This is a genomic window from Bradyrhizobium sp. ISRA436, assembly GCF_029910015.1.
Classification (GTDB): Bacteria; Pseudomonadota; Alphaproteobacteria; order Rhizobiales; family Xanthobacteraceae; genus Bradyrhizobium.
Genome location: NZ_CP094519.1, coordinates 6,091,693 through 6,553,065, shown reverse-complemented (window position 1 = coordinate 6,553,065; position 461,373 = coordinate 6,091,693). Strand labels below are relative to the sequence as shown.

The 461,373-nt window shown below is 62.7% G+C and carries 412 protein-coding genes, 1 tRNA gene, 17 pseudogenes and 1 riboswitch (2 of these 431 cut by a window edge); of the genes and pseudogenes, 264 read left to right on the top strand and 166 right to left on the bottom strand.

Annotation, left to right across the window (positions count from 1 at the left end; genetic code table 11):
* The 3 genes in view from MTX23_RS30485 to MTX23_RS30475 are tightly spaced (each overlapping or abutting the next) and all read left to right on the top strand, a layout consistent with a single transcriptional unit that may run on beyond the window.
* Positions 1-1,029 carry the 3' portion of an FUSC family protein gene (locus MTX23_RS30485; protein WP_280973812.1) on the top strand. The gene continues 1,023 nt to the left of window position 1, outside the view, so the window shows 1,029 of its 2,052 coding nt (coding positions 1,024-2,052); its start codon lies beyond the left edge, outside the window; the stop codon is at positions 1,027-1,029.
* The gene (locus tag MTX23_RS30480) at positions 1,026-1,232 is read left to right on the top strand and encodes a DUF1656 domain-containing protein (protein WP_280973811.1); all 207 of its coding nucleotides are present in this window, start codon (positions 1,026-1,028) and stop codon (positions 1,230-1,232) included. The genes MTX23_RS30485 and MTX23_RS30480 overlap by 4 nt, the downstream gene beginning before the upstream one ends.
* A complete protein-coding gene (locus MTX23_RS30475; protein WP_280973809.1) occupies positions 1,229-2,095 on the top strand; it encodes an HlyD family secretion protein in 867 nt (288 codons plus the stop codon). Before MTX23_RS30480 ends, MTX23_RS30475 begins: the two co-directional genes overlap by 4 nt.
* Before the next feature lie 48 nt (positions 2,096-2,143).
* Here the strand turns inward: MTX23_RS30475 and MTX23_RS30470 are convergent, their stop codons facing one another.
* Entirely contained in the window at positions 2,144-3,709 is a 1,566-nt protein-coding gene (locus tag MTX23_RS30470; protein WP_280973808.1) for a hypothetical protein, read from the bottom strand.
* A complete protein-coding gene (locus tag MTX23_RS30465) occupies positions 3,706-4,923 on the bottom strand; it encodes a glycosyltransferase family 4 protein (RefSeq protein ID WP_280978264.1) in 1,218 nt (405 codons plus the stop codon). The genes MTX23_RS30470 and MTX23_RS30465 overlap by 4 nt, the downstream gene beginning before the upstream one ends.
* Positions 4,924-5,226: 303 nt before the next feature.
* Between MTX23_RS30465 and MTX23_RS30460 the strand changes: the two genes are divergently transcribed.
* Positions 5,227-7,308 carry an exopolysaccharide transport family protein gene (locus MTX23_RS30460; protein WP_280978263.1) on the top strand — a complete coding sequence of 694 codons (2,082 nt, stop codon included), beginning with the start codon at positions 5,227-5,229 and terminating at the stop codon, positions 7,306-7,308.
* 31 nt (positions 7,309-7,339) lie between these two features.
* Here the strand turns inward: MTX23_RS30460 and MTX23_RS30455 are convergent, their stop codons facing one another.
* Entirely contained in the window at positions 7,340-8,686 is a 1,347-nt protein-coding gene (locus tag MTX23_RS30455; RefSeq protein WP_280973807.1) for a polysaccharide biosynthesis C-terminal domain-containing protein, read from the bottom strand.
* A gap of 532 nt (positions 8,687-9,218) precedes the next feature.
* Here MTX23_RS30455 and MTX23_RS30450 point away from each other — a divergent pair.
* A complete protein-coding gene (locus tag MTX23_RS30450; protein WP_280973806.1) occupies positions 9,219-10,439 on the top strand; it encodes an NAD(P)/FAD-dependent oxidoreductase in 1,221 nt (406 codons plus the stop codon).
* Positions 10,440-10,468: 29 nt separating this feature from the next.
* On the opposite strand, the gene MTX23_RS30445 is transcribed toward MTX23_RS30450, so the two are convergent.
* Complete coding sequence (locus tag MTX23_RS30445) at positions 10,469-11,605, bottom strand: GNAT family N-acetyltransferase (RefSeq protein ID WP_280973805.1); 1,137 nt, start codon at positions 11,603-11,605, stop codon at positions 10,469-10,471.
* Between the two features lie 551 nt (positions 11,606-12,156).
* On the opposite strand from MTX23_RS30445, the gene MTX23_RS30440 reads away from it, so the two are divergent.
* The 3 genes from MTX23_RS30440 to MTX23_RS30430 all read left to right on the top strand — a co-directional run bounded on the left by MTX23_RS30440 (position 12,157) and on the right by MTX23_RS30430 (position 15,400).
* A complete protein-coding gene (locus tag MTX23_RS30440; protein ID WP_280978262.1) occupies positions 12,157-12,993 on the top strand; it encodes a WecB/TagA/CpsF family glycosyltransferase in 837 nt (278 codons plus the stop codon).
* A gap of 92 nt (positions 12,994-13,085) precedes the next feature.
* The gene (locus MTX23_RS30435; protein WP_280973804.1) at positions 13,086-14,381 is read left to right on the top strand and encodes an O-antigen ligase family protein; all 1,296 of its coding nucleotides are present in this window, start codon (positions 13,086-13,088) and stop codon (positions 14,379-14,381) included.
* A gap of 11 nt (positions 14,382-14,392) precedes the next feature.
* Positions 14,393-15,400, top strand: coding sequence for a cellulase family glycosylhydrolase (locus tag MTX23_RS30430; RefSeq protein WP_280973803.1), 1,008 nt, complete (start codon positions 14,393-14,395; stop codon positions 15,398-15,400).
* A gap of 35 nt (positions 15,401-15,435) precedes the next feature.
* Here the strand turns inward: MTX23_RS30430 and MTX23_RS30425 are convergent.
* Together MTX23_RS30425 and MTX23_RS30420 are read right to left on the bottom strand one after the other, a co-directional pair.
* Positions 15,436-16,247: pseudogene (locus MTX23_RS30425) on the bottom strand (aldolase).
* A gap of 275 nt (positions 16,248-16,522) precedes the next feature.
* Positions 16,523-16,867: pseudogene (locus tag MTX23_RS30420) on the bottom strand (amidohydrolase family protein); the annotation flags it as partial.
* A gap of 192 nt (positions 16,868-17,059) precedes the next feature.
* Between MTX23_RS30420 and MTX23_RS30415 the strand changes: the two are divergent.
* Positions 17,060-18,280 carry an MFS transporter gene (locus tag MTX23_RS30415; protein ID WP_280973802.1) on the top strand — a complete coding sequence of 407 codons (1,221 nt, stop codon included), beginning with the start codon at positions 17,060-17,062 and terminating at the stop codon, positions 18,278-18,280.
* A gap of 116 nt (positions 18,281-18,396) precedes the next feature.
* Positions 18,397-19,038: an SGNH/GDSL hydrolase family protein gene (locus MTX23_RS30410; RefSeq protein ID WP_280973801.1), complete on the top strand. Its 642-nt coding sequence runs from the start codon at positions 18,397-18,399 to the stop codon at positions 19,036-19,038.
* Between the two features lie 69 nt (positions 19,039-19,107).
* Here MTX23_RS30410 and MTX23_RS30405 read toward each other — a convergent pair whose 3' ends face one another.
* The 4 genes and pseudogenes from MTX23_RS30405 to clpB all read right to left on the bottom strand — a co-directional run bounded on the left by MTX23_RS30405 (position 19,108) and on the right by clpB (position 24,091).
* Positions 19,108-19,302: a hypothetical protein gene (locus MTX23_RS30405; protein ID WP_280973799.1), complete on the bottom strand. Its 195-nt coding sequence runs from the start codon at positions 19,300-19,302 to the stop codon at positions 19,108-19,110.
* 85 nt (positions 19,303-19,387) lie between these two features.
* Complete coding sequence (locus MTX23_RS30400; protein ID WP_280973798.1) at positions 19,388-20,206, bottom strand: family 1 encapsulin nanocompartment shell protein; 819 nt, start codon at positions 20,204-20,206, stop codon at positions 19,388-19,390.
* Positions 20,199-21,257, bottom strand: a pseudogene (locus MTX23_RS30395) (Dyp-type peroxidase). The gene MTX23_RS30400 and the pseudogene MTX23_RS30395 overlap by 8 nt, the downstream one beginning before the upstream one ends.
* A gap of 221 nt (positions 21,258-21,478) precedes the next feature.
* Positions 21,479-24,091 carry an ATP-dependent chaperone ClpB gene (gene clpB / locus MTX23_RS30390; protein WP_280973797.1) on the bottom strand — a complete coding sequence of 871 codons (2,613 nt, stop codon included), beginning with the start codon at positions 24,089-24,091 and terminating at the stop codon, positions 21,479-21,481.
* Positions 24,092-25,002: 911 nt separating this feature from the next.
* Between clpB and MTX23_RS30385 the strand changes: the two genes are divergently transcribed.
* From MTX23_RS30385 to MTX23_RS30290, 20 genes are all read left to right on the top strand, one after another.
* Entirely contained in the window at positions 25,003-25,185 is a 183-nt protein-coding gene (locus MTX23_RS30385) for a hypothetical protein (protein ID WP_280973796.1), read from the top strand.
* Positions 25,186-25,392: 207 nt separating this feature from the next.
* Entirely contained in the window at positions 25,393-26,295 is a 903-nt protein-coding gene (locus MTX23_RS30380; protein ID WP_280973795.1) for a J domain-containing protein, read from the top strand.
* Positions 26,292-26,573 (top strand): chaperone modulator CbpM, encoded by a 282-nt coding sequence (locus MTX23_RS30375; RefSeq protein ID WP_348637536.1) that lies wholly within the window; start codon positions 26,292-26,294, stop codon positions 26,571-26,573. Before MTX23_RS30380 ends, MTX23_RS30375 begins: the two co-directional genes overlap by 4 nt.
* A gap of 55 nt (positions 26,574-26,628) precedes the next feature.
* Complete coding sequence (locus MTX23_RS30370) at positions 26,629-26,862, top strand: hypothetical protein (protein ID WP_280973794.1); 234 nt, start codon at positions 26,629-26,631, stop codon at positions 26,860-26,862.
* Between the two features lie 62 nt (positions 26,863-26,924).
* The gene (locus MTX23_RS30365; RefSeq protein WP_280973793.1) at positions 26,925-27,335 is read left to right on the top strand and encodes a thioesterase family protein; all 411 of its coding nucleotides are present in this window, start codon (positions 26,925-26,927) and stop codon (positions 27,333-27,335) included.
* Positions 27,336-27,434: 99 nt separating this feature from the next.
* On the top strand, positions 27,435-28,100 hold the full coding sequence (locus MTX23_RS30360) for an HAD family hydrolase (RefSeq protein ID WP_280973792.1): 666 nt from the start codon (positions 27,435-27,437) through the stop codon (positions 28,098-28,100).
* Between the two features lie 6 nt (positions 28,101-28,106).
* Entirely contained in the window at positions 28,107-29,060 is a 954-nt protein-coding gene (locus MTX23_RS30355) for a sugar-binding transcriptional regulator (protein WP_280973791.1), read from the top strand.
* 155 nt (positions 29,061-29,215) lie between these two features.
* Positions 29,216-30,529 carry a sugar ABC transporter substrate-binding protein gene (locus tag MTX23_RS30350; RefSeq protein WP_280973790.1) on the top strand — a complete coding sequence of 438 codons (1,314 nt, stop codon included), beginning with the start codon at positions 29,216-29,218 and terminating at the stop codon, positions 30,527-30,529.
* Positions 30,530-30,713: 184 nt separating this feature from the next.
* Positions 30,714-31,586: a sugar ABC transporter permease gene (locus MTX23_RS30345; RefSeq protein ID WP_280973789.1), complete on the top strand. Its 873-nt coding sequence runs from the start codon at positions 30,714-30,716 to the stop codon at positions 31,584-31,586.
* 4 nt (positions 31,587-31,590) lie between these two features.
* A complete protein-coding gene (locus MTX23_RS30340) occupies positions 31,591-32,421 on the top strand; it encodes a carbohydrate ABC transporter permease (RefSeq protein WP_280973788.1) in 831 nt (276 codons plus the stop codon).
* A 16-nt stretch (positions 32,422-32,437) separates the two neighbouring features.
* Positions 32,438-33,442, top strand: coding sequence for an ABC transporter ATP-binding protein (locus MTX23_RS30335; RefSeq protein WP_280973787.1), 1,005 nt, complete (start codon positions 32,438-32,440; stop codon positions 33,440-33,442).
* 85 nt (positions 33,443-33,527) lie between these two features.
* Complete coding sequence (locus MTX23_RS30330; RefSeq protein ID WP_280973786.1) at positions 33,528-34,301, top strand: SDR family oxidoreductase; 774 nt, start codon at positions 33,528-33,530, stop codon at positions 34,299-34,301.
* A 110-nt stretch (positions 34,302-34,411) separates the two neighbouring features.
* On the top strand, positions 34,412-36,067 hold the full coding sequence (locus tag MTX23_RS30325; RefSeq protein WP_280973785.1) for an FGGY-family carbohydrate kinase: 1,656 nt from the start codon (positions 34,412-34,414) through the stop codon (positions 36,065-36,067).
* A gap of 13 nt (positions 36,068-36,080) precedes the next feature.
* Entirely contained in the window at positions 36,081-37,019 is a 939-nt protein-coding gene (locus tag MTX23_RS30320; RefSeq protein ID WP_280973784.1) for a carbohydrate kinase, read from the top strand.
* A 118-nt stretch (positions 37,020-37,137) separates the two neighbouring features.
* Entirely contained in the window at positions 37,138-38,559 is a 1,422-nt protein-coding gene (locus MTX23_RS30315; protein WP_280973783.1) for an amidase, read from the top strand.
* Positions 38,560-38,847: 288 nt separating this feature from the next.
* Positions 38,848-39,798: an ABC transporter permease gene (locus MTX23_RS30310; protein WP_280973782.1), complete on the top strand. Its 951-nt coding sequence runs from the start codon at positions 38,848-38,850 to the stop codon at positions 39,796-39,798.
* Complete coding sequence (locus MTX23_RS30305) at positions 39,795-40,691, top strand: ABC transporter permease (protein ID WP_280973781.1); 897 nt, start codon at positions 39,795-39,797, stop codon at positions 40,689-40,691. Before MTX23_RS30310 ends, MTX23_RS30305 begins: the two co-directional genes overlap by 4 nt.
* A gap of 2 nt (positions 40,692-40,693) precedes the next feature.
* Positions 40,694-41,704, top strand: a complete 1,011-nt coding sequence (locus MTX23_RS30300) for an ABC transporter ATP-binding protein (protein WP_280973780.1) — start codon at positions 40,694-40,696, stop codon at positions 41,702-41,704.
* A gap of 2 nt (positions 41,705-41,706) precedes the next feature.
* Positions 41,707-42,741, top strand: a complete 1,035-nt coding sequence (locus tag MTX23_RS30295; RefSeq protein WP_280978260.1) for an oligopeptide/dipeptide ABC transporter ATP-binding protein — start codon at positions 41,707-41,709, stop codon at positions 42,739-42,741.
* 56 nt (positions 42,742-42,797) lie between these two features.
* Complete coding sequence (locus MTX23_RS30290; protein WP_280973779.1) at positions 42,798-44,288, top strand: ABC transporter substrate-binding protein; 1,491 nt, start codon at positions 42,798-42,800, stop codon at positions 44,286-44,288.
* A 166-nt stretch (positions 44,289-44,454) separates the two neighbouring features.
* Here the strand turns inward: MTX23_RS30290 and bla are convergent, their stop codons facing one another.
* Positions 44,455-45,354, bottom strand: coding sequence for a class A beta-lactamase (gene bla, locus MTX23_RS30285; protein ID WP_280973778.1), 900 nt, complete (start codon positions 45,352-45,354; stop codon positions 44,455-44,457).
* A gap of 99 nt (positions 45,355-45,453) precedes the next feature.
* On the opposite strand from bla, the gene MTX23_RS30280 reads away from it, so the two are divergent.
* Positions 45,454-46,437 (top strand): LysR family transcriptional regulator, encoded by a 984-nt coding sequence (locus MTX23_RS30280; RefSeq protein WP_280973777.1) that lies wholly within the window; start codon positions 45,454-45,456, stop codon positions 46,435-46,437.
* A 220-nt stretch (positions 46,438-46,657) separates the two neighbouring features.
* Here MTX23_RS30280 and MTX23_RS30275 read toward each other — a convergent pair whose 3' ends face one another.
* The 7 genes from MTX23_RS30275 to MTX23_RS30245 all read right to left on the bottom strand — a co-directional run bounded on the left by MTX23_RS30275 (position 46,658) and on the right by MTX23_RS30245 (position 55,537).
* The gene (locus tag MTX23_RS30275; RefSeq protein WP_280973776.1) at positions 46,658-47,626 is read right to left on the bottom strand and encodes a dipeptide ABC transporter ATP-binding protein; all 969 of its coding nucleotides are present in this window, start codon (positions 47,624-47,626) and stop codon (positions 46,658-46,660) included.
* Positions 47,623-48,603: an ABC transporter ATP-binding protein gene (locus tag MTX23_RS30270; RefSeq protein WP_280978259.1), complete on the bottom strand. Its 981-nt coding sequence runs from the start codon at positions 48,601-48,603 to the stop codon at positions 47,623-47,625. Before MTX23_RS30270 ends, MTX23_RS30275 begins: the two co-directional genes overlap by 4 nt.
* On the bottom strand, positions 48,600-49,517 hold the full coding sequence (locus MTX23_RS30265; RefSeq protein ID WP_280973775.1) for an ABC transporter permease: 918 nt from the start codon (positions 49,515-49,517) through the stop codon (positions 48,600-48,602). The genes MTX23_RS30270 and MTX23_RS30265 overlap by 4 nt, the downstream gene beginning before the upstream one ends.
* A complete protein-coding gene (locus tag MTX23_RS30260) occupies positions 49,483-50,439 on the bottom strand; it encodes an ABC transporter permease (RefSeq protein WP_280973774.1) in 957 nt (318 codons plus the stop codon). The genes MTX23_RS30265 and MTX23_RS30260 overlap by 35 nt, the downstream gene beginning before the upstream one ends.
* A gap of 229 nt (positions 50,440-50,668) precedes the next feature.
* Complete coding sequence (locus MTX23_RS30255) at positions 50,669-52,459, bottom strand: peptide ABC transporter substrate-binding protein (RefSeq protein ID WP_280973773.1); 1,791 nt, start codon at positions 52,457-52,459, stop codon at positions 50,669-50,671.
* Positions 52,460-52,819: 360 nt separating this feature from the next.
* Positions 52,820-54,238: a M20 family metallopeptidase gene (locus MTX23_RS30250; RefSeq protein WP_280973772.1), complete on the bottom strand. Its 1,419-nt coding sequence runs from the start codon at positions 54,236-54,238 to the stop codon at positions 52,820-52,822.
* Between the two features lie 207 nt (positions 54,239-54,445).
* Positions 54,446-55,537 (bottom strand): mandelate racemase/muconate lactonizing enzyme family protein, encoded by a 1,092-nt coding sequence (locus tag MTX23_RS30245; protein WP_280973771.1) that lies wholly within the window; start codon positions 55,535-55,537, stop codon positions 54,446-54,448.
* A 338-nt stretch (positions 55,538-55,875) separates the two neighbouring features.
* Between MTX23_RS30245 and MTX23_RS30240 the strand changes: the two genes are divergently transcribed.
* From MTX23_RS30240 to MTX23_RS30230, 3 genes are all read left to right on the top strand, one after another.
* Positions 55,876-57,870: an NADPH-dependent 2,4-dienoyl-CoA reductase gene (locus tag MTX23_RS30240; RefSeq protein ID WP_280973770.1), complete on the top strand. Its 1,995-nt coding sequence runs from the start codon at positions 55,876-55,878 to the stop codon at positions 57,868-57,870.
* Positions 57,871-57,980: 110 nt separating this feature from the next.
* On the top strand, positions 57,981-58,748 hold the full coding sequence (locus MTX23_RS30235; protein WP_280973769.1) for a glucose 1-dehydrogenase: 768 nt from the start codon (positions 57,981-57,983) through the stop codon (positions 58,746-58,748).
* A gap of 144 nt (positions 58,749-58,892) precedes the next feature.
* Positions 58,893-59,468 carry a MarR family transcriptional regulator gene (locus MTX23_RS30230; RefSeq protein ID WP_280973768.1) on the top strand — a complete coding sequence of 192 codons (576 nt, stop codon included), beginning with the start codon at positions 58,893-58,895 and terminating at the stop codon, positions 59,466-59,468.
* A gap of 949 nt (positions 59,469-60,417) precedes the next feature.
* Here MTX23_RS30230 and MTX23_RS30225 read toward each other — a convergent pair.
* Positions 60,418-60,557: pseudogene (locus tag MTX23_RS30225) on the bottom strand (short-chain dehydrogenase); the annotation flags it as partial.
* 206 nt (positions 60,558-60,763) lie between these two features.
* On the opposite strand from MTX23_RS30225, the gene MTX23_RS30220 reads away from it, so the two are divergent.
* Both MTX23_RS30220 and MTX23_RS36485 read left to right on the top strand, forming a co-directional pair.
* A complete protein-coding gene (locus MTX23_RS30220; protein ID WP_348637535.1) occupies positions 60,764-61,642 on the top strand; it encodes a hypothetical protein in 879 nt (292 codons plus the stop codon).
* Positions 61,642-61,944, top strand: coding sequence for a hypothetical protein (locus tag MTX23_RS36485; RefSeq protein WP_348637534.1), 303 nt, complete (start codon positions 61,642-61,644; stop codon positions 61,942-61,944). Before MTX23_RS30220 ends, MTX23_RS36485 begins: the two co-directional genes overlap by 1 nt.
* Positions 61,945-62,393: 449 nt before the next feature.
* Here the strand turns inward: MTX23_RS36485 and MTX23_RS30215 are convergent, their stop codons facing one another.
* From MTX23_RS30215 to MTX23_RS30195, 5 genes are all read right to left on the bottom strand, one after another.
* Positions 62,394-62,903, bottom strand: a complete 510-nt coding sequence (locus MTX23_RS30215) for a hypothetical protein (protein ID WP_280973767.1) — start codon at positions 62,901-62,903, stop codon at positions 62,394-62,396.
* Between the two features lie 359 nt (positions 62,904-63,262).
* Complete coding sequence (locus MTX23_RS30210; RefSeq protein ID WP_280973766.1) at positions 63,263-63,568, bottom strand: GlsB/YeaQ/YmgE family stress response membrane protein; 306 nt, start codon at positions 63,566-63,568, stop codon at positions 63,263-63,265.
* Positions 63,569-64,144: 576 nt separating this feature from the next.
* On the bottom strand, positions 64,145-65,179 hold the full coding sequence (locus MTX23_RS30205) for an ATP-grasp domain-containing protein (protein ID WP_348637533.1): 1,035 nt from the start codon (positions 65,177-65,179) through the stop codon (positions 64,145-64,147).
* Entirely contained in the window at positions 65,176-66,159 is a 984-nt protein-coding gene (locus MTX23_RS30200; RefSeq protein ID WP_280973764.1) for a putative zinc-binding metallopeptidase, read from the bottom strand. The genes MTX23_RS30205 and MTX23_RS30200 overlap by 4 nt, the downstream gene beginning before the upstream one ends.
* Positions 66,160-66,460: 301 nt before the next feature.
* Positions 66,461-66,742, bottom strand: coding sequence for a hypothetical protein (locus MTX23_RS30195; protein WP_280973763.1), 282 nt, complete (start codon positions 66,740-66,742; stop codon positions 66,461-66,463).
* A 307-nt stretch (positions 66,743-67,049) separates the two neighbouring features.
* Between MTX23_RS30195 and MTX23_RS30190 the strand changes: the two genes are divergently transcribed.
* Positions 67,050-67,409, top strand: coding sequence for a YciI family protein (locus MTX23_RS30190; RefSeq protein WP_280973762.1), 360 nt, complete (start codon positions 67,050-67,052; stop codon positions 67,407-67,409).
* A 263-nt stretch (positions 67,410-67,672) separates the two neighbouring features.
* Here the strand turns inward: MTX23_RS30190 and MTX23_RS30185 are convergent, their stop codons facing one another.
* From MTX23_RS30185 to MTX23_RS30170, 4 genes are all read right to left on the bottom strand, one after another.
* Entirely contained in the window at positions 67,673-67,855 is a 183-nt protein-coding gene (locus tag MTX23_RS30185) for a DUF3551 domain-containing protein (protein WP_348637584.1), read from the bottom strand.
* A gap of 436 nt (positions 67,856-68,291) precedes the next feature.
* Complete coding sequence (locus MTX23_RS30180) at positions 68,292-68,645, bottom strand: hypothetical protein (RefSeq protein ID WP_280973761.1); 354 nt, start codon at positions 68,643-68,645, stop codon at positions 68,292-68,294.
* A gap of 252 nt (positions 68,646-68,897) precedes the next feature.
* Complete coding sequence (locus tag MTX23_RS30175) at positions 68,898-69,575, bottom strand: HAD hydrolase-like protein (protein ID WP_280973760.1); 678 nt, start codon at positions 69,573-69,575, stop codon at positions 68,898-68,900.
* 154 nt (positions 69,576-69,729) lie between these two features.
* Positions 69,730-71,133: an MFS transporter gene (locus MTX23_RS30170; protein WP_280973759.1), complete on the bottom strand. Its 1,404-nt coding sequence runs from the start codon at positions 71,131-71,133 to the stop codon at positions 69,730-69,732.
* A 201-nt stretch (positions 71,134-71,334) separates the two neighbouring features.
* Here MTX23_RS30170 and MTX23_RS30165 point away from each other — a divergent pair, with 201 nt between their 5' ends.
* Positions 71,335-72,024, top strand: coding sequence for a CoA transferase (locus tag MTX23_RS30165; protein WP_280973758.1), 690 nt, complete (start codon positions 71,335-71,337; stop codon positions 72,022-72,024).
* Here MTX23_RS30165 and MTX23_RS30160 read toward each other — a convergent pair.
* From MTX23_RS30160 to MTX23_RS30150, 3 genes are all read right to left on the bottom strand, one after another.
* The gene (locus MTX23_RS30160; RefSeq protein ID WP_280973757.1) at positions 71,972-72,235 is read right to left on the bottom strand and encodes a hypothetical protein; all 264 of its coding nucleotides are present in this window, start codon (positions 72,233-72,235) and stop codon (positions 71,972-71,974) included. The two genes, MTX23_RS30165 and MTX23_RS30160, sit on opposite strands and share 53 nt — an antisense overlap.
* 54 nt (positions 72,236-72,289) lie before the next feature.
* Positions 72,290-73,633 (bottom strand): S41 family peptidase, encoded by a 1,344-nt coding sequence (locus MTX23_RS30155; RefSeq protein ID WP_280973756.1) that lies wholly within the window; start codon positions 73,631-73,633, stop codon positions 72,290-72,292.
* A gap of 205 nt (positions 73,634-73,838) precedes the next feature.
* A complete protein-coding gene (locus MTX23_RS30150; RefSeq protein WP_280973755.1) occupies positions 73,839-75,374 on the bottom strand; it encodes a Do family serine endopeptidase in 1,536 nt (511 codons plus the stop codon).
* Positions 75,375-76,108: 734 nt separating this feature from the next.
* On the opposite strand from MTX23_RS30150, the gene MTX23_RS30145 reads away from it, so the two are divergent.
* The 4 genes from MTX23_RS30145 (at position 76,109) to MTX23_RS30130 (ending at position 77,798) form a co-directional block, all read left to right on the top strand.
* Positions 76,109-76,291: a Flp family type IVb pilin gene (locus MTX23_RS30145; RefSeq protein ID WP_280973754.1), complete on the top strand. Its 183-nt coding sequence runs from the start codon at positions 76,109-76,111 to the stop codon at positions 76,289-76,291.
* A gap of 209 nt (positions 76,292-76,500) precedes the next feature.
* The gene (locus MTX23_RS30140; protein WP_280973753.1) at positions 76,501-76,929 is read left to right on the top strand and encodes a hypothetical protein; all 429 of its coding nucleotides are present in this window, start codon (positions 76,501-76,503) and stop codon (positions 76,927-76,929) included.
* Positions 76,930-76,956: 27 nt separating this feature from the next.
* Positions 76,957-77,565 (top strand): hypothetical protein, encoded by a 609-nt coding sequence (locus tag MTX23_RS30135; protein ID WP_280973752.1) that lies wholly within the window; start codon positions 76,957-76,959, stop codon positions 77,563-77,565.
* 29 nt (positions 77,566-77,594) lie between these two features.
* Complete coding sequence (locus tag MTX23_RS30130; RefSeq protein ID WP_280973751.1) at positions 77,595-77,798, top strand: SDR family oxidoreductase; 204 nt, start codon at positions 77,595-77,597, stop codon at positions 77,796-77,798.
* A gap of 37 nt (positions 77,799-77,835) precedes the next feature.
* On the opposite strand, the gene MTX23_RS30125 is transcribed toward MTX23_RS30130, so the two are convergent.
* From MTX23_RS30125 to MTX23_RS30115, 3 genes are all read right to left on the bottom strand, one after another.
* Complete coding sequence (locus MTX23_RS30125) at positions 77,836-78,510, bottom strand: RraA family protein (RefSeq protein ID WP_280973750.1); 675 nt, start codon at positions 78,508-78,510, stop codon at positions 77,836-77,838.
* A gap of 236 nt (positions 78,511-78,746) precedes the next feature.
* A complete protein-coding gene (locus tag MTX23_RS30120; protein WP_280973749.1) occupies positions 78,747-79,775 on the bottom strand; it encodes an amidohydrolase family protein in 1,029 nt (342 codons plus the stop codon).
* A gap of 16 nt (positions 79,776-79,791) precedes the next feature.
* Entirely contained in the window at positions 79,792-81,120 is a 1,329-nt protein-coding gene (locus tag MTX23_RS30115) for an MFS transporter (RefSeq protein WP_280973748.1), read from the bottom strand.
* Between the two features lie 245 nt (positions 81,121-81,365).
* Here MTX23_RS30115 and MTX23_RS30110 point away from each other — a divergent pair, with 245 nt between their 5' ends.
* From MTX23_RS30110 to MTX23_RS30100, 3 genes are all read left to right on the top strand, one after another.
* Positions 81,366-82,304: a LysR substrate-binding domain-containing protein gene (locus MTX23_RS30110; RefSeq protein ID WP_280973747.1), complete on the top strand. Its 939-nt coding sequence runs from the start codon at positions 81,366-81,368 to the stop codon at positions 82,302-82,304.
* 337 nt (positions 82,305-82,641) lie between these two features.
* Positions 82,642-84,618 carry a BamA/TamA family outer membrane protein gene (locus MTX23_RS30105; protein WP_280973746.1) on the top strand — a complete coding sequence of 659 codons (1,977 nt, stop codon included), beginning with the start codon at positions 82,642-82,644 and terminating at the stop codon, positions 84,616-84,618.
* The gene (locus MTX23_RS30100) at positions 84,618-88,961 is read left to right on the top strand and encodes a translocation/assembly module TamB domain-containing protein (protein ID WP_280973745.1); all 4,344 of its coding nucleotides are present in this window, start codon (positions 84,618-84,620) and stop codon (positions 88,959-88,961) included. The genes MTX23_RS30105 and MTX23_RS30100 overlap by 1 nt, the downstream gene beginning before the upstream one ends.
* Positions 88,962-89,000: 39 nt before the next feature.
* Here MTX23_RS30100 and MTX23_RS30095 read toward each other — a convergent pair whose 3' ends face one another.
* The 4 genes and pseudogenes from MTX23_RS30095 to MTX23_RS30080 all read right to left on the bottom strand — a co-directional run bounded on the left by MTX23_RS30095 (position 89,001) and on the right by MTX23_RS30080 (position 94,135).
* Positions 89,001-90,323 (bottom strand): nitrate/sulfonate/bicarbonate ABC transporter ATP-binding protein, encoded by a 1,323-nt coding sequence (locus MTX23_RS30095; RefSeq protein WP_280973744.1) that lies wholly within the window; start codon positions 90,321-90,323, stop codon positions 89,001-89,003.
* A gap of 15 nt (positions 90,324-90,338) precedes the next feature.
* Complete coding sequence (locus tag MTX23_RS30090) at positions 90,339-92,075, bottom strand: ABC transporter permease subunit (RefSeq protein ID WP_280973743.1); 1,737 nt, start codon at positions 92,073-92,075, stop codon at positions 90,339-90,341.
* Between the two features lie 300 nt (positions 92,076-92,375).
* Positions 92,376-93,089, bottom strand: a pseudogene (locus MTX23_RS30085) (gamma-glutamyl-gamma-aminobutyrate hydrolase family protein).
* An 86-nt stretch (positions 93,090-93,175) separates the two neighbouring features.
* Complete coding sequence (locus MTX23_RS30080) at positions 93,176-94,135, bottom strand: hypothetical protein (RefSeq protein ID WP_280973742.1); 960 nt, start codon at positions 94,133-94,135, stop codon at positions 93,176-93,178.
* A gap of 339 nt (positions 94,136-94,474) precedes the next feature.
* On the opposite strand from MTX23_RS30080, the gene MTX23_RS36480 reads away from it, so the two are divergent.
* A complete protein-coding gene (locus MTX23_RS36480) occupies positions 94,475-94,753 on the top strand; it encodes a cytochrome b/b6 domain-containing protein (RefSeq protein WP_348637583.1) in 279 nt (92 codons plus the stop codon).
* Between the two features lie 12 nt (positions 94,754-94,765).
* On the opposite strand, the gene MTX23_RS30070 is transcribed toward MTX23_RS36480, so the two are convergent.
* A complete protein-coding gene (locus tag MTX23_RS30070) occupies positions 94,766-95,239 on the bottom strand; it encodes an Lrp/AsnC family transcriptional regulator (protein WP_280973741.1) in 474 nt (157 codons plus the stop codon).
* Positions 95,240-95,379: 140 nt separating this feature from the next.
* On the opposite strand from MTX23_RS30070, the gene ald (MTX23_RS30065) reads away from it, so the two are divergent.
* The 4 genes from ald (MTX23_RS30065) (at position 95,380) to leuB (ending at position 99,998) form a co-directional block, all read left to right on the top strand.
* Positions 95,380-96,495, top strand: a complete 1,116-nt coding sequence (gene ald / locus MTX23_RS30065; RefSeq protein WP_280973740.1) for an alanine dehydrogenase — start codon at positions 95,380-95,382, stop codon at positions 96,493-96,495.
* Between the two features lie 346 nt (positions 96,496-96,841).
* Complete coding sequence (leuC, locus tag MTX23_RS30060; protein WP_280978256.1) at positions 96,842-98,230, top strand: 3-isopropylmalate dehydratase large subunit; 1,389 nt, start codon at positions 96,842-96,844, stop codon at positions 98,228-98,230.
* Positions 98,231-98,232: 2 nt separating this feature from the next.
* Positions 98,233-98,868, top strand: a complete 636-nt coding sequence (leuD, locus tag MTX23_RS30055; RefSeq protein WP_280973739.1) for a 3-isopropylmalate dehydratase small subunit — start codon at positions 98,233-98,235, stop codon at positions 98,866-98,868.
* Complete coding sequence (gene leuB, locus MTX23_RS30050; protein WP_280973738.1) at positions 98,865-99,998, top strand: 3-isopropylmalate dehydrogenase; 1,134 nt, start codon at positions 98,865-98,867, stop codon at positions 99,996-99,998. Before leuD ends, leuB begins: the two co-directional genes overlap by 4 nt.
* A 51-nt stretch (positions 99,999-100,049) precedes the next feature.
* Here leuB and MTX23_RS30045 read toward each other — a convergent pair whose 3' ends face one another.
* Complete coding sequence (locus tag MTX23_RS30045; RefSeq protein WP_280973737.1) at positions 100,050-100,265, bottom strand: hypothetical protein; 216 nt, start codon at positions 100,263-100,265, stop codon at positions 100,050-100,052.
* A 437-nt stretch (positions 100,266-100,702) separates the two neighbouring features.
* On the opposite strand from MTX23_RS30045, the gene MTX23_RS30040 reads away from it, so the two are divergent.
* Positions 100,703-102,208 carry a CYTH and CHAD domain-containing protein gene (locus MTX23_RS30040; protein ID WP_280973736.1) on the top strand — a complete coding sequence of 502 codons (1,506 nt, stop codon included), beginning with the start codon at positions 100,703-100,705 and terminating at the stop codon, positions 102,206-102,208.
* Positions 102,209-102,365: 157 nt separating this feature from the next.
* Here MTX23_RS30040 and garD read toward each other — a convergent pair whose 3' ends face one another.
* The 6 genes from garD to MTX23_RS30010 form a co-directional block, all read right to left on the bottom strand.
* Positions 102,366-103,907, bottom strand: coding sequence for a galactarate dehydratase (gene garD, locus MTX23_RS30035; protein ID WP_280973735.1), 1,542 nt, complete (start codon positions 103,905-103,907; stop codon positions 102,366-102,368).
* Between the two features lie 196 nt (positions 103,908-104,103).
* Positions 104,104-105,552 carry an aldehyde dehydrogenase family protein gene (locus MTX23_RS30030; protein ID WP_280973734.1) on the bottom strand — a complete coding sequence of 483 codons (1,449 nt, stop codon included), beginning with the start codon at positions 105,550-105,552 and terminating at the stop codon, positions 104,104-104,106.
* A 22-nt stretch (positions 105,553-105,574) separates the two neighbouring features.
* The gene (gene gudD / locus MTX23_RS30025) at positions 105,575-106,930 is read right to left on the bottom strand and encodes a glucarate dehydratase (RefSeq protein WP_280973733.1); all 1,356 of its coding nucleotides are present in this window, start codon (positions 106,928-106,930) and stop codon (positions 105,575-105,577) included.
* Positions 106,931-106,955: 25 nt separating this feature from the next.
* Entirely contained in the window at positions 106,956-107,897 is a 942-nt protein-coding gene (kdgD, locus tag MTX23_RS30020; protein ID WP_280973732.1) for a 5-dehydro-4-deoxyglucarate dehydratase, read from the bottom strand.
* 122 nt (positions 107,898-108,019) lie between these two features.
* The gene (locus tag MTX23_RS30015) at positions 108,020-108,925 is read right to left on the bottom strand and encodes a LysR substrate-binding domain-containing protein (protein ID WP_280978255.1); all 906 of its coding nucleotides are present in this window, start codon (positions 108,923-108,925) and stop codon (positions 108,020-108,022) included.
* A 129-nt stretch (positions 108,926-109,054) separates the two neighbouring features.
* On the bottom strand, positions 109,055-110,392 hold the full coding sequence (locus tag MTX23_RS30010; protein ID WP_280973731.1) for an MFS transporter: 1,338 nt from the start codon (positions 110,390-110,392) through the stop codon (positions 109,055-109,057).
* Positions 110,393-110,604: 212 nt separating this feature from the next.
* Between MTX23_RS30010 and MTX23_RS30005 the strand changes: the two genes are divergently transcribed.
* Positions 110,605-111,636: an alpha/beta fold hydrolase gene (locus MTX23_RS30005; RefSeq protein WP_280973730.1), complete on the top strand. Its 1,032-nt coding sequence runs from the start codon at positions 110,605-110,607 to the stop codon at positions 111,634-111,636.
* Positions 111,637-111,650: 14 nt separating this feature from the next.
* Positions 111,651-112,601 (top strand): fatty acid desaturase, encoded by a 951-nt coding sequence (locus MTX23_RS30000; RefSeq protein WP_280973729.1) that lies wholly within the window; start codon positions 111,651-111,653, stop codon positions 112,599-112,601.
* Between the two features lie 5 nt (positions 112,602-112,606).
* On the opposite strand, the gene MTX23_RS29995 is transcribed toward MTX23_RS30000, so the two are convergent.
* Positions 112,607-113,218, bottom strand: coding sequence for a TetR/AcrR family transcriptional regulator (locus MTX23_RS29995; protein WP_280973728.1), 612 nt, complete (start codon positions 113,216-113,218; stop codon positions 112,607-112,609).
* 180 nt (positions 113,219-113,398) lie between these two features.
* Between MTX23_RS29995 and MTX23_RS29990 the strand changes: the two genes are divergently transcribed.
* The 7 genes from MTX23_RS29990 (at position 113,399) to MTX23_RS29960 (ending at position 120,154) form a co-directional block, all read left to right on the top strand.
* Positions 113,399-114,424: a histone deacetylase family protein gene (locus MTX23_RS29990; protein WP_280973727.1), complete on the top strand. Its 1,026-nt coding sequence runs from the start codon at positions 113,399-113,401 to the stop codon at positions 114,422-114,424.
* A gap of 261 nt (positions 114,425-114,685) precedes the next feature.
* Positions 114,686-115,756: an aldose epimerase family protein gene (locus MTX23_RS29985; RefSeq protein WP_280973726.1), complete on the top strand. Its 1,071-nt coding sequence runs from the start codon at positions 114,686-114,688 to the stop codon at positions 115,754-115,756.
* A 35-nt stretch (positions 115,757-115,791) separates the two neighbouring features.
* Positions 115,792-116,670: an SMP-30/gluconolactonase/LRE family protein gene (locus MTX23_RS29980; RefSeq protein WP_280978254.1), complete on the top strand. Its 879-nt coding sequence runs from the start codon at positions 115,792-115,794 to the stop codon at positions 116,668-116,670.
* A 79-nt stretch (positions 116,671-116,749) separates the two neighbouring features.
* A complete protein-coding gene (locus MTX23_RS29975; protein WP_280973725.1) occupies positions 116,750-117,478 on the top strand; it encodes a TetR/AcrR family transcriptional regulator in 729 nt (242 codons plus the stop codon).
* An 18-nt stretch (positions 117,479-117,496) separates the two neighbouring features.
* Positions 117,497-118,366 carry a hypothetical protein gene (locus MTX23_RS29970; protein WP_280973724.1) on the top strand — a complete coding sequence of 290 codons (870 nt, stop codon included), beginning with the start codon at positions 117,497-117,499 and terminating at the stop codon, positions 118,364-118,366.
* Positions 118,366-119,289 carry a DUF1932 domain-containing protein gene (locus MTX23_RS29965; RefSeq protein WP_280973723.1) on the top strand — a complete coding sequence of 308 codons (924 nt, stop codon included), beginning with the start codon at positions 118,366-118,368 and terminating at the stop codon, positions 119,287-119,289. Before MTX23_RS29970 ends, MTX23_RS29965 begins: the two co-directional genes overlap by 1 nt.
* Before the next feature lie 91 nt (positions 119,290-119,380).
* Positions 119,381-120,154, top strand: a complete 774-nt coding sequence (locus MTX23_RS29960) for an SDR family oxidoreductase (protein ID WP_280973722.1) — start codon at positions 119,381-119,383, stop codon at positions 120,152-120,154.
* An 85-nt stretch (positions 120,155-120,239) separates the two neighbouring features.
* Here the strand turns inward: MTX23_RS29960 and MTX23_RS29955 are convergent, their stop codons facing one another.
* Positions 120,240-121,052 carry an enoyl-CoA hydratase gene (locus MTX23_RS29955; protein ID WP_280973721.1) on the bottom strand — a complete coding sequence of 271 codons (813 nt, stop codon included), beginning with the start codon at positions 121,050-121,052 and terminating at the stop codon, positions 120,240-120,242.
* Between the two features lie 441 nt (positions 121,053-121,493).
* Here MTX23_RS29955 and MTX23_RS29950 point away from each other — a divergent pair, with 441 nt between their 5' ends.
* Positions 121,494-122,147, top strand: coding sequence for a PilZ domain-containing protein (locus tag MTX23_RS29950; protein WP_280973720.1), 654 nt, complete (start codon positions 121,494-121,496; stop codon positions 122,145-122,147).
* A gap of 67 nt (positions 122,148-122,214) precedes the next feature.
* Complete coding sequence (locus tag MTX23_RS29945; RefSeq protein WP_280973719.1) at positions 122,215-122,478, top strand: PilZ domain-containing protein; 264 nt, start codon at positions 122,215-122,217, stop codon at positions 122,476-122,478.
* Positions 122,479-122,521: 43 nt separating this feature from the next.
* Here MTX23_RS29945 and MTX23_RS29940 read toward each other — a convergent pair whose 3' ends face one another.
* Positions 122,522-123,211 carry a hypothetical protein gene (locus tag MTX23_RS29940; RefSeq protein WP_280973718.1) on the bottom strand — a complete coding sequence of 230 codons (690 nt, stop codon included), beginning with the start codon at positions 123,209-123,211 and terminating at the stop codon, positions 122,522-122,524.
* A gap of 165 nt (positions 123,212-123,376) precedes the next feature.
* On the opposite strand from MTX23_RS29940, the gene MTX23_RS29935 reads away from it, so the two are divergent.
* The 6 genes from MTX23_RS29935 (at position 123,377) to MTX23_RS29910 (ending at position 129,010) form a co-directional block, all read left to right on the top strand.
* Entirely contained in the window at positions 123,377-123,997 is a 621-nt protein-coding gene (locus MTX23_RS29935) for a class I SAM-dependent methyltransferase (protein ID WP_280973717.1), read from the top strand.
* Between the two features lie 113 nt (positions 123,998-124,110).
* Complete coding sequence (locus tag MTX23_RS29930; RefSeq protein WP_280973716.1) at positions 124,111-124,521, top strand: DOPA 4,5-dioxygenase family protein; 411 nt, start codon at positions 124,111-124,113, stop codon at positions 124,519-124,521.
* 435 nt (positions 124,522-124,956) lie between these two features.
* On the top strand, positions 124,957-125,949 hold the full coding sequence (locus tag MTX23_RS29925; protein WP_280973715.1) for a DUF2778 domain-containing protein: 993 nt from the start codon (positions 124,957-124,959) through the stop codon (positions 125,947-125,949).
* A 248-nt stretch (positions 125,950-126,197) separates the two neighbouring features.
* Entirely contained in the window at positions 126,198-127,247 is a 1,050-nt protein-coding gene (locus tag MTX23_RS29920) for an aromatic ring-hydroxylating dioxygenase subunit alpha (protein WP_280973714.1), read from the top strand.
* Between the two features lie 14 nt (positions 127,248-127,261).
* The gene (locus MTX23_RS29915) at positions 127,262-128,017 is read left to right on the top strand and encodes a GntR family transcriptional regulator (RefSeq protein WP_280973713.1); all 756 of its coding nucleotides are present in this window, start codon (positions 127,262-127,264) and stop codon (positions 128,015-128,017) included.
* Between the two features lie 12 nt (positions 128,018-128,029).
* The gene (locus MTX23_RS29910) at positions 128,030-129,010 is read left to right on the top strand and encodes a PDR/VanB family oxidoreductase (protein ID WP_280973712.1); all 981 of its coding nucleotides are present in this window, start codon (positions 128,030-128,032) and stop codon (positions 129,008-129,010) included.
* Positions 129,011-129,136: 126 nt separating this feature from the next.
* Here the strand turns inward: MTX23_RS29910 and MTX23_RS29905 are convergent, their stop codons facing one another.
* Positions 129,137-131,098, bottom strand: coding sequence for an EAL domain-containing protein (locus MTX23_RS29905; protein ID WP_280973711.1), 1,962 nt, complete (start codon positions 131,096-131,098; stop codon positions 129,137-129,139).
* A 267-nt stretch (positions 131,099-131,365) separates the two neighbouring features.
* Here MTX23_RS29905 and MTX23_RS29900 point away from each other — a divergent pair, with 267 nt between their 5' ends.
* Both MTX23_RS29900 and MTX23_RS29895 read left to right on the top strand, forming a co-directional pair.
* Positions 131,366-132,067, top strand: coding sequence for a VOC family protein (locus MTX23_RS29900; protein ID WP_280973710.1), 702 nt, complete (start codon positions 131,366-131,368; stop codon positions 132,065-132,067).
* Between the two features lie 175 nt (positions 132,068-132,242).
* Positions 132,243-133,874: a choline dehydrogenase gene (locus MTX23_RS29895; protein WP_280973709.1), complete on the top strand. Its 1,632-nt coding sequence runs from the start codon at positions 132,243-132,245 to the stop codon at positions 133,872-133,874.
* Between the two features lie 96 nt (positions 133,875-133,970).
* On the opposite strand, the gene hemE is transcribed toward MTX23_RS29895, so the two are convergent.
* Positions 133,971-135,035 carry a uroporphyrinogen decarboxylase gene (gene hemE, locus MTX23_RS29890; RefSeq protein ID WP_280973708.1) on the bottom strand — a complete coding sequence of 355 codons (1,065 nt, stop codon included), beginning with the start codon at positions 135,033-135,035 and terminating at the stop codon, positions 133,971-133,973.
* Between the two features lie 105 nt (positions 135,036-135,140).
* Here hemE and MTX23_RS29885 point away from each other — a divergent pair, with 105 nt between their 5' ends.
* Positions 135,141-135,326: a hypothetical protein gene (locus MTX23_RS29885; RefSeq protein ID WP_280973707.1), complete on the top strand. Its 186-nt coding sequence runs from the start codon at positions 135,141-135,143 to the stop codon at positions 135,324-135,326.
* Positions 135,327-135,344: 18 nt separating this feature from the next.
* Positions 135,345-135,491, top strand: a complete 147-nt coding sequence (locus MTX23_RS29880; RefSeq protein WP_280973706.1) for a hypothetical protein — start codon at positions 135,345-135,347, stop codon at positions 135,489-135,491.
* Positions 135,492-135,864: 373 nt separating this feature from the next.
* Here MTX23_RS29880 and MTX23_RS29875 read toward each other — a convergent pair whose 3' ends face one another.
* The gene (locus tag MTX23_RS29875) at positions 135,865-137,523 is read right to left on the bottom strand and encodes a pilus assembly protein TadG-related protein (RefSeq protein WP_280973704.1); all 1,659 of its coding nucleotides are present in this window, start codon (positions 137,521-137,523) and stop codon (positions 135,865-135,867) included.
* A 1-nt stretch (position 137,524) separates the two neighbouring features.
* Positions 137,525-137,938 (bottom strand): TadE/TadG family type IV pilus assembly protein, encoded by a 414-nt coding sequence (locus tag MTX23_RS29870; RefSeq protein ID WP_280973703.1) that lies wholly within the window; start codon positions 137,936-137,938, stop codon positions 137,525-137,527.
* A gap of 364 nt (positions 137,939-138,302) precedes the next feature.
* Between MTX23_RS29870 and MTX23_RS29865 the strand changes: the two genes are divergently transcribed.
* A complete protein-coding gene (locus MTX23_RS29865) occupies positions 138,303-139,190 on the top strand; it encodes a LysR family transcriptional regulator (RefSeq protein WP_280973702.1) in 888 nt (295 codons plus the stop codon).
* A 34-nt stretch (positions 139,191-139,224) separates the two neighbouring features.
* Here the strand turns inward: MTX23_RS29865 and MTX23_RS29860 are convergent, their stop codons facing one another.
* Together MTX23_RS29860 and MTX23_RS29855 are read right to left on the bottom strand one after the other, a co-directional pair.
* Entirely contained in the window at positions 139,225-139,440 is a 216-nt protein-coding gene (locus tag MTX23_RS29860) for a SlyX family protein (RefSeq protein ID WP_280973701.1), read from the bottom strand.
* Entirely contained in the window at positions 139,433-140,185 is a 753-nt protein-coding gene (locus tag MTX23_RS29855) for a rhodanese-related sulfurtransferase (protein WP_280973700.1), read from the bottom strand. Before MTX23_RS29855 ends, MTX23_RS29860 begins: the two co-directional genes overlap by 8 nt.
* Positions 140,186-140,354: 169 nt before the next feature.
* Between MTX23_RS29855 and ggt the strand changes: the two genes are divergently transcribed.
* On the top strand, positions 140,355-141,941 hold the full coding sequence (gene ggt, locus MTX23_RS29850) for a gamma-glutamyltransferase (RefSeq protein WP_280973699.1): 1,587 nt from the start codon (positions 140,355-140,357) through the stop codon (positions 141,939-141,941).
* Positions 141,942-141,951: 10 nt separating this feature from the next.
* On the opposite strand, the gene MTX23_RS29845 is transcribed toward ggt, so the two are convergent.
* On the bottom strand, positions 141,952-142,095 hold the full coding sequence (locus tag MTX23_RS29845; protein WP_280978364.1) for a hypothetical protein: 144 nt from the start codon (positions 142,093-142,095) through the stop codon (positions 141,952-141,954).
* On the opposite strand from MTX23_RS29845, the gene MTX23_RS29840 reads away from it, so the two are divergent.
* The 4 genes from MTX23_RS29840 to MTX23_RS29825 all read left to right on the top strand — a co-directional run bounded on the left by MTX23_RS29840 (position 142,034) and on the right by MTX23_RS29825 (position 144,910).
* The gene (locus tag MTX23_RS29840) at positions 142,034-142,435 is read left to right on the top strand and encodes an FKBP-type peptidyl-prolyl cis-trans isomerase (protein WP_280978253.1); all 402 of its coding nucleotides are present in this window, start codon (positions 142,034-142,036) and stop codon (positions 142,433-142,435) included. The two genes, MTX23_RS29845 and MTX23_RS29840, sit on opposite strands and share 62 nt — an antisense overlap.
* A 28-nt stretch (positions 142,436-142,463) precedes the next feature.
* A complete protein-coding gene (locus tag MTX23_RS29835; protein ID WP_280973698.1) occupies positions 142,464-143,453 on the top strand; it encodes a D-2-hydroxyacid dehydrogenase family protein in 990 nt (329 codons plus the stop codon).
* A 152-nt stretch (positions 143,454-143,605) separates the two neighbouring features.
* Positions 143,606-144,124 carry a cupin domain-containing protein gene (locus tag MTX23_RS29830; RefSeq protein WP_280973697.1) on the top strand — a complete coding sequence of 173 codons (519 nt, stop codon included), beginning with the start codon at positions 143,606-143,608 and terminating at the stop codon, positions 144,122-144,124.
* A gap of 48 nt (positions 144,125-144,172) precedes the next feature.
* Entirely contained in the window at positions 144,173-144,910 is a 738-nt protein-coding gene (locus tag MTX23_RS29825) for an enoyl-CoA hydratase-related protein (protein WP_280973696.1), read from the top strand.
* Positions 144,911-145,009: 99 nt separating this feature from the next.
* Here the strand turns inward: MTX23_RS29825 and MTX23_RS29820 are convergent, their stop codons facing one another.
* Positions 145,010-146,536, bottom strand: coding sequence for an amidohydrolase family protein (locus tag MTX23_RS29820; RefSeq protein ID WP_280973695.1), 1,527 nt, complete (start codon positions 146,534-146,536; stop codon positions 145,010-145,012).
* Between the two features lie 228 nt (positions 146,537-146,764).
* On the opposite strand from MTX23_RS29820, the gene MTX23_RS29815 reads away from it, so the two are divergent.
* From MTX23_RS29815 to MTX23_RS29805, 3 genes are all read left to right on the top strand, one after another.
* Positions 146,765-147,781 carry an alpha/beta fold hydrolase gene (locus MTX23_RS29815; RefSeq protein ID WP_280973694.1) on the top strand — a complete coding sequence of 339 codons (1,017 nt, stop codon included), beginning with the start codon at positions 146,765-146,767 and terminating at the stop codon, positions 147,779-147,781.
* A 104-nt stretch (positions 147,782-147,885) separates the two neighbouring features.
* Positions 147,886-148,317: a VOC family protein gene (locus tag MTX23_RS29810; protein ID WP_280973693.1), complete on the top strand. Its 432-nt coding sequence runs from the start codon at positions 147,886-147,888 to the stop codon at positions 148,315-148,317.
* Positions 148,318-148,343: 26 nt separating this feature from the next.
* On the top strand, positions 148,344-148,832 hold the full coding sequence (locus MTX23_RS29805) for a VOC family protein (RefSeq protein ID WP_280973692.1): 489 nt from the start codon (positions 148,344-148,346) through the stop codon (positions 148,830-148,832).
* Positions 148,833-149,051: 219 nt separating this feature from the next.
* Here the strand turns inward: MTX23_RS29805 and MTX23_RS29800 are convergent, their stop codons facing one another.
* Both MTX23_RS29800 and MTX23_RS29795 read right to left on the bottom strand, forming a co-directional pair.
* Positions 149,052-150,218, bottom strand: coding sequence for a hypothetical protein (locus MTX23_RS29800; RefSeq protein WP_280973691.1), 1,167 nt, complete (start codon positions 150,216-150,218; stop codon positions 149,052-149,054).
* Between the two features lie 2 nt (positions 150,219-150,220).
* Positions 150,221-150,934 (bottom strand): FecR family protein, encoded by a 714-nt coding sequence (locus MTX23_RS29795; protein ID WP_280990709.1) that lies wholly within the window; start codon positions 150,932-150,934, stop codon positions 150,221-150,223.
* 238 nt (positions 150,935-151,172) lie between these two features.
* On the opposite strand from MTX23_RS29795, the gene MTX23_RS29790 reads away from it, so the two are divergent.
* A complete protein-coding gene (locus tag MTX23_RS29790; protein ID WP_280973689.1) occupies positions 151,173-152,477 on the top strand; it encodes a phospholipid carrier-dependent glycosyltransferase in 1,305 nt (434 codons plus the stop codon).
* Between the two features lie 90 nt (positions 152,478-152,567).
* Here the strand turns inward: MTX23_RS29790 and MTX23_RS29785 are convergent, their stop codons facing one another.
* Positions 152,568-153,197 carry an OmpA family protein gene (locus tag MTX23_RS29785; protein ID WP_280973688.1) on the bottom strand — a complete coding sequence of 210 codons (630 nt, stop codon included), beginning with the start codon at positions 153,195-153,197 and terminating at the stop codon, positions 152,568-152,570.
* Between the two features lie 283 nt (positions 153,198-153,480).
* Between MTX23_RS29785 and MTX23_RS29780 the strand changes: the two genes are divergently transcribed.
* The 22 genes and pseudogenes from MTX23_RS29780 to MTX23_RS29675 all read left to right on the top strand — a co-directional run bounded on the left by MTX23_RS29780 (position 153,481) and on the right by MTX23_RS29675 (position 180,046).
* On the top strand, positions 153,481-154,644 hold the full coding sequence (locus MTX23_RS29780; RefSeq protein ID WP_280973687.1) for a crosslink repair DNA glycosylase YcaQ family protein: 1,164 nt from the start codon (positions 153,481-153,483) through the stop codon (positions 154,642-154,644).
* 324 nt (positions 154,645-154,968) lie between these two features.
* Positions 154,969-156,294 carry an MFS transporter gene (locus tag MTX23_RS29775; protein WP_280973686.1) on the top strand — a complete coding sequence of 442 codons (1,326 nt, stop codon included), beginning with the start codon at positions 154,969-154,971 and terminating at the stop codon, positions 156,292-156,294.
* Positions 156,295-156,630: 336 nt separating this feature from the next.
* Positions 156,631-157,737, top strand: a complete 1,107-nt coding sequence (locus MTX23_RS29770; RefSeq protein ID WP_280973685.1) for an efflux RND transporter periplasmic adaptor subunit — start codon at positions 156,631-156,633, stop codon at positions 157,735-157,737.
* A 46-nt stretch (positions 157,738-157,783) separates the two neighbouring features.
* Positions 157,784-160,924 (top strand): efflux RND transporter permease subunit, encoded by a 3,141-nt coding sequence (locus MTX23_RS29765; RefSeq protein WP_280973684.1) that lies wholly within the window; start codon positions 157,784-157,786, stop codon positions 160,922-160,924.
* Between the two features lie 21 nt (positions 160,925-160,945).
* Complete coding sequence (locus tag MTX23_RS29760) at positions 160,946-161,554, top strand: TetR/AcrR family transcriptional regulator (protein ID WP_280978252.1); 609 nt, start codon at positions 160,946-160,948, stop codon at positions 161,552-161,554.
* A gap of 167 nt (positions 161,555-161,721) precedes the next feature.
* The gene (locus MTX23_RS29755) at positions 161,722-162,345 is read left to right on the top strand and encodes a flavin reductase family protein (RefSeq protein WP_280973683.1); all 624 of its coding nucleotides are present in this window, start codon (positions 161,722-161,724) and stop codon (positions 162,343-162,345) included.
* 134 nt (positions 162,346-162,479) lie between these two features.
* Positions 162,480-162,834 (top strand): annotated as a pseudogene (locus MTX23_RS29750) (SMP-30/gluconolactonase/LRE family protein); the annotation flags it as partial.
* A gap of 302 nt (positions 162,835-163,136) precedes the next feature.
* Positions 163,137-165,404 (top strand): acyl-CoA dehydrogenase, encoded by a 2,268-nt coding sequence (locus tag MTX23_RS29745; RefSeq protein WP_280973682.1) that lies wholly within the window; start codon positions 163,137-163,139, stop codon positions 165,402-165,404.
* Positions 165,404-166,687 carry an acetyl-CoA C-acetyltransferase gene (locus tag MTX23_RS29740; RefSeq protein WP_280973681.1) on the top strand — a complete coding sequence of 428 codons (1,284 nt, stop codon included), beginning with the start codon at positions 165,404-165,406 and terminating at the stop codon, positions 166,685-166,687. The genes MTX23_RS29745 and MTX23_RS29740 overlap by 1 nt, the downstream gene beginning before the upstream one ends.
* Before the next feature lie 2 nt (positions 166,688-166,689).
* Entirely contained in the window at positions 166,690-168,786 is a 2,097-nt protein-coding gene (locus MTX23_RS29735; RefSeq protein WP_280973680.1) for a 3-hydroxyacyl-CoA dehydrogenase NAD-binding domain-containing protein, read from the top strand.
* On the top strand, positions 168,783-169,214 hold the full coding sequence (locus MTX23_RS29730; RefSeq protein WP_280973679.1) for an acyl-CoA thioesterase: 432 nt from the start codon (positions 168,783-168,785) through the stop codon (positions 169,212-169,214). Before MTX23_RS29735 ends, MTX23_RS29730 begins: the two co-directional genes overlap by 4 nt.
* Positions 169,215-169,392: 178 nt before the next feature.
* Positions 169,393-169,587, top strand: a complete 195-nt coding sequence (locus MTX23_RS29725; RefSeq protein ID WP_280973678.1) for a hypothetical protein — start codon at positions 169,393-169,395, stop codon at positions 169,585-169,587.
* 269 nt (positions 169,588-169,856) lie between these two features.
* Positions 169,857-170,687 carry a DeoR/GlpR family DNA-binding transcription regulator gene (locus MTX23_RS29720; protein ID WP_280973677.1) on the top strand — a complete coding sequence of 277 codons (831 nt, stop codon included), beginning with the start codon at positions 169,857-169,859 and terminating at the stop codon, positions 170,685-170,687.
* A gap of 235 nt (positions 170,688-170,922) precedes the next feature.
* The gene (locus MTX23_RS29715) at positions 170,923-171,213 is read left to right on the top strand and encodes a hypothetical protein (protein WP_280978363.1); all 291 of its coding nucleotides are present in this window, start codon (positions 170,923-170,925) and stop codon (positions 171,211-171,213) included.
* Positions 171,108-172,652: a glycerol-3-phosphate dehydrogenase gene (gene glpD, locus MTX23_RS29710; RefSeq protein ID WP_280973676.1), complete on the top strand. Its 1,545-nt coding sequence runs from the start codon at positions 171,108-171,110 to the stop codon at positions 172,650-172,652. The genes MTX23_RS29715 and glpD overlap by 106 nt, the downstream gene beginning before the upstream one ends.
* Positions 172,649-173,788 (top strand): ABC transporter ATP-binding protein, encoded by a 1,140-nt coding sequence (locus MTX23_RS29705; RefSeq protein ID WP_280973675.1) that lies wholly within the window; start codon positions 172,649-172,651, stop codon positions 173,786-173,788. The genes glpD and MTX23_RS29705 overlap by 4 nt, the downstream gene beginning before the upstream one ends.
* Positions 173,789-173,800: 12 nt before the next feature.
* On the top strand, positions 173,801-174,886 hold the full coding sequence (locus MTX23_RS29700) for an ABC transporter ATP-binding protein (RefSeq protein WP_280973674.1): 1,086 nt from the start codon (positions 173,801-173,803) through the stop codon (positions 174,884-174,886).
* Positions 174,886-175,788 (top strand): sugar ABC transporter permease, encoded by a 903-nt coding sequence (locus MTX23_RS29695; RefSeq protein ID WP_280973673.1) that lies wholly within the window; start codon positions 174,886-174,888, stop codon positions 175,786-175,788. The genes MTX23_RS29700 and MTX23_RS29695 overlap by 1 nt, the downstream gene beginning before the upstream one ends.
* Positions 175,788-176,594, top strand: coding sequence for a carbohydrate ABC transporter permease (locus MTX23_RS29690; RefSeq protein ID WP_280973672.1), 807 nt, complete (start codon positions 175,788-175,790; stop codon positions 176,592-176,594). Before MTX23_RS29695 ends, MTX23_RS29690 begins: the two co-directional genes overlap by 1 nt.
* Before the next feature lie 191 nt (positions 176,595-176,785).
* Positions 176,786-177,112 (top strand): DUF2160 domain-containing protein, encoded by a 327-nt coding sequence (locus MTX23_RS29685; protein WP_280973671.1) that lies wholly within the window; start codon positions 176,786-176,788, stop codon positions 177,110-177,112.
* Between the two features lie 117 nt (positions 177,113-177,229).
* Positions 177,230-178,972 carry an ABC transporter substrate-binding protein gene (locus tag MTX23_RS29680; protein ID WP_280978251.1) on the top strand — a complete coding sequence of 581 codons (1,743 nt, stop codon included), beginning with the start codon at positions 177,230-177,232 and terminating at the stop codon, positions 178,970-178,972.
* Between the two features lie 363 nt (positions 178,973-179,335).
* On the top strand, positions 179,336-180,046 hold the full coding sequence (locus tag MTX23_RS29675; RefSeq protein WP_280973670.1) for a hypothetical protein: 711 nt from the start codon (positions 179,336-179,338) through the stop codon (positions 180,044-180,046).
* A 201-nt stretch (positions 180,047-180,247) separates the two neighbouring features.
* Here the strand turns inward: MTX23_RS29675 and MTX23_RS29670 are convergent, their stop codons facing one another.
* The 5 genes and pseudogenes from MTX23_RS29670 to MTX23_RS29650 form a co-directional block, all read right to left on the bottom strand.
* A complete protein-coding gene (locus MTX23_RS29670; protein WP_280973669.1) occupies positions 180,248-181,078 on the bottom strand; it encodes a tetratricopeptide repeat protein in 831 nt (276 codons plus the stop codon).
* 181 nt (positions 181,079-181,259) lie between these two features.
* Positions 181,260-182,363 (bottom strand): alkene reductase, encoded by a 1,104-nt coding sequence (locus MTX23_RS29665; RefSeq protein ID WP_280973668.1) that lies wholly within the window; start codon positions 182,361-182,363, stop codon positions 181,260-181,262.
* A gap of 87 nt (positions 182,364-182,450) precedes the next feature.
* Positions 182,451-183,136, bottom strand: a pseudogene (locus MTX23_RS29660) (SDR family oxidoreductase).
* Positions 183,137-183,522: 386 nt separating this feature from the next.
* Positions 183,523-184,026, bottom strand: a complete 504-nt coding sequence (locus MTX23_RS29655) for a DUF1993 domain-containing protein (RefSeq protein WP_280973667.1) — start codon at positions 184,024-184,026, stop codon at positions 183,523-183,525.
* Positions 184,027-184,229: 203 nt separating this feature from the next.
* Entirely contained in the window at positions 184,230-185,579 is a 1,350-nt protein-coding gene (locus MTX23_RS29650; protein ID WP_280973666.1) for a lytic murein transglycosylase, read from the bottom strand.
* Between the two features lie 172 nt (positions 185,580-185,751).
* Between MTX23_RS29650 and MTX23_RS29645 the strand changes: the two genes are divergently transcribed.
* Together MTX23_RS29645 and htpX are read left to right on the top strand one after the other, a co-directional pair.
* Positions 185,752-187,419 (top strand): ATP-binding protein, encoded by a 1,668-nt coding sequence (locus MTX23_RS29645; protein WP_280973665.1) that lies wholly within the window; start codon positions 185,752-185,754, stop codon positions 187,417-187,419.
* A 153-nt stretch (positions 187,420-187,572) separates the two neighbouring features.
* Positions 187,573-188,505 (top strand): zinc metalloprotease HtpX, encoded by a 933-nt coding sequence (gene htpX / locus MTX23_RS29640; protein WP_280973664.1) that lies wholly within the window; start codon positions 187,573-187,575, stop codon positions 188,503-188,505.
* A 218-nt stretch (positions 188,506-188,723) separates the two neighbouring features.
* On the opposite strand, the gene MTX23_RS29635 is transcribed toward htpX, so the two are convergent.
* The 5 genes and pseudogenes from MTX23_RS29635 to MTX23_RS29615 form a co-directional block, all read right to left on the bottom strand.
* The gene (locus MTX23_RS29635) at positions 188,724-189,674 is read right to left on the bottom strand and encodes an aldo/keto reductase (RefSeq protein WP_280973663.1); all 951 of its coding nucleotides are present in this window, start codon (positions 189,672-189,674) and stop codon (positions 188,724-188,726) included.
* A 122-nt stretch (positions 189,675-189,796) separates the two neighbouring features.
* A pseudogene (locus tag MTX23_RS29630) lies at positions 189,797-190,551 on the bottom strand (IS5 family transposase).
* A gap of 569 nt (positions 190,552-191,120) precedes the next feature.
* Positions 191,121-191,507, bottom strand: coding sequence for an EF-hand domain-containing protein (locus tag MTX23_RS29625; RefSeq protein ID WP_280973661.1), 387 nt, complete (start codon positions 191,505-191,507; stop codon positions 191,121-191,123).
* A 274-nt stretch (positions 191,508-191,781) separates the two neighbouring features.
* Positions 191,782-192,003, bottom strand: coding sequence for a hypothetical protein (locus MTX23_RS29620; protein WP_280973660.1), 222 nt, complete (start codon positions 192,001-192,003; stop codon positions 191,782-191,784).
* Between the two features lie 623 nt (positions 192,004-192,626).
* On the bottom strand, positions 192,627-192,935 hold the full coding sequence (locus tag MTX23_RS29615; protein ID WP_348637532.1) for a hypothetical protein: 309 nt from the start codon (positions 192,933-192,935) through the stop codon (positions 192,627-192,629).
* Positions 192,936-193,358: 423 nt separating this feature from the next.
* On the opposite strand from MTX23_RS29615, the gene MTX23_RS29610 reads away from it, so the two are divergent.
* Positions 193,359-193,643, top strand: coding sequence for a hypothetical protein (locus tag MTX23_RS29610; RefSeq protein WP_280973659.1), 285 nt, complete (start codon positions 193,359-193,361; stop codon positions 193,641-193,643).
* Positions 193,644-193,649: 6 nt separating this feature from the next.
* Here the strand turns inward: MTX23_RS29610 and MTX23_RS29605 are convergent, their stop codons facing one another.
* Positions 193,650-194,444, bottom strand: coding sequence for a DUF2927 domain-containing protein (locus tag MTX23_RS29605; protein ID WP_280978249.1), 795 nt, complete (start codon positions 194,442-194,444; stop codon positions 193,650-193,652).
* Between the two features lie 93 nt (positions 194,445-194,537).
* A complete protein-coding gene (locus MTX23_RS29600) occupies positions 194,538-195,107 on the bottom strand; it encodes a L,D-transpeptidase (RefSeq protein ID WP_280973658.1) in 570 nt (189 codons plus the stop codon).
* A gap of 222 nt (positions 195,108-195,329) precedes the next feature.
* Between MTX23_RS29600 and MTX23_RS29595 the strand changes: the two genes are divergently transcribed.
* The 3 genes from MTX23_RS29595 to MTX23_RS29585 all read left to right on the top strand — a co-directional run bounded on the left by MTX23_RS29595 (position 195,330) and on the right by MTX23_RS29585 (position 198,073).
* On the top strand, positions 195,330-196,877 hold the full coding sequence (locus MTX23_RS29595) for an acetolactate synthase large subunit (protein ID WP_280973657.1): 1,548 nt from the start codon (positions 195,330-195,332) through the stop codon (positions 196,875-196,877).
* 50 nt (positions 196,878-196,927) lie between these two features.
* Positions 196,928-197,464, top strand: coding sequence for a hypothetical protein (locus MTX23_RS29590; protein ID WP_280973656.1), 537 nt, complete (start codon positions 196,928-196,930; stop codon positions 197,462-197,464).
* A 468-nt stretch (positions 197,465-197,932) separates the two neighbouring features.
* Entirely contained in the window at positions 197,933-198,073 is a 141-nt protein-coding gene (locus tag MTX23_RS29585; RefSeq protein ID WP_280973655.1) for a hypothetical protein, read from the top strand.
* Positions 198,074-198,188: 115 nt separating this feature from the next.
* On the opposite strand, the gene MTX23_RS29580 is transcribed toward MTX23_RS29585, so the two are convergent.
* The 4 genes from MTX23_RS29580 to MTX23_RS29565 all read right to left on the bottom strand — a co-directional run bounded on the left by MTX23_RS29580 (position 198,189) and on the right by MTX23_RS29565 (position 201,394).
* A complete protein-coding gene (locus tag MTX23_RS29580; protein WP_280973654.1) occupies positions 198,189-198,560 on the bottom strand; it encodes a DUF4118 domain-containing protein in 372 nt (123 codons plus the stop codon).
* A 612-nt stretch (positions 198,561-199,172) separates the two neighbouring features.
* Positions 199,173-199,247, bottom strand: a tRNA-Val gene (locus tag MTX23_RS29575).
* A gap of 110 nt (positions 199,248-199,357) precedes the next feature.
* Positions 199,358-200,653, bottom strand: a complete 1,296-nt coding sequence (locus tag MTX23_RS29570; RefSeq protein WP_280973653.1) for a hypothetical protein — start codon at positions 200,651-200,653, stop codon at positions 199,358-199,360.
* 135 nt (positions 200,654-200,788) lie between these two features.
* Positions 200,789-201,394: a DUF1134 domain-containing protein gene (locus MTX23_RS29565; RefSeq protein WP_280973652.1), complete on the bottom strand. Its 606-nt coding sequence runs from the start codon at positions 201,392-201,394 to the stop codon at positions 200,789-200,791.
* Between the two features lie 92 nt (positions 201,395-201,486).
* Between MTX23_RS29565 and MTX23_RS29560 the strand changes: the two genes are divergently transcribed.
* Positions 201,487-202,011, top strand: coding sequence for a YHS domain-containing (seleno)protein (locus MTX23_RS29560; protein WP_280973651.1), 525 nt, complete (start codon positions 201,487-201,489; stop codon positions 202,009-202,011).
* A gap of 1 nt (position 202,012) precedes the next feature.
* Here MTX23_RS29560 and cysQ read toward each other — a convergent pair whose 3' ends face one another.
* Positions 202,013-202,840 carry a 3'(2'),5'-bisphosphate nucleotidase CysQ gene (cysQ, locus tag MTX23_RS29555; protein WP_280973650.1) on the bottom strand — a complete coding sequence of 276 codons (828 nt, stop codon included), beginning with the start codon at positions 202,838-202,840 and terminating at the stop codon, positions 202,013-202,015.
* A gap of 140 nt (positions 202,841-202,980) precedes the next feature.
* On the opposite strand from cysQ, the gene MTX23_RS29550 reads away from it, so the two are divergent.
* From MTX23_RS29550 to MTX23_RS29525, 6 genes are all read left to right on the top strand, one after another.
* A complete protein-coding gene (locus MTX23_RS29550; RefSeq protein WP_280973649.1) occupies positions 202,981-203,628 on the top strand; it encodes a histidine phosphotransferase family protein in 648 nt (215 codons plus the stop codon).
* Positions 203,629-203,820: 192 nt separating this feature from the next.
* Positions 203,821-206,526: a hybrid sensor histidine kinase/response regulator gene (locus MTX23_RS29545; RefSeq protein WP_280973648.1), complete on the top strand. Its 2,706-nt coding sequence runs from the start codon at positions 203,821-203,823 to the stop codon at positions 206,524-206,526.
* Between the two features lie 23 nt (positions 206,527-206,549).
* On the top strand, positions 206,550-207,020 hold the full coding sequence (locus MTX23_RS29540; RefSeq protein ID WP_280973647.1) for a chemotaxis protein CheW: 471 nt from the start codon (positions 206,550-206,552) through the stop codon (positions 207,018-207,020).
* 75 nt (positions 207,021-207,095) lie between these two features.
* Positions 207,096-207,461, top strand: coding sequence for a response regulator (locus MTX23_RS29535; RefSeq protein WP_280973646.1), 366 nt, complete (start codon positions 207,096-207,098; stop codon positions 207,459-207,461).
* A 76-nt stretch (positions 207,462-207,537) separates the two neighbouring features.
* A complete protein-coding gene (locus MTX23_RS29530; protein WP_280973645.1) occupies positions 207,538-208,713 on the top strand; it encodes a chemotaxis response regulator protein-glutamate methylesterase in 1,176 nt (391 codons plus the stop codon).
* Positions 208,710-209,579: a protein-glutamate O-methyltransferase CheR gene (locus MTX23_RS29525; protein WP_280973644.1), complete on the top strand. Its 870-nt coding sequence runs from the start codon at positions 208,710-208,712 to the stop codon at positions 209,577-209,579. The genes MTX23_RS29530 and MTX23_RS29525 overlap by 4 nt, the downstream gene beginning before the upstream one ends.
* Positions 209,580-209,694: 115 nt before the next feature.
* On the opposite strand, the gene MTX23_RS29520 is transcribed toward MTX23_RS29525, so the two are convergent.
* From MTX23_RS29520 to MTX23_RS29505, 4 genes are all read right to left on the bottom strand, one after another.
* Entirely contained in the window at positions 209,695-210,852 is a 1,158-nt protein-coding gene (locus MTX23_RS29520; RefSeq protein ID WP_280973643.1) for a glutathionylspermidine synthase family protein, read from the bottom strand.
* A gap of 68 nt (positions 210,853-210,920) precedes the next feature.
* On the bottom strand, positions 210,921-211,328 hold the full coding sequence (locus tag MTX23_RS29515) for a hypothetical protein (protein ID WP_280973642.1): 408 nt from the start codon (positions 211,326-211,328) through the stop codon (positions 210,921-210,923).
* Positions 211,329-211,330: 2 nt separating this feature from the next.
* Positions 211,331-211,735, bottom strand: a complete 405-nt coding sequence (locus MTX23_RS29510; RefSeq protein WP_280973641.1) for a DUF350 domain-containing protein — start codon at positions 211,733-211,735, stop codon at positions 211,331-211,333.
* A gap of 170 nt (positions 211,736-211,905) precedes the next feature.
* Positions 211,906-212,607 carry a response regulator transcription factor CtrA gene (locus MTX23_RS29505; protein ID WP_016848562.1) on the bottom strand — a complete coding sequence of 234 codons (702 nt, stop codon included), beginning with the start codon at positions 212,605-212,607 and terminating at the stop codon, positions 211,906-211,908.
* 367 nt (positions 212,608-212,974) lie between these two features.
* On the opposite strand from MTX23_RS29505, the gene fliI reads away from it, so the two are divergent.
* The 4 genes from fliI to MTX23_RS29485 all read left to right on the top strand — a co-directional run bounded on the left by fliI (position 212,975) and on the right by MTX23_RS29485 (position 216,591).
* Positions 212,975-214,300, top strand: a complete 1,326-nt coding sequence (fliI, locus tag MTX23_RS29500; protein ID WP_280973640.1) for a flagellar protein export ATPase FliI — start codon at positions 212,975-212,977, stop codon at positions 214,298-214,300.
* A 109-nt stretch (positions 214,301-214,409) separates the two neighbouring features.
* Complete coding sequence (fliJ, locus tag MTX23_RS29495) at positions 214,410-214,829, top strand: flagellar export protein FliJ (protein ID WP_280973638.1); 420 nt, start codon at positions 214,410-214,412, stop codon at positions 214,827-214,829.
* A gap of 231 nt (positions 214,830-215,060) precedes the next feature.
* Positions 215,061-215,606, top strand: a complete 546-nt coding sequence (locus tag MTX23_RS29490; RefSeq protein WP_280973637.1) for a sigma-70 family RNA polymerase sigma factor — start codon at positions 215,061-215,063, stop codon at positions 215,604-215,606.
* A gap of 82 nt (positions 215,607-215,688) precedes the next feature.
* On the top strand, positions 215,689-216,591 hold the full coding sequence (locus tag MTX23_RS29485) for an anti-sigma factor (RefSeq protein WP_280978248.1): 903 nt from the start codon (positions 215,689-215,691) through the stop codon (positions 216,589-216,591).
* A 154-nt stretch (positions 216,592-216,745) separates the two neighbouring features.
* Here MTX23_RS29485 and MTX23_RS29480 read toward each other — a convergent pair whose 3' ends face one another.
* From MTX23_RS29480 to MTX23_RS29465, 4 genes are all read right to left on the bottom strand, one after another.
* A complete protein-coding gene (locus MTX23_RS29480; protein ID WP_280973636.1) occupies positions 216,746-216,946 on the bottom strand; it encodes a hypothetical protein in 201 nt (66 codons plus the stop codon).
* 318 nt (positions 216,947-217,264) lie between these two features.
* The gene (gene flhA, locus MTX23_RS29475; protein ID WP_280973635.1) at positions 217,265-219,397 is read right to left on the bottom strand and encodes a flagellar biosynthesis protein FlhA; all 2,133 of its coding nucleotides are present in this window, start codon (positions 219,395-219,397) and stop codon (positions 217,265-217,267) included.
* A 299-nt stretch (positions 219,398-219,696) separates the two neighbouring features.
* Positions 219,697-219,993 carry a hypothetical protein gene (locus tag MTX23_RS29470; protein ID WP_280973634.1) on the bottom strand — a complete coding sequence of 99 codons (297 nt, stop codon included), beginning with the start codon at positions 219,991-219,993 and terminating at the stop codon, positions 219,697-219,699.
* Between the two features lie 193 nt (positions 219,994-220,186).
* Positions 220,187-220,714 (bottom strand): hypothetical protein, encoded by a 528-nt coding sequence (locus tag MTX23_RS29465; RefSeq protein WP_280973633.1) that lies wholly within the window; start codon positions 220,712-220,714, stop codon positions 220,187-220,189.
* Positions 220,715-220,725: 11 nt separating this feature from the next.
* Here MTX23_RS29465 and MTX23_RS29460 point away from each other — a divergent pair, with 11 nt between their 5' ends.
* Both MTX23_RS29460 and MTX23_RS29455 read left to right on the top strand, forming a co-directional pair.
* On the top strand, positions 220,726-221,172 hold the full coding sequence (locus MTX23_RS29460; RefSeq protein WP_280973632.1) for a hypothetical protein: 447 nt from the start codon (positions 220,726-220,728) through the stop codon (positions 221,170-221,172).
* Positions 221,173-221,295: 123 nt separating this feature from the next.
* Positions 221,296-222,531 carry an MFS transporter gene (locus MTX23_RS29455; protein ID WP_280973631.1) on the top strand — a complete coding sequence of 412 codons (1,236 nt, stop codon included), beginning with the start codon at positions 221,296-221,298 and terminating at the stop codon, positions 222,529-222,531.
* A 98-nt stretch (positions 222,532-222,629) separates the two neighbouring features.
* Here the strand turns inward: MTX23_RS29455 and MTX23_RS29450 are convergent, their stop codons facing one another.
* Positions 222,630-223,178 (bottom strand): cupin domain-containing protein, encoded by a 549-nt coding sequence (locus MTX23_RS29450; protein ID WP_280973630.1) that lies wholly within the window; start codon positions 223,176-223,178, stop codon positions 222,630-222,632.
* A 149-nt stretch (positions 223,179-223,327) separates the two neighbouring features.
* Here MTX23_RS29450 and MTX23_RS29445 point away from each other — a divergent pair, with 149 nt between their 5' ends.
* A complete protein-coding gene (locus MTX23_RS29445) occupies positions 223,328-224,656 on the top strand; it encodes an aspartate aminotransferase family protein (protein WP_280973629.1) in 1,329 nt (442 codons plus the stop codon).
* 200 nt (positions 224,657-224,856) lie between these two features.
* Entirely contained in the window at positions 224,857-226,122 is a 1,266-nt protein-coding gene (locus tag MTX23_RS29440) for a D-amino acid dehydrogenase (RefSeq protein ID WP_280973628.1), read from the top strand.
* 38 nt (positions 226,123-226,160) lie between these two features.
* Here the strand turns inward: MTX23_RS29440 and MTX23_RS29435 are convergent, their stop codons facing one another.
* From MTX23_RS29435 to MTX23_RS29425, 3 genes are all read right to left on the bottom strand, one after another.
* Complete coding sequence (locus tag MTX23_RS29435; RefSeq protein ID WP_280973627.1) at positions 226,161-226,364, bottom strand: hypothetical protein; 204 nt, start codon at positions 226,362-226,364, stop codon at positions 226,161-226,163.
* 160 nt (positions 226,365-226,524) lie between these two features.
* Positions 226,525-227,541, bottom strand: a complete 1,017-nt coding sequence (locus MTX23_RS29430) for a methyltransferase (RefSeq protein ID WP_280973626.1) — start codon at positions 227,539-227,541, stop codon at positions 226,525-226,527.
* A gap of 21 nt (positions 227,542-227,562) precedes the next feature.
* A complete protein-coding gene (locus tag MTX23_RS29425; protein ID WP_280973625.1) occupies positions 227,563-228,549 on the bottom strand; it encodes a tripartite tricarboxylate transporter substrate binding protein in 987 nt (328 codons plus the stop codon).
* Positions 228,550-228,716: 167 nt separating this feature from the next.
* Here MTX23_RS29425 and MTX23_RS29420 point away from each other — a divergent pair, with 167 nt between their 5' ends.
* Positions 228,717-230,186 carry a winged helix-turn-helix domain-containing protein gene (locus tag MTX23_RS29420; RefSeq protein WP_280973624.1) on the top strand — a complete coding sequence of 490 codons (1,470 nt, stop codon included), beginning with the start codon at positions 228,717-228,719 and terminating at the stop codon, positions 230,184-230,186.
* Between the two features lie 126 nt (positions 230,187-230,312).
* Here MTX23_RS29420 and MTX23_RS29415 read toward each other — a convergent pair whose 3' ends face one another.
* Complete coding sequence (locus MTX23_RS29415; RefSeq protein ID WP_280973623.1) at positions 230,313-230,963, bottom strand: TetR/AcrR family transcriptional regulator; 651 nt, start codon at positions 230,961-230,963, stop codon at positions 230,313-230,315.
* 152 nt (positions 230,964-231,115) lie between these two features.
* Here MTX23_RS29415 and MTX23_RS29410 point away from each other — a divergent pair, with 152 nt between their 5' ends.
* The 3 genes from MTX23_RS29410 to MTX23_RS29400 are packed head-to-tail and all read left to right on the top strand — an operon-like array spanning position 231,116 to position 234,930.
* Positions 231,116-231,613, top strand: coding sequence for a (2Fe-2S)-binding protein (locus MTX23_RS29410; RefSeq protein ID WP_280973622.1), 498 nt, complete (start codon positions 231,116-231,118; stop codon positions 231,611-231,613).
* Positions 231,610-232,656 carry a xanthine dehydrogenase family protein subunit M gene (locus MTX23_RS29405; RefSeq protein WP_280973621.1) on the top strand — a complete coding sequence of 349 codons (1,047 nt, stop codon included), beginning with the start codon at positions 231,610-231,612 and terminating at the stop codon, positions 232,654-232,656. Before MTX23_RS29410 ends, MTX23_RS29405 begins: the two co-directional genes overlap by 4 nt.
* A gap of 3 nt (positions 232,657-232,659) precedes the next feature.
* Positions 232,660-234,930 carry a xanthine dehydrogenase family protein molybdopterin-binding subunit gene (locus MTX23_RS29400; RefSeq protein WP_280973620.1) on the top strand — a complete coding sequence of 757 codons (2,271 nt, stop codon included), beginning with the start codon at positions 232,660-232,662 and terminating at the stop codon, positions 234,928-234,930.
* A 136-nt stretch (positions 234,931-235,066) separates the two neighbouring features.
* On the opposite strand, the gene MTX23_RS29395 is transcribed toward MTX23_RS29400, so the two are convergent.
* On the bottom strand, positions 235,067-235,723 hold the full coding sequence (locus MTX23_RS29395; protein ID WP_280978247.1) for a cupin domain-containing protein: 657 nt from the start codon (positions 235,721-235,723) through the stop codon (positions 235,067-235,069).
* Positions 235,724-235,886: 163 nt separating this feature from the next.
* On the opposite strand from MTX23_RS29395, the gene MTX23_RS29390 reads away from it, so the two are divergent.
* From MTX23_RS29390 to MTX23_RS29375, 4 genes are all read left to right on the top strand, one after another.
* Complete coding sequence (locus tag MTX23_RS29390; RefSeq protein ID WP_280973619.1) at positions 235,887-236,654, top strand: ABC transporter substrate-binding protein; 768 nt, start codon at positions 235,887-235,889, stop codon at positions 236,652-236,654.
* A gap of 36 nt (positions 236,655-236,690) precedes the next feature.
* Complete coding sequence (locus tag MTX23_RS29385) at positions 236,691-237,344, top strand: amino acid ABC transporter permease (RefSeq protein WP_280973618.1); 654 nt, start codon at positions 236,691-236,693, stop codon at positions 237,342-237,344.
* Complete coding sequence (locus MTX23_RS29380) at positions 237,341-238,072, top strand: amino acid ABC transporter ATP-binding protein (RefSeq protein WP_280973617.1); 732 nt, start codon at positions 237,341-237,343, stop codon at positions 238,070-238,072. Before MTX23_RS29385 ends, MTX23_RS29380 begins: the two co-directional genes overlap by 4 nt.
* 195 nt (positions 238,073-238,267) lie before the next feature.
* A complete protein-coding gene (locus MTX23_RS29375; protein WP_280973616.1) occupies positions 238,268-239,560 on the top strand; it encodes an FAD-binding oxidoreductase in 1,293 nt (430 codons plus the stop codon).
* 26 nt (positions 239,561-239,586) lie between these two features.
* Here the strand turns inward: MTX23_RS29375 and MTX23_RS29370 are convergent, their stop codons facing one another.
* Both MTX23_RS29370 and MTX23_RS29365 read right to left on the bottom strand, forming a co-directional pair.
* Positions 239,587-239,730 carry a hypothetical protein gene (locus tag MTX23_RS29370; protein WP_280973615.1) on the bottom strand — a complete coding sequence of 48 codons (144 nt, stop codon included), beginning with the start codon at positions 239,728-239,730 and terminating at the stop codon, positions 239,587-239,589.
* A gap of 43 nt (positions 239,731-239,773) precedes the next feature.
* Positions 239,774-241,369 carry a gamma-glutamyltransferase gene (locus tag MTX23_RS29365; RefSeq protein ID WP_280973614.1) on the bottom strand — a complete coding sequence of 532 codons (1,596 nt, stop codon included), beginning with the start codon at positions 241,367-241,369 and terminating at the stop codon, positions 239,774-239,776.
* A 249-nt stretch (positions 241,370-241,618) separates the two neighbouring features.
* Between MTX23_RS29365 and MTX23_RS29360 the strand changes: the two genes are divergently transcribed.
* Entirely contained in the window at positions 241,619-244,153 is a 2,535-nt protein-coding gene (locus tag MTX23_RS29360; protein ID WP_280973613.1) for a hypothetical protein, read from the top strand.
* Between the two features lie 116 nt (positions 244,154-244,269).
* Positions 244,270-245,043, top strand: a complete 774-nt coding sequence (locus tag MTX23_RS29355) for an enoyl-CoA hydratase-related protein (RefSeq protein WP_280973612.1) — start codon at positions 244,270-244,272, stop codon at positions 245,041-245,043.
* A 27-nt stretch (positions 245,044-245,070) separates the two neighbouring features.
* Here the strand turns inward: MTX23_RS29355 and MTX23_RS29350 are convergent, their stop codons facing one another.
* Positions 245,071-246,084: an NAD(P)-dependent alcohol dehydrogenase gene (locus MTX23_RS29350; RefSeq protein WP_280973611.1), complete on the bottom strand. Its 1,014-nt coding sequence runs from the start codon at positions 246,082-246,084 to the stop codon at positions 245,071-245,073.
* Positions 246,085-246,283: 199 nt separating this feature from the next.
* On the opposite strand from MTX23_RS29350, the gene MTX23_RS29345 reads away from it, so the two are divergent.
* The 4 genes from MTX23_RS29345 to MTX23_RS29330 all read left to right on the top strand — a co-directional run bounded on the left by MTX23_RS29345 (position 246,284) and on the right by MTX23_RS29330 (position 251,446).
* The gene (locus tag MTX23_RS29345) at positions 246,284-247,162 is read left to right on the top strand and encodes a DUF2066 domain-containing protein (protein ID WP_280973610.1); all 879 of its coding nucleotides are present in this window, start codon (positions 246,284-246,286) and stop codon (positions 247,160-247,162) included.
* A gap of 525 nt (positions 247,163-247,687) precedes the next feature.
* A complete protein-coding gene (locus MTX23_RS29340; RefSeq protein WP_280973609.1) occupies positions 247,688-248,752 on the top strand; it encodes a phosphotransferase in 1,065 nt (354 codons plus the stop codon).
* Between the two features lie 4 nt (positions 248,753-248,756).
* Positions 248,757-250,073, top strand: coding sequence for an aspartate aminotransferase family protein (locus MTX23_RS29335; RefSeq protein ID WP_280973608.1), 1,317 nt, complete (start codon positions 248,757-248,759; stop codon positions 250,071-250,073).
* A 77-nt stretch (positions 250,074-250,150) separates the two neighbouring features.
* Positions 250,151-251,446: an ArgE/DapE family deacylase gene (locus tag MTX23_RS29330; protein WP_280973607.1), complete on the top strand. Its 1,296-nt coding sequence runs from the start codon at positions 250,151-250,153 to the stop codon at positions 251,444-251,446.
* A 95-nt stretch (positions 251,447-251,541) separates the two neighbouring features.
* On the opposite strand, the gene MTX23_RS29325 is transcribed toward MTX23_RS29330, so the two are convergent.
* The gene (locus MTX23_RS29325) at positions 251,542-252,048 is read right to left on the bottom strand and encodes a DUF417 family protein (RefSeq protein ID WP_280973606.1); all 507 of its coding nucleotides are present in this window, start codon (positions 252,046-252,048) and stop codon (positions 251,542-251,544) included.
* A gap of 39 nt (positions 252,049-252,087) precedes the next feature.
* Positions 252,088-252,624: a peroxidase-related enzyme gene (locus MTX23_RS29320; protein WP_280973605.1), complete on the bottom strand. Its 537-nt coding sequence runs from the start codon at positions 252,622-252,624 to the stop codon at positions 252,088-252,090.
* Between the two features lie 132 nt (positions 252,625-252,756).
* On the opposite strand from MTX23_RS29320, the gene MTX23_RS29315 reads away from it, so the two are divergent.
* Complete coding sequence (locus tag MTX23_RS29315) at positions 252,757-253,821, top strand: AraC family transcriptional regulator (protein ID WP_280973604.1); 1,065 nt, start codon at positions 252,757-252,759, stop codon at positions 253,819-253,821.
* A 116-nt stretch (positions 253,822-253,937) separates the two neighbouring features.
* On the opposite strand, the pseudogene MTX23_RS29310 reads toward MTX23_RS29315, so the two are convergent.
* A pseudogene (locus MTX23_RS29310) lies at positions 253,938-254,111 on the bottom strand (AhpC/TSA family protein); the annotation flags it as partial.
* 68 nt (positions 254,112-254,179) lie between these two features.
* Here MTX23_RS29310 and MTX23_RS29305 point away from each other — a divergent pair.
* Positions 254,180-255,379, top strand: coding sequence for an adenylate/guanylate cyclase domain-containing protein (locus MTX23_RS29305; RefSeq protein ID WP_280973603.1), 1,200 nt, complete (start codon positions 254,180-254,182; stop codon positions 255,377-255,379).
* Between the two features lie 123 nt (positions 255,380-255,502).
* Here the strand turns inward: MTX23_RS29305 and MTX23_RS29300 are convergent, their stop codons facing one another.
* The 6 genes from MTX23_RS29300 to MTX23_RS29275 all read right to left on the bottom strand — a co-directional run bounded on the left by MTX23_RS29300 (position 255,503) and on the right by MTX23_RS29275 (position 262,402).
* On the bottom strand, positions 255,503-256,756 hold the full coding sequence (locus MTX23_RS29300) for an arsenic transporter (protein WP_280973602.1): 1,254 nt from the start codon (positions 256,754-256,756) through the stop codon (positions 255,503-255,505).
* Between the two features lie 28 nt (positions 256,757-256,784).
* Positions 256,785-258,065 (bottom strand): MFS transporter, encoded by a 1,281-nt coding sequence (locus tag MTX23_RS29295; protein WP_280973601.1) that lies wholly within the window; start codon positions 258,063-258,065, stop codon positions 256,785-256,787.
* A 53-nt stretch (positions 258,066-258,118) separates the two neighbouring features.
* Positions 258,119-258,733: a hypothetical protein gene (locus tag MTX23_RS29290; RefSeq protein ID WP_280973600.1), complete on the bottom strand. Its 615-nt coding sequence runs from the start codon at positions 258,731-258,733 to the stop codon at positions 258,119-258,121.
* A gap of 47 nt (positions 258,734-258,780) precedes the next feature.
* Positions 258,781-259,479, bottom strand: a complete 699-nt coding sequence (locus MTX23_RS29285; protein ID WP_280978246.1) for a hypothetical protein — start codon at positions 259,477-259,479, stop codon at positions 258,781-258,783.
* A gap of 116 nt (positions 259,480-259,595) precedes the next feature.
* Positions 259,596-260,963 carry a sigma-54 dependent transcriptional regulator gene (locus MTX23_RS29280; protein WP_280973599.1) on the bottom strand — a complete coding sequence of 456 codons (1,368 nt, stop codon included), beginning with the start codon at positions 260,961-260,963 and terminating at the stop codon, positions 259,596-259,598.
* Complete coding sequence (locus MTX23_RS29275) at positions 260,948-262,402, bottom strand: HAMP domain-containing sensor histidine kinase (protein ID WP_280973598.1); 1,455 nt, start codon at positions 262,400-262,402, stop codon at positions 260,948-260,950. Before MTX23_RS29275 ends, MTX23_RS29280 begins: the two co-directional genes overlap by 16 nt.
* A 784-nt stretch (positions 262,403-263,186) precedes the next feature.
* On the opposite strand from MTX23_RS29275, the gene MTX23_RS29270 reads away from it, so the two are divergent.
* The 4 genes from MTX23_RS29270 (at position 263,187) to MTX23_RS29255 (ending at position 266,894) form a co-directional block, all read left to right on the top strand.
* The gene (locus MTX23_RS29270; protein WP_280973597.1) at positions 263,187-263,546 is read left to right on the top strand and encodes a hypothetical protein; all 360 of its coding nucleotides are present in this window, start codon (positions 263,187-263,189) and stop codon (positions 263,544-263,546) included.
* 200 nt (positions 263,547-263,746) lie between these two features.
* Positions 263,747-264,919, top strand: coding sequence for an efflux RND transporter periplasmic adaptor subunit (locus tag MTX23_RS29265; protein WP_348637531.1), 1,173 nt, complete (start codon positions 263,747-263,749; stop codon positions 264,917-264,919).
* A gap of 23 nt (positions 264,920-264,942) precedes the next feature.
* On the top strand, positions 264,943-265,638 hold the full coding sequence (locus MTX23_RS29260; RefSeq protein WP_280973596.1) for an ABC transporter ATP-binding protein: 696 nt from the start codon (positions 264,943-264,945) through the stop codon (positions 265,636-265,638).
* 23 nt (positions 265,639-265,661) lie between these two features.
* Positions 265,662-266,894, top strand: coding sequence for an ABC transporter permease (locus MTX23_RS29255; protein ID WP_280973595.1), 1,233 nt, complete (start codon positions 265,662-265,664; stop codon positions 266,892-266,894).
* A 616-nt stretch (positions 266,895-267,510) separates the two neighbouring features.
* Here the strand turns inward: MTX23_RS29255 and MTX23_RS29250 are convergent.
* The gene (locus MTX23_RS29250) at positions 267,511-268,134 is read right to left on the bottom strand and encodes a hypothetical protein (protein ID WP_280973594.1); all 624 of its coding nucleotides are present in this window, start codon (positions 268,132-268,134) and stop codon (positions 267,511-267,513) included.
* A gap of 996 nt (positions 268,135-269,130) precedes the next feature.
* Here MTX23_RS29250 and MTX23_RS29245 point away from each other — a divergent pair.
* The 4 genes from MTX23_RS29245 to MTX23_RS29230 all read left to right on the top strand — a co-directional run bounded on the left by MTX23_RS29245 (position 269,131) and on the right by MTX23_RS29230 (position 271,035).
* On the top strand, positions 269,131-269,919 hold the full coding sequence (locus MTX23_RS29245; RefSeq protein WP_280973593.1) for a hypothetical protein: 789 nt from the start codon (positions 269,131-269,133) through the stop codon (positions 269,917-269,919).
* Positions 269,919-270,104, top strand: a complete 186-nt coding sequence (locus MTX23_RS29240) for a hypothetical protein (RefSeq protein ID WP_280973592.1) — start codon at positions 269,919-269,921, stop codon at positions 270,102-270,104. Before MTX23_RS29245 ends, MTX23_RS29240 begins: the two co-directional genes overlap by 1 nt.
* Before the next feature lie 279 nt (positions 270,105-270,383).
* Complete coding sequence (locus MTX23_RS29235; RefSeq protein ID WP_280973591.1) at positions 270,384-270,665, top strand: AbrB/MazE/SpoVT family DNA-binding domain-containing protein; 282 nt, start codon at positions 270,384-270,386, stop codon at positions 270,663-270,665.
* Entirely contained in the window at positions 270,646-271,035 is a 390-nt protein-coding gene (locus MTX23_RS29230; RefSeq protein WP_280973590.1) for a type II toxin-antitoxin system VapC family toxin, read from the top strand. The genes MTX23_RS29235 and MTX23_RS29230 overlap by 20 nt, the downstream gene beginning before the upstream one ends.
* Positions 271,036-271,063: 28 nt before the next feature.
* On the opposite strand, the gene MTX23_RS29225 is transcribed toward MTX23_RS29230, so the two are convergent.
* The 3 genes from MTX23_RS29225 to MTX23_RS29215 are packed head-to-tail and all read right to left on the bottom strand — an operon-like array spanning position 271,064 to position 274,279.
* A complete protein-coding gene (locus MTX23_RS29225) occupies positions 271,064-271,864 on the bottom strand; it encodes an acyl-CoA thioesterase domain-containing protein (protein ID WP_280973589.1) in 801 nt (266 codons plus the stop codon).
* A 20-nt stretch (positions 271,865-271,884) separates the two neighbouring features.
* Entirely contained in the window at positions 271,885-273,000 is a 1,116-nt protein-coding gene (locus tag MTX23_RS29220; RefSeq protein WP_280973588.1) for a hypothetical protein, read from the bottom strand.
* 55 nt (positions 273,001-273,055) lie between these two features.
* Positions 273,056-274,279: an ABC transporter substrate-binding protein gene (locus tag MTX23_RS29215; RefSeq protein WP_280973587.1), complete on the bottom strand. Its 1,224-nt coding sequence runs from the start codon at positions 274,277-274,279 to the stop codon at positions 273,056-273,058.
* 203 nt (positions 274,280-274,482) lie between these two features.
* On the opposite strand from MTX23_RS29215, the gene MTX23_RS29210 reads away from it, so the two are divergent.
* From MTX23_RS29210 to MTX23_RS29170, 9 genes are all read left to right on the top strand, one after another.
* On the top strand, positions 274,483-276,036 hold the full coding sequence (locus tag MTX23_RS29210) for a long-chain fatty acid--CoA ligase (protein ID WP_280973586.1): 1,554 nt from the start codon (positions 274,483-274,485) through the stop codon (positions 276,034-276,036).
* Positions 276,036-277,094: a phosphotransferase family protein gene (locus tag MTX23_RS29205; RefSeq protein WP_280973585.1), complete on the top strand. Its 1,059-nt coding sequence runs from the start codon at positions 276,036-276,038 to the stop codon at positions 277,092-277,094. The genes MTX23_RS29210 and MTX23_RS29205 overlap by 1 nt, the downstream gene beginning before the upstream one ends.
* Positions 277,091-277,591, top strand: a complete 501-nt coding sequence (locus tag MTX23_RS29200) for a hypothetical protein (RefSeq protein ID WP_280973584.1) — start codon at positions 277,091-277,093, stop codon at positions 277,589-277,591. Before MTX23_RS29205 ends, MTX23_RS29200 begins: the two co-directional genes overlap by 4 nt.
* Before the next feature lie 187 nt (positions 277,592-277,778).
* Entirely contained in the window at positions 277,779-279,038 is a 1,260-nt protein-coding gene (locus MTX23_RS29195) for a Rieske 2Fe-2S domain-containing protein (RefSeq protein WP_280973583.1), read from the top strand.
* Positions 279,038-279,535 (top strand): aromatic-ring-hydroxylating dioxygenase subunit beta, encoded by a 498-nt coding sequence (locus MTX23_RS29190; RefSeq protein WP_280973582.1) that lies wholly within the window; start codon positions 279,038-279,040, stop codon positions 279,533-279,535. The genes MTX23_RS29195 and MTX23_RS29190 overlap by 1 nt, the downstream gene beginning before the upstream one ends.
* A 104-nt stretch (positions 279,536-279,639) precedes the next feature.
* Positions 279,640-280,434: an enoyl-CoA hydratase-related protein gene (locus tag MTX23_RS29185; protein ID WP_280973581.1), complete on the top strand. Its 795-nt coding sequence runs from the start codon at positions 279,640-279,642 to the stop codon at positions 280,432-280,434.
* Position 280,435: 1 nt separating this feature from the next.
* On the top strand, positions 280,436-281,185 hold the full coding sequence (locus MTX23_RS29180) for an SDR family oxidoreductase (RefSeq protein WP_280973580.1): 750 nt from the start codon (positions 280,436-280,438) through the stop codon (positions 281,183-281,185).
* Positions 281,186-282,121, top strand: coding sequence for an alpha/beta hydrolase (locus MTX23_RS29175; protein ID WP_280973579.1), 936 nt, complete (start codon positions 281,186-281,188; stop codon positions 282,119-282,121).
* Complete coding sequence (locus tag MTX23_RS29170) at positions 282,118-283,311, top strand: acyl-CoA dehydrogenase family protein (RefSeq protein ID WP_280973578.1); 1,194 nt, start codon at positions 282,118-282,120, stop codon at positions 283,309-283,311. Before MTX23_RS29175 ends, MTX23_RS29170 begins: the two co-directional genes overlap by 4 nt.
* 10 nt (positions 283,312-283,321) lie before the next feature.
* Here the strand turns inward: MTX23_RS29170 and MTX23_RS29165 are convergent, their stop codons facing one another.
* Genes MTX23_RS29165 through MTX23_RS29130 form a run of 8 tightly spaced genes read right to left on the bottom strand, consistent with a single transcriptional unit; the run spans position 283,322 to position 292,080 of the window.
* A complete protein-coding gene (locus MTX23_RS29165) occupies positions 283,322-284,068 on the bottom strand; it encodes an NAD(P)H-dependent oxidoreductase (protein ID WP_280973577.1) in 747 nt (248 codons plus the stop codon).
* Between the two features lie 2 nt (positions 284,069-284,070).
* Positions 284,071-285,231: an ABC transporter substrate-binding protein gene (locus MTX23_RS29160; RefSeq protein ID WP_280973576.1), complete on the bottom strand. Its 1,161-nt coding sequence runs from the start codon at positions 285,229-285,231 to the stop codon at positions 284,071-284,073.
* A gap of 34 nt (positions 285,232-285,265) precedes the next feature.
* A complete protein-coding gene (locus tag MTX23_RS29155) occupies positions 285,266-286,312 on the bottom strand; it encodes a branched-chain amino acid ABC transporter permease (RefSeq protein ID WP_280973575.1) in 1,047 nt (348 codons plus the stop codon).
* Positions 286,312-287,184, bottom strand: coding sequence for a branched-chain amino acid ABC transporter permease (locus MTX23_RS29150; RefSeq protein ID WP_280973574.1), 873 nt, complete (start codon positions 287,182-287,184; stop codon positions 286,312-286,314). Before MTX23_RS29150 ends, MTX23_RS29155 begins: the two co-directional genes overlap by 1 nt.
* Positions 287,185-289,119 carry an AMP-binding protein gene (locus tag MTX23_RS29145; RefSeq protein WP_280973573.1) on the bottom strand — a complete coding sequence of 645 codons (1,935 nt, stop codon included), beginning with the start codon at positions 289,117-289,119 and terminating at the stop codon, positions 287,185-287,187.
* The gene (locus MTX23_RS29140; protein ID WP_280973572.1) at positions 289,119-289,913 is read right to left on the bottom strand and encodes an ABC transporter ATP-binding protein; all 795 of its coding nucleotides are present in this window, start codon (positions 289,911-289,913) and stop codon (positions 289,119-289,121) included. Before MTX23_RS29140 ends, MTX23_RS29145 begins: the two co-directional genes overlap by 1 nt.
* Complete coding sequence (locus MTX23_RS29135; protein ID WP_280973571.1) at positions 289,910-290,764, bottom strand: ABC transporter ATP-binding protein; 855 nt, start codon at positions 290,762-290,764, stop codon at positions 289,910-289,912. The genes MTX23_RS29140 and MTX23_RS29135 overlap by 4 nt, the downstream gene beginning before the upstream one ends.
* 5 nt (positions 290,765-290,769) lie before the next feature.
* Positions 290,770-292,080 carry an FAD-dependent oxidoreductase gene (locus MTX23_RS29130; RefSeq protein WP_280973570.1) on the bottom strand — a complete coding sequence of 437 codons (1,311 nt, stop codon included), beginning with the start codon at positions 292,078-292,080 and terminating at the stop codon, positions 290,770-290,772.
* Between the two features lie 254 nt (positions 292,081-292,334).
* Between MTX23_RS29130 and MTX23_RS29125 the strand changes: the two genes are divergently transcribed.
* Positions 292,335-292,970: a TetR/AcrR family transcriptional regulator gene (locus MTX23_RS29125; RefSeq protein ID WP_280973569.1), complete on the top strand. Its 636-nt coding sequence runs from the start codon at positions 292,335-292,337 to the stop codon at positions 292,968-292,970.
* Between the two features lie 229 nt (positions 292,971-293,199).
* On the opposite strand, the gene MTX23_RS29120 is transcribed toward MTX23_RS29125, so the two are convergent.
* Complete coding sequence (locus MTX23_RS29120) at positions 293,200-293,490, bottom strand: hypothetical protein (RefSeq protein ID WP_280973568.1); 291 nt, start codon at positions 293,488-293,490, stop codon at positions 293,200-293,202.
* A gap of 415 nt (positions 293,491-293,905) precedes the next feature.
* Here MTX23_RS29120 and MTX23_RS29115 point away from each other — a divergent pair, with 415 nt between their 5' ends.
* The 6 genes from MTX23_RS29115 to MTX23_RS29090 all read left to right on the top strand — a co-directional run bounded on the left by MTX23_RS29115 (position 293,906) and on the right by MTX23_RS29090 (position 298,665).
* Entirely contained in the window at positions 293,906-295,084 is a 1,179-nt protein-coding gene (locus tag MTX23_RS29115; RefSeq protein ID WP_280973567.1) for an NnrS family protein, read from the top strand.
* A 39-nt stretch (positions 295,085-295,123) separates the two neighbouring features.
* Complete coding sequence (locus MTX23_RS29110; protein WP_280973566.1) at positions 295,124-295,297, top strand: hypothetical protein; 174 nt, start codon at positions 295,124-295,126, stop codon at positions 295,295-295,297.
* Positions 295,298-296,494: 1,197 nt separating this feature from the next.
* Positions 296,495-296,965 carry a GreA/GreB family elongation factor gene (locus MTX23_RS29105; protein WP_280973565.1) on the top strand — a complete coding sequence of 157 codons (471 nt, stop codon included), beginning with the start codon at positions 296,495-296,497 and terminating at the stop codon, positions 296,963-296,965.
* 147 nt (positions 296,966-297,112) lie between these two features.
* Complete coding sequence (locus MTX23_RS29100) at positions 297,113-297,598, top strand: PTS sugar transporter subunit IIA (RefSeq protein WP_280973564.1); 486 nt, start codon at positions 297,113-297,115, stop codon at positions 297,596-297,598.
* 32 nt (positions 297,599-297,630) lie between these two features.
* Positions 297,631-298,053, top strand: a complete 423-nt coding sequence (locus MTX23_RS29095) for a GreA/GreB family elongation factor (RefSeq protein ID WP_280973563.1) — start codon at positions 297,631-297,633, stop codon at positions 298,051-298,053.
* A 201-nt stretch (positions 298,054-298,254) separates the two neighbouring features.
* Positions 298,255-298,665: a GreA/GreB family elongation factor gene (locus tag MTX23_RS29090; protein ID WP_280973562.1), complete on the top strand. Its 411-nt coding sequence runs from the start codon at positions 298,255-298,257 to the stop codon at positions 298,663-298,665.
* A gap of 277 nt (positions 298,666-298,942) precedes the next feature.
* On the opposite strand, the pseudogene MTX23_RS29085 reads toward MTX23_RS29090, so the two are convergent.
* Positions 298,943-299,047, bottom strand: a pseudogene (locus MTX23_RS29085) (IS1595 family transposase); the annotation flags it as partial.
* A gap of 342 nt (positions 299,048-299,389) precedes the next feature.
* Between MTX23_RS29085 and MTX23_RS29080 the strand changes: the two are divergent.
* Positions 299,390-300,199, top strand: coding sequence for a substrate-binding domain-containing protein (locus MTX23_RS29080; RefSeq protein ID WP_280973561.1), 810 nt, complete (start codon positions 299,390-299,392; stop codon positions 300,197-300,199).
* Here the strand turns inward: MTX23_RS29080 and MTX23_RS29075 are convergent.
* From MTX23_RS29075 to MTX23_RS29055, 5 genes are all read right to left on the bottom strand, one after another.
* On the bottom strand, positions 300,173-300,871 hold the full coding sequence (locus MTX23_RS29075; protein ID WP_280973560.1) for an ABC transporter permease: 699 nt from the start codon (positions 300,869-300,871) through the stop codon (positions 300,173-300,175). The two genes, MTX23_RS29080 and MTX23_RS29075, sit on opposite strands and share 27 nt — an antisense overlap.
* A 508-nt stretch (positions 300,872-301,379) precedes the next feature.
* On the bottom strand, positions 301,380-302,987 hold the full coding sequence (ctaD, locus tag MTX23_RS29070; RefSeq protein WP_280973558.1) for a cytochrome c oxidase subunit I: 1,608 nt from the start codon (positions 302,985-302,987) through the stop codon (positions 301,380-301,382).
* A 334-nt stretch (positions 302,988-303,321) separates the two neighbouring features.
* On the bottom strand, positions 303,322-303,933 hold the full coding sequence (locus MTX23_RS29065) for a TIM44-like domain-containing protein (protein WP_280973557.1): 612 nt from the start codon (positions 303,931-303,933) through the stop codon (positions 303,322-303,324).
* A 182-nt stretch (positions 303,934-304,115) separates the two neighbouring features.
* Entirely contained in the window at positions 304,116-304,592 is a 477-nt protein-coding gene (locus MTX23_RS29060; protein WP_280973556.1) for a hypothetical protein, read from the bottom strand.
* An 87-nt stretch (positions 304,593-304,679) separates the two neighbouring features.
* Positions 304,680-305,156 (bottom strand): universal stress protein, encoded by a 477-nt coding sequence (locus MTX23_RS29055; RefSeq protein ID WP_280973555.1) that lies wholly within the window; start codon positions 305,154-305,156, stop codon positions 304,680-304,682.
* 340 nt (positions 305,157-305,496) lie between these two features.
* Between MTX23_RS29055 and MTX23_RS29050 the strand changes: the two genes are divergently transcribed.
* Positions 305,497-306,048 (top strand): hypothetical protein, encoded by a 552-nt coding sequence (locus tag MTX23_RS29050; protein WP_280973554.1) that lies wholly within the window; start codon positions 305,497-305,499, stop codon positions 306,046-306,048.
* A gap of 776 nt (positions 306,049-306,824) precedes the next feature.
* On the opposite strand, the gene MTX23_RS29045 is transcribed toward MTX23_RS29050, so the two are convergent.
* Positions 306,825-307,670, bottom strand: coding sequence for a LysR family transcriptional regulator (locus MTX23_RS29045; RefSeq protein WP_280973553.1), 846 nt, complete (start codon positions 307,668-307,670; stop codon positions 306,825-306,827).
* Between the two features lie 145 nt (positions 307,671-307,815).
* Here MTX23_RS29045 and MTX23_RS29040 point away from each other — a divergent pair, with 145 nt between their 5' ends.
* The 5 genes and pseudogenes from MTX23_RS29040 to MTX23_RS29020 all read left to right on the top strand — a co-directional run bounded on the left by MTX23_RS29040 (position 307,816) and on the right by MTX23_RS29020 (position 310,548).
* Entirely contained in the window at positions 307,816-308,400 is a 585-nt protein-coding gene (locus MTX23_RS29040; protein ID WP_280973552.1) for a GreA/GreB family elongation factor, read from the top strand.
* Positions 308,401-308,416: 16 nt separating this feature from the next.
* The gene (locus MTX23_RS29035; protein ID WP_280973551.1) at positions 308,417-308,689 is read left to right on the top strand and encodes a hypothetical protein; all 273 of its coding nucleotides are present in this window, start codon (positions 308,417-308,419) and stop codon (positions 308,687-308,689) included.
* Positions 308,650-308,784: pseudogene (locus MTX23_RS29030) on the top strand (Flp family type IVb pilin); the annotation flags it as partial. The gene MTX23_RS29035 and the pseudogene MTX23_RS29030, both read left to right, overlap by 40 nt.
* Positions 308,785-309,710: 926 nt before the next feature.
* The gene (locus MTX23_RS29025) at positions 309,711-310,235 is read left to right on the top strand and encodes a hypothetical protein (RefSeq protein ID WP_280973550.1); all 525 of its coding nucleotides are present in this window, start codon (positions 309,711-309,713) and stop codon (positions 310,233-310,235) included.
* Between the two features lie 103 nt (positions 310,236-310,338).
* The gene (locus tag MTX23_RS29020) at positions 310,339-310,548 is read left to right on the top strand and encodes a hypothetical protein (RefSeq protein ID WP_280973549.1); all 210 of its coding nucleotides are present in this window, start codon (positions 310,339-310,341) and stop codon (positions 310,546-310,548) included.
* A gap of 391 nt (positions 310,549-310,939) precedes the next feature.
* On the opposite strand, the gene MTX23_RS29015 is transcribed toward MTX23_RS29020, so the two are convergent.
* A complete protein-coding gene (locus tag MTX23_RS29015) occupies positions 310,940-311,470 on the bottom strand; it encodes a hypothetical protein (protein WP_280973548.1) in 531 nt (176 codons plus the stop codon).
* Positions 311,471-312,349: 879 nt separating this feature from the next.
* A pseudogene (locus tag MTX23_RS29010) lies at positions 312,350-312,556 on the bottom strand (ATP-binding protein); the annotation flags it as partial.
* 508 nt (positions 312,557-313,064) lie between these two features.
* On the opposite strand from MTX23_RS29010, the gene MTX23_RS29005 reads away from it, so the two are divergent.
* Positions 313,065-315,167: a recombinase family protein gene (locus MTX23_RS29005; RefSeq protein ID WP_280973198.1), complete on the top strand. Its 2,103-nt coding sequence runs from the start codon at positions 313,065-313,067 to the stop codon at positions 315,165-315,167.
* A 3-nt stretch (positions 315,168-315,170) separates the two neighbouring features.
* Here MTX23_RS29005 and istB read toward each other — a convergent pair.
* The 4 genes and pseudogenes from istB to MTX23_RS28985 form a co-directional block, all read right to left on the bottom strand.
* Positions 315,171-315,839: pseudogene (gene istB, locus MTX23_RS29000) on the bottom strand (IS21-like element helper ATPase IstB); the annotation flags it as partial.
* The gene (gene istA / locus MTX23_RS28995; RefSeq protein ID WP_280973547.1) at positions 315,839-317,149 is read right to left on the bottom strand and encodes an IS21 family transposase; all 1,311 of its coding nucleotides are present in this window, start codon (positions 317,147-317,149) and stop codon (positions 315,839-315,841) included. The pseudogene istB and the gene istA, both read right to left, overlap by 1 nt.
* A 354-nt stretch (positions 317,150-317,503) precedes the next feature.
* A pseudogene (locus MTX23_RS28990) lies at positions 317,504-317,581 on the bottom strand (HNH endonuclease); the annotation flags it as partial.
* 65 nt (positions 317,582-317,646) lie between these two features.
* Positions 317,647-317,916: a hypothetical protein gene (locus MTX23_RS28985; RefSeq protein ID WP_280973546.1), complete on the bottom strand. Its 270-nt coding sequence runs from the start codon at positions 317,914-317,916 to the stop codon at positions 317,647-317,649.
* Positions 317,917-318,418: 502 nt separating this feature from the next.
* Between MTX23_RS28985 and MTX23_RS28980 the strand changes: the two genes are divergently transcribed.
* The 3 genes from MTX23_RS28980 to MTX23_RS28970 all read left to right on the top strand — a co-directional run bounded on the left by MTX23_RS28980 (position 318,419) and on the right by MTX23_RS28970 (position 321,202).
* Entirely contained in the window at positions 318,419-319,318 is a 900-nt protein-coding gene (locus MTX23_RS28980; protein ID WP_280973544.1) for an NmrA family NAD(P)-binding protein, read from the top strand.
* A gap of 87 nt (positions 319,319-319,405) precedes the next feature.
* The gene (locus tag MTX23_RS28975; RefSeq protein ID WP_348637530.1) at positions 319,406-319,903 is read left to right on the top strand and encodes a DUF302 domain-containing protein; all 498 of its coding nucleotides are present in this window, start codon (positions 319,406-319,408) and stop codon (positions 319,901-319,903) included.
* A gap of 21 nt (positions 319,904-319,924) precedes the next feature.
* Positions 319,925-321,202, top strand: coding sequence for a beta-ketoacyl-ACP synthase (locus MTX23_RS28970; RefSeq protein WP_280973543.1), 1,278 nt, complete (start codon positions 319,925-319,927; stop codon positions 321,200-321,202).
* A 372-nt stretch (positions 321,203-321,574) separates the two neighbouring features.
* Here MTX23_RS28970 and MTX23_RS28965 read toward each other — a convergent pair whose 3' ends face one another.
* Entirely contained in the window at positions 321,575-322,372 is a 798-nt protein-coding gene (locus tag MTX23_RS28965) for an IclR family transcriptional regulator (protein ID WP_280973542.1), read from the bottom strand.
* A 201-nt stretch (positions 322,373-322,573) separates the two neighbouring features.
* Here MTX23_RS28965 and MTX23_RS28960 point away from each other — a divergent pair, with 201 nt between their 5' ends.
* From MTX23_RS28960 to MTX23_RS28935, 6 genes are all read left to right on the top strand, one after another.
* The gene (locus tag MTX23_RS28960; protein ID WP_280973541.1) at positions 322,574-323,734 is read left to right on the top strand and encodes an aminotransferase class V-fold PLP-dependent enzyme; all 1,161 of its coding nucleotides are present in this window, start codon (positions 322,574-322,576) and stop codon (positions 323,732-323,734) included.
* Positions 323,735-323,786: 52 nt separating this feature from the next.
* Entirely contained in the window at positions 323,787-324,578 is a 792-nt protein-coding gene (locus tag MTX23_RS28955; RefSeq protein ID WP_280973540.1) for an amino acid ABC transporter permease, read from the top strand.
* Positions 324,575-325,270 (top strand): amino acid ABC transporter permease, encoded by a 696-nt coding sequence (locus MTX23_RS28950; RefSeq protein ID WP_280973539.1) that lies wholly within the window; start codon positions 324,575-324,577, stop codon positions 325,268-325,270. The genes MTX23_RS28955 and MTX23_RS28950 overlap by 4 nt, the downstream gene beginning before the upstream one ends.
* Before the next feature lie 97 nt (positions 325,271-325,367).
* Positions 325,368-326,093, top strand: coding sequence for an amino acid ABC transporter ATP-binding protein (locus MTX23_RS28945; RefSeq protein WP_348637529.1), 726 nt, complete (start codon positions 325,368-325,370; stop codon positions 326,091-326,093).
* Positions 326,094-326,122: 29 nt separating this feature from the next.
* Entirely contained in the window at positions 326,123-327,016 is an 894-nt protein-coding gene (locus MTX23_RS28940) for an amino acid ABC transporter substrate-binding protein (RefSeq protein ID WP_280973537.1), read from the top strand.
* Positions 327,017-327,126: 110 nt separating this feature from the next.
* Positions 327,127-328,479, top strand: a complete 1,353-nt coding sequence (locus MTX23_RS28935; protein WP_280973536.1) for an amidohydrolase family protein — start codon at positions 327,127-327,129, stop codon at positions 328,477-328,479.
* Between the two features lie 669 nt (positions 328,480-329,148).
* On the opposite strand, the pseudogene MTX23_RS28930 reads toward MTX23_RS28935, so the two are convergent.
* From MTX23_RS28930 to MTX23_RS28920, 3 genes and pseudogenes are all read right to left on the bottom strand, one after another.
* Positions 329,149-329,771, bottom strand: a pseudogene (locus tag MTX23_RS28930) (TCP-1/cpn60 chaperonin family protein); the annotation flags it as partial.
* 89 nt (positions 329,772-329,860) lie between these two features.
* Positions 329,861-330,382, bottom strand: a complete 522-nt coding sequence (locus MTX23_RS28925) for a hypothetical protein (protein WP_280973535.1) — start codon at positions 330,380-330,382, stop codon at positions 329,861-329,863.
* Positions 330,383-330,583: 201 nt separating this feature from the next.
* Positions 330,584-331,762: a Fic family protein gene (locus MTX23_RS28920; protein ID WP_280973534.1), complete on the bottom strand. Its 1,179-nt coding sequence runs from the start codon at positions 331,760-331,762 to the stop codon at positions 330,584-330,586.
* A gap of 307 nt (positions 331,763-332,069) precedes the next feature.
* On the opposite strand from MTX23_RS28920, the gene MTX23_RS28915 reads away from it, so the two are divergent.
* On the top strand, positions 332,070-333,470 hold the full coding sequence (locus tag MTX23_RS28915; protein ID WP_280973533.1) for a DUF2130 domain-containing protein: 1,401 nt from the start codon (positions 332,070-332,072) through the stop codon (positions 333,468-333,470).
* A 188-nt stretch (positions 333,471-333,658) separates the two neighbouring features.
* Here the strand turns inward: MTX23_RS28915 and MTX23_RS28910 are convergent, their stop codons facing one another.
* From MTX23_RS28910 to MTX23_RS28900, 3 genes are read right to left on the bottom strand one after another with little or no spacing between them, the layout of a single operon-like run.
* Positions 333,659-333,868, bottom strand: a complete 210-nt coding sequence (locus MTX23_RS28910) for a KTSC domain-containing protein (protein WP_280973532.1) — start codon at positions 333,866-333,868, stop codon at positions 333,659-333,661.
* Positions 333,865-335,787: an ATP-binding protein gene (locus MTX23_RS28905; protein ID WP_280973531.1), complete on the bottom strand. Its 1,923-nt coding sequence runs from the start codon at positions 335,785-335,787 to the stop codon at positions 333,865-333,867. The genes MTX23_RS28910 and MTX23_RS28905 overlap by 4 nt, the downstream gene beginning before the upstream one ends.
* A gap of 6 nt (positions 335,788-335,793) precedes the next feature.
* Positions 335,794-337,005: an SIR2 family protein gene (locus MTX23_RS28900; RefSeq protein ID WP_280973530.1), complete on the bottom strand. Its 1,212-nt coding sequence runs from the start codon at positions 337,003-337,005 to the stop codon at positions 335,794-335,796.
* A 204-nt stretch (positions 337,006-337,209) separates the two neighbouring features.
* Between MTX23_RS28900 and MTX23_RS28895 the strand changes: the two genes are divergently transcribed.
* On the top strand, positions 337,210-337,710 hold the full coding sequence (locus MTX23_RS28895) for a hypothetical protein (RefSeq protein ID WP_280973529.1): 501 nt from the start codon (positions 337,210-337,212) through the stop codon (positions 337,708-337,710).
* 321 nt (positions 337,711-338,031) lie between these two features.
* A complete protein-coding gene (locus tag MTX23_RS28890) occupies positions 338,032-338,235 on the top strand; it encodes a DUF3768 domain-containing protein (protein ID WP_280973528.1) in 204 nt (67 codons plus the stop codon).
* 108 nt (positions 338,236-338,343) lie between these two features.
* Here the strand turns inward: MTX23_RS28890 and MTX23_RS28885 are convergent, their stop codons facing one another.
* Positions 338,344-338,724, bottom strand: coding sequence for a hypothetical protein (locus tag MTX23_RS28885; protein WP_280973527.1), 381 nt, complete (start codon positions 338,722-338,724; stop codon positions 338,344-338,346).
* A 15-nt stretch (positions 338,725-338,739) separates the two neighbouring features.
* On the opposite strand from MTX23_RS28885, the gene MTX23_RS28880 reads away from it, so the two are divergent.
* The 9 genes from MTX23_RS28880 (at position 338,740) to metE (ending at position 353,330) form a co-directional block, all read left to right on the top strand.
* A protein-coding gene (locus MTX23_RS28880) for an IS3 family transposase (protein ID WP_280973526.1) occupies positions 338,740-339,929 on the top strand; the annotation gives its coding sequence in 2 pieces (ribosomal slippage) (positions 338,740-338,989 and positions 338,989-339,929; 1,191 coding nt in all).
* A 1,137-nt stretch (positions 339,930-341,066) separates the two neighbouring features.
* Positions 341,067-342,167 carry a dimethylsulfone monooxygenase SfnG gene (sfnG, locus tag MTX23_RS28875; protein ID WP_280973525.1) on the top strand — a complete coding sequence of 367 codons (1,101 nt, stop codon included), beginning with the start codon at positions 341,067-341,069 and terminating at the stop codon, positions 342,165-342,167.
* A gap of 106 nt (positions 342,168-342,273) precedes the next feature.
* On the top strand, positions 342,274-342,558 hold the full coding sequence (locus MTX23_RS28870; protein WP_280973524.1) for a hypothetical protein: 285 nt from the start codon (positions 342,274-342,276) through the stop codon (positions 342,556-342,558).
* Between the two features lie 54 nt (positions 342,559-342,612).
* A complete protein-coding gene (locus tag MTX23_RS28865) occupies positions 342,613-343,809 on the top strand; it encodes an acyl-CoA dehydrogenase family protein (RefSeq protein WP_280973523.1) in 1,197 nt (398 codons plus the stop codon).
* A gap of 436 nt (positions 343,810-344,245) precedes the next feature.
* Positions 344,246-344,560, top strand: a complete 315-nt coding sequence (locus tag MTX23_RS28860; protein ID WP_280973522.1) for a co-chaperone GroES — start codon at positions 344,246-344,248, stop codon at positions 344,558-344,560.
* An 87-nt stretch (positions 344,561-344,647) separates the two neighbouring features.
* On the top strand, positions 344,648-346,297 hold the full coding sequence (groL, locus tag MTX23_RS28855; RefSeq protein ID WP_280973521.1) for a chaperonin GroEL: 1,650 nt from the start codon (positions 344,648-344,650) through the stop codon (positions 346,295-346,297).
* Between the two features lie 1,361 nt (positions 346,298-347,658).
* On the top strand, positions 347,659-348,504 hold the full coding sequence (locus tag MTX23_RS28850) for a nodulate formation efficiency C protein (protein ID WP_280973520.1): 846 nt from the start codon (positions 347,659-347,661) through the stop codon (positions 348,502-348,504).
* 339 nt (positions 348,505-348,843) lie between these two features.
* Positions 348,844-349,986: an MFS transporter gene (locus MTX23_RS28845; RefSeq protein WP_280973519.1), complete on the top strand. Its 1,143-nt coding sequence runs from the start codon at positions 348,844-348,846 to the stop codon at positions 349,984-349,986.
* Positions 349,987-350,694: 708 nt separating this feature from the next.
* A riboswitch (cobalamin riboswitch) is annotated at positions 350,695-350,895 on the top strand.
* 101 nt (positions 350,896-350,996) lie between these two features.
* On the top strand, positions 350,997-353,330 hold the full coding sequence (gene metE / locus MTX23_RS28840) for a 5-methyltetrahydropteroyltriglutamate--homocysteine S-methyltransferase (RefSeq protein WP_280973518.1): 2,334 nt from the start codon (positions 350,997-350,999) through the stop codon (positions 353,328-353,330).
* Positions 353,331-353,870: 540 nt separating this feature from the next.
* On the opposite strand, the gene MTX23_RS28835 is transcribed toward metE, so the two are convergent.
* Positions 353,871-354,827 (bottom strand): GDP-L-fucose synthase, encoded by a 957-nt coding sequence (locus MTX23_RS28835; RefSeq protein ID WP_280973517.1) that lies wholly within the window; start codon positions 354,825-354,827, stop codon positions 353,871-353,873.
* Complete coding sequence (gene gmd, locus MTX23_RS28830; RefSeq protein ID WP_280973516.1) at positions 354,808-355,893, bottom strand: GDP-mannose 4,6-dehydratase; 1,086 nt, start codon at positions 355,891-355,893, stop codon at positions 354,808-354,810. Before gmd ends, MTX23_RS28835 begins: the two co-directional genes overlap by 20 nt.
* Positions 355,894-356,940: 1,047 nt before the next feature.
* On the opposite strand from gmd, the gene MTX23_RS28825 reads away from it, so the two are divergent.
* The 3 genes from MTX23_RS28825 to MTX23_RS28815 all read left to right on the top strand — a co-directional run bounded on the left by MTX23_RS28825 (position 356,941) and on the right by MTX23_RS28815 (position 360,507).
* On the top strand, positions 356,941-357,171 hold the full coding sequence (locus MTX23_RS28825) for a hypothetical protein (RefSeq protein ID WP_280973515.1): 231 nt from the start codon (positions 356,941-356,943) through the stop codon (positions 357,169-357,171).
* 145 nt (positions 357,172-357,316) lie between these two features.
* Complete coding sequence (glmS, locus tag MTX23_RS28820) at positions 357,317-359,143, top strand: glutamine--fructose-6-phosphate transaminase (isomerizing) (protein WP_280978243.1); 1,827 nt, start codon at positions 357,317-357,319, stop codon at positions 359,141-359,143.
* 539 nt (positions 359,144-359,682) lie between these two features.
* Entirely contained in the window at positions 359,683-360,507 is an 825-nt protein-coding gene (locus tag MTX23_RS28815; protein ID WP_280973514.1) for an Effector protein NopP, read from the top strand.
* Positions 360,508-361,042: 535 nt separating this feature from the next.
* Here the strand turns inward: MTX23_RS28815 and MTX23_RS28810 are convergent.
* The 4 genes from MTX23_RS28810 to dctA form a co-directional block, all read right to left on the bottom strand.
* Positions 361,043-361,429, bottom strand: a complete 387-nt coding sequence (locus MTX23_RS28810; protein ID WP_280973513.1) for a response regulator — start codon at positions 361,427-361,429, stop codon at positions 361,043-361,045.
* Between the two features lie 92 nt (positions 361,430-361,521).
* Positions 361,522-362,199, bottom strand: a complete 678-nt coding sequence (locus MTX23_RS28805) for a response regulator transcription factor (protein ID WP_280973512.1) — start codon at positions 362,197-362,199, stop codon at positions 361,522-361,524.
* On the bottom strand, positions 362,196-364,868 hold the full coding sequence (locus tag MTX23_RS28800) for a PAS domain S-box protein (RefSeq protein WP_280973510.1): 2,673 nt from the start codon (positions 364,866-364,868) through the stop codon (positions 362,196-362,198). The genes MTX23_RS28805 and MTX23_RS28800 overlap by 4 nt, the downstream gene beginning before the upstream one ends.
* 770 nt (positions 364,869-365,638) lie before the next feature.
* On the bottom strand, positions 365,639-366,961 hold the full coding sequence (gene dctA / locus MTX23_RS28795; protein ID WP_280973509.1) for a C4-dicarboxylate transporter DctA: 1,323 nt from the start codon (positions 366,959-366,961) through the stop codon (positions 365,639-365,641).
* 1,952 nt (positions 366,962-368,913) lie between these two features.
* Here dctA and MTX23_RS28790 point away from each other — a divergent pair.
* The 5 genes from MTX23_RS28790 to MTX23_RS28770 all read left to right on the top strand — a co-directional run bounded on the left by MTX23_RS28790 (position 368,914) and on the right by MTX23_RS28770 (position 373,181).
* Positions 368,914-369,960 carry an aromatic ring-hydroxylating dioxygenase subunit alpha gene (locus tag MTX23_RS28790; protein ID WP_280973508.1) on the top strand — a complete coding sequence of 349 codons (1,047 nt, stop codon included), beginning with the start codon at positions 368,914-368,916 and terminating at the stop codon, positions 369,958-369,960.
* Positions 369,961-369,963: 3 nt separating this feature from the next.
* Entirely contained in the window at positions 369,964-370,716 is a 753-nt protein-coding gene (locus tag MTX23_RS28785; RefSeq protein ID WP_280973507.1) for a GntR family transcriptional regulator, read from the top strand.
* Between the two features lie 12 nt (positions 370,717-370,728).
* Positions 370,729-371,709: a PDR/VanB family oxidoreductase gene (locus MTX23_RS28780; protein WP_280973506.1), complete on the top strand. Its 981-nt coding sequence runs from the start codon at positions 370,729-370,731 to the stop codon at positions 371,707-371,709.
* Between the two features lie 542 nt (positions 371,710-372,251).
* Entirely contained in the window at positions 372,252-372,974 is a 723-nt protein-coding gene (locus MTX23_RS28775) for a CBS domain-containing protein (protein ID WP_280973505.1), read from the top strand.
* Positions 372,975-373,001: 27 nt separating this feature from the next.
* Positions 373,002-373,181, top strand: coding sequence for a hypothetical protein (locus tag MTX23_RS28770; protein ID WP_280973504.1), 180 nt, complete (start codon positions 373,002-373,004; stop codon positions 373,179-373,181).
* A 352-nt stretch (positions 373,182-373,533) separates the two neighbouring features.
* On the opposite strand, the gene MTX23_RS28765 is transcribed toward MTX23_RS28770, so the two are convergent.
* From MTX23_RS28765 to MTX23_RS28750, 4 genes are all read right to left on the bottom strand, one after another.
* Entirely contained in the window at positions 373,534-374,208 is a 675-nt protein-coding gene (locus MTX23_RS28765) for a helix-turn-helix domain-containing protein (RefSeq protein WP_280973503.1), read from the bottom strand.
* A 297-nt stretch (positions 374,209-374,505) separates the two neighbouring features.
* Entirely contained in the window at positions 374,506-374,778 is a 273-nt protein-coding gene (locus tag MTX23_RS28760) for a hypothetical protein (protein WP_280973502.1), read from the bottom strand.
* A gap of 8 nt (positions 374,779-374,786) precedes the next feature.
* Positions 374,787-376,184, bottom strand: coding sequence for a PAS domain S-box protein (locus MTX23_RS28755; protein ID WP_280973501.1), 1,398 nt, complete (start codon positions 376,182-376,184; stop codon positions 374,787-374,789).
* A gap of 176 nt (positions 376,185-376,360) precedes the next feature.
* Positions 376,361-376,492, bottom strand: a complete 132-nt coding sequence (locus tag MTX23_RS28750) for a hypothetical protein (protein ID WP_280973500.1) — start codon at positions 376,490-376,492, stop codon at positions 376,361-376,363.
* A 201-nt stretch (positions 376,493-376,693) separates the two neighbouring features.
* Here MTX23_RS28750 and MTX23_RS28745 point away from each other — a divergent pair, with 201 nt between their 5' ends.
* The gene (locus tag MTX23_RS28745; RefSeq protein ID WP_280973499.1) at positions 376,694-376,951 is read left to right on the top strand and encodes a hypothetical protein; all 258 of its coding nucleotides are present in this window, start codon (positions 376,694-376,696) and stop codon (positions 376,949-376,951) included.
* A 148-nt stretch (positions 376,952-377,099) separates the two neighbouring features.
* On the opposite strand, the gene ccoS is transcribed toward MTX23_RS28745, so the two are convergent.
* From ccoS to MTX23_RS28700, 9 genes are all read right to left on the bottom strand, one after another.
* The gene (gene ccoS / locus MTX23_RS28740; protein WP_280973498.1) at positions 377,100-377,276 is read right to left on the bottom strand and encodes a cbb3-type cytochrome oxidase assembly protein CcoS; all 177 of its coding nucleotides are present in this window, start codon (positions 377,274-377,276) and stop codon (positions 377,100-377,102) included.
* Positions 377,276-379,462: a heavy metal translocating P-type ATPase gene (locus MTX23_RS28735; protein WP_280973497.1), complete on the bottom strand. Its 2,187-nt coding sequence runs from the start codon at positions 379,460-379,462 to the stop codon at positions 377,276-377,278. The genes ccoS and MTX23_RS28735 overlap by 1 nt, the downstream gene beginning before the upstream one ends.
* A 10-nt stretch (positions 379,463-379,472) precedes the next feature.
* Complete coding sequence (locus tag MTX23_RS28730) at positions 379,473-379,973, bottom strand: FixH family protein (RefSeq protein ID WP_280973496.1); 501 nt, start codon at positions 379,971-379,973, stop codon at positions 379,473-379,475.
* Between the two features lie 23 nt (positions 379,974-379,996).
* The gene (ccoG, locus tag MTX23_RS28725; RefSeq protein ID WP_280973494.1) at positions 379,997-381,454 is read right to left on the bottom strand and encodes a cytochrome c oxidase accessory protein CcoG; all 1,458 of its coding nucleotides are present in this window, start codon (positions 381,452-381,454) and stop codon (positions 379,997-379,999) included.
* Between the two features lie 102 nt (positions 381,455-381,556).
* The gene (gene ccoP, locus MTX23_RS28720; RefSeq protein WP_280973492.1) at positions 381,557-382,429 is read right to left on the bottom strand and encodes a cytochrome-c oxidase, cbb3-type subunit III; all 873 of its coding nucleotides are present in this window, start codon (positions 382,427-382,429) and stop codon (positions 381,557-381,559) included.
* A 6-nt stretch (positions 382,430-382,435) separates the two neighbouring features.
* Entirely contained in the window at positions 382,436-382,600 is a 165-nt protein-coding gene (locus MTX23_RS28715) for a cbb3-type cytochrome c oxidase subunit 3 (RefSeq protein ID WP_280973491.1), read from the bottom strand.
* Positions 382,601-382,610: 10 nt separating this feature from the next.
* Entirely contained in the window at positions 382,611-383,345 is a 735-nt protein-coding gene (gene ccoO, locus MTX23_RS28710) for a cytochrome-c oxidase, cbb3-type subunit II (protein WP_280973490.1), read from the bottom strand.
* Between the two features lie 8 nt (positions 383,346-383,353).
* Positions 383,354-384,976, bottom strand: a complete 1,623-nt coding sequence (gene ccoN / locus MTX23_RS28705; RefSeq protein ID WP_280978242.1) for a cytochrome-c oxidase, cbb3-type subunit I — start codon at positions 384,974-384,976, stop codon at positions 383,354-383,356.
* Between the two features lie 1,000 nt (positions 384,977-385,976).
* Positions 385,977-386,204, bottom strand: coding sequence for a hypothetical protein (locus MTX23_RS28700; RefSeq protein ID WP_280973489.1), 228 nt, complete (start codon positions 386,202-386,204; stop codon positions 385,977-385,979).
* Positions 386,205-386,795: 591 nt separating this feature from the next.
* Here MTX23_RS28700 and fixJ point away from each other — a divergent pair.
* The 4 genes from fixJ (at position 386,796) to MTX23_RS28680 (ending at position 391,136) form a co-directional block, all read left to right on the top strand.
* Complete coding sequence (fixJ, locus tag MTX23_RS28695) at positions 386,796-387,401, top strand: response regulator FixJ (RefSeq protein WP_280973488.1); 606 nt, start codon at positions 386,796-386,798, stop codon at positions 387,399-387,401.
* Positions 387,402-387,772: 371 nt separating this feature from the next.
* Complete coding sequence (locus MTX23_RS28690; protein ID WP_280973487.1) at positions 387,773-388,114, top strand: hypothetical protein; 342 nt, start codon at positions 387,773-387,775, stop codon at positions 388,112-388,114.
* Positions 388,115-388,387: 273 nt separating this feature from the next.
* Positions 388,388-389,677, top strand: a complete 1,290-nt coding sequence (locus MTX23_RS28685) for a pitrilysin family protein (protein WP_280978241.1) — start codon at positions 388,388-388,390, stop codon at positions 389,675-389,677.
* A gap of 73 nt (positions 389,678-389,750) precedes the next feature.
* Positions 389,751-391,136, top strand: a complete 1,386-nt coding sequence (locus MTX23_RS28680; protein WP_280978240.1) for a pitrilysin family protein — start codon at positions 389,751-389,753, stop codon at positions 391,134-391,136.
* Between the two features lie 368 nt (positions 391,137-391,504).
* Here MTX23_RS28680 and MTX23_RS28675 read toward each other — a convergent pair whose 3' ends face one another.
* The gene (locus MTX23_RS28675; RefSeq protein ID WP_280973486.1) at positions 391,505-392,086 is read right to left on the bottom strand and encodes a hypothetical protein; all 582 of its coding nucleotides are present in this window, start codon (positions 392,084-392,086) and stop codon (positions 391,505-391,507) included.
* 664 nt (positions 392,087-392,750) lie between these two features.
* On the opposite strand from MTX23_RS28675, the gene MTX23_RS28670 reads away from it, so the two are divergent.
* The 17 genes from MTX23_RS28670 to ald (MTX23_RS28595) all read left to right on the top strand — a co-directional run bounded on the left by MTX23_RS28670 (position 392,751) and on the right by ald (MTX23_RS28595) (position 407,980).
* Positions 392,751-393,884, top strand: coding sequence for a hydrogenase small subunit (locus MTX23_RS28670; protein WP_280973485.1), 1,134 nt, complete (start codon positions 392,751-392,753; stop codon positions 393,882-393,884).
* Complete coding sequence (locus MTX23_RS28665) at positions 393,865-395,655, top strand: nickel-dependent hydrogenase large subunit (protein ID WP_280973484.1); 1,791 nt, start codon at positions 393,865-393,867, stop codon at positions 395,653-395,655. The genes MTX23_RS28670 and MTX23_RS28665 overlap by 20 nt, the downstream gene beginning before the upstream one ends.
* A gap of 6 nt (positions 395,656-395,661) precedes the next feature.
* Entirely contained in the window at positions 395,662-396,393 is a 732-nt protein-coding gene (gene cybH / locus MTX23_RS28660; protein ID WP_280973483.1) for a Ni/Fe-hydrogenase, b-type cytochrome subunit, read from the top strand.
* A gap of 5 nt (positions 396,394-396,398) precedes the next feature.
* A complete protein-coding gene (locus MTX23_RS28655) occupies positions 396,399-396,983 on the top strand; it encodes a HyaD/HybD family hydrogenase maturation endopeptidase (protein ID WP_280978239.1) in 585 nt (194 codons plus the stop codon).
* A gap of 14 nt (positions 396,984-396,997) precedes the next feature.
* Positions 396,998-397,288: a HypC/HybG/HupF family hydrogenase formation chaperone gene (locus tag MTX23_RS28650; protein ID WP_280973482.1), complete on the top strand. Its 291-nt coding sequence runs from the start codon at positions 396,998-397,000 to the stop codon at positions 397,286-397,288.
* Positions 397,289-397,476: 188 nt separating this feature from the next.
* Positions 397,477-397,842: a hypothetical protein gene (locus tag MTX23_RS28645; RefSeq protein ID WP_280973481.1), complete on the top strand. Its 366-nt coding sequence runs from the start codon at positions 397,477-397,479 to the stop codon at positions 397,840-397,842.
* A 58-nt stretch (positions 397,843-397,900) separates the two neighbouring features.
* A complete protein-coding gene (locus MTX23_RS28640) occupies positions 397,901-398,764 on the top strand; it encodes a hydrogenase expression/formation protein (protein ID WP_280973479.1) in 864 nt (287 codons plus the stop codon).
* A gap of 48 nt (positions 398,765-398,812) precedes the next feature.
* Entirely contained in the window at positions 398,813-398,974 is a 162-nt protein-coding gene (locus MTX23_RS28635) for a rubredoxin (RefSeq protein WP_280973478.1), read from the top strand.
* 225 nt (positions 398,975-399,199) lie between these two features.
* The gene (locus MTX23_RS28630; RefSeq protein WP_280973477.1) at positions 399,200-400,297 is read left to right on the top strand and encodes a nickel-dependent hydrogenase large subunit; all 1,098 of its coding nucleotides are present in this window, start codon (positions 399,200-399,202) and stop codon (positions 400,295-400,297) included.
* Complete coding sequence (gene hypA / locus MTX23_RS28625) at positions 400,290-400,631, top strand: hydrogenase maturation nickel metallochaperone HypA (RefSeq protein WP_280973476.1); 342 nt, start codon at positions 400,290-400,292, stop codon at positions 400,629-400,631. The genes MTX23_RS28630 and hypA overlap by 8 nt, the downstream gene beginning before the upstream one ends.
* Positions 400,632-400,754: 123 nt before the next feature.
* On the top strand, positions 400,755-400,889 hold the full coding sequence (locus tag MTX23_RS36475) for a hypothetical protein (protein ID WP_348637528.1): 135 nt from the start codon (positions 400,755-400,757) through the stop codon (positions 400,887-400,889).
* Positions 400,886-401,590, top strand: coding sequence for a hydrogenase nickel incorporation protein HypB (hypB, locus tag MTX23_RS28620; protein ID WP_348637527.1), 705 nt, complete (start codon positions 400,886-400,888; stop codon positions 401,588-401,590). The genes MTX23_RS36475 and hypB overlap by 4 nt, the downstream gene beginning before the upstream one ends.
* A complete protein-coding gene (hypF, locus tag MTX23_RS28615) occupies positions 401,587-403,845 on the top strand; it encodes a carbamoyltransferase HypF (RefSeq protein WP_280973473.1) in 2,259 nt (752 codons plus the stop codon). Before hypB ends, hypF begins: the two co-directional genes overlap by 4 nt.
* A gap of 1 nt (position 403,846) precedes the next feature.
* Positions 403,847-404,083, top strand: a complete 237-nt coding sequence (locus MTX23_RS28610; protein ID WP_280973472.1) for a HypC/HybG/HupF family hydrogenase formation chaperone — start codon at positions 403,847-403,849, stop codon at positions 404,081-404,083.
* Positions 404,080-405,228: a hydrogenase formation protein HypD gene (hypD, locus tag MTX23_RS28605; RefSeq protein ID WP_280973470.1), complete on the top strand. Its 1,149-nt coding sequence runs from the start codon at positions 404,080-404,082 to the stop codon at positions 405,226-405,228. Before MTX23_RS28610 ends, hypD begins: the two co-directional genes overlap by 4 nt.
* A complete protein-coding gene (gene hypE, locus MTX23_RS28600) occupies positions 405,225-406,265 on the top strand; it encodes a hydrogenase expression/formation protein HypE (RefSeq protein WP_280973468.1) in 1,041 nt (346 codons plus the stop codon). The genes hypD and hypE overlap by 4 nt, the downstream gene beginning before the upstream one ends.
* 602 nt (positions 406,266-406,867) lie before the next feature.
* Positions 406,868-407,980 carry an alanine dehydrogenase gene (gene ald, locus MTX23_RS28595; RefSeq protein ID WP_280973467.1) on the top strand — a complete coding sequence of 371 codons (1,113 nt, stop codon included), beginning with the start codon at positions 406,868-406,870 and terminating at the stop codon, positions 407,978-407,980.
* Between the two features lie 679 nt (positions 407,981-408,659).
* Here ald (MTX23_RS28595) and MTX23_RS28590 read toward each other — a convergent pair.
* The gene (locus tag MTX23_RS28590) at positions 408,660-410,849 is read right to left on the bottom strand and encodes a hypothetical protein (RefSeq protein WP_280973465.1); all 2,190 of its coding nucleotides are present in this window, start codon (positions 410,847-410,849) and stop codon (positions 408,660-408,662) included.
* Between the two features lie 822 nt (positions 410,850-411,671).
* On the opposite strand from MTX23_RS28590, the gene MTX23_RS28585 reads away from it, so the two are divergent.
* The 15 genes from MTX23_RS28585 (at position 411,672) to MTX23_RS28515 (ending at position 431,940) form a co-directional block, all read left to right on the top strand.
* On the top strand, positions 411,672-416,147 hold the full coding sequence (locus MTX23_RS28585) for a Ulp1 family isopeptidase (RefSeq protein ID WP_280973464.1): 4,476 nt from the start codon (positions 411,672-411,674) through the stop codon (positions 416,145-416,147).
* 788 nt (positions 416,148-416,935) lie between these two features.
* Positions 416,936-417,130 carry a 4Fe-4S binding protein gene (locus MTX23_RS28580; protein WP_280973463.1) on the top strand — a complete coding sequence of 65 codons (195 nt, stop codon included), beginning with the start codon at positions 416,936-416,938 and terminating at the stop codon, positions 417,128-417,130.
* Between the two features lie 189 nt (positions 417,131-417,319).
* The gene (gene sufB, locus MTX23_RS28575; protein WP_280973461.1) at positions 417,320-418,816 is read left to right on the top strand and encodes a Fe-S cluster assembly protein SufB; all 1,497 of its coding nucleotides are present in this window, start codon (positions 417,320-417,322) and stop codon (positions 418,814-418,816) included.
* Between the two features lie 68 nt (positions 418,817-418,884).
* Positions 418,885-419,637 carry a Fe-S cluster assembly ATPase SufC gene (gene sufC / locus MTX23_RS28570; protein ID WP_280973460.1) on the top strand — a complete coding sequence of 251 codons (753 nt, stop codon included), beginning with the start codon at positions 418,885-418,887 and terminating at the stop codon, positions 419,635-419,637.
* 19 nt (positions 419,638-419,656) lie between these two features.
* The gene (sufD, locus tag MTX23_RS28565) at positions 419,657-420,979 is read left to right on the top strand and encodes a Fe-S cluster assembly protein SufD (protein ID WP_280978238.1); all 1,323 of its coding nucleotides are present in this window, start codon (positions 419,657-419,659) and stop codon (positions 420,977-420,979) included.
* A 2-nt stretch (positions 420,980-420,981) separates the two neighbouring features.
* Positions 420,982-422,223, top strand: coding sequence for a cysteine desulfurase (locus tag MTX23_RS28560; protein WP_280978237.1), 1,242 nt, complete (start codon positions 420,982-420,984; stop codon positions 422,221-422,223).
* A 461-nt stretch (positions 422,224-422,684) separates the two neighbouring features.
* Entirely contained in the window at positions 422,685-424,187 is a 1,503-nt protein-coding gene (gene nifD / locus MTX23_RS28555; protein WP_280973459.1) for a nitrogenase molybdenum-iron protein alpha chain, read from the top strand.
* A gap of 70 nt (positions 424,188-424,257) precedes the next feature.
* On the top strand, positions 424,258-425,814 hold the full coding sequence (gene nifK, locus MTX23_RS28550) for a nitrogenase molybdenum-iron protein subunit beta (protein WP_280973458.1): 1,557 nt from the start codon (positions 424,258-424,260) through the stop codon (positions 425,812-425,814).
* A 92-nt stretch (positions 425,815-425,906) separates the two neighbouring features.
* A complete protein-coding gene (nifE, locus tag MTX23_RS28545) occupies positions 425,907-427,547 on the top strand; it encodes a nitrogenase iron-molybdenum cofactor biosynthesis protein NifE (protein ID WP_280978236.1) in 1,641 nt (546 codons plus the stop codon).
* A gap of 9 nt (positions 427,548-427,556) precedes the next feature.
* Positions 427,557-428,966: a nitrogenase iron-molybdenum cofactor biosynthesis protein NifN gene (nifN, locus tag MTX23_RS28540; RefSeq protein ID WP_280973457.1), complete on the top strand. Its 1,410-nt coding sequence runs from the start codon at positions 427,557-427,559 to the stop codon at positions 428,964-428,966.
* Positions 428,963-429,358 carry a nitrogen fixation protein NifX gene (nifX, locus tag MTX23_RS28535; RefSeq protein ID WP_280973456.1) on the top strand — a complete coding sequence of 132 codons (396 nt, stop codon included), beginning with the start codon at positions 428,963-428,965 and terminating at the stop codon, positions 429,356-429,358. Before nifN ends, nifX begins: the two co-directional genes overlap by 4 nt.
* Before the next feature lie 7 nt (positions 429,359-429,365).
* Positions 429,366-429,836, top strand: coding sequence for a NifX-associated nitrogen fixation protein (locus tag MTX23_RS28530; protein ID WP_280978235.1), 471 nt, complete (start codon positions 429,366-429,368; stop codon positions 429,834-429,836).
* A gap of 9 nt (positions 429,837-429,845) precedes the next feature.
* Positions 429,846-430,046 carry a CCE_0567 family metalloprotein gene (locus MTX23_RS28525; protein WP_280973455.1) on the top strand — a complete coding sequence of 67 codons (201 nt, stop codon included), beginning with the start codon at positions 429,846-429,848 and terminating at the stop codon, positions 430,044-430,046.
* A gap of 14 nt (positions 430,047-430,060) precedes the next feature.
* Positions 430,061-430,357: a ferredoxin III, nif-specific gene (fdxB, locus tag MTX23_RS28520; RefSeq protein WP_280973454.1), complete on the top strand. Its 297-nt coding sequence runs from the start codon at positions 430,061-430,063 to the stop codon at positions 430,355-430,357.
* A gap of 686 nt (positions 430,358-431,043) precedes the next feature.
* Positions 431,044-431,940, top strand: coding sequence for a host specificity protein (locus MTX23_RS28515; protein ID WP_280973453.1), 897 nt, complete (start codon positions 431,044-431,046; stop codon positions 431,938-431,940).
* A gap of 231 nt (positions 431,941-432,171) precedes the next feature.
* Here MTX23_RS28515 and MTX23_RS28510 read toward each other — a convergent pair.
* Together MTX23_RS28510 and MTX23_RS28505 are read right to left on the bottom strand one after the other, a co-directional pair.
* Positions 432,172-434,500, bottom strand: a pseudogene (locus tag MTX23_RS28510) (NADP-dependent malic enzyme).
* 713 nt (positions 434,501-435,213) lie between these two features.
* Positions 435,214-435,804 carry a hypothetical protein gene (locus MTX23_RS28505; RefSeq protein ID WP_280978234.1) on the bottom strand — a complete coding sequence of 197 codons (591 nt, stop codon included), beginning with the start codon at positions 435,802-435,804 and terminating at the stop codon, positions 435,214-435,216.
* Positions 435,805-436,082: 278 nt separating this feature from the next.
* Here MTX23_RS28505 and MTX23_RS28500 point away from each other — a divergent pair, with 278 nt between their 5' ends.
* The 17 genes and pseudogenes from MTX23_RS28500 to MTX23_RS28415 all read left to right on the top strand — a co-directional run bounded on the left by MTX23_RS28500 (position 436,083) and on the right by MTX23_RS28415 (position 448,389).
* Positions 436,083-436,403 (top strand): iron-sulfur cluster assembly accessory protein, encoded by a 321-nt coding sequence (locus MTX23_RS28500; protein ID WP_280973451.1) that lies wholly within the window; start codon positions 436,083-436,085, stop codon positions 436,401-436,403.
* A 21-nt stretch (positions 436,404-436,424) separates the two neighbouring features.
* Positions 436,425-436,715, top strand: a complete 291-nt coding sequence (locus tag MTX23_RS28495; RefSeq protein WP_280973450.1) for a NifU family protein — start codon at positions 436,425-436,427, stop codon at positions 436,713-436,715.
* The gene (gene nifS, locus MTX23_RS28490; protein WP_280973449.1) at positions 436,712-437,920 is read left to right on the top strand and encodes a cysteine desulfurase NifS; all 1,209 of its coding nucleotides are present in this window, start codon (positions 436,712-436,714) and stop codon (positions 437,918-437,920) included. Before MTX23_RS28495 ends, nifS begins: the two co-directional genes overlap by 4 nt.
* Complete coding sequence (nifT, locus tag MTX23_RS28485; protein WP_280973448.1) at positions 437,917-438,141, top strand: putative nitrogen fixation protein NifT; 225 nt, start codon at positions 437,917-437,919, stop codon at positions 438,139-438,141. The genes nifS and nifT overlap by 4 nt, the downstream gene beginning before the upstream one ends.
* Positions 438,138-438,998 (top strand): SIR2 family protein, encoded by an 861-nt coding sequence (locus MTX23_RS28480; RefSeq protein ID WP_280973447.1) that lies wholly within the window; start codon positions 438,138-438,140, stop codon positions 438,996-438,998. Before nifT ends, MTX23_RS28480 begins: the two co-directional genes overlap by 4 nt.
* Positions 438,999-439,482: 484 nt before the next feature.
* Positions 439,483-440,976: a nitrogenase cofactor biosynthesis protein NifB gene (gene nifB, locus MTX23_RS28475; protein ID WP_280978233.1), complete on the top strand. Its 1,494-nt coding sequence runs from the start codon at positions 439,483-439,485 to the stop codon at positions 440,974-440,976.
* A gap of 11 nt (positions 440,977-440,987) precedes the next feature.
* Positions 440,988-441,212, top strand: a complete 225-nt coding sequence (locus tag MTX23_RS28470) for a 4Fe-4S binding protein (protein ID WP_280973445.1) — start codon at positions 440,988-440,990, stop codon at positions 441,210-441,212.
* A gap of 408 nt (positions 441,213-441,620) precedes the next feature.
* Positions 441,621-442,052 (top strand): hypothetical protein, encoded by a 432-nt coding sequence (locus MTX23_RS28465; RefSeq protein WP_280973444.1) that lies wholly within the window; start codon positions 441,621-441,623, stop codon positions 442,050-442,052.
* Entirely contained in the window at positions 442,049-442,822 is a 774-nt protein-coding gene (locus MTX23_RS28460) for a 4Fe4S-binding leucine-rich repeat protein (protein WP_280973443.1), read from the top strand. Before MTX23_RS28465 ends, MTX23_RS28460 begins: the two co-directional genes overlap by 4 nt.
* Complete coding sequence (locus MTX23_RS28455) at positions 442,819-443,139, top strand: nitrogen fixation protein NifZ (RefSeq protein ID WP_280973442.1); 321 nt, start codon at positions 442,819-442,821, stop codon at positions 443,137-443,139. Before MTX23_RS28460 ends, MTX23_RS28455 begins: the two co-directional genes overlap by 4 nt.
* On the top strand, positions 443,136-443,375 hold the full coding sequence (locus MTX23_RS28450) for a nitrogen fixation protein NifZ (protein ID WP_280973441.1): 240 nt from the start codon (positions 443,136-443,138) through the stop codon (positions 443,373-443,375). The genes MTX23_RS28455 and MTX23_RS28450 overlap by 4 nt, the downstream gene beginning before the upstream one ends.
* A 15-nt stretch (positions 443,376-443,390) precedes the next feature.
* The gene (locus tag MTX23_RS28445) at positions 443,391-443,750 is read left to right on the top strand and encodes a DUF3024 domain-containing protein (protein ID WP_280973440.1); all 360 of its coding nucleotides are present in this window, start codon (positions 443,391-443,393) and stop codon (positions 443,748-443,750) included.
* Positions 443,751-443,781: 31 nt separating this feature from the next.
* Positions 443,782-444,051 carry a DUF6129 family protein gene (locus tag MTX23_RS28440; RefSeq protein ID WP_280973439.1) on the top strand — a complete coding sequence of 90 codons (270 nt, stop codon included), beginning with the start codon at positions 443,782-443,784 and terminating at the stop codon, positions 444,049-444,051.
* A gap of 50 nt (positions 444,052-444,101) precedes the next feature.
* Positions 444,102-445,250, top strand: coding sequence for a DegT/DnrJ/EryC1/StrS family aminotransferase (locus MTX23_RS28435; RefSeq protein ID WP_280978232.1), 1,149 nt, complete (start codon positions 444,102-444,104; stop codon positions 445,248-445,250).
* 589 nt (positions 445,251-445,839) lie between these two features.
* A pseudogene (locus tag MTX23_RS28425) lies at positions 445,840-446,288 on the top strand (Rieske 2Fe-2S domain-containing protein).
* A 137-nt stretch (positions 446,289-446,425) separates the two neighbouring features.
* Positions 446,426-446,674: a hypothetical protein gene (locus MTX23_RS28420; protein ID WP_280973437.1), complete on the top strand. Its 249-nt coding sequence runs from the start codon at positions 446,426-446,428 to the stop codon at positions 446,672-446,674.
* Between the two features lie 1,370 nt (positions 446,675-448,044).
* Complete coding sequence (locus tag MTX23_RS28415; RefSeq protein ID WP_280973436.1) at positions 448,045-448,389, top strand: (2Fe-2S) ferredoxin domain-containing protein; 345 nt, start codon at positions 448,045-448,047, stop codon at positions 448,387-448,389.
* Between the two features lie 501 nt (positions 448,390-448,890).
* On the opposite strand, the gene MTX23_RS28410 is transcribed toward MTX23_RS28415, so the two are convergent.
* Positions 448,891-449,619 (bottom strand): OmpW family outer membrane protein, encoded by a 729-nt coding sequence (locus MTX23_RS28410; RefSeq protein WP_280978231.1) that lies wholly within the window; start codon positions 449,617-449,619, stop codon positions 448,891-448,893.
* A 320-nt stretch (positions 449,620-449,939) separates the two neighbouring features.
* On the bottom strand, positions 449,940-450,419 hold the full coding sequence (locus MTX23_RS28405) for an ArsC/Spx/MgsR family protein (RefSeq protein ID WP_280973435.1): 480 nt from the start codon (positions 450,417-450,419) through the stop codon (positions 449,940-449,942).
* Between the two features lie 537 nt (positions 450,420-450,956).
* Between MTX23_RS28405 and nifH the strand changes: the two genes are divergently transcribed.
* The 8 genes from nifH to MTX23_RS28365 all read left to right on the top strand — a co-directional run bounded on the left by nifH (position 450,957) and on the right by MTX23_RS28365 (position 458,753).
* Positions 450,957-451,841, top strand: coding sequence for a nitrogenase iron protein (nifH, locus tag MTX23_RS28400; protein WP_280978230.1), 885 nt, complete (start codon positions 450,957-450,959; stop codon positions 451,839-451,841).
* A 148-nt stretch (positions 451,842-451,989) separates the two neighbouring features.
* The gene (locus MTX23_RS28395) at positions 451,990-452,679 is read left to right on the top strand and encodes a nitrogen fixation protein NifQ (RefSeq protein ID WP_280973434.1); all 690 of its coding nucleotides are present in this window, start codon (positions 451,990-451,992) and stop codon (positions 452,677-452,679) included.
* 279 nt (positions 452,680-452,958) lie between these two features.
* Positions 452,959-454,092, top strand: a complete 1,134-nt coding sequence (gene nifV, locus MTX23_RS28390) for a homocitrate synthase (protein ID WP_280978229.1) — start codon at positions 452,959-452,961, stop codon at positions 454,090-454,092.
* Positions 454,093-454,655: 563 nt separating this feature from the next.
* Positions 454,656-454,997 carry a nitrogenase stabilizing/protective protein NifW gene (gene nifW, locus MTX23_RS28385; RefSeq protein ID WP_280973433.1) on the top strand — a complete coding sequence of 114 codons (342 nt, stop codon included), beginning with the start codon at positions 454,656-454,658 and terminating at the stop codon, positions 454,995-454,997.
* Between the two features lie 297 nt (positions 454,998-455,294).
* The gene (locus MTX23_RS28380) at positions 455,295-455,456 is read left to right on the top strand and encodes a hypothetical protein (RefSeq protein WP_280973432.1); all 162 of its coding nucleotides are present in this window, start codon (positions 455,295-455,297) and stop codon (positions 455,454-455,456) included.
* Positions 455,457-455,991: 535 nt separating this feature from the next.
* Positions 455,992-457,101: an electron transfer flavoprotein subunit alpha/FixB family protein gene (locus tag MTX23_RS28375; RefSeq protein WP_280973431.1), complete on the top strand. Its 1,110-nt coding sequence runs from the start codon at positions 455,992-455,994 to the stop codon at positions 457,099-457,101.
* Between the two features lie 11 nt (positions 457,102-457,112).
* Positions 457,113-458,420, top strand: coding sequence for an FAD-dependent oxidoreductase (locus MTX23_RS28370; protein ID WP_280973430.1), 1,308 nt, complete (start codon positions 457,113-457,115; stop codon positions 458,418-458,420).
* A gap of 36 nt (positions 458,421-458,456) precedes the next feature.
* The gene (locus MTX23_RS28365; protein ID WP_280973429.1) at positions 458,457-458,753 is read left to right on the top strand and encodes a ferredoxin family protein; all 297 of its coding nucleotides are present in this window, start codon (positions 458,457-458,459) and stop codon (positions 458,751-458,753) included.
* 142 nt (positions 458,754-458,895) lie between these two features.
* Here the strand turns inward: MTX23_RS28365 and MTX23_RS28360 are convergent, their stop codons facing one another.
* The 4 genes from MTX23_RS28360 to modC form a co-directional block, all read right to left on the bottom strand.
* Positions 458,896-459,489: a carboxymuconolactone decarboxylase family protein gene (locus MTX23_RS28360; RefSeq protein ID WP_280973428.1), complete on the bottom strand. Its 594-nt coding sequence runs from the start codon at positions 459,487-459,489 to the stop codon at positions 458,896-458,898.
* Positions 459,490-459,495: 6 nt separating this feature from the next.
* Positions 459,496-460,050, bottom strand: coding sequence for a peroxiredoxin (locus tag MTX23_RS28355; RefSeq protein WP_280973427.1), 555 nt, complete (start codon positions 460,048-460,050; stop codon positions 459,496-459,498).
* 341 nt (positions 460,051-460,391) lie between these two features.
* Positions 460,392-461,069, bottom strand: coding sequence for a DUF2478 domain-containing protein (locus MTX23_RS28350; RefSeq protein ID WP_280973426.1), 678 nt, complete (start codon positions 461,067-461,069; stop codon positions 460,392-460,394).
* Positions 461,070-461,078: 9 nt separating this feature from the next.
* On the bottom strand, positions 461,079-461,373 hold the final stretch of the coding sequence (gene modC, locus MTX23_RS28345; RefSeq protein WP_280973425.1) for a molybdenum ABC transporter ATP-binding protein. The gene runs 842 nt beyond the window's last position; only the last 295 of its 1,137 coding nucleotides appear in the window; the start codon falls outside the window, past its right edge; its stop codon occupies positions 461,079-461,081.

Here is a 461,373-nt window from a genome sequence, read left to right as displayed (position 1 = left end):
AGGGATGTCTCCACCATTGCGCTGGCGTTCCGCCCCGAGTCGGGCGCTGCGCCGGTTCGTCATCGCGATCACGGCATGGCGCTGTGGTCGGCCGCAGGTGCGGCGGTCGCCATCCTGATCTGCTGCGGCCTGTGGATCGCGACCGGCTGGGCGGACGGAGCTTCCGCGCCTATGATGGCAGCCGTCGCCTGCTCGTTCTTCGCCGCGCATGACGAGCCCGCGCGCGGCATCCGGGCCTTCGGTCTGTGGTCGCTGGTCGCGATCGTCGTCGTCGCGATCTATCAATTCGCGTTGGTGCCTGGAATTTCCCATATCGAGGTCTTGATCGTCGCACTGGCGCCGACCTTCCTGCTGTACGGTTTTCTGATCGCGCGGCCCGCGACCGCGCCGTCCGGCATGGCGCTCGCCGCCAACACCGCGACGCTGCTCGCGCTGCAATCGACCTACAGTGCGGATTTTGCAACCTATGCCAATTCCGCCGTCGCCTTCTTCGTCGGCGTTGTTGTCGCCGAAGTCGTGACGCGGATTGCACGCGGCGTCGGCGCTGAGTGGGTCGCCAAGCGCCTGATGCTATCGAGCTGGCAGACGCTCGCGGTCGCCGCCGAGCGCCGCGGCCGAGGTGATCGCGCGCAGTTCGCTGGCCTGATGCTGCATCGGCTCGGATTGCTGGTGCAGCGCATTGCCTTCATCTCGGAGAGCGATCGCCGCGATGCCGACAGCCTGGTCCAGCTTCGCATCGGACTCAACATTATCGACCTGCGACGTGCCCGCTACGGCCTGGCCGCATCGACCGTGCGCGTTATCGACGACATGCTCGACGATCTCGCGGCCGTCTTTCGTCGTCATGCGGGGGGTGCAGTGCGTCTCGAACTATTGTCACGCATCGATGCTGCGCTGGCCGAGGTCGTGAAGGACCCCAATGACAGCGCGCGGGATGATGCATTGCTCGGCCTCGTCGGCATCCGTCGCGGCCTGTTTCCTAATGCGCCGGCGTACCAGCCGCGGCCCGAAGAGAGTTTTGCGGCATGAGATATGAGCTCGACATCTACGGCGTCCTGGTTCCGGCGCTGCTGCTTTGGCTGATCGTGGCCTATGCGCTGAGCGCTATCGTTAGCCGGATCATGCAGCGCTTCGGCCTTGACCGGCTGGTCTGGCACCGAGCGCTGTTCAATTTTGCCCTCTACGTCTGCCTGCTGGGCGTCGTCGTCTATCTTTCGGAGTTTTTGCCATGAAGGGGAATCTCGTCTGGCTTGGCCGCGTTGCGTTGACACTCATCGCCGTCGTCGCGGCCCTCGCCGTCGGCCGGGCGCTATGGGTCTACTACATGGAATCTCCATGGACGCGTGACGGCCGGGTTCGCGCCGACGTCATTCAGGTTGCACCCGACGTATCCGGCTTCGTCACCGACGTGCTGGTCAAGGACAATCAGAAAGTTCGTCGCGGCGACGTCCTGTTCCGGATCGATCGCGAACGCTTCGCGCTGGCGCTGCAGCAGGCCGATGCCGCGGTCGCCGGCCATCGCGCCACGCTGGATCAGGCGAACGCCGACCTGAAGCGCTACAGCGCGCTGACCACCGATGCTGTGTCGCAGCAGAAGCAGGAGCAGGTTCTGGCCGCTCAGCTCCAGGCGAAAGCAGCCTATGATCAGGCCGTCGCCGATCGCGCAGTGGCACAGCTCAACCTCGACCGCAGCGAGGTGCACGCGTCAGTGAACGGCACGATCTCCAACATGGATCTCAGGCCCGGTGCCTACGTCACCGCCGGCAAGGGCGTGATGGCGCTCGTCGACACAGATACGCTGCATGTGGAGGGCTATTTCGAGGAGACCAAGCTCGCGCGCATCCACGTCGGCGACAAGGCACGGATACGGCTGATGGGCGATCCGACCCGGCTGACCGGGCACGTCGAGAGCATCGCGGCGGGGATCGAGGATCGCGACCGGGCGGAAGGTGCGAACCTGCTGGCAAACGTCAATCCGACCTTCAGTTGGGTTCGGCTTGCGCAGCGCGTGCCGGTGCGCATCGTGCTGGACCACATTCCGGACAATGTTGCGTTGGTGTCCGGCCGTTCGGCGACAGTCGAGATCGGGAAATAGCCGTAAGCGCCTCGGAGCCCGATCTGCGACGAAAAGGTCGCAGGCGCGCTATTGGACCCGCCTTGCGACAGGTTTCGCTCCTGCCGCGCTATGCCATTTCGACAGGGACGTGCGGGCCGCGGACAGCAATCCGCTCAGCAAAACCGTGGTCTTCGGTTGAACCCGCGACCCGTCGATCACCTCGAGCTGGCCGCACCGGTTGAGCGTGTGCAGCTTTCGCCCGGTCCATGCCGGACCGGGCTTGAGCGAGTGACGAACGGCCTGCCTATAGGTCGTCGGCGACAGCTCGAGCACCTCCGCAAGACCGAGCGCCCCGCCATATCCGTTGGTGCAATCCTGCACCGGCCGCCACAGCCGGCCATTGATGTTCACGAAGTTTCCGGCCGGTCGGACACTCGCGCGATTCATCAAGACCGGATTGTTGGCGTGAGGCAACCAGGGGCCGAACAACTGCTCGGCATAGTAGATCGCCAATGTATCGGAATATCCGCCGGTGCCGTCGCGCCAAGCCCCGAACAGATAATAGAGGCCGTTGTGGCGCGTGATGGTCACATCGGCGAGCTCAAGCCCGGAGAGCAGCGTGCCGTGACGCTCCCACTTGTCGGGAAACCGAATGCACCTGTACAGCGGGACGTCCTGATGCTCGGTGCTTTCCGGGATCATCCATAGCTCGCCATTGTCTTCGATCAGGAACGGATAAGACAGATGCCATGGCTCTTCCAGCACTGGCACGACGTTTGCGACCGGCCCCTTGCCGTCGAACTCGACGGCGGAAATGATACCCTTGCCGACCCGGTGGTCGAGGTCTTCGAAGAAGACGAATGTTCGTCCCTGCCATTTGACCGGGAAAGGATCGGCGAAGAAGCGATGCCCGGGATCCCTCAGCACGTTCCAGGTCGGCCCGGATAGATCGCCGGTGTGCCAGACATCCGCGTTTTCGACGAAGCGCCAGCCGACATGCCAATGCGGCGCGTAGCAGCACAGGCGATAGATCTCCTTGGCAATCGAAGCAGCCAGGCCGCGTGCGACATAGGCGGTGGCATTTTGCGGCGTGCGTCCGCTGGTCGAAGCGGCCAGCTGCGGCACCAGCCGTGTGGCTCCGGACAGAATTGCCGTCAGCATCGTCAGGGTTCGTGCCATGACCGTTTCAAGCGCACCGCTCAAGCCGGTTGCGATTTCGCCGGAAGGATGGCCGCGGTCCATCACCGTACCGTCGAGCTCATTGACGATTTCGATCACCGGCAGATCACCGGCGAGCACGGCCGCGAGCGCGGCGTTCTCTCCCGCCACGCCGTTGAATCGCGGACGAAGATAGAGCCGGACAGAACAGTCCGGATTCCGTTTCGCAGTCGTGAAGTCGACCACCACGTCGGCCTTGCCCAATGAAGCGCGCGACTGTTCGGGTATTGCCTTCAATCTGTCGGCGCCGCCCGCCTTGCCCTTGCGCAACACCATGCGCTCGAGATCGAACAGCGCTTCCAGGCCGGCGGGCCGAGGCTGCGCCGTCGCGATCCACGCGATCTGCACCGGGACGTCCTGACCGTTGACGGGAAGCGCCTCGCGAGACATCCAGAGCCGTGCATGCTCCCTCTCGCAGCGAAACTCGATGATCATGTCCGGCCCACCTGATGTACGCCCGTTTCAATGGCTTCGTCGAGAATGTGGACGTATTCGTCGACCATGGTATCTAGCGAATAGCGCGACTTCAGGCCCTTGGCACATTGTCGCAGCTCTGCGCTCAGGGCGCTGTCCACCAGGATCCTGGAAACGGCGGCGGACAACTCGGCTTGGTGTCCAGCATCAACGAAAACGGCAGCAGGCTTGCCGTCGAACGATAGCACTTCGCGCAGAACAGGAAGGTCATTCACGACGCAAGGAATGCCCGCGCTCGCAGCCTCGACAGCGGCGAGCCCGAAGGTTTCGGCTTGCGACGGGAACACGAATACGTCGAGGCAGGCCAGAAAGTCCGCCATCTGCTGCGGCGGAATCTCGCCGATGAAGTGCAATCTGTCGCTGACTTTCAGCTCGTCGGCCAACGCCCTTAGCCGTTCCTCGTCCGCGCCTTGCCCGGCGAGCGCAAGGTGCCACGACGGTTCGCCGGCGAGCAGACGTATTGCCGCGTCAAGCCGCTTGTGCGGGTGCAGCCTGGCGGCGCACCCGAGCAGGATGCAATCCGGCGGCAGCTTGAACTGTTGCCGCGCAATCTTTCTTGGCAGACCGCGAGATTTGTCGCCGAAACCGTGCGGGACGTGTTTCATGCGCGACCGATAGGGAGCCGGATAGCGCGCGTACTCGCGCTCCATGTCCCGCGAGTTCAGCGTGATGCACGTGAAGAATCCGACGCTGCCCATGACGATGTCGGCGGCACGAACCGGCCAGCTCATCGACATTGCCGAGGACACCTGGTTGGCGATAACGGGGGCGCGGCTGACGAGGCGCGATACGCCTGCGCCGATGACGTTGCCGAAATGCTGGAAGGTCAGGACGACATCAGGCTTGATGGTTCTGATATGACCGGCGAGCGTCCACAGCATCCTGAGCAGCGCGGCTGGATTTCCCGGGCGGCTCGCAGCGCAGTAAAGCGTATTGGGCGGCTCGTCGAAGGAATCCGATTTGCGGAAGAAGAACAGATTGTAGACTTCATAGCCGCGCGCGGTCAGGCCGTTGCCAAGCAGTCTCGAGATCTCCTGAGCGCCGGCGTTCTCCGCCTGAGTCTGCATCAGGATGACGCGCTGCTTCGGCTGGATCGTGCTTGGCCGATCGCGTGATGCGGATGACGATTGGAGCCGCACCTCGCGCAGGTCTGGGCTTGGCTTAAAGTGGAGCACGGATTCCTCAGCCGTTGAGGGTATGGATTCGTCTCCCTCATTTTTATGCGCATCCTTATCACGCGAGACACGTTCGTACGTCGAGCAACGCGTGTTGAGGTTACTGCACATTTTACGGACTTGCTGGCGAAACGAGATTCCATTGTGTTGGCGGCAAGGTACAGGCAGCGCGTTAACTAATTGGTTACGGCCATGCATGGGTTACGGCCGTGCAACTAGAGGTAACTGTCGATTAACCATAGATATCTACTTAAGGCAGGCCGCTGAATAGTGAATGCCAGTGAACTTGAGTCAGAACCCATGATGTTCGGTAGCCGCCAAGGCCCGAGACGGTCCGATCCAACGGATCCCGCAGCGTCGTGGGAGACTGCTGCACCGGCGCGCAAGCCTGTGGGAGAAGCCCGCAAGGGTGTGCTGACGCTTGCAGGTACAATTTCCTTCCTGCGCGAAAACGGTCGACGCATATTGACGCTCGCGTCGGTTATCTTCGCGATCGGTATCATCCTCCTGCTGCTTATTCCGGCTCGCTATGCGGCAACTGCACTGGTTGTCGTCGACCCGCGTGAGCAGCGCGTGACCACCGATCAGGACGTGCTGCCGGGGATCGGCCAGGATGCCGCGGCGCTTCAGAGCTTGGTCGAGATTGCGAAATCCGACGGCTTCCTGCGGCCGCTGATCGAGCAGCTCAAGGTCGCGGACGACGAAGACATTGCCGGCGGCAAGACCGACCCCACCCGTCTGCTCGACAAGTTTCGCAGCCGGCTCGACATTTCCCGTCGTGGGCTCACTTACGTCATCGCCATCAAGTTCACGTCCAACAATGCGCAGCGCGCCGCATACTACGCCAACGCCGTGGCCGAGGCCTTCGTTGCCAATCAGCGCGGGACACGCGTCGTGGCCACCGACGAGGCGGCCGACTGGCTCAAGAGCCGGCTGAAGACGCTGAACGACCGCTTGAGGGCGTCGGAGGACGCCGTCGCCGCGTTCAAGCTCGAGCACCGGATCGTGAATGCCGGCAGGGATTCAACGACCCAGCAATTGCGCGTTACCGATCTCACGCAGCAGGTTGCCGCCGCACGTGCGCGCACCGAGGAGGCCAAGGCGCGCTACGAGCAGGCGCAGCGCGACCTGAAGGCGAATGTCGATGGGCCGGTCAAGCAGGACCTCCTGGCCGCGCTGCGGGCGCAGCGCTCGGCGCTCAACGATCAGATTGCGCAGAAGCGTGCGGTGCTCGGTGACCGTCACCCCGATCTCGTCATGTCGTACGGCCAGTTGAACGACCTCAACCGGCGGATCGAGATCGAGCGGAAGAAGAACATCGAGACTGCAAAGTCGGAATATGAGGCCCAGCGCGACCAGCAGAAGGGCCTTGAAGACCAGCTGAAAGCGGTAGAATCGCAGATCCTGGTCGACGGTCAGGCGCTCGTCAGGTTGCAGGAGTTGCAGCGTGACGCGGACGCCAACAAAAACATCTACGAGCAGTTCCTGTCGCGGTACAAGACGACCGACGAGCAGCGCCTGCTGCAGAACTCTCAGACCAAGATCGCTTCGCCTGCCACAGCGCCGGTGCGCTCGACGCTTCCGCCGCTGCCCCTGCTGATCGCCGCGCTCGCGATTGCCTCGCTGCTGATCGCGACGGCCATCGTCGCCGCGCCTGGCCTGAAGCTGCTCCCGGCGAAACCCGTTCCGGGAACCCGCGGTGCGGATGCTCCCTCGCTGCAAACCGAGTTGCCGCCGGAGCCGCCGGTTCTGGTCCGGATTCCCAACGTGTCGTCGCCGGGCTCCATCAAGAGCGTCTGGCAGACGCCGATCTCCACGACGGGCGAACCCGATCTCAGTCCGCATCTGCAACGCTTGATCGAGAACATCGAACAGCTTCCGGGGCCGCACGGCAAGGTCGCGCTTGTGATGTCCGCGGACGCCAGTGCCGGCGGCAGCACGGTGGCACGATCGCTCAACCGGTCTGCCATCGAGAACAGAACGCTGAGCGTCCTAATCGAGATGGAACCGAAGCCCACCGATGCGACGCCTGCGACGCAAGCATCCGGCATCGTCAAGTCGGACCTTCGCTCCGTCGAAGAACTCCTGAACGGCAGTGCGAAGAGCCGGCCGTTGCCGCCGGACGATATTCGTGCCGATTTCGGCCTCATCATCGTCGACGCGTCGTCTTTTGTCGCGCAGCCGGATGTGGCGGCGCTGGCTGCCTATGCCGACCTGGTCATCCTGGTGGTTCGCGACGGCGCGGCCAATGCAGCCGCCATGCGCAAGGCACAAGCTGACCTGTCAAAATTCGGCGGCGCGTCGATGGCGGTTGTCGTCAACCGTGTAGGCGCCAGCCCGACGGCCCGCGCCGCGCGAGCCGAGGCGCTGGGATTCGCGAGCTGAGCGCGGATTGCCGCGCGCCGACTGAACCGACCTAGTCGTTCGAGTCCGCCGTGCCGACCGCGTAGGTATCTGTCTTATCAGACGCGAAGTGGCAAAGTACCAGAATGGACGGGTCGAGGCCGGTTCGCTTGCGACAAAGCACGTTGAGCGCGGTGGTCGCGAGCGCCAGCGACACCGTGGCGGAAATCGCGGCACCGAGCACGCCGAGCCAGGGGATCAGGACAAGAAACCCGACGAGCCGCAACACGACGTTGGCAGCGACGACGGGGACATATTCGCGCTCATGGCCGGTCAATTGCAATATCGCCGCGGCCGGGCCGCCCGCCGCCTGAAATGCCGTCCCTATCGCGAGCACGATCAACACCCATTGCTGAGCGACGAAGTGCGGCCCGAACAGACCGAGAAGATAGGGCGCTCCGACCCAGACCAGCAATAGCCCGCTGAGCACGCAAAGCGCGGTCACCTCCGCCATGAGCTTTAAAGTGTGCTCAAGCTCATCGTGGTTCTTGCTGAAGTACAGCGAGGGGAGCCGGCGCGCGCCGAAGGTGTACAGTGCAGCCGAGAGCATGGCGAAGATGTTCGCCAAACGCGAGGCCGCAAAATAAACACCCGCTGTTGCAGGATCCAGCATCCAGTAAACGAGGATGACGTCGAAGTACTGGTTCGCCGCCTCAAGGATGGAGGAAAGCCAGAACCGAAACGCGCTCGTCCTCCAGCGGGACGTCTCGAAGCGGGCGGTCACGTCGCGCAGGTGAGAAATAACACGCACGATCGAAGCGATCTGCACCAGCAAGCCTGCGAGCATCGCCACCGTCATCGCGGTGAACAGCTCCGCGGGGGTGAGCTGCCGGTGACCGAACAAGGCTGCGATCAGAAGCAGGACGACGGCGACCCGCCAGAAGAATTCCCGATTGCCTTCTCCCATCAGAATGCTGACCAGGGATCGCGCGATCTGGCTGCCGAGCATCAGGCCGGCATTGACGGCCGTAAACGCCGAGACCGACAGGATCAGGAGCCACCATTCGCCGCGAATGCCTGCCACGGCCGCGATGGCCGAGATCGAGAGCAGCATGGCGATCGCCGAGCTCCTCAGGCTGGATAACAGCACCCCCTTGGTAAGATCGGCGCGGCCTCCGACGTCGTACTCGTTGAGGAAGCGAACCAGAAGCAGCTCCTGGCCGATCAGACCTACGACCGATGCGATCTGGGCAATCGACAGCCAGGTCGCAAAATCTCCAAACGCCTCGGGCGACATTGCCCGCGCCGCCAGTGAGAACAACGCGAACGCAAGCCCGCCGCTGCCCACCTTGAGGAGGATCGTCCCGGCGACGCCGCGTGTCACGTCACGCCGCATCAGTTGGAAAAGAGAGGCGAACATGAAAGCGAGGGACCCTTCTCCTTCCAAGAAACTGCGACGCCGTCGAGGCGAAACAATCGGTGAAGCGGGGAGTGTTAACGGTCGGTTGCTAAGATTCAGTTCCTCCTCGTAGCTCTCAACTCCCCGCTGGTGTGAACCGGGCGAACCGGCTGCATTGCTCCATTTCGAAACGCCGCACTCCTCGCTGTCTCCAAACGAGGCAGGCGCGAGTGGTTCGTCGCGGCAGGCGTAACCGCGTGAATGCAGCGGGGCGAGGCCGGATCTGCGCGTCATGGGCACGATATCGTAGCTCTCCGGGACTGGATTCGATCCATCGATCCGGCAGCAAACGACCGCGGACTCTGCTGCTGAGCCTCGGAAAAACAGGTTTTCATGACGCTCACCGTGCAAGGCGCGTGCCGAACCGCCGTCGCCCGGGGCTCATGTGTTGCCGTTAACCTCAATATCGCAACGGTCGGAGCGGTTCGGGGAAGGGTGTGCATCCGGCAGGGAAATTGCAGTCCCGGCGCCATCAGCCGTTGGAGTGGACAGCATGATCGCCGACCAGAGCACGACAAAGCCGATAGCAGCAGATGACACTGAGGTGATCGAAACCGATATTGCGATCATCGGCGCCGGGTTGAGCGGTTCGCTCGCCGGAGCCGTGCTGGCCCGCGCCGGATACCGCGTTGTCCTGATCGACAAGCGCACGGTCCCTCCGCACGAATTTCGCGTTGAAAAGATCGCCGGTACGCAGGTCGATATCTTTCGCCGGCTGGGCTTCCTCGGCGACATCGAGGCAGCCGCCGCTACCTTTGACCGGGTGGTCAACATCAGGGAGGGCAAGGTGGTCGATGTCAGCGTCCGCCGCGCGTACGGGATTCGCTATTCCGACCTCGTTGCCACGGCCCGACGCCTCTTGCCCGACCAGTCCAGCTTCATCCGTGACGAGGTCACCGCCATAAACTGCAGCGAAGACCTTCAACATTTGCTGTTGGCTTCTGGGAAACGCGTCACGTCGCGCCTCGTCGTTCTGGCGACCGGCATGGCGGGGGCGCTTGGGTACAATCTCGGAATGAAGCGGCGGGTGCTTGCCGCGCGCCATTCGGTTTCCTTCGGATTCTCGATTGCGGCTGCGGAGGACGCGCCGTTCGATTTCGAATCGCTGACTTGCTATGGGGAGCGGTCGACCGACGGCGTCGACTATCTCAACCTGTTTCCGGTCCCGGATGGCATGCGGGCAAACCTGTTCCTGTTTCGCGACTCGAACGATCCGATCATGCGCGAGCTGCGGCGGGAAACAAAGCCGACGCTACTTCGCTTGATGCCAGGATTGCAGCGTTATGTTGGCGATTTCCGTGTTATCGATCAGGTGCAAAACTGGGTGATGGACCTGTCCGTGATCGAAGGCCACGTGCAGCCCGGTGTCGTGGTGATCGGCGATGCGTTTCAGACCAACTGTCCTGCCGCCGGAACCGGCGTAAGTCGCCTGTTGGTGGATGTCGAACGTCTCTGCACGGAGTACGTCCCGCGCTGGCTGGAGACCGACGGCATGGGTATCGAGAAGATCTCGCAGTTCTATTCCGACCAGGACAAGGTCGCGGCCGACCAGCGTTCATTGCAAGTGGCGCACTTTCGCCAGGCCCTGGCGTCGAGCACGGACATCCGATGGAACGTGCAGCGAAGGCTGCATTTCCTGCGACGGAGTATCACTCACCGGGTGGACCGGATTCGGCCTGGTTGGGTCGCACGCGTTCGCAGTGCGCTCAGGTAGCCGGAAGACGGGCCGTTCGGGCGGCCTCGCTACTGTGTGTCGGTCGAGGTCCGGATCGGCTGAGCTCTGAAATCAGCCATTCTCTTGACCGCCTGCTTGATCCAGGGCGCTTGCTTCAATGCGAACATCGCAACGGCCCCGGCGGCGCTGCCCGCTTGCGTCACGCTTGATATCGGCGAAGGCCGACCTCCAAACAGCTTCTTGTACGGCTCGTCGCCGATGGTGAAGTCGAGGACGTGATCGCCACGGTCGATACAGGCCTTTGCGACCCGTTCGAAGGTCAGCGAGCCGATCGACTGGCTCTTGTATCCCGCGATGTCGAACGCTGTCATCAGGATGAGGAAGCTGTCACGATGAGACAGGCCGAGCACGGTTGCAATCACGTTGCCATCTATCTTCATGACATATAGCCGGACAAAGGAGCCTAAGCCGCGCAGCGCCACGTCGGAGTAGAAGTCGAAATACTCGGGGCGCTGCAGCAGGTCGCCGTCGCCTTGTGCCTGAAAGCGTGGGCCACGAAATTTCTTCATCGCTTCCATCGCCTCCATGATGGAAGCACTGTCGGTGCAGCACGAGAAGGTCAACGCACCCTTCTTCTGCAGCTGACGCCACTTCTTTGCGAGCTCTTTTCGATAAGAAGGGTTGAGTGCGTTGGCCTGCCATTGCTCGAATGGGGTCGTCAAAGCCGTTGCATACGAATTCGTGTTCGCGGCAACTCGGCGCGGCGCCGCCAGAAGACTCTCGATCAGCATTCTGGCATCGAGCAGTTTGGGAAGGCGCAACAGATCAAACGGCCTGATCAGTTGTCGAAGCTTTGCGCAGGCACTCTGATCCTGGAGCAGATCGGCGAATTTTTTGACGGTGCAAACAGGCGCCAGGTAGTCGGATACGCGCAGGTCCGCGAACTCGATGGTCCGCATAGGCCCGCGCCGCAGCCGCAGCAGGGGCAGCACCGCCGCCAGTGCGCCGGCTGCCCGATCGCGAACGACGACAATCAGCGGCTTCGCCGCCATGGCGGGCGCGAGCTTGCTGTAGAGAGCGCTCAGCCACAGCGGGTGCTGAAAGGCGGTGGCGTCTGAGTCCTTGAATAATTCCGCATATTCTTGAGACAAGAAATCGAATGCGTCGTCGATGCATACATCGAACGCGTCATTGTTCTTATTCATGTGAGACCAGACAACCGGTGGTTTCGAGGCGCCTGCCAAGCCAGCGCGGCGCCCTTATAGCAAAGGCCGAGTGGTTCGGGCAGCAGCGGAATGTGGTTTGTATTAACACGATGGCTTCGCCGATCTCGCGGTTTCATGGTTGGCGGAAGCGCATATGAGGCCCAACCATGCTGGCGCCGACAGCCGTCGTCCCCGGCCGCGCAAATGCCGTTTGCCACATCACCAGACGTACGGCCGCAGGCGTAGTCGCGATGCCGTCCGTCGTTATCGTTAACGAACCGTGGACAGCCCAGTCAATGACCTCGGCGCGGACGGGCGCACGAGCTGGACCGGATATTGCACTTGGGGGCGCGGAAGCATTGGAGTCTCCGGTGAACATGTTGAGTCATAGTCAGAAAGCTCGCGTTTCCTACGAAAATTCGTCGTCGCGGCACGACGGCGAACGCGCCCGGCGTATCAATTCCGATACGGTTGCCCCGCGTGTCCGGATTTGGAACATGGAGCGCGGCGCGCAGCCGAAGTCCCCGGCAGACGTCCCCGCGTCGACGGCGATGCCGAGCAAAGCACCCGGTACGCGTGAACGTCGCGCCAACCCCGTCGGCAGAGCCGCGACCGCAAATATTCCTCGGGAGACCGTCGGCGGGCTGCGGCTCGCCGTGGTCGATCTCGAGCAGACGGCGGACTTCATGATCGACGCGGTGTTTCCACGTCGGCGCATCGGCCGGCCGCTATATCTGACGTCGGCCAACGGCGAGGTGCTCTCGCGATGCTCGACCGAGCCGGTGACCGACCGGCTGTTCCGTTCCGCTGACCTGATCAATGCCGACGGGCAGCCGCTGGTCATGATGTCGAAGCTCCGGTCTCAACAGCCGCTGCCCGAACGCGTCGCCACGACGGACCTGTTCCACGTCGTTGCGCGCAAGGCCCAGGCACTCGGGCTGTCCTTCTACATGTTCGGCGCCAATGCGGCGGAGAACGAAGCGGCCGTCGCCAACGTCCGCAGCATGTATCCGAAGCTCAAGATCGTTGGTCATTCGCACGGCTATCTGCGCGGCGAAGCGCTGCGATCCAAGGTCGATGAGATCAACGCGCTGGAGCCCGACTTCCTCTGGGTCGCGCTTGGCGTGCCCTACGAGCAGGCGTTCGTCGAAGAGTTCATGCCGCAGCTTTCCAGTGTCGGCGTCATCAAGACCTCGGGCGGGCTGTTCAACTTCCTGTCGGGCAGCCGGCCGCGCGCGCCGCAATGGATGCAGAGTTCGGGTTTGGAATGGGCTTGGCGCCTCTGGCTTGAGCCGCGCCGGCTGTTCTGGCGTTACCTCACCACCAATCCGCGCGCTCTCTATCTTCTGTTCAACCACACCAGGGCCTCGCATCCCAAGGGGGATTGAAGCGTCGCGGCGACCAAGGATGGGAAGTGTACGCTCCGGCTCCGATTGGCCGGGGTAGCAAATGATTAACCATGCTTCATGAAGCTCGACTCATGACCAGAGCGCGAACCGAGGTGGATTGGGACGAGGCTGACAGCGGGCTCTGGCACGCGCCCAGCGTGGAGGCGGAAAACGTCGCGAAGACGGTCATCGGCTGGTCCATCACCGTCAACGTGGTCATGTCGATGGGGACCTTCAATTCAGGACTGCTGGCGCCGGAACATACCTATCTGCAGCAGTCGGTCGCCCTCTTGATGTGGAGTGTGCTGATCTACGCGAGTGCATTTGTACGCTCCCGTCTGCGACTGGCCGTCAATCTCGATACGATCGCGGTCGTCGCATTCTACGCGTTTGCCACGAGCTCGGTGCTCTGGACCAATCTGAGCCTGGCGGCCTTCATGAAGGCCGCGGCGCTCGCAATGACGACCTTCGGCGCGTTCTGTCTCATCACCCGCGTCGAGATCGATGGCATCATAAAGTCGACGGTCAGAGGGCTTTTTGTCCTGGCGGTAGCGTCGACTCTCTGTGCGGTGTACGTCCCGGATATCGGGATCGACCACACCTGGATGCACAACGGTCAGTGGCAAGGCGTGTTCGAGTCGAAACAGACCCTGGGATTCGTAGGCGCGTACCTGATGTTCTTTTCGGCTTATCGAAAGATGACCGGACAGGGGTGGCTGCCCTTCCTCGCCACATTCCTGCTCGCGTCGGTCTGTGTCCTCGCATCGGAATCACGCGGCGCCGGCGCCGTGGCACTCGCTGCCTGCGCTCTGGTCCTTACGTCCATGCGGTCGGTCGGGTGCATGAAGATCTATGCGGTGCTGCCGTGCGTCATGTGCGTAGCAGGAGGAATCCTGATCCTGTATTTCTACGTGACCGGATACGACGCCATTCACCTCTTCGACTCCACGATCAACTTCACCGAGCGAACCTTCATCTGGCACTACGCGATCAGTCATTTCGACGATGCGCCCTTGCTCGGTTTCGGGATCAATGGATTCTGGACCAATCTGGAGATCTATGACTATTTCAATCAGAACCACGGATGGGTGCTTGACGACTATCACAACGGCTACATTGCCGTTCTGATTGAAACGGGATTCCTGGGGTATCTTCTCTTCACCGCAAGCGTCTTCCTGTTCTCAAACAAGATGCTCTACCTGATTTCCGAGCGGGCAATCGACCGCCTCCATTGCGCTCTCATCATCGGATTTGTCGTTCTCAGTTACCAGACGAACTTCACGGAGACGACCTTTCTTCGTTCGACGATGTTTACATCGGTGCTTCTGGTTTCCTTCTTCCTCGCAATATGCAGGCCCGTCTACGCGGTAAGTTCGGAGCCGTCGTGAATCGGAGTGGAATGATGGCTGCTAGCGTTCGTTGGCCGGGAACCGTCAACCTGCTGCTGGTCTTTCTCCTGGCTGCGCTGGCCTGGCCCGCTGACGCGGCAGAATGCGGCCCCGCACTCGGGCGTGGCATCAATATCCTCGGATATGACGGCATCTGGGAGGGATACCAGAATGCGCCATTCCGTCTGGAAAACTTGTCCGCCATTCGCAAGGCGGGCTTCTCGCATGTCAGGATCAATTTCTTCGGGTTCAAGCACATGAATTCCGAGAACGTGCTGGACGAAGCTGTCCTGAGGCGGCTCGATTTCGTGATTGAACAGGTGCTTGCCCGAAAGCTGATACCCATCCTTGACGAGCACGATACTGACCTCTGCCAGCGCGCTGTCGCGACATGCGCGGAGAAACTCAAGGCGTTCTGGCGGCAGATCGCATCGCGCTATGCGGGACGATATCCCGCGCTGCTGTTCGATATCCTCAATGAACCCGGGGGGAACATGACCTCGGCCCAGTGGAATTCACTGCTTGGCGAATGTCTCCACATCATCCGGGCGGGAAGTCCCGATCGAGGTGTCATTGTCGCCGCGTTGAATACCGAGGAGGCGCCGATCGACGAGCTGGCCTTGCCGGCCGAGGACAGAAGACTGATCGTGACCTTTCACTATTACGCGCCCCTTCGGTTCACGCATCAGGGCGCGCCGTGGTCGCCGACGTTCTCGAAGATCGGACCTTTGAATTGGGGCAGCGCGGAGCACGAAGCGAAGATCATGGCGGATTTCGACAGGATCCGTCTCTGGGCGGAGAAGGAAAGACGTCCGATCTACCTTGGCGAATTCGGCGTCTACGAGCGGGCTCCCTCGGACAGCCGGACGAAATACCTGTCGTTCGTGGCGCGAACGGCCGAGCGATACGGCTGGGCGTGGGCCTATTGGCAGTTCGATCACGATTTTGCTGCGTTCGATGGCGCGCGTCAGGCATGGAATCGGGATATCTTGCGCGCGATCATTCCCTCCGCGCGCTGAAGTGCGCCGGCCGCGCTGCTGAGCCGATCGGGGGCTCAACTCCGATAGGACGGCTCCTCCCGATCGAGGATCCGCTTCAGGCTTTCGAGATGCTGCCGGGCCGAGGAGGCGTCGCCTTCCCGCATCTGCCTCGCCGTCGCCGCTGCGATATCGGTGGGAACCGGAACAAGCGGGCGTCCGGTCGACATCGCGATGCACTGCACCTCGCAGGCGCGCTCGAGATAATAGAGGTCATCCCAGGCTTCCGCGATGGAGTTGCCGAGCACCAGCACGCCATGATGCTTCATGAAGATCACGTCGGCATCGCCCACGGCTGCGGCGATGCGATCGCCTTCCGTGCCGGCGAGGGCCAGCCCGTTGTAGTTACGGTCGACCTGGTGCGGCCATAGAACTTCAGCGAAGTCTGGCCGGCAAATGCCAGCGGTTCACCGTCGATCATGCAAAGTGCGGTCGCGTGCGGCATGTGGGTATGGAAGGCGACCTTGGCCCGCGGCACCTTCAGATGCAGTCGCGCGTGGATGAAAAAGGCGGTCGCTTCCGGCAATCCCTGTCCGGACAGCACGTTGCCGTGAAAGTCGCAGATCAACAGCTGCGAGGCAGTGAGCTCGCTGAAGGCGTAGCCGTAGGGATTGACCAGGAAGAGATCGTCATAGCCCGGCACGACGGCGGAGAAGTGGTTGCAGATTCCTTCGTGCATGCCGAGGCGCGCGGAGAAGCGAAAGCAGGCGGCGAGATCGACGCGGGCGTTCCACACGGCTTCGCTGCCAAAATCCGGACGGTTCGGTGCAACCCGGCCGGTCTCGGCGGGCGGAGCTTGATCGGTATCGCGGTTCAGAGCGTGAGCCATGTCGCTTCCTTGTGTCGGCCGGATCGCCGTGAGGGAGTGGCCGACCACGAACTGATCTCGCGCTACGCGGCATGGCCGGTGCGAAGGGTCATAATGTGCAATCCAGGGTATGTCGAGGTCGTGGAATTTGCCCGAGGGCTCGGTCGCTTGCGCGAGTGACGTCGCGACGGCGGCTCCCGGGTCAGGCCTGGCCGGCATCCTTGATGATGCGATTATCGCGCGCCGTGAGCACTCCGCCCTTGTAGACAGAGCGACCCGCAGGCCGCGCGACAACGGCTTCCATGCCCGATACAGAGATCGAGCTGGTTCCGCGCGCGGACGTCCATGGGCGCGGCGACAGCAAGATTCTCGGCCTGAAACGCCACCCGCTCATGGACGTCGAAACCCTTCGTGCACGGTCTATGCGGCCGCCAAGTGTCGCCATAGAAGCTCGTGTCGAGGTGAATGTGACCTTCGACGAAGCTGGGAACGACCAGCGCATTGTCGAGGTCGACGACATCGACATCGGTCGGGTGATGCTCGGAACTCTCGACCGCAACGATACGGCCGCCGCGGACCAGCATGTTGCCGCGAGAGCCGTCGGCGAAGCGCGCATTGGCAAAGAGTCTGTCGGCCGGCACCAAGTCTCCATCCTTCTTGTTGATTGCGACCTGCGTGCAGGCCGCGTGGGTCTGCCGTGCCTTGCCTAACACAGCCGGGAGAATAATATCCCGACTGATCGAGAGCGCAAGGAACCGGGTTCGTTGCCGGATATTCAGGACAAGCAGGAGTTCGGCGTCCAGCGCGCAGCATTTGCCGCAACCATTGGCAACATGCTGGAGTTCTATGATTTCATCACCTACAGCTTCTTCGCGATCGAGATCGGCCACACCTTCTTTCCGGCGCATAGTGCATACGGCAGCCTGATGTTGTCGCTGGCGACCTTCGGCGCCGGCTTTCTGACGCGGCCAATCGGCGGCATTGTGCTCGGCATCTATTCCGACCGTGTCGGGCGGCGGCCGGCCATGTTGCTCAGCTTCGCGTTGATGGGAGCCGCGATCCTGACCATCGCGCTCACACCGTCTTACGACTCGATTGGTCTGGCCGCGCCGGTCATCGTGATCGCTGCGCGCATGATGCAGGGATTTGCGCTCGGTGGGGAGGTCGGGCCGACCACGGCCTATCTCGTCGAGATCGCTTCGCCGCAGCGTCGCGGCGTGGTGGTGGCGTGGCAGCCTGCCAGCCAGGAGATCGCGGCGACCACCGGCGCTTTGGTCGGCGTCATCCTGAGCAGCACGATGACGCCGGACATGATCCTGGCCTATGGATGGCGCATCGCATTCCTGATCGGGGCTGTCTGCCTGCCGTTCGGCCTGTGGATGCGCCGCACGCTGCCGGAAACGATTTCGCACGATGCCCGTGCCGCCGAGCGTGCCGAGAGCTCGAGCCATGTCGCGCTGGCGCGCCGGCATATCCGGGTGATCGTGCTGGCGGTGATGATCCTCGCCAGCGGTACGATCTCGACCTATGTGACCCAGTACATGACGACCTATGCCAAGAACACCCTGCATGTGTCGTCGTCCCTGGCGTTCGCCGTGTCGCTGGTAAGCAACGGTCTCCAGATCATCGGCGCGGTGTTCGGCGGATGGCTCGCGGACCGTTTTGGACGCAAGCCGATCATGGTCTGGCCGCAGCTGGTCGTGCTGGTGCTGACCTATCCGACTTTCCTCTGGATCGTGCAGGATCCCGGAATGTCGTCGCTGCTCATCGGCTTCGGTATCCTGTCATTCATCGGATCTTTGCCGTTCACGGCCTTCTATGCGAACTTCACGGAGGCATTGCCGCAGAACATTCGCGGCGGCGTCTTCGCCACCATCTATGCAGTCGCGATCGCGGCATTTGGCGGCACCGCGCAGCTCGTGGTCACCTGGCTGCTTCATGTTTCGGGCGATCCATTGGCGCCGTCCTGGTATCTGCTGCTCGCGGCGACCGTCGGCCTCATTGCAATGAGCCTGATGCCCGAGACCGCCCCCGTCAAAACCGGCGAGGCGTGAACCGTCGAAGCTCTGCTGCGCTGGTGGCAAATCGATCGTATCGTCGACGCGCTGATGATTCTGCTCGCCGTATTCTCCGACGACATGCACTCTCAACCTGACGGGGCAGGGTACCGTTGACGAAACGCATCATGTGCTTTGGCGATTCCCTGACCTGGGGCTGGATCGTGGCGCCGGAGACGTCGTCCACGCGCTTCCCGTATCACCAGCGATGGACCGGTGTCATGGCGGCCAGGCTCGGCGCCGGTTACGAGATCATCGAGGAGGGCCTGAATGGGCGCACGACATCGATCGACGATCCCGTCGATCCGGGGTTGAACGGTTCCGCCTATCTGCGGACCGCGCTGGCGAGCCACCGTCGGCTCGACCTCGTCATCATCTTGCTTGGCACCAACGACACCAAGAGCGACTACCGCCGCACACCGCACGACATCGCCATCGGGATGTCCGAGCTGGTAGCGCAGGTGTTAGCGTCCGGGACCGCCTATCCCGCGCCGAAGGTGCTGATCGTTGCGCCGCCTCCGTTGGCTGCCTTGCCCGATCCCTCACTCGAGAGCCTGTTCGAGGGAAGCCGCGAAAAGACGCTGGCGCTCGCATCGCACTACAACGCGCTCGCCAACTCCATGAAGGTCGATTTCTTCGACGCGGGAGGTGTGATTTCGACCGGCGGCGCCGACGGCATCCACTTCTCGGCCGAGAACAATGCGGATCTGGGAGCGGCCCTGGCCGAGAAGGTCGCCGCTATCCTTGCGTCCTGAGCGGAATGGATACCGCGTCAGACAGAATTCTGCGAGCCGGCCGACAGAATCGACGAGCGTGCCTGGGCCTCAATCCATGTCGCGAAAGGCGTGACCGTTGGCTTCGATTTCCTTGACCAGGGCCGGCGGCAGACTGGCCTGTGCGGCAGTGCCGTCGAACACCCAGTTCTTGGAGTCGGCGAGGTCGGGAAGACCCGCGCCCTTGCGGACGTAGAGGCCGATCGAGGCTTTCTGCGGATTGATGTAGAGATCGTATTCCTGCATCGAGGGCCTCCTCTCCGTTTCGCGTTGGACAATTCCCGGCGCGGGACGGTCCGAGGCCGCTCCGGCGATTTGATGTCGTCCGCCGTCAGGCGGACTTCTTCTTCGCTTCCGACGCCAGGGCTATCGACGCCTCGCTTGTCAGCATCAGGAAGGTGATGGTCTCCTGGAAGTAGAGTTGCACGGCGGTCGCCGAATGGCTGAGATAGCCGATCGACAGGTCCTGGCCGATCGAGAGCTGGAAGTCGCCGCCGCGCGTGGTCAGCACGACGCCGCCCTCGATCGCGGGCGCCCAGATGATCTTTCCATCGAGAAGACACTGGATGTGTAGAAGGACCGGATAGCCGTCGTCGGTCGCGCCGCCGATTGCCGTATACGGCTCGGTGCCGAGCAGCAGCGTATAGGGACCGTTGACGCCCGCCAGCCGCAATTGGCTTACCGCCTGTGCGACCACACCGGGATAGCCCCTGACGTTCGACGGCAGCGTCAGCACCGGGTTGCTGCTGCCCTGGCGGATGCCCTGAATACCCGCCGCGTCATATCCATCAAACACGGCGCGGTCCTCGGCGAAGGCGATCTTGCGCGCCGCGGCCTTCAGCGGATCCCAGTCGGAATCGTTGGAGCCGCGTTCGGCGTCGTCGATGGCCTGACGGCTGAGCTCGAAGGGGACGCGCAGCTCCACGAGTGCCCTGACATCGCGTTGCGTTGCCTCGACCCCATCGCCCGGCGTCGGAATCTTCCGGAGATGGCCGGTGCCGACCGCGGAGAAGTCCGTGCCCTTCGGACCGTCGACATCCACCACGCGGCGCGCCGCCAAATGGCGCTTCAGCGTGCGGGAGGCTTCCTCTTCGATCTGGGCCCATGCCGCGTCTGAGATGGGGGCGAGTCCCCGATGAAGGTTATTCATGTCCAGCCTCTCCTCAGTGAGCCGATACCGAGCGAGCCATCGGACGGCGGCATTTTCGGTGTAGGGGCATCGTCGGCCCGATCGTCGTCGAGCGACGGCTCTGCGGGCGAGGGAGCGGGGCCCGCGTTCGCGGCGTCTTCCAGGAACGTCACCGACGGAATGAAGTACAGCGTACCGGTCACGGCGCGGCTGAAGTCGAGCAGGCGATCGTAATTGCCCGGCGGCCGCCCGACGAACATGTTCTCCAGCATCTGCTCGATCCGATGCGGCGACTTTGCATAGCCGATGAAATAGGTGCCGAACTCGCCCTTGCTGATGTTGCCGAACGGCATGTTGTCGCGGACGATATCGAGCTCCTCGCGTTTTCCACGATCATGGTCAGGGCGTTGTGCGCGTAGCTCGGCTTCACCACATCGTCCAGCTCGATGTCGGACAATTTGGTTCGGCCGATGATCTTCTCCTGCATCTCGACCGGCAGCTCGTTCCACTTCTTCATGTCGTGGAGGTACTTCTGCACGATCACATAGCTGCCGCCGGCAAAGGCCGCATCCTCGTCACCGATGATGGTGGCGTCGACCGCAGCCTGGTCCTCCGGGTTCTCCGTCCCGTCGACAAAACCGAGCAGGTCGCGTTCGTCGAAATACTTGAAGCCGTGCACCTCGTCCGACGAGGCAACCGCATCGCCGAGCCGGGCCACGATCTGTGTCGCCAGCTCGAAGCACAGGTCCATCGGCACGGCGCGGATGTGAAACAGGAGGTCGCCCGGCGTCGCGACGGCATGATGCACGCCATGGATCTCGCGAAACGGATGCAGATCCTTCGGCTTCGGCGCGCCGAACAGCCGGTCCCAGGCATCGGAGCCGATGCCCAGGACGCATGACAGCCGCCCGTCGAGGTCGCGGAAGCCGACGGCCCGCACCAGCGCGGCGAGATCGCTGCACAGCGACCGCACCACCGCGTCATACGCCGGATCCGGCTTGAGCCTGACGGCAAGGAAGATGGCGGCGCGCGTCAGCTTCGCAGCGACCGGTTGCGGAACGGCTGATGGCACGCATCTCTCCTTACTGAAGCATTATTCCACGACTGCAGCGAGCAAGGCGCTCGACGGAAGACCCCGAGAACAAGAAGACCCATCGGCGCCGATCACCTCCATACCGTCCTTGATCTCCAGCTCCGACATGTGTTCCTCCACGGTTGAAGGGCAGCTTTCCTATGATGCCGGGAGACGACGCCGCGATGACATCGCGCGTGTCGGCGTTGTCCGGGCCCGTCTCACGCCGATTCGAATTCGTCCGCCGCAGCGGTTTCCGGCCTCTTGCCGTTGAAGGTGAGGCCTGCCTTGGCGGCGGAGATCTTCACCTCCGAGCCGTCGCGCACGTCGCCGGCGAGAATCATTTCGGCGAGCGGGTCCTGCACAGCGCGCTGGATCACGCGCTTCAGCGGGCGGGCGCCGTAGGCGGGATCCCAACCCTTGTCCGCCAGCCAGTCCCGCGCCTTCGGGTCGAGTTCCAGCTCGATCTTGCGATCCTCCAGCAGCTTTCGCAGCCGCGCGAACTGGATCTCGACGATCCGGCCCATTTCGCTCTTCTGCAGCCGGTGGAACAGGATGATCTCGTCGATGCGGTTGAGGAATTCGGGGCGGAAGTGAGCGCGCACCATGTTCATCACCTGGTCGTGCACCGCGCTGGTATCCTGGCCTTCGGGTTGATTGACGAGATATTCGGCGCCGATGTTCGAGGTCATGATGATCAGCGTGTTGCGGAAGTCGACGGTGCGGCCCTGACCGTCGGTCAGACGCCCATCGTCCAGCACCTGCAGCAGCACGTTGAAGACATCAGGGTGCGCCTTCTCGATCTCGTCAAACAGGACGACCTGGTAGGGCCGACGCCGCACGGCTTCCGTGAGCGCGCCGCCCTCGTCATAGCCGACATAGCCGGGCGGTGCGCCGATCAGCCGCGCTACCGAATGCTTCTCCATGTATTCGGACATGTCGAGACGGATCATCGCGGTCTCGTCATCGAACAGATATTCGGCGAGCGCCTTGGCGAGCTCGGTTTTGCCGACGCCGGTGGGTCCTAAGAACATGAAGGAGCCGATCGGCCGGTTGGGATCCTGCAGGCCAGCACGCGCACGGCGCACGGCGGTCGACACCGCGCGGACAGCCTGGGCCTGACCGACGACGCGCTTGCCGAGCATCTCTTCCATGCGCAGCAGCTTGTCCTTTTCGCCCTCCAGCATCTTGTCGACCGGCACGCCGGTCCAGCGCGACACCACCTGCGCGATATTGTCGGCGGTCACGGTTTCGCTGGTCGACGAGGTCTCGCTGGCCTCGACCGCGGCGAGCTTCTTCTCGAGCTCGGGAATGCGGCTGTAGGCGAGCTCGCCTGCCTTCTGGAATTCTCCCTTGCGCTGCGCGTTGGCGAGTTCGGTACGCAGCTGCTCGAGCTCGCCCTTCATCTTCTGGGCGTCGGAGAGCTTGCTCTTCTCCGATCGCCATTTTGACGTCATGTCGGCCGACTTCCTTTCCAGGTCGGCGAGGTCCTTCTCCAGCGTTTCGAGGCGGCTCTTGGAGCCGCGGTCGGTCTCCTTCTTCAACGCTTCCTGCTCGATCTTGAGCCGGATGATCTCGCGGTCGAGCGAGTCGAGCTCTTCCGGCTTGGAATCGACCTGCATCTTCAGCCGCGCCGCGGCCTCGTCCATCAGGTCGATGGCCTTGTCGGGCAGGAAGCGGTCGGTGATGTAACGGTTCGACAGCGTGGCCGCCGCGACCAGCGCCGAATCCGCGATACGGACGCCGTGATGCTGCTCGTACTTGTCCTTCAGGCCGCGGAGGATCGAGACGGTGTCCTCGACGGTCGGCTCGGACACGAACACCGGCTGGAAGCGCCGGGCGAGCGCCGGGTCCTTCTCGACATGCTTGCGGTACTCGTCGAGCGTGGTCGCGCCGATGCAGTGCAGCTCGCCGCGGGCGAGCGCCGGCTTCAAGAGGTTGGACGCGTCCATCGCGCCATCGGCCTTGCCGGCGCCGATCAGCGTGTGCATCTCGTCGATGAACAGGACGATGCCGCCCCCGGCCGAAGTCACCTCCTGCAGCACCGCCTTGAGCCGTTCCTCGAACTCGCCGCGATACTTCGCGCCGGCGATTAGCGCGCCGAGGTCGAGCGCGAGCAGCGCCTTGTCCTGCAGGCTTTCCGGCACGTCGCCGTTGACGATCCGCAGCGCCAGACCTTCGACGATCGCGGTCTTGCCGACACCGGGCTCACCGATCAGCACGGGATTGTTCTTGGTCCGCCGCGACAGCACCTGGATGGTGCGGCGGATCTCCTCGTCGCGGCCGATCACCGGATCGAGCTTGCCCTCACGCGCGGCCTGCGTCAGATCGCGGGCGTATTTCTTCAGCGCGTCATAGGCGTTCTCGGCGGACGCGCTGTCGGCCGTGCGTCCCTTGCGCAGCGCATTGATGGCCGCATTCAGGTTTTGCGGGCTGACGCCGCCCTTGGCGAGCAGCTTGCCGGCCCCGCTGTCCTTGTCGGCCGCGAGCGCCTGCAGCAGCCGCTCGACGGTGACGAAGCTGTCGCCGGCCTTATCGGCGGCCTGTTCTGCCGCGGTGAAGGCGCGCGCGGTCTCGGGCGCCAGATAAATCTGCCCTGAACCGGCGCCGGACACTTTCGGCAGCTTCGCCAGCGCATCCTCGGTCGCCTTCAGGATCGCGCGCGAGTTGCCGCCCGACCGGTCGATCAGGCCTGCCGCCAGGCCCTCGCTGTCGTCGAGCAGCACCTTCAGGATGTGAAGCGTCGAGAATTGCTGGTGCCCCTCGCGCATGGCGAGCGATTGCGCCGACTGGATGAAGCCCCGTACGCGATCGGTGTACTTTTCTACGTTCATCTTGGCACCTCACGGCAACGAAGCAATAAGAAGAGTTGCTGAATGTCACCTATTGGCGCCGTCGAGAGATGGCGGAATGATGACATCCGTCATTTCGCACGCGGTGACGTCAGCGAACAAGCGAACATCACTGTCGCTCTCATCGTGTGACCCTTTCGAGGGATAGTCAATGACTGAAGTTTTTTGCGGATACGTCGGTATCGGCTGACGCCGTCGTGCGCGGCGTTGCCTGACAAGGCACGAAAGTGCCGACGTCACGCTGCCGTTGATCGCACGCATTGCGCAAGATTGAATGATAGATTGGAGAACGCGTAGGCGGAGATATGGTTGCGCGGAGAGTCTGTCCTGCGTGATTTGGATAAACTGTCCGTAACTCGGCAAACGCAGATTACAAGCTGTTGAAATTGCGTCATGCACCAAGTGGCATGGTCATTGCTAAATGATCTCCTGTGTCGACCCGACAGGCTGTAGGCGATGGTGCGGAATTATCTCGATCCTGTTCATTCCAGCGACCTTCTGCTCCGCGGCTTTGGAGATCCGCTGCATTCGTCTCGGCGCGAAATGGGCCGCGTGCCTGTTGCCGACATCCTCGTCCATCGCCGGGTGCAGAGCCACGCAAGGAGAGATGACCATCTCGAAGCGCCGCGTTCGCCGCTCGGCCGCTGACTAGGCAATTTCGATTTTACGAGAACGCGTCGATTGGGCCGGACGAGGCTCGCCGGGCGCCGGCTCCGTGCGCAGTTGGTTATCGAGCATAATAGGAACGTGTCGCTGTCCTACCATGCCGACAATCGCAGTGCGCCAGCCGGCCCGGGCTGGGAATTGGCACCCGCGCCCTGCCGCATTTTTCCGTCGGGGCGCGGTATTCTCTGGACGGCCGTTCACAGGAGATCATCCACAGGAGGTCGGTCATGGGACCGAGTCACGGGGACGACGGACAACTGGACGATCGAAAGCCGCGCTTGAGCGAAGACGACATCACGCGAGCCTTTCTCGGTCCGAGGGGAGTGGTGGGCGAGCCGGACACCACCAGAATGACGCCTCAGCAGGAGAAGAACATGCCGAACTATCTGGACCCGGGACGTACGTCCTAGCGCGGTGGCGGCATGGATGCTCGCTGCTCAGAGAGCCAGGCGATACTGCAAACCGGCGCGAGCGGCCGATCGATGCGGGAGTACATCAGCGAGAACGATGCGCCAGCGACATGGCCGTCGCACGATGGGTGGTCGAAGCGATGTTGCAAATCGTCTCGTTTTGAGCCCTCATGACCTTGGCTGCATTATGTTGTTGCGGAGAGGGTAGTGAGAAATCCGTACGAGATCCTTGGCGTTGCCCCGACGGCCTCTTCGGCCGATATCCAGAAGGCATATCGAAAGCTCGCGAAGAAGCTGCATCCGGATCTCAACCCCGGTGACAACGCCGCCGAGGATAAATTCAAGGAAGTCGCCGGTGCGTACGATCTGCTCGGCGATGCCGAGAAGCGCAAGCGCTTCGACGCCGGCGAGATCGACGCGAGCGGGGCGGAGCGGCCGCAGCATCACTTCTATCGCGATTTTGCCACCTCCGACCGCGGGCATCCTTACGCCGACAGTTCCGGCTATGCGGATTTCATGGATTCGGGTGACGCGTTCGCCGAGTTGCTGCGACGCAGCCAGGAGGCGCGCGCGAACCGGCGCGGGCGCGACCTGCACTACAGCCTGCCGATCGATTTCGCGGAGTCGATCACCGGCGCAAGCAAGCGCCTGACCTTGCCCGATGGCGGCACGCTTGACGTGACGATTCCGTCGGGGCTCGTCGATGGGCAGGTGCTCCGGCTGCGCGGCAAGGGAGCTTCCGGCTCCGGCAAGGGCGGGCCCGGCGATGCGCTGATCGAGGTGGAGGTTCGGCCCGATCCGCGCTTCACGCGCGAAGGCGATGACATTTCGCTGGAATTGCCGATCTCGCTCTCTGAGGCGGTACTCGGCGGAAAAATACGTGTTCCGACGCCGACCGGCGATGTCACCATGACGGTCCCGAAGGGATCGAACACCGGCACCACGATGCGGCTCAGAGGCAAGGGTGCGCCCCGCCATGGCGGCGGTCATGGCGACGAGTTCGTCAAGCTCAAGGTTGTCCTGCCGAAGGGATCCGATCCCGAGCTTGAGGCGTTCGTATCCACGTGGGATCGGAAGGCATTCAATCCGCGCGAGGAAGGCGCGTCATGATCATGGACAAGAAGCAGTTCCTAACCAACGCGGGGATCGAGGTGCAGACCCTGGAGTTCTGGATCGAGCAGCAATGGCTCATTCCGGATCGGACCGCGCCGGATATGAGCTTTTCCGACACCGACGTGGCGCGCGCCCATCTGATCCGCGACCTGAAGAGTGACCTCGGGGTCAATGACGAGGGCGTCGATGTCATCCTCCACCTTATCGATCAGCTTCATAGCCTGCGGAAGGCATTCGAGCAGCTGCGCGCCGACATGCAGAAGCCGTCGCGCTGATCCGCAAGGAGATGAGGATGATCGTCATCGCGCTTTTGCCCCGGAGACCACGCTCATGGAAAAGCCGACGCCGCTTGCACACGGTCAAACCGACATTCTTATCCTTCAGGCGTTGGTGAGGCGGCTCGTTATGAAGGGTGTGCTCTCGCCGGAGGACGTGCGAGCGATGCTGCTGGACGCTGCAAAGAATCTGGATCTCGTCGGCAGCGAATTGACGCCGGAAGCCGCGCACATCATCGTCCAGCAGGACTTGGCGTCGGCATTTCTGGGCACCGACACGTCAGGCTGATCACGGTTGCCTGCGAACGGCAAGCGCGTCGCGAGGCCGGCGCAGGTGGCAGGAGGCGAAACATGCGTGCGATTCCGGTGGGAGTGAAGGGAAGCTCGGCGCTCCTCGTCGCGCCCGAGCATCTGGCGAACCGATTCAAAGATGCGATGTTGCCGCCGGTGCTGGCGACCCCGATCATGATCCTGGTGATGGAGAATGCCGCACTCGACGCCATTCGCAGCTACCTGGAGCCCGGCGAAAGCGCGCTTGGTACCTTGGTGGACATTCGCCACATCGCGGCGACGCCGGTCGGGCAGCGCGTCACGGCGGAGGTGGAGGTGATCCGTGTCGAAGGCCGGCGGATCGTCTTCGCCGTGACCGCGCGTGACGAGGTCGAGGAGATCGGCCGAGGTACTCACGAGCGGACGGTGATCGATTTGCGCCGTCTCTCGCAGCGCCTCGATGCCAAGGCTCATCGGAGACCGGCGGGCTGAGTGTCGGAATGCGGCACTTGGCCTTGTCGTACAGCATCGATCGCCGGTCCGAAATTGTGATCTATTGCTCATCGCTTGAGCATATGATCTCATGCCGGGATGGTATTCCGGCTCCCAGAGACCGACCTCGTCATCTTCGACTGCGACGGCGTGCTCGTCGACAGTGAGGAGTTGAGCTGTCGCTGTCTGTCGGATGCGCTGACACGGGCGGGCATCGAGATGAGCACCGAGCAGGCGCTCGAATGCTTCCTCGGTCGCAGCACGGCGGCGGTTCTCGAATACTGCCAGGCCGCCGGACAGGCTGTGCCTGCGAACTTTCTGACCGATCTGGCTGGGCGCGTCCGCGAAACCTTTCGAGCCCAGCTCAAGGCGATACCCGGCGTCGCGGCCGTGCTGACGGAATTGCGGCTGCCCTGCTGTGTCGCGTCGTCGAGCGACCTTGACCGTGTGAAGTTTTCGTTGGAGTTGACGGGCTTGGCGTCCTATTTCGCGCAACGGCTCTACACCTCCCAGATGGTCGAGCGCGGCAAGCCGGCGCCCGATCTATTTCTGCATGCGGCAGGCCGGATGGGATTCGATCCGTGCCGCACGCTTGTCATCGAGGACAGCATCAGCGGCGTGCTGGCGGCGAAGGCGGCGGGAATGAAAGTGTGGGGATTTGTCGGTGGCGCCCACTATCGGTTGCGGGACGGCAGTGCTCTGCTGCGCGATGCCGGAGCGGATCGAATCTTCGCTGCGATGACGGATTTCTGGACGGAAGGCTGATACAGGATGGCTGCGCCCGACAACGAAAAGTCCCGCCTCGACGATGCGGCGCGCGCCGGTTGGCTCTATTTCATCGCCGGCCACACCCAGGACGAGATCGCAAAGATGCTGCAGGTGTCGCGCGCATCCGCGCAGCGCCTGGTGTCGCTGTGCCTGGCGGAGCGGCTGATCACGTTTCGTCTCGAACATCCCATTGCGGCCTGCATGGAGCTGGCATCCAGGCTGAAGGAGCGGTTCGATTTGGTGCATTGCGAGGTCGTTCCGACCGATCCGGCGGCGCCGCTGTCGACCGCCGGGATCGCCGAGCGCAGCGCGAATCTGCTGGAGATGACGCTGCGCTCGGAGACGCCGGTCATCGTGGCGCTGGGCACCGGTCGCGCAGTGCGCGCCGCAGTCGAGCGCGTCTCGCCGATCGAGCGGCCCGATCACCAGATCGTTTCGCTGGTCGGCAACATCTCCGCCGATGGCTCGGCAAGCTTCTATGACACGGTCGGGCGGCTGGCCGACCGCACCGGTGCGCGCCATTACCCGATGCCGTTGCCGTTCCTGATGTCGAGTGAGGACGAACGCAACCGCATGGTCCGCATCGAGCCGATCGCAAGGGTGAGGGCGGTCGCCGCCAAGGCCGATCTCCGATTGATCGGCATCGGCCAGATGGACCAGAAAGCCCAGGTGCATGTCGATGGCTTCGTCACGCGCGAGGAACTGCTGGAGATGATGCGGCTCGGCGCGGCCGGCGAGGTGACGGGTTGGGCCTATAACGCCAAGGGACGGCTCATCAAGGGCGGCACCAACAAGCGGCTGACCAGCATTCCACCGCAGATTCCTGCGGTATCCACCACGATCGCGGCGGCGGTCGGCGCCGCCAAGGTGCCGGCAATCAAGGCCGCGCTTGCGGGCCGCGTGGTCAACGGCCTCATCACGGACGAGGCGACCGCGCGCGCGGTCCTCGATCACTAGGCGCCTTTCGCGTCTGCAATAACTCGATCCCAGGGTGTCAAGGCGCCGACAATCGCGCCCGCCGGCGCGTCCGCGCGCTTGACAAAATTGGGGGACAGGTTGAACATACGCTCAACACGTGGGCATATGCTCAACGTGGCATATGGGAGGTCACCTTGAAGAACGTCCTTTGCGCCGTTACGGGCGCGGCTGCCCTTTTGCTCTCTGGCCCCTCGATCGCCCAGACCACGCTGACGGTTGCGACCGTCAACAATGGCGACATGATCCGCATGCAAGGGCTCACCAGCGACTTCACCGCGAAGAATCCGGACATCACCGTCAAGTGGGTGACGCTTGAGGAGAACGTGCTGCGCCAGCGCGTCACCACCGATATCGCCACCAAGGGCGGCCAGTTCGACGTGCTGACCATCGGCACCTATGAGGTGCCGATCTGGGCCAAGAAGAACTGGCTGGTGCCGCTCGACAAGCTCGGCGCCGATTACGACGTCAATGATCTTCTACCGAAGATCCGCGACGCAGTGTCGGTCGACGGCAAGCTCTATGCCGCGCCGTTCTACGGCGAAAGCTCCATGACGATGTATCGCACCGACCTGTTCCAGAAGGCCGGACTGACCATGCCGGAAAAGCCGACCTGGGACTTCGTGGTCGATGCCGCCAAGAAGCTGACCGACAAGTCCGCCGGCGTCTACGGCATCTGCCTGCGCGGCAAAGCCGGCTGGGGCGAGAACATGGCGTTCCTGACCGCGATGGCTAATTCCTTTGGCGCGCGCTGGTTCGACGAGAAGTGGGAGCCGCAGTTCAACTCGCCGGAATGGAAGAAGACGCTCACGACCTATGTCGACCTGATGAAGCAGGCCGGCCCTCCCGGCGCGAGCTCCAACGGCTTTAACGAGAACCTCGCGCTGTTCAATGCCGGCAAATGCGCGATGTGGATCGACGCCACCGTCGCCGCGTCCTTCGTGACCAACCCGAAGGATTCCAAGGTCGCCGATAAGGTCGGCTTCGCGCTGGCGCCGAACACCGGGCTCGGCAAGAACGCCAACTGGCTGTGGGCCTGGAGTCTCGCGATCCCGGCCGGCTCGAAGAAGGTCGACGCGGCCGAGAAGTTCATCGCCTGGGCGACCAGCAAGGACTACACCAAGCTCGTCGCGTCCAAGGAAGGCTGGGCCAATGTGCCTCCGGGCACGCGGACCTCGCTGTATCAGAACCCGGAGTACCTGAAGGCCGCGCCCTTCGCCAAGATGACGCTGGCCTCGATCGATGCGGCTGATCCGAACAAGCCGACGGTCAAGCCGGTGCCCTATGTCGGCGTGCAATACGCGGCGATCCCTGAGTTCCAGGGTATCGGCACCGCGGTTGGCCAGCAGTTCTCGGCCGCGTTGTCCGGCTCCACCTCCGTCGATGCCGCGCTCGCGGCTGCGCAGTCCTCGACCGAGCGCGAAATGAAGCGAGCGCGCTACATCAAGTAGGCTGCATCCGGACAAGTGTGCAGCTGCTTTCCGGAAGGACGATGCTCAAGCAAGAAGCCAAGGCGCGCGACTGACCAGTGCCTTGGCCTTCAACCCGGCCCAGCTCAACCCTCCCGAGCCAGGCCACTCGCGACCATCCTGTCCCGCAGCGGGGTGGTCGCTCCTTTCCCAAAAGGAGGCGGGGATGGCGACCCAGCAGACCCAGCTGCTCGCGCGTACACTGCTCAGTCCCGCCGTGGCGCTGCTGTTCATCTGGATGATCGTGCCGCTCGCGCTCACGATCTATTTTGCGACGCTGCACTACAATCTGCTCGATCCCGGCTCCGAGGAATTCGTCGGGCTGGACAACTTCCGCTACTTCCTCACCGATCCGGCCTTCCTCGCCTCGTTGCAGAATACGCTGGTGCTGGTCGGATCGGTGCTCGCGATCACGATTTTGCTCGGCGTGCCGCTGGCGCTCCTGCTCGATCAGCAGGTGGTCGGGCTCTCGATCGTCCGCCTGATGGTGATCGCGCCGTTCTTCGTGATGCCGACGGTAAGCGCGCTGGTGTGGAAGAACCTGCTGATGCATCCGGTGTCGGGCCTGTTCGCCTGGATCGCCAAGCTGTTCGGGATGGCTCCGATCGACTGGTTCAACGACGCACCGCTGTTCTCGGTGATCCTGATCATCTCCTGGCAGTGGCTGCCGTTCGCGACTCTGATCCTGCTCACCGCGCTGCAGTCGCTCGACGAGGAGCAGAAGGAGGCGGCGGAGATGGACGGTGCCAGCGCGATCTCGACCTTCATCTACATTACGCTGCCCCACCTGGCGCGTCCGATCACAGTGGTGATCCTGATCGAGACCATCTTCCTGCTCACGGTGTTCGCGGAGATTTTCGTCACTACCGGCGGCGGTCCCGGCCTGCAGACCACCAACATCGCCTTCCTGATCTACTCGCAGGCGCTGATCCAGTACGACGTCGGCAGCGCCTCGGCGGGCGGCCTGGTTGCAGTCGTTCTCGCCAACATCGTCGCTTTCTTCCTCGTTCGTATCGTCGGCCGGAATCTGGAGGCGTAGCGTCATGGCGCGGATGGTGACGACACGGCGCAAGGTGATCTCGACAGTGGCGGCCTGGCTGGTCGGCTTCGTGATCTTCTTCCCGATCCTCTGGATGGTGCTGGCGAGCTTCAAGACCGAGCTTGAAGCCTTCGCGATTCCGCCGTCGTTCCTGTTCTTCCACTGGACGACCGAGAACTACGTCACCGTGCAGGAGCGCAGCGACTACTTCCATCACGCGCTCAACTCGATCGTCATCGCCGGCGGATCGACGCTGATCGCGATGCTCATTGCGATCCCAGCCGCCTGGTCGATGGCGTTCTCGCCGACCAAGCGGACCAAGGACGTCCTGCTCTGGATGCTGTCCACCAAGATGATGCCGCCGGTCGGCGTGCTGGTGCCGATCTATCTGATCTACCGCAATCTCGGCCTGCTCGACACCCGCACCGGGCTGATCGTCATCTTGTGCCTCGGCAACCTGCCGATCGTGATCTGGATGCTGTTCACCTATTTCAAGGAGATCCCTAAGGACATCCTCGAGGCGGCGCGGATGGACGGCGCCACGATCGGGCGCGAGCTGATCTACGTGCTGACGCCGATGGCGATACCGGGGCTCGCCTCGACCCTGCTGCTCAACCTGATCCTGGCCTGGAACGAGGCGTTCTGGACGCTCAATCTGTCGACGCTGGGAGCCGCGCCGCTCACCGTATTCATCGCGTCCTATTCGAGCCCGGAGGGATTGTTCTGGGCGAAATTGTCGGCGGCGTCGACGCTCGCGATCGCGCCCATTCTCGTGCTCGGCTGGTTCAGTCAGCGGCAGCTCGTCCGCGGCCTGACCTTCGGCGCGGTCAAGTAGCAGAAAGGCTTTCGCCATGGGTCAGATTACGCTGCAGGGTGTACAAAAATCGTTCGGGCCGGTCCACATCATCAAGGGCGCCGACCTCGATATTGCCGATGGCTCGTTCGTCGTCTTCGTCGGGCCCTCCGGTTGCGGCAAGACCACGCTGCTGCGGCTGATCGCGGGGCTCGAGGACGTCACCGGCGGCGCCATCCTGATCGATGGACGCAACGTCGTCAATGTGCCGCCGGCCAAGCGCGGGCTATCGATGGTGTTCCAGTCCTACGCGCTCTATCCGCATATGAGCGTGCGCGGCAACATCGCCTTTGGGCTGAAAATGGCCGGCGCCGCGAAGGATGAGATCAACCGCAAGGTCGAGGCGGCCGCGGCCACGCTCAATCTCACGCCCTATCTCGACCGCAAGCCGCGCGAACTGTCCGGCGGCCAGCGCCAGCGCGTCGCGATCGGGCGGGCCATCGTGCGCGAGCCGAAAGCGTTCCTGTTCGACGAGCCGCTGTCGAATCTCGACGCCGCATTGCGCGTGCAGATGCGGCTCGAGGTGACGCGGCTGCAGAAGCAGCTCGGCACCACGGCGATCTACGTCACCCACGACCAGGTCGAGGCCATGACCATGGCCGACAAGATCGTCGTGCTGAACGGCGGCAAGATCGAGCAATATGGCTCGCCGCTCGAGCTCTATGAGAAGCCGGCGAACCTGTTCGTCGCCGGCTTCATCGGTTCGCCGAAGATGAATTTCATCACCGGCGAGCCTGCGAAACAGCAGGGGGCCGCCACCATCGGCGTGCGGCCCGAACACCTCAAGGTCGAGCGCAACGGGCAGGGCTGGCAGGGCACGGTGGCGGTCGCCGAGCATCTCGGCAGCGACACCTTCCTCTATGTCGACGCAGGGCCGCTCGGAACGCTCACTGCGCGCTATGTCGGCGAGCTCGGCTTGAGCCCCGGCGATCGCGTGTCGCTGATCCCCGATCAGGCCCGCATCCATCGTTTCGACGACAACGGAAAGGCGATCCGCACGTAAGACGCGGACGACTTCCAGGGTTGGAACAGCTCAGGCCGGGGGCGGGCGCCTGCGATCCTCAGGCTAACGGCAAGGGAAGAAGAAAATGTACCTCGAGAAATTCAAGCTCGGCGGCAAGACCGCCATCATCACCGGCGGCGGCCAGGGCATCGGGCTTGCCTGCGCCGAGGCGCTGGCGGAAGCCGGCGCCAAGGTCATCATCGGGGACCGTGACGCGAAAGTCGCCAGTGACGCCAAGGCAGCGCTGAAGGCGAAGGGCTTTGACGCCGAGATCGCGCTGATGGATGTCACCGATTCGAAACGCGTCGCCGAGGTCGCCGACGAGCTGGTCGGCAAATATGGAAAGGTCGACATCCTCGTCAACAATGCCGGAATCGCGCGCAGCGAAACGCCGGCCGAGACCGTGACCGACGAGCACTGGCTTAACGTCATCGATGTCAATCTGAACGGCACCTTCTGGTGCTGCCGGGCCTTCGGCAACCACATGCTGAAGGCGAAGTCCGGCACCATCGTCAATGTCGGCTCGATGTCCGGTTTCATCGTCAACAAGCCGCAGGAACAGTGCTTCTACAACGCGTCCAAGGCCGCGGTGCACCATCTGACCAAGTCGCTGGCCGCCGAATGGGCGACGCGGGGCGTTCGCGTCAACGCGGTGGCGCCGACCTATATCGAGACGCCGCTGAACGCCTTCGTGAAGAACAGCCCCAGGATGTACGACGCCTGGATCGGCGGAACCCCGATGGCCCGGATGGGCCAGGTCGACGAGATCGCCTCCGTCGTCCTGTTCCTGGCCTCCGAGGCCGCCAGCCTGATGACCGGCAGCATCGTTTTGGTCGATGGCGGCTACACTTGCTGGTAGGCTTGCGTCGAACTGGAGCATGATCCGGGACAGCGGAGAATGGTTCTCTCTCGCGACAAATGCGGCACGCGTTTGCGCGGCGATCATGCTGAAACAGAGATAGGGCGGCGATGCGGCAAGCCTATATCGGCGTGGACGTCGGGAGCGCGAGCGCCCGGGCGGGGGTGTTCGATGAGGTCGGCAAACTGCTGGGCGTGGCCCGGCATCCGATCCGCGTCTGGCACGAGGCCGGCGACATCGTCGAGCAGTCGTCCGAGGACATCTGGGCGGCCTGCGTCGCCTCCGTCCGCGGCGCGATGCGCGAGGCCGGGGGCGCGGCCAAGCACGTCAAGGGGATCGGCTTTGACGCGACCTGTTCGCTCGTGGTGCTCGATGCGGCCGGACAGCCGCTCACGGTGAGCCCGTCGGGCGATCACGCGCGCAATGTCGTAGTCTGGATGGACCACCGCGCGATGGAGGAAACCGCGTTGGTCAACGCGACGGGCGATCGCGTGCTGCGCTATGTCGGCGGCGTCATCTCCCCGGAAATGGAGATCCCGAAAATCCTCTGGCTGAAGCGGCACCTGCCCGTGACCTTCGCCGTCGCGGGGCACTTCTTCGACCTCGCCGACTATCTTTCGTTCCGCGCCACCGGATCGCTGGCGCGCTCGACATGCACGGTGACCTGCAAATGGACCTATGTGGCAGGCGAGGGCGGTTGGAGCGAAGCCTTCCTCAAGCGGGTCGGGCTCGAGGCGCTGGCCGCCGACCGCTTCGCGCGGATCGGCAGCGAGATCGTGCCGCCCGGCTCGCCGCTCGGCCGCGGGCTGTCGGAGGATGCCGCCCGCGACCTCGGCCTGCTGCCGGGAACGGCGGTCGGCGCCTCGCTGATCGATGCCCATGCCGGCGGGGTCGGCGCGATCGGCGGCCGCGACGGATCCGGCGCCGATGTCGATGTCTGCAAGCGGCTCGCCTACATCATGGGGACGTCGGCCTGCATCATGGCGACCACCGTCGAGCCCTGTTTCGTGCCGGGCGTCTGGGGGCCGTATTACTCGGGCATGGTGCCGGGCTTCTGGCTGAACGAGGGCGGTCAATCCGCAGCCGGTGCGGCGATCGATCATCTGCTCAAATCGCATCCGGCGCATGCCGATGTTCAAGCCGCGGCGAAGGCGGAAGGCATCGATGTCATCGAGCATCTCGAGAAGCGCATCCTGACCCGGGCCGGCAGTGCGGGCGCCGCGGCGCTGCTGGCGCGCAATGTGCACGTCCTGCCGGAGTTCCTCGGCAACCGCTCGCCCTATGCCGATCCGGGATCGCGCGCCGTGATCGCGGGGCTCGATCTCGACACCGATGTGTCTGCGATGGAGCGGCTGTTCGTCGCCGGCCTGTGCGGGCTCGCCTATGGCCTCGCCGACGTCATCGACGCGCTGCAGGCCCATGGCGCCAGTGGCAAGACCATCGTGATCGGCGGCGGCGCGAGCCGCAGCCCACTGGTCCGCCAGATCATGGCCGATACCACGGGATACACGGTGGCGCTGCCGCAGACGCAGGAGCCGGTGCTGCTGGGCGCTGCGATGCTGGGCGCGGTCGCAAGCGGCGGGCACAACTCGATCAACGCGGCGATGGCCGGCATGTCGGCGCTCGGGCGCCTGAGCGAGCCAACGAAGCCCGAGATGGCCGATTTTCATCGCCGGAAGCGCGGCGTGCACAGGATGTTGCGGGAGCTCGATCGCGGCGCGCGCGAGGCCATGACGAAGGCGCCCGGCGAAGCGCTCCCGACCTAAAGGTGTTTGCATCATGCTGCTCAGTTGCGGAGATGCGCTGATCGATTTCCTGCCGTCGAAGACGGCGGACGGACGCGAGGCCCTGACGCCCGCGGTCGGCGGCTCCTGCCTCAACATCGCGATCGGGATGGCGCGGCTCGATGTCCCGACGGGCTTCGTCGGCGGCATCTCCAGCGATACATTCGGCAAGATGATCGCCGACCACGCCGCAAACTCGGCCGTCGATATCAGCTACGCGACACGCAGCGATCATCAGGCGACGCTGGCGTTCGCGCGCGTGATCGGGACCGAGACCCAATACGCCTTCTATGATGCGGATACGGCGTCGCGAAACTGGGTCTACCGGCGCGGTGCGATTGCGCTCAGCGATGTCGAGTGCGTTCACACCGGTTCGACGACACTCGTCAACGACGGGGGCGCGGCCGAGACGCTGGCCTTCATCGACGATGCACGGGCGAGCGTGACGATCTCGCTCGATCCGAACTGCCGGCCGAACCTGGTCGCGGACAAGGATGCCTACCGCGCGCGCATGCTGACGTTCTGCCGCAAGGCCGACATCGTGAAGATGTCCGACGTCGACTTCGCCTATCTCTTCGGCGACGAGCCCTACGCCGACAGGGCGGAGACGCTGCTGTCGGAGGGGGCATCCCTTGTTGTCATCACGCGCGGGAACAACGGCGCTTGCGCCTGGCACCGGCAGGCCGGGCCGATCGAGGTCGAGTCGCCAGTGGTGAAAGTGGTCGATACGATCGGCGCCGGCGACAGTTTCCAGGCCGCGATGCTGGCGGCGCTGCACCGGCTTGGACGCATCGAGCGGCAGCGCTTGCGTGCCATTAGCGCGTCCGAGCTCGGGCGGGTGCTGTCCTTCGCCTGCAAATGCGCCGCCTTCACCTGCACCCGTGCGGGCGCCGATCCGCCGCGCAGCCGCGAGTTGCCCGCCGACACCTGGTAGGCCATGCGGGACCGTGGCCGTGCGGGGTGAGGCCATGCGCCCGACGCGATGGACTTGAGCCACCGCGCGCGGCACGATGCCGGCCATCGACCATATCTGATGCGAGCGCCTGTCCCGAATGAGCGACGATCTCTGTTTCCTGCCTGCCGCTGAGCTGCGCGCCCGCATCGGCCGCAAGGAGTTGTCCCCCGTCGAGGTCACCCGCGCGGTGCTTGCGCGCGCCGAGCGTTTGCAGCCCGAATTGAACTGCTTCATCACGCTGTGCGGCGACCAGGCGATGGCGCAGGCAAATGCCGCCGAGCGGCAAATGATGGCCGGCGAACCGCTCGGGCTGCTGCACGGCATTCCGTTCACGGTCAAGGATATCGTCAACACCAAGGGCGTGCGGACGACCTTTGGCGCGGTGCCGTATCAGGACAACGTGCCTGACAACGACGCCGTGGCGGTGGCCCGGCTGCGTACGCAGGGCGGAATATTGATCGGCAAGACCACGACACCGGAGTTCGGCAGCAAGTGCCTGACCGACTCGCCGCTGTTCGGCCGCACGCGCAATGCGTGGAGTGCCGAACGGTCCAGCGGCGGCTCGAGCGGCGGCGCGGCGGTGGCCGTCGCGAGCGGCATCGCGCCGCTGGCGGTTGCGACCGATGGTGGCGGCTCGACCCGGATTCCCGCGGCCTGCAACGGCGTCGTCGGGATCAAGCAGAGCAACGGCGTGATCCCGCACAGCCAGGTGCAGGACGCTTTCGGCAACCAAACCTATGTCACGCCGACCACGCGCACCGTCGCCGACACAGCATTGATGCTGCAGGCGATGGCGGGCGAGGACGCCTCCGATCCCTGGTCGATCGGTGCGCCCGTCCCTGATTATCTCGACATGGCCGCGCCCCGCGGCGATCTCAGGGGCAAGAAAGTCCTGTTCTGTTTGTCGCCGCCGGGACGGCCGGTGAGTGCGGACGTCGCGGCGTCATTCAAGACCAGCCTCGACCGGCTCGCCAGCCTCGGCGCGGAGCTCGAGGAGTTTCCCGGCGAAGGTTTTGACATCGAGCCGGTCTGGCGCGCCATCAATCACACGGTCTGGCGCACCCGCTTCGAGAAGCTCGCGGCCGATCATCCCAATGATCTGAGCGTGACCTTCCTCAAACAGCTCGCGCTTGCCGCGAAGGTCAGCGGCGTCGACTACCAGCAGGCGATGTTCGACCGCACCGCGCTTTTCCGGCGTGTGCAGTCGCTCTTCGCGCGCGGCGATTGGCTCGCGATGCCGACCCTGACCCGCACCGCGCTGCCGATCGACCAGGACCTGTTCGGCACCATCGATATCGACGGCCGGAGCTTCGACAGCGTGCGGCCGCACTGGTTTCCCTGGACCATGCTGTTCAACATGACCGGGCACCCCGCGATCAGCATCCCCTCGGGCTTCGGCCGCGACGGCCTGCCGATCGGTCTGCACCTGGTCGGCCGCTTCCGCGCCGATGCGGAACTGCTGCGCGCCGCGGCGCTGTTCGAGGCGGCGAGCACTCTGCTCGGCCGCTGGCCGTCCTGATCGTGAACGACGCGAAAGACTTGCATTCGGCCCCGAACTTGTTGAAACGTTGTTTCGAAGCATCAAGGGGAATGAATCTTGTTGAATCGGTTCGGCCGCGGACTCGGTTCACCTCTCCCCAGCGGGGAGAGGTCGATTTGCGCAGCAAATCGGGTGAGGGGGCGCTGCTACAACGAGAGACCGTACCCCTCGCCCGGCGCTACGCGCCGACCTCTCCCAAGGGAGAGGTGAACCTTCACTGCGGCTCCAGTTCGATACGATGTCACTCTGCACTGAATTCCGGCGCGCATGAGCCTGTTCATCCTACGGCGGATCCTGACCCTGGCGGCGACGCTGTTCGCCGCCTCGCTGATCATTTTCCTCGTGCTGGACGCGCTGCCCGGCAACGCCGCGCAGATGCTGATGGGCGCCGATGCCTCGCCCGACGCGGTCCGCGCGCTCGCCGTCAAGCTCGGGCTCGACCAGCCGCTGACCTACCGCTATTTGCTCTGGATCAAGGGCATGGCGGTCGGCGACCTCGGCAATAGCTATGTCTACGGCACACCGGTCGCCGGACTGATCGGCGAACGGCTGGTGCTGACCGTGCCGCTCGCGATGATGTCGATGCTGATCACGGTGGTGCTGGCGCTCGCTGCCGGTATCTACACCGCCGCCAATCATAACAAGCTCGGCGACGTCGGCGTGATGTCGCTGACCCAGGTCGGCATCGCGCTGCCGAATTTCTGGTTCGCGATCCTCCTGATCCTGCTGTTCGCGGTGAAGCTGCAATGGCTGTCGGCGGGCGGGTTTGCCGGCTGGGACGACGGCATCTGGCCGGGTATCCGCTCGCTGCTGCTGCCCTCAATCTCGCTCGCCGTGGTGCAGGCCGCAATCCTCGCCCGCGTCACGCGCTCCGCGGTGCTGGAGGTGCTGCGCGAGGACTTCGTTCGTACCGCGCGTGCAAAAGGGCTCGGCAAGCGCGAGGTGCTGTGGCGCCACGTGCTGCGCAACGCCATGGTCCCGGTCATGACGGTGATGGGCCTGCAATTCGCCAATCTGCTCGCCGGCACCATCGTGATCGAGAACGTGTTCTATCTGCCGGGCCTCGGCCGTCTGATCTTCCAGTCGATCGCCAACCGCGACCTGATCGTGGTGCGCAACTGCGTGATGCTGCTCGCGGCCATGGTCGTCGTCGTCAACTTCGTGGTCGATGTGCTCTATGCCTTCATCGATCCGCGCATCAAGGTCGGCAACCTGTGAGCGCGCCGCTGATCATTCCAGCTGATGCCCCGGCGGTTGCGCTTGGCGCGAAGCCGGCAACCGGCTTCTGGCGACGTGCGCTGCGCCATCGCAGCTTCGTTCTGGGGGCTGCACTCAGCCTGCTGGTGCTGGGAGCGGCCCTCCTGTCGCTGGTGTGGACGCCGTGGTCGGCCTACGACATCGACGTCGCGTCCAAGCTGCACCCGCCCTCGGCCGCGCACTGGCTCGGCACCGACGTGCTCGGCCGCGACATCGTCTCGCTGCTCCTGTTCGGCGCGCGCTCCACCATCATGGTCGGCGTCATCGCCGTCGGCATCGGCCTCACGTTCGGTGTCTGCCTTGGGCTGATCGCGGCCGCGCGCAAGGGGTGGACCGCGGAACTCATCATGCGAATGAGCGACTTCACCTTTGCCTTTCCCGCCGTGCTGTCCGCGATCATGCTCGCCGCCGTCGTGGGCCCGGGCATGCTGACCTCGATCACCGCGATCGGCATCTTCCAGATTCCGACCTTCGTCCGCGTCACGCGTGGATCGGCCAATGCGATCTGGGCGCGCGAGTTCATCCTCGCCGCGCGCGCCGCCGGCAAGGGCGGCTTCCGCATCACCGTCGAACATGTGCTGCCGAATATCCTGTCGATCCTGATCGTGCAGGCGACGATCCAGTTCGCGCTCGCGATCCTGGCCGAAGCCGCGCTGTCCTATCTCGGCCTCGGCACCCAGCCGCCGCAGCCGTCGTGGGGACGCATGCTGAACGACGCGCAGACGCTGCTGTTCCAGTCGCCGATGCTTGCGGTCTATCCGGGCGCCGCGATCGCGACCGCGGTGCTCGGCCTCAACCTCCTCGGCGACGGGCTGCGCGATCTGCTCGATCCAAGGCTGGCACGGGAGCGTTGAGCATGAGCGAGGCAAGTGCTCCGCTGATCGAGGTGAAGGATCTCGGCGTCAGGCTGAACACCAGCCGCGGCCCGTCGCAGGCCGTCCGCGGCGTCAGCTTCTCGCTCCGGCGCGGCGAGACGCTGGGACTGGTCGGCGAATCCGGCTGCGGCAAGTCCGTCACCGCGCTGGCCCTGATGGGGCTGTTGCCTGACAGCGCCGTCGTCAGCGGCAGCATCCGGCTCGACGGCGCGGAGCTCGTCGGCCTGTCTGATACAAGCTACTGCAGGCTGCGCGGCAACCGCATCAGCATGATCTTCCAGGAGCCGATGACCGCGCTCAATCCGATGCACACGATCGGACGGCAGGTTGCCGAGCCATTGCGCCGCCACACGGGATGCTCGGCGAGCGAAGCGCGAAAAGAGGCGATTGCCTTGCTCGATCGCGTCGGCTTGCCGGATGCCGCCAAGCGTGTCGATGCCTATCCGCACCAGTTCTCCGGCGGACAGCGCCAGCGCATCACTATCGCGATGGCGCTCGCCTGCCAGCCCGACGTGCTGATCGCCGACGAACCGACCACCGCGCTCGACGTCACGATCCAGGGACAGATCCTCGATCTGATCGCGGATCTGGTCGAGGAGCGCGGCATGTCGATGATCCTGATCTCGCACGATCTCGGCGTGATCGCCGAGAACGTCCAGCGCATGATGGTGATGTATGGCGGCACCGTCGTCGAAAGCGGCGCCATCGATGCCGTGTTCACGCGGATGGGGCATCCTTACACGCAGGGCCTGTTTCGCGCCCGCCCGCGGCTTGGCGCGCGCAAGGGGACGCGCCTCAAGACCATTGCCGGCACCGTGCCGGAGCTCGCCGATCTACCCGCAGGCTGCACCTTCGCCGACCGCTGCGCGATTGTCGACGCGCGCTGCCGTGCCGCGCTGCCGGCCGTGGTGGATGTCGGGGCGGGTCATGGCGTGCGCTGCCTGAGGACGGACGTCTCGATGGCCGAAGCTGCCGGAGGTGTCCGCGCGTGACCATGCTCGACCAGCCGCCGTCTGCGCGCGAGACGCCGCTCCTCGAGGTGAAGGACCTCGTGCAGCGCTACACGCTGCCGCGGGAACGCCTGTTCAAGCCGGCCGCGCAGGTGCGCGCGCTCAACGGCGTCACGGCGCAGGTCACCGCCGGCAAGAGCCTCGGCGTGGTCGGCGAGTCCGGCTCGGGCAAATCGACCTTTGCGCGGCTGGTGATGGCATTGGAGCGGCCGACGTCGGGGCAGGTATCGCTGCTGGGCCGCGACCTCAACCGGATGGCGGCCAACGAGCTGCGCCACGCCCGCCGCGACTTCCAGATGGTGTTCCAAGATCCCTACGGATCGCTCGATCCGCGTCAGACCACTGCGCGCATTGTCGCAGAGCCGTTGACCGCGCTGGGCCGGATCGATCGCGGCAGCTTGCGCGAGCGGGTCGCTACGGCGCTGCGGCAGGTCGGGCTACGCGACGCCGACATGGACAAGTTCCCGCATGAATTCTCCGGCGGCCAGCGCCAGCGCATCGCGATCGCCCGCGCGCTGATCACCCAGCCGAAGCTGATCGTCGCCGACGAGCCGGTCTCTGCGCTCGATGTCTCCGTGCAGGCGCAGGTGCTGAACCTGATGCAGGACCTGCAGGACGAGTTCGGGCTGAGCTACATCCTGATCAGCCACGATCTCGCGGTGGTCGATCTGCTCTGCGACGAGATCGCGGTGATGTATCTCGGCCGGATCGTCGAGCAGGGAAGCCCCGAGGATCTGTTCGCGCACTCTGCCCACCCATACACGCGCGCGCTGCTCGAGGCGGTGCCGCGTGCGCGGGCCGGCGGCGTCCGCCGGCGCCGCGGCGCGCAGGCGATCGCCTCGCAATCGTCGGGGTCGGAGGGTTGTCCCTATGCGTCCCGCTGCGTCCTGGCCGACCAGCATTGTCGCGAGACCGCGCCTGCGCTACGCACCGTAGGACAAGCCCATCAGGCTGCATGCCACCACGCCGAGGCGGTGATGGCACTGCCGCCGGCGGCGGCAGAAGCAGGGGCTGGTTAGCCCTCCGAGCGGGATTGGCCTAGGCTGACACAAGAAGACATCCGGGGAGCAAGCGAATGCTGAAGAAATTATCCATTGTCGCGGTGGCCGTCGCGTTTGCCGCGGCACCATTGCCGAGCGTGGCACAGGGCAAGAAGAACAGCGTCGTGATGGGCATGACGCTGGAGCCGCCGGGGCTCGATCCCACCACAGCGGCGGCGGCGGCGATTGCCGAAGTCACGCTCTATAACGTCTATGAGACGCTGACCAAGATCAACGAGGACGGTTCGGTGTCGCCGCTGCTCGCGGAGAGCTGGCAGGCCTCGCCCGACCTGAAGACCTACACGTTCAAGCTCCGCAAGGGCGTCAAATTCCAGAATGGCGAACCGTTCAACTCGGCGGCGGTGAAGTTCTCCTACGATCGCGCCGGCGCGGCGACCTCCACCAACAAGGACAAGAGCCTCTATCAGGCCTTCGAGTCGGTGACGGCGCCCGATGCGGATACGGTCGTGGTCGCGCTGAAATATTCTGAGCCGAACCTGCCGTTCCTGCTTGGGCAGGCGAGCGGTGCGATCGTCGAGCCGAAGAGTGCGCCCACCGATGCGACCCAGCCGGTTGGTACCGGACCTTACAAGCTCGGGGCCTGGGCCAAGGGTTCGTCGATCACCCTGGTCAAATGGCCTGACTATCGCAACGCTGCCGCGATCAAGCTGTCCAAGGTGACGATCCGTTTCATCGGCGATCCCGCCGCGCAGGTCGCGGCACTCTTGTCCGGCGACGTCGACGCATTCCCGCGCGTTGCGGCGGCACGCAGCCTTGCGCAATTCAAGACGGATCCGCGTTTCACCGTGCTGGTCGGCGGCTCCAAGGCCAAGACCATCGTCGGCATCAACGAGCGCAAGAAGCCGCTTGACGACGTGCGCGTTCGCCGCGCCATCCTCGCCGCGATCGACCGCAAGGCGATGATCGACGGTGCCGTCGATGGCTTCGGCACGCCGATCGGCAGCTTCTACACGCCGGGATCGCTCGGCTATGTCGACACCACCGCTATCAACCCCTACGACCCGGAAAAGGCCAAGAAGCTGCTCGCCGAGGCCGGCATCACCACGCCGCTCGAGCTTAGCCTCAAGCTGCCGCCGCCGCCTTATGCGCGGCAGGGCGGTGAAATCCTTGCGGCCCAGCTCGCCAAGATCGGCGTCGTCGCCAAGATCGAGAATGTGGAATGGGCGCAGTGGCTGTCGCAGGTCTTCACCGGCCCGCACAATTACGACCTGACCATCGTCTCGCATGTCGAGCCGTTCGACCTCGTGAAGCTGACCGAGCCGGATTACTATCTCGGCTACAAGTCCGAGGCGTTCAACGCGCTCTACAAGCAGATCATGGCGACGCCGGCGGAAGCCGATCGCGCCAAGCTGCTCGGCGATGCGCAGCGCATGCTGGCGACCGACGCGGTGGCCGGCTTTCTGTTCCAACCGCAATGGATCACCATCACCAGCAAGAAGCTGAAGGGCGTGTGGAAGGAAGTCCCGCAGTTCGAGAACGACTTTTCCGCGTGGTCGTGGGAGTAGCCGCTCTTTCTCCGTCATTGCGAGCGAAGCGAAGCAATCCATCTCGCCGCGCGGCGAAAGAAGGATTGCTTCGTCGCTTCAGCGCAAAATTGCTTTGCAATTTTGTCGCGGGCTCCTCGCAATGACGAGGCTGCCTACACTGACGATCTCTCGGGTTGAGGCAGAACTAACCGGTCTGTCCCGTGCTCGCATTGGCGACGGCGCGCGCGACCTTGGCGATTGCCTCGTTGCTTTGCGCCGAGTCAACCTTCGCGCCAGTCAGATAGACCGTCACGATGATCGGCTTGCGGCCGGGCGGCCAGAACACGCCGATGTCGTTGGCGGTGCCGCGCTCGCCGGTGCCGGTCTTGTCGGCAACCCGCCAGTCGCGGGGGACGCCGGCACGCAGACGGGCGCCGCCAGTCTTGTTGGCGGTCATCCAGTCCGTCAGCGTCTGGCGCGAGCCCGCCGACAGCGTCTCGCCGAGAAGTACGCGCCGCAGGTTCTTCAGCATGGCGGTCGGGCTCGTGGTGTCGCGCGGGTCGCCGGGAACGCCTTCGTTCAATGCGACCTCCCAGCGGTCGAGCCGGCTCACATTGTCGCCGATCGACCGGAAGAAGCTGGTGAGTCCCACCGGCCCGCCGATCTCGCGCAGCAGCATGTTGCCGGCGGTGTTGTCGCTCTGCGTGATCGCGGCCTCGCCGATTTCGGCAAGCGTCATGCCTGACGCGACCCGCTCCTTGGTCACCGGTGAGTAAGGTTGCAGGTCCTTGGCCTCGAACTGAACGTGTTGATCGAGGCTGGATTGACCCCGATCCACCCGGTGCAACACGGCGGCTGACGCCATCGCCTTGAAGGTGCTGCACATCGGGAAGCGTTCGTTGCCGCGCAGGTTTGCGCGCAATCCTGTCTCGGTGTCGAGCATTGCCACCCCGAGCCGCCCACCAGTCTCCTGTTCGATGCGCGCAAGCTCCTGTTGCAGCCGCTGCGTCAGGGCGTCGGTTCCCGCCGCCGCGCTTTGCCGCGGCAAGGTGAAGGAAATTGCGAGGCCCAGCGCGCGCAATCCAAATGTCCGTCTCGTCAGCATGTCTCGTCTCCGTTGGCGGCGCGAACCTGCCGAACGGCGTGACGATGCACAAACAATCATTTATACAGCGAGGCATGAGAAAAACTTGGTCATGACGTCGTGCGCCGGCATCTCCCGCTGAACGCGTTGCGCGCCTTCGAGGCCTCGGCGCGGTTGTTGAGCTTCACCCGCGCCGGGCTCGAATTGCGTGTGACGCAGACCGCGATCAGCCACCAGGTCAAGCAGCTCGAGGACATGCTGGGCGCGAACCTGTTTCGCCGCCTGCCGCGCGGCCTCGTGCTCACCGACGAGGGCCTGGCGCTGCTGCCGGTGCTGACTGACGCGCTCGATCGCATCGGCGCGGCGATCGACCGGATCGAAGCAAAGGGCACGCGCGAGGTTGTCACTGTCGGCTGCGTCGCGACTTTTGCGACCGGATGGCTGTTGCAACGCGTCGAGCGCTTCAAGCGCGCGCATCCCTATATCGACCTGCGTCTGTTGACCAACAACAACCGCGTCGACATCGCCGGCGACGGGCTCGATCTCGCGCTTCGCTTCGGCGACGGCTCGTGGCACGGCACCGGGGCGATCCATCTTCTCGCCGCGCCGCTGTCGCCGGTATGCCGCCCCGATGTCGCCGGCCGTCTGCGCAAGCCCGCCGATCTCGCAAAGGAGGTCTTGCTGCGCTCCTACCGTGCCGAGGAATGGCCGCTGTGGTTTGCGGTGGCGGGCTCGCAATGTCCGAAGATCCAGGGCCCGATCTTCGATAGTTCCGTCGCGATGGCCGAAGCCGCCGCGCGCGGCGTCGGCGTCGGCCTCGTCCCGGTCGCGATGTTTCATAACGAGCTCGCCTCGGGCCGGCTGGTGCGGCCGTTCGCCGCCGAGGTGCCGGCCGGGTCCTATTGGCTCACCTGGCTCAAGTCGAAGGACATGACGCCGGGCATGCGCGCGTTCCGCGACTGGATGCTCGACACGTTGCGGGCGGACGCAGACGATGCGGAAGATGCGATCGTCGGGCAGGCGCCTGCGTCGCCGGGGCGCGTGAAGGCCAAGTCACAAACCAAGACGAAGAGGGCGCCTGCGCGAACGACACGTCGTCGCTGACGTGAAGTGAGATGTTCCAGCATCCGCAACTGCGCCCCCTCTCCCGCTTGCGGGGGAGGGCTGGGGTGGGGGCTCTCTCCACGAATCGCATCGCGGAGAGAGCCCCACCCGGATCGCATCTATCGATGCGATCCGGCCGCCCCCGCAAGCGGGCGAGGCGAAGTGGGCTCGCGGACAAGGCAAACTCAACGCGCGTGAGCGTTCGTTCGTAGTGCGCGCGCTACGCCAGGTGGCACGCCACGAAATGCCCGTTGGCGCCCTGTCGCAATTCCGGCGCGCTCTGCCGGCAGCGCGCTTCCGCGATCGGGCAGCGGGTGTGGAAGTGACAGCCCTTCGGCGGATTCATCGGGCTCGGCACGTCGCCCTTGAGGCGGATGCGCTCGCGCTTTGCCTTGGGGTCCGGCACCGGCACGGCCGAGAGCAGCGCCTTGGTGTAAGGATGCTGCGGATTGCGGTACAGGTCGTTCGCCTTGGCGAGCTCGACGATGCGGCCCAGATACATCACCGCGACGCGGTCGGAGATGTGCTCCACCACGGAGAGATCGTGAGCGACGAACAGATAGGTGAGGTTCAGCTCGGCCTGCAGATCTTCCAGGAGGTTGATCACCTGGGCCTGGATCGAGACGTCGAGCGCCGACACCGGCTCGTCGCAGACCAGCAGCTTCGGCTCCAGCGCCAGGGCCCTTGCGATCGCAATGCGCTGGCGTTGGCCGCCGGAGAATTCGTGCGGGTAGCGCTGCATGTGCTCGGCCTTCAGCCCGACCTTGACCAGCAGGCTGGCTACGCGTTCCTCCCGCTCGCTGGCCGATTTGGCGAGGTTATGGATGATGAAGGGTTCGCCGAGGATCGCGCCGATCGTCATGCGCGGATTGAGCGAGGCAAACGGATCCTGGAACACGAGCTGCATGTTGCGCCGCATGGCGCGGAGGTCGCCGCCGCCGAGGCCGGTCACGCTCTTTCCGTCGAACACCACCTCGCCCGAGGTCGGCTCGATCAGGCGCAGGACGCAGCGCCCGGTGGTGGATTTGCCGCAACCGGATTCGCCGACCAGCCCGAGCGTCTCGCCGCGGTTGACCGAGAACGACACGCCGTCGACCGCATAGACCTGCCCGACTTCGCGCGACAATAGGCCACCCAGCACCGGAAAATGCTTCTTCAGATCGGTGACGCGCAGCAGGGGTTCACTCATGACGCGTCTCCGAGGTGGCAGGCCATGCGGTGGCCCGGTGCGATCTCACGCAAGCGTGGCTCTTGCTCGGTGCAGATGCTCATGGCGTAACGGCAGCGCGGCGCGAAGCGGCAGCCGCGTGTGGGATTGATCAGGATCGGCACCGAGCCGCCGATCGCCTCCAGCCGCGTTTTGTGCTCGGCGTCGAGATCGATGCGCGGGATCGATCGGATCAGGCCCTGCGTGTAGGGATGGCGCGGTTCGCTGAACAGCTCATCGACCGGCGCCTCCTCCACCACCTTGCCGGCATACATCACGACGACGCGCTGCGCGGTTTCCGCGACCACGCCCATCGCATGGGTGATCAGCATCACCGCCATGCCGAAGCGCTCCTTCATGTCCTGCAAGAGGTCGAGGATCTGTGCCTGGATGGTGACGTCGAGCGCCGTGGTCGGCTCGTCGGCGATCACGAGCTTGGGGCGGCAGGCCAGCGCCATCGCGATCATGACGCGTTGGCGCATGCCGCCGGAGAACTGGTGCGGATAATGGTGGACGCGGCCTTCGGCGTTCGGGATCTGCACCAGCTTCAGCATGTCGATGGTGCGCTCGAGCGCCTGCTTCTTGTTGAGCGCCTCGTGGCGGCGCAGGCTCTCGGCGATCTGCTCGCCGATGGTCAGCACCGGATTGAGCGAGGTCATCGGCTCCTGGAAGATGAAGCCGATCTCCTTGGCCCTGATGTCGTCGAGCTGCTTGCTGGTCAGCGGCACTAGGTCGCGGCCCTCGAACATGATCTGGCCCGCGACGATGCGGCCGGGCGGCATCGCGATCAGCTTCAGGATCGACATCGCGGTGACGGTCTTGCCGCAGCCAGATTCGCCGACGACGCAGAGCGTCTCGCCCTTGTTGATGCTGATGTCGACGCCATCGACCGCCTGCAGGATGCCGGCGTCGGTGGCGAAGTGGGTCTTCAGGCCCTTGATCTCGAGCAGCGCCATCAGATCACCTTGCGCGCGTCGAGCGCGTCGCGCAGCCCGTCGCCGATGAAGTTGATGGCGACGACCGTAATGAAGATCGCGCCGCCGGGAAACAGCGCCCAGTGCGGGCCGATATCGAGAAAGTCCTTGGCGTCATAGAGAATGCGGCCCCAGGTCGGAGTGTCGGGCGGAAAGCCGAGGCCGAGGAACGATAGCGTCGACTCGGCGATGATGGCGGCGGCGACGTCGATCGTGCCGGCGATGATGACGGGTCCGAGCGCGTTGGGCAGGATATGGCGCACCACCTGCCGCACCGGGCTGGCGCCGAGCGCCCGCGCGGCCTCCACGAATTCCTTTTCACGCAAGGAGAGGAACTGGGCGCGCACCAGGCGCGCGACCGGCATCCAGCGCAAGCCGCCGATAACAAGCACGATCAGGATGAAGATGCCGCCCTCCGGGCCGAACACCGCCTTGAGCCCGTCGCGGAACAGATAGATCAAGAGCAGCAGCAGCGGCAGCTGCGGCAGCGACAGGAACAGGTCGGTGAGCCACATCAAGGCGTAACCGAGCGCGCCGCGCGACATGCCGGCGAGCGCGCCGATCAAGGTGCCGACGAACACCGAAACCAGCATCGCGGCGAGCCCGACCGCAAGCGAGATCCGCCCGCCATAGATCATGCGGGCGAGCAGGTCCTGGCCGAGATCGTCGGTGCCGAAGGGATGCGCCAGCGACGGCCCTTGTAGGCCTGCCACGACATCGATGTCGTTGATCGAGACGCGCCAGACCAAGGGGCCGATCACGACGGCCAGGATCAATAACAGCAGCAGCACGGCGCTGATCACCGCCGGCTTGTGCCGGCGATAGCGCCGCCAGGTCTCCCGCAGGGGTGAGTAGCGGCGCCGTTCAGCGGAAGGAGATGCGAGGGTCAAGCCAGCCATAGAGGACATCTGCGATCAGGTTGAACAGAACCACGAGACACGCGAAGACGAAGGTCACGGCCATCACGACCGGCGTGTCATTGGCGAGGATGGAGGAAATCAGCAGCGAGCCGATGCCCGGAATGCGGAAGATCTGCTCGGTAACGATCGCGCCGCCGAACACCGCGGGCATCTGCAGTGCGATCAGGGTGACGACCGGGATCATCGCGTTGCGCATCACATGCTTGATGATCACCTTGGCCTGGCCGAGCCCCTTGGCGCGGGCGGTGGTGACATAGTCGAGGCGGATCACGTCGAGCATCGCCGAACGCACGAAGCGGGTCATCGACGCCGCCTGGAACAGGCCGAGCACCATCACCGGCATGATCGCCTGCCGGATCGTCTCCAGCAGCCAGGGAATCCCGGTCCCCGGCACGTCGGTGTAGACGAACGGCAGCCAGTCCAGCTTCACCGAGAAGATCAGGATGAACAGGATGCCGGTGAAGAAGGTCGGCAGCGAGAAGCCGATGAAGGCAAAGGTGTTGGCGAGGCTGTCGAACAGCGAATAGGGGCGGGTGGCGGCATAGACGCCGACCGGGATCGCGATCAGCAGCGCCAGGATCTGCGCCGAGCCGATGACATAGAGCGTGGCCGGCAGCCGCTGCAGGATCAGCGTGTCGACATCCACCCGGCTGACGAAGGAGAATCCCCAATCGCCATGGGCCATGGCCGAGAGCCAATGCAGGTAGCGAAGATAGATCGGGTCATCGAGCCCGAACTTGGCGCGAAGCGCAGCCTGGACCTCGGGCGGCACGTTCGGATTGGTGGCGAGCTCGCTGAACGGGTCGCCCGGCGCGAGCGCGAGCACGATGAACAGCACGAGCGAGATCCCGAGCAGGCTCGGGATCGCGATCATCAGGCGACGCAGGATATATTGACTCATGGCCGAACAGTGAGATCAGGCGGAATAGCGACCGCGAAGGAATTGCACTCCCTCTCCCGCTTGCGGGGGAGGGGTGGGGTGGGGGTATCGCCGCGAGTCCCATCGTGGAGAGAGCCCCCACCCGCTGCGCTCTCTGAGCGCAGCGACCTCCCCCGCAAGCGGGAGAGGTGGGGCAGCATCGCCGAGAGGCCGGCTCGACCGGAGATCGCTTCGCGGTAACACCGCCGCGTCATGCCTCCCGGTACCAGTCCTGCAGATTGTCGGTCTGGTTGGCCCAGCCGGAGAGCGCCGGCCGCAGCGTGTTGGAGCAGGCTTCGACCGCGAGGCGATGCATCACGGGGATCAACACCGTGTTCTCCCACAGCAGGTCGTTGCACTTGATGTAGAGGTCCGCGCGCTTGATCGGATCGGTCTCGGTATCCGCCGCATCGATCGCGGCGTCGTAATCCTTGTTGACCCAACGCGGGAAATTCTGGCCCTGCCACTTGTTCTCCTTGGTGGCGACATTGCGCGAGAGGTAGCGGCGCATGTGCAGGGCGGGATCGGGCTGGGTCATCGGGATCTGGAACATCTCGATGTCGGCGTAGAACTTGGAGTAGGTGTCAGGGTTGGCGACGTCGGAGGAGAAGAACACCGAGGCCACCACCGACTTCAGCTCGACGTCGATCCCGGCCTTCTGGCAGGCCTGCTTGACGATCGCCTGGGTCTTCTGGCGCGGCCCGTTGATCGAGGTCTGGTAGAGCAGCTTCAGCCGCTTGCCGTCCTTCCCGCGGATGCCGTCCGAGCCCGCCTTCCAGCCGGCCTGTTCCAGAAGCTGGCTCGCTTTCTCGATGTTGAACTCCCATTTGGTGTTCTTGGACACGAACTCCTCGGGGCCGTTGAGATAGTTCGCGGTGGTGCGTCCGGCGCGGCCGTAGATCACCTTCTTCACGGAGTCGCGGTCGACCAGCATCGCAAGCGCCTTGCGCACGGCCGGATCTGACAGGATCGGATGCTTGGTCTTCATCGACGAGCGTTCGCCGTCGACTTCAACGTTGGGGTCGGTGAAGTTGATCGCGATGAATTCGATGTCGCCGCCGACCGCGTAGAGGGTCTTGCCCTTACCGCCCTTTTCCAGGCGCAGCAGCACCTCGTCTTCAACCTGGATGTTCCAGGCGAAATCATATTCGCCGGTCTGGATCACCGCGCGCGCCGCCGAGACGGCATCGCCGCCGCCCTTCATCTCGACCGTGTCGAAATAGGGGCGGTTCGGCATGTGGTAGTCCGGATTGATCTCGCCGCGCACCAGATCGCCCGGCTTGAACTCGACGAACTTGTAGGGACCGGTGCCGACCGGCTTCAGATTGTTCGGCGCCTCGCGGGACTTGCCGCCCTTGTACTCCGCGAACAAATGCTTCGGAATGATGCAGCCATAGGCGCCGACGAAGGCGTTGGCCCAGAACGGCGTCGGCTTCTTGAAGTTGATCCGGACAGTGAGGTCGTCAACCTTCTCGACGGTCATATCGGCGTAGGTGCCGCTGGAGACGGCCGCTGTCGCCGGATCGGTGGCATATTCCCAGTTGAACACGACGTCGTCGGCGGTGAACGGCTTTCCGTCATGCCATTTGACGCCGGGCTTGAGCTTCCACGTCACCGATTTGGCGTCGGCGGAGAGCCCGCCGTTCTTGATCGAAGGGATTTCCGCGGCAAGGATCGGGTTGAGATGGCCGTCGACGTCCCAGCTCGCGAGCGGTTCGTAGAACAGGCGCGAACCGTCCTGGTCCTTGGTGCCGGTGGCGAAATGCGGATTGAGCAGGGTGGGGCCCTGCCACCACAACAGCTTCAACGGACCGCCGCCGCCGCGCTTGGTCGGCTTGTAGGGGTTGGGGCTCTGCGCCATCGCGACGCCGCCGATGGCGAGGATCTGGTTGGCCATCGGCGCGGTGAGGCCGACGGCAATCATCCGCTTGACGAAGGCGCGGCGATCCATGCGTCCGCCCTTCACGTCGTCGATCATGCTGCGCAGGTCTTTGTCGAACATAGTCCCCTCGTCCGGTTCCGGTGATTGCGGCTGGCCGCGGATTGGGCCGCCGGTTATTTGGCCGCAGATGGCACACCGAATGATCGCGCAGGTCAACGCCTCACGCGGCTCAGCCCATTGGTCTTTTGGCTATCGCTTGTGCAGAAGGCGGCGCTGCCGCACAGGGCTTCGGCATTTCCGCGCCAAAGCATGCTCCCGCACCCCTTGGCGTGCGGAAAATTCGTTCGTTATCCTTTGTTCCGATGCGTTTTTTTGGCACGCGCCAAAATTAGCCCGGGATCATGTCCGGGCGAGGTCCTGGATTTAATCCAGGACTGCCCGGGATCAGATTTCGGATGCGTCCCGATTCGCAGCCGGCGGTCAGACTACCGACATGTCCAACGGCGGTGCAACATTTGCCGGCAGCGGGCTGACGTAAGGCGTCCGGGTGGTCCGCTTTGTCAGGTCCGCCTTGGCCGCGGCGATCAGCTCCGGCTCCATCAGCGCCTTGACGCCGAGACCGGCCATCGCCTTGGCGGCCTGCACCATCGCCTTGTGCGCCGCAGGCGTCTTGCCCTGCGCCACAACCTGCCAGGTGTGGAACGGCGTGCCGATTGCAACCGTCGGTGCATGGACCTGCACGGTCGGCACCACCCAGCTGACGTCGCCGACATCGGTCGAGCCGATCAGCGGATTGCGCTTGGCATCGATCGGCACCAGGAAGTCGGCCAGCGGCCGATCGGTCGGGTCCATGCCGATCGCGTAATAGACCGAGGCGATGTCCTTGTCGGTCAGGGTCGCGCGGATCTTGCTGGCGAAATCCTTGTCGGCGTCGTCGAAATGCGGCGGCCCGAGATCTTCCATGATCCGGTGCAGCTCCTGCTCCAGCGGCGTGTTGGGCAGGATGTTGGAGACCGCGGAGATGACCTTCATCTCCACCTTGGTCTCGGTCATCAGCGCCGCGCCCTGCGCGATCTTGTGCACGCGCTCGACCAGCTCGTTCATGCCGGGCAGGTCGCGGGCGCGGATCGAATAGCGCACGCGGGCATGGGCCTGCACCACGTTGGGCGCAATCCCGCCGGTGTCGAGCAGCGCGTAGTGCACGCGGGCGTCGCTCGGCATGTGCTCGCGCATGTAGTTGACGCCGACATTCATCAGCTCGACCGCATCGAGCGCGCTGCGGCCGAGATGCGGCGAGGCCGAGGCATGCGAGGTGCGCCCGGTGAAGGTGAAATCGGCGCGCGTGTTGGCGAGCGACGGCGTCACCGCCACCTCCCAGAAGCTGTGCGGGTGCCAGGTGATGGCGATGTCGGCGTCGTCGAACGCGCCGGAGCGCACCATGAAGGCCTTCGCGGCGCCGCCTTCCTCGGCGGGGCAGCCGTAATAGCGCACGCGCCCCGGCACTTTGTTGGCGGCCAGCCAGTCCTTCACCGCGGTGGCGGCGAGCAGGGCGGAGGAGCCGAGCAGATTGTGGCCGCAACCATGGCCGTGGCCGTCGACCTCGATCGGACGATGCTCGGCGACGCCGGCCTCCTGGCTGAGGCCGGGCAGCGCGTCATACTCGCCAAGGAAGGCGATGACCGGGCCGCCTTCACCCCATTCGCCCATCAGCGCGGTCGGAATGCCGGCGACGTTCTCGGTGATGCGAAATCCCTGATGCCGTAGCTCGGCCAGATGTTCGGCGGACGACCGTGCCTCGGTGTAGCAGACCTCCGGCATCCCCCACACACGGTCGCTCAATTCGATGAAACGCGGCTTGATCGCGTCGACGCCACGCCAAACATCACTGCGGTTGTCCATTTGCTCCGGTTCCTATTCTTGCAAAGGCAAATCTGAAGCGCGGAAAGCTAGCAGCTCGCCGCGAGCCCGCCTAGCGCTCGCCGGGAGACCAGCGTTTCGGCAATGTCCCGTCTAGCCGTGATGATCTGCTTCGGGGAGAGGTGAAGGCAGACCGCGGCCAGAGCGATACACTCCAGATTGATCGTGCCCAGGGGCGCCGCGGCGCCATCATCGCGCGTTGAGCCGGTCCAATCCTGTCCAGTCGAACGCAACGCCGTGCCCCGGCCGATCCGGAGCGATCGCCATGCCCTGCTCGAGCACCAGCGGATTTGCGATGTAACGGTCGAGGCCGAAGCCGTGCGCCTCGAGGTAGGAGCGATTCGGGCAGGCCGCCAGCAGATGGACGGTGATGTCATGCGCGCCGTGGCTGGTGATCGGGATGTTGAAGGCCTCGGCAAGGCGCGCGATCTTCATGAAGCTGGTGACGCCGCCGCAATTGGTGACATCAGGCTCGGCATAGGACAGCGCGCCGCCAGCGATGTATGGCTTGAACTCCCACACGCTGCGCAGGTTTTCGCCGGCCGCGATCGGCACGCCGCCGGCTTGCAGGATGCGCGCGTGGCCAGCGACGTCGTCGGGAATGGTCGGCTCCTCCAGCCAGGTCAGGTCGAAAGGTTGCAAGGCCCGCGCGGCACGGATCGCCTCCTCGACGGTCCATTTCATGTTGGCGTCGGCCATCAGCGGAAACTCATCGCCGAGATGGCCGCGCATCGCCTTCACGCGCGTCACGTCGGATGCGAGGCTGGGCCGGCCGACCTTCATCTTGATGGCGCGAAAGCCCTTCGCGAGATTGTCGTCGGTCTGCTTCAGCAGACCATCCAGCGGCAGGTCGAGATCGATGCCGCCGGCGTAGCAGGGCACGCGCGGGTCGAACCCACCGAGCAGCCGCCACAGCGGCAGCGACGCCCGCCGCGCCTTCAGATCCCACAACGCGATGTCAAGCGCGGAGAGTGCCAGCACCGCCGGTCCGCCGCGCCCGCCATAGTGCAGCGCCCACCACACTCTGTGCCAGAGCTGCTCGGTGTCCTCGGCCTCCATCTCGAGCGTGATCTCGCAGATCTCGCGGGTCAGGATGTCGGCGATGGCACCGCCATTGCGCCCGACCGTGTAGGTGTAACCGGTTCCTTCCGCGCCGTCGGCGTCGCGGGCGCGGATCGTAATCAGCTCGAACGCCTTGATCTCGCCATGCGTGCTGTCGCTCAGCACGGTCGGCAGCGGGATCTTGTAGAAGCCCACCGTGAAGTCCTTGAGGATGGCCACGTCGGGAACTCCTTGATCAAGGGATGGTATGCGCCAGCGCGCACTGCACGATCCCAAAAGCCGGCGCCAGCCGCAACCACCTGCGGCTGAATGTCAGTCTTGAGCGATCGGTGTGTCTTCGCAACGGCCGTCGATGTGACCGGGATTCTCTGCAACGGGCAGGAGGGTGTACGGCAGAATGGCTGACTAATGACAACATATTGCTTTACTTGTGATTGCTGTTTGAATGAAACGTAGTTGAAGCGCGCGATAAATCGCGATAAGCGTACGCAATATACAAACATATTGACATATTTCGCCGCGCTAAATAGGCTGGCGACGCATCCAGGGAGCTCAGCATGGCCGACGCTCAGTCCGTTCTTCTCGATCCGATCCGGGTCGGCTCGGCGATGTTGAAGAGCCGGATCGTCATGGGCTCGATGCACACCGGGCTCGAATGTCATCCAGAGCGGTTCGATGAATTGGGCCGCTTCTATGCGGAGCGCGCCAAGGGCGGCGCCGGCCTGATCGTCACCGGCGGCTTTGCGCCGAACTTCGCCGGCCGGATGAAGAACGAGCCCGGCACGTTCGAGCGGCCCGACCAGGTTCCGGATCACAGGAAAATTGTCGAGCCGGTCCACGCTGCCGGCGGCCGCATCCTGCTGCAGATCCTGCATGCCGGCCGTTACGGCTATCATCCGGCCATTGTCGCTCCTTCGCCGATCAAGTCCCCGATCAATCGCGACGTACCCGGCGAACTCTCCTCCGAACAGATCGAGGAGACGATCCGCAATTATGCCGTGACCGCGCGTCTTGCGATCGAGGCCGGCTATGATGGCGTCGAGATCATGGGCTCGGAGGGCTACCTGATCAGCGAGTTCCTCGCGCCGCGCACTAATCATCGGACCGATGCGTGGGGCGGCGCGCTGGAGAACCGCGCGCGCTTTCCGCTCGCTGTGATCAGGGCGGTCCGCGCCGCGATCGGTGATGCGATCCTCTCCTATCGCATCTCGGCGCTCGAGCTCGTCGAGGGCGGCCTGACGCGGGATGAGACGATCTGGCTGGCGAAGGAAGCCGAAAAAGCCGGCGCCGACTGCCTGTCGACTGGCATCGGCTGGCACGAGGCCGCGGTGCCGACCATCGCAGGTCCGGTGCCGCACGCCGCCTTCATCGAATCGACCCGCCGTCTGAAAGACGTCGTCGGGATCCCGGTCACCGCGAGCAACCGCATCAATCTGCCCGACGACGCGGCCCGCATCGTCGCCGATGGCTCGGCGGACTTGGTCTCGATGGCGCGGCCGCTTTTGGCCGACGCCGAGTTCGTCAACAAGGTCGGCCGCGGCCGGCCCGACCTCGTCAATGTCTGCATCGCCTGCAACCAGGCCTGCCTCGATCACTACTTCACCGACCAGGTGATCACCTGCCTGGTCAATCCGCGCGCGGCGCGCGAGACCGAATTCACCGACGCGCCCGCCGCGGTGGTCAAGCGCGTGGCCATTATCGGCGCTGGAGTCGCCGGCATGGCGGCCGCCCTCGAGGCCGCACGCCGCGGCCATCACGTCACGCTGTTCGAAGCGGCGCCCCGGATCGGCGGCCAGTTCGCGCTGGCGGCGAGTATCCCCGGCAAGGAAGATTACGGCCTGTCGCTTGACAGCTACGAGGCACAACTGAACGAGGCTGGTGTCGAGATCAGGACCGGCACAGCCGTCGATCCGGAGGCGCTCAAGCGCGAGAGGTTTGGTGAGGTCATCGTCTCGACCGGCGTGTCGCCGCGCCTGATCGATATTCCCGGTGGCGACGATCCCAGGGTCGTCGGATACACTGAAGTGCTCGACGGCACGGTCAAGGCGGGCGATCGGGTGATCGTGATCGGCGGCGGTGGCATCGGTCACGACGTCGCGCTGTTCCTTGCGATGGAGATCAATGGCCGCCGGCAGACGCGTGACGAGTTCTTTGCGCGGTGGGGCATCAACGGCACGCCGACGCATCATCCGGTGCGGCGCCAGATCACGATGGTCAAGCGCTCGCCCGGTGCGTTCGGCCGCACGCTCGGTAAAAGCACGGGCTGGATTCTGCGGCAGGAATTGAAGGACCTCAAGGTCCGCCAGATCGCCGAGGCGCGCTATTTGAAGATCGAAGGCGAAGGCCTGCACATTGCGCTACCGGATCGCGTCGAGGTGCTGCCGGCCGACACGATCGTGGTCTGCGCCGGGCAGGAATCCGATCGTGGCATCGCCGACGAGATCGCGGCGAACGGCCAGATCGTCCATGTCATCGGCGGCGCCCGCCTGGCCGGCGGGCTCGACGCCAAGCGCGCGATCTATGAAGGCGCGATCCTCGGCAATCGCATCTGACAACCGCGGCGGAGATCGCGGGGAGCAACGAATCGATCGGGACGAGGGAACAAGGTCCGGAAGTTCAAGCTTCGCGACCGAGCCCACAGCGCATTGAACGGAGCAGCACCATGAGAGGTTTGAAGAACCGCGTTGCCATCGTCACTGGCGCAGCCGGCGGCATCGGTCGGGCCATTTGCCGCAGATTCCTCGACGAGGAGGTCAAGATCATCGCGCTCGACGTCAACGCCGATGCGCTGAAGCAATTGGCCGATGGTCTCGGTGCGGACGATCAGCGCCTGCTGTGCGCGGCCGTCGACATCGCTGACTACGCCGGGGTCAAGGACGCCGTCGAGCGCGGGGTTGCCAAGTTCGGCAAGCTCGACATCCTTGTCAACAATGCCGGCTGGGACGTCGCCAAGCCGTTCCTGCAGACCGAGCCGGACTTGTGGGACAAGATCATTGCGATCAACCTGCGCGGTCCGCTGAATCTCCACAAGGCGGCGCTTCCCCACCTCATCGCGGCCGGCGGCGGCAAGGTCGTCAACGTCGCCTCCGATGCGGGCCGGGTTGGCTCGTCGGGAGAGGCGGTCTATTCGGCCTGCAAGGGCGGCCTGATCGCATTCTCGAAGACCATCGCGCGGGAATGCGCGCGCGACAATGTCAGGGTCAACGTCGTCTGCCCGGGGCCGACCGACACTGCCCTGCTGCGGTCCTTCGTCGGCGAAGGCGAGTACGGCCAGAAGATCTATGACGGATTGAAGCGGGCGATTCCGCTCAAGCGCCTCGGACAGCCCGACGATATTCCGGGCCTGATCGCCTTCCTGTCGAGCGACGACGCCGACTTCATGACCGGGCAGGTCATCAGCGTGTCCGGCGGCCTGACCATGAACGGATAAGGGAACGAGATGCAGCATCGCCACCTAAGCTACGAAAAGCCGCGTCGGAGGCGGGTGGACGGCCGGGCGTTGTTGCGTCGCGCCGCGTCCCCTGCTCTTTCGTGACCTGACATCTAGAACTTCAACCTCGGAGACGGGCAATCCATGGCTTCCGTCAGGCATTCGCGAAAGGCCGTCGGCGACCCGGCGGCGATCTCCGCCGAAGCGCCCGGTGTCGATCTGTCGGGAAAGCCCGAGCGCGTCGCCGATCATCTCAACAACCGGATCTTCTTCCGCCTGTTTCAGGTCGCCAACACGCTGCAGAAGCAGGCGGTGAAGGAGCTCGGCGTCACGACAGTGCAATGGGCCGTGCTCGGCGCGCTGTCCGATCCGCGGCCGACCTACGGCATGTCGGTGGGTACGCTGGCCGACTTTCTCGTCGTCAGCCGGCAAAACCTCGATGGTGTGCTCAAGCGCCTCGAACGCGACGGTCTGCTCGAACGCGTGACCGATCCAGGCGACAAGCGGACGCGCCTGGTCAAGCTGACGCGGGAGGGTTTCGTCTTCTGGGCCGAGCTGCGCGAGCGCATTTTCCAGTTCTACGATCAGGCCGTCAGCGGCTTCAAGTTCGACGACCGCGTCGCGCTTGCCCATTATCTCAACGAGCTGCAACGATCACTGACGATAGTCCGGCTCGAGCAGCCGCGCCGCGAGCGGAAGAGGGCGAAGCGGCGTTCCTGACGCCGGCGATCGCGCTTGGCGATGGCTTGACGGGCAGTCTCATTTTGATTGTTGCGCCGCAACGAGCTCGGCGGCGCAATGTCGCGGCTACGAACGGGCCACTGTTGTCCTGTCAGCGATCGCGACGGAGTTGTTAGCGTTTGTGCTGGCGAAAGCCAGGACGCCGTGGGGGTTGGTTCTCGATTCACCTATCAAACAGCGCGGTGTCATCACCCGCGCATGCGGGTGATCCAGTATTCCAGAGACGCCGGTGCTTGAAGGGAGAGGCCGCGGCGTACTGGATGGCCCGCAGGAGCCTGTCATCGGGCGCGCCGACGGCGCGACCCGGTGGCGGGCCATGACGACTGAGAGGATGCGAGTCCGCATTCTCGCGACATGATTTGCCCGAGTCTTGCATCTCGTCGCCCCCCTGAAGATCAGAGGGCGCAGGGAAAGCCGGGTGCCGATCGCACCCATGGGCCCGGTGCAACAAAAAAGCACCGGGGGTAGGACCACAGGTGAAACCGGAGCAATCCCGGCTTTCCCTGCGCGATGGGTTACAGCTTACTTCGTGCTCTCTCCGGCGAGACTTGGCTTTTTTGTCACCGTCTTCGCAAAGACGCGTTCCGCGCCTTGCGACGAGACACCTGCCACTGGGGCGTCAAGACCACACGACTTCACCGTCCGCCTTGCGGGTGCTCGTCAGTCACACGCTCAGCGTCCACCGCATCTCACCGCAACACCTGTGACGATCGCGAAGCGCCCCTCGATCGGGTGAGACGGGCGGATCATAGACTGAGTTGTGTTGCTGAAAAACAGAAATATTTTCGATGCGAGGCCTTGCGCCGTCGGGCAAATCAATGCCAAGGGGCGAGTGCCCGCGTCCTCGCGTCATTCCGGAGCATGCCATGATCGGACGCGTGCGCACCCGACGCGCCGGCTGCTCCAGGAACGACGCGAGCATCCGGCCTCACTTCATGGTGTAGCCGCCGTTGACGAGGGTGGTCTGGCCGGTCATCCACCAGCCTCCGAGACCAGGAGGCGGATCGAGGGGACGATATCGCTGATGTCGGTGAGGCCGGTCTTCGAGAACTGAGACAGCGCCGCCGCCGGCGGCTTGATCTCGCCAAGCACGGCGCCAAGGCCACACGTCCGGGGCAATATCGGCGTTGAGTTCGCCGATCTGGGCGAGCAGAACTTCAAAAACATTCCTCGCCCAGTCTTGGCTTATGCCGTAGTCCGGGAAAACGCCACCCAGCCGCGCACGTCGACTGCGCACGGCCGGGCTCACGTTCAACCCTCGCCTTTCCATCATCGTGCTGCCCTTCGCCAATCTCAGCGGTGATCCCGAGCAAGACTACTTTGTGGATGGTGTAACCGAGACCCTGACCACCGACTTGTCGCGCATCCCAGGCTCATTCGTGATCGGCAGGCACACTGCATTCACCTACAAGGGTAAGGCCGTCGACCTCAAGAAGATCGGGCGCGACTTGAACATCCGCTACGTGCTCGAGGGCTCTGTGCAGCGTAGCGGCAACCGATTGCGGGTGAACGTGCAGCTTGTGGATGCCGAAACTGGCAATCACCTTTGGGCCGAGCGCTTCGACAAACCCGTTGCCGATCTGTTCGATATGCAAGACGAAATCGTCGCGCGGCTTGCTAGCGCACTGAATACCCAACTCACTGAGGCTGAGGCACGACGAGCGGGGCGCTCGCTGGATCCCGATGTAACGAACCTGAATTTTCAAGGTAATGCGTGCTTGAACAAGGGGACGAGCCCCGAGCACCTGACCCGGGCGCGTGGCTTTTTCGAACGTGCCTTGACTATCGATCCTCGAAGTGTGGGAGCGCTGGCCGGCATCGCAAGCCTCGATATGATGTTGGGAGCTGCCCTGCTAACCGACGACCGGAGCGCGCGCTTTTCGGCAGCCGAAACAAATGCGATTAAGGCGCTTTCCTTGGCCCCGGATGACGCCCTGGCCCACTTTATCTTGGGTTGCGTCTATATGTTCACCAACCGCGCGGCCCAAGGAATTGCCGAATGCGAACAAGCATTAGTGCCCAATCCCAATGCCGCCGATGCTCATGCCGCTCGTGGTTTGGCCAAATTCTTAACGGGTCGCGCCGCCGAGACCGAAGGTCATATACTTGAAGCTCTCCGTCTCTCCCCTCGCGACACCTTCGCCAACTGGTGATGCATTGTCTCGGCAGGGCCAAGATACAGCTCGGTGCGGAAGCCGAAGCCGTTTCTTGGTTTCGACGAAGTATCGAAGCCAACCGCAATTTTCCTCTCACTCATTTTCACTTGGCCGCTGCCTTGGGCTTGCTTGGTGCGCTGGATGAGGCGCGAACTGCTGCAAAGGCGGGACTTACGCTCGATCCAGGCTTTACCATACGTCGCTTCCGCCTTGGCGCATCAAGCGACAATCCGACGTACCTTGCTGCGCTGGAGCGGTTATGTGAGGGCATGCGTCTGGCCGGGGTGCCGGAGGGGTGATGTCTGAGTTGGGTCAAAGGCTGTCGATGACGACGGAGCTGAGCGATACCGCGGCTGGCCAGATCGAAAACTACGTCGTCGAACTCGGGCCGCTCGACTCGTGGCTGAGCCAAGAGCCAGGTTGCTTCTACCGGCGGTCTCGCTAATTCTGCTGTCGTGGGCACCAGCGATGGAGCATCACAATTCAGCTCGGAGAGCCGGTCCATGAGTTCTCGCAGCCTTGGCGCTGGCGAGTAAGCAGCACGGCACGGTGAGCCCGAATGCTTCTCAGACTCACGTTGATCACCAGCTCGAATTTGGTCTGACGGTGCAGGAGATCATCGAGCGATCCGGTGATCGTGGTGCCGGCCTTGACAATCACAGTTGCGAGCGAAGTGTCGCAGCCAGCGCGCGCCCCACAAAAAAGGCGGCCGCTCGGGCCGCCTTTTTCCTTGTCTTGTCGAAAGGGATTACTGGCAGGGATGTTGCCGGCCGTCTGACCCCTTGAATGTCGTGCCGGGCGTGCAGGCAAGGCTGTTGTGGGCGGCGTAAGTCTTCCAGTCGCGGCCGCCATAGCCGTAGCCATAGTAATTGGAGTAGCTATTGTCGTAGCTGTAATAGCGGTTGTCGAAGGCTCGGAAGGGGGCAGTTGCGATCGCCCCCGCGGTCGCGACAGCGCCGCCCACGACATTGCCCGCCACCTCACCGGGCCCGGCAGGCCTGCGATACACTCTCCCGCTCGGCAAAGCGGCATTGGCGTTACGAATCCGCTGGCTGCGGTAGGTCGCGTGACGCTGAACGTGACGCTGGCCTTCGGCGCGAGTTTGAGATCCCTTGGTCTGGGCCTGAGTGTACTTCGCACCCTTGGTCATTGTACTCTTGGCGGTTGTACCCTCGGCCATCGCTGGGCTCGCGAGCACGGAGCCGACGATGGCCGCGGTGCCGAGGACGGCAAGAGTTGCAGTCTTCAGTCTCGTCATTGGACGCTCCCTTTTTCGTGATTTGTGACCGAGGCAAGCGCGGAGGACCGGCGGATGTTCCGCGCGCCGCTTCTCAAACCGATGTGATCGGGCATTCAAGTTCCCTGGAACTTGGGAAAATCCGCAGCAGGCACAAGCCGCCGATCCACGATATCAAGCAGGGGACAAACGTTCGCTAGATCTCCCGGCCGCAGGATGGCGGCTTCGGGTCGGCAGCCTGCCCCCACTTCGGACATGTCGCTGGGAGACGCAACAGTCGCAAAGGACCACCTTAGGACTTCGAAGCACGCAATCGTGGCATGGATTGACAAGTCTCTTGCCACATCGGTGCGCGCCCCTTCTGAGTTACTCTGATCGCCTCATAGTCGCCAGCGTCGCCACGAAAGGCCCCATCGTCGTCGCGGAAACTTCCCGCCAAGCAGTCCGATGATCAGCAAGAGCACAATGGCGCCGATAGTCGCGACAACGACGGTGCTGACGAAGCCACTGCCGATATGGATCCCCAAGCGGGGCAACAGCCAGGTGCCGATGAGAGCGCCGACAATTCCAACGGCAACGTCACCGATCAGACCAAAGCCTCCGCCCGCAACAATCTTGCCCGCTAACCAACCTGCAACGAGGCCAGCCAGCAAGATGACGATGAGACCTTCACCTGAAATGTACATCTTGGCCTCCTTCGGTCGAAAGAGGACGGCCGACGGACGTGTAAAAACCGCGAACAGCCTCGAGAGTTCCTACGGCGGCTTTCCGTGAGGACCACTCAATTCAAGCCCGGGCGTTAGCGCGTGATGAGATTAGGTCGAACTGGAGCGGCAACGGAGGTTCACCTCTCCCTTGGGAGAGGTCGGCGCGTAGCGCCGGGTGAGGGGGGTAGGGTCTCCCGTTAAAGCCGCGCCCCTCACCCGATTTGCTACGCAAATCGACCTCTCCCCGCCGGGGAGAGGTGAACCGCGTCTGTGGCCGAACCGATTCGATCATAACTCATCTCGCTCTAGTGAGAGACGATGACAATTCACCTTCGCGTCAAAAGCTGCCAGTGAGGACGGAGCCGAGCGGTGTTCGCTCCGACCCGATGAGCCCGCCGACGGTTCATGAAACCATCCGCGATCGGCCGGAAGGCGTATTGCTGGTGTCGCGTGAAATAAACGGCGCCGCCATCCGATGCAATGCTGTCGGAGCAGCTCATCAATCAACTTCCGAGCACGCACCTCCCGCCGTGCTTGCTCGTCTCGCGTTGCATTTCAGCCAAGAGATACGCCTGCCTTTGCACGGCTGATTCCGAGGGCCAGAATGCGCTGCAGCAGATCCGGGTAGTCCAATCCGTCATGGCGAGCCGCTGTCGCGAACTCCTGGCTCTTCGCGATTTCGGGATTGGGATTCGCCTCAATGAAATACGGAATGCCGTCGGCAGAGAGGCGAAAGTCGATGCGCGCGTATCCATCGAGCCCCAGTGTTCGGTAGATGCGTTTCGCCAGTCGCTGAATATGGGCGGATAGTTCCGGCGTTAGGTTCTTGGCCGGCCCATCTTCAATTCCGACGCGTTCCTGATAGTTGGGATCATGTTTGACTTTCTCGGTGGCGATGCGCCGTGCCCCGTGGCCGCCCATGCTGCCGAATTTCAGCTCCCAAACCGGCAGAACTCGCAGCCGGTTGTTGCCGAGCACGCCGACATAGAGCTCGCGTCCCTCGATATACTGCTCGGCGATGGCGGCAGTTCCGACCCGCTCGTGGATGAAGGCGACCCGCTCTGCGAGCTTCTCGTCGGTATCGACGATGGATGCCTGCGAGATACCAAACGATCCATCCAGGTTCAGGCTCTTGACGATGAGCGGCAGCGCAAGACGCGGCGGTCGCTTGACCTTGCGGCGCATCGGGAACACGGCGAAGGCCGGCACCGCGATCCGGCGATGGTGCACCAACGTCTTGGACAGATCCTTGCCGCGCGCCAGGATCAGGCCGCGCGGGTTACACCCGGTATACGGGATCTGCATCAGCTCGAGAAAGCTTGCGATATGCTGGTCGTACACGACCTCATAGCGGAACTCCTCCAGCAACGTGAATACCACATGCGGCTTGAAGCCGTCGATCTCGTCGCGCACCGGCTTGATTTCTTCCTGCACGCCGAGCGGGCGAACCTCATGGCCGACCGCGCGCAAGGTACTCACGACGTCGTATTCCGTTTTCCACGCATTGATTTGCTGCGCGGTGTATCCGTCGGTGGAGTCCGGAGGCACGAAGTCCGGATGCATGAGCACGAGAATGCGAAGGCGTCTCATAGCGCGATCCATTTGCGCCGCGACGGGCCGAACAGCGCGTGCATGGTCTTGGCGGTCAAAAGGATGGTGAAGTTGATCACGAGCTTCTGTTCAGGGCCGACGGCACGCAGATCGAGCTCGCGGCAGCGCGAGATCATGTCGTCAAGCACAGCGTCGAGCGTCAATTGGTTTTCGCCGGTCCACCGCGCGACCAGCTGCCTGATTTGGGCACGGTGCCGCCTGATGAAGACCGAAGCCGGTCGTCCCCGTCGATGCCGTTGGTCGGCGGAAAACAGCCGGGAAAGGTCGCGGTCGTAAGTCTTCGGTGGGTTGAAGGCGTAGAACGCCTGCTTCTTTCTATAGTGCTCGCCGAGCGTTTGGCTGAGCTCATGCAGCGGATCGACCCGCTCTCGCGTCGTGAGCAGCGGCCGCTTCCCTGCAATCTCGCCCATCAGCTCGTCGACATATTCGAGCTTCTTCAGCGCCGGCCAACCGGCATACCGTGTCCGCCAGTTCGAGCGCGGCCGCAGCCACACCGCGAAGGTCTCGGCGAAATCCTCGTCCGGATGGCTCTGCGCGTACCAGCGCCGAAGATGCTGGACATAACGCCGGCTGGCCGGATTGGGCTGGTAGTAGCGCGGATAGTGTTTCGAGGACGGGCCGAACAACTGCTGCCAGCGTCTCCGGCGTTGCAGCTGGTAGCCGTGCTGCACGGCATGGCCGGCCTCATGACGGAGAATGGCCATGCACTCGGACCAGGTGCCGCCCTCGACGTCGAGCATCATTTTCTTCTCGAGTTTCATCAGGCGGGGATGGGCGAGATAGAATGGGATGGCAATGCCGGGCACATTTGCCGGGCTGAACCATTCGCTCGATATCCACGCGTGTGGCCGCAGCCGGATGCCGCGCCCTTCGAGCTCTTCATACAGAGTGCCGAGACAATCCTCGAGCCAAGTACCTTCGACCGCAACCCTCAAACGACTGAGGCGTTGCTCGAGCAACTGCTCATCAGACAGCTTTTCCCAAGCATATTTCCGGCGCGGCATCGAATCCAGAGGTCATGACAACTCGTTATCTAAATGGTGTCACAGGTTGCGGTCGGCAACAACCGCCGACTCCTCGCGGTGCGCCTCCGAGAGTGCCCTCCCGAAGGTGCCCAAGAGCGAAGCGCGCCTACCGCGGTGTTCGAGATCGACCTTGCAGAGCTTGCCGCGTCACATGAATCGACGTGACCAGGTCGTATTGCGCCGCAGCTGCCGATGTGATCGTCGCGCCAGGCACGATCGACCTCGGCTAGCGGCCTCACGCCGCATGGGGCCGCCTGACGCCGGCCGGGCGGCCAAGCCGATATGCCTCGATCGGAGCGATCTCGCCATCGAGCCAGTCCTGCTCGCGCGCCAGAGCCCTCCAGGATTCTTCCATGCGCTTGAAGAGAGCTTTCGTCTGCTTATCGGTTGAACGCTTGGCAAGCTTGGAACAGATCACTGCGTTGTCCAAGAGAAGCTGCGACCTTTTCATGGAAAGTCCCTCCTGTTCAAGAAAAACGTAGGCGAACGGGCAAGGCCATTCAACACGCCCCTCCATGACTATTTCGTAACGCTCGTGAACACGTGTTCATCGAGAGCGTGGAATGTCGGGTAAGACGTCGGGTAAGACATCGCGCCGCATCGTCCGCCGGATTGCGCGATGCGCAGTGCGTTGCGCGATCATGTGCTGTCGGCTCCGAGCAGCGGCGCGAGCGGACATGCCAATGTCAATGCGATGGACAAGATGCGGAGCACCTCCGTCTCAGCCCGCCAAAATATTTGCAGGGCGATGTCGGTCCGCCAAAACTCCGTTCGTCGTTCCGATGTCCCTCCGATGAGACGGGGCTCAAGCAAGGAGACAGACGATGCGTGTCATGGTTCTCGTGAAGGCGACCGAGGACAGCGAAAAGGGGATCCTGCCCACGACCGAGATGTTCGAGGCGATGGGCAGATATAATGAGGAGCTGGTCAATGCCGGCATCATGCGCGCCGCTGACGGCCTCAAGCCCTCCTCCCACGGCAGGCGTATCGCGTTCGACGGCACCAGCCGCACCGTCATCGATGGGCCTTTCGCCGCGACGCGCGAGCTGGTCGCCGGCTTCTGGCTCTGGGAGGTCAAGGACATGGACGAGGCGGTCGCCTGGGTGAAGCGCTGCCCCAATCCCATGCCGGGACCGAGCGAGATCGAAATCCGGCCGTTGTACGAGATGGCTGATTTTCGATGAGATGTCGACGCGGAGGCGGCGGAAATCCATGACGGAATGCGCGAGAAGCCCGGCGGCAACGGAGGTCGCCGGCCGCGGCCTGCTCGGCTGCCTCATGGGCGAGCTCAAGGCCCATCACGCATCAGCTCACGGTCTCTGCGGGTGCGGAGAAGGGGCGGTTCGCCGGGACGACTTAGTGAGCCAAACATCGTCACATCAGGGACTGCGGGTCCGGCGCAGTCGTGAGGCTCAACCGCATGCTCGCGAAACGCGAGCCGCAAGGATTATCTTTCGAACCTGCGAGGGGGCAACGATCTTGCAGCGTAATAGGGATTAAGCAGGCAGGTTGCGGGAATGCCCATGGCGGAGGTGTGGCACTGATTGAACGAAGTGAAGATGCAGTCCATTCGCTCACCGATCAGCGAACCGTAAACATGCATACAGACCGGGTAGCGTGGATCGTACATTTGTGCAGCTGCCGGCCTTGTCATCCAAAGCGCGCTTAGCGCAAGCATCAGCGCTCCAAGTGGCTTCACATCAGTTCTCCTGCCATTTGTCGAGGGCTTTCTTCACTCGCTCGGGGGCATGATACCCCCGGTTTTCCACCTTGATCCAGTTCCCAGGAGACCGACCCGCCCGGCAGGGCCGATTGCGACGCCTTGAAACCAGGCCCTCGAGGTCGGCCTCGCAACGCGCGGCCGGCCGGTGCGGTCCCAACTGGGATCGTCGATCCGGCAAATCTAGGGGATTGATGCGGCTTCGCACGCTTTACGAACGTGCGGCGATGCGGAGAGGACCCGCCATGGAGCGGGGACAGAACGTTGGGACCCGCCGGGTGCAAGCCGGCGGGCCGTTTTGTTGAGTCCGAGTGCCTTCAGGCTGTATTTCCTCAGGCTGTCTTCTTCAGGCCGTTTTGGCGAAGAGCGTCAGGATGCCGTTGGTGAGATTGACCGCGACAACTTGTGACGAACTGACGCCCTTCGCCTTAAGCGCCGATACGGCCTCCGGCGACGCTTCGACGGATTGCTGAAGCCTTCGCAGATCGTCTTCGCTTGCCTTTGCTACGACATTCTCGACCTTTGAGCGCACTTCGGGCTCGAGGTCCTTGATGTTGACGACCTGTATGCTCCGGATGACGTTGGACTCCTCAGACTGAGACTGTGGTGGCGCCTTGGGTTGGGTTCCTTGCGCCTGCCCCCAAGCCGGCGCTCCGAGGGAGAGCGCCGCAACGATGACGGATGCGGTAGAGATCCGCATGAGCATTCCTTTCTTGGCTTGATTTACCCCCAACCTCGCGAAAACGCGTTGTCCCCGCGTATAGTTCCGGGTTGTATTGCCTTCTACGCAACGTAGGATACCGAGATCGGCACCTCGAAAAGCCGCCACTGTTCACGAGGCCGAGGCTGATTTCTGCAACATTCCCACCGCTGTAACGCCGGACCGGAAGCCCGGCTCGCAGGTGGTCGCGCTAGCTCAATTCACGCGTGTTGCTCTGTCCGCGAATGCCTCTTATGGGCCATGCGCAGACCGGAGCATCGACAGAACCATGCGGGCGAGATCGGCCGTCCGTTCCACCAATTGGTCTGCGCCGGCCGCTTCGAGCTCATCTCGGCTCCCATATCCCCAAAGCACGCCAAGACCGCGCATCTTGACCGCGTGGGCGCCGACGATGTCATGCCGGCGATCGCCGACCATGAGGCTGTGCGAGGCACAGATATCCCGTTCAGACAGGATATGGGCGAGCAACTCGGGCTTATGATCCAGTCTGCCGCCCGGCACCGAGCCGTAGATGCCGTCGAAGTATCTTGCTAATTCCAGGTTCTCCAGGATGCGCCGGGCAAAGACTTCGCGCTTCGACGTAGCCAGATAGAGCCGCAATCCGGCTCGCCGCATGTCGCGGAGCGCATCGCGGATTCCAGGGTAAGGCTTGCTTCCGAGCAGGCCGCTTTCGCCGTAGTGCTGACGATAGGCCGCCACGGCTTCGTCGAGCCGATCATCTCCGCGTGGCTGCAGCAGGACATGCAAAATCTCTTCGAGCGGCGGCCCGATCGCGCGCTTGATCTCGAGCGCATCGCCAGGATCATGTCCGAGCGCACGCAGGGCGGCCGAGCAGCTCGCGATGATGCCCGGCTGCGAATCAACGAGTGTTCCGTCGAGATCCAGGAGCACGGAGCGGGCCGGGGACATGCTCGAACATAGCGGCCGGCTGCAGACGAGTAAACGTCTGCTCACGACGCCGGCCTTGGGTCAGAGGTGGACGTAGCCCAAAGCCGGGCGTCGCTAGGTTGAGGTTGCTGGAGACCTCGAAGCCACGCGAGACTGCGGTGCCTGCTCGTCTACGTCATCCCGAGATCTCCTCAAGCTCGCGATCGAGCGTGCGCGGGCCCCATCCTGCAATGGCGACGACCACGATGAGCATGGCGCCCGCGATCAATCCGAACACGCCCTTGGTGCCCGCGGTCTGCAGGAAGAAGCCGATGATGAAGCTCGCAAAGATCGCGCTGAGTCGGCTCAGCGAGTAGGTGAACCCGACCGCGCGCGCCCGTATCCGGGCCGGGAACAGCTCGGCCTGATAGTTGTGGAACGAGTAGGACAGGATGTTGTTCGAAAGCGTGATCAGCACACCGAACAGGATCAACAGCGGCATGGTGCTCTGATACGAGAACAGCATTCCGAAGATGCCGATGCAGCAGGCCGCGGCGACCAACTGCCACTTTCGCTCGAACTTGTCGGCGAAGCTCATGGCCAACATTGGGCCGAACGGGTTGGCGATCGCGATGATGAATGAATAGAGCAGGCTCTTGCCGACATTGATGCCGGTCTGTTGCGCGATCAGCGTCGGCACCCAGGCGGCGAAGCCGTAGAAGCCGAAGGTCTGGAAGAACTGGAAGATCATCAGCATGAAGGTGCGGCTGCGATAGCTTGGTGCGAAGATCTCGGCCAAGCGGCCCTGGCGCTCGACCTTCTCCACGGCATGGCTTCCCGGCGTCGCCAGCGCCGCGCCCTTGAGGTCACTTCGGACTTTCGCCTCGATCCCGGTCGTGACCGCATCGGCCTCGTCGAGCCGTCCCTGATTGATCAGCCAGCGCGGGCTCTCCGGGACCGAGCGGCGGATGAACCAGACAACCAGCGCGCCGGTCGAGCCGATCAGGACCACCCAGCGCCAGCCGTCCACGCCGAACGGGCTGATCGGCACCAGCATGTAGGCGACGAATGCCACGATCGGCACAACCGAGAACATGACGCCCTGATTGAAGGCGAAGGCGCGGCCGCGCATCGATTTGGGCACGAGTTCGGACACGTAGGTGTCGATCGTGACCAGCTCCACGCCGATGCCGATGCCGGCGATCAGCCGCCACAGGCTGACGCCGAGACCCGTATTCTGGAAGGCCATCACGAATGTCGCCGCGCTGTACCACAGCATCGAATAGGTGAAGACGGTGCGACGTCCGTATTTGTCGGCGGCATAGCCGAACGCACAGGTGCCGATGAACAGGCCCGTGAAGGTCGCCGCCACGAACAACGCCGGACCCGCGAATATGCTGACGGACACGTCCTTGAGCATTCCCGCCTTCAGGAGGCCGGGAACGACATAAGCGGTCATGAACAGATCATAGAGCTCGAACATGCCGCCGAGCGAGAGCAGCGTGACCATCATCCAGACATGTCGCGTGCCCGGGAGTCGGTCCAGGCGAGCGAGGATGTCCGCGGCGCGCCCTTGGGCGGGCTGGTCAATTGTCGACATTGGGCCTCCCGTTATTTTTTTGTGATGAGGGACACACCCTACGCCGACACCTCCAACGGGACGACCCATCAAACCGTAGGGGCCGGTATTCCGGCGATGCCCCGGTGGAGGCCCGGCGATGAACGTCTCCGTGGGGAAGCCGAGCCTGGCGATCAGACCAAGCATCATCTTGGGAGACAGAGGGTACCGACACCCAGACCAGTGGGGCAATCGACGATCGCACTTGCCGCGGGCACCGCACCGCGCGCGATGGGCTCGGCGCATCCGCTCAACGCGCCCTATCAGGCCTTTGAGGCATCCGACGGCTGGCTCGCGGTCGGCGGCGCCAACAAGAAGCATTGGCTCCTGATGCTGGAGGCGCTCGATGCCACCGAGCTTGCCGCCGATCCGCGCTTCGCGACCGGCGCCGACCGCATGGCACATCTGAAGGAGCTCGAGGCTGTCTTGAGCGAACGCTTCCGCACCGGGCCGCGCTCGCATTGGCTCGCGGCGCTCGACGACAAGGGCGTGCCGTGCGGACCCGTGCACGACATGCTGGAGGCGCTCGGCGGCCCGCAGACGCTGGCACGCGAGATGGTCGTCGAGGTCCAGCATTCCACGCTCGGTCCCGTGAGGACGATCGGTCTTCCCGTCAAATTCTTGGAGACGCCGGGCAAGGTGCAGTCCGGCGCCACCATCTATGGCGAGCATACGCGCGAGGTGCTGGCCGAGCACGGCTTCGACGACAAGCAGATCGCAGCACTCGAGACGGAGGGCGCAATCGTTTCGGCGTCCGGAGAACGCTCGTCTGATCGGCGTCGTGCGACAGATAAGACGAACGTGGAAAGACGATGCGAGCTCAGGACCCGTGATCGACCAACAGCCGCCAAACACCCTCAAACAACGCCATGAGGATGAAGAGCGTCGACGACGTCAGCAGGATGCCCGTCGCGAGGTGATGATACGATGTACCTTCGGTGAGCCCGAATCCGATCAGCGACGCACCGATCAGGCACGCCCAACCGACCAGCGCGCGCCAGGACTCGCGGATCAATGCGGACAATTCGCCCGCCATCGTCAGCTTCTCTGGTCCGGACTGAGTGGTTGGCTGCTCTTTGGTCATGGCGTGGGACCCGTTCTAAAGCATGCACGCCACATCCTGGGTGCTACAGGGGCATCATCCCGGTGCACTCGTGCGGATGATCGCCGGATTCGCTGCCGGCAGGCGTTCGAGAAAGTTCAGCGCTGCCTTGAGTTGGCTGTCCCGATCGCTTCCGATCAGGTCTTCCTTGATCGGCGGTGAAGCCGTTTCGGGGGACGCACCCTTGGCGCCCGGCGTCGCGTCGGATTTCGGGAGCGTTCCGGGATTGGCAAACGCGCCGTGGAGCTGGGCTTCGCGCCAAACCAGGGAGTTTGCGACCTGTTCGTCCTTCGCCGCCTGGACGACGATGTCGGGCGTGATGCCGTCGCCCTGAATGGAGCGGCCCGACGGGGTATAGTACAGCGCAGTCGTCAGCCGCAAGGCGCCGTGGCCCTTGATCGGGATGATGGTCTGAACGGATCCCTTGCCGAAGCTCTGAGTTCCCATCACGGTCGCGCGGTGGCGATCCTGCAATGCGCCGGCAACGATCTCGGACGCCGACGCGGAGGCGCCGTTGACGAGAACCACCATGGGGGTGTCCGGCAGCAACGCACCCGTCGCGGGAGCCGTGAACGATTGATCGTCATTGCCGTTGCGCCCACGGATCGAGACGACCATCCCGCCGTTCAGGAAATCGCTGGAAACGTCGACGGCGGATGCGAGCAGGCCGCCGGGGTCGTTTCGCAGGTCGAGGACGACGCCCGCCAGCTTGCCGTTGGCTTCGTGCTGCAGGCTCGAGATCGCTTGCCGGAGTTCGTTTGGCGTCTCCTTGCCGAACTCGCTGATCCGCAGATATCCCATGTCATTCGCTTCGAGCTTCGACTTGACGCTGTGGATTTCGATGACTTGCCGGGTGAGGGGCACGTCGAAGGGCGGCTTGCCGTCGCGCAGGATCGTTAACCTGATGACCGTTCCCGGTGTTCCGCGAATCTTCCTGATCACCTCCATCAGATCCGCGCCACGCGTGCTCTGGCCGTCGACCGAAACGATCGCATCGCCCGGCTGCAAGCCGGCACGGGCACCCGGCGTGTCGTCGATCGGGGAGAGAACGGTCGGTACTCCGTTACGATCCGTGATCTTGAGGCCGATGCCGCCGAACTTGCCGTTGATGTCCTCCTTCGACTCGCGGAATTCCGGCTCGGTCATGTAGGAGGAGTGCGGATCGAGGCGGGACAGCATTCCCTTCAGGGCGGCATCGGTGAGCTGGCTCGAGTCGACCGGATGCACATAGTCCTGCTGCACGAGCTGCATCACGCCCGAGAGAAGTCCGAGGTCGGTCGTTGAAGGGCCAGCAAGAACGCGGGGTGCCAGACCCAGACCGACGACGGCGGCCGACGCCGCACAGGCGATTGCGATGGCGCGGAAATGGGATGTCTTCATTGCTTGCTCGTCCGGTGAATGCGCTTAAGACGCGAGCGTGCCGCGGAAACCGCGGCGACGCAGCAGATGTCGATTGGCATATTCGGGCCATTCGGGGCTTTCCGATAGCCGGTCCGGTGCTGGCACCGAAATTTGATCGAAGCCTCGGTCATCGAGCCCTGCCGTCGCGCTTGGAGGATACGCGACGGCAGGCCGGCCGTCATGCCTAACCGATCGGCATGGCGACGAAGTGGGTATTGTCCGACGTCTTCACGCGCATCAGGACATCATGCTTGCCGTCGGACTTCGCTTCCGAGAGTGCGTTGCGAAGGTCGGCTGCGGAACCGACGCTCTTGCCTCCGACCGAAAGGATGACATCGCCGGACTGCAGGCCGTGCTCGGCTGCCGGACCGTCCGGATCGACCGCCATGACCACGACGCCCTTGTCGCCGGCACCCCCGACGTCGCCTGCCGGAGCAACCGACAGACCGAGATGAGGAATGTCTTTCGACGACCCTTGGTCGGACTCATCCGCCCGCGCAACCTTCCGGGTGTCGTTCGGCATCTTGGCGAGGGTCACCGTCACCGTCTGCGTCTCGCCCTTGCGCAGGATGTCGAGCTTTGCCGAACTGCCGGGCGCCATCGCCGAAATCTCTCGCGCGAGCGTCCGCGAGTCCTTGACCGCGTTGCCGTTGACCGACGTGATCACGTCGCCGGGCCGGAGGCCGGCCTGTGCGGCCGGCGTGTCCGGCTGAGCTTCGTCGACCAGCGCGCCCTGGGCCTGTTTCAGGCCGAGGCTTTCGGCGATGCCCTTCGTGACCGGCTGCACCTGTACGCCGAGCCAGCCGCGCGTCACGGAGCCGTGCTCCTTGAGCTGGGCGACGATCATCTTCACCGTGGGTGCCGGCACATCGAAGCCGATGCCGACCGAACCGCCGGACGGCGAATAGATCGCGGTGTTGACGCCGATGACGTTGCCATTGGTGTCGAAGGTCGGCCCGCCGGAGTTGCCCTTGTTGATGGGCGCGTCGATCTGGATGTAGTTGTCGTAGGGGCCAGCGCCGATATCGCGTCCCTCGGCCGAGATGATGCCGGCCGTCACGGTGCCGCCAAGGCCATAGGGATTACCGACCGCCACGACCCAGTCGCCGACGCGAGGAACCTGGCTTTCGAGATTGACGTAAGTAAAGTCCTTCTTGCCGTCGACCTTGATGAGCGCAAGATCGGTCTTCGGATCGGTGCCGATCACCTTCGCGGTGTAGATGGTGCCGTCGTCGGTCGTGACCTGAACCGACTTGGCATGATCGACGACGTGATTGTTGGTCACGGCATAACCATCGGCGGAAATGAAGAAGCCGGAGCCGACGCCGGTGATGATCTCATGGCGCTCCAGCTTGCCGCCGGGGGTACCGTCGAAGCCGAACTGGCGGAAGAATTTCTCGAAGGGCGTGCCTTTCAGGGACGGGGGCAGGTTCTCCGCGTCGGGACCACTTGCATCGCTCCCTTCGTCCAGCTTCACGCGCACCGAAATGACGGCGGGCTTGACCTTCGCGACCAGGTCGGCGAAGCCCGCAGGACCTTGCGTCTGTGACGTCGGTGCGGCTGCAAACGCTCGTTCGACAAATCGGCCGTGTCCCAACGGCCCTGCGACGGCGAGGGCGGCGCCGATCATCGCAACGGAGCCGAGCAGCGTAAGACGCCGGGCCGGCAAGATCCTGTGACGCAGTTTGTTGTTGTCGTCGAAGTTGTTGTCGTCTGGCATGCTGTTTCTCCCAGGAGTGGTTGCCTCATATGGCTGGGCAGAAACGTATCGTCGCCGCATTACCGTGTCCTGTCGGGAGCATTAATTCCAGTGATAGGTTGCTAAATTCGCGGTAACGCTCCGCGGTGACGACACACTCGAACTCGTAGTTGAGTACGCGTGCCGTGAAGGCGACGCGTCGTGCGCTGATCTCCAAATTCCAAGACCGTGCGGCGGACGTTGGTCGGCGGCACATCCTTTCTGGCGACGCAATGTGAGATCGTGTGCGTTGCATCGCCCATGTCGCGCCAGGAGCGCTTGCCCGCTACGCGTCTTCCCTGAGGTTGAATCGCCGCCGCGATGCATCCAGTATCCGAATACGCGAGCAAGGTTAAATCGACAGCGTCAAGTTGTCGCGCGGCGGGCCGCCGCATCGCTATCGTCCGGCTGAAATGACGCACGGCATCAGGCCCCTTCGAACGCCGCAACCACCCTCTCAGCCCTCGAAAGCCCGGGCCGTAAGGCATTGTTCTCGAAGCCTTTTTCCGTAGGGCTCGACCACGGGGAGCGCCCGTACGGCATCCTCATGCAATCCGGCCGGGCAGCTTTGACGACAATTCGATATTTGATTTCATTCGATTGTCCCGCAAATCTACATATCGCCGATTCAAATTACGTTAGGCTTTGCCGCGCTACCCCAGGTTGTGGGACGCGGATAGTCCCATCGTTTCAAGAAACAGTAAAAGGGTACAGCGATGAAGGCTATTTGCGTTGAGTTCTTTAAGGACGAATCCGGGGCTACCGCCATCGAATACGGTTTGATCGCGGCGGGTATCGCGGTTGTGATCATCACGGCCGTCAAGGGTGTCGGCACCCAGCTGAGCACTGTCTTCGGTTCCGTGTCCACGGCTTTGACGCCGGCCGCGCCCGCGCAGTAGAGCAAAATCGAACACTGACCAAGCGTTCTCAGCGCATTGTGGCTGGTCAGTTGGCAACGCACCGGGTGGTAACCCCCTTGTGCACCCGGTGCGTTGCTTTCGCCAACCAGATCGACCTACGCACGTCGACGCATCGTTACATTGCCGCGTGTTGTTGCCCCAGGCCAATTGACAGCAACCCGCATTACGAAATCCGCGCCGGTTGGCGCGTGCCCACCGCGGCCTTGCGTGACGACACGCTGTCCGACACCGAGCCTGCCAAGAAGGTCGAATATCTCGGCACCTCGGTCTTGAGCGGCGGCCTGATCATGGACAGGCACGGCCCGCTTTATGCGGGCGATCTGGAGCATGGCAGCGTCGTCGCCATCACCAGAACGCCGAGCCATACGCTCGCGACCAAGGTCTTCGTTCGCGATCCCGGAAAACTGTCGTGGGCCGACGGCTTTGCGATCAGTCAGGGCTATCTCTACATCGCCGATTCCCATTTGTGGGAAGTCGCCTTCAAGAACAATCTGCCGCGCTCGGGCCCGTTTACGATTTGCAGGGTCAAGCTACCCGAGCGCGCGTCACCGGAGGCCGTGCCGGGGCGCGCGCGCCGAAGCCATCCCGCTAGCATTCCGGGTGTCCCGAGCGTATAGTTTTGCGGGGGTTTTGACGGTATTGGAATGCCCATCTTCTCAGGCAAATGCGGTCTCGCAATCGTAGTGGCGGCGCTGTGTTTCAGCGGCCGCGCGGCTGACGCCCAGACCGGCCCGGTGCCCTATTGGACCCCGGGCTCGCTATTCGGCTTCGGAGCCAGTCTCGCCGACGGCCAGAAGGCGGATACCTATGGGAACTTCCCGAGCTTTGGCGAAGGCGGCTCCGCCTATCTGAACGGCAATCGTCCGGAAGGCTGGTTTGTCGGCAGCGAAGCCGGACGCTTCGGGTTGAGCGGTCTCAACCAGGCCGGAGCGTTCGGCTCGTTCGATTACCAGGGCTCCCGGTTCGGCTACAACTTCAAGGACGTCGATGGATCGCCCGTCACGTTCTACGCCGGCTTCGACACCCTGAAATACAACGCGCCCGGCATCGGCGGCCCGATTGCGCCGTTCAGCACCGCGTCGGGCACCAACGCCGGCTATGCTGCGCGTGCCGGTCTCGAGTTTCGCCCGACGTCGAACCTCAGCCTGTCGCTCGGGGTCGATTACGTGCAGCCGCAGGCGGAGCGCATGGACAGCGACATCAACTCGCCGCTGCTGCCCGGCCAGTCGCCGGTTCTCTTTGGCGGCCGCTAGCACCTTCCAGCACAATTTGGGATCAACGCATGGACATGCAGGGCAAGATCGCGCTCGTCACCGCTGCGGCGGCCGATCCCGAGGAGCTGATCAAGGCTGCGGTCACCCGCAATCCGATGGGCCGCGCGGCCCGTCCCGAGCAGATCGGGGAGGTCGCGGTGTTCCTCTTGTCCGACAGGGCGTCGTTCGTCACCGGCATCGCGATGCCGGTCGACGGCGGGACGCTGGCGTAGCCCGGCAAAGCGCTGGTCTCGAAGAGGGTGCAGGTGCTCAGTCCTTGTACTCGCAGCCGAGCCGCTGCAGCGCCTCGTCGACCCAGCGACGGTCGCTGGTGCCGGCCAGAATCTGCTGGATGGCCTTTTCCTCGCTCGCCTTCTTGGCCTCGGTCTGCTTGCAGATGGCTTCGGCCTCGTCATAGGGCACGCAGAGCACGCCATCATCGTCGGCCACGATGAGGTCGCCAGGCTCGACGATCATGCCGTCGATCGAGATGGCGCAATTGATCTCGCCCGGGCCGTCCTTGTAGGGGCCGCGATGCGCGACGCCCGCGGCAAACACCGGGAACGATCCCGCGCGGATGGCCCCGGCATCGCGGATCGAGCCGTCGATCACGAAGCCGGCGACGCCCTTCTTCTCGGCCAGCGTCGACATGATCTCGCCGATGATCGCGTTGACCAGCACGCCGCCGGCATCGACGACGATCACGTCGCCCGGCCGGGCAAGGTCGATGGCCTTGTGGACCATCAGATTGTCGCCGGGCCTGGTCTTGACGGTCAGCGCCGGGCCGCCGAGCCAGCCGCCGGCATGCATCGGCCGCAGCCGGTTGGTGCCCGCGATCCGCGACATCACATCGCTGATATTGGCGACCGGCAGGGTGCGGAAGCGCGCGACCAGGTCGGGCGACACCTTTCGCTTCGCCTTGTGAATAGCAAATCCTATGGCCATCGATGTTCTCCGGTCTGTTTTCGGGCGTGATGATGGATGAGTTCTGGTTGGATAAGCTCGCCGCGATCTCGGCTCACCTCTCCGCGCTGGGGAGAGGTCGGATTGCGAAGCAATCCGGGTGAGGGTCTTGCTCCCTTGATAGGGCGCAACCCCTCACCCAGCGCTGCGCGCCGACCTCTCCCAAGGGAGAGGTGAATCTCCGATGCCGCTCCAATCGAATCCAATCTCGTCATTCTTCAATGCGCGCGACGTTCGAGATGGGCATTCAGGCGAGGATAGACACGGCGGGCGTTGCCTTCATAGATCTTGGCCTTGTCCTCCGCGCTCAGGCTCGGCAGCGCATCGATGTAGCGGCGGGTGTCATCGAAGTGGTGCCCGGTCTCCGGATCGATGCCGCGGACCGCGCCGACCATCTCGGACGCAAACAGGATGTTCTCGATCGGGATCACCTTCGTCAACAGCTCGATGCCCGGACGATGATAGACGCAGGTATCGAAGAACACGTTTTTCAACAGATGCTCCGACGGCGGCGGCAGCTTCATGTCCTGCGCCAGGCCCCGGTAGCGGCCCCAGTGATAGGGCACCGCGCCGCCGCCATGCGGGATGATGAATCGCAGGGTCGGGAAGCGCTTGAACAGGTCCGAGGTCAGGAACTGCATGAAGGCCGTGGTGTCGCCGTTGAGGTAATGCGCGCCTGTGCCGTGGAAGCAGGGGTTGCAGGACGAGCTGACATGGACCATCGCCGGCACGTCGAGCTCGACCATCTTCTCATAGAGTGGAAACCACCATTCATCGGTCAGCGGCGGATCGCACCAGTAGCCGCCGGCCGGATCCGGATTGAGGTTGCAGCCGACGAAGCCGAGCTCGTTGACGCATCGCTCAAGCTCCTCGATGCAGTTGGTCGGCTGCACGCCGGGGCTCTGCGGAAGCTGGCAGACCGGGACGAAGTTGTTGGGAAACAGCGTGCAGACCCGATGCACCAGGTCGTTGCAGATCTTGGTCCATTCCAGGCTGGTCGCAGCCTTGCCGACGTGATGCGCCATGCCGGCGGCGCGCGGCGAGAAGATCGTGACGTCGGTGCCGCGTTCCTTCTGCAGGCGAAGCTGCGCGCCCTCGACGCTGTCGCGGATCTCGTCGTCGGTGATGCCGAGATTGGTCGAGAGCGGGCGGCGTGACTTGTCGGCGAGGCCGGCGAGCTGCTTGTCGCGGAACGCGTGCAGCTTGGGCGGCTCGGTGGTGTAGTGGCCGTGACAATCGATGATCATGATCTTGCCTTCTCCTTCAGTGCGCAACGGATGACGGGATAGCTCCCGTCAGCTCCGCCTCGCGCGGGGTGACGCGCATGGTGGCGGCGATCGCGGACGCGATGACCAGGAAGCCGGCGATCCCGACCAGCGCCCATGAGAAGCTGCCGGTGGAGTCCTTGATCAGGCCGATGCACCAGGGGCCGATCAGGCCGCCGAACTGCGCCAGCGTATTGACCAGCGCGATCGACGCGGCGCCGGCGGCGCCCGTCAGCAGCGAGGCATTGATGCTCCAGAACAGCGGGTTGCCGGCGTTCAGGCTGAAGCCGACGATGCAGAGGAAGACAAAGGCGAGCGCCGGGCTCTGGACATAAGCGCTGCCGAGCATCGCCACGGCCGCAAGCAGATAGACGCATGCGAGATGATACTTCCGGTCGCCTGTCCGGTCCGAGCTGCGGCTCACCACGATGGTGCCGATGACGCCGAGCAGCGGCGGGATTGCCGACAGAAACCCGACCTCGATATTGCTGAGGTTGCCCATGCCCTTGATGATCTGGGGCAGCCACAGCAGCAGGCCGTAGATGCCGACCAGCGCGCAGCCGAACAGCGTCGCCAGCAGCCAGACCCTGATGTCGAGGACGCAATCGATCAACCTGTGCTGTCCCTGTTGCGCGATCTCGGCCCGCTCGGCGGCGAGCTCTCCTTCCAGCCAGTCGGCCTGCTCGCGGGTGAGCCAGGTCGCCTTGGCCGGGCGGTCGGTCAGATAATAGAGCGTGAAGAGGCCGAGCAGAATGGTCGGGACGCCCTCGGCGATGAACATCCATTGCCAGCCATGCAGACCGGCGGCGCCGTCGAACCAGGTCATGACGCTGGTCGAGATCGGCCCGCCGAGCACCGCCGAGAAGGAGCCGGCGATGATGTATCCGGCGACGGCGCGGGCGCGATAGCGCGAGGGAAACCAGTAGGTCAGATAGAGCACCACGCCCGGCATGAAGCCGGCTTCCGCCACGCCGAGACCGAACCGCATGACGTAGAGGCTGAGTGGATTCCAGACGAAGGCGGTGAGGGTTGCGACGAGGCCCCAGGTGATCAGGATGCGCGCCAGCCAGATCCGGGCGCCGAGCCAGTGCAGCATCAGATTGCTCGGGACTTCGAGCACCATGTAACCGAGGAAGAAGATGCTGGCCGCGAAGCCGAAGATCGCGGGGCTGAGACCGAGGTCCTTGTTCATGGTCAATCCGGCGTAGCCGAGATTGATGCGGTCGAGATAGTTGAAGAACATCATCACGAACAGGATTGGGATCAGCCGCCAGTAGACGCGGCGGATCGTTTGCTGCTCCAGTTCACTTGGAGACGAGTCGGCCATTGATTTCCTCCCTTAATATTGTGATGGCGCCGGTGACCGGAGCGTGGAGCTTTGGGAGATCGCCGATCGGTCGTCACGCGATTGCATGGCAGATCCGCTGCGCGCGCCGCGCCGCTTGGTCGGATCCTGACGCAATTCGCGTATCTCCCCTTGGAGCCCCCGTATTTTCGCGCCAAGATCGGGAAACGGCCGTGTGGGGTCAAATACCTTGTTGACCCCTTACTTATAGGGAATCGGAATAAGCGATGGATTACAGGCAGCTTCGCTACTTCATCGCGGTGGCGGAAGAACTCAGCTTCAGCCGCGCCGCAAAGCGCCTGCATGTCAGCCAGCCGCCGCTGAGCACGCAGATCAAGGCGATGGAAGACGAACTCGGCACCCGCTTGCTGGCGCGGACGCGCCGCGCGGTGGAATTGACCCAGGCGGGGCAATTGCTGCTGGAGCATGCGCGACGCGCCGTCAGTGAGCTCGATCTCGCGTCGGAGACCGTGCGTCGCGCGGCGCGGGGCGAGGCTGGTGTGGTTCGCGTCGGCTTCACCGACTCGGTCCCGATGCTCGATATGTTCGCCGAGCTGTTCCGCAGCTTTCGCTCCAGCTATCCGCGGGTGAAGATCGAGCTGCGGCACATGTCGACCGCGAAGCAGCTGCAGGCCATCGCCGATGCCGAGCTCGATGTCGCCATCATGCGGCCGCCGCTTGATTTCAGGCCGGCAGCCGATCTCCAGGTCCATGTCGTCTGGCGGGACCGGTTGATGGCGTTCCTGCCGCTGGACCATCCGCTGGCCGACATAGCGGGCAAGCTGAAGGTCGCTGATCTCGCGGAGCATGAGTTTGTCGGGATGGCCGACGGCGGCTGCGGCGTGTGCGACCAGTCCGCGATGCTGTGCCGGCGGGCGGGATTTGCGCCGCGCGTGGTGCAGGAGGCGCATGAACTCCGAACCGTGCTGAGCCTGGTTGCGGCGGGCATCGGGCTTTCGATCCTGCCGTCCTGCTATCAGGACGCAGGCGTCGCCAACGTCGTCGCGAGGCCGCTCGACACGCCGGACGCCGAGAGCCGCATGCTGGTGGCGATGCGCACCAGCAATGCCTCGCTGCTGCCGCGGCGCTTCGTCGATTGCGCGCTGCAAGCTTCGTCGCGGAGCGCGCCACTGGGAGCTGTTGACGCCGTTCCCGCCGCCGGGTGAGCTGCAGACATTATAGTGCAGGCATCAAATGCCGCTTTCAAACGCGCGGCGCCACACGATGCGTGGAACATTCTGAACGCTGTGGTCTGTGATTCTCGCTTAACCAAAGGTAAATCGCGCGAGTTCCATGTGCTTGCCCTAGATTATCCATGATGACGTCTATCAACTTCGCGTGTGGTGCCTGTTGAACACGGAGACAGGGGATCGCCGCGCCTGAGTGGCGGGGACTCGGGTTGAGTCGATAGGCGAATGTGGGAGCGGGACAATCAAGCAGATCGTGGTGCGACGATGTCTGCTCCCTTTACTGGGGCAGGCAAGCCGAAGATATTTTCTTGCTGTGGCGCGATGCACCCTGCGTACGGGTTGCGCCGCGATCGCGCTCGCTGCCTGGTCGTTGTGCGAGTCGGCTCACGCGCTCGACTTCTTCGGCCTGTTCGGCTCCGACGATCCGCCACCGGTCAGCGCCACGACATTGTCCTATCGCCTGGTGATCGAGGCCAAGACCGAAGATGGCAAGGAGGATAGCGATGCCGAACAGGCATTGCGTGACGCCTCTGCCACCTATCGCCTTCGGCAGGAGCCGCCGCCGGACGGAGAAGGTCTCGTGCGTCGCCTTCAGGCCGATATCAATCCGCTGCTCGATGCACTTTGGGGGCTTGGTCGCTACAACGCTGAGGTCGTTGTGGCAATCGACGGAGCTCCCGTCTCCCCGCTCGACGAGACTGGATTCGCCACCGCGGCGCGCCGGGCCGACACCTTTCGCAATCGAGCAATTGTTCCGATCAAGGTCACCGTTCGGCTCGGTCCACTGTTCAAGCTGCGCACGGTCGATGTCGGCTATCCGCGCGACCAGGCGCCACAGGGGCTGCCACGCCGCGCCTTTGCGCTGAAGCCAGGCGATCCGGCCGTGTCGGCCGACCTGCGCGCCGCGCAGCTGAAGCTCGTTGACTGGTTCCGCAGCAACGGGCATCCGCTGGCGAAGATCGCGGACGTCAAGGCAACAGTGGATCACGCGGCAGCCGCGATGGACTTTCGCCTGCGGGTCGAACCAGGTCCCAAGGCCGGCATCGGTGCCGTCACCGTCTCGGGCGACGGTGCTGTCGATCCGCGGGTGGTGGCCACCCATGTTTATCTGAAGGAAGGCGAGCCTTATTCTCCCGAGCGGCTGGCGTTGACCAAAACCTCGATCGCCAAGATCCCCGCCATCGGCGGCATTCGCATCCGCGAGGCCGACAAGCTCGATGCTAATGGCAACCTGCCTGTCTTCATTGATGTGACGGAGCGACCCAGGCATGCGGTGGGTCTCTCGGCGAAATATTCGACGGTCGATGGTCCCGGCGTTGCGGGCTATTATGAGGATCGGAACATATTCGGCGGCGGCGAGCGCCTGCGGCTTGAGGCGTCCGCTTCCCTTTTGCAGCGGGTCGATGGAACGTCCTTCAACGGCTTCAGCAATCTTCGCGCTTCAGATTTTGGTGCGCGATTCACGGGAACCTTCATCAAGCCGGGCCTGTTCGGCACCCCCAACGACCTCTTGATCGAAGCCACCGCCTTCCGCGAGCGCGTCGGCAACAACGAACTCGGCGGCTACACCGACGATACGGTGCGTGGCACCATTGGGGTGGTCCATCGCTTTTCGGAGACTGCTTCGCTGCAGGGCGGCCTTCAGGTCGAGCAATCGAGATCGCAGGATGTGCTGGGCCGGGTCGATGCGACGCTCGTCGGCTTCACCGCCACCGGTCGCTACGACACGACGGACAATCCGCTCGATCCGACACGCGGTGTACGCCTTGCAGCGACCGTCAATGCCTATCCGAAGCTGATGGGCTCCACGATCGATCTGTTCGAGGGCCGCGTCTCGGGTTCAACCTATTACGCGCTCGATGAGCAGGCCGATTACGTGCTGGCAGGCCGGCTGGCCGCGGGCTCGCTCGGCGGAGCGCCTTTGGCTGACATTCCGGATTCGCACCGCTTCTTCGCGGGCGGCGGCGGATCTGTGCGCGGCTACGGCTTCAACACGATCTCGCCGATGATGTTCGGTCAGATCACCGGTGGCCGCAGCTTGATCGAAGGCTCCGCCGAAGTGCGCGTGAGGATCACGCCCACCATCGGCCTCGTGCCGTTCCTTGACTTCGGCTCGGTGTCCCGCTCGTCGCTGCCGGGCTTCAGCGACTATGTCGGCTACGGGGCGGGGCTCGGCCTGCGTTACCTGACGCCGGTGGGCCCGATCCGCCTCGATGTCGCGACACCGCTGAACCCGCGGCCAGGAGACAGCCGCTACGCGATCTATGTCAGCATTGGACAGGCCTTCTGATGCGCGTGCGACGGGCCCTCGTCATCGGTTTCGCCATGGCAGCGCTCGGGCTCGTCTGCGTCGCGGTGCTCGGCATCGTTTTCTACGGAATGGCGGGCAGAACCGGCGAGAACCAGCAGGACCTGCTCGCCGGCCTCGTCTCGCGAACGCTCTCGACACCAGCGACCCAGGTTCATATCGGCGCCGTCGATGGCGTCCTGTCGTCGGACGCGACCGTGCGCGACGTCAGCATCACCGACAAGGACGGAGTTTGGCTAACCCTCGACAAGGCCCGTCTCGTATGGCGGCGCAGCGCGCTGCTGGTCGGGCGGCTGGAGATCGATCGGCTCGAGATCGGCACGCTCGATATCAAGCGAAAGCCGCTGCCGTCCGACCAGCCCGCCGCGGAGTCGGACCAGCCGATCCTGCCGGAGCTTCCCGTGAAAGTGCAGGTGAAGGCTTTCGACCTGCATGCCCTGGTGCTGGGCCAGCCCATTCTCGGCGAGGCCATGAGCGTCAAGGCGACCGGCAATACCGAATTGGGCTCGCCCTCGGAGGGCCTCGTTTTCAATCTCGACGCGACCCGCACCGATTTCCCGGGCCGCTTCAAGGCCGCGCTCGTCTTTGTGCCGCAAGGCAATGCATTGACCCTCGACGTCACGCTCGATGAGCCCGCCCACGGCCTCATGTCCAAGATCGGTCATTTGCCGGGCGAGCCGCCCGTCACTTTCGCGCTTGGCGGCAAGGGCACGCTCGACAGCTTCCGCGGCGCCTTGAAGTTTCAAGCCGGCCCCACGATCGATGCGACCGGCGCGATCACGCTCGACCGCAACGGGGCGAGCCACGTTCTTGCAACCCGCCTATCGAGCCATCTCGGGCCGCTGCTGCCGTCAGTTGCCGCGCCCGTCTTTGCAGGCGAGACCAATCTCGACAGCACGACGCATTTCGGCGACGACGGCAGCGTCGCGCTGGACGGGCTGACGCTCACGAGCCGCCTGGCGCGGCTCGACGTCAAGGGCCTGCTCGGCGCCGACAAGGTGATGGATTTTTCGGCCTCGATCCGTGCCCTGCCGAGCAATGGCGACGTCACGGAGACGGACCAGGGGTCGATCCGCAGCCTGGTTTTCGACAGCAGGGTCAACGGACCGATCAAGGCTCCGACGCTTACGGCCAAGCTCGCGCTGTCAGGCGCCCGCCTGCCGGATGGCGATCTCGACTCGCTCGATGCCTCGCTCACGGCGGTGCCTCGCGCGGAGCCCTCCGACCTCGCAACGCATATCGTGCTGGACGCGAATTTGCAGGCCTCCGGCATTGCGCCGCGCGACCCTGGCCTCGCAGCAGCAATCGGCCGCACCGCTTCGCTCGTGCTCCACGGCAGCACTGATCTGGGCGGCCACGCCACCATCGAGCGGCTCGAGATCGGCACGCCCACGGTCCAGGCCACCTATACCGGTGATGTCAGCCCCGATCGGCTGCACGGCCGTGCGACCGGAGCGATGCCTGACCTCGCTCGCTTCGGCGATCTCGCCGGGGTGAAACTCAAGGGCTCGGTGGCGCTCGGCCTCGATATCGACGCCGACCGCGAGCGCGGCCGCTTCGACGCCAAATTGTCCGGCACCGGCGAGGGGATCGCGACGGGGCTCGCGGCGCTGGATGGACTCACGGGACCGCGCGTCACGCTTACCGCCGATATCGGTGCGGACAGCAGCAGCGACACCTACACGGTCCGCGACGTTTCGCTCGACGGCGCCCATGTCGCGGTACGCGCCAAGGGGACGGTGACCCGCGAGACGAGCGACCTGTCGGCGCATGTCAATTTGCCTGATCTTGCCGCGGCCGACGCGCGCCTCGCGGGTGCGGGCGCGGTCGACGTCGGCCTGACCGGAGGGCTCGCTCATCCGGGCGTGTCGTTCTCGGCCACGTTGGATCGCGCCACTGCTATGCGGCGTCCCATTCCGCATCTGCAGCTCGCCGCGACCGTCAACGACTTCAAAGGACCTTGTGTGGTCGACGCCAGGCTCGACGGCTCGATCGACGGCAAGGCGGCGCGTGGGGTAGTGCAGGCGAGTCGCCAATCGGGCGACACATCCGCTTCGGCTTTCGCCGGGTGGGACGCCAAGACCGTCGACATCGCGATCGGCTCGGTCTCCTTGAAGGGGGCGGGCACGATCGACGCGCAAAGCCTTGCGCGCGGGCAGTTCCGTTTCGCTGCCGGCTCGCTCGCCGACCTTTCGCCGGTCGCCCTGATGGATCTCGCCGGCTCGGCGTCGCTCGACCTTGCTGCATCCGTTGATGGCGACGGGCAATCTGTCCGTCTCGCCGGCAAGGGCGCGGGAATCCGCGCTGCCGGTGCCGCCATCCGCAGTTTCGATCTGCGCGCCGATGCGGCCGATCTCTACCGCCATCCGCTGCTCAACGCGGACGCCCAGATCACGGGCGCGGAGATTGGAGGCCAGACCGTCGCAAGCATTGCCCTGACCGCGCGGGCAAGCGCCGGCACGAGCACCGTCGGCCTGTCAGCCAAGGCGGCCGGCTTCGCTCTCGATGCTGGGGGCGTGCTGACCGCCAGGGATCGCGCGCGGTTCGATCTCAACCGTTTCACCGCGCGGCGTGGCGCCAAGGCGATCGCGTTGCAGGGGCCGGCGAGCTTCACGCTCGATGACGGGAGTGTGCTGATTGAGCATTTGGCTCTCGGAGTTGGCAACGGTCGCATCACGGTGGACGGCAGCGCCGGCAAGACGCTCAACGTCAAAGCCATCGCAAGCGCAATCCCGCTCGGCGAGGCCGATATCGTGTCGCCGGGCTTGGGCCTAGCCGGGACGCTCGACGCCTCGGCGACGATCGCCGGCTCCGCTAGCGCCCCGACGGGCCAGTACAAGGTGTCCGTCAGGCAACTGACCGCGCCGCAGAGCCGCAGCGCTGGCCTGCCGCCGATCGACGTCACGGCGGACGGGCGCCTCGAGGGGAGCCGCGCGAGCCTCGCCACTACGATCGCCGCGGGAAAAGCCGGCACGATCACGGCCTCGGGGACGGTGCCGCTCGATGCCGCGGGGCCGATCGCGCTGGCCGCGAAAGGCCGTCTCGATGCTGCCGTCGCCAATGCCGCGTTGTCGGCATCCGGCCGCACCGTGTCCGGCACCGTCATGCTCGATGCCCGCTTGGGCGGCACGCGCGCCAAGCCACAGATCGGTGGCGGCGCCACCTTGAGCGGAGGCAGCTTCCGCGACAGCCTGCTCGGCACCCGCTTCGACAACATTGAAGCGAAGGTCACAGCCGAAGGAGACCGTGTCGTCGTCGAGCGCCTCGCCGCAGCGACGCCCAACGGCGGCACGTTGTCCGGGTCCGGTGAGGTGCGGATCGTTCCGGATGCAGGCTTCCCGGGCACGGTCTCGATTCGCGGACAGCAGGCGACGCTCGCGGCCAGTGCGCTCGCCACCGCGCAGGCCAATCTTGCGATCGACGTCAGCGGTGCTCTGGCGCGCGATCCGCGGGTCACTGGCCGGATCGACCTGACCCACGTCAGCGTCGATATTCCCGACCGCCTGCCGTCGACGCTGAAACCGATCGACGGCATCAACCATGTGAATGCCTCGGGCCAGGCGGCTGCGCGCCTCGCGGCGGCACGCAAGGCCGAAGCGTTGAAAGGCAGCAAGGCGCGCGCGGCGCTGTTCAATGCCGCGCTAGACGTTTCGGTCTCGGCACCGAACCACGTCTTTATTCACGGCCGTGGGGTGAACGCGGAGCTCGGCGGCTCCGTTCATGTGAGCGGCACGACCAACGCCCCGGTGCCGAAGGGAGCCTTCTCGCTTTACCAGGGCAAGCTGGCGGTGCTCGGCAAGACGTTGACCTTCACCAAGGGTAACCTTTCCTTCAACGGCGATCTTGCCCCCGAGCTCGACTTTGCGGCGGAGATACAAGCCTCCGACATCACCGCGCAGGTTGGAATCTCCGGGCCTGCCGCCGCGCCGGTCTTCGCTTTCACGTCGCAGCCGGAATTGCCGCAGGACGAGATTCTGTCTCGCATGCTGTTCCAGAAGGCGTCGGGCAGCCTGACGACGTCGCAGGCGCTGCAACTCGCGCAGGTGGCGGCGCAGTTCGCAAGCGGCGGTGAGGGGACGATGGACCGTCTGCGCCGCTCGCTCGGCGTCGACAGCCTGGATGTGGGCACCGGGGCAGGCGGCCCGATGGTCGGCGCGTCGCGCGCGATCGGCGACAGGCTGAGCGTGGGGGTGCGGACGGGCGCGAGCGCCAGCCAGTCAGGCGTGTCGGCCAATGTCGATGTCACGCGCCACATCCGGGTCGAATCGGATGTCGATGCGAAAGGCGCGACGTCGGTCGGAGTCGGAACGCGGTACGAATGGTGAGCTGAGCGCGGTGTCAGCGGTCTTGTATGGCTATGCCGCTCAAGCGCCGTCCTGCCCCGGATTTTCGAGGCTGAACGTCTCGGATTGTTCGTCATAGGCGAACAGCTCGGCATAGCGGCCCCAGGACACGATGGTCCTGAGCGTTTCGTCCGCGTAGTCCTCGGACATGTAGTCTTCCAGCTCGTTGCGGAAACGCGCGGCGGGCGCCATGTGCGAGGGCCGTTCGTCGAGCACGCGCTTGATCAGGCCGAACACCGGGACGTAGCTGACGAGGTGCTCGGCGAACAGCTTCTTGCGCGCGTCTGTGTCGAGATGCGCGAAGCGCACGCCTGCGTCCGTGAGCACCAGGTCGCCCTCGCTCAGATGGGCAAAGTGCAGCAGCTGCAGCGTTTCGCCGAGATGCAGGATCTCGTCCGTCTCGAGCTGAAGCTGGCTCGCCAGCACAGGCAGATCGGCATGCCCGCCATAGGGCGGTCCGGCCAGCGTCTCGATCAGGCCGGACAGCTCGTTGGACGAAACGTGGTCGAGCACCATGCCGACGCCGCCGCCGGGAACGCCTTCGAGCGACGGCGTCTTGGGCTCCTCGCGCTGCGTCATGCGCGCATAGAGCTGCTCGACGAGCTGGCGGAATATCGGGTCCAGCCGGTTGCGCGGATGCTTGAGGTCGATCTTGAACTCGGCGGCGACGCGTCCCGGATTCGACGAGAACACCAGGACGCGGTCGCACATCAGCACGGCCTCCTCGATGTTGTGCGTCACCATCAGCACCGACTTGATCGGCAGCCGGCCCTCGATCCAGAGATCGATCAGATCGGTGCGCAGCGTCTCGGCGGTCAGCACGTCGAGCGCCGAGAACGGCTCGTCCATCAGCAGGAGGTCGGGGTGCACGACCAACGCCCGCGCGAAGCCGACGCGCTGACGCATGCCGCCGGACAATTCCTTGGGGTACGCGGACTCGAAACCGTCGAGACCGATCAGGTCGATCGCGGCGAGCGCGCGCTTGCGCCGTTCGGCGGCGTCGACGCCGAGCGCCTCCAGGCCGAGCTCGACGTTCTGCAGCACGGTTAGCCAGGGGAATAGCGCGAACGACTGGAACACCATGGCGACGCCGTTGGGCGGACCAGCAATCGCCTCGCCGCGGCAGCTCGCGTTGCCTGACGATGGCGCGACAAGGCCCGCGATGATGCGCAGCAACGTCGACTTGCCCGATCCGGAACGGCCGAGCAGGCCGACGATCTCGCCGGCCTGGATGGTGAGGTCGACCTTTTCGAGCACCAGCAATTGCTCGCCGCTTCCCTTCGGGAACGAGCGGGAAACGCCGCTTATGTCGATCAGGGCGGTCTGCTTGGTTTGGTCGAGCATCAGGATCCCTCTCGATCAGCCGAGGCGAAGGCGGCGCTCGCCGAAGGCGTAGAGCGGCCGCCACAGCAGGCGGTTAAACAACGTGACCAGGACGCACATGATGACGATGCCGAGCACGACCCTGGGAAAATCGCCGGCCTCGGTCGCATGCGCGATATAGGCGCCGAGACCGGTGGCGACGAGATGGGTGTCGCCCCAGCTTGCGACTTCCGCGACGATCGAAGCGTTCCATGATCCGCCGGATGCGGTGATCGCGCCGGTGACGTAATAAGGGAAGATGCCGGGCAGCACGACCTTCACCCACCATCGCCATCCCCCGAGGTGAAAGCTGCTGGCCGCCTCGCGCAAGTCGGTCGGGAAGGCGGCGGCACCTGCGATTACGTTGAACAGGATGTACCACTGAGTGCCCAAGATCATCAGCGGGCTGAGCCACACATTCGGATCGAGGTGGAAGCGGACGATCAGCACTACGAATACCGGGAAGGCAAGGTTGGCCGGAAACGCGGCGAGGAATTGCACGAGCGGCTGGATCTGCTCCGCAAGCTTCGGCCGCAGCCCGATCCAGACGCCGACCGGCACCCAGATCAGCGACGCCAGCGCGATCAGGACGATAACGCGGACGAGCGTGACGAGCCCGTATCCCACGGCGTCGGCCAGATCGGACGGTCCGAGCGACGCGGAGAGATATCGATACGCCAGCCAGGCAGCATAGCCGGCCGCGGCAACGATCACCGCAATCCAGATGCCGTCGACGACGCGTGACGGCTGACTGCGTTTGTCGCCGGGCTGCAGCACCGACAGCCACGTGATGCGCATGGTCGAGATCGACTTGTTCGCCGCGGCCAGCGGATAGGTCAGGGCGCGCAGCGCGCGCGTTCGCCTGAAGAGATCGAGCATCCACGACGTCGGGGCCTCGCCGGAGGCGGTCTGCTCGAAGCGAAATTTGTCTGCCCAGGCGACGATCGGGCGGAACAGCAGCTGGTCATAGGCGATAATGACGATCAGCATGGTCAGCAGCGCGTACCCGATCGCGGGCAGGTTCTTCTGCTCGATCGCGGTCGCGACATAGGAGCCGACGCCGGGGAGGGTGACCGTCGTGTTGCCGACGGTGATCGCCTCCGACGCCACCACGAAGAACCAGCCGCCGGACATCGACATCATCGCGTTCCAGATCAGGCCGGGCATCGCGAACGGAACGTCCAGCCGCCAGAACCGCTGCCAGCCCGAGAGGTGGAAGCTCTCGGTCGCGTCCTCCAAGTCCTTCGGCACGGCGCGCAGCGACTGATACATGCTGAAGGTCATGTTCCAGGCCTGGCTCGTGAAGATCGCGAACACGCAGGCGAACTCGGCGCCCAGCACGCGACCGGGAAACAGATTCATGAAGAACACGACGGTGAAGGTGAGGAAGCCCAGGATCGGCACCGACTGCAGGATGTCGAGCATCGGGATCAGCACCATCTCGGCGCGCCGGCTCTTGGCCGCGACGGTGGCGTAGATGAATGTGAAGGTCGTCGAGCAGACGATCGCCAGCAGCATCCGCATCGTCGTCCTGAGCGCGTAATACGGCAGGTTGGCCGGGTCGAGCGACACCGGAGTGCGCTCGAGCTCGGACAGCGGCACGGTGGTTTGCTCACCGCCGTAGACGACGAGCACCATCGCGCCCACCAGGAGCAGCAGCGCCGCCAGGTCCCAGAAATTGGGCCGCAGGGAGACAGGCCCCCATACGGCTGGTCGAACGTCCTGAAACGTCATAAGGCCACCTTCGGGGGCAGGACTTGGCATGCATACGGCCCGACAGGATCGGAACCGGCCCCCTGGTTCGGCTTATAGGCAGGATTTGCGACAAACGGGTAGTCGGAAGATGAGGATCTTGAGCTCTTTCGGGCGGCGGGAAGCCTTGCCCCGAGCACGACATCGACGGCGCCGCGCATCCGCGACCGGGGCAGCCCGACCCGATCGTCGCAATGTCCGCGTTAGCGGGCGGGAGGAAGGTGCGTTCCGCAAGGCTTGTGTACACTGGGACCAGCGAGGCGATCGCCAGTGGTCCAAGGATTAGATCCGTCGCTCCGTGAGGAAGCGCGTCACCACGCCGCCGAGCGTAGCATGGTCCAAGGGCTTGGCGAGCGACGCTTTGGCGGCTGCGATCACATCCTCGGGCGCGCGGTAGCGGTGGAGGTCGCACAGCACGTCTGCGTAGGCCACGGTGAACTCGGGGATGCGGCTGCACCGACAGCGTCGTGCCGTTTGCATAGAGCAGGCCGGCATGCGGCGTGAAGGTGGACGACATTATGGTGCGCGCGGACGCGGGCGGGCTGATGACTTGGTCCTGATGCGAGCAGGCGATGGCGATGTCGTCGCCCTCGATCAGCCCGTTGCCCGGCGCCAGCCGATAGACGTGACGTCCCATGCCCCAGCCCTTGGCCGACTTGCGCACCGTGCCGCCTAGCGCCTGCGCGATCAGCTGATGGCCAAAACAGACGCCGACTATCGGAATGCGCTTGTCGTGCGCTTTGCGCACGAAGTCCTCGAGCGGCGCGATCCAGTCAAACTCGTCATAGACGCCGGCCGGCGAGCCGGTGATCAGGATCGCGTCCAGCGCGGCTGGATCCGGAAGCGTCTCGCCGCTGGGTATGCTCACGACCTCAGATGCGATCGAGGGATCGGCGGCGGCCATCATCCGCTCGAACATCTGCGGATAGGTTCCGCGTGGCGCTCGCGATAGCGCGGATTGACGAGCCCGGTTTCGATGATGGTGATGTGCGACATGGCATGCGCGGGCGGATGAGCGGAGGACGACCCGAGCTTTACTCCGAAAGCGCGGCCGGCTACAAGCCGCGCCTCTCGGCCGCCAATCAGTTGCGATGCGTCGCTGCCGGTTCGATCGTTGCTGTGTGCTGCACAGCCTGCGTCGTGCTTGCGATCGCCGGCGTCATGCTTACGATCGCCGACTCGGTGCGGTAGCGCGGCAGCTGATCCTCGAGCGAATAGCCGACGCAGAGCGCGAGGCTCGACCAGACCGCCATGCTGAAATAGAGCGACATCCAGGCGATCTCTTCGCGCCATTCGGCGATATCATGCGTCACGACCCAGCGCGTGCTGACATCACGCAGGCCCTCGAGCGGGTGAAGGAGCTTACCTCCGATGGCCAGCTCGGCGCGCCAGCGGTTCAGATACATCGGGACATCGACTGTCATCAGGAACGCCAAGTAGCCGGCGATGCCGAGGATCGCGACGATGAAGGCCCAGCGCACTGCTCCCTGGAACTCCGGCAGCAGCCGGCAAAGTGCGACCCCGACCAGGAAGAAGACGACAGCCCAGAGCGAGTTCTCGATCGCGTTGCCGAGATAATGGGTGGTGAGCACCGCATACCAGGAGAAGCATTCCGCGATCAGGATCACCGGCACGATGATCCAGGCGATGGTCACGGTGATCTCGGCGCCGGTCATGGTGCCGAGCTGGTGCAGGACGATCGCCCATTGCGCGGCGAAGCAGACCTCGGCCACAGTGGCGACCGAACGGCCGACCATCACGCTCGACAGCCAGGTGTCGAACAGGCAGATGCGCTGGACATCCGCGCGCGGCAGCACAGAGCGGAAGGCGCAGCCGAACACGTAAGCCGCGCATAGCAGCAGCATCAGGCCGATGCCCGACGTGCTGCTCAGGCCGCCATTGCTCTGCTCGTGGAACTGGCGGTACAGCACGAACCAGACCGCGACGTTGGCGGCGCTTACCAGACTCAGCAGGCCCCACCATCGGACCACCGGATTCGACCAGGCCAGCGAAACCGGCCGCGCCCGCCACTCCACGCTCATTCACCGCTCCGCATGTAACCGAACTGACATCGGAATGTAGTAATTCTGTCACATAAGATAGGGAATCACGACTAAAAAATGCGTGTGGAGCGGACGTGGGCCGCGGGCGCTAAGGACCGGGTACCCGCTGTGACTTCCGCGCGCCCCGGAATAACGGGAAAGAGTGCGAGGCTCCTCCTGCAGGATTGTGATCGAAGGCGGGGCACTCTCCGGTAGGCAGACGCGGCGCGATCATCTACTGAACGGCCTTCGTTTTTTCGAGCCTGCGTAGGCTCAACCGAAGGCGCTTTGTGACTACGAAGTGGCGACCACCTACGATCCGCTGTTGCGCAAGATTCACTGGGCAACGGCGGTGTCGTTCATCGCGGCGATGTTGATCGGGCTTTACTGTGGATTGCAGCCGGCGCGCTGCGCTATTTCTGGACTTTCAGCTGGCGGCGCCTGTTCGCCGGTAACCGGGCGATCGCGCATGCGGGCGAGGTCGCGCATGGCTTGCTCGCCTATCTGGTGTGTGCCGCGGTCGCGTTGCATATCGCCGCGACGCTCTGGCATGTCGTCGTGAAGCGGGACGAGACACGGTCGCGGATGTGGCCGCGCGCGAGCCGCAACCCGACCTAACGAGCGCCGTGATCAGCCGCGCAGCGCGGTTTCCGGAATGGTGCGGCGGACCACCTCGCGCATCGCAAAGCTGGAATGGATGCGAGCGACGCCGGGCATCCGCGACAGATGCTGCTTGTGGATGCGCTCGAAATCGGCGATGTCGCGCGCGATGACCTGCAGGTGGTAGTCGTCGCTGCCCGACATCAAATGGCAGGACACGATATCGGGGCAGCGCGCGATCGCGGCCTCGAACGCCGCCAGATAATCCTCGCTCTGCTTCTCCAGCGTGATGGTGACGACAACCGTCGTCACCAGTCCGAGCGCCGTCGGTTCGAGGTCAGCGCGGTAGCCGCGGATGACGCCGGTCTCCTCGAGATGACGGATGCGCCGCGCGCAGGCCGTCGGCGACAGCCCGACTTTCTCGGCAAGCTCGATCTGGCTGGCGCGAGCGTCGGAGACCAGTTCGGCCAGGATTCGGAGATCGATACGGTCGAGACCGTCCACGCAGTTTTCCTCTAATTGTCTGGCCGGTGACGAAGAATATGAGCGTCTTGTCGCGCCGACAAGCTGGATTTCGCTGAGAAACGTCGCCTGACGAGGATTAGCTTTACCAAAGGTGGAAACGATTCTTTCAGGAGCGGACCATGCGCGTCGGCGTGCCCAAGGAGATCAAGGTCGAGGAATATCGGGTCGGGCTGACGCCGGCGTCGGTGCGCGAATATGTGGCGCACGGACATGAGGTCGTGGTGCAGCGCGGGGCCGGCGAAGGCATCGGCTCCGGCGATGACGTTTATCGCCAGGCTGGCGCCAGGATCGCCGACACGGCCGAGGAAGTGTTCTCCGTCGCCGACATGATCGTAAAGGTAAAGGAGCCGCAGCCATCCGAATGGACGCGGCTGCGCGAAGGCCAGATCCTCTTCACCTATCTCCATCTCGCGCCGGACGTCCCCCAGACCAAGGGGCTGCTCGGCTCTGGCTGCACGGCAGTCGCTTATGAGACCGTGACGGATGCGCATGGCGGGCTGCCGTTGCTCGCGCCGATGAGCGAGGTCGCCGGCCGGCTTGCGATCGAAGCCGCGGGCGCCGCGTTACGCAAATCTGCCGACGGCATGGGCAAGCTGCTCGGCGGCGTGCCCGGCGTTCCGCCGGCGCGGGTCGCGATCATCGGCGGCGGCGTGGTCGGCACGCACGCGGCGCGGATGGCGGCGGGGCTCGGCAGCGACGTCACCATTCTCGACCGCTCGCTGCCGCGGTTGCGCGTGCTCGATGATCTCTTCGCCGGCCGCGTCCGCACCCGCTACGCCACGCTGGAAGCGATCGAGCAGGAAATCATTGCCGCCGACGTCGTGATCGGCGCGGTTCTGGTGCCGGGCGCCAGCGCGCCGAAACTCGTTTCGCGTGCGCAGCTTGCCAGCATGAAGCGCCGCGCGGTGCTGGTCGATGTTGCGATCGACCAGGGCGGCTGCTTTGAGACCTCGAAGCCGACCACACACCAGGCGCCGACCTATCTGGTGGACGACGTCGTGCATTACTGCGTAGCCAACATGCCGGGTGCGGTGCCGGTGACTTCGAGCCATGCGCTCAATCACGCGACCCTGCCGTTCGGTCTAGCGCTCGCATCGAAGGGGCTGCGCGCGCTGGTCGAGGATCCGCATCTGCGCGCCGGGCTCAACATCCATCGCGGTCGCATCACCAACCGCGCTGTCGCCGAGAGCCAGAACCTCGCGGTCGTGATGCCGGAAGAAGCGCTGGCGTCCTGAGTCCGTTGAAACCAAATTCTTAGTTTCGTCATGCACGGCCTTGTCTTGGGGATCCATGTCTCTGCGTCCCGCATGCGGGAAAGACGTGGATGGCCGAGACAAGTCTGGTCATGACGAAACCGTGTCATCTCAAACGGACGCGCTTCGGACTGGCGTCTGATCCTGTCAACCTGCGCAACGCGCAGGCCTCCCTCCATGTCATGACCGGCGTTCCGCTCTGGCGGAGCCAGCCTCTGCATGATTTGATGCTCGCAGTCAAAGCCGCACCAAAGCGGCAATCGGCGGCGTGCGCCGCTGGCCTCAAGAAGCCAAAGGGAGGACTGTCTTGAAAAAGACCGGTCGTACGATGCTGGCCAAGATCTGGGATCAGCATGTTATTGCCCGCTTGAGCGAGGACACCGATCTCCTTCACATCGACCGCCATCTGCTGCACGATCTCGGTGGCTCGCGTGGCCTGCTCGATCTCAAGAACAGGGGTCTCAAGGTTCACAATCCGGAGCTGACATTTGCGACCCCGGACCATGCCATCTCCACCGCGCATGGCCGCGCCGGAACCAGCAAGATCGGGCAGGAGCTGTTGGCTGCGCTGCGGGTCGAGACCGCGGCGAGCGGGATTGCGATGTTCGATGTCGATCAGCCCGGCCAGGGCATCGTTCATGTCATCGGGCCGGAGCTTGGATTGAGCGTGCCTGGTGCCACCATCGTCTGCGGCGACAGCCACACCTGCACGCATGGCGGCCTCGGCGCGCTCGCTTTCGGCATCGGATCGAGCGAACTCACGCATGTGCTGGCGACCCAGGCGCTGATCCAGCGCCGGCCCAAAACCCTACGTGCAAGATTCGAGGGCAAGCTGCCACTCGGCGTCACCGCGAAGGACATGATCCTGGCGCTGATCGGGCACATCGGTGCGGCGGGCGGTACAGGCTATGCAGTTGAATATGCCGGCAGCGCGATCTGCGACCTGCCGATCGAGGGCCGGCTCACCATCTGCAATCTTTCGATCGAGCTCGGCGCCAAGATCGGCATGGTCGCGCCGGATGAAAAGACCTTTGAATTCCTGCGCGGCCGTCCCTACACGCCGAACGGCGAGATGTGGGAGCTCGCGGTCAAGGCGTGGCGCGAGCTGCCGAGCGATCCAGATGCTGTGTTCGACCGCGAGGTGGTGATCGACGTGGCAAAGATCATCCCGCAGGTGACCTGGGGCATCAGTCCCGAGCACGTCATCGGCGTCGATGGCCGAATTCCTGATCCGAAGTCGGTCGACGATCCCGCGCGGCGCGCGGCGATCGAAACCGCGCTGGAATATATGGGCCTGCAAGGCGGCGCACCGATCGCGGGCACGCCGGTCGATTGGGTCTTCATCGGATCCTGCACCAACAGCCGGTTGAGCGACCTGCGCGCCGCGGCCGAGGTGGCGCGCGGCCGCAAGGTGGCGGCAGGCGTCCGTGCCTGGGTCGTGCCGGGCTCTGAGAACGTCAAGCGCGAGGCGGTGGCTGAAGGGCTCGACAAGATCTTCACCGACGCCGGTTTCGAGTGGCGCGAGCCGGGCTGCTCGATGTGCCTCGCCGCCAATGGCGAGGTGGTGGCGCCCGGGCAGCGCTCGGTGTCGACTTCGAATCGCAACTTTGTCGGCCGGCAGGGGCCGCGGGCGCGGACGCATCTGGCGAGCCCGGCGAGCGCCGCGGCGTCGGCCATTGCCGGTGCGATTGCCGATGTCAGGATGATGGGGCGCTGACGATGCCGAAACCGTTCAACAAGCTGACCGCAACAGCCGCGCCGATCATGCGCAGCAATATCGATACAGACGTGATCATCCGCATCGAGCGGCTGGTCGGCAACTCGATCCGCGGCACGCTCGGCAAATGGGCGTTCGGCTCGCTGCGCTATCTGCCCAACGGCTCGGAGAATCCGGATTTCATCCTCAACCGCGAGCCGTACCGCCAAGCGGAGATCCTGGTGACGGGTCCGAATTTCGGCTGCGGCTCGTCGCGCGAGGGCGCGGTGTGGTCGCTGCAGGAGATGGGCATCCGCGCCATCATTGGCTCGGGCTTTGGCGACATCTTCTTCGCCAACTGTTTCCAGAACACAATCTTGCCCATCGTCGTCGACAAGGCGGTGGTGGATTCGCTCGCGGCCGATATCGAGGCGACGCAGGGCGCGGGCAAGGTCTCGATCGATCTCGAGGCGCAGACCATCGTCTCGCCGTCCGGCGCGCGCCATTCCTTCGAGATCGACCCGAGGCGGCGCGAGGGATTGTTGAAGGGGCTCGATGAGGTCGCGCTGACCCTGCAGCGCGACGGCGAAATCCGCGCCTTCCAGGCTTCCGACCGTGCGGCGCGCCCCTGGATTCATTTTGCAAGGACACCGGCATGACCACACTATCCAACATGATCAAGATCGCAGTGGTCGACGGCGAGGGCATCGGTCCCGAGGTCACCGCGCAGTCACGCCGGATCCTCGACTGGTTCGCGGCGAAGCGCGGCGTGCCGATGATGGTGCGCGAGGCGCAGTATGGGCTGATGCCGTATCTGACGACCGGCAAGGTGCTGCCGGAGGACACCGCCGAAGCGATGGACGAGGCCGACGCGATCCTGTGGGGCGCGACCGGCGGGCCGGAGACCAAGGAGGTGCCGGCGGCCGCGCGCAAGGCCGGCAGCCTGCTTGGTCTGCGCAGCAAATACGATCTCTACGCCAATCTTCGGCCGATCGTGGCGAGCCCGGCGCTCGCGGCCTCGGCGCCGCTGAAGCCCGAGGTGCTCGACGGCGTCGATTTCGTCATCATCCGTGAGCTGACAAGCGGCATCTATTTCGGCGAGCCGCGCGGCATCGAGACGTTGCCGGACGGGCAGCGGCGCGGCTTCAACACCGAGCAATATACCACCAACCAGATCCGCCGCGTCGCGCGGTCGGCGTTCGAGCTGGCGCGGACACGGCGGGGTAAGGTTTGCTCGGTCGACAAGGCCAATGTGCTGGAGACCAGCGTGGTCTGGCGCGAGGAGATGACCGCGCTGCACAGAGAAGAGTTCTCCGACGTCGAGCTCACCCATCTCTATGTCGACAACGCCGCGATGCAGATCGTGCGCGAGCCGCGGCAGTTCGACGTGATGGTCACGGGCAACATCTTCGGAGACATTCTATCCGACTGCGCGGCGATGGCCTCCGGTTCGCTCGGCATGCTGCCGTCGGCCTCGCTCGGACCGGTGAACCGCTACGGCCGGCGCAAGGCGCTCTATGAGCCGGTGCACGGCAGCGCGCCCGACATCGCGGGCAAGGGCATCGCCAATCCGCTCGGCTCGATCCTCAGCGTCGCGATGCTGCTGCGCCTGACGCTGAACCGTCCCGACGACGCCGACCTCCTGGAGAAGGCGGTGCAGACCGCGCTCGCCTCCGGTGCGCGGACCGCCGATATCGCCGAGGCAGGCGCGAAGAAGCTCTCGACCGTCGAGATGGGCGATGCGGTGCTGCGCGCACTCGACAAGGTCGCCGCAAGGGAGCACGCATGATGGCCGGCTAACTGCGCTGGCAACGCCAGCGCAGTTAGCAATAAGCTGCTATCAGGCCGCTCCCTGGGCGCAACCGGAAAGCGCCGAAGGTTCGACCAGATTGTCCGAAGGTGAGGTCTCGCCGTCGAGCCAGTCCTGCTCCCTGGCCAGTGCGCGCCAGGCAGCTTCCATCCGCTTGTAGCGATTGTAGGTCGGCTCGTCGGACGCTCGCTCTGCGAGCTGTGCGCAATTCTCCGCATTGTCGAGGAAATGCTGCGACTGTTTCATGGAACGTCCTCCTGTTGACAAGGACGTGGGGCACCAATTCAGGCTATTCAACGCGCGGAACATGATCATTTAGCCACAGACGTGAATGCCTGTTCATGTAGTTCCAAGATCATCCTTCTGTGTGCAGACGTGAGCAGTTGCAGCAAGTCTGCGGAGGAACGGTTTGTTGTGCCTGACGTTGCTCCGTCGCACGTCGCAACTGGAGGAGAGACATCAAGAATGTCTCGTGGCCGGGGCGTTGGTGCGATTGTGTCGCGAGCCTGATCGAGATCGCACAGCGCGTCGCGCGAGCCGTGTGACCGCACCGCACACGGGATGTCGACGTCCGCCGCTGACCCGGTCGCGGCGGATTTTCTTGTTCGCCGCGCGGTTCTCCGGGGGAGCCTTGAACGCATCTCGGGCGTTATGGGCGGCGGTGTGAACTCCGTGGGGAGACTATGGCCATCGAGACGGAGCTCAAATTCCGCGTTCCCGCTCGGAAGCTGAAGGCGCTGGTGAGGCCGCGGATTGCCGGCAGCAGGAGCGGTGAACCGTCCGAAGGCGATCTGGTCTCGACCTATTTTGATACCGCCAAACGCAAGCTGAAGCGGCGCGGCTTCACGCTGCGGATACGCCAGGATGGCGGCAGACATGTCCAGACGATCAAGTCGGCAGGTGGCGTGGGGTTCGGTCGCGGCGAGTGGGAGAGCGAGCTTGAGGATAGCGAGCCAGATCTCGGCAAGGCCGAAGGTACGCCGCTCGACGCGTTCGCATCAAGGAAACTGCGTCACGAGCTCAAGCCCATCTTCGAAACGTCGGTGCGGCGGATCACCGTGCCGCTGCGCACGAAGCAGAGCGAGATCGAGCTCGCCATCGATCGCGGGCACACCACCGCCGGGCATCGCTCGCGCCCGATCGAGGAGATCGAGCTCGAGCTGAAGAGCGGGCGGGAGCTCGACCTGTTCCGCCTCGCGAGGGCGCTGGAGCGGAAGGTGGGAGCCGAACTCGACCTGCGCTCGAAATCCGACCACGGATACGAGCTTGCCGGCGACGAGGAGCATTTCGTCGTCTCGGCCGAGAGCATCGTGCTGGACCCCGGGCTCACGGCTGGCGAGGCGTTTCGGGTGATCGCCCGCTCGACGTTCCGCCACTTCTCGTTGAACGCCGATGCGGTCCGCGAGGGCGAGCCGGAAGGCATTCACCAGATGAGGGTCGGCCTGCGCCGGTTGCGAGCGGCGATCTCGCTGTTCTCAAAAATCCTCGACGGGCCGAGCACGGAAGAGGCCAAGGGGCAACTGAAGTGGCTGACCAACGAGCTTGCGCCGGCGCGCGAGCTGGACGTTTTCGTCAAGCAGGAGATCGAGCCCGCCTCGCACGATGCCCTGCTGCGGCGTGGCGGCAAGGCGATCCGGCTGGAGTTTTCCAGGCGCCGCGACCGTGCCTTCGCGCGCGCAAGAACGGCAGTCAACTCGGCACACTATCGCGTCATGCTGATCGATACGCTGCAATGGATCGAGGCGAGGCAGACGATCGCCGCAGAGGACGAAGGGGGCCCGATCGGCAAATTTGCTGCCGCGCTGCTGCATCGCCGCATCAGAAAGTTGCGCAAGGACGGCAGGCGTCTCGACGGGATGTCCGCGGGGGAGCGGCACAAGGTGCGCATCAGAACCAAGAAGATCAGGTATGCGATCGATTTCTTCGAAAGCCTGTTCTCCGGCAAGCGCGAGCAAAGGCAGCTTGCGCGACAGTCAAAGCACCTGAAGCGGATCCAGGACGCGCTCGGCTCGCTCAATGATTTCGCCGCGCATCGCAAGCTGGTGGTGGATGCTGCACTCAAGGCGCCGCATCGGAAGGAGCGTGTCCGCGCCTTTGCGTCGGGCGTGGTGCTTGGCCGCGAGGAGCAGGCGGTCAAGCCGCTGATCATGGCTGCGGCCAAGGAAGTGCGCGGACTGGTGCAGTTTTGATTGGCGTGTGGCAAGCCTGCTGCCATTCCGGGGCGCGCGAGTCCGGAATGCCGCCTCGAGCGTTTTCGAGCGAAGTGGACACCGGTTCGCGTGAAGAAAACGCGTCAAAACAAGAAGCTGGAGCTTCGGTTCTGATTCAATCAGAACCGAAATTGCTCTAAGTCACCGGTGCCGGGTTGAACAGCGTGAGGTCGTTGTGGATGCCCCAGCGATCCGACCATGGCTTGGTGCGGCCGCTTGCGACATCGAGGATCATGCGGAACAGGTCCCAGCCGGTCTCCTCGATCGTCTTCTCGCCGGTCGCGATGCAGCCGGCGTCGAAGTCGATCAGGTCCTTCCAGCGCCGCGCCAGTTCGCTGCGGGTCGCGACCTTGATCACGGGCGCGGCGGCCAGGCCATAGGGCGTGCCGCGGCCGGTGGTGAACACCTGCAGCGTCATGCCAGAGGCAAGCTGCAGCGTGCCGCAGATGAAATCGCTCGCCGGCGTCGCCGCGAACAGCATGCCCTTCTGGCGCGCCTTCTCGCCCGGCGAGAGCACACCGGTGATTGGGCCGGAGCCTGACTTGACGATCGAGCCCAGCGACTTCTCGACGATATTGGCGAGCCCGCCCTTCTTGTTGCCCGGCGTGGTGTTGGCGCTGCGATCGGCGCCGCCACGGGCGAGATAGGCGTCATACCACGCCATCTCGCGGATCAGCGCGCGGCCGACCTCCTCGTTGACGGCGCGGCGGGTCAGAAGCTGGATCGCGTCGCGCACTTCCGTCACTTCCGAGAACATCACGGTCGCACCCGCACGCACCAGGAGATCGGCGGCGAAGCCGACGGCGGGATTCGCGGTAACGCCCGAGAATGCGTCACTGCCGCCACATTGCAGGCCGATCACCAGATCGGAGGCTGGGCAGGTCTCGCGCTTGCGGGTGTCGAGCACCTTCAGCCGCGCCTCGGCCTGGGTCATGATGGCGTCGACAATCGCGCCGAACCCGTCAAAGGCCTCGTCCTGCATCCGCACGATGGCATCGCCAACGCCTTCCGGCACCAGCCGTTCGGGCGCGAGCTTTTCGCAGCCGAGACCGACGACAAGGATCTCGCCGCCGAAATTCGGGTTGAGCGCGAGATTCTGCAGCGTGCGGATCGGCACCACGGCGTCGGGCGCTGATATCGCGACGCCGCAGCCATAAGCATGAGTCAGCTGCACGACGTCGTCAACATTTGGATATTTCGGCAGGAGTTCAGCGCGAATGCGCTTCACCGCATATTCCATCGTGCCCTTGACGCATTGCACCGAGGAAGAGATGCCGAGGATGTTCTTCGTTCCTACCGAGCCGTCGGGATTGCGATAGCCCTCGAAGGTGAAGCCTTCGAGCGGCGGCAGCGCCGCCGGCACCGCGGTCGCGATCTCGAGTTGATCGAGCGGCGGCGCGTCGGGCATGCGGATCCGCGCCTCGTCGACCCATTCGCCGGTGAATATCGGGGACAGCGCGTGGCCGATTACCTCGCCATAGCGGATGATCGGCGCGCCTTCGGCGATGTCGTCCAGCGCGGTCTTGTGCCCTTGTGGCACAAAGGCGCGCAGCGTCAGGCCGCAAGCGAAGCGGGAGCCGGCGGGCAGGCCGAAATCATTCACGACGATCGCGACATTGTCGCGCGCGTTGAGCTTGATGTAGCGGGGCTGCTCCTTCGCGCCGATTGACTGGTCCATGACGCACTCCTGTGGGCTACGGCGAACTAGGCTTCGTTGAAGCGGCGCATTGTTGGCTCCGCTTCACCTCTCCCGCTAGCGGGTGGGGGCTCTCTCTCCACAGGGATGACTCGTGTTGAGACCCCCACCCCGACCCTCCCCCGCAAGCGGGAGAGGGAGCGCACTTCCTGCGCGACGAGACTTGGCTTCATCTGCCTCAGCCAGGATAAGTGTAAGAGGTCTTCACCGCGGTGTAGAACTCGCGGGCGTAAGCGCCCTGTTCACGCGCGCCGTAGCTCGAGCCTTTGCGGCCGCCGAACGGCACGTGATAGTCGACGCCGGCGGTCGGCAGGTTGACCATCACCATGCCCGCCTCGCTGTTGCGCTTGTAGTGCGAGGCGTATTTCAGGCTGGTGGTGCAAATCCCTGACGTGAGGCCGAACTCGGTGTCGTTGGAGATCGCAAGCGCCTCCTCGTAGTCCTTGGCGCGGATCACGCAGGCGACCGGACCGAAGATCTCCTCGCGCGCGATGCGCATGGTATTGGTGGTCTCGGTGAACAGCGCCGGCTGCAGATAGAAGCCGGGTGTCTCGCGGTTCAAGAGTTCGCCACCCCAAGCAAGCTTCGCGCCTTCGTCCTGGCCGATCTTGATGTAGCGGAGGTCCTGGTCGAGCTGGCTCTGGTCGACCACCGGGCCGATATGCACACCGCTCTTCAGGGCGTCGTCAACCGAGAGGCCCTTCATCCGCTCGGTCATCGCGGTGACGAAGCGGTCATGAATGCCTGCGGTGACGATCAGGCGTGAGGACGCGGTGCAGCGCTGGCCGGTCGAGAAATAGGCGCCGTTGACGGCGACCTCGACCGCGACCTTCAGGTCGGCGTCGTCGAGCACGACCAGCGGGTTCTTGCCGCCCATTTCGAGCTGGAACTTCTTCATCGGCGTCGAGAGTACGCAGGCCTGCGCGATCTTGCGCCCCGTTGCGACCGAACCCGTGAAGGAGATCGCGGCGACATCGGGATGTTCGAGCAACGTCTGGCCGACCACCGAGCCGGAGCCGATCACGAGGTTGAAGACACCGGCCGGAATGCCGGAGCGCGCGATGATCTCGGACAAAGCGTGCGCTGAGCCCGGCACAAGCTCGGCCGGCTTGAATACCACGGTGTTGCCGTAGCAGAGCGCGGGCGCGATCTTCCAGGCCGGGATCGCGATCGGGAAATTCCACGGCGTGATCAGGCCGACGACGCCGACTGGCTCGCGAGTGATCTCCACCTCGAGGCCGGGGCGGACCGACGCGCCTTTCTCACCCATCAGCCGCAGCGCCTCACCGGCGAAGAATGCGAAGATCTGCCCGGCGCGCGCGACTTCGCCGATGCCTTCCGGCAGCGTCTTGCCCTCCTCGCGCGCGAGCAGGCGGCCGAGCTCTTCCTTGCGGGCGAGGATTTCGAGAGAGATCTTGTTCAGCGCGTCAAAGCGTTCCTGCGGCGTCGAGCGCGACCAGGCCGGGAAGGCCGCCTTCGCCGCGGCGATCGCCTTTTCGGTCTGCACCTTGTCGGCCTTGGCGTATTCGCCGACCACGTCCTTGGTATTGGAGGGGTTGATGTCCCGCGTGATGCCGGAACCATCGACCCATTCGCCGGCGATGAAGTTCTTCTGGTGAGCGGTCATGTTTCTCTCCAATCTTTTGTTGTTAGCGCACCAGGCAGGGACGCTTGTCGTCGAAGGTCCAGCCCGGGATCAGGAACTGCATGGCGAGCGCGTCGTCGCGGGCGCCGAGGCCATGCTGCCTGTATAGCGCGTTCGCCGCCTCGATGGCACCGCGATCGATCTCGATACCGAGGCCCGGCCGATCGGGGATCGCGATCCTGCCGCCTTTGATCTGCAGCGGCTCCCTGGTCAACGCCTGGCCGTCCTGCCAGATCCAGTGGGTGTCGATCGCTGTCACCTTGCCGGGGGCGGCGGCACCGACATGGGTGAACATCGCGAGCGAAATATCAAAATGATTGTTGGAGTGCGAGCCCCAGGTCAAGCCGTTGTCGCGACAGGTCTGTGCCACGCGCACCGAGCCCTGCATGGTCCAGAAATGCGGATCGGCGAGCGGAATGTCGATCGCGCCGAGCTGCAGCGCGTGGGAGAGCTGGCGCCAGTCGGTCGCGATCATGTTGGTCGCGGTCGGCAGTCCCGTGGCGCGGCGGAACTCGGCCATGATCTCGCGACCGGAGAAGCCAGCCTCCGCACCGCAGGGGTCCTCGGCGTATGCGAGCACGCCGCGCATGTTGCTGCAAAGGCGGATCGCCTCGTCCAGCGACCAGGCACCGTTCGGATCGAGCGTGACACGCGCCTTCGGGAAACGCTTGGCGATGGCAGTGACGGCCTCGATCTCCTGCTCGCCCGTGAGAACGCCGCCTTTCAGTTTGAAGTCGGCAAAGCCATAATGCGCCTGCGTAGCCTCCGCGAGGCGCACAATCGCCTCCGGCGTCATCGCCTCCTGATGACGCAAATTGAACCAGTCGGGCTTGCCGGTCTCGCCCTCGACATAGGGCAGGCTGGTCTTGCTGATATTGCCGACAAAGAAGAGATAGCCGAGCGTCTCGACGCTCGGACGCTGCTGGCCTTCACCGAGCAGTGCAGCGACGGGCAAGCCGAGATGCTGTCCGAGCAGGTCGAGCAGCGCGGATTCGACCGCGGTCACCGCGTGGATGGTGACGCGTAGGTCGAAGGTCTGCTTGCCGCGGCCGCCGGCGTCGCGGTCGGCGAATGTCCGGCGCATCGAGGCCAGGATGTTGTTGCAGGCACCGATGGTTTGGCCGACGACGAGGTCGCGCGCGTCTTCCAACGTCTTTCGGATCTTCTCGCCGCCCGGCACCTCGCCGACGCCGGTGTGGCCGGAATTGTCAGTGAGGATCACGAGGTTGCGGGTGAAGAACGGCGCGTGCGCGCCGCTTAAGTTGAGGAGCATGCTGTCGCGGCCGGCGACCGGGATCACCTCCATCGCCGTCACGATTGGGGCGCCGGAAAAACCGGCGCGGATCGTTTCCTGGACCATCTGCTCCTCCCTTGCCGGTTCGGCCTTATTCTGCCGCCTGTTGCGCTGCGGGCCGCGGCAGCTTCGCCACCAGTGCCGTGAGCTCGGCCATCTCCTGCTCGCTCAAGTCGGTCAGCGGCAGCCTCACCGGGCCGGAATCGCGGCCGATCACCTTCATGCCGGCCTTGATGATCGAAACCGCGTAACCCTTCTTCCGGTTGCGTATCGCGATCAGCGGCAGGATGAAATCCTTCAGGCCTGCATGGATGGTCTGATGATCGCGCTGGCGCACCGCGGCGTAGAACTTGGTGGCGAATTCCGGCACGAAGTTGAACACGGCGGACGAATAGGTCGTCACACCCATGTCGAGATAGGGCAGCGCGAAGGTTTCCGCCGTCGGCAGCCCGCCGATATAAGTCAGGCGATCGCCGAGCCTGGTGTAGACGCGGGTCATCAGCTCGATGTCGCCGATGCCATCCTTGTAGCCGACGAGGTTCGGGCAGCGCTCGCAGAGGCGGGCAAGCGTGTCAGGCTGCAGGATCGCGTTGTCGCGGTTGTAGACGATGACGCCAATTTTCACGCTGGCGCAGACTGCCTCTACATGCGCGGCGAGGCCGTCCTGTTCGGAATGCGTGAGGTAGGGCGGCAGCAGCAGCAGGCCGTCGGCGCCGGCCTTCTCGGCACCGACCGCGATCTCGCGTGCGATCGCCGTGCCGTAGCCGGTGCCGGCGAGCACGGGCACGCGGCCCTTGGTCTCGTCGACCGCGATCTTCACGACCTGCGGCACCTCCGAGGGCGTCAGCGAGAAGAACTCACCGGTGCCGCCGGCGGCGAACAGGCCCGCGACGTCATAACCGCACAGCCAGTCCATGTTGTTGCGATAGGTCGCTTCGTCGAACGAATAGTCCGCCTTGAACGGGGTCACGGGAAAAGACAGGAGGCCGCCGCCGATTTGCCGGGCCATCTCCTGAGGGGTCATCTTGCTCATGGCGCCACTCCTTGAAAGCTTTGGGGAGATGCGCGAGAAGCGCGCGTCCACAGCGTCATTCTTAAGAAACGGTTCGATGCGCGTCCAAGCTAAACGCGGTATCGAACGATGCGTCATCTGCATCAATCGTCGCCGGCATGCGGCCCGGCTATTTCCGTCGCGATGTCGATCAATGACGGCAGCAGCTGGTTCTCGTAGTCGCGCCGCCACACCAGGAACAGCTCGACGGGCGCCGCCGCGCGCAGCTTCAGCGGCTTCAGCCTGACGTCCGCGATCTTCAGACTCGCGGCAGCTTCCGGCACGATCGAGACGCCGAGCCCGGCGCGCACCATCGCGAGGATCGAGTGGATCTGGCTGAGATGCTGGACATAGCGCGGCAGCACGTCGGCGCGCGTGAACAGCGCCACCAGGAGATCATGGAAGTAACGGGCCTCATACGGCGAATACATCACAAAGGGCTGATCGTCGAAGTCCTTGATTGAGATGATCCCGGCAGACGCCAGCGGATGCCGTTTCGGGATCGCGGCCAGCAACGGCTCGGCGACGACACGCCGGCTTGCGAATTCGGGCCGGGCAATCGGCGGGCGCAACAGGCCGGCATCGATTTGGCCGGTGGTGAGCGCCTCGAACTGATCGCCCGAGACCATTTCCTTCAAGGAAAAATCGACTTCGGGCAGCCGGCTGCGGCACGTCGCGATCAGATCGGGCAGAAAACCATAGGCAGCTGCGGCCGTGAATCCGATCTTGAGCGAGCCGGTCTTGCCGAGCGCGATGCGGCGCGCGATTTGCGACGCGGACTCGGCAAGCTTGAGGATGCGCCGCGCCTCGGGCAGGAAGCTGCGTCCCGCCGGCGTCAGCCGCACCGAGCGGCTGGTGCGCTCCAGCAGCGGCGCGTCGATGATGTGCTCGAGCACCTGGATCTGCCGGCTGAGCGGCGGCTGGGTCATGTTGAGCCGTGCCGCGGCGCGACCGAAGTGCAGCTCCTCGGCCACCGTGACGAAACAGCGGAGCTGGTTCAGGTCGAACATCGATACCGGCCCTGAATGGATGAGGCGGGGTTTTGTGCGTTCTAGCATCGATGCCTCCCGGAGACCAAGAAGACAAGGACGGCGGCCGAAGCCGCCGTTGATGTGTTGTTGGGATGTGGCTCCGGCCGCTCAGGCTGCCTTCAGCTGCACCCGCTTGATCTCGCCGACGATGAAGAGGTAAGCGATCGCCGCGACCAGCGCGTTGACCCCGACAAACACCAGCGCGCCGTTGAACGAGCCGGTGGCGGCGAGGATGTAGCCGATGATAATCGGCGTGGTGATCGAGGAGAGATTGCCGAAGGTGTTGAACAGCCCGCCCGATACGCCGCCGGCTTCCTTCGGCGAGGTGTCGGAGACGACAGCCCAGCCGAGCGCGCCGATGCCCTTGCCGAAGAAGGCGAGCGCCATGAAGCCGACCACCAGCGCTTGTCCTTCGACATAGTTGCAGCCGATGATCGCCATCGACAACAGCATGCCGCCGACGATCGGGATCTTGCGCGCCATGGTCAGCGAGCCAGTGCGGCGCAGGATGTAGTCGGAGATCACGCCGCCGAGCACGCCGCCGATGAAGCCGCACAGCGCCGGCAAGGTGGCGACGAAGCCGGCCTGCAGGATCGACAGCCCGCGCTCCTTCACGAGATAGACCGGGAACCAGGTCAGGAAGAAATAGGTCAGCGTGTTGATGCAGTACTGGCCGATATAGACGCCGAGCATCATGCGGTTGCCGAGGAGCTGGCGGATGTGATCCCATTTCGGGCCGCCGTCCGGTGCCTTGCCATCCTTCGGCGCGTCCATGTCGACCAGCGCGCCGCCTGCTTTGATGTAGTCGAACTCGGCCTCGTTGACCGCGGGATGATCTTTCGGCTCGTAGATCGTCTTGATCCAGGCGATCCCCATGATAATTCCGAGTCCGCCCATCACATAGAACACATGGCGCCAGCCATGCTCGTGCGCGATCCAGCCCATCAGCGGCGCGAAGATCACGGTCGCGAAATATTGCCCCGAGTTGAAGAAGGCCGACGCGGTGCCGCGCTCATTTCCGGGGAACCAAGCCGCCACGATGCGGGCGTTGGCCGGGAACGATGGTGCTTCGGCAATGCCAACCAGGAAGCGCAACGCGAACAGCAAAATGACGGCGGCTCCTCCCGCGAGGAAACCGACCAGGCCCTGCATCGCGGTGAAGATCGACCAGACGATGATGCCGATCGCATAGACCCATTTGGAGCCGAAGCGGTCGAGCAGCCAGCCGCATGGCACCTGCGCGACAACATAGGACCAACCGAAGGCCGAGAACACATAGCCCATCGCGACAGGATCGAGATGCAGTTCCTTGGAAAGGGCCGGACCCGCGATCGACAGCGTGGCGCGATCGGCATAGTTCACGGTGGTGACGAGAAACAGCATCGTCACGATAAGAAGCCGGACGCGGGATCGCCGGGCCTCGGCGGCGGACACAATTGCGCTCATGGCGCCTCCTCGAAATTTCCTCGAGAACTCTCCTAGAGAGGTGAAGGCAAGGGGTCCAAGCCGAAGCTTGTATCGATCCATACCGATTTTGAATTGATCGGGCCGGTGTCATGCCACCATCGCGGCTGTTGCGTCGGCCGGACAATTAGTGTACTTATCGTACAGTTATTGAGGGCGCAGCGTTGCGCTTTTTACATCGGGGTCGATTGCCCATGACCACGCCTCGCGACTACGACGTGTTCGAAGCCGGCGAAGTGACGCTGCAAGGCGGCGCCGCGTTCCCGCGGCTCAGGCTGGCTTACAAGACCTTTGGCACGCTGAACGCGGTCAGGGACAACGTCATCCTCTATCCGACATCATTCAGCGCCCAGCACACCGACATCGAATGGCTGGTGCAGCCGGGCGGGGCGCTCGATCCCGACCGCTATTTCATCGTCATCGCGAACCTGTTCGGCAATGGTCTGTCATCCTCGCCGTCGAATTCAGGCGACGTGCTCGGCAATGCACCGTTTCCCGCCTTCAGCTATTACGACGCCGTTGCGATCCAGCGGCGGCTCCTGGTCGAGCGGTTTGGCGTATCCAGGCTCGCGCTGGTCTATGGCTGGTCGATGGGCGGCATGCAGGCCTATCACTGGGCGGCGCGCTATCCCGACATGGTGGAGCGGGTAGCCGTGGTCTGCGGCAGCGCCAGGTGCTCACCCTACAATCACGTCTTTCTCGAAGGCGTAAGAACCGCGCTGACGGCGGACCCCGCCTATCAGGACGGCCGCTTCGTCACGAAACCGGTGGCCGGCTTTCGTGCGATGGGGCGCGTCTATGCCGGCTGGGCAATGTCACATGAATTCTACCGCGACGAGGTCTGGCGCGAGGCCGGCTTCACATCCCTTGAGGATTACCTGGCCGGCTCATGGGATGGTGCCTTCGCCCGGCGCGACGCCAATGATCTGCTGGCGCAGATCGCGATCTGGCAGAGCGGCGACATCAGCCGCTGCGATGAATTCGGCGGCGACTTCGACCGTGCGCTGGCCGCGATCAAGGCGCACGTGCTGCTGATGCCCGGCCGCACCGACCGGTATTTCGACATGCGCGACAATGAGGGTGAACTTCCCCGGCTGGTCAATGCGCGTTCGGCAGCGCTGCGCGCGATCCCCTCGATCCACGGTCACCGCGCCGGCAATCCGATCAACAACGCCGCGGACCGCGCCTTTATCAACGCCGAGGTCTCGGCGCTGCTGCAACGCTGACATGTGGGGCGACCATGAGCACCGCAGAAACCCATGATGCCGGACCTCGTCTGAAGCCGCTGAGCCCGGAGCGCTTGCGCGATTTGTCGGTCAAATCGAATCTTCCCGGCGCGGTGCGCGCGGCAAGCCATTACGGGATGATCGTGATCGTCGGAGCGCTGATCTGGCTGGTCTCGTCGCGCTACGGCCTGCCATGGGCGTTCCCGCTGATTGCCGTGCAGGGCTACTTCGTCGCGTTCCTGTTCATGGTGGTGCATGAGACCGCGCACAAGACCGCGTTCCGCAGCCGTGCGCTCAATCTTGCTCTCGGCAATCTGTCCGCCTTCATGATTGGACTGCCTTACGAATATTACCACCTGTTTCATTGGGACCATCATCGCTATACGCAGGATCCTGAGAAGGATCCGGAGTTGATCGTCGGCCCCAAGCCAAGTTCGGACACGCAACTCGCGATCGCCTATTCGGGATTGCTGCAGGTGTTGGTCCGCATTCGCCTGATGTTGCGGCACGCTCTCACCGGCAAGGTGACCGTGCCCTGGATTCCGCAAAACAAGCGCGCATCGATCGTGACGGAGGCCAGGCTCTACCTTGCGGGCTATCTAACGTTGCTCGTAGCATCGCTTGCGCTGCATAGCGCCATCCTGCTCTGGGTCTGGATCGTGCCGCTGCTGGCCGGTCAGCTCATCCTGCGCCCCTACCTCTATGCGGAGCACACCGGTTGCGAGCGGACGCGCAGCGCGTTCGAGAACACGCGCACCACGATGACAGGCAAGATTATGAAATGGTTTGCCTGGAATATGCCTTACCATGTCGAGCATCACGCCTATCCGACGGTACCGTTCCACGCGCTGCCGAAGCTGAATGCGATCGTCGATGGCCATATCGTGTATCGCGGCAGGAGCTACCGCGCCGTGACCCGCGAGACCTGGGCGTGGTTTCGCCGTCAGCGGCAGACTGCCGGCTGATGATGTCATGCATCAGCGCGTGGCCGCAGCACCAGGTTGACGAGGTTGCGGGCGTAGGCCGAGGTCAGCGGCTTGATGCCGAAGACGTAGCGATAGAACAGGCTGCCATAGATCGCGTCATAGAGATCGCCGGGCGCGCCGCTGGCGCCGATGCTGCCGTCCTGCTGGCCGGCGATAATTGCCTCCAGCATCTTGCTGCGACGAAGGCCAAGGTAGCGCTTGTAGAACAGTTCCGCCGACCCGGTGCCAGAGATGCATTCCGAGATCACCGCGAGCTGGACGCGCCCGAATTCGCCCTGAAGCGCTTCGACATAGGTCGCCACGTGGCGGCGGATGCGTGCCACCGGAGCACCTGTCCCGGGCAACGGCACGGCGCGCGAGGCCTGGTCGAGGAAGGCGTCGATCAGCAGTGCTTCGCGCGACGGCCACCACTTGTAGATCGTCATCTTCGAGACATTGGAGTGGCGCGCGATCGCATCGATCGTGGTGGCGGCAAGGCCGGTGGTTGCCATCAACGTGTAGGCGCTTTGCAGGATGGCGGCGGTGGTCGCGGCGGAGCGCGGCCGGCCGCGGCGCGCCGTCGTGCCATCCTCCGTTTCCGCCTTGCTGCCAGCCATTGCCCGAATTCCTCCAGCGCGTCTGAATCATTGCACCATTGCGCCGGGCATAGCACAAATCGGGTCGTGTTTCAGACGCTCGACGGCGCGGATAGTGTACAAGCGGCGAATGGAGCTTTCGCGGCGTGCCCGCCGCACGCGCACAATGAGTCCGATCCAAACATCGAACAGGAGTATCTCGTGAAGGCCGTCTACAGTGAACTGCATCGCAGCCATGATCCGCAATTCTTTCTGGTGCGCGGCGTGGTTCAGCGCACCACCGAGCAACCCGAGCGCGCGGATCGCCTGCTGGCAGGGCTGAAGGCCGGCAGGCACACGCTGGTCGAGCCAACTGCGTTCGGGCAGGGACCGCGCGCACGCGTGCACAGCCCGGAATATCTGAGCTTCCTGGCCGAAGCGTGGGAGGCGTGGGCCGCGCTGGGCGACCAGGGGCCGGAGATGATCGCGAACATGCACCCGGTGCGAAACGCCGGCACCTATCCGACCCACATCGTCGGCAGGCTCGGCTGGCACACGGTGGACACCGCGTGCCCGATCGGTCCGGGGACCTGGGCCGGCGCCTGCGCATCGAGCGATGTTGCGGTGACCGCAGCGCAAATGGTGCTCGACGGCGAGGATGCCGTCTACGCGCTGTGCCGCCCGCCCGGCCATCATGCCTATCGCGACCTCGCCGGCGGTTTCTGCTTCCTCAACAACAGCGCGATTGCGGCCGAGCATCTGCGCCAGAAGCATGAGCGGGTCGCGATCCTCGACGTCGACGTGCATCACGGCAACGGCACACAGGGCATCTTCTATGAGCGACCGGACGTGTTCACCGTCTCGATCCACGCCCATCCGTCGTTCTTCTATCCGTTCGTGTGGGGCTATGCCCATGAACGCGGCGCAGGCCCTGGTCTCGGCGCCAATCTCAACATTCCGTTGCCGAAAGGCACCGGCGACGATGACTACATGAAGGCGCTCGTGGCGGCGGAGAAGGCGATCCGCGCCTTCGCGCCGACCGCGCTCGTGGTCGCCCTTGGCCTCGATGCCTCCGAAAAGGATCCACTTGCGGGCCTCGCTGTCACCACCGACGGGTTCCGGCGCATCGGCGAGGGGCTGGCCCGGTTCGGTTTGCCAACGGTGCTGGTGCAGGAGGGCGGTTATCTCTCCGATATCCTCGGCGCCAATTTGACGGCTGTGCTCGGCGGATTCGAAGCCGCGCGCTAGCCGCTCGCGCCGCTACATTGTGGCCTGATACGCGGCACCATCCAACATGACGCGTGTCAGGCCTGCGTGCTCGCAACTGACAGTAAAGAAGCCCGGCTAGGAATCAGCGTGAACTTGTGCTCTTCCTTGGGTTGTATCAGCCGGTCATGTCAGCTATGCGAGGACGGTCATGAGCGATCTGCTTCGTGTCGCCGTCGTCGGTTTCGGCGAGAGCGCGTGCAGGCAGCACGCGCCGGTGATCGAGGCGTATGAGGACTGACCATGACATCAGCCACCATCGATCGCGCGCCCTTTGGCAGATTGCCCGATGGTTCCCTGGTCGAACGCGTGACGCTGCGCGGTGCCGACGGTTTCGAGGCCACTATCCTGCCCTTCGGCGCCACGCTGCAATCGCTGATGACGCCCGATCGCGACGGGCATTGCGACGACATCGTCCTTGGCCATGACGAGTTCGGTGGCTATCTGGCGCAGCGCAAGTTCTTCGGCGCGACCGTGGGGCGCTATGCCAACCGGATCGCTGGCGCACGCTTCATGCTCGACGGGAAGACGGTTGTGCTCGACGCCAACAACGGTCCCAACGCATTGCATGGTGGCCTGGAGGGTTTCGATCGCAAGCTCTGGGAGATCGTTGAACTCACCGATAGTCCGGAGCCGACGCTGGCGCTGGCGCGCACAAGCCCGCATGGCGAGGAAGGCTATCCGGGCAATCTGCAGACGCGCGTGACCTATCGCGTGCGAGGTCCGACGGAGCTTTCGGTGACATTCGAGGCGACGACCGACCGTCCGACGCCTCTCAACCTGACCAACCACAGCTTCTTCAATCTCGAGGGCGCACGTTCGGGCATGCCAATTCTCGATCACCGGCTGATGATCGATGCGGATCACTTCCTCGCAGTCGACCCGACCGCGATTCCGCTGCCGGAGCCGCCGCGTCCGGTCGACGGTACGCCGTTTGACTTCCGGAAGCCCACAGCGATCGGCGCGCGCATCAGAATGGATGACGAGCAGCTGCGGCTCGGCCGCGGCTATGACCACAATTATTGTCTGGCGCCGGGCACGAGCCTCCGCCTGGCCGCACGCCTCGAGGCGCCGGGTAATGGCCGGGTCATGGAGCTGTTCACCGATCAGCCGGGATTGCAGTTCTATTCGGGCAATTTCCTCGACGGCTCCACTGCCGGCAAGGGCAATCGTCTGTACCGCCAATCGGACGCGTTGTGTCTCGAGCCGCATGCGTGGCCGGATACGCCCAACCGGCCCGACTTTCCGTCGGCGCGGCTCGATCCTGGCCAGGTCTATCGGCGCTCGATCATCTATCACTTCTCAACGCTGTGAGCATCGAAATGGCAGATCATGTCGCCGACGTATTGATGGAGGAAGTACCGACATCGGTGCTGTCGGCCGAACGCTGCCATCTCGGCGAAGGGCCAACCTATGATGCCGCGACCGATACCGCCTGGTGGTTCGACATCCGCGAGCGCCGCCTGTTCGAGCATCGTTTTGCGGATGGGCGCACCATCGTTCACGGCTTGCCGAAGATGGCGAGCGCGCTGGCGCGGATCGACGCCGAGCGGCAGCTCGTCCTCACCGAGGATGGACTCTATGTTCGTCAGGTCGCAGACGGCCGCATGGAGCTGTTTGTTCCGCTGGAAGCGGATAATCCCGTGACGCGCTCAAACGACGCGCGCGTGCATCCCTCGGGCACGTTCTGGCTCGGTACCATGGGACGCCAAGCGGAGAAAGCGGCGGGCGCGATCTACGCATTGCATCGCGGCCGCATCACGCGGCTCTATTCCGGGATCACGATCCCGAACGCGATCTGCTTTTCGCCCACGGGCAACATCGGCTATTTCGCGGATACCGCGACGAACATGCTGTATCGCGTGCCGCTCGATGCATCGACCGGCTTGCCGGTCGGCGAGCCCGTTATGCTGATCAGACACGAAGGTGCCGGCGGGCTGGACGGCGCGATCGTCGACGCGGACGGCATGATCTGGAACGCGCGCTGGGGCGGCGGTTGCGTCGATGTCTACGATCCCAACGGCCGCCGCCGTCGTTCGCTGCGCGTGCCGGCGAGGCAATCCAGTTGCCCCGCTTTTGTCGGCCGCGACTTCTCGCGCGTGCTGGTCACCTCGGCCTGGCAAGACATGGACGAGGCGCAGCGGGCCACCGATCCCGAACATGGCAGGACCTTCCTGCTCGACGCTGCGGCGCACGGCCGCGCCGAGCCGGACGTCAAACCGTTCTGACGGATGTGCGCGGCACGGCGGCGCGGGCGCATTCGCCTCCTTGTTGACGCGACCTGATTATTTGTACGATAGTACAAATATGGTCCGCAAACCCGCGAAGGCCCCCGGCACACGCAGGCCGAACATGCGTGAGGCGATCCTCGCCGCGGCGGAGGAATTGTTCTCGACCTACGGCTTCAACGCCGTGTCGGTGCGCGACATCGCGCAGGCCGCCGGCGCCAATCCCGGCAGCGTGACCTATCACTTCAAGACCAAGGACGGCCTGCTGCTCGAAATCTACCGGCGCCACTGCGGCCCGATGAACCTGCGGCGCTCCGAATTGCTGGCAGCGGCGAGGCGGGTGCGCGACCTGGAGGACCGGCTGGAGGCGATCGTACGCGCCTATGTGCTGCCGGCCTTCACCTCGGGCAGCGACCTCGCCGGTGGCGGGACGCGCTTCACGCGGCTGCGCGCGATCATGTCGGCGGAGGGCAATGAGGTCGTGCGGCGGATCATCGCGCAGACCTTCGATGACACCAGCCATGCCTTCATCGATGCGATCCATGAAAGCCTGCCGCATATTCCGCGCACCGACATCGTCTGGCGCGGCCACTTCCTGCTCGGCGCGCTCTACTACACGCTGGTGACGCCGGAGCGCGTCTCCCGGCTGTCGCGCGGCAGTGCCGACGGCACCGACGCCGGCCACGCGATCGAGGAGCTGGTGCGTGCGACGGTCGCGTCGCTGCAGGCCGCCCCGCTCGATCAAACGGCGCTCGTCCGACGCAAAACAACGATTGCGGCGAGAACCCAGGGCGAACGCTGGCCGTAATTTCCGGAGTTCGCTGATATGGACAGACTTCGTCTGCGCACCGTGCTCGGCAATTATCCGCACGTTCAGGCGATCAAGATGAGCGCGCTGCGATCGAACCTGTTCGATCTCGATCTCATTGAATTCACGCCGGCCAACGCTGCCTTCAAGCCGATGGTGCGGGAGCAGGCGTTCGACGTCTGCGAGATGGCGATCGTCACCTATCTGATGGCGAAGACGCGCGGCAAACCGCTGGTGCTGCTGCCGGCCGTCATGCTCGGCCGGTTCCAGCATGGCCATGCGCTCTATCGCGCCGATCGCGGCGCGCTTGCGCCCGGCGATCTTGAAGGCAAGCGGGTCGGCATTCGCTCGTTCACGACCACGACAGGGGCCTGGATGCGCGGCATCCTTGCCAATGATTACGGCGTGAACCTCGGCAGGATCGATTGGGTGACCTTCGAGGATCCGCATGTCGCCGAATATGTCGACAGAACGGAGCGTGCGCCGAGGGGGAAGAGCATCATCCAGATGCTGAAGGACGGCGAGCTCGACGCCGTGCTGGGCGAGACGTCGAACGATCCCGCGCTCAAGCCTTTGTTCGAGGATCCGGCCGGAGAGTCTGCGCGCTGGTATCGGCGCCATGGCGTCGTGCCGGTCAATCATCTGGTGGTGGTGACGGAAACGCTTGCAGCGTCGCGGCCTGACGTGGTGCGCGAGCTCTACGCGTTGCTCAAGCGCGGCAAGGCGAATGCAGGACCGTCCGGCGTCCCGGACGTGCTGCCGTTCGGCGTCGAGGCGAACCGCAAGCCGCTCGAACTGATCATCGACTATTGCGTTCAGCAGGCGTTGATCCCCCGGCGCTTACAGGTGGACGAGCTGTTTGACGACACAACACGGGATTTGAACTGATGACCGTCGCGAACGATCCAAGGCAATGGCAGGTCGGCCTGCTCGGCTACGGCGAAGTCGGCCGCATCCTCGCCGAAGACCTGCGCAAGCAAGGCGTCAAGGTCTGCGCCTACGACGTCAAGCTCGGGAGCGAACAGGGAAAGCCGTTGCGTGAGCATGCGGCGGGGATCGGGGTCGAGCTGACGCGATCGCATGCGGATCTCGCGGGCCAGTCGGATTTCATCGTCTCGGCGGTGACGGCGAGCCAGGCAGTGCCGGTGGCCGAGGCCTGCGCGCCGGCGATCAGGAAGGATGCCTGGTTCCTCGATTTCAACTCGGCGTCACCCGGCGCCAAGCAGCGCGCCGCATCTTGTATCGACGGTGCCGGCGGCCGCTATGTCGAGGGCGCGGTGATGACCTCGGTGCCGCCCTACCGGATCAAGGTGCCGCTGTTGCTCGGCGGCCGTGGAGCGCGGGAGCTGGCGCCGCTATTGGTTGCGCTCGGTTTCGCGGCCAAGGTCGCAAGCGACCAGCTCGGCGTCTCCTCGGCGGTCAAGATGTGCCGCAGCATCATTATCAAGGGCCTGGAGGCCATGGTCATCGAAAGCTTCACGACCGCGCGAGCCTATGGCGTCGAGGATGCGGTGCTCGCCTCGCTGAAGGAGACCTTTCCAGCGATCGACTGGGAGAAGCAGGGCGCCTATTTCTTCCAGCGCGTGATCGAACACGGCCGGCGGCGCGCCGAAGAGGTTCGTGAGGTAGCGGAGACCGTGCGCGAGGCCGGGCTGACGCCATGGTCGGCGTCGGGGACCGCGGAACGGCAGGCCTGGATCGCCGACCTTGCCGACGAAGGCGTGTTCGGAACCAAGGGGACGCCGGAGTTCGCCCGCAGCCCGGACTGGCGCGCCGAGGCCGACCGGATCCTGGCGCGGGTCAAATCCTGATCGCGTGAGTGCTGCGGAGAATCCGCCGCGTTCCCTGTCGCCGCATGATGCGCTATTGCTCCGGGAAAGCTCTTTTCCTGGAGGCACTCCCATGAAGTTTTCCGGCAAGGTCATCGCCATCACGGGCGCGGCGCGTGGCATTGGCAAGGCTTGCGCTGAACGCTTTCTCTCCGATGGCGCCAAGGTCGTAATCTCGGATGTCGATGGTGCGGCGCTGGCCAAGGCGGCCGGCGAGCTTGGGCCTGCGAATGACCTGCGCACCGTCGAGGCCGACGTCAGCAAGCGCGCCGATGTCGACCGTATCGTCGCCACGGCCGTGAAGGAATTCGGCCGGCTCGACGTCATGGTCAACAATGCCGGCGTCGCGCGCAATCGGGATTTCCTCGAGATCACCGAAGCCGAGTTCGAGGACGTTATGGGGATCAACCTTAAGGGCGCGTTCTTCGGCGTCCAGGCCGCGGCCCGCCAGATGATCGCGCAGGGCGGCGGAGGCGTGGTCGTCAACATGTCCTCGGTCAACGCGCTGCTCGCGATCCCCTCGCTTGCGACCTATGCGATGTCCAAGGGCGCGATGAAGCAGCTTACCTCGGTCGCGGCGGTAGCGCTGGCACCGCACGGCATCCGCGTCGTGGCGGTCGGGCCCGGCACGATCCTGACCGAGATGGTGGCAAACGCGATCTTCTCCTCCGAGGAGGCGCGGCGCAGCGTGCTGTCGCGTACGCCGGCCGGCCGGTGCGGCCAGCCGAGCGAGGTCGCCTCGGTCGTGGCGTTCCTGGCCAGCGAGGATGCCTCCTACATTACCGGCCAGACGATCTATCCGGATGGCGGGCGGCTGATCCTCAACTACACGGTCCCGGTCAGCTAGCAGAAACAGGTGGCGTCAGTCGCGAGGGCGGACGGAACTGTGCGATCTCTCCCCGCAAGCGTGGCGAGGTGCAAGTCACCCTGTCCTACCGGCCCTTGAACTGCGGCTTGCGCTTTTCCATGAAGGCGCGCCGGCCCTCCCGAAAATCCTCGCTGTCCATGCAGTCGATGCCGATCTGCTTGATCGCGGCCATGTCGCGGTCGTCAGGATCCTTCAGCACCTGTGCAATGGTGATCTTGGCGGCCTTGATCGCGAGCGGCGCATTGCCCGAGATGGTGCGCGCGATCTCCATCGTCGCGTCCCAGTGCTCGGCATCCGGCAGCACCCGATCGACCAGCCCAATCCGCAGCGCCTCCGCGGAATCGATCCGCATGCCCGTGTACATGATCAGCCGCGCCCAGGATGGGCCGACCAGCGAGACCAGGTGGCGCAGCCCGTCATAGCCATAGGCGATGCCGAGCTTGGCGGCGGGAATGCCGAACTGGCCGCTTGCGCCGGCGATGCGGATGTCGGCGAGCATCGCGACCTGCATGCCGCCGCCGAGGCAGAAGCCGCGGATGCAGGCGATGGTCGGCTTCGGATAGTCGGCGAGCAGGGCGCGCTGGGCGGCGCTGCGCCGTGAATATTCCTCCGAGGCTTCGGCGTTGTGTCTGGTCTTCTCGAATTGGCTGATGTCGGCGCCCGAGACGAAGGCCTTGTCCCCGGCGCCGACCAGGATCACGACGCGGACACCGGGATCATCGCGCAACGCTGCCAGCGCCTCGCCAAAGCCTTCCCACATCTCCAGCGACATCGCGTTGCGCTTCTCGGGATTGTTGAAGGTGATGACGCCGACGCCGTCGACCACGCTTTGCAAGATCTTGCCGTCGGCGAGCGATTTCTGGGGAATGTTGGGCATGCGGCGGTCCGGTCTGGTTCAGGAATCGAGGAGCGACTCGAACAGGCGCATCCGAGCTTGCCCCTCAATCGCGAGTCTAGCGAAAACCGCCCACCAGTCATCCCGCCTCGGGAGACGACCTGATACACGCGGAACGCGCTTTTGCATGGCTTTTCTGCTCTCCGTAGTTGTGCGGTGTGAGAAATAAACATCCGGGAAAGGGTTGAGCGCTAGAGTGGCCGCAGCCCGCGTCCGTCCCGGGTTTAGTTTTTATTAGCAATTTGCCGGTAGAACCGTGCTGCACCCGTCCGCCGGGACCGATCCCGCGCCAGGTTGTGGCGTAAGCCGCAGCGTCCGCTGCCGGCGGAGCGTCGGTACGGTTGGACCGAACCCGGGGGCCGGCTAGGAAAGTCAATCCGTCCGAAACTTGTGCGATCAGATCACGTCCAGCGAGGCCTTGCCGTGTCTGTTGAAAAGTTTCTCAAGCAGCGCGCGGTCAAGATCATCGTTGACGGCAGCTACACGCTGCCGAACTGGTACGACGCGCAGGGCCGGCTGCGCACCTTCGCCTGCCGCACAAAGCGCGTCTCGCCGTTCCGCATGATTGTCGACGTCCCGGTGGTCGGCAAGATCGGGGACCGGCTGACGTCGTATTTTGAGGAGTTCGGCAGGTTCGAGGGCTCCATCACCGACACCATGAGCGGGAGCTTTCTGTTCGAACTCGAGATGACTCGCGCGATGCGCGAGAAGTTCGCCGACAAGCTGACCTGGATCGAGAAGAGGCAGAAGGATCCTAGCATCCGCGAGGTGCGCGACAATCCGCGCTTCGTTCCTTCGAATCCGCACGCCGTGTTGACGCTGGCCGACGGCAGCACGCGAGGTTGTTTCCTGATCGACGTTTCGCAGTCGGGGGCGGCGGTGTCTTCCGAGGTGCAGCCGCCGATCGGCATGCCGCTCGCAGTCGGTGCGTGCATCGGGCGCGTAGTCAGGCATCTTCCGAACGGATTCGCGATCAAGTTCGTCGAGACCTACAAGCAGAAGGACCTGGTGCGGCTCATCTCGCGCAAGACCAGGGAGCCTCAATCGGCCTCCGCCGAGGCCGATTCGGTCGCGTAGCAGGCGGCTGCCGACGATGACCGGGCAGGAGCGACGATCATCATCGCGGATCAGGTTCGAGCAGCCGATGCCCGCGCAATTAATGGCGATCGACGGCACGTGGCGGCGCGAGTGCACGATGGACAACGTCTCCGAGAATGGGGCGAGGCTGACCGTCGGCGCCTCGATCGAGGGCCTGAACCTGGTCGAGTTCTTTCTGCCGCTCTCCTCGAAGGGGCTCGCGTACCGGCGCTGCAAGCTCGCCTGGGTCAACGGCGACCAGATCGGCGTCACGTTCCTGCGGCGCGGCAAGACGCCGGTGAAGCCGCCGCGCAGCGAGGCGGCCGTCTAGCTGGTTGCGCTGCGCCGGCAGCGATCCTGCCTGACGTGGCTGGTCATGGTGCAAGATCCTCCGGATCCTGCGCCGACTTCAGGCGCGAGGCGCCGTCGTCCGGCGTCACCGCGATCGCAATCTCCCGCGCGAGGTTGGTGCATTCGGCCCATAGCAGGAAGAACACCAGCGGCGGCCGCTGGCCCGCTTGCAGCATCTGCCGGCAACGCTCCGCGGCACCATCCATCGCCCACCACTGCCGGGCGACGACCATGACCCTGCGGAAGCTGCGCAAGGTGCCGGAGAATTTCTGCGGATCGGCACCCGAGAGGGCCCCGCAATGGTTCAGCCAGTTCAGCGCAGCGTAGATCGCGATCCCGTAATCCTCGATCGCAGTGCCCGTGAAATCGATGATCGTGTCCTCGTGCGGGCGTTGCCGCAGGAAGGCGTCGATCGTCTCGGCCTGGCGGGCGGGATCGACGAGCAGCGCGGTGTCCTGCCGCGGCACCATCGGGAGATAGCGCATGGCCTCGAGCCGCGTATGCTCCCAGATCGCGCGGCCATCGGCGTTTGTGTCTGCCGGCTTGCGTTTGCAGGCCGGATAGACCAGCGCGCCGTTGTCGACGAGATCGAGATAACGCGGCACCGCCTTGTCGAGTGCGGCGAGAAACGCCAACGGGTCGGTGTGGCCGCCGAAGTCGAAGGCGGCATCCTCCGAAGGCTTCTTGACGCGTGTCCAGCCAAACGTGGCCATGCGGGCGCCCCAATCTCAACCTGTCTCTAGGCTAGATGGAAAATCGGACAAATCAAATGCGGCATTTGCGGCCGGTTGACGGGGGTAATCGCGGCTCATAAGTCATGGTCATCGGTGCGCAACGCAGCTTGCCCCGCAACCACCGACTGCCGGGACCGCTTCGCCATGACCGCCTCAGATCGTCAATCGCATTGGCAGACCGTCTACCTGACCAAGGGCGAGCAGCAGGTGAGCTGGTCGCAAGCCGATCCGCAGCCCTCGCTGCGCCTGATCGAATCGGTCGCCGCGAGCCGGGACGCGTCCATCGTCGACGTCGGTGGCGGGGCGTCGCGCCTCGTCGATGCTCTGCTGACGGATGGATTTCATACGCTGACGGTGCTCGACATCTCCGATGCCGCACTCACGAGGGCGCGGGAGCGGCTCGGCGCAGCGGGCGAAGGCGTGCGCTGGATCGCGCGCGATGCGACTCTCTGGCAGCCAGAGCAAGTCTTCGACGTCTGGCACGACCGCGCGGCATTTCATTTCCTGGTCGAGGAGGCGGACCGCTCGGCCTATCTCGACCGGCTCAATCGCGGCGTCAGGCCGGGCGGTCACGCCGTCGTCGGCACCTTCGCGCTCGATGGTCCGGAGAAATGCAGTGGCCTGCCGGTGCAGCGCTACGATTCCGTGACGCTCAGCCGGACGATTGGTCCGGCATTCGAGCTGGTCGCGCAGGAGCCGCATCGGCACGTCACGCCCTGGGGCGCGACGCAGTCTTTCCAGTTCAGCGTGCTGCGGAGGAAGTGACCGTCTGCAAAGGCAAGTTGCAGGACAGGAAACAGGACAGGAAAGTTGCGGAAGGACGCGCACACGCTGTTCGAGAGCCTGCTGACCGGCCTTAGTGAGGGAGGGGTGACCAGATGACGGACGCGCCACGCACCATCGGCGAGATCGCGAGCTATCACGCCCATGTCTATTACGACCCCTCGAGCAGCCGGGGCGAGGCGGAGCAGCTGCGCAATTGGATCGGCGAACGCTTCCTGGTCACGCTCGGGCGCTGGCACGACGTCAAGGTCGGCCCGCACGACCAGGCGATGTATCAGGTGGCGTTCGCGGCCGAGTTGTTTCCCACGCTCGTGCCATGGCTGATGCTGAATCACGGCAGCCTGAGCATCCTGGTTCATCCCAACACGACCAATCCGCGGCGCGATCATCGCGACGATCCGCTCTGGATCGGGACGCCGCTCGCGGTCCATGCCGACAAGCTGCCGGAAGAGGCCGAGATCGAGCAGGCACCGGCGCCGAACACGAGGCCGAGCTTGCGTCCCTGAGTTGCCCGGACTGGGTTCAGGCTCAGCGTCCGGACATGTAAAGTTTGAGCGAATTGCGTTGCAACAAGCCGCTTCAAACTCGACGAGCTGCGTCTGATCGGGGTCGACTTTGTTCAGGGCTATGCCATCGGCAAGCCCGTGCCGGTTCTCGCCCTGCGGGAGGAGAAGATCGCCTGAAGGGGGATTGACCCGAATCGGGACGCTTTCCGCCGTTTGAGGCTCTCTGGGCACTGACTCGGGGTATTTTCCACCCCCAGAAGCTTAAAAAAGCGTGCTGTCGTCCCTCTCTGTCTCGATTATGCCTTACTCTAATTCCCTGATATACTGAGGTTTCGGTGAATCCCACATGGGCCGGAACAGGCCCGAGAACACCGAACTTGGGGATGGATGGGTCAACGAACGACGAAAGCTGCCGGGCGCAGGTCCAGCCGCGGCATGTCATTGGTGGGCAGCACGGCATTGGCCGTCGGCGCGCTTGCCTTGTCGTCGGGTTTTGCCGCCTGGATGGTCGGCGTTGATCCCGCCGCCTGGCTGCATGGGCCGGCGTTGGCCAATACCTCTGCCGCGCTGACTTTCGACGATCGCTTCGGCTCCCGCTCCACGCTCAATTCGGCTTCGATCTATTATCCTCTGCGCCGTGATATCCGTTTGGATCGCGCTGACTTCAAGACCGAGTTCGACCAGATTGAAGACGCGCTGGCTGGCCAGGAGTTGCGCAACACGTGGATCGATCTGCCCACCCAGGAGGAGGAGACAGCCGCCTTGCCGCCGCCCGCGCCGGCTGTCGCAGCAATACCGATGCCACGATCCCGCCCGGCCGAGGCCAACCTGATTGCGCGGAACGATACGCCGCCCCCGCCGCCGCCAGCGCCGGTGCAGCAGGCCGATAACCGGACGTTCTTCCAGAAGATTGCCGACATGATGCCGGCAAAGCTGCAACTGGCCTCGCTCGATCCGAATGACGGGCTGCTGTCTGGTCCGAGCCCGAACCTCAGCGCGCTCGGCTACGACAGCGCCACAGCGGTCTACGACATCACCGGGCGCGTCGTGTACATGCCCGACGGCACCAAGTTCGAGGCGCATTCCGGTCTCGGCAACCTGCTGGACGATCCGGCGCATGTGAACGCCCGCAACGCCGGTGCGACGCCACCCGGCATCTATGAGATGAAGCCGCGCGAAAAGCTGTTCCACGGTGTGCCCGCGTTGCGGATGACCCCGGTCGACGGCAGCGACACGTTCGGACGCGTCGGCCTGCTCGTCCACAGCTACATGCTCGGTCCGAACGGCGACTCCAACGGCTGCATCTCGGTCAAGCACTACGACAAGTTTCTGCAAGCCTACCGCAGCGGCCTGGTCAAGCGCATCGCCGTCGTGGTCAGCATCAAGGACACGAAGTCGGCTTCCAGCCGCTCACCGTCGAACTCGTAAGTCGCCTTCCATCCAATTCTAAGTTTTTCCGGCGCGAATGGCGCCGAGCAACTAGGCGCGTCCCGCGTCGCGGGTATGCGGCCAATGCGGGGCCAGCTTCGGCCACCGCGAATTCCTCCCGAGCTTCATTATTTGCGCCGCTATGTATACCTACGTGGGGGATGTAGGTAATTTAACACCAGAATTTGCGCATATATGCGAATTTATGTATACATGACGTACCCAAAATCAGATGCCTGGAGGCCGCTATGTCAAAACCCTTCCCGATGAACGCGTGGTACGCGGCCGGCTGGGACGCCGAAATCAAGCATGCGCTGCTGCCGCGCACGATCTGCGGCAAGCATGTCGTGATGTATCGGAAGGGGGACGACGAGGTCGTGGCGCTGGAGGATGCCTGCTGGCACCGCCTGGTGCCGCTGTCCAAGGGTCGGCTCGAGGGCGACGCCGTGGTCTGCGGTTATCACGGCCTGAAATACAATGCGCAGGGCCGCTGCACTTTCATGCCCTCGCAGGAGACGATCAATCCGTCGGCCTGCGTGCGCGCCTATCCGGTGGTTGAACGTCACCGCTTCGTCTGGCTTTGGATGGGCGATCCTGCGCTCGCTGACCCCGAACTGGTGCCCGACATGCACTGGAATGACGATCCCGCCTGGGCCGGCGATGGCAAGACCATTCACGTCAAGTGCGACTACCGTCTCGTGGTCGATAACCTCATGGATCTCACCCACGAAACCTTCGTGCACGGCTCCAGCATCGGCAATGACGCGGTCGCCGAAGCTCCTTTCGACGTCACCCATGGCGAGAAGACTGTGACGGTGACGCGCTGGATGAAAGGCATCGAGGCTCCGCCGTTCTGGGCCAAGCAGTTGCAGAAGCCGGGTCCGGTCGACCGATGGCAGATCATCCGTTTCGAGGCGCCATGCACGGTCAATATCGATGTCGGCGTCGCGCCGGCCGGATCGGGCGCACCCGAAGGCGACCGCTCGGCGGGCGTCAACGGCTATGTGCTCAATACCATCACGCCCGAGACCGAGAAGACCTGTCACTACTTCTGGGCCTTCGTGCGCAATCACCGCCTCACCGAGCAGCGCCTGACCACGGAGATCCGCGAGGGCGTCGCCGGCATCTTCCACGAGGACGAGATCATTCTCGAGGCGCAACAGCGCGCCATGGACGAGAACCCTGACCGCGTGTTCTACAACCTCAACATCGATGCCGGCGCGATGTGGGCGCGACGCGTCATCGATCGCATGGTGGCGAAGGAAAACCCGCCCCAGCACCTGCAGGCGGCCGAGTAGCCAAGGAGCGAGCAATGCCGGAACGCGAGGCCGATCGCTCCGTGTCGCAGACCGTGCGCGCACAGCTCGCGCTGCGCGACCTGATCCTCTCTGGCGGTCTCCGTCCGGGCGAGCGCATCTCGGAATTGCAGGCGGTCGAAACCACCGGCGTCTCGCGGACGCCGGTGCGGATGGCGCTGGTGCGGCTGGAGGAGGAAGGCCTGCTGGAGGCGATCCCGTCGGGCGGTTTCATGGTCAAGGCATTCTCCGAGCGCGACATTCTCGACTCGATCGAGCTGCGCGGCACGCTCGAGGGTCTTGCCGCGCGCTTTGCCGCCGAACGCGGCGTGTCCGCGCGCGACCTCGAGCCGTTGAAGGAATGCCTGAACGAGATCGATGGCCTGGTGCGCCAGGATCCGGTCTCGGTCGAGGCGTTCTCGTCCTATGTCGCGCTGAACGCGCGTTTCCATGCGCTGCTTACCGAGCTGTCGCGCAGTCCGCCGCTGATCCGGCAGATCGACCGCGCCTCGGCGCTGCCGTTCGCCTCGCCGAGCGGCTTCGTGATGGCGCAATCGGCCTTGCCCGAGGCGCGCCAGATCCTGCTGATCGCACAGGATCATCACCGCGTCGTGGTCGACGCCATCGAGAACCGGGAGGGTGGACGAGCAGAGGCCGTCATGCGCGAGCATGCGCGGCTTGCTGCGCGCAATCTGCGGCTGGCGCTGCGCAACCGGACCCATCTCGACCTGTTACCGGCCTTGGCACTAATCAAATCGGCCGCGGCCGATTGAGCGGGGAGTCTTATGCGCTTCATCGAGACCTGGACGCCTGCAACCGTCGTCGCCACGCGCGACCTCACGCCCGGCATCCGTGAATTCCTGCTGCGCCCCGATCGCGTCGCCGTGGCGCCCTATCCGGTCGGCAGCCATATCCAGATCGGCGTCACGATCGATGGACGCCCGCAGACGCGTTCCTACTCGCTGGTCGGGGAAGCGGATGCGCAAGGTTATCGGATCGCGGTGCGCCGCGCGCCGGAGTCCCGCGGCGGCTCGCGCTATATGTGGTCGCTCGAACCGGGGGCGCGGATCAACATCACGCTGCCGACATCGCTGGTGCAACTCGACTGGACGCGACGGCATGTCTGCCTTGTGGCCGGCGGCATCGGCATCACGCCGATCGTCGGCGCGGCGCAGGCGCTCGCCCGCCGCAACGCGGAAGTTACGCTGCATTATGCGGTGCGCTCGCGCGATGATGCTGCCTATCTCGACGTGCTCGAAGCGCTGCTCGGCCGGCGCCTGATCGTCTACGCCGGCGACGAGAGCCGTCGGCTCGATCTCGGTGCGGTGTTCGCGGCGCTGTCGCAGGATGCGATGACGTTGCTCTGCGGCCCGATGCGGATGCTGGACGCAGCGCGGCACGCCTGGGAGGCCGCTGGCCGGCCGATAGCCGATCTGCGCTATGAGACATTCGGATCGAGCGGGCTGCTGCCGACCGAAGCATTCCGCGTGCGGTTGAAGCAGGAGGGTGTCGAGGTCGTGATCCCGCATGACCGGACGATGCTTGATGTGCTCAACGACGCCGGCCACGAGGTGATGAGCGACTGCCGCCGCGGCGAATGCGGCGTATGTGCGCTTGATGTGCTCGATGTCGACGGCGAGATCGATCATCGCGACGTCTTCTTCAGCGAGCGTGAGCGGCGGAAAGGCCGCAAGATCTGCGCCTGCGTGTCGCGCGCCCGCGGCATCATCACGGTGGACACTTTGCACCGGGCGGACCCGGCCTGAGGCAACCCATCGCCTCACGCCGTCGCTAAAGCGCGATGAGATTGGATCGAATCGTCATCGCGCTTTAGCTCCTCGTTTGAACATGATCTTTTCGGAAAACCACTTCACACTTTTCCGGATCATGCTCTAGGCGGCGTGCACGGACTGCTGGGAAGTGCGATCGAGCGCGGCGGAGATCTCGCTCGCCGACATCGGCCGGCCGATCAGGTAACCCTGGACCTCGTCGCAGCTGGTCTGACGCAGATATTCGAGCTGGTCGGCGGTTTCGACCCCTTCGGCCACGACGCCGATTTCCAGGTCCTGCGCAAGCGCGATCACCGATTTCACGATCGCGGCGCAGTCCGGCTGGGTCAGCATGTCGCGGATGAAGGACTGGTCGATCTTGATGCGGCTGAACGGCAGCTTGCGCAAATAGGTCAGTGACGAGAATCCCGTGCCGAAATCGTCGAGCGCGACGGTCAGACCGAGCTCGAGCAGCGAGTTCAGAATCGCGGGCGCCGATCCGTACTTCGATATCAGCATTGATTCGGTGATTTCGATCTCGAGCCGGTGCGGTGAAACTTTCGCCTCGGTCAGCGCCTGCACGATCGTCTCCAGGATACTCACGCTCTGGAACTGGACGGCGGAGAAATTGACGGCGATCCTGAGATCGTCCGGCCAACGTGACAGCGTCGCGCAGGCGTGGCGGATGACCCATTCGCCGAGCTGGTGGATCAATCCGCTCTCCTCGGCGATCGGAATGAACACGGTCGGCGGAATCAGACCGCGTACCGGGTGCTGCCAGCGCAACAGCGCCTCGAAGCCGGTGATGTGGCCTTTGCGGATATCGAGGAAGGGTTGGTAGACGAGGAACAGCTCGTCCGCTTCGATGGCGCGTTCGAGGTCGCGTTGCAGCGCCCTGCGGTCGCGCGCCGATTTGTCGTCGCTCGCCTCGAAGAAGCGGATGGTACCGGGTCCCGACTTCTTCGCCCGATAGAGCGCGATGTCGACGTGTTTGAGGAGGTCGTGGGACGTGTTGCCGTCCCGCGGCGCCAGCACGATGCCGATGTTGATCGCGCTCGTGACCTCGCATCCCTCAATCACGAAGGGGTCGGCAAACGCCGCCACGAACCGCTCGGCGAGCGCGAGCGCGTCTTCCGCCCTGGACAGGTTGGACATGATCAGCGCAAATTCGTCGCCGCCGATGCGTGCGACATGCTCGGCCGCGCGCGTGCATCGCTGCAGCCGGGCTGCGACCTGTACCAGGAATTCATCGCCGGCAGGGTGGCCGAACCTGTCGTTCACCTCCTTGAGGCGATCGAGATCGAGCAATAGCACCGCGAATTCCTCACCGGACCGGGTCAGCCGATTGAGGGCGCCGGCGAGCGTTTCGTTGAAGGCAACGCGGTTTGGCAGATGCGTCAGCAGATCCTGCCGCACGGTTCGCTCGGCTTCATGCTGGGCAATAATCCGTCGCTGGAACTCGAAGGCGTGGACGAAGACGCCACGCAGCAGGACGAGCCCGTAGACCACGACCAGCACCGCCACCAGCAGGTAGATGAAATCACCCTCCCGGCCGAGACAGATCGCCGTGCCGACGAAGATCGGTGCGGTGAATGCAATCGCCGCGATCGGAATGGTGGAGAAGGCGAAGGCGCCGCCGGCCAGCATTCCCGCGCACAGGCAGGTGATGACCAACTGCGCGCCGCTCGAAGCGTCCGCGAAGAAGGCGACCGGGACGATGCCCCAGGCGGTGCCCAGCGCCAAAGCATTGCGCACCAGACGGTACATGGTCCGGCGCGATACGAACTGCGGCTTGGCGATGCGTCGCGACGCGCGCGCCTGCAGGCCGAAGAACAGGGCTGCGCTGCTCACTCCCACCGCCCACATCATGGCGAAGGACCAGTCGGGCGATTGCCACAGCGCGACAGCGAGCACCAGCGCGTTGCAGGCATTGGCCAGCATGATGCCGGCCGAATAGCCGAGGATCAGCGAAACCTGCTCGGCCCGGATGTGACCTGCGAGCGCATCATCGGTCGGCGGCGCGCCGAAGGCGGACAGGTCGCCTGCGAGCAGCTTCGCGAGATATGAACTCAGGTACATACGCATTGCAGATACCGCGCGATTGGGCCCGGTGGCCGTGCCGAAAAGTTCGCTGCAAACCTTTGACAAAATATGAATTTTTGAAATGAACCGAAACATGTGGCGCCACTTTGGTTCCCAAGCGGCGGCATTGCTGACAAATCGATACAAATGCGCGACGGGAGGCGAGCGTCGGCGCAGCATTCGGCAAACATTGCCTACGGCCGCGCTGCTTGATCCTCGTCGGTTTTTCGCAATGACTGCTATCGCGACGGCAAATCAGAAGGTGTGCGCATGAGCCTCCCGACCACGGACCACGACCCCGGGTTTCGTATCACGCGGGCAAGCCATGTCGTCCTCACGGTCCGCGATCTCGCGGCGAGCCGGCAGTTCTACGAACAGGTGATCGGGCTGATCCTGACCGCGGAAGAGGATGGCGCGCTCTATTTCCGCGGGGTCGAGGAAGCCTGTCATCATAGTCTTGTGTTGCGCAAGGGCAGGGGCCCGGCATGCGAGCGGCTTGGTCTGAGGGTCTTCCTGGATGACGACCTCGACCGGCTGAAGGCCGTTTTCGAGGCGCATGGCTGTCAGGCGACCTGGGCAGATGCGCCGCATCAGGGCCGCACCCTGCACGCGGTCGATCCCGCCGGCACGCCATTGGAATTCTGCGCGATCATGCCGGTCGTGCCGCGCATGACCACCAAATTCAGTCGCCACGCCGGCGGTTCGGCGTTGCGGATCGACCACTATCAGGTGCTGACGCCGGAGGTGCGCAAGGCTTGCGAGTTCTACATGGCCGCGGGCTTTCGTCTCAGTGAATATATCGCGCCGGCGGACACGTTCGATCTGCGCGGCGTGTTCCTGCCGCGCGATCGTGCGGCCCGACCGCTACGTCTTCGCCGCTGTCGAAAGTGCCGACGAGCTCAATCTGCTCGTCGGGCAACTGCTCCAGAGCCTCAACGCGGGCGCCGGCAACAGTACCACCCGTCGGCCTGACCCCCTGTAGTACCTCTCGGAATCTGCGCTCTATCTTTCTTGACCGCATCTGTCGCGCTCGCTACGTCTTCTCGGGCTGGCCTGACGCATGGCGACGCGTGCGAGCACCTCGCTGAGGTTCTCAAGCGATCGCCGTCGCGGAGCGCCGGACGTGCCGTATGGCCGGGGGAAACGAATGAACAACAACAATCATGGCGCGTCGTCGAACGACGCGGCCGAATTCGACTACATCATCGTCGGTGCCGGCTCGGCCGGTTGCGTGCTCGCCAATCGCCTGAGTGCCGACGGCAAGCACTCGGTGCTGCTGCTCGAGGCCGGACCGAAGGATACCAATATCTGGATCCACGTCCCGCTCGGCTACGGCAAGCTGTTCAAGGAAAAATCCGTCAACTGGATGTACCAGACCGAGCCGGAGCCGGGCTTGAACGGCCGTCAGGTGTTCCAGCCGCGCGGCAAGGTGCTGGGCGGGTCCAGCTCGATCAACGGCTTGCTCTATGTGCGTGGCCAGCACGAGGACTATGACCGCTGGCGCCAGCGCGGCAACGCCGGCTGGGGCTATGACGATGTATTGCCGTATTTCAAGCGGGCCGAAGATCAGCAGCGCGGGTCCGACAAATATCACGGCAAGGGCGGGCCGCTGCCGGTGTCGGACTGGCGACATCATGATCCGTTGTCGGAGGCCTTCGTTCTCGCCGCGGCCGAAGCCGGCATTCCCACCAATCCGGATTTCAACGGTGCGACCCAGGAGGGCGCCGGCTTCTTCCAGACCACGACGCGGCGCGGCCGGCGCGCCAGCACGGCGCAGTCCTATCTGCGTCCGGCGCTGACGCGCGGCAATCTGCGCGTCGAGACGTCAGCACTGGCGCAGCGCATCCTGTTCGAGGGTCGCCGCGCCAGCGCGGTGGAGTACAAGCAGAACGGGCAGTTGTGCAAAGCAAAGGCGCGCAAGGAAGTCCTGGTGTCAAGCGGCGCGTATAATTCGCCGCAACTGCTGCAGCTCTCCGGCGTCGGCCCGGCCGATCTGCTGAAGCAGCACGGCGTCGATGTCGTGCTCGATGCGCCCGGCGTCGGCAACGACCTTCAGGATCATCTGCAGGTTCGGATCGTGACGCGATGTCTGCAGCGGGTGACGCTCAACGACGTCGTCAACCATCCGCTGCGGCGCATCTGGGCCGGTGTGCATTATGCCGCCTTGCGTCGCGGGCCGCTGACCATCGCGGCCGGCACCTCAGGCGCGTTCTTCAAGACTAATCCGCGCCTGGCCACGCCGGACATCCAGATCCATTTCATTCCGTTCTCGACCGACAAGATGGGCGAGAACCTGCATCCGTTTTCGGGCTTCACCGCATCGGTCTGTCAGCTGCGGCCGGAAAGCCGCGGCACGCTGCGGATCAAGAGTGCCGATCCGGGCGTGCCGCCTGAGATCCGGATCAACTACCTCGCGACCGAGACCGACCGGCGCGCGTTCATCGACGGCATCCGCATCCTGCGCAAGATCCTGGCCGCACCGGCGCTGAAGGAGTATTGCGCGGAGGAGGTCTATCCGGGTTCCAAGACCGTCAGCGACGACGATCTGCTCGAGTTCTGCCGCAGCACCGGCAGCACGGTCTATCATCCGACTTCGACCTGCCGGATGGGCAACGATCCGCTCGCGGTCGTCGATCAGCGGCTCAAAGTGCGCGGCATCGAGGGTCTGCGCGTGGTCGATGCGTCGATCATGCCGGACTTGATGTCGGGCAACACCAATGCGCCGACGATCATGATCGCGGAAAAGGCCTCGGACATGATCCTGGAGGACGCACGGTAGGCGACGTAGCCGGGATGCATCGAAGCGAAATCCGGGTATCCCTCGTGCGAGTGGATGGTTCCCGGATTTCGCTGTGCTCCATCCGGGCTACAGGTCTCACCCCTTATACGCGCGTACTCGCGCGATCATCTGCTCGACGTGGGCGATCGGCGTCTCCGGCAGGATGCCGTGGCCGAGATTGAAGATCAGCCGCCCCTTGCCGAAATTCTCGAGGACATCGTCCACCGCACGATCAAGCGCAGCGCCGCCGGTAATCAGTGCCAGCGGATCGAGATTACCCTGCACCGCGACGTGCGACTGCACGCGCTCGCGGATCATCGATGGTTCGGCGGCCCAATCGACGGATACGGCGTCGACGCCGGTTTGCTCGACATAGGTCGGCAGCATGCCGCCGGCGCCGCGCGGAAAGCCGATGATCCGGGCGTTCGGGACGTGCCTGCGCACGCCCGCGACGATGCGCTTGGCCGGTTCGATCGACCAGCGCGCGAACTCGCGCGGCGGCAGCATGCCGGCCCAGGTGTCGAAAATCTGCAGGCAGTCGGCGCCGGCCTTCGACTGCCCGACCAGATACTGGATCGAGTTCTCCACCAGCACGTCGATGATCTTTGCGAACGCGTCCGGATGACGATAGGCGAGCATGCGCGCCGGCGCCTGGTCCGGCGTGCCCTGTCCGGCCACCATGTAGGTCGCGACGGTCCACGGGGCGCCGCAGAAGCCGATCAGCGCGGTCTGCGGTGCAAGCTCGCGCCGGACGCGGCGCAGCGCTTCATAGACCGGTTCGAGCTTGCCGAAGTCCGCTTCCGTGGCGAGCGTCGCGATCTGCTCGGGTGTTGCCAGCGGGTCGAGTCGCGGACCTTCGCCGGCCTCGAAGCGGACCGAGCGGCCGAGCGCGTGGGGGATCACCAGGATGTCGGAGAAGATGATCGCGGCGTCGAAGCCGAACCGGCGGATCGGCTGCAGCGTGACTTCGGCGGCATAGTCCGGCGTGAAGCAGAGATCGAGGAAGCTGCCCGCCTTCGCGCGCAGCGCGCGATATTCCGGCAAATAGCGGCCGGCCTGCCGCATCATCCAGAGCGGCGGCACTTTCTGGCGGCGGCCCGACAGGACGTCGATGAGCGGCTTCGTCGCGGAATCCTGGGGCACGCGAAAGTTCCTGAGCATGAAAGAAATTTGCAAGCCCCTGATACACGGTGCGTCGCTGTGGGCCAAGGCGGATCTGGAACCCTCGTTCCGGCGGGTGCGTTGGCTTGGGTAAGGGAGGACCATATGGCCGAGAAATTCGATCCTGCCGCGCATGACAAGCACGCAGACAGTCCGCGCAAGGCGGAGGCGGCCGACCGCGAGACACATACCCGGTTGCAGGCCGGCCTGGAGGGCACCTTTCCGGCATCCGATCCGGTCAGCGCGACGCAGCCTGCGCCATCGCGGCATGACAGCGACCGGGACGGCTAGTCTCGACGATGCCAAGTGATGGCAGCGCTCCGGCAGATGCAAACCGAATTCAATAATGTCGCGAACCGGCTCGTCGCGCAGTGGCGCCTCGAAGACGGTGACGCTTGGGCCGTCATCGTCGCGGCGGCTGTGGCCATGCTGTTGTGGCTGACGCCGCACGCATGACGCCCAATTCCGGGGCGGCTTTCCGGAAGATGCTCGCGCTCTATCGCGGGGCCTAGGCCGGCCCTCCCTCGGGGCGCTGCAACCGGTTGCAGTCAAATGTCACGCCGAGCCGGCGCTCCAGGCGCCAGGCGACGAGGCAGCGCCTCCGGATCGGCTCGCTCTCGATCTCGAGCTCGAATGCGAATGGAATCGCTTTCGACGACGAGCCCGGCAACGCCGGTCGAGATGTTGAGCACGAGGCATCCAATGCTGGTGTCGCGGAAGAAGATCGTTCCGCGCTTCATCAGCACGATTCGCTGGCTGTCGGCTTTGTGCCGCCTCAGGATTTTGTTCACCGCAATCTTCCGCCCCGATCCGAGCCAGTCGTTTTCCCCTAGTTGACCAGCACCGCGCCGTCGCAACGAATACCCATGACCCACAGATTGGTCTGGCCGATGCTCACGCCGAGCGTTGCAAGCGCAGACGCCAGGACCTGATCGACCGGGGAGGTCGCGCCGTTCAGAATGCCGGCAACCGTCGCGCCGAGCCCCGGGATAGGAAGCGCGAGCGGGCCGACATTGACGTTCAGCGCTAGGTTGCCGAGCAGGCTCGAGGTGAGCGACGAGGTGAAGTTGGTCGTCGTCACCGTCTTCATGTTCAACGACTGAATGTCGCTGTAGCTGAAGTTCACGTTTGTCGGCGTGGTATTGCCCATGTAGGCGTTGGCACGTCCCGTCACCGTGATGCCGGAGAGATTGACCAGCGTCGCGGGCGGCGGGTTCGGCGCGATGGTGAAGTTCGTCATGTCGGCGGCGGTGACGCCGCCGATCCACGCATTGACGATTCCCGGCGTGGCGCCCAGCGTGACCTGCGAGGTGTTGATGTTCGGACGGCCGCAAGACACCGCGTCGAGCGTCGCGGTGCCCGAGGCGACCTCGACATAGACCGGCAGGTTGATCGTGGAGACGCTGCCGCTGCCGGGCACCTGGATTGTTGCCAGCAGTCTGGTTTGGGCGGTGTGGACGCTCGCGCTCTGGCTGCCGAGTGCGACCCAGCCCGAGCCGACCGGCCGCTCGCCGACGGTTGCCAGCACGGTCACTTTGGCGATGCCGGGCAGCCCAAGATCGACCGACGTCGCGATCTGGTTCATGCCGTTGGCGATCTGCGCGGTCGTTGATAACAGGTCGAAGAGCGAAACGGTGGCACTGAGCTTCGGCATCTGCCCCACCGTGAGGTTGGCAAAGGGCCCGACGTCGATCAACGAGCCGGGAGTGATCTTGGTCGTGAGGCTGCTCACAGCCTGGGAGATCGTCGACAGCGCGGTCGTCGCGGGGTTCGCGCCGTTAGTGGTCTGCTGCGCTGCCAGTGCGGCAGCGATGATGTCGGGAACCTTGATGTTGCTGGTCAGCAGCGTGTTGTAGGAGACGCCGGTCATGTTGACCCGCGTGGCCAGCGCCGACAGGAAGTCGAGCGCATCGATTTGTGCGCCGAGCAGGGCCTGATAGTCTATGACCGACAGCGACAGCGTGCTGCCGAGCATGGCGTTGATCACGCCGCCGTTGAGCGCGAGCAACCGTGAGCCGATCGCGAAGGAGGCCATGGCGGTCGAGGTCGCTGTGGCGGACGTCTGGATGGTATAGCTCCTCGCGCCGGTCAGATAGCGCGCGAAATAGAGCGGTGTCTGCGTGTTCAGCGTGACTCGCGCCGCATTGGTGGTCCCGACGGCACGAGTTGCGAACCGGGACTGCGGCGCGATGGCGCTGTTTGCCGTGTATGTGCCGAGCTGCACGCTGACCAGCGCGCTGGCCGGAAAGTTGTTCTGGGTCACCGTTGCGGTGGCGGCGTTGACCGCACTATTGAGGTTGCTGGCGGCGGTGATCGCGGCAAGGTCCGCGGTGCTCTGCGTCTTGCGTCGGTCCGCGAAGATCGTGCCGAGATCGACCGCCAGTCCCGCGCAGCCGACGACGAGGGTCATGAGACCCGCGCTCATGATGGCAAAATTGCCTCGATGATCGGCGCGGAAGCGTCGCAACAACATCAGGACCGCGGCCATTCTAGAATCCTCCGTACTGGATTGCGGCCGAGCGCACGATCGTTGCCGGAGGAGCAGGGACGAACGGCAGGCTGTAGATGAAGTTGCTGGACGCGTTGTAGTTGACGGTCACGACGTAGACGTTTGCGTTCGACGGGGAGGGCGCGGCGCTGACCGCGAGATTGCCGGGAACAAGCAGCGGATATGTCGAAGCATTGGCGGCGACGTAACTGGCTGCCAGGCTGCTGCGTTCGCTGTTGGTCATACCGGCAACCGACGAGCGTGCTGCTTCGGCGGCGAGCTGCTGAACGCCATGCACCATCGCGAGATACGAACCGAACACGACGATGCCGAATATGAAGGCGAGGAACAGCGGCAATATCAGTGCAAATTCGACGGCTGATGCGCCGCTTCGACAACGGAAAAACCTGATCATGGCTCACCTCGACACGCGAAACTGTTCCGCATCGTGGCGAGGCGTTGATTAAGGAAAACTATGAGAACACTTTCGCGAAGCAGTGCCGGAGATCCGCGCAAATGGGCGTGCTACTCTTGATGGGATGCGCGCTGCTTTATGAGGAGATCAATAAAATTGATGGTCCGCTTGGAGAAATCCAGGTGAATAGAGGACACGTCGGGAAATGTCGGTCGCCTGATACCGGTAGCAACGCGCAGAAATGCACGCATTGATGCATATAAACGGATGTTGCCACAAATTGAGTTATGCAATGAATGCAACCAATTGTTGGTATAGTTGAAGCATCGTCATTGGGTTCCGTGCTGAGATTGGAGCCCTCCGGGTGCACAGACCGCGTCAATATTCGAATATTCCTACTGAGATCATCCGCACCGTTGTTGCCATTGCTGAAACAGGAAGCCTGTCGAAGGCAGGAGAACGTCTTGGCCTGAGTCAGCCGGCGATCAGCTCGCAGGTGAAGCGGCTGCAAAGTCTGGTTGGTAGAGCGCTCTTCGTCAGAACGGCGAACGGCACGACAACCACTGAACTCGGCAAGGTCGCTGTGCAGCAGGCGAGGCGCATCCTCGAGGCGAACGATCAACTGTTGCGGCTCGGCGGCGCCAATGGAGGTTCGCAGCTGCTGCGACTCGGGATCAGCACGCTGCTCGCTGAAGAATTCCTCAAGCTGCAGCCGGTCGACGCGCTCGCCGATACCCTGGTTCACGCCGACATGTCGCCCGCCATCATCAGGGGGCTGATCGACGGCTACATCGATATTGCCCTCGTTTATGCCAACCCGTCACTTGAAACCGAAGACGAAGTCACAATCGCCAATGAGGCCGAAGAGCGTTCGATATGGGTACGGTCGCGGGATTTTGTTCTGCGGCCGGGCGCACCGATTCCGATCCTGGCGTGGCCGGGCGACGACTGGATGATCCGTACGCTCACCAAGCACAACATTTCATACAAGATCGTATTTAGAAGTCCGAATCATCAGTTGCGGCTGGAGGCTGCGCGGGCCGGCTACGGCTTGACGGCGTGCTCCGAACGAATGATCCCACCTTTCCTGGTTTCGGCGAAGGACTACTATTTGCCGGAGCTGCCGCCTCACAGGCGCTTGCTCTGTGTGCGCCCGGGCCTCGAAGGAAGCCGTGCAACCGCGCTGGCGCAGCGGTTGTCCAGCCTGTTCTTCAGCGGCACGAAGTCGATACGCCAGGTGAGCAACATGTAGCTCGGCCGCTGTCGCCATGTCGAAGCGACGCTGGTCAATAGTGCGGCGGCCGCTCGTTGGCGGGTCCCGGCGCGTGACGCTCGGCTTCCTGCAGCCGGTCGCGCAGCTCGGCGATCTGGCGCGTCAGCGCATCGATTTGCTTCCATTGTGCCGTGATGGTCTGGTTTAGTATCTCGATCGTCTCGTCCTGGTAGGCCAGCCGGACCTCCAGTGCATCGATCCGGTCGCCGAGCTTCGTGGCATCATTCATGGGGCGCGCCTTCCGATCTGCGCTGGCGCAAGCCGTGGCCGAGCGCGACGCGTTCGTCAAACACGAAGCATTCGCCGCGCCAGCGGCTCTGCTGCTCCGGCATCGCCTCGAGATATTTCAGAATTCCGCCCTTGAGGTGATAGACCTCGGCAAAGCCTTGCGCGAGCAGGTACGCGCTCGCCTTCTCGCACCGGATGCCGCCGGTGCAGAACATCGCGATCTTGCGGTGCTTCGCGGGATCGAGCTGGCGCGCCGCAAAGGCCTTGAACTCTCCGAAGCTTGCGATCTTGGGATCCACCGCACCCTCGAAGGTGCCCATCGCGACCTCGAAGGCGTTGCGGGTGTCGAGCAGCAGTATGTCGGGAGAAGCGATCAGTGCATTCCAGTCGGCGGCGTCGACATAGGTGCCGGCCTGCCGCGTCGGGTCGACCGTGGCGTCGCCGAATGTCACGATCTCCTTCTTGAGCCGGACCTTCAGCCGCTGGAACGGCATCTGTGCGGCGTCCGAAAATTTCAGTTCGAGATTGTCGAGGCGGCCGCCGAACAGCGGACCATGCCGCAACTCCGCGACAAAGCCATCGATGCCGTCGGCGGTGCCGGCGATGGTGCCATTGATGCCCTCATGCGCCAGCAGCACGCTGCCCTTGAGACCGAGGCCGGCGCAGAGTGCGCGCAGGGGTTCGCGCAGCGCGCGGAAATCGGGCAGCGCAGCGAACTGGTAGAAGGCGGCGACCTTGAGGGGCATGGCGGGGGTTTATCAGGCCGGCCAGGCCGGCGAAACCCCACAAAGCCATGCGCTATCGTGATAATTCCTCTGGCATACCAGCCATTGCCCTGCCGGGGATGAATGTGTCATGTACTCCGCGTCCGCCACAGCGGCGTCAGAAGATCACGATCAAGCGAGCTCCCCCGTTATGAGGAATTTCCATTTCGCCGGCCGTTCCACGGTCCATGCCCAGAACGCGATGGTGGCGACGTCGCACCCGGAAGCGGCGCTCGCGGCCATCGAGGTCATGCGCAAGGGCGGGACGGCCGCCGACGCGGCGGTTGCGGCCTGTGCGCTGCTCGGCGTCATCGAACCGCAATCGACCGGCATCGGCGGCGATTGCTTCGCGCTGTTTCAACCGAGGGGCGAGGGCAGGATCGTTGCCTATAACGGCTCCGGCCGCGCGCCGATGGCGGCGACCGTCGATTGGTATCTCGAGCGCAACATTCGCTCGGTGCCGTTGACCTCGGCCCATGCCGTCAGCATTCCCGGCGCGGTCGATGCCTGGGACGTAATCTTGAGGGACCATGGCAAGTTCGGCTTCGACCGGCTGCTGCAGCCGGCCATCAAGGCCGCCGAAGAGGGCTACGTCGTCGCGCCGCGCGTCGCCTTCGACTGGAAGAACGGGTTCGAGAAGCTGAAGAACGGCACCAATACCGAGCGCTACCTGTTGCCGTACGGCAAGCCCGCGGTGGCCGGCGACGTGATCCGCCAGCCCGAGCTCGGCAAGACGCTGCGCGCGATCGCGCAAAAGGGTCGCGACGCCTTCTATAGCGGCGAGATCGCCGCCGACATGGTCGATACGCTGCGCAGAATCGGCGGCCTGCATACGCTGGAGGATTTCGCCGCGCACGCGACCGAGACGACCTCGCCGATCGGCACGATGTACAAGGGCTACGACGTCTGGCAATGCCCGCCGAACGGTCCGGGCATCACCATGCTGGTGATGCTGAACATTCTCTCGCGCTTCGACCTGACGAAGTTCAAGCCGCTCAGCGTCGAGCGCTTCCATCTCGAGGCGGAGGCCGCGCGCATCGCCTACATGATGCGCGAGCAGTATATCGCCGATCCCCAGCATGTGCATGTCGACGTCGCCGGAATCCTCGCCAGGGAATTCGCCGACGAGCACATCAAGAACATCCGGATGGACCGGCTGCTCGACCTGCCCAACGTCGCGCCGCCGATGAATCCGTCGACGGTCTACATCACGGTGGTCGACAAGGACCGCAACGTGTGTTCGTTCATCAACTCGATCGCGCATTCCTTCGGTTCGGCGATCGTCTCCGACAAGACCGGCATCCTGTTGCAGAACCGCGCCGGCGGTTTCCGCATCCAGCCCGGCCACCCGAACTGCATCGCGCCGGGCAAGCGTCCGCTGCACACCATCATCCCGTCGCTTGCGACGAAGAACGGCCGGGCCGTGATGCCGTTCGGCGTGATGGGCGGGCAGTATCAGCCGGTTGGCCAGACCCACGTTTTGACCAACATCCTCGACTATGGCTGCGACGTGCAGGAAGCGATCGACATGCCGCGCGGCCTGCATTACGAGGGCGTCTATCAGCTCGAGGACAGCGTGCCGGCAGAGATCGTCGAAGGATTGAAGAAGATCGGCCACAAGACCACCAGCGTGGTCCCGCCGCTCGGCGGCGGCCAGGCGATCTGGATCGACTGGGACAAGGGCACGCTGACCGGCGGCTCCGATCCGCGCAAGGACGGTTGCGCGCTCGGCTACTGACCGGCCACCATCAAGCAAGAGAGGGACTTTTTTCGATGCGATCGTCACGACGCACCATCATCAGGATCGCATTCGCTGCCGCGGCAGCGGCGATCTCCACGCCCATTGTCATCAGCACGGCAACGGCCCAAACCGCAGGAAAGCCCATGACCACGCCCTCAGGCCTCCAGATCATCGACAGCAAGGTCGGCACCGGCGCCTCGCCGAAGCCCGGCCAGATCTGCGTCATGCACTACACCGGCTGGCTCTATGAGAACGGCCAGAAAGGGAAGAAATTCGACTCCTCCGTCGACCGCAACGAGCCGTTCGAGTTTCCGATCGGGCAGGGCCGCGTGATCAAGGGCTGGGACGAGGGTGTCGCCACCATGAAGGTGGGCGGCAAGCGCACGCTGATCATCCCGCCCAATCTCGGCTACGGCGCGCGCGGTGCCGGCGGCGTGATCCCGCCGAACGCGACGCTGATGTTCGACGTCGAACTGCTGGGCGTGAAATAGCCGGCACAAAACGACAGGAGGCGCAGCCGTGAAGATCACGATCCTCGATGATTATTTCGACACGCTGCGCACCCTCGATTGCTTCCGCAAGCTCGACGGTTACGACGTCAAGATCTGGAACGACCACGTCCAGGACGTCGACGCGCTCGCCGAGCGGCTGTGCGACACCGACGTGCTGGTGTTGATCCGCGAGCGAACGCAGATCCGCACGCCCTTGCTCGAACGCCTGCCGAAGCTGAAGCTGATCAGCCAGCGCAGCGTCTACCCGCATATCGACATTGAAACCTGCACGCGGCTCGGCATCATCGTCTCGTCGAGCCAGCACGCCGATATGCCGTCCTACGCAACCGCCGAGTTCACCTGGGGCCTGATCCTTGCGGCGATGCGCGCGATCCCGCAGCAGATGGCCGCGCTGAAAGCCGGCAAATGGCAGGTCGGCGTCGGCCACACCCTGCGCGGCAAGACGCTCGGCATCTACGGTTACGGTCGCATCGGCGCCGTGGTGGCGGGCTATGGCAAGGCTTTCGGCATGAACGTGCTGGTCTGGGCGCGCGAGGCGGCGCTGGCGAAGGCGCGCGCCGATGACCACGAGACATCAGCCAGCAAGGCCGACTTCTTCGCGCGCTGCGACGTGCTGTCGCTGCATATGCGCCTGGTCGACGCCACCCGCGGCATCGTCAAGGCGGAGGATCTCGCGCGCATGAAGCCGACGGCGCTGATCGTCAACACCAGCCGCGCGCCGCTGATTGAGCCGGGCGCGCTGGTCGACGCGCTGCGCGCGGGGCGGCCCGGCATGGCCGCGGTCGATGTCTACGAGAAGGAGCCGCTGCGCGACACCTTCGATCCGCTGCTGAACATGGACAACGTGGTCTGCACGCCGCATCTCGGCTACGTCTCGCGCGACGAGTACGAGATCCAGTTCACCGATATCTTCGATCAGATCTTGGCCTATGCTGCGGGCACGCCGACCAACGTGGTCAATCCGGATGTGCTCGTAAAGCCGCGCCCGCGAGCCTGACCGCGGCGCCGGCCTGAAAGAGACCGATCCGCCGGGCCGGTCTTTCGTGGCCGGCAACCGGGCCATCAATGTTCGCGGGCGGTGACCTTGTTGATCGCGGCCTTTTTCGCTAGCGTTCTGCGCGCGAAGCCTAACTTTCGAAAGCAAGAACGATGAGCGGTTCCCACGATCACACCCATTCCCACGACCATCACCACCACGACGACGAGCGCTGGAAGCACGATGGCGTGCGCGTGATTCCCGGCAATCAGCTTGATCCGAACGTGCCGTCGACCGCGGGCATGGACCGCAAGGCCGCGATCAATTTTGCTCGAGTCGGCGCGCAAAAACTGTGGGCGGGCACCGTCAGCATCAAGCCGGACGCCAAGACCGGCGCGCATCATCACGGCCATCTCGAGAGCATCATCTATGTCGTGAAGGGCAAGGCGCGGATGCGCTGGGGCGAGAAGCTGCAGTTCACTGCGGAAGCCGGTCCCGGCGACTTCATCTTCGTTCCGCCCTACGTGCCGCACCAGGAGATCAACGCCAGCCGCGACGAGGTGCTGGAGTGCGTGCTGGTGCGATCCGACGGCGAGGCGGTCGCGATCAATCTCGATATCGAGCCGGTTGAGAGGCCGGAGACGGTGCTGTGGGTCGATCCGGTGCACCGGCATCCCGACGAAAAGAAATAACGGCGCGGCCTGGGCCGCGACTGAATAACAACAGCCAGGGAGGCCAGCATGACGCTCGTCCGCTACGAGAGCGCCGACCACGTCGCGACCATCACGATGGACCGCCTCTCGTCGCACAACGCGCTCAACGACGCGCTGTGCGACGAACTGCGCGAGACATGGCGGCGCTTCCGCGACAGGGATGATCGCGTCGCGGTGCTGGCCTCGGCCGAGGAGAAATACTTCTGCGTTGGCGCCGATGTCAGGGACTTTCCCGCCAATATGTGGCAGGCGGTGCCCGGCCTCGGCGTCGAGCTCGACAAGCCGGTGATCGCGGCGACCTCAGGCTGGGTCGTCGGGGGTGGCTTCGTGCTGGTCCAGATGGCCGACATCTGCGTCGCCTCGGAGACGACGCGGTTCGTCTATCCGGAGGCGAAGATCGGCACGACAGGCGGCGGCGTCTCCTCGGTGCTGGCGCGCATGCCGCACAAGATCGCGATGGAGTTCCTGCTGATCGGCGAGGAGCTCTCGGTCGAGCGCGCCTACCAGATCGGCTTCGTCAACCGGATCGCGCCGAAGGGGCAGCACGTCGCGGTGGCGCAGGAGATGGCGGCCAAGATCGCCGGCAACGCGCCACTGGTCGTGCAGACGCTGAAGAAGCTCGCCCGCGACGCGATGCCCAAGGGGCCGCTGGAGACAGTCGCCGAGGTGCGCAGGCTGCTCGACGCCATCAAGGACAGCGAAGACCTGAAGGAAGGCGCGAAAGCGTTCGGCGAGAAGCGCAAGCCGAATTTTACGGGGAGATAGGGTTGATCCTCCGTCATTGCGAGCGCAGCGAAGCAATCCATCCTTCTCCACGCGGAGATGTGGATTGCTTCGCTGCGCTCGCAATGACGGAGCCAGCCCCTACGCAAACACGGTGTGATCGATCGGGCCGTTCGGGACGACATAGCCGTAGCGCCTGTTGGACGGCTCGGGTCCGGCCTTTTCGTACCTCGCCTTCATCATGGCGAAGCGATCGCCGTTCAGTTCCAGCATCGTGCGTTTCGGCTGGATGCCGTAGAGCCGCGCATTGTTATCGCCGAAGATCGCTGATTTCACCGGGCCGTCGGCGGGGCCGAGCGGCGCATAGCCGAACTTCTTCTGCATCATTTCGGGGATTTCCAGCCGCCGCAGCCCCTCGATCTGCCATTGCGGCGCGCCGGTCCACAGCGCATCGGTGCCCCAGCAGACGTGATCGGCGCCGAGCCCCTTGATCAGCGTGCCCATCAGCGCGGCGCAGACATTGGGCTCGGCGACCAGCGTGGTGGCGAACAATTGCCCGACGTCGCCATAAACATTGCTGACGCCGTATTGCTCGGGGATGCCGGCGAGGTCGCTGGTCCAGGCGATGCGGCCGGTGCGTTCGAATTCGGCGAGCGCCACCTTCGGATCGCCGCCGACATGGCGATAGGCCGAGTGATAGATCACGAAGTTGAGCTGCGGCCAATCCTTGGCTGCCTGGCCGACATCCGCGACGTCGGCGAAGCCGCGCAGGTTCGGATACTGCTTCTCGATCCCGGGCGGAAACAGGCCCTTGTGGATGCAGACATTCCTGATGCCTGCCTTCACCATCTTCTCGTAGCCCTTGTAGGCGACCTTCTCGTCGTCCATCCGCCAGGGATAACGGCTGATGTCCTTGTGGGTGTTGTCGCCGATCGTGTAGCCCTTGCAGGATTCCGGCCTCAAGGCCAGCGCGGCGTCGAGCTTGTCGAGCCAGCCGGGCTGTCCAGGTGTGAAGATCGCGTGACAGAACACGCGCCGCGTACCGGCCTCATCGTTGATCTTGTTGCGGGCGTCGGCCATCTGCTCATTGGTCAGGAACCAGTCCTGCTCGATATCCGATGGCGCCGACGAGATCAGCGCGATCTTGGTGTCGGAATCGAGAAATATCTCCTTCTTGTAGTTGTTGAACTTCAGGTCCTCGATGGTCTGCTCGTGATCGCTGAGTTCCTTGTTCCAGCCGGCCTTGCCGACGGCCTTGCGCATTTCGAGGAAACCCGTGATCCGGGTGTCGTCGCGCAGGAAATGCGTGTGCATGTCCATGATGAACTGGTCTTTGAGCCCGTTGGCGCGTTCCTGCGCCATTGCGGGCGTCGCGGCCTCCGCCGATGTCACGTCGAACAGCGGGCCGTAGACTTGGTTCATTGCGACAAATGAGGCTGCCATGCCGGCCGCGGTCTGGAAGAACCTGCGGCGGTCGAGGCCGTGTTTGCCGCCAACATCGTCGGCCATCGCGAGCAGTCGGGCCTCGACCTCGCGCTGCCGCTCATTCTGCGGATCGGGATAGAACTCGTCGCTGGCAACGATCTGCGTCGGGATCGGCGTCTGGTACTGACACAGTTCGGAGGGCATCAAAGCGGCAAGTTCTTCTTCGGTCAGATTGCTGCTCATACTTCGCTCCCGCTTTGCGCCGGATGTTTCCGGTCGGACCGCCGCGGAGACTAGGCCCAACCCCATCCGTCGTCCGCGCCGAACGCCGGCAGCCGCGTTCACAAAATCGTGCGGGAATTTTGTCATCGTGAGATGCCGGCATCAGGCGTGCGCTCGCAGCGTCGCGTGCACGCTGCTATGCTCGATCGCACAGGCTCCGACAAGGCAATCCGGAAGGGGAGACGAGCCATGATGCAGTCCGACCAACCGCGCCGCACCGTCATCAAGGGCATTGGCGCTGCCGCGGCAGCAGGAGTGCTCGGCCGGCCGCCGGCGCAGGCCGCCACCGCGGTTTCCATCGAAGGCGAGATCTGGAGCAGCGAATACTGGGCGAAGAAGGGCGACATCCCGCTGTGGATGTTCCGCAAGCGGGTCGGTGCACCGAAACCGGGCGAGCCCGCGCGGCCGGTCGTGTTCTTCGTCCACGGCTCATCGGTGACGTCGCGCGCATTCGACCTCACCGTACCGGGCAAGGGAGAATATTCCCTGCTGAACACATTTGCGCGTTATGGCTTCGATTGCTGGACCATGGATCACGAGAACTACGGCAAGTCGGGCCGCACGTCCGGCAATGCCGATATCGCGAGCGGGGTCGAAGACCTGAAGGCTGCGGCGGAGGTGATCGCCCGTGAGACCGGGCAGACGAGATATCACTTCGTCGGCGAATCCTCCGGCGCGCTCCGTGCCGGCGCCTTTGCGATGGCGGCGCCCGAGCGCATCGACCGGCTGGTGTTCGCCGCCTTCACCTACAAGGGCGAAGGATCGCCGACACTGGCGAAGCGCGCCGAGCAGCTCGCCTATTATCGCACCCACAACATGCGCAAGCGCGACCGCGACATGATCCGCTCGATCGCCACCCGCGACAAGCCGGGCACGTCGGATCCGGCGGTGATTGAAGCGCTGGCCGACGTCGAGCTCCAGTTCGGCGACCAGATCCCGACCGGAACCTATCTCGACATGACCGCCAACCTGCCGGTGGTGCATCCGGAGAAGGTGCTCGCGCCGGCGCTGCTGGTCCGCGGCGAATATGACGGCATCGCCGCCGTCCCCGATCTCGAGGAGTTCTTCAACAAGCTGCCGAACGGCGACCGGCAGTTCATCATTCTGCCCGGCACCGCGCATTCGGTCGCGCTCGCGATCAATCGGGAGCTGTTCTGGCACGTGACGCGGGCCTTCCTGACCATGCCGAAGCCGATCGTCACCTGAAGCCGGCCTGCGGCAGGACGTCGCAAAGAAGATTTGCGGAGCTATGTCGGGAGCCTCTCGCCGGCTTCGTCCTTGGGGCACGGTTTCGCCCAAAGGAGTGCCTCATGGCCAAAATGATCTTTGTCAACCTGCCGGTCAGCAATCTCGCCCGTTCCACCGCCTTCTACGAGGCGATCGGTGCGACCAGGAATCCGCAATTCTCTGACGACACCGCCTCCTGCATGGTGATCTCCGAGACCATCCACGTCATGCTGCTGACGCATGACAAATTCCGGCAGTTCACGCCGAAGACGATCGCCGACGCCAAGACCACCAGCGAAGTGCTGATCTGCCTCTCCGCCGACGGCCGCGATGCGGTCGACGACACCGTGACCAAGGCCAAGGCGGCCGGCGGCTCCGCCGATCCGGGCCCGAAGCAGGATTTCGGCTTCATGTATGGCCGCAGCTTCGAGGATCCCGACGGTCACATCTGGGAAGTCATGTGGATGGACGTCGAAGCCGCGACCAAGGCGCAGTCCGCCGCGGCCACGGCCTGATCGCATTCACTGGAAGGAGTTCATTGATGTCAAAAGTGTCCCCCTGCCTGTGGTTCGACGGCGAGGCCGAGGAGGCTGCGAAATTCTACGTGTCGCTGCTACCCGACTCCCGGATCGAGACGATCCAGAAGAATGTTATCGACAGCCCCGGCGGAAAGGCCGGCACCGTGCTGGTGGTCGAATTCACGCTCGCCGGTCAGCGCTTCATGGCGCTGAACGGCGGCATGAAGATGGAGCACACCCACGCGGTCTCGTTCCGGATCGACTGCGTCGATCAGGCCGAGGTCGATCGCCTCTGGGACGCGCTGCTTGCCAATGGTGGCACGGCCGAGCAATGTGGCTGGCTGCGCGACCGCTACGGCGTGGCTTGGCAGATCGTGCCGACGGTCGTCGGTCAATATCTCGGCGGGCCCGACGCCGCCGCTGCCGCGCGCGTGATGCAGGCCGTGCTCGGCATGATCAAGCTCGACGTCGAAGGTTTGCGCCGCGCCTATGAGGGGAAGGAAGCAGCGTAGTCCAGCTCGACACGTATAAGGTGGGCAAAGCGAGGCGTGCCCACCACGACGAGCGAATGGTTTTTCGGTGGGCACAGCGCTAGCAGGCTGTTGAAAAAGTCATTTTCGCCATGAACAGAGTCGAATCCGAAGGCGAACAAATTGGAATCAGAACGAGAATATCGTTCTCTTTTTCAACAGCCTGCTAGGCGCCTTTGCCCACCGACAAATTTCACCAGATCAATAATTGATCCTCAAGCCGAGGCCGCCGTGGATAGTGTTGCCCACTGGCTGCGGGCCTGCGGTGCCGTTGAGGAAGAGGTCCGCGACCCAGCCCTTGCTGATGCGGAAGCCGAGCCGGCCGCCATATTCGAGCCAGCCCTGGTTGCCGAGCGCCGGCACGATCGTGCCGTCGCCGGTGACGGTGGCGACGATGCCGGAATGGGTGGCGAAGGATTGCACCCAGCCGCCATTGATGTTGGCCTCGACGCTCGATCCGAACAGGTGCGTCCATTGGCCGCCGATCTTGACCAGGTTGGTGCGATCGGTGCCGTCGGCGATCGAGGCGTCGAACGGGTTGAATGCGACGGGGGGATCGCTGTAGCCCTTGACCCGCTGCCACAACTGCCAGACCTCGACCGAGGCTGCGACCTCGTCGCGCGGTGACATCCGTGTGATCCAGCCCGCGCGTCCGTAGACACCGTAGTTCTCGCTCGACGTTTCGCCGGTTATCGATACCGCGCCCAGGCTCGTAGCATAGGTGCGGGTGTAGCGCGCCTTCTCGAACGGCGAGAGGATGGCGCCGATATCGAAGAACGGCCGGGAAGAGCCCCAGTCGACGAAATCGTAGCGCAGCGCGAAGGCGCCGATCGGCGCGCTGGTGACGTTGTAGCCGCCTTCGCCGTACTGCGTGTAGGCGATGCCCGCGAGCAGCGACAGATTGGGCGTGATGGTCTTGCGGCCGTGGATGCCGGCCGAGAACGAGCCGGCCGAGCCGAAGGCGCTGACACAGTCGTCGCAATTGACCTGCTCGTTCACGCCGAGCAGCACCGAACCGAGCACGCGGTTGGTGATCATCTGGTTGAAGCGCTGGTCGGCCAGGCCGTTGATCGAGCTGCCGCTCGACGGCGCGCCGGTGATCGGGGTCGGTGACGGCGATGGGCTCGGCGTCGGTGTAGGGGTGACCGTTGGTGTCGGTGTGGGGGTGATCGTCGGCGTCGGAGTAGGCGTAGGGGTGGAGGTATATGACGGGGTCGGCGTCGGTGTCGGGATTGGGGTGTAGGTCGGTGTGGGCGTCGGCGTCGGCGACTGGGCCCGGGCCGACGTGCCCAGTGCCTGCATCATCGCAAGCGCCAACACCGCGGTCAGCGCGGCGGCCGGGATCCGGTTGCGCATGCCTCGTGCCATGATCATCGCCCGCACAATATGCCGGTGGGATCGTCGTCGACCGGCTGGGTCACCGGTGTCGCATCCGCATACTGCGTAACCGAACAGAGGCCTGCCGCCTTGCTGCAGGTCGCGGCAAACGTCCAAGGCGAATTGCTGGTCTTCTGAAGCGTCGTGCGGCCGCCGGTCGAGGTGATGATCGCGGTATCGCCCGGCTGGGTCAGGTCGAGGCACTGCCGGCTCGTGGTGCAAACGGTCGAGGCGCCTTCCTGCAGCACCACGGTGGTCCTGCCGCGCTGTGACAGGATGTCGAGCACGGTGCCGCGAACGCCGATCGTCGCAAGCGGCGTCGTGATCTTGTAGGCGGCCTTGTCCGAATGGCCGGTGACGAAGCGGAATGCACCCGATGTCAGGCGGATCGCGACGTCGCGATAATGATGCTCGTCGTCGAACACGGTGCGATCGAGCTTGATCGTCGCGCTCGGTCCGAGCGCGAGGTTGGTGCTGTCGGCCATCACCAGTCGAGTGGCGCTGTCGAGACCGGTGCGGACGACTTCATCGCGAAGCAGGGCATCGCCGACATTGATCTGCGTCGTCGATGATGCGGCCACGCGAACGACCTCGTTCTTGACGACGGCCGCCTCCCCGACACGGGTCTGCGCCTGGACGGGACGTGCCGTCAGCGCGACTGCAAAACCGAGCGTAAGAATTGAGAAAAAACTGTGACGCCAATGCATTTCAAAACCGATCGATCTGTCCTGTCATCGTACCGGATCGCGCCTGCATCAGATATTGTATATTTGTCACAAACAGCGCTGAGCTTATTGGATGGTTAGTGCCGATGGATTCGAATTCGCTCAACGAGATGGGCATGAGAGTGAGCTTCCATCACACAGATCGCACGCGTCACACGCGACGAGGTCGGCGTAGCTCACACTTCGATCACACAAGCATCCGTTGCAGCACAGTCGATCCGTGAACATCGTATCCGAGTCATATTCCGTTCCGCGGCGTTCCGCCGCGCGCACGGCGATCATCGCGGCCGCCATCTTCGCCGTCGCCCAGGCCGTGCTGCTGGTCGGGATCACCACGCCGGACAAGCTCTATTTCGACGAGGTGCATTACGTGCCGGCGGCGCGGCAGATGCTCTTGCCTGACGTCCAGGAGCCGATCCTCAACCCGATGCATCCGCCGCTCGCCAAGGAGATCATCGCACTCTCGATCAAGGTGCTGGGCGACGGGCCGTTGGGGTGGCGCTACCCCGCGACGCTGTTCGGCGCGCTTGCGCTGGTCGGCGTCTATCTCGGCGGACTCGCGGTGTTCGCATCGCAGGCGCGCGCGCTCGCCGCCGTGCTGCTCGCCTTCTTCAACCAGATGCTGGTCGTGCAGTCGCGGATCGCGATGCTGGATATTTTCGCACTCGCCTTTAGCCTGTTCGCGATCGCGGCCTTCATCCGTGGTTTCAGGCAGCAGCGGCCGCAGATTGCTTTCGCGCTGGCGGGGCTTGCCGCCGGTCTCTCGACTGCCTGCAAATGGAGTGGACTGTTCGTGCTCGCGACCTGCATCGCGACAGTGGCGGCAATCCGCCTGATGCAGGGTTGGCGCACGCGCTTTGCCGACGGCAATACCGAGGACTGGTACCGGCCGGATCTGTGGCCGGATTTCCGCCTCCATCACTTCATTGCCTGCTTCGTGCTGATCCCCGCGGTCGTCTATTTCGTAACCTTCGTGCCGCTGTATGGCCTTTCGTTCTCCGACCTCGTGGAGGCGCAGCGCCGCATCTTTGCCGACAACACGACCAGCGCAATCGCGGGCCATACCTACATGAGCTCCTGGCCGTCCTGGCCGTTCCTGGTGCGGCCAGTCTGGTATCTGTTCGACAAGATGGACGATGGCCGCATCGAGGCGATCGTCCTTCTCGGCAACCCGGTGATCCTCTGGCCGGCACTCATCGCGCTTGTCGTCGCGCTGCGTGACTGGATCGTCGCGCGCAGGCACGATGCGTTCCTGGTGCTGGCGTTTTACCTGGGCCCGTATCTCGCCTGGGCGCTGCTGCCGCGGACGCTCGGCTTCATCTATTACTACCTGCCCGCAGCGACCACGGCGAGCTTCGTCCTGGTCTATGCCTTGACGCGCAAGCCCGCACCGCGCTGGCTGCTCTGGGCGTTCGTGGCCGTCGGATGCGCGGGGTTCGTCGCAATGCTGCCAATCACGGCCGCCTTCATCGAAACCTCGATGGCGACCTTCAATCGGCTGATGCTGTTCCAGAACTGGATCTGATCCGGGAATCCGTACCGGAGACCCGGCTCCAGCAAATTTGGTTCCGGCGTTTGGCCTGCCGATGCGGCAGGCGGATCGATGGTGTTGGCGTTACTGCGACGCGGTCTTGGCTTCCATATTCACGACTTGCACGCGGCGGTTGGTTGGGTCGAACGGCGCGTTGGGGTCTTTCGGCCGGGTCTTGCCGTAACCGACGGTCACGAGGTTGGATCCGTTCAGGCCGTAGTGCTCGACCAGGTATGTCTTGATCGTGTCGGCACGGCGTTCCGACAGATCCTGATTGTAGCCCTCGCCGCCGATGGCATCGGTATGGCCGGCGATGAGGAAGGTCGAACCCCGCAAGCTCGGGTCGGACAGCGCCTTGCCGAGCTCCTGCACGGTCTGGGTCGAGCCCTTGTTGATCTCGGCCGAGTTGTAGTCGAAGTGAATTTCCAGATCGATCTTCGGCTTGTTGGCAGCGATCTCGGCGATCTCCTGGCGTTCGATGCGCGACAGCGATCGGGCCTGCCGGTTGCGGACGCTGTTGAGGAAGGTCGTCTCCTTGGCCGAGACGGCCGGATCGACTTGCGCGCCGGCCGCCAGGCTCCGGGTCACCGGCTTGGGCTTCAGCGCGGTCAGGATCTGGTCGGCAGGGACGATGTTGTCACCAGCCAGTGCGAGACCCGCCGTCATCGACAGCGAGGCGCCGATCAGAAGGGAAAGGACACGAGAGCGGGTCATGGGATGATCCTCGACTTTGACGCGAGCCAATCCGGCTTGCAGTCATTTTGATGCTGCGACGGTAGGACCGGTTCAAAGTCACGAATGTGATCTAGATCACGTTGGGGTTGCCGGCACTCATGCGTCGCCGCACCGGGAATGAGAGGCGAAGGCGGACGGTTTAGAATCCCGTCGCCGGAAGCTGTGCCGCGTCTGCCCACGTCATCGTCGTTCGCCCCGGTTCGACCAGCTATCCGCCGGACCGCCCTCCACGGATGCGCGAATCTCGTTACATTGCAGCGAAATGCCCCGCGCGACCGAACCCCTTCCGTTGAGCAATGCCGACGCCCGCCGCATCTGGCTGCGCGCGCAGCGGCTCGACACCAGGGCGCCGTTCGGCGAGGGGGCTTCGGCCGTGGCCGCGGCCGTCGACCATCTCGGCTATGTGCAGATCGACACCATCGCCGTGATCGAGCGCTGCCATCACCACATCCTGTTCTCCCGCATTCCGGATTACCGCCGCGCCGACCTCAAGCAGGCGCAGAGCGTGGAGAAGAGCGTGTTCGAGTACTGGACGCATGCGCTGTCCTACATTCCGTCCAAGGACATCAGCTTTTTCCTGCCGGCGATGAAGGCGCACAAGCGTGACGGCCACAAATGGTTCTCGTCGGTGACGCCGGCCGATACCCGCAAGGTGATGCGGCTGGTGCGCGCCGGTCCGCTCACCATCCGCGACATCGATGACGATGTGCTGACCGAGAAGGAACATCTCTGGGCGAGCCGGAAGCCCTCGAAGCGCGCGCTGCAGCTTGCCTTCTATGGCGGTGTGGTCACCATCAGCGAGCGCAACGGCATGCTGAAGACCTACGAGCTGACGGCCCGGCATTTCGGCTGGCACAAGCCGCCGAAGCCGGCTTCCGCATCCGGGATCACGGCCTATCTGCTCGACCGCGCGCTGCGCGCGCAGGGCATCGCCAGCCTGGACTCGATCTGTCACCTCGACGCGCCCAGCAAGACGGCAGTGCGTCGCCTGATCGATGCCCGCGTCCGCCGCAAGGAGCTCGTGCCTGTGGCGTTGGAAGGCGCCGGCAAGCAGGAGCACTGGGCACGACCGGACGTGCTGGAGCCGGTAGGCGAGGGCGACTCCGGGCTGGTCCACATCCTGTCGCCGTTCGATCCCCTGATCATCCAGCGCAAGCGCACCGAGCTGTTCTTCGGCTACGGCCATCGCTTTGAGGCCTATGTGCCGAAAGACAAGCGCGTGTTCGGCTATTTCGCGCTCCCGGTGCTGGTCGGCGACGATATCGTTGCCGCTCTCGACCTGAAGACCGACCGGCAGAACAAGACGCTCCTGATGCAGAAATGGAGCTGGGTCGGCAACGGCCGGAAGCAGGCCGCGCGCAAGGAGCTGAAGCGCCAGATCGAGGACGAGCTCGACCGCTTCGAGCGCTTTCAGCTCGCGGAGTAGGGCCGGATTTCCCCAGTTATTGCGAACCATCGGGTCGCGCGAATGCGCCCGATGACAGGCTCCGCGAAGCGATCCATTCCACCGCATATGCGGAGCGATGGATTGCTTCGCTCCGCGCCCAATGACGGTTGCAATTGGTCGATCGCTGCGCCAAGCCCGATCCCCGCAGCATACGCCACCATGTTCCACATCGAGAAGATCCGCCCGAGCGTGCTCGGCGTCGCCGTGGTTCCCGTTTGACGCTGTGTGCTATGAGATTTTGCCATTGCTCAACGCGCTGCCAGTCAATAATCGTCGACGCACGCAGATACCTTGGGGAAACAGATGAGCCAGACAGCGACCATCGCGCCCAGCAGCGGCGTCCGCAGCGAGATCGAGACGTCCACCATCCGCGCGATTTCCTGGCGGCTGATCCCGTTCCTGATCCTGGCCTACTTCTTCTCCTATCTCGACCGCGTCAATCTCGGCTTCGCGGCGCTCACCATGAATGCGGAGCTGAAGTTCTCGCCGGTGGTGTTCTCCTTCGGAGCCGGCATCTTCTTCATCGGCTATTTCATCTTCGAGGTACCGAGCAATCTGGCGCTGGAGATGTTCGGCGCCAGCCGCTGGATCGCCCGCATCATGGTGAGCTGGGGCATTCTTTCGGCGCTGATGGCGGCGGTCTATGATGAGCGGAGCTTCTACGCGCTGCGCTTCCTGCTCGGCGTGGCCGAAGCCGGCTTCTTCCCCGGCATCATCCTCTATCTCACCTATTGGTATCCGGCCGAGTATCGCGCCCGCTTCCTGGCGGCCTTCGCACTCGCCGTCCCGATCTCGACGGTGATCGGCGCGCCGATGTCGGGCCTGCTGCTCGGGCTCGACGGCGTGATGGGGTTCAAGGGCTGGCAGTGGCTGTTCATCATCGAGGGCGTCCCCTCGGTGCTGCTGGGCCTCGTCACCTGGTTCTATCTCACCGACAGGCCGGAGAGGGCGGACTGGCTGACGTCGGAGCAGAAGGCCTGGCTGAAGTCGAAGCTCGATGCCGAGGTCGCGGCCAAGCAGGCGGTCAAGCACGTCTCGCTGGCTGAGGCGCTGACCTCGCCGAGGGTGCTGGCGCTCAGCGCGATCTATTTCGGTTTCGTCGCCGCGCTCTACGGCATGCAGTTCTGGCTGCCGCAGATCGTCAAGGCATTCGGCCTCACCAATGCGCAGACCGGCTTCGTCACGGCGATTCCCTACGTGTTCGGCACCATCGCGATGATCCTGTGGGCGCGCCGTTCGGATGCCACGCGCGAGCGCGTCTTCCATGTCGGCGGTCCGCTGTTGCTCACCGCGCTGGCGCTCGGCGTTTCCAGCTACATCACCGACCCCACCCTGACCATGATCGTGCTGACGATCGCGGCGATCGGCGTGTTCTGCACCTTCGCGGTGTTCTGGACGCTGCCGACCGCCTGGCTTTCCGGCACCGCGGCCGCCGGCGCGATCGCGCTGATCAACTCGATCGGCAATCTTGCCGGGTTCGGCGGCCCCTATCTGATCGGCTGGGTCAAGGAGGCGACCGGCAGCACGTCCACGGGTCTGCTCGTGCTGTCGCTGCTGCCGTTGATCGCGGGCCTCCTCGTCTTCCTCGGTAGCCACGAGACCAAGACCGAGTTCGCCGGAGCAGGGTAGCGATGACGCCTGCGTAGGATCAGGCTGACCCGTCGCAGCCTGGATTGCGCTGTTTCGCTCCACCCATCCTGCGACATCTGACGCGGATATGCCGGCGTATTGGACAGGTATTTACGTAATCCAGCCCCTCGGCTGGACCAAAAGGTCGAAAACAACCCCATGCACAGTTCCCGGATTTCGCTTCGCTTCATCCCGGGCTGCGCATTTTCCAAGCCTCCACGTCCGCAAGTTCCACGCCGATCCGAGCCTCACGAATTGGTTATCTCTGACGAATATTGACATTTATCAGTGATAAATCGATACTCTTCATCAGTCGTCAGCCGATGGAGAGCGTCGATGTTCGTTCGTTCCGTTTTGTCCAGCTATTACAGGCTCTTGACGGGAGCATCGCTGGCTTTTGCCGTATTCGCGTTGACTGGTTGCAACGAGAAGACGGCCGAAAAGGCCGATCCCGGACGCCCCGTTCTGGTGGCGACCGTGCATTACGAAGCCGAGACCCCTGAGCGCAGTTTTGTCGGCACGATCAAGCCCCGGATCGAAGCCGATATGGGCTTTCGGGTTGCCGGCAAGGTGGCCAAGCGGCTGGTCGAAGTCGGACAGACAGTCGACGTCGACCAGCCCTTGGCCACCCTCGACGAGGTCGATCTGAAGCTGCAGGCCGAGCAGGCCGAGGCGGAATTCAGCGCCGCCACCGGCGTGCTGGCGCAAGCCGCCGCCGCCGAGCAGCGCGCCAAGGATTTGAAGGCCAAGGGCTGGACCACCGACGCGCAGCTCGATTCCGCCAAGGCCGCCGCCGACGAGGCGCGCGCGCGGCTGAACCGCGCCGAGCGCTCGGTCGAACTGACCAGGAATTCCCTCTCTTACGCAACGCTGGTGGCCGACACCCGGGGTGTCGTCACCGCGACCATGATCGAGCCCGGCCAGGTGGTTGCCGCGGGCCAGGCTGCGATCCGTGTCGCCCGACTTGGCGAGAAGGAAGCTGTCGTCGCGATCCCAGAGACGCTTCTCGCTCGTGCCAGGTCGGGCGTAGCCACGGTGACGCTGTGGTCGGACGCCAAGAAGACCTATGCCGCGAAGCTGCGCGAGGTCGCACCGTCGGCCGATCCCGCAACGCGCACCTATCTCGCAAAATTCTCGCTGCCCGATGCTGACGACTCCGTCTCGCTCGGCATGACCGCGACGCTGACCCTGGCCGACAATGCGAGCGAGCGCGTCGCCAAGCTGCCGCTCTCGGCGCTGTACAGCCAGGGCGGCGATCCCTCGCTCTTCATCGTCGATGACAAGGGGAAGGTCGCGCTGAAGCCGGTCAAGGTGAAGTCCTACGAGAGCGACAGCGTCGTCATCTCCGGCGGCGTCGACGAAGGCGCCAAGGTGGTGGCGCTCGGCGTGCAGAAGCTCGATCCGAGCCAGAAGGTCCGGGTCGTGTCGTCGCTGTCGTTCTAGTCGCTCGCAATCCCTGCAAAACGGTTCTCGGATTTTGGAGAGTTCGATGAAGCGCTTCAACCTTTCGGCGTGGGCGGTCAGCCATCCGACGCTGGTGCTGTTCCTGATGATCGTCCTCGCCGCCGCCGGCTACTTCTCCTACGAGAAACTCGGCCGCGCCGAGGATCCGTTCTTCACTGTCAAGGTGGTGAACGTCTCGGTGATGTGGCCGGGCGCGACCTCGCAGGAAATGCAGATGCAGGTCGCCGATCCCATCGAGAAGAAGCTGCAGGAGCTGCCGTTCTTCGAGAAGGTCCAGACCTATTCCAAGCCGGGCTTCACTGCGATGCAGGTCACCTTCCGCGATTCCACCCCGCCGAAGGACGTGCCCTATCTCTTCTATCTGCTACGCAAGAAGCTGGTCGACGTGCAGGGCCAGCTACCGGCCGGCATCCTCGGCCCCGTCGTCAACGACGAATTCTCCGACGTCGATTCCATCCTCTACATGATGACCGGTGACGGTGCGGACTACGCGCAGCTCAAGAAGGTCGCCGAGGGGTTCCGCCAGCGCCTGCTGAAGGTGCCCGGCGTCACAAAGGTCGATCTCTACGGTACCCAGGACGAGCGCATCTATGTCGAGTTCTCGCATGCCAAGCTCGCCACGCTCGGCATCACGCCGCAGGCGCTGTTCGACTCGCTTGCCAAGCAGAACAACGTGACGCCTGCCGGCACCGTCGAGACCTCCTCGCAGCGCGTGCCGCTCCGCGTCACCGGTGCGCTCGACGGCGTCAAGGCCGTCGCCGAAACCCCGGTCGAGAGCAATGGCCGCGTGTTCCGGCTCGGCGATATCGCCACCGTCACCCACGGCTATGTCGACCCGCCTAGCTTCGTCGTGCGCCAGGAAGGCAAGCCCGCGCTCGGTATCGGCGTCGTCACCGCCAAAGGCGCCAACATCCTCAAGCTCGGCAAGGACGTCGAGCAGGCGACCGCCGAATTCATGAAGGCGGTGCCGCAGGGCATCAACGTCGAGCAGATCGCCGATCAGCCCAAGGTGGTCGAGCACGCCGTCGGCGAGTTCGTGCATTCCTTCGTCGAGGCGCTCGCGATCGTGCTGTTCGTCTCCTTCGTCGCACTCGGCTGGCGCACCGGCATCGTGGTGGCGCTGTCGGTGCCGCTGGTGCTCGGCATCGTCTTCATCGTGATGAACGCAATGTCGCTCGACCTGCACCGCATCACGCTCGGCGCGCTGATCATCGCGCTCGGCCTCCTGGTCGACGACGCCATCATCGCCGTCGAGATGATGGTGGTGAAGATGGAGCAGGGCTGGGATCGCATGAAGGCCGCCTCCTTTGCCTGGGAATCCACCGCGTTCCCGATGCTGACCGGCACGCTGGTCACGGCCGCAGGCTTCCTGCCGATCGGCTTCGCCAATTCGGCGGTCGGCGAATATGCCGGCGGCATCTTCTGGATCGTGGCGATCTCGCTGGTCGCCTCCTGGTTCGTCGCGGTGATCTTTACGCCCTATATCGGCGTCAAGCTGTTGCCGAACATCAAGGTCCATCAGAACCACGATCCGCATGCGATCTACGAGACGCGGATCTATCGCAGCCTGCGCAGCGTGGTGCAGTGGTGCGTCGATCACCGCATCAAGGTGGTAGCGGCGACCGTCGGCATCTTCGCCGCCTCGATCGTCGCGTTCGGCCACGTCCAGCAGCAGTTCTTCCCGCTGTCGGAGCGGCCCGAGCTGTTCCTGCAGCTTCGCCTGCCCGAGGGCACGGCCTTCAACGTCACCGAGAAGGCGGTCAAGGAGGCCGAAAAGCTCCTGAAGGACGACAAGGACATCCAGACCTATACGGCCTATGTCGGCCAGGGCTCGCCGCGCTTCTGGCTCGGCCTCAACCCGCAACTGCCGAACGAGGCCTTTGCCGAGATCGTCATCCTCTCCAAGAACGTCGAGGCGCGTGAGCGCATCAAGGCGAAGATCGAGCAGGCGGTGGCCGACGGCGCGCTGAACGAGGCGCGGGTCCGGGTCGACCGCTTCAATTTCGGCCCGCCGGTCGGCTTCCCGGTCCAGTTCCGCGTGATCGGGCCCGACGCCGCCAAGGTGCGCGACATCGCCTACCAGGTGCGCGACGTCATGCGCCAGAATCCGAACGTCAAGGACGTCCAGCTCGACTGGAACGAGCAGTCGCCCTACCTGAAGCTGGTCGTCGACCAGGATCGCGCCCGCGCGCTTGGTCTCACCCCGCAGGACGTCTCGCAGGCGCTGTCGATGCTGATCTCGGGCGCGCCGGTCACCACGATCCGCGACGGCATCGAGAAGGTCGGCGTGGTCGCCCGCGCGGTGCCGTCGGAGCGGCTCGATCTCGGCCATGTCGGCGATCTCACGATCACCTCGCGCAACGGCGTCGCGGTGCCGCTACAGCAGATTGCCAAGATCGAATATGCGCATGAGGAGCCGATCCTGTGGCGGCGCAACCGCGACATGGCGATCACCGTGCGCTCCGACGTCGTCGACGGCGTGCAGGCGCCCGACGTGACCAATCAGATCTCGCCGAAGCTGAAGGACATCCGGGACCACCTCGAGCCGGCCTACCGGATCGAGCCGGGCGGGGCGTTCGAGGAGTCGGCCAAGGGCAATGCCTCGATCTTCGTGCTCTTCCCCGTTATGGTGATGGTGATGCTGACGCTGCTGATGATCCAGCTGCAGAGCTTCTCGCGCCTGTTCCTGGTGTTCCTGACCGCGCCGCTCGGCATTGTCGGCGCCTCGCTCGGGCTGAACGTCGCCAACCAGCCGTTCGGCTTCGTGGCGCTGCTCGGACTGATCGCGCTGGCGGGCATGATCATGCGCAACGCGGTGATCCTGGTCGATCAGATCGAGAGCGATGTGACCTCCGGCCTGACGCGGCGGGAGGCGATCGTGGAAGCAACCGTCCGGCGCGCCCGGCCGGTGGTGCTGACCGCGCTTGCGGCCATCCTGGCCATGATCCCGCTGTCCCGCTCGGCGTTCTGGGGGCCGATGGCGATCACGATCATGGGCGGATTGTTTGTTGCGACTTTCCTGACCTTGCTGTATCTGCCGGGCCTTTACGCCCTCTGGTTCCGCAAGACTCTGGATGAGTGCGGCCCCAGCGCGCAAACCGATACTGCGCCGCAGCATGCCGGCGATGCGCAACGCGCATTTCCGCTTGCTGAGGCGGCTGAATAATTGAACATTGAGAAGATCAACATGACGCTGATCTCGGAACACAACGAAACGGACACCCGCGAGCGGATTCTCGTGGTGGCGGAGCGTTTGTTCCGGCAGCTCGGCTACCAGAAGACCACAGTGGCCGACATCGCCAAAGAGCTGCGGATGAGCTCCGCCAACGTGTACCGCTTCTTCGACTCGAAGAAGGCGATCCACGAGGGCGTGGCCCGCGGCCTGATGGGCGAGGTCGAGGTCGAGGCCCAGCGCATCGCGCGGACGGAAGGTCCGGCTGCGGCGCGGTTGCGCGAGATGATGACGACCATCAATCGCATGAACACCGAGCGCTATGTCGGCGATTCCAAGCTGCACGAGATGGTCGAAATCGCGATGCAAGAGGACTGGGGAGTTTGCGTCGCCCACATGGAGCTGATTGCCCGCATCATCGGCGAGGTGATCGCGCAGGGCGCGGCTTCCGGCGAATTCGAGGTCAAGGACCTGCAGGTCGCCTCGCTGTGCGCCTGCACCGCGATGATGCGCTTCTTCCACCCGCAGATGATCGCCCAATGCGCGACCAAGCCCGGGCCGACCATCGACCAGATGATCGATTTCGTCATCGCCGGCCTGTCGCCGCGCGCCCGGGCGAATTGAGCTGTCAGCACTGACGTTTTCGTCAGTTGACTCTTCTGTCATTGCAGGCAAAGCGACGTTGTAGCCCGGATGGAGCGCAGCGTAATCCGGGTATTGGATCGGCTTGCGAGACCGTCCCGGATTGCGCTGCGCTCCATCCGGGCTACCGAACGTGAGGGGCGCCCAGCGTGACCGCGAAAGACCTGCACTTCTACGAGCCGAAGAACGGCCACGGCCTCAAGCATGACCCGTTCAACGCGATCGTGGCCCCGCGTCCGATCGGCTGGATCTCCTCGCGCGATGCCAAGGGCAGCGTCAACCTCGCGCCCTACAGCTTCTTCAACGCCTTCTGCTACGTGCCGCCGGTCATCGGCTTCTCCTCCACCAACTGGAAGGATAGCGTCGCCAACATCCAGGACACCGGCGAGTTCGTCTGGAATCTGGCCACCATGGATCTCGCCAAGCACATGAACGCGACCGCGGCGCATGTCGCGCGCGATGTCGACGAATTCAAGCTCGCGGGGCTCACTCCCGTGCCCGGCAAGCTCGTCAACGTGCCGCGCGTCGCCGAGAGCCCGGTCTCCTTCGAATGCAAGGTGAGCCAGATCGTCCAGCTCCAGGGCGCCGACGGCAAGAAGGCCGAAGCCTGGCTGACGCTCGGCGAGGTCGTCGCCGTTTATATCGACAAGGCCTTCATCAAGGACGGCGTCTACCAGACCGGGCTCGCGCATCCGATAGTTCGCGCCGGACGGCGCGGCGACTATTTCGAGATCAAGCCCGAAAACATGTTCGAGATGATCCGGCCGGATTGATTCTGTCCGCGCCGCGCGATTTCAGCCCGCGGGGCGCGCCGACCACCTATTTCTGGGACCCCGACGTCATTGCCGTCGATCCGTCCTTCAACAGCCTCGCGCAGCCCAACACCTCGATCAAGCGTCTCTACACCGTGTTCGATGTCGGCGCCGATAACAAGCTCTCCAACGGCAAGCGCTTCAGCGATTTCATGATCGATGGGGTGAAGTGCGGACCGGACGGCATCCGCTGCGACGTCAACGGCAATGTCTGGTGCTCGAGCAATGCCGGTCGCGCCGTCGGCTATAACGGCGCGACGGTCTGGTCGCCGGAGGGCAAGCTGCTTGGCCGCATCCGCCTGCCGGAGATCTGCGGCAACATCACCTTCGGCGGCCCCAAGCGCAACCGCCTGTTCATGGCTGCAAGTGGCTGCAAGTCAGTCGCTCTATGCGGTTTATACCGCCACGCAGGGGGCACAGGGCCGGCGTGAGGGCGATGAATTGGATTGAATTCGGTCCGGCTGCGAATTCGGTCCACCTCTCCGCGAGGGAGAGGTGATCCTTCGCTGCCGCCACAGCCCTTCAATCCCGTCTCTTCATGCCCTGGCCGGTTTGCGTGATCCGCCGGCGCCATCCCCGGCTACCCGATTGTCGCACCTCAGCTTTCGGAACTGGCGGCACCGCTTGCCGTTAACAATCGGCGCGCTTGCCGCGTCAATTTCGCCTTATTTGAAGGGGGAAGTATTCACCCGTGACCGGCACTTTCCGCTAGGATCGTCCCATCCGCGCCGCCGATTCATGAGGATTCCGCCATGAGCTTCCGCCGCGACACCATCACCAAGCCGATCTTCTCCTGGGCGCGTGGCGTGCTGCCGACGATGTCGGATACCGAGCGCGAGGCGCTGGAAGCCGGCGACGTCTGGTGGGACGCCGATCTGTTCACGGGCAATCCCGACTGGTCGAAGCTGCTTGCCTTCGCGCCGGCCCAACTGACCGACGAGGAGAAAGCCTTCCTTCATGGTCCGGTCGACGAGCTCTGCGCGATGCTCGACGAGTGGAAGATCAACTGGGAATGGCGCGATCTGCCGCCCGAGGTCTGGGACTTCATCAAGCGCAACAAATTCTTCGGCATGATCATCCCGAAGGAATTCGGCGGCCTCGGCTTCTCGCCTTACGCGCATTCCGAGGTGGTGCGCAAAGTCTCGTCGCGCTCGCTGACCGCAGCCGTCACCGTGATGGTGCCGAACTCGCTCGGGCCCGGCGAACTTTTGATGCGCTTCGGCACCAGGGAGCAACAGGAAAAATGGCTGCCGCGGCTGGCCTCCGGCCACGACATTCCCTGCTTCGGCCTGACGAGCCCCGAAGCGGGCTCGGACGCCGCCTCGATGATCGACACCGGCATCATCTGCAAGGGCAATTTCGAGGGCCGCGAAGTGCTCGGGCTGAAGCTCAACTGGCGCAAGCGCTACATCACGCTCGGGCCCGTCGCCACGCTGCTCGGGCTCGCCTTCAAGGCCTATGACCCCGATCATCTGGTCGGAAGTGAGGAGGAGCTCGGCATCACCGTTGCATTGATCCCGACGCATCTGCCGGGTGTCTCGATCGGCCACCGCCATCTGCCGGCGATGCAGGTGTTCCAGAACGGCCCGAACTGGGGACGCGATGTCTTCATCCCGCTCGATTACATCATCGGCGGCGAGGCACGGCTGGGCCAGGGCTGGAAGATGCTGATGACGGCGCTTGCCGCCGGCCGCGGCATCTCGCTGCCGTCGCTGTCGGCGGCCGGCGCCGCCTATGCCGCGCGCACCAGCGGCGCCTATGCCCGCATCCGCGAGCAGTTCGGCATCTCGATCTCGAAATTCGAGGGCATCGAGGAGCCGCTCGCCCGCATCGCGGCGACCTCCTATCTGCTCGACGCCGCGCGGCGGCTGACTTGTGCTGCGCTGAACGAGGGGCATCATCCGGCCGTCATCTCCGGCATCATGAAGTTGCATGCCACCGAGCGGATGCGGACCGCGATCGACGACGCGATGGACATCCATGGCGGCAAGGCTGTGATCGACGGACCGCAGAACTATCTCGGCCAGCTCTACCGTTCGGTGCCGGTCGGCATCACGGTCGAGGGCGCCAATATCCTCACCCGCAACCTGATCGTGTTCGGGCAGGGCGCGATCCGCGCGCATCCCTATCTGCTGCAGGAGATGAACGCGCTCAGCGAACCCGACCGCGACAAGGGCCTGACCGCCTTCGACACCGCGTTCTGGAATCATGTCGGCCACAGCTTTGCGACCATGTTCCGGGCCTGGGGCCGGAGCTGGACCGGCGGCCTGTTCGCACCGGCCCCGGATGCCGGGGAGGCGACCGAGTTCTATCGCCAGCTCTCGCGCTATTCGTCGGCGTTCGCATTGTGCGCTGACATGGCGCTGCTCACGCTCGGCGGCGCGCTGAAGCGCAAGGAGATGCTCTCCGCCCGCTTCGGCGACATCCTGTCCGAGCTGTACTTGCTCTCTGCCGCGCTGAAGCGCTGGCAGGACGAGGGCCGGCAGAGCGAGGATCTTCCCGCGCTTGAATGGTGCATGGCGACCGGCTTCAAGACCATCGAGAACCGCTTTGCGGAAATCTTCGCCAACCTGCCGAACCGTGTCGTCGGCTGGGTCCTGAAATTCCTGATCCAGCCCTTTGGCGCGCGCGTCACGGGTCCGTCGGACTGCGTCGTGCAGCAATGCGCGCAGCTCATGCTGTCGCCGTCGGCGGCGCGCGACCGCCTGACGCCGGATCTCGCCTTCGTCGAGGATGATCGCGGCGTCGCGCGGCTTGAGAAGGCCTTCCGCCTGGTGGCCGAGGCCGAGGATGCGGCCAGGCAGCTGCGCGCGGCGCGCCTGCATGACTGGAAGGACGCGGTCGCCAAGGGCGTCATCACCCAAAGCGACGGCGAAAAGCTCGCCGCCGCCCACGAGGCTGTTGCCAAGGTCATCGAGGTCGATGATTTTGCGCCGGAAGCACTGTCCCCGATTTACAAGAAATCCGCCAATGTGCATCAGTTCTTCCAGGAACTGGGTGAGCAGAGGGCGGCGGGCTGATGGCGCGACCAGTCTTTATCGTCGACGGCAGCCGGACGCCGTTCCTGAAGGCGCGCTCGGGTCCCGGCCCATTCACCCCGGTCGATCTCGCCGTGCAATGCGGGCGGCCGTTGCTGGCGCGTCAGCCCTTCGCACCCACTGCCTTCGACCAGGTGATCCTCGGCTGCGTCAACGTGATCGCGGACGAGATGAACCCGGCGCGTGTCGCCGCGCTCAGGCTTGGCATGGGCGAGAAGATGGTCGCCTTCACGATGCAGATCAATTGCGGCTCCGGCATGCAGTCGATCGATACCGGCTACCGCTACATCCGCGAGGGGATTTCCGACCTGATCCTTGCGGGCGGCGCCGAGGCGCTGAGCCACGCGCCGCTGGTCTGGCCCAATGCCGGCGTGCGCTGGTTCGCAGGGCTTGCCGGCGCCAAGGGCATGGGCGCCAAGATCGCTGCCGCGCTGAAGGTGAAGCCGAGCTATTTCAAGCCGATCATCGGGCTGGAGCGCGGGCTCACCGATCCGATCACCGAGCTCAACATGGGGCAGACCGCCGAGAAGGTCGGCCATCTCTTCGGCATTACCCGCGCGCAATCCGACGCCTATGCCGCCGAAAGCCACCAGCGGCTCGCGAACGCACAGAAGCAGGGTTTTCTCAAGGGCGAGGTCGAGACCGCGTTCTCCCGCGAGGGCAAGTTCTACGATCATGACGACGGTGTTCGCCCGGACTCGACGCCGGAGACGCTGGCAAAGCTGAAGCCGGTGTTCGAGCGTCCCTGGGGCCAGGTCACCGCCGGCAATTCCTCGCAGATCACCGATGGCGCCTCGTGGGTGATCCTCGCCTCGGAAACTGCCGTTGCAAAACACGGGCTGACGCCGAAGGCCGTCATCCTCGACAGCCAATGGTCGGCGCTCGATCCCTCGATCATGGGGCTGGGCCCGGTGCTGTCGGCGAGCGCGCTTTTGAAGCGCAACGGGTTGACACTGCAGGATGTCGAGACCTGGGAATTGAACGAGGCCTTTGCCACGCAGGTGCTCGGCTGCCTCGCCGCCTGGAACGACGACAGGTTCTGCCGCGAGATCCTTGGCCTCGACGGCGCGGCCGGCGAGATCGACCGCGCCAGGCTCAATGTCGACGGTGGCGCGATCAGCCTTGGCCATCCCGTCGGTACCAGCGGCAACCGTATCGTGCTGCATCTCGTCAATGCGATGAAGCGGCTCGGCACCAGGCGTGGCGTCGCCACCGAATGCATCGGCGGCGGGCAGGGCGGCGCGATGTTGATAGAGACGGTGTGATCATGGATTCTGAGATCATGGACGTCCTCGCCGATCGCGTGCTCGAGCTCGGGCCGACGGCTGCGGCCGACAGCCCCTACCGGAATTTCAAGCTGACGCGCGACGAGGACGGCATCGCGTGGCTGCTGTTCGATCGTGCCGGCGCCAGCGCCAACACGATCTCAGCCGACATGATCGACGAACTCAACGCGATCGTGTCGGCGCTGGAGAGCCAGCGGCCGGCCGGCCTCGTGATCCGTTCGCCGAAGCGGAGCGGCTTCATCGCCGGCGCCGATGTCAACGAATTCCGCGGCGTCAGCGATCCGCGCGCGGTCGAGACCGAGATCGGCCGGGCGCATGCGGTGATCGACCGGCTGGAAGCGCTGCGCGTGCCGTCGGTTGCGGTGATCCACGGCTTCTGCCTCGGCGGCGGGCTCGAGGTCGCGCTGGCCTGCCAGATGCGGATCGCGATCGACGATGCGCGCTTCGGCTTTCCCGAGGTGCTGCTCGGCCTGCATCCCGGCCTCGGCGGCACCGTGCGCTTCACCGAGCTGATCAATCCGATGCAGGCGATGACGCTGATGCTGACCGGCAAGACGATCGACGCGCGGCGCGCCAAAGCGCTCGGCCTGGTCGACGCCGTCACGCAGGAGCGTCACGTCCGCAACGCCGTGAAGGACGCAGTGTTCGGCCGCCTGAAGCGCGCCAGGCCGGGGATGTTGAATTTGCTGCTCAACCTCGTGCCCGTGCGTGGCTTCCTCGCGAGCCGCATGCGCAGTGAGGCCGGGAAGGCCGCGCCGCGCGCACACTATCCCGCGCCCTATGCGCTGATCGATCTCTGGGAGAAGCATGCCGGCAACCGCGCGGCGATGCTGAACGCGGAAAAGACGTCGTTCGCCAATCTGATGGTGACGCCGACCGCGCAGAACCTGATCCGGGTGTTCTTCCTGCGCGAGCAGATGAAGAAGGCGGCAGGCGGCGGCAACAAGGTTCGGCACGTCCACATTATCGGCGCCGGCGCGATGGGCGGCGACATCGCGGCCTGGTGCGCCAATCAGGACATGCGGACGACGCTGGCCGACATGAAGGCCGAGCCGATCGCGGGCGCGATCAAGCGCGCCGCCGATCTGTTCGGCAAGATCATGCGCAGGCGGATCGACCAGCGCGACGCGCTGGATCGCCTGATTCCGGACATGGACGGCGAGGGTGTCCGCAACGCCGACCTGATCATCGAGGCGGTGCCGGAAAAGCTCGAGCTGAAGCAGAAGGTCTATGCCGGCCTCGAGCCGAGGATGAAGCAAGGCGCGATCCTCGCCACCAACACCTCCAGCATCCCGCTGCAGGATCTGCGCACCACGCTGGCAAGGCCGGAGCGGCTGCTCGGTCTGCATTTCTTCAATCCGGTGTCGCGGCTGCAACTCGTCGAGGTGGTCAGCCATGACGGCACCGATGCGACCCTGCTGAAGGAGGCGCTCGCCTTCGTCGGCGCCATCGATCGCCTGCCGCTGCCGGTGAAGAGTTCGCCCGGCTTCCTGGTCAACCGCGCGCTGACGCCCTACATGCTGGAGGCGATGGTGATGCTGGACGAGAAGACCGACCAGCGCCTGATCGATGCGGCCGCAGTGGAGTTCGGCATGCCGATGGGACCGATCGAGCTCGCCGACCAGGTCGGCCTCGACATCTGCCTCGACGTCGGCGACATGCTGCGCTCGAAATTCGGTGACCATCTGCCGCCGACGCCGGCCTGGCTGCGCGAGAAGGTCACGCGCGGCGAACTCGGCCGCAAGACCGGCAAGGGCTTCTACACCTGGAAGGACAGCAAGGCGGAGAAGACGCCGCTGCCGGAGACCGGACCCCGCGTGACGGACGAGATGATCGACCGCCTGGTGCTGCCGATCTCGAACGTCTGCGTCGCGGCCTTGCGCGAAGGCATTGTCGACGATGCCGACATGGTCGACGGCGCGATGATCTTCGGCACCGGCTATGCGCCGTTCCGCGGCGGCCCGCTCAACTATGCGCGCACCCGCGGCGTCGACAATGTGGTGTCCGCGCTGCGCGCGCTCACGCAGAAATTCGGCGACCGTTTCGCGCCCGATGCCGGCTGGGAGAACTTCAAGTGACCGACACCCATATCCACGCGCCGCCGATTTCCGGGAACGAGCCGCAGGGCGATCTCTGCATCCGCGCGCTGGCGATGCCGGCCGACACCAACGCCAATGGCGACATCTTCGGCGGCTGGCTGCTCAGCCAGATGGACCTCGGCGGCGGCGTGTTCGCCTCCAAGGTGGCGAAGTCCCGCACCGTGACCGTCGCGATCGAGGCGATGAATTTCCGCAAGCCCGTCTATGTCGGCGACCTCGTCTCGGTCCACGCCAATCTGGTGCGGGTCGGCCGCACCTCGGTCACCGTGCATCTGGAAGCCTGGGTGCTGCGCCGCCGCGATCAGCAGTCGATCCTGGTGACCGACGGCAACTTCACCTACGTCTCGATCGATGACCAGGGCCATCCGCAGCCGATCCAGCGCGATGGCGCGACGATCAAGACGTAGGGCGTCATCGCGCGAATCAGATGTCGGCGCGCCTCAAGAAAACGTGTCAAAACCAAGCCAGGTTCTGATCAATTCAGAGTCGAGCCCCATGCCGCGGCGCATCGCCGCCTGCGAAATGGCTGAGGAACAAACGGGCATCGACGCCGTTGTAGGCCTCGGAGTCCAACCGAGGCCTACAATGTCCGACAGCTACGTTATCGAAGTAAGTTCACAGACCGCGGGTATCGTGGTGCGCGATGCGCGCGGATTCCAGTTCTTTGCAGCGTCGCCCCGCTTCGAGGCCCTTGAAGGCCGGATCTTCCGCAACGCACGCGAGGCTGAGCGTGCGGCGCGCCGCCTCGTCACCGGCCAGGATCTGCAGATGGCCTCGTGAAGAGGCCGCTGGCGGCGCGTGCTTTGCGCGCGCTGCAATAGCCTGCCACGCCGATCTGGTCGCAGCCGGCGCAATCGCCAGCGCCCGGGCCTTCGACGATCCCGAACTGATCAGGCTGGTCGCGTCGGCCATGGCGTGGCGAGGCATTCTCGCACCGAAAGCGCCGGCGCGCCGTCGTCGCGGCGTTTGACGTTTGGCGGCGCTTGCTCGTTGACCTCCGTGCAGAACGGTCGCACCATGGGGGAACTCGCCATTTCAAGGGTGCCGCCGTGGCCGGACTCTCCCATCGTCAGACTGAAATCCTCAACATCGCACGCGCCTTCGGCCGGGTGATGGTGGAGGACCTTGCCAAGCGGTTCGAGGTGTCGGCGCAGACCATCCGCAAGGACCTCAACGATCTCTGCGACCAGCGCTCGCTGACCCGCATCCATGGCGGCGCGATCATCGCCTCCGGCGTGGAAAATCTGGCCTATGAGGCCCGCCGCTTCGTCGCCGCCGAGGAGAAGAAGGCGATCGGCGCCGCTGCGGCCGCGCGGATCCCGAACGGCTGCTCGCTGTTCATCAATATCGGCACCACGACGGAGGAGGTCGCGAGCGCGCTGACCTCGCACGAGGATCTCCTAGTCATCACCAACAACCTCAACGTCGCGATGCTGCTCTACCGCCATCCGCGGATCGAGGTGGTGGTGGCGGGCGGCACCGTGCGCCGTGCCGACGGCGCCGTGGTCGGCTCGACGGCGACGCAACTGATCGGCCAGTTCAAGGTCGACTACGCCATCATCGGCGCATCCGCGATCGACGAGGAGGGCGCGCTGCTCGATTTCGACTATCGCGAGGTGCAGGTCGCGCAGGCGATCATCGCCAATGCGCGCAACGTCATGCTGGTGTCGGACGCGACCAAGCTCCGCCGCAGCGCGCCGGTGCGCATTGCCCATATCAGCCAGATCCAGACCTTCGTCACCGATTCGCCGCTGCCCGCTGGCCTCGCCAACATCTGCCATTCGCGCGGCATCGAGGTTGTCGTGGCGATGGACAAGCCAGCCGTCGATCTCGACGACAACGGCTCCGAGACCGCGCCGGTCACGCTGCGCAGCGCGTAGTCCCTCGTATTTCCCTATCCACGTCATTGCGAGGCGCTCGCGACAAAATTGCAAAGCAATTTTGCGCTGAAGCGACGACTTGTCCGCCGAAGCCTCGGCGAAGGTGGAGGCAATCCATGCTTCCGCATGCGCTGGGCGATGGATTGCTTCGCGCAGCACCTGCAATGACGGGGATGGAGCTGCGCACACCGTCCACCATGTCACCTCGCGGGGTATCCGTTCGCAGCCTCCCAGGATGTCGGCCAAGCAGGCACGCCGCGGGTTCTCAGCCCAACCACCTGAAAACGTCTCGATCCCGCCCCGCGAAAAATCCCCGGCCAAAGTTCCCCATTTTCAGTTTGCTTTCGTTTTTGCTTGTGATTTAATCCAATCCGAAAGTAAAACCGTCAAAGCGAAGACGGTTTCTGGGGGAAGCGTTCGTTGGATCGAATTTACGACCTCGCCATCATCGGAGGCGGCGTTAATGGCTGCGGCATCGCGCGCGATGCGGCGGGCCGGGGCAACTCTGTTTTCCTTTGTGAAATGAACGACTTGGCGAGCGGGACGTCGTCCTGGTCGACCAAGCTGATCCACGGCGGACTGCGCTATCTCGAGTATTACGAGTTTCGTTTGGTGCGCGAGGCGCTGATCGAGCGCGAAATCCTCTGGCAGATCGCGCCCCATATCATCCGCCCCTTGCGTTTCGTGTTGCCCCACCATGCCGGCCTGCGCCCGGCCTGGCTGCTGCGGCTCGGCCTCTTCCTCTACGACCATATCGGCGGCCGGCACCTGCTGCCGGCAACGCGCTCGCTCGATCTCACGACCAACGTGGTCGGCAAGCCGTTGATCGCCGGTCGCTACACCAAGGGCTTTGAATATTCCGACTGCTTCGTCGACGACGCGCGGCTGGTTGCGCTGACCGCGCGCGATGCTGCCGATCGCGGCGCCGACATCCGCACCCGGACCCGCGCGGTCGAGATCAGGCAAGTCGACGGCATCTGGCACGTCACGGTCGAGGACCGCGCGAGCGGCGGGCGCGAGACGATCAACGCCCGCGTCGTGGTCAACGCCGGCGGTCCCTGGGTCGAGCAGGTGCTGGCATCGGGCGCCGGCGTCAATGCGCGCGCCAAGGTGCGGCTGGTGCAGGGTTCGCACATCGTGGTGAGGAAGCTCTACGACCACGACCGCGCCTACATCTTCCAGAACGCCGACGGCCGTATCATCTTCGTCATCCCCTATCAGGGCGACTTCACGCTGATCGGCACCACTGATCGCGACTATGACGGCGATCCGGCCAAGGTGAAGGCGACACGGGAAGAGATCGAGTATCTCTGCGCTTCCGCCAGCGAATATCTCGCCAAGCCGGTCAAGCCCGAGGACGTCGTCTGGGATTATTCCGGCGTGCGTCCGCTCTATGACGACGGCGCGAGCGAGGCCAAGGCCGCAACCCGCGACTATGTGTTCGAGCTCGACACGCCCGGCGGCGCGCCGTTGCTGTCGATCTATGGTGGCAAGATCACAACCTATCGCCGCCTGTCCGAGGAGGCGCTGGAGCGGCTGGCGCCCTATCTGCGCGGCAGCAAGGCGCGCGAGGGCTGGACCGGCAAGGCGCCGCTGCCCGGCGGCGACATGGATGTCTCCGCGGTCGCGGCGCTGACGGCCGAACTGATCCGCAACCACCCCTTCCTCGCCCAGCCGCACGCCAGCCGGCTTGCGCATGCCTACGGCACGCGCGCGGCCAAGCTGCTGGGCAATGCGAAATCTGCTGATGATCTCGGCCGTTCGTTCGGCGCCACCTTGACGGAAAGCGAAGTCAGGTACCTGATGGCGAACGAATGGGCTCAGACCGCGGAAGACGTCGTCTGGCGGCGATCCAAGCTGGGCTTGCGGATGACGGCGAGTGAAATCGCCGCGCTCGACGAGTGGATGGCCGCCAACCGCGTCTCAGGTGAACGTCCTCTCCGTGAAGCGGGAGGACGGTCATGAGCGTCACACTGCAGAACGTCACGCGGACCGTGGATGGCCTTCCGACCATCCGCGATGTCTCGCTGACGCTGGAGCGCGGCACGCTCAGCGTGCTGCTCGGGCCGACCCTGTCAGGCAAGACCTCGATCATGCGGCTGCTCGCCGGCCTCGACAAGCCGACCACGGGCCGCGTGCTGGTCGACGGCAAGGACGTTACCGGCGCCGACGTGCGCCAGCGTTCGGTGGCGATGGTCTACCAGCAGTTCATCAACTACCCCTCGTTGACGGTGTACGAGAATATCGCTTCGCCCCTGCGGGTGCAGGGCAAGCCGCGCGCCGAGATCGAGAAGCGCGTCGCCGAGGCCGCACAGCTGCTGCGGCTCGAGCCCTATCTGAAGCGCACGCCGCTGCAGCTCTCCGGCGGCCAGCAGCAGCGCACCGCGATCGCGCGGGCGCTGGTCAAGGGCGCCGACCTTGTGCTGCTCGATGAGCCGCTCGCCAATCTCGACTACAAGCTGCGCGAAGAGCTGCGCGCCGAGCTGCCGCGCATCTTCGAGGCCTCGGGCGCGATCTTCGTCTATGCGACGACCGAACCATCGGAGGCACTGCTGCTCGGCGGCGACACCGTGTGCATGTGGGAAGGCCAGGCGCTGCAGGCCGGCGCGACGCCGAAGGTCTACCGCCATCCCGACACGCTGCGCGTCGCCCAGGTGTTCTCCGATCCGCCGCTCAACATCATCGCAATCGAGAAGAAGGGCGGGCAGGTGATCTATGCCGGCGGCGAGCAGGCGCCGGCGGCTGGCCTCTACGCCAATGTACCTGACGGTCGCTATCGGATCGGCTTCCGGGCGCACCAGCTCGAGGTCGGCAGCGCCGCCGCCGGTCGCCACAAATTCTCCGCCGCCGTGACGGTGACCGAGATCACCGGCTCGGAGAGCTTCGTGCATCTCCACGTCCACAGTTCGAACTGGGTCGCGGTGCTGCATGGCGTGCACGAATATGAACCCGGGCAGGTGATCGACGCCGCGCTCGACCCCGACAACATCTTCGTGTTCGACGCGGCCGACCGCCTCGTCGCGTCACCTGCGACAGCGTTTTCAAGCGAACTGCCTGGCGGTTCGCGTGAAGAAAACGCGTCAACAAACAAGACCAAGTGAGGGAGATGCCCGATGGCCCGCATTGACCTCGTCGACCTCGCGCACTCCTACGGCGGCAACGACGCGCCGCAGGAATCCTTTGCGCTGAAGCCGGTGACCATGACCTGGCGGCAGGGCGGCGCCTATGCGCTGCTCGGGCCCTCCGGCTGCGGCAAGACCACGCTGCTCAACCTGATCTCCGGCATCGTGACCCCGTCGCGCGGACAGATCCTGTTCGACGGCAAGGACATCACGCCGCTGTCGACGCAGAAGCGCAACATCGCACAGGTGTTCCAGTTCCCGGTGATCTACGACACCATGACGGTCGGCCAGAACCTGGCCTTCCCGCTGAAGAACCGCGGAGTGGCGAAGGCCGACGTCAATGCGCGCGTCAAGCAGATCGCCGACCTGCTCGACCTCAGCCCTTACCTCAAGCGCAAGGCGACGCGGCTGACCGCCGACGCCAAGCAGAAGATCTCGCTCGGCCGCGGCCTGGTGCGCTCCGACGTCGCCGCCGTGCTGTTCGACGAGCCGCTGACGGTGATCGATCCCGAGCTGAAATGGCAGCTCCGCTCCAAGCTGAAGGCGCTGCATCGCGAGCTCGATCTCACGATGATCTACGTCACCCACGACCAGACCGAGGCGCTGACCTTCGCCGACACCGTCGTCGTGATGCATGACGGCCGCGTGGTGCAGAGCGGCACGCCGGCCGAGCTGTTCGACAAGCCGGCGCACACCTTCGTCGGTTACTTCATCGGTTCGCCCGGCATGAACATCGTGCCGGCGGAGGTGAGCGGGCACGAGGCGCGGATCGACGGCCACATCATTGGCCTGCACCGCAATTACGGCGTCCTGCCGGCCGGCAAGAAGATCGAGGTCGGCGTGCGGCCCGAATTCGTCGATATCGGCGCACCAGCGTCGGGCCTGCTGTCGGCGACGATCGAGCGGATCGACGACCTCGGCCGTATCCGGTTCGCGCGCGTCCGCGTCGGCGACACCAAGTTCGCCGCGCGCGTGCCGCCGGGGTTCTCGGTTTCCGGCAGCACTGCCGGTTTGATCTTCGATCCGGCGCATATCCACGTCTATGCCGACAGCCATTTGGTCGAGGGGGTCGCCTGATGGACAAGACCGTCAACCAGAAAGCCTGGTTCCTGGTGCTGCCAGTGTTCCTGGTGGTCGCGTTCTCCGCGATCATCCCGCTGATGACCGTCGTGAACTATTCGATGCAGGACACGTTCGGCAACAACCAGTTCTTCTGGAACGGCGTCGGCTGGTTCAAGGAGCTGCTCGATCCGTCGACCGACCTCGGCGGCCGCTTCCTGGCCTCGCTCGGGCGCAATCTGTTCTTCTCGGCCGTTATTCTTGCGATCGAGGTGCCGCTCGGCATCTTGGTCGCGCTGTCGATGCCGCGCGAGGGCTGGAGCGTCGCCGCCTGCCTCGTCATCCTGGCGCTGCCGCTTCTGATTCCGTGGAACGTGGTCGGCACGATCTGGCAGATCTTCGGCCGCCCCGATATCGGCCTGCTCGGCTATGTGCTGAACACCCTGGGGCTCAACTACAACTACGTCTCCAATGAGGTCGACGCCTGGGTCACGGTGATCGTGATGGATGTCTGGCACTGGACCAGCCTCGTTGCGCTCTTGTGCTATGCCGGCCTGAAGTCGATCCCCGACGCCTATTACCAGGCGGCGCAGATCGACGGCGCCTCGCGCTGGGCGGTGTTCAAGGCGATCCAGCTGCCGAAGATGCACCGCGTGCTTCTGATCGCCGTGCTGCTGCGCTTCATGGACAGCTTCATGATCTACACCGAGCCGTTCGTCGTCACCGGCGGCGGTCCGGGCAACTCCACGACCTTCATCTCGATCGAGCTCGTCAAGATCGCGCTCGGCCAGTTCGACCTCGGCAAGGCCGCGGCGCTGTCGCTGGTCTACAACCTGATCATCCTGATCGTGTGCTGGGTGTTTTACACCGTGATGACCAATGCCGGCGCCGAGCGCCCGGCCAAGGAAGGAGTGGCGTGATGCACTCGATCCCCGGCCGTCGCCTCATCATGGCGCTGTTCCTGGTCTTCCTGCTGTTGCCGATCTACTGGCTCGTCAACATGAGCTTCAAGACCAACAGCGAGATCGTCTCGACTATGACGCTGTGGCCGCATGCGCCGACCTTGCAGCACTACAGGCGCATCTTCACCGACGAAAGCTGGTATTCCGGCTACATCAACTCGCTGAAATACGTCATCATCAATACGATCATCTCGATCGCAGTGGCTCTGCCGGCGGCGTATGCGTTCTCGCGCTACCGCTTCCTCGGCGACAAGCATCTGTTCTTCTGGCTGCTGTCCAACCGCATGGCGCCGGCCGCGGTCTACGCGCTGCCGTTCTTCAACCTCTATTCGGCGATCGGCCTGTTCGATACGCCGTGGGCGGTGGCGCTCGCGCACTGCATCTTCAACGTTCCGCTGGCGGTGTGGATCCTCGAGGGCTTCGTCTCCGGCGTGCCGCGCGAGATCGACGAGACCGCGTTCCTCGACGGCTATTCGTTCCCGCGCTTCTTCATCAAGATCCTGGTGCCGCTGATCGCGAGCGGCATCGGCGTCGCTGCCTTCTTCTGCTTCATGTTCTCCTGGGTCGAACTGCTGCTCGCGCGCACGCTGACCTCGGTCGATGCAAAGCCGATTTCTGCCGTGATGACGCGCACGGTGTCGGCCGCCGGCATGGACTGGGGCCTGCTCGCGGCGGCCGGCGTGCTCACCATCATCCCGGGCGCGCTCGTGATCTGGTTCGTCCGCAACTACATCGCGCGCGGCTTCGCGCTCGGCCGGGTATGAGGATCATCGTGAGAACATTGGGATGCAGCATCGATGTCGGTCTTACCTCTCCCAAGGGGAGAGGTCGGATTTGGCGCGGAGCGGCAAATCCGGGTGAGGGGTCTTGTTCGTCCGGGACACCGTACTCCCTCACCCCAGCCCTCTCCCCATGGGAGAGCGAGCGCAACGCGTCGTGTGGAGGGAGGTGAGGCATGGACAGCATCGCATGGATGGCCTGGACCTGGCCCACCGCGATCTTCTTCGTGCTGCTTGCCTGCACGCTGGGGGTGATGACCTGGCTCGCTATTGCCTATCCCGAAGCCGAGCGCGTCGGGGTGCTGCGCATTCCAACGACGCGCGGCGATCGTTTGTTCATTTCATTGGTGCTCGCCGCGGTGATCCACCTGGTGTGGATCGGCTTCGTCGGCACCGACCCGATCACGACACTCCCGATCGGGGAGGGCGTGGATATTACGAGCCTGTGGCTCGCTACACTGATTTCGCTCATTTCAGCCGTGGTGATCTTTCGCACCGTCTGAAGAAGGCGAAAAAGAGCAGATCCGGGGTCTACCCGGGCCTGGGGTACTTAGTTTGTCGCTGCAACCGGAGGAATCAACATGCGACACGTGAGAAGGACCAAGGATAGTCTTCTGGCCATGACGAGCGCGCTCGCGCTGGTCGCGGCATCGGTGGCTATCGCCGCGCCGGCGCGCGCGGACGAGGCCGCCGCGAAGAAGTGGATCGACAGCGAATTCCAGCCGTCGACCCTCTCGAAGGAAGACCAGATGAAGGAGATGAAGTGGTTCATCAAGGCCGCTGAACCCTTCAAGGGGATGGAGATCCACGTCGTCTCTGAAACCCTGACCGTGCATCAATATGAATCCGAGAAGCTTGCAAAGGCTTTCGAGGAGATCACCGGCATCAAGGTCAAGCACGACATCATCCAGGAAGGTGACGTCGTCGAGAAGATCCAGACCCAGATGCAGTCCGGCAAGAACGTCTATGACGGCTGGATCAACGACTCCGACTTCATCGGCACCCACTTCCGCTACGGCCAGGCGGTCGACCTGACGGACTGGATGGCGAAGGACGGCAAGGACGTCACCGACCCGATGCTCGACGTTGACGACTTCATCGGCAAGTCGTTCACGACGGCGCCGAACGGTCATCTCTACCAGCTGCCGGACCAGCAGTTCGCGAACCTGTACTGGTTCCGCTACGACTGGTTCACCAACCCGGAATACAAGGCCAAGTTCAAGGCCAAGTATGGCTACGAGCTTGGCGTGCCCGTGAACTGGTCAGCCTATGAGGATATCGCCGACTTCTTCACCAACGACGTCAAGGAGATCAACGGCGTCAAGGTCTACGGCCATATGGACTATGGCAAGAAGGACCCGTCGCTCGGCTGGCGCTTCACCGACGCCTGGCTGTCGATGGCCGGCAACGGCGACAAGGGTCTCCCGAACGGCCTGCCGGTCGACGAATGGGGCATCCGCATGGAAGGCTGCCGTCCGGTCGGCTCGTCGGTCGAGCGCGGCGGTGACGTCAACGGCCCGGCGGCGGTCTATTCGATCGTCAAGTATCTCGACTGGATGAAGAAGTATGCTCCGCCGCAGGCGCAGGGCATGACCTTCTCCGAGTCGGGCCCGGTGCCCTCGCAGGGCAACATCGCGCAGCAGATCTTCTGGTACACCGCCTTCACCGCCGACATGGTGAAGCCGGGCCTGGCGGTGATGAACGCGGACGGTACGCCGAAGTGGCGTATGGCCCCGTCGCCGCACGGCGCGTACTGGAAGGACGGCATGAAGCTTGGCTACCAGGACGTCGGTTCGGCCACGCTTCTGAAGTCGACCCCGGTCGATCGCCGCAAGGCGGCCTGGCTCTATCTGCAGTTCATCGTCTCCAAGACGGTCAGCTTGAAGAAGAGCCATGTGGGTCTCACCTTCATTCGTGAATCCGACATCTGGGACAAGTCGTTCACCGAGCGTGCGCCGAAGCTCGGCGGCCTGATCGAGTTCTACCGCTCGCCCGCGCGCGTGCAGTGGACCCCGACCGGCAACAACGTGCCTGACTATCCGAAGCTCGCACAGCTCTGGTGGCAGAACATCGGCGATGCGTCGTCCGGTGCGAAGACGCCGCAGCAGGCGATGGACGCGCTCGCAGCCGCTCAGGACTCGGTGATGGAGCGTCTGGAGAAGTCGGGCGTGCAGGGCGCCTGCGGTCCGAAGCTCAACAAGAAGGAGTCCAGGGAGTACTGGTTCGCCAAGTCGGAGAAGGATGGCAACATCGCGCCGCAGCGCAAGCTCGCCAACGAGAAGCCGAAGGGCGAGACCGTCGACTACGACACGCTGATCAAGTCGTGGCCGGCTTCGCCGCCGAAGCGCGCCTCGGCGAACTAAGCCGCAACACCGGGGCCGGGCGCGTCCCGGCCACCACGCGACAACGAGGCCGGGAGCGATCCCGGCCTTTTGCTTTGCGCGCGAGATTGCCGTATCCGACGATGGTGAGGAATTTGCATTCGCGGGTCGTGCGCCGGCCCACAGCGGGATGAAGTTGGGTTGATCGACCTGTCGACACACACTCGTTCCACCTCTCCCGCTTGCGGGGGAGGTCGGATCGCATCGATAGATGCGATTCGGGTGGGGGTTCTCTCCCAACAAAGAACGTCGATTGCGGAGATACCCCCACCCCAGCCCTCCCGGAGCCGCAGTTCCTTCGCGGCCACTGTCCGGTCCAATGTCATCAGGCTCTAGGAGTTCGCCATGCGCATGACGTTCCGTTGCGATCCGAGGCTCGCCGATCATTTGGTGCGGCCGTTTCCGGCGCGCAGCGCGTTGCCCCACTGGCTGCGTGCGATGCCGGCGAAGGCACATTCCGAGATCCACGGCCGCGAGATCCGCACGGTCAAGCAATGCCCGCCCTTCGTCGATGCAATGGCCTATGGGATGATGATTCCGCTGCCCTGCGACGTCAGGGTCGAGCGCGGGGCATTCGCCTGGGACTGGGACATTCCGGAGCCCGCGACCGAGGGCCATCCGCGCGCGCCGCTCAGCTTCCATCCTGTGGCGCAGTTCGCCGGTGCGCCGTTCGCCAAAGGCCAGGCCGCGCTCAAGTTCAACAGCTTCTGGACCATCGAGGTCCAGCCGGGCTGGTCGCTGTTTGCGACCCATCCGGTCAATCGCGACGATTTGCCGTTCCGCCTGATCTCAGGGCTGGTCGATGCCGACCGGTTTCACGATGGCGGTATCAATTTCCCGGCGGTCTGGACGCAGCCGGATTTTGCCGGCGTGCTGCCGAAGGGCACGCCGGTCGCGCAATGCTTTGCGGTGCCGCGCGAGGCGCCGGAGCTGGTGTTCGAGCCGTTCGACGAGGCGCACCAGCAGGCCTACTCCAAGGTCGTCTCCGACGTGCTGGCCGCGCCCAATGTCTATCGCAAGCATTTCCGCGCCAGGCGCGGGCGCCTAACCACCTAACGCGCGATCAGTTTTGGTTGAATCGACACGCCGCGGTTCACCTCTCCCCGTCGGGGAGAGGTCGGATTGCGCTCGGCGATGCGGAGCATCGTCCGGTGCAATCCGGGTGAGGGCTTTGCGCTCTCGATACACCGTAACCCCTCACCCGATTTGCTGCGCAAATCACCTCTCCCAAAGGGAGAGGTGACTCCTGACACCGTTTCAGCTTAATCCACTTTCATCATGCTCCAGCGCCTCGCGCAGCGCGTCCTCGTCGAGCCACAGGCGGCCATGCGAGGCCGAGGTCAGCGCCATCGCGATCGATCCGAACAATTGCGGACGCAGGCCGTAGGCGCGCGCGAACGCGCCGATCGCTGCATCGGGGGCGCCGCCGTCCTGCAGCGCGATTCCCAGATTGAGCGCAGCCTCGGCGTAATCGGGCTTGAGCTCGAGCGCCTTGCTGTAGGCGCGCGCGGCTCCATCATGATCGCGCAGGTCCTGCCGCGCCACGCCGAGATCGAACCAGACCGAGGCCGGCGCGTCGTTCGCGGTGGCGCGCTCCAGCAGGTTCACGGCGGCGGTGAGGTCGCCATCCTCCCACGCCAACCGGCCGAGCCTTGCGGTTGCTTCCTGATGCTGCGGGATGACCGTGAGGATCGCCTCCCAGGCCTCGCGCGCTTGCGTTTTCCGGCCGGCCAGCTCGAGCGTGCGCGCCTTCTCGACAAAGACATCGCGCTGCGGCTTGAGCGCGATCGCGCGGTCGAGATGCGTCAGCGCCGCATCGAATTCGCCGCCGGCGCGCGCGATGCGGGCGGCGAGCAGCCGGGCCGCGACGTTGTCGGGGCGCCGCGCCAGGCTCGTCTCGATGTGCGTGCATGCCGGCGCGATCTCGCCTTTGGCGAACCGCACCGCGGCCAGCAGATGGTTCAACATGGGCTCGCCGGGGTCGCGCACGAGGCCGCGTTCGCAGAGCCCGATCGCTTCGTCATGCCGGCCGGCGTTGAAGGCAGCGGTCGCGCGGCGAACGATATCCTCGGCGTTATCCCTGCTCATCCCTTGCGCGATCGTGTCTAGGCTTGCTCGATACGGTCCATGCTACGCGGCATCGGGCATTGTGGCCAGCTCTCACCGCGCGGCGGCGTGGCTGGCTAAGGCTCTCCACCGGCCATCGACGCATAAAAAAATCCAGGACGCGGGTGCGCCCCGGATCGCATGATGTTTCGGACGCCCGGGATTATTCCGCGGCTTCGGTCGCTTTCAGCGTCGGATAGTCCGTGTAGCCCTTGGCGCCGCCGCCGTAGAAGGTGGCCTTGTCCCAATCGTTGAGGGGCGCGCCCTTCTTCAATCGCTCGACCAAATCGGGGTTGGAGATGAACGGCTTGCCGAAGGCGATCAGGTCGGCGGCGCCGGCATCGAGCCCCTTGTTCGCGAGCGCGAAGTCGTAGCCATTGTTGGCGATGTAGGCCTGCTTGAAGCGCGTGCGCAAGGACGCGTAGTCGAACGGCGCGATGTCGCGCGGGCCGCCGGTCGCGCCCTCGATGACGTGGATGTAGGCCAGCTTCAGCGCATTGAGGTGGTCGACGATGTAGTCGAACAGCGGCTGCGGGTTGGAGTCGGAGGCGTCGTTGGCCGGCGTCACCGGCGAGATGCGGATGCCGGTGCGGTCGGCGCCGGCTTCCGCCGCGACCGCCTTCGAGACCTCAAGCATCAGCTTCGCGCGGTTCTCGATCGATCCGCCGTAAGCATCGGTGCGCTTGTTGGTGCCGTTCCTGGCGAACTGGTCGAGCAGATAGCCGTTGGCGCCGTGGATCTCGACGCCGTCGAAGCCGGCGGCCAGCGCGTTTGCCGTGCCGCGCTTGAAGTCGTCGATGATCCCGGGAATTTCGGAGAGCTCCAGCGCGCGCGGCTCGGAGATGTCGGTGAAGGTGCCGTTCACAAAGGTCTTGCCCTTGGCGCGGATCGCCGACGGCGCAACAGGCTTGCCACCGCCGGGCTGTAGTGAGGTGTGCGAGATACGGCCGACATGCCAGAGCTGGATGAAGATGCGGCCGCCGCGCTCGTGCACGCGATCGGTGACCTTCTTCCAGCCTTCGACCTGCTCCTTCGAATAGATGCCGGGCGTGTCCTGGTAGCCCTGGCCCTGCTGCGAGACCTGGCTCGCCTCTGATATCAGGAGGCCGGCGGAGGCGCGCTGGGCGTAGTAGTCCACCGCGAGCGGGCTCGGCACCATGCCGGGCGGCACCGCGCGGTTGCGCGTCAGCGGCGCCATCACCAGGCGGTTCGGCAGCGTCAGCGGGCCAAGCTTGAAGGGCTCGAAGAGTTTGGTCGATTGGCTCATCGGGAAGTGTTCCAGGAAATGACGGATAGCGGACAGTTGTGCATTGCGGCGACAAGCGCAATGGGCGCGCCATTCGTATGCTGCAGGTTAGCCACGCACGATCCCGCCCATATGACCTGCGTCAAGGAACAGCGTGTGCGCGTTCACGTAGGAAGATTCGTTTGAAATCAGGAACAACGCGGTATAGGCGACCTCCCATCCGGTGCCCTGGCGGCCGAAAGGCACTGTCAATGCCCGGTCCGCCCGCCTTCGGCTGGCGTCGCGGCCCATCGGCGTGTCCATGAAGCCGGGCGCGATCACATTGCAGCGAATGCCCTTGTCCTCGCCCGCGCGCGCGATCGCCCGGCCCAGCGCGATCTGCGCGGCCTTGGAGGATTCATAGGCCGGGTTGCGGCCGCCGGCGCGCTGGCTCGCCATCGAGGAGATCAGGATGATCGCGCCGCCGGGCGCCATCACCTCCAGCGCCTTCTGCGCGAACAGCATGTGGCTGCGAACGTTGAGGCATAGTCGCGGTCCCACGCCTCTGCCGTCATGTTGGGCAGCGACAGGCCGCAGGAGATGCCGACATTCAGCGCCAGCCCGTCGAGCCCGCCGAGCCTCTCGGTGCAGCGCTCGACCGCAGGGGCGATCTGCGCAACGTCGGAGACGTCGACCACGTCGGTGAAGGCCTTGCCGCCTTCGCGTGTGATCTGCGCGACGGTGTCGTCGGCGGCTTCCTTGTTGATGTCGAGGCACGCGACAGACGCGCCCTCGCGCGCGAACAGCACGCTCATCGCGCGGCCGTTGCCAACAGGCGGTTCCTCATCGACGGTGTTGCGCTGTCCCGCGCCGACCACGATGATGCGGCGGCCGGCGAGGCGGCCGTGGTGCTTCGCCTGCCCGAGCGACTCTGCATGCAGCGAAGCGGAGGGATCGATGGATTTCGGCGCGTGGGTGGTGGTGGACATGGCGTGCTCCCTGACGTCTTGTTGTTGTAGGGAGCACTAGCACGGCGGCGCGCGCGAGGCGACGTGTCCGCCAAAGCCTTGACGAAGGCGGAAAATCCCGTGACGGGGAATTTAACTCTGCCGTCATTCCGGGGCGTCCGAAGGACGAACCCGGAATCTCGAGATTCCGGATTCGATGCTGCGCATCGCTCCGGAATGACGCAGAGGTCGCGTCAGCTCACGCCGAGGAAATCGCGCTTGCCGATCTCGACGCCGTTGTGGCGCAGGATCCCGTGCGCGGTCACGGCGTGGAAATAGAAGTTCGGGAACGAAAACGCGCTGAGGAATTGCTGGCCCTTCAGGGTCATGGTGCGGCCGGCGCCGACCGGGAAAGTGACATCCTTGGCGTCGGCACCCTCGAACTGCGCGGGGGTGAACGACTTCACGTAATCGATCGTCTTGGCCAGCCGCTGCTTCAATTCGGTAAACGTCGTCTCGGTGTCGGGCGTCGACGGCACCTCGCTATGCGTCAGCCGCGCGCAGCCTCTTGAGGCATGATCGCAGACGAGCTGCACCTGCTTGGCCAGCGGCAGCATGTCCGGATAGAGCCGCGATCCCAGCAGCACCTCGGGCTGGATCTTCCTGGCCTCGCAATGCGCCTCGGCCTTGGTGAGGAGGCCGGTGAGGCTGTTGAGGATTTGCAGGTAGGCGGGGACCACAGCGTCATAAAAGGACATAGGATGCTCTCTCGATGCGGAAATCGGATGTGCCGAACGGCGATGCTGCAAATGGGGCGGCAGGGGGAGGAATACAACTGCGGGAAGCTGTAACACTTGGTCAAATATTCTTCGCGAGGCTCCCCGTCATCCCAGCGACAATGGCGAAGCCATTGCGCGGGGTAGGTGCAGCGTACGTTACCCCGTGAGCGCCCGACGAGGTCTTACCGTATCCCCGGCAACGCGGCTTCCGTGGGCGGCGGCGTGCGCGTCCCGCGCATCCGCGCCAAGAGCTCGGCGGTCGGCCAGGAATCCGCCGGCAGGCCGTATTTGAGCTGCATCGCCTTCACCGCGCTGCGGCTCGCCTGTCCCAGCACGCCGTCGACCTTGCCGACATCGAAGCCGGCGCGCACCAGAAGCCCTTGCAGCTCCTTGATCTCGTGGAACGGCAGTTGCGCGACCGGCCCGTGGGGGCGCTGCATCGGCGGGCTGCCTGCGATGCGGCTGGCGAGATAGCCGGCGGTGGTCGAATAGATCAGCGAGTTATTCCACTCGGTGTAGGCGGCGAAATTCGCGTAGGCGAGAAACGCCGGCCCCATCCGGCCCATCGGCAGCAGCAGCGACGCCGGCATGTCGTCGTTCGGCAGCGGCTTGCCATCGCTCATGGTGACGCCGAGCGAAGCCCATTTCGCGCGCGGCAGCTTGATGGTCAGGTCGGCCTGGTCCCAAGGGAAACTTGCGAAGTTCGCCGCCTGCGGCACGCGCACCTCCTGCAGCCACGGCTCGCCGCGCCGCCACTTCAATCCGTTGGCGATGTAGTTCGCAGTCGAGCCGATCACGTCGGGCCCGCTGCTCAACAAGTTGCGACGGCCGTCACCGTCATAGTCGACCGCGTAGTTGAAGTAATGCGTCGGCAGGAATTGCGTCTGCCCGAGCTCGCCGGCCCAGGAGCCGATCATCTCGTCGGGCGTCAGATCGCCGCGATCGATGACCTTCAGCGCCGCGATGGTCTCGCCCTGGAACATCTCGGAGCGGCGGCAATCATAGGCGAGCGACACCAGCGATTTCAGCGTCGGCAGATTGCCCATTTGGGCGCCGAAATCGCTCTCCAGTCCCCAGAACGCGGCGATCACCGCGGGTGGCACGCCATACTCCTTCTCGGCGCGGGCGAAGGCTGCGGCATAGGTCCTGATGTACTGCTGGCCCTGCTGCATGCGATAGGTCGCGGCCATGCGGCCGGCGAACTGGGTGAATAGCTGGCCGAACACGCGCTGGCCGCGGTCGCGATTGACGATGCCCTGGTCGTAGACGAGGTAGGGCGAGGCCTCCGCGATGGTCTGCTGCGAAACGCCGGCCGCGACGGCCCTTTGCTTCAGCTCGGCGAGAAAGCGGTCGAAGCTCTGCCCGTTGTGGCATGACGCGGCCCGCGGCGAGGCCACAGCCGGCCGCGGCTTCGCAGGCAGGGGTTTTACGGGCGGCGGAAACGGCTGTTGCGCCGACGCGACGGATGAAAGGGCCAGCGCGGCCGTCATCGCAGCGATCGTCATCGGGACGCGGGGGGAGCATGCTGGCATCGATGTCACCGGGCTGGGGGAAGGCGAAAAGGCTCGTCCTGCATACACCAGCTCGACGCGGCGCAACAACGGGGTAGACTATTTGGGCGTCGGCGCGGCCATCCGCCGCCGCTATGATCGGCCGGTGATTCGCGGGCAGGGGTCGGCGGATCCATCACGCCCGGAGGGACCCATGTGGAGTTTTCTCGAGCGTCTCTTGGACTCGTCGACGCTTTCGCCTCATGGCATCTGCCTGCTGTGGGAGCCGGAGCTGATCTGGCTTCATGTCATTTCCGACGCGATCATTGCGGCGTCGTATTTCTCGATTCCGTTTGCGCTCGCGATCGTCGTTTACAAGCGCCGCGATTTCCAGTTCGGCTGGATGGCCTGGCCGTTCGCCACCTTCATCCTCGCCTGCGGACTGACGCACGTGTTCGCGATCTACACGCTGTGGGTCCCGGTCTACGGTCTCGAGGGCCTGATCAAGGCGCTCACCGCCATCGCCTCGATCTTCACCGCGGTGCTGCTGTGGCCGCTGATCCCGAAGGTGCTGGCGATCCCGACCGCAGCGCAGTTGCGCGAGGCGCATATCGCGCTCGCGGAGGAAGGACGGCAGCGCCAGCGCTCGGAGGTGCTGCTGCAGCGCTTCCGCGAGGCCGAGGCCAACGAGAACAAGATCCGCCAGGCGCAGAAGATGGAGGCGGTCGGCCAGCTCACTGGCGGCATCGCGCACGACTTCAACAACATCCTCACCGTGATCACCGGCACGATCGACATCCTCGCCGAGGCGGTGACGCACAACCGGCAGCTCGCCGAGATCACCGGCCTGATCCGCGACGCCGCCGAGCGCGGTGCGTCGCTGACGCGGCATCTGCTCGCGTTCGCGCGGCGGCAGCCGTTGCAGCCGACCGACGTCGATGTCAACGCGCTGATCGCTGACACGATCGAGCTGCTGCGGCCGACCATCGGCGATCGTGTCGACATCGATCTGCGCGCCGCGCCCGACCTTCCGCGCGCGCTGGTCGATTCCAACCAGCTCGTCACCGCGATCATCAATCTGGCGCTGAACTCACGCGACGCGATGCCCAAGGGCGGCACGCTCCTGATCGAGACCCGCGCCGCCGAGCTCAAGCCGGCCGACGTGCATGGCCATGACGGGCTCGCCGCCGGCGACTATGTCGCGATCGCGCTGACCGACACCGGCCACGGCATCGCGGAAGCCGATCTGCCGAAGGTCTTTGAGCCGTTCTTCACCACCAAGGATGTCGGCAAGGGCACCGGGCTCGGCTTGAGCATGGTCTACGGCTTCGTCAAGCAGTCCAACGGCCACATCAGCCTCGACAGCACGGTCGGCCGCGGCACGCGCGTCGTGCTCTATCTGCCGCGCGCCGCCGCAACGTCGCAGCCGGCCTTGGCCGACAAGCGGCAGCCGGATCTGCGCGGCGCGCAGGAGATCGTGCTCGTCGTCGACGACGACAAGCTGGTGCGCTCCTACGTGCTCACGCAGATCGAAAGCCTCGGTTACACGCCGCTGTCGGCCAACAATTGCCCCGAGGCGCTGGCCGTGCTGGACAGCGGCGCGCCGGTCGATCTGCTGTTCACCGACGTCATCATGCCCGGTGCGATGAACGGGCGCGACCTCGCGACCGAGGCGCAGAAGCGGCGGCCCGGTTTGCGAGTGTTGTTCACGTCGGGTTACACCGAGAATGCCCTCGACCAGGACGGCAGGCTCGACGAGGGCATCCTGTTCCTGGCAAAGCCCTACAGCCGCGCCGAGCTCGCACGGATGCTGCGCGTCGCGTTGCGCGAAACCGAGCCGAAGGCCGTACGTGAGACGGCTGCCGGCGTGGTGGACGGATAGCGGCCCGGCGGTCCCAGGACGGGACGGATGACCGATTGTTAAGCTTGCCCGCGTCGCCGGGACGCAGCGGTTCCCCTTGCGGCGCGAGCCGCCGAATCCCTACCTGAATGGCGTCAGTTGTGGCAGCATTCCCGCTGCCTTCAGGGGACCACGATGAACTATGTCCGCACCGCGCTCCTGCTTGCCGGCCTCACCGCTTTGTTCATGGGCGTCGGCTATCTGATCGGCGGCGGTGTCGGCGCTATCATCGCGCTTCTGGTCGCGGCTGCGACCAATCTGTTCACCTACTGGAATTCCGACCGCATGGTGCTGTCGATGTACGGCGCCCATCAGGTCGACCGGCAGTCCGCGCCGGAGCTCACCGATCTCGTCGCCGAGCTTGCCCGGCGCGCAAGCTTGCCGATGCCGCGCGTGTTCCTGATGGACGAGGCGCAGCCCAACGCGTTCGCGACCGGCCGCAACCCGGAGAACGCCGCGGTCGCGGTTACCACCGGCCTGATCCGCCAGCTCAGCCGCGAGGAGCTCGCCGGCGTGATTGCGCACGAGCTCGCGCATATCAAGCATCACGACACGCTGACGATGACGATCACCGCGACGATCGCCGGCGCGATCTCGATGCTGGCGCAGTTCGGCATGTTCTTCGGCAACCGCAACAGCAACAACGGCCCGGGCATCATCGGCTCGATCGCGATGATGATCCTGGCGCCGCTCGGCGCCATGCTGGTGCAGATGGCGATCAGCCGCACTCGTGAATACGCCGCAGACAATTATGGCGCGCGCATCGTCGGACAGCCGATGTGGCTGGCGTCCGCACTCACCAAGATCGAGAACGCCGCGCATCAGGTGCCGAACATGGAGGCCGAGCGCAATCCCGCGACCGCGCACATGTTCATCATCAACCCGCTGTCGGGCCACGGCGTCGACAATCTGTTTGCCACCCATCCCTCGACCGCGAACCGCATTGCGGCGCTGCAGCAGCTCGCCGCCGAGCTCGGCGCGCAGGTCGCGCCGCGCTCCGCGCCGGCGGGCTATCCGCCGCGCGGTCCGTGGGGCGGCTCGTCCACTCCTCGTGGTCCGTGGGGCTAGGTTCACCTCTCTCTTGGGAGAGGTCGATTTGCGCAGCAAATCGGGTGAGTGGTTACGGTCTATCGAGAGCGCAGGCCCTCAGCCGGATTGCACCGGACGATGCTTCGCATCGCCGAGCGCAATCCGACCTCTCCCCGGCGGGGAGAGGTGAACCGAAACCGCGGCGAGCCGCTTCAATCACAACTCATCCAGCCTTGGCGCGCGAGCGCCGGTTCGTTCTACGTGCTCGCTGCGTCCAGGCGTTCGATCTGATTTTTCGTCAGCTCGAGCCTGGTTGCCGCGACAAGCGTCGCGACGTGCTCGGGCTTGGTCGCACTGGCAATCGGCGCGGTGACGGACGGCTTGGCCATCAGCCAGGCGAGCGCGATCGCGGCAGGCTCGGCGCGGGTTTCAGCTGAGATCTCGTCGAGGCAGGCCAAGATGCGCTTGCCGCCCGGATTCATGTATTTTGGAATGCTGCGCGCACCACGCGGGCTCTTGGCAAAGTCGCTCTCCGAGCGATACTTGCCGGTCAGAAATCCCGCGGCGAGAGAGAAGAACGTGATCACGCCGACCTCGTTGTCCTCGCAGACACGTTGCAGCGCACCTTCGTAGCTCGACCGCTCCACCAGGCTGTATTCGGGCTGCATGGCTTCGTAGCGGGGCAGCCCGTTCGCCCTGGAAATCTCAAGCGCGCTCTTCAGCCGCTCCGCGGAGAAGTTCGATGCTCCGATCGCCCGGATCTTGCCGGCCTTGATCAGCTTGTCGTAGGCCGCGAGCGTCTCTTCCTGCGGGGTCGCCTCATCATCCTTGTGGGATTGGTACAGGTCGATGGTATCGGTCTGCAGCCGTCGCAGCGAGTCCTCGACGGCGCGCGCGATATAGTCCGGCTTCAGCCCGACATTGCCGTTGCCCATGTCCATGCCGACCTTGGTGGCGAGGATGACGCGATCGCGGTTGCCGCGCGCCTTCATCCATTTGCCGATGATCGTCTCGGACTCGCCGCCGCTATGGCCCGGCACCCAGCGCGAATAGACGTCTGCCGTATCCAGAAACGTCAGCCCGTGTTCGAGCACCGTGTCGAGCAATCGAAAGGATGAAGTCTCGTCCACCGTCCAGCCGAAGACATTGCAGCCGAAGCACAGGGGAGGAACGGTGAGGCCGGAGCGGCCGAGCGGGCGATGCTTCATGAGTTTCTTTCGCTTGTTCTTGATCGGAGGCCCAGGACACTGGGGCAGATCAGCCTTGTTGGCAAGGCGCGAAGTTCCGGACATCAGGCCGCTCATCGACCATGACTAAGGTCCGGACTCAATCAGGTCCACCAAATGATAGCGGCAGCAAGATTGACGGCCGAGAGGAAGTTTCTGGCGAGCTTGTCATAGCGGGTTGCAATGCGCCGCCAGTCCTTGAGCCTGCAAAACATGCGCTCGACGAGGTTGCGCCGCTTGTATGCGGCGCGGTCGAACGGATGGAAGCGTTTTCGGGTGGGATTGTTTGGGATGACCGGGGTTGTTCCCCGTTCGATGAGGAATTGCCGCAGTTCGTTCGCGTCATAGGCCGTGTCGGCCGCACAGCAACGCGGTGGTGGCAGAGAGCTGAGCAGGGGCAGCGCCGCGCGGATGTCACCACGCTGACCTGGCGTTACTTCGAGCGCGATGGCGCGTCCGAGACTGTCGCAGACGGCGTGGATCTTGGTGGTCCTGCCACCGCGGGAACGACCGATGGCCTGAGCCTCCGCCCCCCTTTTCCACCGGCCGCCGCACGGTGCGCCTTGGCGGTCGTGGAATCGATGGCCTGGAAGTCGTCATCGGGCGACAGGCCCCGAAGTGCTTCGAACAGATTGCGCCAGACCTCGCGCCGCGACCAGCGGTTCCAGCGATTGTAGACGGTCGTGTAAGGGCCGAACACTGCCGGGCAATCGCGCCAGCGGCAGCCGGACTTCAACACATGGATGATGCCACTGATCACGCGGCGATCATCGACTCGACGAGCGCCGGGCTGATTTTGCGGCAGCAAGGGCTCGATTGCTGCCCACTGCCGATCATTCAACCAAAACTCGCCCGCCATGATCCAAGCCCCGCAAATGCAGAGCTTGAATCATATCTCCACGTAAAATTATACATCTGATTGAGTACAAACCTTAGTCTCCCGATGCCTTGCGGACCTCTCCGGACATCAGGTTCAAGGCGGCCGCGTCTTCGGCGCTAAACTGACGCTCGATCAAACTTGCGGCCCACCCTTCCGGTATGGCGTCGAGCACTCGGTCTACGGCGTCTTCCCGCGACGTTGCCGCAAGCCAAATCTGCCGTTCGCCGTCATCAGTTGTAACGCGAACCAGATGGACCTCATGGGCGCGTTTGCGTTCCATGTCGCGACAAGCGGATCGCACCGAGGTTAGTTCCTAACATATGTTAGTGAGAGGACCGCAAGGCGACACCCGACTACGGTCAAAAGGCGGCCTTAAGCCAAAGGTGACCGTGAGGTCTGCTTTAGGGGTCAATTGCGGACATCCGGGTCGCGGCACGCGGACCGACAGATTGATCTATCTCAAGATTGCATCCGAAACGCGGGACAGTTTGCCTTCGAAAGGCGAGGCAGCTGTTCTGATTGCACCTCAGGCTGCCGCGGGAAGCCGATCACCTCGTCCCGTGGATGAACGCTTGCATCTCCTCCAGCGTAAGCTTGCCGTCTTTATTGGTGTCCATTGCCCTGAATATTCGTTCGTGAGCTGCCTGAAACTCCTGCAGCGAGATGGTCCCGTCGCCGTCGGCGTCCATCAAGGCAAATATCATGCGCATCATGAAGGGCGGCCCCATCATGCCGCGACCCATCATATGTCCCATCATGGCCTCACCCATCATGCCTCCATGCCCCATCATGCCCCCGCCGTCCTGACCCGTGGGATGCGATTGCATTTGTTGGTGATCCGATTGGTGCGGCATCTGATCCTGCGCCGAGACACCGGCAGTGCCGTAGGCCAGTATGAGAGCAGATGTCGTCAATCCCAAGATCTGCCTGTACATGGAAACCTCCTCGGAAGCGTCATCATCGTCCGATCATTCCGCCCCAATCATGTAATTTTATCACTCTCCGCCAACGCAGCAGATCACAATGTTTGCAATGGGTAAAAACGGGCAACATGGGGCGGCGCGCGTCAGAAGAGCAGGCGGTACGATCGCGGACGCACGTTTCACAAGATGCCGCGCGCAACTGCCTTGTCGCTGGGCTGGATCACTTGCAGCGAATGTCCGAGAGCGTCTGATTGCCGCACTGAGATCGAAGTCGAGGAAATGATTGCTATCGCATTTCCAGCTCGCTGATCGCCCGTGCCGAAATCTCTGCGGGGTCTTCGATACCGGTTTCCGCGACCTTGATGATCGTCTTCGCGATCATCTCCGTGAGCGGGTCGTCGCCGTCCCTGACGCAGAGCGTATGCAGCGCGCGCTCGTAAGCCGAGATGATGCGTGTGATTTCCTTCGGCTCCATGTTGCGGGTCTGCAAGTCCAGGTAACTAGACATCTCTTCTCACCCTCCCAACCCATGCAGGTGATCAAGGCATCATACTATATGTTAGGCGAACCTCCACGATAGCAGTAAGTCGCTGTGCGCGCGCCGAGCGCAAATGGCCCCGCAAGACAGCACACCCGTGGTTCGGCGCCGATATCGGCCGGGCGGGTGCCACATGGAATGGCCCCAGCCTTTCAGGTTAACTCCTCAAGGAGGCCCTGAAGCTGGGACCATCGGTCTTGCCCGGATCGAAGGTGGTGCAGACACGGACCCATCGTGCCCAACCCAAACGAGCACGCATTAGCCCATGTGAATCGAGGTGTTCTAATCAGCTTGCACGAGCGTCCTCCTCGGGACGACGCCTGTCGATTTCCGCGGGTTGGTCCATCCACCTGCGCATTCGCGCAGGCATTGGCGATACGTCGCGACGCGGGCAGTAACGAAGCCCATCACCAATTGTTTCCCGGATCGCCCGGCAATGCACGGCGTCCGGACCAGAACGGGGTGGTCGGGTTGGGCCATCCGGTATTTTTCGAGTTCCCGTTACGCGCACCCCTGCGCCGCTGTGCCTGCGCGCAATCCATTTGTTCGATCTGGTGGTGCGGCGCGAATATGCATCTGCGCCGACAACTGCTCTAGCTGCCTGACGTCAGCGCAAGCTCCAGCAATGCAATCCGTTGCAGCGCGTCGACTTCGCGTTCGCCGTCATGCGCGGTGCGCAGGATCGATTCCGCGATCAGGGTGATCTGCGAGGTGCTGACGGGATCGGGTAGCGTCGCGACCGAGGATTCCAGCGCCCGGGACATCAGCTCGATCACTTCAGGAGAAAATGCAGCATCGGGAAAATTCTTCATTGCTGAGGCCGTCGCGTTGACATGCAGCTGCCCCCGCCGCAACCCTAACTCTGAAGGCGACGCGCCGGTTCCGGCGCCGGAGGCGCGCAAAATCGTGTGATTTGCCGGAACTGATTTGCCCGACGAGGCAACTCGGTCAAAGACCTGTCAAGACCTCTCGCGCAAAGTATTTCGGTTTTTCAGAAGTGCAACTCAGTGTATGAATAGCCCGTCTCACCCGCTTGAGGGGCGCTTCGCGATCGTCACGAGTGTTGGGTTGGGATGCGGTGGACGCCTCGCGTGCAACTGACGAGTGCGCATGGGGCGGACGGCGAAATCGTGCAGACCTGACGCCCCAGTGGCAGGTGTCTCGCCGCAAGAGGCTGGCGTCTCTTGCGGACGACGGTGACAACAAAGCCCGGTCTCGCCGGGGAGAGCACGTATAAGCCGTAAAACCATCGCGCAGGGAAGGCCGGGATCGTTCCGGTTTCACCTGTGGTCCTACCTCCCGTGCTTTCCATTTGCACGGGACCCATGGGTGTGATCGGCACCTGGTCTTCCCTGCGCCCTCTGTTTGAACAGATGGCGGCATGTGATGCAAAGCTCGGACAGATCATGTCGCGGGAGCGCGAACGTATGACCCACAAGATGTGCCACAAACTCGATGTCGTCCTGGCGAAAGCCAGGACCCATTACCCCAAATGTCAGTTGTCGCGCGATGCTGGGGCCAAGATCGCGTTCATCACCAAATACGGTGCTTATGGGTTCTGGCTTTCGCCAGGACGACACTGGCGTGTGCAACGAGCGAAGCGCCCATGACTCGCTTCACTCCAGGTGGTTCACCTTCTTCACCCAGGCGCGCACGTCGGCGAGCACATCGGGCAGCACGGCCTTGACCTCCTGCACCGTCATGCCGGCCTTGATGCGGGGATCGTAGAGCAGGTTGAGCAGGTATTGGTCGTAGACGTCGAAATAACCCATCGAGACATTGTCGTTGAACATGGTCCACGGCACGGTCGCGGTGTCGTTGATCGGCCCGAGCGACTGCAGCAGCTCCTCATAGGCGCAATCGAGGAAGACGAAGTCGCCGTTGTCGACGGTGAGGATCACGTCGGAATGCTCGATCTCGTAGTTGTCGTTCTTGCGGAAGCCGGACAGGCATTGCGGGTCGAGCGAGCTGCGGATCTCCTTGGCGCGTTCGCGGCCGTAGAAGGTCGCGATAGTGCGGTAGAGGTCGTGGTCACGCACGAGCTTGACGCGCACATTGGCCGCGCTGGTGTCCTCGGTCATCTCGATGTCGAGATGCTGGACCTTGGCGCGGATGTCGGCGACGACTTTCGCGAGCTGGGTCTTGCGGTCGGCGCGGGTGCCGTCGGCGAACACGCGCACCGGGCTGTCGTATTTCCTGATGCGATCGACCCGGCCGGCGAGATGATATTCGGCGCCGAACGCGGTCTTCAGGAAGCCCTCGACGATCTCGGTGTCGCTGAACGCCTTCTTCTCGGCGCGCTGGCGCGACGTGACCGCCGGAATCTCGGCAGCGACGGCGGACGTGATCGCGGTGTCGACGGCAGCAATTGCCGCGGCGAGGAGGAGCAGGGTCGAGAGGCGGTGCCGCATTCCGAGGACGCTGCCGCAAGAGGCGCGGCAGCGCAAGGCAAGATCAGCCGTCATGCCGGATCGCTGTGTCAGCGCCGCCTGAGGCCGGCGCGATCAGTTCTTCACCACGACGGTGGTGCCGACCGAGACACGGTTGTAGAGGTCGACGACGTCATCATTGGTCATGCGGAAGCAGCCGGACGAGACCGCCTGGCCGATCGTCTCGGGCTCGTTCGAGCCGTGGATGCGGTACAGTGTCGAGCCGAGATATATCGCACGCGCCCCGAGCGGATTCTCGATGCCGCCGGCCATGTGGCGCGGCAGATCAGGACGGCGGCGCAGCATCTGCGAGGGTGGCGTCCACGACGGCCATTCCTTCTTCGCGCTGACGCGGTGGGTTCCGCTCCAGCGAAAGCCGTCACGGCCGACGCCGATGCCGTAGCGCAGCGCCTGGCCGCCCGGCAGCACCAGATAGAGCCGCCGCTCGGCGGTATCCACGACGATGGTGCCGGGCGCATAATTGGTCGGATAGTTGACAGTGGTGCGCGGGATCGGGCTCGCGCCGTGGCCGAAGAAGTTCGGTCCACTGTCCATGAAGTCGTGGGTGTCGAAGAATTCCGCCTGCGCCTGGTCGGCGCCTGCGAGTACCGTGAGCGCAGCAAAGATCAAGGCAATCGGGCGCATCGTCGTGATCCCCCAGGAAGCATCAAGTATGTGTCGAGACAGGACACAATCTCTGGTGTTTCGCAACCGACGATGCCGTGAGATCACGACTTTCGAACAACACGGTTTAAAAAGGCAACACACCGGACGCGATACCTGCATTGATCGGCTAAGCCTTTGACGAAACGGGTGAACAATGGTTGATCTGGACCCGACAAGAACATCTCTGACGGGAGTGAGACCATGAATGGTGCGGAAAGCCTGGTGCGGACATTGGTCGCAGGCGGCGTGAACGTCTGCTTTACCAACCCGGGCACGTCGGAGATGCATTTCGTCGCCGCGCTGGACAGGGTCCCGGGCATGCGCTGCGTGCTCGGCCTGTTCGAGGGCATCGTGACCGGCGCGGCCGACGGCTATTTTCGGATGAAGGGCACGCCGGCCTCGACGCTGCTGCATCTCGGGCCGGGCCTCGCCAACGGGCTCGCCAATCTGCACAACGCCAAGAAGGCCCATTCCGGCATCGTCAACATCGTCGGCCAACATGCGACCTATCACATCGGCTACAACGCGCCGCTGACGTCTGACATCGAGGGGCTGGCGCGGCCGATGTCGGCCTGGGTGCGCACCTCGCCGGATGCGAAGTCGGTCGCGTCAGACGGCGCGGCCGCGATCGCGGCCGCCAAGAGCGCGCCGCCGCAGATCGCAACGCTGATCCTGCCCGCCGACACCGCTTGGAACGAGGCCGACGGAATTGCCGAGGTGCCGACGGAGAAGCAGCGCCCGAGCTATTCGCCGCAGGCGGTCGACACTGCGGCGAGGATCCTGCACGGCGATGCGGCGCATACACTGCTGCTGATCACCGGCAGCGCGCTCTCCGAGCAGGGGCTGGTGCTGGCGGAGCGGATCGCCGGCAAGACCGGCTGCACCGTGATGGGCCAGACTTTCCACCCGCGCATGGCGCGCGGCCGTGGCCGGTTCTCGATCAACCGCATTCCCTACGTGATCGAGCAGGCGCTGCCGATCCTCAGAGACTTCCGGCACATCGTGCTGGTCGAGGCCAACGATCCCGTGGCGTTCTTCGCCTATCCGAACAAGCCGAGCCTGCTCAAGGCGGAAGGCTGCGATGTGCATCGCATGACCGCCTGGGGCGAGAACTCGGTCGCGGCGCTCGAGGCGCTCGCCAACGTGCTCCATGCCACGGCCCAGGATGTCAAGCCGCAGCAGCGGCAGGAGCTGGTCAAGCCGACCGGCGCGCTCAATTACACGACGATCGCGCAGGCGATCGCCTATGCCATCCCCGAGAACGCGATCATGGTCGACGAGTCCGTCACCACCGGCCGCGGCTTCTTTCCGCCGACGGCCGCCGCGGCGCCGCATGACTGGCTGCAGAACATGGGCGGCTCGATCGGCTTCTCGACGCCGGTCGCAACCGGTGCGGCGATCGCATGCCCCGACCGCAAGGTGATCTGCATGGTCGGCGACGGCAGCGCGATGTACACGATCCAGTCGCTCTGGACGCAGGCACGCGAAGGGCTCAACGTGGTCACCGTCGTGTTCGCCAACCGGATCTACCAGATCCTTCGCGGCGAGTTTGACGGCGTCGGCGCCGGCGAGCCAGGCCAGCGCGCGCAGGATATGCTGAAGATCGACCGACCGACGCTCGATTTCGTCGCGCTCGCGAAGGGCATGGGCGTACCGGGTCGCGCGGTGACCAATGCGGACGAGTTCAACAAGGCGTTAGCGGAAGCCGTCGCGGAGCCGGGCCCGCGACTGATCGAAGTGCAGATGTAGGGCACATATCCCAACCGGCCGCAGCGGCGGCCCTGTCAGTCGGAGGCCTCATGCAGACCCAGCTGAACAAGGTGATCGCCGCGCTGCAGGATTTCTACGCACAGGAACGCTTCCTGCTGGAGCGCGATCTCGGCGAGCGGACACTCACTCACCGGCTGGCGGTCTATGTCGAGCGGCAGTTCGCCGGCTGGCAGACCGATTGCAACTACGACCGGCTCGGCGAGCGCACGCTGCGGCTGCCGCGCGGCTCGACCGTCTCATCCGACGATCATCTCGGCAAATCGATCTATCCCGACATCGTCGTGCATCAGCGCGACATTCCCAACAATCTGCTGGCCATCGAGCTGCGCAAGGACAGCAATCACCAGCCGATCGAGCACGATCAGCACAAGCTGCAGGCGCTGACAGATCCGCATGTCTGGTTCGCCTACGAGATCGGCGTGCTGGTGATCGTCGGACGGAATGGGGTGACTTCGTCGGAGGTCTATGTCGGCGGTGCAATCGAGCCGGTGACGTCGATCTGGTTTGCCGAGCGGCTGCGCGTGAGTGAGCTCGCGGGAAAGCGCGACGATGACGTTCGGCGTTAAGCCTGGCGCTGAATCGTGGGCCGCGCTTGCCGTGATAGCCCGTTTGGATCATGCGCCGCTCGCATCATCGCGCCACAAGTGAGGCGCGGCAGGTGGAGCAATTACAGGGGCTGGTGGTCAATTTTCAGTACGATCATATGGCGATGCATATCACCGGCTTCGCTTCTCTTTCGCTCCCCCTTCCGCACCTGAATTCACCGGCAGTGACGGCTGGACTGATCGCGACGTCACTGGCCGAGACTGGGAAAGGCCGCCCGCGGGCGGCCTTTCCTGTGCGCGCCGGGCGCGATTGTTTCTCACTGTTGCTTGGTCGCTTCGCCGCCGGATTTGACGGATTGTCGCAGGTTCCGCGACATGGATCAGTTGTCCGTGAGTCGTGCGTGAACGGCGCGACCCGCGTCCGTCGGCGGGAACCGGGAACTTGGCTCCGCGTTATGCGGATGGGCAGGAGTCCCGAGGAGAGGCGCTATGCGCTGGCGATCAGTGACGGAAACGACCGACGCGATGCTCGACACCGCCCCCGACAATGCGTTCTACGCCGCCGGCTGGACCATCAGCGGCGTGGCGACGCTCGCCACCATCATCGCCGTCTGGATGTTCGGGATCTGAGGGCGGCGACAGCACCCGTTCGCTTAACGGGCGGCCAGCCGCGGCGAGGCTGTGCCGATCACTTCCTCCGCTATCAGGCGGCGCAAGCCGGCAGCGCGCATGGCGCGATCGAATTTCACTTCCGCAAGATAACGAGCGCTTCACGATAGAGCTGCGAGAAGCAGACCAGAAGCGCGCTCGACAGCAGGAAGGTCGAGATGCTGTCGTATTCGGCGGCCGTGGGCCACGCGAACTCGAAGCAGGGGGGGATGAACACCCACCACACGATTGGAACGGTGATGATGGTGGCAAAGGCCCCGGCGGGCGCGCCGCCCAGGAGGCCCGCGATCAGGATCGCCGGCACGAAGGTCGCGAAGTAGAGTTGCAGGCCGAAGGTCGCGAAGACCTCCTGCATCGCAGCGGCAAATGCCACGGCCAGCAGGGCGACGACGAACGTGGACAGTGACCAGGGGCGCAGTTTCAAGATGTAGTCGTTGCCCTTGCGCATCGATTTGCCCACGCCCCCGCGAGTTCCGCGGAAGGTAGCGGAGGAGGACATCAAATAAAAGCCCGTAGGATTCCGTGGATCGCAGAGTGCCGCCGGCACCGAGCGTTCTCCATGAAAGGGAACCGTAATCGTCAAGCCCCTGCCTCATTGTCGCGTTTACTGCGCTGCGGCAGGGTGGTTGTGAGACAACACAATGCTTGGACTTCTGATCATTCTTATCGCCATGGGCATCGGCTTCGGTTCGGGATATGGCCTGCGCGAGATGAAGTCTCGCCGTCGCCGCCGGGCGGCGCGCGGTGACGTTCCGGCCGTCCAACCGCAGCAGCACGCGCCGCCGGTTGCCGGCGCGAGACGAGAAGACCTCATCAATCTCGAAGGGCTCCTCGTCGCGGCCAACGCTTTCTCGGGCCGCCGCCGGGCATCACGTAGCGCGCCGCGTCGCCAGCCCGATGAATTCGACGGGGCCGTCCGCGACCTGCTTGGCGAACTCAACCGGCGTACGCCGGCGCCGTCTCCGCAGCCTGTGCGGCAGTGGCCGAAGGCCGGCAGGCCCGGCGGTCAGATCGGCGATGTGGGCGTGTCTCCGCCCACCTCGGTTATCGGTAGGGAGGATGGTGGACGCACAAGGGATCGAACCTTGGACCTCTCCCGTGTGAAGGGAACGCTCTCCCGCTGAGCTATGCGTCCGGGATGTGACGTGCGAAAGGCCGCTGTTCGGCGGCCGGTCGAAACGCGCTTCGTCAGAGGCTGCGATTTACGAAGTGCCGGGTAGGGGTGTCAAGCCAAGACCTTCGAGATCAGGCCCCTTGTTGGCGGGCACGGGAGGCGTGCGACTGCAGCGCCCGGATGCGCTCGGCCAGCGTACCGCCGCCCTCGGGCAGGCCGCTGCCGGGGGCAGCCCCGTTTGCGGTCCCATTGGCGGGTTTGGCGGCCGTCTTGGCCGGCACGGCCGGTTCGGCCGCCAGCATGGCCTCGATCGCCGAATTCGGCCCCTCGAGCTGGATGGCAAGCTTCGCCACTTCGGCGGCGATATCGTTGATGCGCTCGCGCAGCAGCGCGTTCTCCATGCGCTCGGTTGCCCAGGAATTTTCGGCCTGGTGCTGGATCGCGTTGATGTCGCGCTGCAGCCTGGCGCGCTCATCGCGCGCGATGCCCAGCTGCTCCTCGGCCGCGGCCTTCTCCTGGCGCAGCCTCTCGAGGAGCGACGACTTGCCGCCGCTCGTCGCGGCAATCTCCTCGCGCAGCTCCTGCACGGTGCGCTCGGCGGCGGCGTTGGCCTGCTTGAGCTGGCCGTTCTCGTATTCGCGCTCGGCGAGCAGCTTGCCCTGGGTGGCGAGCCGCGTCTCGAGGTCGTTGATGCGGTTGCCGAGCGTTTCGGCTTCCTTGACCTGGACGGCGAGCTGCCGGTCAAGCTCGGTGACGCGCTGGCTCAGATTCTCGACCCGGCCGCGCGCTTCCGCCAGGTCGCGCGTGGCGATCTCCGACTGGCTGCGCTCCTGGGCGAGGCGGGCCTGGGTTGCTGCGAACTCCTTCTCGGAGTCGCTGATGCGGTCCCTCAGCTCCTCGACCTGGGTCCGCGCCGTGACCAACTCGACCTGACGGCTGTCCGCCGTCATGGAGCGGTCGCTGAGCGCGGCTTTGATCTTGCCAAGCTCGGTCTGCTTGTCGGTCAGCGCCTGCTCGGCCGTCCGCAACTGCTCGGTCTTGGCGGTGAATTCCTGCTCGCTGGCGTGAAGCTGCTCCTTCATCGCCTTCTCGCGCGCCTCCAGCGCGAAGATCGCGGCGTTCTTCTCGCCAAGCTCGATTTTCATGCGGTTGATGGCATCGGTCTTCTTGCCGAGTTCGGCGAGCTGGCTCGTGGTCTTGCTCTTGAGCTGGTCGACGCTCATCTCGAGCCGGCGCGCCGACATCGCGAATTCGGCGCGAAGCTGGTCCTTGTCGGCTTGGATCTCGGCCATCGAGAGCGGGGTGGCGGCTTCCATGCGGCGCGTCGTCAGCCGGACCGCGCGATTATGCACCAGCGGCACGATCATCAGGCAGCACAGCATCGAGATCAGGAAACCGATCGCGCCGTACATGATCGGTTCGATCATGAAGGGTCACTCCACAACAAAGAATTCGTTAATCACAATGCCATGGTGGGCCGGCCAAAGGCCAGCCCATTGCGGCGTTAACGTGAATCGCTGATTCGCGGCCTGGGTCGGCCGGACCACCCGTGCAGACGGCGACTAGAACGGGTTCCAGGTCGCGCGCGGGGTGTATTTGAGATAGCCGACATTGGCGCCGAGCCGCAAGCCGATGCCCGAGCGGATCGGCACCAGCACGATGTTGTTGGCGGTCAATGCGGTCATGCCGAAGCCGCCTATAATGTAGGCCGAGCCGTCGATGCCGACGAAGCGCTGATAGATCGCGCTGGTGGATGGCAGATTATAGACCAGCGTCATGGTGCGCGCGCCGTCGCCGCCCCAGTCGAAGCCGACCGACGGGCCCTGCCAGTACACCCTGAGGTCGCCGGCATTCTTGGTGTAGAGCGTACCTTCGCCGTAGCGCAGCCCCGCCACGAAGGCGCCTGAGCCTTCCTCGCCGAGCACATAGCCGTTGGGCAGCCCCCATTGGCTGACCGCGCGCTCGATGATCGAGGCGAGTCCGCGAGAAACATTGCCGAAGAATTTGTGCCCTGCGTTGACCAGTTCCTCTGGCCCGTAAGTATACGGGGTCGGTTCGCGCTGCGGCGGCGGATATTGCGGTGGCGGGGGCTGCTGTGCGGACGCTTGTCCGGTCCAGCACATCAGCGCGGCGAACGCGACCGCGGCAAGGCGTGATGCGAAAGTCATTAAGAACCCCTGCTATCGAAATCCGGGCGTCGGCCTTAACCCTATGCCAACAGGCACGGCTCTAGGTTGCGCCCAGTGTCCCCTCGACTCGGATGTTATCGGTATCAACTATGACGGCACAACGGCAGGAAAGATATGGTTGGTGCCGTGGAGTGGCGATTTTCGGCCTGTTGGCGGGCATTTTGGCGGCCACTTGGCCCGGCTTGTCCGCCCAAGCCTCGACCACCGAGCGGGTGGTGACGAACCGCTATTCCGGCCTCGCGATCGAAGGATTCGATCCCGTCGCCTATTTCACCGACGCCGCCGCGTCCCTGGGCCGGCCCGAATTCGAGGCTGCCGAAGGTGGTGCGGTCTGGCGCTTTCGTAACGAAGGCAACCGCGCCTCCTTCGTGGCGCATCCCGAAATCTACGGCCCGCAGTTCGGCGGTTATGATCCGACCGACCTGGTGCGCGGGGTAACCTGCGCGGGCAATCCGCGGTTCTGGGTGGTGGCCGGGAACAGGCTGTATCTCTTCAATCGAGAAAAGAGCCGCGACGCCTTTGCCGCCGATCCGGCGCGCTTCCTGAAGGAGGCCAAAGCGCGCTGGCCGGAGCTGGAAGCGACTCTCGCGCAATAAATCAGACCACCGCGGCCGGGTCGCCCCAGGCGATGAATTCCGGCACCAGGAAGTCCTTGCGGCCCAGTCCGAAATGCAGCGGTCGTCCGTGCGAATCGGTCACCTTGCCGCCGGCCGCGACGACGACCGCAGCCCCGGCTGCGACATCCCATTCCGACGTCGGCGAGAGGCGAGGATAGATATCAACCTCTCCTTCGGCGACACGGCCGAATTTGACTGCAGAGCCGAGCACGGCGCGCACGGCGCCGCCGCGCGCGTCGATGAAGGCTTCGGTGCGCGCATCGCCATGCGACCGGCTGACCGCGACGGTCCATGGCGCGCCGAGGGGCGGACAGTGACGGGTCTTGATCGGCACCGCGTGCGAAACCTTGCCGTCGCGCAGCGTCAGCCGTTCCGCACCCTTGCCGACGATGCCGCGCCAGATCAATCCCAGTGCAGGTGCGCCGACGATGCCAAGTAGCGGGGCGCCGTGCGTGACCAGCGCCACATTGACCGTGAACTCGTTGCGGCCGGCGACGAACTCCTTGGTGCCGTCGAGCGGATCGATCAGGAAAAAGCTGTCCTTGTAGGGCGGGCTCGCCAGATGAACGCGCTCTTCCGACAGCAGCGATACCCGCGGCGCCAGCCGCCCCAGACCCTCGACGATGATCTGGTCGGCGGCAAGATCCGCCTCCGTCACCGGCGAACCGTCACCCTTGCCGGCAACCGTCATCGTGGAACGATTGACCGCGAGAATCGCCTCGCCGGCCTGGATCACCAGCTCGGTCAGCGATTCCAGCAGTGCGGCGGCGGTCTCGCAGCCAATGGCGGGGGGCTGTGCCTCATTCATCAGCGGATCTCATATCCTGTTCGTCTCCCCCTTATCAGTCCCGCCGCCCGCTGGCAGCATGCGTCTTCGCAGTGTATCAAGCCAACAGGCATGCGTGATTCGCACTCCTCCCGCGGCGTGCGGCTTTCCAGGAACAATCTATGTCTGGCACTTCGTCTCCCGGTCCCGCTCCCGATGCACTCGAACTCGCCGCGCTGCTGTGCTCGCGGGTCTGTCACGATCTCATCAGTCCGGTTGGTGCAATCGTCAATGGGCTTGAGGTGCTCGACGACAATCCCAAGCCCGAGGATCGCGACTTCGCACTCGATCTGATCCGCAAGAGTGCCAAGACCGCCTCGGCGCGGTTGCAGTTCTGCCGGCTGGCGTTCGGCGCAGCCGGTTCCTCCGGCGCGCAGATCGACCTCGGTGATGCCCAGAACATGGCGAAGGGGCATATCGAGGACGGCAAGATCACGCTGAACTGGAACTTGCCGCGGCTGCTGCTACCCAAGAACCGGGTCAAGCTGCTGTTGAACATGCTCGTGATCGCGCAGCAGACGATTCCGCGCGGTGGCACGCTCACCGTCGATCCGGTCGGCGAGGGCGAGGCCATCAGCTTCCGCATCACGTCCGCCGGTCTCAATGCCCGCGTGCCGCAGAACATCGTCGACCTCCTCAACGGAACGGCGGCGAACACGGTCGATGCGCATGCCGTGCAGCCGCATTACACGCGGCTCCTTGCGGAAGCCTGCCGGCTCAAGGTGACGCTCACGCTCGACGGCGACAAGGTGATTGTCGCCGCGTCCTGAACGCGGCCACGGCCACACTGTTAATCAACGGTTACCACCGGCCGCGCGATTTGATCGCGCCGCCTTATGTCTTTGTTGATCCCGTTCTTTTGCAATTACTCAACCAAACTTAAACGCTTTGCAGGGAAGCTGGCCCGGTTCCGTAAGGCGCGGCGTTGTCGCGCGCCGCTGCGTTTTTAAAGGCTGGTTTTCATGGACGATCTGTTGCGCGAGTTCCTGACGGAGAGCAGCGAGAGCCTGGACACGGTCGACAACCAGCTGGTGCAGTTCGAGCAGGATCCGAACAACGCCAAGATCCTGGATAACATCTTCCGCCTGGTGCACACGATCAAGGGGACCTGCGGCTTCCTCGGGCTGCCGCGGCTGGAAGCGCTGGCGCATGCCGGCGAGACCCTGATGGGCAAGTTCCGCGACGGCATGCCGGTGACCGCCGAGGCGGTGACGCTGATCCTGTCCTCGATCGACCGCATCAAGGAGATCCTGGCCGGGCTCGAGGCCACCGAGGCCGAGCCCGCCGGCACCGACCGCGACCTGATCGAGCAGCTGGAAGCCATGGTCGCGCGCGGCATGGCGGCGATGGCCGATGCGGCGGCGGTGCCGGTGGTCGAGGCGCCGCCGATGCAGCCGGCGGTGACCGCGGGCACGCTGGTGGCGCAGACGCTGGAGCGGCCGCTGCGTCCGGGCGAGGTCTCGCTCGACGAGCTCGAGCGCGCCTTCCGCGAGACCGCAACCGAGGTGCCGGCGCCCGTCGCCAGGCCCGCCGCTACAGCGCCTGCCGTTGCAGCCGCCGAGGCGGCGAAGAAGCCGGCGCGCAGGACCGCGGCCGCCGACGCCGAGGTCGAGGGCGGCGACAAGATCGCCCACCAGTCGATCCGGGTCAATGTCGACACCCTCGAGCACCTGATGACCATGGTCTCCGAGCTGGTGTTGACCCGCAACCAGCTCTTGGAGATCTCGCGCCGCAACGAGGACACCGAGTTCAAGGTGCCGCTGCAGCGGCTCTCCAACGTCACCGCCGAGCTGCAGGAGGGCGTCATGAAGACGCGGATGCAGCCGATCGGCAACGCCTGGCAGAAGCTGCCGCGCATCGTCCGCGACCTCTCCGGCGAACTCGGCAAGCAGATCGAACTGGAGATGCACGGCGCCGACACCGAGCTCGACCGCCAGGTGCTCGACCTGATCAAGGACCCGTTGACGCACATGGTGCGCAACTCCGCCGACCATGGTCTGGAGACCCCGGCCGAGCGGCTCGCGGCCGGCAAGGGTGAGCAGGGCACGATTCGGCTGAGTGCCTATCACGAGGGCGGCCACATCATCATCTGCATCGCCGACAATGGGCGCGGCCTCAACACCGAGCGGATCAAGGCGAAAGCGCTCTCGAACGGCCTCGTCACCGAGGCCGAGCTGGAGAAGATGACGGAAGCGCAGATCCACAAGTTCATCTTCGCGCCGGGCTTCTCCACCGCCGCCCAGGTCACCTCGGTGTCCGGCCGCGGCGTCGGCATGGACGTGGTGCGCACCAATATCGACCAGATCGGCGGCACCATCGACATCAAGAGCGTGGCCGGCGAGGGCGCCTCCGTCACCATCAAGATCCCGCTGACCCTGGCGATCGTCTCCGCCTTGATCGTGGAGGCCGGCGGCGACCGCTTCGCGATCCCGCAGCTCTCGGTGGTCGAGCTGGTGCGGGCCCGCGCCAACTCCGAGCACCGCATCGAGCGCATCAAGGACACCGCGGTCTTGCGGCTGCGCAACAAGCTGTTGCCGCTGATCCATCTGAAGAAGCTGCTCAACATCGACGACGGCGCGACCACCGAGGCCGAGCACGGCTTCATCGTGGTGACCCAGGTCGGCAGCCAGACCTTCGGCATCGTGGTCGACGGCGTGTTCCACACCGAGGAGATCGTGGTCAAGCCGATGTCGACCAAGCTGCGCCACATCGACATGTTCTCCGGCAACACCATCCTGGGCGATGGCGCGGTGATCATGATCATCGACCCCAACGGCATTGCCAAGGCGCTCGGTGCCTCCGGCTCGGCGGCCCATGCCGTGGCCGACGACAGTGCCGCTTCGCATGCCTTAAGCGGCGAGCAGCTGACCTCGCTCTTGGTGTTCCGCGCCGGCACCAGCCAGCCCAAGGCGGTGCCGCTCGGCCTCGTCACCCGGCTCGAGGAGATCGCCACCGACAAGATCGAGCTCAGTAACGGCCGCCACATGGTGCAGTACCGCGAGCAGCTGATGCCGCTGGTGCAGATGGAAGGCGTCCAGGTGCAGACGCAAGGCGCGCAGCCGATCCTGGTGTTCGCCGACGACGGCCGCTCGATGGGGCTCGTGGTCGACGAGATCATCGACATCGTCGAGGAGCGGCTCAACATCGAGGTCGCGGGCGCGCAGGACGGCATTTTGGGCTCGGCGGTGATCAAGGGCCAGGCCACCGAGGTGATCGACGTCGGCCACTTCCTGCCGATGGCGTTTGCCGACTGGTTCTCGCGCAAGGAGATGCGGCCGTCGGCCAGCGCGCAGTCGGTGCTGCTGGTCGACGACTCCGCGTTCTTCCGCAACATGCTGGCGCCGGTCCTGAAGGCCGCCGGCTACAAGGTGCGGACCGCGGGAGGCGCGCAGGAGGGGCTCGCCGCGCTGCGTTCGGGGCAGGCCTTCGACGTCGTGCTGACCGACATCGAGATGCCCGAGATGAACGGCTTCGAGTTCGCGGAAGTGATCCGCTCTGACCACAATCTGACCGGGCTGCCGATCATCGCGCTGTCGGCGATGGTGTCGCCGGCGGCGATCGAGCGCGGCCGGCAGGCCGGCTTCCACGATTACGTCGCCAAGTTCGACCGTCCCGGGCTGATCGCGGCGCTGAAGGAGCAGACCGCCGAGATCCGGAAAGCGGCCTGACGGGACCCAGGGAAACAGGAGCGATGACCAGCAAGAGCGAAGCGAGCGACGGCATCATGGCTGAATACGTCACCGCCGTGATCGGCGGGCAGCTGTTCGGGCTGCCGATCTCGCGGGTGCAGGACGTGTTCATGCCGGAGCGGCTGACCCGGGTGCCGCTGGCCTCCAGCGAGATCGCCGGCGTGCTCAACCTGCGCGGCCGCATCGTCACCGTGGTCGACATGCGCGCCCGGCTCGGCCTGCCCCGGGCCGGCGACGGCAGGGCGATGATGGCGGTCGGCGTCGACCTGCGCGGCGAATCCTACGGGCTGCTGATCGACCAGATCGGCGAGGTCCTGCGGCTGCCCGAGGCGGGCCGCGAGGACAATCCCGTCAACCTCGATCCCCGCATGGCCAGGCTCGCCGGCGGCGTCCACCGCCTCGACGGCCAGCTCATGGTCGTCCTCGATGTCGATCGCGTGCTCGAATTGATGCCCGACGCCAAGGCCGCCTGAGAAAGGCCGCGTGCCCAGGGCCGACGGAACTGAAGAACGAAACATCCCGCGGGGATGAGGAAGCAGAGGTCGCAGATGAGAACGTGTCTTGTTGTCGATGACTCAAGCGTCATTCGCAAGGTCGCCCGCCGCATCCTCGAAGGTCTCGATTTCCAGATTGTCGAGGCCGAGGACGGCGAGAAGGCGCTCGAGATTTGCAAACGCGGAATGCCGGACGCGGTGCTGCTCGACTGGAACATGCCCGTGATGGACGGCTATGAGTTCCTCGGCAATCTGCGTCGCATGTCCGGCGGCGATCAACCCAAGGTCGTGTTCTGCACCACCGAGAACGACGTCGCGCATATTGCGCGCGCGCTGCATGCCGGCGCCAACGAGTACATCATGAAGCCGTTCGACAAGGACATCGTCACCGCGAAGTTCCAGGAAGTCGGACTGATCTAAAGTTTGCGTTCAATCCGGCGGCGGAAGCCATCGGCTCTACCGTTGTCATGCGTGCCGTTGCGTCGCTGGTGAGCTCATGAGTGTTGCGTTGACAGGTGCTGCGACCCCGCCATCGCCCCGTACCGAGAAGGTGCGGGTGATGGTGGTCGACGACTCCGTCGTGATCCGCGGGATGATCTCGCGCTGGATCGGCGCCGAGCCTGACATGGAAGTCGTGGCGTCGCTGCGCACCGGCCTCGACGCCGTCAATCAGCTTGAGCGAATCAATCCCGACGTTGCCGTGCTCGACATCGAAATGCCCGATCTCGACGGCATCTCGGCGCTGCCGCAATTGCTGGCGAAGAAGCGCGACCTCGTCGTCATCATGGCGTCCACGCTGACCCGCCGCAACGCGGAGATCAGCCTGAAAGCGCTGTCGCTCGGCGCCTCCGACTACATTCCGAAGCCGGAAAGCACGCGCGAAGCAACCGCAGCTGAAACCTTCCGCCACGACCTGATCCTGAAGATCCGTCATCTCGGCGCCAAGGCGCGCCGCAGCGCGGCTCATACTGCGGCGAGCCCGTTGCCGGCGCCAGGGCACGACAGGCTGCGTGCGGCGGCTGCGGGCACCGTACCTGCGCCTGCGGCTGCGCCGCTGCAATTCGCCCGCCGTCCGTTCGGCCTGCTGCCGCCGAAGGTGCTGCTGATCGGCTCGTCGACCGGCGGCCCGCAGGCGCTGATGACGCTGGTCGCCGAGATCGGAGTGGTGATCGACCGCTTCCCGGTGCTGATCACGCAGCATATGCCGCCGACCTTCACCACCATTCTCGCCGAGCACCTGGCACGAACCAGCAAGCGGCCGGCGCATGAGGCCGTTGACGGCGAGGTCGTCAAGGCGGGCCAGATCTACCTCGCGCCGGGCGGCCGCCACATGCGCGTCGCCCGCCAGGGCATCAATGCGGTGATCGCGCTCGACGACGGGCCGCCGGTCAATTTCTGCAAGCCCGCGGTCGATCCGATGTTCACCTCCGCGATCGAGGTCTGGCAGGGCAGCATCATGTCGGTGATCCTGACCGGCATGGGCTCCGACGGCATGCGCGGCGGCAAGGAGATCGTCGCGGCCGGCGGCAGCGTGATCGCCCAGGACGAGGCGACCAGCGTGGTGTGGGGCATGCCGGGCGCGGCGGCCAATGCCGGCATCTGCGCCGCCGTGCTGCCGCTCAATCAGATCGCGCCGAAACTTGTTCGTGTGTTTTCGGGAGACCGTTCGTGACGCCGCTGGATTATGAGTATCTGCGCAAGCTCTTGAAGGAGCGTTCCGGGCTCGACCTTTCGGCCGACAAGCAATATCTGGTCGAGAGCCGCCTGATGCCGCTGGCGCGCCGGTGGAATCTCGCTGGGATCACCGAGCTTGTGCAGAGGATGAAGGGCAGCGCCGAGGCGCTGACCTCAGAGGTGGTCGAAGCGATGACCACCAACGAGACCTTCTTCTTCCGCGACAAGATCCCGTTCGACAATCTGAAGGAAGTGGTGCTGCCTGCGCTCGCCCAGGCGCGCGCCGCGCGCCGCTCGCTTCGCATCTGGTGCGCGGCCTCGTCGACCGGGCAGGAGCCCTATTCGATCGCGATGTGCCTGAAGGAGGCAAGCGCGCTGTTCGCCGGTTGGCGCATCGACATCGTCGCCACCGATTTGTCGCAGGCGGTGCTGGAAAAAGCCAAGGCCGGCCTGTTCAGCCAGTTCGAGGTGCAGCGCGGCCTGCCGATCCATCTCTTGGTGAAGTACTTCACTCAGCACGGCGAACTCTGGCAGCTCAATGCCGACATCCGCGGCATGGTGCAGCACCGCCAGCTCAATCTGCTGCAGGACGTCTCCCATCTCGGCACCTTCGACGTGATCTTCTGCCGCAACGTGCTGATCTATTTCGACCAGGACACCAAGGCGTCGATCTTCGCCAAGCTGTCACGGATGCTCGAGCCTGACGGTGTGCTGGCGCTGGGCGCCGCCGAATCGGTAGTCGGCATCACCAATCTCTTCAGGCCGTATCCAGAGAGGCGTGGGCTCTATCAGCCGAACACCGCATCAGTCGCGCGTGCCGGCGCAGCGCATGTGCTGAAGGCGGTGGCGTCCGCCGCGCGCTAGCAGGTCTTCTGAATTCGGAAGATCGCATTGCTGCCTCCCCGTCATCCCCGCGCAACGGCGACGCCGTTGCGCGGGGATGACGGGGATAGAGCGGCGCTTGCTTCAGAATCCTCATCTACAAAATCGCGTGCGGCAGGAAGCGCGAGGTGTTGCCGGTGATCGGGTTCTCGTCCTCGCGGATCGAAAGCCCGCACGGCGTGTGATCGACCAGCCAGCTGCCGAGCACCGGATACTGCCCGGAGAAATCCGGCAGCGGCGCAAGCGCCTGGCGGATGTAGCCCTCGGCGCCGTAGGGGCCTTCCTGCGCAACCAGCGTCGTGCCCGCGCTGATCAGGGCGACATTGGCGCCCTCGCGCGAATACATCGGCTTGCGCACGAAGGAGCTGCCGAGCTGAGCTGCCTGCGGGTCGTCCTCGAAATAGGCCGGCAGCAGATTGGGGTGGTTTGGAAACATCTCCCACAGCAGCGGCAGGATGCCCTTGTTCGACAGGATCGCCTTCCATGGCGGCTCGATCCAGCGTGTCGGCGCGGTGGCGAGATTCTTGCCGAACGTGTCGTGGAACATCCACTCCCAGGGATAGAGCTTGAACGCGAGCTCGATCGGACGGTCGTCGAGGTCGACGAATTGGCCGTCGTCGCGCAGCCCGATCGCCTCGATGTCGAGCAGTGTGGTGGTCAGCCCGGCCTGCGCCGCGGCGTCCTCGAGATAGGCGAGCGTGCCCGCGTCTTCGGCGTTTCCGGTCATGCCGGCGAGATGCAGCGGACGCCCGCCGCCGAGCTTCTTCCAGGCCTCGATCAGCCGTTCATGGATCGAATTGAACTGGTCGGCGCGCTTCGGGATGATGTTGCGCTCGATCGCCTGCTCCAGCCAGGTCCATTGAAACACCGCGGCCTCGAAGATCGAGGTCGGGGTGTCGGCATTGTATTCGAGCAGCTTGGCCGGGCCGTTGCCGTCATATTTGAGGTCGAGCCGGCCGTAGAGGCTGGCGTCGTCGCGGTGCCAGCTCTCGGAGATCAGCCCCCAAAACGCTTCCGGAATCTTCAGGCGGCGCAGATAGCTCTCATCGTCGATCGTACGGCCGACCAACTCGAGGCATATCGCGTCGATCTCGCCGGTCGGCTCCTCGATGCCGCGCTCGATCTCGTCCAGCGTGAATGCGTAATAGGCGCGCTCATCCCAGTAGCGTTCGCCATCGATGGTGTGAAAATCGAAGCCGGCGGCCTCCGCGGTCGCGCGCCAGTCGTCGCGTTCGGGACATTCAATGCGTCGCATGGGCCATAGTGTTTTCGAGCGAGGTGGTGTCCGGTTCGCGTGAAGAAAACGCGTCAGACGAAAGTGCCTCAGCCGCCGCCGAAGCCGAACGCGTGGGCGAACGAGCCGAAGCCGCCGCGGCTCACCGAGTTCGAGCTGGAGGTCGATGACGACGAACGGCCCGGCGAGGAGTCGCCGCTGTAGAAGCTGCTGCGCGACGAGCTTCCGCCGCCGCCATGGCCGCCGGACGATGATGACGAGTTGCGCGGCGGGCAGTCGGCGCCTGGCTGCGGGACCGCGGGCGCGGCCATGCCGGGTGGCGCTGGCTGCGGAGGCTGGCAGTTCTCGCGCGGCATCAGCGCATAGGCGCCGCCACCGACCGCGAGCGTGCCCATCACCAGCAGCGCCACGTGGTTGGAGCGCTTCACCGGCGGCCCCGGCCGTGGCGGCCTTGCCGGCCGGCGCTTGCCGAATTCCGGATTGGGTTTGGCCGCCATGGTCAGGAGATCATGCAGGCCGCGTTCAGCGCGCCTGCCGCCAGCGAGGACAGCCCGAGCCAGATCGCCGGCGCCAGCTCGCCGGAGGCGATCCGCGCCGACAGGTTCGGCACCGGGATCTTCACGATGTAATAGACGATGATCTGCACGATCAGCGCGATGATGCTCCAGATCAGGCAGTCCACCACATTGGCGGAATGTGCGATCGCGCTGACCACCGGCAGTACAAAGCCGAGCAGGCTCAAGCCGAGCGCGATCGCGGCCGCGGGATCATTGTCGCGGATCAGCTGGAATTCGTCGTGCGGCGTGACGCGGGTGTAGACGAACAGATAGGCGACCACGGCAATCAGCGCCGTGCAGAAATAGACCAGGAACGCCGGCAGGCCGGCGAGGGATTGCAGGATCATGTCGTGGCGCCCGGAAATTCGGCAGGAATCGCGCAGCGCAGAATTGCACGTTCCGTTCGTCGGCGCATACGGGAGCCGGGTTCAATCCCAAACAAAAACCCCGCCGATTGCGGCGGGGTCCAGTCGGGAGGAGCGAACCGGATGGTTCGCTGCTGACACCCTTGAGAAGATCAGGCGGGGATGCGCTCGTCGGCCTCGTGCGGCTCGCGCAGCACGTAGCCGCGGCCCCACACGGTTTCGATGAAGTTGCGGCCCTCGGAGGCGTTGGCGAGCTTCTTGCGCAGCTTGCAGATGAAGACGTCGATGATCTTCAGCTCCGGCTCGTCCATGCCGCCGTAGAGGTGGTTGAGGAACATTTCCTTGGTGAGCGTGGTGCCCTTGCGGAGCGAGAGCAGTTCCAGCATCTGGTATTCCTTGCCGGTCAAGTGCACGCGCTGGCCGCCGACCTCGACCGTCTTGGTGTCGAGATTGACCACGAGATCGCCGGTCTGGATGACGGACTGGGCGTGGCCCTTGGAGCGGCGCACGATCGCGTGGATGCGGGCGACCAGTTCGTCCTTGTGGAAGGGCTTGGTCATGTAGTCGTCGGCGCCGACGCCGAGACCCTTAACCTTGTCCTCGATGCCGGCGAGGCCCGAGAGGATCAGAATTGGGGTTTTGATCTTCGACACCCGGAGCTGCTTGAGCACGTCGTAGCCGGACATGTCGGGCAGGTTGAGGTCGAGAAGGATGATGTCGTAGTCGTAAAGTTTGCCGAGATCGACGCCTTCTTCACCGAGGTCCGTCGTGTAGACGTTGAAACTCTCGGACTTGAGCATCAATTCGATCGACTGCGCGACGGCGCTGTCATCTTCAATCAGCAAAACGCGCATGCCAGTCCCCTTTAGTCGCCGCTCCGGGCGTCAGGTCGGCCGCACTTGCGGCACTCACAGAACGCCTTTGAACAACTGATTCGGATCCTGACGAGCTATGGTTAACAAAAACTGATTCCTCCGCGCAAGCTCTAACCGTGCAATTTCAGTCGAATCGCCCTAAGATATTGCGTAGAAGAAGTTTTTCCTACCCGTTCTCGTTCAAGTTCTAGATTAAGAGACGGCGCTAACCGACTCTCGCGACTCGCCCTTCTTCTGTCGGGCAAGCGACCTCAGTCACCAAAGACAGTGACGCAATGATTAACGATGCGGGTAAACACGAAGTTAAGCGGCAAAACCAAAAGCGCGGAAACTTAAGGTTTTCGCAATGAAGGCGCTCGCGGAGCAGATCGGCGACATCGACGGCGTCAATATTTATGGCCGCGTCGTCGGGGTGCGTGGACTCATGGTCGAGATCGCGGGCCCGATCCACGCGATGTCGGTCGGCGCCCGCATCGTGATCGACGTCGGCGCCGGCCGCTTCATCCCGGCCGAGGTGATCGGCTTCTCCGGCAGCAACGCGGTCGTGATGCCGTTCGGCGGCCTCGACGGCGTACGGCGCGGCTGCCGTGCCGTCATCGCCAATGCCGCAAGCCAGGTGCGGCCGTCGCCAGCCTGGCTCGGCCGCGTCATCAACGCGATGGGTGAGGCGATCGACGGCAAGGGCCCGCTGCCGCAGGGCGCCTCGCCGATGCCCTACCGCAATCCGCCGCCGCCGGCGCATTCGCGCAAGCGGGTCGGCGCCCCGCTCGATCTCGGCGTGCGCGGCCTCAATACATTCCTGACCTGCTGCCGCGGCCAGCGGCTCGGCATCTTCGCGGGCTCCGGCGTCGGCAAGTCGGTGCTGTTGTCGATGCTGGCGCGCAATGTCGATGCTGACATCTCCGTCATCGGCCTGATCGGCGAGCGCGGCCGCGAGGTGCAGGAATTCCTGCAGGAGGACCTCGGCGAAGAGGGCTTGGCGCGCTCGGTCGTGGTGGTCGCGACGTCGGACGAGCCGGCGCTGATGCGGCGTCAGGCGGCGTATCTCACGCTCGCGATCGCGGAGTATTTCCGCGACGAGGACAAGGACGTGCTGTGTCTGATGGACTCGGTCACGCGCTTCGCCATGGCGCAGCGCGAGATCGGCCTCTCGGCGGGCGAGCCGCCGACCGCCAAGGGCTACACGCCGACCGTGTTCACCGAACTGCCGAAGCTCTTGGAGCGGGCAGGGCCGGGCACCGGGGCCGGCACCATCACCGCGATCTTCACGGTGCTGGTCGACGGCGACGATCACAATGAGCCGATCGCGGACGCGGTGCGCGGCATCCTCGACGGCCACATCGTGATGCAGCGCGCGATCGCCGAGCGCGGCCGCTATCCGGCGATCAACATCCTCAAGTCGGTGTCGCGCACCATGCCGCGGTCCGCCGACCCGGCCTTCCTGCCCTTCATCACCAAGGCGCGGCAGGTGATGGCGACCTATGCCGACATGGAAGAGCTGATCCGGCTCGGCGCCTACCGGCCCGGTTCCAGTGCCGAGGTCGACGAGGCGATCCGGCTGCACGAACCGCTGGAAGCCTTCCTGCGCCAGGCCAAGGACGAGGCGACCAGCCTCGGCGATGGCTACCGGCAACTCGCCCAAATCCTGTCGGGTTTGGAAACGGAACGCTAACTTTGTCAGGCCATCATCCGCGGCAGATCATTAGCGATGCCGGCGGGGCCCAGCGGGAAGCCGGCTCTGTCCCGCGTTCAAAATCGGGACTTCTGGGGAGTAAGTGTCGATGAAGTCACGTGAAACGCTGATCCGGCTGAAGAAGTTTCAGGTCGACGAAAAGCGCCGCCGGGTCACCCAGATCGAAGGCATGATCGCCGACTTCCAGCGCATGTCGGTCGAGCTTGAGCGCGAGATCCAGGTCGAGCAGGAGCGTGCCGGGATCAACGACCCCACCCATTTTGCCTACCCGACCTACGCCAAGGCGGCGATCCAGCGCCGGGAAAACCTGACCCGCTCGGCTGACGAATTGCGCGGCCAGCTCGAGGACGCCAAGGCGCTGCTGTCGGACGCATTCGAGGAGCTCAAGAAGGTCGAGCTGCTCGACGAGCGCGACCAGGCGCGCGAGCGCGCTGAAGAGACCGCCCGCGAGCAGGCTGACATGGATTCGATCGGCCTGATGCGCGCCCGGCTCGGTGTCATCGCCTGACGCATCTCCTCCATCTCCGAAAAGGATCAAAACCCGGGCCTTGGCCCGGGTTTTTGTTTGAACTGTCCACAAGCCGGCCGATCGGTGGATCGGGCGGCAAGAAAATATGCTACGACCGTTCAGGAGATGGCGGCAAAAAGCAATTGGCGGCAAGACCATTGGCAGCACGGCAGTTGGCACCGAGCGGTTGGCGACGACGCGATGGGGAAAGCGGGCTTTGGGGGACGCTGAATGCTGACGCCGCCTGAGCTGGTCTGGCTGATCGCCGCTGTCGCCAAGGGGGATGAGGCCGCTTTCGAGCGGCTCTACGCCGCAACGCGCGCGAAACTCTTCGGCGTCGTGCTCCGTATCTTGCGGCGCCAGGACCTCGCCGAGGAGGTCATCCAGGAGACCTACGTCAAGATCTGGAACAGCGCCGGACAGTTCAATCCTGCCCTCTCTTCCCCGATCACTTGGATGACGTCGATCGCGCGCAACCGAGCCATCGACGTCGTGCGCAAGCGCGGCGAGGTCTCACTCGAGGAAGAGCCGGCGGCGATGGAAGTGGCCGCGGAATCGCCCGATCCGCTGGCGCGACGGGAGATGACGGAAGAGTTGAAGCGGCTGCTGGAATGTGTCGGCCGTCTGGAGCCGGATCGTCAGAAGCTCGTCCTGCTCGCCTATTACAACGGCTGGAGCCGCGAGCAATTGGCCGCGAAATTCGAGACGCCGGTGAACACGGTGAAGAGCTGGCTGCGCCGGAGCATGATGGAAATCAGGGAGTGTCTTGGACTTTAGCCATGACGAGATCAGCCTCAGCCCCTGGCGCATCGACGGTCCACCTCTCCCCGATGGGGAGACGTGATGGTGCGCGAGAGTGATAACCTACAGCGAAGACCATATCGTGCTCGCCGCCGAGTATGCGCTCGGCACGCTCGATGCGGAGGAGCGCACGCAGGTCGAGACCATGATGGCCGTCGACACGGAGTTCGCCGCGGTCGTGCAGGCGTGGGAGTTCAGGCTCGGGCCGCTGAACCAGATGGTCGGCCTGGTCGAGCCGCGGCCGATCGTCTGGGAGAACATCAAATTCGCGATCGGTCGTCCCGGCGAAGCGCAGGCGCCGCTCGCGCTACCCGAGCCGGTGCCGCCACCGGAGCCAATGCCTGCGCCGTCACCGTCGCCGCAAGTCGAGCCGGCCGAGATCCGCGCAGCACGGGTCGCTGACGAGAGCAACGTCATCGATCTCGCGGGTCGCGTGAAGCGCTGGCGCGGCATCGCGTCGGTTGCGAGCGCGATCGCGGCGGCGCTGCTCGTGATGGTCGGGTTGCAGATCTTCCAGCCCGACGCCTTGCCGGACAGCCTGCGGCCGAAGCCGCGCATCCGTACCGTCGAGGTGAAGACGCCGGCGCCGGTGCTCACGCCATCAGCGCAATATGTCGCACTGCTGCAGGGCCAGGGCGGCGGCCCGGCCTTCATCCTGACCATCGACGGCGCGACCAAGAACTTCACGGTGCGCAAGGTCGGCGCCGCGGCGGAGCAGGGCAAGAGCTTCGAGCTGTGGCTGATCTCGGACAAGCTGCGGCAGCCCCGCTCGCTCGGCGTGATCGGCGCCGATGATTTCACCGAGCGGCCGGCACTCGCGGGCTACGATTCCGACGTCATCAACGGCGCCACCTATGCCGTGACCGTCGAGCAGGAGGGCGGATCGCCGAGCGGCCAGCCAACCACCGCGCCGGTGTTCACCGGCAAGCTGATCGAGACGGTGCCCGGCGGGCAGAGGTAGAGGTCGCGTCAGCCAGGAACGCGCAAAAAAAGAAAACGCCCGTGGGGAGCGGGCGTTTTCAACAGTCAACTTGGGGGTAGTTGGGGGTCTTAATATCCACGTAGCGACTTTGGGGGGCTGTAAAGAGCTACGTGAATTCCGTGAAACTCTCCTGTTAGCGGACGAGCGAGTTGCTCGAGCTTGTAACTGCAACCGGCTTGTCGGCCTTTATGACACGCGCCGTCTGCGCGAAGCCCTCGTCCGACCAGTTGCGCGCCGAGATCCCGAAACCGGCCACCAGGATACCCGCGATCAGGGCAACCACGACGATCTTCAGATGCGTCATCCGATCTGCGCTGTAGATCGAGTGGTTCATGGAAGTCTCCTGCCGCCTTCCTGGTCTTGTAGATATGTCGGTTACGTTCTCTGCCGGGTTCAATGTCTCGCGCCCCGCTAACGTAGGATTTGTCGATTCCGTTCCCTAGAGGCGATCACAAGGCGGTGATAAGACGTGATCGCGCGCGATCAAAAATGGCGGTCGAAAGGCGATTATGAGTTAAAAGATAGTAATGTCAGTAGCTTGGCTCGCTGCCGCATTGTGGCGGCCGAGATAGGGCCGTTCCGGCCGGTTCCGCACAAATCGGTTGCCTGTGACGCAAAAGCACTGCGCTAAAGCAACTGATTTGCCTCGCGTTTAGACGCTGCCGACCGTCTTCAGGCGTGCCCGCGGATGGATCTCGGCTTGCGACAGCACGGTGGTTTGCGAGCGGAACCGCTCGACCAGCGAGCGTACGAATGGCCGGATCGCAGCCGACGTCACCAGCACCGGCGCCTCGCCTTCGCGGGCTGCCTGCTCGAAAGCGTTGCGCACGGCAGTCATGAATTCGGAGAGCTTGGACGGTTGCATCGCCAGGCTGCGGTCGTCGCCCTGACCGACGATCGACTCGGCGAAGGCCTGCTCCCATCGTGCCGACAGCGCGATCAGCGGCAAATAGCCGTTCGGCGAGGTGTTCTGGGCGCAGATCTGCCGCGCCAGCCGGGCGCGGACGTGCTCGACCATGGTGGCCGGATTGCGCGAGAACGCCAGCGCGTCGGCGATGCCCTCGAGGATGGTCGAGAGGTCGCGGATCGAGATGCGCTCGGCGAGCAGGAGCTGCAGCACACGCTGGATGCCCGACACCGTGACCTGGCTCGGCACGATGTCCTTGATCAGCTCGCCCTGTTCCTTCGGCAGGTCCTTGAGCAGCTTCTGCACCTCGCCATAGGATAGCAAGTCCGCCATGTTGGTCTTGAGCAATTCGGTCAGGTGCGTCGACAGCACGGTGGCGGCGTCGACCACGGTGTAGCCCTTCAGCGCAGCCTCTTCCTTCAGGCCGGCATCGACCCAGGTGGCCGGCAGGCCGAAGGTCGGCTCCAGGGTGTGGATGCCAGGCAGCTGTACCTGGTTGCCGGCGGGGTCCATGACCATGAACTGGTTCGGCCAGATCTTGCCGGTGCCGGCGTCCACTTCCTTGATCTTGATGGCGTAGCTGTTGGCCTCGAGCTGCACATTGTCGAGGATGCGCACCGCCGGCATCACGAAACCCATCTCGATCGCGAGCGAGCGGCGCAGCGCCTTGATCTGCTCGGTGAGGCGGTCGGTGCCGTCGGGGCCGTTGACAAGGGGCAGCAGCGCGTAGCCGAGCTCGATCTTGAGGTCGTCGATCTTCAGCGCGGCGGAGATCGGCTCCTCCGCGGCGGCAGCGGCGGCTGCCGCGGAGGCAGCCGGGGCTGCTGCGGCGGCTTCCGCGGCCTTCACTGCTCGCTTCTGCTTGCGCGCGGTCCAGGCCAGCGCCGCGGCGCCGGAGCCCAGCGCCATGAAGGGGATCATCGGAATGCCGGGCAAGAGTGACAGCACCAGCATGACGCCGGCGGACATGCCGAGCGCCTGCGGATAGCCGGAGAGCTGCCCCATCAGCGCCTTGTCGGCGGCGCCGGTGATGCCGGCCTTGGAGACGAGCAGGCCCGCCGCGGTCGAGACGATCAGGGCGGGCACCTGGGTGACGAGGCCGTCGCCGACGGTCAGCACCGTGTAAGTGCGGGCGGCTTCGCTGAACGAGAGGCCCTGCTGCGCGACGCCGATGATGATGCCGCCGACGATGTTGATGCCGACGATCAGGAGGCCCGCGATGGCATCGCCGCGAACGAATTTCGAGGCACCGTCCATCGCGCCGAAGAAGCCGCTCTCGTCCTCCAGCGCCCTGCGGCGCTCCTTGGCGGCCTTCTCGTCGATCAGGCCGGCGGAGAGGTCGGCGTCGATCGCCATCTGCTTGCCGGGCATCGAGTCCAATTGGAAGCGCGCCGCGACCTCGGCGATGCGGCCCGAACCCTTCGTGATGACCACGAAGTTCACGATCACCAGGATCGCGAACACGATGATCCCGATCACGAAGTTGCCGCCCATGACGAAGTTGCCGAACGCCTCGATGACATGGCCGGCGGCCGCGGTGCCCTCATGGCCGTGGCTCAGGATCAGCCGGGTCGAGGCCATGTTCAGCGACAGCCGCAGCATGGTCGAGATCAAGAGGATGGTCGGGAACGACGAAAATTCCAGCGGCGCCTGGATGAACAGCGAGGTCATCAGGATCAGGATCGAGACCGTGATCGAGACCGCCAGGAAGAGGTCGAGCACGAGCGAGGGCAGCGGCAGGATCAGCACCACCAGGATGGTGAGGACGCCGAGCGCCAGCGCGAGATCGCCGCGCTTCAGGATATCGCTGATCTCACTGAGGCTCGGGAAGCCGCCGCCCTTGCCCGCCGTGCCCTGACCCGCCGTGACGTCGACCATGGTAGCCGCTCTCCCCCGCGATTGGCGGCTGCGGCCGCCAAGCGTCTGCGCGACGGCCGCAGGGCCGCCGTTTCGAAAGTGAGGCACCGCACTTGCGTCCACGGGGATCTCCGCCCGTCATACGCGATCGACGACACTCGACTTCACTCGGCAATTTTTGCCCGGTGTATGGTTAGCAAAGGGTTAATTCGGCATTCGACTGGGTCGTTTGTCGGTCGGAGGGGGCGGGTACGCAGGCCTGCTGTACCCGCGAGCGGCGGGGCCGCGCGGTCACCTCGGCTGCCGGTACGGCCGGGCGGCTACCTGAGGGCGCTAAGCACGACGCCCGATGCGACAATGAGGCCCAGCAGGATGACGCTCGCGCGCCAGAGCAACTGCTGGCGCGCGGTGCGCCGGTCGTGGAAGGCGAGCCAGTCGCGCACAAAGCCGGCGGGGATGTCGAATACCACTGCCGGCTCTTCGAGATGATGCGTTTCGTGCTCGCAGTACATCGTCCTGACGGTTGGGACGCCCAGCCGCTCGAGCTCGCCATGCCACTCCCTGGCATGCTTGCCGTTCGTCCAGCGATTTTCAAAAGGAACAACGTGCGATTTCATGACGAGCCTCCGGCTCACCCTGAACCCACACCGCAAGTCTAGCCAATCTTGCAGGCCGGCGCGAGAGGACCGGGACAAGTGGCTTCGGGCCGCTCGCGCTGCGCGTTGGTCCGAAATGCGTCCTCCGGGCGCGTCGTGCGCCGCACAAGCGGCGCGGAACGCGGCGGCGTTTCAGGATGCTCGGGCCTGTCGCCTAGTTCGCTGAATGCATCCAGTTGCGCCAATGCGTGGGCTGGATGCCGAGGTGCTTCCTGTTGGCATCGTCGATCCATTCGGCACCTTCCCTGCGACATGGGAATACAAGCGCGTGGACAATTCCATCATAGTCGAGGACGCAGACTTCGAGCTCCCGGTCTGATGGCGCGGTTGAGACGGGCAGCCATTCCGCTGACGACAAATGCATGATGACCCTCCGGCGATGCAGGCTTTGATCCTTGTCTTGCGAGGCGTCCGGCATGGTGCCGGCACGCAGGCGACTCCTTCGCGCTTTGTTGGCTAGGGGCGTGCAACCGGTGTTCCGAGCACGCGCCGCCATCGTAACGGGGATGGCGAACCGCCTGTATGAACGGGCACACATTGTAGCAGCCTTCCTGGCCAGCACGATCACCATCCGGCGAGCGATATTCCCGAACGGGCCGGCGCGCCGCGGCAGGGATTGAACCTGCTGATCCCTGCGCCCGACGAAGTGCGAGATCATCGTCCATGAGGCAGGGTTGCTCAATGCGAAGTCAAATGCACCGCACTGTTGCCGTGGCCGGCAAGCCGGGCCTCGCGAGCATCAGCTTCGTCGCGGCCATCACCCTTTGCCTCGTGCCGGCCGCTGTCGCAAAACCGCCGGGCTTCGAAGCCGCGATGATCCGCATGCTGGCTTGCGAGGGCGAGGGTGTCAGGATGGAGGTCTATCTGCCGCTATCGGTCGATCATCACATGCGAGGCGGACAATCCGTGATCGGCTACTACGCACTCGATCTGACGGAGGCGAACAAGGGCAAGCCGCTCGAGCCGGTGCGGATCACCCTGAGCGCTGACAAGACAACCGTGACGGTCGACCAATATACGCGCGGACTGCCGCCGACCCGCATTCCGGTCGGTGGCGGCACCGTCGACTTCGATCAGCGGTTCGGCAAGCGGGCGAAGTGCGGTGCCTTCCAGTCGCAGGACCCGGATTTCGCCAAGTAATTCGCCACGTAAGCTGTCGCATCGGGGAGCTGTCAGGCGGCAGCGCTCCCTCCGTCTTGCATGCCTAATCTCTCGGCATCGTGGCTTGACCCGGAGGCGATTGCCGACGAAGTTGCGCCTGCTGTGGAAACTTATTCTCAATATTCCCTCGAAACCGACCAGTTTATTCCCGACTCCCGCCGGGCGTGGCTGAGGCTTGCCGTCGCTGTGGTCATCGGCTCGCTCGGCAGCGTCGGCATGTGGTCGGTCGTTGTGGCGCTGCCGGTGGTGCAGTCCGACTTCGCCGCAACGCGCGGGACCGCATCGCTCGCCTTCACCATGGTGATGCTGGGCTTCGGCCTCGGCCAGGTGGTGACCGGCAAGATCAGCGACCGCTATGGCATTGTCGCCGCGATCGGCGTCGGGATCGGCATCCTCGGTCTCGGCTATATCGGTGCGGGCTACGCGCCGTCGGTCTGGGCGTTCATCCTGCTCCATTTCGCCATCGGCCTGTCCTCGGCGGCAACCTTCGGTCCGCTGATGGCCGAGGCCTCGCACTGGTTCGACCGCTATCGCGGGCTCGCGGTCGCGATCGCCGCGAGCGGCAACTATATCGGCGGCACGCTGTGGCCGCCGGCCGTGAATTTCGGAATCCAGACGTTCGGCTGGCGCACCACCCATATCGCGATCGGCGTCTTCACCGCGATCGCCATGGCGGTAGCGCTCGTCGTGCTGCGCCTGTTGATGGGGGCGGCTGTCAGGCGCAGCCATGTCAGCGCGCCGCCGCCGCGGGTCGACTTGAAGCTCTCCACCAATGCCTTGACTGCAATCCTGTCGGTGGCCTCGATCTCCTGCTGCGTGGCGATGTCGATGCCGCAAGTCCACATCGTCGCCTATTGCGGCGATCTCGGCTACGGCGTGGCGCGCGGCGCCGAGATGCTGTCGCTGATGCTCGGCTTCGGCATCATCAGCCGGATCGGCTCCGGCTTCCTCGCCGACAAGATCGGCGGCATCCGCACGCTCCTGATCGGCTCGATCGCGCAAGGGTCGGCGCTGCTGTTCTATCTGTTCTTCGACAGCCTGACCTCGCTCTACATTATCTCGGCGATGTTCGGTCTGTTCCAGGGCGGCATCGTGCCGAGCTATGCGATCATCGTGCGCGAGGCGATGCCGGCGGCGGAGGCGGCGACCCGCATCGGCATCGTGATCTTCGCCTCGGTGTTCGGCATGTCTCTCGGCGGCTGGATCTCGGGCGTGATCTTCGACGCAACCGGCTCCTACGCCGCGGCCTTCGCCAATGGCCTCGCCTGGAACCTGCTCAACGTCACCATCATGGTGCTGTTGCTGCTGCGCGCACGGCAGCGGCTGGCGCTGGCATAGAGAGCGTTTTCAAGCGAAGCCTGTCCCGGACTTGATCCGTGATGGACACCGGTTCGCGTGAAGAAAACGCGTCGAAACAAGAATTGCGCGCGCCGGGTTCAAAACGAGGGCGGCGTGCAGGCCGAGATCACCTCGCAGGGCTTGGCCCCGATGCAGCGGAAGCGATGCGGGCGACGGCTCTCGAAGTAATAGGCGTCGCCGGCGTTCAGCACGCGCCGCTCGTCGTCGACAGTGACCTCGAGCCGTCCGCTCACCACGATACCGCCTTCCTCGCCCTCATGGGACAGTGGCACCCGGCCGGTGTCGCTGCCGGGCTCGTAGCGCTCTTTCAGGATCTGCAATGCGCGACCGAACAGATTGTCGCCGACCTGGCGGTAGGAGATCGGGTTCTTGCCGATCTCGGTCAGCTCTTCGGCGCGGTAGAACGCCTTGCGCGGGCGCTCCGGCTCGATCGCAAAGAATTCCGCAAGCCCCATCGGGATGCCATCGAGGATGCGCTTCAGCGCACCGACCGAGGGATTCATCTGGTTGGATTCGATCAGCGAGATCGTCGAATTGGTCACGCCGGACCGCTTGGCGAGTTCCCGCTGCGACAGCTTGTGGCGCGCGCGGATGAATCGCAGCCGTCCGCCGATATCGACGCTCATGGCAAGGTCCTGTTGCAGGTGTTGCGGATCGAGCAAATCTTCGCAGACCGCCTCAATGAGATCAATGGCTTGCGGTGCGGCAGAAAAGGACTTGTTGAGTAGTGCGAAGCGTGGTCCGACTATTAGGCAGTCAGCAATGGAGCGCCGCCGTGACCGTTCATCAGATTCCGAACACCATCAAGACCGATTCGTTCTGGATGCCGTTCACGGCCAACCGGCAGTTCAAGAAAACGCCGCGGCTGTTCTCCTCCGCCAAGGGCATGTATTACACCTCCGTCGACGGGCGGCAGGTGATCGACGGCTCGGCTGGCCTCTGGTGCGTCAATGCGGGCCATGGCCGCCCCCAGATCGCGTCCGCCGTCGAGCGGCAGCTCAGCACGCTGGATTTCGCGCCCTCCTTCAACATGGGCCATCCGCTGGCGTTCGATTTCGCCGAGCGGCTCGCCGAGATCGCCCCGAAGGGGCTGGACCGCATCTTCTTCACCAATTCGGGCTCTGAATCGGTCGATACCGCGCTGAAGATCGCGCTGGCCTATCACCGCGCCACCGGCCAGCCGACCCGCACCCGACTGATCGGCCGCGAGCGCGGCTATCATGGCGTCGGCTTCGGCGGCATGTCGGTCGGCGGCATGGTCGCCAACCGCCGCGCCTTCGCGACCCATCTGCCCGGTGTGGACCACATCCGCCACACCCATGATCTCGCCCGCAACGCCTTCGCCAAGGACCTGCCGGATCACGGCGCCGAGCTCGCCGACGACGTCGAGCGGATGGTGGCGCTGCATGGCGCCGACACCATCGCCGCGGTGATCGTCGAGCCGGTGCCCGGCTCGACCGCGGTGCTGCCGCCGCCGAAGGGCTATCTGCAGCGGCTACGCGAACTCTGCACCAAGCACGGCATCCTGCTGATCTTCGACGAGGTCATCACCGGCTTCGGCCGTCTCGGCGCGCCGTTCGCCGCCAACTTCTTCGGCGTCACGCCCGACCTGATGACGACCGCGAAGGGCATCACCAACGGCGCCGTGCCCTGCGGCGCTGTGTTCGCCGACCGCAAGATCTATGACGGGCTGATGACCGGCCCGGAGGGCACGATTGAGCTGTTCCACGGCTACACCTATTCGGCCCATCCGGTGGCCTGCGCCGCCGGCCTTGCCACGCTCGACATCTACAAGGACGAGGGCCTGCTGACCCGCGGTGCCCAGTTCGCCGATTACTTCCGCGATGCCCTGCACTCGCTGAAGGGCCTGCCGAACGTCATCGACATCCGCAACATCGGCCTGATGGGCGCGGTCGAAGTCGCGCCACGCAAGGATGCTGTCGGTACGCGCGGCTACGACATCATGGTCGACTGCTTCAACAACGGCCTCTATCTGCGCCTCGGCGGCGATTCCATGGCAATGTCGCCGCCCTTGATCGTCGAGAAGAAGCATATCGACGACATGGTCTCGATCCTCGGGGATGCCATCAAGCGCGTGGCCTGATCATTGCAAAGCGTTTTCCAGCGAAGTGGACACCGGTTCGCTTAAGCAAAGCGCGGCAAAAAAGAAGCTGGAGCTCGCTCCGACCGGATCGGAACGAGCTCCAGCTCGATAGTCGCTAGCCCTACAAAATGCTGTCGCCGTTGCGAAGCAGACTGGTTTCGCAGCGGCGAATGCGTTTCCGCTGCAGGATGTGAGGAACAGTGAAGGTCCTTGTTCTCGGCAGTGGCGTGATCGGCGTCACCTCGGCCTATTATCTCGCCCGTGCCGGTCACGAGGTGACGGTGATCGATCGTCAGCCCAAGCCCGCGCTCGAAACTTCGTTCGCCAATGCCGGCGAGGTGTCGCCCGGCTATTCCTCGCCCTGGGCCGGTCCCGGCGTGCCCGTGAAGGCAGTGAAGTGGCTGTTGATGAAGCATGGCCCGCTGGTGATCCGCCCGAAGCTCGATCCGGTGATGTGGCTGTGGCTGCTCAAGATGCTGCGCAACTGCACCAGCGCGCGCTACGCCGTGAACAAGAGCCGGATGATTCCGATCGCGGAGTACAGCCGCGATTGCCTGCGCGGCCTGCGCGACGAGATCGGCATCCGCTACGACGAGCGTGCGCGCGGCACGCTGCAACTGTTCCGCCACCAGGCGCAGCTCGATGGCACCGGCGAGGACATTGCCGTGCTCAAGCAATACGGTGTGCCCTTCGAGGTGCTCGACCGCGACGGCTGCATCGCAGTGGAGCCGGCGCTGGCGCAGGTCAAGGAGAAGTTCGCAGGCGGGCTACGATTGCCGCACGACGAGACCGGCGATTGCCACATGTTCACGCAGGCGTTGGCGCTGGAGGCCGAGAAGCTCGGCGTGCGCTTCAATTTCAACGTCGGCATCGACGGGCTGAACGCGGATGCGACCCGCATCGCGGGAGTCGCGACCAGTGCCGGTGTGATGCAGGCCGATGCTTATATCCTCGCGCTCGGCAGCTATTCGCCGCGTCTGGTGCGGCCGCTCGGCATCTCGCTGCCGGTCCATCCGGTGAAGGGCTATTCGATCACCGTGCCGATCAGGGATGCGGCCGGTGCGCCCGAATCGACCGTGATGGACGAGAGCTACAAGGTCGCGATCACGCGGCTCGGCGATCGTATCCGCGTCGGTGGCACCGCCGAGATCTCGGGCTATTCGACCAAGCTCTACGCCGCGCGGCGCGCGACGCTGGATCATTCGCTCACCGATCTCTTCCCCCGCGGGGGCGATCTCTCGAAGGCCACGTTCTGGTGCGGCCTGCGCCCGATGACGCCGGACGGCCCGCCGGTGATCGGTGGGACCCGCTACGCCAATCTGCATCTCAACACCGGCCACGGCACGCTCGGCTGGACCATGGCCTGCGGCTCGGGGAGGGTGCTGGCGGATATGCTCTCGGGCAAGACGCCCGAGATCGACACCAAGGAATTGTCGATCACCCGCTACGATCACCGCTTCGGCTGAGGCCGTGCGTTCGGCGCGCGCCAATCACGGTGTGCGCGCTAGGCGATGTCGAACTCCTGCTGCATCCGGGTGACTTCCTCGCGCAGCTGCCTCTCCTTCGCCTCGTCCAGCGCGGTCTCGCGCGTGCCTCCAAGGTCCCAGCTCGGGTCGTAGCCCTTGAGGCGGATCAGCTTGAGCCCTTTGACGCCCGATCGCCTTTCGAGTTCGGCGGTGAGTTCATGCTGCATTTGAAGTGTCTTCATACTGATGGTCCTCCTCGGTCTTCGTTATCGGGCTGAACAGGAGAGCCGGCCGCAGGTTCCTCGCGCCGTGCAGGACGCTGCTCAGCCTTGTTTTTCACAGGCCATTGGGGCTTCCAGAGGACGGCCGTGGGGCAAGCGATGGGATGCTTCGTTGCTGTGCTCACGCCCGATGGCCGACGATCATTGAGTGTCCACCCGGTAGTTTTTCGACGCGGATGCGGACGAAGCCCACCTTGCGCATCCAGCCGACACAATCCGCGCCGCTATAGCCGAAGCCTGTCGCGGTCCATAGCAGCATGTTCAGGGATGAGAGGAGTGCGCTCACTTCGGCGAACCGATCATCGTCGATCAGCAGGTCATAGACGAGGGCAGCGCCGCCGGGCGGCAGAGCATCGTAGGCCTTCTGGAGCAACATTGTCTTGGTGGCCAAATCCCAATTGTGCAGGATGCGGCCGAACACGATCACATCGGCTGCCGGCAGGCGATCCCTGAAGAAATCGCCGGCCACGAAACGCAATCGCTTGTCGAGGCCGGCGTCGCGAACGTAGCTCTCGAAAGCTTGCCGTAGCGGCGGAAGGTCAAAGCCGATTGCGCTGACATGCGGATGGGCTCGCGCCACCTGCGCCGGCAGACAACCCTGTGACGTGCCGATGTCGCAGAGCGTGGTGTAATCCCGCCAAGGGAAGCGCTCGGCGATGGCCTGAGCTGCCACCAAGCTGCCAGCCGTCATTGCATTGACGAAAGTCTCAGACCGCGCGGCGTCGTCATAGAGCGATTTGAAATGATCCTGGCCGTGGATCTCCGCCCTCGGCTTTCCGGTCTTCAACGCCTCGGTGAGCGCGCCCCACATGTCATATTCCCGGCGGCTGTATTGTTCGAAGCTCCCGCCAAGATAGGTTGATTTCGCCCGGTCCAGATATCGATCGCAGTCGGGCGCGTTGTGGTAGCGGCCTTCTGCATCGCGCGTCAGAAGGTGAAGCGCCACAAGCGTGTCGAAGAAGTCTCGCGCCCCGCGCGGCGCGATGCCGAGCCGGCTTGCAAGGCCTGTCGCATCGAGCGGCGCGACCGCCAGCGTCGAGAACAGATCCAGCTCCACCGCGCTCAGCAGGACTCTCGCGCGCCGATAGCTGCTTCCGATCTCGAAGAGCCGCTCCGCGAACGTGCTGTCTTTCTTCATGTGATGTCTCCTGCCAACCGCTTATTCCGCGGGCGGCGCGCCTGCTGCTGGCGCGAGCTTCGCCAGCGCCGCGCGCTCGTTCACCACCATCTGCTTGAGCTCTGCGGGCGTCGTGATCCGCATCTTCATGCCAATGGCGTTGAACTTTGCCGCCAGATCCCGGTCGGTCGCGATCACGTGCAGGTCGGAGCTGATGCGTTCGATAGCGTCCGCCGACATTCCGCGTGGTCCGAAAAATCCGAGGAATGCCTCATAGCGGAGGTCGGGAAATCCCGCCTCGTCGGCCGTTGGCACGTCGGGCAGACCGGGTGCGCGATCCCTGTTCGTGACCGCGATGATCTTGACCTTGCCGGCCTGCGCCATCGGCAACTGGGTTGCGACTGCCGCGGCGTAGAGCTGGAGTCGCGCCTGCGACAGGTCCTGCATGGCCGAAGTGACGTCCCGATACGGAACATGCGTCAAATCGACGCCCACGTTCTTGAAGAACCCCGGTATCAGATAGTCCAGGCTCCCGGGCGTGCCGCCCCAGTTGAATTGACCGGGCTGCAATTTCGCGAGCGCGAGAAAGTCGGCGACGGTTCCAACCGGCAGGGAGGCCGGCACTCCGATCCCGACATAGACCTCGGCGCCGCCGGAGATCGGCAATAGATCATTCATCGGCTCATAGGGCAGTTTGCCGGCGTGTGAGATCTGGTTGCTCGTGAGCGGTCCACCATTCGTGTAAAGGATCGTGTGCCCGTTGGTCGAGTTGAGGACCGATGTCACCGCGATGATCCCGTCGGCGCCAGGGCGGTTCTCGACGATCACAGGCTTGCCCCACAGCTTCGCGAGGCGATCAGCAAAGGGGCGGGCCGTGATGTCGCCACCGCTGCCCGGCGGAAACGGAGTGACGATCCTGACGGCCTGCGCGGGCCAGGTGCCGGCGTGGGTCTGGGCGCGCGCCGCTGCCGACAGTCCGGCTATCAAGGCGATGGTGGAGAGGGCTGTGAGTGCAGGAGTTGTACGCATCGCGTTACCTCAGGGTCGGCGATCAGCCGGCTGCGATGCTGGACACCTAGCTCCGCGCGCGCCTAAGGTCCTTGTTTAAGAACCTGAAGAGTTCTGAACGTTAATGCGCGTGAGGCGAGACGGTGACTGACACTCCCGTGAGATTTGGACGCTTTCGGCTTGATGTGATGAACCGTGCGCTCACGTGCTCCGGAGCTCCCGTCAAGCTCAACAGCCGCGCGTTCGACATCCTGTGCGAACTGGCACTCGCGCACGGCGAGGTCGTCGACAAGGATCGGCTGATGGCGCGGGTCTGGGCCGGCCGGATCGTGGAGGAGAATGCAATCCAGGTTCATGTCTCCTCGCTGCGCAAGGCGCTCGAGGCAGCGGGCGAGGGGCAGAGCCACGTTGTCACGGTGCCTGGTCGTGGATATCGACTCGTCGGCATGGACACATCCGCGACATCGCCGGGCTCTGTCGATCAGGGTGGAAACCACCCGGGCACATCGGTCGCCGTTCTTCGTTTCGCAAACCTGAGCGGAGATCCGGCCCAGGACTACTTTGCCGATGGGATTGTCGAGGACATCATTACCGGGCTCGCGCGCATCGGCGGCATTTCAGTGATCGCGAGCAATTCCAGCTTCACCTACGGTGCCGAGGCTCGGGACCTCGCCAAGGTCGGCCGCGACCTTGGATGCCGCTATCTGGTGCAGGGGAGCGTTCGCAAGGCGGATCATCGGATCAGGATCACAGCCCGGCTGGTGGAAGCGGAATCGGGCCGATCGCTGTGGGCCGAGCGCTACGACCGCCGGTTCGATGATCTGTTCGAGGTTCAGGACTCGATTGCAATGAGCCTGATCGGCGCGATCGAGCCGAACCTGCGCAAGGCCGAGGTGAACCGGGTGAGGCGCGCGCGCCCCAACAACCTCGGCGCCTATGATCTGGTTCTCAGAGCGCTCTCCTCGATGCGCACCACGATGCCGGTCGGGGCGGGCGAGGCCATTCCCTTGCTGCAGCAGGCGCTGGAGCTCGAGCCCGACTATTCGGCGGCGCATGCTCATCTGTCGCGCTGCTTCCAAATCAGGTTCAGCCGCCAGGGATTGCACGAGTCCGACCGCGAGTCTGCGATCCGCCATGCCCGTGCCGCCACGCGGAGCGACGATGCGACCGCGCTCGGGACCGCCGGGCTGGTGATCTGGTTTCTCGATTCCGATGCTCAGGCGGCCTTCGACGTCTTCGACCGGGCTCTGTCGATCAGCAACTCGAACGTCGTCGCCCTCGGCAACAGTGCCTTTGCGCAGGCCTGGATGGGGCGGACCGAGGTCGCGATCGCGCGGGCGCAACGTGCTCTCGAATTGAGTCCGTTCGATACGCTGATCGCTCACATGGCGGTCGCGGTCGCGGAATTGCATCTGAACAGATTTGAGAAGGCCCAGTGGGCTGCCAGCCTCGCCGTGGAGGCGAATCCGTCGTTCAGCGTTCCGCTCATTCTGTTGACGGTCGCGCTTGTCAGGCTCGGGCGCATGAAGGACGCAAGGGCGACCGCGTCCAAAGTCCTCGCCCTTGATCCGACCTTCACGATGCCGGTGTGGTCGGTGACTGTAAGGAAGAACCCGGCCGTCTTCGATCCGATCGCCGAAGCCTGGACCAAGCTGTGAGATCTGCGGCTTGCCGGATCGATGTCCGGCGGCTCGGGCCTCGTGATGTCCGCTCTTGCGTCGCCTGGGATATCGTGAACATCACGCGCATCCTGATCGGCGCGACGTCTCTTGCGCGTATATGTTCTAACGCGTTTGCTTCCGGCTTGGGCTTCTTCCAGTCGGCTTGGATCTTGACGTCGGCTCCGTCCTGCCCGCCGGCCGCAGGCGCAGACCATCGACGAACACATCCAGCAGCCGCAGTGCGGTGGTCTGCCAGCCGGGCTGGTCGTGCATGTAGCACATGCCGATCAGAGCGCGCAGCACGTCCTCGGCGCTGATGTCGGCGCGGATCTCGCCGGCCGCGACCGCGCGCGCGAGCAGGGTGCCGATCGCCTTGGTCAGGCGGTCGAAGGAATAGGCATGCAGTTCGGTCGAGCCGTGCGCGACCAGCGCTAGCGCCGCCACCATGCCCTTCTTGGTCGCGACGAATTCGACATTGGCGCGCAGCCAGCGCCGCAGCGCCTCGACCGGATCGGGCGCATTCTCCAGTTGCTCGGCGAGATCGCCGAGCTGCTCGACCTCGCGGCGATAGACGGCTTCATACAGCGCCTCGCGGGTCGGAAAGTGGCGGTAGAGCGTGCCGATGCCGACGCCGGCGTGCCGCGCCACGGCCTCCAGGCTCGCCCCGCTGCCGCCGGCCGAGAACACCGCCTTTGCCGCTTCCAGCACACGCTCGCGATTGCGCACGGCGTCCGCGCGGGGCTTGCGAACAATTTCTGTTGAATGGCCGGCCATTCCTTTTTGTTTTCACCCTCCCTTGTAAACGGAGGATGCCTCCGTATATGGCGACCAGCATCCGGCCTGACAAGGCGCGCCGACCATCAGTCGGCAGCCACGGGATCGTGTTGCCTCGCTTCAACCCGACCATACACGGATCGGAGCCCTGCATGAATCTCCTTCTCAGTCTCACCATCAACGGAGTCCGCCGGGACATTGCGCTCGACGACCCCCGCGTCACCCTGCTCGACCTCTTGCGCGAGCGCCTCGACCTCACCGGAACCAAGAAGGGATGCGACCACGGCCAGTGCGGCGCGTGCACCATCCTGGTCGACGGACGCCGCATCAACTCCTGCCTCGCGCTCGCCGTCGGCCACGACGGCGCCGAGATCACAACCATCGAGGGCGTCGCGCACGGCGACCAGCTGCACCCGGTGCAAGCCGCCTTCATCGCGCAGGACGGTTTCCAGTGCGGCTTCTGCACGCCGGGCCAGATCATGAGCGGCATCGGCCTGATCCGGGAAGGCCAGGCCGGCGACGATCCGGAGCGCGTGCGCGAATGCATGAGCGGCAATCTCTGCCGCTGCGGCGCTTACGCCGGGATTACCGAGGCCGTGCTCGAGGCGACGGCCGAGATCAATGCTGCCAACCGGAGGCGCTCCGCATGATGAACTTCGATTATGTCAGGCCGGCCAGCGTAGCGGAGGCGATCGCGGCGGCATCCGAAAAGGGCGCTGCGTATCTCGCGTCGGGCACCAATCTGCTCGACCTGATGAAGGGCGGCGTCAGCCGGCCGAGCCGGCTAGTCGATGTCACGCGTCTGCCCGGGCTCGATCGCATCGAGCATCTTGCGGATGGCGGCTTGCGCATCGGCGCGCTGGTGCGCAATGCCGATCTCGCGCATGACGCGGAGTTTGCGCGCAGCTATCCGGCGGTCGCCGAGGCGCTGCTGTCGGGCGCGTCGGCGCAGCTCCGCAACGCCGCGACCGTCGGTGGTAATCTGATGCAGCGGACGCGCTGCGCCTATTTCTACGACGCCGCCAGCGCCTGCAACCGGCGCTGGCCGGGCGCCGGCTGCGATGCGCGACACGGTGAGAACCGCCTGCACGCGGTGCTCGGCTGGAGCGAGGGCTGCATCGCACCCCATCCCTCCGATTTCTGCGTGCCGCTGGTTGCGCTCGACGCAGTCGTCGAGATCGAGGGCGCGGGCGGCCGGCGCGAGCTGCCGCTTGAAGCGCTGCATCGGCTGCCCGGCGACACGCCGGAGCGCGAGACGGCGCTCGAGCCTGGCGATCTGATCGTCGCGCTGCGCCTGCCGGCCGAGGCGAAGGACTTCGCCGCGCATGCGCGCTACATCAAGGTGCGCGAGCGCACGTCCTATGCCTTCGCCGTTGTCTCGGCCGCGGCAGCCTTGCGGATCGCGGATGGCGCAATCCGCGAGGCGCGGCTTGCGCTTGGTGGCGTCGCGGCCAAGCCGTGGCGGACGCGCGAGGCCGAGCAGGTGCTTGCGGGTCGCGCGCCCGATGCAGCCCTCTATCGGGAGGCGGCGCGCGCCGCGCTCGCCGATGCAAGGCCATCCGGCGACAACGCCTTCAAGATCGAGCTTGCGCAGCGCATCGTCGTGCGCGCGCTTGCCCTTGCCGCCGCAGGCACGCCAGCGCGCATTCCCGCGCTGCCCGCCTCTCCCTTCTCATCCGTTGCAGGAGCGTAATGCATGACGCCCGAACTCAACCTCACCCGCGATCCCGCCCACCTCCGGCATGGCTCGAACATCGGCCAGCCGCTGACCCGCACCGACGGCGTGCTGAAGGTGACCGGCAAGGCGCGCTATGCCGCGGACAATCATCCGCCCGGCATGCTCTATGCCGTGATCGCGACGAGCTGTATCGCGCGCGGCCGTGTCAAGTCGCTCGATGTCGCCGCCGCCAAGCGTCATCCCGGCGTCGTCGACGTGATGACGCCTTCGCACAAGCCCGAGCTTGCCGAAGATCCCGACGCCAAGGGCAATCCGTTCACCTTCCGCATGGAGCTGTTGCAGAGCGACGAGGTGCGCTACGCCAACCAGGCGATCGCGGTGGTGATCGCGGAAACGCTGGAGGCTGCGACCGAAGGCGCGGCGCTATTGTCGCCGCGCTACCAGGTCGAGATCGCGCGCGTCGGCCTCGACGCCGGCGAGCCCTACGTGCCGCCGGTGGTCGGGATCGGCAATCCCGCCGAGGTCCAGCACGGCGATATCGATGCGGGTTTTGCCGCGGCGTCGAAGCTGACAGACGCGACCTATGAGACGCCGGCGCAATATCACAACGCGATGGAGCCGCACGCGATCGTCGCGGTGTGGGACGGCGACAAGCTGTTCATCGACACGCCGAGCCAGGGCATGGCGATGGCGCAGCTACGGATCGGCGGGCTGTTCGGCATTCCGCCGGCCAACATCCACATCAACAGCCCGTATCTCGGCGGCGGCTTCGGCTCCAAGGGCCTGGTGTCGGGGCCGCAGGTGCTCGGCATCATGGCCGCGAAACTGGTCGGCCGTCCGGTCAAGCTGGTGCTGCGCCGCAGCCAGATGTATGGCCCGGTCGGGCATCGTTCCGCGACCCGGCAACGGCTGCGCATCGGCTCTGACGATGACGGTACGCTGACCGCGATCGATCATCACGCGCGCATCACCACGTCGAGCTTCGACGATTTCTACGAGCCCGCTGCCGATGCCTCGCACACGCTCTACGCAAGTCCTGCGATCCGCACCGCGCATGAGGCGGTGCGCGTCGACACCGGCACGCCGCTGTTCATGCGCGCGCCGGGCGAGGCGACCGGCTCGATCGCGCTGGAGAGCGCGATCGATGAGGCGGCGTTCGCCTGCGGCATCGATCCGCTGGACTTCCGGCTAAAGAATTATGCCGAGGTCGAACCGACCACCGGCAAGCCGTTCTCCTCCAAGGCGCTGCGGCAGTGCTACGCCCGCGGCGCCGAACGCTTCGGCTGGGCGCGGCGTCCGTTGCAGCCGCGGCAGATGCGCGACGAGAACGGCTTCCTCGTCGGCTGGGGCATGGGCACGGCGACCTTCCCGGCGCTGATGTTCCAGGGCAACGCCCGCGCCGTGATCCGCGCCGACGGCCGCGGCGTGATGGAGAGCGGCGCGCACGACATGGGGCAGGGCGCCTGGACCGCGCTCACGCAGATCTCGGCTGACGCGCTCGGTCTCGACCTCGCGCAGATCGAGTTCCGCTCGGGCACATCGGATCTGCCGGATGCCGGCATCGCCGGCGGCTCGGCGCATACCGCCACTGTCGGTGCTGCAATCCACAATGCCGGTGCGGCCGTGATCGCGAAGCTCGCCGACCTCGCGACTAGGGACGAGCGGTCGCCGCTGTTCGGCGCCGGCAATGCGGGCGTGGTCGCGCGGGCCGGGCGGCTGCATCGCCGCGACGACGATGCGCGCAGCGACAGCTATGCCGACATCCTCGCGCGCGCCGGCCTCGCCGAGATCGACGCCAACGGCATCGGCGCGGCCGATCCGGCGGCGCAATCGCAATATGCGATGCATGCGCATGGCGCCGTGTTCGCCGAGGTCAAGGTCGATCCAGAGCTCGGCCAGATCCGGGCGACACGACTGGTGGGTGCCTTCGCCGCCGGCCGCATCATCAATCCCCGCCTGGTCCAAAGCCAGCTCTACGGCGGCATGATCTGGGGCCTCTCCTTCGCGCTGCATGAGGAGGTGGTGATGGACCGCAGGTCGGGCCGCATCCTGAATGCCAACCTCGCGGAATATCATGTGCCGGTGAATGCCGACGTGCCGCCGATGGATGTGATCACGGTCGACGAGCACGATCCGCATGTGAATGCGCTCGGCATCAAGGGCGTCGGCGAGATCGGCATCACCGGAAGCGCCGGCGCCGTCGCCAACGCGGTCTGGCACGCCACCGGCATCCGCGTCCGCCGCTTCCCGATCAGGATCGAGGATGTGGTGATGGGGTTATCGGACTAACCCTGTCCGTCATTGCGAGCGAAGCGAAGCAATCCATTCCTCCGCATATGCGGAACTATGGATTGCTTCGTCGCGTCAGCGCAAAATTGCTTTGCAATTTTGTCGCGAGCTCCTCGCAATGACCGTGAATGCGCGGCTACCCCGCCGCCGTCACGCAATTCACCCACAGCACCACCGCCTTCGCATCGTCGGCCGGATTGGAGAAGCGGTGCGGCCGGCGGCTGGCGAAGCGGAAGCTGTCGCCCTCTCTCAGCGTCCAGGTCTCGGCGTCCACGGTCAGCGTCATCTCGCCTTTAAGCACGAGGCCGGCTTCCTCGCCGTCATGGGTGTAGAGCTCGTCGCCGGTGCTGCCGCCGGGGGCAAGATGCACCAGGAACAGATTGAGCCGGCTCTCGCTGCCGGCCGGGCTCAGCAATTGTTTCGAGACCCCTGTGCGCCACAGCTTCAGCTCGGCGCGCTGCGCCTCGCGCGTGACCACGCCGTTTGCCGCGGCGTCGTCATTCGATGTCGCACCGAACAGCGCGGCGATGCCGACCCCAAGCACATCGGCGAGCGTCGCCAGCACCCGCAGCGAGGGCGACGACAGGCCGCGCTCGATCTGGCTGATGAAGCCGATCGAGAGCTGCGCGCGCGCGGCGACCGTCTCCAGCGACATCTGCTTGGCGCGGCGCAGATCGCGGATGCGGCGTCCGACCGCGAGGTCGACCGGCGGTTCCGCCGGCTTCCTTGCCGAGCGGCGCGCCGCCGCAGGCTTGCCTGCCGCTCCTTTGCGCATTCGCTTGCCGCCGCTCACGTCAGCCGCTTCCTTCATGTGCATGAAAACCGCTTGCATTGGCCGCGATTTCGTGACCACAATTTCATATCGGTGAAAATAGGCCGGAGCGGCGTCGCCCGCAACAACAAGCTCGAAACCATCGGGCGACGCGGCGCCGGTGTCAGCTTCGGGAGGTGTTGCGATGTCCTTTCAGCGTCTCGTCCAGGCCGCGATCGCGGCGCTTGCCATTGCCTTGAGCGCGCCGTCGCAGGCGCAGCAGGTCCTGAAGGTCGGCTCGACGCCGACCGGGATCCCCTTCACCTTCCTCGACACCAAGACCAACTCGATTCAGGGCATCATGGTCGATCTCGCCACCGAGATCGGCAAGGACGCCGGCTTTTCCGTGCAGATCGAGCCGATGCAGTTCTCGGCGCTGATCCCCTCGCTGACCTCGAACAAGATCGACATTATCGCCGCCGCGATGTTCGCGACCGCCGCGCGCAAGGAGGTGATCGACTTCTCCGACGCCGTCTACACCTATGGCGAGGGGCTCGTGGTGCCGAAGACCGACACCAAGGCCTACACCTCGCAGGAGGATTTGAAGGGTACGGTGGTCGGCGCCCAGGTCGGCACCGCCTTCGTCGATGCGCTGAAGAAGACCGGGCTGTTCAGCGAGGTGAAGGTCTACGACAGCATTCCCGATATCCTGCGTGACGTGAACGCGGGCCGCCTCAAGGCCGGCTTCGCCGATCATCCGATCCTTGCCTACAATCTGCAGCAGGGCAATTTCGCCGACGTGCGCCTGGTCGATGGCTACAAGCCCGTCACCGTCGGCACGGTCGCGATCGGCGTCCGCAAGAGCGATACCGAGCTGCTCAAGAAGATCAACACCTCGCTCGCGAAACTGAAGGCCAACGGCACCATCGCAAAGATCCTGGAGAAATGGGGCCAGAAGGCCAACGCGTCCTGACGCAACGGTTGACGTTCATCCTGAGCCCGCGCACCGATGCAGAAATTTGTCAGCGACGCCGGCGACTTCGTGCCGATCCTGTTGCAGGGTGTCTGGCTGACGGTTGTCGTCACCGTCGGCTCGCTGGCGCTGTCGACCGTGCTCGGGCTGGTGTGGGCGCTGATGCGGGTGTCCGGCATCGGCTTCTTCGTGGGCCTCAGCGCCTCGCTGATCAACGTGATCCGCGGCATCCCGATCATCGTGCTGCTGTTCTACCTCTATTTTGTGATGCCCGATTTCGGCATCGCGCTGACGGCGCTGCAGGCGGCGATCCTCGGGCTCGGCATTGCCTACTCGGCCTATCAGGCCGAAAACTTCCGCGCCGGCATCGAGGCGATCGACAAGGGCCAGATCGAGGCGGCGCAGACCATCGGCATGGGCTGGTGGCTCACCATGCGGCGTGTGGTGCTGCCGCAGGCGGTGAGGATCGTGCTGCCGCCCTACGGCAACATCATGATCATGATGCTGAAGGATTCCTCGCAGGCCTCGACCATCACAGTCGCCGAGCTCGCGCTGCAGGGCAGGCTGATCGCATCGTCCACGTTCAAGAACACCAGCGTGTTCACGCTGGTGGCGCTGATGTATCTCACCATGAGCATCCCGCTCATCCTCTTGGTTCGGCATTTCGAGACCAAGGCGAACCGCAAATGATCGAGCTGAAGGATGTCCACAAGAGCTTTGGCAAGGTCGAGGTGCTGAAGGGCATCTCGGCGTCGGTCGCCAGGAGCGAGGTGGTCTGCATCATCGGCCCCTCCGGCTCCGGCAAGTCGACCATCCTGCGCTGCATCAACGGGCTCGAGAGCTATGATCGCGGCGAGATCAGCGTCGAGGGCGCGCGGGTCGATCGCAGCGACCGTTCGATCGTGGCGATCCGTACGCAAGTCTCGATGGTGTTCCAGCGCTTCAACCTGTTCCCGCATCGCACCGCGCTCGAGAACGTCATCGAGGGCCCGCTCTATGTGAAGAAGGAGCCGCGCGAGGCTGCGATCGCGCGCGGCCGCGCATTGCTGGCGCAGGTTGGTCTCGCCGAGAAGGCCGACGTCCATCCGCCGCAGCTCTCCGGCGGCCAGCAGCAGCGCGTTGCGATCGCCCGCGCGCTGGCGATGCAGCCGAAGGCGATCCTGTTCGACGAACCGACTTCGGCGCTCGATCCCGAATTGGTCGGCGAGGTGCTCTCGGTGATGCGCAAGCTCGCCGACGACGGCATGACCATGGTCGTCGTTACCCACGAGATGGGTTTCGCCCGCGACGTCGCCGACCGCGTGCTGTTCATCGACGGCGGCGTCATCGTTGAGCAGGGCGCGGCGAAGTCAGTCCTCAACCAGCCACAGCATCCGCGCACCCAGGATTTCTTGCGGCGCGTGCTGCATCCGTTGTGACAGTATTCTGATGAGTTTGGTCGCAATCGTCACCGCGCAACCGGTCCACCTCTCCCCTTGTGGGAGAGGTCGGATCGCATCGAAAGATGCGATCAGGGTGAGGGGTGACGCTCTCTCGTGGGACCTGCGGCCCCTCACCCGCGCCTTCGGCGCGACCTCTCCCCGATGGGGAGAGGTGAAACGCGAGTTCCTCCCATGACCCCACCCACTCGCCTGCCGCTGCCGCCAAGCCTCTATGCCGACACCGCCGTGCCCGCGGAGCCGACGCCGCCGCTCACCGCGGACACGAGCGTGCCGGTCGCGATCATCGGCGGCGGCTTCACCGGGCTCTCCACTGCGCTGCATCTCGCAGAGAAAGGTGTGCGCGCAACTGTGCTGGAAGCACAGGAGCCGGGCTGGGGCGCCTCCGGCAACAATGGCGGGCAGACCAATCCGGGGCTGAAGCACGACCCCGATCAGATCGAGACCGATTTCGGCCCGGATCTCGGTCGCCGCATGATCGAATTCTCCTGCGGCACCACCAACTTCACGCACGACCTGATCCGCCGCTACCAGATCCCCTGCGAGGCGCGGCAGAACGGCACGCTGCGCGCCGCCTACAACGAGGCCAGCGCCGCTGCGATTGAGGCGACCGCGAAGCAATGCATCGCACGCGGCATGCCGGTGAAGCTGCTGAACGCCGCCGAAATGCGCGAGATGACCGGCAGCGACCGCTACCTCTGCGCCGTGCTGGATGCGCGTGGCGGCGATTTGCATCCGCTGAGCTACGCGCGGGGACTGACGCGTGCCGCGATCGGCGCCGGCGCCGCCGTGCATGGCGAGACGCCGGCGCTGTCGCTGCGCCGCGACGGCAGCCGCTGGCGGATCGAGACACCGCGTGCCGTCGTGCACGCCGACAAGGTGCTGCTCGCGACCAACGGCTTCACCGACGACCTCTGGCCGACGCTCCGCCGCAGCATCGTGCCGGTGTTCTCGTCGATCGCCTGCACCGCACCGCTGTCGGACGAGGTCGCGCGCGCGATCATGCCGACGCGGCCGGTGCTTTACGAGAGCGGTCACATCACGGTCTATTACCGCATCGACCAGCGCAATCGCCTGCTGATGGGCGGCCGCGGCCCGATGCGCTGGATCAAGAGCCCGTCCGACGTCGCCTATCTGACCCGCTACGCCGAGCGCCTGTGGCCGCAGCTCAAGGGCGTCGCCTGGACCCATGGCTGGAACAGCCGGCTCGCCATCACCGCGGATCACTATCCGCATGTGCACGAGCCCGCCGAGAATCTTTTGATCTCGCTCGGCTGCAACGGCCGCGGCGTCGCGCTCTCGACCGCGATGGGGGCGCAACTCACCCGCCGCCTGATCGGCGGAAGCAACTCCGAGATCGACATGCCGATCACGGGCATCAAGCCGATCCCGATGCACGCATTCTGGCGCGTCGGCGTCACCGCCGCCGTGCTGACAGGGCGGGTGAGGGACCGGCTGGGGGTGTGATCGCGGACTGTCGTCGAAGGCGTCAATCACTGATTTTCCCGTCGGCGCAAGCCCTCGCAGCAAGCGTGGCCGCCGCGCTCGACCGACATCGGCTTGTCGATCGCAAGCAACTCGAGCGTGACGATCATCAGGGAGCCGTCGATGTCGCATGTGATCTGCTCGTAGCCCATGACGCCTTCCGGACATGTTGTTGTTATGCTTGCCGTGTCCGCTTCACGCCTCCGCCACCGCATCGCCCCAGGGCTGGAACGACTCGGTGGCGCCGCTGTTGGTCGCGCCATCGCGCAGCACGACGCTCGGGCAGGCGAACTTCATCGGCATGGTCTGGATGCGCGCCTCCTCGTAGGAGAAGCGCCCGCGCAGCGCGTCGCCCACGGCCTGGGGAAGCCGCACGTCGCCGATCACGACGGCGCCTTCGCTGGCATCGATCCGCGGCTGGTGGATCGCGGCGTCGAGATCCATGCCGAAATCCATCACAAAGGAGAGGAGCTGCGACACCGCAGGCAGGATGCGGCGGCCGCCCGATGCGCCGGCGGCGAGGCGACGTCCATCGGCTGCTTGCGCGATCACGGGCGTGTAGTTGGTCAGGCAGCGCTTGCCGCCGGCGAGCGAGTTCGGATTGCCCGGCGTCGGATCGAACCACATGATGCCGTTGTTCATGGTCAGGCCGGTGTTCGGCGTCACGTATTTCGAGCCGAAGGTCGACAACAGGGTCTGCGTCACCGCCGCCATGTTGCCGTTGCGGTCGACCGCGGCGAAATGCGTGGTGCAGGAGGGGGCGATCGCTTCCGCGCCGAGCGAGCGGCGGCCGTCGACGTCGCCCATGTCCTTCAACCGCTCGCGATAGGCAGCCTGCAGCGCTTCCGCATAGGCCGCGTAGGCCACCGCATCCGGGCCGCCGCGCGCGGGCTCGAACGCCTTCTGCAGCAGGCCGAGCGTGCGCGCCATGGTGGGCCCCGCGGTCAATTCCGGCGTCGCGTAGACCGTGCCGCCGCGATAGGGAATCGCCAGCGGCTCGCGCAGATGGGCGCGGAAGGCGGCGAGATCCTGCACCGACAGCGCGCCGCCAGCGGCGTGGATGTCGTCGGCGATGCTGCGCGCCAGATCGCCCTCGTAGAAGTCGCGCGGGCCGGCGGCGGCAAGCTGGGCCATCGTCGCCTTCAGCCTGTCCTGCGGCATCCGCACCACCGACTTGATGCCCCATTGCGCGCAAGGCGGCAGGCCGTCGTGCAAATAGGCGGCGGCGCTGGCGGGATAGCGGCGCAGATCGGCGGCGGAGCTTGCGATCATCGCGGTGGTCCACCAATCGACCAGAAGGCCCTCGCCGGCGAGCTTCACGCTCGGCGCCAGCAGGTCCCTCCACGGCAGCCGGGCGTGGCGGCGATGCGCCTCCTCCATGCCGGCGACCACGCCGGGTACCGCGATCGACCCGGGGCCATGCAGGTTGCGGTCGTCCTTGACCCGCGCCCAGGGAAAGAGGTCGGAGGCGGTGCCGCCGGAGCCGGTCAGCGGATAATCCTCGATGCGCAAACTGTCGGGCGCGCGCATGCCGTAGTCGATCACTTCATAGCGGTTCTCGCGCGCACGATAGAGCACCATGGCGCCGCCGCCGCCGGCGCCGCTCATCCAGGGTTCCAGCACGCCAAGCGCAAAGGTGGTTGCAATGACCGCGTCGACGCAATCGCCGCCATCAGCCAGTACCTCCGCCCCCACTTCCGCTGCCCTGCGCGATTGCGCGGCGACGATGCCGCCCTTGGAGGTTACGGCGGGTTTGCGGATCACTTGTGAATTGGAGAACTGGTCGAGCATGGCGCTGTTTCTTTTTCCTTGCTGCACGGTGGAGGTGCGCAGCGGAGCAAATCACCACCGGAAAACCCGTGCAAGGTCAAGCTCGTCATGGCGGGCAACCGGCGCAACGGGCTTGCGTATGGCCGCGCGCCGGACTTGCGTCGTGTAAGGGCAACGCATCCGCGATCGCAGGACGGCGCTTTCGGACTGTCATCAACTTGTGATAGAAATGTCGTCTTTAGACCCGCAGTAGCGGGACCGGAGGATATTATGTCCAATACCACGCAAGATGATTTCGGTTTCTCCACTTTGTCGTTGAAGGATCTGATCGAAGCTCGCGATCTCTATCATTTCCACCTGATGAGCAAAGCCAACGTCGTCGGCACGGCGATCGGTCTTTATTTGATCCGTGACAAAGAAGACTGGCCGCATGCACGCGGCGGCGTGCAGCGGCTCACCTATCCACGTGAATTCGGCAATTCGCATGCTCGCGACTACTCATGGCCCTGCATTCTGGTGCTGGTTCGCGAATGGATCGAAGCGGGGGATTTCGGCAGGAAGGACCAGCCGCCGGCGTCGCAGATTGTCCCGACGCGGCTCTATCTGCCGGACGGTCGCGTGGTGCCGGTCTGCACGGTGAAGGCGCCGCCGATTTCGCAGGACGAGATGCCCGGTGTCGCGCCCGTGGCCTGGCCAAAGGCCACGTTCGGCGGTGGACTGCCGATCTATGTGGATGTGCAAAAGGAGACCCACCGGGCGACGATCGGCTGCTTGGTGTCGGATGGACACACCACATACGCGTTGACCGCGCGGCACGCCTGCGGCGAGGAAGGCACCAAGGTCTCGGCGATGCTGCGCGAGGGAGCTTCGCAGATCGGCACGAGCAGCAAGAGCCAGATCACGCACAAACTGTTTTCAGACGTGTATCCCGCGCTGCCAATGCGCCAGACCTGGGTCAATCTCGATGTCGGATTGGTTGAGCTCGACGATGTCAGGCAATGGACGCCGAATGTCTATGGCATGCCGCCGATCAAGCCGCTGTTTGACATCTACGAACAGAACCTGTCGCTGCGCAAGCTGATCGACAAGCCGGTCGTCGCGATGGGCGCGGCGTCCGGTCTGCTGCGGGGACGCATCAAGGCGCTGTTCTACCGCTATCGTTCCGTCGGTGGCTTCGACTATGTGTCGGATTTCCTGATCGCGCCGGAAAAGGGCACGGCGGGCACGCATCACGGCGATTCTGGTGCGCTCTGGCACCTGCAAATGCCGATGCCTGACGGCAGTGAGGACACCCGACCGCTGCCGGAACGGGATTTGCGGCCGCTGGCGATCGAGTGGGGCGCGCAGGTCTTTGCCGAAACCAGGCAGCGCTCCACCTATTCCGTCGCAACCAGCCTCAGCAATATCTGCAAGCTGCTCGACGTGGAGCTGGTTGTCGACCGCAATGACGGCGTATCCGGCACCTGGGGCGCGGTTGGCCATTACTCGATCGGCACGCTGGCGATCGATCTGGTCAAGAACAGGCAGTTGAAATCCTTCCTCCAGGCCAATGCCGACAGTCTCAGCCTGCCTCTGGACAAGCTGACCAAGGAGCCAAAGAACAAGGACCTGATCGCATCCGGCTTTGTCGCGCTCGCCGACGTGCCGGACGTGGTGTGGAAGCAGTACCCGTCGCCGCATCTCAACCGCAAGGGCGTCGATATCGGCGTCCCTGGTGGCCGCGACACCAAGTCGGCCGGCGTGCGGTCGACAGGGCCGGAGCATCCAAATCACCACTGCGACGCGGACAGACCATTCAAGGGCTTTGCAACGTTGCCGGATGCGTGCATCGCCAATCCCGATCTGCTGACCGCCGAGAACTGGAACGCCTATTTCGATGACTTCCCCGAGACCGTCGATGTGCTGCATCGGGGAATCCTGCCCTTCCGGGTCTGGCCGCATTTCGAGCGGATGAAGGACTACGCGGCAAGCGATCCCTCCATGTTCCTCGCCGCCGCCGGCACCCTGGCCCACTATGTCGGCGACGCCTCGCAACCGCTCCATGGCTCGACCATGAGCGACGGCATCGAGGCCGAACGGCCGGATTTCCCGCGCGACAGCAGCCGCAAGGACAAGGATGGCAACAAGCTGCCGGCGTTCCGCGGCGAAGGCGTGCACTCGGTCTATGAGACGCAGATGATCAACATGGCCGCCAGCAAGGAACTGCTGTTCAAGGAGATCCGCAAGAACCTCGCTGCCGATCACGGCATGGCGCTGGTCCCGGACGGACGCAGCGCCGCGATCGCGACGCTGACGACGATGCGGGACGTGGCGAAGATCCTGCCGCCGCGCCGGATCATCGATGTCTATGAGGAGAGCTTCGCGGAGGGCTCCCCGTCACATGTGCAGGCGTTGTGGGACGAGCTTGGTGCGCAGACCGGCAAGGTGATGGCGCTCGGCGTCCGCACGCTCGCGATGATCTGGGATGCTGCCTGGAAGGCGGGCGGCGGCAACAAGGACGCTGGACGGATTGATCCCGGACAACTGCGCGCCTGCTACGAGAACCCGAATTTCCTGCGCTCGGTGACGGTCGACGAGATCGAGAACGAAATCAGGAATCCGACCCCGCTCGATGGTCGCGGCGGCAGGGCGAGAGGCCGCACGAACGCTCGGAGGGGCACTTCGAACGATGTTGCGGATGTTCGGGAGGCGGCGGCCAAGCGTGCTGCTCCGCGCAAGCGCAGCAATCGTGCGACGCCGAAGAAGCGGGCCGCGCCGGCGAAACGTCCCGTAAAAGCCGCGAAGAAGCGGCGTGCGAAGAACTAGGAACTTGCGCCCGGTGGACTGCTCCAGCCCGTCGCAACAGCGATGTGCCGTGTTGGCGGCACGTGGCTGTCGTGGCACAGTGAGGGCCAACGACAAGCCGGCGCAGGGAGAGGAAAATGACCGCAGTGAAGCGCGAGCGGGACGGGAGTATCGTCATCCTGACGCTCAACGATCCCGCCACCCTGAACGCGATGACGCCGGAGCTGCTCGGCGATCTCGCGATGGCGGTTGGCGAGATGACCCGCGATGTCGACCTGCGCGCGCTGGTGCTGACGGGGGAGGGACGCGGCTTCTGCTCGGGGCAGAACCTCAAGGCGTTCCAGTCGCTCGGCGACAACATCTACACCGGGGTCATGCGGTATTATTGGCCGGCATTGCAGGCCTTGCGCGAATGTCGCGTGCCAGTCGTGGTCGCGGTCAATGGCGTTGCGGCCGGCGGCGGCTTCAGCCTCGCAATGTCCGGCGACATCATCCTGGCAAGCCGATCGGCGAGCTTCATCCAGGTGTTCAGCCGCATCGGCCTGGTGCCCGATCTCGGCTCGACCTGGCTGCTGCCGCGCCTGATCGGCCGCCAGCGCGCGCTCGATCTGATGCTGCTGAACGAGCCGCTGTCGGCCGAGCGCGCCAAGGAGTGGGGATTGGTGCGCGAGGTGGTGGACGACGCAAGATTGCTCGACGAGGCGAAGGCGCTTGCGCGGCGTCTCGCCGACGGGCCGACCCGGGCGCTGATCGCAACGCGGCAACTGCTCGACGACAGCGAGCACGCAAGCTACGCCGATCAGTTTCGCCGCGAGCTCGAGGTGCAGATGGTGATCCGCGAGAGTGCCGATGCTCAGGAAGGCCGCAAGGCCTTTGTCGAGAAGCGCAAGGCGCAGTTCACAGGACGGTAGGCGTTGATGCCGGGTGTCTTCGACGCGCTACCCGATCGCAATGGCGATTTTGCCGAAATGCGCGCCGCTTGCCATATGCGCGAATGCATCCCTGACCTGGTCGAACGCGAAGACCCTGTCGATCACGGGCTTGACGCCGTGCATGCTGATGCCGTCGCAGAGCGCCTGCAGGTCCTCGACCGAGCCCACCGTGACTCCCTGCAGCCGCTGCTGCTGCATCACCATCAGCGGCAGCCGCGTGTCGGATGTCGCAGGACCCGCGAGCACGCCGATGAAGGCGATGGTGCCGCCGATCTTCGTGGCGCGGATCGATTCGTTCAGTGTGCCGACGCCGCCGACCTCGACGACCAGATCGACGCCGCGCCCGGTCAGTTCGCGCGCCTTCTTGCCCCAGTCGGGCGTGGTCTTGTAGTTCAGCGTGACGTCGGCGCCGAGCTGCTTCAGCCGCCCGATCTTGGCGTCGCTGGAGGAGGTCGCGATGACCCGGGCGCCGCACATCTTGGCGAATTGCAGCGCGAACAGCGAGACGCCGCCCGTCCCTTGGGTGAGCACCGTCTGGCCGGGCTTCGCATCGCCGAGCTTGACCACCGCGCTCCAGGCCGTGAGGCCGGCGCATGGCAGTGCCGCGGCCTCGATGTCGCTCAGATGATCCGGTGTGCGCACCAGCGCGCGGACCGGGAACAGCCGGTACTCCGTCAGCACGCCGTCGACGCTGCCGCCGAGCGCCGCGCGCATCCGCGTCTCGCTCGGCTCGCCGCCGAGCCAGTCCTCGAAGAAGCTGCCGATGACGCGATCGCCGGGCGCGAAATTCCTCACGCCGGCGCCGACCGCCTCGACGATTCCAGCGCCGTCGGAGACCGGCACCAGCGGAAATTTCTGGCGCGAGCCGTAGCCGCCTTTGACCGTCAGCAGGTCGCGATAGTTCAGCGTCGCCGCTGTCAGCCGGACCAGAACCTCGCCGGGACCGGCTTGCGGAATCGGCTTGTCGACCAGCGCGAGCGCGTCGACACCACCTGGGCCTTGCAACTCGTAGCACTTCAAAGGGCGTCTCCCGAAAAGGATTCTTGTCGCGGACGGCGCTCCCAGCCTCGCCACCCAGGACTTCAGCATATGTCAGGCCGGCCGCGCGTGGCCATAGCGTGCGACGCAGCGCGCAGCATGGTGCCCATGTCGGAACCTGTTGGCGCCGCGGCGAAATGCGGTCAATCTGTACGGACCGAGCGCGGCGCGGGAGGTGAGCATGGCTGCCTTGCTTGAGACGGGAAGGGCTCTAACCGGTACACTCGTGCGCAGCGTGGCCCGGGCGATCGTCGCAGCAGCCCTGATCGGTAGCAGCGGGGCGATGGCGGCAGCGGCCGATGATCTCTACCGCGCGCAGACCGTCGTCACCGGTCAGGGCGAGCCGAACCGCATCATCGGTTTTGGTGCCTGCCTGGAGGACGTACTGATCAAGGTCTCCGGTCAGCCGGCGCTCGCGGGCGACAAGCGGCTCGGTGCGTACAAATCGAGGGCCAGGGAGTTCGTCAGCGATTTCAGCTATCATGACCAGTATGCCGGCAAGCCGCATCACGACGAGCAGGGCACCCGCGACCGCCCCTACGATCTGACGGTCAGCTTTGACGAGCAGAAGATCGACGGCCTCCTGGCGACGCTCGGCCTCAAGCCGTGGAAAGCTCAGCGGCCGGTGCTCGGCGTCTTCGTCGAGATGCAGCAAGGTCCGAAGGACTACATCGTCACCGCCGACGGCATGCAGTCGGACCTGCAGCGCGACGCGCTATCGGCCGCGGCAGACAAGCGCGGGATGCGCTTTGTTCTGCCGAGTGCGGCGGCGCTCGCGGCATCGAGCATTACCGCAGCCGACCTCACTAAGGTGCCGTCAGCGAAATTGACGCCGATCGCCGCGCCGCAGGGCGGCGAAGCCGCCTTGGTCGGACGACTGGTGTGGGATGACAAGGATCTCGGCTGGGCCACGCAGTGGCGGATCGACTGGCGCGGCAGGTCCTATACGTGGCGGATGCGCGGTGTGACCTTCGACGAAGCCTTTCGTCGCGGCATTGGCGGCGCTGCGCAGGCGTTGTCGGGCAACGGTAATCCGGGGGAGCGCGATCGATCCAGGTGAAGCCGCTGCGGGATGCTCCGCCGGTCGCGTTGCCCGCCCTCGGTGCGGTGGACCGACTGCAGCAGGATTTCCGCTGTCGCATTGATGTCGGGCGGGCTTCCGCGGCGGCGGGGTCGCGCCTCCGGAGCGCGTCGAGGATTTCGTAGTGATAGGCGATCATGGGCCGTCCGCCCGAGACATGGACCGCCGCGATCAGCGGCCCCATCCGCAGCCACATGTTCTCGATCATGTCGTGCAGCACCGGCAGACCCCCGGATCTCGGCGATCTTTGGAATGAAACAGCCGGTTGAGCTTGATGGCGTTCAGTGGGGGGCCGCTGGCGGCCCTGTTCGCGCTCATTGCCGGCGGTGCATTCCTGTCGATCTGGTCCCGCCGCTCGAGGATGAAGCCGTCGCCAAGGTTGCGCTCGGCCGGGCGGATCGCTCCGCCTACGCCGTCAACAGCTACTCGCGGCAGCCTCCTTCGAAATGGCTGTCGCGAGTGCATGTCACAGCGTAATTGTTGTATGTATGTCGGGATGCCGGAATGAATGATGTGGCGACCTTGAACGAATCTCGTGCTTCGGTCGGCGATGTGCTGTCGTCGCACTGGACGCTGCTGCCGGTTGCCGAGGTCGAGGATCTGGTCGCGCGGATCTACTGTCTGTCCGGTTCGGTGACCCGACTGTCGAGCGAGCGCGACGAAACCTTCAAATTCGTCGCCACGACAGGCGATGTCTACGTGCTGAAGATCGCCAATCCCGTCGAAGATCCGGCTTCGCTGGCCTTTCAGGACGGCGCGCTGATGCATCTGGAGGCGACGGCGCCTGACGTTCCGGTGCCGCGGCTTATCCCCACCCTGCAGGGCGTGCGCAGCTACGATCTGGCCTTGGCGGACGGTGCGGTCCGGAAGGTGCGGCTGCTCAGCTACCTCGACGGCGACCAGCTCTATCGTCTGCCGGCATCGACCGCTCGCAACCACAATCTCGGCCGCGTGCTGGCGATTCTCGGTCAGGGGCTCGCCAGCTTTCAGGGACGTCCGCCCGCCGGCAAGCTGCTCTGGGACATCAGCCATACGCTCGATCTTGCCGATCTCGTCGGGCATGTCGGCGACGAGCGGCAGCCGCTCGTCCGCGGCGTGCTCGATGCCTTTGCGCAAGAAATTCCACAGGCGGCGGGCTGGCTGCCGCACCAGATCATCCACAACGACTTCAATCCCCACAACATCCTGGTCGATGCAGCGGCGCCGCTGGAGATCGCGGGGATCATCGATTTCGGCGACATGGTGTTTGCGCCGCGCGTCAACGATCTCGCCGTGGCGCTTGCCTATCACCTGGCGACCGACGATTGGCAAAACCTCGCGGGCGCGATCCTGCGCGGCTACGGCACCGTGACTCGGCTCGAGGCCGATGAGGTCCGCGTGCTTCCGGTCCTTATCAAGGCACGGGTGGCGATGTCGATCATCATCTCGGAATGGCGGGCGGCGAGCCGGCCCGACAACAGGGACTACATCCTGCGAAACCATCACGCTGCCTGGCAGGGCCTGCAGCGTCTGTCCGGACTGTCCGCGTCCGATCTCGAGCGGTTCGTCTCATCCAATTGCGAGGGTTAAGCACATGGCCATGGTCAACGCCTTCACCGCCGAGGACTTCGCCCGGCTCAGTCCCGAGGAGCAGCGTCTGATCGAGCGGCGGCAGCGCGTGCTCGGCACCGCCTATCGGCTGTTCTATGAGCGGCCGTTGCACATCGTGAAGGGCGAGGGCGTCTGGCTCTATGATGCCAGCGGCAACAAATATCTCGACGCCTACAACAACGTCGCCTCGATGGGGCACTGCCATCCAAGGGTGGTCGAGGCGATCACGCGGCAGACCGGCATCCTCAACACGCATACGCGCTACCTGCACGAAGCCATCATTTCCTATGCCGAGGCGCTGACGGCGACGTTTCCCGCCGCGCTTAGCCAGGTCATGTTCGCCTGCACGGGCAGCGAGGCCAATGATCTCGCAGTGCGCATCGCCCGTCACGTGACCGGCGGCACCGGTATCATCGTGACGAGCCTCGCCTATCACGGCCTGACCGGCGCGGTCGCCGAATTCTCGCCGTCGCTCGGCGAGTTCGTGCATCTCGGCGGCCATGTCCGGACCGTGCCGGCGCCTGATTCCTACCGCACGGCGCCGGGCGACATCGCGGAGCGCTTCGGACGCGACGTGCGCGCCGCGATCGCCGATCTCGAGCGGCGCGGCATCAAGCCGGCGCTGCTGATCGTGGATACGATCTTCTCCAGCGACGGTGTGATGGCCGAGCCCAAGGGCTTCCTGAAGCCCGCGGTCGATGCCATCCACGCGGCCGGCGGTCTCTTCATCGCCGACGAAGTGCAGCCCGGCTTCGGTCGCACCGGCGATGCGATGTGGGGCTTCCTGCGCCATGGCGTTGCGCCCGACATGGTCACCATCGGCAAGCCGATGGGCAATGGCTATCCGATGTCCGGCGTCATCGTCCGGCCTGAGGTCGTCGCGGAGTTTGGCGAGCGGGCACGCTATTTCAACACCTTCGGCGGCAATCCCGTGGCTGCCGCGGCAGGCTTGGCCGTGCTCGACATCATCAAGGATGAAGGCTTGCAGACGAACGCGGCCGATGTCGGCGCCTATATGCGCCAGGGATTGCAGCAGCTCGGCCGCGACTTCCCGCAGATCGGCGACGTGCGCGGCGCCGGCCTGTTCATCGGTGTCGAGATCGTCGCTGATCCCGCGGCGAAAACACCCGATGCGGTGACGACGACGCGGCTGGTCAACGGCTTGCGGGAGCGCCGCGTTCTGATCAGCGCCTCGGGGCCGAATGCCAACGTGCTCAAGATCCGTCCGCCGCTGGTGTTCTCGCGTAACAATGCGGACACGCTCATCGCGGCCTTGGGTGACGTGCTGGCTTCGCTGTAGGGCTCAGGAAACCGATCAGACCCGCGTGATCCAGCTCGCGATCAAACAATGACAAGAACCGAGAGGACATTTTTCCCGTGAGTGTGAAAGACGGCACCGCCCGGAACGCGCAAATTCTTGCCGCGGTTGACGCCCTGTTCGACGAACAGGTGCAGTTCCTGCAACAGCTCGTGCGCGTCCCCTCGCAGCGCGGCGAGGAAGCCGCCGCCCAGGAGGTCATGGCGGACGCGATGGCCGGGCTTGGTCTCGATATTGACAAGTGGGTGATCGACGCCGACAGCATGCGCGATTATCCCGGATTCTCGCCGGTATCGATCTCCTATGAGAAATCGTGGAACGTGGTCGGCACCCATCGCCCGGAAGCCGCGACCGGCCGCTCGCTAATCCTCAATGGCCACATCGACGTGGTGCCGACCGGCGTCGCGACGTCGTGGACCTACGGTCCCTATGAGCCCGTCATCAAGGACGGCTGGATGTATGGCCGCGGCGCCGGCGACATGAAGTCGGGGCTCACGGCCAGCCCCTTCGCGCTGAAGGCGCTGCACCGCCTCGCGCTGCAGCCGGCCGCTACGGTGCATGTGCGGTCGGTGGTCGAGGAGGAGTGCACCGGCAACGGCGCGCTCGCCTGCGTCGTGCGCGGCTACACCGCCGATGCCGCCTTCATCCCCGAGCCACTGGAGCCGAAGCTGCTGCGTGGACAGATCGGCCCGATCTGGATTCGGGTCGAGGTGGCCGGTGCGCCGGGGCATGCGTCCGGCGACTTCGGCAAGGGAGCCGACGCGATCAACAATGCCATTGAGCTGATCCAGGCGCTCGGCGAGCTCAAGACGCGCAGGAACGCGCGGAAGGGTGACTATCCGCCGTTCCAGAACCATCCCCATCCGATCAACTTCAACGTCGGCCGCATCGAAGGCGGTGAGTGGACGTCGAGTGCGCCGTCGGCGTGCGCGTTTGAGGTGCGGGTCGCGGTCTACCCCGGCCAGTCCCCGGTCGACGCCTGCGCCGAGTTCGAGCAGTTCATCACCGATGTGTCGGCACGCAACCCGTTCCTCGCGACGCACCCGCCGCGGATCTCCTATCCCGGCTTCATGGCGGAGGGCTATCATCTGGTCGGGGCCGAGCAGCAGGAGGCGGTGCTGCGCCGCTGTCATGCGGAGGTCTGGGGCGACGATCTCAAGGAGCACGCTTTCGCCGCCACCACGGATGCGCCCTTCTTCGGCCTTTACACCAACTGCCCGACGCTGGTCTACGGTCCCTGCTGCCGCAATCCCCACGCGTTCGACGAATGCGTCTATCTGGAATCGCTGCGCAAGGTGACCAAGACGTTGGCGCTGTTCATCGCCGAATGGTGCGGCCTCGAGGCGATCGCCTGACCATGCGCTGCCGATCCGGCAGAACCTCAGGCATAAGCAATTGCCGGCGAGCGGGAAGCTCGCCGGCAACGCATCGCCCTCGGCAGAGTGCCACTCTATTGCCGCGTCAGGCGAACCACGTCCTGCCGCAGGAGATAGAGCGAGACGGCAAGCAGGACGACGTCCTTCATCAGGAAGGGCACGTTGCCCGTCATCGCGGGGAAGCCTCCGGCCGCGGCGTCCCAAGCGTCCGGCATGAACGGAATGATGGTGACGGTTGCGATGAAGGTGCCGGTCGAACCCAGCGCGCCGAGGACGCCGAGCCGCTTGTCCCAGAAGCCCGCGAGCAGCAGCGATCCGAACGTCCACTCCGAGACGCCCAGGAAGTAGCTGGCGCCGGCGTGGCCGAACGCAGGATAGAGCCACCAGATCAGCGGTCCGTTGCTGATGAACGGGACCAGTCGTTCGAATTCATATGGCCACCACTTCTGGTAACCGAAGAAGAAGAACATGATCACCATCGCGGCGCGCACGACGTGATAGTCGAGGCCGTCCGCGAGCAGGCCGGACTTGTTGAGCACGCGGACGAGCGGGTTCTGCGTGGTGGTTGTGATCGTAGTCATGGTCGTGATCCTTTCATGTGACGGTGCGGCGCAGTTGCGTCACGCGACCGCGGGGAAGTCGATGTCGGTGTCGTTGATGCGGTTGCAGACGTTGGTGAAGACAGTCGTCGCGAAAGCGAGGCTGATCTCCACCAGCTGCGCGTCGGTGTAGCCGGCCGCCTTGATCGCCGCGAAATCGGCGTCGCTGACGGTGCCGCTCGACTGTGCAAGCTTGCGAACGAAATTCACCAGCGCGTCGCGCTTGGCATCACCGCTCGGCTCGCTATCGCGGATTTGCTTCAGCACCTCGGGCTTCACGCCCGCGAGCTTGGCGAGATAGCTGTGGGCGGCGACGCAGTAGTCGCAGCCGCCTGCTGCACTGATGACTAGCTTGATGACTTCCTGGTCGCGCTTCGTCAGGCTGCCGCCGGCCAGCACCGCATCGGCGGCGAGGATCGACTTGAGGGCGGCGGGACCGTGGGCGGCGATCGCCGCGAAGGTGTTCGGCACGGCGCCGATCGCCTTCTTGATTTGCGCGTAGACCTGTCCGGACGGACCGGTATCGGATTCCAGATTGGGGACCGAGAGACGGGACATGGTGGCACTCCGTTGGTTGGGGTGGTGAACGATTGCGGAGTGACGATAGGCACCCGCCTTGAGACGTTGAATGTTTCGGGGGCTCGAATATATGCTCCATCGTCTCACATTCGCCGTTCGAGGGAGGTCGTCATGGATTGGCTCAGCCGGCTGTTCGAGATGATGCCGGTGCGTGGCCGGCTCGATCTGCGCTGCACCTACGGCGCGCCCTGGCGTATCGACCAGGGGCCGGGCGAGCCGAATGAAATCCCGTATCACGCGGTGCTCGCCGGCTCCGCGCTGCTGGAAAACCCGGCGGGAGGCCGGCCGCTGCAGCTCAAGCCCGGCGACATCCTGCTGCTTCCCGGCAATCCCCGTCACGTCATGCATGACGGCAGCGGGGCTGCGCCGCTGCCGGCCCGCAACCGCGCGTCCCTCAACTTCACGATCAGTGAAAACCTCGGCTCGGACGAGCGGCTCGATCTGCTCTGCGGACATTTCGCGATCGCGCCGCCGCATGATCGCCTGCTCCGCAACTATCTGCCGCCATACCTGATCGTCCACGCCGGGACGTATTCAGGCGAGAGAGAAACGGCTGCGCAGCTTGCGAGCCTCGTCTCGCTGATGCGCAGCGAGACCGCCGACGATCGGCTGGGCGGACGCGCGATGCTGAACGCGCTGTCGACGGCGATGTTCGCGCTTGCGCTGCGCCTTGCCAGCGAGATCGATGATGCGCCGCGCGGCCTTCTGGCGATGGCCGGACATCCGCGCCTGGCGCCGGCGGTGGCTGCTCTGTTCAACGAGCCGGCGCGCGCATGGTCGCTGCCGGACCTTGCGCGTCTCTGCAACATGTCGCGTGCGACGCTCGCTCGCCAATTCAAGGAGAAGCTCGGGCGATCGGCCGCCGATCTCCTGACCGGTATCCGGATGCCCCTGGCCGCGAACGAACTGAGGCGATCATCCCTCTCTACGGGAGCCGTGGCTGAGCTGGTCGGGTATCAATCGGAAGCGGCTTTCCAGCGCGCCTTCAAGGGTCATATGGGGGTCACTCCCGCGCAGTGGCGCAAGACACAGGAGCTATCAGGCCGGGAGGTGTTCGCGAGGCCTGCGGCCTCCACCGTTGCAACGCTTGCAGAGACGTCCGCCTCGGCACGTTCTGCCAAGCACAGGCCCGCAAGGAAGGGCGATGCCTCCTCGCTGGCCAATGACAACGGGTGATGGGATGTCGCTCAGGCCGCCGAGACCGCCGCGGCCGCGGGATAGTTGGTGAAACCGCGCGACCGACGGCGGCCGATGGTCGCGGGAGTTTGCGCTCCACCGGCCGCCGCACGCCGTCACGCCTTGACGGCGACAGCCTGCTGAAGCACCGGGATCATGTCTTGAGGCTCGGGCCGATGGGTGTAGTCGGGGTTCACCTCGGAATAGAGGATCACGCCGTCGTGTCCGATGACATAGCGGCCCGGCATCGGCAGCGTCCAACTCGGGTCGTCGTTGAACGCCGGTGTGTTGACGTCGTCGAGCGGGAGCACGACATAGTCGGTACCGCCGGATCCGGGTCACCGCTCAGGAGCAGGATATGAACGCGCCGCCAAACCCAAACACCGATTCCGCCGCCAGGGATTCAGACAACGACGTCGTGCACTGGCTGGCGAATGAGACACGCGACGAGCGCTTCGTCGACAATATTTTCGCCGAGCTGTGCGTGCGGCTTCAGCGCGCGGGAATTCCGATCAAGCGGGCGTCCCTCCACCTCCTGATCCAGCACCCTCAATGGCTCGGCGCCCGGATCCTCTGGGCTGACGGGATGCAGGAGGCCGCGATTACGCGGGTCGACTACGACGTCAGGCAGCGATCCGAATATATCGGCAGTCCGGTGGAGGAGATCCAGGGCGGCGCCGCCGAGATACGCGAGAATCTCGAACGCGATCCCGCTCTGGGCCGCAAGCATGGCGTCTATGACGAGTTGCGGTCGAAGGGCCTGACCGATTATGTGGCGTGGCCGATGTACCATACGCTCGGCAAGCGGCATGCGGTGGCCTTCTCAACCGACCGGCCCGGCGGCTTCGACGACGCACATATCGCGGGTCTGCGGCGACTGATGCCGATCCTGGCGCTGGTCAGCGAAATTCGCATGAAGAACCGGCTGGCGCGTACGCTCTTGGAAACCTATGTCGGGTCGCATGCGGGCGAGCTCATCCTGGCCGGCGCCACCCGCCGCGGCAGCGGAACGACGGTGCATGCCGCGATCATGATCTGCGATCTGCGCGATTTCACCCGGATCTCGGACAGCTGGCCGCGCGACGACGTCATCGGTCTGCTGAACGACTATTTCGACGCGATGTCGGAGCCGATTGCGCGGCACGGCGGCGAGATCCTGAAATTCATGGGCGACGGTCTGCTCGCCATCTTTCCGCTCAGCCAGTCGTCGGCCTGTGCAAACCTGCTGCATGCCGTGACCGAGGCACGTCAGGCCATGGCCGCCCTGAACGAGAAGAGCTGGGAGAGCGGTGGGGCCCCGTTGAACTTCGGCATCGGCGTCCACGTCGGAGACGTCATGTACGGCAACATCGGCTCGCGCACGCGGCTTGACTTCACCGTCATTGGGCCCGCAGTCAATATGGCCTCGCGCCTCGAAACCCTCACCAAGCAGTTGGGACGGACGGTGCTGCTGTCCCGCGCGTTCGCCGACATGGCCGCAAACGATTTCGATCTCGAACGCGTCGGCGAATTTCCGGTGCGCGGCTTCAGCGACCCGATCGAGCTGTTTGCGTATTAGCTGAGGTGGGCGACGACCTCGGCGCCGATGATTTGCCCGGGTCGCTCTGCTGAGCGCGGCTTAGTCAGAGATCGCTGGGGCAACGGCCAGCTTTCGCGTCCGTCGTTCCCCGGTGCATTGCCTTCACATGATCGCTGCAGCAAGCGCTGCGAGCAATGCGGGCGGCGTCACCAGCGCGCCAATTTTCAAGAATCGCCACGGGGTGACGTCGATCTTTTCCCGCCGCAGCGCCACCAGCCACAGGATCGTCGCAAGCGACCCGGTCACCGAGAGATTGGGTCCAAGATCGATTCCGATCAGCATCGCGCTTAGCACCGATGGAGGGAGGTGGTCGTTGGCCGCGACAGAGCTTGCCACCAGGCCCACGGGAAGGTTGTTCGCGATGTTGTCGGCGATCGAGGTGACGAGGCCGACGCCCCAGGCGGCGTGGCTCGGCGATCTTTCGATCCCCGCTTGTAGAAGCGCGCTGAGATGGCCGATCGCGCCGGTCTTCACCAGTGCTTCCACCATCACGAACAATCCAGCGACCAATGGCAACACGCTCCAGGAAATGCCTCTCATCACCGGCCAGGGCGACTGGCGGTTAAGAGCGAGCACGGCCGCGGCCATAACAGCACCGCAAATGAAAGTCGGCAATCCCAATGGCACGTCGAGTGCCGAAGCGGTCAGCAGCACGACGCCGATCGCGGCGGTGCCGATTGCGGTGAGTTTGCCGCCGCGGCCGAGCCTGGGATGCGGTACACGGCTCTCGATGTCTCCCTTGGCGAGCGCACGGCGCTGTGTCAGGCGAAGCACGACATAGGTCACTGCAATCGCGGCAATCGAAGGCAGCGCGAATTGGTGCAGCCATTCGAACAGATGGGGCATACGCTCGCCGAACACGACCAGGTTGGCGGGATTGGAGATCGGCAGCACAAAACTCGCGGCGTTGGCGATGAAGGCGCACGCGAAGAGATAGGGCAGGGCATTCGCGCCGGCGGCGCGGGTCGCGGTATAGACCGCGGGCGTCAGCACGATGGCGGTGGCATCATTGGAAAGGAGGACGGTGACGAGAATGCCGACGGCGTAGACCAAAAGAAACAATCGCTGTGGCGAGCCACGGGCATGTTCGACTGCGAACGCGGCCAGATAGTCGAAGAGACCTTCGCACCGCGCAAGTTCCGCGGTGAGCATCATGCCGATCAGGAAGAAATAGACGTCGAGACCCTTGGCGACGCCGTGCAGCGCTTCGCGTGCGGTCAGGACGTTGCAAATCATCAGCGCGACGGCGCCCCCGACAGCCCAGATCGCCTCGGACAAGCGAAATGGCCTGATGATGACGCCGGCGGTTGCCGGGACAATGATGCTCAAGGTCAGAAGCGATTCGTGCGGCGGCATTGTCCTGTCGTCTCCAAAAGAAAAAGAATCATCCTGCAGCGATGCCGGAAGCCGATGGGGCTCTCCGCGTCAGTCGGCTTGTACCCATACCGGACCGCACGCGCGTCTCGGGCAATGCGAACCAGCACACTCCAAAGCCGATCCCCGCGATGGCGCCGAGCGTGAGGAAGGCTGCGCTATAGCCCGCTTTGACGACGACAAGTCCTGCGAGCGTGGTGGAGAGCGCCGCGCCGATGCTTTGCGCCGTGATGGTCGCGCCTTGCGCGACGTTGAAGCGCCCGGTGTCGCGCGTCAGATCGGCCACGATCACGGGAAAGATCGCGCCGAAGATGCCGGCGCCGATGCCGTCGAGAAGCTGCACGCCGACGAGCCAGGCCTCGTTGTCGGACAGTGTATAGAGGGCGCCGCGAAGGGGCAGGATCAGAAGCGCGGCGAGGAAGAAGCGTTTGTGCCCCCATCGGTCGGCGCGCGCGCCCACCAGCACCGCCATCGGAACCATGACGAATTGGGCAGCGGTGATGCAGGCCGACATCAGGCTGGTGCCGAGATCCTTGTCCTGCAGCGCCAGCTTTTGCCCGACCAGCGGAAGCATCGCCGCATTCGAGAGATGAAACAGCGTCACGCAAACCTCAAAAATGAGAAGCGGGCGGCAAGTCAGGAGGATGCCCAGGCCTGACGGGCGCTCCAGAGCTCTGTCGAGGCTTCTCCCGTGCAGCCCGCGTGCGAGGTCATGGTCGATCGCGTCTTCCGGAATCGCCAGCACGCTGACGAGACTTGCGATCGCCATAGAAGCAAGAAGATAGAAGACGACCTGAGGGCCGAAGAAATAGGCTGTGCCGCCCGCAATCGTCGCGGCAATCGCATTGCCGGCGTGGTTGAAGCTCTCGTTGCGGCCGATGCGGGCAGTGAAGGCGCGACGACCTACGACGCCGAGCGACACGGCAGCTATCGCCGGCGGAAACATCACGCCCGCGGCATGCGCGATACCTTGCGATACCGCAACGGGCCAGAAGCCCGGACAAAGCGGCAAGGTCAGAGAGGCGATAGTGACGATCAGCGCCGCGCAGATCATCAACTGACGTTTTGCCCTTGTCGTATCCACCAGGGCGCCGGCCGGCGTCTGCGCAACGATGCCGGCAAAGCTTGCGATCGACATCACCATGCCGATGCTGGCTTCGTCCCATTTCTGCTCGGTCAGGAGATAGATGGCGAGATAGGGCCCGAGCCCGTCGCGCACATCGGCCAGGAAGAAGTTGGCGGCATCGAGGGCGCGGTTGGCGCGTTGCCTTGATTTCGAATCGCTGGACATGTCCGCCCTCGACCTTCGATGTGATTCCGCCAATTTCTTTTCACGTCTCCGGCTCAGGCGCGTACGGCCTGATCGTGCTTGGGCTTTGCCTCGTGCTTGGGCTTCGGCTTTGCCTCCTTGATCGGGCGCAGATCGTCACTGTCGGTGCCGATCTCCTTCGCATGCAGCACGCTGCCGTGCTTGGTTTCGACGCTGTCGCCTCTCGCGGCGATCCTCGCGTTCGGCGCAAGGAACTTGGCAACCGGTTCAGCCTCGTTCGGACCGACACGGATCACCGTGCCGTCGGCGAGCAGCGCGCCGCGAAGCTCGCCCTTGGGGCCGAACAGCGAGAGTCGCACCGCTCCCTCGGCCGACATCTTCCTTTTCTCTAGCTTGGGATGTTCGCGATCATGGCCCGGTCCCTGGTCGATAATGCGCGCTCCGTTCGTCGTGATCACTGCGACCGCGGCGACGAGATCGGCTTTGCGCGGCCGGACGCCACGGACGCTGACCACGTCGCCTGCCTTGACGTGGCGGGTGAGCTCGGCCTCCATGTGTGGCGGCGTGTGGACGAGGACGGACGGGCGCGTCTCGCTGTTGAAGCCGTCGATCTCGCCATGCGGGTTGAGAACGAAGCGTTCGACGGTGCCTTTCACTTCCGGAAGGCAATCGGGATCGATCCAATGCATGTTGTTCTCCTCTCTGGTCTGTTGGCTTCTGGAATTCTCTGTCTTACTCAGCCGCGCGGCGGAGGCGGTCCGAAGCGGTCGGGACCGCCCTTGGAGCCGCGCGGAGGACGCGGTCCGTCGAGCTCGGTCATCTGACCAGGCGAAGTGCCGATCGCTTGCACGTCGACCACCCTGCCCGGCCCGGTGTCGAGTAGCTCTCCGCGTACGGAAACCATCTGCCCGGGTTGCAGCCAGTCCGCGAAACGCTCGGCTTCCGGCGGAGGCAGTCGAAGCTGGGTGCAGTCGTCGAGCAACGCGCCGTTCACTTCGCCGCGCTTGCCGTGCTGCGCCGCGGCGATCCGGCCGTTGAAGGTCTGTTGCGTGCCGCCCCGCTCGGGCCCTCGCGGTGGCCCGTTGTCGGCCACGCTCCTGCCGGTTGCGACATTGGTGACGGAAGCCGCATCGACAAGCGGAATGGCCCGGGCGCGCATGCCGCGAATCGAAACCTCGTCGCCCGGTCGGATCGTATAGACGACCTGGGCCGAGAGATGCGGCGGCAGCTTCACTTCCGTGCCGTCGGCCAGGATCAGCCCGTCAACGTCGCCGCGCGGCGTCAACGTGTATTGCTTCACCCGGCCGCGCGACTCCGGCAGTTGAGAAGAATCCCAGACCGAGCCCATCGTCTGCGAATAAGCGCTCGCGCCGGCGCAGCCGGCCGTGGCGGCGAGGAACGCGCACGCAAGCGTGCGCATCCGCGTCGATGTCATCTTCATGATCAAGCTCCTTCCGAATGGCGACTGGTCGCCAATGCGAAAGGTTCAGCAATCGGCGTGCCAACGCCGAAGCGCTTGTTTCTGAAGGAGTTAGCGGGAGCTGCGGTCGTTTAGCCGTCGTCTTTTCCGACGGCGGATGTCGGATTTCCTGACGCATCGCTGCCGGTCAGGCCGTAACGCTGCATCTTGGTGTAGAGAAGCTGGCGGTTGATGTTGAGACGCCGCGCCGCCTCGGTGCGGTTCCCGCCGCAGGCGTCCAGCGCCTCGCGGATCATCGCTTCCTCTAGCTGGGCGACCGCCGCCGGCAAATCGCTCCCGGGAAGCGCGGTCGCAACCGGGCGAATTTCCCCGGCGCTGGTGTCGATATCGTCCGCGTCGATGGTATGGCTTCTGGTCAGCACACAGGCCCGTTCGATGACATTGCGCAATTGCCTGACATTGCCGGGCCAGTTGTAACGCCTGAGTTTGTCGATGGCGCCGCTACCGAGCTGTTTGACCGGTTGTTCCGAAGAGACCAACAGCGAAAGGAAGTGCTCGGCGAGCGGCACGATATCGGATGACCGCTCGCGCAGCGGCGGGATCGCGATGGGAACGACATTGAGGCGATAGTAGAGGTCTTCGCGAAACTCGCCGGCCGCTACAAGCTTTGGCAAGTCGCGGTGGGTTGCGGTAACGACCCGCGCGGTGGTCCGGACCGGCCTGCCACCGACCGGCGTCATCATCCGCTCCTGCAGCACCCGCAGGATCTTCGCCTGCATCGCAAGCGGCATATCGCCGATCTCGTCGAGAAACAGCGTGCCGTTGTCGGCGTCGCGGAAGGCGCCGGAGCGGTCGCTGGTCGCACCGGTGAACGAGCCCTTCACATGCCCGAACAGTTCGCTTTCGAGCAGGTCCGGCGGGATCGCAGCGCAGTTGACGGCGATGAAAGGCCCGTCCTTGCGCTGGCTGTGCACGTGCAGTGCGCGCGCCACCAGCTCCTTGCCGGTTCCGGTTTCGCCGAGGATGAGCACCGTCGCCTGGCTGTCGGCGGTAAGCCCGATCGCCTTCTGCACACGCCGCATGCCCTCGCTCGGTCCGATCAGGGTATCGAGGCTGCCCTTGCTTGCCGCCGCGACCGGCCGCCGCCGTGACGGCAGGCGCTCCAGCAGGGTCTTCAACTCATCGCGTCCGATCGGCTTGGTGAGGTGGTCGAAGGCGCCGAGCCGCATGGCCTCGATGGTGTTTTCGGCGCTCGCAAACGCCGTCAGCACCACCACCGCGGGCGGGTTCTCCTGCGCGCGGATGCGGCGCAGCACCTCGATGCCATCCATGCCTGGCATCTTGAGATCGAGCAGCACGGCGTCCACTATCTCGGACAGCGCGGCGAGGCCCTCGCGTCCCGAGGAGGCCGTTTGCGGCGTGTGGCCGAGGTCGCTCAATGCCTCGACGAGGCCCTCGCGCAAGGCAGGGTCATCATCGACAATCAGGACGTTTGCCATGGCACCTCGATCTCAAACTTCGCGCCGCGCTCGGTGTGCGCAAGGCGTGCTTCCCCGCGGTGAGCACGCGCGATTTCTCGCACGATGGCAAGTCCGAGCCCAGTCCCCTCGGTGCGCGCCGTTGCGAAGGGCTCGAACAGGCGCTCGCGCATCTCCTCGCTCACGCCTGCACCGTTGTCGGTCACGCATAGCAGCAACTTGTCCTTCCGTCGCACGGCATCCACGACAATGCGTCCGCCGGGGGACGTATTCTGGATCGCGTTCAGGATCAGATTGTCGAGGGCCCGCTGCATCTGGAACGGGTCAAAGCGAGGTATTGGGTTGCTCGGCTCCGGAGTTTCAGCCCCGAGCGACAAGCCGTTGGCCGCCGCCAGCTCCTGGTGAGGCTCGATCGTTGCTTGCAGGAACGAAGCAAGGTCGACATCCGTCGGCTTGAGCTCGCCAGCCTGGGTCATTTGCAACAGATTACGCAGCAGCGCGTCCAGCCGCGCGACCTGCCTGAGGATCGCTTCCAGAGCAGTTTTCTTGCGAGCGTCATCGCTTGCGGCAAGTGCGTTTTCCGCCTTGAGCCGCATCGCCGCGATGGGGTTGCGGATCTCGTGCGCAAGCCCTGCCGACAGCCGCCCGACGGCCGCGAGACGTTCGGCTGTGCTTGCGCGGTGCCGCTCCAGCGCGAGCCGTTCGCCGGTTTGATTCAACGCATCGACCAGCCGGTCGAGCTCCTGCTCGCCCGTACGCGGAAGCTTTGGAAGGTCGACCGACCCGCTTTCGCTCTTGCCCAACGCCTGCTCCAGCACCGCGATCTTCCGCGACCAAGAGAACAGCACGCGTGCGAGCCAGATCGCCGAGCCGAAGATGGTGAGTGCAAGCACAAGCAGTCCAGTCAGCAGTTGAGTATACGCCGGCCCCTCGGCTGTGAAGGCGCGCGTCATGGTCCAGGCCGTGGTGCTCGGCAGCGGTCCGCGCAGCGGGCAGGCGTGCACCAGCAGGACTTGCGATCGCGCCGGCTTCCGCAGACCGGCCGGCCGCCCCGAACGCAAGGCTTCGGCGTTGACGTCGCGGATCGTGTTCAGCTCCGCGGCCGGAAGATCGGTCTTCGGACCTGTACCCTCATAGGAAGGGAAGGCGTAAGCGAGCGAGCCCGCATCGGCTTGCCAGATGCCGCCCTCGACGCCGGTAGCGCTGGAGAGCGCGACCTGAACCAGTGTTGTTAGCTCCTGCTTCAGCCGATTGTCGATTTGCCCGCCGCTCCAACCGGAAACGAAGAATTGGTAGCGGTCGGCAATGTCCCGACAGGCCCGTGCGGCCAACTCCTCCGAGCGCGCAACGCGCGCGTCCGCTGTCTGCTGAAAGGACTCGAACAGGAGATAGGCGGTCGCCGCTCCCGACAGGACCAGCATGATCCAAAGTGCTAGCAGTCGCGACCAAAGAGACCGCATCGAAGTTCCCGGAGCAGTGAAATGACCCTCAATCTATACGAATCTAAGGCGACCGCCATCGGGGCGAGCCAGAAGCATAGTAAACCGTTGATCGGGCGTTCGACGATAAGGCGCACGCCCGTCCTTGCGATAAGACCGCCGCATCCGCGATTGGAATGAGAGATCGTAGCCGGATCGAACCACCTCGATGTATATCTTCGCGTCCTGATCCGACTCAAAGGTCCTGGCGTGCTCCACAAGTCTGCGGCCGGCTTTCTCAGGGTCGGAATAGTGGCGGTCTTCCTTCGCCTTTATCGGCAAATTCCATCGCGCGCCTGCGCCGCATGGACGTGTGGAGCATGAATCATGCTCTCAGTCAGGACGTGGCTATCAGGCGAGCGCCACATGGACAATTGACCTTTCCAACAGACAAGATCTTGCCGCTCGCCGTCTCGTTGCCAATGCGAAGATCGCGACGATCTACCAGAACGGTGATATCGGCAAGGCGAGGCTCGCGGGGCTCAAGAGGGTGGGTGATTTTCTGAGCGTGGTCTGGCTTCGTTGGTTGCGAGACCGTTATGAGCGACAGAGCAAAGGGCGCAGGGGGGACCAACTTTCGGCCGAACGATCGTCGCAATTTCGACGATTCTGAATTCCCTGTCAGAAACTAACTCATTCATGATCGAGAATATCGAGCGTCATTCCGCGAAAAATTAGGAACCGCTGGAGATCAACTGCATTCAAGCGTTCGGCGCAAGTCGACAAACTTGGCGCCTTGGCGAACGCAAACGAAGAGGAGTTGATGATGAGAAAACTCGCAATCATCGCAGCAGGCGTATCGTTGCTTGCGGGCACTTACCCCGGTCAGGCATCCGACCACCTGTTCACGGCGGTGGGTGCCGGCGGCCTGACGACCTCCAGCAACCCGTTCGTCAAAACCAATGGACGATCAGCCGACACCGTGCCGGGTCAGGGCAGCCCGCTGTCCGGTGCAGATCACACCACCCCGGCGGTCGAAATGGGGTCGTTACTTACGCACCACTTCACGCAGCCCAACACGAATGCCAATCCCGGCAACGGCACCCTGAAGACCCCTCCACCGGTCACGGCCGGAAAGACGGCGCCCTCAGCCAACAGTCCGCATACGGCGGTCATCATACCCTGACCCAGCCGACAGCGATCGCTTCGGATCGCACCCCGCGGCGGCGCGCGTATGTCTCAATCTCCCTGAGGCGCCTCGCGCCGCCAGCGGCGGCAGAACGAAAGGGACCTACGCCTGTTCTCAAAATGGAGCACCGCATCAGCTAGCGCGGCGAGATCACCATTCGCACGGACAATCGGCCGAACTTCCCTCGAAGCCTTCTGGTGCGTGTAGCGCTGGGAGTTTTGGCGATTGCCGTCACTTATCCGCTGTGGGCCCCGGACAATTCGGTCTCCGCAATCGGAGACGATCGCGACGAACTGCGCTATGTCAGCATTGCTCGTGACAATGTCGTTCAGAATGTCACCGCCTCGGGAACGCTCGAAGCGGTGGACACGGTCGAGGTCAGCTCGCAGCTGTCGGGTCAGGTCGCCAAGCTGATGGCCGACCACAATTCCCCTGTCAGGGCCGGCGAGCCGCTCGCTGCGCTTGACGCCGCGACGTTTGAAGTCCAGGTCAAGGAAGCGGAAGCCGCGCTCGCGATCGCGCTGGCCCAGCATGAGGAGGCCAAGGCCGCCGTCGAGGGCGCGCAGGCGCGCCACGATGACGCCCTGCGCGATCTTCAGATCAAGAGCACGCTTAGCAGGAACGGCAGCGTTTCGCAGCGCGACGCCGAGCGCGCGCAGATGGCGGCCCGGTCGCACGCCGCCGAAGTGTCCGCCGCCAAGGCAGGCGAGCAGATGCGGGCGGCCGGAGTCATGGCTGCCCGCGCTTCGCTCGAACGGGCTCGGCTGGATCTGGAACGAAGCACCATCAAGTCTCCGATCGATGGTGTTGTCATTCGACGGAGCGTGGAGCTTGGCCAAACGGTGGCTGCGAGCCTGCAGGCGCCGACATTGTTCACGATCGCGCGCGATCTTTCGGACATGCGCGTTAGTGCATCCGTCAGCGAGGCCGACATTGGCGCGGTTCGAACCGGGCAGCGCGCCTTGTTCAGCGTCGATTCTTATCCAGGCCGCTCGTTCGAAGGTCGCGTGCTTGAGATCCGAAAGGCGGCGCAGATGGTGCAAAACGTGGTGACCTATACTGTGATGATTTCAGCGCCCAACCCCGATGGCCTGTTGCTTCCAGGGATGACGGCCGACGTCCGCGTCGTGGTTCAGGAGCAACAGGACGTGATGGTCGTTCCCAATGCCGCGCTGAGTTTTCGGCCGACCCACGACCGTCCAGACAATCCCGCACCCGGGAAGGGGGTGATCTGGGTCCGCGCCAAATCGGGCCATCTCGAGCCTACGGCCGTGTCACTGGGCGCTACCGGCGATTCGCTGACCCAGATCATGTCGCCAGATCTCCAGATCGGCGAACTGGTGGCCATCGGTTATCGGAGTAAACCTTGAGGGGCCGCCCGGCCGGTTAGCACATGAGCTTGCTCGCCACACTCGATCATGTCCACAAGCTGCACCGGCTCGGTGACCAAGCCGTTCACGCGCTATCGGATGTCTGTCTGGAGATCGATCGCGGAGATTTCGTCGCCGTCGTGGGGCCGTCGGGATCGGGAAAATCGACTTTGCTTTCGATCCTGGGCTGCCTCGACCAACCCTCGAACGGGCGCTACCTTCTGCACGGCGAAAGTGTGTTTGCGCAGTCGAAAAGCCGCCTGAGCGAGCTGCGAAATCGGCGCATCGGCATCGTCTTTCAAAACTTCAATTTGCTGCCGCGCCTGACCGCGCTCGAGAATGTCGCGTTACCGCTGTTCTATCGACGCGAACCGCTGCGGAATCCGGCTGCGAAGGCGCGTGCTGTCCTCGAAGCGGTCGGTCTCGGCGCCCGGATGCACCATATGCCTTCCCAGCTCTCGGGGGGCGAGCAGCAGCGTGTTGCAATCGCACGGGCGATCGTCAATGGTCCCGACCTTCTCTTGGCCGACGAGCCGACCGGGGCGCTGGACACAAGCACGCGCGATGCCATTCTCGCGCTCCTCCGCGAGCTGCAGCGCGCCGCGCTTACCGTCGTGCTTGTGACCCACGACCCCGAGGTCGCGGGCTGCGCGCGGCGCACGATCCGGCTTCGGGACGGCGTCGTCGTTGGCGACTCGGGACGTTGCGACAGCGCATGAATTGTGACCAGCGTAGGGCTCCAATGCGATCGCTCAGCTATGTTCATCTGGCGTTTCGGTCGGTGCGTGCGCACATATTGCGCTCGTTTCTCGCCGTGACCGGCATTGTCATCGGTATCGCTGCTGTCGTGATTGTGGTTGCGGTGGCGGAAGGGGCGCGTGCCGAAATCTCGAAGCAGATAAATTCGCTTGGCTCGAATCTGCTGCTTGTGAAACCTGGCGCGCAGCTCGCACAGGGCGTGCGACAACAGGCGGGTACCATCCTCTCGCTCACGACAGCCGATGCGCTGGCGATTGCCCGCGAGGTGCCCGACATTGTCATTGCCGCACCGTTCGTCGGTGAGCAAAAGACGACAGTATCTGGCGACTTGAACTGGTCGACCCTGGTTGCCGGTGTGACGCCCGAATTCTTTGAAGCGCGAGGTTGGAAGCTCGCGGAAGGTCAGCTCCTTAACGACGATCATATTACATCGGCTGCAAAAGTCGCGGTTATCGGCCGCACCGTGGCGCGCGAACTGTTCAAGGGCAGGGACCCGCTTGGCCGCTTCCTGCGCATTGAACGCGCCTCCTATCTCGTGATCGGAGTTCTTGCCGAGAAGGGCCAGGATTTCACAGGTCGAGACCAGGACGACGTCATGTTCATTCCGTTGTCATCAGCGAAAATCTTCACAGTTGGACGCAGTCAGGCCAACCCGGATGCGGTGCATACGATTCTCGTGAAGACCGAATCCGCTGAATCGATGCAAGCAGCAGAATCGGCGATTGCCCGTGTCCTGCGGCAGCGTCACAAGATCGTGGGGCGCAAGTCCGACGATTTTAGCATTCAGAACCTCATCCAGGTCGCCCAGACGCGCGACCGGGCCTATCGCCAGTTCACCTTGCTGGTGTCCACGCTTGCGGGAATCTCCCTGCTGGTCGGCGGCATTGGCGTGATGAACATCATGCTTGTATCGGTCACCGAACGGATCAATGAGATCGGAATCCGGTTGGCGTTTGGCGCCCGGCCACAAGACATCCGCTGGCAGTTTCTATTGGAGGCAGTGCTGCTGTGCACGATCGGCGGTTTGTTGGGACTCGTCGTTGGCTATGGGTGTGCCCGCGTCGTCCCCTCCGCGTTAGGTTGGCCAATCGAGTTCAACGAACGGATGGCGCTGATCGCGATCGCCTGCTCCAGTTTCATCGGCATTGTCTTCGGTCTTCTGCCCGCCGAGCGGGCCGCGCGTTTGGATCCGGCGGTGCTACTAAGGTCCGGATAGGCGGCAATCTGGGCTCAACCAGGTGACAGTCATCATGAGCCACGCGCAGCCAAACGCGATGAGTGATCAAATTGGTACAGTCGCCACTCGGCAACGCGAACGAAGACCGGATTAAGTGCTTATGAGGCCACTTTGAGAGTGAATCGACTATCTCTTTGATTTTCCTCGATTTTGAGTTTTGAAAACGACTCGATTTTGATTTTAAGAACGACTCGATCTGCCTGTTTTTCGTTTTGAGAACGACTCGATTGAGTACGCCGGCGCTCGGGAAAAGCCAGCGCTTTCGACACTCTTCGCCTAAAAATCAGAAATTGCCGCGCGTTCTCAGTTCGGGTCCATCAGCCGTGCTGATCCCAGTCTACGGTAGGTTCAGATGAGCAAATGCGGCCGCGCTCGCCGGATATGGTCGAGATCAAGATTACACCGCGAGACATCGACCAGGCCCACCAAGGACGGGTGCTCGGGAACGGTAAGCCGGGCTGAGTAATCGATGATTTCGGTCTTCTGCTCGTCTTGGGCAACCCGCGTGCTATGCGAGCGTCGTTCCGCCTTTGACTTGGGCTAGGGCGGAAGCGGGCCATCGTACATCTTGTGAGGCAGCTTCCTAGCCGTCTTCTTAGTGCGCCCGACCGATCATCAGCAAAATGCCGCCGATCTGCGGCAACAGTGCCAAGAGGACCAAGCGCAGCATGGCGAAGTCGCCGGCGGCTGGTTTGACGATTCCGGCAGTGAGCCAAGCCACGATCTTGATGGCCGCATCGGTCTGCGGGTCGGCGGCTTGCTCGACCGAACTCAACGCGGCATCGAGCGCGCGGCGGCGGTCGGCCACAGCTTGCTCGCGCTCGCGACAGAAACGGCCGACCCCGCCCATGCATTCCCGGTCGCGTGACGCCATGGCGTCACGTAACGCATCTTGCGCCGTCGTCACAGTCGGCGTTACGCGTGACGCCCGGGCGAGCGTTACGTCGGTGATGTTGAGGGAAGCGAAGCCGATACCGGCAGTGATGGTGAACACAAGATTGATTAAGCAGATCAGCCAGGCCGTCGCCGCACTGACCCCCTGGCGGGCACGCCAAAGCTGGGCGGCAACTGAAGGTACGGAGAGGGCAATGAGATCAGCGGCCACACCAACTGAGAGAAACAGCCATCCCGCGATATCGGTCGAACCCAGCGATCGGGCAAACCAACCATTCATGATAAGACCAACGCCAGCCGCGCTCTTTCTCCATTCCGCTGCCATCTGCGACCCTCAAAATAGCGCCCCTGCGCGCTACAGGGGGCGTCTTCACTCTAATTATCGCGGGCATCCGCTTTTCGTGGCACCAAGCGACTGGATCGCACGGTCGACGACACTCAAGTCCTCGCCGACGTGCACTCCGTTGCCATCGCCTTGCGGATAATAACCTGGCGGGTTCACGGTGGCGCTCCGCCCCTTCTAGGTGACCGTAAACGGCCGCGCGTCACGGGGCAGGGTCTCGCCCGTCTCAGGCGAGACCATTGTTCCCGTGCAGCCATGGGCAAAGTTGGTCCCCTAGTCTGAAACACAGAAAATCCCCGCCGGCGATGGCCGGGGTTTTCATTTCGGATGCCGGGCGCCAATAACGATCGTCGATCTATCGGACCTATGTCCGCTTTACCTCGACGACCAGTCATCCTGGATGTACAAAAGGACCTTCAGCTACGCGCCACGTCATCGCCGGCCAGCACGATGCCGGTGAGCGACCTAGTCGGCGAGTTCATCCGGACCCGCTTTCCCGTCGGGCCCGGCAGCGTTGTGTTCGGCAAGTCTGTCGAGCGGGGGGTTCTGCACCCGATCCGGACGCTCTTGATCGAGGCTCCGGAAGCTGTTGGAGGCGGCAAATTTGCTTCCCGAAGTCTCGGGCGATCTGGTGGACGGAAATTGCCGGTTTGATGCTGTACTAGGCTCCCTGCCTGCGAGAGAGGCCGCGGCCGCTACCCTGTCGGTCAGCAAGGCCGGCAACTACCTGAATGCGCCCTGGGTGCAGCGTGACTTGCTCTACCGATCCGGCATCATCGTCCCCCGCTTCAAGGAGACCACGGCGCCGCCGATCAGTTCGCTCCCGAGGACCTGGACGTCGCTGGCCAGGCCGGCAACTGACCAGGGATCTGGTTAACCATGCGGGTAGCGTGGCGTCGATCAAGGCACCATATTAGCGCAATTGCTCCGTTAGCCGCCATAATGGCCACCGTCGAGTAGAAATGCCGGGCCGGACCCATGTGGGATGAATTGAATAAATTCGATCGGGGAAGATTCTTCGGAACGAACTCCTTGATCTTCAAGCCAGCTTGGTCCGACGCCGAGATCGAATGGTGGCACGAGCATATGTTCAAGGAACACGGCTTGTACCCAGACGACCTCGGCGAACTGCTTTCGGCCAGCGTCCAGGGAGCTAAAGTCATCACGCTTTCGGATCTCGACACGAAGGCGAATTCGTTCGTTATCCATGTCAAAGGCCGCCCCAACGAGACCGGCGAGGCATGGTGGCACCAGCGCAAGCTCGATCTCAGCGGACCGATATTCGAGGCGCAGCGGATGTGGATCCCGAAACCCGAGCGCGGTCAGGGTCAAGGGCGCCTGCTTATGGCAGATTTAATTGACACGTCTGCACGTCTAGGCATTCGACGGATCACTGTGGAAGCTGACGACGTGGGTCGTTATGCGTGGGCCTGCATTGGTTTCGTTCCCGACAGGGCATCTTGGAATTATCACATCCGACTGGAAGGCCTTGGCCGGCTCGCCCGTTCACGGAACGAATTGAAGCCGGAAGTGTATCATGCCTACCAGGACGTCCTCTCGAACAGCAATCCGTTGCTGATCCGAAACGTAATCCGATGGAAGCAGCTTGTGAAAAGCGCCGAACTGTATGGGCCCGATGGCGAGCCTCTGCCAATAGCCATCGGCAAGGCGATCCTTTTGGAAACCGGCGCCCGGTGGTATGGTGAGTTTGATCTCGAAGACCCTGAAACGATTAGGGTCTTCAATGAATACGTTGGGAGAAAGTGATGGAGGCCGCCACTCAGTTTGATCGGACAGGTAGAGCACGCGAGCAGAACCGCCTGCTGGAAATGGTGCCGGATCCGACCGGACCTGCCCACGAAGCCGCATCCCATGCGGCTTTGATCCGTGCAGGAATAAGCGAAGAGACGATTGCGATCATCGAAGAGGCGAACCGTACGCTGCCGCGATAGTCGCCATTTAGCGCATACCGGCGCAGTCTCATACTTTTAAGGGCACTTGCTGCAACGCATTGACCGTTCTCGGTTTGATGAGCCCCGCGCCGTCTGTGGAGTTCGAGGGGACATTCGCATCGTTGCCTCGATGCCGGACTGCGCCCACCCAACTCCCCATCACGCTGCACTTCGGAGCCGAAGGAAGGTCGTGAGGTCATGGTTTAGGGACTGGACGGCCGCTCTTGCAATCCGCCGAAGTCCTCCTATCTTACTTTCGTCTTACCAAATGAAGCCGCCATGTCCGTCAAACAGAAACTGACGACCACAGTCTCGACCAAGGGCCAGGTGATATTGCCCAAGGCGATCCGGGAACAGCGGCACTGGCCTGCCGGAACGCAACTGACGGTGGAGAATACCCCCGAGGGCGTATTGCTGAAGGCGATGCCCGCCTTTGCGCCTACCCGGCCGAAAGACGTATTCGGCTCCCTGCCGTATAAGGGGCCGGCAAAGTCGATCGCGGATATGAACGCAGGGATCGCCGCCGAGGCGAAACGGCGGCATGCTCGCAATCGATACTAATCTCGTCGTGCGGTATCTGGTGGGCGACGATCCCGGACAGGCTGCCCGGGCACGAAGGCTGATCGATAACAACGACGTCTTCGTCTGCACCACAGTCCTGCTAGAGACCGAGTGGGTGCTGCGGAGTGTATATGGGTTTTCCGCCGCCCAGTGCGCCAAGGCCCTCTCCGATTTCGCCGGGCTGCCGCGCGCGAGTTTGGAAGATGCGACCGCCGCGGCCAAGGCGTTGGCTTGGATGCGGCAGGGTGTGGACTTTGCCGACGGCCTGCATCTAGCCAAGGCGGAAGGCTGTGAGGCCTTCATCAGCTTTGACCAGGATTTTGCCAAAGCCGCCAACACCCTCGGCAGCGTCAAGGTGCGGGCGCCCTGACACCGGGCACGCGGAGCGGCACGAAAGGCTATCGCGGACATCCTTTGCTTGGCGGCACCCGGATGCGGGTCGCCGAGGACAAGCTAAGGTACGCGCTTCCAATAGGTTGGCGAGTATCTAGGGGACTTACTATGCCCAGTGCCGCACCGCCGCCGACGCTGGAGAAGTTCAGCCACCAATCCGAGAGATAGGCGAATACCGCGGCCTGGGCGCGGGAACCGGCGGCGAGCGGCTCCCGGCATCTGATCCAGAAGCGCAGGCGCGGTCCGGCGGTTGCGGCCGAGAGCTGACGCTTGATCTCGGGGATTCGGAAATCCAGGCTGGGCTTGATGTCCTGGGAATATGGGCCGAGCGGCTGTAGCTGCGCCATCAGCGCGTCGGGAATCATGGTCAGATCGGGCAGGCTTTCGGGATCCTCCGACGGCGCGAATGACGCTGCGTGCCGCGGACCCGGCTGCGGCGCGCAGAACGTGGCCTGCGCGCTCAGGACCGGTTGCCCGCCACCCTGACTGCCGAAGATATGGCGGGAGGAGAACCGCTTGCCGTCCTGCAGGATCTGTGCGTCAAAGGTGATGCGCCGGGTAGGATCGGCACCGCGTAGGAACAGGAGTTGCAGCATCGCCGCCGGGCGATCTTCCGGAGCACTGAGCGTTGCGGCCATCATGGCCTGGCCAAGGATCTGACCGCCATAAGAACGGCCGTTGAGATTGCCGTCGCCGAAACGGCTGCGATAGCGGAGCGGGGCGATGGCGTCGAGCGAGACCAGCGCCTCGGCCGCCTTGTTGTCCCACTGGTCGCACGCGGGGGCGTTACTCTCCACGATGCTCATGCCTTGTACGCCCATCCGGATCACATGGCCGGGAACTTCTGCGGTCCTGGATAAAGAGGATAGCCGGCGGCAACGCCGTATTCGCTGATGCCAAATCCGGTCGCGTTGCCGCTCTCGAGCCGGACGACATGGTCCGATAGCGTGCGCGCGATGGCGCGCGTCGCGGCGTCGTCGAGGTTCCAGATGTCGTGCGCGGCATGGGTCTCGCCGCGGTCGTCGCCATGGGCCCAGCCCTGCAGGCCGCCATACATGCCGGCCTTGAGATAGAATCGGGTCGGCAGCCCGTGCATCCTGACGTGACGCGGGGCTCCGTGATCGAAAGTGAAGGTGAAATTCGCCGTCGCGATGGTCTGGCCGAGCAGGTCGTCGGCCCATTCGATATTGTGCTCGACCGCCGTGACCTCGCGATGCGACACAGATCCGTCGGCCTCGCGGCGGAATTCCGTTCCCGAGATGTAATGTGGTTTGCCGGGCGTGCGTTCCTTCAGGAAGATCGACAGCGCCGACTCGTTGAACTGGAACATCGACCAGGTCCAGAAGAAATTGCGATGGGTCGCAACCGGAGGCCGAGTCTCGTCGGTGCGCATCTCCGAGCGCAGGCCCCAGGAACGGTCGCGCTGGCCCCACCACAACCCGGGTTCGATAACGTAGCGCTTTCCGTCGACCACGATCCAGCCGCGCCACCGGCCGAATTGCGAAACGCGGGCGAGATCCTCTTCGACGACGCCGTTGCGCTCGCGGAAATTCTGCTTCTCCTGCGCCGCGGGGAAGCTCGCCTTGAACTCGAGCTGAAAGCTGATGCCGGACGGGTTCTCGGCAAGTGACAGCCGGTGCAGGCCCATGCCCTCGACGATCTCGATCTTGAGCCCGCCGACCTCCGTCTCCAGCGGACGCGTCCCGAGCCGCCGCGAGGCACGGAAATTGTGCTGGCGGCGGCCGATAGTGATGCCGGCAAAGCCGTCCATCACGTTGCGGTTCGGGTAGTAGCCGAGCCCGATATCGATCAGCAGCTCGCTGCCGTCGATCGGGTGCGCGGTGTACCAGTAGCGCTCGGTGAAGCGGACGTCGCCGCCGCCTGCCTTGGCATACGGCTCTGGCGTCTGGTGGCCGATGAGATCGTCCTGGGCTGTCAACATTGTTCTTATCCTTAGTCTTTGAGCCGGTTCGGTCGGTTGGATCCGTAGCGCGGAGTCAGTCCTTCGCCGGGCCCGCGCCCACGATGTCGCCGAACAGCACCCAGGTCTTGCCGTCGAAGCGAGCGAAGCGGCGCTCGGTGATCGCAGCGTAGTCCTGCGGCGTGGTTTGGATCGTGATGCCCGGGAGCAGCATCGGCAGCTCGATACCGCTCAGGTTGGTGGCCTGCTTGAGTACGTTCTCCCGCGTGAGGTTGTCGCCGCAACGCTGCAGGATGATCGCACCGAGCTGTGCCGTGGTGTAGCCGGTCACCGCGATCACGTCGTTGGGGTCCATTCCCGGCATATATTTCGCGACAAAGGCGAGATAGTCCGTCATGCCCTTGTCGCTGGCCCAGGCCGGATCGTTCGGCGTCTTGTATGAAGTCGTGGTCAGGATATCGGTCGATGCCTCAAGTCCCGCCGGCACCAGCACGCCGGCGATCGAATTCGCGGTCGAGCCGAGGAAGATCAGCGGCTTCCATCCGAGCTCGTGGATCTTGCGGATCGCCATCGAGGCAAATTTGTTCTGCGCGGCGATCAGGATGGTATCGGCGCCCGACGCCTTCAGGTTCACGATCTGCGAGTCGATCGTCGGCTCGGTCGATTGATACATCGCTTCCTTGACGATCATCGTGTCGGCTTTGGCTCCAAGCCCTTCCTTCAGGCCAAGGACAAAATCCTTGCCGATATCGTCGGCCTGCAGCAGCACGCCGATCTTGGCATCCGGCTTCTCGCGCAGGACGTAGCGCGCGATGATCCGGGATTCGTTGACGTAGGTCGGCGAGTAGGGCGTGGTCCAGGGAAACTGCTTCGGGTCGTTCCAGCGTGTGCCGCCGCTCTGCACGAGAAGCTGCGGGACGCCGTTGCTGTTGAGATACTTTTGGATCGCGGCGTTGGTCGGCGTTCCGAACGGCGCCATGATCGCGAGTACCTTGTCGTTCTCGACCAGCGCGCGCGTCACCTCGACCGTCTTGGGAGGGCTATAGGCGTCGTCGCGGGTCAGGAAGTTGATGTGGCGGCCATTGATGCCGCCTTTCTCGTTCAGCATCGCAAAATAGGCGAGCATGGTCTTCGGGAAGCTCGCATAGATCGACGCCGGCCCGCTGTAGGGCGCATTGGCGCCGAGGATGATCTCGGTGTCGCTGACGCCTGGACCATAGGCCTTCTGGGCGTTCGCTGTTTCGAGCGCGCCGGTGAGCGCGAACGCCCACACTGCAAGCGTGACGATTGGCTTCCGCATCTTCCCCTCCCATGACGCCCTCTTTTGCGGGGCTCGTTGATCCCGGCGGCGGTGCCTTCAAGGGCTTTACCCGTCGCGCTGGTCGTGTAATAATAGACCGTCTGTCCGGATTATCAACTAGAATCTCCGGGCAGCGTTATCGGCTTCACGCATGACGGAAACATCCGCGGGCGTGCGTGGCCGCATGACGGCGAGGAGGAAACATGAAGCTGACGCAGGCGCTCATCTCGGCGGTGCAGTTGCGCAAGGATTCACCGGGCACCATCCATGCCGGACGGTCGCGGAACTGGAAGGAGATCGGCCGGCGCGTTGCCTGTGCCGCGGGCGGACTGCAGCGGCTCGGCGTCGAGGCCGGCGATCGCGTCGCGATCCTCGCGCTCAACAGCGATCTCTATATCGAGGCGCTCTATGCCATCGCCTGGGCCGGCGCGGTCGCGGTGCCGCTCAACACGCGCTGGGCGGTCGCGGAGAACGCTTACGCGATCGACGACTCCACGCCAAAGCTGCTGCTGGTCGACAAGGCCTTTGCCGAGATCGGATCCGCGCTGCGCGGCGCGAAATCACTTACTGCGATGATCTATCTCGACGAGGGACTGGTCCCCGAAGGCATGCTGAGGTACGACGAGCTCATTGCGCACGCGCCGGTCGAGGATGCCTCAGGCGCCAACAACGATCTCGCCGGCATCTTCTACACTGGCGGTACCACCGGCTTCCCCAAGGGCGTGATGCTGTCGCACGCCAACATCATCTATGAATCGCTGGTCTGGATCTATGCGCTACGCTTCCGCGAAGACACCAGGTATCTGCACTCAGCCGGCATGTTCCATCTGGCCGGCACATCGCCGATGATCGCGCTCACGCTTGTGGGCGGCACCCACGTCACCATCCCGAAATTCGAGCCCGAACTCGCGATGAAGACAATCGCCGAGCACAAGGTGGATTACTGCCTCTTCGTGCCGACGATGCTCAACATGATGCTCAATCATCCGTCCTTTGGGACGTATGACCTCAGCAGCGTGAAGGATTGCGAATATGGCGCGTCTCCGATGCCGGACGCGCTGCTGGTCAAGCTAATGCGCGTGCTGCCGAGCTGGCGCTTCCACCAGGGCTACGGCATGACCGAGAGCGCGGCGCTCGCGACGATCCTGCCCTGGGAATATCACGCGCTCGAAGGGCCGCTGGCGGGGAAGCGGAAGTCGGCGGGGCGGGCGGCGCCTGGTGTCGAAATCCGCATCATCGATCCGACGGGCAACGAAGTTCCGCGCGGCACGGTCGGCGAGATCGCGATCCGCGGGGCCGGCGTGATGCTCGGCTATTGGCGCAAGCCCGAGGAAAGCGCCCGCGTGCTGCGCAATGGCTGGCTGCATACCGGCGACGGCGCCTGGATGGATGAGGACGGCTTTGTCTATATCGTCGATCGCCTGAAGGACATGATCGTCTCTGGCGGCGAGAACGTCTATTCCGGCGAGGTGGAGAACGCCATCTTCCAGCATGAGTATGTGAAGGAATGCGCCGTCATTGCGGTGCCCGATCCGCAATGGGGCGAGGCGGTGCACGCGATCGTGGTGCCGAAGGACGGCAAGCGCCTCGATTCTGAAATGGTGATCGCGCACTGCCGCACCCTGATTGCGGGCTACAAATGTCCGCGCTCGGTCGACATCCGCCTCGAGCCGCTGCCGCTGACCGGCTCCGGCAAGATCATGAAGTCGGCGCTGCGCGAGGAGAAGTGGCAGGGCTATACGAGGTCGGTCAATTGATGCGGGAGGCTACGAAACGATCCGACGATGCGCCGGAGCTCGCTCGTTCCGCCGTGGTGAATGACGATGCGGTGCGGACGGCGCTCGCTCAGCATCTGTCGCGGGTATCCGGGAGCCGGACGGAGATTGTCAGCTTCGGCCGCAAATCGTCGGGCTTCTCCTGGATCACTTTCGCCTTCGTGGCGCGCTCTGTGGCTGAAGGAGATCGCAAGCTGATCCTGCGTGTCGGTCCTCCAAGTGGGTTATTTGCACCTTACTCGGTGCTGCCTCAGGTCTATGCGCTGCAGTCGCTGGTCGGCAGCAATGTTCCGGTGCCGACGCTGGTGTCATCAGAGCAGGATGGCGCCGAGATCGGCTTTCCTTTCTTCATCTGCGCGCATGTCGAGGGCGACGTTCCCGCGCCCTGGGCAGCGAGCGAGCTCGATCCGGACCACAAGCGCGCAATTGCCCGGCAGTTCGTCAAGATCCTCGCATCGCTGCACCGCATCGACCCAGGTGCAACCCCATTTGCATCGCTGCAACAAGGTGAACAGCGTGCCGAGTTGCGCGCAATCGCCGGCTGGCGCGCCTCGCTCGCCCGTCCGACGGCGCGCTACTATCCGCTGCTCGACTGGGGCGGGCGCTGGCTGCACGAGAATTGTCCGCAGCGGCCGCGCTGTACCATCGTGCATGGCGACTACAGGATCGGAAATTTCATCGAGCACAAGGGGCGGATCACCGCCATTCTCGATTGGGAGCTCACTCATCTGGGCGATCCCCACGAGGATCTGGCCTGGGCAATGATGCCGACCTTCAACGCCAGAAGCCGCAAGCTCTATGGTGTGCTCGAGTGCGCGGAGGTGATCGATCTTTATCAGCGCGCCTCCGGCATTCCGGTTTCGGACAAAAGCCTCGCCTTCTACGAGGCCTATGCGCTGTATCAGGCCGCGGCGATCCAGATGTGCGCGGTGCGTGCGTTTGAGGTGGATCGCTTCAACGACATGCGCCTTGCGGCGATGGCAAGCCAAATGCCCTCGATCGTGCGGGCCTTCGAGCGTGCACTGGAGGCTGCAGCATGAGTGCATCCTTCGAGCGGTTGATCGACGGCATCATCGACGCACTGCAGAGCCACGTCGTGCCGAACAGCAACGACGATTTCGTCCGCGGGCAGGTATTTTCCGCGATCTATGCGCTGAACGGGCTCAAGCTCGCCGCCGATTGGAAGGCTGGGCCGCTGCTCGATCAGGTGCGTCTGCAGGATCATACTTTTGCGGCGGTCAAACGGTTGGCCGATGGCATGACGCATCCCGAGATCCCGGCTACCCCACGCATCCCGCACGACAGCTCCGATGCTGCTGCGATCGAAGGATTGCGCGACGATGGCGACCGCCGGCTGGGGCAACTTCTGCTCTGGGCGAGCGGCGAGGGTGCGCGTGCGGTCAATCGCGCTGTCGCGACCGAGATCGAGCACCTGCTGCGCCGTGCGATCTGCGACCAGCTGAAGATCGAGCTTGCGACGACGCCGAAGTCGATGTTGCAGCAGATCGCAGGCGACGGCGGCGCCGCACAGGGTTGAGACGGCTGCGCCGCCGGCTACCCGGAATTGCATCATTGCATGCTGCTCCGGGATTGGCTGCGGTGTTCGGAAAGAAGCTTGCCGGCCTACCGCAACCGTGCTATTAATTCATCGAACGGTCGTTCGGATTATTATTGGCGACAAAGGAAAGCATCCGCCGCAAGCGGCCGGCGAGGGAGACGGAGCGATGAACATGATGACCGGCGTCTCGCCATGGGAGCGGCTGATCCGGCCCGACCGGGTGCACGGATCGCTCTACACCGATCCCGAGATCTTCGAAGCCGAGCTCAAGAACATCTGGTACCGGACCTGGGTCTATGTCGGGCACGAGAGCGAGGTGCCGAACGCGAACGACTACGTCGTCAAGTCGATCGGCCCGCAATCCGTGATCATGACGCGCGACGAGCAGGGCAAGGTCAATCTGCTGTTGAACCGCTGCTCGCATCGCGGCAACCAGGTCTGTTCCTACGAGCGCGGCAATGCGCGCTCGTTCACCTGTCCGTTCCATTCCTGGACCTTTGCCAATGACGGCCGCCTGGTCGGCTATGCCTTCCCTGACGGGTACGAGGGGCAGGACAAGTCGCAACTCGCGCTCGGGCGGGTGACGCGCGTCGAGTCCTACCGCGGTTTCGTGTTCGGCTCGTTCGCGGCGGATGGCCCGACCCTGAAGGAGCATCTCGGCGGCGCGGCCGAGACCATCGACCGCCTGGTGCGCACCTCGCCCGAGGGCGAGGTTGAGATCACAGCTGGATTCCTCAAGCACCGCGTCAAGGCGAACTGGAAGTTCATCCTGGAGAACGAATGCGACGGCTATCACCCGGCCTTCGTCCACACCTCGATCTTCGGTGTCGCCGACAGCATGATCGGCAAGCTCTACGGCGGCGCCTCGACCGCGCTGACGCGCGATTACGGTAACGGCCATACCGAGATCGACCTGCGGCCCGAGTTCCGCAAGCGCGATGCGCCGATGAGCTGGTTTGGCACCAGTGAGGAGCGGCTGCCGGACTACGCAACGCGTATGAAGGCCGCCTATGGCGATACCGCGGCGCGCGGAATCATGATCGACGGCACGCCGCATGTGATGATCTTCCCGAACCTGTTCATCGCCGAGATCCAGATGTTCGTGATCCAGCCGCTCGGCGTCGACGATAGCGTGCAGCACGTCACTGCGCTGCAATTCAAGGGCGCGCCCGATCTGAACCGAAGGCTGCGCCAGCAGACCATGGGCTCGGTCGGCCCGGCCGGCTTCCTGCTCGCGGATGATTCCGAAATGTACGAGCGCTGCCACCGCGGCGTGCTGGCACGCAATCCGGAATGGATCTTCCTTGGCCGCGGCGAGAAGCGCGAGCGGCAGGACGAACTCGGCTTCACGGTCGGCCACGTCACCGACGAGGTGCCGTCGCGCGGCATCTGGACCCATTATCGCAAGCTGATGGAGCCGGCCTGATGCTGTCGCGCGAGAGCGGCGCCACATTGATGAGCGCCATCACCGCCTTCCTCTATCGCGAGGCGCGGTTGCAGGACGAGCATCAATATGAGGCCTGGGAAAAGCTCTGGACCGACGACGGCGTCTACTGGGTGCCGGCCAACGGCGTCGACATCGACCCGGAGCGGCAGATGTCGATCATCTACGACAACCGCTCGCGGATTGCGCTGCGCGTCCGCCAGCTGATGACCGGCAAACACTTCACCCAGACGCCGCAGTCGAACCTGCGCCGGCTGATCTCGAACATCGAACTGATGGACGAGCAGCCTGACGATGGCGACATTGCGGTCGCCAGCAACAGCCTGATTTTCGAGTCGAGCCTGCGCGACGACACGCTGTGGGGAGCCCGCAACGAATACCGGCTCCGTCATGTCGACGGCGAATTGCGAATGGCCCACAAGAAGGTCATCCTCGTCAACAACGACAAGGCGATCTACACGCTGTCATTCCTGGTCTAAAGCGCGATAACTTCATCGCGCTTTAGACCATTGTTTCTGTGCATGATCTGTCCGGAAAACCGCTTCACACTTTTCCGGATCATGCTTTAGGGGAAGGTCTCGCCATGATCGACAAGGGCCCCATTCTGCTCGACATCACCGACGGCATCGCGCGGCTGCGGCTCAACCGCCCTGATGCTGCCAACGGCATGAGCGCCGAGCTGCTCCGCGCGCTGTGCGACGCCATCATGGTGTGCCACGGCCATCCGGACCTGCGCGTGGTGCTGCTGAGCGGCGAGGGCACCAATTTCTGCGCCGGCGGCGATGTCCGCGCCTTTGCTTCCAAGGGCGAGCAGCTGCCGGACTATATCCGGCAGGCCACCGCCTATCTGCAGAATGCGGTGACCGGTTTGTTGCGTCTCGAGGCGCCGGTGATCGCCTCGGTGCAGGGCTTTGCGGCGGGCGGCGGCGGCTTCGGCCTGGTCTGCGCCTCGGACATCGTGATCGCCGCGGAGTCGGCAAAATTCCTCGCCGGTGCGACGCGGGTGGCGATGGCGCCGGATGCCGGCGTCTCCGTCACATTGTCGCGGCTGGTCGGTTTGCGGCGGGCAATGTCGATCCTGTTGACCAACCCGGTGATCCCGGCTGCGGAAGCACTGCAGATGGGCATCGTCACCAAGGTCGTGCCCGACGCGGAGCTTGCCGATGCGTCATTTGCACTGGCACGCGAGCTCGCGGCCGGTGCGCCGAAGGCGCTGGCGGCGACCAAGCGACTGGTCTGGGCCGGCACCGGCACAAGTATCGAGCAGTGCCTGTCGGAAGAAGCCCGCACGGTTGCCGAGCTCTCGGGCATGGCCGACGCCCGCGAAGGGCTGGCGGCCGTGATCGAGCGGCGCAAGCCTGTATTCACGGGACGCTGAGGTGGCGACCTTGCCATTCGGGCGCCTCGACGGCCGCCGCGCCTTCGTCTCCGGCGGCGCGCGCGGCATTGGAGCTGCGATTGTCCGCAGCTTTGCCGGGGCGGGCGCCAGGGTCGTGATCGCCGACCTCGATGTGGCCGCAGCCTCGGCGCTCGCGCGGGAGACCGGGGCTGACGTCGCGGGACTCGATGTCAGCGATGCCACGGCGGTGCAAGCCGTGATGACGCAGGACGGCCCGTTCGACATCGTCGTCAACAATGCCGGCATCGATCAGCATGCCTTCTTCACCGACACCAGTGCGGACGATTGGGCGCGGCTGATCGCGGTCAACCTCACCTCGGTGCTCGCCTGCACGCATGCTGCGCTGCCGGCGATGCAGGCGGCGCGCTTCGGTCGCATCATCAACGTGACCTCGGAAGCGGCGCGGCTCGGCTCCAAGGGCGGCGCGGTCTATTCCGCGGCCAAGGGCGGCGTGGTCTCCTTCACCCGGAGCATCGCGCGGGAGAATGCGCGGTTTCGCATCACCGCCAACGCGATCGCGCCGGGACCGATCCGCACGCCGATGCTGGAGCAGGCGGTGGCCAAGGGCGGCGACAAGATTCTGCGGGCGATGACTGGCGCGACGCTGCTCGGCCGCCTCGGTGAGCCGGAGGAGGTCGCGGCCGCCGCACTGTTCCTGGCTTCCGACCAGGCGGCCTATATCACCGGCGAGACGCTCGGCGTGTCCGGCGGCATGGGCATCGGCGGCTGAATGGGCAGCGCGGGCGACGATATCGCAATCGATCCGGTCGAACGTGCGATCGAGCGCTTGCGCGCGATCTATCGCGGCTGGAGCCGCGAGACATCGGTGGCGCAGATGCGTAGCGATTGGGACTCGGCCTTTGCCGGTTGCTCGGTGCAGGTGACGTGCCAATCCGTCTCAGCCGGTGGCGTCGACGGTGAATGGCTCGTGCCATCAGACGCACCGCGCGACAAGGCGATCCTCTATTTTCACGGCGGCGGCTTCCGCATCGGTTCGATCGCCTCGCATCGCGACCTGATCGCGCGAATCGCCGATACATCCGGCTGCCGCGTGCTCGCGATCGACTATCGCCTTGCGCCGGAGCATCGCTTTCCGGCCGCGCTGGATGATGCGCTGATTGCCTATCGATATCTGCGCGATCAGGGATTGCGCACGGCGGATATCGCCTTCGCCGGGGACTCGGCCGGTGGCAATCTCGTACTCGGCGCGATGCTGGCGGCGCGCGAGCGAGGCTGGCCGCTCCCCGCCGCTGGCGCGCTGATGTCGGCCTGGACCGATCTCGCCGCGACGGGCGCAAGCTATGAGAACAGGGCCGAGGCCGATCCGATCCACCAGCGCGCGATGATCCTGGCACTGGCGAAGAATTATCTCGGCAAGGATGGCGACCCCCATGATCCGCTCGCGTCGCCGCTTTACGCCGATCTCGCCGGTCTGCCGCCGCTGCTGGTGCACGCGGGCGACCGCGAGACCGTGCGCGACGATTCGACGGAGCTCGCTGCGCGTGCCAAGGCCGCCGGCGTCGACGTCGAGCTGCAGGTCTGGGACGGCATGATCCACGTGTTCCAGCTATTCCCGGAGATTCCGCAGGCGCGAGAGGCGATCGCATCGCTGGCGAATTTCCTGCGCAACCATCTTCACATTGGCCAAGAGAGGGCGCCACAATGAACGTCATGACCTCGGATCCGCGCCAGCTCACCGAATCCGAATTCCACTTCTCGGAGCAGCCCAATCTGCCCGAGGAGCTGCGCATGCTGCGCGAGCAAGTGCGTCGGTTTGTCGAGAAGGAAGTGGTGCCGCATGCCGAGGCGTGGGAGCGCGACGGCAAGATCTCGCGCGAGATCTATCGCCGGATGGGCGCGCTCGGCTTCCTCGGCATGCGCCATGCGGTCGAATATGGCGGCACCGACATGGGGCCGCTGGCCTCGATGGTGTTCGCCGAGGAGCTCGGACGCTCGAGCTTCGGCGGCTTCACCTCGTCGATCCTCGTGCACACCGACATGTCGGCGGTGCACATCAGCTTGCGCGGCACGCCGGAGCAGAAGCGAAAATTTCTGCCCGCGATCGTCCGCGGCGAGACGGTCTGTTCGATCGCGGTGACCGAGCCCGACGCAGGCTCCGACGTCGCCGGCCTGAAGACGCACGCGCGGCGCGACGGCGATCATTGGGTGATCAATGGCGCCAAGATGTTCATCACCAACGCGGTCTATGGCGACATCCTGATCGTCGCTGTGCGCACCGATCCGCATGCCAAGGGCAGTCGCGGCATTTCGTTGTTCATCGTGGAGCGCAACACGCCGGGCATCACGGCGACCAAGCTCGACAAGCATGGCTGGCTCTGCTCGGACACCGCCGAGCTCGGCTTCCAGGACGTGCGGGTGCCGGCGGAGAACCTGCTTGGCGAGGAGAACAAGGGCTTCTATGGCATCATGGAAACCTTCCAGAACGAGCGGATCTGCATCGGCGGCATCTGCGCCGGCGAATCCGCCAAGGCGATCGAGCTGACGACGAACTATGTGAAGGCGCGGCAGGCATTTGGCGGCCCGCTCTGGAACCAGCAGGGCGTGCGGATGAAGCTCGCCCAGCTCGCCGCGAAGGCGGCTGCCGCGCGGGCGCTGGCCTATCATGCCGCCGAGCTCGCTGCGGCCGGGAAGGAATGTCTCCGCGAAGTGTCGATGGTGAAGGCGTTGTCGCCGGAGGTCCTGCACGAGGTGGTGCATGGCTGCCTGCAGCTGCATGGTGGCAGCGGCTTCATGCGCGGCACCCCGATCGAGCGCATGGTGCGCGACGCGCGCGTCCTGACGATTGGCGGCGGTGCCACCGAGGTGATGCTGGAAGAAGTTGCCAAGCGAATGTGAGGGCCGATCCTTACGGCGCTGACGGCTTGCCCTGGCCGACCGCCTGCGCGGCGATGCCCGGCTTCAACCGCCAGTCCTCGCCAAAATCCGCCAGCGGATGGAAGAACAGCGGCTCGGTGGTCTCGAGCTGCCGTAGCCGCTCGGTGTAGTCTTCGAGATAGCGATGCCGTGTCGCTTCGTCGACGAAATTCACCGAATACGACACGAAGGGCGGCAGCACCTTGCAGCCGGCATAGGCCAGCATGCCGTTCTGGATCGGCCACAGCACCACGTCGAGTGCGCCGACCAGCCCGTCCGGCGCGCACATTCCGGGATAGGCCGCGGTCGAGGTCACGACCATCGCGCGGCGTCCGGCGAGGCCGCCGGTGTCGTAGCGGCGGCCGCTGCCATAGACGGCGCCGTTGACGAATACCCGATCGATCCAGCCCTTCATGATGGCGGGGACCGAGAACCACCACAGCGGAAACTGCAGGATTAGCAGGTCACACCACAACAGCTTCTCGATCTCGGCCGTGATGTCGCCGCTGAGCGTACCATGTTGCAGATTGTATTTCTGCTCGCGGTCATACTGCAGCCGGTCGGGAAACCGCCGCTCGCCGAAGTCTTCGGCGGTCGCCACCGGGTTGAAGCGCATGGCATAGAGATCGGAGATCCTGACCGTATGCCCGAGCGCGGTGAGCTCCGCCACCGACCGCGCCAGCAGCGCGGTGTTGAACGACTGCGCCTCCTGATGGGCAAAGACGATCAGGACCTTCATCGTTAATCCACCGGCTTGAAGCTGAGCGTGGCCGTATCGGCCTGCATGATCTGCAGCTTCTGGTTGGAGAAGCAGACGCCGGGGCCGAAGCTGATCGGCGCCATCACCCCGGTTTCGACATTCTTGGTGTTCTCCAGCTCCGAGATGGTGCAGGCCCAGGTCGGTTGCTGGCCGCAGCGCTCGATCGCCGCGATCAACACCTTTGCCGCGGCATAGCCGGTCATGGTGTAGCGGTTGATGCCCTTGAACTCGGCTTCCGACACCAAAGGCTTTGCCTTCTCCAGGAACGCCTTGCCGGCCGCGCCCGCGAACGGCTCGACATAGTCGACCGCATAGATGCCGTCGCCGGCCGGGCCCATCAGCTTCAGCACCGGCTCGATACGGCCGGGCCAGAAGATGCCGGTCACCGGCTTGATACCGAGCTTCTCGATCTCCTTCATCATCGCGATGTTCTCGGCGATGATGCCGCCGGCCAGGAACACCTCGGCGCCGGAATCCTTGAGTTGCAGCATGTCGGACGAGAAGTCCTGCTGGCCTTTCTTGTAATTGCCGCTGTAGACGACGTTCAGCTTCTTGGCCTTGACCACGGAGTCGAAGCCGTCGCGGACCGTGATGCCGTAATCGTCGTCCTGGGTGATCAGGCCCCATTTCTTGCCCGGGTTCTTGTCGGCCAGGAAGTTGACGAGGTGGACGATGCCCTCCTCGTAGGATTGCCCGATCACGAACACGTTCTTGCGTGGCGGCTCCCAGAGGTGCTTGACCGGAGCGACGTCGATCACGGTCGGGATGCCCGACTTCTCCAGCACCGGCATCACAGCGATCGACTGGCCCGAGCCGGAGATGCCGATCATCGCAAAGACCTTGTCGACGTAGATCACCTTCTTGACGCCCTGGATGGTGCGCGCGGTGACGTAGCCGTCGTCTTCCAGCACATATTTGATCTTGCGGCCGTTGATGCCGCCGGCGGCGTTGGCCTCCGCGATCGCGATCTTGTGGCCGATCGAGGCCGCGACGCCCAGCAGCGCCGGCGGACCGGTCAGGGGCTCGACGTCGCCGATCAGGATCTCGGTGTCGGTGATGCCGGGATCGGCGGCGCGAGCCGGGCCGGCGGCAAGACAGGCGGTGGTCAGCAGCAGCGAGGCTGCCGCCAGATGTTTGATCATTGTGTCCTCCTCATGGTGTTGCGTCTTTTTTTGGTTAGTAGCGCAGCGGCCAATGGACCCAGGCCCGCTTGATGTCGTGCCAGGCGCCGACCAGCCCCCTCGGCTGGAAGCGCAGGAACAGGATGATGACGAGGCCGTAGAGCATGCTCTTCAGCTCCTGCGCGCCGGTCGTGAATGCTGCGTCCATCTGCGCGCTGAACAGGCTGAAGATGAGCCTGGTCGCCTCCGGCAACAGCACGATCAGGATGGTACCGAGCACTGCGCCGAGCGCCGAGCCGAGCCCGCCGACGATCAGGATCGCCAGCGCCTCGATCGAGAGCAGGAACGGAAAGCCCTCGACGCTGACGAAGGACAGATAGATTCCGTAGAGCGCGCCGGCGATGCCGGCGATGAAGGCCGAGGTGACGAAGGCGAACAGCTTGTAAGCGTGCAGATTGATGCCCATGACGCGGGCCGCGGTATCGTTATCCCTGATCGCGACGAAGGCACGGCCCACCCGGCTGCGGCGGATGTTGAGCGTTGCAAGCAGCGTCAGCGCCGCGATTGCAAGGCAGAGATAGGTGAAGGCGGCATCGCTATCGAAGCTGATGCCGAAGATTTCAGGCCGCTGTATCTGAATGCCGCGGGCGCCATTGGTGAGCCAGCGCATCTCCAGGATCACGGTGTTGATGATGAAGGAGAAGGCGAGCGTGGTGATCGCGAGATAGAGCCCTTTCAGCCGCAGCGACGGCGCGCCCACGATCAGGCTCGCCAGCGCCGGCACCACGCCGGCGCCGAGGAAGCCGACCAGCGGTGGCATCTGATATTTGGACACCAGCACCGCATAGGCATAGGCGCCGGTGACGAGGAAGCCGACATGGCCGAGCGAGATCAGGCCAGTGTAGCCGGTCAGGATGTTGAGCCCGAGCGCGCCGGTCACCGTGATCAGGATGATCATCAGGAACGACAGCGCGTAGGAGTTCAGCAGGTAAGGCGCCGCGATCAGCGCCAGCAGCAGCACCGCCGACCACAGCCACACCGGCGGGGAATCGATCAGCGCAACCAGTTCGCCATAGGTCTGCTTGTAATCGCCGGTGCGCATCAGACCCTCTCGATGTCGCGTTCGCCGAAGATGCCGAACGGGCGGATCATCAGCACCACGATGATCATGGCAAAGCCCGCGACCTCCTTCATGCCGGAGCCGAGATAGCCGCCGGCCAGGTTTTCGGTGATGCCGATCAGGAGGCCGCCGAGGCCGGAGCCCGGCACGGCGTCGAGGCCGCCCAAGATCGTGGCCGGAAACGCCTTCAGCCCAAGCTGAAACATCGCCGGCGACAGATCGTAGGACAGCGCGAAGAACACGCCGCCGATGCCGGCGATCACGGAGGACGCGGCCCACGCCAGCGCGTGCACCTTGGTTGCGCTGATGCCCATCAGGAGCGCGGTGCGGTCGTCGGCCGCGACCGCGCGCATCGCGACGCCGACCTTGCTGTAGCGGAAGAACGCCCAGATCGCGGCGAGCAGCACCAGCAGCGTCGCGATCACGGCAACCTGCCCGGTGCGCACGCCGATGCCCCCGAGATGCACGATGCCGCGGCCCATGCCGATATCGAGACCGTGCGGGTAGGCGTCCCAGATGAAGTTGATCGCCGAGCGCAGGATCACGGCGAGCCCGATCGTGACCATCACGGTCGCGAACACCGGCTCGCCAAGCATCGGCCGCATCACCAGCCGCTCGATGACGAGGCCGAGTACGACCGCAGCGAGGATGGCGCCTATTGCGACGACAAACACATTGCCGTTGACCGTGGACGAGATGGTCCAGGCGATATAGGCGGTGATCATGGTCATCTCGCCCTGCGCGAAATTGACCAGACCGGTCGACTTGTAGATCACCGCAAAGCCCATCGCGATCAGGCCGTAGATCGCGCCGATCGCAAGTCCGGAGATCAAGAGCTGGATGAAATACTGCATTCAGCCCTCCGTCTGGTAGATGATGGCGAGCTCGCGCGCGAACTTCTTCTCGATCATGGCGCGGCGTACCTTCTGCGTCGCGGTCAGCTCACCATCGTCGTGGTCGAGCTCCTTCTCGAGGATGGCGAAGCGCCTGATGTTCTCGACCCGGGCGAACCGCTTGTTGGTCTCGCCCACGATCCGCTCGACCAGCTCGTGCACCTCCGGCAGCTGCGACAGCGACTTGTAGTTGGTATAGGCCAGCGCGCGGTCGCGCGCCCAGCGGCCGACATTGTCGTAATCGACCTGGATGATGGCGCCGAGATACTTCTTGGCCTCGCCGACGACGATCGCTTCCTTGATGAACTCGGAATCCTTCAGTGCGTTCTCGATCTCCGATGGCGCGATGTTCTTGCCGCCGGCGGTGATGATGATCGCCTTCTTGCGGTCGACCACGGCGATCTCGCCATTGTCGAGGATGTCGATGATGTCGCCGGTGCGCAGCCAGCCACCTTGTTCCAGCGAAGCGGTCGAGGCCTTCTCGTCGAGGAAGTAACCTTTGAAGACGCCGGGGTTGCGCAGCAGGATCTCGCCGTCGGCATCGCACTTCCATTCGGTCCGCGGCAAGGGCACGCCGCAACCGCCGATCCGGTGATGGTCTGCGGTCTGGATGAAAGCGACGCCACCGCTCTCGGTCAGCCCATAGCCCTGCGACACTGGCCGGCCGATGATGTCGAAGAAGCGCAACGTCTCCGGCGAGATCGAGGCGCCGGCACACAGCCGATGCCGGCTGTAGGCGAAACCGAGATGACGCTGCAAATTGCGGAACATCAGGAGATAGAGCAGGCCGAACGCGGCGCGATCGAGCCGCCCGTCCTTGCCGGCCTGCCGACGGTCGGACAGCGTACGGCCCCAGGCAAGGCACGCTCTTGTAAAACTCTGCCGCAGCCTGCCGCTTTCACCGAGGCGGAACAGGAAGCCCTGCTGCAATTTTTCGTAGATGCGCGGCACGCCGACGAAGAAGGTCGGCGCGATCTCGCGGATGTTGATCGCGACCGTGTCGATCGATTCGGCAAAGGAGACGGTGCCGCCGAGCACGAGATGCGTCACCGTGCCGTAGCAGCGCTCGGCGACGTGACACAACGGCAAATAGCTCACCGCCTCGAACGGCTTATCGGCGATCCCTACGGTTTTGGCATAGGCATAGGCGGCGTAGACGAGATTGCGATGGGTCAGCATCGCACCCTTCGGCGGGCCCGTCGTGCCCGACGTGTAGACCAGGATGCAGACATCGTCGGGCGCACCCTGGCTGATCAGGCGGTCGAGGGTGGCGTTGGCCTCCGGGTTCTCTCTCGCATATGTCGTGCCGCGCTCGCATAGCGCCGCGAACGACATCAGTTCCGACTGGCGATAGTGCCGCAGCCCCTTCATGTCGATGCAGACAATGGCCTCAAGATCGGGCAGGCCGCCATTGTTGGCCATCGCGTCGAGCACCTTGTCGGTCTGCTCCTGGTCGCCGGTGACGACAATTCGGGCGCCCGAATGTTTGACGATATATTGCAGCTCGACCCAGGGATTGGTCGGATAGATGCCGACCGCAACCGCGCCGATCATCTGGGTGCCGAGATCGGCGTAGAACCATTCCGGCGCGTTCTCGCCGGCGATGGCGACACGGTCACCGGGCTTGATGCCGAGCGAGAGCAGGCCCAGCGCGACCGCGCGCGCCGTTTCGTAATAGTGCCGCCAGGAATAGGGATTCCAGATGCCGTAGTCCTTCTCGCGCAGCGCCAGCGCCTCGCCATGCATGGCGGCGCGCTGCCGCAGCAATTGCGGGATGGTGATGGCGGCGTCCTCGAGCGCCGCCTGGAACGCATCGGCGCCCGCCGCAGGCGCACTGCGCGGGGCACTGGCCTGCAACGGCGGATGAACGGTGCGAAAACTGTCCAGCGTCGACATCACGCGCCTGCCTTCGCCATCGCTTCAGTGCGCTGGCCGCCGAGATAGGCCTCCGCGACCGCGGGATCGCGCCTGATCTCGTCGGGCGTGCCTTCGGCGATCTTGCGACCGAAATTGAGCACATGGATGCGATCGGAGATGTCCATCACGATGCGCATCTCGTGCTCGATCATCAAGACGGTAATGCCGAGCTCGTCGCGGATGTCGAGCACGAAGCGCGCGATGTCCTCGGTCTCCTCCTGGTTCATGCCGGAGACCATCTCGTCGAGCAGCAGCAGTTTCGGTTCGCAGGCGAGCGCGCGGCCGAGTTCGACGCGCTTCTGCTGGCCATAGGACAGCGTGCCGACCACGGCATCCCTGATATGCTCGATCTCAAGGAATTCGATGATGTGTTCGACGCGTTGCCGGGCCGCGATCTCTTCCTTGCGGGTGCGGCCGAAGAACACCACGGCGTCGAGCACGGTCGAGCGCAGATGGGGGTGGCGGCCGGTCAGGATGTTCTCGACCACGGTGCCGTGCTTGAACAGCGCGAGATTCTGGAAAGTGCGGCCGATGCCGACGGCGGCGAACTTCCAGGGCGAAATGGTCGCAAGGTCGATGCCGTCGAAGGTGATGCGGCCTGCGCTCGGCCGCAGCACGCCCGAGATCATGTTGAACAGCGTGGTCTTGCCGGCGCCGTTCGGGCCGATCACGCTGCAGATCTCGCCAGGGGCGACCCGCAGGCTGACATCGGCGACCGCCTGCAGGCCGCCGAAGCTTTTTGACAGGTTCTCGATCGCAAGCAGCGCGGTCACGACAGCCACCGCTTGCGGCGCTTGTAATGCTTGACGTCGCGCAGGCTCTTGCGTCCCGTAGAGGAGACACCGAGATAGAATTCCTGGACGTCCTCGTTGGCCGTCAGCTTTCTTGCCGTGCCGTCGAGCACCACGCGGCCGGTCTCCAGGATGTAGCCGTAGTCGGCGATGTCGAGCGCGCGCTGCGCGTTCTGCTCGACCAAGAGCACCGTCATCTTCAGCTCGTCGCGCAGGCGGACGATCACCTCATAGATGCGGTCGATGATCAGCGGTGCGAGGCCCAGCGACGGCTCGTCGAGCGCCAGCAGAACGGGATCGGTCATCAGCGCGCGGCCGATCGCGAGCATCTGCTGCTCGCCGCCGGACATGTAGCCCGCGATCTGGTCGCGCCGCTCATGAAGGCGTGGAAACAGCGCGAACACCTTGTCGCGGCGCTCGCGCGCCTCGGCGCCGGTCCTGGTGTAGCCGCCCATCTGCAAATTCTCGTCGATGGTCAGCGCCGCGAACACGCGGCGGCCCTCCGGCACCTGCACGATGCCGCGGCGGACCAGCTCGTCGGGCGCGAGGCGATGCACCTCGTCATTGCGGAAATGGATGCTGCCGTTCTCGATCACGCCTTCCTCGGTGTAGAGGATGCCGGACATCGCCTTCAGCAGCGTCGACTTGCCGGCACCGTTGGAGCCGAGCAGGGCGACGATGCTGCCTTCGGGCACTGCGATCGAGACATCGCGGATCGCCTCGATCGCGTTGTCGTAGACGATCCGGATGTTGCGGAATTCGAGCAGGGCATCCGGCGCTGGCGTGGCCTGTGGCGTTGCCTGCGGCGTCGGATGCGGGATGGTCGTCGGCATCGCGTTCAGACCCGGCCGGCTGAGCGACGCGGCCGCGCGGCGAGGATCGCATCGGTGACGATCTTGGCGGTCTCGGCGCAAGCTTGGGTGCCGCCATTGCCATATTTCTTCACCGCGTCACCGACGCACCACAGGCCCACGACACCGGTTTCGCGCGGCAGATCGTAGCCGGCGCAGCTGCGTTGCGCCGGCCAGTCGTCGCGCATCACTCGGATCGACAGGATCCTCGCCTGGTCGAAATTCGCGAATTGCTCGCGTAGATCCTCGAGCGCGAGCGCGACCTCACCATCGGAGTCGAAATCGCCGAGTGCCGGCACCGGCACGGCATAGGCGACATAGAGGTGCCAACCAGGTGGTGCGAGCTCCGGACAGGTGGCGCTGAGGTTCGCCATGTTGCAGAGCCGGCGCGTCTTGCCGAAGGTGACGATGCCGGGATGATTGATCAGCGGCTCACGGCTCGCGACATTGATGACGATATTGGCGGCCGGGCGCAGGTCGTTCTTGACCTTCGCGATGTAGTCCGCCGGAAATGCCGCGCTGCCGGCCAGCGCGACGGTGGCCTTCGGTCCCGCATTGCTGATGACGAGATCGGTGTCGATCCGCATCTTCTCGCCGTTGCGCAGCACGGTGACGCCTTCGACCTTGCCATTCGAGGTGTGGATCGTCGTCGCCGGCGTGCCGAGCCAGATGTCGCCATTGCGTCTGATCGCGCTGCCGAGGCTGTTCCAGACGCCGATCGTGCCCTGCGGGCAGAAGCCGAACTTCTTGAAGGCGCCCTTGCTGGTGAAATAGGTGAGGAAGGCGCGCGCCGGAAGCTCTGCGGCGTTGCAGGCGAAGATCGCCGCGCAGAGGTTGCGGAACAGCGCGTGCACCGTGGCGTTGCTGGTGTAGCCCTTGAGCCAGTCCTCGGTCGATTGCCGCCCGTCGGGCAGGTTGCCGGAGCGGGCGTCGGCGAATTTCTCCAGGATGCGCGAGGCCTGCTTGGTCAGTTGGCCGAGCAGCAGCGACCAGCCGCCGCGGCCGACATCGATCACCTTGCCGTCGATGAAGAACGAGCTCGCGGGCTCCGGCGCCCGGATATCGAGCGGCGCGCCGACAGTGTGGAAGGTCTCCTCGAACACCCCGCCGAACTCGACCGCGATCGCGCCGATATTGACCTTGAAGCCGTCGATCTCCTCGGTCGAGGCGCGGCCGCCGAGCCGGTCCTTGCCGTCGACGACGAGCGTATGCAGCCCGCCATGGGCGAGACGCGCCGCGGCGCACAGCCCGCCGGCGCCGGCTCCGATCACGACAGCATCGACCTTATGAGCATCCACGCGCAGCCTCCCTCAATGCCGCCGGGTTGTTGGTCCCGGCATGCGCAATCCACTTGCTTGATGACGGTCACGATAATATAATCCGACCGGTCGTTCAAATTATTTTTTGACGCAGGTCGCCCGTCATCACGAGCGATGGAAGAGTTCTGGTGGATGGTGCCCGCAAAGGGGAGGAGAGCGCAGGGCGGCGGTAGTATAGAGGGACGGAAGTCGCCCGATTCCGGCGGCGCCGATGGTGCACGAGAGAGACGGTAATGGCGCGGACGCGCTCAGAGAATTACGACGAGATCCAGCGGGGCATTCTCACCACCGCCTGCGGCCTGTTCGCGCGGCAGGGCTATATGCGTGCCTCGATTGCGGACCTTGCGGATGCTTGCAAGCTGTCGCGCGGCGCGCTGTACCATTATTTCGAGTCCAAGGAGGCGATCCTATTCGCGATCCTCGATGCGCACATTCACGAGATGATCGCGGATGTCGAGGTATCGATGGCTGGCAAGGCGACAACGTTGGAGCAGTTCCGCGCCGCCATCCAGGCCATCGTCGCGCTCAATGCGCGCTCCAGCGACGAGCAGCGGGTAATCTTGAATGACCTGTCGTTCCTGGGGGAGACCGAGCAGGATGCTATCAAGGCGCTGGAGCGCCAGCTGGTCGACGTGATCTCGGACCTTCTGATCCGACTCGATAAGGAAGGCAAGGTCGTGAAGCGGACCAAGAAGGTCTACAGCATGATGCTGTTCGGCATCCTGAACTTCAGCCACACCTGGTACGATCCGAAGGGTGGAGTCGATCCGAAAGAGTTCGCCGATATGGTGGTGGACCTGTTTCTCTATGGATTCACAGCGCCGGCTTCTACCAACGGAGGGATGCAAGCGCACCGCCAGCGCGCGTAGCGCTGACAGGTGCGGTCGGTGTGAGGCTCCCGAATCGAGAGAGCGCAGCGGCGTGATCCAGATTCCGCGTGGCCAAGTTGATTGGGTTCCAACCGTCACGCGCTCCAACGGTGGATATCGATGTCGCACAATCGGCGACGTGACCGATCCCGACGGAATAGGTCCTGAGGGTCGGATGCGCCTTCCGGGGACAGGCGAAAAACCTCGTGAGAGCTTTTCGCCTGAGTTCCTAATCCGCCGACAGCGGCTCACCGGTCAGAGACCAACTCGTTCCATCGAACGTCGCGATCCGGAGCGTCTTGAATGGCGTGTAGTCGCCGGGCCTAGTGCTGATCGAGATGCCCGGGAGCATCATCGGCAGCCGTTCGCCGTTGAGGGAGGTGGCCTGCTTGATCAGATTCTCGCGGGTCAGTTGATCGCCGCATTTGCGCAAGGCCAGCGTCACAGCGTGGACGTTCATATAGGCGACCAGAACGGAGTAGTCATCCGGATTTGCTGAAGGGGCGTCGTCGCCGTTCATTCGCGGGTGCATTTGCGCGACAATATCACCGGGCAAAACAGCAGAATTACCCTCGTGTTTCCCGGCGAGATGAGCAATATACAGAACGCCCTTTCGGTTTTAACGCCGTTGGGAGCGGCCCTGATAGGGTTATCCGTGGGGGCCTCGATCGATTGGTGCACGGCAAGCGGAGAGCGCCGCAGCAAAACGGTTCTTCGTTGCGAGTAAAGGACCGGGACTTGTCGGACGGAGGAGGCTCTACGACCTGTCGAGGCCACACATTCGCTTACGAGCCGTTCCGCTGCCCCCTCTTGCTTATCTTCGCGAGTGCCCGGCCGTTGTAGCAAGATTTTTGCATGGAATTGTCAATTCAATTCGTTTGCGTGACCGCACCACCTTTGCCGTAGCGCGAACAGGGTGAAATGGAGAACACCTGATGGGAACGACGACAACGGTGTCTGCGTATGTGGGGCCAACGCTGTTCTCCTACGGATTCAGACCGTTCTTCCTGTTTGGCGCGATCCTGGCCGGTGTCGCGATCCCGCTGTGGCTCGCCGTCTTTGCCGGTAACGTCTCGTTGCCGACGGCCTTGGCGCCGCTCGACTGGCACGTGCACGAAATGCTGTTCGGCTACGTCGGTGCGGTGATCGCCGGCTTTCTGCTGACCGCGATACCGAACTGGACGGAACGATCGCCAATCCGGGGAACGAGACTGGCCGCCCTGTTCTCGATATGGCTGGCGGGGCGCCTTGCCGTGAGCTTTTCCGGAACGATCGGATGGCGCGCGGCAATGACGGTGGATGCGCTATTTCTGTTGCTTCTCGCCGCCACCGCCATGCGTGAGATCGTGGCGGGGCGCAAGTGGGGCAATCTGACGGTCGTGGCCGTCGTCATCCTGCTCGCAGCCGCCAACGTCGCCTTCCATGTGGAGGCGCACTTGGAAGGCATCGCGGAGTACTCGGCGCGCGCCGGAATTGCCCTCGTGGTGACGCTGATCGGCGTCATCGGCGGTCGCATCGTGCCGAGCTTCACCCGCAACTGGCTCGCGCGCCGAGCGGAGGGACGGATGCCGGCCCCATTTGGTCGGTTCGACGCCGTCGCAATGGTGGCAGGTGTTGTGACGCTTGGCATTTGGGTCGTTGCGCCGGAGGGCCGCGTTGCCGCCTTGGCGCTTTGCTGCGCAGGCGGGCTGCATCTCGTCCGCCTCGCGCGATGGGCCGGTGAGCGGACGCTTCCGGAGCGCCTTGTGCTGATCCTTCACGTCGCCTACGCGTTTGTTCCGGTCGGATATTTCCTTGCCGCTTTGTCGGCGTTCGATCTGATCGCACCCGGCGCCGGTGTTCACGCTTGGACCGCGGGGGCCATAGGAACGATGACGATCGCGGTCATGACGCGAGCGTCCCTTGGACACACCGGCCAGCCGCTGGCGGCCTCGCGTTCAACCCAGGCGCTCTACCTTGCCGTTGTAACGGCAGCACTAGCGCGCGTCTGCGCCTCACTCGAGCCTTCGCATGCTGGCGTCTTGCTGCCGGTGGCAGGAACGGCCTGGACGATCGCGTTTCTCGGCTTCGCGCTGACTTATGCGCGTCTCCTCTGCACCGTGCGCAGCCGGTGACGAGGCGACCATGATCGGCGGGCCCTCTCGAGCTGGACCATGAGCTACTACGCGATCGCGACCGTTCGGCTGGTCGGGGCTGAAGCGCTGATAGCGGCTGGCTTCGGTTTTCCTGCCGCCGATACGCTGGTCGTGTTTCATGTGGTCGGCATCGGTTGGCTCGGCATGACGATGTATGACGCCTTGTTCCAGTTCGTTCTAAAAACGACCTAACTTGGTACGCGAGAGCCTTGCCACGCACGCAGCTGTACTCCTGAATGAGCAATCTTAAAGAGCAGCCGGGGCGTGGCCGCTGGATTGATTTGCTCCGCCACCGTCCTTGTTGTCGCGACAGGGTTGGTACGAGCCGAGGGGGCCGCGCCCGCACCCCACTTGGATCAGTACGGTTTGTCGCAGTTGATTGAAGTGTGAAGGCTTTGTCACTAGATGTTGGCCATGCTTCAACGACGCTACATTGCCGTTTTCAAGAGACGACCTTCGACCTGTCGAGGGCATCGAACCAACTCCCCGTTCCGAGAGGTATGATCGATATCCCGAGCGCTGGATCGTGTCGGTATGAGCGCCAGGTGGTGCGAGGTGTAAGGAATGATGCTGATTTGCGCCGGAGCGGTACTCTTGGCTTGGGTGGCCTTCATTTGGTTCATCGACCCTGATGACGTTCAGAAGCACACGCATCGCTCGTCAACGTCAGGCATCCGCTAGGAATGGCGGTCAGGAGGAGGGGAAAGGTCGATGATAACTGGTTGGCAGTGCCACGTCGCCCGCGCTCTCGTCGAGGGTGCACGACCGCTACTTGCAAAACGATCCGGCGTGGATCTCTCGGTCATAGAGCGCTTCGAGACTATCGTCGGGCTTCAGGAACCGCTTGAGATCGACGCGATCGTGCATGCATGAGAGAAGCTCGGGACAGTGTTCAGCTCCGAGAGCGGCTCAGGTTGCGGCGTGCGGTTGAAGTTCAATAATGCACCGGGGCAGATTGCGCCTCTTGAATGTGAGGCTGGTATTGTTGCGAATGATCGTGTCCCATGAATTGGGTGCAACAAATCCTATGTGATACGTCGCTCGTCTGCTGAGCGATGCGGCAGATCACGGATGTACTGACTGCCGTAACGTCCCGCCAGCGATGGCGGGACGTTTTCATTCCCCCACCCGACGAAAAGGGGGACCCTCGGGTCTGTTGCGCGGTTTCGCCGCAATGCCTCGTCCAGGAAAGAGACTATAGTTTGCCCATCATGGTCCAAGTCTTCTTGGTTGATCCGCGCACGGCGCGATTGTGCTTGCACGCCGGGCGGCTGCGGACGGGCATTTAGCCGGACGGCCAAAGCGCCGTCTGGAGTCTCATTGCCATCGCGATTTTGCCCAAGGCTCCCCTGCCGAAGCCCGGTTTTCGCGTGAACTGGAGGAGATGCCATGTTGCCCTTGCCGAAAATCACGATAACCGCGTCCGATTATCCCCGTCTGGAACACATCGCTCGAGTTGCCAGCCGCCAAGGGAACGCGGATGCGACGTTCCTGATGGGCGAGATCGACCGGGCGGAGATCGTTCCTGGCGATGCTCGCGATATCGAGACGGTCGTTACGATCGAGTCCTGGGTGACGTATTGGATGAACTGGCCCGGCCCGCGAAACACCGTGCAGTTGGTCTGGCCCGAAGAGCGGACATCCGATCCTGCCCAAATCTCGGTCCTGTCCCCGCTCGGAGCCGCGTTGATCGGCCTGCGGGTCGGCGACCAGATGCCGTACTTTGTCGCCGGATGCATGAACGTCGTCAGGGTTGAGAGCGTAGGTCGACCGGAGCCAATCCTCGGGAAGCTCTTTCGGAAGCCCGGCTGCGCCAACGATCAGCCGGCCGACGACGATCCCGGGCCGACGGCGGCGTAAATTGTCGGCTCCAAATCTCTCGGCAGCCGGATCTCATTGGACGTAAAGCGTCCGGTTTCATTCACCTTGGACACGAACGGGCGACGTGACGCGCGTTCGCATGTCTCGCTGGCGTCGGGGAGGGCGCTCGTGTTGGCTCATCATCTGTTGACCGAGGACGACGTCGTTCTGGGCGTGGGGGCATCGGACAAGGCTTCGGCGCTCGCCAAACTCGCATCGTTGGGTGAGGCGCGCACCGGCTGCGACGCCGCACTTCTTCGCCAGGCGTTCACGCGCCGGGAGAAGCTTGGATCCTCCGGCTTTGGCGGTGGGGTTGCGATTCCGCACGCCTTGGTGGACGGTCGCGCGGCGCCGGCGACGCTTTTGGTTCGACTAAAGACGTCGATCGAATTCGACGCGCTCGACGGTCTTCCCGTCGACATTCTCTACGCGTTGATCTGGCCGCGTGACGATCTCCTGGGCTTTCTCCCGACGCTGGCCGCGGCCTGCCGGGCATTGCGATCTGAGCGGTTGCGGCGCCACATCCGGGCAGCGACGACGCCTGCCGCCGTTTTGGCTTGTTTTGCCACGGCTGCCGGTCGGCGGGGAGCTCCCCCACGAACCGCAAAGGAGGCGGCATCCGCCTCCGGCTGAGACAATGCCGTGCACAGAGAAGGAGCGCATTCGTGTTGCCGCTGCCAGCCGTCGTCTTAACCGCATCCGATTATTCCCGCCTTGAGAAACTCGCGCGCGTTGCAGCACGGCAGGGGAGCATCGACGCAATGTTTCTGCTCATGGAGATTGACCGCGCAACGATCGTCCCGGACGACACTCCCGGCATCGAGTCCGTCGCAATGGTTGGGTCGTGGGTCACGTGCAGCGCGAACTGGAGCGTTCCCCGAAAGACGGTTGAACTGGCGTGGCCGGAAGACGGCACTTCCGACCTGGATCGGATTTCCGTCCTTTCACGGTTGGGCGCGGCCCTGATCGGTCTCCGGGCTGGAGACCAGATGCCATATTTCGCTGCGGGCTACATGAACGTCGTCAGGATAGAGAGCGTCAATCGATCGGAACCGAAATGGCCAGCAGTTGCGCTCCGCCGACGATGAACTAATCGAGCCCCCGCCTCACGACAAAGGAGCCGAGGCTCGCGACTGCTCGTTCGGTGATTTCAAACGTTCGAATGTCGTTCCGCGCGCGATCAGAACCGCTAGCAGCGCCCTCTTTGTAGTTATTAGGCAGCCAGGAAGAATCAATGCCCCGATCGATGACGATCCGGGCCTAACCGCAGCCCTGAAAGGAGCCCTAACATGGTCGACAAGGAGCCACACAGCGTTTCCATAAACCCGCCGTCCATCCTGCTCACAACGGACGAAGCGAACCAGCTCAGTTCGCTAGCGAATAGTGGCCGACGATTGTTTCCGCGTGTCGCGCACTTCCTCGAGAGTGAACTCGATCGTGGAGACGTGGAGCCGGATGATGCTGACCTGCCTGATGTCGTCAAGATGGGATCGCACGTCCGCTACCGCGACAACAGGACCGGGCAGGTCAGGGGCCTCGTGCTGGTGTACCCGCACGAGGCCGATGTCGAGGGCCGGCGAATCTCGGTGCTCACCCTGGTCGGAGCGGCTTTGATCGGCATGTCGGCCGGTCAGACGATGGAGTTCAAGATGCCCGACGAACAGACGCGCTTGGTCACGGTCTTGGCAGCGACGAACTGAAGGAGTTTTGCGATGCGTCCTGTTTCAAATAGAGATGCGGCCGTCTCCGCGATCGCTCTTGCCATCGTTATGTTTGGAGTGCCCGTCCTTGTCAGTTTGTTCGTCTCTTGAACTCTTAGCCGGCGCGCTGCGGCGTGCTGGCTCGCAACAGGAGGGTACAGTGGTTGACATATCCAACGCTGGATTCGTGGCAATCGTTGTTGCGGTTGGTTTGATCGGCATTGTATTGTGCGTGGCGTTGCTGGCACGGGTCATCGTGTAGGCTGTCCGCCAGTCTAATCAAATTCGAGTGCGTCGCCGCCAGATCCGCCTTGATGAACCACGTCCGGTGCGGCAGATGGGTGCCGTGCATGACGGTGCCGGCGATCACCGACGTCTGGCGTCGGCTGGCTTGGTCGCTTTTTCGAGCGTATTCCGCGGCTTGGCTTCCAACCGCCGGCCTCCCCCGATGCGCAGTGCGCGTAGACGAAACCGTTGGGCCATCGCTTGCGGACAAGGTGCTCAACACAAGCGTAATCGTTGTGGAAGTCGGCCATACCGCTCGATCGACGGATGCCGATCATGTTTCCAGCGTCCGGAAGACGGCTTCTCTCGCCCCCCGTGGATCTCAACACGACTCCACCAACGACGGCTGACGACATGGCAAAACGTCGCAGCGACTGGCTCCTTTTCACCGACAAGGCCGGGCGCTACCAATGCACTTTGGCGCGATATGGAGATGACGATGAGAGTTGTTGCAATCTTGTTCGCGTTCGTCTGTTGCATCGGCGCAGCGCGAGCCCAGGAACGTTCCATCACGGTCGCCTCGACCACGTCCACCGAGCAGTCAGGGTTGTTCGGCTACCTACTGCCGCAATTCTCAACAGTCGAAGGCATCGGGGTTAAGATCGTCGCAGTCGGAACCGGTCAGGCGCTTGATATAGGTCGCCGCGGCGACGCCGACGTGGTTTTTGTCCACGACCGTCCCGCCGAGGACAAGTTTATGGCGGAGGGCCAGGGGGTGAAGCGCTTCGACGTGATGTACAACGACTTCGTCATCGTCGGACCGAAAGGCGACCCAGCGCGGATCGCCGGCGAAAAGGACGTCGTCGAGGCGCTTCGCAAGATCGCAGATGCAAGAGCGCTGTTCGTCTCGCGCGGCGATCACTCGGGTACGCACGAGGCCGAGCTGCGGCTTTGGAAAGAGGCAGGAATCGAGCCCATGACCGGTAGGGGAAGTTCGTATCGGGAGCTAGGGCAGGGTATGGGTCCGGCATTGAACATGGCGTCATCATCGAACGCTTATCTGCTGTCCGACCGCGGGACCTGGCTTTCGTTCAAGAACCGGGGAGATCTCGCTATCCTCACCGAAGGTGACAAGCGGTTGTTCAATCAGTACGGAGTCATGCTGGTGAATCCGACGAAGCATCCGAACGTGAAGGTCAAAGACGGCCAGGCCTTCATCGACTGGCTCCTGTCAGCGAAGGGGCAGGAGACCATAGCCAACTACAAAGTCGACGGCGAGCAGCTATTTTTCCCCAACGCGGCCCAATAGCAGGAACGCCACGGTAGAAACCGCGACGCTCAAGGCAACCAGGATCAGTCCAAGCCCGAGCGCCATTGGCAGGTCTCCTTTGCTGGTTTCCAGCGCGATTGCAGTCGTCATGGTCCGCGTGAGGTCGCGAATATTTCCGCCAACGATGATGATGGCGCCTACCTCGGCAATGGCGCGCCCAAAGGCGGCGAGAAAGGCGGTCAACAGCGAGGCTCGCCCAAGGGCGAAAAGCAGCAAGATACTGCGGACGGCCGACAGGCCGTCGGTGCGCGCGAGATCGCCGTACTCCGCCCAGAGCAGCGTCGATGGCCGATGCACCAGCGCGACCACGATCGGCGCTGCGAGCAATGTCTGCGCGATGACCATGGCTGCTGGCGAGAATAGGAGCCCCGCGGAACCAAAAGGCCCAGACCGGGAAAGCAGCAGATAGAGCGCGAGCCCGACCACGACGGGCGGAAGTCCGAGGAGAGCGTTGGCAAGCACGACAATCGCATGCAGTCCCCGGAAGCGAACGATCGCAAGGCAGGCCCCGATCGGCGCTCCGATCAGCAACGCGACAACGCTCGCCGTCAGGCTCACGCGGAGCGACAAGGCGACGATGCCGACGAGTTCGGGGTCGGCCTCACTGAGCAACGTGAGGGCGGTGCTGACAGATCGAGCGAAGTCACTCATCCGTTGCGGCGCAGCAACGCGCCCTCGAGGAACCGGGGGATGTCGAGGCTTTGGATGCGCGTCATCGACGTTGCCTGCAAAGGACGGATTTGGAAAGAAGGAGCAGCCTGGACACGTTCGTGAGCACGCGCCTGGCCTAACCAACCGCTTGGACAGTGCTTCGGTACGGTGGGTTGTACATAGAATAGCTGAAGAGAACGCATTGAACACTTGTATTGACGGGCTTTGGATAAGAGACGAGCACATCCGGTGAAACTGTGATTAACCTGCGAATTGCGGAGCCTGCCGACGCCTGACGGTGCGAGCGAGTGCTGGATCGCACCTTCTCGCTGATATCTCGGCTATCACGGGATCGCTGCGAAAAGCTCGGTGGTCTCTCGCCGCAAAAACCGGTACTTGCACGCGCGATCGCCACCATCCGCCGGCGCTCGCAAAGCGCCACGATACCAAAACTACGCATGGCTTAATCTCCCAGCCGAGATCGATTAAGCACAACCAGGACGGATGATCATTGAATTCGGGGGAGAACCTCGAATTCATGGAATCGTGGCGGCGAAGACAGCGTCCATTCCAGCGTGGTCGCACCAACGCCCCACGGGTTTCCGGCCGCCCTCGACTTGCGGACGAAGGCGTAAACGGTGCCCACGAAGAAGACGACGAGGCCGGCCGCGGAGATGTAAGCCCCGATCGAGGAAATCAGGTTAAAGCCCGCGAAGGCGTCGGGATAATCGACGATGCGCCGCGGCATTCCCGACAGTCCGAGGAAATGCATCGGGAAGAAGGCAAGATTGACGCCGATGAAGGTCAGCCAGAAGTGCAATTTGGCGAGGGCTTCCGAATACATGTAGCCCGTGAATTTTGGAAACCAGTAGTACCAGCCCGCGAAAATCGAGAACACGGCGCCGAGCGACAGTACGTAATGGAAGTGGGCAACGACGTAGTAGGTGTCCTGAAGTGATCGGTCGATGCCCGGATTGGCCAGGACCACGCCGGTGACACCGCCGATCGTGAAGACGAAGATGAAGCCGATCGCCCACAGCATCGGCGCCTTGAACTCGATCGAGCCGCCCCACATCGTGGCGATCCACGAGAAGATCTTCACGCCGGTCGGCACCGCGATCACCATGCTGGCGACCGCAAAGTAGGCTTGGGCGCTGCTGGTCATGCCAACGGTGTACATGTGGTGGGCCCAGACGACAAAACCGATGAACCCGATGGCCACGATCGCATAAGCCATTCCGAGATAACCGAACACTGGCTTTCGGCTGAAGGTGGATACGATCTGACTGACCATGCCGAAGCCGGGCAGGATCATGATGTAGACTTCCGGGTGACCGAAGAACCAGAAGAGATGTTGATACAGCACAGGATCGCCGCCGGCCTCCGGCGCGAAGAACGTCGTCCCGAAGTTCCGATCGGTCAGCAGCATCGTGATTGCGCCCGCGAGCACCGGCAGCGACAGCAACAGCAGGAAGGCCGTCACCAGTACCGACCAGACGAACAACGGCATCTTGTGCATGGTCATTCTGGGGGCGCGCATGTTGAAGATGGTGGTGATGAAATTGATCGCGCCGAGGATCGAGGATGCTCCGGCCAGGTGCATCGACAGAATGACGAAATCGACGGCCGGACCAGGGTGGCCAGCGGTAGAGAGCGGCGCGTAGAGCGTCCAGCCCGTACCCGCTCCGGACGAGCCAGGCTCTCCCTCGACGAACATCGAAATGATGAGCAACGAGAACGAGGCCGGAAGCAGCCAAAAGGACACGTTGTTCATGCGCGGGAAGGCCATGTCGGGTGCGCCGATCATCAGCGGCACGATCCAATTGCCGAAGCCGCCCATCATGGCCGGCATCAGCGTGAAGAAGATCATGATCAGACCGTGACCCGTTACGAAGACGTTGTAGGTGTGTGGGTTGCTGAAGATCTGTAGGCCGGGCTCCTGCAGTTCGGCCCGGATCACCACCGATAAAATCCCGCCGATCAATCCCGCGCAGATGGCGAACACGAAGTACATCGTGCCGATGTCCTTGTGATTGGTCGAATAGAGGTACCGACGCCAGCCGGTTGGCAGGTCGTGTGCATGTCCGTGAGAAGCGACATCCGCGGAAAGTGACATTGCGTTCTTCCTTGAGTTTCAAGATCGGCGGCGGGCTAATGCAGGCTTTTCGAACTAATCAGTGCGGTGATGATCCTTTGCACTCGGTCGAACTGAATTGCAGCGCTTCGTCCGAAGGCCCGGAGATGCCTGACGCATGGCAGGGTCGCCCACGAGACGATTACGTGGTGCTCCTCCGGAGGGACGTCCAACTTCTGGTCCGACGTCGGACAGGGCGGGGGCAACGACCCGAAGTAGGCGGGATAGATCTCGTGCATGTGGCAGGGTGGCGACGCATATTCGTGAGGGGTGTCGTGCTCGTCATCGTTTCGGTCAAAGCATCCAGGGTTCCGGGTCATTTTCCGGCCTCCGTCGCGATCAGGCTCCATCTGCTGCCCGGCAGGGTGCAACCGAATGTCCAGACGTCGACCCTGTGCTGCCCTTCACGCCTCCTTTGGCCGCTTTCCGAGAGCTTGTAGGAGTCGGCGATGAAGCGGATGGATATCTCGGCATGGGTGCCGTCGATGCGCGCGGCAACGATCTCGGGAGGCATGACCAGAGCGAACACGGCGTCCGTCTTCTCGAGCAGATCCTCTCTCGCCGCGAACGCGTCCGTAAATGCGGCGTACACCTCAGGGGAAACGTGCCTGAGCAGCGTCACCTGATCGCCGGCCTCGAATGCCGCGACGATCGCCTCATAGGCCGTCAATCTGCCATTGAGGAAGTCGGTCAGGGTCAATCCGCCCCAACAGATGAGAATATTGGATGCCAACGCTTCGAGATCCGTACAGCGTGCCGGAGCGCTCGGTGTCGAAGGTCGCAAATGCGAGATCGCTTGCCTCGAGTGTTGCGCGGCTTTCGCCTTCGCGAGCGATGATAAATGCTCGAACCAAAACTTGAATAATCCGTAGACCCAAAGTCCCCATAGCAGCGCGACGATGCCTGAACCGTTGCCGTCCTCCGGCATAGCGACCTCCTGGTTGGTCGGAAGCGTCGCTCGCCTTTTCCCTCCAGACAAACGAATTTAATCGCTCGATCAAACCAAAAGAGGTGCAGTGAATTCGAGGGACTAGACTCGCGTGCGAGCGCGGTGTTTGGCACGGCGACATGAAAGACCGGTCCCGTTCGTTGCGGAGCTATCGGGAAACGTCAGTCCGTGGCGATCCTTGTGCCACTTTTGTTTGGCGGGGGATCCATTCTGATGGAATAGCTCGCGGAGACGCCATCCGCCCCGTGGTTGTAGTAGGTCGAGACGGCGGTTGCGAACAGGAAGCCCAGCCAAACCACGAGGCAGAGGAGCAGTAGAAGGTTGATCTCTGGAGGCGGCATTGAGTTCGCCTTCGTCTTGAACGACGGTAACAGTCCGACCAACCTCGACGCCACCTCATCCTTCTCGGGACCGCTCCAGGTCCGTCCGGAGACTTGATCGACGACCGCGACGAAGCGCTTCCGTGCACGAGGGCCGGCCATTCCATCGAGACAAGCGGCTTCCGCCCAGGGGTCGACATTCATTCGCGTCAACGCGGAAAGAACGCTGATCTGGGTACCGTTGCCGTCTTCGCAGATCACCGCAAACAGAAACTCGTCGTACTTTGGCGACAACACGGAGGTTTTGGTGATCTCCATCTGATCCTCCCTTAATTTGCGCGGGCTTGGCCCGGCGGGGAGGGATTTGGGCACCGCCGGGCCAGGCAACAGGCCGGAACGAGTTGATCACGAAGCCTTCTGCGTCCCTTTCGTCTTCGGCCTCTCGAACGGCCTGACGTTGTCTGCGCGGTTCTCGGGCTTGACGGCGACCAGCACGCTGCAGGGCGGATGATGCAAGATGGTTTCTCCCGTGGAACCATTCAACCAACGCGAAAGCGTTCCCTGGTCTCGATGGCCGATCACGATCAGATCGGCCTTCATTTCATTGGCCACGAGAACGATCTGTTCGGATGGCTTGCCGTACCGCAGGGCTCCCACCGTTGAGCAACCGGCGTCGTGCAGACGCCTCACGCCTTCGTCGATCACTGACTGGATGGCAAACCGCTGCGCATCGGAAACGATGAACGACATCGCTTCGCCGACCGGGATACTCTCGGTCCGGTCGACGATCGCGAGGAGATGAACGGCGGCGCCGCACGACAACGCCAGGCCTTGGGCTTGAGCGAGCGCTTCGCGGCCATCCGGCGAGCCGTCGAAGGCCAAGAGAATTCTCTGGTACACGTGCGATCTCCGTCTTTGCGAGTGGCGGCCTGCGGTCATCCCGCTCGTGACGAAACGGCGAGAACCATAAGGCTCGCCATCAACATATTCCCGAGACCGATGACGACAAATGAAAAGTCTCGCTATTTGAGGGCAACGTTATTGATAGCTGAGATCGGGAGAGTTCTCTCCGGCGCCTCATGTATCGACGTCATTGCTGGAAACCGACAATTCTTCTCGTTTGCAATCGCCGCGCGGAGGTCGCCAAGTCATGGTGGCCGAGACGCGTCGTCGATCACGCGCAGTCTTGACGGTCAGAACCCGCGTTTGAGGGAACGACATCATGAACAAAACCTCGTTGCAGGATGGCGTAAGCAATGGTGAGGGCAAGTTCGCATCATCAACACACGGATTGAACGAAGAAGACCCGGCGCACGTCGGATATTGGTCCAAGGTAGAAGTGCTGCGTTTCCTTGACAGTCTCATCGAAGGCGAGCGTGCAGGCATTGGAGCCTTCGCGTTGGTGGGCCGCTCCATCATCAAGCAGGAGCTCGCAGACCTGATATTCGAGTCCGAACTGGCGCAGGCAGCGATTTGTGTCCTGCTCAAGAAGGAAATGATCAGGAAAGGTGGCGCGCACATGATTCGCCGGGGCTGGGCATCCTCTGCGTCCGATCCGGTTGGTATCGTCCGCAATGGCGTCGCATTCGCCCGCGCCAATCAGGTCGGGTTGGCGAACATGATTGAGGATGCCGTCGTGAACATCGTCGATCCGAAGCTTAACGCAAAGCTGATGTATTTGTTGTTGTTGCACCGCAAACAAGTCGAATTGCTCGATACGATCGACTCCGGGGCCGTGAACGGAATCCCCGATTCCAGTCGATGCGGTCACTGATGGCGCCGCGATCTCCTGACGGCAGACTAAGGACGTAGATGGATGATCACCGCGCCGGCCTTGGCATTCGTGCTCATGGTGGTGGCTATCGGGCTTGGCTCCGCGTTCGTTTGGCTCTTCTGGGAGGTCGAGCGGGCATCCAATGCGCGGCGTGACGGGAAGCGCCACCACCGGAGGGGTGGGTGATCTGTCCCTGGTCAACGACTGCGTAAAAGGCGCATTTCGGTGGGCCGAGGCGATTTGCTTTTTCCCACTGCCAGGACTGCAACGCTCCTCTCGGCCATGCTCCGACCAATGGAACGACTGACCGGGACCGAAGCCAATAAGAGCGCTTCCAACCGAAGTCAGGATCGACAGGCGGTGGCCGCCTCCGGCTTGTTCCGGAAGGACAAGGCGGGCGTCTCGGGAAATTGAATGTGCGTGGTCGACGAATGTCACCTCGGACCCAAGCCTGACGACTGAAGTCAGCGCGAGACCCTCCGGAACGATGTCGGCGCGCTCGATCTCCTCACGCAGCAGGCGCGCGATGTTTACATCGATGGCCCGGTCTCGAAGCAATCCGGACAAGAGCTCTCGATCCGTCTTCGTAAGAACGATGGATGGCCGTCCTTCAAGACGACGCCCCTCCGAGCAGGCCAGGGCACTCCTCCTCCATCTGGCTGCTTATGCGCTCTGGATTTCCGATACCATCTCAACAAATTGTACGCTGGGCAAATGCGTTAATTTGCTCGCTTCAAGCAAAAATATTACTCGACGACGTGTAACTGTCTTGGCTTCTATTTCTTCGCGACAGTCGCTGCCCGCAAAGCGGCAAGCGCAACGTCCAGCGCGGCAGCATCCACATTGGTCGAGTAAGTTGCATAGACCGGAAAGGAGAAACGGGGCGCGCCCGGCACCAGGTGAAGGTCTCCGGTCAATAGATAGGGTTGAATGGCGTGCATTCGAAAGTATCCGGAGCCTCCCTCCAGGAGAGTGTAGGTCAGGGCGAACGGACCGAGATTGGTCAGCAGGCTCGGGGCCGCATCCGGAAAACTCATTGCGTGATGAACGGAGAACTCCGACCCCCATTCAACATGGACGTTCCCGGAGTCACCTTTGCGATGTTTGGCCAGATCGGTGGTTACGAGAACGAGCTCTTCCTCCATCAACAAATCGACCCCAATTCCGGGCCGCTGCTGCGGAGCGTACATGATGGCAATATCCACGAGGCCGTCCGCGACGTGAGTGGTCAAATCCTGAGGTACGTCGACGTGAACGCGAAGCGCGATGTCGGGATGGGAACGTCGCATCGTTCTGACCCAATCGACCAAAAGCGGTTGCCACAGGCTGACCTCGCTTCCGATCGTCAATACGGCGCTGTGGCCATTGGGCACCGCCACTTGATGCTTTGCGCGCTGCCACAATTGCACGAAATGGGGAGCGAAGCGCAAGAACTGCTGACCCGCCGGAGTGAGGTTGGCGCCGGTCTTGTTCCTGACGAACAGAGGTCGTCCGAGCTGCTGCTCGAGCAGGCGGATGCGTGCGCTGACCGTGGTCTGTGCGACATTCAAGCGTTCGGCGGCCTTGATGAAGCTGCCGGTCGAGACGATCTCCACGAATGTTCGGGCGAGCTCGATGTCCATGCGTTAATAGCAGGATTTCTGCTGAAAAATGTCAATTCAAATCGCTTGCCTTGACCGTACCTCGTTGGGCGTAATGCTGAAAGAAGGTGAAGCGATATGTGTGCTCTTTCGCCGCATGCCGACGTGTCGGTAGCGGATTATTTTGGTGTTGCAAGAAATGCAGGTGTCGCGCGTCGTGCCGTTCGGGTTCTTCACCCTTCGGAACCCTGATAACTGCGTCGATTTCGAAGGTGCTCTTATTGAGCAGAAGGAGGTCGCCTTGTTGCCTCTTCCCAAAGTCTCATTGACAGCATCGGACTATCCTCGTCTTGAACGGATCGCGCGCGCCGCCTGGAATGGCGGGAATATGGACGCACTGCTCCTCGTGGGCGAGATCAATCGGGCGGAGATCGTGTCCGACGAGGTGGGGGAAGCCGACTCGCTCGTCAGGATAGGATCATGGGTTACCTACCGAACGAACTGGGACGCTTCGAGAAGGTCGGTTCAACTTGTCTGGCCTGAAGACCAATCTTACGGTCGTGACTGCATCTCTGTGTTGTCTGCTCTAGGGGCCACGTTGATCGGTCTGAGGCGCGGCGACCGGATGCCTCACATTGGCGCTGGTAGCCGGGACTTCATCTTGATCGAGAACGTGGAACGATCGCGTTCGAACGTTGTGCCGTTGTTCCGTGCCCCAACATCCGCAAAGGCAGGAGCGTCGGATGACGATCCGGGCCCGACAGCCGCATAACTGGAAGAGAGCGCTCATGACGAATTCGAAGGACGGCCCCCTCCGGACGCAGGTGGAAACGCTTCCCTCTATCAAGGTGACGGACACTGAACGGCGCAGTCTCAACGCCGTGGCCAACGCCGGTATGCCGTTGTCTCCACGTGTCGCTCAATTTCTCGCGCGGGAGATGGAGCGTGCACAGATCGTCGGCGGGAACGCTGATCTGCGAGGTGCCGTCAGGATAGAGTCGCAAGTGAGCTATCGTGACGAAGGAACGAGTCTGAGGCTACCGCCATCGAATACGGCCTGATCGCGACCGGCACTGCCATCGCCATCATCGCTGCGGTGAATGGCGTTGGCTCTGCGCTGAGCACGACCTTCACTTCGATCAGCACCTCGTTGAAATATACCGAACTACAAGGTCCGGCGTTCGCAGCGCACATCCCATGGCCACAGAAGGCACCTAGCGAAACTTCTGTGTCGCTCGGTGCTTTTCCATTTGATACCCTAAGCCGCTATCCCAGCCCGGATCGGCCAGAATATCGTATAGGCAATTCGCCCTGGGCGGGCGAGGGTTTGACCTAGGTCAATCCGTTGGGACCTGTCCCTACAAGGCTCGTGTCAGCCTCGTTCGTTACCATCGGCGCATGAACCGCGATGTGCTTTACTTCCGTCTCTCGCTGGTATGGCTTGCGATAGTCGTCGCGGTAGTTGTCTATGTGCCGATCGCGTGAGGCTTCCGGCTTCCCCGTAGTTTTACGGTGACATTTTGGAGAATTGAGCGCTAGCGGGCTTTTGTGCTGCGTTATGTCAACGGGATTTTGCACACCTTGCCCTCATCTATGGAGCTTGGTTGACGCGGTAGGGCGAATGCGGCTCGGTACGAACGTTGCCAATGTATTCCGACAGAGCTCCCGGAACGCCTGACCAAACGGGATCTGCGTAACCGACACCAACCCCGGTTGCTGTCGGCTTCGTCCAAGCGAACTCCACGGATTTTGCCTGCGGATCAATGATGAGGGCTGTAAGGTGCTCGAGCGCGCTATCTGGCTAATCCTTGATTATTTTATCAGCGTCGGCAATTGGAGCTCGACTGTTCGGAGCCGTGCGGTCACCGTCTCGATGTTTATCGGCTACACGGCATTGGCAGTGGCACTCGTTTGGGCAATTCATAACCGCTAGAGCAAGGCGTCGCACGTCCACAATTCAGAGTAGATCTTCGTACACGCAGAACCGGCTAGGCATCCCACTTGGACGGCGCTTTTTCCATATGTTCTAGAGGGTGGAGCTTAAGACGCTTTTTAGGCCGTCCAGTTCTTACGCTTGTTCTGTTGGCAATCTTCTCGCCAACTGAGGTCTTAGCGCAGCAGTCGATCTTCGATCAGCTCGTTGGAGAATGGAATCACATCAAGGAAAACTTTTCCATCCAAGTTCGAGAAAACGGCGACGTTTGGATGTCAAATGCGCCTCGAGCCCGAGTTGCAGGCGGCGTCATTGAGGCCGGAGGAAACTTTGCTTTTGAAGGAATCGACAATTCCGGTGAGAGGTATCGCTGCGTCTACTACATAACGTTCTTAGCTGATGACTTTCAAAGCAATTGGCGGCTTCAATCTCACGCTGGGAAGTTCGATTGTAGCAGCGGCATATTTGCTCGAATATCAAAACCAAAGAAGAGCGCTGTCGTTGTCTTCCGGACCCGGCAAAGTTCGCTGGACTTGCATTTGACATGGCTCGACGATCAGTGGGCGTCCGGCTGTCGCAACGGGGCTGACCTTTGGCGCCGTTTTAAAGGCGCGTGGCTTTCGAGGCTCGCTCCGCGTCGTCAGCGAGTGGGCGACCCGCAGACGACGGGCTGAAAAGGCCGACGCCCGAAGCCTTCAGCGGATTCCGTCGGCCAGAACGATCGCGCGCCTGATGACCATCGGGCGGGACTTGCTCACGAAGGCGGAGACCGTCACGGTGGCGGCGATCGAAGCTGGCGTACCAACCCTGGTCGAGGCACGCGAGATCATCGCCGAATTCCACCTGATGATCCGGCGCAAGACCGAGGCAGGCCTCATCCCATGGATCGAGCGCGCCCGCGCCAGTCTCGTCGCCTCGTTCGCCAGCGGCGTAGCGAAGGATGAAGCGGCGGTTCGAGCAGCAATTACTTTGCCCTGTCCAAGTTGAATGGCAGTCTGCTCGTAGTGGTCTTCCGTGATCGCCAGAGATATTTGGCTGCCCCTGAAGTGCGCAGGCGAGCATTGTACACACTAGACCTCCTGAAGATTATGAGTCGACGAGCAGCTATCGGGAACGATAACCCGCGACTGCCGACGTGTTTCTCTAAGGCTAACTTGGTGTCGGCTGTTAGGTTTTCGCGCGACCACATCGCTCGCTTGCGATACATGACTGGCCAGTGGCGAACCCGCAACGTAGCTCAGTACAAATCGTTCAACGGAAGGAAATTCGACGGCACCGACGCTCCGCTGGACAGCGATATCTAGAAAACCTGCGGCTGCAACCAGTCGGCTCAGTTCGTTGGCATTAGATAATTCAAATGGCGCGCGCATGATTGTGGCTAGAGCTGCTTCGATCCGCGCAAATCCGAGTGCTCGAGCCACGGCGGCAGCGCTCGAAAGCTGGTGCGAGAGAGTTGCCAGCTGCTTGAGTTCTTCCGGAGAAAATGTTCCTGCTGAATCGTTCGCTGGATCGAGCAGCACCAGAAATCGTCACCGCTGGCAACCTTGACACCCGCGAACCAGCGCAATCCAAACTTGGCCAGAAAATCTTGATAATACGGATGCCGGGCCATGGCATCGGCACTCGTGAAATCGAACTCTGTCGCGACTCCTCTTCGGGCCAAGGCCGGCACGCATAGGTAACGTTCGTCGCGCTCGACCCATTTGTCCTTGATATACGTCTCGACTGATTCCCCAATCGAGAGACTGAAGGGGATATCCGGTAGTTTGCCGCGAACGGGCAGAAGGGTGGCTCCTTGGCTATCTGTAGCTTGCGCTACACGATCCATGGCAGCCGACCACTTGGATGGATCATAGGCAGCTTCAGTAAAAGCGGCCGCAACACTCTCTATATCGAAACGACCCCGCACAATGCCCCTCCGGCACTGCAATGACTTTAGACTAGGGAAACATTCGAAAATTTCGAGCTGTCGGTAAACTTGTTTACGAAATGCAAGCCGTCCGCGTTTCGTGTGGTCTGAAATTGAATTGAATTATCAAGCTTGACAACGACTAGTGTAGGTTAAACCCGCGCCGCCAACAATCCTGCCGGCGGCCGCGATGCCAAGAGAGAGTCCATGTCCGTAGAAATACGGGGCGATTAAGAGCTTCGACGGTTTAGAAGACGATCCTGCGCTTGCGTTGCGAACGAGGCCTTGCTGCCGTGATAGTCGAACCGCTTGATGCCTAACCCGCCGCTGGGGCCGAGCGAGGTGGCATCGCCCACGTGCCCCCAAAGTACTCTGCAAGCGGGCTGGAATGATGCTCCAGTCGTGCGGCACGCCAAGCGCACCAATCTGCTTGTCCGACGGGCGATGGCTATCTAGCAGAAGGTAGTCCGCAAGGCCCTCGTAGCTCTGAGCGATGTGGACGCTCTTCTCCCTATAAACCGGCACCCTTCGCATTATCAAGCTGCCCGGCAGCGCAGCTTTAATGACGGCGACCTGGTCCGGACCGAGCAGTTCGGGCGCCGCGACAAGGAGACGATCGCGGGTTTCAGCGCCCGTGCCCATTCGATGATCAAGTGGGTTCGCGCCGTGAGAAAAGCGCCGAAAACCGAGCCGGAACTGCAATCGCAACCGCGATCTCCGCCGCCCAGGTGAGCGACTGCTCGCGCGCGAACTCGCCGTCCCTAACCAGGACCCGACGAGATCAATTCCGATTTCCGAGACCGCCCGCGCTTCGTCCGTGTCAAACGCCATCCGGAACTGCCCCCTTTGCGTCATGAAGAACTGCCCCCACCATCGGGTTCATGATGTCGGTTGAAGATTGGCTCCGCCGCTGGCGGGACGGAGGGAGGCGGAGCCGACCGGAGGGCCGTCAGCGGCGGGCGGCTTGATGAGGCCGCTCTTTCGCTTGGCGCGGAGCCGGTAGCTGTCGCCGCGGATGGTCAGCACGTGGCTGTGGTGCAAGAGCCGGTCGAGGATCGCGGTGGCGACCACCGGATCACCGAACACGACAGAGTACCCCTATTCTTGAACGGGTCGTGTCTCACATCACGATCACTGACCCGCATCATTTCCTTTTTGGGCAGCGGCTTGAGGTGCTGAAGGAGCGGTCGGGGCGCGGTCCCGCCTACGTCGTTGTCGCGCTGCCGGACGGACGGCGGCGGGGGGTTCGGATCGCCTCGACGGACCTTGCCGAGACGATCACTTCCCACCCGAACGCCGCCGATCTGCCGCGCATCAGTGCACGTACGCTGATCCCATTGATGCAACATTTGAGCGCGAGTCTGAGCCTTCTCGACGAGAAGGTGATTCGCGATGACCCACCGACCGCTTCCAGGTCGCGTTGCGTATCGACCCCTACCGACATTGGCAAATCCACCAGACCGCCGCACGGCCGACATTCCACGCCTCTGGCCAAATCTGTCGGCCGCGACACAAACCCAGATCGCTCAAGTCCTCGCCACGCTGCTGCGGCGAATGCAAGCGGTTCCCGGCACGCCCGGAAGGGGACTGGGTCGTGCTGATCAGCTTGAACGCCGTTGACGAGCGGCTCACGACTGCGCACCGAGCCAAGTTGGCCTATGTCTACGTGCGGCAGTCGTCCGTGAACCAGGTGCGCCAGCACCAGGAGAGCACGGAGCTGCAGTATCGCCTTGTCGATCGCGCCGTCGGTCTGGGCTGGCCCCCGGAGCGCGTCCAGGTCATTGACGAGGATCTGGGCAAATCCGGTGCTGGCGCTGTGGATCGGCATGGTTTCCAGAAGCTCATTGCCGAGATCGGCCTTGGCAACGCCGGTCTTGTGGTGAGCCTCGACGCTTCTCGCTTGGCCCGCAATAACCGGGACTGGCATCAGCTTCTCGAACTGTGTTCGGTGTTCGGCGTGCTCATTGCGGATGGCGAGCGGCTTTACGATCCGCGGGCCTACCATGACCGCCTGCTGTTGGGCTTGTCCGGCATCATGAGCGAGGCGGAGCTGCATCAGCTTCGGATGCGCCTTCACCAAGGGGAACGCCAGAAGGCGGAGCGGGGCGAACTGCGGCTGCCGCTGCCGGCGGGGCTCGCCTACGACCGCGCGGGCACAATTGTTCTCAATCCCGATGAGGAGGTGCGGGCCCGTCTTCATCTGGTGTTTGCCAAATTCCGGGAACTGCAAAGCGCGCGCGGTGTAATGCGTTACTTGGACAGGAATGGATTGTCCTTGCCGGTTCGGCCGCTGCTTGGACCATCTCCACACGAGATCGTCTGGCGTGCGCCAGATAGTGCACGCGTCCTTAATATCCTTCAGAATCCGGCCTATGCTGGGGCGTATGTTTATGGCCGCCGGCAAAAGGATCCGAGCCGATGCCGGCCGGGATCGCTGACGGGAACGGTCAAGGTAGCGATCGCGGATTGGGCGGTTTGCCTCCACGCCGCTCACCCAGGATATATCAGCTGGGAGGAGTTCATGGCCAACCAGGGGCGATTGGCAGATAACGTCTGCCGCTATGAGGGAGGACACTCTGGCGTACCGCGCAAGGGGGCAGCCCTGCTACAAGGAATCGCGGTCTGCGGTCGTTGTGGACGGCGCATGAGCATGCGCTACACGGGCCCGAATGCCGACTATCCGGTCTATTGCTGCCGCTCGGATCGGGACCAGCAAGGCAGTGCAATGTGCCAGGAAGTCCGGGCCTTGGCCGTTGACGCGCTGGTTGAGCGGATGGTCCTCGATGCCCTGGTGCCGGATCAGATTGAGATCGCGCTCGCAGCCGCGGGCCAACTGGAGCAGGAGAGCCGTCAGCTCGAGCGCCAGTGGGCGCTTCGCGTGGAGCGCGCCCGCTACGAGGCCGAGCGCGCTCGACGCCAGTATGACGCCGTAGAGCCCGAGAACCGCCTTGTGGCACGCTCACTTGAGCGGGCTTGGGAAGAGAGGCTGCGTGTCGTCGAGGCGATCGAGCAGGAGCATGCGCGTTGGCGCGGGCACGAGCCGCTTCTGATTGGCCCGGCGGAACGCGCAGGGCTACAAGCACTCGGCGAGAACCTGCCGCGGATTTGGAACGCGGCCACCACTTCGGTAGCCGATCGCAAGCGCATTCTGCGATTTGTGATCCGCGAAGTCGTTCTTGATCAGAAGCGGACCCGAGGTCAGGTGTGGCTCAAGATCGTCTGGCAGACCGGTGCAACCAGCGAGCATCACGTGCAACGGCGCGTTCAGACCTACCGCGATTACATCGACATTGATCGGTTGCGGAAACGGATCATCGAGTTGAATGCTGAACACAAAATGGATGCCGAGATCGCGGCAATACTCAATCAGGAAGGCTTCGTCGCGGCCCGAGGCTGCGCCTTCAAAGGCGAGAATGTCTGGCTGTTGCGTACCCGCTGGGGCATTCCCACCGTTAAAATTAACGGCGTGGACAAGAATCCGATGCGCTGGCCCGATGGGAGTTTCTCAATTCAGGGCGCCGCGGCTGAGCTTGGAGTGACCCCGCAGACAGTGTTCGATTATCTCGCGCGAGGATTGCTGGCAGGTCATCAGTTGGCCAAAGGCCAGCCGTGGCAGATCGAGCTCTCAGACGACCAAATCCGACAGCTTCGCAATCGGATACGACGCACCAATCGTTCGAAGAAGGAGGCATCATGAAGTCATCGGCTCGGCGAACACGGTGCCCCATTCGGCAACGCTGCGGTTCGACGTGATCAGCATGGCGCCGGTTTCGTAGCGGCGGCTGACCAGCTGGAAGAACAGATGCGCCGCATCGGGCTCCAGCGGCAGGTAGCCGAGTTCGTCGACGATCAGCAGCTTTGGCTTCGCCAGCGCGAGCAGTTTCTCGTCCAGGCGCCGCTCACCATGCGCCTTGGCGAGGCCAGCGACCAGCGTCGTCGCCGTGGTGAACTGCACCGTGTAACCGGCCAGGATCGCCTCTCGCCCGAGCGCGATCGACAAGTGCGTCTTACCGACGCCTGGCGGGCCGAGCAGCAGCACGTTCTCGCCGTTGGCGATCCAACGTGACGCGGCCAGGTCGCGGATCTGCTTCGGATCGATCGACGGCTGCGCCTCGAAGTCGAAGCCCGCAAGCTCCTTCACGGCCGGGAAGTGTGCGAGTTTCAGCGCCATCTCGATGCGGCGATGATCCTTGCGCGCGATCTCGCGCTCGCACAGCAGGATCAGCGTCTCACGCGCCGATAGGTTCGCGCGCGCCGCCTCATCGAGCAGGTTGTCGAGCTGGTCGCGGATGCCGGATAGCTGCAATCGCGCCAGCATGGCGTCGAGCCGATCGATTGGTGCTTCGGTAGCCTTCTTTGTGCGCGCCATCAGAAGCTCCCTCCGATCGCTGCTTCGTATTCGGCAAGAGGACGCAATAACGAGGGCAGTGGAGAAGGCGCCGGCACTGTCGTTGTCGCGATTACCGGTCGGCAGACCGCGCCATTGCGGCCGGCAACCCCGTCTAGGTGGGCGGAATCGACGATCCGCAGCCGGCGACCTTCCGATTGCCTGTGGACCGCAACCTCGCGCATGCCGTGGCGGATGCGCACCTCGCCGGCCGCAACGGTCACCGCCACGCGCTCGCCGATCAGCCGCCACGGCACCGAGTAGCTGTTCGTGTCGATCTCGACGGCACAATCGTTGCCGACGACGCGGGTCAGTTCGCGCAACGATCCGAACGAGGGCAGCCCGCCGAGCGGCTTCAACCGGTGTGCCTCGTCACGCACAAAGCGAGCGATCGGCGCCTCGCCGGTGGTGCCATGGATACGCACGTTCGCCACCTCACGCTCCCACTCGGCGAGATGCACCTCAAATGCCTCCCAGCTCGCGAAGGAATGCCCCGCGATCGCGTTCTTCTTCACGTAGCCGACGCCATTCTCCGTCTTGCCCTTCGTGCGCGCCCGATACGGCGCGCAGGCGCGAGGACGGAAGCCCCAATGCTTTGCAAACGCGATGAGCTTGTCGTTGAACTGAACCGATCGGCTCACCGCGTCGTGGCGCACCACGAGCGCGCGTGGATTGTCCATCAGCACTTCCTCCGGCACGCCGCCGAAGGTCGTCAATGCGCTCTCGAGCCCGGCGAACCAGTGCTCTTGCTTCTCGCCCCGGAACGCACGGACATGCAGCCGCCGCGAATGCCCGAGCGTCGCCACGAACACGAATGCCTTGATCTTTACCCCGCCGATCTCGACCAGACGCTCCCCGAAGTCGATCTGCAGCTGTCGGCCTGGGGGCGTCTCGAACCGCGTCGTCGCCAGCGCCTCCGCCTTCAGCGCCTGGCGATAGGGCTGCACGGCGCGTTGCAGCGTTCGCCGACTGATTGCCACCCCTTTCTCGGCCAACAGGTCCTGGCGCACCACATCCGCATTGCCGCGATGCCGAATGAACCTCTCGCGCAGCCAGCCTTCAAGGCCATCGAGCCGCTTCGCCCGGTCAGGCGACTTGAACGGCTTCACCCCGCCCGCCGCCACGTAGTCCTTCACCGTGTGATGGCTGCAGCCCGGCTGCCGCGCAATCCGCTTCAGACCCCACCCGCACGCCCTCAGGCGCAACATCTCCGCCACGTCATCCGGCGTCTTCATCACCTGCCCCCGTGGATCACTCCACGACGAGCCTTCCGTGATTCGTTCCTCGTTCATTCGCTCTCTCCTCGGCTATCCAAGGAGGGGGCAATTCCTCGTGACGCCGAGGGGGCAGTTTTCCATGGCGCGCGACAGTCCGGGGTGGAAGTCTAATAGATTTGAGTCAGCACGGCGGTTCACTGGTTCAGCTTGTTGAGCGGCATGCGCCAAACCGGCGTGTGGTCTCAGGTATTTCACCGGTACTAGCGGGTCATAACGGAATTCTGGGCTTTTCGAGCCAAAAATCTAGCTGAGGTTGTATTTCTTGCTCGTTCGGATCGATCCGGAGCGCCAAAAACGTGACACTCTTATGGGTGTTTTGACAGCCTTATGAGTCCCAGCACAGCACAAAAAATTGCGCGCGCCTTGCAGGTCCAGCTCGGTATCCCAGCAGAGATAGTCCAGCCAGCTGTCGTATAAGTAGTTCGGCGGGAACAGCCAGGCGTCACGGCTCACGCGCGGCGCAGCGCAATGCGCAGGGGATCAACGAACTGCCAGGGCGATCGTCGTGCAGACTATCGCCGATCGCCCCACCTCATATCGCCGGTCGACATGGGGCGCGCCGGCTCCTCAGAAACGACTTGTTCGGCCCAATTATCTAGGGACTCGTGGGCCTTCCTGAAGAGCGCCGCGCGGACCGGATCATGGAGCATGATCTGCTTCAGAGTCTGGCCGGCGACGGAATCCTTGAAAGCGATCTGACGATCAAAGGACTCTAGGCTGTGCAGGCCGAATTCGTGCCGCGGAAGCCGCACGTCGTCACTGTGGAGGTGACCGAGAAACATTTGGGGCTCTCGCGCGGTGTCGTGGCAAACCGCCCAGCCCGGCGGGCCTGAGGGCATTCCGCGGCGCTGCCATCCTTTCGCGGAGTAGCAGAGGCATGGGATGAGGGGCGCGGCTCTCCAAATCCGTTCCGGCATGTGAGCTGCGGTCATATCACGAGGCCGGTGATGGTGTGCTCGGAGTGCCGTGAGGAGGTTTCCATGGAAACCCTTCGCACCGAGCCAAGCGCACGCCTGCGGAAGCAGCGGGCGGCGATGCTTGCCGCCCACTTCGAGACCTCTGCGAAGTGACGGAGTGGAATTCGCTTCAGGACGCGAAGGTGATCTTCGCAAGTCAGGATGCGGGCGAGGGAGCTCGCGCCGCGATGGAAAGGCGGCAGCCAGTGTTCAAGGGCGCATGAGCCGAACATGCTTGGCCCGGTGAACACGCGGCAACTGGTAAGGCTGGCTCTCTGTGCCCTGCTGGCGTAGCAGCCAGGACCGAAGTCGATCAGCGGAGATAAAGATGGAAAAACCCATTCTTGTAGTTGGAGCAACAGGTCGCCATGGCGGTACAGGCGGGATTGTTGCTCGCATGCTGCTCGAGCGCAAAGTTCCTGTCCGAGCACTGGTGCGAACTCTGGACCAGAGAGCCGAGGCGCTCCGGGCCTTGGGAGCGGAGCTGGTGCAAGCCGATCTGCACGACCGCCTGTCTCTGATTCCCGCCCTTGAGGGCATCGAGGCTGCTTATTTTACCTATCCCGTCGCCGGCGGGATTGTCGAGGCTGCGGCAAATTTCGCATCGGCTGGCCGCAGCACGGGGCTGAAGCGGCTTGTCGTGATGTCGATGGGACCGTCCCATCCTCAGAGCCCGAGCCACCTCGGGCGCGCGCAGTGGCTTGCGGAGGACCTGTTCGGGTGGGCGGGATTTAATTGCCTCCACCTTCGAATTGCGGCGGTCTTCCTCGAGAACATCGAGCTGTGTCACAGGGCGGACATCGAAGGCGAAGGTGTAGTCCGAAATGCTTTTCCGGATATCCCGGTGAGCTGGATCACGGGACAGGACTGCGCGAGTATTGCCGTGGCGGCTCTCCTCACACCTGAGAAATTTGAGGGCGGGCCGGCGGTGTATCCGGGAAGTCCGCATCAATATACCCAATCCGAGTTGGTCGGAATCATTGGAGAGTTTCTCGGACGCAAACTCCGCTATGAATCAATTTCAATGGAGGCCTGGCGCGAGCGGCTCATGCCAATTGTTGCAAGGGATTCGCGGCTGAACGAAGACATGGTGAGGCACATATCGTCGGTCGCCGCAGCGCTCCACAATATGAAGCCTCTTGCACCGAACGATATGATTGAGCGGGTAACCGGCGTTCGTCCGATGTCGCTGCACGAAGCATTGGCATCGCGAACGCTTCACATCTGACTCCATTGTGCGCCATTTGGGCTCTCTGCTCAATCTCTCTCAGCGCCGCAGGCCGCTAGTCTCTGTGTACGATCCAGGGTTCGCTCGATGATCACTGTTACCAACCTCGAAATAGAGCGCGTAAGCATCACGGCGTCGAAATCCTTTGAGGCCGTTGTGGCGGCAGTGGAAGGGGCCATTGGCCGGCCTGACTTGGCGGAGTTTGTGAAGGCTGCCCGCAATGCGACCCATTACGCCGAACTCGAGGACCTCGTGAACCGAAGCATCAGCGAGCTCGGGTTGATGCTGTTCATGAAATTTGACGCTGGCGCAATCCTTCGCAAAGAGAGCGGTCTCTCCAAACCCAGGGCGCAACGCTTCTTGATCGGCAACGTCCTCATTATGAAGGAGATGGCAAAGCATGTTCCCGAGGCTGCAGCCTACGCGCCGGTCACACTTCTGGTCGACGAGCGAAACGATGGAGTGCATCTCGGATACGACAAGATCGAGAGTCTCCTGCGGCCGTACGGTCGCGCGAAGGCGCTTGTCGTGGCGCGAGACCTTGACGGGAAGATCGAGAAGCTGATGCGCCTCGCCGCTGGCTAACCGATAATGTGAGAGGACGAAATGGGCTCGATGCGCGATAAGTTCGGAAGGCCGGTCGTGGTAGTAACCGGTATGGGCATCGCGACATCGCTCGGCGCCGGGAAAGAGGAAAACTGGGCAAAGCTTTGTGCAGGTCAATCGGGCATCCGAACGATCACTCGCTTCCCGACCGACGGTCTGAAGACAACGATGGCGGGTACCGTCGACTTCCTCCCGGTCGAGCCCTTCACCTCAACGGATTTGTCGGAACGGCTTGCCGACGTCGCCGTGGAGGAAGCGGTCGCGCAGGCCGCCATTGGATACGGCCGCGGCTTTCCGGGAGCACTCTTTCTCGCGGTTGCTCCGGTTGAATTGGAATGGCCGCAGCGTCAGGAATTGGCGCGCGCGGTCGGAGCGCATGAGGTGGACTATGATGCGCTGCTGCGTGTCAGCGGCGGCGGGAGGTTCAAGCATTATCACCACCGCTTCCAGTTCCGATCGATCGCCGATTTCCTTGCGGAGAAATACGGCACAATGGGTTCGCCGATCTCTGTTTCAACCGCCTGCGCGTCAGGCGCGACGGCCATCCAGCTTGGCGTGGAGGCCATCCGCCGCGGCGACACCGACGCAGCCTTGTGCGCAGCGACTGATGGTTCGGTCAACCTCGAGGCACTCGTTCGCTTCTCACTCTTGTCGGCACTCTCGACCAGAAACGAGGCGCCGGAGGCGGCCGTCAGGCCATTCGCGAAGAACCGGGATGGGTTCGTGATGGCGGAGGGGGCCGGTGCGCTCGTTCTGGAAAGCTATGAAGCGGCGGTCTCGCGCGGTGCTAAGGTGCTTGGCGTCGTCGCCGGCTGCGGTGAAGGCAATGACACCTTCCATCGCACCAGGTCCAGTCCTGACGGTAAGCCGATCATCCGCTGTATCGAGAAAACTCTGGCTGATGCTGGTATGACGGCGGATCAGATCGACTGCATCAATGCCCATGGCACAGGCACCCCCGAAAACGACAAAATGGAATATCTCAGCCTCGCTGCAGTTTTCGGCTCACGCGTCGGTCAGATTCCAGCTTCCTCGAACAAATCGATGATTGGGCATACTTTGTCCGCAGCCGGCGCAGTCGAGGCAATCTTTTCGTTGCTGACGCTCGAACATCAACGCATTCCGCCCACGATCAACTACGAAATGCCGGACCCTGCCATACCGCTCGACGTCGTGCCGGACGGCGCCCGAGACGTTCGCGTCACCGCGGTCATGTCAAACTCATTCGGTTTTGGCGGTCAGAACGCGTCGCTGATTTTGATCCGTGAGACGGTCTAAGGAACGCGCCATTCTCAAGCTATCGCTGTTAGAACGTGCCGGACAGTCAGTGCGAGATGAGGCATTTCTGGTGCGGTACTCCTGTGGGCCGCGAAATGAAAGTCCGCCAAGCCATCATCATTGATTGGCTGGTGGGCCCGGCAGGACTCGAACCTGCAACCAGACCGTTATGAGCGGGAGTATCTCGATCGCCCTCGTTGATTTTCTTTCGCTTTCGTTTGGGTTCGATCGCGTTCTTCACATTTCGTTTGCACTGTTTCTGGTGCGGAACTGGTGCGGTTGGGCCCACTGAAGATCGCGGGCTCAAAATCCGGTCCCAGCAAACGATTCTTGCGAAAACGGGGCTTCCTGGAAGGTGGACGCCGACGCTTCTCAAATCTCCTCAATTGTTTCGTCTTCACTGTCCGTCTGAAGGATGGTTTGCGACAGGAGCGAGGCGGCTCTTTGAAGCGGCGGAATGAAGCGATCCAGCTCTGCAAAGCTGACTCGCGCTACAGGCACCGATACGCCAAGGCAGGCTATCAGCGCTCGGTCTGGGGAAACGATGGGGACCGCGCAGCCGACGACGCCCTTCACGTACTCCTCATTGGTCTTGGCCCATCCGCGACGGCGGGTCTCCTTGAGAAGCTTCAGGAGGGTGTCGTAGTCCACAATGGTGTTGTCGGTGTACCGCGTCAGAGCGAGGGAGCGGCATAACTGCTCACGCGCTCTCTCGGGTAACCGGCTCATGTAGATTTTTCCAGTCGAGGTGCAGTGAAGCGGAGCAGCCTCGCCAGGATTGAATTGAAGCCCCTGTGGTTGGGACACACGTACGCTGTCGACGTAAGCGACGACGTTGTCGCGCACGACGCCGATCTCGCACTGTTCGCCTATCTCACCGGCGACCGCGCGCAGGACCGCATGGCGCCGCGCCGTGCGAAAGGCCGCGCCGATAACTTTGGCGGACAGCGTGACCAACTGGTTGCCCACCACATAGCGCTTTGATCCAAGCGCCTTCTGGAGGAGCCCCCGTTCTTCCAAGTTTCCGACAAGCCGATGAGCGGTCGGAACCGGCAAGGAAAGGGCGCTCGCGATTTCCGCGACCGAGACAGCCTTCGTCTGATTGGCGACGTAACCGACGATGGCGAATGCCCGGTCGAGCGGTCTAGCCGCGCTTTCATGCTCCGTCATACGAGTCTCCTATTTCAATAAATTATCATTATTCGGAATAAATGCTACTGAAATACGGGAAAATAACTTGGACGCCTCCGCCTTTGCCCATATCGTCGGCGTCGTCGCCTCATGCTCAGTTCTTGTGCAGTGCACAGGCCACTTCGGCTAAGCCCAGAATTCGACCGCTGTGGCGAGAGGTGTCCGAGAAGGAGATGAGGAATGTCTCGTCATTACGATGTGGAAGCTGTGCGCAGGGAGTTCCCGGCAGCCGAACGGATGGTCTATCTCGACTCCGGTTTCCAGGCGCCGCTGGCGCGTCCTGTCATGGCCGCGATCGAGACCTTCCTCCGTGAAGGTCTGGAGACGGCCGGTCCGAAAAGCGTATGGCTCGATCGAGTTGAGCAAACGCGTGGCAAGGTCGCCCGTTTCCTTGGGGTGTCGGCCGACGAAATTGCCTTCACGAAGAACACATCGGAAGGCATGAACATCGCGGCGAATGCGTTGCCTCTCCGAGCTGGCGACAACATTTTGATGATCCACGGAGATCATCCAAATAATGCCTATGCCTTCCTCAATTTGAAGAAGAAGGGCGTCCAGATCGACTTCCTCCCCATGACGGATGTCGTAAACGCGGAAACGTTCCTTCCCCACATCGACGAAAAGACTCGCGCGATCTCGCTCTCGCACGTCACCTTCCACGCTGGACATCGCTTCGACATCGAGAGCGTCGGCGCTCTTTGCGCGGATAAGAAGCTGTACTTCGTCGTTGACGTCATGCAGGCGATCGGGGTCGTTCCGATCGACGCGAAAGCTATCCAGGCAAGCTTCGTGGGCTCCGGCAGTCACAAGGGATTGCTCGTCCCTCAAGGTCTTGGACTGCTCTATTGGGATAAGAAGCTGGAGGAGCTGGAGCCTACCTATCTTGCCGCCGCCAGCTTGGCCGAGATTCCTGGCGACCTTATCGCACGTACCGATCGGTTGTCGCCATCTCCGAGCGCGCGACGTTTCGAACTAGGAAACTTCAACCTTCCTGCAATTCACGCACTCGGCGCCTCCCTCGACATGATCGAACAGATCGGGGTGAATAACATTCAGAACCATTGCTTCGATCTGGGCGATCATCTCATCGCTCAACTGGACGATCTCGACCTCACTCTCGTCGGCCCACGTCAGCGGCAGCATCGCTCGCCTCACATCTACGTCGTTGGCCTACCCGCGACAGAATGGCTCAGCTACTTCGAAGAGAATGGGGTGCGTGTTTCCCCCGAACGCGATGGCATTCGCGTGTCGTTCGGCATGTTCAACACGGTCGACGATGTCGATCGTCTGGTCGACCTCATCCGTCGACGCAAATCAAGAAAGTCATTCAGGGCCGCTTAGGATTTGGCAGGGAAGCGGACTGATAAAAACACCCGCAATCGTGAGGCTCGCGATGTTCGGAGTTCTTCTTGAAAATACGACGGATGGTCAGCGGTACATCGACTGGCTTCTTTCGGGCCTCGGTTGGACGTTGGCGCTTGCCTTCTTCGGCTGGTGGATAGCGTTCGGGATCGGAGTCGTCGTTGGTATAGGTCGAACCGTGCGGAGTTCCGTTATCAGGGCATTAGCGCGATTGTACGTAGAGATCTTCCGAAACATTCCCGTTCTCGTGCAGATGTTCCTCTGGTACTTCGTCCTGCCCGAGATTCTTCCGAGTGCGATGGGCGACTGGATCAAGCAAATTCCTCCGCCCTGGGGATCTTTCTTTCCCGCCTTGTGGTGTCTGAGCCTATATACCGCGGCACGAATCGCAGAACAGGTTCGGGCGGGCATCGAGGCCTTGCCGAAGGGGCAAGCCGAAGCGGCTGCCGCACTTGGTCTGAGTGGATATCTGACCTATCGCCTTATCATCCTGCCGCAGGCTTTGCGGGTCATCGTGCCAAGTCTGACAAGCGAGGTGATGGGCGTCTACAAGAACACGTCCGTCGCTCTGACCATCGGCTTGATGGAGCTGACCGCCCAGGCGCGCCAAATCAGCGATGCGACGTTCCAAACCTTCGCGGCATTCGGTGCCGCCACACTCATCTATCTCGCTTTGGCTTTGATCGCCTACCAGACGATGATGCTCATCGACAAAGCGGTGCGCATTCCCGGTGCCGCACCGGGCAGGGAAGCCATCGGGGCAGATTTTGACGATGTGAAATTGGAAAGCCCCCTGCCTGGCAGTATGGAGGTCGTGAAATGAATGGTCTCGATTTCTCGATTGTCGTGCAAGCGTGTCCCTATTTATGGTCAGGATTGCTGTTCTCGCTTTCGTTGACGGCAGCCGCCTTCTTGGTTGGGATGCTTCTGGGAACGCTCTTCGCCCTCGTGCAGCACTTTGAGCTCCGCATTCTGAGCCAGCTCGTTCGTAGCTACGTCGCCCTGATGCGATCGATTCCGCTCATTCTTGTCCTATTTTGGTTCTTCTTCTTGGTGCCCGTCGTTCTGGGACACCTGTCATGCAATGGTCGTCCGATTCCAGTCGGTGCCACCTACACGGCGTTCATCACTTTCGGCTTGTTCGAAGCCGCCTACTATTCGGAAATCATTCGCGTCGGATTGCGCGCAGTGAACGAAGGACAGTTCGAGGCTTGCCAGGCTCTCGCCCTGTCGACATTCGATACGTATCGTCATGTCGTCCTTCCGCAGGTGTTTCGGGTCGCAAGCCCCATCATACTGAGCCAGACCATCATTCTGTTTCAGGATACGTCCCTCGTTTACGTCCTGTCGCTCACTGATCTCCTTGGTGCGGCTTCGAAGCTTGCACAGCTCAATGGCCGCCTCGTCGAGATGTACCTCGCAGTGGCCGTCGTTTATCTCATCATAAGCTCAACCGCGTCCCAATTCGTCGCCTCGCTCCGCAAGAAGTACGCGATCGCGGGTGCCCGCCGATAATTAATCGATTCGCTGATGGCCCCTCGTTCCTAGTGGCTACAACCTCGAGATCAGCATGCCGCAAGAGTGCACAGTTAGCCCAGCCGACCCTTTCCCGATGGTTGTCGTCGAGCACCTCGTCAAGCGGTTCGGCAGCTTCAATGCCCTGAGTGACATCAACCTCAAAGTTGCAAAAGGAGAAAAGATCGTACTCTGCGGGCCCTCGGGTTCCGGGAAGTCGACTCTCATCCGCTGTATCAATCACATCGAAAAGCATGATTCCGGCCGAATAGTCGTCGATGGGATCGAGCTGACAGATCGGATGCGCGATATCAGCACCATTCGCCGTGAAGTCGGCATGGTCTTTCAAAGCTTCAACCTTTTCCCACATCTTTCGGTAGCCGAAAATTGCATGTTGGCGCCAATGAAAGTCAGGGGGCTCGCTCAGTCTGAAGCACGTGACCGGGCGATGGTGTTGCTGAGGAAGGTCCGAATCCACGACCAGGCCAAGAAATATCCCGCGCAATTGTCGGGCGGCCAACAGCAACGTGTCGCTATAGCCCGTGCCCTGTGCATGCAGCCCAAGATCATGCTTTTCGACGAGCCGACTTCTGCCCTCGATCCGGAAATGGTCAAGGAGGTGCTCGAAACCATGGTCGAGCTCGCGCAGGACGGGATGACGATGATCTGCGTCACGCACGAAATGGGCTTTGCGCGCGAAGTTGCGGATCGAGTGGTCTTCATGGATCGCGGCTCAATCGTGGAAGAGCGCGATCCGAGCACCTTCTTTCGCGCGCCCAACACCGAGCGTGCGAAGGCCTTCCTCAACCAGATCATTCATTAGGCGCGTCGCACCCGAACAGAGGGATTTCTATGTTCAGAACATTTGCACTGCTTTCCGCGTCTGCGATTGCCGTGTTTTCAGTCTCTGCTGCTCAGGCAGGGCCAACTCTCGATAACATCAAGTCGAGGAGAACAATCACCATTGGCTATCGCGAGGCCTCGATACCGTTTTCCTATCTCGCCGGTGACCAGAAGCCTGTCGGGTTTTCCCTGGACCTCTGCGCGCACGTCGTCGATCGGCTGAAGGCTGATCTCAGCACTCCAGATCTTCAGATAAAGCTCACGCCGGTCAATTCGTCCAACCGTATCCCGCTTATCCAGAATGGCACAATCGATATCGAATGCGGCGGAACTGCCAGCAGCAAGCAGCGTCTGGAACAGGTCTCATTTAGCGTTGCAACCTTCGCCAGCCAAACGGCTTGGCTCGCGAAGGTGTCGAGCGGGTTTAAGACGCCGAAAGACCTGAAGGGAAGGACTATCGTTGTCACACAGGGGTCCGATGCGCTCGGCATCGCCAAAGGCATCTCGCAGGATGAGGGTCTCAATCTTACGATCGCGCAGGCCAAAGACCATGCTGAATCCCTGCTGCTGCTGACCACTGGGCGTGCATCGGCGTGGGTGGAGGCCGACATTCTCTTGGCCGGTATGAAGGCGGATTATTCGAAACCCGCTGACCTAGCCTTCTTGAGAGCCAACTACGGCACGATCTATTATTATGGTCTGATGTTCTCGAAGGATGATCCCGACTTCAAAAAAATGGTCGACGACGTTCTCTCTAAGCTCATGGCTTCCGGCGAGTTCACGAAGATCTATGACAAATGGTTCATGGCTGCGATTCCGCCAAGAAACATAAACCTCAACTTCCCAATGACCGACGCTCTTAAAGAGCGCGTTGCTCATCCTAGTGATGTCGTCAGCAATTGATCTCGCCACCCGCGGCGCTGAAGGTCCCGCTGGCTACAGCTAGACGTACAGCATGTCTACACGAGGATCGCAAATGCGGACGCAAGCGACTGTACTTAAAGGAGCCACAAATGAGTAGAGCTGCGATTGGCTGGGAGTCGATGACGGAATCCGATCGACAGATCGCACAATGGGTCGAGGAGACGCCGTTTGTGGATACCCATGAGCACCTGATCGAGGAAAGTCAGCGCCTTGCCGGCGAGATCCATCCACGAACATTGCCGTGCAATGACTGGGCGTATTTATTCAGGTCCTATGCTGCCGAAGATCTAGTGGTGGCCGGCCTGCCAGCGGCCGACTTGCGCAAGTTTCTCGGGCCGGATCTTCCAAGCCAGGAAAAGTATCGGATCATCGCCCCTTACTGGGACCGCATCCGCCACACTGGCTACGCCCAGGCGCTGCGCCATACGTTTCGCGGCGTATACGGCGAGGATGAACTGACTGCCGAGAGTCTGCCGCGCATCGCCGAGAAATATCGTGAAACCGTTCAGCCCGGCTTTTATGCTCGCATTTTTGGCCTGGCGAACATCAAGGGCTGCCACGTCAATTCGCTACAGCGCATCTTCATGGAGACCGAACAGCCAGAGCTGCTCGATCACGATATAAGTATCCTTCAACTGTGCCGGTGCAGTGCTGCTGACTTTGCGTGGGTGGAAGCCGAGACGGGGCGACGCCCAACGACACTCGACGAGTGGCTCGACGTCATCGACTTCTATTTCGCAACATACGGCGTCAGAGCAGTCGCCGTAAAATCGCAAATAGCTTATTCGCGTGCGCTCAATTTCGAGCCGGTGACCAAGGCGCATGCGTCAAGGTTATTTCCCCACCACGCCGACAGGGTCGGCGCATTACATGCCCTCGGTCCTGAGGATCTCAAGGCGCTACAAGATTATCTGTTCCGCTATTGCGTAGGCAAAGCTGGCGAGTGCGGCCTGCCGGTCAAGCTGCACACCGGCGTTTTGGCTGGCTACGGCGTGATGCAACTCGGTCGTACCCACAGCAATGCTGCCGACGTCTGCCGACTATTGCAGGACTTTCCAGAAACCCGATTCGTCCTAATGCACATTGGGTATCCATACGAGCACGAGTTTATCGCGCTGGCCAAGCACTATCCCAACGCCGCGATCGACATGTGCTGGGCATGGATTATCAACCCAGTGGCAGGCGTTCGCTTTCTGAAGGAGTTTCTGATGGCGGTTCCGTCCAACAAGATCTTCACCTTCGGCGGCGACTATGTGGCTGTCGAGCCAATTTATGGCCATGCTTTCGTAGCGCGCCGTGGAATCGCTCTGGCACTCTCGCAATTGGTTACCGAAGGTTGGATTGCGCTTGAAGATACTCGTAGCCTGATAGACCGGATCATGCGAGGGAACGCCCAACAGTTCTTTCGGAAAGGCTATCGAGAGAATGTGACGCACCCGTGAGAGGCGAGGGCGCCCTGTTACAATTAGGGAGCTCGGCTCGATGCGGTGTTCTGACAGATCGTTTCTGGCACGAAACCGGTGCAGTAGCGCCTGCTCATGCAGACGAGCCGGATTTGACGTCCGTAAGGTCTCCATCGCAGGACCCTCCTCACGATGATCATCAAGCGGATCGACCTTACCCTCTCAAGGCTGAAACAGGGGTTCGATTCCCCTAGGGAGCGCCAACCGAGCTTTTCTCGCTTTGAGTTCGCTTAGTTTTTTGCCGATTTCCCCAAACGGGCCGTGTGGGTTTGGGGAGTTCTGTTCGCCTTGTGATCTTCCAGCTTAGCGATTGCACTACGGCCACCGCGACGGCGGTCGGCTTCCCGCGTGTAGCGTTCCGCTTCGGCGAGCGTCTGCCCGAGCGCGGCCATGATTTCGTGGGCGGTCGCGCTGGCATCAGCGAGCGACGGCCAAGGGTCTTACGCAAGCCGTGCGGCTTGCAGTCGAGTGGGAGCCCGGCCGCAGTCATGGCGTCCCGCATCCATCCTGAGAACCCGTCGACCGTGAACGGCTTTCCGTACTCTGTATTAATAATCGTGACGTGTTTGCGCACCAACGCATCGAGCGCTTTACGCAACGAATGCGCTACCGTGACGACGACCGGAACGCCGGTCTTGCGGCGAGTGTGTCCTTCTTTGAACCGGCGCAGTTGACGATTGTCGTATTCTCTTTGTCAATCACCACCGTTTTCGCGCGTCCGAGCATATTGAGGGTAACATTCTCGAGCTTGGTACCGAGGTTCTCGGCGATCATCGTGCCTCTGGTAAGAATAGAGATATCTTCCAGCATGGCATTGCGGCGATCACCAAAGCCCGGCGCCTTCACTGCGGCGATCTTCAACCTGCGCGTAGTCTGTTGACTACCAGGGTCGCCAGGACCTCGCCCTCGATATCCTCAGCGATAACAAGCAATGGCTAGCCTGATTGCACCACGGCCTCGAGCAGCGGCTGCATTGTTTGCAGTCCCGACAGCTTCTTCTCGCGGATCAGGACATAGGCATCCTCAAGCTCGACCCGCATTTTCTCGGCGTTAGTGACGAAGTACGGTGAGACATAACCGCGATCGAACTGCATTCCCTCTACAATTTCGAGCTCGGTGTGGAGGCTCTTGGCCTCCTCGACCGTAGTCACACCGTCGTTGCCGATCTTCTTCATGGCATCGGCCAAGAACTTGCCTATTTCGGCATCGCCATTTGCGGAAATCGTGGCGACCTGGGCAATCTCTTCGTTGGCCGTCACCTTCTTGGCGTGAGTCTTAGCGCCATAGCTGTCGTACAATCTCATTTGCGATTACACGATTCCCTCGATGGCACGGCCACGCCGCGGCAAGCCGGCCAAATTTAGTCCGGCGCGGGGCCTTTCGGCCAGGTCCAGTCGTGACCAGTTTTTGCCTTGAGTCTAGCCAGCAGCTTCTCCATCTTTTCGACGGTCATTGTGTCGAGGAACTTGACCAGCTTCTGCCACTCTGTGGCGCCGCCAATTTGATATTCCAGCGTAAGGTTGAAATTGACGAGAAAGCGGTTCCCCTCAAACCCGATCTCCATCGCATTCGAGACAGAGTGATGATCGTCATTGTGGGCAAATTTTTTGTTCCTCATTTCGAGGATCTGGTCATGCGTTCTGCGCAACTTCTCGGGAAGGCTATCGCGTGAGAAGCCGCTGCCGCTTCCACCTTGATGCAGGCGCACATAGGTCACGACAAATGCCGTCGTAAGCATCTCAAGCTCGAGTATGGCGTCCATCTCGGCTGCGAACTTGTAATCTGCGAGCCGTTGTGCCGCGTGCTTCAAGGCCACCAGCGAGGTGAAGGACTTGGATATCCTGATAAGCTGCGACAATTCCTTGTCGACCGATTCCAGCATCGCGCGCCCATTGTCCGCTACGGCTTGGAAGTGGTTGCGTCACTCTTCAGGAAGATACTGAATCGCCTCTTCCGGAAGTGAGTAGTATTCACCGTGTTCCTCGGGTTCGATTAGATCTTCCTGCACTTTGCTCTCATACCGTCGTTCAGCTGTTGGAAACTTAGATAGTCCTTTGTCGGTCGCATAATCGCTTGGGGGCTTTTACGGCGCTGGCGCCTCCGTGCCCTGATTGAGAATGTCGAGATATCGGACATAGGCGTAGACACGGCGCCGTTGCTTGGCCGTGATCTCGCGGACGATGCCGAGCTTTTCCAGGTGCTCCATCGCTTTCGCGACCGTTGGCTTCGAGAGGCCAAGTTCTTTGGTGGTTGCAGGGACAGAGAGAAGAGGCCGCTTCTGCAGCAGCTCGTGCACGCGCAGCGTTGAAGCGGCGGGACGGCCGAGCGCGGAGATCGCACGCCTGTCCTTCTCAAACAGCTCAAGAAGTTGGCGTGCGGTTTCGGTTGCCTGAGTAGCCGTTTCAATGACGCCTTCAAGGAAGAATGATATCCAGCTTTCCCAATCGCCGGTCTCGCGTAGGCTCTGGAGGAGTTCGTAATAGCGTTTCCGGTGGGTCTTGAAGTAGAGGCTGAGATAAAGCACTGGCTCTTTGAGGGCGCCCGCTTCGGAGAGCAGGAAGGTAATGAGCAGGCGACCGAGACGGCCGTTACCGTCCAGGAACGGGTGAATGGTCTCAAACTGAACGTGGGCAAGGGCCGCCTTGATGAGAAGGGGAATACCCTGGTGCTCGGCGTGAAAGAAGCGCTCCAGCTCGTCTAGGCATTGCATAAGCAGGTGGGGAGGCGGAGGTACGAAGGTCGCGTTACCGGGTCTGGTCCCGCCAATCCAGTTCTGCGACTGCCGGAATTCGCCCGGCTGCTTGGTGCTGCCACGCCCGGAGCGCAGCAGGACGCCATGAATTTCTCGGATTAAACGCAACGACAATGGAAAGTTGTCCGAGCGCAGACGCCTCAGACCGTGATTGAGGGCGGCGACGTAGCTCGACACCTCCTCGACGTCGTCGATAGGAGCGTGGGGAAGTTCGTCGGCTTCGAAGAGGAGGAGATCGGAGAGCGAGGACTGCGTCCCTTCAATTTGGGAGGACAGGAGCGCTTCTTTCTGCACGTACATATAGATGAAGAGCGGCGGGGCTGGTAAAACCGTGGTCACGCCGTCCAAGCGGCCCAAGGCGGCCGTCGCCCGATCCAGGAGATCGACGAGCTTGACCAGGTCGATGGGGGGTTTTGGCGGGAGTGGGGGCGGCAGGAAGGCTCGCACGGTCTCGCCGCCGACGGCGCTCTCGATAAACGTCCCCAGCCGGGTTCCCGACGCACTGGCCAAGAAAGCGATCCTTTCCTTACGATTCACGTAAGTAAAGGATAATGAGTTTTCCTTTCCTTAGGTAGGACAAAGCCCGCCGATTGAGCAGCTTTCCCGCCGGCCAGCTTGTCCAAATTGAAAAACCGGGGGATTTTCAGCTGAAAACGCCGGCAACGGTGGCGCATTGCTTGACCGTTCAACTCGGCAGGTTCTAATTTTGTTCTCGTGAACAAGGGAATCCGCCCGCAAGCCAATCACCCAGGTTGGGCCCGGTTCCCTCAAAGCTTTCTGGACAACAGCAGCTGCCCCAACCCCTCGGACAGGAAATATGCACGAGATCATCTGTCCCCACTGTGACAAGGCCTTCAAAGTCGATGAATCCGGCTACGCCGAGATCCTGAAGCAGGTCCGTGATGCCGACTTTGAAAAACAGCTGCATGAACGGCTGGAATTGGCTGAGCGGGAAAAGCAGAACGCTGTAGAGTTGGCCACGACCAAACTCAACAACGATCTGCAGAAGACCGCGGCTGCAAAGGATGCCGAAATCCAGGAGCTGAAGGCCAAGCTTGAGGGCAGCGAAGTTACTCGGCGGCTCGCTGTCACAGAGGCGCTCAGTGCCGTGGAGAAAGAGCGTGACACGCTCGCGAATGCGCTGGCCCAAGCGGAGCGCGAGAAGAAGGCTACCTCAGAACTCGCTGAGGCACTTTTGGCCACTGAGCTGCACAAAGTCTCTGCTGCCAAGGAAGAGGAAATCCGTGAGCTGAAGGCCAAGCTTCAGGCTGTCGAGCTTGAGAAGAAGCTCGCCGTGACTGAAGCGGTCGGCGTCATCGAGAAAGAGCGCGATGAGCTGAAAAGCAGCATCAAGCAGGTTCAGCTCGAAAAGCAGCTCGCCGAACAGTCGCTCAAGGACAAGTACGAAACGCAGATCAAGGATCGCGATGACGCGATCGAGCGCCTCAAGGATATGAAGGCGCGCCTCTCGACCAAGATGGTTGGTGAGACCCTCGAACAGCACTGTGAGACCGAGTTCAACCGGGTGCGATCGATGGCCTTTCCACGGGCATACTTCGAGAAAGACAACGACGCGCGGACCGGCAGCAAGGGTGACTACATCTTTCGGGACTCGGACGAGGCCGGTACCGAGATCATCTCCATCATGTTCGAGATGAAGAACGAGAGCGATAAAACCGCGACGAAGAGCAAGAATGAGGATTTTCTGAAGGAGCTCGACCGGGATCGCAACGAGAAGGGCTGCGAATATGCTATCCTGGTCTCACTGCTCGAACCCGACAGCGAACTCTACAACGCCGGCATTGTCGACGTCTTCCATCGCTATCCGAAAATGTATGTCATCCGGCCGCAGTTCTTCCTGCCGATGATTACGCTTCTGCGGAATGCGTCTCTCAACTCACTGAAGTACAGGACGGAGCTGGCGCTCGTTAAGGCGCAGAATATCGACATCACACAGTTTGAAAACCAGTTGGAAACCTTCAAGAACGGCTTCGCGAAGAACTATGATCTCGCGTCCAGGCACTTCCAGACGGCGATCACTGAGATCGATAAATCCATCGATCATCTCCAGAAAACAAAGGATGCGCTGATCGGCGCGGACCGCAACCTGCGCCTTGCGAACGACAAGGCGCAGGACGTGACGATCAAGAAACTGACCAGAGGCAATCCAACGATGGCAGCGAAATTTGCGGAGCTGAAAAGCCAGGCCGCTGAATGAGGCGCATGCTTGGACTAGAGCTGGTCGTTTATCTGACGCGCCTGAATTGGAATTTGTAGCCAACGGAGCGGCTTTGCCGGATATGCTTGCGCGTGGCCTGCACAGCCTCGGTCTCCCGTCAGCGTTTTGCTTGTACTTAAATTGGTGCGATTCAAAGGCCCAAGGTGCCGATCCTCATATCCACTCAGTCACACGCGAGCGTAACGGAACTGTCCCTTCACGTTTGAATTTAGGAAACCTCCCGCCGAGGAAGCACGCATAAGCTCTTCGTAAATCTGCTGTGGAACGTCAAAGTATTGGTAAACAGCGCCACTCTTAAACAACACCTCTAGGATACGGCCAATCGGATCATAGCCAACTTCGGCAACAGTTGACGAACTAACCGGATCGCGTCTCATTTCGCTCCTCCTTCCAGCTCATTGTTTTCTGCGACAAGCGGTTCAACAAAAAGGTTGCTTGGTCGTGGGTTCTGTCGTCGCCACAGTTCGATGGCTTCGGCGTACTTCGATGGGTCACGTTTTTGGTTCCACCCGCCTGGACCTTCGTAACCATCGGCCTCAGAGCCGGAGACCACGACCTTGGGATCGGAACTGTCGGGCCTTCGGTTTGCGCCCGGTGGATTGATGAGCGTGCGGATGGGCAAATTCACCGCCTCGCCAATGATTACAGCCTCTCCCGTTCGAAGAACGGGGAGCATCGCAAACAGTCCATCCAGATTGTCGGAGGCCGCGCCTTTCACATGGCTGCGATCTGTCGCATTGCTCAATCGAAGCGCGAACAGTGTTCCACACTGCGAAAGAATCGTCTGATCGATCTCAGCCGGCCGCTGGCTGACGAGCATCATGCCAATGCCATACTTGCGGCCCTCCTTTGCAATCTTGCGAACCGCTGTGGACGCGATTTGCTTTTCGCCCAGATAAACGTGCGCCTCCTCAAGAACGACTAGCAACGGTCGCTCTCGTCCGCCTTCCGGAATGTTTCGAGCCCAGTAAAGGGCGTCGTAAACGATGCGGAGAACTGCACCAACCAGCTCCGACTGGATCGACGGAGGAATGTTTGACAAATCAAGAATGGTAATCGGGCTAAGGTCTCCAAGCCAATCCGCCAGCAAAGTATCGAGATCTTGCTCCGTTTTGCCGTCTTCTGCAGGACAGTAGGGTCCCGGCCTCAGCAAGAAATCAAATCGAGGGTCGCGGATCTTGGAGCCCAGCGCATCCATCTGCCTACTGATCGACAAGGGCGATCGACTTAGTCGTATTTTTTCGGTATCGCCCTTTACGTCCTTGGCGGCTCGAAACCGCGGCGGTATCCCTCTGATGGCGCTTCCTTCTTGCACCGCTTTGTTCGTCGCCGGGTCCCGCTCCAGTGCCCAGGTATCCTTTGATTGAGGCTGTCCGTCCCGTTCGTAGTGAGTTGATCGCATCTCACAATGTAGGTCGAACCACAGTTTGTGAATGCTAAACGGGACAGGCGTATCAACGCTGAGCGTGTCGGCATCGACGCCGGGGCGTGGGTAGGTGCTCAACCCCTCTAGCTTTAGAGCCATAATGCGATCAATGACAGCTCCACGATCGCCGGGATTTTCGATCGAGCCAAGCGTTACCGGCAACAATTCGTCGAGAGTCATCGCCCAATAGGGGATGTAAAGCGGGCGTTCTCCCTTTCTAAGATCGGGGTTGATACGGAATATGGCGGCTCTGTCCTGCAGCGCTCTCCCGTACTCTCCATGAATGTCAATAACCAGGATACGCGCGGACGGATAGCGAGTGCGATCGGATAGCGCGGCCAGAAGCCCTGCAACTGTGGTCGATTTTCCGGAACCCGTCGTCCCCAGTACAGCACTGTGGCGTGTGACGAGCCTATCAATCTCTACCAGTGCAGGAATGCTGCTCGCGCTTGCAAGCTGCCCCACCTGTACGAAACGGCGGTCGTTCGGTCGGCCGTAGATTGTTCTAAGATCGGTCTCGGTGACGAGATGAGCGGTATCACCGACCGTGGGAAATTGAGATATACCTCTGTCAAATCGAGCACCTGGTTGACCCTCTCCGACCAGTTGGATGGTCATCCATCTATTGCCATGAACTTCTATCTCAGCAAGGCGCTCTGGTACTGCGCTAGCACCAACCTGCGAAATTACTCCATAAAGGTTCACGAACCCGAGTGGAATTCGAACAAAGCCGCCAACCTGCCCCACCCGATAGCTTTGCCCTTCGATAAAGCTGAGTCCGGAAACCGTCTCACTGCCGAGCTTTACTCGAACTGTAGCCCCGCTTACGTCCTCTACAGTACCAAGCAATGTAGGATCTGTTCGAGCCACGGCAGACTACCTTGCTTCCACCGAGCTGGACACCAGACGGAGAAAGTCTCCGAATTTTGCAAAGTCACCGATGTGAAAATCACATGGGCGGGGGGCATCGGAATCGGCTCCAGGAACTTCGGCTCCCACAGTGAAAACCTCAGCCAGGGCGCTAACATCCCGAGTTGGCATCATAAGCCAGCCAGCCTCTTGCCGTCGAATTACCGCCCTGTCCTTTGCCATGACCGAAAGATTCGGATTCTCAGTCGCGAGTTTCACCGCGGTAGGATAATCAGATAGTTTGCCATACTGTATTGCGAAGCACGCGGCGGATGGGTTGGAGCGCAGGCAATCGATAAGTGCCTCGTTAATGTGCTCGTCTCCGAAGGAATATCCTAAGATGAACATGGCGACAGGACGCTCGCCACGCTTTAGGAACGTTTTCAGGCGATCGGCCATGACAAGGTAGGGCATCCGCCGACTTTCGTCGTATTTTAGATGCGAGGGGTGTATCAGGAGTTCCTCGTCGCCCGCCTGTTCGCGTTCAGTGCGGACAACAGCCTTTAAGGCTCTGTTGAACCGCCAGTTGATAGATCCATGCAGCTTCCATAAACGCGCCCATCTATGGGGGACTTCACCGTCCTCAATCGCCTTTTGATCAAAGAAGGGCCGGGAAGAACCAACAAACCCATCGAAATATGGCACTTGGTGATGTTCGAGAGCCTCTTCGAGGAGCAGGTCATAGTTGGTCGTAAACAGCTCCGTCGATGGCGATCGATGACGACCGACATACTCCGCAAGAGAATGATATGGGGTTGGAGCCGCTGGGAGTGGTCGGGTCACTCTTGTTCGGATCGATTCGCAGACATGCTTGTCGAGTACCGTCAGTTCGCCAGCGGAAAGGCCCCTGACGCCGACTTTCCCGGCGACTTCCCGAAATTGGCGCACCCGGTTGAGCATCTGCTCAACATTTGGAGATTCAATTTCGTCCTCTTTGAAAAGGCTCAACAGCTTCGAATAGGAATCCTTTGCGCCGTCACTCTCAAGCAGCTTCTTGTGAATAAAAGCAGTAAGGCCCCTAATGTCGGGGATAATCGACACTACCGAGCCGTTACCTTCGTCGACCTTGACCGCGCAGGGGCAGCCAGCACCGAGGAAAAAGCCAACCGGAAGCTTGTCCGCAGCGAGTGTTTGCCGTAGCTGCGAAACGCATTGATGGGCGTCATGCCCGAATGTCATAGTGCCCGCCCCCATATCCCCCGTTCATTGCTGTCGGGAATTGTGCCCTTGCTGCGTCACAACCGTCAAGATGCGCAATGTCGGTTGTGGATGGCCGAGCACGTTTCTCCCCTCAAGATGTACACCACCCGACGCGGCAGGAGTGAGATCGGCTTAACGTGTTGCAGCTTGTGCTATACTTGAAATAGGAACTGGGGGTTATCGGTGGAGACGTGGTTTCCTGTTGTAAGGGATGTGGTGCTGTTCGTGATCGCCATTTATGGCGCAGCACTTTCGACGTTCAACTGGCGGCAGGCCCTGAAGAAAGATCGGCGCGAGATTACCGTCACCGCATCATCGGCAATGCCTACCTACGGCGATCAACTTGGAGCGCCGTATGCCAAACTGGAGGCGGTCAATACCGGCCACCGGGTCGTAACCGTCAAGACGCTGACATTCGAGACACCGAGCGGCGCCCGCCTGGCGCCCATGCTCGCCGATCGCTTTCCCGGAATGCCCGATACCCGTTTGCCAGTGTCGTTGTCGGACGGCCAAAGTGCCCACCTGCTACTGCCGTATTCGGATATCGCGGAGGCTTTGATGGCCAACGGCCAGACCGGAAAAGTCAAGCTCACGCCCGTTTGCGTGGACTCTGCCGACAATGTTTATCGTGGCAAAGCATGGGACGTCGATCCTCGCGAATTTCTCGAGATGGGTCTCCGGTAGGCACCGTATCTCTCCCTTGAAGGAAGATCTGCACCACCCGGCCGGTAAGGTCGGGTCAATAGGCCCGCAGCGCGTGCCGGCAAGGGCATCCACCCGTATCCAGCGCGCGCAAAACTGGGGTGCGCGCCGGAGCCTCGGGCGGAGCCTCCCTGTGCCTACCCGCTCAATTCTGCGGGCCTTGAATTCTCCCGACCGGCCGCGATTGGCGCAGCCGATAACCAACGGGAGAAGTTCAAAAATGCTCAACGACACCAACGCCGAGAGAATCCGCAGCCTGAACGATGGCTGATCCTTGGCGGAACTGTTCTGCTTACACCAGGCGTGACCAGCCTCGACTCCGATCGCCTGGCGGAGCTGCTCGACGGGGTGCGCAAGTTCGACAACTTCACGCGAGACAACGACCCGCACGGCGAGCACGACTTCGGCTCGATCGACCTCCACTCACAGCGCTACTTCTTCAAGATCGACTACTACGATCTGTCCAAGACCGTTCACTCGCCTGATCCGGCCGACCCGACCGTGTGATGACGATCATGCGGGCTGACGAATACTAGCCGTCAAGGTTGTGAAGTAAGCCTCGCTTAAGGGCGGGGCTAATTATCATCACCCTGCCATCCATAGGTTCACCCGTGCTCACTTCTCCACCTTCGGAAACAAGCGTGCCCATTGGCTTTCCAGGAGCGACCCAGGCCTTAGTCCTTCACCGATATTATCCAATGCCCGTACCATGACGTAAACCGTGGCCAAGATGGCAACAGTTCGCGCTGCAATAAGCTCGACTGTAAGCTCACCGGGGTCGAAGCGCAGGAACAGGAAGAAGAGCGCGGCTATTGCCGCAATCATTTCGATCAAGCCATAGACAACTCTGTTTCGTCGTCGAACCGAATAGAACAGGGCGGCCAGCGGCACGGCTGATAAACTCCAAATCGCAAACGCAGTCTTCCTGCCTTCGGCCAAGCTGCCAATGACCTTGCCCCACGGGCTTAATCCAGTTTGAAATTCGTTCTGGCCCACGACAAGGACCAGAGCATGAAGCGCAGCCGCTTTTCGGAAGAGCAGATCATCGGGATTTTAAAGGAGCATGAGGCCGGCGTTTCGGTCGCCGATTTGTGCCGCAAGCACGGCGTCAGCGACGCCAGCATCTACAAATGGAAGGCCAAGTTCGGCGGGATGGAGGTCTCGGAGGCTAAGCGGCTGAAGACGCTGGAGGACGAGAACACGCGGCTGAAGCGGCTGCTTGCAGACGCCATGCTGGACAATGCGGCGCTGAAGGATCTGTTGGGAAAGAAATGGTGACGCCCGCGGGAAAGCGGAGAGCTGTCGCCCATCTCATGGATGCCCACGGGATGAGCGAACGGCGGGCGTGTAAAGCCATCGGCTGCTGCCGCATGACCATGAGATACAAGACGATCCGGCCGGACGATGGCGGCCTTCGCCAGCGTATGAAGGCGATCGCCCAGGAGCGCCGCCGCTTCGGCTATCGGCGCCTGCACGTCCTGCTCAAGCGGGAGGGCTATAGGGTCAACCACAAGAAGCTGTTCCGGCTTTACCGGGAGGAGAAGCTTGCAGTGCGCCGCCGTGGCGGCCGCAAGCGGGCAATCGGGACCCGAGCCCCGATGACGGTGCCGATGGCGCCGAATGAGCGCTGGTCGCTCGACTTCGTGTCGGATCAGCTCACGGACGGCCGCCGCTTCCGCGTCCTCACCGTGGTCGATGACTGCACCCGCGAGTGCCTGGCGCTGGTCGCCGATACCTCGCTCTCCGGCATCCGGGTGGCGCGGGAACTGGACCGGCTGGTGATCGAGCGCGGCAAGCCGAAGATGGTGGTCAGCGACAACGGCAGCGAGCTGACCAGCAACGCCATCCTGACATGGGCCGATCAGAGCCGCGTCGCATGGCACTATATCGCGCCGGGCAAGCCCATGCAGAATGCCTTCATCGAGAGCTTCAACGGTCGGCTGCGGGATGAATTGCTGAACGAGACGCTGTTCACGTCACTGGCCCAGGCTCGCGTCGCACTCGGATGCTGGCGGGCCGATTACAACGATGCACGACCACACTCGCAGCTCGGATGGAAGACACCCTCCGAGTTCGCCTTCACCTGTCACCCGCGCCGGGATCTGGCGCTGCGCTATGCCGAGAGCTCCGCGCCAGCTCCCGTCGCTACCACCGCCCAACCGGGCAAATCCAACTGCCAGGGCGAACTCAGGATTGGATAAAACTTGGGGGCAAGGTCACCAACAACGAACAGCGCCCCTGTCACCGTCACTGCCCCGATCAGTAGTCTAAGGTTCTTCATCAGGCCTATTCCCAGGATCAGAAGCCTTTAATGACAAAAGGCCCCGCATCCAATCGGGGCCTTTGCGATATCGACCTACCACAGGCGAGACCGTACGCCACCCTAGCGCGACAAGGTGCGGCTGTCGCCAACAAAAAGCCCCGCTCGAATTCGGGGCCTTCGGAATCTTACGCAGAGCACGGGATCGTATCAAGGGAATTGTGCTTCGCGGAGCCTGCGCGCTTACGCGCTCGGCGCCGCTTGCACGGGCCTTGAATAGAACAACCTACAACGAAAGCGTAACCCATGGACTCGAATACATGGAATACAACCCTGACCATTGAAACGATCCAGAACGAGGACTGATGCAGCGCATTGTCGGCAACGTAATTGCCGCCGCGGCGATATCAGCTCCGCTAAACGGTGCGCAAACGATCAAACCCCGATATTCGCATTCGAGCGCCTAGAACTCAGGCGGCCGTAGCTTCGTTCAAGCGATGAGGCAGCGTCTTAAAGCGACTGATTAAGTGGTCGATCGTGTGCTGCCCGGGTCGACAACGGCAAATGCGCGGGCGCCAAAGCGAACATCGCACTCGGAAAGGCCGTGTTCGAAGGTCGCATCGTTGGATGGATGCGCTTGGCGTTCCGCATTGCTCAACAAGCTCGCGACCAGAGCTGCAGCAATAAACGACGCGTTCTACGCGAATAAGAGAATGTTGCTTTCCCAGACCACACGGAAAAGAGTGCGCCTTGGACTCGCGCGCGATCGATTTCTCTGAGAGTATTAGTCGCTCGGCGATCGCGCTTGCGAGGGAGAATGCGGATGACCTGCTCTGGCCTCCTTGATCAATCTCAAACATGGGTCGCATCGTTGACGTCGTGCGGCGCGGCCCGTTGCTGACGCACCAAGCATGCGCCGGCGCCGATCAGCTGACCTGAGTCACGCCAACCGTCCCGTAAATCACATCTAACGACGGCTCGAACGAGGGGCATCGCAACCGGCTGGCACACGGCAGCATGGGTGCTTCGTTGCGTCAGCGTCACGTCCTACTCCAGCCAAAACCGTTGAGGTACCTTCATGAGCACCAGCAATGATTCGATCAAATTTGCCTACTGGGTACCGAATGTCTCGGGTGGTCTTGTCATCAGCAAGATCGAGCAGCGAACCGGATGGGACATCGACTATAACCGCCGCCTGGCGCAGATCGCGGAGCAGGCGGGATTCGAGTATGCGCTGAGCCAGATCCGATTCACGGCCGGTTATGGAGCCGAGTTTCAGCACGAGCCTGTTGCTTTCAGCCACGCGCTACTTGCAGCAACGAACAAGCTGAAGGTGATCGCGGCCCTTCTTCCCGGACCATGGAATCCGGCTGTTGCGGCCAAGCAGATCGCAACCATCAGCCAGCTCACCGAAGGCCGCGTCGCGGTCAATATCGTCAGCGGCTGGTTCCGCGGCGAGTTCGCGGCAATCGGCGAGCATTGGCTTGATCATGACGAACGTTACCGGCGCTCGGAAGAGTTCATCCGGGCACTACGCGGCATCTGGACTCAAGACAGCTTCACGTTCCGCGGCGATTTCTATCGCTTCAAGGACTACACGCTGAAGCCGAAGCCGGCGCAGCCTCTGCCAGAGATCTTCCAGGGCGGCAGCTCGCGTGCGGCGCGCGACATGGCGGCGCGGGTATCGGACTGGTACTTCACCAACGGCAACTCGGTCGAGGAGATCAAGAAGCAGGTCGACGACATCATGGCCAAAGCCCGCGCAAACAACCGTTCCGTCAAAATCGGCGTCAACGGCTTTGCCATCGCGCGCGACACTGAGGCCGAAGCGCGCAGCGTCCTCAATGAGATCATCGACAAGGCCGATCCGGAGGCCGTCAATGCCTTTGGGCGCGAGGTCAAGAACGCCGGCAAGGCGTCGCCGGAAGGTCAGGGCAATTGGGCGAAATCAAGCTTCGATGACCTCGTCCAGTACAACGATGGATTCAAGACTAATTTGATCGGCACGCCGGAGCAGATTGCCGAGCGCATCATTGCGCTTAAGAAGGTTGGCGTTGACCTCGTGTTGCTCGGTTTCCTGCATTTCCAGGAAGATGTCGAATATTTCGGCCGCCGCATCATTCCGCTGGTCCGCACGCTGGAAACGAACATGGCCGGGCACGTCCAGGCGGCCGAATGACAATGGTTGACGTGACGACGATAGCAGCAAGTGCGGACCGTCTTGCGCCAGATGGGGTCTTGCTGAGCCGGTGCTCTCTCTGGCTTGTCGGCCGAGCGGTCCGGCGATGGCGCAGTTGCGGCCGGTGCTCTTGCGTGCGGAGATCTCGCTGACGTTCGAAGCACCGCGGCGCTCGGTGACATCGAGCCTGAAGTCGTGGCGGCGAAATGCGAGCCGTGATCGATCCAACGGGACGCCGCGCCAAGGCTGGATCCGGTATCGTGCGCGCTTTGCCGATGTGGTGCAGCTGGCCCAGCACGCGGGTCGCGTGCACATTCCAGACCCTCGCGGTGTATTCGCCCGCGTGGCTGCCGAGCTGCGTCTCGGCGGCTCGTCGCAGGGGCGATCTTAACGGAACGTTGCCGACGCAGGCTCTCGCTTGACACTGCCCAACAGGAGAATGACCATGACCAACGACAACTTCGCTCACAGGGCCGACGACGACGCCTACGCTCGGCTCGACGCGGCGATCGACGCCACCGTAAAGGTGAACGCCGATCGCAACGACAAGGAGAGCCGATTTCCGCGGGAGAATCTCCACGCATTGTCGGACGCCGGCTGGACCGGCGTGCTGAACGAGGTGCAGTTCGGCGGGCTCGACTGCAGCCATATCGACTTCGCCGAGGCTGCCTGTCGGATCGGGCAGGTCGATGCATCGACCGGCCTCGTCTACGTGATGCATGTCGGCGCGGCGCAGGCCGTCAATCTGTTCGGCAGCGCCGATCAGAAGGAGCGATGGCTCAAATCGAACAATGGACGACTGCTCGGCACTTATTCGACCAGCGAGCGCGCCACCGGCGGGCACTGGTGGTACAATCTGTCCGAAGCGTCGCGGGATGGCGAGGACTATCTCGTCAACGCCGAGAAGTCGTTTACGACTAGCTCGGGCCAAGCCGACTATTATGTGGTCCAGACGCGCACTCCGGGCGCCAAGGATCAGACCGACATCGTGTTCTTCATCGTCGACGGCACGTCCCCCGGCATTGAGTCACGGCCATGGGATGCGCTGGGTGTCAAGGCTAATCATTCGGGCGCAATCCGCTACATCAACGTGCGTGTACCACAACGCGACAGGCTTGGTGCCGAAGGGCAGGGCAAGGAGATTATCTATGACGGGGTGTCGCCCGTCTACTTGATTGGGCTCGGCTCTGTCTGGGAAGGTGTGGCGCGCGGCGCGCTGAACGCGGCGGTCGCGCACACCACACGCTTCGTGCATAGGGACCGGAACAAGAGTCTTTCGGACTACCAAGCGATCCGGCAGGAACTCGGGGCAGCCAAGGTGCTGGTCGAGACGCTGCGGCCTTGGCGCAACGAACTCGCGGGCCAACTGGACGCGCTGTGGCGCGCTGGCAGGCCGCAGAGTGAAATCCTTATCCCGCTGACCGAGTTCAAGGTGCATGCCGCCGAAGTCGCCAACAAAGTCGCGGCCACGGCTCTGACGGTAACGGGCGGCTATGGGTACCATCGGGGGCCGATCGAACGCGCCTTCCGCGACGCGCGCGCGGCCATCGCGATGGGGCCCTCCAATGTGATCGCGCGCGATTGGATCGGCAAGGCTCTAGTCGGTCTGCCGCTGGAGCTGTTCTACGAGGGGGGAGAATAGTGAGGATTGAGAACTGCTCGCAACATTGCCTGCGATCTGCGGCTGAGAAGAATAAGAGTATCTACTTTCAGATGCAGTGCCGTTTCCGGCCGTCAGAGATCTTTCAGGGTTCTTATGCGAGCCCAACCGGTGGCAAGTCCCGGACCCAAGGACGCCTTTAGAAAACTCGAAGTCGTTCCCGCTACCTGCTGGCCGGGTTGGGCGTAGCCCGAGGCATAATGGGGCCACCAAAATCGTCTTGGCTTTGGTCGGAAGGTCCCGTCGGCAAACGGCGGGCTCCTTCTTTAGGTAGGGGGTAAGCGCCAATTTTTTTGCTACAGACCCTTGCTCCGGAAGAAGCCTGTCCTATTTCAGTTCCGCCTGCATTAGCACTCGCCGGCATCGACTGCTAACAGTCGAAAAATTGTCAACTCGTGCAAGTAGTTAGGAGGACTGTATGAATTTCCGTCCACTTCATGACCGCGTCGTTGTCAAGCGCATCGACGCCGAAGAGAAGACCGCTGGCGGCATCATCATTCCAGACACAGCCAAGGAAAAGCCCTCCCAGGGCGAAATCATCGCCGTCGGCCCGGGCGGCCGTGACGAGGCTGGCAAGTTGATCCCGATCGACTTGAAGATCGGTGACCGCGTGCTGTTCGGCAAATGGTCGGGCACAGAAGTCAAGATCGACGGCCAGGAGCTCTTGATCATGAAGGAGAGCGACATCATGGGCGTTCTCACCGAAATATCTTCCAACAAGAAGGCCGCCTAACCCACTGCTCGCACCGCTCACCCCTGAGGAGCGCCTGCCGGGCGTCCTATCCAGGGTGAGATGAAATGAAACTCAGGGAAATCAACTATGTCAGCTAAAGAAGTCAAATTCGGAGTAGACGCACGCGACCGCATGCTGCGCGGCGTCGACGTTCTCGCCAACGCGGTGAAGGTCACCCTCGGTCCGAAGGGCCGCAACGTGGTGCTCGACAAGTCGTTCGGCGCTCCGCGCATCACCAAGGACGGCGTCACCGTCGCCAAGGAGATCGAGCTCGACGACAAGTTCGAGAACATGGGCGCCCAGATGGTGCGCGAAGTCGCTTCCAAGTCCGCTGACGCGGCCGGCGATGGCACCACCACGGCGACCGTGCTGGCGGCTGCAATCGTCCGCGAGGGCGCCAAGGCGGTCGCCGCCGGCATGAACCCGATGGATCTGAAGCGCGGTATCGACCTCGCGGTCGAAGCCGTCGTTGCGGACCTGCAGAAGAACTCCAAGAAGGTCACCTCGAACGAGGAGATCGCCCAGGTCGGCACCATTTCGGCCAACGGCGACGCCGAGATCGGCAAGTTCCTCGCCGACGCAATGAAGAAGGTCGGCAACGAGGGCGTGATCACGGTCGAGGAAGCCAAGTCGCTCGAAACCGAACTCGATGTCGTCGAGGGCATGCAGTTCGATCGCGGTTACATCTCGCCCTACTTCGTCACCAACGCCGACAAGATGCGCGTTGAGATGGACGACGCCTACATCCTGATCAACGAGAAGAAGCTCTCCTCGCTGAACGAGCTGCTGCCGCTGCTCGAGGCCGTGGTGCAGACCGGCAAGCCGCTGGTCATCGTCGCTGAAGACGTCGAAGGCGAAGCGCTCGCCACCCTCGTCGTCAACCGCCTGCGCGGCGGCCTGAAGGTCGCAGCCGTCAAGGCTCCGGGCTTCGGCGATCGCCGCAAGGCCATGTTGCAGGACATCGCGATCCTGACCGGCGGCCAGGCCATCTCGGAAGACCTCGGCATCAAGCTCGAGAACGTCACGCTGCAGATGCTCGGCCGCGCCAAGAAGGTGATGATCGACAAGGAGAACACCACGATCGTCAACGGTGCCGGCAAGAAGGTCGACATCGACGCCCGCGTTGCCCAGATCAAAGCGCAGATCGAGGAGACCACCTCGGACTACGACCGTGAGAAGCTGCAGGAGCGTCTCGCCAAGCTCGCGGGCGGCGTCGCGGTGATCCGCGTCGGCGGCGCGACCGAGGTCGAGGTGAAGGAGCGCAAGGATCGCGTGGATGACGCGATGCACGCGACCCGCGCGGCTGTCGAGGAAGGCATTTTGCCGGGCGGCGGCGTCGCCCTGCTCCGTGCCACCGAAGCTCTCAAGGGTCTGCGCACCAAGAACGACGACCAGAAGACCGGCGTCGAGATCGTGCGCAAGGCATTGTCGTGGCCGGCCCGTCAGATTGCCATCAACGCCGGTGAAGACGGCTCGGTCGTGGTTGGTAAGGTCCTGGAGAAGGATCAGTACTCTTACGGCTTCGATGCGCAGACGGGCGAGTACAGCAACCTGGTCTCCAAGGGTATCATCGATCCTACGAAGGTCGTGCGAGCGGCGGTCCAGAACGCCTCCTCCGTGGCGGCGCTCCTGATCACAACGGAAGCGATGGTCGCCGAGTTGCCCAAGAAGAACGCTGCCGGCCCCGCAATGCCGCCGGGCGGCGGCATGGGTGGCATGGGCGGTATGGACTTCTGATCCAGTCGCGTCACGCGGAACGCAAAAATAAGAAAGCCCCGGCAGCAATTGCCGGGGTTTTGTTTGCTCATCGATAAAGCGGGCCACTAAGGCCGTCGACGAGGCTCGTTCCCTTGGAACCGTGTTGGAATACCGTCGTCCAGCTTGCATCGGGCAATGTGAGGCGCGAGAGCTTGTATTGGCGAGTCATACCTGACGTTGCCACTCATCCCGGAGCGTGCCAGCGATGTGCATACTCCAGGAGGGCGGTCACTCCGGATCGTTGCAGATCGTGTGCCCGATGGGGTGCAACTGTAGTCTCAGCCCCCTGTAGGACCGGCGGCGCAATCCTCGCGGCACGGCTCTGTCCTCAGCATTATGTGGCGATTCAATAGGGCAGCGCAGAGTGAAGGACCCAGAGGCTGTCGCGGTAGTCATCTCAGCGCTCCGGCAAGTTCACGGCGACGATATTGCTCGCGCACTCCTTGCTGACGGAATGAGTCTAGCCGTTCTTATGGACGCGGTTTTCTCTCTATCAATGCGGAATAGCGACGCGGTCCGAATGATCGCCAGAGCGTTAGACTCTCGCGATTTCGTCGTCTCCCCTGACGTCGGCTCGCTTTGGCACGTAAAGTATCTATATGATCGCCCAGGGTCCATGACCGTCGTCGATATGCTGGTACTGACACCTGAGAAGACGTTCATGAGCACTGAAATTTCGTTGCGGCTGCCGATCTGACCTGAGGTGTCAGCGCCGGGGATCGCTCGGCAAATGCAATGGACAATAAGCCAGAGCAATCACCTGTTCGAAATAGCTGGTTGATCGTACGTCTGGTAACGTCAGCGCGCAATCCGTCGTGCTGGTATATGAACGTTCTGCCGTCCGAGCCCGGCGTCGAAGCCGACCCTCACCCTAAATCTGCCGTCCGAGCGAACAAACGGAATATGAGTCCCACGCGTACGACCTTGTTCGGGCGGTCAGACCAAGTTGGACTCCGTGCCCGCGAATTTCGGCCGACGGATATTGCCTGATCATCACATCGACCACGCTGCGAGTGGAAGCATTCCGATCAGCGCGCCGAGTGCTTGCAAATCAATCACCTTCAACAATCTGTAACGACGTTAGTATTCTTCAGTATCTTTCCCACGACCGCTTCACGGTTGGACTGTACTGAAGGATTCGAGTGAGCGCACCCAACCATTCCTGGTAGGTGCATTGGATGCTTTCTGGCATACAGTTGTTCTAGATTGCCAGCACCTCGCTTCTCTCGAGACTCTCAACAGGTCGCGTTGGCCCGGCGGGACCAGAGCTGCAGCAAAAAAAATGAGTCTAATCTAGCGCTCCGCTCAAGCGTCGGCGCTGACCAGTCGCGATGACGAAGATGACGAAAATGACCAGAAGGTGCATGCTTTGGCTCTGTCTCGACCTCTTGTTGATTTGCCCAGGTGCCGTAGTCGTCGCGATCAGCGATGTCAGAGCGGAGGACAGCATCCTTGTCGACAAGGTCAAGTCAACCTGGCGATCGCAAGACGGTGACACTATCGAGCAAATCATTTCCAAGGTCGCGAAGGTCGCGCACTTCGTCCCGAGAAGGTGGGGAGTCGCTCAATCGAACGATGGGAGCGAATATGCCTTCTTTTCGTGGAGTAAACATCGCGACGATAAAGCCGCCGAATATGCCATTATCTGGCAGGCTGCGCCCGACGGCGCGTTAAAAGTCGTTTCGCCATATGCCAAGCCGATAGAATTGGGCTGGAAGGCGTTCGCACTCTCTCTGATCTCCAGTGAAATCGCAAACGGCGAAAAGGCGGTGAATCTCCATTTTCTGCATAACCCCATCAACTTCAACTTTGTGATGACTGCTCAGGGCAGGTTGGGCGATCTTCTGCGACACGGCCGCTGCACTATCGGCGATCCGATCCAGGTGGATTACCTGCAGAAAGTTGATGAAAAAGAGGCCACACAGAGCGGCCTATGGCGCGCCCTGATTGTGGTGAACTGCAATATTCCAGGACCTCGGTACTTCACTCGTGGCGGCGTCATCATTTTTGAGAAGGCCGAGGGAAAAACCTGGGAGCCGCAGTCGTTTTTTGCCAAGCGCATCGCAACCTATCCCCCAGGCTCTTGGTTCGATCATGCAGATCCAGAAGAACAGGAAGCACTAGAACCGGCCAAGAAGACCTTGCAGAATGACCGCGGAAGGCAGCTTCGCGGCGCAGCCCCTTGAGACAATGCGTCGAGTTTACAATGGGGCTCTACGACGAAGCGATGCTGCATCTGAGCCGGAGGTGCCGTGTTGGGTTTGAGAGATTTACGACAACACTTCTCCAAACTCGTCGTGGGTCCGAGGGTGCCGCAGCCCGCAATAGCAAGCAGTCGCGAGAAATAGGCTCATCCGAAAGTTTGCACCAGGAACGTCGCGTTAATTTCGCAATGGCACTGGACTTGCAGTAACGGAAGCATGTTCCGCGACGACATCGTCGTCGGGCTGCCCACCGTGTGCAGGCATGCGCCGGCAAACGCCGGCGCGCCGTACTCGTAACGTGCGTTCTCTGCGGAGTGCCCCGTGAAACCGTCTGCCGATCCGCCGGCCGGCCTGCTCGCGACGCGACTCATATTTTTTGTCTCCGGATTCGGCTTCTCGGCCTGGGTGCCTCTGGTGCCGCTCGCCAAGGAGCGCCTTGCGGTCGATCATCGCGTGCTTGGTCTGCTGCTGCTCTGCCTCGGCATGGGGTCCCTCTTCGCCATGCCTTTGACCGCCTTGTCGGGGGCGCGCTACGGCACCAGGCGCACTATTCTTGTAGGTGGACTTGGTCTTGCGCTGACCCTGCCATGGCTCGCTATCGCCAGTACACCTCTGAAACTCGGGGCGGTGCTGCTTGCCTTTGGCGCTTCACTCGGCTCAATCAATGTAGCCATGAACGTTCAAGCGGCCGAAGTAGAGCGAGCAGCCGGCCGCCCATTGATGTCCACCTTTCACGCACAGTTCAGCATCGGCGAATTGTCGGGCGCTGGCGCCCTGACAGCCTTGCTCTCGCTGCGGATTGACTCGTTTGCTTCGACGCTGGCTTGTTCGGCGCTAATGATAGTTGCGATTTTGTCGGCATGGCCGCGGTTGCTTGCGACACGTCGCACGCCGTCAGAGCCACTGCTTGTCTTGCCTCATCGCAGCGTATTGCTGATAGCGGTGCTTGCGGCCATCACCTTCCTTGTCGAAGGCGCGATGATCGACTGGAGCGCCTTATTTCTCATTGACAGAGGTCTTGTGGCGCAAGAGCATGGCGGGTTCGGTTATATGTTGTTTTCCATCGCGATGACCGCAGGCCGTCTCGCCGGAGATGCCCTCGTGATCAGAATCGGAGACCGCGCCACACTGATGTTCGGACCTGTGCCGATCATGATCGGTTTTGTGGCCCTGCTGGCCGCGCCGGTGGCTGCGATTGCCATGGCGGGTTTGCTGCTTATCGGATTGGGTGCATCGAATATCGTGCCGGTGTTATGCCGCCGTGCTGGCAAGCAGAAGGTGATGCCGGCAGGTTTGGCGATCGCAGCCGTCACGACGGCGGGTTACGCCGGTATCCTCGTCGGTCCAGCTGGCGCCGGGCTCGTTGCACACATGGCTGGGCTGCCTTTTGCTCTCGCGATACTAGGAGCACTCATGTGCATCGTCACGCTGTCGGCCCGGACTGTGACGGCCAACCCTCGCTGATTGTTGGAGAAGGACATGTAGGCCTTCTGCCAAGCGGTTGCGCACGGTTGGCACCCATCACCGCCACTCGGGGGTAGCAACATAGCGAGGACGCTGCGAAAGAGAACGGTTATGGCCAAGAAGCACTGTCGCAGAATGGCCGTTGGTCCAGCGGCCTGAAATACATAGCAAACGCAGTGCTGGTCCGTTCGACATCGATGGGGGCGCCCAGCACGGCAAAAGCGAGATTGATTGATAGTGCCGAGATCTTCCATGCCTTCCAGAGCATATTCGCACGTCTCGGCGCACACGGCCGACGGGATAGATACGTTACCGGGAGCTGCTTACCGGCCCAGCCGCTCGAACCACTTTGCCCGGGATGGGCAAGCTGATTTGACCCACAGCTTCCAAGGGTGACGGTCCCGCAAGGCGGATCTTGCTAAGTTGTCGAGAGATTCACATGTCGAAGATGCTAGTAAAGGCTACCGACTGGTAGCTCGGTCGAAGCCGATCTGTCGCGTGCCATCGGCTGCAGGCAAAATGCGACCCCGATGTACTCGCGCGTGCAGAGACCAGGGCCGAGTTCGAAGCGAGCACTGCCCGGCACACTCATCGCGCAAAGGGGGCTTTAGATCGCGATCGTCGCGATGGAGCCACACCTACAGACTTGTTGAGCGGAGCCGCAGAAGGATGCCGTGCCAAGAGGTTGACGGAACGCTGCTTGTTCGGATAACTGATTTTCGTCGAGGTTCTCCGGAGCGCACTGATCCGGAGCTAAGAGGGAAGCCGGTCGAATGCCGGCGCTGCCCCCGCAACTGTAAGCGGCGAGCCGCTGTCCAATAAAGTCACTGAAACCGCTTGGTTTCGGGAAGGCCGGACAGCAGCGATGACCCGCAAGCCAGGAGACCTGCCCCGACAACATATTCGTCCGCGGGCGGGGTGTCCCGGTGGTGCGCCAAGCAATTGCCGCTTCGGCGGCTTTTCCTGCACGCAATCGCCATGACCTCTGCCCCAAACCAGGGGTTAGAGCTATGTCCGTCCTTTCACTTCCCGTTGCTACACTTGGTACGCCACGCATCGGTCCGCGCCGTGAACTCAAATTCGCGCTCGAAAGCTACTGGACCGGGAAGTCCACCGAAGCGCAGCTGCTTGAAGCGGCAGCTGGACTGCGCACTGCTAACTGGGCGCGGCAGAAATCGCTCGGCGCGACCGTCATTCCGTCGAATGATTTCTCGCTTTACGATCATGTGCTCGACACCAGTGTGATGGTGGGCGCCATTCCGGATGTTTACGCTTGCACCACAGGTCCTGTACCGCTCTACACCTACTTCGCTATGGCGCGCGGTGCGCCGAACGGTGAACTCGATGCGAGTTGCCCTCACTCCAATCCTGCACAGGGCGCGCCTGCGCAGGAGATGACGAAGTGGTTCGACACCAATTACCACTATATGGTCCCTGAATTTCACAAGGGGCAGATCTTCAGGCTTTCTTCTCGAAAGCCGATTGAGGAATATGAGGAGGCAAAGGGGCTTGGTTACCAGACGCGTCCCGTGCTGATTGGCCCAGTGACCTTCCTGAAGCTTGGCAAGAGCGCAGATCCTTCATTCAATCCATTGTCGCTGTTGGATCGACTGCTGCCGGTCTATGTCGACGTTCTTCGTGAGCTGGTCGCGCGCGGCGCAGAATGGGTTCAGCTCGATGAGCCCTGTCTGGTCTTGGACCTCGACGAAATATCCCGCAAAGCCTTGCTTCGTACCTATACCTATTTTGCTAGGGAGATACCTGCTCTTAAAATCATGCTGGCGACCTACTTTGGGACCATCGGCGGTAATCTCGATACGGCCTTGGCTTTGCCGGTTTCCGGGCTCCACGTCGACTTGGTAAGGGGGGCAGACCCGCTGAACGCGATCGTCGCTGGGATTCGCAACGATCTCGTTCTCTCACTGGGGGTCGTCGATGGGCGCAACGTTTGGCGCTCCAACCTTTCAGCGCTGGTCGATCAGCTGGCGCCCACCGTGGCAAAACTCGGCACTGATCGCGTCCAGATCGCCCCCTCATGTTCGCTGCTCCATGTTCCAATCGACCTGGGGCTCGAAACCGATCTCGATTCCGATGTAAAGAGCTGGCTGGCTTTCTCGGTTCAGAAAATTAAGGAACTAGCGACCCTAGGAAGGGCGCTTGCTGGCGATCGTGCCGGCGTGGCCGATGTGCTCGCGGCATCAAAAAACGCGGCACTTGCACGCGAGCAATCGCCCAAGATCCACAATGCGGACGTCGCTGCGCGCATGGCTGCGATCGACCAAACCAAGCGCTACCGTTGCAGTCCTTTCGCAAAGCGCGCCGAGGCCCAGCGCGCGCGGTTTGCCTTGCCGACATTTCCCACGACGACCATTGGATCGTTTCCGCAAACCGCGGAAGTTCGCAATGCCCGCGCTTGCCATGCCAAAGGAGGGTTGAGCAACGCGCAGTACGAGCAGTTTCTCAGAGAGGAAACGGCGCGTGCGGTGCTATGGCAGGAGAATATCGGGCTCGATGTTCTCGTGCATGGTGAGTTCGAGCGCAATGACATGGTGCAGTATTTCGGCGAGCAGCTTTCCGGATTCGCCTTCACCAAGCACGGTTGGGTTCAGTCGTATGGCTCGCGCTACGTCCGTCCACCAATTCTGTTTGGGGATGTCTCGCGGTCGAAGCCGATGACGGTCGAATGGTGGCGATACGCGCAGTCGCTGACCAACAAGCCAATGAAGGCAATGTTGACTGGACCGGTGACGATTCTGAACTGGTCTTTTGTCCGTGACGATATTCGGCGAAGCGATGCCTGCCGCCAGCTTGCGGTTGCGATCCGCGATGAGGTGCTCGACCTTGAGGAGGCGGGAGCGACAATAATCCAGATAGACGAGGCCGCGTTGCGCGAAGGGTTGCCGTTACGCAAATCACAATGGAGGAGTTATCTCGATTGGGCCGTGGATAGCTTTCGCATCTGTTCGTCCGGTGCTGCCGACGAAACTCAGATTCATACGCACATGTGCTATTCCGAATTCAACGATATCATCGATGCGATTGCGGCGATGGACGCAGACGTCATTTCGATCGAGACGTCGCGCTCGAAGATGGAATTGCTCGACGCCTTCAAGAACTACAAATATCCGAACGAAATCGGGCCGGGTGTCTACGATATCCATTCGCCACGCGTTCCCGGCAAGGACGAAATGAAAGATCTCATAACGCTGGCCAGGCAGCGATTGTCCGATTCGCAGCTCTGGATCAATCCAGATTGCGGCCTAAAAACCCGAAGATGGGAGGAGGTGCTTCCCGCCTTGGTCAATATGGTCGCAGCCGCCCGCGAGTTACGAGCAGCCTGCTGATTGCATGAAGATCGTCGGCCCGAACGCCGTCGTCGATGGTGAATGCCGACTCGGACAAATGCACTGCGCTGAAAGGCGGGCGGTCCAATTGCGTGAATATCCCGCTAGTCGGCGGGATATGGCGAAAAGACCGTTCCGGAGTCGATCACACGCCGGTCTGCGAAAGGCCGGCACACCCCAGGACCCGTGGTATTTCGCTTTGCCTGGTCGGATGGGCAACAAATTGCGTGGCGGCGGTACTGAAGCTTCGGCGAAAGCCTGCATCGAGGAGAGCGACAGGCTGCGGGCATAGAGTGGGCGCGTCCTACTCTGTCCTTTCGGTGAGGCGCATCGTCGCCATGATGCCATCGGGCAACCCCGTCTCACGATTTCGCGCGAATGCTCAGAATCAATCGTCAAGCGTTCGCGCTTTCGAATTCGAAAAGCTTGCAGCCTGGTCCGGCTGCCAAATCGGCGTCCCGATCGGGAGTAGAATCGCAACCGACTGATTGCGGCGCTCGATTGCTCTGCTTCATCCCTGCGTGTCCGGCACGAGTGGGCTTACTCTCGCCGTGCGTTACTGTCGTCGAGATACGCTCGATACGCGAGCCTGATGCCGTCCTTGAGCGAGGTGGAGGCGCGCCAGCCGAGCTTGGCCAGGCGGCTGACATCGAGCAGCTTGCGCGGCGTGCCGTCCGGGCGCGACGTGTCGAAGCTGATCTCGCCGCGATAGCCGACGGCAGCCGCGACTACGCGGGCGAATTCAGCGATGCTGATATCCTCGCCGGTGCCGATATTGACCAGTTCGGGAGAGGAATAGGCCTTCATCAGGTGGATGCAGGCGTCAGCGAGATCGTCGACATAGAGGAATTCGCGCCGAGGCGTGCCGGTACCCCACACCACGACGTTGGTCGCCCCCGACAGTTTAGCCTCATGGAAGCGGCGGATCAGCGCCGCGACGACGTGGCTGTACTCGGGGTGATAATTGTCGCCGGGACCGTAGAGGTTGGTCGGCATCACGCTGATGAAATCGGAGCCGTATTGGCTGCGATAGGTCTCCGCCATCTTGATGCCGGCGATCTTGGCAATGGCATAAGGCTCGTTGGTCTGCTCCAGAGGGCCGGTCAGCATCGAATCCTCGCGCAGCGGCTGCGCTGCCAGCCGCGGATAGATGCAGGACGAGCCGAAGAACATCAGCTTCTCGCAACCATTGGCGTGCGCGGCCTGGATCACATTGGTCGAGATCGCCAGATTGTCGTAGAGGAACTCAGCCCGCAACGTGTTGTTCGCGACGATGCCGCCGACCTTGGCCGCGGCAAGGAACACAACCTGCGGACACTTCGCGGCAAACCAGGCGTTCACTGCGGCCTGGTTGCGCAGGTCAACCTCGCTGCGCGAGGCCGTCAAGAGGTTTGTGCCCTCGCGCGCCAGCCGGCGCATCAGCGCCGAGCCGACCATGCCGCGATGGCCGGCGACGAAGACAGTCTTGCCCTTCAGTTCATACGGAGTGCTTGCCATTGGCGGCGTCCTGTCTGGCCTCTGCGAGGTCGCTTGCGACCATTTCCTTCACCAGTTGCGCGAAGGACGTCTTCGGCTTCCATCCAAGCTTGGCGCGCGCCTTGCTCGAGTCGCCGATCAAGAGATCGACCTCGGCCGGACGGAAATAGGTCGGGTCGACGCGAACCACGGTCCTGCCCGACGCCTTGTCGACGCCGGTTTCGTCGACGCCCTTGCCGCGCCATTCGATCGCGCGGCCGACCTCGGCAAATGCCAACTCGACGAATTCGCGCACCGCATGCGTCTCGCCGGTCGCCAGCACGAAATCGTCGGGCGCATCCGCCTGCAGGATCTTGTGCATGCCCTCGATATAGTCGCGCGCATGGCCCCAGTCGCGCTTGGCCTCGAGATTGCCGAGATAGATCGTATCTTCCAGGCCGACCTCGATGCGCGCGACGCCGCGCGTGATCTTGCGCGTCACGAAGGTCTCGCCGCGGATCGGGCTCTCGTGGTTGAACAGGATGCCGTTGCTAGCGAACATGCCGTAGGCCTCACGGTAGTTCACCGTGATCCAGTAGCCGTAGAGCTTCGCCACGCCGTAGGGCGAGCGCGGGTAGAATGGCGTGGTTTCCTTCTGCGGCACCTCTTGCACTAGGCCGTAGAGCTCCGAGGTCGAGGCCTGATAGAACCGCGTCTCCTTTTCCATGCCGAGAATCCGGATCGCCTCCAGGAGGCGCAGCACGCCGATGGCGTCGGCGTTGGCGGTATATTCCGCGCTCTCAAAGCTGACTGCAACGTGGCTCTGCGCAGCCAAGTTGTAGACCTCGGTCGGCCGGATCTGCTGCATCAGCCGGATCAGATTGGTGGAATCGGTCATGTCACCATAGTGCATCAGGAAGGGCACGCTGCCGGCATGCGGGTCCTGATAGAGGTGGTCGACACGCGCGGTGTTGAACGAGGACGACCGGCGCTTGATCCCATGAACGGTGTAGCCGAGACCGAGCAGGTATTCGGCGAGATATGCGCCATCCTGCCCGGTGACACCGGTGATCAGCGCTACGCGCCGCTTCGAATCCTGAGCTGCCATGTCGTCTCCAGAGCACGGAGCGGAAGTTGAGCTCGGCAACGCCATCTGCGCAGCGGCCTTTCGGAAGAGCCTGGATATGCTGGGTCGCGATCACACGAAGTGGAGGAGAGCAATCGTTCGCCTTGATAATACACGTCAAGTAAAGATGCGCATTATATACATTGATTTATCTTCCACCAGGCAGTGCGGAGGCCGCTCTTTATGCACACGTCCCGCCGAACGTTCAGGTCACGGCCTACTGTCTTCAGTAGAAAAAACAGCTCGGCCTTCGACACCCGAACAGAGCATAGGAGTCTGCGATCCCGAGCGGTCTGCAGGCGCTGGATCCGCACAGCCCGTGTTTTCAGGCGCGAAGCGACGCCCTGAGCGCGGATCAAGCGGTGCAAACGTATGTATAGTTCATCAAACGTTTCGATATCGGAGGTTTACTTCCGTACAGTTGAGCTGCCGATCCCGATCCTTCTAGTCTGGCGTTGGTCCGACTAGCGCCGTTCGCGTTGGTTCGAGTGTCGCGGTCTTCAAGATCAACGCTTGCGCGGTAAACTGATGCTTCGCGGCAGTGCCGTTGCAACAGCGCCGAATGCTTTTCAGATTAAATCAATCCGGCGAAGCAGAACGTCCGCAAGATAGAGAGAAGACGGAAAGCACATTCGAAACAGGATAAGGCAGCGGCAATCTAGATGGCAGGAATCGAAAGTGCGTTTCAACACAAGAGGTGGGCCCTATCAATGCGCATCGTGTCGTTGAGAGAAGCCGTATGGTCGTCGTTCCCTCAGGTGCGCAGCTCCGCCTTTTCAAAAGCTTATCTGTCCGCATTCTGGGCCGGTTAACTGAGGTTATCAGCAGAATGGTGGAGCGCGGCTATTTGGATGTTAACTGGCGTATCCTTCCAGCTGTGGCGCTGCAGAAGGTTCTTATGGTCTCGTACCGGAGAATCAAGCGTGGCTCTCGACCACGACCGGTCGAACCACGATCATGAAGTTTTATCGCCGGACATGCCGTCGGCCGACCCGCCTCGACTGTCGTCGATCTTTAGAAGGAGGTCACTTGCACGACATTGGTCTGCGACGCGATTATGATTGCTATCGTCGCTGTCGGGCGAAGGCTCCGCTGGTGCCGGAGCTGGCCGCCACACCAGAGCGTGGAGACGCGCCTGAATATCCGGTTCATCTCGATGTCGTCACGTCGTCTGCTGCCGCATCGCCGCTTGTATTCAGTCGCGCTCGCCAAAACCGCAATGCGGTTGGGCGAACTGATGATGACAAGAACGAGAATTGACGCGTGCGTACGCGTGCGACGATGCCAAATGAGGCTGCAGCGACGCCCGAGATGATTGCTGGTGACTATCCGTCAGATGAATGTCGTGATGGCTTTCCTATCGGGGTGAATGCCAGGTTCCTTGAAGATGGGTGCATTGATCGGTATGTGCGGAATTGTCGGAATCTTGGGTCGTGGTTCGGTCGTCGAGCGGTTGATCGGCTCACTCAAGCGATTGGAATATCGTGGCTACGACTCGGCGGGTGTCGCGACGCTCGAAGCTCTTCGCATCGAGCGGCGCCGCGCCGAAGGTAAGCTGAACAATCTCGAGAAGGAGCTGCGTCGCAAGCCCTTGTCGGGTCATGCCGGCATTGGTCACACCCGCTGGGCGACTCACGGAAAGCCCACTGAGGGCAACGCCCATCCGCATGCGACGGAGAATGTCGCGGTCGTTCATAATGGAATCATTGAGAACTTTCGCGAGCTGCGCACCGAACTGGAGCAAAGTGGTGCCCAATTCGAGTCCGAGACCGACACCGAGGTGGTCGCGCATCTCGTCGAATCCTATCTGCAGAATGGCTGCTCGCCGCAGGAGGCGGTAAAGGCGTCGCTGCCACGGTTGCGCGGAGCTTTTGCACTGGCCTTCCTATTCAAAGGCCACGACGACCTCCTGATCGGTGCGCGTCAGGGGGCGCCCCTTGCGATTGGGCATGGTAATGGCGAAATGTATCTGGGGTCGGACGCTCTCGCGCTCGCGCCGTTCACCGATACCATCACCTACCTTGAAGACGGCGACTGGACGGTTCTGACCCGCACGATCAGTGTCATCTATGGAGCACGGGGGAATGTCGTCCATCGGGAACCGTCAAAGTGTGGTGCGTCGTCGCTCCTCGTGAACAAGGGGAATTATCCACACTTCATGCTCAAGGAAATCCACGAGCAGCCGGAAGTAGTCGGGCAGACACTGGCCCATTACGTGGACATGACCGCTGGGCGCGTAGCCTTGCCGCTGAAATTGCCATTCGACTTCAATGTCATTGAGCGTATCTTGATCACGGCTTGCGGCACGGCGAGCTATGCTGGGCAGATTGCGAAATGCTGGTTCGAGGGGCTGGCACGCGTCCCGGTCGAGGTCGATGTCGCGTCCGAGTTCCGTTACCGTGAGGCGCCTTTGCGCAAGGGGGACCTCGCGATCGTCATTTCTCAGTCAGGGGAGACCGCCGACACGTTGGCCGCATTGCGCTACGCCAAGGGCCAGGGGCTGCACACGATCTCCGTCGTCAACGTGGCAACGTCGACGATTGCACGCGAGAGCGAATCGGTGCTGCCGACGCTGGCGGGGCCGGAAATCGGCGTCGCCTCGACAAAGGCCTTCACCTGCCAGTTGATGGTGATGGCCGCGCTTGCGGTCGCGGCGGGTAAAGAGCGTGGAGAATTATCCGAGATCGATGAATGCAAGCTCGTGCGTGAGCTGATCGAAGTGCCCCGGCTGATTGCCGCGGCGCTGGCGGTCGAACCGCAGATCGAGAAACTGGCGCGTGATATCGCCGGGTCAAGTGACGTGCTCTATCTCGGTCGTGGCACATCGGTTCCCCTGGCGCTGGAGGGCGCCCTCAAGCTGAAGGAAATCTCCTATCTCCACTCAGAGGGATATGCCGCCGGAGAGCTCAAGCATGGTCCGATTGCATTGATCGACGAGACGGTGCCGGTCGTGGTGATAGCGCCTTACGACCGGGTCTTCGGTAAAACCGTCTCGAACATGCAAGAAGTCGCTGCTCGTGGCGGCAAGATCATCCTGATAACCGATACGAAGGGCGCCTCGGAAGCGGCGCTCGACACGTTCGTGACCATCGTGCTGCCGGACATGGCCGCAACCTTTACGCCGATGGTATATGCCATCGCGGTGCAACTTTTGGCCTATCACACCGCCGCCGTCATCGGCTCGGACGTCGATCAGCCGCGTAACCTCGCAAAATCGGTGACCGTCGAATAGGCGGCAACGGAGCGATCGCCCGCGAGGCTCCTGGCCGTCTCGCGATCCGGTGATGTTTGGTTGCGTCTGTTCCGTGAATGCGAGAACCGACCACATCGTCAGTCTCGCTCCTATCCAAATTGGTTGTCGTTGGCGAGGATCGGGCCATGTGGTTAGGCCGATCCCGATCACTCCGCCTGTGCGAGCTCGTGCAGCACTCCGCTCGCCAGCTCGAGGAGACAGGCCAGCCCTAGACGTTATCAAGCGCCGGGCGGCGGTCTGGGGAAGGAGGCCGATTGATCGCATCAATCGTGCGACTATTCCGCTCCAATTGCTGGTGTCTGGCATCATCGGCCGCGATCACGCTCGTGGCGGAAGCTGGTCCGCTCGGAAACAAGCACGCGCCGTTATTGGCGATTGGAAATATGTGTGACCACGCCGGCCCTGGAAGGCGATCTCGAAAATCCACGTCAGCTTTTGGTAAGCCTGGATACCTATCAGCCTCTGCGGGCCTAGTCGGCCTTAAGCCAATGCTGAAATGTCCAGGAGTACGTATCGTCATGTATAATCGAATCGGTGGCTCATCCAACGGCCAATGGTCGCGTTCGGCCGAAGACGACGAGCACGCTTATGGAGATAGGTTCGCGGATACGTTCGCCGAACTGCGTTTAGGCGCCTCGGATTCGAACGGTTACTCATCGTCGTCGTCAGCGCGGCCGTACTCCGTCGTTTCCAGGCCGCCCGTGGTCGAGATGACCAAGGCGGCGTTCAGGCAGGAGGCGCAGGCCTTTCACGGCCCGGAAATCTGGCATATCGCCAACAATCCCCAAGAGTACTCACACTTCATATCCGATAAAGCAAGGCGAACCGCGGAGGTCGCCGAGGAATATGGAACCACTCGCGATTCGGATCAGGCGCGATACTTCAGCTACCACCTTGGAAGTAAGAGTGTCGGGCTTCTAAGAATGGAGGGCGGAGACAGCATGACCGAGTTCGACGTCGAACGGTGGCAGGAACTGTTTCCGGGACGCACTCGAACGACCTCCACCGTAGATCTTCAGGTCGTCCACCCGCTTGTCGAGAATGCCGGCGATATTCTGCTCGAGTATCAACTTGGTCTCGACGGTAAACGGCCGTTGCTCAATCTGCGCCCGGCGAATGATGAAGCAAGAGCTCGTGCAGAAAAGTTGGGCTTCGTTGAGGTTGATGATGACAACATGGTGCTCGATCCAACGAAGTCAGAGAAGTGGACGCTCAGTCATGGTAAGTGGCAGCGAACAGGCACGTCTGCGCGATATCTTTCCAAAACCGACGAGGGTGAGGGCAGAAATGCAAAACCTGCGGCAAGCTCCTCAGAATATTCCGATGAAGACGATTTCATGTGATCATCGAACATTCTGAAGATGTCCCGCGGAAGGAGAATAATCGGCCGCGCCGGGGTTCTCGTGCGCCGACCCGACGCGTTTGGCGTCTCACGATTGAGAAGAGCTTCCACGATCTGGGCTAGACTGCTGCCCGGAATGTTCGACAAAGCTTAGCTTCATCGTTGCAGCGTCGATCGCGCGAGTTGGATGTCGTGGTTTCGCGCAGTAAAATTGCTCGCATCGGCAACAACTACACGTGACGACGTGCGCCCGGCTGCCGAAAGGGACCGGGCGCTTTTTTCCCGTGCGATGACTGCGGCCCAAAGAGCCCGGGCGAGGCCGCGGTGCGATGGAAAAGAACGGCAACAATATCGCGTGACGCTGGCGCGAACGAAACGGTTGGCGTCGCCACCCGTTCTGTTTACGAGCTGCATACACAACAGCAGGGCAAATGGACCGTCGACGTCGGCACTATTGCCGACCGCAACACTCACCCTTCCGATGGCTCATTCGCGCGCAGGTTCGCGCGAGAGGTGCTCCTGGATCGTTCATCCGCTCAGGTGCCTGGCCCACCGCGGTGTCCCTCTAAAGCGATTTCGAGGTGCTTGATCAACGTCTGCCCGGCGAATGGCTTGGCCAGGAAACAAGCCGCTCCGGCACTCTGCGCGGCGGCGCGAACGCGGTCATTGGGAAACGCCGTGATGAAAATGAACGGCGCGTTGTAACCGCGGGCGCGTGTGGCCGCGAGCATATCCAGGCCGCTCATAGTCGACATCTGTACGTCCGTGATCACGCAGGACATTTCGTGCAACTGCATCGACTGCAGGAACTCTTCGGCCGACGCGAACGTCAGGACGATATAGCCGCGCGATTTCAGAAGATTCTCTATCGCAACACGGACCGAGGCGTCGTCGTCAACGACGGAAATCAAAGGCGTGGACAAGACGAGCCCTCCTGACCCGCAAAAGCGCTTTCCGAAGCATTAGCCTCCCTGAGCGGAAAGTGGGCTTGGGGCACGTGATTGTAAAATCATACTTAGGTTTGTTCGGGCCGATTGTCATGGATACCCAGCGTCTCAGTCATTCTGATCAGATCGGCCAACGACCGAGCGCCCATCTTCTTCATCACGTGTCCCCGATAGATCTTGACGGTAATCTCGGCGAGGCCGAGCTCCGCAGCTACTTGTTTGTTCATCAGGCCGGCCGTCACCAGTTTCAACACGTCCTGCTCGCGCGGGCTCAAAGTCTCAAACAACGACTGGAGGCCCGCGATTGTCTTCGCGGCTTCCCGTCTCTTGCGATCGCGTTCGATCGCCGCAAGCACCGCATCAAGGAGCTCCTGATCGCGAAATGGTTTGGTAAGAAAATCGACCGCGCCACCTTTCATGGCTCTCACGCTCATGGGAATATCGCCATGGCCTGTGATGAAAATGATCGGGATGTGAAGGCTCGACTTGGCCAACTCGGCCTGGAACTCAAGTCCGCTTAATCCCGGCAGCCGGACATCAAGAACCAGACAGCTTACGACATCTGGAACGTTGCTCTGCAGCATTTCGCGAGCCGATCCAAAAGCAACGACGTCCAGGCCCACCGACTGAAAAAGGTTGGTGAGCGATCGACGCATTGAGGCGTCATCCTCGACAACGAAAACGATCGCGCTTGTTGCTCCCTCGGCTTCCCTGCCTTGGCGCGGCGAGTCAGAGCGTTCGGTCACGACACGACCTCCTTATGGAACGGCAGGGTGAATTGGAAAGTCGCGCCCGGGGCCGCCTTGCGGACAATCGACAGACGCCCCCCGTGAGCCTCAACGATTGAACGGCAGATCGAAAGGCCCATTCCAAGCCCGCTCGATTTGGTGGTGAAGAAAGGATCCAAGACATGATCCGCGTGATCATCGGCGATTCCGACGCCGCAATCAGTCACCGCAATCTGCACGGATCCGCGATCGTCTTTGCATGACTGAATCACCAGTTCGCGCGGCCGGTCCTCAACCGTTTGCATGGCCTCGATTCCGTTCATCACCAGGTTGATGATCACCTGCTGCAGTTGAACCCGGTCGCCGAGGACCGCTGGAAGCGCAGGCGCCAACTCGGTTCGTAGTCTCACGTGGTGGGTCAACAGTTCACGCGTCACGAGCGCGATGGCGTCGTTGATGACCTCATTGAGACCGAGAGGCACCATCTCGATCTCGCCTTTCTTCGCAAGTGCGCGGATGCGGCGGATGACCTCGCTTGCTCGAATTGCATCTTCGATAATCCACTCAACAGACCTACGCGCAGCGGAAAGATCGGGAGTTTCGCGACCCATCCAACCGAGACACGCGTCGGCATTGCTGATAATGGCGGCAAGTGGCTGATTGATTTCGTGGGCAATGGAGGTCGTCAATTCCCCCAGCGTCGTCACGCGCGTCACGTGCGCAAGCTCGGCCTGAGCCTTCCGCAGCTCTTGCTCCGCTTGATCTGCGCGAATCGTCGCGGTGATGTCGGTGCTGACGCCACGGTAGCCGAGAAAGTTGCCGTCCACGTCAAAGAAAGGCTTGCCGCTGGTCCGAACGTAGATTGGAGCCCCCATCCGGTTGACGGTGCGATAGACCAGATCGCGAAACGGCAGATGCGCATCCAGCGTTGCTCGATGCTCTCGCCATTTTTCGGGTTCTGCGTCGACGTCGCACGCAATGTCCCAGCGGAGCTGGCCGATGAGGCCGGTCGCCAAGATTCCCGCGGCGCTGGTGTGCTCCGAGAGGTGTGTGACCAAGTGATCCGGGCCGGTCTCCCAGAGCCAGTCCGAAGCAGTTTCGGCGTAGTCGCGAAAGCGTTGCTCGCTTTCTCGCAGCGCAGCGAGTGTGTTTTCCAACCGTTCCCTGGCCGCGTACTGCTCGGTGACGTCCATATGGGTTCCGATGAGCTCACGCGAAGAGCCGTCGCCCCCGACCATAGCATGCGCGACGGAATGTATGCGCCTAGTTGTGCCATCGGGAAGCAGGACTCGGAAATCATACTCGAAGTTCTCCCCCTTGCCTTCGACAACCTGACGCTGCACCTCCTGAAGCGGCGGCACGTCATCTGGATGGATCCGCGAGAGGATCGCATCTCTCGACGCAGCCTCTTCCGGATCGAAGCCAAAGAGACGATCGACTTCGGCGGAGCGATAGGCAAAATCGCGACGGTAGACATCCCAGGTCCAACTGCCCGTATGGCTGAGACGCTGGGCTTCGGCCAGATTGGCTTCGCTACGGCGCAACTGTTGCTCCGCCTGCTTTGTCGCCGTAACGTCCGTCGCTGCCCCCACAAATTCGATGTCCCCAGATGCGGTCGTGATGGCTCGCGCGCGCGCGTGGATGTGCTTTATTGAACCGTCCGCCATCACGATTCGGTATTCATGCTCGAAATCCTCTTGGTCTCGCATCGCGCGATCAATGATCTCTTGGACAGAAGCCTTATCGTCCGGATGGGTCCGCTCGACGACCAGGCCCGGATTTGGTTCAGTGGCCGGATCGAGTCCGAAAATTCGAAAAGTCTCTCTTGACCAAAAGACCTCGCCGGTGGCGACATTCCAACCGAAACTGCCGGTGCGGCTCAATTCCTGAGCCTGGGCCAGATGCGCTTCGCTTCGCTGCAGGGCAAGTTCCGTGCGCTTTCTCTCGGTGATATCTTCGCAGGCAATGAGGACGATCGGCTTGTCATCGGCCCATACCATGGCTTTGGCGTTTTCACGCACCCACAGGACCGAGCCGTCCTTCCTAATTTTCTGAACGTCCCAAGTGTGCGATTGGCCGACCTGTTCAAGGCACTTGGCGATGCAGTCGCGCACGAATGCACGGTCATCCTGAAGAAAAACCTGCAGGACGGACTGGCCGATCAGTTCCGCGCGCGCGTAGCCGAGCTGCGTCGCGCCGAAGGTATTGACGTTTAGGACCATGCCGGCGTCATCGACCATGAAGTACATGACTGGGTTGTGCTCAAAGATTTCGCGCCACTGCTTTTGGCGGTCGCGCAAATCGGCTGCCTCCCGCTTGAGCCTGGCCGTTGCCTTAAGCGTATCTTCCCGTTCCAGGCGGAGCCGTCCGATGACGTACGTTGCAACAATCGACGTAATCAGGAACGCGACAACCACCTGAAGATATTGCGGATCGTCGATCCGAAGATTGAAACTTGGCGGCATAAAGAAATAGACCAATGCCGCGATCGAAATCATGGACAGCGCAATTGGTGCAATGAAGCTGTCCATCGGAGAAAACGCCACGATCACCGCCAGATAGGCAAACGCGGTCGCGGCGAAGTGGGGGCGAAAGTAGAACGAAGCGAGCGTTACCACCGCCAAGGCTAGGCTCCCGGAAACAAGCCGCCAGGCTGGATGCTTGAGCTTGGTGAATTGATTACGCATGCCTGTCAACTGTCCGGCCTTAATCGATGCCGGAAGAGATTAACATTTTGGGCAAAAATGGGGCAATTCATTTCGACCGAGAGCGCGCCTGAGCGGCTCCACGATCGGTTATCGATTGTGAGAATCAGCACGACCAGCAGAGAAGCGCATTACAAACGTTCGTATAGTTCCGCCAAATGTTTGAATATCGAACGTCGCCTCGGCGTGAGAGCCGCTGGTCTCGGCTCCCGATTTTCTTCGCTCGACGGCGAGTAGTGCTTGCAGGAGACAGATCGGATCAAAGGCAGGAGTGTCCAACCCAGGTTGACTTCGACTGGCCGCAGAACGGCTTCGTCCGCCCTTCGCAGCGCGACCAGCGAAGTCCATCTCTTCGGACGGGGCCGTGCTCAAGGTTCTGAGCGTTTTTCGAATGACCGGACGGGCAAACTGGTTTTTTTGGTCGCCCCAATCGATCGACGTCGTTCGTCCGCTTCCATGCTTTCGAGAGAACAGTCTCGCGCGTGAAAGCTCATCTCTACGCGAGCTGATTTGGCGCTGGACCGCGCCCGGAATATTGGAACCGACGGCTCTGCGAGATGCTCGTTTCGGTTTCCAAGCTATGCGCCACTATTGCGCCGGATGCCGACGCTAGGCAACGGAAAGCTGAGTTGCCGGAGACAAACTTTTGGGGGCACAATCCTGGACGCCCTCCGCCGGATTGAGCACCCAGAATGACGAACTCAGCCGCACTCGACTTGGTGGCATTTCGCCATCGCCGACAAGCTGTAGATCTACCCCGCGGTGTCCGTCGGCTCCGCCTTGGTGAGATCGATGTCCTTGTCGAGCCGCGCACGCAGTGTTGCGTGGTCGAGTTCGCCTTCCCACCAGGACACGAACACGGCGGCAATGCCGTTGCCGGTGATGTTGGTCAGGGCTCGCACCTCGCTCATGAATTTGTCAATCGAGAACACGATCGCCATACCGGGCACGAGCGCTGGGTTGACCACTGATAGGGTTGCGGCGAGCGTAATGAAGCCTGCGCCGGTAACGCCGCTTGCACCCTTCGAGGTCAACATTGCCACGACCAGGATCGTGAGCTGTTGGCCAAAGGTGAGATCGACCCCGAGCGCCTGCGCAATGAACAGCGTTGCCAACGTCATATAAATGTTGGTGCCGTCGAGATTGAAGGAGTAGCCGGTCGGTACCACGAGCCCGACCACTGGCTTGGAGCAGCCCAGTCGCTCAAGTTTTTCCATCAACTGCGGCAGCGCGCTTTCCGAGGACGAGGTGCCAAGTACAATCAAGAGCTCGTCCTTGATATAGACGATGAACTTGAGAACCGAGAAGCCGACCAGGCGGGCAATAACACCAAGCACGACCAGGACGAATAGCGCCGCCGTCACGTAAAACAATGCGATGAGGCCGATCAAGTTGCCGAGTGCCGCGGGCCCGAATTTTCCGATCGTAAAGGCCATGGCGCCAAACGCCCCGATGGGAGCCGCTTTCATGACAATGGCGATCACGCCAAACACCGCATGCGCGGCGTCGTCGATAATGCCGCGTAGCCTCTCGCCGCGCTCGCCCAGCGCCATCAGCGAAAAGCCGAACAAGACCGCGAACAGGAGTACCTGCAGGACGTCTCCGCGCGCAAGAGCGCCGACCACGCTGTCGGGAATAATATTGAGGATGAAATCGACTGTTTTGGAGGTTTCCGCCTGCCTTACGTAGTTGGCGACCGCCCCAGCGTCCGGTTTGACGGAAAGCCCCCGACCGATCTGGAACAGATTGCCCATTACCAGCCCCAGCAATAGGGCAAAGGTGGAGACAATCTCGAAATAGGCTAGCGCCTTGATGCCAACTCTTCCGACCTTCTTTGCATCTTGAATATGCGCGATGCCGGACGTCACAGTGCAGAAAATGATCGGCGCGATGACCATCTTGATCAGCTTGATGAAGCCATCACCAAGCGCTTTGACCCACTCGTTGGTCGCGAGTGACGGCCACAACCAGCCGACAACGATGCCAAGGAGGATCGCGATCAGAACCTGGACGTAAAGAAGTTTGTACCAAGATCGCGATGCCCGCGCAGGCGCCGCAGTTGCGATGGTGGTCATGTCGCTCCTCCCTTGGACGCAAACTCAAATACGAGCCGCCGCGCGTTGAGAAGCGACGGCATCATATGCGTCAGTCGTTTCTTGCCGTGTCCGATTGAAGACGTTGATGTCGGCAGTTCGACACGTGCGGCGTCATTTCAATGGCAGGCTTTCAGTTTCTGCTTATCCTGCTCTGTCTAGCAAGAAGTGCGCCAACCGGGGCGGCGCTTCTTGGACAGGCCTGACGATGACTCGACGGTCTTCCGTGCTGGCGCGCATTCGTGCCGCGAACGCGGCGACGTCGCTGGATGTGCCGCCAGTAGATTCCGTTAACTTCCGGGATTGGATGCCAAGCCAGGTCAAGTACGTAGCGCTCGTTTGTTTTGTCGTCGCTCCGCAACTTGCTTCTTGACCGTGGCGATGATTGCGTTCGCCAGTTGAGCTCCCCTTCTGTCGTTTTCTGTCGACATAGCGCCATCCCATCTTTAGTCGAGCAGCGTCACGCGATGGTCAGTGACGTGATCGGCATGAGAGGGGTGGCGGCGTCGATGCAGCATTCCGCAACAATGGTAAAATCCATTGTTTGGATGGTAGGTATCCACGCCGTGAAAGTATGGAGCAATGCTCGGAGGGGATGCCGAGATCCACGTTGGTTCTTGCTCGTTCCGTTGCCCGCGTAACCTGATCAGCTGACGCCGCAATGGTCTAACGCCGCCCGAATGACCTCGGTGGACCACTTAGACTCCACGTCTCTCTCGATGCGGCAAAAGAGGCGGTGCCGGGCTCGGACTTCCGTACTGAGGCAAGCCCTGGCTCGGAAACGAGCAACCGTCTCGCTTGTAATCGTGCGTAACATAGGCAGCTAGAAGAGTAGTCGTCGCTGGCGAGAACGACATCTGGCTCAATCTGAGGATTGTCGCACCTTGGTTGCTGTGAAAAGCTTCTGTCACACCAAAACCCCTGGGGGCGTCGACCTTGAGCTTGTCATATCAGTCGGCCTACACAGCGCCCGTGTTGCCCAAGCTCTACACTGTACCTCCGCCCCCAGGCTGGTAGCACGATGACCAACGGGCGTGGCGACATCTGATACATGGGATGCGATCGCAAAAGATCCTACCGAGCGCGTCTCAGCCGCAGGCAGATCTCACGTTTAAGGCGTGAGCTACGTGGCCACCATTGGACCGCTAACCTGGAGCGCGAGATTTTCTCCGTCGAGCTTGATTGGCTCGCCCAACCAGTTGGGCACGCGCTGCGCGCCGGAGCTCTCCTCGATGCAAACTGACGGATCGCAGTTATTTCTCGGGGGGGGGGGGCGCGGTCGTTAGCTTTGCTGTCAGGCAGGTAAGGCTGGTCAGCGAAACGAGTAGTGCATGATAGTGACGGCAGCGCTTCGTTCACGCGTGGCCCAGGAGCGCCAAGTCACAGCGTTACTGACGTCATCCCAGAATGCTGGGCGAGATCGTCTCGGAACAATGAATGACAGGAGTGGAATCTGCTCCCGACACTGCAAAGCAGCGAACACCGATGGCCGTGACCAGTTGTACGCGCTGTCCGGCATTGGCGGCCTCTTCAGATCGCGTTTGACTTGGCGATTCCGTGAGGTCGAGGACTCTACCGGCGTGTCACCTGCTCGCGGCAGAAGCCCCACGTATCCGCGACAGTATGTAGGGAAGGTGCCTGATGGCGCGCCGATCTTGGCTTTGCCACAGCGGCGCGCCCTGTGGGGACGGAGGATCCGCATTTGGCGTTGCTCCCACCCTGACACGAAAGTCGGGTTCGCGGGCCAATTTCCATCAGCCGGGCAGGCAAAATGGAGATGCGCGACCGCGATGAGCCGACCTCGAAATGTATACAGAACCTGACGTGAATGCCGCCAGATGCAGGTTTTTTGTCAATATTTGACCCGATTTCATCTGTTATCGTGGAAGCAGTGGATACAGAAAGTATCCATCGGTGAACAACGAGGACCGCCAATGGACCACCGTTTTCCAATGAATGCCTGGTACGCCGCTGCCTGGGATGCTGACGTGAAGCAGGCGCTATTGCCGCGTACCGTATGCGGCAAGCACGTCGCGATGTATCGCCGCAGCAACGGCGAGGTGGCTGCCTTGGAAGATGCCTGTTGGCATCGGCTGGTGCCGCTTTCAAAGGGGCGACTTGAGGGCGACGCTGTCGTCTGCGGCTACCATGGGTTGAAATTTAACGCGCAGGGGCGCTGCACCTTCATGCCCTCGCAAGACACAATCAACCCCTCAGCGTGCGTGCGTTCCTATCCTGTTGTCGAGCGTCATCGTTTCATCTGGCTATGGATGGGCGATCCCGCGCTGGCCGATCCACAATTGGTGCCGGACATGCACTGGAACGACGATTCCGCGTGGGCCGGCGACGGTAAGACCCTTCACCTCAAATGCGACTACCGTTTGGTCGTCGACAACCTCATGGATCTGACGCACGAAACGTTCGTCCACAGCGCCAGCATTGGCAATGACGCCATCGCGGAAGCGCCGTTCGATGTCACGCATGGCGAGAAGACCGTCACCGTCACGCGTTGGATGAAGGGAATTACCGCGCCGCCGTTCTGGGCCAAGCAATTGCAAAAGCCGGGTCCGGTGGACCGCTGGCAAATCATTCGTTTCGAGGCACCATGCACCATCAATATCGATGTCGGCGTCGCGCCCGCCGGGACGGGCGCACCCGAGGGCGATCGCTCGGCCGGTGTCAACGGTCTTGTCCTCAACACCATCACGCCGGAGACGGAAACGAGCTGTCACTACTTCTGGGCATTCGTGCGCAACTATCGGTTAGGCGAGCAGCGTCTCACCACCGAGCTCCGCGAAGGCGTTGCCGGCATTTTTCGGGAGGACGAGCTGATTCTTGAGGCGCAGCAGCGCGCGATCGCCGAAAACCCAGACCGGGTCTTCTACAACCTCAATATCGATGCGGGCGCGATGTGGGCACGCCGCCTGATAGATCGCATGATTGGCGCGGAGCATCCGCCGCAACGGCAGGCGGCGGAGTAAGGCATGGCCGAGCGTGACAGCGATCGCGCCGTCTCGCAAACAGTGCGCGCGCAGCTCAGTTTGCGCGACCTGATCCTGTCGGGCGATTTGCGGCCAGGCGCGCGAATCTCAGAATTGCAGGCAGTGCAGGCCACCGGTGTCTCGCGCACGCCGGTGCGAATGGCGCTGGTGCGATTGGAGGAGGAGGGTCTTCTGGAAGCGATCCCCTCCGGCGGCTTCATGGTCAAGGCGTTCTCCGAGCGAGATGTCTTGGATTCGATCGAACTGCGCGGCACGTTGGAAGGACTTGCGGCGCGCTTTGCCGCCGAGCGAGGCGTTTCATCGCGCGATCTCGAATCCATGAAGGGTTGTCTCGACGAGATCGATACCCTGGTGCGGCAGGACCCGATCTCAGTCGAGGCCTTCGCCTCCTACGTCGCGCTCAATGCGCGTTTTCATGCGCAGCTCACCGAACTGTCGCGCAGCCCACCCCTGATCCGGCAGGTCGATCGCGCGTCGGCGCTCCCGTTCGCCTCGCCGAGCGGTTTTGTCATGACGCAGTCGACGCTGCCGGACGCTTCCCGGACGCTGCTGATCGCGCAGGATCAACATCGAGTCGTGATCGACGCAATCGAGAACCGCGAGGGGGCGCGGGCCGAAGCGGTCATGCGCGAGCACGCGCGGCTGGCCGCACGAAATCTGCGGCTGGTGCTCAAGAATAGGACACATTTCGATCTGCTCCCGGGACTGGCGCTCATCAGGATGGCAGGCGATTAGAGGAGGAACCGCATGCGCTTCATCGAAACACGGACGCCCGCCACCTTGATCGCGACACGCGATCTGACGACTTCAATCCGCGAGTTTCTGATCCGACCTGACAATTATAAGGGCGCGGCCTACCCGGTTGGAAGCCACATCGATGTTGCTGTCGTCGTCCATGGCCAGCCCGAGACGCGGTCCTACTCGCTGGTTGGTGAAGTGGACGGCGCCGGCTACCGTATTGCGGTGCGGCGGGCGGATGACTCACGTGGCGGCTCGCGCTACATGTGGTCGCTCGCGCCGGGGGCACGGCTGAACGTCACATTGCCGATCTCGTTACTGCCGATTGACTGGGCGCGTCAACATTATTGCTTGGTCGCCGGCGGCATCGGCATTACGCCGCTGATCGGGGCGGCACAGGCGCTCGCCCGGCGCAATGCTGAGTTCATTCTGCATTATGTGGTGCGTTCGCGCGAGGATGCGGCCTATCTGGATGTTCTGGTCCACTTGTTGAACGAGCGCCTTGTTGTCCATGCCGGCAACGAAAAGCGTCGCTTCGATCTCGCCGCGACGTTCGCGTCGCTGCCGCCTGATGCCATGACGCTGTTTTGTGGCCCGATGCGTATGCTCGATGCCGCGCGACGAGCTTGGATCGATGACGGGCGCGCATTGTCCGACCTGCGCTACGAGACTTTCGGTTCGAGCGGCTTGCTACCGACCGAAAGTTTTCGGGTGCGCCTTGCCGAAGAGGGCGTCGAGATCGAAATTCCGCGCGATCGCTCGATGCTGGACGCGCTCAATGCGGCAGGTTACGAGGTGATTTCGGATTGCCGTCGCGGCGAGTGCGGCGTTTGCGCCATCAACCTCATCGGCGTCGACGGGGAGGTTGATCACCGTGACGTCTTCTTCAGCGAGCAGCAGAAACGCGCCAGCGAGAAGATCTGCGCATGTGTCTCGCGCGCCCGCGGTACCATCACGGTCGACATGCTGCTTCGCCCGGACGTCGTTTAGCCTCGCCTCAAGACGCCCGACGGCGGAAAAGCCGGAGTTTCAACGCAGGTCTCGGAGGAGCCAAGTCGTCCCACATCTGACCGTCCTCGGGCGTTCGGCAAAAATCGTGTCACTCGACACCGATCACGCTGACATTCAGCCCGCAATCCTGCCCATCGCAGTCGATGCAAGCCTCGATCTCTTGGCCCCGAGCCGCTATCGCCGTTCCCGTCTGCAGGAGGTCGTGCCGGCGGTGTCACGGCAAATGTGTTGCGCGGCATGACTGTAGCATGCCTCAGGTTGCACTGAAATGCGCAAGCAATGCCAGTCCAGACGCAATTTGCACGACCTTATTCTCTTGCGAGAGCGAAAGTCGGCCGACGACGGTCACCTTCCTTGGAGAAGCTGAGCTACCCAACAACGGTCAGGCATGGACGCACCAATCTCCAGCTTAAGAACCTGAATGATAGATCCACAAGGCTGGCGTTGCTTCGATTGAGCTAAGTCAAAGCCTGCAGCGCAGGACGCCCTACCTTCAACTCATTAGGCTCAGGAGGCATTCCATGCGAGCTCACCAGGTCATGACGAAGACCGTCATCACGGTCACTCCTCAGACCTCGATCGAGAACGCCGCCAACATCATGCTACGCAACCACATCGGTGGGGTGCCGGTCGTAAACTCCGATGGCAGGCTTGTGGGCATCGTCTCGGAGAGTGATTTCCTGCGCCGCAGCGAGATCGGAACCGGACGCAAGCGTCCGGCCTGGCTGCAGTTCTTCCTTGGACCCGGCCGAGCAGCCGTCGACTTCATCCGTGAGCGGGGCCGCAAGGTGGAGGACGTGATGACGCTGGAGCCGATCACGGTCGAGGAAGAAGCATCGCTGGACGAGCTCGTGGGCCTGATGGAAAAGAAGAACGTCAAGCGCCTGCCAGTGATGCGCGGCAAGGACCTAGTCGGCATCGTGGCCCCTTCGAATCTGCTGCAGGCCGTTGCCAGCAAGGCGGCCGAGATCCCGGATCTAACTGCAGACGACGACCATATCCGCGACCGCATCGTTCAGCAGGTCAGCGCCACGGACTGGTGCCCGATTGGTTTTGAGGTCGCTGTGCGTAACGGCATTGTGCACCTTCACGGCGTCATCATCAGTCCTGATTCGCGCCGGGCAGCAATCGTGGCAGCGGAGAACGTCGCGGGCGTCAAGGACGTGCATGATCATTTCTGCTTTGTCGACACCTATTCCGGCTACCACCTTGAATTTCGGGAAGACGCGAAGGCAGCGAGTTAGTCCGCTACCTCATTTGGAAGCCAATCGATGTCCTGGATTGTTTGGATCTTCTTCATCATCGCAGCGCCGATCGCGGCGTTGCTGGTTGCGCCGGACTCTGCGAATTTCGATATCGTGCAGGCTGTCCTTGCGATCATCCTGATGACCGCCCTGATCGGCCTCGGCGCGGCGTGGACAGCCTATCGCCGGCGAAGCGTCCGCCCATAGATAAGGTTGGCTTGGTGTCTTTGACCGGACGACAATTGTCATCTTGCGATCATCGGCCTGAACTTGATCAGGTCCGACAACGCCCTCGGCGTATCATATGGACCAAAGAAATGGCTGATCGACAGACTTGGCGCCCCATTCTCTTTTGCTGCCCGTGGACGGGGCGCACGGTACAGGGATTATTGTCCGAAGAGGTCTTCAGCTCTACCGGTTCAAGCAAGGATCGCTACGAGCCTGTCACATGCGTCGCCTGCGCGGCCACTCATTTCGTCAATCCGGTAACCGGAATTGTATTGGGAGCTGGCGCAAAGCGGTCGTGATGCCTCCGCATCAAACTAATCGACGGCGCCAATTACGCGTTCAGCCGATTCAGGACGGCTTCGTCGCGCAACTGGATGCGTCGGGATGTTTCGAGTGTAATGATGCCGGATTGTACGAACTGGGTAAATGTGCGCGACACGGTCTCGATCGTCAATCCAAGGTAATCGGCAATGTCCCGCCGCGACATTGGCAACTCAATCACGGCATCGCGGCAGCTGCGGCCGGACATTTCCAGCAAAAATCCGGCGACCCGCTCTTCGGCGCTCTTGATCAGGACAAGGGAATGCTCCTGGACCCTCTGCAACTCCCGCACCGTGAGCGTCCAAAGCTGCGCGGCGAAATCCTTTTCGCGCTCGGCGCGAGCCATTAGGCTGCTGCGTTTCACCACGAGCACCTCGGCATCATTAAGGGCTTCGGCGGACGACAGGTGAACCTCGCCGGCCTCGACGCCGAAGATGTCTCCAGGCAGGTAAAAACCGCAGATCTGGCGTCGGCCATCATCCAGCATACGATAGGTGCGCACGGCTCCAGAAATGGCCTGATAAAGGTATTCGGCTGGCTCATCTTCACCGTAAATCTCAGCGTTGCGGGCAAATCGCATCGCTGCCCCCATCAGAGCCCGCGGACTGTCTTTTTGGGCTACACCTGAGCGCAACAGCGGAAGGGAACGACTATACTTTTGGGAATTGGCGGCCGTCATGAGCATGGCAAAACTCCGGTTCGATCCTTCACGATCGGAAGTCTGCCTCTTTTTAATGTTTCCGAAATCTCGGTCGGTCCCCTAAGTACAATTCCGGAGGGCCGCAGGGAGTTACCGACCGGCGTCGAGCGCTGGTTACCTGTCAGCTTCGCTCGAGGTGCAATCGTTGCGGCGCACCTCTCATCTGCTTAACTTGCAATTGTGGAGAAGATGGCGAGTGGATCTCTCGCGGCGTCGGCTAGCCGTCCAGCCTTATTCACGCGAGGTCCCGAATCCGATGCGCGATCTGCGGTTCATAGTCCATCAGACGCTCCAGATACCGTCCAGGGTCGTATCCCCCGAACAGATCGATGGTACAACATCGGCCTTGATTTTTCTGATCTGAACCCGGGCAAATCTGCTCTCGCGGTTGTCTGCTCGGCTTGTCTTACCAACGCGCAACCGTTCTTCTATCAGGCTAACAATTCCGATCTGCTGCTCGTCTCGCTCTTCGCCTGCGGACATTCGTCGACGGTGATTCGCTTCCTTCCATAGACATCTGAGGGGACGCGATGCCTTGGCTTCATCGGCGCGCATCACAGATCTCATCGCTCGTGCAGTTCCGGCTCGGCAAAGGGCAAGGTGAACTCGAACACAGTACCGCCGTCATTGTGAGACCGGGCGGAGATGCGGCCACCATGCGATTCGATGATCGTGCGGCAGATGGAGAGGCCGACGCCCATTCCGTTCGGCTTGCTGGTGACAAACGGCTGAAACAACTGCCGCGCGATCTCCGGGTTGATCCCCGTGCCGGTATCGGCCACCGAGAAGAATGCGGTGTTGTTCCTGTTTCTGACTTCGATTGTGAGTTCGCGACGGCTCGTTGTCTCCATTGCCTCAACTGCATTCCTGATCAGGTTGAGCGCAACCTGCTGGATCTGGATCTTGTCGACGATGATATCCGGAAGGTCGCGATCGCAATGAAGCGAAACCCGGACGCCTTGCTCCCTCGCGCCCACAAGCGCCAATGCCGCGGCTTCTTCCAGCAGCACGGCTGGATTTTCCAAGGTTTGCTGGGTTTCGCCCTTCGCAACGAACTCTCGCAACCGCTTGATGATGTCGCCGGCGCGCAGTGTTTGGGCGGCGCTACGATCCAGCGCTTCGATGACTCTCTGCTTATCGACATGCTCTGACTTCAGCAGCGTCGCTGCACCGCGAAGGTAGCTCGTGATCGCAGACAGAGGTTGATTGAGCTCATGAGCCAGCGAGGACGCCATCTCGCCCATCGCGGTCAGGCGCGACACGTGGACCAGCTCCGATTGCAACTCCTGCATGCGCCGTTCCTCGCTCCTGCGCTCGGTCAGATCACGGATGAACCCTGTAAAGAACCTTTCCGCACCGACCCTGGCCTCGCCGACCGCCAGCTCCATCGGAAAAGTCGAGCCATCCCTGCGCTCTCCGACAACAATCCGCCCGATGCCGATAATGCGACGTTCACCCGTGTTCCGGTATCGGTGCAGATAGTTGTCATGTTCATCCCGATAGGGCGTGGGCATCAGGATCGAGACGTTCTTCCCGATGACCTCCGCGGCTGCCCAGCCGAACAGCCGCTCGGCAGCGACGCTGAAGGAGCGCATGATCCCATTCTCATCGATCACGATCATCGCTTCCGGCACAGTGTCCAGGATGGATTGTAGCTGCGCCTGCCGATAGCGTGCATCCTCCGACTCGCGCGAAAGCCGGTCTCCGACGAAGCCGAGTATCGGACCCAGAACGGCGAATGACAACACGTCGATCAGATCAGCCGGATCTGCATGGAGTCTATTTCCGAGGAAGAATAGTGTGGCCCCAAGACACAGGACTGTCGCGAGGAGCGCCGGGCCACGTCCGCCAGCCAGGGCGGCAAACATCACGGCCGGGACGTAGATGACAGTGAAACTGCGTCCTTCGAAATAGCGGTCCAGCACGAGCCGGACGGCAAACACAAGTAGCGTTGCAGCCACAGCCGATCCATACCTAAGCCAGAAGCGACATCGCATTGTCATCAAGCTGTTTGCCTCGCAAACTTTCGCTTCTCGGGCGATTTCTATCTATATAGCCCAAAGCGGCTGGTCACTCCTATCCGCTTGTGTCAATATACCAAAGCTCGCAACGGCTCTACTCTTGTCGATGCCTTCACTCACCATCGCCTGTTATCCCAACCATCGATTGCTCCGAAGGTGAGCGGATGCACGTCGTCGTCATCGACATCCGTCATGTTGCCATCGAATGGTACTGTCGAGATCGCCTTCGAGACTGCGCTGTCCTTCATGTGTCTTGCCCGGCTTTGAGCAAACCTTGACAGCGTTGATACAACTCGTTGATGTAGCAATTGGCCGCACGAGTCCAGTGACGCAGGTCAGCGTTGCCGTCGCTTCCGTCCGAAGCTGCCAATCCGTCTTTTGCTGTCTGATTGCGCCACATCAACTGCTCTGGCGATCCAAACTGTCATGCTCGACGTCATCGTTCACAGATGAAGCCCGGCATGCGTCGAACATTCAATGTCATCTTTCGTTGGCTCACTTTGCTGGGATGGCGGGACGTCACGACCGCTCCATTCGACTGTGCGATCGAACTTGCAGTGTTCGATGTCGATCCGCGCAGGCTGGCGTTTCCCTGCCTGCGCCACGGCGACGCATGGGTCGACGCCACAACAATGCAGCCCATAGAGGTCTCGCCGACGCACTGGCGCTACTGGCAACCCGAGGTCCTGCCGATGAGTTGCTGCTGACCATGTCTCGGCTTGCATCCATCGACAGATTGCTCGCAGTTCTGAACCTGCGGTCGCATCGTGCGACGTCTTGCTGGCGAATGGCCGCCGGTCTGATCCTGGCGTTTGCCTGTACCGCGCTGACCGTCGCTGCCGCGGTCGCGCTGGTTCATTTCCACCACTCGGATACGCCGTGATCGGTGACAGGCTCGTCATCGGCGATGGCACGCCACGCCGCGCCGTCGAGGTCGTCATACTGGCCGCTCTTGAGCGACCAGAGAAATCCGAGCAGGCCGAGGAAGCCCAGGGCGAGCGCGAGCGGAACCAGATAGACCAGGACTTCCATCAGACAGCCTCCCTCGCTCGCGCCCTCAGCGCATTGAGCATGACCAACAGCGACGAGCCAGACATCGCCGCTGCGGAAATCAGCGGCGTAACGAGGCCGGCGATCGCAACCGGCACCGCCAGCGCATTGTAGATCACGGCAAGCCAGAGGTTCTGGCGCATCAGATGCAGCGCCTTGCGCGAGACCTTGACCGCCACCAGCACCGGCGCGAGACAGTCGCCGAGGAAGACCGCATCCGCGACGGCCTGGCTCATGTGAGTGGCGCTGACCGGTGACATCGAAGCGTGTGCTGCGGCGAGTGCAGGCGCATCGTTGAGGCCGTCGCCGACCATCAATACCTTGCAGCCCCCTCGCGCCAGTTCCTCAATGCGCGCGATCTTGTCGACCGGAAAGACCTCGGCGCGCCATTCGTGGATGCCGAGCATTCCGGCCGCGAACCGCACCGCAGGTTCACGATCACCGGAGACGATCTCGACCGCGATGCCGAGGCGATTGAGGTTCGCGATAATCTCAGCCGCGTCCGGCCGCATCTGTTGCCGAACGGCAAAGACGAAGGTCGCGTCGCCATGGCTGAATGCGACAATGGACGCCTCGGGATCACGGCTGAGCATCTCGTTGGCGAGGTTCTCGGCGTTGCAGAACGAGGGCCGGCCAAGCCGGATCGGCTGCCCGTCATGATAGCCCCGAACGCCTTGCCCCGGCTCCTCCTCGATATCAGTCAATGGCTCGGTGGCACCCGCGGCGCGCGCCACGGCAGCGGCGACCGGATGGCGGCTCGACAGCGCCAATCGGCCTGCGATCTCGACGACGTTGTCGGGAAGGTTCGCCAGATTGGCAACATCGAGCTCGGGGAGCGTCAGCGTACCCGTCTTGTCGAAGATGACCCGGTCGATCTCGGCGATGCGCTCGATCGCGTCGCCGGCATTAAGCAACACGCCGGAACCGAACAGCGCGCCGGACGCGACCGTCTGCACAGCCGGGATCGCAAGGCCCAGCGCGCAGGGACAGGTGATGATCAACACTGCGATCGCCGTGACGATCGAATCGTGAAGCGTTGCACCGTAGGCGAGCCAGCCCACCATCGTCAGAAAGGCGGCTGCGTGCACGACCGGGGCATAAAGCCGCGATGCGCGCTCTGCGAGGCGCAAATAGCGTGAGCGCGCCTGCAGCGCTTGGTCGAGCAGCCGAGAGATCTCGGCAAGCAGCGTGTTCTCCGAGGCCGCCGCCGCGCGGACACGGAGCGTACCCGACCGCACCAAAGTACCGGCGAAGACCGCGCTGCCCGGCGCTGCGCTCACCGGCAGGGTCTCGCCGGTGATTAGGCTCTGATCAATCTCCGAGCGTCCCTCGATCACGTTGCCGTCTACCGCACAGCGTTCGCCGGGCCTCAGCAGTACGATGTCGCCGGGCCTGATCGCCGCGGCGGGTACCGTCTTGATCTCCGTGGAGCTGATGAACTTCGTCGCGGTCTCCGCCTTCAGTGCGGCGAGATTACCAGCGAAGGTGCGGGTACGCCGCCGCATGTTCTGGTCGAGATAGCGGCCCGCGAGCAAAAAGGCGATCAGCATGATCGCTGCGTCGAAATAGGCGTGTTCGGCGTGGCTGATGGTCTCGACAACCGACATCGCCAAGGCGAGCACGATGCCGATACTGATCGGGACGTCCATGTTGACACCCCGCGCGCGCAACGCAGACCACGCGGAAGCAAAGAACGGTTGCGCCGCATAGGCCGCGGCCGGTAAGACGATCAACGCCGACAGCCAGTGGAAGAAGTCGCGCTGCTCCGGCAGCATGTCCGAGACGTTGCCGGACCAGACTGGAATTGACAGCATCATCACGTTCATCGCGGCAAAAGCGGCGACGCCGAGCCGACGCAGCAGGCCCTGGGCTCGCTGGGCTTCGCGATACTCGGCATCGTCCTGCTTGAATGGATGGGCCTTGTAGCCGAGTTCCGCCAAGCGCTTCACGAACAGTGCCGGATCAAGCGCGCCCGGCCTCCACTCCAGCGCCAGCCGACTATCGGCGAGGTTCACACGCGCAGAAACCACATCCGGAATACTGGATAGGTTGCGCTCGATCTTGGCCATGCAGCCGGCGCAATTGATACCTTCAACTGCGAGATCAAGGTGAACGAGTCCCTCACCCGCACCTTTCAAATAGTGGGAGAAGTCGACTTCCGCCTGCATGCGCGCTGCCTCAATCCAGGACGATACGATTCTTCGACAGAAACATGCGGCGGCCGCCGGCGTCGCCCTCGATCACGAGGTCCCATTGTCCGGCGGCGACGCCGTCGACGCTGCCGCGGTAGCGGCCGTGATCGGCTTCGGTCATCTCGATCGCGTGGTCGGCGCGGTCGTCGGTCGGCCGCTCCAGCCGCGCGATGAAGGTCATTCCGGCAAGTGGGGTCCCAGCGTGGTCGCGAGCCTCGATCGCAAGCGACGCCGCGCCATCGGATTGCCGCTCGACATGAGCTTCAATCCGCCAGTTGCGCTCATTCTGTCGCCTCGCGGCGACGATCTCACGCTGGTAGGCGAGACTTGCGCGATAGGCGCTATCGACCTCCGTTCCCGGCAGGGTCGCGATCGCAAAGCGGATCATGACCACGTTGACACTGATGACGACCGCGAAGAATGCGACCGTCGCGATCAGGACGAAGCGTCCGGTAATCGGTCGCGCGCTTGGTGTCGTTATGCTCATTGTGGCGTTTCCATCGGCGGTCGTTATGGGAGAACGAAATGATCAGTTGCCGAGGCGACCTCTCCTAGACCGATATCGGTTATGCGGAACCTAATCGGCACGGATTTGTCGGCATTCGCCGCGAACGGTGCGGTCACCAGTACGCGCAGCTCGCTGCTGGTATCGCGTGCAAGAACGATCATTGGACGATCCGGCGTCACCGAATCGATGCCAATGACGTGGAACTTGGCGGCCGGCGGCCCATCGACATCGATCGCGATGACGCGGTCGAAGCCGCGCTTGTTCAGAAAACGCAACGTGTAGCCGTTGCGGATCGAACCATCGCTGAGGCGCACCGCCACCGGATTGCGGTCATGCAGCACGTTGATGTCCAGCAAGGTCCGGGACATCAGGGCGTAGAGCATCACCGCGCAGACCACGGTGATCAGGCCGGCATAGACGACCGTCCGCGCCCGAACCGGCTTGAAGATCTCTTGCTTGCCGGCAGTGCGGCGCTGGATATTGATGTCGTTGTCATAGCCGATCAGGCCGGTCTTGCGGCCGACCTTGGTCATCACCGCATCGCACGCATCGACGCACAGGCCGCACTGGATACAGCCAAGTTGTGCGCCATCGCGGATGTCGATCCCGGTCGGGCAGACCGCCACGCACTGATTGCAGTCGATGCAATCGCCGGCCTTTTTTCCAAGCGCACGGATGTCGAAAGCCTTCTTCACCGAGCAGCGCGGCTCGCCACGATCATATTTGTAGGTGACGTTGAGCGCCCATTCATCGGTCAGCGCCGCCTGAATGCGCGGCCACGGGCACATATAGACGCAGACCTGCTCTCGCATGTAGCCGGCCAGGAGATAGGTCGAGGCGGTCAGGATCGCGATCCAGATATAGGCGAGCGCGGGTGCCTGGAGGGTGGCGAGGTCGCGTACCAATGTCGGGGCGTCGGAAAAGTACAGCACCCAGGCACCGCCGGTCCACCACGCGATCACGAGCCAGATCGCATGTTTGAGCACGCGCCGACCGGCCCGCTTCACGGTCATCGGTCCGGCATCGGCCTTGATCTGTTCGCGACGGCCGCCTTCCACGAAGCGCCCGACGGCATAGAACAGATCGGTCCAGACCGTCTGCGGGCAGAGATAGCCGCACCAGATGCGGCCGCCCAGCGCGTTCATCAGGAACAGCGTGAAAGCCGCGAGCACGAGCAGGCCGGTGAAATAATAGACCTCCTGCGGCCACAGCTCGATGAAGAAGAAATAGAAGCGTCGGTTGGGAAAATCGATCAGTACGGCCTGATCGGGCGCGCCGAGGCCGCGATGCCAACGCATAAACGGCAGCAGGTAATAGATTCCCAGGCAGACGGCCATCAGCCGCCACTTGATGGAGCGGAACCGTCCCGACACGCTCTGTGGAAACACCTTCTTGCGAGGCGCGTAGAGCGGTCCGGTTTCGCCGGTCATGAGTTCATCGGGCGGCACGGGCTTGTTCATGCGTCTGCTCGGGTGAGACGGTTAGTCGATGCTACATCGACGTCTCGGTGCCGATTTGACCTCGATCAGCAGTCTCGGAAATGGCACCCGCTATGGCGGCGGTTACTTGCCGCCTCCTAGCGAGTGCACATAGACGGTCAGCGCCTTGATGGTGACCGGATCCAGACGACCGACCCAAGCCGGCATCACGCCGGCGCGGCCGTTGGTGATGGTCTCGATCAGTGTCGCCTCGTCGGAGCCATATAGCCAGATCTGGTCGGTCAAGTTGGGCGCACCGACCTCCTGATTGCCCTTGGCATTGTCGCCATGGCAGCTCGCGCAGTTCTCGGCGAAGGTCTTCTCGCCGGCCGCCGCATCGAAGTTCGGCGCGGTGGAAAGACCGGAGAGCGAGCGCACATAGTTGGCAACGGTGACGATCTCATCCTTCTTGAGGATCCCGTCCCGTCCGAATGCCAGCATCTGGCCTTCATGCGCCTTGGCATGTCCGGACCGCGCCCCGAACTGAATCGTCTGCGTGATCTGGTCGAGCGTGCCGCCCCACAGCCAATCGTCGTCGTTGAGATTGGGAAATCCCTTGGCGCCAGCGGCTCCGCTGCCGTGACATGGCGCGCAATTGTCCGCGAACACGGTCTTTCCGCGAGCGCGCGCAAGCGCCAGCAGGGCTGGATCATTCTCGATCGCGGCCAGGGAAGCGCTGCCGAGGACTGCCATTTTCTCACCACGCAGCTCCTCGAGGTCGGCCAGGTCGGTCGCGACGCTGGCGCGGGTCGAGTAGTGGAGCAGTCCGGAGGTATAGCCCGAGACGAGCGGCCAGGCCGGATAGACGAGCCAATAGCTGATCGCCCAAATGATCGTGGCGTAGAACGTCAATATCCACCACCGTGGCAGCGGCGTATTCAGCTCTTTGATGCCGTCCCACTCGTGACCGGTCGTGCTGCGGCCGGAAACATGGTCAATCTCGCTATGCTCGCTCATGATCGATCAATCCTCCCGCAGCGGCATCCGGGCTGCGGCATCGAAGAGAGATTTGTTGCGGGGCCAAAGCGCGTAGGCGACGATGGCGATGAAGAGTCCGACAAAGATGGGGGTCCAGACCGTGCCGACCAGGCTCGACGCAAAATTCTCGACCTGAATGATCGCTTTCATTCTCGTGCCCTCAGCGCAAATTGGCTTTTTCGTTGTAGAGCTTGAAGTCGACGAGCGTGCCGAGCATCTGCAAATAGGCGATCAGCGCGTCGAGCTCGGTCGGATTGCCGCCCTTGCCGTCGAAGTTGCGAACCAGAGCCTTCGGATAACGCTTCTGGAACGCGTCGGAGCCAGCACTGTCGGGATCAGTCTGCGCCTTCAGATCGGCGGCCGCGTTGGCGATCTGCTCGTCGGTATAGGGAACGCCGACCGCGCGATTCGTGCGCAGATGAGCCGCAATATCGGACGCGTCGAGTTCAGCCTTTGCGAGCGACGGATATCCGGGCATCACCGACTGCGGCACGATCGCCCGCGGGTCGGTCAAATGGGTGACGTGCCAATCGTCGGAATATTTGCCGCCGACGCGCGCCAGATCGGGCCCGGTGCGCTTGGAGCCCCACTGGAACGGATGGTCGTACATGCTTTCCGCGGCCAGCGAGTAGTGACCGTAACGCTCGACCTCATCACGCAGCGGCCGAATCATCTGCGAATGACAGAGATAGCACCCCTCGCGGACGTAGATGTTGCGACCTGCAAGTTCGAGCGGGGTGTAGGGCCGCACGCCGTCGACCGCCTCGATCGTGCTCTTGAGGTAGAACAGCGGGGTAATCTCGACCAGCCCGCCGATCGCGATGACGAGGAGAATACCCGCGATCAGGATGATCGAGTTCTTCTCAAAGATCTTGTGTCGGTTCCAGAGAGACATCGTGCGACCTATTCAGCAGGCTGGAGGAGGCCGGCGCCCTCGGTCTCATTGATCTTGCCGGCATTGACCGTCATCCAGAGATTGAAGGCCATGATCAGCGCGCCGACCAGGAACAGCGCGCCGCCCGCAGCGCGGATGATGTAGAAGGGATGCATCGCCTCGACGGATTCGATGAAGGAGTATTCAAGGAAGCCAAGAGACGTATAGGCCCGCCACATCAGGCCCTGCAGGATCCCCGAGACCCACATCGCGGAGATGTAGAGCACGATGCCGATCGTCGAGATCCAGAAGTGCCAGCTGACCAGCTTCAGGCTGTAGAGCGACCGATTCCAGATCCAGGGCACGAGACAATACAGCGCACCGAACGAGACGAAGCCGACCCAGCCCAGCGCGCCGGAATGCACATGACCGATCGTCCAGTCCGTGTAGTGGCTGAGCGAATTGACGACTTTGATCGACATCATCGGGCCTTCGAAGGTCGACATGCCGTAAAAAGCGACCGAGACCACCAGCATGCGCAGCACAGGGTCGGTACGCAGTTTGTCCCAGGCTCCCGACAGCGTCATCAGGCCGTTGATCATGCCTCCCCAGGAAGGCATCCAGAGCATGATGGAGAACGTCATGCCGAGCGTCTGGGTCCAGTCGGGCAACGCGGTGTAGTGCAAGTGGTGTGGACCGGCCCAGATGTACAGGAAGATCAGGGCCCAGAAGTGGATGATGGAGAGCCGATAGGAATAGATCGGACGCTCGGCCCGCTTCGGAATGAAGTAGTACATGATCGCCAAGAAGCCTGCAGTCAGGAAGAAGCCGACCGCATTGTGGCCGTACCACCACTGGAACATGGCGTCCTGCACGCCGCCCCAGGCGATGTAGGACTTGGACCCGAGAAACGAGACCGGAAGCGCTGGATTATTGCCAAGATGCAGGACCGCGATGGTGATGATGAACGCGAGATAAAACCAGTTGGCTACGAAGATATGCGGCTCGTTGCGCTTCACGAGCGTCATCAAGAACACGAGCAGATATGTGACCCAGACGATCGCCAGCCAAAGGTCGGCATACCATTCCGGCTCGGCATATTCCTTCGACTGCGTCACGCCGAGCAAATATCCGCTACCGGCGACCAGGATGAAGAAGTTGTAGCCAACCACCACGAACCAGGGTGCAAGGTCGCCCGCAAGACGCGTGCGGCAGGTCTTCTGCACGACGTAGAAAGAGGTCGCGATCAAGACGTTGCCGCCGAATGCGAAGACCACCGCCGAGGTGTGCAGCGGGCGCAGCCGACCGAATGTAGTCCATGGCAGGTTGAAGTTGAGCGCGGGCCACGCCAGTTGGAGGGCAATCAGTAGGCCCACCGTAAAGCCGGCAATGCCCCAGAACATTGCCATTGTGGAAGCGAATTTGATCGGACCGAGATAGTAGTTCGGCCTGCCGCCGATCGCTTGCGGCGGCAACGTGGCCGGACGATCATAGTAGCGATTGAGGATCACGGCCGCAGCGATCAGGCCCGCTACTGAGGCAAGCGAGGCATGAAACGTAAAGGCCGCGTCGTGTCCCATTGCCGCGGCAAAAAAACTGGTGAAGGCAAGGACTGCGGATGCAGACATCAGGCAGGCTTCACCCGTCGTCATCGACTTTGAAACAGGGGGCGGACTAGTCATGTCGAGGCTTTCCTTGAATGCGAGGAAGCTTGGGAAACCAGGGTGGCCAGTCACCAGATTGAGTGACGTTAATCGCCGAACGAGGGCACTTGTCGTCCATTGCGCGGCCAAGCGCTCTCAATGTCAGTTCGTCCGGGCGGCATCTCGGCGGGCTCGCCCGCTCTCTACGAAGCTCTGCACCACGGGGCAGCTTTTCGAGACACAAGCCGCATATTCCCTGAAGGTCGCCTGGCGCCTCATTGCGCGAGGTGACGAGCGCGCCTTCCGATGAGCGGGCATGCGCCAGACGCCTCCGCAGAAGTGCAGGAGTGGTCGGCCGGAGGGGCAGGGCGCGGAAATCCCACTTGGAGAGCCTTGGTTCGCGCGCGACCTCCTCGACCGTCCGGTCGGTCATTTGAGAAAAGTCCGCTGCTGGGACCGCAGCGAACGCAGACGATCGAGGGCGCGCTCTAACAGCGGAGATGCGTTGCTGTTTGATTGAATGACCATTCTTTGCACCCATTGGCCCTCCGTAGCGGATGGTCGCAGGTGCAGGTTTGATCTGCGTCAAATGAAGGTCACAACGATCGAGAAACGCAGTCCACGTGCCGTATTGAACTGGTCTGTGCCTGCGCGTTAAAAGGGTGTTCGTGGCCACATGCACAATTGGCGCGGGTCGCCCGTCAGCACCGGCTTCTGCCAGCGCTTGGAAGTGGCACATCAGCCCTTTGCTGATCTGCCTTGGCTGTCGATCCGCGCCGCGAAAGGATCGTTTTCAATCGTTAAATTGGGCCGGCCGGCAAACTCCTCATCGATCAACATAGCTGCGCTGAGAAGCCCAGCCTGCTCGACCTGGCGCGGGTCTGATTTTCAGCTTTTGCAACCGCGCAAAACCGAGAATACGAGTTTGTCAGGTGTAAGAGATGCGACCGCAGCGCAGTTCAATCACCGTGTGGCGGCGAGCAGCACTGTCCAAAAAAAAGTTCCGCGCCTAGCCGCCCCATCCCGGCGGTAACGCCGGAGGCGTTCGAAGCTCCATCGCGTCCGCAAAGATGGTCCAGTCGCGGACGCCCTTCTGTTTGCAGAAATCGGCCTCTGCCTGCTGGGCCGCTGCGGTGAGAGAGGTGGCATCGACCTTGAATGCCGCCTGGCAAGCGCGATGTTCGTGACCTGCGTCGTCGCAAACCGTCTTGATAAATCGAATATCGAATGATGGCATCGCTATCTCTCTTGTGAGCTGCTCAAGTCTACGGATGTTGCCATCGGAGATCGATCTCTGTCTTGATCTGCCGCAACAGGTATGGCCCAAGAAGCGAGCGGGATCCGCCACCCCGAGACCGGCAGCCGGTCCCACAGCACGCTGTGTCGACTAGCTAGGGCCATGATCGATATCAGCGATTCCATCATGGGAATCAGCCACCAGGTTCGTGGGAGGCTTTCCGAGCCGCCTTATGGCGGTGAACGGACGAGGTGTAGAGGTCAATATGCACGGATGCTCGCGCACGTCCTGGGGATCACGGCCGGGTCAGGCAAGCGCCGCCAACTCTCCCAGCGCACGGTTCTCTCCCATTGTCGCATCTGGGCTGGGTCGTGACGACATTCCCACATTGATGCATGTCTACTGAGACGTGCGCAGCCCCGCGCGGACGGTGGCTTCCAATCAGCAAACGCTGTAATGTAAATCAGGTGTAAGGCTTGCCGGCGTAGCATCTGACGGCGACCGGTATCGCCGCTCCCCAGAGTGGCTGGCGGCAGTCAGCCCGATACACGATTACGGAATCGGTGTCACCGCAAAGGGCGAACAAGGACCATGACTGCGCGACCAACAATTCTCGTGATCGACGATGATCCGGCGATGCGAGATTCGTTGACTTTCCTGCTGGAGGTGAACGGCTTCGCCGTGGCTGCGTATGAGAGTGCGATCGAGTTTCTCGATCATTTTGCGGATGGTCAGTCCAGTTGCATAATATCTGATATTCGCATGCCTGGCATGACGGGGCTTGAACTGGTCCGCAAGCTGAAGTCCGACCACGCCAGTAGTCCTGTCATTCTGATGACTGGTCACGGAGATGTGGCACTCGCGGTGGAGGCAATGAAGGCCGGAGCAGCGGACTTCATCGAAAAGCCGTTCGATGACGAAGTGCTTCTGCGTGCGATCCGTGACGCCTTGGAGTCGCCGCCGAAAGTTACCGATAATAGCGTAAAGCTGCAGGCTGAGGCTCGCCTGGCTGACTTGTCACCACGCGAGCGTGACGTTTTGCAGGGACTGCTGACGGGCAAGATTAATAAGGTGATCGCCCACGAGCTGGGCATCAGCCCGCGCACGGTTGAGGTTTATCGTGCGAACTTGATGGCCAAGACGAACGCGCGGAACATGTCGGAGCTGATGAGGGTCGCGATCGCTGCAGGACTTTAGGGGCAACGGCAGAAAAGCATCGACCCGGTCTGCACCTGAAGAGTCGAGCCCCGCGCCGAGCGCCTTTGTCAAGCCTCGGCCAGAACCAGGCGAGGCGGCAACAATAGCGGTTTTCAAGTGGCTGCCGCCGTCTCCCCAGCGTAACCTACCCCATAATCATAGCGGCTAGGAGTTGCGGCGCTGGAATATACCTAGCGCACACGACAACGAAGCTGCGCTGGCGCAGGAACTCGTCTCATACAAAAGCAACAAGTCGACGGAGGCCACCGATCGGTTGATCTATTTTGTCGAGACCTTGAGGTTCAGCGCAACACCAACAAGCGCGCGTTGAGTTCTGCCTTGCCAAGGCCAGTTAGCGCCTGCGCGGCCCGTTGATCGATCGCCAGCAGAAGAGCGTCGCCCGCATGTTCAAGCAAGACATTGATCTGTATGTGGAATATGACCGCTCGGCGTTTGAAAACAATTGTTGTTCATCCGAAATCCGATGGCTGCCGGTGACGCCTGAGGCATTTCATAATGTCCGGGCGGACGAAGAGCGCCGCAGCGACGGCTTCACCCGCATCGTTAAGCTTGTCGCGAGTCGATGCGGAAAAGAGAAGTTGCCATCCTGCCGGTTGGCGTGCGCTTTCGTGCGCAATGTCGTGTTCACGACATCTCGGCGATTGACCGGTGGCCAGACTGTGCGCGCCGCGTTTTGTTTTGGGTCCAATTGACCGCGCAGCGTGCCCGTGCGCGACGCCGTCGGCGATTGGCCCGGTCTTTGCTCTGTTGCTTTCCAGTCATGTGCGGCTATCCGCTTTGTCGGGACTTCCGCTACAGATCGTGGATTTCTATGAGACGAAAGGCGACGCGTGAACTTGAGTTCTTTGACGAATAAGGTGCTCGGCACCGGCCCTGGCGCGACATGCACAGCGCCGGCGGTCGAATGCGGGGCCGATGATGGCCGGAATAGTGGCGTCCGATACGTTTCAGGGAGCCTCCCCGTCCTGAACACTGCCACCTCGGATCGACCAGCGAGCTTCACGCTTCACAACGGCCTACAGGTAGTGGTGATTCCGGATCATCGCACCCCCGTTGTGACCCAGATGATCTGGTATAAGGTCGGCTCTGCCGACGAGCCGCCAGGCAAATCGGGGCTCGCGCACTTCCTCGAACACCTGATGTTCAAGGGTACGGCCAAACATACTGCGGATGAATTCGTCCGGGCTGTGCTGCGAGCCGGCGGCACCCACAACGCCTTCACTGGGGTCGACTATACCAGCTATTTCCAGCAGGTGCCGCGCGAGAAGCTCGGCCAGATGATGGAATTTGAAGCCGACCGCATGACCGGCCTCATTCTCGAAGATAAGAACGTGCTGGCCGAGCGCGACGTCGTATTGGAGGAATTCAATATGCGCATCGCCAACAAGCCGGATGCGCAGCTCGCCACGCAGATGATGGCAGCGCTTTACCTTAACCATCCCTACGGCCGGCCTGTGATCGGCTGGCGCCAGGAAATCGAACAGCTCGACTACAAAGACGCGCTCGCCTTCTATAAGCGCTTTTACGCGCCGAACAACGCCATACTTATCATCGCCGGTGACGTCGAGGCCAACGAGATCCATCCGATGGTGGAGCAGCATTTTGGTGACATTCCCCCGCAACCATCGATCCCTGCGAAACGGGTGCGACCGCAGGAGCCGACGCCGGCCGCGCCGCGTACAGTGATGCTGGCCGATGCCCGCGTCAGGCAGCCGGCCTTGGGCCGCTGTTACCTCGTGCCATCGGCTTACACAGCCTCCTCCGGCGAGAGTCCGGCGCTTGATGTGCTCGCGCGATTGATCGGCGGCGGCGTCAACTCCTATCTCTATCGGGCGCTGGTCATCGACAAGCAACTCGCGATCAGCGCCGGAGCGAGCTACCCTCGTAGCTCGCTCGATCATTCGCACTTCATGATTTTTGCCACACCGAAACCCGGTGTCGGGTTCGCTCAGATTGAGCGCGCCGTCGATGAGGTGATCGCCGATGTTGCGCATAATCGCGCGCGCGAGGAGGATCTTCAACGAGTCAAGACGCAGTTGATGGCGCAAGCAATCTACGGTCAGGACGATCAGGAAGTACTTGCGACTTGGTATGGCCGCGGGCTCACGACGGGACTGAGCATCGACGATATCCGAGGTTGGCCGGACGGCGTCCGCGCAGTCGGCGCCCAGCAGGTGCGCGAAGCCGCGCGGAAATGGCTCAACAAAAAACGCTCGGTGACCGGCTATCTCACCCAAGAGTCAATGCCGAGGTAGAGGAGAACCGATCATGACGTATTCCTTCACACGGCGGGACGTCCTCCTCGGCGGCGCCTCGCTTTCCGTCGCGATGCTCGCCTCGCCACCTTCGCTTTCCGCAGCCAAGGCGCTTGCCGCAATCAAGATCCAGCGGCTGGTCTCGGCGTGCGGTATAGAAGCCTGGTTCGTGCAGGACGCCACTGTCCCGTTGATCGCGATGCAGTTTGCTTTCGGCGGCGGCGGGACCCAGGACCCCGCCGACAAACCAGGCGTCGGGCGCATGGTTGCGGGCCTGCTCGACGAAGGCTCCGGTGATCTAGACTCCAAAGCCTTTCATGAGCGGATCGACCGTCGCGCCATCGAGCTGAGCTTTGAAACGACTCAAGACGAATTGCGCGGCGCCTTGCGCACGCTCGAGGGCGATAGGGAGGAGGCCTTCGACCTGTTACGGATGGCGCTAATCTCGCCACGTTTCGACGCGGTCGATGTCGAACGGATCCGTGCCAGCGTGCTTGGGCGCCTTCGGCATGACTCGACCGATCCTTCGTCGCTCGCCAACCGCAAGTTCTTCGAAGTCGCCTTTCACGATCATCCCTATGCTCGCCCGACTGGAGGCACACTCGAGAGCGTGCCGAAGATCGAGATCGCAGATCTTAAGGACTATGTCCGACGGGTGATCGCAAGAGACACGCTCAAGATCGCGGCCGTCGGCGACGTTGAGCCGGAGACCCTTTGCAAACTGCTCGATAAGACCTTTGGCGGCCTGCCGGCCAAGGCGGATTTGAAGCTGATTCCCGACGTGATCGCAGCAAAGCCGCCACAGCAGGTCTTTATCCCGCTCGATGTGCCGCAAACAGTTGTGACTTTCGGCGGACCCGGCGTCCGCCGCAGCGAGCCCGATTTCATGGCGGCCTATGTCGTCAACCACATCCTGGGCGGCGGGGATCTGTCGTCGCGGCTGTTCCGCGAAGTACGCGAGAAGCGGGGGCTGGCCTATTTTGCCAGCGAGCGATTGGCGTGGATGGATCATTCCGCCGTGTTCGTCGGCCATAGCGGCACCCGCACCGTTCGCGCCGATGATACCGTCGAAGAGATCGCGAGGCAGGTCCGCCAAATTGCCAAGGAAGGACCGACCCAACAAGAACTCGATGATGCAAAGTCTTACCTGAAGGGCTCGCAGATGCTGGCTCTCAACACATCATCAAAGCTTGCGCGAACGCTGCTGCAGCATCAGCTCGACAGGTTGCCGATCGACTATATCGAAAACCACAACGCAATTGTGGATGCGGTGACATTGGAGGATGCCAAGAGAGCGGCAGAGCGGCTCTGGGGCCAGGGTCTGCTCACCATCACGGTCGGTCGTCCCCCACAGGGCGCAGGCCAAGCGACCACCGCGCCATCGGCTGCGACGCCCCCGCCAAGCGCCGAGCAGCCAGGCGCAACGCCATCCCCGACGATACCGGGCAGACCGAATTAGCCGTCAGGCAACCGGCGCGTGGGCGCGAGCCTCGCGTGCTACCGTCCTCCTTGCGGTCGAGAGCCAGAAAGTGGGGGCCGCGGGCGCAAGATCGAGCTCAAACTGTTGGTCCGGCGGCTAAGCCACCAAAGACGGCCGCCGCGCGAGCGAGATCGTTTGCGGACAGACGATGATGCGCTTGCACACGAAAGCGATTGGTCAGGCTTGATTGCGAACCAATCGCCCCTCGCTAAAGTCAGGTGGCTGCATCGCGAATCCGCAAAAGAAATGGCCTCTGCAATGCAGAGGCCATGGCGTGCGATTTCCGAACCTCAACTATAACCGCGCGTAGCCAGATCGGTTCTGACGCAGCGCATTTGCCGGGCGCCTCACCCGGACCGTCTAAGCCTGACGAACCCTCCTTCGGTCAATTCCGCCTTGTATGTCCGACCGTCGATCGCGATGGTCGTTGGATTGTTGGCGGTAGGCATGAAACCCGTTTCGCGCAACTTCTCAATGAGGGCTGGCGGGGCCCACTGCTCCGGAAGCGGGAACCCACGCCGTCTGGCCTCTAGGATGAATGCTCCGAAATCCGGCAGCCCCGCGGGGCCGGTGCCGATCCGTTGATCCTCCGGAGGATTGTGGATGAGGCGAACGCCGTCAGACGGGCTCAACGCAGCCGTGTAGCGATGTCCCCTGATCTCGTAGGTCATCGTGGGTTGATCCGAGTCCGGCAGGAGACCCAGATGACCCAGTCTCTCGACCATTCGGCCCGGGGCGGCTTGGGAGCCCTGCGTAAATTTCTCGGGAACGGAGAATGAGACATCATATACCGTCTCCTCCGGGGCGGCGGACGATGATGGTCCGGCTTCATTCATGATCTGATCGAATAGATCACGATCCTGTTGAGTCCAGGTGTAGGAGTGTGGGGATCCCGGGGATCCGCCGCCATCGATCGGATTGAAATCCATATGGCTTTCCTTCGGTTTTGAGAACACAGCCTCTCTTGCGGATCGGCCAGCGGCTATCCCAGATTCGTCATCAGTTCAGTCATCGGCCACGTCGGCATTGAGAGGCTGGATTCTCATGTTAGGGCGGTTAGCTTGCCAGAAGCTGACGAGGTTCGGCGAGAGAAGGCAGGCCGGCGGACGGCTTCTGGACGGCAAGACCCTGTCATGGCTGTTTTGGCCCACAAAAGGTGGCGAACGGCAAGCGAAAGCCGCCTCCTGCGAGCGATGTCAGATCGTGCTGCCTGGTCGGCTTCCTCACGTCAACGTTTCAAATCGGACGCGCATGGCGCTAAGGGGATGGGTGGCGGATCACGGCTATCAACCTGCACGTTCATATGATGCGCCTCATTAGACTTCGCACCTAAGTCGCAATCGGTCCATCAATTGGGCATTAGGCGGCTCATGGCGTTCGGTCCCGTCGTGTAGGAGCTCGCGGGCTTGCACGAGAATTGCCATCCAGCTTGCGGTTGCCGGAAGAGCGGTTCGACAGCAGCTCGCCAATCCTTGCCATAAATCGCAAATCGCCTGCTATCTGTCAGACTGTCCATGACTTCTTGGCCTGCTTCTTGCTGTCCTGCATGTCAGCAATTTGTTGCGGCCGATAACCGATCACAGGGAAGGGATTATGGGTGATGCTACGGACACGTTTTACAGCGTGATCAGACGTCAGGGTATCACGCGTCGCAGTTTCTACAAATTCTGTAGCTTGACCGCAGCGACTCTTGGGCTCGGTTCACCTGGAGCAGGCCGTATCGCCGAAGCGCTGGAGACGAAGCCGCGTGTGCCCGTGATCTGGATGCACGGTCTCGAATGCACCTGTTGCTCGGAAAGCTTTATCCGCTCGGCCCACCCATTGGTCAAAGACGTCGTGCTGTCGATGATTTCACTCGATTATGACGACACAATCATGGCTGCGGCTGGACATCAAGCCGAAGCCATTCTCGAGGAGACCCGCGCCAAACACGAGAACCAATATGTGCTCGCCGTCGAAGGCAATCCGCCGCTGAATGAGGGCGGCATGTTCTGCATTGATGGTGGCAGGCCCTTCGTTGAAAAGCTGAAGTGGATGGCCGAAGCCTCGAAGGTGGTCATCGCCTGGGGCTCTTGCGCGTCCTGGGGTTGCGTGCAGGCGGCCAAGCCCAACCCGACTAACGCGACGCCGATCGACAAGGTGATCACGAACAAGCCGATCATCAAGGTGCCCGGCTGCCCGCCGGTCGCCGAAGTCATGACCGGCGTGCTGACGTTCATCACCACTTTCGGAAGGTTGCCTGAGCTCGACCGCCAGGGGCGTCCAAGGATGTTCTACTCTCAGCGCATTCACGACAAGTGCTATCGGCGATCCCATTTCGATGCTGGCCAATTCGTCGAGGAGTGGGACGATGAGGCTGCGCGCAAGGGTTATTGCCTCTACAAGATGGGTTGCAAGGGGCCGACCACCTACAACGCCTGCTCGGCCGTACGCTGGAACGGAGGAATTTCCTTTCCGATCCAATCCGGCCACGGCTGCCTCGGTTGCTCCGAGGACGGCTTCTGGGACCAGGGCTCGTTTTACGACCGACTTACAACCATCAAGCAATTCGGCATTGAGAAGAGCGCCGATCAGATCGGGATGGCCGCCGCCAGCGCAGTCGGCGTAGCCGTTGCGGCGCATGCAGCGGTCACGGCCGCGAAGTGGCTGACCCGTGAACGGCAGGGTGCAGCCGAGGAAAATGATCGAGTGCCCGGGAAGGACAACGATGGACGCCGAGACCACTAACAAGTTCAAGCTCGATGGGGCCGGAAAGCGTATTGTTGTCGATCCGCTGACCCGGATCGAGGGGCACCTTCGCGTCGAGGTCAACCTCGATTCCCACAATGTGATCTGCAACGCCGTCTCAAGCGGAACGATGTGGCGTGGCATCGAAACCATCCTCCGTGGGCGCGATCCGCGCGACGCCTGGGCGTTCACCGAACGGATTTGCGGTGTCTGTACCGGCGCCCATGCGCTCACCTCCGTGCGCGCCGTTGAAAATGCTCTCGGAATCACAATTCCGGACAATGCCAACTCGATCCGCAATATCATGCAGCTCTGTCTGCAGGTGCATGATCACCTGGTGCATTTTTATCATCTGCACGCGCTGGATTGGGTCGACGTCGTCGCCGCGCTGAAGGCCGACCCGAAGGTGACGTCGGTGTTCGCACAGTCGATCTCTCCCTGGCCACTTTCATCACCGGGATATTTTAAGGATCTACAGATCAGGCTGACCAAATTCGTCGAATCAGGACAGCTCGGCCCGTTCAAAAATGCCTATTGGGGGCATCCGGCCTACAAGCTTCCGCCAGAAGCGGACTTAATGTGCGTAGCGCATTATTTGGAAGCGCTCGACTTTCAGAAGGAGATCGTCAAGATCCACGCCATCTACGGTGGCAAGAACCCGCATCCGAATTGGCTCGTCGGCGGCGTGCCATGCGCAATCAACGTTGATGGCACTGGCGCGGTGGGAGCGCTCAACATCGAGCGGCTCAATCTGGTCTCCTCGATCATCGACCGCTCGATCGAGTTTGTCGAACAAGTTTACCTACCCGACATCGCCGCGATTGGATCGTTCTACAAGGACTGGCTCTATGGAGGCGGGCTATCGGGTGTCAACGTGATGTCCTATGGCGACATTCCCGAAATCGTCAATGATTATTCGAGCAAAAGTCTGAAGCTGCCGCGCGGCGTTATTCTCAATGGCAATCTCAAGGAGGTTTTGCCCATCGACCACGCCGATCCCGACCAGATTCAGGAATACGTCGCGCACTCCTGGTATGAATATCCTGATGAATCGATCGGACTGCATCCTTGGGATGGCATAACCGAGCCGAATTTTCAGCTTGGGGGCAAGACCAAGGGCACCAGGACGGAGATCAAGGAACTCGACGAAGGCGGCAAGTATTCCTGGATCAAGGCGCCCCGCTGGCGGGGCAACGCCGTCGAGGTAGGTCCGCTTGCGCGATACATCATAGGTTATGCGCAGGGCAATCCCGAGTTCAAGGATCCGACCGAGAAGCTCCTCAAGGCCCTTGATCTTCCCGTCTCCGCGTTATTCTCCACGCTTGGCCGGACTGCGGCGCGCGCGCTTGAATGCCAGTGGGCGGCGCATCAGATGCGTTCTTTTCAGGACAAGTTGGTCGCTCGCATCACGGCGGGTGACACAGCAACCGCCAATGTCGGCAAGTGGAAGCCGGACTGCTGGCCGAAAGAGGCCAAGGGCTACGGCTTTAGCGAGGCGCCGCGCGGGGCGCTCGGGCACTGGATCAAAATCAAACAGAGCAAGATCGACAACTACCAATGTGTCGTGCCAACGACGTGGAACGGCTCGCCTCGTGATTCCAAGGGCAATATCGGCGCATTTGAAGCCTCTCTGATCAATACGCCGATGGCTGATCCCCAGAGGCCCCTGGAGATCTTGCGTACGATCCATTCCTTTGATCCATGCTTGGCGTGCTCGACGCACGTGATGGGGCAGGACGGGCAAGAAATGGCATTCGTCAAGGTTCGGTAGATGGTCATGCGGGACAAGACCGGGCAAGTTCCCACACCTCATATGGCCGTCGATGCCGAACAAGGTGATCGTAACATCGACCGAGCTGTCGTCGACGTCCATCAAGCGCCAGTACGTCTGTGGCATTGGATCAACGCGATGGCGATTTTAGTGCTGGGCAACACCGGCTACTTGATAGGGACGGGGACACCGGCCATGCCAGGAGAGGCAAGCGACAATTTCCTGTTCGGCTATATCCGCTTTGCGCACTTCGCCGCAGGCTATGTGCTGACCGTCGGCTTCTTGCTGCGGATCTACTGGGCGTTCTTGAGTGGCCCCAACGCCAGGCAAATCTTCTACGTGCCGCTCTGGCGTCGCTGCTTTTGGAGCGAGCTGTGGGATGCGATGCGCTGGTATGCCTTGCTTGAAGTTAAGCCGAAGAGGCATGTCGGCCACAATCCGCTAGCTCGGCTCGCGATGTTCTTCATGTTCACGCTGACGGTCGCGTTCATGATCGTCACCGGCCTTGCCCTTTACGCGCAGGGCTCCGGCAACGAAAGCTGGCAGTATAGCCTTTTTGGCTGGGTGTTCGCGATCTGGCCGAACGGTCAAGACGTCCGCACGTGGCACCATCTCGGCCTATGGATGGTTCTGACCTTTGCAATCGTTCACGTCTATGCCGTGATCCGGGAAGACATCATGTCGCGCCGGGGCGTCATATCCTCCATGATCTCGGGCCAGCGTGAATTCCGCGGTTGATGCTGATGGCGAAACCGACAAACACGAGACGGATCCTGGTGCTTGGCATCGGCAATATCCTATGGGCCGATGAGGGGTTCGGCGTGCGGGCCGTGGAAGAGTTTCATCGCCGGTATGTCGTCTCCGAAAACGTCACCATCCTCGAAGGCGGCACGCAAGGGCTCTACCTGGTCAATTTTCTCGGCGAGGCTGATTGTCTGATCGTGTTCGATGCCATCGACTATGGGTTCCGGCCCGGGCAGTTGGAGCTTGTGCGGGGCAGCGACGTGCCGAAATTCACCGCCGTCAAGAAGCTGAGCCTGCATCAGATCGGATTCCAGGAGGTCTTAAGTGCGGCAGTCCTGCTCGGCCGCTGCCCGCGAGAGCTCGCGCTGATCGGTTGTCAGCCATTGGATCTGGAGGATTGGGGCGGGCCGCTGACTGCTCCCGTGCGCGCTCAAATTACGCCGGCGATCGAACTGGCCTGCGAACTGCTCACGCAATGGGGGGCGCCGCCAAAACTGCGCACCAGGCCATTGCCGGCATCGGAGCGCTTGCTCGCAAACGATATCGACCATGCGAATTATGAGATGAAGGGGCGGCCGATGTAGCGGCGCAGACTATCATGTGCCTTGGCCTGCCAATGACGATCATCGAGACCGACGGCATGTGGGCGCTATGCGAGCGCGCCGATGAGCGGCGGCGCGTCTGTGTCATGCTGCTCTGCGAGCCGCCAGTTGGCGCGAAGGTGCTTGTTCACATCGATGCCGCAGTGCGGCTCCTGGATGACGACGAAGCGCGGTTGATCGCGCAGGCGCTCGATGGTCTCGATGCAGCCCTCAATGGCCACAACTGTGATCATTTCTTCGCGGATTTGATAGATCACGAGCCTCTGCTGCCTAAGCACCTCCGCTAGCACGCGACCGCCATCGGTCCTGTTCGCCAATTTCATGGAGAGCAACGCTCGAGCCGAAGACAAGCCTTGTGCGAAAGATGTCACACTGGTGATCCAGGCCGAGGGGCAATCGGTCGCAAGCAACGCTTGGCACGTGCCTTGCAAATACCTCATCCAGGAAAGCCTTGAGACGGCCAGAAAAGAGATTGATGAAATTGCAAATTCGAAGGCATGGTTTGACGCGGCCTGGTCCGCCCGAGGTCGGCACGGCGTGCGCAGACGTGCGGTTCGCCTCCGCCGATCCAGTCGGTGCGATCGTGACGCCGCTGGCGGAGCGCGACTTAAGAGGTTGGCGAGAGGCGATCCACCTAGCGATTTCAATTCGTGAGCTGACACAGGCATTTCGGCGAAGCCTGTTCGGCGACGTCATCGCGCCGGCCGCTGAAAGCGAACTGGGGCGGAGCTTCCCCCTCGCATCGACGTTGATCCGTCGCCTTCGGGACGCGAAGGCGAGACCAGATCGTCAAGCCCCCGGCCTGTCCGGCCGATATCGATCACATCTCGAAACAGACTAGTCATTTCATCCATGCTCACCAGTGTCATCTCTTCCCGCCTGTTGTGGAACGTCGCGTCATGAAGGCGGAGATCTGGGCCCGGCCCAAAGAGCCCAGTCTGCCGGTGAGTGCGGCTGGTGCCAGCGCGGACTGCCTCGGCGCAATCCATAGCCGTTTGACCACTGCTTGCGCGCTCGCCAAGCTCGCTTCGCTCGATGGCGCCGAGCTCACGAGGAGCTGTCCGAATGCCACCACGCTGTTGTCGAATGTCGCCGCCGCCGTTGCTGGCCAAAACTCCGGCATCTCGACCCAACTGTTCAGCCTCGGCCATCTCAGCGATCTTGAGCGCAAGCTGGTTGGCGACGTGCTTGGAAAGGGGGAGGTCACCGGCATCGTTGCGCTGCCCGATGGCTCGCTAGCACATATCCAGGAGACCGCGCTTGCAGGAATCTGGTGCTTGCGCTTCGGGACTGAGACGGCACACCAGTACATCGAGGTTGGCGCGATTCCGATGATCGTGCGACGGGCTGCGACAGATTTGACGTCGACCGATCTCATGATCTATGCGCCGCCGGATGGAGCGATGAATGTACGACCGGTGCTTGCAGAAATCCGCGAGCGGGCGCTGGCTTGGCGCGAGGGCATGCGCGCGCAGATCATCAATTTCACCCTGTTGCCGATGAGCCCGGTCGATAGGTCATTCCTGCAGCAGAGCGTTGGCAATGGTCCGATCCAGCTCATCTTGCGTGACTACAGCACCTGCCGCGTGCAGGCAACGGGCATCCGGAACGTCTGGTCGGTGCAGTTCTTCAATTCAGTAGACGACATCATCCTGGATACTTTGGAGGTCGGCGGCATTCCGGAGATTGCGCTGGCGGCCGCCGAGGATTTGGAGGATTCCGCCGAACGCCTGCACGAAATCATCGAGGCTTGCTCCAAATGACGAGCTTCGACAATTGTGACGGCCGGCAGGATATGTCGACCGGCGCGCATGGAGTGCGGCATCTGCCGGATTGTCGACGATCCGGCCGAAGACGACGGGACGGCGCAGATCGCGATAGCAACGCCTTTCGCCGCATTGTCCGAGAGTTGGCGTGGCCCAAATTGCGATGCGCCCAAATCCAACTCCATATCGATTGATGATGACCACTGACGTCGAGCAGTGTCTAGGCGGGGGCGTGCAGGCCGGTACCCCGGCGCGGGAGAAGATGCTCGCCGCGGTCTGTCGCGACAGCTGCGGTCGCGACCTGGTGGTCCTTGATTGCACCTTGAGCATGCAAGCGTTCGGCCTTGGCGGGCGGCGTCGGCATAATGCGACGCAGATGAGATCGATCGGTCGTCGGCACAGCTTGACCGGGGGACGGACGGAGCGGCATCCGTGAGCGCTGCAGCCCGCAACCAGATCGATATCACCCTATCGCTATCGGGCGACACAATTGCCGCCGTCGAGGTCCTGCCGCGGGGTCGGCTCGAGCTGGCCCCGCTATTTTCCGGCAAACCGACCGTGTCGTTACTCAACGCGCTGCCGCGGCTATTTTCGTTATGCGCCATAGCGCATCAGGTGGCGTTCCTGTCCGCGGTCGAAGCGGCGCGTGGCGAGGACATCAATCTGGCGACCCGGCAGCATCGCATTGTCCTTGTCGTTGCCGAGCGGCTGGCGGAATTGCTGCGTGGGCTGTTTGTTGGGCATCTGGCGCTTGATTTCGCAAGCATGGCAGCGATCCGGGCCCTGATGCAGGATGCTTCCGTGCTCGTCGGCAGCGCCGCGGCGGGCTCCGACGCCTTCCGACGCGAGGCAACAGGCAGAGTTGCGGACAAATTGGCCGCGTTCGGCCTATCGAATGAAGGCGGCGCGCTGATGCCGGGTAGCCCGCTCGCGCGTCGCATCGCGGAGCTCGACAAGCTCGCATTAAAGCCTATGCCAACGCAGCACTCCTTCCTGTCCGTCGCCGACGACCGGACCATCGTCGAAGGGGCGTTCGTAAGTGATGCAGGATTCTTCGGTTGCACTGGTCGACAGGTGTATATGCCCGAAACAGGCCCATGGGCACGGCACGTGACCCGTAATGGACTCTCACCAAGTCGGTCTGGGCCGGCCGAGCGGATGAAAGCGAGGATCGATGAAATCGCCCAATTGTGTGCCTGGCTCAAGGCGGGCGCACATGACGAGGCCGCAGCGGATGGAACCGTCGAAAGTTACAGGCTGGGGCCGGGCCGCGGCGCGGCCGCAGTCGAATGCGCCAGGGGACGCCTCTATCATAAGATTGAGCTTGATCGTTACGGAAAGATCTCGCGCTTCGAATTCCTCGCACCGACTGAATGGAATTTCCACCCTCGCGGACCACTTGTCCGCAGCCTGCAGGGCGCGGTGCTGACGGCGGAACGGCATGGACAGGCGGCGGTTCGCGCCATGATTGCCTCGTTCGATCCTTGCGTCGCCTTCACTGTCAGTTTCGGCAGTACTTGCGATGCATGAAATGGCGCTTTGCGTGGACCTCATGGAGATCGTCGAGGACGAGGCGCGTCGGCGATCGGTCTCGAATGTAAGGACCATATGTCTTGAGCTCGGGGCATTGAGCGGTGTCGCTCCTGAAGCGATGAAGTTCTGTTTCCCGGTCGTTGCAGCACGGACGGTCGCCGACGGCGCGGTTCTCGAGATCGTCGAGTCACCCGGGCTTGCCTGGTGCATGGCGTGTTCGACGAGCGTCGAGATCGCGCAGCGCGGCGCACCGTGCCCTTGCTGCGGCAGCTATCAACTGCAGGTGACAGCGGGCGAACAGATGCGCCTGAGGGAGTTGGAGATCGACTGATGTGTATCGAATGCGGTTGCGGCGAAAGAGCGCCGACCACAGAATCCGGCCGATACCCCCGAGCCACGGCGGATCACCATCATCATGCGCATAGTCATTATGACGTGGAGCGCGACCATGTGCATGGCAGCCAAGACGAGCATCGTTGTCATCGCCGTCGTTCTCGAGACAGCCACGTTTGCCGACATGATCATGGTGCTCGGCAGGCTCATGGCGGGCAGCGGCGAGCAGATTGCAGTCCTGAAGCAGCAGATTTGACTCTCGCGCGCACAAGCGGCGAGCGAGTCATTCAGATCGAACGCGATATTCTGGCCAAGAACGATAGGATTGCGGCCGAGAACCGCGCGCGCTTCCTGACCGATGGTCTACTCGTATTCAATCTCGTCTCCAGCCCTGGTGCAGGTAAAACCTCACTGCTCGTCCGCGCGCTCGCGGAGCTCAAGCGGACGCATCTGGTTGGCGTGATCGAAGGCGACCAGCAGACGTCGAACGACGCCGAACGCATTCGCGCGACCGGCGTGCCCGCGATTCAAATCAATACCGGCAAGGGTTGTCATCTCGATGCTGAGATGGTCCGCCGCGCATATCGCCGCTTGCCGCCGCTCAAGCATGGTATTCTCTTCATCGAGAATGTCGGCAACCTGGTTTGTCCTGCGGCGTTCGATCTCGGCGAAGCCTGCAAGATCGTGATCTTCTCGACACCGGAGGGTGAAGACAAGCCGCTCAAGTATCCCGATATGTTTGCCGCATCGTCGCTGATGGTGATCAACAAGGTCGATCTGGAGCCGATGGTCGATTTTGACCGGCAACAGGCCACCGAATATGTGAGACGGATCAATCCAAAGATCGAAGTGATGAGTGTTTCGGCACGTAGCGGCGAAGGTGTTGCCGACCTCTGCGCCTGGATCCGGCGGCAGGCCGCGCATGGGCGCGATCTGGCCGAGGGCACGGCACGATGAGCGCGAATGGCAACGCGATCGGGCACCGAACGCGGCTGCGCGTGCGCATTAGCGGCGCCGTGCAGGGAGTTGGCTTTCGTCCGTACGTCTATCGTCTCGCCATCCGTTTCGGATTGTCAGGATTTGTTGCCAACGATTCCAAGGGCGTCATCGTCGAGATCGAAGGGGATCATACATCGGAATTTGTCGCCGCATTGCCGCTTGAGAGGCCTTCATTGGCGCGCATCGATCACATCGCTATTGAAGGGATCGGCGCCCTTGCGACGAAAGACTTTTCGATCCGCAGCAGCGAGCTGGGCAAACCTGCGACGCGGATCGTGGCTGACGCTGCGACCTGTCGGCAATGTCTTGATGAATTGTTCAACCCGGCCAGCCGTCATTACCTCTATCCCTTCATCAATTGCTCGCACTGTGGCCCGCGCTACACCATCACCGAACGGCTGCCGTACGATCGCCGCAACACCACGATGAAGTCCTTTGCGCTGTGCGACAGCTGCGCGGCCGAATATGCCGATCCGGCAAGCCGTAGATTTCATGCGGAGGGGATCGCGTGTCCGAGATGCGGTCCTCAGCTCAGCCACGGGGTCGACACCATTGCAGCGGCCATCGCCGGCGGCCAAGTCGTGGCGATCAAGGGAATCGGAGGGTATCAGCTGATCTGCGACGCACGCAACCGTGAGGTCGTGCAGCTTTTGCGCAGGAGGAAGCGGCGTGACCAGAAGCCGTTCGCGGTCATGGTCGGTTCCGCGGGACAGGTCGGTGAGATTGCCGACGCGAATGCGGCCGAACTTGCGCTGCTCGAATCCGTGTCCCGCCCGGTCGTTCTCCTGCCGTCGCGTAACAGTCTTGCGCCCGCAATAGCTCCGGGGCTGTCGCGTATTGGCGTCATGCTCCCGGTGGCTCCATTGCATCACCTGATCTTCCATGCGCTTCGTTCAGCAGTTCATGGGGAAAAATCTTCAGTCATCGTCAGCACCAGTGCCAATCTTGGCGGCGAACCGCTTCTGATTGATAATTCCGAGGCGCTGCAGCGCCTTGTGGGCATCGCAGATTTCATCGTGACCCACGATCGCGATATCCTGACGCGCGCCGATGATTCGGTCGTGCGGGTGGTGGCAGGACGACGCCAATTCATTCGTCGCGCCCGCGGCTACGTTCCGGACTCAATCCGCCTGGCGAGGTCGGTGCCGCCCATTCTTGCCGTCGGCGGTGCGCTAAAGTCGACAGTCACCATTACGCGAGGCGACGAAGCATTCGTTTCCCAGCATCTCGGCGATCTCGACACGAGCGAAGGCATCCGTTCTTTCGAAGAGACGATCCGGCACCTCACAACGACCCTTGACGTCAGGCCCGTTGTCATTGCCCATGATTTGCATCCCGACATGGCGTCGACCCGCTTTGCCGAAGCAAGCGGCTGCGCGCTGGTCGCCGTCCAGCATCATCACGCGCATGCCGCTGCTGTCATTGCAGAGCATGGCCTTACGGAGCCCGCGCTCGCCCTGCTGCTCGATGGCCACGGTTATGGCTCTGACGGTAGCAATTGGGGTGGCGAGCTATTGCTGTGCGAAGGCGCGAAATTTCGACGCATTGGACACCTTGCGCCCCTGCAAATGCCCGGCGGAGATCGTGCGGTCCGCGAGCCCTGGCGCATGGCGAGCGCTATATGTCATTCATTGGGGCGGGGACGCGAAATCAAACGTCGGTTTGCGGCACAGCCACAGGCCGAGCGTCTGCAATCATTGCTCGAACGACCCGGCGGCGTCACCACGACCAGCGCCGGGCGGCTGTTCGATGCCGCAGCAGCGCTTTTGGGCGTCGTGCCGTTGCAGAGCTACGAGGGCGAAGCTGCGATGAAGCTCGAGGCACATGTGCAGCGGCCGGCGGTGCTAGAGGGTGGCTGGATGATCGATGACGGCGTGCTGTCGCTTCGCCCGCTGTTTGCGCGCCTGATTGCAGACGACATTGACGCCGAGGAAGGAGCTGGCTTGTTTCATGGCACGTTTGCTGCCGCCTGCGTTGACTGGGTCGTGCGAGCTGCGCGGACGACCGGCATCGCCACCGTCGTGCTGAGCGGTGGCTGTTTCATGAATGCGGTGCTTGCGAACGAAATCGAGTACCGTTGCGTTGCGGCTGGCCTCACTCCGCTGGTCGCTCAGCAGGTTCCGCCCAATGACGGAGGCCTGAGCCTCGGGCAGGCCTGGATCGCTGCTCTGCAGATTGCCGAACGGTCGTCAGCCGTGGGAGGAATAGTCTGAAATGTGTCTCTCGGTACCTGCGGAGATCGCGCAAATTCTTCCAGACGACATGGCCATCGTCTCCGTCGATGGTGTCAGCATGGAAATATCAACCGCACTCATCGCCGATCCGGGTGTTGGAGACTACGTCCTCGTCCATGTCGGTTACGCCCTGGCCAGAATAGACGCGGCCGAAGCCAAGCGCACGCTGGAGCTGCTGCAGGACGTGGGTTCTGAGGGCCGGGAATTGCGGCCATGAAATATGTCGTTGAATTTCGCAATAAGACGATCGCGCAGGGGCTCGCCGGTGCGATTGGCGCCGAAGCCGATTTACGACGGGCCTACCGCTTCATGGAGTTCTGCGGCGGACATACGCATGCGATCTCCCGCTATGGCCTCGAGGATCTGCTGCCGGCAAATATCCGGTTGATCCACGGACCGGGGTGTCCCGTCTGTGTTCTCCCCGCCAGCCGGATCGACATGGCGATTAGGCTTGCGGACCGGACAGAGGTCACTGTGTGTGTTTACGGAGACCTGATGCGTGCCCCTGGCTCGCAAGGACAGTCCTTGTTACGGGCCAAGGCGCTCGGCGCTGACATTCGGATGGTCTACTCGACCCTTGATGCAATCCGGATTGCCGAACAGATGCCGAAACGCGAGGTGGTCTTCTTTGCCATCGGATTTGAGACCACGACACCGGCGACGGCGGTGATGGTTCGGCTTGCCAGGAAGAAGCGATTGAAGAATCTCAGCGTGTTCTGCAATCACGTGCTTACGCCTTCGGCGATGCACAGCATTCTGAAGAACCGCAACGCCCACGATATCGGTCGGGTCGAAATTCACGGCTTCGTCGGGCCCGCACATGTCAGCACCATCATCGGTACGGAGCCCTACGAATCCCTGGCGGAAGAGTTCGGCAAGCCAATCGTGATCGCGGGATTTGAACCGCTCGACGTGATGCAGGCGATCCTGATGCTGGTCCGGCAGGTGAACCAAGGCCGTCATGAGGTCGAGAACCAATACAGCCGCGCGGTGAAGCGCGAAGGCAACCGGCGGGCCAAGGAAGAAGTGCTCGATATTTTCGAACTTCGAGACCCGTTCGAATGGCGCGGCCTCGGGCTCGTACCCAATAGTGGGCTGAAGCTGAAGCAGGCTTACGCCCAATTCGATGCCGAAGTGCGGTTCTCGATGCACGAACTGCACGTCGCCGACAATCCGGTATGCGAGTGCTGCGCTATTCTGCGCGGCATGAAGAGGCCGGTTGACTGCAAGCTATTCGGAACCGCCTGCACGCCCGAAACCCCGATCGGGGCGTGCATGGTTTCGTCCGAAGGCGCCTGCGCGGCATATTGGACATACGGTCGTCTTCGCGACTATCAACCAAAGCGCGTATCACGAGAATGAACACCTATCACCGCAAGCTTGATATCAAGAATGGATGCGTCGACCTTTCCCATGGCTCGGGAGGACGCGCCATGGGGCAGCTGATCTCTAGCCTGTTTCACGAGGCCTTCGGCAATGAATGGCTCGACCGCTGCAACGATCAGTCGGCCTTTGATGTCAGCACCGGCCGGATGGTCATGACGACCGACGGCTATGTGGTTTCACCGCTGTTCTTTCCGGGGGGCAATATCGGCTCTCTTGCGGTGCACGGCACCATCAATGACGTCGCGATGGCCGGCGCGCGTCCGCTCTATCTGTCGGCAAGTTTCATCATCGAGGAGGGGTTCCGCCTCTCTGACCTAAAGATGATTGCAGATTCGATGGGTGAGGCGGCGCGCGGCGCCGGCGTTTCCATCATCACGGGCGACACCAAAGTCGTCGAACGCGGCAAAGCGGATGGCCTGTTCATCACCACGACCGGGCTCGGTCGTCTCTCCGATGGACTTGATCTCTCCGCCGAAAAGGCAAGGGTGGGCGACCGTGTGCTGGTCTCGGGCTGTCTCGGCGAGCATGGTGTGGCGATCATGTCGAGACGCCAGAACCTCGCTTTTCAGACTGAGATCGTCTCGGATTCCGTGGCATTGCATGGCCTCGTGGCCGTCATGGTTGCTGCCGGCGGCAATGGTATCCGGGTCATGCGCGATCCGACGCGCGGTGGCCTGGCCGCAGCGCTCAACGAAATTGCTCATCAATCGAGGCTTGGATTCCGTCTGCAAGAGGAGGCCATTCCGCTGAAGCCAGCGGTTGCGGCCGCGTGCGAGCTCCTTGGACTTGATCCGCTCCATGTCGCCAACGAAGGCAAACTCGTTGCCATCGTGGCGCCCGACGTCGCCCGTTCCGTGCTTGCCGCGATGAAGGCGCATCCGCTTGGTTGCGATGCAGCTGATATTGGCGAGGCCATAGCTGACGATCATCGGTTCGTGCAGCTGTCGACCAGCTTTGGCGGCGGACGAATCATCGATTGGCTCTCCGGCGAACAATTGCCTCGCATATGCTGAGCAGTCGTCGTACGCATTTGGTGGCAAGGGCAGCCGCTCGTCAGCAACCGCTCCCCGGACACGTGCTCCCAGCGAATGTTTTCGGCGTCCCGCGCAAGTCCATAGTCGTGGTCCACCCATGTCGCACCGTCGAGAACGAGCCCCGCCGGCTCCTCATCACGCAGCGAGATGCAAAGCGCTCAACCCGTCTGGCCCTCGCCTGGCTTTGGAGTATCAAACCGTCTCCATGTCCAGGAGGTGACGTGCTGGCACGCTCTAAGATCGCTGTCGCCTGCTCAAGACGTTCAGCTTCTGCTGAGACCCAATTTGATGCGGCATCGGGGGCGGTTATGGGATGCGACCCGTTCATTGGCACTTGCCAGTGCGCGAGGACGCACCTTCGGAATCATCGAAACGAAGCGCCGCTTCTGTGCGAAAAGGCGCGCGACCGCGCTGGTCCGAAGCTTCGCAAAAGCTATCAGATTCGATTTGGTCGGCGTCCATTCGTTGAATCCTGCGCATCTGGACAAAAATCGCTGAAATCCTGCGCCATTTGCGCGGCTGCCTCACAATATCGCGGTGCTGTTCCGATTAGAAAAGCCGTCCAAGCGAGGAGATTGCAAATGAAGATCGGGGTCCCCAAGGAAATCAAGGCCCACGAATATCGTGTGGGATTGACCCCCGGCGCTGTCCGCGAATATGTGGCCGCCGGCCACAGTGTGGCGGTCGAGCGCGATGCCGGTGCTGGTATTGGTGCTACAGATGACAATTATCGCAAGGCTGGCGCCACGATTTTGGATTCCGCGCGTGAGGTATTCGCGTCGAGCGAGATGATCGTAAAGGTCAAGGAACCTCAGCCGTCCGAGTGGACGCAACTGCGAGAGAACCAGATCCTCTTCACGTACCTGCATCTGGCGCCAGATCCAGAGCAGGCCAATGGTCTTCTAAAGTCTGGGTGCACCGCTATCGCTTATGAGACCGTGACTGATACGCATGGCGGCTTGCCGTTGCTCGCGCCGATGAGCGAAGTCGCCGGCCGCCTCGCGATTGAAGCGGCTGGCAGCGCCCTGAGGCGATATGCAGGCGGACGCGGGCTGTTGATTGGTGGTGTGCCGGGCGTTCCGCCGGCCCGGATCGTGGTGATTGGGGGTGGCGTTGTTGGGACCCATGCGGCTCGCATGGCGGTTGGTTTAGGTGCCGAAGTCACCATTATTGACCGTTCAATCCCCCGGCTGCGCGAGCTGGATGAGCTCTTCGGGGGACGCGTTCGGACGAGGTTCTCGACGATCGACAGCGTCGAAGAAGAGGTATTGGCGGCGGATGTGGTCGTCGGCGCGGTGCTCATTCCCGGGGCCAGCGCGCCGAAACTGGTCAGCCGCAGCATGTTGGGTTCGATGCGCAAAGGCGCGGTGATCGTCGATGTCGCTATCGATCAGGGCGGCTGCTTTGAGACGTCACACCCAACCACCCACGCCGATCCAACTTACGAGGTCAATGGCGTCATTCACTATTGTGTGGCCAATATGCCTGGAGCCGTTCCACTGACCTCGAGCCAGGCGCTGAATAACGCGACGCTGCCATTTGGGTTGGCCCTCGCCAACAACGGTTTCGCAGCCGTGCTCGAAAATCCGCATCTTCGCGCAGGCCTCAATGTTTATCGGGGTCGGCTTACCTACAAGGCTGTAGCCGAAAGTCTCGGCTTGCCATTCTCACCGATCGAACAGGCTGCTGCCTGATCCCAGAGGCCCCATGGCGGGCGTTTCCTCCCTGACTTGGGCCACTCCTTTGGAGTGGCCTTTTTTTAGCCGTCGTCTTGGTCGCACCTTGTGGCGCGAGAGATTGGCGGGGTTCGCAGTTTCTTGAAAGAATCGGCTCGTGGCCATGTTTGACCATGTCCTCAAGTCGGACGTGGCGACGGGCCGCTTGGATGTGGTCGCGGAGACAGGACGAGGCCATGGTTCTCGAGGGATGACCAGACCCTGCCGGTCGAGGAGATGCCGGTACTGGGCGCGCGACGTTTGCGACGTTGCCTGGCGACACGGGTTGAACCGCAACAAGCGTTCACCTGGCGACGCGGGGCCTGCCAACGGCGGACAGCGCAGATTGACGGGCCGCGGCTTTTGCCGACCGTGCTAGACGAGCCGGCGCCAGCCGTAGGCCAAGATCGCAAGGCGCAGCAGTGCACGGTCAAGCCGGATTTCGGGTCTCGAGATTGAGGTCGACGGCATCACGATTCGGGTCGGTGGCGGTTCCGCCGCGGCAAGCATTGATGCCATTGTCCATGCGCTGAAGGCGCCCCGGTGATCGGGCCGTCCGGAGCCCAGCAAAGTCTTGATACTGCGATGGCGGGCTCGACTGACTGATGCTTTGCGCCGGCAAATCCGCGGAGCATCCACTGCGAATGGTTCGTTGGACTCATTCGTCGATTGGCGACTGGCGAGGTAGACGATCCACTTCCAACTGCGCAGGTTCATCGTCAAGCAATCGCAGAAGCTCTCCTTGAGGGAACTGCTCTGGATTGAAAGTAAGCTCTTCTGGATCGACGAAGAACGGCTGGGCAGGGGGATTGTCGCGTCGTCCGTGAAGCTCGTCATACAAGTCCTTTTCCAGTCGTAGAAGCTCATCTGATGGGACGGACACTGACGACGGAATGGAGTGATCATCCAGATGATCCAGCACTCGCTGAAGCTCCCCTTGCGAAATCTGCTCCGGATTGAACGCGACGTGCCCCTGGATGACAGCCGACGGTGCGGGTTGATCATCCCGTGGATCCTGGAGCTCATCTGCTTGCGCGGATTCATTATCGAGTAGTCGCCGAAGTTCTCCCGCAGGGAGCTGCTCTGGATTGAAAGCAAGCTCCTCTGGATCGACGAGGAACGGCTGGGCAGCGGGATTATCCCATTGTCCGTGAAGCTCGTCATGCAAGTCCGCTACCAGTCGCGGAAGCTCGTCTGGTCGGACGGAGACTGCTGACGGCGTGGGTTGATCATCGAGATGGTTCAGCACTCGCCGATGCTCTCCCTGAGAAGTCTGCTCTGGATCGAACGCGACGTGCCCGTGGGTGATGGCCGACGGGGCCGGCTGATCATCTCGTGGTTCCTGAGATTCCACTGGCCGACCGCCAGCTTCGCGCGATGCACTGTGCGCGGCGGTGGCGGCGTCGTCGACGCGCCTCGGTTCCATCGGGACCGCGTTCTCAGCGGCCACATTCAGGGCGTGAAGATTGAGCTTGGCGCGAGAACGGCCTGGGCGTACGACGGGCGCCACCCCGCCCGTCGATCGAAACGTCCGAAGATGCTCCAATGCCTTAAGGAGTCTCGCGTTATTACTCTTTCCGCTAAACTCCTGTACGTCAGCGCCATCGCTCAGCGACTTACTGTCGAGCCGCGCAATAATGCTCGGTTTGTTTTTTGCGAAGAGCCAACGGCTAAAGCCAAGAAGAGAGGTTACACAGCTCTTCGCCGCGGGGGCGGTCATTCCGGCCTTGATGAGGGCCTCCTCGAGCCTCAGGATGACGGGAAGATCCTCGGAATAAAGAGGCCGCTTGTCCCACTGTTCCCGTATAACGATCCCCGTTGGTTGAGCCAGCTGCCGCGCCGAGGCCGCCGTCATTGCTCCAGCACCGCGATCTGAATTGGCGATCTCGCCTACCTGTCGCTCAATGGCAACGCTTTGCGAATCGTTTGAGGTCCTCGGCCTCTTCGCTGGCCTCAACTCAGCTGTATCATGCTCATGGCTGATGATGACCTCCTCGCCTGGCAGGAGGTTTGTCCTGAAAGGTGCACCCATCGGCTCGTGCGGGGACTGCTGGTCGCTAGATGCGTCTACCGCTGGGGGGATCGTGCGCGGCCGCTCGCGGGAAACTAAATGGCCGGAATCATGATACGCACGAAGGATGCCTAACCCTGTCTTCATGCCTACGTCTTTCGAGAAGTGAGTGTTGACGTGATCGACCAGGGACTGGTGATCCCCTAGATCAATCATTTGGCCACGAGCGCGCAGATCATTCCCTAATCGACGAAGTGCCTGAGTATAAAGCCTAACCGTGTTCGGTTGTGGGTTCTTCTGAGCCGCATATCGAGCAATCGCCCTATCGATAAGGACCCGGTCTTCTGTAGACAGATGGGGATAATGGTCGCGGTCAGGGTACCGACGCGCGACGGGAGCGGGATGGCCATGATATGCACGAAGGACGCTCACCCCTACCTTCATGGCTTCGTTTTTCGAAAAGTAGGTGTTGACGTGATCGACCAGGGACTGGTGGTCCCCTAGATCAGTTGTTCGGCCGCGAGCGCGCAGATCATTTCCCAATCGCCGAAGCGCCTGAGTATAAAGCCTAACCGTGTTCGGTTGTGGGTTTTTCTGAGCCGCATATTGCCTAACCGCGCTATCGATAAGGTTCCAGTCTTCTGTAGACAGATGGGGATAGCGGTCACGGTCGGAGCCCCCACTGGCGATGGGAGTGGTATCGGCTTGGCTTGCCTCGGCCAAGTGCTGCTCAAAGCCCTCTTGCCCGGCCTGGCCCGCCCGTGGCTCCTCCGAGACGGCGTGCTGCACCTGCGACCAAGCCGGTACATCAAATGGATCAGAATTGTACGGGTCCACGCTAGTCTCACATCCAAATAATCAATAGAGCTGGTCCTTACTATGGATGAGCTTTCGAGAAGCTGACGAGGCCGTCGCTCGCGAAGCAATGCATCGCCACATCGCAAAAACAAGTCTGCGGCGCGGCACTCAATGGCCGCGGAGCGTTGTTTGCGTTTCAAGCCCCGTCTTGCCTCTCTCTACGTACTGCGGAATCCTCTCAAACAGGTCCTTCACGTACGAGAGCGGGAAGTTCGGGTCACGTGTCCTGCGCTGCAATCAGGATTGCCGCGCAGCATTCTGCCCGTCAGGTTCTCGACAGCTATCCCTCCTAGGGAGAAGTGTAAGTCTGTCCAGCCGGCGGAAGTGGATCGTAAATGAGAAACATCGGAGCGCTCCATTCTCGGGGTGCTTGGTGCGGCAAGTTGGGACCGTAATCACGGTTTGCTGGGTCCGACGTCAGGAACGCACTCTGAGCTGAACCCTCAAATGCCGGCGACGTCTCGCTCTAATCCAGGCGCATACGATCAGCGCTTTCCGGCGCTTCATCTTCGAAAGTGGGTACAGATGAACTTCGTCTCAATGAATCGGGGGCGTCAACAGACGGATAGCGTGGACACGCAAGATGTCGCTCCGGCCGACTCGTCGGCAGAGGGACCCGCCTTTCAGCGGCAGCTGAGCGAAGTCGCTGTCCCGTCCACTCGCGTGCTCACGCAGGTCCGCGCCCATCAAGCGGATGCATCGCGATCTGAGGCGCGGCCCGTCACGCGGGCAAGTGGGCGCCCATATACGCCGGCTCCGCACGGCGAAGGCAGTGGAACGACGCTGAATGCTGCGCCGCTCATGGAGCTGGACCGTATCGTGGATGGCACAGTCCAGCACAGCGCTTCGCATGGAGCTGTCGGCTGGCCAGAGGTTCTCCTTGCAGAAGGTCACGATCAGGACCAGCTTTGGGGGATCATGGACGAACCCCGCCCTTCGTTATCTCTGGAGCCAACCGAGCGCCGTCAGCCACCTGATGCACAAGCGAGCTTTCATCAGGTGAATTGGCAGCACAACCACCACAGCGCTGCGGACCGGCTGATGGGTGCGTCAGGCAGGAACAACTTCCTGTCAGACGAGGAGATCCTCGACGATGAGCATGAATCAGGCAATTCGAGAGCGAAGCGAGGCGCTGCCATTGAGCGGCAGCCGAATGAAATCGGCAATTTGCGGAGTCGCCTGCGAACGCAGTCCTGGGCCCATGAGGTTAGTGCATCATCATTGGACGCGCAGGCCATGATGGTGGCCAGTGGGCACGAAGACATCCCAGCACTGCATGCCGAAGAGGACGGGGCGATGCTGGGCGCCTCAGCGCTGCAGACCGGTCAGTCCAATGGGGTGGTGGTAGGTCGCAGCGAGGAGCCGCTTTATGCCAAAGATGCGTTCCTTATTTCCGGGCTTAAGGAGGCGCTCCTCAGGGGTGGCGCTGCCGAGAGCACCGCTACGAGCAACATCGGGTTTCTGCTCGGTTTGGGCCGCTGGCTATTTGCGAACGACAAGCCTAGCATTGCTGATCGGCTTCATGACGAGTCCATGGACGAAGATGTCGAGGAGTTCATAGCAAGACGTGGCACGGTGAACGTCCGTTGGGCACTAGCTCATCTGCGGACCTCTCAGTCGACGGGAGGAGTCGCGCCGATCGCGGCACGCCCTGACCTGACTCCCTATCCCGAGGACAGGACTCTCATCAAAGAGTACAAACAACGAGCAGCGTCGGCCGGAACTTCGAGTACCGCCCAAACCTATGCAACTCTTCTCACGGATTTCAGCCACCACCTGCGTGCAAACAACCTGCCGGGCATTGCTGCTCGGCTTCTCGACGAGACATGGAATGAAGACGAATCACTAAATGAAGAGATCAAGCGCTACAAGGACGCCGGTGGTCACAGAAGTATCGGCGCGGCACTTGATCATCTCCGTGAGGGAGCGAGAAAACCCAACGTTGCTCCTCTTTATTCCGAAGACGCGCTCTTGGTTTCCGGCCTTCAAGGCGCACTCGTTGAGGCAGGGTACAAGAAGATCACCGCTACGGCGAATTATGTTCGTCCTCTTCGCAGGTTCGGCCGGTGGCTCTTTGCAAACAAGAAGCCGGGAATAGCTGCTCGTCTTCACGACAAGTCGCTGGACAGCGACGCTGAGATATTCGACAAAAGTCGAAGGCGGCTCGTTCTTACCGCACTAGATCGTCTCCGGGCCTCCCAGTCGGCAGGCGGAGTCGCGTCAATCACTGACCGGGCAGGGGGGAGTGAGGCCGCGACTAAGCAGGGCGGGTCGCAGCCAGCGTTCAGCTGGCCAGCGGCACTGTCTGAGGGGGACGATCAGGATTTATTTTTTGGGACGGTCGACCAAGCCGGTGCATTGTCCTGTCTTCAGCCGCCGCGACATGGCCTGGCATTGGACCCTGCAGAATCCCTTCTTCCCTCGAACGGGCGCCACCATGATCACGAGCCGACGGATGAACGTCACACGAGCACCGTCGTGCCTGGCGAGCAGGTTCTCATGAGCGATGAGCCTGATGTCGGGAACTTGAGATCAGCGAAGAGAAAGAAGACGCTAAGCGGTCCGCAGGGCGCCGCTGTTGAGCAGCAGGTGATGCGGCCGCCATCCCACCAACTGGAGGCGTCACCATCGCAGAGGCAGGCTCGGATGCCATGGCGTGCGCACGAATACGCCCCGCCGGCACATCCAGTCGCGAGGCATGTCGGAGACATGGCTTGGCAGCACAACCCATTGGGTGACGCCGTGAGGCCATTGGTCTTCTCGAAAGGGCACGCTCAGAATAAGCTTCCGGTAGTGCTGGAAGGCGGCCCATCATGGTCCGCCTTAGTCCCGCTGGCGCGGCCCCGGGAGTCGGAACAAGTCGGATCGCAGGAACCCGCCAAGTCTACCTCAACCGGGGCACTGCAGATGCCACTCGAACTTGATTGGAGCAAGTGGCCGAGCTCGGAAACTCCGCCCTCCTTGCCTGTCCCAGCTCAGCTTCCGTCCAGGTCGTACCACTTGCATGATGATGCCATCGTTCCGAGCACGCCCAACACGTTTGCGTCCGAAAGCCTGCGGGCGCCGGACCAGCCGATCGCCGAGCAAATGCCAGCCGAAGACGCGGAGCTCTTGGCGAAGTTTCGTTTAGACGCCGAGCGGCGCAAGCTCACACCAGGGGCGATCGGTAACAGCGTTTCCGGACTTGGGGTGTTCATTCGATTTCTCCACGCGATTAATAAGGGACCTTTAGCTTCCCGGTTGCGAGGCGGTTCATCACTGGACGAAGAGATTTCGGTATACAAGAGCCTGGGGCGAGACTCTCGGAACAGCATTAAATCGACTTTGAATGTTCTCCGGCGGCTCTTGCGTGGGGGCGAAGAGGCCGAAGCCGTCGAACCCCGTGTCCTTGGTCGGCCCCGTCAACTGATCCCTCATCCCGAAGACGCCCCGCTCATCGAGGCCGCGCTCTGCCAAAGCTTGAACGATCTTAGAACCCCGACTACGAAGCTGAGGCAGGCTGCGCAGCAACGGGCTAGACGTCTTCGTGCGCTGAGTGCATGGCTTAAAAAAAATGGCAGGGGAACCATAACTGGGAGACTTAACGGCTCTAGTGAGGAGCAGTTAAAGCTGGACAACGATGTATTTGCGTTCCAACGGACTGGAGCCAGAATTCACGGCCCAGATTTGTCGTATCTTCGCAACTACTTAAAACTCATCGAGGCGAACCGAGAGCTGGGGCTGCAAGTCCGCGAGCAGCCGAGCTCGCAGGGCGCTCGGCAGTCCGGCTCGGCGCAGGAGCTTCCTCCGACGCCAGCCACCCCGAGCGTGGGAGCTTGGGCTTGGTTGGGGGAGCAGATGCAAGAACCAGCATCACCATCAACTGCCAGTGCCCCGTCACGGACCTACGGCGGTCTTGATCCATTTATTGATCTGAATGCGCCGACGCCGTCCGAGTTGCGCGACGATACTCACTTTGCGCCAGCGCCCTCTGCCGGGCCTCGCTCAGACACCTATGGCGGTCTTGAGTCATTAGTTGATCTGAATGCGCCGACACCGTCCGAACTGCGCGACGATGCTCACTTTGCGTCAGCGCCCTCTGCCAGGCCTCGCTCAGACACCTATGGCGGTCTTGAGTCATTTGTTGATCTGAATGCGCCGACGCCGTCCGAACTGCGCGACGATGCTCACTTTGGGCCAGCGCATCTTGCCAGGGCTCGTTCAGACACCTATGGTGGTCTTGAGCCATTTGTTGATCTGAATGCGCCGACGCCGTCCGAAGTGCGCGACGATGCTCACTTTGCGCCGGTGCATCTTGCCGTGGCTCGCTCAGACACTTACGGCGGTCTTGAGTCATTTGTTGATCTGAATGCGCCGACGCCGTCCGAGTTGCGCGACGATGCTCACTTTGCGCCGGCGCCCTCTGCCAGAGCTCGCTCAGACACTTACGGCGGCCTTGAGCCATTTGTTGATCTGAATACGCCGACGGCGTCCGACTTGCACGACGATGCTCACTTTGGGCCAGCGCACCCCGTCAGGGCTCGCTCAGACACCTACGCCGGCCTTGAGTCATTTATTGATCTGGATGCGCCTACGCCGCAGGAGCTGCGTCGTGATGACGCTCATCATGCGCCGTTCCCGCGCACATCCGCCGATGCTCAGATCGGAGCTTTGGATCCGACAACCTCCTCTCACGGCCGAAGCGGAGTAGAGCTCGGCGCCACCGAATGGCTGGGCGACGAGCATATTCAAAGGGATTACGAGCTCCTGGCGCAGGAGTTGCAGATGGACCATCCGGAGCTCGCCGCTCGGACGCAGTTCGTGGATCCCCTCATAGCCCACTATCAACTGCGATTCGGCACCGCGAGCGACATGCACCGCGCAATCCGGCGCATCGTCTACGATCCGAATGGAAATGATACCGCCGACTTCGTGTTCCTGCCCGTGAACGATGCTACGGCTCCCAATCGCCGCGGCAACCATTGGTCGCTGCTGCTCCTTGATCGCCGCACGCGAGGAGAGCCGGTTGCCTATCACTACGACTCTGTCCGGCGACACAACGACGAGGCGGCAGAGCAGCTCGCACGACGGCTGCGCGCCCGCCTGGCGTCACCCGGCATGGCCCAGCAGCGGAATAGCTATGATTGCGGCCTCTTTTTGGTGGACGGCACGCGGGCGCTGGTTCGACGATTGGCCCAAGGAGAGCAGCCAAGGCACGAGCCGATGCACCTTGACGACCTCGTCATCAACCGGCAGTCGCTCCAGGACCGACTTCGATCTCATCCTGGCTTGGGCTGATGGAACTGGGTGGAGCGGCTCTCCCGGACACTAGACCGTGGGCCTCGCCTGAGCGAGCGGATCAGGGCAACGTCTCGCAGCGCTGTTAGATCAGGCCGGTCCAGCGGGCGAGATGCGCGATCTTTGGATCGTTGGAAAGCTAGCGAGAAACATGCGCGCATCAAGGTGAGCAGGGACTCAGGAGTTCCACGCTCGGTCCCAAGTGACGCAGCAATCCGGCCAAGTGGATCGTACTGACTTTGAGAATTGCGGTAGTCCCAGACAAGCCCTGAGACGCGCGATCGGCGGCGGGCCTTGGCTACGCACCATCCGGGACGCGTTTGCCCGCTGCCATCGCCGCCAATCTGCTGATACCGTGCAGACGCGGATCAGACGAACTGTCATTGCGCCGGTCCTCGATCGTGCCGCCATAGCCGAAATCGCGCCGCGGCTGCCGCACTTCCGATATCGAAAACCTATCCATTGCGGTTTGGGGCGACTCCGGGCGCTTGAGCGTATCCGGGACGCGCGACTGAAGACAGGTGATCGCAACCGCGATACAAAGACGTTGTATCGGAGCAGGCGAACCCAGCTCACCTGCACGGGTTAATCGGCGCCAGCTTGTATGGGCCGAAAAGGTATGGCCTCGAAGCAATCGTTTACGGTCACGATTGTAGAACTTGCGACACATTGTCGAGGCCGCAACATGCGCGCAACGCATCTCAACCGAGATACATGAACGCCAGAAGTTTGGCACAATCCTTGAAGGGAAGTTGCGGTCCATATTGGCTGATCAAGGATTCGGAGTGATGGCTTACAAGATAATCGCCTCTCAGTGCACCGCGTGCGGAGCATGCGAGTTCGAATGTCCCAACGCCGCAATCAGTCTCAAGAACGACATGTACGTCATCAATCCGAAGAAATGCACCCAATGCGAGGGGCGTTTCGAGGCGCCGCAATGCGCCGTTGTATGCCCGGTGCCCGGCACCTGCGTACCAGCATAAAGGAGCGGTCGATGAGTGGCTCCGCAGCGCGCAGCGAATGTGAGAGGTTTGTCGGCGGCTATCACCTTTCCGGTCGATGGCCTGGTTGCGCCCGCTGCGCCCGAGAAGGCTGTGATCTCTGCGATCAGGCGCGCGCCGCAGCACTCGCCGGAATAGCCTAGCATCATCCTTACGTGGTTGGAGCGAACAATGGTAGCTGTAGAAGAGACGGTCGAGCGCGTCCGGCGCATCGACGTCGACCAGTATCGATATGGGTTTGAGACGCTGATCGAGTCCGACAAGGCTCCCAAGGGGCTGTCGGAAGACACCGTCCGATTTATCTCCGCGAAAAAGGACGAGCCGGCCTGGATGCTGGAATGGCGCCTGGAGGCGTTTCGCCGCTGGCTGACTATGACGGAGCCGACCTGGGCCCGTGTCAATTATCCGAAGATCGATTATCAGGACATCTACTATTACGCGGCGCCGAAGCCGAAGAAGGCGCTGTCCTCGATCGAGGAGATCGATCCCGAAATTCTCAAGACCTACGAGAAGCTCGGCATCCCGCTTCGTGAGGTCGCGATTCTGGAGGGCGTCGAACCTGCGCCCGGCGGCGAGCCGTCGGCCAGCCGCAAGATCGCAGTCGATGCCGTGTTCGATTCGGTTTCCGTTGCCACCACCTTCAAGGCGGAGCTGAAGAAGGCCGGCGTGATTTTCATGCCGATCTCGGAGGCGATCCGCGAGCACCCGGAGCTGGTGCAGAAATATCTCGGCAGCGTGGTGCCGACCTCCGACAACTTCTTCGCGAGGCTCAACTCGGCGGTGTTCTCCGACGGCTCGTTCGTCTACGTGCCGCCGGGCGTGCGCTGCCCGATGGAGCTGTCGACCTATTTCCGCATCAACGAGCGCAACACCGGCCAGTTCGAGCGTACGCTGATCATCGCCGACAAGGGCTCCTACGTCTCCTATCTCGAAGGCTGCACCGCGCCGCAGCGCGACGAGAACCAGTTGCATGCCGCCGTGGTCGAGCTCGTCGCGCTCGATGACGCCGAGATCAAGTATTCGACGGTGCAGAACTGGTATCCGGGCAATTCGGAAGGCAAGGGCGGCATCTACAATTTCGTCACCAAGCGTGGCGACTGCCGCGGCAAGCATTCGAAGATCTCCTGGACCCAGGTCGAGACCGGATCGGCGATTACCTGGAAATATCCGAGCTGCATCCTGCGCGGCGACAATTCGAGCGGCGAGTTCTACTCGATCGCGATCTCGAACGGCTTCCAGCAGGTCGACTCCGGCACCAAGATGCTTCACCTCGGCAAGAACACCTCGAGCCGGATCATCTCCAAGGGCATCGCGGCCGGCAAATCGCAGAACACCTATCGCGGCCTGGTCAGCGCCAACCGCAAGGCCACCGGCGCGCGCAACTATACCGCCTGCGACTCGCTTTTGATCGGCGACAAGTGCGGCGCGCACACCATGCCCTATATCGAGGCCAAGAATTCGTTAACGACGTTCGAGCACGAGGCGACCACCTCGAAGATCTCCGAGGACGTGCTGTTCTACTGCATCCAGCGCGGACTCTCGCAGGAAGAAGCCATCGGCCTGGTCGTCAACGGCTTCGTGAAGGGCGTACTTCAAAAGCTGCCCATGGAGTTCGCGGTGGAAGCGCAGAAGCTGATCTCGATCTCGCTCGAAGGGGCCGTCGGATAGTTGCATGTGCCGCGAGCATGCCAAATGCAGCTCGCCCTATGGAATGCTGTATTGCGGGATGAGCTAGTATGCCATTACTCGAAATCCGAGATCTGCATGTTCGTGTCGAGGACCGCGAAATACTTCGAGGGCTCGACCTTTTGGTCAATGCCGGCGAGGTGCACGCGATCATGGGGCCGAACGGCTCCGGCAAGTCGACGCTCTCCCACGTCATCGCCGGCAAGCCGGGTTACGAGGTGACGGACGGACAGATTCTGTTTCGGGGCGAAGATCTCCTGGCGATGCAGCCGAACGAGCGTGCGGCGAAGGGCGTGTTCCTGGCGTTCCAATATCCGCTCGAGATTCCTGGGGTCGCCACCATGAACTTCCTGCGCACGGCGTTCAATGCCCAGCGCAAAGCGCGCGGCCAAGAGGAGTTCTCTACGCCGGCCTTTCTGAAGAGGGTTCGCCAGGTCGCCAAGTCGCTGAGCATCCCGCAGAGCGCGCTGAAGCGCGGCGTCAATGTCGGCTTCTCCGGCGGAGAGAAGAAGCGCAACGAGATCTTGCAGATGGCACTGTTCGAGCCGAGTCTATGCATATTGGATGAGATAGATTCCGGCCTCGATATCGACGCGATGCGGGTCGTGGCCGCCGGAATCAACGCGCTTCGTTCGCCGGACCGCGCGATCGTCATCATCACCCACTATCAGCGGCTTCTGAACCACGTCGTGCCGGATACCGTGCACGTGATGGCGAGAGGGCGCGTGAAGAAGAGCGGCGATAAGCACCTCGCGATCGAGCTTGAGGCCTCCGGATACGCCCGATACGGGGACGCGGCTTGAGGCCTCGATGGATTTTCAGATGAGTCCGGTTCCGGCTGAAACTGGTGCCGGCTGCACAGTGGAGAACGTGTTCGCTGCAGCGCGCGCACGGCTGCCGGGTGCGGGCCCTGTCCTCGATATCCGCACGAGGGCATTTGAGATTTACGAGCGTGCGGGCCTGCCACGCCGCCGCATCGAGAACCGGAAATACACTGATCCGCGCATGCTGATGCGCGATGTGCTCCCACTCGCCGCGCATCCCGATGCGGCTGCATTGGCGCGGGCGAGAGACGCGGTCCAGCAAGCGGCAATCGAGCGGGCGGCCAAGCTGGTTCTGGTTGACGGCGCCTTCGCGCCTGGACTATCTGATCTCGCCGAGCTCGAAAGTGGCATCGAGCTACGGACGCTGCGCGAAGTTCTGGAGAGCGCGGCCGCAGACGCCATGGCCGGCCTGGTGCTGTCGACGAGGGACGATCCGGTTATTTCGCTCAATACAGCGATGGTGACCGACGGCCTGGTGATGACCGTCGCTGCAGGCAGCGCGTTGAACCGTCCGATCCAGATCATTCACGTCGCAACCGGATCATCGGCATCCAGCTTTACGCGCTCATATCTGCACCTTGGAAACCGCGCGCATGTGGCCCTGGTGGAAAGCTTTGTCACGGCCGAAGGCGCGTCTGGCTACCAGGCCAACGATCTGATGATTGCTTTGCTTGGTGATGAGGCGGTCCTATCGCACCTTCGCGTGGCAGCAGATGCGGCCGATGCCGTGAACATCTCGTCCGGGATCACTGCGGTCGGTGCCAACGCGAAACTCAATTTGTTCAATATGACCGACAGTGGCGCCCTCAGTCGCTATCAAGCATTCATTACGCTGGCGGGCGAAGGAACAGAGCTCTCTGCCAACGGCGTCAACTTGATCAAAAACGAGCAATATGCGGACGCAACGCTCGTCGTCGATCACGCCGCGCCGCATTGCAGGAGCCAGGAGAAGTTCCGCACCGTCGTCAACGATCACGCTCGCTCGGTGTTCCGGGGACGTATCATTGTTCGTCCAGGGGCACGCAGGACTGACGGCAAGCTGACCGCGAGAGCGCTGCTCCTGTCTGACCAGGCCGAGGCTGATCTCAAGCCAGAACTCGAAATCATGGCCGATGACGTTACCTGCGGCCACGGCGCGACACTAGGGACGCTGGACCGGAATCTCCTATTTTATCTGCGCGCTCGTGGTCTGTCCGAATTCGATGCGCAGACGCTGCTGATTGAGGCATTTGTGGGCGAAGCCGTGGAGGAGATCGATAATGACAGCCTGCGCAATTATGCGGTCGGGCAGATCCAGCGCTGGCTGGAGGCGCGGCGATGAGCATGCATCCAGCGGTTAGCTCTGGCGCATATGACGTCGACCGACTGCGTCGCGAGTTTCCCGCGCTGGCCATGATGGTCCATGGCAAGCCATTGGTTTATCTCGATAACGCCGCATCTGCGCAAAAGCCGCAGGCAGTGCTCGACCGCATGATGCAGGCCTACTCCAGCGAATGTGCCAACGTCCATCGCGGATTGCACTATCTCGCCAACGCCGCAACAGAGGCCTATGAGGGCGCGCGTGCCAAGGTGGCAAAGTTCTTAAACGCGCGTCGAACCGAAGAGATTGTCTTTACCCGCAGCGCCACAGAGGCGATCAATCTGGTTGCCCAGAGCTTCGGGCGTGAGCATATCACCCCGGGCGACGAGATCGTCCTCTCGATCATGGAGCACCATGCCAACATCGTGCCCTGGCATTTTCTGAGAGAGCGCCTCGGCGCGGTCATCAAATGGGCGCCAGTGGACGACGATGGTAACTTTCTCCTCGACCAATTCGAAGCGCTTCTGACCGACCGTACCAAGATGGTCGCGGTCACGCAGATGTCTAACGTGCTCGGCACCGTCGTGCCGGTAAAAGAGGTGGTGAGGATCGCACGCGCTCGTGACATTCCCGTGTTGATCGATGGCTCGCAAGGGTGCGTCCATCTAGATGTCGATGTCTGCGACATTGATTGCGATTTCTACGTCATGACCGGTCACAAACTGTATGGTCCCACCGGCATCGGTGTGCTTTACGGAAAATATGCGCATCTCGCCTCGATGCCGCCCTTCAACGGCGGTGGCGAGATGATGCGTGAAGTCTCCCGTGACGGCGTCACTTACGGCGACCCCCCACATAGGTTCGAGGCCGGCACGCCGCCTATCGTCGAGGCGATCGGGCTTGGCGCAGCGACGGACTACATCAATTCGATCGGCAAGGCACAGATCCGCGGGCACGAGCGGTCACTCCTCGCTTATGCGCAGGAGAAGCTGCGGAGCATCAACTCCTTGCGCATCATCGGAACGGCGGCAGAGAAGGGCGCGATCATCTCCTTTGATATGAAAGCCGCGCATGCGCATGATTTTGCCACCCTTATCGATCGCGACGGGGTCGCAGTGCGTGCCGGAGCCCATTGCGCGATGCCGCTGCTCAAGCGCTTTGGCCTGCTTGCAACGTGCCGCGCATCCTTCGGTCTTTATAACACGCATGAAGAGATTGATGTGCTCGCGGGTGCGCTTGTCAAGGCCCAGAAGCTTTTCTCGTAAGGGGGGTAGACCTGCCACGATTTCAGTGGCTGGGCTGCTGACGCGATTGAGTTCACGCCTGCGAGGTGGACAGGTGCAAATGTGCAATTGCGCCGGGTAAGCCGGGTAATGAGCTATGCACGACTGGCCCGAGCGACGATGGATCGTCGTGGCGGCGTCGACAGGACCGACGCCTCTCGGCACTCGGGCATCGTCCAGGTACCCGCAATCCTCGACGGGCTTGTAGCGAATTTAAGACGTCGCCCGGCTGCTGTTGCCGTGTTTCGAACGGAACCAAACGAGGATCTCTCGAGACAGGGAGCGATGTCGGATTCGCAACAATCCTCCACCTCCATCGCAGAAGGAGCGCTAACTGACTGCAAACGCGTCAATTGTGATGCTTACACCGAGCTGGCACGCTGGTTGCAAAAGCTTTGGCCGAAGGCCGGAATCGTAACAGCAAACATCTGAAGGACATCAGCATGAGTCTCGCCACGACCCAGAGCATCGCAGAAATCAGGGCGCGAAACAAAGAGCTGATCGCCGAGGTGCTGAAAGTCTATCCGGAGAAGACCGCGAAACGGCGCGCGAAGCACCTTAACGTTCACGAGAGCGGCAAGTCGGACTGCGGGGTCAAATCCAACATCAAATCCATACCCGGCGTGATGACGATCCGCGGCTGTGCTTACGCGGGCTCCAAGGGCGTCGTCTGGGGGCCGATCAAGGACATGGTGCATATCAGCCACGGTCCGGTCGGCTGTGGCCAGTATTCGTGGGGTTCGCGGCGCAATTATTACGTCGGCACGACGGGCGTCGATACGTTCGTGACCTTGCAATTCACTTCCGACTTCCAGGAAAAGGATATCGTGTTTGGCGGCGATAAGAAGCTCGTCAAAGTCATGGATGAGATAGAGGAGCTGTTCCCGCTCAACAACGGCATGACCATCCAGTCGGAATGTCCGATCGGGTTGATCGGGGACGATATCGAAGCGGTCTCCAGAAATAAGTCCAAGGAATATGGCGGCAAGACGATTGTGCCGGTTCGCTGCGAGGGGTTCCGCGGCGTGTCGCAATCGCTTGGCCACCACATCGCCAACGACGCGGTGCGTGATTGGATATTCGACAAGAGCGGATCGAAAGGCGAACCGAAGTTCGAATCGACGCCTTACGATGTCGCGATCATCGGCGACTACAATATCGGCGGCGATGCCTGGTCATCTCGAATTCTGCTCGAGGAAATGGGCCTGCGCGTGATCGCACAGTGGTCGGGCGACGGGTCGTTGGCGGAGCTCGAGGCTACGCCGAAGGCAAAGCTCAACATTCTGCATTGCTACCGTTCAATGAACTACATCTCGCGTCACATGGAAGAGAAGTTCGGTATTCCCTGGTGCGAGTACAACTTCTTTGGCCCTTCAAAAATTGTAGAATCCCTGCGCAAGATCGCGAGCTACTTCGACGATAAGATCAAGGAGGGTGCCGAGCGGGTGATTGAAAAATACCAGCCGCTGGTGGATGCCGTGATCGCTAAGTATCGCCCGCGCTTGGAAGGCAAGACCGTGATGCTGTTCGTCGGCGGGCTGCGTCCACGTCATGTGATCGGTGCATATGAGGATCTCGGCATGGAGGTCGTCGGCACTGGATACGAGTTCGGTCACAATGACGACTATCAGCGCACCGCCCAGCACTATGTGAAGGACAGCACGCTCATCTACGACGACGTCAATGGCTACGAGTTCGAGCGCTTTGTCGAAAGGATACAGCCCGATCTCGTCGGATCGGGCATCAAGGAAAAATACGTGTTCCAGAAGATGGGTGTGCCGTTCAGGCAGATGCATTCCTGGGACTACTCGGGGCCTTATCATGGCTATGACGGGTTTGCGATCTTCGCGCGCGACATGGACATGGCCGTCAACTCTCCGATCTGGAAGAAGATGAAGGCGCCCTGGAAAGATGTTCCGAGCCGCAATCTGATGGCTGCTGAGTGACGGAACAGATCTCCGCTCTCCGCCGGGAGCTGAGCGACATCAATCACGATATCTAAGAAGGGTCTTACTTATGCCGCAGAGTGCCGAACACGTGCTCGATCACTTCGACCTGTTCCGCGGTCCGGAATACCAGCAGATGCTGGACAACAAGAAGATGTTCGAGAACCGGCGCGATCCCGCCGACGTCGAACGCGTCAGGGAATGGACGAAGACAGCCGAATATCGCGAGAAGAATTTTGCGCGAGAAGCATTGACGGTCAACCCGGCGAAGGCCTGCCAGCCGCTCGGCGCGGTGTTCGCCTCGGTTGGGTTCGAAGGCACGCTGCCCTTCGTGCACGGCTCCCAAGGCTGTGTGGCCTATTACCGAAGCCACCTGTCGCGACACTTCAAGGAGCCAAGCTCCTGCGTCTCCTCGTCGATGACGGAAGACGCTGCCGTATTTGGCGGCCTGAACAACATGATCGACGGGCTGGCCAACAGCTATCATATGTACAAACCCAAGATGATTGCCGTCTCCACCACCTGCATGGCCGAGGTGATCGGCGACGATCTCAATGCCTTCATCAAGACGTCAAAGGAAAAGGGTTCGGTTCCGGCCGACTTCGACGTGCCATTCGCGCACACGCCGGCCTTCGTCGGTAGCCATGTTACCGGCTACGACAATACGCTCAAAGGCATCCTGGAGCATTTTTGGGACGGCAAGGCCGGAACAGCGCCGAAGCTCGAGCGCAGGCCCAACGATAAAATCAACCTCATTGGTGGTTTCGACGGCTATACAGTCGGAAACCTACGCGAGATCAAGCGCATCTTGGACTTGATGGGTATCGAATACACCATCCTCGCCGACAATTCCGACGTGTTCGATACACCGACGGACGGCGAGTTCCGGATGTATGACGGGGGCACCAGATTGGAAGATGCCGCGAAGGCGGTTCATGCCAAGGCAACGATCTCCATGCAGCAGTGGTGCACGGAAAAAACCCTGCCCTTCATCGCCGACCACGGCCAGGAAGTCATGGCCTTCAATTACCCGCTGGGCATTTCCGCAACGGATGAGTTGGTCATGACGCTGTCGCGCATCAGCGGCAAGACCATCCCGGAGGAATTGGCGCGCGAGCGCGGTCGTTTGGTCGATGCGGTCGCTGATTCCAGCACGCACATCCATGGCAAGAAATTCGCGATCTATGGTGATCCAGATCTCTGCTATGGGCTGGCTGCCTTCCTGCTCGAGCTTGGCGCCGAGCCGGTCCATGTGCTGTCCACAAACGGCAACAAGCCCTGGGAGGAGAAAATCCAGGCGCTGTTTGCGAGTTCGCCATTTGGGCAGAATTGCCACGCCTATCCAGGCCGAGACCTCTGGCACATGCGCTCGCTCCTGTTTACTGAACCTGTCGATTTCCTGATCGGAAACACCCACGGGAAGTATTTGGAGCGCGACACAGGCACGCCGCTGATTCGTATCGGCTTTCCAATTTTTGATCGGCATCACCATCACCGCTCTCCGATTTGGGGATACCAGGGCGGCATGAACGTGCTGGTGAAGATCCTCGACAAGATCTTCGACGAGATCGACAGGAAAACCAGCATCCTCGGCAAGACCGACTACAGCTTCGACATCATTCGTTGATCGATGCGCGTGCCATCGCCGGCGAAAGTCGGCGATGGAAGGACACGACCACCTGATCTTGCAGATAGCTTCGGTTGAGAGGGAAGATGTCGATGAGTTCTCTACCGGCTATGGTCCAGGGCATCTTTAACGAACCGGGCTGTGCCAGGAATGCCAACAAGTCGGATGCCGAGCGCAAGAAGGGTTGCACCAAGCAGCTGCAGCCGGGCAGCGCTGCGGGCGGCTGCGCCTTCGACGGCGCAAAGATCGCGCTGCAGCCTTTCACCGACGTAGCTCACCTGGTGCACGGTCCGATCGCGTGCGAAGGCAATTCGTGGGACAACCGGGGTGCGGCGTCTTCGGGCTCAAGCCTGTGGCGTAGCGGATTTACAACCGACATGACGGAAACCGACGTCGTATTTGGAGGCGAGAAGCGACTCTACAAGGCGATCAAGGAGATCGTCGACAAATGCGACCCGCCCGCCATCTTCGTCTATCAGACCTGTATTCCCGCCATGATAGGCGATGATATCGATGCGGTCTGCAAGTCTGCATCGCAAAAATTCGGCAAGCCGATTATCCCCGTCAATGCGCCGGGCTTCGTCGGTTCCAAGAATCTCGGCAACAAGCTGGCCGGCGAGGCTTTGCTCGAGCATGTCATTGGAACGCAGGAGCCGGAGTACACGACGCCGTACGACATCAATCTGATCGGGGAGTACAATCTGTCCGGGGAGCTTTGGCAGGTCAAGCCGCTGCTGGACGAACTGGGAATCCGCATTCTCTCCTGCATTTCAGGTGATGGCAGATACCGCGAAGTCGCCTCGTCGCATCGGGCGCGCGCGGCCATGCTGGTCTGTTCGAAAGCGATGATCAATGTCGCGCGGAAGATGGAACAGCGCTATGGCATCCCGTTTTTCGAAGGTTCATTCTACGGTATCCAGGATTCCAGTGATTCATTGCGGCAGATTGCGCGGCTCTTGGTCGAGCGCGGCGCAGCGGAAGAGCTGATTGCGCGTACCGAGGCGGTGATCGTGCGCGAAGAGGCGCGGGCATGGGCAGCCATTGAGCCGTATAAGCCGCGCTTCAAGGGCAAGAAGGTCTTGTTGATCACGGGCGGCGTCAAATCCTGGTCAGTCGTCGCCGCATTGCAGGAGGCCGGCCTCGAGCTGGTCGGAACCAGCGTCAAGAAATCCACCAGTGAAGACAAGGAGCGCATCAAGGAGTTGCTGAGACACGATGCCCATATGATCGAGGACATGCCGCCGCGTGAGATGTACAAAATGCTGAAGGATGCGAAAGCGGACATCATGCTCTCAGGCGGAAAGTCCCAGTTCGTCGCACTCAAAGCGGCGATGCCATGGCTCGACATCAATCAGGAGCGTTGCCACGCCTATCTGGGCTACGTTGGAATGGTCAAGCTGGTTTCAGAGATTGACAAATCGCTGTCAAACCCGATGTGGGAACAGCTGCGTCGACCGGCGCCCTGGGACGCGTTGGCGAGGGCGTTGCAGACGCATTCCCAGAGTCCTGACTCCGTCTCCGATCCGGCGCTCAAGCAGACGTCGCACCGCGCGAAGAAGATCTGCTTCTGCAATACAGTCGAGCTTGGCACGATCGAGGATGCCATTCGTTCGCGTGGCCTGACCAGCGTCGAGGCAGTCAGACAGCACACCAATGCGGTCGGCGGCTGCTGCAGACGCCGCATCGAGAACCTTCTGGCCTCTTCTCCGTCCGCAATGCAGGCCGCGGAATAGGACGCTGTCATGGCTACCGTCTCGATGCCGAAGAAGGCCTGCGCGGTCAATCCGCTGAAGATGAGCCAGCCGATCGGTGGCGCATTCGCCTTCATGGGGCTTCGTGGAGCGATGCCACTGCTGCACGGCTCCCAAGGCTGCACGTCGTTCGGGCTGACGCTGTTTGTGCGGCATTTCAAGGAGGCGGTACCGCTGCAGACCACCGCCATGAGCGAGGTCGCGACCGTTCTCGGCGGCTATGACAATCTCGAGCAGGCGATCCTCAATATCTATAATCGCACCAAGCCAAAGCTCATCGGGATTTGCTCGACCGGAGTGACCGAAACCAATGGTGATGATGTTGACGCCTATATCAAGCTGATCCGAGACAAACATCCGCAAGTCGCCAAGTTGCCTCTGGTCTATGTCTCGACGCCCGATTTCAAAGACGCGTTCCAGGATGGCTGGGAGAAGGCCGTGACGCGCATTGTCGAGGTGCTGGTGGAGCCGCGTGCGGTCAAGGCGCCGCGCAATCCCTCGCAAGTAAATGTGCTTCCAGGATGCCACCTCACGCCGGGTGATCTGGATGAACTCAGGGTCATGCTGGAGGATTTCGGGCTACAGCCATCCTTTCTGCCCGATCTGGCGGGATCGCTAGATGGGCATATCCCTGACGAGTTTACGCCAACAACCATCGGCGGCATTGGGGTCGACGAAGTCGCCAACATGGGCCGGGCCGGCTGGACCATCGCAATCGGTGCGCAGATGCGGCGCGCGGCGGAAGCCATGCAAGCCAAGACCGGCGTGCCATTTCGCCTGTTCGAGCGGCTGTGCGGCTTGATTCCCAACGACGAATTCATCGCGTTTCTGAGCGAAATCAGCGGTCGTCCGATACCACCGAAGTATCGACGCCAGCGCGGACAGCTCGCTGATGCGATGCTGGATGCGCACTTCCATATCGGCGGCCGTAGACTTGCGATCGGTGCCGAGCCGGACCTGTTGTTCGACCTGTCCAGCATGCTGCACGAGATGGGCGCGCAGGTGGAGGCAGCCGTCACGACGACACAGTCGGCGGTGCTAAAGAAGATCAGGACCAGCGAGGTGCTGGTTGGCGATCTCGAGGATCTGGAAACGTTGGCCAAGACCAGGAACTGCGATTTGCTGATCACCCATTCGCATGGCCGGCAAGCCGCGGCGCGGCTGAAGATTCCGTTTTATCGCGCGGGCTTTCCGATGTTCGATCGGATTGGCGCCGGACATCAATTGTCCGTCGGCTATCGCGGCACGCGCGACCTTATCTTCGATATCGCCAATCTCGTGATTGCCGACCGCGAGGAGAATCATCAGCCAACGCCGGATCGCTGGCGAATCTCGGCACTGCCGTCAAAGTCCGGCCGCCGTAATGGCTTCATCGAGGCGACAGAGAGGTCGATGGCATGAGAGTGGCATTCGCGACCCAGGACCTGAGGCGCGTTGACGCGCATTTTGGCTGGGCCAGAAACATTGTGATTTACGATGTCGCGCCAGGCGGGCACGTGTTTTTGAAGGCCATCCAGTTCGACGGCGATCTCAAGGAAGACGGCAACGAGGACAAGCTTGCGCCGAAGATCGAGGCAATCAAGGATTGCGCCATCCTCTATGTCGGTGCCATCGGCGGCTCTGCCGCCGCGCGTGTGGTGGCCAACAAGATCCATCCCATCAAGGTCAACAAGCCCGAGAACATCCTCGGGTTGCTCGAAAAGCTCCAGCGCGTCCTGAAAGGGACGCCACCTCCCTGGCTGCGGAAGGCCTTGGCGAAGGACCGCAAGCGCACGTTCGACCTTGACGAGTGAGGACGAGTTGACTGTGGCTGCAGAAACGGTGCAATCCGAAACCGCGCTCGACGCTCCGTTCGTCAAAGAACTGCTCAAGGTTTGGCGCGCTGAGGAGACCAACGCAGCGTGGGAGAGCAAGAGCGATCTCGAACTCCTCGAACCTTACGTTCTGGATAAAGCGAAGCGGCGTGAGTTGCCAATTGTCGGCGATCCCGATCCCGATACGGTCTGGCGGTTGGAGCTATTCTTCAATGCGGTCGCGCTCTCGATCGAAAAGGCGACCGGTGTGATGATCCAGCCGATGCTGAAGATGCACCATGAAGGTTTTGGCCGCATGGTGCTGATCGGCGGGCGGCTGATTGTGGTGAACAAGCAGTTGCGCGACGTCCACCGCTTCGGCTTCGACAATTTCGCAAAACTCGCAGACGAGGGAGGAAAGTATATCGGAGACGGGATCAGGATGATTCAGAAATTCCCTGACGTGGCGAATTATTGAGGGCGGCTCATGAGCGATCGTGAAACACTGAAAGCAGAGTTGAAGAGGCTGTCGGCTAAGGCGCTGCAGGCCAAAATGGATCTGCACGACCTTTCGGAGGAGTTACCCGTTAACTGGACCTCGATCATCGCGGTGGCGCGGAAGGCGCACGATGCCTACGCCGAACTCGAGCGCAAGAGCCAGGATCTGAAGCGGCTAGAGAAAGCTTAAAAGGATATCGGATCATGTCACTTACCACGCGCGACGGCCGGAACTGGACGCCGGACTACCTGAATTCAATCGACGCCAAGAAATGCATCGGCTGCGGCCGCTGCTTCAAGGTCTGTGGTCGTGACGTCATGACGCTGAAGGGGATCAACGAGGAAGGCGAACTTGTCGACCTCGACGATGATGACGATGAGATCGAGAAGAAAATCATGGTGATGAACGATCAGGGCGCCTGTATCGGCTGCGGCGCCTGCGCCAGGGTTTGTCCCGCCAACTGCCAGTCGCACGTCTGCGGCGCTGCGGCAGCGGCTTGAGCGCGCTGTGTCCAGCTCTCCCAGACGTCGCGCAATAGTTGAAGCAAATCCGCTCGCCTATCATTTCTAGCCGGCGCTGAAGGCAAGTTGCCCTTGTCCTATCGCACGAGTCGACTTTGGCCGATGAGCGCTCTCGGGCGAGCCCGGGCCGTCTGCAGAGTCTAAACAGCCCGGATTGCTGGTGATGCCATGGCCGGTGGACCGTCGTTGTGCGATCGGTAGCCCACGGCAAAGGCATCTGATGGCTAAGGCGCGCACGGTCGCAAAATCGACAGTGGCTCAATCACGACTTTGGCAATGAGGAAGCATCGTCATGTGGTCGGTGTCGTGGCATCAAGGATCGGTCAGGGCAACTTGAGATCAGCCCGGAGTGAGGCACGCGCCGGGGAACGAGCGCGTTGCCGATGCGTTTCGGTATGATGCTGAGAGCGTCCGGTTACATTTCAAAATCAACTGGTGTCGAGGCCTGCCTGTATCAGCGCTGGCACTTATGTTCGGATATCGTTGTCCTGGAGCCGTCTCGCCCGCTACGCTCAGTCAAAAGAGCAGCCGCCAATCGCCGCGTCGCCGCGATTGAGTAGCACCGATGTGCGCGACACTTGATGGCATCGTGTCAGGTTATTGTAAGCTAGGCCTTCTATCCCTGTCGGCGAGCTCGATCGGCACGGGCTCAGGTGCAAGAAACCATGCCGACAGGAAAGTTGAATCTGATGTATGGACGAATTGTTGGCTCATCGAGCCAGTCCGCCGGCGCTAGCCAAGCTGACGAAGCCGGTCCGTCGTCAGATAGTGGCCGCTTTGCGGATACGCTTGCAGGCATGCATCCGGGTAGTTCGTCGTCGGCTGCAACATATTCTCTCGATCCTCGCGCCCCGATCGTGGAGATCAAAAGGAGTTCCTGGAAAAGAGAGGTGAAAGCCTTTCATGGCAATGACATCAAGAGCATCGCTGAGAATCCACAAGAGTACTCCGATTTTGTATCCAAGAAAGCTGTTCGCACAGCAACGGTTGCTAAGCTGTACGGTGGCACTGACGAGGACGGAGATGAGACGCGATATTTCAGCTATCAGCTGGGAGACAAAAGTGTCGGGCTTCTCAGGACAGAAGGTGGATTCCGTATCAAGGCTGATCAATTTCGCGAGCAGTTTCCGGGGCGAAAGGGGATTACGTCTGTCGTCGACTTGAGGATCACGCATCCGCTCGTCGAGAACGCTGGCGACATCCTGCTGGAACATCAACTTCGGCTTGACGGCGAGCGCGCGTTGGTCATGTCGCGTCCTGCCCTTGCCGGTATGGAACCGCGTTTGGCAGAGATGGGTTTCGTCCACTTGGGTGACTTGGGTGAGCCACTGGGCAACAACTGCTGGGTGCTTGACCCTAACCAGAGCGATAAATGGACGAAGAACTCCGAAGGAAAATGGCAGCGGGCAGGCAAACCTGAGATGTATCTTTCAAAGATGGAAAGCGGTGATGTCGATACAGAAGCAAGCAGCGAAGCCGAGCTGAGCGAAACGGATAGTGAGGCGTCATCATCTGATGATGATCTTTCTTGGTATTTTCTGCAGAGGATGAATCTGGCCTGAGGAGGAAAGGCGGGAGCGCTCACCAGGGGCGAGCGCTCCCGCCTATGCCGCAGTCGCCGGCATGAATGCGACCGCACTCGCAAATTCCAGATGACTGCCACGGATGGTAAAGGAGGAGGGGATGTTCCGCTCAAGTCGAATCCATTTCGTCTCGAGCATGATCTGAACCCGAAGGTCGTGTCAGCGCAGAGTGCGCCGCGGTTTTGTCTCGCAACAAGCACGAAGCGGAGATCATACTCGAACAACAGCCCCTTGGCCAAACAGCGTCGGCTGCGCGACCGGCGCGCTCCTGGGCCTCAACCGCGGCGACCGCCGTCATGTTGAGCACATCGCGCGCCGTCACGCCGGAGGGGAGGATGTGAGCCGGCCGCGCCGGTCCGATTAGAATCGGGCCGACCGGCAAGGCATTTCCCAGCACCTTGATGGTCTGATAGGCGATGTTGGCGGCGTCCAGCGTCGGCATGATCAGGATGTTGGCCTCGCCCTCCAGCCGCGACTGCGGCAGCACGGCCTTGCGCGCGATCTCCGAGAGCGCGGTGTCGGCCTGCATCTCGCCGTCGGCCTCGATCTCCGGATGCCTGTCCTTGAGGAGCTGCGTGGCGCGGCGCATCTTGCGCGCCGAGTCGGTGTCGTAGCTTCCGAAGTCGGAGTGCGAGACGAAGGCGACCTTGGGCTTGAAGGCGAAGCGCTGGGCGTGAACCGCGGCCAGTGACGCCACCTCGGCGAGTTCCTCGGCGCTGGGATTCGGCCGAACCTGGGTGTCGGCGAGGAAATAGGCGCCCTTGGTCGTGATCATCAGCGACAGCGCCGCGTAGTCGTTGATCCCCGGCAGGAAGCCGATGATTTCACGGACATGGCGCAGATGGCTCATGAAGCGGCCCTCGACCCCGCACAGCATCGCATCGGCCTCGCCGCGCGACACCGCGAGCGCCGCGATGACCGTGTTGTTGGTGCGGACCACCGTGCGCGCCGCGTCGGGCGTCACGCCGCGCCGGCCGGCGACGTCGATATAGGACTGCACATAGGAGCGGTAACGCGGATCGTCCTCGGGATTGATCAGGTCGAAGTCGCGGCCGGCCTTGATCGCGAGGCCGAAGCGCTTGATCCGGGTCTCCACCACCGACGGACGTCCGACCAGGATCGGCCGCGCCAGCTTCTCCTCGAGCACCACCTGGGTGGCGCGCAGCACGCGCTCGTCCTCGCCTTCGGCGTAGATCACGCGCACCGGCTGGGTCTTCGCCTTGGCGAACACCGGCTTCATGGTGATGCCGGAACGGAACGCATAGCGCTGCAGCTCGGCGCAGTACTCATCGAAGTTCTTGATCGGCCGGGTCGCAACGCCGGATTCGATCGCGGCCTTGGCCACCGCCGGCGCGATGCGCAGGATCAGGCGCGGGTCGAACGGGCTCGGGATCAGCGAGCCCGGACCGAACCCCTGGGTCTCGGTGCTCTCGAAGCCATGGGCCACGGCGTCCGACGGCGGATCGCGCGCGAGCTGCGCGATCGCATCGACCGCGGCATGCTTCATCGCCTCGTTGATCGCGGTGGCGCCGACATCGAGCGCGCCGCGGAAGATGAACGGGAAGCACAGGACATTGTTGACCTGGTTCGGGAAGTCCGACCGTCCGGTGCAGATCATGGCGTCGGGCCGCGCCTGGCGCGCCTCGTCCGGCATGATCTCCGGCACCGGATTGGCGAGCGCCATCACCAGCGGCTGGTCCGCCATCTGCTTGACCATCTCGGACTTGAGCACGCCCGGTGCGGACAGGCCGATGAAGATGTCGGCGCCGGGAATGACGTCCGCCAGCACACGCGCGTTGGTCGTCTGCGTATAGACCGCCTTCCAGCGGTCCATCGTGGTGTTGCGGCCCTCATAGACGACGCCGTCGATATCGCAGACCCAGATGTTCTTGCGCTGCGCGCCCATCGAGACCAACAAATTGAGAGTTGCGATCGCGGCCGCCCCCGCGCCCGAGCAGACGATCTTCACATCGGCAAGCTTCTTGCCGTTCAGCAGCAGCCCGTTGACGATCGCGGCCGCGACGATGATCGCGGTGCCGTGCTGGTCGTCATGGAACACCGGGATCTTCATGCGCTCCTTGAGCTGTGCCTCGATCTCGAAGCACTCCGGGCCGCGGATGTCCTCCAGATTGATGCCGCCGAAGGTCGGCTCCAGCGCCGCGACCGTTTCGACCACGCGCTCGATCGTGTCGGCCTTGATCTCGATGTCGAACACGTCGATGCCGGCGAACTTCTTGAACAGCACCGCCTTGCCTTCCACCACCGGCTTCGAGGCCAGCGGGCCGATATTGCCGAGGCCGAGCACCGCGGTGCCGTTCGACACCACCGCCACCAGATTGGCGCGGGCGGTTAACGTGGCGGCCTCGGCCGGGTTGGTGGCGATCTCGGTGCAGGCGGCGGCGACGCCTGGCGAATAGGCCAGCGCCAGGTCGCGCTGGTTGGCGAGCGGCTTGATCGCCTGAATTTCGAGTTTGCCCGGCCGCGGCAGGCGGTGATAGGCGAGCGCCGCGTTGTGGAGTTCTTCAGACGATGACGACATGCACTCCCCCCTCGGCCCCGCACTGAAATTCGGTGGCCGGACGTAAGACTTAAGGCAAAAGCGGGATGACAGGTATGCCGCGAACGACCGCTGTATTCAGCTCATCCAGCAAGTAGTCGGCAAAAACCGGAATATGGACGGAAGTCCGAGGAAGTACGCTTGACGATAAAGCGTCCATGCTCGCGGGATTGATCTCCATCGCAGCCTTTTAGCGGTTGCGCATGCGATGCCCCAGATCGCGCAGAAAGGAGAGGCGATTCTTGCAGGGCTGACCGAACGGTGAGTGATGAAAGGCTTGTGACGAATGCGCAATAGGTCCAGCCAATCCTGTCTGTGCGATTTGCGGCCTCAATGACATTCCAACCCGCCGGGTCATGGGCGTCCATCTCGTGGTCGTCGGCGAGGATGGCAACCAGCAGTCGTGGTTCATCGCCATTTGTGCGCTGAAGCAAGAAGGTGCTTGGCCAATCTCAACGAATGACCGCATGACGGCGTCGCTCTGATTCATACGTGATCCGTCCTATGTGCGGTAAGCACGGCTTGACCTCCGAGCTCGGAACCGGCCGCTGCACCGAAGGCCCGTCTAGAGGCAGAGAACTCGCGCCCGATTGCGTCGACGCTCGGCGAGGGCGGCATCTGCCCCGTCAGAGCTGCACCTTGCCGAGGACAACCTCTCTCGCGATGACTGAAACCAATTCGCGATGACTGGGTACTCAGACCGGCCGGTTTTCGTTACGGTTTTTCACGGGCTCCATCCTCTTCAATCCTTCTTCGTAGGAGATCTGCTCGTACGACACATCGAGATCCTTGGCTGCGTCGAGCAGGTAATCGAGCTTACCGCCTGTATTGAGCTTCTTGATGTCATCCTTGTTGATCCCGATCAGGTCCATCATCTCCTTCCAGACGGTGGATTCATCGCATGGTAGGATGTGGAAGGTAATATTGCCGAGCTTGGTTCGATATTTCGCCAACAGGTCGATGTTGTTGCAGAACATAAAGTATCTGCCAGCTGGGCTTAGCGCGCCGTCAAGGACCTCTGCGACGTCAGCAAGATATTCGAAGGAATGCAGATAGCCGGCCAGCACCGGAATCGTGCTTTCACCTTCTTGCGCGATCGTCAGAACCTGCTCGATCGAATAGTCTGGCGGCCGCTTCTCGTCCGCGACCTGGACCTGGAATTTCAGGGCGATGTCGCCGCGAAAGCCGAATCGGCCCGGCTTGCTGGTTTCGTCCTTGAGGACGGCGTTGAGCAGCCGCCCCTCCTTCTCAAGTCGGCCGAGTGCGGTGTTCTCGATTGCAGTCATTAAAATCGTCCTTGGTCGAAGCTCAATTACCGACGCCTTGGCCGGCGCGACATGCAATGCAAATTGCTTGCCGCCGCATGTGTGGCGTCTGTCCGCCGCAACATCTTGCGAAAGTACGTAAGCGTGCCGCGACGGCCGCATGAGCTATGTCAGCAAGCTGACATAGGTCTCAAAGCGAACGCGTGCGATTGAGAAAGGCAAGCGTTATCAGGCGTGTGCGTGCTGGCATGCGACTTGCCAGCCCACAGTCAGCCGTTCCCGGCAGCCAGGGGTGACTCGTGATCAATCTGACAGAGAGCGCAGTGAATGCGGTCAAGAACGCGATTGCCGCATCGACGCAGCCGGCAAGCGGCCTGCGCATCATGGTCGAGGCGGGCGGCTGCGCGGGGTTCAAATACATGATGGGCCTTGCCGGTGCGCCAGGGCCCGATGACACCGTGATCGAGCGCGACGGGCTCAGGGTGTTCGTCGACAATAAGAGCCATCAGCATCTGGTCGGCACGACAATCGACTTCGTGATGGCGCTCGAGAACCCCGGCTTCACATTCGATAACCCGAATGCGACGTCTAGCTGCTCTTGCGGCAAGTCCTTTGGATGATGGCACAAAAGAAAGCGAATCATGCTGATCGAGCCTGAGCAACTGAAGCAGCCGTCGGCCACCGAAACCGAGCGGGAGCTGGTTATTCGCGGCGTGATCGAGGAGATCCGTCCCCGTCTGCGGCGCGACGGTGGCGACTGCGAGCTGATCGATATCGATGGCGACAGGATCATGGTCCGACTAACAGGTGCCTGTGTGTTCTGCAAATTGTCCAGCGCGACACTCGAAGGCATTCAGGATCGCCTGGTCGAAAAGCTCGGTGGGCTGATCCGCCTGATTCCGGTCGCCGGCGCGCCCAACGCGCGCCATTGAGCGAGACCTGCGTGCCCATTTACCTCGACAACAATTCGACGACGCGAGCCGATCCATCCGTCGTCCAAGCAATGTTGCCGTTCTTCGCCGAACGGTTCGGCAACGCGTCCTCCAGCCATGACCTTGGCAGCGAGGCCGCAAGCGCCGTGAACCAGGCGCGCCGCAGCTTGCAGCAATTGTTAGGAAATGCCCATGAGCACGAAATCGCATTCACCTCCGGTGGAACCGAGGCCAACAATACTGCCATTCTCTCAGCGCTTGCGACCCAAGATGGGCGCGACGAGATTGTCACCACCTCTGTCGAACATTCCGCGATCCTTGCGCTGGTCGAGCAACTGGCGACAAGGGGCGTCAAGACGCATGTGATCCCCGTAGATTCGTGCGGCCGAATCGATATCGAGGCGTTTCGGCGGGCGGTTGGACCGCGCACGGCGATTGCGTCCGTGATGTGGGCCAATAACGAGACCGGTACGATCTTTCCAGTAGAATTTCTGGCTGGGTTGGCGCGTGAGGCAGGTGCGCTGTTTCACTGCGACGCGGTGCAGGCCGTTGGCAAGGTGCGCATCGATCTCAAGGACAGTGCGATCGACATGCTGTCGCTATCCGCGCACAAACTGCACGGTCCCAAGGGCATCGGCGCGCTTTATTTGCGAAAGGGTACGAAGTTCAAGCCGCTAATCTGGGGCGGATCGCAGGAGCGACGGCGCCGCGGCGGAACTGAGAATGTCCCCGGCATTGTCGGCCTTGGAAAGGCCGCAGAGCTTGCGGCCGAACGGCTCGAGCCGGAGCGGGTTCGCATTGGCGCATTGCGCGATCGTCTGGAACAGGCCATTTTGCATGGTGGCGATTGCACGGTGCTCGGCGATGTCGGCAATCGGCTATCGAACACGGCCGACATCGCCTTTGAACATCTCGACGGCGAAGCAATCGTCCATCATCTCAATCGTGCTGGCATTGCAGCCTCGCTCGGGGCCGCCTGCAATTCCGGCTCGATGGAGCCGTCCCATGTTCTGCGCGCGATGCGGGTGCCGGCGACGAGCCTGCGCGGCGCAGTGCGCTTTTCCCTGTCGCGTGAAACGACCGTCGAAGATGTCGATCAGGTCGTGAGTGTACTATCTGATATCGTGGCCCAGTTGCGCGCCATGCCGCGCGCGTGCGCCAATCCAGCCAGCGATACGGCATCATTCAGAAGGCTGACCTCATGAAAATCATGATCCGTCGCTCTCCCGAGGCGGGGCTGTCGATCTACGTGCCCAAGAAAGATCTCGAAGAGCCGATCGTGGAGTCCGAGTATGAAACGCTTTGGGGCGGCTGGATCAAAATAGCCAATGGCTGGGTACTGGACTTGCCCGAGATGGCGAGCGACACGCCGCTGCCGATTACAATCAACGCCAGGAAGCGTGGGGAGGACGGGGACAGCCGATGAGGGCGTCCCCGCGAATCGATTATGTCAACGCCGCCGATGCCGAGGCGGTTCTCACCGACGTCGCGGACAGCTTGAGAGATGGCAGCATCGTTCCCTATCTTGGACCTGACCTCGCCGCCTTGTCCGCTCCCCAAGTGCCAATGACGCCCGAAGCCTTGGCGGCGTTCTTTGCCAGCAAGGTGGCGGTGCCGCGCCGGGTCAAGGGCAATGCCTGGGCGTCGGCCCAGTACATCGAGAGCAGAAGGCATCGTTCCACGGTGACGGCGTTGATGGCGCAGGCGTTCGCCCTCCCGGTCGATCCGACGCCCCTGCATCATCATCTTGCGGCTCTGTCGGTGCCGATGATTGTCGATGTTTGGTACGATGGCGCCATGCGTGCCGCACTCGGCAAACGCGACGGATGGGGTGAGGTGCAGGGGGGCGTGCGCAGCGGCATAGGCGAGGACCGCTGGTATCGCTTTTACGATTCAGCGGGCAAAGAGGTTGATCGTGCCGCAGCCGGCAATTGGACGACAGTGCTGTACAAGCCGCATGGCGGCGCGCTGCCGGCCAAGAACTTCCTGATTTCGGAGGCTGATTACGTCGAGGTTCTCACTGAGATCGATATCCAGTCTCCGGTCCCCGACATCATCAAGGAAAGGCGGACCGGTAGGAGATTCCTTTTCGTTGGCTGTCGCTTCAACGACCAGCTGTTGCGTACCTATGCGCGCCAGATCACCAAGCGTTCGGCCGACATCCACTACGCGATCGTCGATCCGGACAGGCTTACGCGCAACGAGCTTCGCTTTCTGGTCGAGCAGGACCTGATACCACTCGCGATCGGGCTCCTGCGCGCGGTGGAGATATTGATCAGCTAGAGCATGACCCGGAAAAGTGTGATGCGGTCCTCCCGAAAGGATCATAGTTAGACCAGGCGCTAAAGCGCGATGAGAAGTCAGCTCAAACCCATCGTGCTTTAGGCGCTCGCAAAGCGGAGCCGGCGAGGCTCGACCCGCACCCCGGGGGCGAACGGCCGGGCTTGCGTCCGGAGAATCTCGGCGACTCACTTGGCGGACGATTGTGCTGACAAACGCCGGCTCTGCGCCAAATCGTTCGGCTTGTCGTTTTTCCAACACGTGCATCATCGTTGTCCTACAAACGGACGAGCCCGATCGCTCCAGCTAACTCATTGACGTGAAGAACAGATCCGGTCGTGTCAGCGATGGCACGCCGGTTGCTAACTCCTCGCTATGCTCGCCTGGGCCGGTCCAGGGAGCCGATCCGGCCCGCAGGGGAGAACCGAACATGAAGGCAGTGGCGGGAGGCGGAAATGGCGCCAATCATCCGGCGACGAGCAGCAAGATGCTGCCCACTGGCGAGCATAAGGGCTGCCGCGCCTCGGCGGCCGGAGGCAAGGCGAGCTGTGGCTCATATGCGGGTCAAGGCGATTTGCCGAGCGAAGTCTGGGAAAAGGTGAAGAACCATCCCTGCTACAGCGAAGAAGCGCATCATCACTATGCCCGCATGCATGTCGCGGTCGCGCCAGCCTGCAATATCCAGTGCAATTACTGTAATCGCAAATACGATTGCGCCAATGAATCGCGTCCCGGCGTGGTGAGCGAAAAGATCAGCCCTGAGCAGGCAGCGAGAAAAGTGCTCGCGGTTGCCGCAAACATCCCGCAGCTGACCGTGGTTGGCATCGCAGGTCCCGGCGATGCGCTCGCGAATCCCGTAAAGAGCTTCAGGACCTTCGACCTGATCGCAACGACCGCGCCCGACATCAAGCTGTGCCTGTCGACTAACGGGCTGGCCCTGCCTGACCATATCGACGCAATCGTCCGCTGCAAGGTCGATCACGTCACCATCACGATCAACATGATCGATCCAGAAATCGGTGCGAAAATCTATCCCTGGATATTCTTCAATCATAGGCGCTACACCGGGACCGAAGCCTCGAGGATACTCGCGGACCGTCAGCTTGAGGGCCTTGAGATGCTCGCGCAACGAGGCGTCCTGTGCAAGGTCAATTCGGTGATGATCCCGGGCGTCAACGACGAGCACCTGGTCGAGGTCAACAAGGCGGTAAAGTCGCGCGGTGCCTTCCTGCACAATATCATGCCACTGATCTCCGCGCCCGAGCACGGCACGGTATTCGGCCTCAATGGCCAGCGGGGGCCAACCGCGCAGGAATTGAAGGCACTGCAGGACACTTGTGAAGGCGAGATAAACATGATGCGGCATTGTCGCCAATGCCGCGCCGACGCCGTCGGCCTACTTGGACAGGATCGCAGCTCCGAGTTCACGGCAGAGAGGCTCATGACCATGGAGCTCAAATATGACTTTGAGACGCGAAAGGCCTACCAAGCCAACGTCGAGCATCAGCGCGCGGCAAAGGCCGCAGCCAAGCAAGAGGAGCTTATGGAATTGGCTGGCGAGATGAGCGATATCACGCTTCTGGTCGCGGTCGCGACCAAGGGCTCGGGCCTGATCAATCAGCATTTTGGACATGCCAATGAGTTCCAGGTGTACGAACTTTCGACATCCGGCACCAAATTCGTTGGCCACCGCAGGATCGATCTCTATTGTCAGGCCGGTTATGGCGAGCAGGACAGGCTTGCACCCATCATCGCCGCCATTGGCGATTGCCATGCGGTATTCGTCGCGAAGATCGGCGGTTGCCCGAAGAACAGCCTGATCAATGCCGGCATCGAGCCGGTCGATCAATACGCCCATGAGTTCATCGAGACCTCGATGATCGCCTGGTTCAAAGCCTATCTCCGCAGGGTGCAAAGCGGTGAGATCCAGCATGTCGCACGCACGGCAATGCGAGATTCAGCGATGACCTCGGTGGCGTAGGGGAACTATCGATGCCGTTCAAGATCATCGCTTCGCAATGCACCGGCTGCTCAGCCTGCGAGCCGATTTGCCCGAACGTTGCGATCGTCGAGAAAGGTGGAATCTTCGCAATAGATCCGAAGAAGTGCACCGAATGCATCGGCTATTTCGACGATCCGCAATGTGTCGAGGTTTGCCCGGTCGACGACACCTGCGTGATCGATGTGTCATTGCCGCGCTACAAGGCACCGGGTTAACGGGATGAGACGATGAAGTTCAGGCCAAGCTGCGTCGGAGCGCAGTCGATAAGTTCCGTGCGGCGCGTTGATGGTGTCCCAGAAGCCCGCTTTCGGTTCGGATCAAGGGAACCGATCGCTCGAGAGCGTTCGTCGCGCGCATCGATGCTGCATCGGCCTCCGGGATCGGGTGTGCTGGTCGAGCCCAGTGCTGGTCAAAAGTTGCGCTTCGAGGCCGTGGACCGATTGTCTATTCGGCAGTGTCGCTGCCGATGTGATCGACGTGGCGGCGCAGTTCGTAGCAAGTCAATCGGAACCAGGAGCACCGCTGCCCAACGACGCAGAGAGCGCTCCAATAAACGAGCAAGGCCGACGATTACGCGGAACATTGCAGTCGACCCGACATGTTGCCGCAAGGGGGTGCAGATCATGCACACACAGCACGGTGACGACCTGCCGCGTGACGCCGAAGATCAACTGCGGTGGGCTGGACGTTACCAGGACGAGACAGCCGAAACTTACCTGTTGAAAGCTCAAGCGCTGGCCGCGGACCATGCCGTGGTCCGTTACCATGTCTGTTTCTACACGGCTCGGTTAACCCAAGCATTGGAGATCGCAAAGCCCTGTCTGCGCCGGATCAAGCGCGGAAACACAGGCGGCGACGGTTGGTTAACAGTCAGCGCGGCCGCGAGCGCTCTCGATCGCTATGAGACGCGCTTCTGTCGATTTTTGCTGAAGATGGTGTTCGGCAATCCGAATAACGGCTGTGGCAACGAAAATCTGCTCGAATTCGAACCCGCCGGCGAGGTCGGCGCCGGCGTTTGCCTTGGACGTTCCAGAACAGATGAGCAAGTGAGATGACGATTGACATCGGCGATGCCCTCGACTGGCTCGGGCATGAGATCGATTGCGGCGCCTGCCCTCATCGGTCGCTGAAGAAAGGGGGCGGCTGCGAGCCCTCGCACGCCTGCGTCCACGACAGGTACGCTCGCCGCATCGATCGCTTCTTCGAGCAGAACCCGGGGCTCGCCGACGGTTATATTGGCCACCCGTATTTCGAGGTGCGAGCGATTGTGGCCAGATACGCCAATCGCTTTCTATTGCTGCGGCTAATCAATGACGGGGATGAGACCGTGCGCTGGAACGCGGCGCAGCGGCTGCCCAGACGTTATGTCCTGCGTCTGCGCAACGATCCGCATCGCGCGGTCAGGATTGGCGTCGCGGCTTTGCTTGATGACGACGAACTGGTGCCGATGCTGTCGGACGATGACTATTACGTCCGTCGCGTCGTGGCATACCGGATTGCGCCGTGGCGGCTCGGATCACTGATGAATGACGAGGACACCGAGGTTCGCCGCATGGTGGCGCGACGTATTCCATACGATTGGCTGATGGCCATGGTGAACGACCCGCAGGCTTCGATCCGCCTCGAAATCGCGCGGCGACTGTCACCTCAGTCCCTGACCACGCTGCGGCGTGACCCTGATTGGCGTATCCGTTACGAAGTCGCGAGCCGCATTGCGGCCGACGAGTTGGCAGATCTTGTCAAAGACGAGGATAGCATGGTGCAGGAGGTCGCCCGCGCTCGGTTGACCGTCTCGTCCATCAGCCCACAAGGATGGCGAGCATGAGCAACATCGCTCGCGACAGTGACGTGGTTGAGCTGGACGGGCCCCCGGCCTTCAATTTCGGCGACAAGGTGCGGGCCAACCGCAATATCCGCAATGATGGCACCTATCCCGGCAAGGACATCGGCGCTCTCCTGGCCAAGAAAGGCGAGGTTGGTTACGTCGTTTCCATCGGCACGTTCCTCCAGCAATTCTATATCTACGGAGTCGAATTTCCTGAAACCGGCTACCGCGTCGGTATGAAGCGCAAGGAGCTCGATCCGGTCGGCATGCGCGAGGCGTCTGATCATCTGGCGCTGCCGAAAACGAGCGGATCATGACGGAGACGGGCCTTCCGAAATATCGATCAGGCCAGCGGGTCAAAACCGCGGTCGACCTCATCAATGACGGTTCTTTTCCCGATGCGCCGGCCGACGGACTCCTGCTCAGTGCCGGACGGATCGGAAACATCATCCGGGTCGCCATGCATACGCAAGCGGATGTGCCGATCTACATTGTCGATTTTGGTGGACAGCTGGTCATCGGCTGTCTCGAAGAAGAAATTGCGCTACTTTGAGGGGAGACTTTCGCGATGACTGCAGCGGTAGTGCGGAAGTCACAGACCGGGCTTGTTCCTCACCCGAACGAACTCGATCGCAAGCGGATCGAGCGCGCGTTGATCACCCGCAATCGCTATCGCTACGTCATGCCGAATGTGAAGCCGGTGAGGAGCGGCTATCTCGTCGAGAGTCCCTGCTGCTCGCACAATATCGACAAGGGCGGCGGCCTGATCGATATCGCGCTGGTCCATTATGATGTCGTGAGCGAGGTCTGGAAGCTTTTCTTCAAGAACCACGTGCGAGAGAGCTGGGAATTTTACAGCATTTTCCAACGGTTGACGTCAGCGATCGACGAGCTGAACGCGGATCCCGAGCGATTGTTCTGGCAATGATGCGGTCGGGGACCGTCATAGAGGAGCTACAATGGCGCTGGCTGCCGATGAACTGACCGAAATCGAACGGCTGCTTGCGGCGACTAGCGCCGATGCGGCATCGCTTGAGGCGTTGCGCCGTCGCTTTCCGAAGCTCGCCTGGATGCGCTGTGACGCGTCCGATGTGACGGAGCAGCCATTCCGGCGCTTCTTGGACTTCGATCTGCATCTCATCGATGGATCCGATCATTGCGTTCACATGACGGCCGACCCTGCAAAGGCAACCGGAATGCTGCTGGCGAGAAGGAATATTGGGCGGTGAGCGGTATTGGACTGGCGGAGAACCACAATAATTGTGCCGCCGACGCAAGGATGGATGTTTCCTTCGTTCCGCTGTCCGATCCCGATATCACAAGCGCCGAACTCTCTGCTGTGGAGGCGTTGCTGTGTTCGCCGCGGCTCTCGAACGGGCCGATCACCGATGAATTCGAGCAGGCATTTGCGAGTTATGTTGGCCGCAGCTATGCCGTTGCCGTGCCGAGCGGCACTATCGGTCTTCTGCTTGCGCTAAAGGCGCTCGGCATCGGGCCAGGCCAGGAGGTGATCGCCTCGCCCTACTCGTTTCGCGAGACGGTCCATGCGGTCAGTCTCGCAGGCGCGCGAGCGGTGTTTGCTGATATTGACTATTGGTCCGGAGCGTTGGTCCCGGCGAAACTCGAAGAGCGAATCACGCTCAACACGCGAGCGATCATCGCTGGGAATCCAAATGGCCATCCGGCACCCTGGTCGGAGCTGCGCGCAATCGCGCAGCGCCGCCGGCTGCTTCTTTTGGAGGATTCCACCGAGGCGATTGGATCAAGATATAGGGGCGAACTTGTCGGATGCTTTGGCGACGTCGCCGTTTTCGACTTTGCTCAGCCGTCGGCACTGAGTTGTGGCGAAGGCGGAATGGTGGTCACCGACGACATCGACTTCGCCGTTAGCCTGCGTCGCCACCGCGCCCATGGAGCAGATGAACGCTTCTCCGTCGTCGTCGGAAGCGCGCCGCCCTACCAGGCAGGCATGAGCGATCTCACAGCGGCCTTAGGACTTGCGCAGCTCAAGCGCCTTGCGGAAATTCTGGAGCGGCGGCGGCTGATCGAGCAGCTCTACAATGCGCATATGCAATCGTTTGAGGGCATCAAGCCGCCCTATATCGGCCCCGATGCGACCGAGGTGAACTGGTTTCTGTATTTGGTTCATCTCGGGACGCGCTTTACGCGATCGAGCCGCGATGCCATTGTCGACGATTTGCGCGTCGAGCAGGTCGAAGCTGTCGCCTACAGCCATCCGTTACATTTGCAGCCTCACTATCTTGATCTCGGCTATCGACGGGGTGATTTCCCGGTTACGGAAAAAATTGCCGATCGCGCCGTGGCTCTGCCATTTCACACTCATCTCTCGAACAAACAGATCGAGTTTATCGTGGAGACGATGAAGGATGCATCGGTCAATGTAGGCGCTGGCGCGGCCATCTACTGAGCTAGCCGCCATCTCATAAACCAGGCTGGGCAAGCATCGAATGATGATCACCGATTTGCCATTGCCCAAGACGGCGGGGTCGATTGCTGCGCATCTGTTGCCTGGCGCGGAGAATGCCACGTGAGGCAAATTGCGAGGGCGGAGCAGGTCGGCTCCAACGGGGCGTGGGGAAGAGCTCAGGAGGCGCTCAAAGGTCGGGCGCGAGGACAATGGCAAGCGCGAACGCAGCGTAGATGCCGCTTCGAGCCCGCTGTTCGACGCGACGCTCAGCGCTTCGAAGCCCAGGGTGTCAGGGACCAATCTCCTGAGCGTTCGTCTCAAGCCTCGAAATTCGACCAAAAAAGGAACGAGTATGAACGCGCAACAGGTCATCATTCACGTCCGATTCGCCCCAGACGGGACGGTGGCGCAGATCAGTGAGCGCCCCGCGAAGCTCACGCCAAACCAGTGGTTCAATGTTCTCAACGCGCGCGCAGGCCATGCCTATCGGCCGCTCGCTCGCGGCTGCGGGCTATTTCGGTTGCCGCGAACTGCGGTCGATGCCTTCAGACTGGAAGCTGTGAGGCGGCGATAAGGGATCAGCGGCGATATGGCGGCTCGCGAGATCGACCTGTTTGCCGTCTGTCCTGCCGGCGCCATTGAGCGGGGCGGTGCCAAGGGGTTTAGCCTGGCCCGGATCGACGGCGGCGGTGAGAGCCGGCCATTCCCAATTGTCGTCGTGCGGACGTTTGACAATGACTTTTTCGGTTATATCAATCGCTGCCCACATGACGGGGTTTGGCTCAACGTCGGCGGTGGCGAATTTTTCTCAGCGGACCGCTCTTTTCTTAGATGCGGCCGGCATGGAGCGATCTTCGAGATCGACAGCGGCTATTGCATCGACGGCCCCTGTATGGACGCCTCCTCGAGCCGATCGCGATCACCGTGATCGAGGGCGAAGTCTGTCTGTGTGGCGTCAAGCTGCTGGAGGACAATCGGCCCTCCGATTGGCTCGAAGGCAGCGATGAAACCATGGCTATTACGATCCATCCGGATTAGCCGGCGCGATCTCTCGACCGTTGATCAGGTCGTTCACGCGTTGTGTGACCAGCGGATGGAGCCACCCGTCTTGTCATTATCGACCCAAGTCTACCCGCGGAACTGCTTGTGATGCCATAAAGCCAAAGGGGACCCGCGTGCGCCGGCGCAAGTCGTGCGGGCAGGATGCCCAAGCCGCAGCGGTCGGGCCAGCCATGTTCCGATCGTCGAGCGCATTTGGTGGCCTCGCAAGGATCGGCCGGCTGATCGACGCCTGGCTCGCAGATGGAGCGAACGAAGCGAAAATCATTCGCATTATGCACCGGGACGGCCTCGGCGGCGCCAAGGAGGTGGCTAGGCGCTATCCCGAATGGACTGGCTGGCCAGAATTCAATCCTTGTTTGTGACGGATAGGAATGACTTCGACGAAAAAAGAAATGCCCTCGGCGGCCTTGGAGTCCCACCGAGGGCACCGTCTGGGGCAGGGAGAATGGGAGGCCCAGACTAACAGGACCGTTGGGGGCGTGAAATGACGATCCTGTATCGTAGATCCTTGGGAAAGTGACGCGACGGCTGCACCTGCGGCGATACGGGGAATAACCCTGCAAAGTACGAATCCCTCGTAAATGCACCGTCGCGATCGGCGCGATCGGTGAAAAGGCTATGTCCGTCGCGGGCCGTGGCTTCGATCATTGTTATGCTCGCCTCGCAAGATTGAATGCCGAGCTCATGAGATCCGCCACAAAGGTTTGAAGTGGACTTATTGACGCGCTGTGTCCCGGAATGAATCGAAGACAAACCAGATATCGATGTTTTTGATGCCGTCGACTTCGCTGTCCGCATTTCAGCGTCGGCTTCGATATCTCGCCACAGATGAGGTAACCGGGCATTGTCGGCCCGATGCCTGCCGTCACGCCGGGACATGGCTCGATCTGATGGATCAGGCCTCCTCGTCGTCGGTTTGGCAGAGAAATCAGGCTGACTAACATCCAGCGTTGTCATATGGTGACGTCCTCCATCAAGCGCACTGCAATTACGGTGCCACAGCGTGTGCTCCTGTGACGGATTAGCGCGTGACTGCGATTGCCGTCGTCGGTCTCGGCGTCCCGCGCCGATGGCTGAGTGACCTTGGCACCTTAAGCCAGCGCGTGCGCATGTTCGCGGTGAAGTGGCGGCAAGCGTCTTTCTGCGGCATGTCGCGGTAGCCGCAGGCCTTATCGAGAGGACGACAATCACGAGGATCTTTTTCCGATCCCGTTAGATGTGTTGCAAGGGCCGGCTCATAGAGAAGGAGCGAGCGTTTTGGCTGACCTGGATCAGGCGTTGATGCCTGAAACGTGAGTGCGACATCGGCGCTCGATGTGCGTCATGTCCAGCGAAAGACAACGTTGCTGTCGCAAATATGACAATGGTCGATCGTTGCAATCCGGCAAACCGAGGGCGATCGCCGCGGAAGTACACCTCGGGTGTCTTGGTGCGGAGCTTGCATAGAGAAGGCGGGGCGATGAAACAGACGAAGCGGAAGCAAGTAATGATAGGACGAGACGTTGTAACCTTGATCAGGAATGCCGTTCCAGACGGTGGAGGCGTCCGTGACTGATCGTTCGCCCGTCGGCAATTGTTATGGCATCCGGACCCTCCGCGTTTCTTCGCGGGCTGAAAAGACCGCCTGCCGCATCGGTTCGTCTATGCGACGATCAATACGAAATTGCGTCGAGCGGCATGGGCTTCGACCCACAATTTCGTCAGATCAAGCGAATTGATCACGGGCAGGCGTATGAACGCAGAAACCAAGTTCGAACTTCCTCAGCTCTATAGGCATCATGTCTTTGCCTGCCACACCGAGCGTCCGCCCACTCATCCGCACGGCAGCTGCGTCACCTCAGGTGGGCAAGCCCTGTGGGATAGGATGGTCAAGTCGATCGAAACCCAAGGTCTCACCGATATCGGTTTCACGGCAACGAGCTGCCTCGGCTTTTGCAGCGCCGGTCCCTTGATGGTGGTCTATCCCGACGGCATCTGGTATCGTGCGACCACGCCTGAAGACATTGACGAAATCGTAGAGTCCCATCTCAAGCGAGGCCATCGTGTCGATCGTCTCGTGATGGCGTTGAAACGGTAGCTGGAGGCTCGCTCGGCAGCGCGGACTGTCGGCCCGGTTTATCCATCGAAGGTCAGGCAACTCCGGATCATTGGACTCCCCTCCTGGTTGGACGGCGAGGGGAGCCTCACATCCCATTTAAGATCGCCGCGCGGACGGGCCGTGCTCTCGACTTTGCAGGCGTGACTGTCGATTTCATCGCAATCTTCGATGAGATGAGATGGATGTTCCCCTACTTGCCGCGCTTGATCTGTGGATGAAGTCAGCCATGTTGCCGCCGCACTGATCTGATGTCGGGCAGATGTTCTGCACGCGCCGGAATCAGAAAGTGACCTGATCACTCCCAAGCCTGACTGATAGCCTCCGCGCACTTCATTTCGGAGCCGCCGATCGCTCGCGGCTAGAGCGGATGCTGCGCTGTGCTCGACTTCGGGCACCGAGCGGGATGATGCTTTGATCGTCATCGCGCTCGATCCCGCTGTTAAGTGAATCGGTTTGCTTCTTCTCGGATCGTGCCGCGCCTCAGAACTTGTATGTGATGCCGCCGCTGACGAACCACGGGTCGATGTTGACGCGCCCGGTGACGGGAATTACGCCGTTGACGGTCGCCGAATATTCCGGCCGTAGCCATAGTTTCTTCGCGTCAACGTTGATGCCCCAATGACGGTCCAACATGTAATCGAAGCCGAACTGGACTGCTGGGCCGACCTGGTTGTTGATGTGCAAATCCGTCACGGTCAGGCCGGCGAACGGCGTATTAGCTGCCGTTTGGTTGAAAAATAGGGTGTAATTGATGCCAGCGCCGATATACGGCTTGAAGGCGCCGAAGTCCGTGAAGTGATACTGCAGGGTCAGCGTCGGCGGCAGCAGCGAGGCCTTGCCGATGTTGAGCCCATTGAGCGCACCGTCGCCACTGATGTGATGCCGGCTTACACCGAGAATCAGTTCGGCGGCGACGTTCGGAGTGAAGAAGTAGGTGATGTCGAGCTCAGGGATGGCTTGATCGCTGATCGAGAGCCCGGAACTCGGCGAGGACAGGGGCGAAACGCCGATAACATTGACCGAGCTGCCCCGGGTGTCCGGCAACACGCCGAGTAGGCGCAAGCGGAGCATCCACGGATTGAACGGCTCAGCTTGTGGGGGCGCTTTGAAATAAACCGGCGCTGGCGCTGGCGCCAGATCCGCTGCGCGTAGTGGCGTGGTCATTCCACCAAGCCATGCCGCAAGCACGAGCGGTGATGCGGTAATCATCAAGATTGTTGTCGTTCTCATCAGACTCTCCGTTCTCGAACTCAGCGCGAGGAATCGCACGATGCTCTCTCACATGAACGAGGTGGCGAAGGATTTGATGCGGATCAAATCGAACTAGTCACGTCGCAATTGCGTCGTCGAGCCCATGGTCATGTACGCACCAAATCGATCTTGCACAGCGCCTGTTGTGTCGAGTGCTTGCGCGAGATCCGATATGCGCGGTACGAAAATCCGGGAGCGGGAAGACCGTCGTCTCCTGCATTCTGGATAGTGTCTCTCACCCCGCGACCGTCCCAGCGCGAGCCTCTCTCCTTGTAGCTTCATGAAGCATCAGAGGGGCTATCGTCTTGACCTCGCGCCGCGGTCGGTCGATTGCTGTGATCGATTGGCATCCGCGGACAGGACGGGTCGGCTTCTTTGCGCGAGCATCGATCGAGTTCGTCTGGGACAGCCTGCCCCAGGAGCGCTCGCGCGAGCGCCTGGTTGAATCCTGCACATCTGGCGCTGCCGGCCTCAATCAGCGGGCGCCGGATCAGCAATGGATCGTCCAGCATCAGCGCGAGTGCGCTCGCCGCGTCGCAGGTGCCCGGATCGATTTCTCCCGACTTGATCCGCGGGGCGGCACGGTTGAACCAGGAAGCGACCGGCATATCCCCGAAGAAGCGACGCAGTGTCTGCGTGCACCACGGCTCATTCAAAATATCCTTGGCGATCACGTCGTGTCCTGCCGCCCTCAACGCCTGCATCTGGCGCGCATTGGTGGAGCAGCCGGGCTTTTCATAGAAAATGATTGTCGCCATGGTGGCCTGTTCGTGCACGTTGGGAACGATCAAAGGGACGCTGGCGGGTTTGAGAACGCTCGTCCTGGTCTACGGGCGGCTTGCATGGTTAGCGGCTCGATCAGCGTGTCCGGCCAGACTTGCATGATCGCGCTCCTCGGACCTGCCGAGGTGGTTTGCAGGGCGATCAGCAAGTTTCGTTCCACAGATGGGGACATCGAACTGCTGAAGGCAGGCGCGTGTTGCAGCTTGGTACTCGGATGTTCTGTTCGATTTCTGACAGGCCACCGAATCCTGTCATGTCCAAAACACCCGAGCTCTGCTGCGCTCTTGTGACGATTGTCGAACCAAATCAGTAGCTTACAAACGTCGGTAGGCGCTGGCACGACGGTTGCTACTGCGATGCAGCACCACTGAGTGAGGGCTGAGTGCACGCCGACGCGCAAGACGAGCGATGCTCTCCTTCCCTTGGACCCGTGTGCCCCGTTTCTGAGAGAGAAACAAGCTCGCGCGCAAAACAGCGCGCAACGTTCGGCAAATCGGTTGATGGAGAGCAACATGTCTTCACTGAGACAAATCGCATTCTACGGCAAGGGCGGCATCGGCAAGTCGACGACTTCGCAGAATACGCTGGCAGCGCTGGCTGAGATGGGTCACAAGATCCTGATTGTGGGCTGTGACCCTAAAGCGGACTCGACCCGCTTGATCCTTCACGCCAAGGCTCAGGACACCATCTTGAGCCTCGCAGCCAGCGCCGGAAGTGTGGAGGACCTCGAACTCGAGGACGTCATGAAGATTGGCTACAAGGACATTCGCTGCGTCGAGTCAGGCGGGCCCGAGCCAGGTGTGGGCTGCGCGGGGCGCGGCGTCATTACCTCGATCAACTTCCTGGAGGAGAACGGTGCCTATGAGGGCATCGACTACGTGTCCTACGATGTGCTCGGCGACGTCGTCTGTGGCGGCTTTGCGATGCCGATCCGCGAAAACAAGGCACAAGAAATCTATATCGTGATGTCCGGTGAGATGATGGCGATGTACGCCGCCAACAACATCTCCAAAGGCATCCTCAAATATGCCAATTCCGGCGGTGTGCGGCTCGGGGGCCTGGTCTGCAACGAACGACAGACCGATAAGGAGCTGGAGTTGGCAGAGGCGCTGGCCAAGAAGCTGGGAACCACGCTGATCTATTTCGTACCGCGCGACAACATCGTACAGCACGCGGAGCTGCGCCGCATGACGGTGCTGGAGTATGCGCCCGATTCCAAGCAGGCCGATCATTATCGCAACCTCGCGACCAGGGTCCACAACAATGGCGGTAAAGGCATCATCCCGACTCCAATCTCGATGGACGAGCTCGAGGATATGCTGATGGAGCACGGCATTATGAAGCCGGTTGACGAATCCATCATTGGCAAGACCGCCGCCGAACTCGCGGCCTCGTAAAAGGCTGCGACTCGTGGCCTCGTAAGGGCACGCGAGCGGATGCCGGTCTCCCGAACCCCCATCCCCGGGAGATCGGCATTCTGGCGGAAGACCCGTCTCCGGGATGAGGACGCGGCGTGGCATGTTTGGCCGCTGTGGAGAAACCATCATGTTCGAAACGCAAACGCTTCCGTTCTCGGCCGGCGGGACGACCGACGCGAGCGAGGACCTTCATACGGGAATGGCCGCCTACCGCCTGCTCACTGGAGTGGCGCCCGCAGACGCCGACATTACCAGCGACAGAGATTTCGATCGTCATGTGCTGGCATCGATTCTGTCCGTTGCCACGATGGATGGTGGTCTACTTGCCGAGAAGGCTGGCCTATCGTGCCACGAACTTGCTGCCGTGCTCGATCAATACTTCCCGTCAATCCAGATCGAAGTCGAGGAGCCGATCTCGAACTTTGAGTGCGACGGGGCCGACGAGATCGCAATGGTGCGTGACCTTCTGCTCGCGCAACGATCGACGAACGGAGATATCGGCCGCTGGCTGGCTGCAATGATCGCGCGCCGCGCCATAGAGCCAAACCACCTGTGGGAGGATCTTGGATTGCGCAATCGTGGCGAGCTCTCTCGGCTCCTCAACCGCCATTTCGCGCCGCTCGCCGCGCGCAATATCAACAATATGCGATGGAAGCGCTTCTTCTATCGCATGCTGTGCGAAGATGATGGCCTCCTGATGTGCACGACGCCGGTATGCACACAATGCAACGACTTCAGTGTCTGCTTTGGCGATGAAAGCGGCGAGAGCCGGATGGCCGAACGCCGACGCGACGTTTTGCTGCGGGCGGCTCCCTGATCTCAAGCCCACTTAGGGCACGCACAAGTCTGGTGTTCCAGGCGATTTCTCCACCCACGCAAGCCGGGTTAGCTCGAGCTCAGCGTGACAAGAATTGAATTGAGGCGTCGACATTGTAACGCTGTCGCGTTTGCGACACTCGGCTCACTAGGAAAGGGTTGAGTTGTCAATGACTTGAGGAGAGGGCGGCGTGGCATGGCGGTTGCTGAAACGCTGCTTGATCAAACACGGTAAGGAGTTGTCGTGATCGCTGCCACTGCCAAACCTTCCTGGTCCGAGATGACGCGGGCCACGCCGATCGTGCTCAATGACACGACCCTGCGCGACGGCGAACAGGCGCCTGGCGTTGCGTTCAGCGCGGATGAGAAGCTCGCGATCGCGCAGGCGCTGGCGCGGGCAGGAGTCACGGAGCTCGAGGCAGGAACGCCCGCCATGGGCGGTGAGGAGATTGCTGCCATCCGCACCATTGTCGAGGCGGCTCTTCCGCTGACCACGATTGGCTGGTGCCGGATGCGTGAAGCCGATGTCGACGCGGCGATCGAGGCAAAGCTGTCCATGGTCAATATGTCGATCCCGGCCTCCGATGTGCAGATCGCCGCCAAGATCGGCGGCAGTCGCCAGCTGGCGCTCGAACGGGTGAAGCAGGTGGTGGGTTACGCCCGTGAGCGGGGGCTTGAGGTCGCGGTCGGCGGAGAGGACGCCTCCCGCGCCGATATCGAATTTCTCAAGCGGCTGATCGCAGCCGCAGAAGCCGCGGGTGCGCGGCGATTTCGTATTGCCGATACGCTCAGTGTGCTCGATCCCGATTCCACCTATGCCCTGGTCGGGGAGCTACGCGCGGCCGCGAATCTTGAGCTCGAATTTCACGGCCACGATGATCTCGGGCTTGCGACCGCAAATACGCTTGCAGCCATCAAGGGCGGCGCGAGCCATGCCTCGGTGACCGTCATCGGACTGGGCGAGCGGGCCGGAAATGCCCCGCTGGAGGAAGTCGCGGTGGCACTTCAACAGCTCTACGGAGTCGAGACCGGCATCATTCTGTCGGAACTCGAGAACGTCGCGACCGTGGTCGCGGCCGCGGCGGCGCGTACGATTCCGCTGAATAAGGCGATCGTGGGTGAGCACGTGTTCACTCATGAATCAGGTATTCATGTCGATGGCCTGTTGAAGGATCAACGCACCTATCAGTCGCTTGATCCCCACCTGTTCGGTCGCTCCAACCGCTTTGCGATCGGAAAGCATTCCGGGCTTTCGGCAATCACCTTGCTGCTCGACGAATTGCAGCTTGCAGCCAACGCCGATCAAGCAAGGCAGATACTTTCGCGCGTGCAAAAGCATGCCATCGCGCACAAACTGCCGGTTCAGCGCGAGACGGTGATTTCCATCTGGCGCGACGTCTGCGAACACTCTTGAGGCGGCGATGTCCAGCATTGTCGCTTGCGAACGCTTCGAAAAAGCCGCCGCACGCCGAGCGCAGTCTTCGATCTCGTTGATCGGCGAAAATAGTGCAGCCGTCCGCTCGTGCTTGCGCGGCGCGCTCCGTGGACTCCAGAGCTTTTGGTCCTGTGGCGGTCCACCGGCCAAGGCAACCGACAGGTGCCGCCGAGCCTCGAAAGGCTGCGTCGTACTCGGCCCGGACGTCGAGAGGATCCCTCCCTCGACGGGCGGCAAAGGCGCGGGTCAATGCAAATTCTCCGGCCATCGCGCATGCTCAACGCTACGCCACTGTGCGCGATCTTCTGACATGCCTGCGGCCGCAAGGCGGTCATTTCCGGCCTGCTCACCTCGAGCGTTACTGTCAGCTGATCACGACTCCTGCCGGCGATGTCATCGCCATTCCGGTCCATTTATTCGAACTTTTACAGGCGTGGTCGAGCGATATCTAGCGCCTGCGCGAGGAGCGACTGTATCGAGAGCATCAGGCTTTGCCGGATTTCAACGAGCCACCGGCGGCCCAACCCGACGGAGATTTTTCGATGAACGGCGCACAGGGAACAGGCAGCATCCTGGATCGACTCGACGAAGCCTCCTCGGCGGAAGACTTTTTTGCACTGCTCGGCGTTCCCTACGACCCCAAGATCCTCAATGTCGCGCGCCTGCATGTCTTAAGGCGCATGGGGCAATATCTCGCCAAGGAACAATTCGCTGGGGTCGCGGAGGCGGAGGTGACGGAGCGTTGCAAGGCGATGCTGGAGCGGGCCTACGCCGATTTTGTGGCGTCATCGCCGATCGAGCAGCGGGTCTTCAAGGTGTTGAAGGATGCAGTCGTCGAACCGAAGAAGCCGGCGGCATTCGTGCCGCTGAGTGCACTGAAGTAGTCCTGGGCATCACGTCGCTGCCCTCAATGGGCGTTGTTTCGGCGTGTTACGTCGTCTTCGCTTTCATCCGGATCGGCTGCGCGGCGAAATACAAGGCGGTGCTGTCACATTCCGGACCGATGTCCGGAGTCGTCGTGTCGGCGATCGTGACTACGCCGTCCAATCAGCCTCAAGCGGTTGCTTTGACACATGATTTTCGGCGGCCTCGCAACTGGTATGGCGCTTGCTGTCCGGCAGTCTGTTATCGACGCCGACGCTACAGACTTGGCAAGGTCCGAAGAGAGTTAAGGAAGATCAATGACGTTTCTTTCACTGCTCGCCGCTCGCGCCGCATCAGTTTGCGGACCAAAGCTTGCGTTCGAAATCGCCTTTGACGCGGTCGAGGCCGGGCTTGGCCGGAAGGTGGTGGCCAATGGGTCGTTCCTGCACCCGCGCAACAGCTGGAGAAAACATGCATAACGTCGTGTATATCAAGTCGGTCCTCGGTTCGGCGCAGTCCCGCGTCCAGCGCTTGACTAACAGCATCAAATGTCGAGGGAAGCGGCCGCAGACGGCTTGCTCGTCCGGCGCCACGCACGAACGTCACAAGCGGCTCAGCAGCAACGTCACATGGCTCGCCACGTCGTATGCGGCGCGCTGTGCCGCGGCTGGGGTGCAAGCATCTCGCGCAAGGCGCACTTGCCTGGCCGATCGTGCCGGACGTGATCTGCCAGATTCGACGCGGTTGCAGGGGCGGCGCGGTGCCAGCGGTGACGCTCGTCGTGAAACGGAGTGGGCAGGGTCTGCTGTCGAGAAAAGCTCGAACTACGATCCGCGCGGTACGGCCGCCATCGTCAAGCGCCTCCTTACTCACCGCGCCTGCACCGGGAAGACAGGCCCCGTGCAGACTGCCGAGAAGCTGTCAGATGCTGATCAGGTCCATCTTCGGGGACGACCCGGCAGGAAGACTAATCTTATGGCGCAGGTGCGCAGGGTCTGAGGGGAATTCATAGATATGAGCAAAGTCACTCAAGCCGCGATGCCGGCCGCAGGCGGTCGCGCAGCAGCCAAAAAAGAACTGCCGGAGCATTTCAAGGCCTACAAGCATGTCTGGGTCTTCGTCGAGCAGGAGCGCGGTCAAGTGCATCCCGTCTCCTGGGAGCTCATGGGCGCCGGCCGACGGCTCGCCGACAGGCTGAATGTCGATCTCGCCGCCGTTGTCATCGGTCCGGAAGGAGAGACCACGCGTAACGCCGCCCTTGAAGCCTTCTGCTACGGCGCCGATCTGAGTTATCTCGTCTCCGATAGTGTGCTGGCAGAGTATCGCAACGAATCCTATACCAAGGCGCTAACCGATCTCGTCAACACCTATAAGCCCGAGATCTTGCTGTTGGGAGCGACCACCCTCGGCCGCGACCTTGCGGGTTCTGTCGCGACCACGCTATTGACCGGGCTCACCGCCGATTGCACCGCCCTCGAAGTCGATGCCGATGGTTCGCTTGCGGCCACGCGTCCGACCTTTGGCGGTTCGCTGCTTTGCACGATCTATACGTTGAATTACAGGCCGCAGATGGCAACAGTCCGCCCGCGCGTCATGCCGATGCCCGAGCGCGTGATGCGCGATGCCGCCCGCATCATCATCCATCCGCTCGGTCTCATTGAAGACAGTATTGTCACCAAGGTGCTGTCGTTTATCCCAGATCGCGATTCCGAAACATCCAAGCTCGCTTATGCCGATGTCGTGGTAGCCGGCGGCCTAGGGCTTGGATCGTCGGAGAACTTCGAGCTGGTGCGCCAACTCGCAGGCGTGCTTGGCGCCGAATATGGTTGCTCGCGCCCTCTGGTCCAGAAGGGTTGGGTTCACTCTGAGCGCCAGATCGGCCAAACCGGCAAGACCATCCGACCAAAGCTCTATATTGCTGCCGGCATTTCCGGCGCGATCCAGCACAGGGTCGGCGTGGAGGGCGCCGATCTGATCGTCGCGATCAATACCGACAAGAACGCCCCGATCTTCGATTTTGCCCATATCGCGATCGTCAATGACGCCATGCAGTTGTTACCGTCGTTGACGGCGGCATTTCGAGCGCGGCTTTTGCCACAGTCGCGCGCCCGGATCGCAAGCTAGAGGAGATTGTCATGATCCAGGAGAGATTCGATGCGATCGTTGTCGGGGCCGGCATGGCTGGAAACGCTGCGGCGCTGACCATGGCCGAACGCGGGATGAAGGTCCTGCAGCTCGAGCGCGGCGAATATGCCGGATCGAAGAACGTCCAGGGCGCGATCCTCTATGCCGATATGATGGAAAAGCTGATACCCGACTTTCGCGAGGACGCGCCGCTCGAACGTCATTTGGTCGAGCAGCGGTTTTGGATGATGGACGATCGGTCCCACGTCGGCATGCATTACCGCTCCGAAGACTTCAACGAGGAGCGGCCAAACCGCTACACCATCATCCGCGCGCAGTTCGACAAATGGTTCTCGTCGAAAGTGCGGGAGGCTGGCGCGACCGTTCTGTATGAGACCACGGCCACCGAGCTTGTACGAGACAATTACGGGAAAGTCAGAGGTGTTCGGACGGATCGCCGTGACGGTGAAATCCAAGCCGACGTCGTTGTGCTGGCGGAAGGCGTCAATGGCCTGCTCGGGACGCGCGCGGGCTTGCGCGCGCGGCCGACACCCGACAAAGTGGCACTCGCGGTGAAGGAAATGCACTTTTTGCCACGCGAGACGATCGAGGCTCGCTTCAATCTCAAGGACGACGAAGGCGTCGTGATCGAGGCGGCGGGAACCATTTCCCTCGGCATGACTGGGATGGGCTTTATCTATGCCAACAAGGAGTCCATTTCGCTCGGCATTGGCTGTCTTGTCGCCGACTTCCAGCGGACCGGCGAGACACCCTACGGGCTGTTGGATCACTTCAAGAAGCATCCGTCCGTGGCATCGTTGATCGCAGGCTCCGAGGTCAAGGAATATTCCGCGCATCTCATTCCCGAGGGCGGATATAGGGCAATCCCGCAGCTCTACGGAGAGGGCTGGGTGGTGGTGGGCGACGCCGCGCAATTCAACAACGCGGTTCATCGCGAAGGCTCCAACCTCGCGATGACCTCAGGCCGCATCGCGGCCGAAGCGATTTCTCAGGTGAAATCGCGCCGCGATGGCATGACCGCAAAAAATCTGTCGCTCTACAAGAAAATGCTGGACGAGTCCTTCGTGATCAAGGATCTCAAGAAGTACAAGGATTTACCGCGGCTGATGCATACCAATAGCCAAAGCTTCTTTCTCACCTATCCGCAGCTCGTCTCCCGCGCAATGCAGAACTTCGTGCGCGTCGATGGTACGCCGAAGGTCGATAAGGAGAAAGTGACAATCAAATCCTTCGTCAAGGCGCGGTCCTGGACAGGCCTGTTCGGAGATGCCGTCCGTTTTGCTCGCGCGTGGCGCTGACGAGCAATGTCGAAGCTGGACAAAGGAGACTGGAACATGAATGCCGAGCAGTCGGTACGCGTCGAGGACAAGTTATACTACAATCGCTATCTCGTCGATGTCGGTCGCCCGCACGTCAAGGTCCGCCGGCATACGACGCCGTCGCCGCAGCTGCTTGCACTTTTGAAAGCCTGCCCCGCGCGCTGCTACGAACTCAACGACAAGGGCCAGGTCGAAGTCGCGGTCGACGGCTGCATTGAATGCGGTACCTGCCGCGTGATCGCCGAACCGACTGGCGACATCGAATGGAACTATCCGCGCGGCGGATATGGGGTGCTATTCAAATTCGGCTGAAAGGTGCACGAAACGGGGGAGTGATCTCCGTCTCGAACGGTAGTCACCGACGCACCCATTCTGCCTGGCCAGGCTCGTGCGCGGAAGGCGAGAGTTCGAGCAGGGCTCGAATGGTGGAGCGCTCTTGCAAGCCGAGCCTTGGCTATCTGCCTTTCACTCCGGCGCCGCGAATAGCTGGAGAGGGCCGATCACCCGTCGCGGCAGGCAACTCGGGCCCGGCCGCTTCGATCGCAACCGCAACTGACTGCACGACGGCGGCAAAGCGCACCGCCGTCTGAATTGCTTCGGAACTGACGCCTGCTGCCCGCAGCGCCTTCTCGTGGGCGTCGAGACAGGTGCCGCAGCCGTTGATCGCCGAAACTGCCAGCGACCACAGCTCGAAATCGGATTTGTCTACCCCGGGATTGCCGATCACGTTCATACGCAGCCTCGCCGCCATCGTCTTGTATTCCGGGTTGGAAGCCAGGTGCACGAAGCGGTAGTAGACGTTGTTCATCGCCATCACGCAGGCTGCGGATTTTGCCGCGGTGATCGCCTCTGGCCGCATCACGGCGGCCGCGGCCGACTCCATCGCGGCGATCACGGCCGGATGACGAGTGGCGATCGCGCTCGCCAGCAGCAGTCCATACTGGCGCTGCGGTGACAGCGTCTCATCGGCCACCAAGGACGCCAGGTTGAGCCGGACATCCTTGGCGAAGTCAGGGATTTTCTCTTTCAGTTGCTCGATCGATGACATGCCGCCTCAAGCAACTTTCAAGGTTTCGCCACCGATCTCGCGGTTGCAGGGACAGAGCTCGTCGGTTTGCAGCGCGTCCAAAACGCGTAACGTGTCCTTAGGGCTACGGCCGACATTGAGGTTCGTGGCATAGAGGTGCTGGATGGTGTTGTCGGGGTCAGCGATAAAGGTGTAGCGATAGGCGACACCGTCTGGCGAACGCACGCCGAGGCCGTCGACAAGCGCTCCCTTGGTGTCGGCAAACTGCCAGATAGGCAAATTGCGCAGGTCCTCGTGCGCGCGCCGCCAGGCCAGCTTGCAGAACTCGTTGTCCGTCGAGCCACCGAGCACGACCGCCTCACGATCGGCAAAGTCTTTGGACAGCCGAGCAAACTCGGCGATCTCGGTCGGGCAGACGAAGGTAAAGTCCTTGGGATAGAAGAAGATGATCTTCCATTTCCCCGGGAAGCTCTTTTCAGTCAGCGTCTCGAACGCGCTCTGTCCTTCTTCTTCGTGCGCGTGAAACCCGGGCTTCACGCCAGTGATTTCGAACGGTGGCAACTTACAACCAATTCCGAGCATGCTTGTCCTCACTAAAATTGCTCCGCAGGGATCCTGAAGCATGGGCGAAGCAAGCGACATGCCATTTGTTCGCAAGATGCAATTGTCGACGGTGCAGCAAGGAAGGCGCATCATGGGCGCTGGAACCCCAGTTTGGCTTAGAACTGCCTTCACCCGGATCAAGACGAGTTGCGGTCGCGGACGCCTTTGAGCCAGGAGTCGAAGCGATGCGTCCGTCTAAGTCGAGTGCTGACGCGGTCGCAGGGCTTGACAGGGCGGAACCCAACACAGCCGGGTTTGCCGGGCCCCGCGCTGAACAGCACGCCCGTAAATACAACTCGTCACGTCATGAATGAAAGAGTTTAAGGCTGCTTCCGCAGATGACGAGTGAATCGGCCGGATCGTCGGGGATCCGCCGTCGTCGATCGCGTCGGGACCGTGATCAGCCTGTCGGGTATGATCGTTCCCAGATGGCTGTGGCTGGAATTGTGTACGCGGATGGCCGCCAGGTGCTTGTCGACACGGTTCCACCATCGCGCCATGCATTGGCGCTCGCACGCAAGCGTCGTGAAGGCGTCCCCGGTGAAAGCCCGCCAGTCAGCAAGACATTTTGCGGGGACGGCCGTAAGAAGTGGCAAGCCATGCACGATCGCATCAGAAAATTCGGCGCGTAGGCCCTGGCCCAATGCCTCCTGGCTGGAGAATTTGTTGATCACGATAAGATCGGCGTTCTCGTTGATCGCCCGGGATACGACGCTTGCGGCTTCGGCAAGTCCACTCGTATCGAGCTTGCAGGAGGTCGCTCCTGTCCCCAGGGATTGACAGATCGAAATCTCGCGTCCTGTCGCAATGTCGACCGCGAGCATGATCGTCGTGCCGTTTGCGTTCTCGACGTATCGTTGGACAATCCCGCCGACTCGTGCGCCTTGATGAGCGAGATCCTGAGCAAAGTCGGCGAGCAGGGCATCGACGTGGTCTTCGGGCCGGTAGAGAATGGCGGCCAAGAAATTTGGATCGATCTCGCCAAGTGCGGTGGTCATGGTTTGATCCTATTGTTGCTCATTCGCCCGCGTCGCAGCCGCCACGGCGCGCGGTGACGGATCGAAGGCAGCGACCGGCAAGAAGCGCGCGACTTCGGCGAAAACGTCCATCCCGTCGGAGAGCCGCAGGGCATCGAAGGATCGACGCGGAATGCGCGCCAGAATCTGGGCGGCTGAGCCTCCAATTTCGAGCGCGAGCACCAACGTGACCTCAGCCGCGTCGAACGGCATCGAGGCTTTGATGCGTGCCGGAATGATATTGAGGATCGAGCTCGCGCGCGGCGCCTCGCGCGCGACGCTGACG

Bases quoted from the DNA above. Each gene is read 5' to 3' on its own strand.
- MTX23_RS30480 (WP_280973811.1), top strand. From the start codon at position 1,026: ATGAGATATGAGCTCGACATCTACGGCGTCCTGGTTCCGGCGCTGCTG.
- MTX23_RS30475 (WP_280973809.1), top strand. From the start codon at position 1,229: ATGAAGGGGAATCTCGTCTGGCTTGGCCGCGTTGCGTTGACACTCATC.
- MTX23_RS30470 (WP_280973808.1), bottom strand. From the start codon at position 3,709: ATGATCATCGAGTTTCGCTGCGAGAGGGAGCATGCACGGCTCTGGATG.
- MTX23_RS30460 (WP_280978263.1), top strand. From the start codon at position 5,227: ATGTTCGGTAGCCGCCAAGGCCCGAGACGGTCCGATCCAACGGATCCC.
- MTX23_RS30455 (WP_280973807.1), bottom strand. From the start codon at position 8,686: ATGTTCGCCTCTCTTTTCCAACTGATGCGGCGTGACGTGACACGCGGC.
- MTX23_RS30450 (WP_280973806.1), top strand. From the start codon at position 9,219: ATGATCGCCGACCAGAGCACGACAAAGCCGATAGCAGCAGATGACACT.
- MTX23_RS30445 (WP_280973805.1), bottom strand. From the start codon at position 11,605: ATGAATAAGAACAATGACGCGTTCGATGTATGCATCGACGACGCATTC.
- MTX23_RS30440 (WP_280978262.1), top strand. From the start codon at position 12,157: ATGCCGAGCAAAGCACCCGGTACGCGTGAACGTCGCGCCAACCCCGTC.
- MTX23_RS30435 (WP_280973804.1), top strand. From the start codon at position 13,086: ATGACCAGAGCGCGAACCGAGGTGGATTGGGACGAGGCTGACAGCGGG.
- MTX23_RS30430 (WP_280973803.1), top strand. From the start codon at position 14,393: ATGATGGCTGCTAGCGTTCGTTGGCCGGGAACCGTCAACCTGCTGCTG.
- MTX23_RS30415 (WP_280973802.1), top strand. From the start codon at position 17,060: ATGCTGGAGTTCTATGATTTCATCACCTACAGCTTCTTCGCGATCGAG.
- MTX23_RS30405 (WP_280973799.1), bottom strand. From the start codon at position 19,302: ATGCAGGAATACGATCTCTACATCAATCCGCAGAAAGCCTCGATCGGC.
- MTX23_RS30400 (WP_280973798.1), bottom strand. From the start codon at position 20,206: ATGAATAACCTTCATCGGGGACTCGCCCCCATCTCAGACGCGGCATGG.
- clpB (WP_280973797.1), bottom strand. From the start codon at position 24,091: ATGAACGTAGAAAAGTACACCGATCGCGTACGGGGCTTCATCCAGTCG.
- MTX23_RS30385 (WP_280973796.1), top strand. From the start codon at position 25,003: ATGGGACCGAGTCACGGGGACGACGGACAACTGGACGATCGAAAGCCG.
- MTX23_RS30375 (WP_348637536.1), top strand. From the start codon at position 26,292: ATGATCATGGACAAGAAGCAGTTCCTAACCAACGCGGGGATCGAGGTG.
- MTX23_RS30370 (WP_280973794.1), top strand. From the start codon at position 26,629: ATGGAAAAGCCGACGCCGCTTGCACACGGTCAAACCGACATTCTTATC.
- MTX23_RS30365 (WP_280973793.1), top strand. From the start codon at position 26,925: ATGCGTGCGATTCCGGTGGGAGTGAAGGGAAGCTCGGCGCTCCTCGTC.
- MTX23_RS30360 (WP_280973792.1), top strand. From the start codon at position 27,435: ATGGTATTCCGGCTCCCAGAGACCGACCTCGTCATCTTCGACTGCGAC.
- MTX23_RS30355 (WP_280973791.1), top strand. From the start codon at position 28,107: ATGGCTGCGCCCGACAACGAAAAGTCCCGCCTCGACGATGCGGCGCGC.
- MTX23_RS30345 (WP_280973789.1), top strand. From the start codon at position 30,714: ATGGCGACCCAGCAGACCCAGCTGCTCGCGCGTACACTGCTCAGTCCC.
- MTX23_RS30340 (WP_280973788.1), top strand. From the start codon at position 31,591: ATGGCGCGGATGGTGACGACACGGCGCAAGGTGATCTCGACAGTGGCG.
- MTX23_RS30335 (WP_280973787.1), top strand. From the start codon at position 32,438: ATGGGTCAGATTACGCTGCAGGGTGTACAAAAATCGTTCGGGCCGGTC.
- MTX23_RS30330 (WP_280973786.1), top strand. From the start codon at position 33,528: ATGTACCTCGAGAAATTCAAGCTCGGCGGCAAGACCGCCATCATCACC.
- MTX23_RS30325 (WP_280973785.1), top strand. From the start codon at position 34,412: ATGCGGCAAGCCTATATCGGCGTGGACGTCGGGAGCGCGAGCGCCCGG.
- MTX23_RS30320 (WP_280973784.1), top strand. From the start codon at position 36,081: ATGCTGCTCAGTTGCGGAGATGCGCTGATCGATTTCCTGCCGTCGAAG.
- MTX23_RS30315 (WP_280973783.1), top strand. From the start codon at position 37,138: ATGAGCGACGATCTCTGTTTCCTGCCTGCCGCTGAGCTGCGCGCCCGC.
- MTX23_RS30310 (WP_280973782.1), top strand. From the start codon at position 38,848: ATGAGCCTGTTCATCCTACGGCGGATCCTGACCCTGGCGGCGACGCTG.
- MTX23_RS30300 (WP_280973780.1), top strand. From the start codon at position 40,694: ATGAGCGAGGCAAGTGCTCCGCTGATCGAGGTGAAGGATCTCGGCGTC.
- MTX23_RS30295 (WP_280978260.1), top strand. From the start codon at position 41,707: ATGCTCGACCAGCCGCCGTCTGCGCGCGAGACGCCGCTCCTCGAGGTG.
- MTX23_RS30290 (WP_280973779.1), top strand. From the start codon at position 42,798: ATGCTGAAGAAATTATCCATTGTCGCGGTGGCCGTCGCGTTTGCCGCG.
- bla (WP_280973778.1), bottom strand. From the start codon at position 45,354: ATGCTGACGAGACGGACATTTGGATTGCGCGCGCTGGGCCTCGCAATT.
- MTX23_RS30275 (WP_280973776.1), bottom strand. From the start codon at position 47,626: ATGAGTGAACCCCTGCTGCGCGTCACCGATCTGAAGAAGCATTTTCCG.
- MTX23_RS30265 (WP_280973775.1), bottom strand. From the start codon at position 49,517: ATGGCTGGCTTGACCCTCGCATCTCCTTCCGCTGAACGGCGCCGCTAC.
- MTX23_RS30260 (WP_280973774.1), bottom strand. From the start codon at position 50,439: ATGAGTCAATATATCCTGCGTCGCCTGATGATCGCGATCCCGAGCCTG.
- MTX23_RS30255 (WP_280973773.1), bottom strand. From the start codon at position 52,459: ATGTTCGACAAAGACCTGCGCAGCATGATCGACGACGTGAAGGGCGGA.
- MTX23_RS30250 (WP_280973772.1), bottom strand. From the start codon at position 54,238: ATGGACAACCGCAGTGATGTTTGGCGTGGCGTCGACGCGATCAAGCCG.
- MTX23_RS30240 (WP_280973770.1), top strand. From the start codon at position 55,876: ATGGCCGACGCTCAGTCCGTTCTTCTCGATCCGATCCGGGTCGGCTCG.
- MTX23_RS30235 (WP_280973769.1), top strand. From the start codon at position 57,981: ATGAGAGGTTTGAAGAACCGCGTTGCCATCGTCACTGGCGCAGCCGGC.
- MTX23_RS30230 (WP_280973768.1), top strand. From the start codon at position 58,893: ATGGCTTCCGTCAGGCATTCGCGAAAGGCCGTCGGCGACCCGGCGGCG.
- MTX23_RS36485 (WP_348637534.1), top strand. From the start codon at position 61,642: ATGCATTGTCTCGGCAGGGCCAAGATACAGCTCGGTGCGGAAGCCGAA.
- MTX23_RS30215 (WP_280973767.1), bottom strand. From the start codon at position 62,903: ATGACGAGACTGAAGACTGCAACTCTTGCCGTCCTCGGCACCGCGGCC.
- MTX23_RS30210 (WP_280973766.1), bottom strand. From the start codon at position 63,568: ATGTACATTTCAGGTGAAGGTCTCATCGTCATCTTGCTGGCTGGCCTC.
- MTX23_RS30205 (WP_348637533.1), bottom strand. From the start codon at position 65,179: ATGAGACGCCTTCGCATTCTCGTGCTCATGCATCCGGACTTCGTGCCT.
- MTX23_RS30195 (WP_280973763.1), bottom strand. From the start codon at position 66,742: ATGGAGGGGCGTGTTGAATGGCCTTGCCCGTTCGCCTACGTTTTTCTT.
- MTX23_RS30190 (WP_280973762.1), top strand. From the start codon at position 67,050: ATGCGTGTCATGGTTCTCGTGAAGGCGACCGAGGACAGCGAAAAGGGG.
- MTX23_RS30185 (WP_348637584.1), bottom strand. From the start codon at position 67,855: ATGTACGATCCACGCTACCCGGTCTGTATGCATGTTTACGGTTCGCTG.
- MTX23_RS30180 (WP_280973761.1), bottom strand. From the start codon at position 68,645: ATGCGGATCTCTACCGCATCCGTCATCGTTGCGGCGCTCTCCCTCGGA.
- MTX23_RS30175 (WP_280973760.1), bottom strand. From the start codon at position 69,575: ATGTCCCCGGCCCGCTCCGTGCTCCTGGATCTCGACGGAACACTCGTT.
- MTX23_RS30170 (WP_280973759.1), bottom strand. From the start codon at position 71,133: ATGTCGACAATTGACCAGCCCGCCCAAGGGCGCGCCGCGGACATCCTC.
- MTX23_RS30160 (WP_280973757.1), bottom strand. From the start codon at position 72,235: ATGACCAAAGAGCAGCCAACCACTCAGTCCGGACCAGAGAAGCTGACG.
- MTX23_RS30155 (WP_280973756.1), bottom strand. From the start codon at position 73,633: ATGAAGACATCCCATTTCCGCGCCATCGCAATCGCCTGTGCGGCGTCG.
- MTX23_RS30150 (WP_280973755.1), bottom strand. From the start codon at position 75,374: ATGCCAGACGACAACAACTTCGACGACAACAACAAACTGCGTCACAGG.
- MTX23_RS30145 (WP_280973754.1), top strand. From the start codon at position 76,109: ATGAAGGCTATTTGCGTTGAGTTCTTTAAGGACGAATCCGGGGCTACC.
- MTX23_RS30135 (WP_280973752.1), top strand. From the start codon at position 76,957: ATGCCCATCTTCTCAGGCAAATGCGGTCTCGCAATCGTAGTGGCGGCG.
- MTX23_RS30130 (WP_280973751.1), top strand. From the start codon at position 77,595: ATGGACATGCAGGGCAAGATCGCGCTCGTCACCGCTGCGGCGGCCGAT.
- MTX23_RS30125 (WP_280973750.1), bottom strand. From the start codon at position 78,510: ATGGCCATAGGATTTGCTATTCACAAGGCGAAGCGAAAGGTGTCGCCC.
- MTX23_RS30120 (WP_280973749.1), bottom strand. From the start codon at position 79,775: ATGATCATCGATTGTCACGGCCACTACACCACCGAGCCGCCCAAGCTG.
- MTX23_RS30115 (WP_280973748.1), bottom strand. From the start codon at position 81,120: ATGGCCGACTCGTCTCCAAGTGAACTGGAGCAGCAAACGATCCGCCGC.
- MTX23_RS30110 (WP_280973747.1), top strand. From the start codon at position 81,366: ATGGATTACAGGCAGCTTCGCTACTTCATCGCGGTGGCGGAAGAACTC.
- MTX23_RS30100 (WP_280973745.1), top strand. From the start codon at position 84,618: ATGCGCGTGCGACGGGCCCTCGTCATCGGTTTCGCCATGGCAGCGCTC.
- MTX23_RS30095 (WP_280973744.1), bottom strand. From the start codon at position 90,323: ATGCTCGACCAAACCAAGCAGACCGCCCTGATCGACATAAGCGGCGTT.
- MTX23_RS30090 (WP_280973743.1), bottom strand. From the start codon at position 92,075: ATGACGTTTCAGGACGTTCGACCAGCCGTATGGGGGCCTGTCTCCCTG.
- MTX23_RS30080 (WP_280973742.1), bottom strand. From the start codon at position 94,135: ATGAGCGTGGAGTGGCGGGCGCGGCCGGTTTCGCTGGCCTGGTCGAAT.
- ald (WP_280973740.1), top strand. From the start codon at position 95,380: ATGCGCGTCGGCGTGCCCAAGGAGATCAAGGTCGAGGAATATCGGGTC.
- leuC (WP_280978256.1), top strand. From the start codon at position 96,842: ATGCTGGCCAAGATCTGGGATCAGCATGTTATTGCCCGCTTGAGCGAG.
- leuD (WP_280973739.1), top strand. From the start codon at position 98,233: ATGCCGAAACCGTTCAACAAGCTGACCGCAACAGCCGCGCCGATCATG.
- leuB (WP_280973738.1), top strand. From the start codon at position 98,865: ATGACCACACTATCCAACATGATCAAGATCGCAGTGGTCGACGGCGAG.
- MTX23_RS30045 (WP_280973737.1), bottom strand. From the start codon at position 100,265: ATGAAACAGTCGCAGCATTTCCTCGACAATGCGGAGAATTGCGCACAG.
- MTX23_RS30040 (WP_280973736.1), top strand. From the start codon at position 100,703: ATGGCCATCGAGACGGAGCTCAAATTCCGCGTTCCCGCTCGGAAGCTG.
- garD (WP_280973735.1), bottom strand. From the start codon at position 103,907: ATGGACCAGTCAATCGGCGCGAAGGAGCAGCCCCGCTACATCAAGCTC.
- MTX23_RS30030 (WP_280973734.1), bottom strand. From the start codon at position 105,552: ATGACCGCTCACCAGAAGAACTTCATCGCCGGCGAATGGGTCGATGGT.
- gudD (WP_280973733.1), bottom strand. From the start codon at position 106,930: ATGGTCCAGGAAACGATCCGCGCCGGTTTTTCCGGCGCCCCAATCGTG.
- kdgD (WP_280973732.1), bottom strand. From the start codon at position 107,897: ATGAGCAAGATGACCCCTCAGGAGATGGCCCGGCAAATCGGCGGCGGC.
- MTX23_RS30015 (WP_280978255.1), bottom strand. From the start codon at position 108,925: ATGTTCGACCTGAACCAGCTCCGCTGTTTCGTCACGGTGGCCGAGGAG.
- MTX23_RS30010 (WP_280973731.1), bottom strand. From the start codon at position 110,392: ATGAGCGCAATTGTGTCCGCCGCCGAGGCCCGGCGATCCCGCGTCCGG.
- MTX23_RS30005 (WP_280973730.1), top strand. From the start codon at position 110,605: ATGACCACGCCTCGCGACTACGACGTGTTCGAAGCCGGCGAAGTGACG.
- MTX23_RS30000 (WP_280973729.1), top strand. From the start codon at position 111,651: ATGAGCACCGCAGAAACCCATGATGCCGGACCTCGTCTGAAGCCGCTG.
- MTX23_RS29995 (WP_280973728.1), bottom strand. From the start codon at position 113,218: ATGGCTGGCAGCAAGGCGGAAACGGAGGATGGCACGACGGCGCGCCGC.
- MTX23_RS29985 (WP_280973726.1), top strand. From the start codon at position 114,686: ATGACATCAGCCACCATCGATCGCGCGCCCTTTGGCAGATTGCCCGAT.
- MTX23_RS29980 (WP_280978254.1), top strand. From the start codon at position 115,792: ATGGAGGAAGTACCGACATCGGTGCTGTCGGCCGAACGCTGCCATCTC.
- MTX23_RS29975 (WP_280973725.1), top strand. From the start codon at position 116,750: ATGGTCCGCAAACCCGCGAAGGCCCCCGGCACACGCAGGCCGAACATG.
- MTX23_RS29970 (WP_280973724.1), top strand. From the start codon at position 117,497: ATGGACAGACTTCGTCTGCGCACCGTGCTCGGCAATTATCCGCACGTT.
- MTX23_RS29965 (WP_280973723.1), top strand. From the start codon at position 118,366: ATGACCGTCGCGAACGATCCAAGGCAATGGCAGGTCGGCCTGCTCGGC.
- MTX23_RS29960 (WP_280973722.1), top strand. From the start codon at position 119,381: ATGAAGTTTTCCGGCAAGGTCATCGCCATCACGGGCGCGGCGCGTGGC.
- MTX23_RS29955 (WP_280973721.1), bottom strand. From the start codon at position 121,052: ATGCCCAACATTCCCCAGAAATCGCTCGCCGACGGCAAGATCTTGCAA.
- MTX23_RS29945 (WP_280973719.1), top strand. From the start codon at position 122,215: ATGCCCGCGCAATTAATGGCGATCGACGGCACGTGGCGGCGCGAGTGC.
- MTX23_RS29940 (WP_280973718.1), bottom strand. From the start codon at position 123,211: ATGGCCACGTTTGGCTGGACACGCGTCAAGAAGCCTTCGGAGGATGCC.
- MTX23_RS29935 (WP_280973717.1), top strand. From the start codon at position 123,377: ATGACCGCCTCAGATCGTCAATCGCATTGGCAGACCGTCTACCTGACC.
- MTX23_RS29930 (WP_280973716.1), top strand. From the start codon at position 124,111: ATGACGGACGCGCCACGCACCATCGGCGAGATCGCGAGCTATCACGCC.
- MTX23_RS29925 (WP_280973715.1), top strand. From the start codon at position 124,957: ATGTCATTGGTGGGCAGCACGGCATTGGCCGTCGGCGCGCTTGCCTTG.
- MTX23_RS29920 (WP_280973714.1), top strand. From the start codon at position 126,198: ATGTCAAAACCCTTCCCGATGAACGCGTGGTACGCGGCCGGCTGGGAC.
- MTX23_RS29915 (WP_280973713.1), top strand. From the start codon at position 127,262: ATGCCGGAACGCGAGGCCGATCGCTCCGTGTCGCAGACCGTGCGCGCA.
- MTX23_RS29910 (WP_280973712.1), top strand. From the start codon at position 128,030: ATGCGCTTCATCGAGACCTGGACGCCTGCAACCGTCGTCGCCACGCGC.
- MTX23_RS29905 (WP_280973711.1), bottom strand. From the start codon at position 131,098: ATGCGTATGTACCTGAGTTCATATCTCGCGAAGCTGCTCGCAGGCGAC.
- MTX23_RS29900 (WP_280973710.1), top strand. From the start codon at position 131,366: ATGAGCCTCCCGACCACGGACCACGACCCCGGGTTTCGTATCACGCGG.
- MTX23_RS29895 (WP_280973709.1), top strand. From the start codon at position 132,243: ATGAACAACAACAATCATGGCGCGTCGTCGAACGACGCGGCCGAATTC.
- hemE (WP_280973708.1), bottom strand. From the start codon at position 135,035: ATGCTCAGGAACTTTCGCGTGCCCCAGGATTCCGCGACGAAGCCGCTC.
- MTX23_RS29885 (WP_280973707.1), top strand. From the start codon at position 135,141: ATGGCCGAGAAATTCGATCCTGCCGCGCATGACAAGCACGCAGACAGT.
- MTX23_RS29880 (WP_280973706.1), top strand. From the start codon at position 135,345: ATGGCAGCGCTCCGGCAGATGCAAACCGAATTCAATAATGTCGCGAAC.
- MTX23_RS29875 (WP_280973704.1), bottom strand. From the start codon at position 137,523: ATGGCCGCGGTCCTGATGTTGTTGCGACGCTTCCGCGCCGATCATCGA.
- MTX23_RS29870 (WP_280973703.1), bottom strand. From the start codon at position 137,938: ATGATCAGGTTTTTCCGTTGTCGAAGCGGCGCATCAGCCGTCGAATTT.
- MTX23_RS29860 (WP_280973701.1), bottom strand. From the start codon at position 139,440: ATGAATGATGCCACGAAGCTCGGCGACCGGATCGATGCACTGGAGGTC.
- MTX23_RS29855 (WP_280973700.1), bottom strand. From the start codon at position 140,185: ATGCCCCTCAAGGTCGCCGCCTTCTACCAGTTCGCTGCGCTGCCCGAT.
- ggt (WP_280973699.1), top strand. From the start codon at position 140,355: ATGAGGAATTTCCATTTCGCCGGCCGTTCCACGGTCCATGCCCAGAAC.
- MTX23_RS29830 (WP_280973697.1), top strand. From the start codon at position 143,606: ATGAGCGGTTCCCACGATCACACCCATTCCCACGACCATCACCACCAC.
- MTX23_RS29825 (WP_280973696.1), top strand. From the start codon at position 144,173: ATGACGCTCGTCCGCTACGAGAGCGCCGACCACGTCGCGACCATCACG.
- MTX23_RS29820 (WP_280973695.1), bottom strand. From the start codon at position 146,536: ATGAGCAGCAATCTGACCGAAGAAGAACTTGCCGCTTTGATGCCCTCC.
- MTX23_RS29815 (WP_280973694.1), top strand. From the start codon at position 146,765: ATGATGCAGTCCGACCAACCGCGCCGCACCGTCATCAAGGGCATTGGC.
- MTX23_RS29810 (WP_280973693.1), top strand. From the start codon at position 147,886: ATGGCCAAAATGATCTTTGTCAACCTGCCGGTCAGCAATCTCGCCCGT.
- MTX23_RS29805 (WP_280973692.1), top strand. From the start codon at position 148,344: ATGTCAAAAGTGTCCCCCTGCCTGTGGTTCGACGGCGAGGCCGAGGAG.
- MTX23_RS29800 (WP_280973691.1), bottom strand. From the start codon at position 150,218: ATGGCACGAGGCATGCGCAACCGGATCCCGGCCGCCGCGCTGACCGCG.
- MTX23_RS29795 (WP_280990709.1), bottom strand. From the start codon at position 150,934: ATGCATTGGCGTCACAGTTTTTTCTCAATTCTTACGCTCGGTTTTGCA.
- MTX23_RS29785 (WP_280973688.1), bottom strand. From the start codon at position 153,197: ATGACCCGCTCTCGTGTCCTTTCCCTTCTGATCGGCGCCTCGCTGTCG.
- MTX23_RS29780 (WP_280973687.1), top strand. From the start codon at position 153,481: ATGCCCCGCGCGACCGAACCCCTTCCGTTGAGCAATGCCGACGCCCGC.
- MTX23_RS29775 (WP_280973686.1), top strand. From the start codon at position 154,969: ATGAGCCAGACAGCGACCATCGCGCCCAGCAGCGGCGTCCGCAGCGAG.
- MTX23_RS29770 (WP_280973685.1), top strand. From the start codon at position 156,631: ATGTTCGTTCGTTCCGTTTTGTCCAGCTATTACAGGCTCTTGACGGGA.
- MTX23_RS29765 (WP_280973684.1), top strand. From the start codon at position 157,784: ATGAAGCGCTTCAACCTTTCGGCGTGGGCGGTCAGCCATCCGACGCTG.
- MTX23_RS29760 (WP_280978252.1), top strand. From the start codon at position 160,946: ATGACGCTGATCTCGGAACACAACGAAACGGACACCCGCGAGCGGATT.
- MTX23_RS29745 (WP_280973682.1), top strand. From the start codon at position 163,137: ATGAGCTTCCGCCGCGACACCATCACCAAGCCGATCTTCTCCTGGGCG.
- MTX23_RS29740 (WP_280973681.1), top strand. From the start codon at position 165,404: ATGGCGCGACCAGTCTTTATCGTCGACGGCAGCCGGACGCCGTTCCTG.
- MTX23_RS29735 (WP_280973680.1), top strand. From the start codon at position 166,690: ATGGATTCTGAGATCATGGACGTCCTCGCCGATCGCGTGCTCGAGCTC.
- MTX23_RS29725 (WP_280973678.1), top strand. From the start codon at position 169,393: ATGTCCGACAGCTACGTTATCGAAGTAAGTTCACAGACCGCGGGTATC.
- MTX23_RS29715 (WP_280978363.1), top strand. From the start codon at position 170,923: ATGTCGGCCAAGCAGGCACGCCGCGGGTTCTCAGCCCAACCACCTGAA.
- MTX23_RS29705 (WP_280973675.1), top strand. From the start codon at position 172,649: ATGAGCGTCACACTGCAGAACGTCACGCGGACCGTGGATGGCCTTCCG.
- MTX23_RS29700 (WP_280973674.1), top strand. From the start codon at position 173,801: ATGGCCCGCATTGACCTCGTCGACCTCGCGCACTCCTACGGCGGCAAC.
- MTX23_RS29695 (WP_280973673.1), top strand. From the start codon at position 174,886: ATGGACAAGACCGTCAACCAGAAAGCCTGGTTCCTGGTGCTGCCAGTG.
- MTX23_RS29690 (WP_280973672.1), top strand. From the start codon at position 175,788: ATGCACTCGATCCCCGGCCGTCGCCTCATCATGGCGCTGTTCCTGGTC.
- MTX23_RS29685 (WP_280973671.1), top strand. From the start codon at position 176,786: ATGGACAGCATCGCATGGATGGCCTGGACCTGGCCCACCGCGATCTTC.
- MTX23_RS29680 (WP_280978251.1), top strand. From the start codon at position 177,230: ATGACGAGCGCGCTCGCGCTGGTCGCGGCATCGGTGGCTATCGCCGCG.
- MTX23_RS29675 (WP_280973670.1), top strand. From the start codon at position 179,336: ATGCGCATGACGTTCCGTTGCGATCCGAGGCTCGCCGATCATTTGGTG.
- MTX23_RS29670 (WP_280973669.1), bottom strand. From the start codon at position 181,078: ATGAGCAGGGATAACGCCGAGGATATCGTTCGCCGCGCGACCGCTGCC.
- MTX23_RS29665 (WP_280973668.1), bottom strand. From the start codon at position 182,363: ATGAGCCAATCGACCAAACTCTTCGAGCCCTTCAAGCTTGGCCCGCTG.
- MTX23_RS29655 (WP_280973667.1), bottom strand. From the start codon at position 184,026: ATGTCCTTTTATGACGCTGTGGTCCCCGCCTACCTGCAAATCCTCAAC.
- MTX23_RS29650 (WP_280973666.1), bottom strand. From the start codon at position 185,579: ATGCCAGCATGCTCCCCCCGCGTCCCGATGACGATCGCTGCGATGACG.
- MTX23_RS29645 (WP_280973665.1), top strand. From the start codon at position 185,752: ATGTGGAGTTTTCTCGAGCGTCTCTTGGACTCGTCGACGCTTTCGCCT.
- htpX (WP_280973664.1), top strand. From the start codon at position 187,573: ATGAACTATGTCCGCACCGCGCTCCTGCTTGCCGGCCTCACCGCTTTG.
- MTX23_RS29635 (WP_280973663.1), bottom strand. From the start codon at position 189,674: ATGAAGCATCGCCCGCTCGGCCGCTCCGGCCTCACCGTTCCTCCCCTG.
- MTX23_RS29625 (WP_280973661.1), bottom strand. From the start codon at position 191,507: ATGTACAGGCAGATCTTGGGATTGACGACATCTGCTCTCATACTGGCC.
- MTX23_RS29620 (WP_280973660.1), bottom strand. From the start codon at position 192,003: ATGTCTAGTTACCTGGACTTGCAGACCCGCAACATGGAGCCGAAGGAA.
- MTX23_RS29610 (WP_280973659.1), top strand. From the start codon at position 193,359: ATGGGTGTGATCGGCACCTGGTCTTCCCTGCGCCCTCTGTTTGAACAG.
- MTX23_RS29605 (WP_280978249.1), bottom strand. From the start codon at position 194,444: ATGCGGCACCGCCTCTCGACCCTGCTCCTCCTCGCCGCGGCAATTGCT.
- MTX23_RS29600 (WP_280973658.1), bottom strand. From the start codon at position 195,107: ATGCGCCCGATTGCCTTGATCTTTGCTGCGCTCACGGTACTCGCAGGC.
- MTX23_RS29595 (WP_280973657.1), top strand. From the start codon at position 195,330: ATGAATGGTGCGGAAAGCCTGGTGCGGACATTGGTCGCAGGCGGCGTG.
- MTX23_RS29590 (WP_280973656.1), top strand. From the start codon at position 196,928: ATGCAGACCCAGCTGAACAAGGTGATCGCCGCGCTGCAGGATTTCTAC.
- MTX23_RS29585 (WP_280973655.1), top strand. From the start codon at position 197,933: ATGCGCTGGCGATCAGTGACGGAAACGACCGACGCGATGCTCGACACC.
- MTX23_RS29580 (WP_280973654.1), bottom strand. From the start codon at position 198,560: ATGCGCAAGGGCAACGACTACATCTTGAAACTGCGCCCCTGGTCACTG.
- MTX23_RS29570 (WP_280973653.1), bottom strand. From the start codon at position 200,653: ATGATCGAACCGATCATGTACGGCGCGATCGGTTTCCTGATCTCGATG.
- MTX23_RS29565 (WP_280973652.1), bottom strand. From the start codon at position 201,394: ATGACTTTCGCATCACGCCTTGCCGCGGTCGCGTTCGCCGCGCTGATG.
- MTX23_RS29560 (WP_280973651.1), top strand. From the start codon at position 201,487: ATGTTATCGGTATCAACTATGACGGCACAACGGCAGGAAAGATATGGT.
- cysQ (WP_280973650.1), bottom strand. From the start codon at position 202,840: ATGAATGAGGCACAGCCCCCCGCCATTGGCTGCGAGACCGCCGCCGCA.
- MTX23_RS29550 (WP_280973649.1), top strand. From the start codon at position 202,981: ATGTCTGGCACTTCGTCTCCCGGTCCCGCTCCCGATGCACTCGAACTC.
- MTX23_RS29545 (WP_280973648.1), top strand. From the start codon at position 203,821: ATGGACGATCTGTTGCGCGAGTTCCTGACGGAGAGCAGCGAGAGCCTG.
- MTX23_RS29540 (WP_280973647.1), top strand. From the start codon at position 206,550: ATGACCAGCAAGAGCGAAGCGAGCGACGGCATCATGGCTGAATACGTC.
- MTX23_RS29535 (WP_280973646.1), top strand. From the start codon at position 207,096: ATGAGAACGTGTCTTGTTGTCGATGACTCAAGCGTCATTCGCAAGGTC.
- MTX23_RS29530 (WP_280973645.1), top strand. From the start codon at position 207,538: ATGAGTGTTGCGTTGACAGGTGCTGCGACCCCGCCATCGCCCCGTACC.
- MTX23_RS29520 (WP_280973643.1), bottom strand. From the start codon at position 210,852: ATGCGACGCATTGAATGTCCCGAACGCGACGACTGGCGCGCGACCGCG.
- MTX23_RS29515 (WP_280973642.1), bottom strand. From the start codon at position 211,328: ATGGCGGCCAAACCCAATCCGGAATTCGGCAAGCGCCGGCCGGCAAGG.
- MTX23_RS29510 (WP_280973641.1), bottom strand. From the start codon at position 211,735: ATGATCCTGCAATCCCTCGCCGGCCTGCCGGCGTTCCTGGTCTATTTC.
- MTX23_RS29505 (WP_016848562.1), bottom strand. From the start codon at position 212,607: ATGCGCGTTTTGCTGATTGAAGATGACAGCGCCGTCGCGCAGTCGATC.
- fliI (WP_280973640.1), top strand. From the start codon at position 212,975: ATGAAGGCGCTCGCGGAGCAGATCGGCGACATCGACGGCGTCAATATT.
- fliJ (WP_280973638.1), top strand. From the start codon at position 214,410: ATGAAGTCACGTGAAACGCTGATCCGGCTGAAGAAGTTTCAGGTCGAC.
- MTX23_RS29490 (WP_280973637.1), top strand. From the start codon at position 215,061: ATGCTGACGCCGCCTGAGCTGGTCTGGCTGATCGCCGCTGTCGCCAAG.
- MTX23_RS29480 (WP_280973636.1), bottom strand. From the start codon at position 216,946: ATGAACCACTCGATCTACAGCGCAGATCGGATGACGCATCTGAAGATC.
- flhA (WP_280973635.1), bottom strand. From the start codon at position 219,397: ATGGTCGACGTCACGGCGGGTCAGGGCACGGCGGGCAAGGGCGGCGGC.
- MTX23_RS29470 (WP_280973634.1), bottom strand. From the start codon at position 219,993: ATGAAATCGCACGTTGTTCCTTTTGAAAATCGCTGGACGAACGGCAAG.
- MTX23_RS29460 (WP_280973632.1), top strand. From the start codon at position 220,726: ATGCACCGCACTGTTGCCGTGGCCGGCAAGCCGGGCCTCGCGAGCATC.
- MTX23_RS29450 (WP_280973630.1), bottom strand. From the start codon at position 223,178: ATGAGCGTCGATATCGGCGGACGGCTGCGATTCATCCGCGCGCGCCAC.
- MTX23_RS29435 (WP_280973627.1), bottom strand. From the start codon at position 226,364: ATGAAGACACTTCAAATGCAGCATGAACTCACCGCCGAACTCGAAAGG.
- MTX23_RS29430 (WP_280973626.1), bottom strand. From the start codon at position 227,541: ATGAAGAAAGACAGCACGTTCGCGGAGCGGCTCTTCGAGATCGGAAGC.
- MTX23_RS29425 (WP_280973625.1), bottom strand. From the start codon at position 228,549: ATGCGTACAACTCCTGCACTCACAGCCCTCTCCACCATCGCCTTGATA.
- MTX23_RS29420 (WP_280973624.1), top strand. From the start codon at position 228,717: ATGAACCGTGCGCTCACGTGCTCCGGAGCTCCCGTCAAGCTCAACAGC.
- MTX23_RS29415 (WP_280973623.1), bottom strand. From the start codon at position 230,963: ATGGCCGGCCATTCAACAGAAATTGTTCGCAAGCCCCGCGCGGACGCC.
- MTX23_RS29410 (WP_280973622.1), top strand. From the start codon at position 231,116: ATGAATCTCCTTCTCAGTCTCACCATCAACGGAGTCCGCCGGGACATT.
- MTX23_RS29405 (WP_280973621.1), top strand. From the start codon at position 231,610: ATGATGAACTTCGATTATGTCAGGCCGGCCAGCGTAGCGGAGGCGATC.
- MTX23_RS29400 (WP_280973620.1), top strand. From the start codon at position 232,660: ATGACGCCCGAACTCAACCTCACCCGCGATCCCGCCCACCTCCGGCAT.
- MTX23_RS29390 (WP_280973619.1), top strand. From the start codon at position 235,887: ATGTCCTTTCAGCGTCTCGTCCAGGCCGCGATCGCGGCGCTTGCCATT.
- MTX23_RS29385 (WP_280973618.1), top strand. From the start codon at position 236,691: ATGCAGAAATTTGTCAGCGACGCCGGCGACTTCGTGCCGATCCTGTTG.
- MTX23_RS29380 (WP_280973617.1), top strand. From the start codon at position 237,341: ATGATCGAGCTGAAGGATGTCCACAAGAGCTTTGGCAAGGTCGAGGTG.
- MTX23_RS29375 (WP_280973616.1), top strand. From the start codon at position 238,268: ATGACCCCACCCACTCGCCTGCCGCTGCCGCCAAGCCTCTATGCCGAC.
- MTX23_RS29370 (WP_280973615.1), bottom strand. From the start codon at position 239,730: ATGGGCTACGAGCAGATCACATGCGACATCGACGGCTCCCTGATGATC.
- MTX23_RS29365 (WP_280973614.1), bottom strand. From the start codon at position 241,369: ATGCTCGACCAGTTCTCCAATTCACAAGTGATCCGCAAACCCGCCGTA.
- MTX23_RS29360 (WP_280973613.1), top strand. From the start codon at position 241,619: ATGTCCAATACCACGCAAGATGATTTCGGTTTCTCCACTTTGTCGTTG.
- MTX23_RS29355 (WP_280973612.1), top strand. From the start codon at position 244,270: ATGACCGCAGTGAAGCGCGAGCGGGACGGGAGTATCGTCATCCTGACG.
- MTX23_RS29345 (WP_280973610.1), top strand. From the start codon at position 246,284: ATGGCTGCCTTGCTTGAGACGGGAAGGGCTCTAACCGGTACACTCGTG.
- MTX23_RS29340 (WP_280973609.1), top strand. From the start codon at position 247,688: ATGAATGATGTGGCGACCTTGAACGAATCTCGTGCTTCGGTCGGCGAT.
- MTX23_RS29335 (WP_280973608.1), top strand. From the start codon at position 248,757: ATGGCCATGGTCAACGCCTTCACCGCCGAGGACTTCGCCCGGCTCAGT.
- MTX23_RS29325 (WP_280973606.1), bottom strand. From the start codon at position 252,048: ATGACTACGATCACAACCACCACGCAGAACCCGCTCGTCCGCGTGCTC.
- MTX23_RS29320 (WP_280973605.1), bottom strand. From the start codon at position 252,624: ATGTCCCGTCTCTCGGTCCCCAATCTGGAATCCGATACCGGTCCGTCC.
- MTX23_RS29315 (WP_280973604.1), top strand. From the start codon at position 252,757: ATGGATTGGCTCAGCCGGCTGTTCGAGATGATGCCGGTGCGTGGCCGG.
- MTX23_RS29305 (WP_280973603.1), top strand. From the start codon at position 254,180: ATGAACGCGCCGCCAAACCCAAACACCGATTCCGCCGCCAGGGATTCA.
- MTX23_RS29300 (WP_280973602.1), bottom strand. From the start codon at position 256,756: ATGCCGCCGCACGAATCGCTTCTGACCTTGAGCATCATTGTCCCGGCA.
- MTX23_RS29295 (WP_280973601.1), bottom strand. From the start codon at position 258,065: ATGTCCAGCGATTCGAAATCAAGGCAACGCGCCAACCGCGCCCTCGAT.
- MTX23_RS29290 (WP_280973600.1), bottom strand. From the start codon at position 258,733: ATGCATTGGATCGATCCCGATTGCCTTCCGGAAGTGAAAGGCACCGTC.
- MTX23_RS29285 (WP_280978246.1), bottom strand. From the start codon at position 259,479: ATGACATCGACGCGGATGCGCACGCTTGCGTGCGCGTTCCTCGCCGCC.
- MTX23_RS29280 (WP_280973599.1), bottom strand. From the start codon at position 260,963: ATGGCAAACGTCCTGATTGTCGATGATGACCCTGCCTTGCGCGAGGGC.
- MTX23_RS29275 (WP_280973598.1), bottom strand. From the start codon at position 262,402: ATGCGGTCTCTTTGGTCGCGACTGCTAGCACTTTGGATCATGCTGGTC.
- MTX23_RS29270 (WP_280973597.1), top strand. From the start codon at position 263,187: ATGAGAAAACTCGCAATCATCGCAGCAGGCGTATCGTTGCTTGCGGGC.
- MTX23_RS29260 (WP_280973596.1), top strand. From the start codon at position 264,943: ATGAGCTTGCTCGCCACACTCGATCATGTCCACAAGCTGCACCGGCTC.
- MTX23_RS29255 (WP_280973595.1), top strand. From the start codon at position 265,662: ATGCGATCGCTCAGCTATGTTCATCTGGCGTTTCGGTCGGTGCGTGCG.
- MTX23_RS29250 (WP_280973594.1), bottom strand. From the start codon at position 268,134: ATGGCAGCGGAATGGAGAAAGAGCGCGGCTGGCGTTGGTCTTATCATG.
- MTX23_RS29245 (WP_280973593.1), top strand. From the start codon at position 269,131: ATGTGGGATGAATTGAATAAATTCGATCGGGGAAGATTCTTCGGAACG.
- MTX23_RS29240 (WP_280973592.1), top strand. From the start codon at position 269,919: ATGGAGGCCGCCACTCAGTTTGATCGGACAGGTAGAGCACGCGAGCAG.
- MTX23_RS29235 (WP_280973591.1), top strand. From the start codon at position 270,384: ATGTCCGTCAAACAGAAACTGACGACCACAGTCTCGACCAAGGGCCAG.
- MTX23_RS29230 (WP_280973590.1), top strand. From the start codon at position 270,646: ATGCTCGCAATCGATACTAATCTCGTCGTGCGGTATCTGGTGGGCGAC.
- MTX23_RS29225 (WP_280973589.1), bottom strand. From the start codon at position 271,864: ATGAGCATCGTGGAGAGTAACGCCCCCGCGTGCGACCAGTGGGACAAC.
- MTX23_RS29220 (WP_280973588.1), bottom strand. From the start codon at position 273,000: ATGTTGACAGCCCAGGACGATCTCATCGGCCACCAGACGCCAGAGCCG.
- MTX23_RS29215 (WP_280973587.1), bottom strand. From the start codon at position 274,279: ATGCGGAAGCCAATCGTCACGCTTGCAGTGTGGGCGTTCGCGCTCACC.
- MTX23_RS29210 (WP_280973586.1), top strand. From the start codon at position 274,483: ATGAAGCTGACGCAGGCGCTCATCTCGGCGGTGCAGTTGCGCAAGGAT.
- MTX23_RS29205 (WP_280973585.1), top strand. From the start codon at position 276,036: ATGCGGGAGGCTACGAAACGATCCGACGATGCGCCGGAGCTCGCTCGT.
- MTX23_RS29200 (WP_280973584.1), top strand. From the start codon at position 277,091: ATGAGTGCATCCTTCGAGCGGTTGATCGACGGCATCATCGACGCACTG.
- MTX23_RS29195 (WP_280973583.1), top strand. From the start codon at position 277,779: ATGAACATGATGACCGGCGTCTCGCCATGGGAGCGGCTGATCCGGCCC.
- MTX23_RS29190 (WP_280973582.1), top strand. From the start codon at position 279,038: ATGCTGTCGCGCGAGAGCGGCGCCACATTGATGAGCGCCATCACCGCC.
- MTX23_RS29185 (WP_280973581.1), top strand. From the start codon at position 279,640: ATGATCGACAAGGGCCCCATTCTGCTCGACATCACCGACGGCATCGCG.
- MTX23_RS29175 (WP_280973579.1), top strand. From the start codon at position 281,186: ATGGGCAGCGCGGGCGACGATATCGCAATCGATCCGGTCGAACGTGCG.
- MTX23_RS29170 (WP_280973578.1), top strand. From the start codon at position 282,118: ATGAACGTCATGACCTCGGATCCGCGCCAGCTCACCGAATCCGAATTC.
- MTX23_RS29165 (WP_280973577.1), bottom strand. From the start codon at position 284,068: ATGAAGGTCCTGATCGTCTTTGCCCATCAGGAGGCGCAGTCGTTCAAC.
- MTX23_RS29160 (WP_280973576.1), bottom strand. From the start codon at position 285,231: ATGATCAAACATCTGGCGGCAGCCTCGCTGCTGCTGACCACCGCCTGT.
- MTX23_RS29155 (WP_280973575.1), bottom strand. From the start codon at position 286,312: ATGCGCACCGGCGATTACAAGCAGACCTATGGCGAACTGGTTGCGCTG.
- MTX23_RS29150 (WP_280973574.1), bottom strand. From the start codon at position 287,184: ATGCAGTATTTCATCCAGCTCTTGATCTCCGGACTTGCGATCGGCGCG.
- MTX23_RS29145 (WP_280973573.1), bottom strand. From the start codon at position 289,119: ATGTCGACGCTGGACAGTTTTCGCACCGTTCATCCGCCGTTGCAGGCC.
- MTX23_RS29135 (WP_280973571.1), bottom strand. From the start codon at position 290,764: ATGCCGACGACCATCCCGCATCCGACGCCGCAGGCAACGCCACAGGCC.
- MTX23_RS29125 (WP_280973569.1), top strand. From the start codon at position 292,335: ATGGCGCGGACGCGCTCAGAGAATTACGACGAGATCCAGCGGGGCATT.
- MTX23_RS29120 (WP_280973568.1), bottom strand. From the start codon at position 293,490: ATGAACGGCGACGACGCCCCTTCAGCAAATCCGGATGACTACTCCGTT.
- MTX23_RS29115 (WP_280973567.1), top strand. From the start codon at position 293,906: ATGGGAACGACGACAACGGTGTCTGCGTATGTGGGGCCAACGCTGTTC.
- MTX23_RS29110 (WP_280973566.1), top strand. From the start codon at position 295,124: ATGAGCTACTACGCGATCGCGACCGTTCGGCTGGTCGGGGCTGAAGCG.
- MTX23_RS29105 (WP_280973565.1), top strand. From the start codon at position 296,495: ATGTTGCCCTTGCCGAAAATCACGATAACCGCGTCCGATTATCCCCGT.
- MTX23_RS29090 (WP_280973562.1), top strand. From the start codon at position 298,255: ATGGTCGACAAGGAGCCACACAGCGTTTCCATAAACCCGCCGTCCATC.
- MTX23_RS29080 (WP_280973561.1), top strand. From the start codon at position 299,390: ATGAGAGTTGTTGCAATCTTGTTCGCGTTCGTCTGTTGCATCGGCGCA.
- MTX23_RS29075 (WP_280973560.1), bottom strand. From the start codon at position 300,871: ATGAGTGACTTCGCTCGATCTGTCAGCACCGCCCTCACGTTGCTCAGT.
- ctaD (WP_280973558.1), bottom strand. From the start codon at position 302,987: ATGTCACTTTCCGCGGATGTCGCTTCTCACGGACATGCACACGACCTG.
- MTX23_RS29065 (WP_280973557.1), bottom strand. From the start codon at position 303,933: ATGCCGGAGGACGGCAACGGTTCAGGCATCGTCGCGCTGCTATGGGGA.
- MTX23_RS29060 (WP_280973556.1), bottom strand. From the start codon at position 304,592: ATGGAGATCACCAAAACCTCCGTGTTGTCGCCAAAGTACGACGAGTTT.
- MTX23_RS29050 (WP_280973554.1), top strand. From the start codon at position 305,497: ATGAACAAAACCTCGTTGCAGGATGGCGTAAGCAATGGTGAGGGCAAG.
- MTX23_RS29045 (WP_280973553.1), bottom strand. From the start codon at position 307,670: ATGGACATCGAGCTCGCCCGAACATTCGTGGAGATCGTCTCGACCGGC.
- MTX23_RS29035 (WP_280973551.1), top strand. From the start codon at position 308,417: ATGACGAATTCGAAGGACGGCCCCCTCCGGACGCAGGTGGAAACGCTT.
- istA (WP_280973547.1), bottom strand. From the start codon at position 317,149: ATGAACGAGGAACGAATCACGGAAGGCTCGTCGTGGAGTGATCCACGG.
- MTX23_RS28985 (WP_280973546.1), bottom strand. From the start codon at position 317,916: ATGTTTCTCGGTCACCTCCACAGTGACGACGTGCGGCTTCCGCGGCAC.
- MTX23_RS28980 (WP_280973544.1), top strand. From the start codon at position 318,419: ATGGAAAAACCCATTCTTGTAGTTGGAGCAACAGGTCGCCATGGCGGT.
- MTX23_RS28975 (WP_348637530.1), top strand. From the start codon at position 319,406: ATGATCACTGTTACCAACCTCGAAATAGAGCGCGTAAGCATCACGGCG.
- MTX23_RS28970 (WP_280973543.1), top strand. From the start codon at position 319,925: ATGGGCTCGATGCGCGATAAGTTCGGAAGGCCGGTCGTGGTAGTAACC.
- MTX23_RS28965 (WP_280973542.1), bottom strand. From the start codon at position 322,372: ATGACGGAGCATGAAAGCGCGGCTAGACCGCTCGACCGGGCATTCGCC.
- MTX23_RS28960 (WP_280973541.1), top strand. From the start codon at position 322,574: ATGTCTCGTCATTACGATGTGGAAGCTGTGCGCAGGGAGTTCCCGGCA.
- MTX23_RS28955 (WP_280973540.1), top strand. From the start codon at position 323,787: ATGTTCGGAGTTCTTCTTGAAAATACGACGGATGGTCAGCGGTACATC.
- MTX23_RS28950 (WP_280973539.1), top strand. From the start codon at position 324,575: ATGAATGGTCTCGATTTCTCGATTGTCGTGCAAGCGTGTCCCTATTTA.
- MTX23_RS28945 (WP_348637529.1), top strand. From the start codon at position 325,368: ATGGTTGTCGTCGAGCACCTCGTCAAGCGGTTCGGCAGCTTCAATGCC.
- MTX23_RS28940 (WP_280973537.1), top strand. From the start codon at position 326,123: ATGTTCAGAACATTTGCACTGCTTTCCGCGTCTGCGATTGCCGTGTTT.
- MTX23_RS28935 (WP_280973536.1), top strand. From the start codon at position 327,127: ATGAGTAGAGCTGCGATTGGCTGGGAGTCGATGACGGAATCCGATCGA.
- MTX23_RS28925 (WP_280973535.1), bottom strand. From the start codon at position 330,382: ATGCTGGAATCGGTCGACAAGGAATTGTCGCAGCTTATCAGGATATCC.
- MTX23_RS28915 (WP_280973533.1), top strand. From the start codon at position 332,070: ATGCACGAGATCATCTGTCCCCACTGTGACAAGGCCTTCAAAGTCGAT.
- MTX23_RS28910 (WP_280973532.1), bottom strand. From the start codon at position 333,868: ATGAGACGCGATCCGGTTAGTTCGTCAACTGTTGCCGAAGTTGGCTAT.
- MTX23_RS28900 (WP_280973530.1), bottom strand. From the start codon at position 337,005: ATGACATTCGGGCATGACGCCCATCAATGCGTTTCGCAGCTACGGCAA.
- sfnG (WP_280973525.1), top strand. From the start codon at position 341,067: ATGAGCACCAGCAATGATTCGATCAAATTTGCCTACTGGGTACCGAAT.
- MTX23_RS28870 (WP_280973524.1), top strand. From the start codon at position 342,274: ATGGCGCAGTTGCGGCCGGTGCTCTTGCGTGCGGAGATCTCGCTGACG.
- MTX23_RS28865 (WP_280973523.1), top strand. From the start codon at position 342,613: ATGACCAACGACAACTTCGCTCACAGGGCCGACGACGACGCCTACGCT.
- MTX23_RS28860 (WP_280973522.1), top strand. From the start codon at position 344,246: ATGAATTTCCGTCCACTTCATGACCGCGTCGTTGTCAAGCGCATCGAC.
- groL (WP_280973521.1), top strand. From the start codon at position 344,648: ATGTCAGCTAAAGAAGTCAAATTCGGAGTAGACGCACGCGACCGCATG.
- MTX23_RS28850 (WP_280973520.1), top strand. From the start codon at position 347,659: ATGACGAAAATGACCAGAAGGTGCATGCTTTGGCTCTGTCTCGACCTC.
- metE (WP_280973518.1), top strand. From the start codon at position 350,997: ATGTCCGTCCTTTCACTTCCCGTTGCTACACTTGGTACGCCACGCATC.
- MTX23_RS28835 (WP_280973517.1), bottom strand. From the start codon at position 354,827: ATGGCAAGCACTCCGTATGAACTGAAGGGCAAGACTGTCTTCGTCGCC.
- gmd (WP_280973516.1), bottom strand. From the start codon at position 355,893: ATGGCAGCTCAGGATTCGAAGCGGCGCGTAGCGCTGATCACCGGTGTC.
- glmS (WP_280978243.1), top strand. From the start codon at position 357,317: ATGTGCGGAATTGTCGGAATCTTGGGTCGTGGTTCGGTCGTCGAGCGG.
- MTX23_RS28815 (WP_280973514.1), top strand. From the start codon at position 359,683: ATGTATAATCGAATCGGTGGCTCATCCAACGGCCAATGGTCGCGTTCG.
- MTX23_RS28800 (WP_280973510.1), bottom strand. From the start codon at position 364,868: ATGCGTAATCAATTCACCAAGCTCAAGCATCCAGCCTGGCGGCTTGTT.
- dctA (WP_280973509.1), bottom strand. From the start codon at position 366,961: ATGACCACCATCGCAACTGCGGCGCCTGCGCGGGCATCGCGATCTTGG.
- MTX23_RS28790 (WP_280973508.1), top strand. From the start codon at position 368,914: ATGGACCACCGTTTTCCAATGAATGCCTGGTACGCCGCTGCCTGGGAT.
- MTX23_RS28785 (WP_280973507.1), top strand. From the start codon at position 369,964: ATGGCCGAGCGTGACAGCGATCGCGCCGTCTCGCAAACAGTGCGCGCG.
- MTX23_RS28780 (WP_280973506.1), top strand. From the start codon at position 370,729: ATGCGCTTCATCGAAACACGGACGCCCGCCACCTTGATCGCGACACGC.
- MTX23_RS28775 (WP_280973505.1), top strand. From the start codon at position 372,252: ATGCGAGCTCACCAGGTCATGACGAAGACCGTCATCACGGTCACTCCT.
- MTX23_RS28770 (WP_280973504.1), top strand. From the start codon at position 373,002: ATGTCCTGGATTGTTTGGATCTTCTTCATCATCGCAGCGCCGATCGCG.
- MTX23_RS28765 (WP_280973503.1), bottom strand. From the start codon at position 374,208: ATGCTCATGACGGCCGCCAATTCCCAAAAGTATAGTCGTTCCCTTCCG.
- MTX23_RS28760 (WP_280973502.1), bottom strand. From the start codon at position 374,778: ATGCGCGCCGATGAAGCCAAGGCATCGCGTCCCCTCAGATGTCTATGG.
- MTX23_RS28750 (WP_280973500.1), bottom strand. From the start codon at position 376,492: ATGAAGGACAGCGCAGTCTCGAAGGCGATCTCGACAGTACCATTCGAT.
- MTX23_RS28745 (WP_280973499.1), top strand. From the start codon at position 376,694: ATGAAGCCCGGCATGCGTCGAACATTCAATGTCATCTTTCGTTGGCTC.
- ccoS (WP_280973498.1), bottom strand. From the start codon at position 377,276: ATGGAAGTCCTGGTCTATCTGGTTCCGCTCGCGCTCGCCCTGGGCTTC.
- MTX23_RS28735 (WP_280973497.1), bottom strand. From the start codon at position 379,462: ATGCAGGCGGAAGTCGACTTCTCCCACTATTTGAAAGGTGCGGGTGAG.
- MTX23_RS28730 (WP_280973496.1), bottom strand. From the start codon at position 379,973: ATGAGCATAACGACACCAAGCGCGCGACCGATTACCGGACGCTTCGTC.
- ccoG (WP_280973494.1), bottom strand. From the start codon at position 381,454: ATGAACAAGCCCGTGCCGCCCGATGAACTCATGACCGGCGAAACCGGA.
- ccoP (WP_280973492.1), bottom strand. From the start codon at position 382,429: ATGAGCGAGCATAGCGAGATTGACCATGTTTCCGGCCGCAGCACGACC.
- MTX23_RS28715 (WP_280973491.1), bottom strand. From the start codon at position 382,600: ATGAAAGCGATCATTCAGGTCGAGAATTTTGCGTCGAGCCTGGTCGGC.
- ccoO (WP_280973490.1), bottom strand. From the start codon at position 383,345: ATGTCTCTCTGGAACCGACACAAGATCTTTGAGAAGAACTCGATCATC.
- ccoN (WP_280978242.1), bottom strand. From the start codon at position 384,976: ATGACGACGGGTGAAGCCTGCCTGATGTCTGCATCCGCAGTCCTTGCC.
- MTX23_RS28700 (WP_280973489.1), bottom strand. From the start codon at position 386,204: ATGCCATCATTCGATATTCGATTTATCAAGACGGTTTGCGACGACGCA.
- fixJ (WP_280973488.1), top strand. From the start codon at position 386,796: ATGACTGCGCGACCAACAATTCTCGTGATCGACGATGATCCGGCGATG.
- MTX23_RS28680 (WP_280978240.1), top strand. From the start codon at position 389,751: ATGCTCGCCTCGCCACCTTCGCTTTCCGCAGCCAAGGCGCTTGCCGCA.
- MTX23_RS28675 (WP_280973486.1), bottom strand. From the start codon at position 392,086: ATGGATTTCAATCCGATCGATGGCGGCGGATCCCCGGGATCCCCACAC.
- MTX23_RS28670 (WP_280973485.1), top strand. From the start codon at position 392,751: ATGGGTGATGCTACGGACACGTTTTACAGCGTGATCAGACGTCAGGGT.
- MTX23_RS28665 (WP_280973484.1), top strand. From the start codon at position 393,865: ATGGACGCCGAGACCACTAACAAGTTCAAGCTCGATGGGGCCGGAAAG.
- cybH (WP_280973483.1), top strand. From the start codon at position 395,662: ATGCGGGACAAGACCGGGCAAGTTCCCACACCTCATATGGCCGTCGAT.
- MTX23_RS28655 (WP_280978239.1), top strand. From the start codon at position 396,399: ATGGCGAAACCGACAAACACGAGACGGATCCTGGTGCTTGGCATCGGC.
- MTX23_RS28650 (WP_280973482.1), top strand. From the start codon at position 396,998: ATGTGCCTTGGCCTGCCAATGACGATCATCGAGACCGACGGCATGTGG.
- MTX23_RS28645 (WP_280973481.1), top strand. From the start codon at position 397,477: ATGAAATTGCAAATTCGAAGGCATGGTTTGACGCGGCCTGGTCCGCCC.
- MTX23_RS28640 (WP_280973479.1), top strand. From the start codon at position 397,901: ATGAAGGCGGAGATCTGGGCCCGGCCCAAAGAGCCCAGTCTGCCGGTG.
- MTX23_RS28635 (WP_280973478.1), top strand. From the start codon at position 398,813: ATGGAGTGCGGCATCTGCCGGATTGTCGACGATCCGGCCGAAGACGAC.
- hypA (WP_280973476.1), top strand. From the start codon at position 400,290: ATGCATGAAATGGCGCTTTGCGTGGACCTCATGGAGATCGTCGAGGAC.
- MTX23_RS36475 (WP_348637528.1), top strand. From the start codon at position 400,755: ATGGCAGCCAAGACGAGCATCGTTGTCATCGCCGTCGTTCTCGAGACA.
- hypF (WP_280973473.1), top strand. From the start codon at position 401,587: ATGAGCGCGAATGGCAACGCGATCGGGCACCGAACGCGGCTGCGCGTG.
- MTX23_RS28610 (WP_280973472.1), top strand. From the start codon at position 403,847: ATGTGTCTCTCGGTACCTGCGGAGATCGCGCAAATTCTTCCAGACGAC.
- hypD (WP_280973470.1), top strand. From the start codon at position 404,080: ATGAAATATGTCGTTGAATTTCGCAATAAGACGATCGCGCAGGGGCTC.
- hypE (WP_280973468.1), top strand. From the start codon at position 405,225: ATGAACACCTATCACCGCAAGCTTGATATCAAGAATGGATGCGTCGAC.
- ald (WP_280973467.1), top strand. From the start codon at position 406,868: ATGAAGATCGGGGTCCCCAAGGAAATCAAGGCCCACGAATATCGTGTG.
- MTX23_RS28585 (WP_280973464.1), top strand. From the start codon at position 411,672: ATGGAGCTGGACCGTATCGTGGATGGCACAGTCCAGCACAGCGCTTCG.
- MTX23_RS28580 (WP_280973463.1), top strand. From the start codon at position 416,936: ATGGCTTACAAGATAATCGCCTCTCAGTGCACCGCGTGCGGAGCATGC.
- sufB (WP_280973461.1), top strand. From the start codon at position 417,320: ATGGTAGCTGTAGAAGAGACGGTCGAGCGCGTCCGGCGCATCGACGTC.
- sufC (WP_280973460.1), top strand. From the start codon at position 418,885: ATGCCATTACTCGAAATCCGAGATCTGCATGTTCGTGTCGAGGACCGC.
- sufD (WP_280978238.1), top strand. From the start codon at position 419,657: ATGAGTCCGGTTCCGGCTGAAACTGGTGCCGGCTGCACAGTGGAGAAC.
- MTX23_RS28560 (WP_280978237.1), top strand. From the start codon at position 420,982: ATGCATCCAGCGGTTAGCTCTGGCGCATATGACGTCGACCGACTGCGT.
- nifD (WP_280973459.1), top strand. From the start codon at position 422,685: ATGAGTCTCGCCACGACCCAGAGCATCGCAGAAATCAGGGCGCGAAAC.
- nifK (WP_280973458.1), top strand. From the start codon at position 424,258: ATGCCGCAGAGTGCCGAACACGTGCTCGATCACTTCGACCTGTTCCGC.
- nifE (WP_280978236.1), top strand. From the start codon at position 425,907: ATGAGTTCTCTACCGGCTATGGTCCAGGGCATCTTTAACGAACCGGGC.
- nifN (WP_280973457.1), top strand. From the start codon at position 427,557: ATGGCTACCGTCTCGATGCCGAAGAAGGCCTGCGCGGTCAATCCGCTG.
- nifX (WP_280973456.1), top strand. From the start codon at position 428,963: ATGAGAGTGGCATTCGCGACCCAGGACCTGAGGCGCGTTGACGCGCAT.
- MTX23_RS28525 (WP_280973455.1), top strand. From the start codon at position 429,846: ATGAGCGATCGTGAAACACTGAAAGCAGAGTTGAAGAGGCTGTCGGCT.
- fdxB (WP_280973454.1), top strand. From the start codon at position 430,061: ATGTCACTTACCACGCGCGACGGCCGGAACTGGACGCCGGACTACCTG.
- MTX23_RS28515 (WP_280973453.1), top strand. From the start codon at position 431,044: ATGCCGACAGGAAAGTTGAATCTGATGTATGGACGAATTGTTGGCTCA.
- MTX23_RS28505 (WP_280978234.1), bottom strand. From the start codon at position 435,804: ATGACTGCAATCGAGAACACCGCACTCGGCCGACTTGAGAAGGAGGGG.
- MTX23_RS28495 (WP_280973450.1), top strand. From the start codon at position 436,425: ATGCTGATCGAGCCTGAGCAACTGAAGCAGCCGTCGGCCACCGAAACC.
- nifT (WP_280973448.1), top strand. From the start codon at position 437,917: ATGAAAATCATGATCCGTCGCTCTCCCGAGGCGGGGCTGTCGATCTAC.
- MTX23_RS28480 (WP_280973447.1), top strand. From the start codon at position 438,138: ATGAGGGCGTCCCCGCGAATCGATTATGTCAACGCCGCCGATGCCGAG.
- nifB (WP_280978233.1), top strand. From the start codon at position 439,483: ATGCTGCCCACTGGCGAGCATAAGGGCTGCCGCGCCTCGGCGGCCGGA.
- MTX23_RS28470 (WP_280973445.1), top strand. From the start codon at position 440,988: ATGCCGTTCAAGATCATCGCTTCGCAATGCACCGGCTGCTCAGCCTGC.
- MTX23_RS28465 (WP_280973444.1), top strand. From the start codon at position 441,621: ATGCACACACAGCACGGTGACGACCTGCCGCGTGACGCCGAAGATCAA.
- MTX23_RS28460 (WP_280973443.1), top strand. From the start codon at position 442,049: ATGACGATTGACATCGGCGATGCCCTCGACTGGCTCGGGCATGAGATC.
- MTX23_RS28455 (WP_280973442.1), top strand. From the start codon at position 442,819: ATGAGCAACATCGCTCGCGACAGTGACGTGGTTGAGCTGGACGGGCCC.
- MTX23_RS28450 (WP_280973441.1), top strand. From the start codon at position 443,136: ATGACGGAGACGGGCCTTCCGAAATATCGATCAGGCCAGCGGGTCAAA.
- MTX23_RS28445 (WP_280973440.1), top strand. From the start codon at position 443,391: ATGACTGCAGCGGTAGTGCGGAAGTCACAGACCGGGCTTGTTCCTCAC.
- MTX23_RS28440 (WP_280973439.1), top strand. From the start codon at position 443,782: ATGGCGCTGGCTGCCGATGAACTGACCGAAATCGAACGGCTGCTTGCG.
- MTX23_RS28435 (WP_280978232.1), top strand. From the start codon at position 444,102: ATGGATGTTTCCTTCGTTCCGCTGTCCGATCCCGATATCACAAGCGCC.
- MTX23_RS28415 (WP_280973436.1), top strand. From the start codon at position 448,045: ATGAACGCAGAAACCAAGTTCGAACTTCCTCAGCTCTATAGGCATCAT.
- MTX23_RS28410 (WP_280978231.1), bottom strand. From the start codon at position 449,619: ATGATTACCGCATCACCGCTCGTGCTTGCGGCATGGCTTGGTGGAATG.
- MTX23_RS28405 (WP_280973435.1), bottom strand. From the start codon at position 450,419: ATGGCGACAATCATTTTCTATGAAAAGCCCGGCTGCTCCACCAATGCG.
- nifH (WP_280978230.1), top strand. From the start codon at position 450,957: ATGTCTTCACTGAGACAAATCGCATTCTACGGCAAGGGCGGCATCGGC.
- MTX23_RS28395 (WP_280973434.1), top strand. From the start codon at position 451,990: ATGTTCGAAACGCAAACGCTTCCGTTCTCGGCCGGCGGGACGACCGAC.
- nifV (WP_280978229.1), top strand. From the start codon at position 452,959: ATGACGCGGGCCACGCCGATCGTGCTCAATGACACGACCCTGCGCGAC.
- nifW (WP_280973433.1), top strand. From the start codon at position 454,656: ATGAACGGCGCACAGGGAACAGGCAGCATCCTGGATCGACTCGACGAA.
- MTX23_RS28380 (WP_280973432.1), top strand. From the start codon at position 455,295: ATGACGTTTCTTTCACTGCTCGCCGCTCGCGCCGCATCAGTTTGCGGA.
- MTX23_RS28375 (WP_280973431.1), top strand. From the start codon at position 455,992: ATGAGCAAAGTCACTCAAGCCGCGATGCCGGCCGCAGGCGGTCGCGCA.
- MTX23_RS28370 (WP_280973430.1), top strand. From the start codon at position 457,113: ATGATCCAGGAGAGATTCGATGCGATCGTTGTCGGGGCCGGCATGGCT.
- MTX23_RS28365 (WP_280973429.1), top strand. From the start codon at position 458,457: ATGAATGCCGAGCAGTCGGTACGCGTCGAGGACAAGTTATACTACAAT.
- MTX23_RS28360 (WP_280973428.1), bottom strand. From the start codon at position 459,489: ATGTCATCGATCGAGCAACTGAAAGAGAAAATCCCTGACTTCGCCAAG.
- MTX23_RS28355 (WP_280973427.1), bottom strand. From the start codon at position 460,050: ATGCTCGGAATTGGTTGTAAGTTGCCACCGTTCGAAATCACTGGCGTG.
- MTX23_RS28350 (WP_280973426.1), bottom strand. From the start codon at position 461,069: ATGACCACCGCACTTGGCGAGATCGATCCAAATTTCTTGGCCGCCATT.